Raw genomic sequence first — 454,301 nt, 5'->3', positions numbered from 1 at the left:
CCAGTGCACGCACAGCCGCCACCAGGGCGAAAATCAGGCCGTCGATACGGCGTTCATCTCCAAACCGCACGTAGGTCGCGACCCTCAGGCTCACTCTGCCCACGCAAAGCACAATCTTGAACAAGCCCCGCTCCGTTCGCTCGCCCGCAGAGGCAAGGAAGAGACCGGCGCGCCCAAGAGAAAGCACAGCTTCATACAGACGCCCTTCCAAACGCTCACATCCTCGGGCTACAGCCATTGCTGGCCTACCGACCCAGACCGTAAGCCCACCGCCAACGGAAAGTCCGCGTCGCGCCCACGGATAGACCGGACCTAGCAGGCGGGGAGCCGGCACGAGCCAGCCCAGGCCGAGGCCACACGCGGCAGCAAGAAGCCCGAGGAGCACGGCCAATGTGCCTGCGGTGACGGCGGGCAGATCAAGAACGGCCTCGATGGGGCCGAAGGCCAGGCCGAGAATCGTGGCAGGGACCGCCAACCCCCAAACGCCCAAAGTCATCCAGGCACTACCGGCAACCGGGCGGGTTTCTCCGGAGCCTCGCCACAGCAGGCACAAGGCCCGGGCCATATAGCCGCCGGTCAGCAGGGTACCGGCCAGCGCCAGGGGGCCGAGCCAGGCGGCACCCTGCGCAGACAGGGCGGCGGCGATTACCGCATCCTTGGAGAAGAACCCACTCAGTGGCGGGATACCGGCCAGTGCCAGCGCTGCCAGCGCAAAGCCGGCAAAAGTCCAGGGTCTGTCACGACCAACCCCCTCCAACTGATCGAACCCGGTACCCCCGCGAGCATGCTGGAAGTCTCCGGCGGCAAGAAACAGGGTGCTCTTGATGGCTGCATGGGCGAGCAAATGCATGAGAGCCGCCAGCGGAACGCCGGCTCCAACCGCAACCAGCATCAAGCCATATTGACTGGCAGTGGAAGCCGCGAGCAGGCGTTTGAGATCACGCTCGGCAAGTGCAATAACCCCGGCTGCCACCGTGGTAACGCCGCCGACAAGTCCGACGACGAGCAACACCTCGGGTGTCAGCAGCGGGGCCGAACGGATCAGCAGGATAGCACCCGCCGCCACCAGGGTGGCCGAGTGCAGCAGCGCCGAGACCGGTGTCGGCCCCGCCATCGCGCGCATAAGCCAGTCCTGCAAGGGGACCTGGGCCGACTTACCCATGGCGGCCAGCAGCAACAAAAGCCCCGCGGCGGTCGAGGCACTGCCGCCGGCCTCCAGGGAGGCGGCAATCTCGCCGGTACCGGCCGACCCAATCAGCATAAATACCGCCACGTACAAACCCAGATCGGCGCTACGAGTGTAGAGGAAAGCGCGACCGGCGGCATCCGCGGCCTCGGGTCGCTGGAACCAGAAGCCAATCAGCAGGTAACTGCACAAACCGATCAATTCCCAGGCCGCCAGCAACAGAACCCAGTCGCCGGACAGCACCAGCGCCTGCATGGCAGCCAGGAACAGGGACATTACGGCGTAGAAGCGGCACAGGCCGGACTCCCGCTTCATATAACCAACTGCATAAATCAGCACGAACGTGCCTACGGTGGCCACCGCCACCGTCAACAGCGCTTCCAGAGGTCCGGCAACCATTCGAAGCGGCATGTCTGGCAGCCCCGGCAGAAGCAGGGTTTCGGCCTGCCCGCCGGCGACCCGGGTCAGTAACCATAGACTGCCGCCCAGACTCAACGTCGCCCCGCCGAGAACCAGCGCCGTGGAGCCCCGGCGCAGGACCAGCAACGCCATGGCCGCGATCAGCGGTGGCATTATCGGTAGAAGCACTGCACTCATCCTTTCAGGTCCCCGGCTTCTTCCATTTCAACCGAGCCCTTGGCCCGGAAACGCGCAATCGCGACACCGAAGCCAACCGCCATTTCGACCGCCATGACGGTCATCACCACCAGCACGAACATCTGGCCGGAGTAGCTTTCGGGGTGCAGAAAACGCCAGAAGGCGACCAGGTTCACCAACGCGCCCGCAAGAATCAGCTCCACCCCCATCATGATCATAACCAGATTGGTCTGGGACAACGCGCCATAAACACCAATACCGAACAGGATTGCACCGGTTACAAGCGCCACGATCAGGACGAGAGTCATTCCGTATCCTCCTTGTCAGCACTATTGGCCGTCGTTTGCACCGGTATCGCCACCGCCGTGGCCGCGATCATTGCGGTCAGGATAGTAACGCCGGCGGTTTCGAAGATCAGCATGGAACGTCCCAGCAACTCGATGCCCAGCGCCCGTGTCTGCATCGCCGCATCCGGCGCCTCGGCCGTTACAGGTCCCCAATCGGCCCAAAACGCGACCACTATCGCAACACCGGCAGCGACCACGCCAGCGCCAATTGAAAAGCGCTTCTGGTGGGTCATATCCATGCCCCCCATCCCGCCCGGGTCCATCATGAACATCACCATGAAAATCGCCATGATGCTCATCTCCGTGGCCATCATCATGATCTGCAGCACGCCCAGGAATTCGGTCTGCATCGCCAGGAACATGCAGCCGACGGCAGTCTGAGAAAACAACAGCGCCAGCGCGGAACGCACCATGGACGATGTGCGAAACACCACCACGCCGAAGCCGATGGCGGCCAGCCCGAAAACGGCAACAAAAAAAGCCTGAGCGTACATTATGGAACCACCAGAACCAGTAAACCGACAACAATGATATTGAGCAGTGCCAGGGGAATCCCCAGGATCCAGCACCACCTCATCAGATCCGCCTCGCGAATGCGCGGCAGATACCGACCCGCCAGGAGCATCGACACGGCCACGGCCAGGGTCTTGATCAGGCTCCAGGCCCAGGGCGGCAGCAGCGGCCCGTGCCAACCGCCGAGGTAGAACACCGTGGTCGCGGAAGCCAGCGTGATCACCAGCGTCAGCCTGGCCAGGCGCAACACCGCCAGGCGCACGCCGGTGTATTCCGCGTCCACACCCCCGCCCAGTTCCCCGGGTGCGGTTGGCAGATCAAAAGGCGCACGAAACGCCAGCGCCATGGCGGCAATGAAAAACAGCACGAAACCAAGCGGCTGATAGACAATGTTCCACAAGCCGTCTTGGGAGCCAACGATCACCGTGGTCACCAGGGATTCGGCGCGCATCGCCACCGCAGTGATGGGCATGACAATAAGCATGGCGTAGGCGATGAGCTGGCCAAGGAATCGCCAGCCGCCGATCATGGCGTAGGCGCCATTCGGGCCCCAGCCGGCCATGATCAGCGCCACCAGCACATAGGCAAGCGCCGCGTTGATGAACAGCGCACCGGTAGCCAGATCCGCGATCACCAGGGTCGGCGCCAGAGGCAGAACCGCCGCGCCAAGCACCGCGACGATCAGCAGTAGCACCGGCGCCGTCTCGAAAAAGACCCGGTCCGGCGTACGCGGCACAATGGATTCACGACCGAGGTATGCCAGGCCGCTGAGCAGAGGCGCGGTCAGACGCAGGCGGCCGGTTGTCGTCCAGCCTTCGATCACGGCGAGCAGCCAGACACTGCCAAGCAACGCAACCAACACGATGACGAAGTTCACGAGATCACCTCCCAGGGCGAGAGGTCAAGTGATCCGACCGCCACCAGTGCGTCGCCCAGTTCCCGGCCCTCCACAAGCGTTGCCACCAGACCGATATGGTGACTGCAGGCGGTGTCCAACCTGTAGGATTTCACCTGGCCGTGTTCCAGAATCAGGCTCAGTTGAGCCTCGCCGCGCGGGGTTTCCACGGTGGCCTCACCGGTGCCTGATCCACGCCCGATGTTTCGCAAAACAGGTAGCCCCGGCTCCCCGGTTGCCTTGATGTAGTCGAGGCTCGTGATGATTTCGTCCAGGCGCTGCCACAGGCGCGCCCAGGCATCTCCGGCGTCGTCAGCAGCGCGCGCCACGGGGCCACTCAGGCCCGCAGTGCCCGATGGCAGTACGCCGATCCCCGTCAATCGCGATTTGAGCAAAGGCGTTCGCCCAAGACGAGCCGCCAATGCCTGCAGAGCGGGCGTCAGTTCCACAAGCCGTTTTCCACTGGCGCGGCGGATCTCCAGTTGCAGGGTTGCGGCACGATCCGTCAACCAGGCGAAGCCGAGCTGGCGCCCCGTTTGCGCCAGCCAACCCAGGTGACTGGCGATGCGCTCACATTCAAGCGCCACAGCCCGGGCCTGATCGGTTGCCGAATCGTTCTCCAGACCAGCCGCCCGCTCGATTGCCAGGCAGGCCAGCAGTCGGTAGCTCACGCTGGCCAGTGGCATGGCCGACGCCAGGCGCTCGATAAAGGTCTCGGCGTCGATCTCCTTGCCTTCTTCACTCTCATTGATCATGCCCACCAAGGATGTGGCCTGTCCTTCTGTTACGCCGTCACCGTCAAGAGTCAGCGTCAACTTGAGCCCACCAGGCAGACCGGGGAAAACCGGACCGAACGGCACCTTCATCCAGTCCATCGCCAACCCGTCGGCGCTACGAGGCAGGTCCTTGGTCACTTCAATCATGGACATGAATCCCGAGGCGCCGTGGTCATGCCCACCATGATCATGCCCACCATGATCATGACCACTATGACCGTGACCTACATGATCATGGCCGCCATGTTCGTGGCTATCATGACCGTGCCCACTGTGATGGTGCCCACTGTGATGGTGGCCACTGTGATCATGCCCAGAACCTTTCTCCTCCGCGTCGCCGTCGGACTCATCGTGCTGGTGCTTGTGTCCGTGATCATGATGGTTTTCGTGCGAGTGCTGATGACCCTCGTGCTGCTCATGATCGTGCTCATGCGAATCATGATGGTCATGGCAGTGACCATGATCGTGTTCGTGTTCATGGTGTTCGTGCTGCTGCGCATGATCATGATGCTGGTGTTCGTGCTCATGATGCTGGTGTTCGTGCTCATGATGCTGGTGTTCGTGCTCATGGTGCCGGTGCTCGCGATGATCGTGCCCATGGTCATGCTCGGGGGCCGGCTCCCCTGCCTCCCGGGCGACCAGGTCCATGCCACACTTGGGGCAACTACCCGGCTCGTTCTGGACAACTTCCGGGTGCATGGGGCAGACATACTCGATTCTGGCGTGCAGAACAGGGGCGTCGAAATCCTCGGGGGAGTCTGAGAATGCGCCCTTGGCCAGCGCGCGCTTCAACCAGTCAACCGCGTCGATCAGGCCGGCTTGCGAAACACCCGCGGAAAAATCAGCGTCCGGTAGCGTTGACGGCGTCTGTCCGCCCAAATTGACAATGGCTCGCGGCCTCGGCATCTGCGCATAGAGCACCGCCACGGCCTCGTTCATTTTCTCTGAAAGCTCGCCGATAATCAGGAGCACGCTCGCATCGCGAGGTGTCGCGGTGATGCGCATACCTGCCGCTGTCACATCCAGGCCATGGGACAGTGCCACTTCAGGCCCCGGGACGATCAGGCAGCTCAGGTTGCCCGCGAGGGCCCGGGAAACCCACTTCTGAAGTACCGTGAACCGCTCCTGCCGCTGGCGCGCGCCCGTAATGCTCATTGTCGGGTCAGAAGTCATTGCCGCCTCAATGCCCCCTGACTCCAGCCGTAGAGCAAACCAAGAAAGAGAATGGCAAGGAACACCCCCATGTCATACAAAGCAACCAGCCCTACTTCCCTGTATACAACTGCCCAGGGGTACATAAATGCCATTTCCATGTCGAAGGCCAGAAAGAGCAGCGCGTAGCCGTAGTACCGTGCGTGATAGCGGCCCCAGACCGGGTCCCGTGACAACACTCCGGAACTCGCTGGCACGTCCTTGCCCGGCTCCCGACGCGTCGGGCCCATGGCACGGGCAATCCCAAACAGGGCCAAAACCGTAGCTGCGATGCCAAGCACCAAGGCAAGCAGCAGACCGTACTGCTCCAAAATACTCATCATCCAATCCTCAAGTCGCGCAACGGAGTCTGCACTCCGATAGCGTTCTCCAGAGACAAGATCAATATGCCCTTAACTCGCTTCTTGGTTCCGCATGGGCGAACCGTACTTCCCGAGCAAACAGAGGCTAAAAACTCACCCTCAGATATCCTTACTCCAGTCCATGATGCTTCCCTTCATATACCTTGACGTTCCTTATCTTGCCTCCCTCATTGAGCAATTCGAAATCATTTCCAGACAAAGGCTTTATCTTGTTACAGGAATAGTCGCGACCATAGACAGATGTGCAAAATTTACCGTCTTTGACCTCCCATCTTCCGATATAGTGGGTAAGGTTTCCCTGTTGTTCGCGATATTTGGTCATTCCATAGATCGAACCATCAGGATCATAGTACTCATGAAAAGTTCGAGTGCGAAAATTGTCCTGAGCATCTCGGAATTCCATTTGCACCGTGTTTCCGACGACAACATCTGCGACATCTTCGCCAGAAAGAACTTCTTCAGCGTGCAAAAATGGCGCTTGCAAAAAAGTCAAAAATACGAACAGTTTAAAATTTATTGCTTTCATCTGGTTATCTCCCAGTTTCTTTCAATTATTGTGATCACACGAACAACAGCCTTAAGTCGTATCGTAGGATTGTGAAGAAAGCTCAATGTATCAATTGCATTAAAACAGTCCACTTATTTTCCACTCCGCTCAACTGGCCAGTCACTAAAAGCGATGAAGTAGAGCAAAACCAGATTGACGATGGGGATAAGTATCAAGACCCCCATCCACCCCGGATATCCCGTGCGCTGGCAGATACGCCAGGCCGGTATCACTACCACAATGCCAATCACCAGCATCCAGAGCCAGTGACCTGCCCACATTGTGTTGCCAAACATATCACCTTCCATCACGGTGCTGTCCTCCCGGTTGACTACTGATTAGTGGTGATCATGGGCATGAGATTCATCATGTCCCGAATGTCCGGTTTCCTGGAACCTTTTCAGAAAAAACTGCTCTGCTGCCGCAATAACAACCATCGTGCCAACCGCAACGCCAATCACAAACGGGTCAGAGTTCAGTTTGACCCAAACAAACCCTCCGAGTACGAGCAAATCCAGGAGGATGGCAACCGCTGGCACCCACGCCTTTGCCTTCACATCGTGGCGCAAATAACGAAGGACTCCCCAGTGAATGGCAATATCCATTACCAAATAGAATACGATACCTAATGCTGCAATCCGGGAGAGATCAAAGAAAGCCGTCAGAACCAGCCCCAGGACCACGGTGTACACCAACGTGTGCTTTTGGATACTGCCCGGCATACCGAAATGACGATGGGGAACCAGTTTCATTTCGGTTAACATCGCAAGCATACGTGAGACCGCAAAAATACTGGCTAGAATACCGCCGGCGGTGGCCATCATGGCAATGGCAACGGTGAACCAGACCGCGTACTCTCCCAGAGCCGGGCGCGCGGCGGCAGCAAGCGAGTAATCCTGCGTTTCGATGATTTCAGCCAGCGACAGGTTACTGGCCACAGCAAAACCAACCAAAGTATAAATCACCACGCAGGCCGCGATGGAAATAATGATGGCCCGCCCTACATTCCGCTTGGGATCTATGACTTCAGAGCCGCTGTTAGTGATCGTAGTAAAGCCCTTGAAGGCCAGTATTCCAAGTGCCGTCGCACCCAGGAAATTCCCCGTTGCTCCGGCTTCGCCCGTGCCTGAAAAGTCGACTGACAGACTATCTGCAACCCAAACACCCACGACCCCGAAAATCACTATACCTCCGATCTTCAGGATGCCTATGAAGGAGGCCACCCCCTGAATCATTCGGTTACCGAGCAGGTTGATCAGAAACGCCGCCAGGATCAACGACACGCCGAGAATGGGCACCATGCGACCGCTTTCATCGCCACCGAACAGCTGCATGGTGTACGAGCCGAACGTGCGCGCGAGGAAGCTCTGGGCGATCACCATCGAGAAATACATCAGCAGGGCGTTAAACGCCGTCGGCAGACGGTTTCCGTAAGCCTTGTGAAGGTACATGCCAATGCCCCCGGCTGAGGGGTAGGCATCAGAAATCTTGATATAGGAATAAGAGCTGAAGCTGACGATCACCGCAGCCGCCAGAAACGCCAATGGGAAAAGAACACCGGTCATCTGCGCCATCTGCCCGGTAAGTGCAAAGATACCGGCGCCGATCATGACGCCGGTACCGAGCATAACGGTTCCCGCGAGTGTGAGACTGCCTTCCTTATAGCGAGTGGTTCTATCTTGCTCCCTGCTCATTTAACCTCCGGTTATTTTCGTTTCATGGGCGGGATCTTTGAACAGCAAAACGGATCATGCTTGGCATTGGCACGAACGTTGTCATCTGTAAATCGATACCACGCCAGCTTCCGTTTAGTCCACCACCCCCCCTTCAACCGACCGCCATGTGCTTCAATCGCCTCCAGCAACTCATCGGTGGACCAATGGGTTCCATCGAAGGTGACTTGCAGTTGGTTATTTGCCTTGCGTTCGGCAAAATCTACACAGGGATGATGGTTGAGTTCGTGAATAAAATCAGACCATTCGCCCTCTTCAATACCTTCAACGGCAAGTTTTCGGCGCAGCAGAAACTGCTCTTGGTTCGATGCTTTGTGTGCTTTAGTCATGGGAGAAACCTCTTAGCCTTATCATCTCCCCTCTATGACAACATGCGGACCTGAACTGCGACTGAAAATCAGTGAGGGCTTTCGATGAAATTGATGTACATCAAAAAGAGAGCCAGGACAAAACCTGGCTCGTTATCCCAATCAGAACGCGATGCGGGCACCGATGACGGCAAACCAGTCTTCTGTACCGCCGCCTTCGGCTTTAGCGAGATCTGCGGTATCGCCGTACTTGCGCTCATGCACCACGCCCACGTAAGGCGAGAACGCACGATCGATCAAGTCATAGCTTAACCGGAGGCCAGTTTCGGTGGAAACCAAGCCTTTACCCACGCCAATTTCCTCGTCCTCGCTGAATGCTACCGTTGCATCCAGCGTCGCAGACAGGATCCAGTAGTTAGTGAACAGCAGCTCGTATTCCGCGTCGATCTCGGCAGACGAATCACCATCCTTGCTAACATACAGGTTGGCATCGACCTCAAACCATTGTGGGGCAAGCCCAGCGATACCCAGTAAGGCATAAGTGCGATCCGGCCCTTCAGGGGTGTCAAAGCGAACACCCGCTTTGGCATCGAAGAACTTGGAGATGGGGATCTGGCCGACCAACTGGTTTTCCAGCGTTTCGTAGGCCTGCTCCTCTATCTCGTATTCACCGGTTGTGAGCAGTCGGACTTTTAATTCATCGGTCCCGTAGAAGGCGTCCGCGTTCCAGACGCCAAGCTCCTCATCATCGTCGCTGTAACGGTATTCAAACTCCTCGAATTGAACACCCCAGGTTGTGAGTGGCTGTTTACGAGCGGTGGTGTCGGAGATCATTTCCTGAGCTGTCACTGTCGTTGAGAAACCAATAGAGGCAAGGAAACTGACTGCGACAAGTGATCGAATACGGCTCATACCTCACCTCCATCTTCAGCAATCACCTCTGTTTTGGCCTGCGTCGACTCCGGCCCACCTTCAACAATGACCTTGCGGAACATACCAGCAGCCGCGTGATAGGACAGGTGACAGTGGAACGCCCACTGGCCGGGCTCGTCGACCTCGGTTTCCATGTACACCGTAGTGCCCGGGTTCACGCTAACGGTGTGTTTGATCGGGTTCCACTGACCTGCGCCAACATCAAGGATGGACCACATACCGTGCAGGTGCATGGGGTGAGTCATCATGGTTTCGTTCACGAATTTGAAGCGAACTCTCTCACCGTATTTGAGACGAATTGGGTCTGCGTCTTCGTACTTGACGCCATTAATGCTCCAGGTGTAACGCTCCATATTGCCGGTCAGGCGAAGCTCAATTTCTCGAGTCGGTTCGCGGTCTTCATACAGCGGATCCTGAGCCTTCAGGTCAGCGTAAGAGAGGAACTTGCCGCCATTGGCCGCTGTGGGCACAAGGCCACTTCCCTTGGCATAAAAGGGATCGCTTGGACCTTCTTTTCCCATCACCATGGAACCATGATCCATGCCGGACATGTCAGAGTGATCCATTCCTTTCATGTTGGAGTGATCCATTCCTTTCATATTCGAATGGTCCATGCTGCCCATGTTTGAGTGGTCCATTCCGGACACACCTTCTGAGCTGCCCATATCCATGTTTCCATGATCCATGCCTGCCATGCTGCCATGGTCCATACCGGGCATACCGCCCATATCCGCCATGGTCAGTCGGGCAGCTTCACGCAGTTTCGGCACGGCCGCTTCCATACCCTCTTCAGGGGCCAGTGTTGCTCTGGCGTATCCGGAACGCCCCATGGATTCGGCGAAGATTGTGTAAGCCTGCTCGTCCTTCGGGCGTACTATCACGTCGTAGGTTTCCGCCACACCGATCCGGAATTCATCGACACTGACCGGCTGAACGTTGTTGCCATCGGCCTGAACGACTGTCATATCCAGACCGGGAATCCGGATATCAAAATAGGTCATCGCCGAGGAGTTGATGAAGCGCAGCCGGATGCGTTCGCCGGGCTCAAAGATTCCGGTCCAGTTTTGGTCCGGTCCTTTACCGTTGATCAGGCCCGTAAAGCCCTGCAGATCCTCAACGTCCGCTTTCATCATGCGCATATCGCCCCATGCCATCCGATCTCGGACAGTATTCATCAGACCGTTTTCGGACACGTCCGAGAAAAACTCGCCCACGGTTTGCTGCTCACGGTTGTAATAGTCCGGCATCATTTTCAGGTTGCGCATGATGCGGTCACCGGAATGTGGGTGTTTATCGGTCAGCTGCACTACGTATTCACGATCGTAGCGGAACGGTTCACGGCCTTCGGGCTCAATGACAATGGCGCCATAGGCTCCGTCTGGTTCCTGAAAACCAGAGTGGCTGTGGAACCAGTAAGTGCCTGCCTGCTGGATAGGAAATTCATAGGTGAATGTTTCACCCGGCTTGATACCTGGAAAACTGATACCGGGTACACCATCCTGGTCGAAGGGAAGAATCAGGCCGTGCCAGTGGATCGAGGTCATCTCGTCCAGGTTGTTGGTCACGTTGATTTTGACGTTTTCACCTTCCTTGAAGCGCATCACCGGTCCAGGAGATGCGCCATTGTATCCAATGCCTTCTTTCACGAAATCGCCGGTATCAATTTTAACCCGGTCAACCGTCAGGCCGTATTCACCGGCCATGACCATGGCCGGCATCAGCAGGGTCAAAAGCCCTGTCAAAAGGCGTATCTTCATCTGTTTTATTCCCAACTGCACTTCATTGGAGTTAGGCTGGGAAGCCTTCACCAGCCCTTGCAATCGTGCGGCGCTCAGCACACTGTATTATTCGAAATTTACGTCACCGTACATTCCTGACTGGTAATGGCCCGGCACGTTACAGGCAAATTCGATATTGCCTTTATCAGAGAACTTCCAGACAACTTCCTTGCTCTGCCCGGGTTCCAGTAAGACGCTGTTGGGATCGTCGTGTTTCATGGAATGACCATTGCCCATATCCATGTTCATCATGTCGTGGTTCAGCTTGCCGCCCTGAATCACGCCATGCTCAACCATCATCATCATTTCTTTTTGATGGCTCTCGTGCATGGCGGGGGTGCCAATGTTGAACTCATGGACAAGACTGCCCTTATTCTCCACCACAAATCTCACGGTTTCACCAGGCTTCACAGTTATTTCTTCCGGCTCATAGTAGTTGTCGTACATTTCCACGGTGATGGTGCGAGCAACCTCGGAGGCCTTGCCGGGCTCTCCGCTGCTAGCCCCGTGCCCGCCACCGTGGGCTCCTGCTGCAAAAGCACCCGCTGACATTGAAAAGGCCACACCCGCTACCAACAACTTTGATACATTCATACCATCTTCTCCTGTGAAATCGTTCAGTAACAATTAATTGTATTTTCAGGACACTTGATCAATGTCCAGAATCGTTACATAAGATCGCTTACCAACCTGAATTCTTACTGAAAATTCAAAAAAATTTATTTAGGCTGAATTCAGGACTACTAAAGACATTACGTTGAATTCACAGTCGCCGCTCAGCAAAAAGGAAAAAAAATGCGTTTACTACTGGTTGAAGACGATCAGATGCTCTCAAACAGCCTTTTGCATCAACTTGAAAAATCGGGGTTCAGCGTGGACCCTGCGTATACGGCAAAAGAAGCAATAACTCTGGGTGAACAGGAAGATTATCGGGTCAGCATCTTGGATCTGGGGCTGCCCGACGGCAACGGTTTAGATGTTTTAAAAAAGTGGCGCGCAAAGAACATTGCCTTTCCCGTACTAATCCTGACAGCGCGAGATGACTGGCATGATAAAGTGGCTGGACTAAAGGCAGGGGCAGACGACTACCTCGCAAAACCTTTCCAGACCGAAGAGTTAATTGCACGGCTGAATGCTATTGTTCGCAGGAGCGAAGGGAGAACACATTCATTGGTTAAGGCAGGCCGCTTTGTGCTGGATGAAAATCGTCAATGCTTGTCGGTGGACGATGGAACTGAACATCCACTTACCGGCACAGAGTTTCGTCTTCTGCGCTGCCTGATGAGTAAGCCGGGCCATGTCTTTTCAAAAGACCAACTGCTAGAGCAGCTTTACAGTCTCGAAGATAGCCCAAGCGCGAACGTTATCGAGGCATATATTCGGAGGCTGCGAAGACTGGTGGGAAATTCCACAATCTCAACCCGACGTGGCCAAGGCTATATGTTCAATGACAACGTTTAAGAAACCTGCCTCTGTAAAAGGCACCCTGCTTGTAATACTGCTGCCCGCAGGTGTTGCCTTGATGGCAATAGCCTGGTTTGCACATGGTGCTCTGCTCGAAAGAATGTCCCGTGAATTTGTCACGGACAGGCTGAAAGAGGAGGTTTCGTTTTTAGAGCATCAGATTCGGGACAGTGACGGAGCCTTCGACGGACTCAAGACGGGCGATTACTTTCAGCGCGTATTCCACCATGCTTTTGTTCAACACTCCGATTCCAGGACCATCATTTCGCCAGAATCATGGAAACCGCTACTATCGCCGCTCATCAAATCGGAAAAAGAGGGCACGATTCGGGTCGAAAATTCTGAAATAGCAGGGGCCCCAACGGACATATTGGCATATCGGAGTTCCTTCATCGCAAACGAAAAACCGTTTGTTGTTATCGTTGCAGAAGACCTCGGCGCATTGAAGAATAGCCAGGCAGAGCTACATGCATGGACGGCAATCGCATCTCTTTTACTTATCTCGCTATTGGTTTGTGCAATCTGGCTCGGCGTCAATTTGTCCATGCATTCTGTCACACGACTCAAGGCGTCACTGAAAAGACTCCAGGATGGGAGCGTCTCGCGTATAGATATGACTGTCCCCGAGGAGTTCCACCCTCTCGTCGAACAGTTGAACCAGCTGCTTGACTCACTTGATCAACGATTGGAGCGCTCGAGGAATGCGCTGGCAAACCTATCCCACAGCGTTAAAACTCCGATTGCGTCTGTCCAACAAATTCTCAGCGACACTTCTACGCCGCTAGATAGCGAGTTAAGGCAGCAAATAGCTGCGCGTCTCGGGGATATTGACAAACAACTTGAAGCTGAAATGCGCCGCAGCCGGTTTGCTGGGCCGCAGGTAGGAAAAAGCTGCTATCCAGTAGAAAAAGCACGGGACCTTCTGTGGATGATGGGAAGACTATACCCGGCAAAATCATTTGAGTTATCAAGTTCTCTCCCAGAGAATAGCCGTTGGCCAATTGTAGAATACGACCTATCTGAAATACTGGGGATCGTGCTGGACAATGCGGGGAAGTGGTCACATAGAGAGGTGGAGCTAATATTGGAACAATGCGGCCCCTCAAAACGAATTGTCGTGACAGACGATGGTCCCGGCGTTGAGGAAGCTGAATTGAGCAAGCTTGGTCAACGAGGATTAAGGCTGGACGAACAGACTCCGGGCCACGGGCTCGGCCTTGCAATCGTTCAAGACATTGTTAGCCGGTATGGCGCAAAGATTGTCTTTTCCAATCGCCCACGAGGTGGATTAAAGGTCACGATTGAATTTTGAATTCACGAAAGTTAACGAGTGGGTTATCGCGCCTGAAAAACTCTGACAACTCTACCCTTAGCAAGAACCAACGCAGTCAAACAAGTACGATTTGCCACACAACCGCACTGGCCTGACGGTGGCAACCATTCAGCGGGACCACATGCTCGATGTCGATCTCACTGCTGTTCTGGATGACTTTGCCTGTGAACGGACTGATTCAGCGGCCCGAAACCACTCTGCAACGACGTTCATCTGCAAGCCGGACCTTGGTCGTGGATTGTGCAATCAATGCCTCAGTACGGCTGTCCTGGTTATCACTGAACTTTTTTGTTGACTGGAAGTGAGTGAGTGACTGGACACCCTTGTATGCTTGAGTTGGAGCCGTGATTGATTTAGAAATCCAGGTGTCAACGATGACAGTTCTAGAACGTTTCCCCGCAGAAACAATTAGCGTCTCCAAAACATTCCTCCAAAACATTTTTGTTGACTGATCGACTCATCAATTTAACCTATTCTCGGTATCCAAGGGCTCTGCCCTCTCGCCGCAAGCGGCGATTCACCCGAGGTATTTAAGGACCAGCGATGTTCTGGTATTCCGACCATAGATTGGCCGCTTTGGCCAAACTATGGAGTCATAGGTGAGCAGAATTGGCCGCTTTCTGATAAAAGCGGTCCTTTTTCAAATAGGGGTTTACCCGGTCCGCTATTCGGAAACAAGGCACGCTGAGGTCGCAAAGCGAACATTTGCATTGGACGATTACGCGGAGCTTTGCGACTATTTTGGAGCAGCGAATCGGAGGGAAGTGCATTGGAGCGCTGCAACGGTGAACTTTCCGCTCACCATTGCCAGCACAAGAGACTTTGTCCCATGCATCACCCTCACTTGGACTCGAATACCGGTTGGCCTGTGATGTGTAAGCCGCCGAAACTCAGAACAAGCGTTCCCCATTATCCACCTGCGCGTCCGGTCTTACCAAGGTAACTGCGCCCCTCTCCGTCTGCACGCCAGTGACCAGGCACTCCGACAAAAAAGGTCCGATCTGTTTGGGCGGGAAATTGGTGACGGCAAGAACCTGCTTGCCGATAAGATCCTCCTTGCCATATAGGTCCGTAAGCTGTGCACTCGATTTACGAATACCAATGTCCGACCCGAAATCCACTCGCAATTTATAAGCAGGTTTGCGCGCCTCGGGAAAATCCGTCACGTCAATGATGGTCCCGATCCGCAGTTCAACCTTCTCGAAATCGTCCCAAGTAATCATCTCACTGCTCCTTCGACGTAGTTAGTCTGTTAACAATTCTGGCTCAGCGACCGTCCGGCTTTTCGCACGACCCGCGATCAAAGAACCAATGACGATCAGAATGCTGGCACTCAACACCGCAACCGTAGCCTCGCCGAATCCGGCAAGGATCAAAAGGATCACTGAAATGAGTGGCGCACTGTATGCCAGGGTTCCCAGTAACTGGATGTTTCCGTGTTTTACACCATGGTCCCAGGTGAAGAATGCTACGCCCACCGGTCCGAGGCCCAGTCCGACCACGCCAATCCATTGAAGTACGCCTTCTGGCCATACCGTTTCCTCCCACAAAAGGTGGCAAATCAACGCCAGAATGGCCGTAACACCGCAGAACCAGCCCACTGCATCGGTCGGTACCGAGCGAACCAGTCTGCTGAGAACGGAATAAGATGACCAGATCAGAGCACAGGACAGAGCCACCAGGTAACCCGGCAGGTTCTCCCAGGCAAATCCGTCGGCATTACGGCTGATCAACAACCAACAACCTGCCAGGGCAACCAGGGCCCCAACGATGTACTGGGCTCGTAGTTTCTCGCCCGGCAGGAAGGCCGACAGCAGGACTATCAGCAGCGGCCAGAGGTAAGCCAGCAGGCTGACTTCAACGGCCGGGGCCAGTGTCATGGCCTTGAAGTAGGCAAAGTGATAACCGAACAAACCAACGATACCGATGCACCATGCAAGCGGCGATTGCCGTAAATAATGCACACCGGAATGTCCCGATAAGACCCAACGGCTGCACATCAACAGGAAAGCGATGCCGAAGGTCATGGCCATGAGCTGGAACTCTGGAATCTCGCCACCGGAAAGCTTGGTCAGCAATGCCAAAGTGCCCCATAACAGAACGGAAATCGACCCGATCCAGGTTGCGGCGTTAACGGATGCCATGAAACCCTCCCCGAAATTCTCACGTGTGAATGATTTCAGAAGGGTATCCAGTGCGAAGGACAGGAACTTTCAAATCCTGGCGGAACTATTTCGAAATACGGCGGAAGTGGCTGGGCGCTTTGCCAAAGTGGGCTCTGAACCGGTCGCTAAAGGCCGATAACGATGAATAGCCGACAGCGTCGGCAACTCGCTGGACGCTGCGCCCCGACTGCTCCAAAAGCCGCCAAGCTTCTTTCATTCGTAATTCTGTGAGGTATTGATGCGGCGTCATGCCGACCTGGCGCCGAAACAGATCGTTCAACTGCCGAATGCTCAGATGTGCCACGGCAGCCGCCTCGGCCAAGGACAGCGGTCGGCTGAAGTGTTCGTCCAGAAATTGTTTCGCGGCGTGGACTCTGCGGTCCAGCTTCAGCTGACTTCCATGGCGCTCCTGAAGCAACTGAATCAGCAGGAGCAGCATTTGATGCTGGGTAAAATCCGACTCAGTCCCATTTTGGAGCTGTGCGTGAAGGAACTGGACGTAATGGAGCAATGCTGGATCGAGGTCTACGAAACAAGGTAGCTTGTCTAGCGCCGGGGCCAAGCCTTCGGGGACGTCTGCAACCAAAAACCGATTATCGTCGGTCGCAGCATATCCATGGCCAATTCCCGCAGGAATAATTGCCGCTCGATGCTGCGCAACCTCCCCTTCCTTGGCATCTACTGACAGAGATAACGTTCCCACCAACGGCAATACCAGTTGGTGATGGTCGTGGGAGTGGCTTTTTCCCTCGTCCTCGTAGGTTCGTATATGCAAGCCGATCTCAGAGTGCTTCATGCGACCAGTATAATCAGAAACACAGGAGAATCATCACAGAACCACTCCTTCACCCATCTCCCATCCGGGATCCGACCGGCTCATACTAAAAACGCGGCAAATTCGCAGTCACGAAGTATCTCTTGAACCAGCCTAAACGGTTTGTGGCTAGAATGTCCGCTTTTGTTGGTGGATTCAATCGGTGAACGCAACACCCTATCGTAGAGCCATGCGATAGAGGTGACCATGAAACAACGTAGACGGATTTACTACAGCAAAGAACAGTGCGATCTCATGTGGGAGCGCTACGAGAAGGGATGGTCGCTATCGGCGATCGCCAGGCTCTTCGAACGTAACTCTTCCTCCGTCCATACTGTTTTCGCAAGGACGGGTGGCATTCGGCCGCCAGAGCGAAAGCGACCTCAAACGTCGCTGTCGCTGGCCGAACGTGAGGAGATATCCAGAGGGTTGGTGGCGGAACTATCGATCAGACAAATAGCGGCGCAGCTTTGCAGGCCCCCTTCAACAGTTAGCCGAGAGATCAGTCGGAATGGCGGACGGAGCGCCTACCGGGCCGTGACCGCAGACGAAGAGGCGTGGCGCAGGGCTGAACGCCCAAAACCCTGCAAACTGGTGACAAACGAGGCGCTTTGTAACATCGTGGAGACCCTGTTGATGCAGCATTGGTCACCCCAGCAAATAACCGGTTGGTTGAAGCGAAAGCTGCCCAATCACGAGCAATATCACGTGTCGCACGAAACGATTTACAAGACGCTCTTTATCCAGGCCAGAGGCGCGCTGAAAAAGGAATTACAGGCCTATTTAAGGTCTCAACGCACCATCCGAAGAGCACGATCCTCCACCTTGAAAAAGAAGCTGGGTGGCATCGTGGGTGCGGTTTCCATCCGTGAGCGACCAGCCGAAGTTGAAGACCGAGCGATTCCTGGCCACTGGGAGGGTGACCTCATTGCGGGCACCAGGACCAGTTATGTCGCCACCTTGGTGGAGCGGCACTCCCGCTATGTAAATCTGGTAAAAGTAGACGGACGCTTCTCTGACGATGTCGTACCCGCTCTAATCAGGCAGGCCAAAGAAATACCAAGCCAACTGTATAAAACGCTAACGTGGGATCGTGGTACAGAGATGGCCACACACGCGAAATTCACGATGGCCACTGATATCCAAGTGTACTTCTGTGATCCCAAGAGTCCCTGGCAGCGCGGCTCCAATGAAAACACCAACAGACTTCTCAGGCAGTACCTACCTAAAGGCACTGACCTGTCGGTACACTCACAGGCAGAGCTTGATGAAATAGCTCGACAGCTAAACACCAGGCCAAGAAAGACACTGGATTATGAAACGCCAGCAGAGCGCTTCGCGGAGTGTGTTGCATCGACCGATTGAATCCACCTTTTAAGCTGACAATCAGATATCGCAGCCCTCCGCCTTTTCGAGAATCATGTCAGCAGCCTTTTCGGCAATGGCAATCGTAGGCGCGTTGGTATTGCCGCTAATCAGCCGTGGCATGATGGACGCGTCCACCACACGGAGGCCCTCTAGCCCGTGCACCCTGAGTTGTGGGTCCACGACCGCCATCCTGTCAGTTCCCATTTTGCAGGTGCCCACCGGGTGGTATACCAGGCCCACCTTTTCCTTCACCTTTTCGATGATCTGCTCGTCGGATTGGCGATCTGCGCCCGGGTGGAGTTCCTCACCCCGATAATCGTCAAAGGCCTTCGCCGCGAGAATCCGGCGGGCCTGGCGGATACCATCCACCATGACTTTGCAGTCATCGGGATCGGCAAAGAAGTTATAGTCGATTTCCGGCGCCGCAAACGGATCGGCCGACGTTATGGTTACGGTGCCTGAGCTCTTCGGCCGCAGCACACAGACATGCACTGAATAACCGGGGTTGGACATGAGTTTCAGGTCCCGACCGCTATCATCAAACAGCAGCGGCAGCATGTGGAGCTGAACATCCGGGCGATTAACGCTGTCACTGGATTTGATAAAACCGCCAGCCTCGGTGATGGATTTAGCGAGCTTGCCCCGTTTACTGAGGAAGTATCGGATGGTATCCGGGAGCATTTTCAGCAGGCCACCGAACGAGGCAGTGAAGCCACTGTTCTTCCTGCTTGAGACCAGGACGCAGGCGTCCACATGCTCCTGAAGATTCTTACCCACTCCCGGTAATTCGTGCAGGCACCGAATACCCAGGTTTTCCAGGATGTCGCGGTCTCCGATGCCGGAAAGCTGAAGCAACTGGGGCGAGTTGATCGCTCCACCGCTTAGAATGATTTCCCGGTTTGCCCGCAACACCCGATCTCTGCCCTTGTGGCGGAGCTCTACCGCAACAGACCGTTTGCCCTCGAACACCACTTTTTTCACCTGTGCGTCGGTGAATACAGTCAGGTTCTGGCGAGTCATGGCCGGCTTCAAATAGGCGTCGGCGGCACCGAATCGACGGCCATTCTTGATGTTCAGGTGGAAATAGCCCACGCCTTCCTGGTTGGCGCCGTTAAAATCGCTGTTGCAGGGAAAACCGGCCTGCCGTGCCGCATCTACGAAAGCTTCGGACATCGGGTACTCCGCTGTTTCCGGTGCACTGATGTGAAGGTTGCCACCTTCGCCGTGATAAGGGGTTCCGGAAAGCGTCTCGTGGTGTTCCGATTTTATGAAGTAAGGCAACATCTCCCGATAGCCCCAGCCTTCATTACCGAGTGCCTCCCACTCGTCTCAGTCCTCTTTCTGACCGCGCACGTAGAGCATGCCGTTTATTGACGAACTACCACCAAGCCCTTTTCCCCTGGGGGTAAACAAGGGCTCACCATCTCGCAGTTTCTGGTCGGGCCTGGCGTTGAATGCCCAGTTGTACTTCTTGAGAAACATGTGGGCGGCAAAGGCGCCCGGCGTCCGGATCGTGAACGAATCCCCACCCGGTCCCGCCTCCAGTATGCAGACCGAGTATCGGCCATCGGCTGAAAGTCGATCTGCCAGTACGCTACCGGCAGAGCCGGCACCGACCACGATGTAATCAAAATTCTCGTTCACGGTTGTTCCCCCACCGGTTCAATGATGGAGAAGTTTGCTGCTGGTTGTTCCAGCATTTGCAGCAGGCCAAAGAAGGCATCCACTGCCCCCTCGACCTGGATCTCGCCAGACTCCACCGCCTCCGGGAAGCTGGTTTTTTGAAGAAGGATATTATCCAGTACCGCTCGGGGCATACTCACACTGGCGTGGGCACGCTCGTCCAGCTCTCCTGACCGGTGGGTCAGTGTGGCATTCTGCAGGTTCAGCCGGTAATCCTCACCCTGGTCGGTAATAGACCAGTTGATCACCAGATGCTCTCCGGCGGCTTTTTCCGGGTCAATCCTTACTGCCATCGAATCAAAAAACATACTGGTTTGCAGTGCCTGCATCAGGTCTGGCTGCAGCCCCACATGTTTCGGCGTGATTAGGCCGTGGCGCAATTCGTGCGCGCCAACGAGGTAGGCGCTACGCCAGGTGCCCGCCTCGGCCTGGTAACCAAGCTGCTCCAGAGCGTCCGCGCCCAGTTCGCGCGCTTCACGGTTTTCAGGGTTGGCATACACGAGATCACGCATCACTGATGCAACCCAGCGATAGTCGCCGTCCGCAAAATCTTCGCGGGCCTTTCGGAGCACTTCTGCCTCACCGCCCATGTAGTCGATGGTGCGTCTCGATTCTTCACGAGGTGGCAAAGGGTTAAGGTTGGCGGGATTGGCGTCATACCAACCCATGTAGCGCTGATATACACCGCGGGCATTGTGGCTGACGGTTCCGTAATAACCGCGCGCTGACCATTCCTGGTTCAGGCTTTCAGGTAACTGCAGGTTTTCAGCAATATCGCCGGGCAACATGCCACGGTTCATCATACGAACCGTCTGATCATGGATATGCTTGTACAGGTCCCTTTGAACTTCCAGAAAATGCGTGATGTCTTCCGGGTTCCAGATCGGCCAGTGGTGCTGGGCCACCAGAATGTCCGTGCGATCAGCGAAGCGAACCAGTACCTTGTCGATAAACCTGGACCAGGAACTGGCGTCGCGAATGGCGGCTCCGCGGATGGTGTAGATGTTATGCAGGTGCTGACTTGTGATCTCGGCGGTGTTGAGCACACGGAACTGAGGGAAATACATCATCATCTCAGATTCGGCTTCGGTGCCGTGCGCCATCTGGAACTCAATCTCGATACCATCGATGGTCAGGTTGGCGTTGTCAGGCACCGTATCGGTGGGAGCGATAAGGCTGAGCCCGCCGCTACCCAGTGCCTTGCCAAGCCCGGTGTCGACATGACCTCTCACGCCCGGAGTCAAACCAGCGCCGAACTGGTAGGTGGCGCGACGGGTCATGGCATTGCCGGCAATGACGTTTTCAGCGATCGCATGCTCCATGAACCCCTCCGGAGCATAGATCCGGACCTTACCGGCGCGAACATCCTCCTCATTAACGACACCCTTCACACCGCCGAAATGATCCGCATGGTTGTGTGTGTAAAGCACTGCCACAACGGGCTTTTTGGTTCGATGCTGGTAATAGAGTTCCAGACCGGCGCGCGCCGTCGCGGGCGTCAGAAGGGGGTCGATGATGATCAGGCCGCTGTCACCCTCAATGATGGTCATATTGGACAGATCCATGTTGCGGACCTGGTACATGCCTTCGACCACTTCGAACAGCCCATGGATCGCATTCAGTTGCGCCATGCGCCACAGGCTTGGATTGACTGAATCCGGAGCGGCATCGGCCTGCAGGAAGGCGTAGGGCGCCATGTCCCAGGCCACGTGACCTTCATTATCCAGCACCCTGCCATCAGGCAACGCACCCAAGAAGCCACGGCGAGCGTCCTCAAACGAACGGGTATCGGAAAACGGCAGCTCATTCAGTACCGCCTGGTTTAACTGTGCCGTCACGTCCGTTGCCGGCTTGGAGGTTTCGGCCTGAGCGATCATCGGGAACAGTAAACCGGCACCGAACGCTGTCAGCATGGCCTTCTTGAATAGGGGTAGCATGCGGAATCTCCTCTTTTTGGCGGCACCTGGGTTTTGTTGGTTTCGAATCGTGCGCCACGTAACTGCAGTTTGAAGCGAGGTGTTCCGTTCATCCAATGCAATGTTTCTTGACTTAATATGCGCAAAACGCATAGATATAGTGCCATGGACACACGACACATCCGGCATTTCATGGCGTTAGTTGAGTGCGGCAGTTTTGCCCGCGCCTCGGAAGTCGTGCACCTGTCTCAACCGGCTTTAAGTCGCAGCATCCAGGAACTGGAGCGCCAACTCGGGGCAAGACTGTTCGATCGGGGGCGCTTCGGGGTGGTTTTGACCGCGCACGGGCGAGCCGCTCTACCCCACGTCCGGGGCCTGCTGGCAGCGGCAGAATCTTTAAGACAGGAAGTCGAGGCCATCGACGAGCTTGAGACAGGCGAATTGAATATCGGAACCGGCCCCTACCCGGCGCTGGCACTGATGGATAAGGTCTGTGCCCGGTTTGTGGATCAGTATCCGGGAATCCGCCTCAACATTCGGACAGATAACTGGCAGGATTTACGCCTTGCGCTGTTGGACCATGAGATAGAGCTCTTTGTGGCCGATACCGGCGAGTTGTCTGGCGATCCCGATCTGGAAATAACCCACTTGCCGCAGCCCGAAGTTGTTGTGTTTTGTCGTCATGATCACCCGTTGGCTCAGGCGACGGGGGTGGTATGGGGAGATTTACTCGATTATCCAATAGCCATGACACGTGTTCCTGAAGATATGGAACGGAATATTCAGGCCATGAGCGCGCAACAAGGGGGGCTGAAACGAAGAATCGAGTGCGACAATATTGCCATGCTTGCGGCCATTGTTACTGGCAGCAAGGCCATCAGTATCGCACCCAGACCTATAGTGGCCGATTTGCTTGATAGCGGAAAGGTGACAACCGTTTCTGTATCCGGGATTGAGACTCTTCGGACCCGCTATGGTGTCTTGCAGCGTTGCGGGAGGCCGCTTTCACCGGCGGCAGCCAAGTTCCATTCCATGGTTCTGGAATTCGCAAAACTGAAATGAACCAGGAACATGGCATTTAAGGCGCATTCCAGAAAGCCAGGTTTGTGAAGCAGGGGCCAACATGATTCAGACCGGACCGTGATCAATGGCGGAAAGGGCCTCGTTCACCTGGAACACTTTGCCGTTGACCTTCGGCACACCGAATTCTTTCAGCCGGGCCGTATGCTTGTTCAGATAGGCCCTTGCACTGCTCTCATCTTCGAAGAGATAGATACCGCCCGCCTCGCAGGAGTCGGGATTTTCTGTCCAAATCTTCCAGAGAAACCCCGGCTCCCTGGCAATAGACTCGGCAAGCTCGGCCATCGCACTCGCCATCTCATCGCCAAACGGGCCGTCGTAAGGAAAATCCAACTGTAGCAGGGTTCTCATCGTTCACGTCCTCCTGAGTTCATCAATGCATCATAGCCCTAACCCACACTAGTGCAGGCAGGCGTCATTTTCTGGCCCACAAGCCATTTCCCGGAACTTCAACTCTCTCCCGACACCGTGGAATCCAGATCCGCAAGCACTCCCGGTATCTCCTCAGCTTCTGAACGTCGGTTCAGCAGCAACGCCTGCGCAATACCCGCCAGAATGATCAGGGCGCAGCCGGCCAGCTGGAGGCTATTCAGGCCCTGATCAAACAGTATCCACGCAAGCGCCACAACGGTAATGGGCTCCAGATAAGCCAGGGTGCCGAACGTGGCCGCGGGCAGAGACCTCAGAGCGATAACGGCCAACAGGATGGCCAGGAAACCCGGCAGAATACCGGCAGCAATCAACCACCCCCACTGCGCGCCGGAAATGACTTCGCTCTCCAGCAGCACCAGCGGCAACATGCACAAAGCACCAGCGAGCATCTGGTAACCACTGCGGCTGAACACATGAACACGGTCATCCATGGAACGATTGGTTAACATAAACGCCGAGTAACAGAGCATGGCGCAGAAAGCATAGGCCAGACCGATGGCTTCTTCTGCCCGTCCACTCAGGTTGAAGTTGAATTCCATCATCATGGCGAAGCCCAGCAGCGCGAATCCGACCAATCCAACACTGGCCGAGGTGAGGCGCTCTCCGAGAAAGAAATGAGCCGCCACAGAGGCCGTCACTGGTGCCAGATAAAGCACCAAAACAGCGTTCGCCATACTGGTGTAATCCATTGCCAGGATGTAAAACATCACGAAACCCGCCAGGAAAGCACCGGTTACCAACACCTTCATACCGGGCCACATAAAGATCTTGCTGTGTTGCCTGGTTGCCAGCAGATAAACCGCCACCAAAACGGCCCCAATGAAGAGCCTATAGAAGGTAACCGTCTCGGCCCCCACCCCCGCATAGACCGAAATGGCACCGATCGTTCCCATAAAAACTGCGGAGAACGCTGCGGATAGTAAAAAGACTCCGGATCTCGATACTGAAGTCATGCTACCTCTGAATTAATGAATACCCCGTTTAGTCCCGCCTCGGCAAAGGGCAGGCCTGCGCTACACGAACAGAAGGCGCCTCCAGACTATTTAAATAACCCCAAACGCCAGCATCGCATCAGCAACCCGGCAAAAGCCTGTGGTATTGGCGCCAAATACGTAGTCTCCCGGCCGGCCGTATTCTTCAGCGGTTTCAAAACAGGAGCGGTGAATTTCGATCATGATGTCCTTAAGGCGGTGTTCGCTGTAATCGAAACTCCAGGAGTCCCGGGAGGCGTTCTGCTGCATTTCCAGCGCGCTGGTAGCCACGCCACCGGCATTAGCCGCTTTTGCAGGACCAAATAAAATGCCGGCGTCGCGGAACAACTTCACCGCGTCTGGAGTGCACGGCATATTGGCACCTTCAGCAACCGCCAGGACGCCATTGCGAATCAACGCCTTCGCGTCGCCCCCGGTCACCTCGTTCTGAGTGGCGCACGGCAGGGCTACCTGACAGGACAGTTCCCAAATGGACGCCCCGCGCACGTAATCGCTTCCATTCTGCCGCCGGGCGGCATAATCGCTGATTCGGCCGCGTTCCGTCTCTTTGATCTGGCGAACCAGCCCAACATCGATTCCGGCCGGGTCGTAAACGTAGCCACTGGAATCGGAGCAGGCGATCACCCTGCCCCCAAACTGCTGAACCTTCTCCATCGCATAAATTGCGACGTTCCCGGAGCCGGAAACTACCACGTCCTTGCCCTCCAGATCGGAACCTTGAGCCGCCAGCATCTCCCGGACAAAATAAACCGTTCCGTAACCTGTCGCTTCCTTGCGCACACGAGCACCGCCCCATCCGAGGCCCTTACCAGTCAGCACGCCAGATTCGTAACGGTTGGTGAGGCGCTTGTATTGCCCGAACAGAAAACCAATCTCCCTGGCTCCTACGCCGATGTCGCCTGCTGGCACGTCGGTGTACTCGCCAATATGCCGATACAGTTCGGTCATGAAGGATTGGCAAAACCGCATGATCTCATTGTCAGATCGGCCCTTGGGATCAAAGTCGGAACCACCCTTGCCTCCGCCGATCGGCATACCGCTCAGAGAGTTCTTGAAGATCTGCTCGAAACCCAGAAATTTCACCACGCCCAGATTGACGGAAGGATGGAACCGCAAGCCCCCCTTGTAGGGCCCAAGGGCCGAGTTGAATTCAACGCGAAACCCCCGGTTGATCTGCACGGTACCAGAGTCATCCACCCAGGGGACCCTGAAAATGATTTGCCGCTCTGGTTCGCAAATACGCTCAAGGAGCTTCGCTTCCTTATACTCGGGATGCTTGGCAATCACCGGCGCCAGCGAGTCGAGAACTTCCAGAACGGCCTGATGAAATTCAGGTTCCGCGGGATTTCTCAGGACGACCTGCTCATACAGCTGGTCAAGGGGGGCTTTCTGGTGCATGCATCTTCCTCGTTCAGTTTGCGTGAGTCACATGGATAATTTTCAGACGCAGCTGGTTCTTTCCAGCCAAAGGCCAATCAATACGATCGCCTACCCGAAGACCCAGCAAGGCTGCACCCGCCGGAGCCAGGACGGATACACACTCCTCGCTTCCGTCTCGCGGGGTCGAGTACACGAGTCTCTTCGTGTACTCGGCGTCGTTACTCTCATTTTTAAAATGGACCAGAGAATTCATGGTGACGGTGCCGGAAGGCAGCTTTTCGGCATCAACCAGAGTTGCTCTATCAAGCTCGAGCGCAAGCGCTTCGGCTGTTTCAGTGCCATGTAGCTGTTTCTCCAACATCGCAGATAAACGATCAAAATCCTGTTCTAAGACATAAATAGCTGGACGTTCGGACATACCGACTCCTATAGGCCCGCAAGGCAAGGTTCAGTTAGGGGATGTGTTCAGAGGGTTTCGCCGAATTCGACGAGGGATTCGACGAATTCAGCGAAAGGAATGGCAAATACGGCGAGGCCCGGCAGCCAGAAATGCCGCCGCTGATAAAACGGAATGGATGAAGTAAAAACCGGTTTTCATTTTGAAACTCAGCGACTCTGAAAAAGGAAAAATCTTAGCAAGCTACGTTAGCTCAGTTCACGAGGAAATGAAACGATGAAAAGGTCTGAGGCTAGACCATGCCCACAATTCGAGGGCTTTCTCAAACCCACATCGCGCTCATTCCCAGCGTGTCTGCGAATAGCTGAATACTGGCAACGACAACCCCCAGCGAATGGCCGCCATACGCAGAAGCAGCCCGAGACTGAAAGCGGCCAAAAGAGTGACATTCTCGCCCACCCCTTGGCGAAGCAAGGTCAGGTACAGGAAAGCCACCATCAGTGAAACGCTGGCGTAGAGTTCGTGGCGCAGCACCTGCGGGGTGCGGTTACATAAGATATCCCGGATGATACCGCCAAAGATCCCTGTTGTGATGCCGGCCATGACCACCACCACGGTGTCATAGCCCAGCTTGAGCGCGACATTGCAGCCAATAACCGTAAAAGCCACCAGACCTATGGCATCCAGAACCAGAAACAACTGATGCAGATGCCGCATGAAGCGCGCAATCACGATGGTGACCAGGCCACCGGTAATGGTCATGTAGATATAGCGAGGGTGCTGGGTCCAGGTGACTGGGAAATTACCCAGAAGAATGTCCCGGACAGTTCCGCCACCAAGGGCGGTAAAAAACGCAATTACAGCGACACCAAACAGATCCATGTTCCTCCGCCCGGCGGTGAGGGCTCCCGACATGGCTTCGGCGGTAATGGCAATCATATAGATAGAGGTCAGCACACAGGACTCCTGAGTTTCTGTGGCCTCTCCCCCTGTCCCTGATACCTGAGAGTTTACAGAGCCTGGCTCTGCTTGCCCCTTCGGTGGACTGCGGTGGCAGTCGCTCTCCAGACGGCGTTAGATGATGCTCGCAGTACCTGTGCCTGAGCGTTTATGGGAGTTTGCGCCTTCGGCGGGGCCAACGGCCCACTCTCCTGCGAGACCGGGCATTATAGAGAGATAGGAAGCTAACGTCGAGCGAGGCGGCGGGCTGATAGGCTCAGAATTTTTGACTAATTCTTACTGGTTACTCCGTTATCTTTTTGAAGAGGCGCCCTTTATGCTGCTTTTCCAAGCAGACATTCCTACACGGATTCACTAAGCAGCCTTCGACGGCTTGTGGCCGCTATCTAAGGACACCCCATGAAACTACAAACCATCGTCTGCAGCACGCGCCCCGGCCGAATCGGCCCTTCCATTGCCCACTGGTTCAATTCTCTGGTCAATGACCAGGGAACGTTTTCCAGCGAACTGGTCGATCTAGCTGAGTTCAAGCTTCCGGTTTACGACGAGGCCAACCATCCTCGCATGCAGAAATATGAGCATGAGCACACCAAAGCCTGGTCAGCGAGCGTAAATAAGGCAGATGCCTACGTCTTCGTCATTCCCGAGTACAATTTTTGCCCGCCGCCATCGTTCACGAACGCGTTGAACTACGTATACAACGAGTGGAACTATAAGCCTTGCGGGTTTGTCAGCTACGGCGGTGTTTCCGGTGGACTCCGTTCAGCCCAGGTTGCCAAGCAGCTGGTTACTACGCTGAAAATGATGCCGATGGTGGAAGGAGTAATGGTGCAGATGCCGTGGGAGAAACTGGATGACCAGCGCAACTTCCTCCCTGCCGAGCATCACACCGGCTCTGCCAATGCCATGCTGGACGAAATGGCGAAATGGGCAACGGCCCTGAAGTCGCTACGCTGAACACCAGAGTAGTTGAGCAGATTCCCCGGTTAGCAAACCGGGGAATCTGTAGCTTCTACTTCAACGGGCATCAACCCTGCCGGTTTATCAGAACACGGCCATCACGAATAGACGCGGCAACCGGCAACTGGCCCAACAGCACCTCGTAGGGCGACTGCCCCTGCAGAACAACACAGCGAGCCGGAAGTCCCTCCTCGATGCCGTATTCGTCCAGATCCAATGCTGCAGCACCGTTGTCGGTGATCAGCTCCAGCGACCGATCAATCCAACCCATGCCCAGCATGTGGCAGGCGTGCAGGCCTACGTCCAGGGTACGGAGCATGTTGCCGTTGCCCAGTGGATACCAGGGATCGCGGATGGAATCCTGGCCGAAGGCCACCTTCAGTCCCGCATCCAGCAGTTCCGGAACCCGGGTCAGGCCACGACGTTTCGGATAACCATCGAAGCGGCCCTGCAGGTGCAGGCTTTCGGTGGGCATCGACAGGAAACGCAGGCCGGATTTCTTCAACAAGCGGAACAGCCGGCTGCAGTAATGGTCGTTGTACGAGCCCATGGCACAGGTATGGCTGGCGGTGACCCGTGAGCCATAATCCAGCTTGAGCGCCTCGGCAGCGAGCACTTCCAGGAATCGGGATTCGGGATCGTCGATCTCGTCGCAATGCACGTCTACGAGAAGGTCGTTTTTGTGGGCCAACGCCACCAGCCATTGAACCGATTCAACGCCGTAATCTCGAGTGAATTCGAAATGGGGAATGCCACCGACCACATCGGCCCCCAGACGAACCGCCTCTTCCATCAGCTCCTTGCCCTGGGGAAATGACCAGAGACCTTCCTGGGGAAAAGCGACAATCTGCAGGTCTACTGTGTCAGCCATACGCTCACGCACTTCCAGCATGGCCTTCAGCCCTGTCAGCTTGGGGTCCGTCACGTCCACGTGGGTGCGGACGTGCTGAATGCCGTTATCGGCAAACAGCTTCAACGTCTGTTCGGCCCGACCGATCACGTCGTCGTGAGTCAGGCTGGCTTTGCGCTCAGACCAACACTCGATACCTTCAAACAAGGTACCACTCTGGTTCCAGCGTGGCTCGCCGGCGGTCATGGCCGCATCCAGGTGGATGTGCGGCTCCACGAAAGGAGGAGCGACCAGATTTCCGCCGGCGTCCAGCTGGTTCTCGGCAACGCTTTCAGTCGCATCCTGCGCCGTGACACTGCTGAATTTTCCATCGGTGATGGTCAGCCGGAATAACCCCTCACGGCCCTGCAACCGAGCATTGGTAATAGCGTTCAGATTTTCACTCATAACATCTCCACACAGATTTTCCGCTGGCTTGAATCATGGCCGCGACAACAGATGGGCCAGCACCAGGGTTTTGAAATATTCATTCGGTTCAGACTCCGGAGGCATCTCCGCGACCAACCGATTCATCCGGTTCCGGATGGTATTTCTATGGCAGCCAAGGGCTTCAGCCATGGCGCACTGGTTTCCACGCTCCTGAAGCCATACCTCCAGGAGATCTCGACTACTGTCCAGCAACCCGGCTTCCACCTCAGGCAGGTACTGCCGGATAAGTCCTTCGAGCTGATGACTGCCGATACCGGCTATCAGCGCCTCCGCCAGCCCGCCTTCCCGGGGCTCTTGCGACCGCTCCGATGCGACAATCGCCCGGGCGATGGTTTCGGTCACATCCACCATTGGCAGCGAGTAAGGCTGCTCAAACAACGGCATGGCCAGCTCATCCGCCAGACGACTTAACATGGCCGGTAGCTGCCCGATGTAGGCATCGCCGGTCAGCACAACCAGCCCCGATATACCGCAGTCCCGACCTTCATAGAGGCACTCGGCCAGATTGGCCGGGCTGCGGTGGCGGCTGATACCGGTGACAAATACCAGCTCGCCACCCCTGACCCAGTTGGTGAAAGACCGGTTCTCCGCCAGATAAGGCCAGCGCACCGTGTTGTCTGCGCCGGAACTCCCACCCCGCAGATGGATGGCCCCAAGGCCAGGGAGCTCCGGAATGTCACGGCACGTCAGGGCCATTTACACCGCTCCCAGAACCTGGGCCCGGCGATCACGAACGGCCTCACTGACCACAAGCACTACACCATAACTGGCCGCGGCAACCAGTACGCCAACAATCGGCGCGATCCATGGCGAGGTATAGGCCGCTGCCGAGCCTATGGCATAGGCCGCCAGCCCGGGAATATTGAACGCGGGCAAGGTCGCCGTTTCGAGTGACGGGTACTCGCGCTTATAGCCAATGAAATAGCTGGCCATGATGACGCCGCCAATGGGCGGAATGAAGGTTCCAAGCAACACCAGGAACGGGATAAGCCACTCATACATACCCAGAACAGCCAGCACTGTGCCGATGGCGGCACCGCCCACTGTCACCAGCTTGCGCCGGCGGGTTCGAATCATATTGCAGCCGGCCACGGCGAAGTTGTATACGGTATTATCCTGCGTTGTCCAAAGATTCAGGAAGAGCATGAGAATACCCAGGGTCGCCAGCCCCTGCGCCACCATGATGTCGACGATATCCGCCTGCTGGTAAACCAGAGCACCAAACGCACCGATCAGCGTCATCAATCCATTACCGAGGAAGAACGCCAGTAGGGTCGCAATGACCGCCGTTTTTCCGGATTTGGCAAAACGGGTCCAATTGGTAGCCTGGGTGCCTCCACTTACGAAAGTGCCGAACACCATGGTAATGGCCGCAGCTACGGTCATTTCGTCTGAGGGGGTAATGGCGAGTAATCCCGAAAATCCACCGGCGTCCGAGGTGGCGATTGTCATACTCACCGCTACCAAAATAATCATCGCCGGCACCGCAAAGCGGGACAGCATTTCCAGCCCCTTATAACCAATGAACGCGGTAATGCAGAAGCCGAAACCGAACACCACCATCAGCGGCGTGGTCCAGCTCTCGGGCAAGCCCGTCAGCTTGACCAGGAGAATGGCCATGGTAGCCGTACCCCAGGCGTACCAGCCGATCTGGGTAAAGCCCAGGATGAAGTCGGAGAGTTTGCTACCCAGCTCACCGAAGGTAAAGCGGGACATCAGTGCCGTATTCAGCCCCGATTTGGCAGCGATATATCCGAGAATAGCGGCATAAGCACCCAACAAAAGGTTACCGGCTGCCAGCACCAGCAGCATCGTTGAAAAATCGAATGCAACACCGATACTGCCGCCCGCCCACATGGTGGCGGTGAAAAAGGTGAAGCCAAGCAGAACCAGGCCCATGGACCAGATACTGCGACGCTGAGCCATCGGCACCGGGCTGAGCGGATAGTCCTGTTCCTGAGGGGTTACTTGTGAGGTCATAGCCTTATCTCTCTTTGATGAAAACACGCAAGAGAGATGGCAACGTCTGTGCCATGTAGTTCTCAAAGCCATGGTTTGAGGGGGTGGACGACACCAAGGTTGTGCATTTTGCACAATCGCCTTCGGGCGGGTGCCAGCCCTACCCAGCATTTGCCTTACGATGGTGCAAAAAAGCCGACCGCTTCTCATTTCAGTGCAGGCTTCCGGCATGATCAAGCTTTCCGCGCAGTTCCGCGCGACGAGCTTTTCACCGCGCCCGTGCCGGTGATGACATAGCACCCGTAACCAATCACCACACCCCAAAAAGCGGATGAGAGGCCGTATAGCGACAACCCGGAAGCCGTTACGATAAAGGTGATCAGTGAAGCCTCCCGGTGGCTTGCGTCTTCCAGCGCCGCGAACAGATTGTTGGCAATCGCCCCGAGCAGGGCAAGCCCCGCCAGAACCGCCACAAATGCTGCTGGCAACAAAGTAAAGAGCGCGACGATTGTGCCGGCAAACAGGCCACCCACCAGATAGAACACACCGTTGAAGACGCCAGCTACGTAACGCCTGGAAGGATCTTCATGGGCATCCTTGCCGGTGCATATCGCCGCGGTAAGGGCCGCAACAACCGTGGTTATACCGCCGAACAATGCCATCGGCAGCGAGATGAGACTGGACACAGCGATAACCGGTTTGGCCTTCACCCTGTACCCGGCTCCCTGCAGAATCGCCATGCCTGGCAGAAACTGACCCGTCAGGCTGACCAGCACCAACGGTATAGCCAGGCTCAGGGTGGAACCGAGGTTCCATTCCGGGGTGATGAACTGGGGGACAGCCATGCTCAACCGAACACCTGCCAGAGATGCATCCTCAAGCACCACCGCCAGTCCTATCCCGACAATCAGAAGCAGGACCAGCGTGTATTTCGGTACCAGTCGCCGGAAAACCACGTAAGCCAGCAGCATGCCGATCGCCAGCGCCGGCGTGGATTCGATAGCCGTAAAGGCACCGACCCCGAACTGGAACAGGATCCCGGCCATCATGCCGGCGGCCACACCTTTAGGAATGGCCCTGACAAACGCATCGAACGTGCCCGAAACACCAATGACAAAGATGATAACGGCGGCGGTGATGTAGGCACCTACTGCCTCGTTTAATGACAACACCGGAAACAGGGTTACCAACAGCGCCGTTCCGGGAGCGGACCAGGCAGTCACAATCGGTGCCTTGAGCCACAGCGACAGCAGAATTCCCGAAACCGCCGCGCCCATTGAAATGGCCCAGACCCAGGAGGTCATCATCTGGGTTGAAATATCCGCCGCCGCGCCGGCCTGGAAAAAAATGGCCAATGGCCCGGCGTACGAAACCAGCACCGCCAGAAAACCAGCAGCAACGGCGGATAACGACATGTCGCGAAAAAGCTGCTGCATGCTCAATTCCTTCTTGTCGGATCGTCGGGAACGTAAAAAAGCCCCGGACACTCACGCGCCGGGGCAAACGAGGGGTTCGACTGACAGTCTCCCTCAGGGGTGCATCAACGCTCCACAATCAATTAGTCGGGGCCAGTGCCGTTTCCGCCTCCGACTGAACAGGCTTCTCACTGAACCGACGGCCCACCAGCGCAATGGCGACGGTGGCAATGGCGCCCGGAACTGCCAGCGCCAGGAAGTTCACATGATGCGGCAGTGCCAGAGCCAGCAAGGTTCCACCGAGCATGGGGCCAACAATGGCGCCGTTGCGACCGATACCCGAAGCCCAGCCCAGCCCGGTAGACCGGATGCTGGTTGGGTAGTATTGGGCCACGTAGGCGTACAACAGGATCTGCGATCCAATGGTCGTGGCGCCGGCGATTCCCATCAGGGTATAGAGAACCCACATTGGGTTTTCATAGCCCAGGGTGATCAGCGACCCTGAGCCCAGGATGAAAAAGCTCACCAGAACAGATCGCAGTGAAAAACGGTCGGCCAACCATCCACCGCCAACGGCGCCGACAATGGCCCCGATGTTCAGCACCATCAGGAACATCAGGCTGGAATCGAGCGGGTAACCGGCCGCGGACATCAGTTTGGGCAACCAGGAGCCAAGTGCGTACACCATCAACAAGCAGTTAAAGAAGGCCACCCAGAACATCAGCGTGCTCATGGCACGGCCACCCCGAAACAGTTCCAGCACCGGCGCCTTGCTTTCTGTGGTCGGCGGAACAACGAGGACGTCCTGCTCGTTAATAGCTTTGAAAGGCGCCACCTGGCAAAGAATGTTCCGCGCCTCGCCCTCGCGCTTCTGGGCCATGAGGAATGCCACCGACTCAGGCAGGTATTTGATCATCAAGGGCAGAAGCAACATCGGCACAATGGCAAGATAGAACATGATCTCCCAGCCGAAATTGGGCACGATCCAGATACCCAGGCCTGCCGACATCATGCCGCCCACGGCGTAGCCGCTGAACATGAGCGCCACGAGCGTGCTGCGTTTACGGGCGGGCGAATACTCGCTCATTAACGACACCACGTTGGGCATCACACCCCCTATTCCAAGGCCGGCAATAAACCGGAGTATGCCGAACTGCCAGGCGTTGGTGGCAAAGCCGTTGATGACCGTGGTCAGACTGAACAGGACCACACACATCAGGATGACTTTCTTGCGGCCCCATTTATCCGACAGCATGCCAAAGCCCATGGCACCAAACATCATGCCGAACAGGGCACTGCTACCCAGCAAACCAGCCACGTATGGATTGAGGTTCCACTGGTCCATTAGCAGCGGCAGAACCACGCCGTAAATCACCAGGTCGTAGCCATCAAAGATAATGATCAGGGTGCACCAGAAGAGCACCTTCCAGTGAAATTTGTTGAATGCCGCGTTATCAATAACGTCGTTGACGTCGATGTTTCTCATTGGTCTGTTTCTCCGAATACTGTTGTTGTTGTCGGGAGTTCCGATCAATCTTTTTGCGTTAACCGCAGTCGCCGCCGGCCACGGGCAGGATGGTTCCGGTCATGTAGCTGGCCGCATCCGAGGCCAGGAACAGGATCGGCTCCGCCTGCTCATCCAGGGTTCCATAGCGGTGCATGAAACTGCTGGTATTGGTCTGGTCGACCAGGGTCTGGTACCAGGCCTTCTCCTGCTCGCCCTGTTCATCCGTGTTGCGCGGGGTCAGACGGGGCGGCGCTTCAGTACCGCCTGGCGCGGTCGCGTTCACCCGAATGCCATGCTCGGCGTACTCGAAGGCCATGTTCACGGTCATGGCGTTGACCCCGCCCTTGGCGGCGCCATAGGGCACCCGCATCAGGCCGCGGGTGGCCACCGAAGACACATTCACAACGGCACCGCTCTTCTGTTCCACCATGTAAGGCAGTACCGCCCGGCAACACCACAGAGTGGGGAACAGGGAGCGCTGTATTTCCTTCTGGATCTGTTCTGGCTGGTACTGCTCAAACGGCTGGGCCCAGATAGTGCCGCCGACGTTGTTGATCAGGATGTCGATGCGGCCATACTGCTCGTAGGCCTTGGCCATCACCATTTCCGCGCCTTCCCAGGTTTCCAGGTTGGCCTGCACGGCCAGGGCTTCGACGCCCTGGTCGCGCAATTCAGCCGCAACGCCCTGCACGTAGTCAGCAATGTCCACCAGAACCAGGCGGGCACCTTCGGCGGCGGCCAGTTCAGCCACCCGCCGGCCAATGCCCTGTGCCGCACCGGTGACCACCATCACCTTGTTGGCGAAACGCGGGCTCATGCCACCTTCTCCTCGGCGGCCGGAACACTCGGGGTGAACTTCTCGTAGTGGAACGAGTTCGGTTCAATGCCTTGCTCACGGAAGTAGCCCAACACGGCGTCTACCATGGGCGGCGGGCCACACAGGTAGACATCCACATCCCCGTCATTTACGGGTGCATCATCCATATGCTGGGTCACATAGCCCTTACGCGGATGAGTGCTTTCCTCGCCGGCCACCACGGTGATGTAGCTGAAGTTATCCAGCTCCTCGGCAAAACGATCCAGGATATCCAGGCACACCAGATCTTCATCATTGGTCACGCCATAGATGAGGTGCGTTTGCAGATCACAACCGTTGGCCTTCATATGCTCGAGCTTGGCCAGGAAAGGCGCGAGGCCAGTGCCGCCCGCCAACATGAGTACGGGGCGCTCGATCGGGCGGAGGTAGAAACTGCCCATGGGACCGGTCAGGGTGACCTTGTCACCGGTGCGGGCCTTGCCCACCAGCCAGGAACTCATCAGTCCGCCCGGCACATTGCGAATCAGGAAACTCAGGTCCCGACTGCCGGGTTTGGAGCTGAATGAATAGGCCCGCGTCTGGTCGGTTCCCGGCACCTGAATGTTCACGTACTGCCCGGGCAGGAAGGCGATGTCATCGTCCGCAGTGATCTTGAGTTCGATTGAGGTGGGCGAAATCAGGTTTACCTCGGCCACAGTACCGGTCACTTCCGCGTTTCCGGTCTTGCACATGGTGGACGCAACCGGTACCTCCACCACACAGTCGCTGGAGGGCACCATCTGACAAGTCAGAACCATGCCCTGCTCGGCTTCTTCGTCGGACAGTGCCTCGTCGATGTACTCGTCACCCATGTCGAACTCACCCTGGCGGCAAGCGCCCTTGCAGGTGCCGCATACGCCATCGGAGCAGTCCATGGGCAGATTGATCTGCGCACGGTAAGCGGCATCGAGAACCGTTTCACCTTCGTTGCAGGACACGAATCGGGTAACGCCGTCTTCAAAATTGAGTGCAATGTTGTAGCTCATGATGATGCTCTCCCCATCAATTACAGGTGGTAAATATCAATCACCTGATTGATGTAATCGTTTTTCAGGACCACCTTCTTATCGGTGATCAGCGGCTGCTCCCCACTGCAATCCAGGGTGTAGAAAGACACACCAAAGAAAGACTGGGTCTTGTGGTAGCGGTGGCTGTTGGTCTGCCAGTTGAACCGCAGCTTCACGGTGTCGCCGTCGCGCTCCAGAATTTCGAGGTTACTGGTCAGGTGTACCGTGCGCGGCTCCGGAATGGAGCTGGCGCCAGAACGCTCGGTCTTGAGCCGGTAGACGCGATCTTCCAGGCCGTTGCGGTTCGGGTAGTAGATCAGCGAAATCTCGGTCTGCGGATCTTCGGTCAGCTCGTCGTTGTCATCCCAGGCCGGCATCCAGTAGGTGACGTCCTCGTGGTAGCACTTGAGCCATTCGTCCCATTCCCGGTCATCCAGCAGGCGGGCTTCCCGGTAGACAAAGGCCTGAATCTGTTCGAAAGTCATGCTCATTTGGAGGCCTCCTCTGACGAAACGGTAGAAAGAGAAATGAAACGCGCACGCTCGGTTTCGACAGCCTTGGTCATCTCCTCCACCCAATGCTGGTGGTGAGTCACGTACAGGCCCTCATCCTCCGGCTTGGCACCGCTGAGAATCGGTTTCAGGTTGATGCGTTTGGCCCAGTCATCCGCACCTTCAATCCAGTGCTGGGCGCCACGGCTCATGTCGTTCCACTTGACGCCCTTGGCGTAGTAGCCTTCCTGGCAGCCACGGAACTCTTCCAGATCGTCCGGGGTACCCATACCGGAGACGTTGAAGAAGTCTTCGTACTGGCGGATCCGTTTGGTGCGATCGGCCACCGGCTCACCTTTCGGAGCCCAGCAATAGATGGTGATCTCGGTCTTGTTAACGTCGATCGGTCGCAACACCCGTATCTGGGTAGAGAACTGGTCCATCACGTACACATTTGGGTAAAGGCACAGGTTCTTGGTGGTGCGCACGATAAAGTCAGCGCGCTCTTCACCCAGCTCCCGCTCCAGGCGTGGCAACTGGTCGTAAACCGGTCGTACTTCCGGATTGGTCAGACGGGTCCACAGCATCATGTGGCCGTTCTCGAAGGAGTAGAAACCGCCCTCGTTGGACCAGCTCTTGGCGTCTACCGCCTCGGTGCCACCCTTCTCGTAGTTGCGCTGCCCCATGGTGGACAGGTAGTTCCAGTGCACGGTGCTGACGTGGTAACCATCAGCGCCGTTCTCGGCAGTCAGCTTCCAGTTACCTTCGTAGGTATAGGTGGACGCACCCCGCAGGATCTCCAGGCCGTCTTCCGCCTGGTCAACAATGGCGTCGAGCACCTTGGTGGTTTCTCCCAGGTACTCCGCCAGCGGCAGAACATCTGAATTGAGGCTGCCAAACAGGAAACCGCGATAGTTTTCAAACTTCGGCAGCTGTTTCAGGTCGTGGGAACCGTCGACATTGAAGCTGTCCGGGTAGCCACCCTTTTTCTGGTCCTTCGCCTTCAACAGCTTGCCGTCGTTTTTGAAGGTCCAGCCGTGGAACGGGCAGGTAAAGGACGTCTTGTTGCCGCGCTTCTTGCGGCACAGGGTTGCACCCCGATGGGTACAGGTATTCAGAATCGCCTTGAGCTCACCGTCCTTGGTGCGGGTGATGATCACCGGCTGACGACCCACCATGGTGGTGTAGTAGTCGCCCGGATTCTCGATCTGGCTCTCGTGGGCCAGGAAAATCCAGTTGCCTTCGAAGATGTGTTTCATCTCCAGCTCAAACAGTTCTTCGTCGGTGAAGATGCTGCGGTCACAGCGGTAGTGGCCGGTTTTCGGGTCGGCTTCCACCGCCCCGCGAATCTGCTTTTCAAGCCTGTCGAGTTGACGAGTCATGATGAATCCTCCTTACGCGGCTTCGCCTTCGAGAGCACGCTTGCGCTCATGACGGGTTTGCAGCTCGGACTTGTCGGTGGACACCAGCTGGATGTTGAACTCCACCTCGGTGAACGGCTTGTTCAGACCGAACTGCTCGGCTTTGGCGGGGTCTTCAATGCGATTGGCCTCAACCACCAGTTCTTCGCGGGTCGCAAAGGCAAAGTCGTCATAGGTGTACTCGTCACCGGCCAGGTTGATCTGGGTGGTCAGATGCTTGAAACCCGGCTTGGAGATAAAGAAATGGATATGCGCCGGACGGTTACCATGGCGACCCAACAGGTTCAGGAGCGCCTGGGTAGAACCCTCGGGCGGGCAGCCATAACCGGACGGGATGATGGAACGGGCAGTGTAGCGACCGTTTTCGTCAGTCTTGATGCGACGACGGAGGTTGTACTCGCTCTGTGACTGGTCGAAGTAGGAGTAGGCACCCTTGGTGTCTGCGTGCCAAACGTCGACAACCGCATTGGCCAATGGCTGGCCCTTTTCGTCCGTGACCTGGCCGGTCAGGATCATGGTCTCGGCAGACTCATCGGAGCCATCGTCCATACGGGCAAAGCCTTCGCTCAGCGGCGCGCCGGCGACATAAAGCGGGCCCTCAATGGTTCTGGGAGTTCCGCCATCCAGGCCAGCCTGTTCATCTTCCGCGTCCATCCGGATGTCGAGGTATTTGTCCATACCCAGGCCCGGTGCCAACAGAGCGGCCTCACCATTCGCGCCCAGATCACCCACGTAGTAGACGGCTTGCCAGAACTCTTCGGGTGTCACGTCGAAGTCTTCAACGAGCTGGAAAATATCGTGCATGAGGCGGTGAACAATCTTCTTCACCCGCTCATTTCCAACGTCCTGGTTGAAGCCGGCAACTTTCTCCAGCAGGTCCTTTACTTCCGCAGTATTCATGGTCTTGACGGTCATGGTTGATCTCCTCGGTGCTCTTGTTTTTGTTGCTCAATTCATCTCATCAGTTGGCAACAGGGTTTTCGGATTTAGCGGTCGTCTTCGTGAATGGACGACGGGTGCCGGCACAGGGGCGCGACGGTGATATCCATGTAGGGAAACAGGGGCAAGTTGCTGATCAGCTCCTGCAGCTCGGCGTTGTCTTTCACATCGAAAATGCTGACGTTGGCGTAGCTGCCGGCCACCCGCCAAAGGTGACGCCACTTGCCCTGCTCCTGCAGGCCCTGGGCATAGGCTTTCTCCCGGGCCTTGATGTCTGCAGCCACCTCCGCTGGCATGTCGTGGGGGATATTCACCTTCATCTCGACTTTGAACAGCATGTGCTTTCCTCCATTTTGCGGAATGTCCCGGCGCCTCAGGCTTTCCGGCGATACTGGTTGAGTTTGTCTTCATCAATCTCGACACCCAGGCCCGGGCCCTGCGGCAAGTCGACACCGTTGCTGTGGAAATTGAGGGGCTTGACGACAATGTCGTCTTTCATCAGAAGGGGACCGAACATCTCGGTGCCCCAGTGCAGGGTTTCCAGAGTGGACCAGGCGTGCAGCGCAGCAGCTGTGCCAATGGTGCCTTCCAGTAACGTGCCTCCGTAGAACCCGATACCTGCGGCCTGAGCCACAGCGGCTTGCTCGAGAGCACGTGCAGGCCCACCGGCCTTGGCAATTTTCATGGCGACGGCACCGGCGAATCCGCTGGCTGCAAGGTTGTACATATCCTTGGCGTCGGCCACCGCTTCATCGGCCAGAATGGGCAGATGGAACTTCCCGGACAGACGCACCAGCGCTGCGTAATCCTTCATCGGGGTCGGCTGCTCGACCAGGTCGATTCCAGCCGCCTGCAGTTCCGCCATACCTTTGGCGGCGGTGGCTTCATCCCAAGCCTGGTTAACGTCGACACGCACGCTGGCGCTCTCACCCAAGGCTTCCTTGATAGCCGCGACATGGCGAACGTCGTCCATCACCGGGCGGGAACCGATCTTGAGTTTGAAATCGCAGTGGCGGCGGGTTTCGATCAGGCCGAGCGCCTCCTCGATATCCTTGTCGGTATCCCCACTGGCCAGGGTCCACAGCACCGGAAGGTGCTGGTGAATGGCACCGCCGAGCAGATCGGAAACCGGGCGATTCAGACGCTTGCCCTGCAGATCCAGCAGTGCGGTCTCGATGGCCGACTTGGCCAGGTTGTTACCGCGAGTTGAGCGGTTTAGCATTACCCTCAGGGTATTGATGTTGCCCGCAGGCTGGCCAATCAGTTGCGGCTTGAAATAGGTATCAATGGTAAGCTTTACGCTTTCAGGGCTTTCCGGGCCGTAGGCCAGACCGCCGATCGTGGTCGCCTCACCCAGTCCCTCAAGACCGTTCGAGTCTTTCATCCGAACGATCACCATGCTCTGAACCCCCATGGTTGTCATGGATAGCTTGTGGGGGCGGATGGTCGGAATATCGACCAGGATCGCTTCAATGGACTGAATGGTGGCGGACATGTGCTCTCCGAATCGCAAGTAAAAAAGCCTGTAATTCGAACAGTACGAAGTTTCAGTTATGTGAACCAATATTGATTAAGTAATAACCGATACCCTGGAGGTATGGATGGAGCTGCGACACTTGCGGTACTTCGTTGCCGTGGCAGAGGCAGGCAACCTGACCCGGGCGGCAGAAAAACTGTTTATTGCGCAACCACCGCTGACCCGGGCCATCAAACAGCTGGAAGAAGAGATCGGGGTGGAATTGTTTATCCGCAAACCCCGGGGACTGGAGCTGACCACAGGCGGGGAATATTTTCTGGAGCAGGCCCAGCAAATCCTGGACAAGGTGGGCGCCACTGTTGAAGACACCCGCCGTATTGCCCAGCACCGGAAAACCCTCTTTTCGATCGGCTTCGTACCGTCCGTGTTCTATGGGCAATTGCCACTGATGGTGCGCCGGCTGCGCCAGAACAAGAACCTGGAAATTGTCCTGCACGAACTGAAAACCCGGGAGCAAGTAGAGGCGCTAAAATCCGGCAAGATCGATATCGGCTTCGGCCGACTAAGAATTGAAGATCCGGATGTGGAGCAGGAAAACCTGTTTGATGAGCCGATCATTGCGGCCATGCCTGCGGGCCATCCACTGACCCGCCATCCACCTTCCATGAAAGAACTCTCGGAATGGCCAATGGTCACCTTCCCTTCAGGCCCGGGGCCGAACTTTGCCGACATCACCCAGGGGCTGTTTCACCGTCGCGGGCTGAGGATCCATGTCAGCCAGCAAGTCAACGACCTTCAGACAGCGCTGTCTCTGGTGGCATCGGACATGGGTTTTACTCTGGTTCCGGAACAGGTGCGGAAGCTCCATCGGGAAGGTGTGGAGTACATGCCGCTGGAGGACAACAACATCACCACGCCGGTTATCGCCTCGCGGCGGCGCGGAGAGAATCCGAATGCCGTCATGCGGCTGGCCAATACCATTCTAGGGGAGCTGGTGGAAAACCGGCTGACGGGGCGTTATCCGTAACGGTCTCGTCGGATGACGAGCCTGGCAGCTCTAATCCGACCTACGCGGACACATTCAGTTCAGTAGGTCGGATTAGGCGCAGCCGTAATCCGACAAGATCATCGGGTTGTTCGCCGCACTGCTTCAGCTGCTTCCTGCAACCGCGGCAGGTAGACCTTCATCAAAGTCTCCATATCCACTCGCGCGGCATTGGTGCTGATATTGATCGCGCCAAGCAGTTCACCACTGCCGGCAAACACCGGCACCGCCACAGAGCGCAACCCCGAGTCCAACTCCTGGTCGACAATGGAGTAGCCCTGCTCACGAGCCTGGTCGATGGCGCAGCGCAGCGCAGCTTTGTCGATAACCGATGACTCGGTGAAACGCTCCAGCCGGATTCGGTCCAGAAACGCTGCCAGCTCCGATTCCGGCAGCTGTGCCAGCAACACCCGCCCCATGGACGTATAGGCCGCCGGTAGGCGGGTACCCACCGACAGAGTAATTGCCATTAGCCGATGCCGGGCTGCAGAGCGCACCACGTAGACCACGTCGTCGCCATCCAGCACCGCCAGGGAAGAGGATTCACCAAGCTCGGCAGTGATGTCTTCCAGGTATTGCTGAATTACCGCCCGATACTGGTTCGATGCCTGATAGGCGTAGCCCAGCTGCAGCACCCGGGGCGTCAGCTCGAACTGGCGGCCGGTACGCTTCACGAAACCCAGCGCGTGCAGGGTCAGCAGAAATCGACGGGCCTTGGCCCGATCCATGTCGGTCCTGGCGGCCACTTCGCTGAGCGTCATGCGCGGATGATCACCATCAAAGGCTTGCAACACCTCTAGCCCGGAGGCTAGCGCCCCCACGTAATCCCGGTCTCCCGGCTTGAGAATCTGTTCGTCCATTCCGGCTCCTTCAGCGCCTGGGCAAGTCGATGTCAGCGCATGGTATCAGCTAGTTCGTAGTCCGAACATCCGTGCATTTTTATCAACTGGTGAAAATTTGTACTTGACGACCGAAAACCAATCGCGCCATCATGTTCGCATATTAAACTTATGTTCGTATATCGAACTTATCAACCGAAACACGATGGAGACACTGCGATGGCCGAATTTCTCTCTCTCCAGGAAGCGGTAAGCAAACACATCAACAACGGCGACACCGTTGCGATGGAAGGCTTTACCCACCTGATTCCGTTTGCCGCTGGCCACGAAATCATCCGCCAGGAAAAACGCGACCTGACCCTGATCCGAATGACCCCGGACCTGGTTTATGACCAGATGATCGGTGCCGGCTGCGCCAAAAAGCTGATCTTCTCCTGGGGTGGCAACCCTGGTGTGGGCTCCCTGCACCGCCTGCGGGATGCCGTTGAGAAAGGCTGGCCTCACCAGATCGAGATCCTTGAACACAGCCACGCCGCCATGGCCAATGCTTACGAAGCGGGCGCTGCCGGTCTGCCGTTGGCCGTGCTGCGCGGTTACGTGGGCAGCGACCTGCCCAAGGTTAATGACCAGATCAAATTCATCGAGTGCCCGTTCACCGGTGAGCGCCTCGCTGCCGTGCCCTCTGTTCGTCCGGATGTCGCCGTGATCCATGCCCAGCGGGCGGACCGCAAAGGCAATGTGCTGATCGAAGGCATAGTCGGCATTCAGAAGGAAGTGGTGCTGGCCGCCAAACGCAGCATTGTGACCGTGGAAGAGATCGTCGATGACCTCGGCGCGTCGGTGAACGCGTGCGTGCTGCCATCCTGGGCCGTCACCGCCATCGCCGAGGCTCCCAAGGGCGCCGCGCCCTCCTACGCTCTGGGCTATTACGACCGGGATAACGCTTTCTACAAGGACTGGGATGGCATCGCCCGTGACCGCGACACCTTCCAGGCCTGGCTGAACGACAACGTATTTGAAAAAGGAGCTGCGTGATGAGCCTTGAATTTACCTCTTCCGAAATGATGAGCGTCACCGCTGCCCGGGCGCTGAAAAATGACATGACCTGTTTCGTCGGTATCGGCCTGCCCAGCGAAGCGGCCAACCTGGCGCGCCTGACCCACGCCCCGGATGTGACCCTGATCTACGAATCCGGCACCCTGCAGACCAAGCCGGACGTTCTGCCGCTGTCCATTGGCGATGGCGAGCTTTGTGAGTCCGCCCTGACCACCGTCTCGGTACCGGAGATGTTCCGCTACTGGCTACAGGGCGGCCACATCAGCGTCGGCTTCCTCGGCACGGCTCAGATTGACCGTTACGCCAACCTGAACACCACCCTGATCGGCGATTACCGCGAACCGAAAGTCCGCCTGCCCGGCGGCGGTGGCGCCCCGGAAATTGCCACCAACGCGAAAGAAGTGTTCATTACCGTGAAGCACTCCAGGCGTACCTTTGTGAAAGACGTGGACTTCGTGACCACCGTCGGCTTCGGCCGTGACGGCAAAGCCCGGGACAACGTCCCCAACATCGGCCGTGGCCCCACGGTGGTCATCACCGACCTGTGCATCCTCAAGCCCGATCCGGAAACCAAAGAACTGGTGGTCACCTCCCTGCACCCGAACGTGAGTCGGGAGGCTGTGATCGAGGCCACCGGTTGGGAGATCCGCTTCGCGGACCAACTGGAAACCACCCCGGAACCCTCTACCAGAGAACTGGAAGTTCTGCGGGATCTGAAAGCCCGTACAAGCGCCCATCACTCCTCAACTCAATCCGGCCAACAGTGAGGCAAGATATGACTGACGTATTTATTTGCCATCCCCGCCGCTCGGCCATTGGCCGCTTCAGCGGCACCCTCGCCAGTGTTCGCCCTGATGACCTGGCGGCCCACATCTTCAAGGCCGTGCTTGAGCAGGCTCCGGAACTGGACCCGGCCGCCATCGACGAGGTGATGATGGGCTCAGCCAACCAGGCCGGTGAAGACAACCGCAACGTGGCAAGGATGTCTGCCCTGCTGGCCGGCTTGCCTACGTCTGTTCCCGGCACCACCCTCAATCGTCTGTGCGGCTCCGGCATGGATGCCGTGGGCACGGCTTTTCGCGCCATCCGCGCCGGAGAAATGGATTTGGTACTGGCCGGCGGCGTTGAGTCCATGTCCCGTGCCCCGTACGTGATGGGCAAGGCCGACAGCTCCTTTTCAAGAAGCCAGAAAATTGAAGACACTACCATCGGCTGGCGTTTTGTGAACCCACTGATGAAGCAACAGTACGGCATCGACTCCATGCCAGAAACGGCAGAGAACGTGGCCGAGCAATACAAAGTCTCACGGGAAGATCAGGACCTGTTCGCCTTCCGTTCCCAGGAGAAGACCGCCCGAGCTCAGAAAGAAGGCATCTTTACCGAGGAAATCGTGCCGGTGTCCATTCCGCGCCGCAAACAGGACCCACTGGTATTCGACACCGACGAGCATCCCCGCGAAAGCACGCTCGAGAAACTCGCTGCCCTGCCCACGCCCTTCCGTGAGAATGGCAGCGTGACCGCTGGTAATGCCTCCGGCGTCAACGACGGCGCCGCCGCCATGCTGGTTGCCAGTGAAACCGCGGTAAAACAGCATTGCCTCAAGCCGATGGCAAAAATCCTCGGCATGGCCACTGCCGGCGTGGAACCGCGCATCATGGGCATCGGCCCGGTACCCGCCGTCCGCAAATTGCTGGAAAAGCAGAACATCAGCATCGCCGACATCGACGTAATCGAACTTAACGAGGCCTTTGCCGCCCAGGGCCTTGCGGTGCTGCGTGAGCTCGGCATTGCTGATGACGATTCCCGGGTGAACCCCAACGGCGGCGCCATTGCCCTTGGCCACCCACTGGGAATGTCCGGCGCTCGCCTTATTATGACCGCCGCCCATCAGCTGCAGCGCACCGGTGGCCGTTACGCCCTGTGCACTATGTGCGTGGGTGTGGGCCAGGGTATTGCTACACTGATTGAGCGGGTCTGACCCAAGGAGTTTTCATGTCATTTCTGAACCATAACGGTCGTACCATCTGCTACCGCCTGCTCGGCGACAGCGAGAAGCCCCTGCTGGTACTGGCCCACCCGCTGGGCATGACCCAGGGCGTTTGGGACGACATGCTGCCGGCCCTGCTGGGCAAATTCCGGGTCCTGGCCTGGGACCTGCCCGGCCACGGTGCCAGCAGCGCCTGGCCGGAGGGCGCCGGGAAAATCACCCCCGATGACCTGGCCCAGGAAGCACTCACCCTCGCCCAGGTCGCCGGTGCCAAGGCCTTCCACTTCACCGGGACCTCCATCGGCGGTGTGATCGGCCAGCAGCTGGTTTCCGAGTACAGCGACAATCTGATTTCGGCCACGCTGACCAACACCGGCGCCATCATTGGCACCGTGGAAGCCTGGAATCTGCGGGCCTCCAACGTCCGAGGTAAGGGCCTTGCCGCCATGGCCGGAGAGATTGTGCCACGCTGGTTCGGTCCAGCAGCCTGCAAGGAACAAACGGCTCTGCTTGATGGATGGAAGGTCATCATGGGGCGTGGAGACGACCACAGCTATGCCCTTCTGTGTGAAATGCTGGGTAAAGCCGATTTCAGGGAGAAGCTGAAGGACCGCAATGTACCGATTCTCCTGCTTGGTGGCTCAGAGGATGCGGCAACACCACCGGAGTCACTGAAAGCCCTGGCGCAATTCAGTCACTCCCCGGACCCGCTGATTCTGGAAGGCATTGGCCACGTGCCATCGATCGAGTGTCCAGCACTGCTTGCCGATTTGTTGCTCAAACATCTCGGCTGATAAAAAAGGGGGGGCCAATAACTCCATTGGCCCCCTGCACAAATGATTAAAAGAACGCCTGAATCCCGGTCTGGGCTCGACCCAGAATCAGAGCGTGCACATCGTGAGTGCCTTCATAGGTATTCACCACTTCCAGATTCACCAGATGTCGCGCCACCCCAAATTCATCACTGATTCCGTTCCCCCCGAGCATATCCCTGGCCAGGCGGGCAACATCCAGGGCCTTGCCGCAGGAATTGCGCTTCATGATCGAAGTGATCTCGACGGCAGCCGTGCCCTCATCCTTCATCCGACCAAGACGCAGGCAGCCTTGCAGGGCCAGGGTGATGTCGGTCTGCATATCTGCCAGCTTTTTCTGGATCAGCTGGTTGGCCGCCAGCGGCCGACCGAACTGCTTGCGGTCCAGCACATACTGGCGAGCGGTGTGCCAGCAATCTTCGGCGGCACCCAGAGCACCCCAGGAAATACCGTAGCGGGCGGAGTTCAGGCAGGTGAACGGCCCCTTCAGCCCTCGCACGTCCGGGAAGGCGTTTTCTTCCGGCACAAAGACGCCGTCCATCACGATTTCACCGGTGATCGAGGCCCGCAGCCCTACCTTGCCGTGAATGGCCGGGGCACTCAGTCCCTCCCAGCCTTTCTCAAGCACAAAGCCGCGAATTGCGCCGTCGTCGTCCTTGGCCCAGACCACGAACACATCAGCGATTGGGCTGTTGGTAATCCACATCTTGCTGCCGGTCAGGCGGTAACCGCCGTCCACCTTGCGGGCGCGGGTCGCCATGTTGCCAGGATCGGAGCCATGGTCTGGTTCGGTCAACCCGAAACACCCAATCCATTCTCCGGAAGCGAGTTTGGGCAGATACTTCTGGCGGGTTTCCTCATTACCGAATTCGTAGATGGGCACCATCACCAGGGATGACTGCACACTCATCATGGACCGGTAACCGGAATCCACCCGCTCCACCTCGCGAGCGATCAGGCCATAACACACGTAATTCAGGCCGCTACCGCCGTATTGCTCGGGAATGGTACATCCCAGCAGGCCTGTCTCGCCCATTTCCCGGAATATCTCCGGGTCGGTCTGTTCGTTGCGGAAGGCTTCCAGCACCCGGGGCCGGAGCTTACTTTCGGCAAACTGGCGAGCACTCTCGCGCACCATGCGCTCGTCTTCGGTCAGTTGCTGGTCCAGCAACAGCGGGTCTTCCCAGTTGAAACTTGCTTGGTTGGCCATGTTGGTTGTCTCCGTTTGTTGATCTTGTCTTGGGGCGGGTGGTCAGGCCACCTGCTGTGAAGCCTGCCGGGGCACTTCCAGCAGGGCCGAATACTGTCCGAGGTGGAAGTCGTCATCCCCGAACTGATGAGTCAGCATCACCAGGCGCTTGGCGTGGTGGGCCAGTGAATATTCCCAGGTCATACCAATACCGCCGTGCAACTGGACAGACTGCTCGGCAATCAGCTGCGACGCCCGGGCCACGGTGAACTTGGCAGCAGCAAGCCGTCGGCTGCGACTTTCCGAATCCGGGTCGTCTGCCACACAGGCTGCAAGAATGGTCATGGAGCGCGCCAGCTCAAGTTCGCCGCGCATTTCCGCCATCCGGTGCTGGAGCGCCTGAAAGCGGCCAATCGGTGAGCCGAACTGCTGGCGCGTTTTCAGATAGTCCAGAGTCAGCCGGAAGGCCTCCTCCATACTGCCCACCGCCTCGGCGCACTGCGCGGCAACCGCACGGCCACGCTGATAGGCCAGCGCAGGCGCGGCCTTACCCGCCGGCCCGAGCAGGCTATCCGCCTCAACATAGACATCCGCCAGTGCAAGATCACAGGCCCTTGGGCCGTCTATGCAGGGGTAGCCGGTGCGCGAAACACCCTCAGCCCCCGGGTCCAGCAGAAACAGGCTTACGCCTTCACCATCACTCATCCGGGCAGCGACCAGAATGGTGTGGGCAAGCTCGCCGCCGATCACTACCCGCTTGCGGCCGCTCAGACGCCAGCCCCGTTCACAGGGCACCGCCTGGCATTCAATCGCCTCCGGATGGTAGTGGCTACCTGCTTCCTCGTCGGCCACCGTCAACAGACGCTCGCCTGCCGCCACTGCCGGCAGAATCGACTGCCGCTGTTCGGCGGAACCCAGTTGCTCAACCAGGCCGGCAGCATAAATCTGGGAATGCAGGTACGGCTCAAGACACAGGCCCCGGCCGAGCTCCTTCATCACCAGCATGTTTTCCACGCCGGTGCCGCCAAAGCCTTCGTACTCGGCAGCGATGGGCACCGAGGTAATGCCCAGCTCTGACAACTGGCGCCAGAACTCCGGGCTGTAACCCCGGGGGCTTTGGTAAAATACTTCACGCTGCTCAAAACTGTAGGTATTGCGGACCAGACGCTCGACCGTATCCGCCAGCATCTGTTGCTCTTCGTTCAGTTCAAAATTCATAGTCCCCTCCTACAGTTCCAGAACCAGCTTGGCGATGATGTTCTTCTGAATTTCGTTGGACCCGCCGTAGATAGACAGCTTGCGCAGATTAAAGTACTGGCTGGCCGGCGACGCGCTGTAATCCTGATACAACGGCTCGCCATGGAAGTCCGATTCCAGCTCCGGTTCCAGGAACGGCAGCGCGTTCGGCCCGAGTGCCTTGCGCATCAGGTCTGTAATCGCCTGGCGGATCTCCGAACCCTGGATCTTCAGCAACGAGCTCTCCGCCCCTGGCACCCCACCATCGCGGGTGGCGGCCAGAATGCGAAGGGTGCTCATCTCCACCGCCATCAGGCGCATTTCCAACTCGGCGATCCGGGCGCGAAACAGGGGATCGTCAATCCTTGATTGGCCGGCCACCGTCTCGGCACTGGCAATCTGCTTGAGATGTGCCAGCGCCGCTTTTGACTGGCCGATACCGGCCTGGCCAGTACGCTCGTGGGTGAGCAGATACTTGGCACAGGTCCAGCCCTTGTTCTCCTCACCAACCAGGTTTTCCACCGGCACCCGAACGTTGTCGAAGAACACCTCGTTGACCTCGTGTTCACCATCCAGGGTGATAATCGGGCGCACAGTAATGCCTGGCGTATCCATGTCGATCAGCAGGAAGGAGATGCCCTCCTGCTTCTTGGCGGAAGGATCGGTGCGAACCAGGCAGAAGATCCGGTTGGCATGTTGGCCCAGGGTGGTCCAGGTCTTTTGACCGTTGACCAGGTAATGATCGCCATCCCGCTCGGCGCGGGTTTTCAGGCTGGCCAGGTCGGAGCCGGCGCCGGGCTCGGAATAGCCCTGGCACCACCAGTCCTCGCTGCGCAGAATCCGCGGCAGGTAGTAATCCTTCTGGGTCTGGGTGCCGAACTTGATGATTACCGGTGCCACCATGTTGACGCCGAACGCCACCAATCTGGGCGCTCCAGCGGCGGCGCACTCCTCGTCAAAAATGTGCTTCTGCACCACGGACCAGTCGGTACCGCCATGCTCGACCGGCCAGTTGACGGCATACCAACCCTTCTGGTTAAGAATCTTCTGCCAGCGCTGATGATCCTCTTTGGCAAGTCGACGGCCCAGACGGACATTCTCTGCAAGGTCGGCCGGCAGATTCTGTCCCAGAAACGCCCGCACCTCACTGCGGAAAGCCAGCTCTTCGGGGGTGAAATGAATATCCATAATCGCTCCTGAGCTTGTAAAGGTTAACGGTGCTTCCACTGGGGCTGACGTTTCTCGAGAAAAGCAGTCATACCCTCGCTTCGATCCTCGCTGGAAAAACTGGACCACAGCAGCCGGCGTTCGTATTCAACGCCCGCTCTCAAAGGGGTCTCGAACGCCTGATTAACCGCATCCTTGTTGATCATGGTGGCCATCTGCGAATAGCCGGCGATTTCCCCTGCTACCGCCATGGCCGTATCAAGCAGATCGTCAGTTGGCACGACCCGGCTGACCAGACCACTGCGCTCAGCTTCCTGCGCATCCATCATTCGACCGGTCAGGCACAGGTCCATAGTCTTGGCCTTGCCAATGGCCCGGGCCAGCCGCTGGGTACCACCGGCTCCGGGCAGGGTGCCAATCTTCACTTCCGGCTGGCCGAAGCGGGCGTTATCGGCGGCAATCAGTAGGTCACACATCATCGCCAGTTCACAGCCACCGCCGAGTGCCAGGCCGGCCACCGCGGCAATCACCGGCTTTCGGCATCGGGTCACGGTTTCCCAATTGGCGGAGATGAAGCGCTCACGGTAGGCCCGGGAAAAGTCCAGGGCATGGACTTCGGCAATATCCGCGCCGGCGGCAAAGGCTTTCTCGTTGCCGGTAATGACAACGGCGCGGATGGCCTCATCCGCTTCCAGGACTTCCAGAGCGGAAGTCAGTTCGTTCATCAGCGCGTTGTTCAACGCGTTGTAGACCTCTGGTCGGTTGAGTCTGACCAGGGCCACAGCGTCGTGCTTTTCAAGCAATATATTGCTGTATTCCATAACCATCTCCGCTAACAGATTTTTTCTTATTACTTCTTCATGAAGCCCATGTAGGACTATTTGTCCGATTTCTAGAGGCTACACCCGAATATTTTTTAAGGCAACATGTTGACATATTATTTTGAGAAGGCGTATGTTGAAACTGACAAGGCAACGACCTGCTTATGCGGGCTGGCCACCCAACAAAAACAAACCGGACACAACAGGTGAATCAGATGGATACAGGCATCACTCTCAATCCGGAACGCCGTGACGCCATGCTGGAAAGCGGCGCCTGGAACGACAAACTCATTACCGACTACCTGGATCAGGCAGTCGCCAGCACTCCAGACCGGGAAGCCATCGTCGGCTACCAGGTCACCAGCGACACCCGCACCGCCCTCACTTATCGGCAACTCAATAACAAAGTCACCCGCATGGCGGCCGGCCTGGCCGGCATGGGCATCGGTAAAGGCGACGTGGTGGCCTGCCAGCTACCGAACTGGTGGCAGACCACCGCCCTGCATCTGGCCTGCATGCGCATCGGCGCGATTCTGAATCCGCTCATGCCTATTTTCCGGGAGCGGGAACTGCGCTTCATGCTCAAGCATGGCGAGGCCAAACTGCTGGTAATACCAAAGGTCTTTCGTGGCTTTGACTACGAGGCCATGATTGACGGTATTCGGGGGGAGCTGCCGGATCTCGAAACCCTGCTGGTCATCGGGGGAGAGGGCGAGCGTAGCTTTGAACAACGTCTCACGGAGACCCCCTGGGAAGAAAAGCAAGACACCAAGGCCCTGTTTGCCGAGCGCCAACTCACCGCCGACGACGCCATCCAGATCCTTTACACCTCCGGTACCACCGGCGAACCCAAGGGGGTCATGCACTCCTCCAACACCCTGTTTTCCAATGTGCGTCCTTACGCCGACCGCCTGCACCTGAGCTCGGACGACAAAGTATTGATGGCCTCCCCGGTGGCCCACCAGACCGGCTTCATGTACGGCATCATGATGCCCATTTACCTGGGCACCACCGCGATCCTCCAGGACATTTGGGACGCGGACTATGTCTGCAAGGTGATTGCTGCCGAGAAACCGGCCTTCACCATGGCCGCCACGCCGTTCCTGGCGGATCTGGTGAAAACCGCACCCAAGCACGAGGGTGAACTGGATTCCCTGCGGATCTTCGTCTCAGCCGGCGCCCCCATCCCAAGTGCCGTGGTGGAACAGGCCGGCAAGGTTCTGAAGGCAAAGATTGTCTCGGCCTGGGGCATGACCGAAAACGGCGCGGTCACCATGACCTGCCCGGAGGATCCCGCCGAGCGGGCCAGCCAATCCGACGGCAAGGCCCTGCCCTTCATGGACGTGAAAGTCACCGACTTTAAGGGCAACGAACTGCCGGCCGGGGAAGAAGGCAGCCTGTTGGTACGTGGCTCCAGCCTGTTTGTCGGCTATCTCAAACGACCCGAGCTCTATGGCGTGGACGAAGCCGGCTGGTTCAACACCGGCGATCTCGCGCGCATGGACAAGGATGGCTACATCCGCATCACCGGCCGCACCAAGGATGTGGTCATCCGGGGCGGTGAGAACATTCCGGTCGTGGAGGTGGAGAACCTGCTCTACAAGTTCCCCGGCATTGTCGATGTCGCCCTGGTGGGTTGCCCGGACGAACGCCTGGGTGAGCGCCTGTGCGCCTACGTCACCCTCGACGAGAACGCCACCGATCTGACCCTGGACCAGGTCAAGGCCTATCTGACCGATCAGCAACTGTCCAAAAACTACCTGCCGGAATATCTGGAAGTGATCGAGGCCATGCCTCGCACCGCCTCCGGCAAGATCCAGAAATTCAAACTGCGGGAACAGGCGAAAGAAGTGCGCCTGGAGCCGGCCAAACGCGGTTAATCCCATTGATCTAACAGCTACAGGAGCAAGTCATCATGAGAGGCCTTAACGGAAAAACAGTCATCGTGACCGGCGGCGGGGGCGGCATTGGCCGCGCCGTGTGTCAGCGCTTTGCAGAAGAAGGCAGCGCGGTGGCCGTGCTGGACCGTGATGAAAGTGCGGCCCAGGCCACGGCAGACCTAATCACCGAAGCCGGGGGCAAGGCCTGCGCCTACGCCGCCGACATTACCGATTACGCCGCGATTACTGACACCGTGGCGACCATCGAGAGCGATCTGGGCGTGCCCACGGTGCTGGTAAATAACGCCGGTTTCGACCGCTTCATGCCGTTCCTGAAAACCGAGCCGAAACTGTGGGACCAGCTGATTGCAGTGAACCTGACCGGTGCGCTGAACATGCATCATGTGGTACTGCCGAAGATGATTGCCGCCGGCGGCGGCAAGGTCATCAACATTGCCTCCGACGCGGCCAGGGTCGGCTCCTCCGGCGAATCCGTCTACGCCGCCTGCAAGGCCGGTCTGGTGGGCTTCAGCAAGACCGTGGCGCGGGAACTGGCCACCAAGAACGTGTGCCTGAACGTGGTTTGCCCCGGCCCCACCGACACCGCCCTGCTCAAGGGCGTGGCGGAAACCGCCCCAAATCCCGAGAAGCTACTGGAAGCCTTCCGCAACGCGGTGCCCATGAAGCGCCTGGCCCAACCGGAAGACTACCCCGGCATCATCGCCCTGCTGGCCAGTGACGACGCCAACTTCATCACCGGCCAGGTGATCAGCGTGTCCGGCGGCCTGACCATGGCCGGCTAAGCGCCCATTTTCACGAACACGGAGAACAGATCATGAATTACGAAGATATCCTGTACGACGAAACCGACGGCATTGCCACCATCACCATCAACCGTCCGGAGCGCTACAACGCCTTCCGTGGCCAGACCTGCATGGAGCTTCTAGACGCCTTCAACCGCGCCGGCTGGAACAAGGACATCGGCGTCATCGTGTTCACCGGGGCTGGTGAAAAAGCCTTCTGCACCGGTGGCGACCAGGGCGCCCACGAAGGCCAGTACGACGGCCGCGGTCTAATTGGCCTGCCCGTGGAAGAGCTGCAACGCACCATCCGGGAAGTACCCAAGCCGGTGATTGCCCGGGTCAACGGCTTCGCCATCGGCGGTGGCCACGTGCTGCACGTGATCTGTGACCTGAGCATCGCCTCGGAAACGGCCATTTTCGGCCAGGTCGGCCCCAAGGTCGGCTCCGTCGATCCCGGCTTCGGTACCGCCTACCTGGCGCGGGTCGTGGGTGAGAAGCGCGCCCGGGAAATCTGGTACCTGTGCCGCAAGTACAGTGCACAGCAGGCACTGGATTGGGGCCTGGTCAACGCCGTGGTGCCACCGGAGCAGCTGGATGAGGAAGTGCAGAAGTGGTGTGAGGAAATCCTTGAGAAGAGCCCCACCGCTCTCACCATCGCCAAGCGCTCGTTCAATGCCGACAGCGACAACATTGCCGGCATCGGTGCCCTTGGGATGCAGGCATTGAGCCTGTATTACGACACCGAAGAGTCCAAAGAAGGCGTGAAAGCCTTCAAGGAAAAGCGCAAGCCGGACTTCCGGAAATTCTACAAGTAAGCAGACCGACCCGGTGGCCACCCGTCACCGGGGCATAGACACTCCCGGAGAACACCATGAATTTCGGATTCAATGAAGAACAGAACGCGATTCGCGAGGTTGTGGCCCGCTTCAGCGCCGAGGTGCTGGCTCCGGGCTATCGCAAGCGGGATCAGGAAGGCGTCATCGAAAAGGATGTCATCCGCCAGCTCGGCGAGATGGGGCTGCTTGGTGGCGAACTGCCGGAAGAGTTCGGCGGCAGCGGCATGGACTGTGTTACCAGTGGCCTGATCATCGAGGAAATCTCCAAAGGAGATTTCAACGTTGGCTACATCCCCCTGCTGACTTCCCTGAACGGACAGATCATTGCCAGCCACGCCGCGCCGGACCTGGCGAAGGAGTGGCTGCACGGCATGACCTCCGGCCAGAAGGTGGCGTGCATTGCCCTGACTGAACCCCACGGCGGTTCCGACGCTGCCAACTTGCGCCTGAAGGCGGAGAAGAAGGGCGACGTGTACGTGCTCAACGGCGAGAAAACCTCCATCTCCATGGCCGACCAGGCCGACGTGGCGGTGGTGTTCGCCCGCACCGGCACGGTAGAGCAGCGCGCCTCCGGCATCAGTGCGTTCCTGGTGCCCATGGACAGCCCGGGCATCACCACCACCCGGTTCGAGGACAACGGCCAGCGCGCCATCGGTCGCGGCTCGATTTTCTTCGATAACGTGGAAGTGCCCGCCGTCAACATGATGGGCGACGAGGGTAAAGGCTTCAAACAGGTCATGCAGGGTTTTGATTACAGCCGTGCCCTGATCGGCCTGCAGTGCCTGGCCGTCGCGCAACAATCCCTGGATGAAACCTGGCAGTGGCTGACCGAGCGAACCGCCTTCGGCCAGAACCTGTCCGCGTTCCAGGGCCTGACCCATCCGCTGGCGGAATACCAGACCTATGTTCATGCGGCCCGCATGCAGTGCTACCACGCACTATGGCTCAAGGACAACAACCTGCCCCATAACGCCGAAGCCGCCATGAATAAATGGTGGGGGCCGAAATTGGCCTTTGATGTGGTTAAACAGTGCCTGCTGGCCCACGGTCACACCGGTTGGGGTGAGGACCTGCCGTTTGCCCAGCGCCTGAGAGATGTTCTTGGTCTTCAGATTGGCGATGGCACAGCCCAGATCATGAAAAACATCATCGCGAAGGAATACCTACCGAAGTAATCAAACTGATCAACCTGACAAAAGCAACAAGAACCCAAACCAAAACAAGTTTCGTAGCGGAGATGGAACAATGAAAAATACAAAAAAGATTCTGCCCTCAGTCGTTGCCTCAATTCTTATGGCAGGCAGTGCCCAGGCTGCCATATCTGGAGATACGGTTAAGCTTGGGTATCTCGCTGACATGTCCGGCACGTACCGTGACCTTGCCGGCCCGAATGGTTTGACGGCGATGGAAATGGCGGTTGCTGATTTTGGTGGCAAGGTCAACAATGCCGCGATTGAGGTAGTCAGTGCTGACGACCGCAACAGCCCGGACGTTGCCTCCAGCACCGTGCGACGCTGGGTAGAGAATGACGGAGTCGACATGGTTGGCGGGTTGGTGGCCTCTTCTGTGACAATCGCCACCACGAAGATCCTTGAGGAGAACAACAAACTGGGACTGATCTCCGGCTCCGCAGCCTCAAGCATCACCAACGAACACTGCACCCCAAATCATATTCAGTACGTCTATGACACCTACGCACTGTCCATTGGCACTCCAACCGCAATCGTTCAGGAAGGCGGCAAATCCTGGTACATATTGACCGCAGACTATGCCTTCGGTCATGCCATGGAGGCGGACGTCACACGGGTTGTAGAAGCCAATGGTGGTAAGATTCTGGGAAGCATCCGCCATCCATTCCCGACTCCTGACTTCTCTTCATTTATTTTGCAGGCCCAGGCTTCTGGCGCCGATGTCATCGCTCTGGCAAACGCCGGTGCAGATACCACCAATGCGATCACCACTGCGGCAGAATTCGGTATTACCCAGTCAGGCCAGACCATTGCCGGGCTTGTCGTATTTATCAGTGACATACACGCTCTCGGTCCCCAGGCGGCTCAGGGGCTGCAGCTTACTACCGGTTGGTACTGGGACATGAACGACGAGACTCGTGAATGGTCTGATCGTTTCATGGAAGAGACCGGCACCCGTCCAACCATGGTGCATGCGGGCATCTACTCCAGCACGATGCAATACCTGAAGGCGGTGGAAGCTACTGGCTCGGATGACTCCCAAACTGTCCGCCAGCATCTGATAGAGACTCCGATCAACGACATGTTTGCCAAAAACGGTCGTATCCGTGAGGACGGCCGCATGGTTCATGACATGTTTCTGGCTCAGGTGAAAACTCCGGAAGAATCTACCGGCGAGTGGGATCTGTACAAGATCGTTCGAACTATTCCCGGCGACGAAGCGTTCCGACCGCTTTCCGAGAGCAAGTGCAAGCTGATCACCAACTGAGTGAAGACTGCGACTACGGAGTTTCCTGCTAGATCTCAGGAAACTCCGGATTCACAGTGCCCTGCTCCTCCGGCGTGACCCAAGAAAATGCGGAAGATCACCCCGGATCTATGTGAAGATATCGTTGATGAATAGACTCAAACGTCTTGCGAACCATTCTTTACCAACGGGATACGAAATGATCGTCAACGAATCCGGAGGCATCCCCAACCGCCTGTTTTTCCGTCTGTTCCAGACAGGAAACATCCTGCAACGCCAGGTTCAGAATGAAATGGGCATCAGCGCCGTGCAGTGGGCAGTACTGGGTGCATTATCTCGAGAAGGATTCGAAGATGGCACCTCATTCAACCAACTGAAAGAGTACCTCTACGTCAGTCGCCAAAACCTCGATGGCGTGCTCAAACGAATGGAACGAGACGGGCATGTTGTTCGGATACCGGATCCCCAGGATCGCCGAGCTCGACTCGTGGTTCTTACCGAATCTGGCCGCACTTTCTGGAATCGACTTCAGGACACTATTGCCGAATTTTACAGACAGGCCATGCAGGGGATGAGTTTTGATGACGGCGTCAGCCTGCTTCACCTTCTGAAAAAGCTTCAGCATGAACTCATCGACATATCCCTGGAATCGAACATCCCAGGGGAATGATCGTGACTAGCTAACGCCCTCTCCAAAAATCAGCAACGGCAATCAGGCCGGCTCAAACCGCTCCTGTAGCCACGCCTTGATCTCGTCAGACTCATACAGCCAACGATCACTGCCATCCTCCTGATGAATCTTCAGGCAGGGCACCTTGATTTGGCCGCCGCCGGCTTCCAGCGCCGCACGATGTTCCGGGTCATGCTGGGCGTCGCGGGTTTCAATGTTCAGACCGAGCCGTGCGATTTCCTTTCTTACCTTGATGCAGAACGGGCAGGCCTTGAACTGGTACAGGGCGAGATTTTTGCTGGCCTCGTCGGCGCGGGCTTGCTCTTCAGCACTGCGGGTCACGCTTTCAGGCGTGCTGAGCTTTTCACTGAGCAGCATGAAGGGCGTCAGTACCAGACGCAGGGTGCGAAAAAAATAGCGAATAATAACTCTCATGAGTAAGACTCAAACTCCGGGTTTCTTGGTAAAAGTCGGCCTGAACGATGTCGGCATTCAGGATTGATTTGCGTACTTGATAGCGGTGTACGAGGATATCATTTCAACAGATGAAGTGTTCAGAGTAACGGGGGCAGACCCCTCATTGATGGAGAATCCGATGTCTGAGTCCGGCACCAAATCTCTGCGCAAACCCCTGCGATTCTGGGGTTGGGGCTATGCGGATGAGGATCTGCATCCCGAAGAACACGCCATGATCGAGACCGTTACGAAAATGTTGGTGCCGGAAGGCCTGGTGGAGATTGAGCCACCAAAGGTTGAAGACTTTGACCTCCCAGCATCCCGGTTGCCCTCTGTTCCCGAGCATCTCTCAGACATCATTTCCACTACGAACTACGACCGCCTGGTGCACAGCTACGGGAAGTCCTACGCCGACATGGCCAGGATGCTGATGCGAAAAGTGCCCAACCCGCCCGATGCCGTCGCCTTTCCCAAGACGGAAGACGATATCCAGCAACTGTTTCGCTATGCGGCCGAAGACAATATTGCACTGATCCCGTTCGGTGGCGGCACCAGTGTCTGCGGCGGCGTGGAGCCCGATGTTGGCGACAGCTACCGGGCGACCATCAGCGTTGATATGGAGAACCTGGACCGGATTCTGGAGATCGATCCGGTCAGCCGCCGGGCACGGATTCAGGCTGGCATCAAAGGCCCGGATCTTGAGCGGCAGTTAAAACAGCACGGATTGACGCTGCGCCATTATCCGCAGAGCTTTCCCTTTGTGAGCCTGGGAGGCATGCTCGCCACACGCGCTGGCGGGCACTTTGCGACCGTCTACACCCACATTGAAGATATGGTGGAAGCAACCAGGCTGATCACGCCCAAAGGCATTATCGAGACCCGGGCCTTGCCCGGCTCAGGTGCCGGCCCCTCGGCAGATCGCATGATCTGTGGTTCGGAGGGCACCCTGGGCATCATTACCGAGGCAACCATGCGACTGCAGCACCGTCCCACCTGGAGAGCCACGGCCTCGGTGCGGTTTGACAGTTTCATGAAAGGCGTCGATGCGGTCCGGCAAATTGCGCAATCGGGCTTGTTTCCATCCAACTGCCGCCTGCTCGATGAAGCCGAAGTGATCATCAACCGGATTGCTGACAGGCCTTGCGCCATTCTGGTTCTTGGTTTCGAATCCGCAGATCATCCGCAAGACCAGAAAATCGAGCGGGCCGTCGCCATTGCCGAAGAACATGGCGGTGTTCTGCAAAAAGATGGCATTAGCTATAACCCGGATCATGCAGAAAAAGGGTCCAGCGAAGCCGAGTCCTGGAGAAATGCCTTTATCCGAATGCCCTACTGGCGCAATCGATTAACCGCCATGGGCATGATTGCCGACACCTTCGAAACCGCGATCACCTGGGACAGGTTCCCGAGCCTTTACAAGGCAGTAAGATCAACCATGGAGTCCGCGCTTCGCGAGATCACGCAACGACCATTTTCATTCTCCTGCCGCTTTACCCATGTTTACCCGGACGGGCCTGCGCCCTATTTCACGTTTTATTGCGTGGGCGACACTACCGGCGATCTGGGCAAAGCCCTGGAAAAGTGGAAACAGCTCAAGCGCATCTCCATGGAAGTGCTGGCCGAGCAAGGCGCTACCGTCACCCATCACCACGCCGTTGGCCGGGATCATCGCTTTGGCTATGAGCAGCAGACATCACCGCTGTTTCGTCAGACCCTGGCGGCGGGCAAGCACTTCCTGGATCCTCAGGGCATCCTGAATCCGGGCGCTTTGTATGATCCGCAGGATAAAAACGTTGGCATTCGGGGGGTATTGGAAGACTGAGGCAACTCTCTCAGTCCTGATGCACACCGTTGAAACGTCCCCGCAACCAGGCAGTCCGGAACGTCTCCGCCGCCACCCCGGCCAGGAATCCGAAAAACGGGTCAGCCCAGAAGGTAATCAGTGCGGTGATTCCGATCACCGGCCAGCAGGATGGTTTCGCGGTCCAGAGACGCCTGGTGAGGCCAAGCTCGACAGCTGCGACCATGAGCAGGGCGCCGAGACCGGCCGCGGGTACAGCCGCGATAAACGACAGCCCGCCGGGTACGATTGCCACCAGAAGCAACCCCACGCCCAGCAGGACGGGCGCAACGCCCGTGCGGGCACCGAAGCGATAGTGTGCCGCAACACCCCCAGCGCCATGACACATGGGCAAGGCACCGAACGGAACCAGGCACAGGTTGGCCAGGCCGGTTGTAACGGAAAGACGCGCAGGCGAGACCCGGGACTGGTCGCCGAAATAATCCCCGACCACCAGGGCCGTCAGAACGATCGCGTTGGTGATGGTCAGCGCCAGTTGTGGCAGCACCAGGATGGAAAATCCCTGCTGCCAGTCATCCATTGAGGGCAGCTCCGGCATCGAGAAAATTGCCGGATCCACCGGTAGCGGCAGCCCGGGCGAGCCCAGCAACGCCCCGAGAACCATCGCCACGGCAAGCCCCAGTAATGCCGCAGGCCAACTGGGGAAAAGTTTCAGGGTGACGGCCAGCAACGCAAGGACCAGGAGCCCCAACGGCAAAGAGGTGGTCATCAATTCCAGGCTCATGCTGGCCAACAACAACCCCAGCCCCAACTGCAGGCCGCTCAACACCGACCCCGGTACCAGGCGCGCAGCCCGGTTGATCCACCCGGTTGAACCGAGAATCAGAAGAATAGCACCGATCAGAACACCACTGGCAACGAGGCTTTGGGCGCTGACCTGGGTGGTAAGAAGAAGCGCGGCCACCGCTTTCATGGGTTGCACGGGCACCGGCAGTCGATAATACAGCCCGGTGGCGATATAGAAGAGAGCAAAGCCCAGCAGAACCGGTACCGGCGCCAGCCCGGCTACGCCAATGGCGCCGAGGCTCAGTGGCAGCAGGGTACCAATGTCACCCAAAGCGCCGCTGAACTCTTTGACCGTTCTGTTTCCGATTGACCCCATGCAGGCCCCTGCTTGATCTGCCTGTTTATTATTTTTGCTCAGGCGTTGTACACAACGTTTCCAAGCTCACTGATATTATAACCACCCAATGCCTCCGCTCGCTGAACAAATCGTTCACTGCGGGCAAAAGCCAGCAATCGCTGCATGGCGGGTTCGAAGTAATGACGCCGGCGCATGGCCAAGTCAAAATGCTCCTGCTGCAGCGGGATAAACGCCAGGCCCTGGCGCCTTGCCGCCGCTTCTATACCTATGCCCACGTCCGCCTCCCCCTGGCGAATGGCCAGGGCCAGATCATCCTCGCTGAGTGAAGGATGCTCGGCCCAGGTCAGCTGACTGCCCTCGATACGATGGCGGGCAAGCAGGCTCTGCAACAGATGACTGACACCGGCATTCGGCTGTCGATGGGCCAGGCGAAGACCGGGCCGCGCGATATCCTCCAGTTGTGTCAGTTTGTGGGGATTGCCCGGCGCCAGGAGCAGGCCCTGCTGTCGCTTGGCCCAACGAATCAGCACCAGGTCTCGCATCCCGGTCAAACCCAGGGTTGCCGGATCGTTATAACGCTCGCTCTCGGCGTGCCAGATATGCATACCCGCGAGCATGGCCCGACCATCGACCAGTCGCTGCACCCCATCACCGCTTCCCTGGCACAACATGGCCAGCTCTGCGTTGCTCTCCTTTACCGCCCATTCGAGCAGCGGGTCCTGACTGCCCACCAGCACCGGCGGGGTTGGCGCACTGATCGCGTCGTCCCCTTCCAGGTGGTTCATCAGCCACAAATCAATACGCTGGCGTGGGAACAATAGCTTTCCGGTAATTCGCACACAGGGAATGACACCCTGGCTGACCAGATCGTAGACCTTGCGTTCTTTCAGGCGCAGATACTCGGCGGCCTCGGCCGTAGTGAGATAGGCGGGAAGGGACATCGGTTTCTCCGGCGGATCGGGCAAAAGCACCAGACTGTTTTTGGCTGCATATTTTTCAGCAGGCTGTGCAAAGCGTAGTTAAAAACGCCACGATACTCAACAATAAGGAGACGCTGCTGTGGAAGATAATGCGTTTTACGTAGCGCTGTCGCTACTGGTGAATCTCGACGCCTCGCTGTACCAGATCGTGGTGCTTTCGCTGCAGGTTTCGCTTCTGGCAGTCCTGATAGCGGCAACGCTGGGTTTTCCGCTCGGTGCGGCAGTCGCGTTATGGCAGTTCCCCGGGCGCGGCGGGGTAATTGTGGCGTTGAACGCGCTCATGGGATTACCTCCGGTTGTGGCCGGGCTTGGCGTTTACCTGCTGCTGTCGCGGGCCGGGCCTCTCGGGGAGCTGGGGCTTCTGTTCACGCCCGGCGCCATGGTGATTGCGCAGGTGATTCTGGTATTGCCCATTCTCGCTGCGCTTTCCCGGCAAAAAGTGGAGGAGTTGCTTGGTGAATACCGGGAACAGTTTGTCTCTCTGGGCATGTCCAGGGCGCGCATGATGCCCACCCTGCTGTGGGATGCCCGCTTCGCCCTGCTGACCGTTCTGCTCGCAGGGTTCGGGCGGGCCAGCGCCGAAGTAGGCGCCGTGATGATGGTTGGCGGCAACATTGATGGTGTAACGCGGGTCATGACCACAGCCATCGTGCTGGAAACAAGCAAGGGCGCCCTGCCCCTGGCGTTGGGTCTGGGCATCGTGCTCCTGACCCTGGTTATGGCCATCAACGCAACGGCCTACATTCTGAGTGAAATGGCAAAAAGGCGCATGGGATGACTTCGTTGAACGTGCCTCTCAACAATTCGATCGAGCTCAGCGCACCCCCTTCGCTGCGTTTTGAAAACGTTGAGTTCAACCCTTTCGGGCACCGGCTCTTTGGTCCCTGCTCGTTCACGCTCGATGGCCCCGGCCCCACGCTGGTAATGGGCCCCAATGGCGCCGGCAAGAGCCTCATGCTGCGACTGGCGCACGGCCTGCTCACACCGACGGAGGGAGCCGTGACCTGGTCAGGTACCAGCGCGCCCCGGCAGGCCATGGTTTTTCAGACGCCCGTGCTTCTGCGCCGTTCGGCGCTGGCCAACCTCAGGCACGCACTGGCAGTCAACAACGTGCCACGCAGGCTGCGAACAGAACTGGCACTCGAAGCCCTGGCGCGGTTCGGTCTGTCCTCCTGCGCCGACACGCCCGCCCGGGTGCTGTCCGGTGGTGAAAAACAACGACTGGCACTGGCACGAGCCTGGTCGCTTTCACCGGCAGTGCTGTTTCTGGATGAACCCACCTCCGCACTGGATCCGGCTGCGATCAAGGCCGTGGAAGCCGCCGTGCAGGAATTTCACAAGCAGGGTACCCGCGTTGTAATGACCACGCACGATCTCCACCAGGCACGTCGACTGGCCGGCGACGTCCTGTTCCTTTCTGAAGGCAAAGTACAGGAGCACACATCCGCAGATATCTTTTTCCGAGCCCCTGTCTCGCGCCACGCACAAGCCTACCTCAACGGCGAGCTCGTAGCCTGATCCACCAATAAGAAACCGCATCGGACTACCGATTTCTTGATGAATGAATACCAAAAGGAGATAACAAGATGAAAAAGACACTTAACCTGGTTCTTGCAGCCGTCACTACCATGGGCCTGGCCTTCAGCGCCCATGCCGAAGATTACATAACGCTGGCCTCGACAACCTCAACCGAGAACTCGGGCCTGTTTGATTCGATACTGCCAAAGTTCGAGGACACCACTGGCATCGAAGTGCGCGTTGTCGCCGTTGGTACCGGCCAGGCCTTCGAAATCGCCCGCCGTGGTGATGCCGACAGCCTTCTGGTACACGACACCGCCGGCGAGAAACGTTTTGTGGAGAACGGCTACGCCACAGAGCGGGCCGACGTGATGTACAACGACTTTGTATTAATTGGCCCTGCCGATGATCCGGCCAACATCAGCGAAGCGAAAACCGCCGCTGAAGCGCTGTCTGCCATTGCCGAAACAGAGGCACCGTTTGCCTCTCGTGGTGACGACAGTGGCACCAACCGTGCAGAACTTCGCCTGTGGGAAAGTGCCGGTGTTGAACCGGGCGGCAGCTGGTATCGCGAACTGGGCAGCGGCATGGGCCCGACCCTGAACACTGCCGCCGCCATGGATGCCTATGTGATGTCAGACCGCGCAACCTGGGTCGCGTTTGAAAACCGCCAGAACCTGAAGCTGCTCTTCGAAGGTGACAAAGTGCTGTTCAACCAGTACGGCAGCCTGCTGCTTTCTGAAGAGAAGCACCCGCACCTCAAGCATGAGATGGCCGCAAAATGGCATAACTGGCTGCTGTCCGACGACGGACAGAAGGCAATTGCCGACTTCAAAGTAGACGGGCAGCAACTGTTCTTCCCGAACGCCCAGTAGGACAAATCGGGCAAAGTTCTAAGGCCCCTGGCCTGACCCGGTTTTACCCAAAGCAAAAGCCCCGGCATGGCCGGGGCTTTTTATTGGCTGAAAGCAGCTGTTTTTCCCGAATGCCAAATAAGCTAATCTCTGCCAATCTCCGTACAACTTCCATTCTGCGGCATTCATGAAACGGCTATAACAAAAATGACGATTGATCCCATACTTCCCGATCCCACGGATCCCCGGCTTTCCCGGCCGGTAGAAGGTGTTGACGAAAACGGCGAGGCCAAATCGATCAGCGTGATCGAAGAGCGCCCACTGACCATCTACCTGAACAGCCAGGAGATCGTCACGGCGATGACCATTGGCGATCACCCCGAGTACCTGGCCCTCGGCTTCCTGCTCAACCAGGGCATGCTGAAAGAGACCGATGAGGTCACCGGGATCGATTTTGATGAAGAACTCGAGGTTGCCGTGGTTCGAACCTCCAGCGTTACTGATGTCGAGGACAAGCTGGAAAAGAAAACCCGTACCTCCGGATGCGCGGTGGGCACGGTCTTTGGCGACATGATGGCCGGACTGAAAGGGCTATCTTTGCCAGACACCCCGGTACACACCAGCACCTTTTACGACCTTTCCTACCAGATCAACCACACACCCAGCCTGTACATGGAGACCGGCGCCATCCACGGCACCGCGCTTTGCCAGGGCCAGAAAATCCTGGCCTATATGGAGGATGTCGGGCGCCACAATGCCGTGGACAAGATTGCTGGCTGGATGCACCTGAACAATATTTCTGCGGCCGATAAAGTGCTGTACACCACCGGGCGACTCACCTCGGAAATGGTGATCAAGACATCGCTCATGGGCATTCCCACTCTTATCAGCCGCTCCGGCTTCACCGCCTGGGGCGTCGATATTGCCCGGCAAGTCGGGCTGACCCTGATCGGGCGGATGCGAGGCAAGAAATTCACCTGCCTGAGCGGCCAACACCGCCTGGTGTTCGATCAGGACCTCTCGCAGGTTCCCGATGAAGACAAAAAGCTGCGTCGAAAAGGGGCTCGGCATGATTGACGGAGGCACGGCGTGACCGATTGCGCAGTCATCCTGGCCGGCGGCCAGGCAAACCGGATGGGCGGCGGCGACAAAGGCCGGCTTATGCTTGGCGACCAGTCATTGATCCAGCGGGTTATTGAGCGAATCACGCCGCAGGTTGACGCGGTGGTACTGAATGCCAACGGCGATATACATCGGTTTGACGATCTGGGTTTGCCAGTGGTCGCAGACTCCATCGAGGGCTTTCCCGGCCCGCTGGCCGGTGTACTGGCCGGCATGGACTGGGCGGCCGAGCAGGGCCATGACTGGCTGATCAGCGTTGCCGCGGACACGCCCTCCTTTCCCCGGGACCTGGCCGAAAGACTGGCCGGATATGATACCCCGGTGGTACTGGCAGCCACGCCGGACGCCGAGCGGGGCCGACTGCCACAGCCAACCTTTGGTCGCTGGCAGGTATCCTTGCGCCACAACCTTCGGGCGGCCCTGAACGATGGGGTTCGCAAGATCCGCCAGTGGACTCAGGCCCAGGGCGAAACCCTGGTGGTGTTCAACGAGGGCGACTTTTTCAACATCAATACGCCGGAAGATCTGGCCTGGGCGGAGCAGAACCTGAAGTGAACGTCATCGGCATTGTAGGTTGGAAAAACTCCGGAAAGACCACCCTGGCCTCGGCCCTGATTCGTGAGCTGTCCAGTCGGGGGTTAACGGTGAATTCGATCAAGCATGCCCACCACATGGTGGATGTGGATCAGCCCGGAACAGACAGCTACAAGCACCGGGACGCCGGTGCCCGTGAGGTCATACTGGCCGGTGGTCAGCGCTTCGCGATCATGCACGAACTCCGGGGGGCAACAGAGCCAACGCTGGACGAATTACTGTCCCGGCTGGGCCCCTGCGACTGGGTGGTGGTGGAGGGTTTCAAGACCCACTCCCACGCCAAGATCGAGGTGCACCGGCGGGAGGGTTCGCGGTCACCGCTGTTCACCGAGGATCCGAGCATTGTTGCCGTGGCGTCGGACTACGCTGCCGAGTTCTCGGGACCCGTGTTCGACATCAACGATATCCCCGCCATCGCTGATTTTATTCTCAACCGTCAGCCAGCCTGAACAGCCCAACCAGGAGCCGAAGATCCATGAAACCGCTTCGCAACGACTGCTTTGCCCTACCCCCCGGCGTCAACTGGACCCCGGTTGAAGAGGCCCTTGAGCGTTTGCGTTCACGGTTACATCCTGTGGTGGAGATTGAGCGCGCCGTTCCCCTCTCCCAGGTAAACGGCCGCATCCTGGCAAACGATGTCCATGCGCCCCGGGCTCATCCCCCAAGCAACAATTCCGCCGTCGACGGCTATGCCCTGGCCGGACCGGTGACGGACGTGCCCTGCACCCTACCCCTGGTCGAAGGTCGCAGTGCCGCCGGTGAGCCATACACAGGCCAGGTGCCCGAAGGCCACGCAATCCGGATTCTGACCGGAGCGGTCATTCCAGCCGGCACAGATACCGTGGTTCTGGAAGAAGACTGCGATGTCGCGGATGGCCAGCTGCACCTGAACGGCACGCTAAAAGCAGGCGCCAATGCCCGCAAAGCCGGAGAAGACATAAAGGCAAAGGACAAGATCCTCACAACCGGAACCCGCCTGAGCCCGACCCAGATTTCGGTACTAGCCAGCGTGGGCGTGGAATCCGTCGACATCTATCAACGACTGCGAGTTGGTGTGCTGTCCACTGGTGATGAAGTGAAACCGGTCGGGGCAACTGTTACCGACTGGCAGATTTACGACGCCAACCGCCCTATGCTCAGCGCCCTGGTTTCGCAACTGGGCTACGAGCTCGTGGATCTAGGCCATGCGCTGGACCGGGCCGAAGAGGTGAAAGCAGCGCTTGAGCGCGGCGCGGAACACTGCGACCTGATCCTGACCAGCGGTGGCGTGTCTGCCGGCGACGAAGACCACGTGTCAAAAACACTGAAAGCCCATGGCGACATCAGCAACTGGCGCATCGCCATCAAACCCGGCCGGCCTCTGGCGCTCGCCATGTTCCAGGGCACGCCGGTCGTTGGGCTGCCGGGTAATCCGGTGGCCGCCTGGGTCTGTGCCCTGCGGTTTGGTGCTCCGGCCATGGCGTTGTTGGCAGGCGCGGAATGGTTTGAGCCACAGGCCTATGTGATGCCGGCCAATTTTTCCAAGAACAAAAAACCCGGGCGCAGCGAGATGCTGCGGGCACGGGTTCGGGATGGGCAGGTTGAGGTGTTCGGTTCGGAAGGCTCCGGCCGGGTGACCGGCCTGGCCTGGTCCGACGGACTGGTGGAACTGGATGAAAGCGCCCAGCAGATAGAGCCGGGCACCCCCGTGCGGTTTATTCCCTACGGCAGCTTCGGGCTGTAATCAGTCAACGCTGCCGTGCACCGCAAAGGCCTCCAGTGAAGCATCCTGCGGCCCCCGGGAACGGTAGGTTTCCTCGACACCCAGCTCGGTCAGCGTGCGGCTGACCATCAGCAAGGTGTTGTCCTCGAAGTCTTCACACATGTTGCGCATCTGATCGATTTCTGCACAGGCCACCGGATAGGCAGCATCAATACTCGGCGCGCCATAATGGTCAACAAATGTCTGGGCGAGGGTTCGTCGCACCTGCTCCAGTTCCGGCTCGGTGATATTGCATACACCCACGAAACTGGCGCGGCCGCCAGACTCAATGCTGTACCAGCCATTAGTGAACGCCTGGCGGGCTTTCCCTTTCAGGTCTGCTTCGGTCCAGTTGGAAAACTCGAAGCCACCGGAGATCGCCCATTCGCCGCTGGGCGCAGGCTTTTCAAATACGTTCTCGTCCGATATATCCAATTGCAGGGTTCGGGCCAGCTTCATACGTGCTCCGCGAATTCAATCAAGCTCAATGTCTCGGTCATCACATCCTGACGCAACAGCATCCGGCCTTTCTCATCCAGGCCAACAAAAAGTCCGGGCCGGGGCCGTTCGATTGTCTTGCCCAACGTGTCACAGCGGGGCCGCCATTCGTTGTGCACCCGCTCGAAGCCACTGTCCATAAAGTAGGTCAGCCACAACAGCGTGTGTTTGGACCAGCTTTCCAACAGGGCCATGGGCGTGATTTCAACGCAGCCTTCTTCGTACAGACAGGTTTCGTTCGGATTTTCTCCCGGCTCGTCGGTCATCGGGATAAAGGGCACCTCAACGCCAATGACCAACCAGTTAGGATGCGCTTTCGGATCAGACACGTCCGCAGCAAACCGGACGCTTCCGCAGACAGCTCCGTTGACCTTGATGCGGTCGGGCCATACAAAGTGTACGGGGACTTCGGGCGGGGCCAGAGCACCCAGACTCTCGGCCAGACCTATCTGGGCGACATAGACCGCCTGAATGGCCTCTTCCAGGGGTGTTTCCGGCGCCAGCACCAGGGCCGCACGCAGGCTGTCGCCTTGCTCGGAGTAGAACACCGTGCCGGAGTCAACGCCCGCAATGGCCCGGCTCACGGCCTTGTCAAAAGGGTCGGTGTGCCTGGGTACCACCTCCCCGGTCAGTAACGGTGGGAACTGGGGTGTATCGATCATTGGATGGCCCGGGCGTAGACGTCAGAGGCAACAATTTCATCGGCGATGCGCTGGAACGCTTGCGCCTGGGGACTATCCGGCTTGGATACCACAATCGGCACTCCGCCATCCGATCCCACCCGGATATCGAGATCCAGCGGAATCTCTCCCAGGAACGGCGAACCGAGTTTCTCGGCTTCCGCCCGCGCGCCACCGTGTCCGAACGGATGGTGCTCTTTGCCGCAGCCATCGCAGATAAACGAGGCCATGTTTTCAATCAACCCGAACAGCGGCACATCCATCCGCTTGAACATATCAATACCCTTGCGGGCATCCATCAGGGCGATGTCCTGGGGCGTCGAGACGATAACCGCTCCTGCAACAAAGAACTTCTGGCTCAGGGTCATCTGGACATCGCCCGTGCCCGGCGGCAGATCCACCAGCAGCACATCCAGCCGTCCCCATTCCACCTGGTTCATCATCTGTTGCAGGGCGCCCATCAGCATCGGCCCGCGCCAGACGATGGCTTCGTCTTCCGGGGCCATCAGGCCCAGGGACATCAGCGTTACGCCGTGGTTTCTCAGCGGCAGGATGGTGCTTCCATCCGGGCTGGACGGCCGACCGGAAACCCCCAGCATGCGGGGCTGGCTCGGGCCGTAGACGTCGGCGTCCAGCAGGCCGACCTTGAGACCTTTCGAGGCCAGGGCAACCGCCAGGTTGGACGACACGGTGGATTTGCCAACGCCACCCTTGCCCGAGGCGATGGCGATGATCCGATCAACGCCCCTGGGGTTTTTGTCCTGAGGCCGGGGAGCGTCGGTTCCGATCAGGTTCGGTTTTTTTCCTACTTCGGTGTACTCAACCATGATGTGTCCTGTTGTTTTTAGCTGTCCAGATAATCATCACTGGTGCGGACCCTGGGGCGTTCACCGGCCGCCATGGGTGCGTTGTCACCATGGAACTGGGATTTGACCCGACAGTCGTCGCACATCTTGATCAGCTGCACGTTATCAGAGTTCTTGTACATCCAGTGCTGGTTTTCCAGTTTCTCGACGATCCGGTTAATGGTGCTGGCAACGCCGAACGGGGTTCCGCACTTGATGCATTCGAATGGCTCCTCACCGTGCAATGCCCGGGCACTCAGCGCCGCCTTGGACACATCCAGCTGGGGCTTCAGGGTGATGGCGGTCTCAGGGCAGGTACTCTCGCAGATACCACACTGGACACAGGCGTTTTCCGTGAACTGGACCTCGGGGCGATCCGGGTGGTCACCAAGGGCGCCCGTCGGGCAGAGTGATACACAGGCAAGGCAGAGCGTGCATTTATCGGAATCAATTTCGATCGCACCGTATGGCGCGCCTACAGGGAGCGGAATCGGCTCTTCGATCTTGTCCGACATCGCAGCCACTGTCACCCGTGTGATATCCCGGCGACCGCCAACCAGCAGAACCGGATCGCTCACTCGCCCGGCATTGTCACCCGCATCGCAGAGTTCGATGGCGGAAATGACCCGCACCCGGCTCGGCGAGTTGTGGGTGCCTTTGAGCATGGCCTGGGCCAGTTCCACTTCCGCAGTCACCGCCCGGCGATCCAGCTCATTGTCCGCAAGGATCAGAACCTCGGCGTAGCCGGCGCCGAACGCCGCCATGATTTCAGCGTGCCCAATCCGGTCGACATGCTCGAGCCCCATCGGGATCAGATCATCCGCGAGGCCATTATCGTAGCGGGCCAGGTTGGCAATGGCCTCTGTGCCAGCCTCCAGGGTATGGAACACCAGGCGTGGCGATTCGTGAGTATGCTCGCGATAGACCTTGGCCATCACTTCAACAGCCTTGGTGATCGCCTCGAATGGCGTCTCATTCATGGTCACCGCAGAGGTGGGACAAACGGCGGCGCAGGAGCCACAGCCGGCGCAAATGTCCGAATCGATCTGAATATGGTCGCCAAAGGAGAAAATGGCTTCCGTCGGGCATACATCCAGGCAACGGGTACAACCGGGCTTGTTGGCCCGGGAGTGCGCGCAGAGCGACTCTTCGAGCCTGAAGTACACGGTTTTTTCGAACTCACCCACCATTTCCCTGGCCGTCAGGGCAATGCGCTCCAGCTCGCCGGTCTTCTTCGGGTCGGCCCAGAAGTAACCGTTGCGCTTCTCGTGGCTGGGAAATGCCGGGGCACCGCCACGCAGATCGATGAACACGTCGCATTCGCTGCGGGCGGTGGGCTTGGCTGCCTCATAACCCAGCTCACCGCGACCGGCCGGATGCAGGGGTTGCAGGTGCGCAAATTCCAGCTTGAAATTGCCCAGTGCGCCGTAGGCGCCCGTCAACTGCCCTTTGGCCACGTCGTAGGCAGCAGATGGCAGCTGGATCGGGCCTGCATCATTAACAATGCAGGTCACGCCCAGTTCGTCCTGCACCAGTCCGGCCATCCTTATGGCCTGTTCGGTGGGACCCACAATGCAGCACACGCCGCTGGACTGGATGGTTTTTGCCGGCGCCATTGGTGCCGGCAGCTGGGCAGCGGCAACCAGGGCGGCCTGCTTGGCGTGCAACCGTTCGGGCTTCGCGTCGGGGGCACTCCAGCCGGCGCGATCCCGGATATCAATGGATTGGAGCGGCGCTGAGTGCTGGGTCTCGGCGTAAACGTCCTCCGCAAGGCGCTCGAAAAAAGCCGCCTGCTGGCCACAGGCAATAAGCACGTCACTGCTGGCGCCCAGGTGCTCGGCGGCAATACTCATTTCGTTGCCGCACAGTTGATCCACTGCGATGACCTGATCCGCGGCCGCGGCTTTGCGCAGGGCCTCTGAATCGAAGGTCTGTGATTTGTCGCAGCTACATAGTAATAGGGTCTTGGATGCCGTCATCAGGAGTTTGACTCTTTCGTTGTTTTTATACGTGTACGTTTCCGTATCGCTTTTCGAGCATGCCACAGGCATTATCTTTTGGACAATTGGATAATCGTTTGTGCCCTGCTATTTTTACGCTATAACAAAAAATGAGAAGCACCATGAGTAGTCGTACAGATCAATGGCAACGCGAATTGAAGGTCGGCGCCGTCGTTCGCCGGTCTCCGGGGGTCACTCGTTGGGCAAAGGTTATCTGGAAGCCTGTTGCCGTCATACCGGGGGCGCCTGAGGCGTTCTGGAAAGAAATGGTTCGCGAGGGCGACGTGGTCGATTACCACGCGGGCACGGTTACGATGGAGCTGTTCCGGGCCGATGTTGAAGGCTATCTGGTCTCCCTGAACATGGCTGCCCCTTCGGTCTGGATCATCCTGGACAAAGATGTAACGAGCCAGTCGCCGTCCGGGTGGGTTGTCAGCACCGTCACAGCCAGCGCCCATGAGGCTCTGGATGCCCTCGACAGTGGCGAAAGCATTGTCGAGGCGGTTCCTATTCCTGAATCCCTTGCAGCCTGGATAAAAGAGTTTATCGATATGCACTATATCGAGGAGCCGTTCAAAAAACGTCGTCGCGACGAAGTCCGCGTGGATGGCGTTGAGGACGCCAAGGGCGACCCGCGCATTCGCCAGGAAAGCGACGTTTACCGTGCCCCTGCGAACATCAAAAAGCCGAGAATTCAGTAATGGCCGAATCAAGACTCCAGCGTTGGGCTCGCAAGAAGGCCGAAGCCGCCAAGCGCCCGGAACCATCCCCTCCTCCGGTTATCGAGACTGAGCCAGCCCCGGAGGAGCAGGAACTGGCAATCAATGAAGCATTGCCGGAACACGAGCTGCTAGAGAAGTATGGCCTGCCTGACCCGGAAAACATTGAACTGGGTACGGACATCACCGGTTTCATGCGCAAGGAAATTCCGGAGTTCCTCCGCCGCAAGGCCCTGAGGGGACTCTGGAAATCCAACCCGGTACTGGCCGTTCTGGACGGCCTCAATGATTACGATGAGGACTACACACTGGCCTCGACGGCCGGACAGACGGTGAAAACTTTATACAAGGTTGGAGAGGGGCTCGTCGACAAAGCCAAAAAAGCCGCGGACGTCGTGGACGATCAGTCGGAAAAGCAGGCAGTCTCATCGTTGGCAGAGCCTGATTCCACAACCGCCGAGGAACCGGATTCTGAGGACAGTCCCGAACTGGAAGATATGGCAACGCCGACGGAACTTCCCGAGCAGCAGCTTGCCCAAGAAGAGGCGACCTACTCGGAAGAGGAGCCGGAACCACGATTCCGTCCTCGTATGCGTTTTGACTATTAGCAGAATACGTTTCAGCTATTAGCAAATTAAAGGTCGGTCAGGCCAATATTCTGGATTGTGTACTAGAATAGCGTGACAGGCCGCACATAATAATTAGAAGGAACAGGAATTGAGTAACACTGCGGAAATCCAGTGCCCGCGTTCGATCTCTGAAGAAGATCGTGCCAGGGCCCAGATCTATCAGCTGCTTGGCGTCCTGCTTGTAGACCCGCCCTCCAGTGAATTGCTGAAGGGGCTGGCTTCATTACAAGGCGACGAGACGCCCCTCGGTTCGGCCTGCAAAAACTTGGCAGCCCTCGCCGAACGCACCAACCCATATGACGCCGAGAGAGAGTTCAACAATCTGTTTGTCGGACTCGGTCGCGGAGAACTGCTCCCCTATGCCAGCTACTACCTCACTGGCTTCCTGAATGAGAAGCCCCTGGCGGAGCTGCGTACGGATCTCATGACCCGCGGTATCAAATCCCGCAGCGACGTAAAGGAGCCGGAAGATCACATCGGCACCCTCTGCGAAATCATGGCGGGCATCATCACCGGGGAATTTCCATGCGACAGCGGACTGCCGTCGCAAAAAGCATTTTTTGATGCCCACCTGGCAAAGTGGGCAGCCTTGTTTTTTACCGACTTGGAAGAAGCGCAAAGCGCCATTTTTTACGCACCAGTGGGTTCGCTCGGTCGAGCCTTCATGGCGGTAGAAGCCGACGCCTTTGCAATTCAGTAACCGGGATCTCAAGGTCCCATAAACCCAGGGGGAGGTGTCCAATGGACAACCCGAAGCGTGAAAACAGCCGTCGCCGTTTCCTGCAAATGGCCGCTGCTGCAGCACCGGCTGCGGTGGCAATGACGGTTGCACCGAACGCCGCAGCGGAGGTCGTCAGACAAGACGCGCCGAAAAGCCGCGGTTTACGTGATACCGAACACACACGTAAGTATTTCGAATCGGCTCGCTTTTAACGGGGATTTGAGTTGATCGAGGTTGCGAAAGGCCCTTGAGAGATTCAGCTTTCCGAAAAAACGAGAATAATAAAGAGAGAGGTAAACGACATGTTAAGGAAGAAGACCAACGGGGTAGCGAAAGGCTCCCGTGCAGGCTCTTTGCTTTCTTCTCTCGCTGCCAAGACTCTGGACCGTCGTCAGTTCCTGACAACGTCTGGCGTGGCAGTGGGTGGTCTGGCCGCACTGTCGCTGTCATCGGGACGGGTTGAAGCTGCGGCCCCAACGACCGGGGGTGGCGAAGTCGTCGTCAAAAAATCCGTTTGTACGCACTGTTCGGTAGGCTGCACGGTCGAGGCTGAAGTGCAGAATGGAACATGGATCGGGCAGGAACCAGGCTGGGACAGCCCCTTCAATCTGGGTGCTCACTGCGCCAAAGGCGCTTCCGTACGGGAGCATGCCCACGGCGAGCGTCGTCTCAAGTCGCCCATGAAAATGGTCAACGGCCAGTGGCAGAAGATTTCCTGGGATACCGCCATCAACGAAATCGGCGACAAGATGCTCGAAATTCGTGAGCAAAGCGGTCCCGATTCGGTCTACTGGCTGGGCAGCGCAAAGTTCAACAACGAGCAGGCCTACCTGTTCCGTAAGTTTGCGGCCTACTGGGGCACCAACAACGTGGACCACCAGGCTCGTATCTGCCACTCCACCACCGTCGCCGGCGTAGCCAATACCTGGGGCTACGGCGCAATGACCAATTCCTACAACGACATCCACAACTCCAAAGCCATCTTCATCATCGGGGGTAACCCTGCCGAAGCGCACCCGGTCTCGCTGTTACATGTGCTTAAGGCGAAGGAAGAGAATAACGCACCTCTCATCGTCTGCGATCCGCGTTTCACACGCACTGCCGCGCACGCCGATGAGTTCGTCCGTTTTCGTCCGGGCTCCGACGTTGCGCTGGTCTGGGGCATACTTTGGCACATTTTCGAAAACGGTTGGGAAGACAAAGAGTTCATCCGCACCCGGGTGTGGGGCATGGATGAGATTCGTGAGGAAGTAAAACGCTGGAATCCGGAAGAAGTCGAGCGTGTAACCGGCGCTCCGGGCGCTCAACTCGAGCGTGTGGCCCGCACTCTGGTCAACAACCGCCCGGGTACCGTTATTTGGTGCATGGGTGGTACCCAGCACACCAATGGTAACAACAACACCCGGGCCTACTGCATTCTCCAACTGGCACTGGGCAACATGGGCGTTGCTGGCGGTGGCACCAACATCTTCCGGGGGCACGACAACGTTCAGGGTGCTACCGACTTGGGCGTGCTCGCCGACACTCTGCCCGGCTATTATGGTCTGTCCGCTGGCGCCTGGGCCCACTGGTCAAGAGTCTGGGAAGAGGATCTGGACTACCTGAAAGGCCGCTTTGCCGTGTGGGACAAGAACGGCAAATCCAAAGCCATGATGAACGAGAAAGGCATTCCGGTATCCCGATGGATTGACGGTGTCCTGGAAGCCAAAGAGAACCTGGAGCAGCCAGACAACACCCGGGCCATGGTGCTGTGGGGCCACGCGCCCAACTCCCAGACCCGTATGACGGAAATGAAGGAAGCGATGGAAAAGCTCGACCTGTTGGTTGTAGTGGATCCCTTCCCGACCGTTTCTGCCGTACTCCACGATCGCAAAGAGGGTGCCTACCTGCTGCCCACGACCACCCAGTTCGAAACCTACGGCTCGGTAACCGCGTCGAACCGTTCTCTGCAGTGGCGAGAAAAAGTAGTAGAGCCGCTGTTCGACTCCAAGGTCGATCATGAAATCATGAAGCTGTTTGCGGACAAGTTCGGCTTCACCGATCGCATGTTCCGCAACATTGCCATTGATGGAGACGAACCGTCGATTGAGGACATCACCCGCGAGTTCAACCGTGGCATGTGGACCATTGGCTACACCGGCCAGTCCCCTGAGCGCCTCAAGAAGCACATGAAATATCAGCACCACTTCGACAAGACTACGCTGCGTGCAGTCGGTGGACCTTGTGATGGTGATTTCTACGGCTTACCGTGGCCTTCATGGGGCACACCGGAGATGAACCATCCGGGCACTGCCAACCTGTACGACATGTCGTTGCCGGTTTCCGAAGGCGGCCTGACGTTCCGGGCCCGCTTCGGAGTCGAGCGTGATGGCGAAAGCCTGTTGGCAGATGGCGTCTACTCGAAGAACTCCGAGATCAAGGACGGCTACCCGGAATTCACCATGCAGATGCTAATGGATCTGGGCTGGGATGGCGATCTGACGGCTGAGGAGCGGGCCAGCATTGAAGCCGTGGCCGGCCCGGAAACCAACTGGAAGACAGACCTGTCTGGCGGCATTCAACGTGTGGCAATCAAGCACGAGTGCGCACCTTTCGGTAATGCCAAGGCCCGCACCGTGGTCTGGAACTTCCCGGATCCGATACCGCTGCATCGCGAACCGCTATATACCAACCGTCGTGATTTGGTTAAGGATTACCCGACATACGAAGACAAGACTTTCTGGCGGGTGCCTACCCTGTACGAGTCCATTCAGAAGAACGACTTCAGCAAGGAGTTCCCGATCATCCTTACCTCCGGCCGTCTGGTCGAATATGAGGGTGGTGGTGATGAGACTCGCTCAAACCCCTGGCTGGCTGAATTGCAACAGGAAATGTTCATCGAGGTTAACCCACGCGATGCCAACAACCTGAACATCCGTGACGGCAATGATGTCTGGGTTTCCGGCCCCGAAGGCGCGCGGATCAAGGTCAAGGCCATGGTGACCGAACGTGTCGGAGAGGGGGTGGCCTTCATGCCATTCCACTTTGGCGGGCACTATCAAGGCAAGGACCTGAGGGACAAGTATCCCAAGGGCGCAGACCCCATCGTTCTGGGCGAATCCACCAACACGGTTCAAACATACGGGTATGACTCGGTCACGCAGATGCAAGAGACCAAAGCCACCCTGTGTTCGATTATGCCGGCATAACAAGAGGTGTAAATCATGGCACTTGAGGGAAAAGCACGCGCAAAATTCCTGGTCGATGCCGAACGCTGCATCGAATGTAATGCTTGCGTAACGGCCTGTAAGAATGAGAATGAAGTCCCCTGGGGTATCAACCGCCGGCGCGTGGTGACCATCGGAGATGGTAAGCCTGGCGAACGCTCGATCTCGGTAGCTTGCATGCACTGTTCAGACGCGCCTTGTATGGCCGTTTGCCCTGTGGATGTCTTCTACCAGACCGAAGACGGTATCGTGTTGCACTCCAAGGATCTGTGTATTGGTTGTGGGTATTGTTTTTATGCCTGCCCCTTCGGTGCGCCTCAGTTCCCCCAGGCGGGCAACTTTGGCAGCCGGGGCAAGATGGACAAATGCACGTTCTGTGCAGGCGGCCCTGAAGAAGACAATTCAACAGCTGAGTTCACCAAGTACGGCCGCAACCGCATTGCCGAGGGCAAGCTGCCAATCTGTGCCGAAATGTGCTCGACCAAAGCGCTGCTGGCCGGTGATGGCAGCGAGGTGGCAGACATCTATCGCCAGCGTGTGGTGAGCCGTGGTTTCGGTTCCGGCGCCTGGGGATGGGGCACGGCCTATGGGAAGAAGGTCCCTTAAGCCCGCCATGAGTTTCGGGGCCCCCCGGGCCCCGCAAAACTCATGGCGGCAACGAACTCTTCTTCTTGATTCTTTTGGGGTGCTCGCATGAAGCGTAAGTTGTTAGGTGCTGTCGTCCTTGCACTGGCGACACTGGTGTTTAATCCTGTCTGGGCGCAAGAGGCCCCCGCGGTTGATCGCACGTCTACCGGGGGTGCTCAAACCCTGGAAGACATCCTGGCTCGTCAAAAACAGTTGGAAATTGACGAGTCTTTTCGCTCGGAAAACCTGGGTAATCCTGCCAATGCGGCACCGATCAGTGGTCGACTCGGCACCCTGGGAGGGCGCTCGGATTCCGACATCTATCGTGCCATTCGATACAACAAGATTGACCCCAGTACCCAGGCCCGGGGGCCTGCCGCTGACGTCCTGATCCAGGACGGAGGCATACCCTGGTACAAGTTACGAGAGGGGCCGGTCATCACTTACGGTGGCAGTGCAATCCTGGCTATCATTGCGCTACTGGCAGTGTTCTATTTTGTGCGCGGAAGAATCAAAATCACAGGCGGCCCTGCGGGCACCACGGTTGAACGATTCAAAGCCATCGAACGATTTGGTCACTGGCTGTTGGCGGGCTCGTTTGTCGCATTAGCTATAACGGGGTTAATCACCTTGATGGGTCGCAGTTTCCTCATTCCGGTTATGGGGCCCGAGGCCTTTGCCACTCTGGCTGCCGGCTCCAAATGGCTTCACAACAACATTGCGTGGGCCTTTATGTTGGGGCTGGTGATGACCTTCTTCATGTGGGTGGCGCACAACATCCCCAACAAGCTCGATTGGCAGTGGCTCAAAGTGGGCGGCGGCATCTTCACCAACGCCCATCCGTCAGCGAGGAAGTTCAACGCCGGTCAGAAAATTGTTTTCTGGACCGTGATGTTGCTGGGTTTTTCAGTCTCGTTGTCGGGCCTGTCATTGTTGTTTCCGTTTGAAATTCCAATGTTTGCCAAGACGTTTGGCGTCGTGAACACTGTTTTGGGAACGGATTTGCCGACAGTGCTGACGCCGCACGAAGAGATGCAGTATGCCAACATCTGGCACTCTATCGTGGCGTTCGTGATGATGCTGGCCATCATTGCCCACATCTACATCGGCTCGGTCGGCATGGAAGGTGCCTTCGACGCTATGGGTAACGGCCAGGTTGATCTCGAATGGGCTCGTCAACACCACGATCTGTGGGTCGCTGAGGTTGAAGCCAAACAAGGCAAAGGAGGTTCGTCGTGAAGGTAATGATTTCGGCTTTTATCGCGGCCCTGCTCATTGCCACGGCTGCACCAATGGTGCTGAACCAATTTGGCTGGTCGTCGGCGGAACAAACCAGCGCAGAGAGCGTTCGCCTTGACTGATCAGTCCGAGGTATACCAGATCGACGCCGTCGGTCTGGTATGTCCTCTCCCCATCCTGCGCTTCAAAAAACGGACCAAAGACCTGCCCGGCGGAACACTGGTCGATTTCCTGGCAGATGACCCCACCGGCCGAAAGGACCTTCAGGCCCTCTGTGATATCACCGGCCACCGGATTGAATGGACCAGAGAAGAAGAAGCTGGCGTCACTCGTTACCGCATTTCCCTGGCATAAAACGGCATCGAAATCGTCAATCTTTTCCTACACTTCACCACGCCCTCTTGGAAAATCAGGCGCCAACCCCCTATCTTAAATTAGGACTCCTAATAATTGGAATTCCGATGAGTTCAGACCCACTGTGGGAAATGATGATGCCTGAAAATGTCGAGGGACTGGCCCGGTCGATTCCTGGTGCTGCGGAAACCATGACCTTCTGGAGGCACGAGTGGCGGATCAAGTCAGCATCCGGTGTTGTGAAATGACTGAGTGGTACCGGCACTCCCAAACAGCGTGAAAACGGAGACATATGCTGGAATAGCGTGATCATTGATGTAACACGGGAACGTCAGATCCATAGCAAGCAAACCACCGTAAGCCTACCCTCATTTCTATTTAATACAGACTAAAAGGCCAAACAATGAGCGACAACAGTCGACCGGTAATTCTGACTGCCCGGCAAATAAGATTCCTGCAGGACCTGATCCTCGAAAAGCAGTACCAGCTTGCCGCTCAGCAGTCAGAGAATCAGCAGAGCACTGATTACAGTCAACTCAGCGAGCAGATGAGCCACACAACAGATCTGCTGATGCAGCTGACCGACGCATTGCCGGAAGATTGCGCAATTCCCCTCCAGGAAACTCCGGAAATCCCGGCGAGCACCTGCCCCTAGTGACCACCTCGTGGATGCTTGCGGGCTTCCAGGTTACCCAGCGACATTTTCACGTCTCGATCCGAAAGTTCTGGAAGATCGTCAAAATTCGAAACTCGCGGAAATTTCGAATCGATCACAGTCGCCAGCGTATCGTCGATGCACAGGGTGTCTGCCACGGCCTGATGACAACCGGGCATCAGGATTGCCCTGATCTCGCCGATTTCTCTTGTTCCCGTCTCAACGTCTCCGGAGCGACTGGCGCTGATCACGGTGAGCTTTTCGGCCCAATCCACAGCGCGGCCATCAACAGGTTTCGCCTCAATCCGCTCACAGGCTGTCAGGGTTGCTTCAAGCAACGTTCGGAAGTTAGCTGATTCAGCCAGCCGCTCGGCCTTTTCGCGAGCACTGCGATCTTCGTCAGGCACCAATAGTATGTAGGGCGTATTATCAACAAAGACACCCCAGTAGTCGGCCGCAATGGCTTCGGGTTTCGGGTAATAAACCCCAGCGGTCAGGGTCGAGTGCTTTTTCCTTCGAGCCAGGAAAGCGCCCTTTTTTTCACAATCCAATTCTTTGCCTCGGTCTTTTCCGGTTTTCACTTCTTGCACGCGTCGTCCGGGAATGCCCATTGAACGATGAGCTCGAGCTCCATCGATGGATCATTTCGTGGACGCCGAAATATGGTGATTGCAAGAAGGTTTTACAAACCCGCAGCCAGGCCTGTGCCTCCGGAGCGACATTTCTGCTCTCTTGGCAGCACATACGCGTCGTAATTTCTGGAATCATTCACGAATGACGAAATAATGATTAACGAAGCACCGATCCTGGCCGATATAAAAAAAGATCGCAGTGGTTTGCGTGCTCCAATACTCCGTCCGGCTTATAGATTCTGGGGAATCAGAATGTCTATTAGAAAACTGTTCATCGTCTCGATTGCCGTTGTTCTGCTGGTCATCGCATTGCTCGCAAGCATTGTGATCGCTTTGAACACGCAGAAAACGATCACGGCAGACGTCGCTGAAAGGCAGAGTGATCTTGTCGAGGAGATCACCGGAATGCTCTCCATCACCGACGAGCTCATGTCAAAACGGGTGAAGAATTCTCTGAATCTGCTGATTGAGCGTGGTCAGCAAATGGGAACCGCCAGGGTTCAGGGAACGGAACCCGTCGCAGGCAAATCGGCGCCAGCACTGTTTCTGGGCGACACCATGATCAACAACAATTTTGATCTGGTGGACGGGATTACCCAGGTCATGGACGGCACAGCCACACTCTTCGTTCGCGACGGGCAGGACTTCGTGAGGGTTTCCACGAACGTCAAGAAAGATGATGGATCCCGTGCCATCGGTACCAAGCTGAATATGGCGGGCGCCGCCGGGCAGGCCATCAGCCGAGGCGAAGCTTACTTCGGGCAGGTCGATATCCTCGGCAACCCCTACCTCACCGCGTACAGCCCGATCCGTAACGCCTCAAACCAGATTATCGGCATCTGGTATGTGGGCTATTCAGCGGACCTTGAAGAACTTGAAGCGGCCATCACCTCATCCAGCCTGCTGGAAAGAGGATTTCTCGCCCTGGTGGACGACAAGAATCGACTGCGCATGCACTCCAGCTCCATTGAGTCCGATCCACTGCAAAACCTGCTGGAATCTGAGCCGGAAGACTGGAACCTTGCACGTACTGCGTTCGATGCCTGGGGGTACCAGATTATCACCGGCTACTCGGAAGACGAAGTGGCAGCCATGGTTCGCAATCAGACCATCAAGACGGTCATGGCAATTTTGATCGGCGGACTGGTGCTGATCGGCTGCCTGAGTGCCCTGGCACAACTGGTTGTGGCTCGACCTCTCCAAAAAATGATCGATGCCATCAACGACATTGCCAGCGGCGAAGGCGACCTGACGGTGAGGTTCAATGCAACCGGCAAGAGCGAATTGGACGTCATGGCCCAAGGCTTCGATCGCTTGCTAGACCGGTTACAAACTACAATTTCAGAAACCAAAAGATCCTCGGAAAGCCTGCTTGAGGCCTCGTCGAGTCTAAGGGGCATAGCATCAGACTCCGCCACCGTCGTCTCGCAACAAACCGAGGAGACCGAGCAGGTTGCAACCGCCATGAATGAGATGACAGCAACCGCTCAAACTGTTGCCGAAAGCGCCTCCAGGGCTGAAAACATTGCCAAAGAGGCGGATGGTCTGGCCGAAAGTGGCCAATCGCTCATTGCCAAAACCACGGCGAAAATACAGAGCCAGCTCGACAACAACCAGAGCTCAGTGCAAACCAGTGCTTCGCTGAGAGCTGCATCGGATAACATCGGCAATATTCTTTCCGTCATAGAAAACATTTCGGAACAGACTAATCTCCTGGCGCTTAATGCAGCGATTGAGGCAGCGCGAGCCGGAGAACACGGCAGAGGTTTTGCGGTGGTGTCAGACGAAGTCAGAAACCTGGCCCGTCGGACCCAGGAGTCCATCAAAGAGATCCAGGACCAGATCAATCACCTGCAGGAAGGCGTTGCCGGTGTTACCGACGTTATTGAGGTGGGCAGTCAGCTAGCAACTGAAACCAACGACATGATCCGCGAAACCGGCAACGCGATCGAGGCACTGCGCGAGGGCGTTCGAACCATTCGGGACACCAACATTGAAATGGCAAGCGCCGCCGAGCAGCAGAGCCAGGTTTCTGAGGACATCAACCAGCGCCTTGAGCACATTCGGCAAATGGCTGGTAGCAGCCAGGAGAACGCCGCATCAACCAATGAGGCGGCAGAAACGTTGAAGCAACTAGCGGAAAAACTGAAGTCTCAATTGGACTCTTACAGGACCTGACCCAGTTTCCATACCCGGCAATCATTCTTAAATAACGAACGAATCGATCGGATATATATATTTTTGTTCACAGCAAAAGCCTCGGATACTACGCGTATTAAATACTCCTGATTCCGAGGCCCTCGCATGTTCGATGTTCAGGCGATCGAATCCTTGTTCTCACTGCTGGTACCGCTGCTTTTCGGTGCCGGAGCAGTCGCGACCGGATTGGCAACCAACCAGAGCAACCTTCTCGCACGGTCATTGACCTTCAAGCTTGCCTTTGTATCGGCTTTGGCCGCCGCAATCGGAAGTTGGTGGTGGCCGGTCGATGGCGTCTGGTTCAGTCACGCGCCTCTGGCCTCAATCATGTTGCTGCTTATCACTTTGCTGGGAATGGTGCTGGGACGCTTCTCGGAGAGGTATCTTGCGGGGGATCCCGGCCAGCGCCGATTTATGATCTGGCTTCAGGTGATCCTCGCCAGCGTTGCCATGATCGCCATCACCAATCATTTGCTGGTGTTCCTCGTCAGCTGGATTGCCATCAGCGTAAGCCTGCACCAGTTGCTGATGTTCTTTCCTGATCGCCCGCGCGCCGCCCTGGCCGCGCACAAAAAATTCATCTTTGCGCGAATTGCGGAGTTCTGCCTGGCACTGGCGTTCCTTCTGCTTTATGTCCAGTACGACACGCCCTTTATTGATCGGATTCTGGTCCAGGTATCCGGTGCAACAGAGGTGCCCGCCGGCGCCCAGATCGCTGCGGTTTTGATGGCCGTGGCTGCTTTGCTCAAATGCGCACAGATGCCGTTCCACGGTTGGCTGATTCAGGTGGTGGAATCACCCACGCCGGTTTCTGCCCTGCTTCACGCTGGCGTTGTGAACCTTGGCGGTTTCCTGATGATTCTGATGGCACCGCTCATTTCAGAAGTAAGCGCCGCCCAGTGGCTGCTGCTTGCAGTGGCAGGGCCCACGGCGGTGTTTGCCAGCCTTGTTATGATGACCCGTATTTCCATCAAGGTAAGACTGGCCTGGTCAACCTGCTCCCAGATGGGCTGGATGCTGGTTGAGTGCGCTCTGGGGCTGTACGAGCTGGCACTCCTGCATCTGGTTGCCCATTCTGCTTACAAGGCCCACACCTTCCTGAACGCCGGCAACACCGTTGAGTTGTCGATGAAAAAACGCCTGGTTACCGTCAATGAGCCCGGGGCAAAACAGTGGCTGGCCGCTGCCGCCCTGGCCGGCCTGTTCATGCTGCCGACTGTTTTTCTGTCCAATGAGACCAGCACAGCACACATGTTTTCATGGCTTGTCCCGGGCATCGCCCTGACGATTCTGCTCTCAGAATTCCTGTCGGCCGGGGGCGGCGTTGTAACGGTCGGGCGTGGCCTGATTATCGGCGCCGCCTTCTGGGCATTGTACTGGCTTCAGAAAACCTTCTTCGGCATGGTGCTCGCCCCACCGGAGAGCCAGGCAAGCCTGCTGGAAGTGGTTTTTGTCGCGGCCCTTATCGCAATCCTGGTACGCGGCTACTACCAGATTCGCTACCACCGTTTCTCACCCGCAGGCGCCAGGCTTTACCGGTTCCTGTTCGCCGCGGGCTACCTCGATGAGTGGTCCACCCGTCTGACCCTGAAAATATGGCCTGCCAAACTGCCTGATGTCGTGCGGCCGCGAGCCGTGGTCAGCGTGTCTTCAACCTCTGGTTCCAGGGAGTCCGCATAATGTTAGCGTCGAACCTTAATGCCACCACCGAAGCAACCACTCATACACCAGATTGGCAGGCGGCCGTCACCGATGCCTGCGCGCGAATCGCGCCCTCCTGGCCATTGGATCAGATGATCGCCGTGAACCCGTTCTGGGAAATGCGGGACCTGCCATTCACCAGGGTCGCTTCGCGCATGGCGGCACTCAATGGCACCTGCTGCCAGAATCAGGCCGCGCTTGCCGGGCAGGGCAACGGCCCGGCAGCCGCGGAGACCGCCAGCATGCCCGAACACTGGCAGAACCTGAGCGCCCAGCTGGATCGCAATCGCGACACCGCCCATCAGGTAGGCTGGCAGGATGAAGTTGTGCATCAGATAAGCCAGTTCTGCGGCGACTATTTCCAGCGTCTGGATGCCGGTGATTTCAAGGCGGATGCCCAGGACCTTTACCATAGCTGGCTGCAAATGACCCGGGCTGACCGCGGCATTGCCATTGTTATGGGAGAACCATCCCTGCCCTCCCAGTTTCAGGTGTTGCCGGATCAGCATGAAAAACTGATTACCGATGCCCTCGAAGCCCTGGCATCCCAACCGGACTATGCGCCAGATTATGCCCATGCGCTCCTCCTGGATATCAACGGCTGGTCATCCTGGGCCGCCTACTTGCGGTGGCAAGCGCGACTCAGTGGCCACGAGGAAGACCTGCTGCCGGGTCTACTGGCCATCCGACTGGCCTGGGAGCTCGCCATATGGCGGCACGTCCAACACGTTGGCGGGGCCATCTTCGCCGAACTGAAACAGGGGTGGCTCAAACAGTGGTACGCCTGGCCAGAGATGCTGCAGACCCATGAACAATCTCAAACCACAGGCTGGCGCCAGCAAACAGAGGCTGAGTCGGCCTACCAGGCACAGCTGGCTGAAAAGCTTCTCACCAGGCCTGAAAATGAGTCGCAAGGGCATCAGCCACTCAAGCTACAGGCGGCATTCTGCATTGATGTTCGCTCGGAGGTCTATCGTCGCGCGCTGGAAGCCCAGAACCCCGCAATCCAGACCCTCGGGTTTGCCGGATTCTTCGGCCTCCCGATTTCGTATCGTCCCAAGGGCACCGACTTTTGCCGGCCGCAATTGCCGGGCTTGCTGGCGCCGGCGCTCGAGGTTACTGAGGCCGAACCTGCCGGCAGTTTCAGCCGGCAGTCATTAGCCAACCACTCCCACTGGTCACAGTTTTCCAACGCCGGCCCGGCGAGCTTCAGCTTTATCGAGAGCATGGGCCTGGCAGGTCTGGGACGCATGGTTCGCAAAACCTTTTTTGGCAAGTCCTCGGATAACCCGGTCGATCAACTCCATAAGGGACAGACCGAGTTCGAGATCCGCCAGAACGGGACCCTGCTGGGCGCTGCGGAGAAAGCGGAGTTGGCCGGGGGTATTCTCCGGGCCATGACCCTGACTCATGATTTTGCGCCCACCGTTCTCCTTGTTGGGCACGGCAGTAGTACGCGTAACAATCCCCATGCAGCGGGCCTCGACTGCGGCGCCTGCGGCGGACAGACCGGTTCGGTAAATGTTCGCGTACTTGCCGGCATCCTGAACGACAAGGACGTGCGTGCGGCCCTGGCTGAGCAGGGGATTTTGATCCCCTCCGAAACCCGGTTCGTGGGGGCACTGCATAACACAACCACCGACGAGGTCGAGTGCTCAGGTGATGTTCCCGACGAGATCCGGGGTTTCCTGGCCAATGCCGGCGCCCAGGCACGTCGTGAACGCGCCCTGCGGCTTGGTATCGCAAACGAGAGCGATGTTGACAGCGCCATCAAAAAGCGCAGCCAGGACTGGTCCGAAGTGCGCCCGGAATGGGGTCTTGCCGGCAACGCCAGCTTTATCGTGGCGCCTCGCTCGGCGACGCGACACCTGGATCTGGGTGGCCGCAGCTTCCTGCACGACTACCGCTGGCGCGAGGATGAGGGTTTCAGCATCCTCGAACTGATCATGACCGCACCCATGGTAGTCACCCACTGGATCAACCTGCAGTACTTCATGTCCGTTACCGACAACCTGCATTACGGCAGTGGCAACAAGGTCCTGCACAATGTGGTTGGCGGGCACCTTGGCGTTTTCGAAGGCAACGGCGGCGATTTGCGAATCGGTTTACCGCTGCAGTCGGTACACGATGGCCAGCGTTGGGTTCACGAGCCCCTGCGCCTGAGCGTTTACCTGGCCGCACCGAAAGAAGCGATTGCCGAGATCGCCCGGAAACACAAGGTCGTAAAGGATTTGATCGGTAACGACTGGCTGTATCTGTTCCGGATCAACGACGAGCACACCTCGATAGAGCGTTTTTATCAGAATCAATGGCAAACTGTTGCCTGTGACTCCAATCGGTAAACCCTGAGACCTTATGCCCGCAACCATCAAGTTAGACGCGACCCAATCCGCTGACGTTGAGAAAGCCGCCAGCCTGCTTCTTGCCGGCCATCTCGTTGCTGTGCCCACCGAGACTGTCTATGGCCTCGCGGCCGACGCCAGCAACGAACAGGCGGTCAGAAAAGTGTTTGAAGCAAAGCAGCGCCCGGTCGGACACCCTCTGATCGTGCACGTTGCGTCACCTGACAGGGTCAGACTCTGGGTCGACCACCTGCCGGAGACCGCCAGGCAGCTGATCAAGGCATTCTGGCCGGGGCCACTCACACTGCTACTGCCAAAGAAAAGCGGCGTCAGCGATTTCATTACCGGCGGCAACCCGGGCGTGGCGGTCAGGATGCCGGCGCACCCGGCCACGCTGGCAACCATGGAGCAGCTCGGCCGGGATCTGGTTGCCCCATCTGCGAACCCCTATGGCAGGATCAGCCCGACCACCGCAGAGCACGTGCTCGCGGGCCTGTCCGGAAAGATCGAGGCGGTTCTGGATGGCGGGGACTGTTCAGTGGGCATTGAATCCACCATTGTCGACCTCACCGGCGACACGCCAGTTATCGCCCGGCCCGGGCAGATCGCACAGAGCGATATCGAAGCCTGCTTGGGAATCACGCTCGCCCCGGGCAAAAGCGCCAGTCAGGCGGTGCCGGGGAGCGTAAAGCGCCACTACCAGCCTGTTACGCCTACGGTTGGAGTGGCCACGGATCAATTCGCCCGGCTTCTGCCCGAAGTTACATCGGCAGGCGAAAAGATTGGCGTGATCTGGTGGCAGTCGCCCCCAGACGAGCGGGCATCCGAGGCCATTATGCTCAGCGCCGATCCGAACGAATACGCTCGCATGCTCTACACCGCCATGCACTCGATGGACAAGGCAAACGTCGATCGGATCGTGATTGAGCTTCCGCCCAGGGAAAGCCAATGGCTGGCCGTCCACGATCGGCTGGGACGGGCCTGTACCGAACAATTCGCCTAAGCCGGCGTGCCCTGGCATGCAGGGCAGTAATACAGGCGCCGGCTGGCCATCATGGTTTTAACTAGCGGCGACGCGCAATCGTGGCAGCGTTGGCCATCGCGGTTGAACACCATGTGTCGGCGCTGCCCGAACGTCCATCCTTCTTTTTTGAGCCGCTCTGCCCGCTCGGGCGGATTGGTGATGCCCTTCAACCGATAGGTTCGCTGCACCAGGGTCAGGATGGCCTCGGCCAATTTCGACTGCTGATCGGCGTCCAGATCACGGGGCCGTGCCCGGGGTGAGACACCCGCTTCAAAGAGGATTTCCGAGCGGAGGTAATTACCGATTCCGGCAACGAACGCCTGGTCCAGCAGCAAACCACCCAGGTTCCGGCCCCGGAAACGCTTGTCGTCAAACACCGCCAGAAGCTGATCGACGCTGACATCCTGATTGAGAGGGTCCGGCCCGAGCCGTGACAGATAAGGAACCTCACTTAATTGATCAGGCCGAACCAGTTGGATGTCGGAGGCACTGTATAATCGGGCGGCTTTCTTCGGACCTATAATGGCAAATCTCAACTGCCGATTTGTGCTCGGCTCCCGATCGGGTGTGCCCATGCGCCACTTGCCATAGAGCTGGTTATGGCTGTAAACGCACCACGGCCCGTCTTCATCCGTGGCCTCAAAAAATACCAACACGGCTTTACTCCGCGCTTCCACCCTCTCAACTCTGCGTCCCCGAAGGGCACTCTCAAAGGGTTTCAGGTGCTCAAAGGCAAAGAACACCGATTGCGCTGTCTTGCCGCCAACGGCCTTATGGATGTCGTCGACCATGCGGCGTATTTCGGGACCCTCGGGCATGCTTGTTTACACTCCTGACCAGTCTCTCTGCATCACAGGTGAGCTAAACCGTACGTTGCTTGCAGCAATTCGGAGTTGTCGGGTCACAAAGTTTTGCCCGGATCCAGTTAACCTCTTTGCCTAACCTGCTCGTAGGTTTTAGTGTATTCAACGTACGAGCAAGGTGAGTCATGAAGGACACCAAGCTGGCTCTGTTCATCGCAGCAATCCTGATTGTACTGGCGGCCGCGACGCGGGAGGAACCGTCTGCCTCTGAAAGCTGGGCGACGACCCGGGTTGTTCCTCTGGCCTTTGCAGAGGAGCTCGGCGCCGATCAGTGGCCACCTTCGATGAAGAATCGGTTTCTGAACGACACGGAAAACCAGATCAGAATGAGTCAGCCTGACAGGGTAATGCGTGATGACCGCGGCCCTGATGAGTGGCTGCCGTCTTCAGGTCAATGCGATTACATGGGCAGGTTCATGGCGGTGATGGAGCGCTACCAGCTCCACCACCGCGAGCCCCAATGGCGGGGCTGGCAAACCAAACGACAGCGCTGCTACACCCAGTTTCAGTAGACGCAGCCTGCCGCTCCTCAGCCAAGCGGCCTAGCGCTTGTTGTCAGGGCCAATCAGATCGGAAAGCCGCTCGCGCAGGCTGTCGATGTTGTCTTCACCGCTCTGTTTGAGCTCATCCAGTTTCTTGCGGCCATCCGAGATTTTATCTTCAACCGAACGCAACGTATCCGAGGCGCTCTGCTGGATATCCGCACTCGCCTTCTCGTTCTCGGCTTCAGCTTCTTTGGCTTTGGCCTTGGCTTTCAGGGAATCGGCTTGCTTTTCCCATTCTTCCAGCTGGGTTTCGGCCTTTTTGATCAATTCGTCTTTCAGTGACATAAATGCCTCCATTGCGCAAATAGCGAGCGATCGCCCATCCTCAAGAAATAAAAGTGGAAACGCAACCCGGACCCAACTGAATAGCTGCCTCAGTCCGATTTTGACGATTGATCCGAGCTATCGGACTCAGAACTGCCCTTGCGCTCGGGCTGCAATTCCTCTTCAACCCAGCGTCTCACCTGGTGTCGATCCTTCCGGCGCACCAGCTGCTCGCTGTGAATGTTCCGCGGGAAGATCTGGGGCCAACCCTCGTGGTTAAGAGAAAAGCTGCGCCGTACACCCACCGGATACTTCGTGGGCCCGTGGATCACGGCGGCCCGGATTTCAACGCCGGTGATGTCCTCGAACAGGTAATCGCTTTCGCTTTCTTCACTGCGACGTCCCAGGATGATGTTCCTGAACGAGCCCAGCACCAGATACCCACCGGGCTGTAACGGGCCCTGGCGCAGCACCTGATGCACGTTGGCATCATCCGCGCCGACACGGCGATAGTCGGTCACCGTCATGATTTTCTCTTCGCCCGCGCGGGTGTAGAGAACCACCTGCACACACTGCACGTGCACCGTTTCCTTGCCCATGTTCACCAGCAGACACAGGGCATCCGGGTTTTCGTTCTGGGCGTGATGAATAATAAGGTATGGGCGATTATTTCGTTTGTACTGCAGGAAAAACAGCTGGAAGTAGACAATCCAGACGACCGCCATGATGGCGCTGCTGACAGGAGCGATGTAATCCATGTATCCGTTCCCTCTCATCCATATGCATCAACACGCTAGCTCGCTTTACCTGATTTTTACACCCCGTTGACGGAGCCTTCCCGAAAACCCTGCGATGATCCTGAATAACAGGATAGATTCGGAGTCGTTTATGGCAACCATCAAAGCCATGCTGATACTCGGTGTTCTCTTGCTCGCATTGACCGGGTGCAAGGTCACCACCTCTGACAGTCATCATTACCCGGATTCCGGGGGCTTCGTGTCCGGGCTTTTCTACGACGCACGGGATACTGGCAGGCTCTACCCTACGAGTTCCTGGTCACTCACCCGCTATACCGAAGCATGCCAAAATGAACCTCTGTATTTCGAAACCCATAGCGGTCGGGTGCGGGTCTATGGCTCGCCGGCCTACAGCGAGACCTCGTTCCGGGCCGCGGCTTCAGAGCTTGAGCGTCGAATCGACGGCGTACTGGCCCGGTTCCAGTTGCGCTGGTCCGAATTTGTCCAGGACCGCAGCGCCGCAGTTGCCTATCCCCGCCAGGTAATCGGTTGCCTCAGCCCGGAGGTGTCGCACAGCGAGTTTGTGTCTGCCTCGATGGCCGCCGTGGCGTTCAATCCTTACTACGGCCAGTGGCCCTACGAGACGGGAAACACCGTCGCCCACGAACTGGCCCATTTCGTACAGCAAAACCTGTCACGGTATGACGCCAGTTACAGTCTGCTGCCTTATTGGTTTGCAGAGGGACAGGCCGTTGTTGTGGCAGGAGAGCCAATTGCCGAGGTCTATCAGCACTATGACTACGATCCTCTCTGGGACGTGACTCCCGGTGACACTGCAAACTTCCCCTATCGGTTCGAGCATTACGGGCTAGCCTACCGCTACCTGGAAAAGGCCAATGGCGCCCTTGCGATGACGGTATTACTGGAAATGGTGCAGGTGCTTGACTGGGATGGCGGATCCTATGGTGAGATCAGCACCGGAGAGTCCCGGGCCTTTGTAGAAGCATTCAATTCGGCAAATCTGGTAGACCACAGGAATAACTATCTGAGTTTCCAGAGATTTCAGAGTGACTACCACGACCTTCTGAACGGCAGTTATTAACCGGCACGGGCCTGAACTGGATTAAATCTGTCCAATCAGGGATAATTTCGAAGGTTTTCAACCAGTACTGTTGTCGTTGGGTAGTCTCTGGTCATGACCATTTACAGTGTTCTTCAATTAGTTATTTTTTCTGTCCTGTTGTTTAACACCGTGCACCTGATGCCGGCCTTCGGCCGTCTGCTCAGGGGGGCAGAATCGGCTTTCCAGTCCGGGTATTTGTGCGCCATGCTCACCATGCGCCTGGCCCGCAACATTCTGGGCCTGATCCTGGTAACCGCCAGCACCGCGCCCAACCCGGAAATTCACGCCCTGGTGCCCAAGGGTATCCTGCTGTTCCTGGTTCTGGCACTCATTAACGCCGCCCTGACCCAGTACATGGAACGAATCCGGGTGGAAGAGGGCGCCCGTTTCTAGGCGCCTCGCTGTCAGGCGTAAAGCGACTCGATCACCTCGGTATATTTCTCGTAGATATTGCTCCGGCGGACTTTCATGGTCGCCGTTACCTCGTCATCGTCGTGGTCCAGTTCCTTCGTCAGCAAGTGGAAGCGTTTGATCTGCGCCACCTGTGGTAGCTGCTCGTTGCCCTTGTTTACTTCTGCCTGGATGAGGTCATTCACCTGCGGCTGCTCGGTCAGGCTCCGGAAGGTGGTGTAGGCAATGCGCTCCTGCTCTGCCCACTTTGCCACCGTATCGAAATCAATCTGGATCAGCGCAGACACATATTTTCTGGCCTCACCGATCACAATGCATTCCTTGATATAGGGACTGGCCTTGATGGTGTTTTCGATTTCCGTTGGTGAAAGATTCTTGCCGCCGGCGGTGATCATGATGTCTTTCAGACGGTCGACGATCTTTAGCTGGCCATCCCGCCATTCACCCACGTCACCGGTGTGCAGCCAGCCATCCTTCAAAGTTGAAGCCGTGGCCTCGTCGTTCTTGTAATATCCCTTGAACATGCTGCCACCGCGCATGATGATCTCGTTGTGCTCCCCAAGCGTTACCTCAACCCCGGACACAGGCACACCCACGGTTCCCAAGCGCACGTCATCAACGGGTTGCGCCGTGGCAACGCCGGTGCTTTCCGTCTGGCCGTATACTTCTACCAGGGGAATGCCGATGGTCCGGAAGAACTCCAGTATGCCGGTTGATATAGGGGCTGCCCCGGTGAGCGCAATACTGCATCGGCGCAGGCCGATAAAATTCTGCAAGGCGCGCAACACAAGCCAGTAACTGATGCCATACAGGCATTTCTCCTTCAGGTTCCAGTCTGCGCGGGGTTTCGTGGCCATAGGCGAACACACCCGGATTGCCCATTTGAACAATGCCTGCCGCAAACGCCCGGTCTCCTGAATCTTGATGTAGATGGACGAGTGCAGTTTCTCCCATATCCTCGGCACCCCCAGGAAAAAGGTCGGCGCAATCTCCCGCAAATCCTCCTGAATGGTCCGCAGGCTCTCGCCGAAGCTGACCGTACTGCCCACATAGACCGGTGCAATGTTGGTAAAGGCCTGCTCTGCAACGTGGCAAAGCGGCAGATAGGAAAGGCTCGAGCCGTGTTCGTCCGCCTGCAACAGCTCAATAAGCCCCGGCGCCGCGGCATGAAGGTTGTGCCAGCTGATCATTGCCCCCTTGGGTCGGCCGGTGGACCCGGAGGTATAGATCATCAGGGCGGTGTCATCCATTTGCTGGCTGTCCAGCAATTCATCCACCAGGTTGGGATGCTGCGTTTCGAATTCCCGGCCCCTCGCCTCGATATCCTCGAATGCCGACGGCGGCTCCGGGTAATAGCGCAGGCCCTTCATATCGATGGCAATGCAGTGTTTCAGCTTGGGCAAATCTGGCCAGGCCTCCAGCACCTTGTCGGTCTGTTCCTGATCTTCGCAGATCACAAATTCCGCGTCGCTGTGCTCCAGAACATAAGCCACTTCGTTCCAGGGGCTGGTGGGATAGACCCCGACACAGATGCCCTGCACCAGGCCGATGCCCATCTGGCCGATGACCCACTCCACCCGGTTTTCCGAGATAATGGCCACGTGGCCACCCGGTTCGAGCCCCATGGCACGCAGCCCTAGCCCGAAGTGCCGGGCCCGCCGGTAATAATCCTGCCAGGAATAGGCCTGCCAGATACCGAAGTCCTTCTGGCGAAGGGCCAGGGCGTCCGGCCGCTCCCGGGCGTGTGCCCGGAGCATCTGTGTCAGCGTGAGGTCAGGGATGGAAGGCATTGTCATGACAGCCACCGTTTACGGCGTTTGTAGTGCTTGATGTCTCGATAACTGCGGGCCTCACCTTCCTTGCCACCCACACCCAGATAGAATTCCTGAACATCTTCATTCGCAGTGAGTTTTTCTGCCGGGCCATCGATCACGATCTTGCCGTTTTCCATGATGTAACCGTAGGACGCAATCGCCAGTGACACCGCGGCATTCTGTTCCACCAGAAGAATGGCAGTCCCCTGCTCCCGGTTGATTCTGGCCACGATGGTAAAGATCTCTTCCACCAGCAGCGGCGCCAGGCCAAGGGACGGCTCATCCAGCATGATCAGGTCCGGCTGTGCAATCAGCGCCCGACCCAGGGCCAACATCTGCTGCTCGCCGCCGGAGAGGTAACCGGCCAACTGCTTGCGGCGCTCCTTCAGTCTCGGGAAATAGTTATAAACCAGCTCATAGCTGTCACTCAGGGACGGCTTACTGCCACTGAGCGCGTAGGTGGCGGCAATCAGGTTCTCCTCAACCGTGAGGTCCTCGAACACTCGTCGGCCTTCCATGACATGAAAGAGTCCGTCGCGCACAAGCCGCTCCGGCGGAACACCTTTTACATCCTTACTCCTGAAGCGTACTTCGCCGGCAGTGACCTCTCCGTCTTCCAGGGTCAGCAGCCCTGAGACGCTTTTGAGGGTGGTGGATTTACCAGCACCGTTGGAGCCGAGGAGCGCCACAATGGCCCCCTTCGGCACCCGCAGTGACAGGCCCCGAAGGACCTGCACTGACTTGTTGTAGACCACCTCGATATTATCGATTTCCAGTAAGGCTTCCATACAGCCCCTCAGTCGAGGTGGATCCAGTCCGACACGGGCTCATAGCGGCCTTCGTCGGCATTGACCCGCCAGATACGACCGACCGGGAACGACATGTTCTTCGCAGTAACAGGAATACCAATAATGCCGCCGGTGTCCCAGTCCTTGATGGAAGCCAACGCCTCAGCCATGTTATCCGCGTTCAGCTCCTTGCCAGCATCCAGGGTGCGCTTGATCACTTCGGTCCAGACCATGGCGTTAAACCAGCCCTGTATGTAACCGGTGGGGCGGTATCCGGCCTCCGGATCGCTCTTCTCGGCCTGGGCCCTCAGGGCTTCCAGCATCGGGCCACCCTCCTCGCTGTCGTAGTAGTTGTAGGGCATCACACCCATGTATCCATCCGCATCCGCGCCCATCTTGTCGATGATCAGCTTGTCGGAGGACCAGAAAGTACCCATGAACTGGGTATCCAGGCCCATCTGGCGCATCTGCACCATGAATTCGTTGATCGGTGACAGCACATAACCGTGGAAGACCACGTAATCGGGACGCACCCGACGCAGTTTCAGCACCTCGGCAGAGACGTCGACACTGCCGGGCTTGGTGACAATTTCTTCCACCACTTCGATGCCCAGCTCGGCAGCGCGGGCCTTGCCATTCTCTATCGGGTCCTTGCCAAATTCGGTATCGCTGTAGACAAACGCCACGTTCGGCATATCGCCGCCTTCACCCTGGGATGCGATGTACTCGAGGATGATGCCGAACATCTGGCTGTAGTTCGGCCCCGGAATGAACTGGTACGGATAGGTTTCGTTGTCGGTCAGCACGGTAGCGAAGGACGCGCCGCTCATAAGCGTGTTGCCCTGGCTGTTGAGCTCCGAGGCGATGGCCTTCATGAAACCGGTGCTGTCGCCGTAATAGGTGGCCGGCGAGCTGCTGCCGGAGATCTTCTTGAAAGCCGCGACCGAACGGTCCACCTCATAGGCAGTGTCTTCCATGACGTATTCCACGGGATGACCATTGATGCCGCCCTGGCTGTTGATCCAATCGGTGTAGTCGGTGAGACCGGCATGGAGGTGAATACCGGCAAAGGCAAAGACACCGGAAAGCGGTATGGAGCCACCGAACACGATGGGCTCTTTGTCCTGAGCCATCGCCGGGGCAGCAACTGTCAGTGCAGCGACCAGGCTACCAAGCCCGGCAAGCCGGCGACCTTTTTCGAGGATGTTTCTGAACATGTTTCTTCTCCTTGCTGCTTCTTGTTGTTGGTGGTGCATGGGTTCCAGGTAGAGAACCCGTTGAAACACGATTAATTCCTGAACGGCCACAGGCGGAAGAAGCGACGGATCCGGTGCCAGATCTCCGCCAGGCCGTGGGGCTCGAAGATCAGAAAGCCCACGATCAGGGCGCCAAAGATGATTTCCAGCATCGGCGACATGAACACCGGCGCATTCGGATAGAAGGGCGTCAGCGCCGCGGTAAGCAGCTTCAGGGCTTCCGGCACCAGGGTCATAAAGGCGGCGCCAAGAATGCCACCCAGCAAGTTCCCCATACCGCCGACGATCACGGCCGCCAGATAGAAAATGGACATGGAAAGCGGAAAGCTCTCTGGCGTGACCACCCGATAGAAATAGGCGAACAGGCCGCCGGCGATCCCGGCATAGAACGAGCTGAGCGCAAACGACATCAGCTTGTAACGCAGCAGGTTGATCCCGAGAATCTCGGCGGATATATCCCGGTCACGAATGGCGATAAAGGCCCGGCCAATCCGGGTTCTGAACACGTTGCGGGCCGCCAGCACCATCAACACCGCCAGAGGCACGATGATAAAATACATCATGAAATCGCTCTGGAAGGTCAGACCGAACAGGTGCGCCGGTTCCAGGCTCAAGCCACCCATCCCGCCGGTTACCGATTCCCACTCGGCGAAGATGAAATGCAGGAACACGCTGGCCGCGAGAGTCGCGATGGCCAGATACAGACCTTTGACGCGAAGCGAGGGCAGGCCTACGAGGATACCGACGGCGGCTGCCATGAGGCCGGCCAAAACCAGGGTCACCGGAAAAGGCAATGCGGTGTTAATCGACAGCCAGGCAACGGTGTAGGCGCCAACACCCATAAACCCGGCCTGCCCAAGGGAGATCAATCCGGTAAAACCGGTCAGGATGTTGAGACCGGTAGTACTGATCACCGCGATGCCCACCAGGCACCCCAGGTACAGCAGATAGGAGTCCACCACAAAAGGGAATACCAGCAAGATCAGCAGGAAGAATCCCAGCCACAGTTTCTGGGTCTGGCTGGTCCAGATTGCCTCATCGGCCTCGTAACTCTGTTTTGCGTCACCGATGCGCATCTTACACTCGCTCTATTTCGTGGGTGCCGAACAGGCCGTAGGGGCGAATCACCAGGATGATCGCCAGCACCAGGAAGGTGGCCGGCATCCGGTATTCACCGCCCAGATAGGCGCCAGCTACCGTCTCCAGCCAGCCGATGAACACGCCGGCCACCAGGGCGCCGAGAATACTGTCCAGGCCGCCTACGATCACCACCACAAGAACACTCAGGCCAATGATCCCGAACTGCGGGCTGAGCCCCCCGGTGGCCGCCACCAGCACACCTGCCAGGGATGCCGCAAGAGAGCCAAACACCCACGCCATGTTGAACACCCGGCGCACATTGATGCCCATGGAATAGGCTGCCGCCTGATCTGAGGCGGTGGCTCGCAGGGCCACGCCACCCCGGGAGAACCGGAAATACAGCAGGTAGACGATCAGCAGGGCCGACCCGATAAGAAAGCCGTAGGCAATTTTTGGGGCCAGGTACAGCTCGCCAATAAACACCGGCTCGCGAGGCAGGAAATTGGGTAGCAACTGCGGATCCGCCGTCCAGACGAACTCCACCAGACCCACCAGGATGCTCGCAATGCCGATGGTCACCATCACCACTGAAATCGGCGACTCGCCCAGCATCGGCCGGATCATGGTCTTTTCAATGACGCCACCGAGAATACTGCCGCCGATGACAGCCAGCGGAAGGGCAATCCAGGGCGACATTTCCATGCCACCGGCAAACGCCAGGAACAGGTAGGCCGCGAACATCATGATCTCGCCGATGGCGAAATTGATCACCCTCGTCGCTTTATAGATGATCACAAAGCCCAGGGCGATGAGGGCGTAAAGGCCGCCCATGGCAAGGCCTGCCAGGCTGATTTCGCCGAAGAACAACCAATCCATCAGGCGGCCTCCCCCTCGGCATTGAGCTTTTTGCGAAGGCTCTCGATATCACTGTTGCCCAGGTAAGCCTTGATAACCTCGGGGTTGTTCTGAACGTCCGCAGGCAGGCCTTCAGTGATGACCTGACCAAAGTTGAGCACCGCGATGTGATCGGAAATATCCATGACCATGCCCATGTCGTGCTCCACCATCAGCACGGTGACACCCCACTCTTCCCGAATATCGAGAATGAAGCGGGCCATGTCTTCCTTTTCCTCCCGGTTCATACCCGCCACCGGCTCATCCAGCATCAAGACTTTCGGCTGCATGGCCAGCGCCCGGGCCAGCTCAACCCGCTTCTGAAGGCCGTAGGAAAGGCTCGCAACCGGCTGGCGACGGATGTGGTCTATCTCGAGGAAATCGATGATGCGCTCTTCCACATCCTTACGGACGGCCATTTCCTCACGCCGGGCCGGGCCAAAATAGGCCAGCGCACTGAGCAGTCCGCTCTTCATGTGCACGTGGGCGCCCAGCTTGATATTGTCCAGGACGGTCATACCCCGGAACAGGGCAATGTTCTGGAAGGTTCGGGCAAGGCCCAATGCTGCCCGTTTCGGCGGCTTGATACTGCCCGGCAGCGGCTGCCCTTGATAGCGGATGGTGCCCTGCTGGGGTTTGTAGAAGCCGGAGATGCAGTTGAACAGCGATGTTTTGCCGGCGCCGTTCGGGCCGATAATGGTTGTTACCGTGTTTTCAGGCACCCGGAAACTCACGTCCTGCAGCGCCTTCACACCACCAAACGACAGAGACAGGTTACTGATCTCAAGGATGCTCACTATACCTCCCGGCACCCCTGGCGCCGGGTACTCAGGCACGTGAACACGCCCTGCCGATACCCATCTTACGCCCGAAGATGATTGTAATTTTTGTTTTTTCTTGTCGTCGGGGTTAACCCCGATCCAGATTTAAAGTAGTCCATTCAGGCAACATTAGGCAAACCGCTCTATCCTGATACCCGAACGACAACCATCATCATTACGCAGGTTTCTGATCTTCAGACCTGCCGAACAGGGAGGGCGATTCATCATGACAGACACGCTGGTAACCACCGCTTTTGATGCCGGAACAGGGGTAGCCAGGTTGACCTTTAATCGCCCCGAAGCCCTGAACGCCATTAACGTGGCCCTCGCAGAGGCCTTTCTTGCGGCAGTCGAGCATATCAATAACCTTTCCGGCGTTCGGTGCATTGTCCTGGCAGGCGCAGGGCGAGCGTTCATGGCCGGCGGAGACGTGTCGAGCATGGCCGGAACGTCAGCGCAGGCAGGCAAAGCGATAGGCGCGATCCTGGATGCCGTGAATCCCGCCATCCTGCTACTTCGCAGCATGGACGCACCGGTTATCGCTGCGGTCAGGGGCGTCGCCGCCGGCGCAGGGCTCAGTCTCACGCTGATGGCCGATCTGGTGATCGCCGAGGAAGACGCGAAATTTCTGGTCGCCTACAACGGTATTGGCGCGGTTCCGGATTGCGGCGGCAGTTGGGCCCTGGCCCACAAGTTGGGCGCTGGTCGCGCGGCGGAGCTGATGTTGCTGGGACGCACCTTGAATGCCGGCGAAGCAAAAGACTGGGGAATGGTCAACGAGGTCGTCCCGGCCAGCGAATTCGAGAGCCGGGTGAACCGGATGATCGAAAAAGTCGCCAAGGGACCGACTCGGGCCTTCGGTGCCTTTCGCCGACTGATCGATCTTGCCAACGGTGACCGGTTGGCCGCCCATCTGGAGGCAGAGCGCGCGGCCTTCCTTGAAATGACCGGAACCGAGGATTTTGCCGAGGGCGTGTCGGCGTTTCTGGCCAAAAGGGCGTCAGTATTTCGCGGCTGCTGACGCCGTTACGAATTCGGCCCGATTGCGGCCATTGTCCTTGGCCTGATAAAGCGCCCTGTCCGCGGAAGCCATCACGTCTGAGAAGGCAGCATGTTCGAGAGCAAGAGAGGCGCCTCCGATGCTTGCCGACAGATGAACCGGAACACCGTCAACCTCGCGACCGGCCTCAACAATGCGCTGTAACAGCCGCCCGGTTACAGCTTCAATCGCCTCGCGGTTGTTATTACGAAGCACGGCCGCAAATTCTTCCCCGCCAACACGGCCAATGATGTCATCATCCCGGAGTTCCGCTTTCATCAGGTTCGCCACAATTCTCAGTACCTCGTCGCCAGTGGCGTGCCCCCAGCGGTCGTTGATCTGCTTGAAGTGATCGAGGTCGATCATGAGAACGGTGATCAGTGAGCGGTCTTCCCGCGCCTTTTCAAACGCCAGATTACCCTCCCGGTAAAAGGCCCGTCGATTGAACAGTTGAGTAAGGCCGTCCCGCTCTGCCAGCGCGACCAGGGCCTGTTCGGCACGGGTAAATGCCAGCAACGGAAGCGCCATGGCCGTCGCGCTCACCAGCAACAGGTGGTTCACCAGAATCAGTTTCAGCAGCCCGTGCAGATCCAGCGGGGCACTTCCTGTCACGGAGACCGCAATCACCAGTACCTGGGCCATCATGAGGGTACCGTGGATGCCGAACAGCGTTTGCAGGATCCGCAGCGGCAGCCGCGGTTTGCGTTCAATGTAAGCCAGACGATAGATCGCCAGGCTAAAGACCAGTGCCGAGAACAGTGCCGTCAGGAATCTGGCAGCCACCGGATCCCATCCTGTACTCACAACCAAACCGAACAGATAGAGTAGAGACGCTCCGTACAAAAAACGGGAGGAACCTCGGGTGCCAGCCATGGGCAACTGCATCAGGGCATGTATCCCTGCGAGGAGCAACAAGGGAGACCCGCCAAGCGCCAGATGAACCGTAAACTGCATGAGCCCGGGCGCTTCGGTTATCTCATTAACTACCGCTAACGCCGTGCCCGCCACAAAAGTAAGACAGGCCAGTGCCCAGAGCAGGAAACAACGTTCACGGTGGCGAAGATGGTAGATTGCCCAGAGCATGCCGCCGATCAGGAGGTTAATCATAATCGAAGTGACCAGCAGCGTTGGCAGGTGCATGTTCAGATCCATAAAGGCACAGCGTTCCAGGCTATACAATGGGATTCGTCAGGGTATCAGCTTCCCGCCCAGGCCTGCGCACGTGCCATGTAGCGTTTGGTATGATAATTGTCACAGATTGACTCGACATCCATGCACTCACTGCGAGATCCCATGAATCCGACCATAGACCTTCTGAAATCCCATCGTTCGATACGCAAATTTACCGGCAAGAAAATTCCCGAGGACCTGCTCCGGGAGTTGATCCGCGCCGGCCAGTGCGCCGCCACCTCGAACCACGTGCAGGCGTATTCAATCATTCACGTGATTGATCCGGACAACCGCCGGAAAATCGCCGAACTCGCGGGCGGACAGGACTACATCGCCGATTGCTCGGACTTTCTGGTGTTCTGTGCCGACATGCGGCGCTCTACCGATGCCGCCGGACGGGCCGGGGCAGACGTGGTGCGGGGGATGACTGAGCAGCTTCTGGTTGCCACCATCGACACCAGCCTGATGGCCCAGAACGTGGCCATCGCCGCGGAATCAGAGGGGCTGGGTCTGTGCTATATCGGGGGCATACGCAACAACCCCGCGGACATTAGCGAAATTCTCCGGCTTCCCGAACATGTCTATCCGGTGTTCGGTATGTGCCTGGGCTACCCGGACCAGAACCCGGAGGTGAAGCCACGCCTGCCGGTGGAGGCGATTCTCAGGGAAGATTACTATTCCGATGCACGGGACGAGGAGCTGGTCGCCGGGTTCGATCGCACCATGAACGAGTACTATCGGGAACGCACCGGTGGCAACAAGGACACTACCTGGTCCGAGCAGCTCAAGCCGCTGTTCACCTCGAAACTGCGACCGCACATGCGCGACTTCCTGCGCAAATGCGGCTTCGAGATGAAATAACCGCTAGGTCGTTGCTCGCGGCCTCGTGACCCGGTCAACCAGATACACGAGGCCGTGATAGTCGATACCGCTGTGCCGGCTGAGCCCGATTTCGCAGGTTCGGCTGGTGGATATTCCTTCCTCGCAGCCGGCCGTCTGCTCTGCCAGTGTCTTCAGAGAATGGGCATTCAGCTCGGGCACATTGAAACCCTTGTCGCCGGCAAAGCCACAGCAGTGGATACCCTCGGGCACCACCACCTGGGTGCTGCACCGCCGGGCGATATCGATCAGTCCCTGCGACTCCCCAAGGTGCTGGGTGCTGCAGGTGACGTGCACCGCCAGCGGGGTCTGCTCCGGCTCGAAGTCCAGACGCTCGTAGAGATGATCCCGAATGAACCGGACAGGATCAAACAGCGTCAGGCCGGCTTCTTCGGCGGCTTCGCGGATCTGCAGTGTGCAGGGGCTGGTGTCGCAGTAGATCGGATCAACGCCATTCCGGCTGGCCCGCAACAGCGCCGAAATCAGCTCATCTTTCTTGGTCGCCGCCTGGTCCGGATAGCCCTTGGAGGCAAATGGCTGGCCACAACACAAGCTGTCCAGGGCCTCCGGATACATCACCTGGTAACCGCCCTTCTCCAGCAGCCGCCGGGTCACTTCGATCAGCGGTTCCTGCTCCTTATCGCCCCGCGCCGGACCCATGGTCCGGGACACACAGGCCGCCAGATACACCACCCGGGGCCGGCCATCGGACGGTCCCGGCGCGTTCGGTGAAACAAACCGCACCGGCTGGGGCAGACTCGGATCCCACTGGGCGACCCGACCACCAGACACCTTTCGAACGCCGCCACTGAGCCGGGTCAGCAGTGGCGCACCCAACAGTCTTTCGGCCATTGATGCGCTGGCCAGCACAAAACGGGTGGCTTTCAAGGCGCCGGCAAAATGCTTTGCCAACTGATTGGCCACGGATTGACCGGTGGCCTTTTCACTGCGCAGCTTGCGTACCAGATCGCCGGTATTGATACCGACCGGGCATCGCTGGGCACAGAGACCGGTCGCGGCACAGGTATCCAGACCGTGATACTGGTAGGCCTTCTCCAGTTCAGCCGTGTCGTCACCGGCACGGCGGCGAGCCTGGATGTCCCGCCAGATCACGATGCGCTGACGGGGCGACAGAGTCAGCCCTTCAGATGGACACACCGGCTCACAGAAGCCACATTCGATGCACTTGTCCACCAGCGGATCCGCCTCCGGAAGAGGCTTCAGATTCTTGAGGTGGATCTGCGGATCTTCCGAGAGCACCACGTCCGGATTAAGCAGGTTCTCAGGGTCCAGCAGCCGCTTGATCTGCCACATCAACTGCCAGGCATCATGCCCCCATTCCAGTTCCACGAAGGGCGCCATGTTACGACCGGTGCCATGTTCCGCTTTCAGAGAACCGCCGAATTCCACGGCAACGAGTTGTGCCACATCCTGCATGAAAGCTTCGTAGCGAGCGACTTCCGCAGGGTCGTCGAAGCCCTGGGGGAATACAAAGTGCAGGTTGCCCTCCAGGGCGTGGCCAAAGATGATCGCGTCGTCATAACCATGCTTGACGAACAGCGACTGGAGGCGGGTGACCCCCTCGGATAGCTGATCAATCGGGAAGGTCACATCCTCGATGATCACGGTGGTGCCGTTCGGTCTGACTGCCCCCACGGCAGGGAAGGTACCCTTACGAATGGCCCACAGCTGATCAGACACTTTGGCGTCGCGGGTGAAATCCACCCGCTGCTCCAGCGGGAATTCAGCGAGGCACGCCCTGATCCGGGTCAGCTGCTCATCCAGAACCTGCGAAGACGACGCCCGTGTCTCCACCAGCAACGCGCAGGCGCTTTCCGACAGATCATGAATCCAGTCCGGCAGGCCCGGCTTGTCCTGCACCGAACGAAGGCTGCGTCGATCCAGCAGTTCCACCGCCGCCACAGGCTGAGAGCGCAGTGCCGACGCTGCCCGGCAGCAGCTCTCCGCATCCCGGAACACCAACAGGGCCGTGGCTTTGTCAGGGTATTCGGGAACGGTGTTGTAGGTTACCGCGCTGACGAAACCCAGCGTGCCTTCGGAGCCCACCATCAGGTGCGTCAGGATGTCGAGTGGGCAGGTAAAATCCACCAGGGCGTTCAGGGACAGGCCGGTGGTGTTTTTCAGGCGGTATTTATGACGAATACGCTCCGCCAGCTCCGGATTCTCCCGGGTATTGATAGCCAGCTTTTTCAGGGCCGCCAACAGATCACCGTGGCTGTCGCGAAACGCCGAAACGCTTGCCGGATCCTCGGTATCCAGCACTGCCCCGTCGGCCAGCACCAGCCGCATACCGGCCAGCGTGTGGTAGCTGTTCTGGGCGGTGCCACAGCACATACCGCTGGCATTGTTCGCAACAATGCCGCCAATCTTGCAGGCGTTGATGGACGCAGGATCCGGTCCGATCTTGAAGCCCTTGGGTGCTAACCAGGCATTCGCCTGAGCGCCAATCACACCCGGTTGCAGACGAATCTGGCGGCCTTCTTCCCGGATGTCGTGGCCGTTCCACTGATCGCCCAGAACAATCAGGATCGAATCACTGATCGCCTGTCCGGAAAGGCTGGTACCGGCGGCCCGGAAGGTCACCGGCACCTTGTGACGGCGGGCGATGGCCAGCAGATCGACAACCTCTGCTTCATCCTGAACCCGCACCACTACCTTTGGGATCAGGCGGTAGAAACTGGCGTCGGTTCCGAACGCAAGGGTGGACACCGGATCGTTAAAGACCCGGTTTTCGGGAATCCGTTGCCGGATATCGGCCAACACTTCCGGGGTAAAAGTCATGCGTCCTCCAGAACCAGCACAATGAGCTCACGGGGGCCGTGGGCGCCATAGGCCAGCACCTGTTCGATGTCCGCGGTCTTGGACGGGCCAGACACCAGCAGAACATTTGTGGGCAGCCCGGCCGCCCAGTCCTGAGCCACCATCATGTCATACAGATTGTCGTGAATCTCGCTGGCCTTGAGCAGGGCAATATGTACCGGCGGCACCAGGCTCATCAGCCGCGGTTCATTGCGGTCCGGCCAGAGCACGAGCGTGCCGGTGGCGGCAATACCGCCAAGGGTGCCGGTCAGGCTGGCCTCCACGTTCCAGAACAGCTCTTCTTTCCAGGCTTCCACCGGCTGATCGTAGGCCAATAACTCGACCTTCTGCTCCGTGGCCTCGAAGTAAGCCTGCAGCGCCCGGCCATGTTCTTTCGACGGGGCGCACAACAGGTTGGTGAGGTTGCGTTTGTTCAGAAGTTCGGCCACCAATTCCGGCCAGTTGTCAGACCGGCACTGATGCACTTCAGTGTGGACCGCTTCCATCAGGCTACGCAACCGGTCGATCCGGTCTTCCGGCGCGTACCGCCAGGGGGCAGTAACAAGCCGCTCATCAAACTCGTCGGGGCGGGGCGTCGTGCCGGCGAGGCTGTTTCTCAATTTGCCAAGGATGTTCGCGCGGGCGCTCATGATGGCCGACCTCCGTTCTGGTCAAGGTGCCGGGCCGCCAGATCATGCAGGGAGCGGCGGGCGGGCACCGGCGCACTGTGATTCTCGGTCCAGGGGCCGGCTTTTTTCGGGGCCAGCACCCGGAATCGGGTCGCTGCCCAGAGAAAACTGCGATACAGCGCCGGCCGGGTATTCAGCATCTGCCAACCACGCCAGATCCACCGTTCCGTCCGGGAATATTTGGCGCCGCCACCTTTCACCTGCTGCGGTTGCTCCGGGTTTTTCACGTTCTCCTGACGTAGGCGCTGCAGAAGTTCAGGAATGGGAATCTTGACCGGACAGACCTCGCCGCAGGCTCCGCACAGAGAGGAAGCACTGGGATGGTCCGGCACCTTGTCCAGTCCAGCCATGTGCGGCGTGATGATCTTGCCAATGGGGCCTGGGTAGACCTCACCGTAGGTGTGGCCGCCCACCCGGGTATACACTGGGCAGTGATTCATGCAGGCGCCGCAGCGGATGCAGTTCAGGGTCTGGCGCATCTGGGCATCGGCAAAAGCGCCGGTGCGGCCGTTATCCAGCAGCACCAGGTGCACCTCTTCCGGACCATCCAGCTCGTCGGGCTTGCGGGGGCCGGAGATCAGGTTCACGTAGGTGGTAATGGGCTGACCGAGGGCCGAGCGCGTCAGCAGGGACACCAGGGGCACCACGTCCCTCAGGTTCGGCACCACTTTTTCAATGCCTGTTACCGCAATGTGCACGGGCGGCGCCGTCGTGCTCATGCGCCCGTTGCCTTCGTTTTCCACCAGCAGCAAGGTGCCGGTTTCGGCGATGGCGAAGTTCACTCCGGAAACACCCACATCCGCTTCCATGAATTTCCGGCGCAGGGTCCGGCGACCAATCTGGATCAGTTGGTTAACGTCTTCGGTCTCCGGCTCGCCCAGTTTGTCGTGGAACAGCTTGGACACCTGCCGCGCGTTCTTGTGGATCGCCGGCATGATGATGTGGGAGGGCTTTTCGTTGTCGAGCTGAACAATGTATTCCCCCATGTCGGATTCCAGGCATTCGACGCCCCGCTCCGCCAGGTAGTCGTTCATCTCCATTTCTTCGCTGACCATGGACTTGCCTTTCACCACCTGGCTGCCCTTGCGGGCTTCGATGATGCCATGCACCAGGCTGTTGGCTTCCTCGACGGTCTCCGCCCAGTGAACCTTGACGCCGTTCTCCGTCAGCTTCTGTTCAAGCTGCTCCAGCAAATCCGGCAGACGGGAAAGGGCACCGGCCTTGATCCGGTTACCCAGTTCCCTCAGGCCTTCACGCTCGTCGGCATCTGGAAAGGCGTTGGCCCGCTTGGTCATCAGCGAGTCCATGGCCACACGGAAATTGTTGCGCAGCTGACCGTCCGCAAGGGCCTCTTCGGCGCGGCCCCGGAAGTCCGGGGTCAGCTCGGTAACCGGAATACGCTGACTCATGCCACCTCCCCTGCGTTGTCGCCGTTGGTGCGCTCCCAGAGGAAACTGGCCAGATGCCGGCCCCGGAAGCTCTCTTTCTGTTTCTCCAGCGACCCGTTGATGTTCATCAGGCAGCCGCCGTCGGCGGTCACCATTTCAACCGCGCCGGAGTCGATCAGCGAACGGGTCTTGTCTTTAACCATGGCCCCTGAAACTTCCGGCATTCGCACCGAGAAGGTGCCGCCAAACCCGCAGCATTCGCTTTCATGATCGTGATCAACGCGCTCCACCGCTTCGAGCTGTTGCAGAAGCTCGCGAGCATGGAGGTGGGTGTTCATTTCCCGGCGCGCTGAGCAGGAGGTGTGCAGTGCAATCTTGCTGGGCGCGCCCCGGTCTGCCAGCTGCACCCGGCAGACTTCAAGCAGGAACTCGGTCAGCTCGAAGGTGCGCTCGGCGAGCGCTTCTACCCGCTTGAGCGTGTCCGGCTCATCGGCAAACAACGCCGGGTAATGGTGCCGGAACATCCCGCCACAGGAGCCGGACGGCACCACGACCGGCAGACCCGATTGATCGAGGATATCCAGCTGGGCGCGGGCCACTGCCTTGGCCTCATCCCGATATCCGGAAGTCCAGGCGGGCTGCCCGCAACAGCTCTGCTCCTGGGGGAAATGCACGCGAACACCTTCCCGCTCCAGCAGGCGAATGGCATCCAGCCCGGCCTCAGGAAAGAAAAGATCCACCACGCAGGTACCGAACAGAGTGACCGCTTCCGGCTTCTCCGGGTAATGCCGGTCGGCTTCCCGCTCGGGCGATACCCGGGTGGCATTGGGAGCGGCATCGTAAAACAGCTGACTCATTGATTGCGCCTCAAGACAGTCTCAGACAGACAAACTGAAAATTGGTAATACCAATTGACATACAATAATAACCAAGGTATTCGAGACCGCTTGCTGATGTCAAAGTTTTCCGCAGCAGACTTCAGTCTAACCATCGCAGATACACCGGGACTTGGCCTGAATCGCGCCCTGTGGTATTGGTATTACCAATAAATTCTTGGACAGGAAATTCGTTCTTATGGACGTCGGACAGATCGCCCCACGCAGACTCGCGGACACCATCGTGGAACAGCTGGAAACGATGATTCTGGAAGGCACCCTGCAACCGGGCGAGCGGCTGCCCCCGGAACGGGTATTGTCGGAGCAGTTCGGCGTGTCCCGCCCTTCCCTGCGGGAGGCCATTCAGCGGCTGACCGCCAAAGGCCTTCTGATCAGCCGCCAGGGCGGAGGAAACTATGTCACTGAGTCCCTCGGCGGCAGTTTCAGCGATCCGCTGATTCCTCTGCTTGAAAACCGGCCAGACGCACAACGGGATCTACTGGAATTTCGCCGCACACTGGAGGCGGACTGCGCCTATTACGCAGCCTTGCGAGCGACAGAGGTCGACAGGGCTCACCTGAAAACCGCTTACGAGGCACTGCAAGCCTGCTATGGCAGCGACAGGAACCGGGACCTGGAAGCCGAAGGGGCAGCCGATGCCCGGTTCCACCTGGCGATTGCCGAGGCGAGCCATAACGTGATTCTCCTGCACACCATTCGAAACCTGTTCAACATGCTGAAAAGCAACGTGGTTACCAACATCGGTGGCATGTATCGAAGAGAGGCGGAGACCCGGCAGGGTCTGGTGGAACAGCACCGGATGCTGTACGAAGCCATCTCTGAAGGCAGGGCCGAGGAAGCCCGGGAACTGGCCGGCAAGCACATCCAGTACGTTCAGCAAGTACTCTCAGAACGCAGTGAGAGCCACCGCCGACTGGAGCGCTCCCTGCGGAGGGACAAGCTCGCCCGATCCTGAGCCCATGCGATGAGGGCCTCAGAGCAGGCGATTGATCTCCTTCCACAACCGGCGGTAGGCGTCGGCGGCCACCGAGCCGGGCGCCAGCAGTTCCACCGGCGTGCCCTCCTCACCCATCTTTTCCACCACACTGGCGTTCGGGATGATCGTTTTCAGGCCCTTGGGCAGAATCTCATCCTGGGCATTGATCAGTTCCCGGTGCAGGCCCTTCCGGCGGTCGGCCATGGAATAGAACGGGTGCAGCTTCGATGGCTTCAGCTTCTTGTCCCTGGCGAATTCCTGCAGCTGTTTCCAGCTGTTAAGTGACAGCCAGGTGGGAATCACCGGCACGAACACCTCGTCGGCCGCCTTCAGCACCTGCTCGGAAAGCCGGGACAGCGACGGCGGGCAATCCAGTACCACGAGACTGGTTTCTTCAGACAGCGGCGCCAGCCACTGTTTGATCAGGTTGCTGCCATCCTCCTGATCCAGCTTTACATCCAGGTTGCGGAAACTGGTGTGAGACGGGATGAAGTCGAGGTTTTCGTATTCACTCTGATGGATAAAGTCGGCGATGGGCGTCTTGCCTTTGAGCAAGTGCGAGAGCTTGTGCCCTTTCACCTCATCAGCCCCGGCCAGATACCAGCTGGAGGCGCCCTGGGGGTCAAGATCCCAGAGCAGTGTGGGATAGCCGGCCTGGCTGGCCAGATAGGCGATATTCACGGCGGCGGCGGTTTTGCCAACACCGCCCTTCAGACTGTAAAACGCAATGGTCCTCATCCTGTCAGATCCCTTAATCCAGGCATAAAAAAACCGGGGAAGTCCCCGGTTAAAGCATTCACACGATGCACAACACAATGCATGTCGTCCTGATGAGTTTTCAGGCTATGCTTTCCCGGTGACAGTTTGATGACAGCCTTCAGGCCATCCTCAAAATTCCCGCATCCTTACTGGCTTACTTTCTCCCAGACGGTCAGCTCGGAGAAGCTGTGCTGGAACTTGTTTCTCGTTTCCCTGATGACAAACGGCAGGCTCCAGGGTTCGAACAACAGCCGGAAATGGGGCGCCAATATCTCCTTGAGGCCGTCGAATGTCGAGAAATCTTCTCCGTTCTTCTTGAACCCGCCAACCCAGTGTTCCTTCGGCGTGTACTCTTCCAGCCAGGTATAGGGTGAGGCAATCACCAGAAGCCCGAGTTCGTTAATCCGCTCATGAATGGTCTCCAGAAACAGAGATGGCTGGTACAACCGGTCGATCAGGTTGCCTGCGAGTACCAGATCATACCCGGTGAACTGCGATGGCAGATCGCAGGCGTCGCCCTGATGAAAAGACACGCGCTCAGCGGCCTCCTCCAGCCCGAGGGACGCAAGAGACTGGTCCTGAAAGGTTACCAGCTCCCCCTCCTCCGGGCGCGCATAACGCACCCTTCTGTCGCGAGCGACTTCCTGGCATTTGTTGACGAACGCCCTGGAAAAATCAATGCCGTCCACGTGCCGGAAATGGCGGGCCAAATCAAGGCTGGTGCGGCCCACGGCACAACCAATATCCAGCGCACGATCCAGGGGCCTGCCATCCATCGCATGCATGGCAGCATCCGCCAGCGCCTTGGGGAAGTTGGCCTCTCCGTGCCACCGCTCGCCAAAGTGAAATTCCAGGTATTGGGCGAGTGTGGTGTCGTTTTCATAGTACTCGGCTTGCTGCAAGAGAATTCTCCTACCCTGAATGGTTCAACGGCTTCATCTAGCGTAACAGGAAGTTGCCAATACCCTGATCAATAACCGTCTCTTCCGAGCGATCCTTGAGAGGTACGCCGGAAACCTCCTGACGGCGAGCCTCCCTGAGCAAATACCCGAGCCGCCGGCTCGCCTCTTCGAACGACAACCCCGCCGGGCGGATATTGGATATGCAGTTTCGGCTGGCGTCAGTCAGTCCGGGCTCCGGTGCCCAGGTCAGGTAAAGCCCGAGGCTGTCCGGAGAACTCAGGCCGGGGCGCTCACCAATCAGAACCACAACACATCGGGCGTTAAGCCGGTGACCGACATCATCACCAATCGCAACCCGTCCCTGAGAGACAACGATCAGGGGCGCCAGTTCCCAGGTCTGATCATCGGCCTCAAGATTCGCCAGCAGCGCCTCGAGAAACCCCACGGCGTTTTCCTGTACGCCATAGGAGGACAAGCCGTCTGCGACCACGAGGGCCAGATCGACGGGTGAATCACCGGTGTGGCCCAGGCGGTCCAGCGCCTCACAGGATTTCTGGCTGAGCCTGCGCCCAAGATCCGGGCGTTGCAGGTAGGTTATCCGGTCGCTGGCCTGGCTTTGCAGATGAACCGGCTCATGGGGCAGTAACGCTTTTCTCCGCTCGGTCAGTTCGGCCAGGTCCTTCATCAACGCCGAGGTATCCAGTGGCAGATGGACCGCATCCCTTGCCTGGGCATGAGCGAGCTGAAACGCCAGCATCTCATGCGTGGGCAGGCTGATGCCGGCCCGGCCAAGACCAATCCGGGCATCGGTCCAGGCCGAGAGCCGGCGCCAGGGGTTGGCGATTACTGATGGCTTTTGGCCAGTCATGATCCGCCCCCTCCGGGTAAACTGGCCAGGCTTTTCCGGAAGGCTTCCGGCAATCCGTCTGCGGGCACCTTGCCCTCGCCATCCTGGAAAATCTGCATGCGGGTGAGCCACTGTTCGAATTCCGGCGCCGGCCGTTTGTCGAGCACCCGGCGAACGTAAAGGGCATCGTGAAACGAGGTGGTCTGATAGTTCAGCATGATGTCGTCGGAGCCGGGTATACCCATGATGAAATTACAGCCGGCCACGCCCAATAAAGTCAGCAGGTTGTCCATGTCGTTCTGATCGGCCTCGGCATGATTGGTGTAGCAGATATCACACCCCATTGGCAGGCCCAGCAACTTGCCACAGAAATGGTCCTCCAGCCCGGCCCGCGTGATCTCCTTACCGTCAAACAGGTATTCCGGCCCGATAAACCCGACCACGGTATTCACCAGAAGCGGCTCGAATTTGCGGGCCACGGCGTACGCCCTGGCCTCGCAGGTTTGCTGATCGACACCGTGATGGGCATCGGCCGACAGCGAGCTGCCCTGGCCGGTTTCAAAATACATCACGTTGTTACCCACTGTGCCGCGGTTGAGAGACAACGCTGCGTCCCGGGCCTCGGCCAGGGTGGCCAGATCAAACCCGAAACTCCTGTTCGTGGCTTCGGTGCCGCCAATGGACTGGAACACCAGATCCACCGGAGCCCTGTGCTCGATGGCTTCCAGGGTATTGGTTACATGGGTCAGTACGCAGGACTGGGTGGGAATCTCGTACTTGCGGATCACCTCATCCATCAACTGCAGCAGCCGGACACTCTGGGCCACGTTGTCCGTGGCAGGATTGATTCCGATCACCGCATCGCCGCTGCCATACAGCAACCCGTCCAGGATGCTGGCGGCAATACCTGTTATATCATCCGTGGGATGATTGGGCTGGAGCCGCGTCGACATCCGCCCCGGCAGGCCGACGGTGCTTCGGAAAGCGGTTTGCACCCGGCATTTCTGCGCGACCAGGATCAGGTCCTGGTTGCGCATGATCTTGCACACAGCCGCCGCCATCTCCGGAGTTATCCCGGCGCGGATGCGCACCAGCATCTCGGGCGTGGCCAGATCGCTCAGCAACCAGTTCCGGAAGTCGCCCACGGTCAGGTGGGAAACCGGCTCAAAGGCCCCGACATCGTGGTCGTCGAGAATCAACCGGGTAACCTCATCCTGCTCGTAGGGGACGAGGGCTTCAGTCAGAAAGGTCTTCAGGGGCAACTCGGCCAGAGCCATCTGGGCCACCACCCTTTCCTCGGCGGTATGGGCGATGACGCCGGCCAGCCGGTCACCTGAGCGCGCGGGCGTTGCCTTCGCCATTAACTCTGCCAGCGTTGCAAACTGCCATCGCCGGTTTCCCAGACTGTACCGATACATTGCCCTCTCCCTGAGGTTCAAACTCCTACTATCTTAGGTGAATATCACCCGGGCAGATCAATAGCACGGTTAGTTTTCGGTGGGCGACCCTGTTCTGAGCAATCCCGTGAGCCAGTCCGTCAGCTCGGGATAAGCGTCGAGATCGAGCACGAATTCCTGCCCCCTGGCAGCACAAGACAGATAGCACCAGGGCGGTTCCAGGCACCACCGGTCCGGCCTGGTGTGATAGCTCAGGGGAGGCCGTTTATCGCCAGGATAAAACCCGGCGGGCAGGCGCCACCGGGTGGGCAGACGGCTCTGGGGGTCGGTCAGGACCAGCTCCTCGCGAAGCTCTGGAAACACGCCACTGCCGGACCAGACCTCTGCGCCGCCTGCCAATCGAAACGACAGTGAGGACGTGTAGAGCGTATTGCCTGGATCCGGCTCACCGTGGCGGTGCGGATGATACCGGGCCCATGGCAGGGCATCCGGAGCCAGTTCGTCAACAGTATGAACCCGGTCGATATGAAGCCACCCCCAGAGGGCATGGAACGGCCGGGTTCCGGGCACAAAACGCCAGCGCCGGTTATGCATTTCGGCGTGGCGGAAAACGCCGAAGAACAGAAAAAGATCTCCCGGCTCAACGCCCTGATTGCGAAGGTGCCCCTGGGCTGAGCCAGTCTGACCCAGCAGAGGTCGCCAGCCTTCTCCGCGGGGGTAGGCACTCGCTATCAGATCCGGATCCAGGTGGGCACCGTGACTACCCCGGATTCGGCCACCGGTGAGATCCCGGGCAATCTTGCCGAGCCTGCGTTTGTGGAAAACCACATCGTCATAGCGGATTCGGGACCGGGTATCAGGAATAGGCAAAACGCACAGCGAGCCATCCGGCAGGACCGGGCTGGGACATCCACCGGCAGAAGAATCAAATCCTTTTCGGCTGAGGATCAATCGCATGGCATTACTCGAAAAGCATGAAGGCTGAACGGGCGGTAAATGCTATCTTAGACAAAACAAAAATGCGCGAATGTCACTGACCGGAACCGCCAACACCATGAGAATTGTCTGCATCTCCGACACCCACAGCATGCACCGCCAGATCCAGGTTCCGGACGGCGACCTGTTGATTCACGCCGGGGATTCCCTCGGGGTTGGCACACTGGACGAACTCGAGGATCTGGACCAGTGGTTCTCGGAGCTGCCCCATACCAACAAGATACTGATTGCCGGAAACCACGACTGGTGTTTCCAGGACGAACCGGCAGAGGCCCGGGAACTGGTGCGTAACGCTCATTATTTGCAGGACAGCCCGTTGGAGCTTGCCGGCCTGAAGTTCTGGGGCAGCCCGTGGACGCCAGTGTTCTTCAACTGGGCATTCAATCTGGAACGGGGCGATGCCATTGCCGAGCGCTGGGCCCGCATCCCCGGAGACACCGATGTCCTGATCACCCACGGGCCTCCCGCGGGTGTTCTCGACAGAATCGAGTCTCCCTCTGGCATCGTGCGCCCTGGCTGTGAGGCCCTGGCCGAGCGGATCGCAAGACTGTCCCTGAAACTCCATATCTTTGGCCATATTCACGAAGGCCACGGCGAAGAACAGATTGGCGATTGCCTGTGCGTAAACGCCAGCACCTGTAACGGCAGTTTCAAACCGCTGAACCCGCCGATTGTGATCGATCTATAGCACCGTTCGCGGCTAATCTTGAAACAGGCGCCGGCAGACACCATGTTTTCTATCTCTCGAATTCCACTTTTACTGCGGGAGCTCCATGCCTGACTGTCCAGATTACTCGCTGCTCGAACTGGCCTCCGTCCGCGAGGGCGATTCGGTAGGCACCACGCTTGCCAACAGCGTGGCCTATGCCCAACGGGCCGAGAAACTCGGTTTCAAGCGCTTCTGGCTGGCCGAGCATCACAACATGGAAGGCATCAGCAGTTCCGCGACGTCTGTCCTGATCGGACACATCGCGGGTAAAACAGAGTCTATTCGGGTCGGTTCCGGTGGTGTCATGCTGCCCAACCACCCGCCACTGGTCATTGCCGAGCAATTCGGAACACTGGAGAGTCTGTACCCGGGGCGGATTGACCTTGGACTGGGCCGCGCGCCGGGCACTGACCCGGTGACCGCGCGGGCCCTGAGGCGCGACGGTCTGGGTGCTGAACAGTTTCCTGAGGATGTCGCCCGGCTTCAGTCCCTGCTTGGCCCCCTGCAGCCAGGACAGCCCGTGAAGGCCATTCCCGGCGCGGGCACCAATGTGCCGCTCTGGCTGCTGGGATCAAGCCTTTACAGCGCCCAGCTGGCCGCCATGCGCGGTCTGCCCTATGCCTTCGCCGGACATTTCGCACCCCGGCTCTACAGGGAAGCGCTCAAAGTTTACCGCGACAACTTCCAGCCCTCGGAAACACTTGAACAACCCTATGCCATGCTTGCCCTGCCAGCCGTTCCGGCCGATTCCATTCAGGAGGCAGAGTTTCTTGCTACCACCAGCTACCAGCGCATTCTCGCCCTCTTCCGCGGACAACCGCTGTGGATGAAACCGCCTGTAAACAGCATGGACGGGCTCTGGAACGCGGGCGAGAAAGCCAGTGTGAAGGATTTTCTGGGTCTGCAATTGCTTGGCGATGCCGAAACGATCGGGAGACAGCTGCGGCAGATTCTCTCGGACATTGAGGTCGAGGAGCTGATGTTCACGGTGGATATCTACGACCCCGAGAGGCGCCGGCATGCGCTCGACATCCTGGCGCAAACCAGAAATGCCGGGCTGGCATTGTCCTAAAGCACAGATTCCACCGCGTCGATCAGCTCCGGATCCTGTGGGCGCACCCGGCTCGGAAAGGAGTCGACGACCGTGCCGGAACGGTCAATCACATACTTGGTGAAGTTCCAGCGCGGGGGTTGGCTCTGCTCATTGATGGCCCGGAACACCGGGTTGGCCTCGGCCCCGGTCACCGCTCCCGGTGCGATCATGGTGAAGGTCACTCCGAAGTTCTTGAAACAGACGGTGGCCGCCTCGGCTTCGGAATCTGCCTCCTGCCGGAAATCGTCGCTGGCGAAGCCGACCACAACCAGCCCTTTCTCCGAATACTGTTTGTGCAGGGCCTCGAGCCCCTCGAACTGCCCTGTGTATCCGCAACGGCTGGCGGTGTTGACCACCAGCATGGGTTTGCCAGCCGCGAGATCACAGAGGTTTACCGTGTCTGTTGAGTGAAGCTTGCGTTGTTCATGATCGAGAAACGCCGGACAACTGTCCGCCATGACCACCTGCGCTCCTGAAAGACCGAGAATCAAAGCGGTGATTATCAGACCTCGTTTTACCTGTTTCATGGATCCGGATTCCCTGTTCAACTAGGTTGATGTATACGCCGCAACCGGACCGATGGCTCAGCCAGCACGGTGGACAGAGCAGGCCCTGCCGCTCATCATTCAGGTGATTAAAGCGTTCAGCACCGGAGCAACATTCATCATGACAGACACCCCGATCCACGTCTTCCTTTCCCACGGCCTGGAGAGCGGCCCCGGCAGCACCAAGATCCAGGCCATGAAAGCCGAGGCCGAAACCTTTCCGGGCATTCAGGCCCACGCCATTGATCACAGCAGCACCCGGGATCCAGCGACACGGCTGGCCCAGATGCGCGAGGCAATGGCTGAATGCAATGCCAAGCCGGAAAACACCATCCTTGCCGGTTCCAGCATGGGTGGCTGGGTCTGCGCCCAGACATCCTCGGAAACGCCTGTTCTGGGATGCTTCATGCTGGCGCCAGCCCTGGCGATGGCCCGGTATCCCCAATCCAGCCCGCTGATCCAGGCGGACCACCGTCAGATCATTCATGGTTGGGATGACGACGTGGTAGCGGTAGCGCCGGTGCTTGATCTGGCCCGTGATCAGGGCCTTCCGATTCTGGTCCTGCCGGATGGGCACCGACTGGAAAACAGTCTTGATCGGGTCGTCAGTGAGTTCCGCGAATTCCTTCAAACCTGCCTTTCAGATATGAATCGACCGTGAATTCATGGACTTGCGAAACCGACAAAACCTCCGTTGCTAAAATGATTGTTTTGGCCATTTTCTTGCGAAAACCGCTTTGTTTTGCCAGTCTTTATTAATGTAACAATACATTACGGTAAAAACACGAACGGAGAAAACCCGATGAGCAGCATGAGTAAGTTCAAGAAACTGGCCGGAATTTCAGCGTTCGCGTTCGCTGCGATGACCATGGCGAACTCTGTAAACGCCGCTAACTGGCGCTATGCGCACGAAGAGTACGAAGGCGACGTTCAGGACGTATTCGCGTACAAGTTCAAGGAATACATTGAGGACAACTCTGACCACACCCTGCAGGTATACCGTTTCGGCGAGCTGGGTGAGTCTGACGACATCATGGAGCAGACCCAGGCAGGCATCCTGAACTTTGTTAACCAGTCACCCGGCTTTACAGGCTCCCTGATTCCGGAAGCGCAGATCTTCTTTATTCCTTACCTGATGCCGACCGACATGGATACGGTGATCGAATTCTTCCGCACCAGTAAAGCCATCAATGAAGACTTTCCGGAGCTTTACGCAGAGAAGGGACTGGAGCTTCTCAAGATGTATCCGGAAGGGGAAATGGTTGTAACGGTTGATGAGCCGGTCACCCAGCCCGAGGACTTCAACAACAAGAAGATCCGGGTCATGACCAACCCGCTGCTGTCAGAAACCTATTCTGCCTTCGGCGCGACACCGACCCCGCTGCCCTGGGGTGAAGTCTATGGTGCGCTGCAGACCAACATGATCCAGGGGCAGGAAAACCCGATCTTCTGGATCGAGTCCGGCGGTCTTTATGAAGTGTCCCCGAACCTGGTCTTCACCAAGCACGGCTGGTTCACCACTGCCATGATGGCCAACCAGGATTTCTATAATGGCCTGTCTGACGCCGACAAGAAACTGGTTCAGGACGCTGCAGACTTTGCCTTTGAAGAAATCATTGTGCACATCGACGGTCTGGCTGACGAAGCCCTGGCCAAGATCCAGAAAGCCAGCGATGAAGTCACCGTCACCCGTCTGAACGACGAACAGATCGAAGCCTTCAAGGCCCGTGCGCCCCAGGTGGAAGAGAAGTTCATCGAAATGACTGGCGACAGTGGCAAAGAACTGCTGAACCAGTTCAAGGCAGACCTGGAAGCAGTTCAGAACAATTAAGACTAGTGGAACCACTCCCGCCGGCTCTGGCCGGCGGGCAGCTGTGCTAACCCCGCCCCGCCGGGGATTCCCTACCGGCAGGGAGCGACATGCTCTGGAGCAGACCCCATGTCCGAGAATTCCCCGGATCTTGAAGACGACACCGGCACCTACGAGTCCGGCCTGCCCGGATTTCTGGGGACCATCGATGAAATCATTGCCAAGGTCGAGGCGTTCATGCTGGCCGCTGGCGTCATCCTGATGGCAATCAATACCTGTGTGAATGTCATTGCGCGGTATGTATTCGGTGAAGGCCTCTTTTTCTCAGGTGAAATCAACCGGATCCTGATTATACTCATCACCTTTGCCGGCATTGGCTATGCAGCCCGCCACGGCAGGCACATCCGGATGTCCGCAATCTACGACGCACTGCCAGTCAAGGGCCGCAAGGTTTTGATGATCATCATCGCCCTGTTCACGTCTCTTGTGATGTTCTTTCTTTGCTACCACTCCTTCGGATACATCGAAACTCTTTACAGTCGTGGGCGTATTCTGCCCGCCCTGGGCTTTGAGATCTGGTGGATTTATATCTGGGTCCCGATCGGTTTTGCCATTACAGGTATTCAGTACCTCCTGACGGCCATCAAGAACTTCACCAGCAAGGATGTTTATCTTTCCACTGGGGTTGTCGACGGCTACGCGGATACAGAATCGGAAGTATGAACCCTGCAGCTGACGTTAAGGAAGGATAGGAAATCATGGCAACTATAATGATGTTGATCATGATCGGGTTGCTGCTGCTGGGCTTCCCGATGATGGTTCCGCTGATCACAGGTGCGGTGGTCGGCTTTGTAATGATGTTCGATGGCTTCGGCCAGATGGGCACCTTCGTCCAGCAGATGATGGGCGGTATCCGGCCCGCCTCACTGATTGCTGTGCCGATGTTTATTCTGGCGGCGGACATCATGACCCGCGGTCAATCCGCTGACCGGCTGATCAACATGGTCATGGCGTTCATCGGCCACGTAAAAGGCGGTCTGGCCATCAGCACCGCCACTTCATGCACCCTGTTCGGTGCTGTGTCCGGGTCTACCCAGGCCACGGTCGTGGCTGTTGGCTCCCCCCTGCGGCCAAAACTGCTGAAAGCCGGCTATTCGGATTCGTTTTCGCTGGCACTGATTATCAACTCCAGCGACATTGCCTTTTTGATCCCGCCCAGCATCGGTTTCATCATCTACGGGGTTATCTCCGAGACCTCCATTGCGGAACTGTTCATTGCCGGTATCGGGCCTGGCATCATGATTTTGATCATGTTCTCGATCTATTGCCTGATCTACGCCCATGTCAACAAACTTCCCACCGAGGAGAAGTCCACCTGGGGCCAGCGAGCCGTGGCCATGCGGGAGGCCTTATGGCCACTGTTCTTCCCGGTCATTATCGTCGGCGGGATCTACGGTGGCATCTTCAGCCCGACAGAGGCGGCGGCCGTCTGCGTGCTCTACGCTTTCCTGCTGGAATTCGTGGTGTTCCGATCACTGAAGCTTGCTGACATCTACCGGATTGCAAAGTCCACCGGCCTGATCACCGCAGTCGTGTTTATCCTGGTCGCCGTGGGCACCGGCTTCTCCTGGATTATATCCTTTGCCCAGATTCCCCAGGCGATTCTCGATTCAGTCGGGATCAGCGACATGGGACCGGTTGGCGTGATGATTACGATCTGTGTCGCCTTCTTTATTGCCTGTATGTTCGTGGATCCGATCGTGGTGATTCTGGTGCTTACACCAATCTTCGCGCCAGCAATCCAGGCTTCAGGCCTGGACCCGGTCCTGGTCGGTGTGCTGATCACCCTGCAGGTGGCCATCGGCTCGGCGACACCGCCGTTCGGCTGTGACATCTTCACTGCCATCGCGATTTTCAAGCGCCCCTACCTGGAGGTTATTCGGGGCACGCCGCCGTTCGTATTCATGCTGATAGCTGCTGCCGGGCTTTTGATTGCGTTCCCGCAAATAGCATTGTTCCTGCGCGACCTGGCCTTCAGGTGATCTGACCACCCTGGAGGGTGAATACAAAGGAGAGCGACATGTTCAAACGGATTCTGGTGGCAGTAGACGGTTCAATGACCTCCTTCGAGGCCTTGAGCAAGGCTATTGAGCTGCAAGAACTGACGGATGCAGAGATCTACCTGCTTTGCGTGTACAAGCATCACAGCCTCTTTGAGGCATCCCTGTCGATCGGACGGCCGGCTGAAATGGACATCCCGGATAAAGTGCTTTCGGAGTACGCCAAGGATGTGGTGAATCACGCGAAACAACTGGCTGCGGAGCGCGGCGGCAAAAACGTCCGCGGCTTCGTCAAGGCCGGCAAACCATCAAGAGTCATTGTGGAGTTCGCGAAAGAGAAGGGTGTGGACCTGATCGTCATCGGTACCAAGGGTACGCACAGTGACAAGGATGGCCTGTTTCTGGGCAGTGTTTCACATCGGGTAGCATCTCACGCGAAATGCCCGGTTCTTGTGGTGTGACCGTTCAACCAGAGACTTCGACCCGATTACGACCGGCTGACTTGGCGCGATAGAGCGCCTTGTCTGCCAGGGTCAGAAGCTGCAACGGCTTCGCACAGCTGGTTTGCCTTGTCCCTGGCGGCTTCCGATGTTGCCCCCGGCATGACCACCACAAACTCCTCACCGCCATACCGGCAAACAATATCACTCTCCCGGAACTGGTTCTGGAGGATGCCTGCAACTATCTTCAGGGCGTTGTCCCCGGCTTCGTGGCCGTGGGTATCATTAAATCTCTTGAAGTGGTCAATATCGACAATCAGCAGGGATAACGGCAAGTCGTTGCGCTGGGCGACGGCGCTTTCGTGCTCGAAAAGCTGATCGAAGTAGCGGCGGTTCTTGAGCCCGGTGAGCGCATCCTCGTAGGAAAACTTCTGCAGCTCCTCCAGCAGGAGTACACCCTCTGTCAGGTTGCCCGCGCTGGCCCACTCCACGTTCACCCAGAAGCACAGAGTGGCGCTTTCGATGTTTCTATCGCCCCTTTCAGCACCAGCACCCAAATAACCACCACGGCCAAAGAGAACAGAAGCATGTCCCAACTGACCGGGACCCGGCGGCCAGGTAATCCCACATCAAAGGCTTGTACGCAATCAGCAGACTGGCCTGGCTTTCCGAGACCAGCATCGGGGCGGAAGCCAGGGTAAACAGCGAGATACCTGCAAAGGTTTTCTTTTCTGTTTGCGGCAGCGCAAAAATGATGGCCAGCAATGCGATCAACGTGGCAAAGCCTGCGATCACCAGAGCTTCGAGGGAATTCTTGAGGATGTATAACACCAGATCCGGGTGGTCCATGATGGAGACTTCACCCCACAGACCGATATCCGTCTAGTTGGAGAAGATCCGGAAGTACACCGGTTTGCCTTCGTAATTCTCGGGCAGCACGATTTCATGCCAGGGCCTGCCTTCGAAGCGGCCACGCCCGTCAGCGTTGAACTCTCCGTACTGGTAGATTTTTTCACCCTCGAGCCAGACCTGAACAATGAGATCGACACTGAAGATGTAGAGGACGGGCTCCTGCCACTCGCCGGTTGGCAGGGTGACCCGGAACCAGACGTTTTCACGTCCTTCACGGCCGGGTGGATTGGAGGGGAAACCAATGCTGTTCCATTTTTCGGGTGCATCCTGCAACACCCACTTCGGGATACCATCGTTGGTGAAAGGTGAGTCACCCCAGCGGTATTCCCAACCCTGAGTTTTGTAACGATTAGCCCAGATTATAGCCCAGTCCCTGCGAAATCCGGAGCCCTCTGTCAGGGCATCCGACCGGTGCGCTCAAGACGGTTCGTCACCATACGATGATAAAGCCGGCTGAGCAGGGGCCGGATCACCGGCAGGCTGATAATCCATGCCAGAGGTTTGAGCAACGGCACGCGCGACATCAGCAGGATGTAGGCATCCAGCTCACTGTGGATATGGCCGTTCTGGTCCTCCACGTGCAGCTCCTTGAGCGCCATATCCGGGTCGATACCCCGGGCTTTCAGTTCTTCATCCCGACCCGTAATATCCACCCACTCAACCTGATCGGCAGCCCGGCCCGCCAGGCGTTCGTACTGGCGCCGGTCCCGCCGACAGCTGGGGCAGGCTCCATCGTAGAAAACACGAAGGGTATTGCCGCTCTCTGTCATTGCGGCCTCACCACCCATTCCGGGTCCTCAAACTCACCAATGGGTTTGATATCCACAAACGGCGCAGCACTGCGAATGATAGCGGCCACCTCAGGGTTATGCTGCCCTTCCATGGCATCCCGCTGTTCCTTGCTCTCCCAGGAGGCGATGGCAATCAGGGTGTTGGGGTCGCCAATCTTGCGGTGCAGCTCTGTACCCCGGGCTCCGGGCGCCTGCTGGATAATTTCGCTCGCTCTTACCCAGGCATCCGCGTATTCCTCCGCCGTGTGGCCTTCCCGGATATGCACTTCGAAAATAAACTTCATGAGACCTCCCGGCGACTGCCAGTCCAATCCGGTCGCGTTATCCCGTGATTGCGGCGAACACCGTTAACGTGAGGAGCGGCCCATCACCAGCAGCGCCAATAGCGCAGAGCCCACCATCAGCAACAGTGCCACCGCATTGAGCACGGGCGTCGACCCTTCCCGAAGGCGATTGAACAGGGCCACCGTCAACGGTGTATCACTACCTGTCAGCATAACGGTGGTATTGAAGTTTTCAAATGACATCAGGAAGGCCATGGCGGCGGCTCCGAAAATAGACGGCAAAAGCCAGGGCAGAGTCACGGTAAACCAGGCCACCAAAGGCGTGGCGCCCAGATTCAGGGCGGCTTCTTCCAGCTGGGGGTCGAACTTGCGCAGGCGGGCGGGAATCACCAGCGGCAGCAGCATGAGCAGGTACAGGACTTCCTTGCCCCGAAACTGTACCCGTTCAAACAACACGGCATTAACACACCCCAGGGCACAACGATTTCGCGCAGCACCGTGCCGTGGCCGCCACCCAGGTCGTAGCCGGCTTCGACCAGGTTCTCATCCATGCCATCGAGGGTTGTCACCAGTGGCACCGCCATGAACAGAAGGCCGTTGTACACCAGGCCGATGATGACCGCAACGTCGTTGTGGAGCATTTCCACCGGACCATCGACCCAGCCCAGTGCCTGTAGCCAGGAACTGAACAGGCCGCTTTCACGCAGCAGAATCATCCAACCGTAAGTACGCACCAACTCACTGGCCCAGAACGGAATCAGGCAGGCCAGAAACAGAATGCCTTTCGAACAGCCTCTGGCAAGACGGGCAATGTACCAGGCAATGGTGTCCCAGCTTTCCCGGACCTGGAACGATACCCGGAGCATCTGGAGATGGGGCAAGATCACCAGCAATACGATCCAGAGCAGGAACGGAGTGAGCAGCAACCAGAGGGATAATCGACTGACCGACGACCTCACAGACTCTCGGCTCCAAAAACCCTGGCCAGGGCCGGATTCCAGGCCAGCCGGATTGAACTGTCGGCAGACAGCCTGGGTGCCGAGCCATCCTGAGGCAGGCGGGCGTATACCGGTTGCCCACAGTTCTCTGCCTCGACCCGGCTGTTGGCCCCATCGAACAGGGTGGTGCGCACTTTCGCCTGCATCGATGAGAAGCCGGCACTGAGCGCATCCCCAGACAGCACCAGGGATTCGGGCCGGATATACAGTTCGGCCCGATGGCCGGTTCGAAGATTGTCCGATGCCACCCTGCCCTGAACCAGCACACCATCATCCAGACGGATTTCGGCCAGATCAAACCCCGCCCCGCCTGTGGCGCGGAGCTTGGAAATCATGTCTTCATTGTTGGAGAGGGTCACCTGTACATCGATGCCGGTCTCCTCCTCAAACTGGGCGACCACATCATCCGGGGCGTAGCCACCTCAGGTGATCAGGCGCAGATCTTCGGCCAGCGTGGTGCCGGAAAAACTGGCGGTGGCAAGGGCTGCAGACAGCAAAAAAAAGCACGGTTCAGTGTCGAACGAGAGGGCATGATCATAACGTGTCCTTACTGGTGGCAATTCCAGAAGTTTGCTAACCATTTGTTATCAGGAAGTAATAGACCATGTATTGCAGTTTTGTGAAACCCGGCGCAAAAAAACGGAGGCCGCAGCCTCCGTTTTCAGTGGTGCCATGAAGTATCGACGCGCTCAACGCCCGGACTTCAACATCTCCCAGTACTTGGCATAGACCTGCAGGGCGTCGTCACCGATGTCGGTCTGGAACTCGGCATTGATCATGTCGGTGGCGTTCGGATAGCTTGCCCGGTTATTCGCAACTTCGTCCGGCAACAGGTCCCTCGCCGCCAGATTTGGTGTCGCATAACCAATCTCCTCGCTGATCAGGGCGGAGATTTCAGGTTGCAGCACGAAACTGATGAACTGATGGGCCGCTTCCGGATTCTTGGCGTTTTTCGGAATAACGAAGCTGTCCAGCCAGGCAATGATACCCTCTTCCGGATAGACATATTCGAGCGACTCCATGGTGTCCTTGCCCATCACGGCCTCGCCGTTCCAGATCATGCCCACGTCGGCCTCACCTTCCAGGTAGGGCATGCGGGGCGCATCGGAATTGAAGGTGCGAACCGAAGGCATCAGCTCGGCAAGCTTTTCATAGGCTGCCTCGATCTCGTCCGGATTGGTGCTGTTGCCGGAATAGCCCAGCACCCGCAGGCCAACGTGGAAAACTTCCCGCATGTCGTTGGTGAGCATCACCCGGCCATCGAAGCGATCTTCCCACAGGTCTTCCCAGGCAGTAACCGGCTCACCTTCAATATCTGCAGTATCCACGGCCAGCCCCGTAGTGCCCCACAGATAAGGCACCGAGAATTGGTTCTCCGGGTCGATATCCAGGTTCACCAGCTCCGGATCCAGGTTATCGAAGCCCTCGATCTTACTGCGATCAATCGGCAGCAGCAGGTCTTCCTGGCGCATCTTGCTGACGTAGTAGGTCGACGGCACCGCAAGGTCATAAGCCGCACTGTCATCCAGCAGCTTCAAACGGGCATACATGGCCTCGTTACTGTCGTAGGTGGTGTAGACCACCTGGATGCCGGTTTCCTCGGTGAAACGGTCGAGGACTTCCTGAGGCATATACTCAGACCAGTTATAGAGGTTAAGAACCTGGGGCTCCTCGGAACTGCACCCCGTTAACCCCACCGCCAGCAAGCCGGCAAGTGCCAGTTTCTTCATCGTTTGCTCCTTATCAGAATCCATTGAGACAACATCAGCATAACCAGTGAAAACACCAGCAACAGTGTGCCCAGGGCATTCACCTCGGGTTTCAGGCCCACGCGCACCATTGAGTAGATGCGAAGGGGCAGAATTTCATAGCTGGGGCCACTGACAAACGTACTGACCACCACATCATCGAGGGACAGTGTAAACCCTAGCAGCCAACCTGCCAGTAACGCCGGCATGATCACCGGGATCAGCACGGTGCGGGTCATCGTGAAATCAGAAGCGCCCAGGTCCCGGGCGGCCTCGGGCAGGCTCTCATCGAAACCGCTCAACCGGGCCATCACCGTGATCACCACAAACGGTAGACAGAAGGTGACATGGGCCAGCAGCAGGGAAACGTAACCCAGCTGCAGCCCTACCAGAAGGAACAGGGCCAGCAGGGAGATCGCCAGGACAATCTCCGGAGACATCATCACCACAAACAGCATGCCGTTCAGCAGCTTTTTGCCCCGGAACCGGTACCGGTGCAGGGCCAGGGCGGTCAGGGCACCTATCACCGTGGACACAGTGGCGGCAGACAGCGCCAGCCAGAGCGAATTCCACATGGCGGTGACCATGGCCCGGTTGTTAAACAGCGACTCGTACCAGCGCAGGCTGAGGCCACCCCAGGCATAGCCGGTGCGGGACTCGTTGAACGAGAACACCACCAGCACCACGATGGGAACATAAAGCAGGAGGTAGACCAGTGTGAGATAGGTTCGGGGCAGCCACTTTGTCATCACGCGCCCTCCTCACCGATACGCCGCTTGCTCAACCGGTGGGCAAACATGAGAAACGCCATGGTCACGGTCAGCACGATGCTGGCGGCGGCCCCGAAAGGCCAGTTGCGGGCATCGAGGAACTGGTTCTTGATCACGTTGCCTACCAGCAGGTTTCTCGAACCGCCCAGAATATCCGGAACGAAGAACAGGCCCATGGCCGGCAGCAAGACCAGCATCACGCCGGCCAGCACTCCGGGCAATGTGAGCGGAACTATTACGTGCACAAAGGTGGAAAGCCGACCCGCGCCCAGATCATGAGAAGCCAGCAGCAGCTCCTGCTTCAGATCCTCAAACACCGAATACAGTGGCAGGATCATGAACGGCAACAGCAGATACACCAGGCCAATGATGACTGCGCCCTCGGTGTAAAGCAGCTGTAGCGGCTCATCGATAAGCCCGATCGACATCAAGGCGCTGTTCAGCAACCCATTGGTGGCGAGGATCAGCTTCAGTGCGTAGGTGCGCACCAGAGAGTTGGTCCAGAACGGCACGATCAGAAGGAAGATCAGGACCAGCTGACGTTGCTTGCCCACTTTGGACAGGGCCCAGGCAAACGGATAGCCAATCAGCAAACACACCAGCGTGGTCATCGCCGCCATGTACAGGGAGTGCAGGAAGACGTCCAGATACAGCGGATCAAACAGCTGGCGATAGGCATCCAGGTTCAGGGGCAGCGACAGAAACGAGACCGGGTCACGGGTCATGACACTGGCGCCTACCACCAGTAGATTCGGCGCCAGTACCAGGAACAGGAGCCAGCCCCAGACCAGAATCAGGACAGCGTTTTTGAACGGCTGCTGCATAATGCTATGCATCGGCCGGCAGTTCCTCTTCGCTCCTCTGGCTGGCTTCTTCTGGAAGCAGCCATTCCCAACCATCAACCCAGCTGACTTTTACGGGCTCTCCAAGCCGGTAATCAAACGCCGGGTCATCTTCATCAAAGAATTCACTGGCCAGAACTTCGGTGCCATCGGCGAGATGGATGACCGAATCCAGCGTGCTGCCCTTGTAATTGCGCTCGACAATCTTGCCTGCGACGCCGTTCTCGTCGTCAGGGTCGAGAACGCGGATATCTTCCGGTCGCAGCAGGACATGCAGGGACTGCTCGGCCTGCACCGGAAAATCCGGACGACGCAGTGTTCGCTTGAGGCCAAACACATCCACCGTAATGGAACCGTCCTGAACCGACTCAACGGTGCCCGGAAAAAAGTTCGTCTCACCCACAAACCGCGCGGTGAACAGATTCGCCGGTCGCTCATAGACTTCCCGGGGCGTTCCCAGTTGCTGAACGAGGCCATCCTTGAGCACCACCACCCGATCCGACATCGACAGCGCCTCTTCCTGATCGTGGGTCACAAAGACAAAGGTGATGCCGAGCTCCCGCTGCAGTCGCTTCAGCTCCACCTGCATGGTGCGACGCAGTTTGTAATCGAGGGCCGAAAGGGGTTCATCCAGCAGTAGCAGGCGTGGGCGTTTGACCACCGCGCGGGCAATGGCGACCCTCTGCTGCTGTCCGCCGGACAACTGATGGGGTTTGCGCCGGGCAAAATCCTGCAACTGCACCATGGCCAGGGCTTCATCGACACGCTGGCGAATCTCGTCCTTGGGACGTTTTTCCATCTTCAGGCCGTAGGCCACGTTGTCGAACACTGACATGTGGGGGAACAGCGCGTAGTGCTGGAAAACGGTATTCAGCGGCCGGTTTTCCGGGGCGGTGTGAGTGAGATTTTCTCCCGCCAGGGTAATGGTGCCCTCGTCAGGATGCTCAAAGCCCGCCATGAGGCGCAGCAGCGTAGTCTTACCGCAGCCGGAAGGCCCCAACAGGGTAATGAACTCGCCGTCGTAGATCTCAAGATCCAGACCGTCGAGCACCGTTTTGCCACCGAATTGCTTGGAAAGATTGCTCAGGGATAGCAGTGTCTGTTTCATCGGCGCTGCCCAAAGAATGAGCGGCCTATTTTTCCAGAAACCGACGCAAACAAAAAGGGGCGCCGGAGTATTACAGCCCCGGCGCCCCTTTGACTGACAAAGCCCTCAAGCCTTCGACGGGCTCTCAGGTATTGTCAGGCTTCAGTCTTCAGCCACACTGTTCAGATAGGCCTTGTCGGAAATGTTGGTCCACTGACGAACCTGCTTGAGGTAGTCACGCTGTGAATCGATAATTTCCTTCGCAAGCGGATCTTTCTCAGCGGCTTCGGCCAGCAACCGGTTAGTGGTGCTGCGCAGGGCATCAATGACTTCCGGCGGGAATACCTTGTGAGTCACATCCGGATAGTCTTCTTTCATGCGATCCCAGGCGACACCACTCTGGTGGGTGCTCTGGATGTACATGTCATAGGCAGCGGTGCGCATGGAAACCCGCAGGATCTCCTGCAGATCCTTTGGCAGCTCTTCCCAGGTCTTCTTGTTGATCAGGAACTGGACTTCCGCGCCCGGCTCCTGCCAACCCGAATAGTAGTACTTGGCGATCTGATGAAAGCCCATCTGGAAATCGAGGGCAGGGCCGACCCACTCAACGGCGTCCACGGTGCCACGCTCGAGGGCAGTATAGAGCTCACCTGGCGGCAGGTTGGTCACGGCAACGCCCAGTTCAGACATAACCTCGCCGGCAAAACCGGGGGTGCGCATCTTCAGGCCCTTGAGGTCTTCAAGGGAGTTAATCTCCTTGCGGAACCAGCCACCCATCTGATTACCGGTATTACCACCCGGGAAGGAGAGCATGCCGTAGGGCTCATACACCTTCTGCATCAGCTCCATGCCCTCACCGTGGTAGAACCAGGCGTACATCTCGGGCGCGATCAGCCCGAACGGAATGGTGGTGAAGTACATGGCGTTCGGGATAGAGCCCTTGTAGTAATAGGACGCGGTATGGCCCATGTCGTACTGGCCATTGCGCACCAGATCAAAAATCCCGAAAGGCGCCTTGTGCTTGTTGGACGGATCTATGCGAATCTGCAAGCGGCCGTCTGACATGGTTTCTGCCATGTCCGCCATATGCTGAACTGTCTCTCCCAGTACCGGAGAGTTGGGCCCCCAGGTTTGCGCAAGGCGCAAGGTATAGTTTTCCTCGGCCACCGAGGACACGCTGAACGCAGTAGCCGCAGCGGCCACGGCCGCAAGCAGTGTTTTCCGGATTGTCATTGTGTTGGCTTCCATTATTGTTGGTATGAAAACAGGTATTTCTTTCGCGTAACCATCATAGCTTCCTCATGGTGTTCCGCCAATGGGCAGACCACCATGAGCCAATATCAGACCTTGAACTGCCCTACCAGCTCACGGAGGCTCTCACCCAAGCGCGCCAGTTCGTGGCTGGCCTCGTTGGTCTGGGTTACGCCAGTGTCACTGCGCTGGGCAGCATCAACGATCCGCACGACGTTCTGGTTAATCTCTTCGGCCACCTGGCTTTGTTGCTCCGAGGCTGTTGCGATCTGGGTTACCTGATCATGGATCTTGCCAACCGAGGTTTCGATGGTTCGCAGCGAGCTGGTTGCATGATTGATCCTTTCGACCGTTTCCGTTGAGCGGTTGCGTGATTTGTTCATCCGCTCCACCGATGCCTTGGATTCAGTCACAAAGCCGTCAATCATGGTACGAATCTGATCAGCGGACTCGGCGCTGCGCTTTGCAAGCTGGCGCACTTCATCAGCAACCACCGAGAACCCACGGCCATGCTCGCCGGCCCGGGCTGCCTCAATGGCGGCATTGAGAGCCAGCAGGTTGGTCTGTTCAGTCACCGCATGGATGACATCCAGCACCTGCTGGATCTCATCGGATTTTTCCGCAAGGGCGTTGATACTGCGGGCTGTGTCCTCGATCTCCTCGGACAGCTTGTTCACCGCGCCCTGGGCACTGCTGATGGTTTCACCACCCTCACGGGCCATGCGGTCGGCATCCGAGGCCGAGCTCTCAACCTCATTGGCATTACCGGAAATCTGCTGGATGGTCGCGGCCATTTCATTGATCGCAGAGGCAATCTGGTCAGTCTCGGAGCCCTGCTCCTGAACCGAGGCCCGGGTTTCATTCGCGACCCGGCTGAGCTCTTCGGCCGCGGACGCTACCTGATCCGTAGTGGCGCCAACTTCGCGCATGGTGTCCTGGATCTTGACGACAAAGGCATTGAAACGACGACCGAGCTCGGCCAGCTCGTCGGTACCCTCATCCGGCAACCGCTGGCGGAGATCGCCCTCACCATCAGCAATTTCCTGCATCATGTTACTGACGTTCTTCAGCGGCCGGGTCACGCTACGGCCAACGAATACGCCGATCACCAAAGCGATTACGACAACCACAACCGTCACCAGAAGGATAAAGCCCAAGGCCTCCGCCATGCCCGCCTCAATGTCCTCGCGAGCAGCAGCGACCTGCCGGTCAATATCGGTAATGTAGACACCAGCACCGATCATCCAGTCCCAGTCCGGGATAATGGTGGAATAGGACATCTTGGGTTCTTCATTGCCGGAGGCAGGGTTCATCCAGTCATAGCCGTAGAAGCCCTCGCCGCGGGCAGCGGCGAACAGATCGGCCACCAACCCCCTGACAACCGGATTCTTGGTCGGTCCTTCCTTGGAAGGGTCCGGAGCATAGGCCAGGTTGTATACATCCCTGGTGTAGGCGAACACGTAGTTCGTCTCATCAAAACGGATCGAGCGCAGGCGCGCCGCTGCCGCCTCCTTCGCTTCCGCCTCCGTCATCGATGGGTCATTCTTGGCCTCCAGAACCACGGCCTCTGCGGCATCAATGAGGTTCTGTAAACCAGCCTTCCGTGCTTCGAGGAGGCTGTTCTCAAGACGCTTGAGCTCATCTTCACCATTGGCCTGAATCTGACTGGCGGTGATCCACGCCAATGTTGCCGCCGTGACGAGTACCGGCACAAGCACCGCCACCAGCAAGCGCGTGCGTATTTTCACTTTGCTCAAGACATTCATCTTTCCGAACTCTCCAGGGAATTTCCGTTGGTGAGGATTATCCACGGACCACTCAGAGTGATCTGTTCCAGTTTGTTAAGGCAGGTTTCAGCAGGCGCACTGATTCGCCAAGCCGCCTGCCAACGGACAAACCTTCCACCATTATTTTCAGCTAGGTACAGTAACGGCAGTAACCCGATTGTCTTGAGCGGGAATCAGACTGAAGGATCACTACGAAGGTAGGCCAATGAAGCACCTGTTTCTGGTACGCCACGCCAAGTCCAGTTGGGCCGATGAATCACTTTCTGACCGGGAACGCCCCCTCAATGCGCGGGGTGTCAGCCAACTGGCCCCATTGGGAAATGCCCTGAAATCTGTCGGCGCGTTCGAAGGCGAGATATACAGCAGCAACGCCAGGCGGGCCGTCGCGACACTTCAAGGCATACTTCCCGACACAGTCGCAGCCGAGCGCTGCCATACCCTGAGTGAGCTGTATACCTTCGACTATCGGCGACTACTCGCATGGCTTGAAGAGCAGGCAGACGCCCCACAGATTACCCTGGTCGGCCACAACCCGGCGTTACTGGAACTGGCCCAGTCGCTCCTGAAGCAGCCCCCGGAACAGCTACCCACCGCCAGCGTTATTCACATCCGGCTTTCGATCAAACACTGGCGCCAGATTGGTCGCGGCAAGGGCAAACTGGTGACTCTGATAACGCCACAGGATTACAGCTACGCCCACTGCGAACGAAAGCTTAAAAAGAGAGCCAGAACCGCGGGGGACGATCCTGCAAGGGACATTCCCAAGGCCCTTCACCATCAACTCGATCGGCTAAGGCAACTGGAACGGGGCGTCGCCCTTGGCCTGGATGACGAATTTCTGCACCAGTACCGGATTGCGATTCGACGCAGCCGTGCTATCGCCGAATCGGTTCAGGACGTGACTGCTGACAAGTCGCTGGCCAAGGGGGTTAAAACCCTGAAGCGCCATGCAAGGGCAACGGGCCCACTGCGCGACCTTCACGTGTTTCTTCAGGACCTGCCGGAACTTTGCGCAGATGACGCGGAAATTCGGGCAGCCTTGCAGATCTGGTTCGAGCGCGAAGCCGCCAGCCATCATGAAAAGCTGGCAAAGCGACTGAAAAGCAAGCGCTACCGGGACAGCCTGGAACACTGGCGCAATCTGATTGATTCGCGAAAGTTTCAGAAATTGGCCGCAACACTCCGGCCGAAAGACATCCGAAGGGCCGTGGAACGTCGTATCAAGGAGTTCAATAAACGCACTGCCGAGCTGATGCATACTTCACCGGATGAAGATATCCATCGGCTGCGCAAGCAACTCAAACGAATCCGTTACCTGATGGAACTGGATGCAAAAACCTGGAAGCGCAACCTGAAAACGTTAAAGGAGCGGCAAGAGCTCTATGGCCGGTTCCAGGATCTGCACGTTCAGATTTTGCTTCTCGACCAGTTCCGCCAGGCGGCGCCAGAGGTACTGCCAGCCGCGCTCAATGGGATCGTGGAAACGCTGGAAGACCACAAGGCGAACGCCCGGAAACAGATTCTGACCCTTGGAGGACTCGATGGAGCCCCGTTATGACACCCTGTTTTACGACGGACAATGCCCTCTTTGCGCCAAAGAGATCCGCACCCTGCGCAAACTCCAGCGTGGCAATCTGATCTTTGCAAACATCCATGAACAGCGTGAAGGCAGCGCCAACCTGCCAAGTCACGAAGCCCTGCTCAGGCGCCTGCACCTGATGACCTGGACCGGCGAGTGGGTCATCGGTCTGCCCGCAAATGTTCGCGCCTGGTCCCACACGCCCTTTGGTTTTCTGTTCAAACCCCTGCTGTGGCCAGGTATCTTCCAGGTGGCCTCGCGCATCTACGGGAAATGGGCAGACAAACGCTATGAGCGTAAATACGCCTGCGCCATCGGAGATAACGAAACCGCTTAGTCATGCATGTACGGGGTGTCGCCCGGCGCCTCAAACCCTTATCCTGAGGTATAACCTTATTCCATCAGTATGAGGAGCTTACCCATGAAAACTGCCCACGATCTGGTTGAAGCCGCCAGGAAAGAGATTCAGGAAGTACCTCTTGATCAGGCGGAAGACGCCATCAAGAACGCTGACTTACTCCTCGATGTGCGTGATGCGGATGAGTACCGGGCCGGCCACATACCCGGCGCGGTCAATATTTCCCGTGGTTTGCTGGAGTTCAAGTTCACCAATGATCCGGCGTTCGAGAGCCGCAACATGAACATCGTCTGTTACTGCAAGACATCCGGGCGCGCCGCGCTGAGTGCCAAAGCCCTTAAAGAAATGGGCTACATGCACGTGCAGTCCATCGCCGGAGGATTCGATGCCTGGCAGGAAGCCAACAAACCGGTTGCCAAACCCGAACTGCCGTCCTTCGAGTAACGGGCGTTTACAGGCAGCAGGCCTTGTGCTTTCGGCCACTCCCGCAGGGGCAGGGTTCGTTGCGACCGGGCTTCAACTGGCCCTCGCTGGTATCACCTCGAAGGTAATACCAACGACCCTGCTCCCGGACAAAATCGGAGTTTTCTTCAAGAAACCCCCAGCCCTTGCCCAGACGACAGACCGCACGAAAAAGCACCGTACCACGATCGCCGGACTGGTTGGTTTCCAGGATCTGCAAAGAGGTCCAGTCTGGTGAGTCTTCCAGGCTGAGTGTCTCTGGCCGTGAGCTCTCGTGCCAGGTGGCCCGCAGATAATCGGGCAGCTTGAGAACGAAGGCCGCGTACCGGGATCGCATCAGCGCTTCCGGAGTAGACGCTGCTTCGCCATGATGGAGAGGCTGGCAGCATTCGCTGTAGGATTTACCGCTGCCGCAGGGGCAGTTTCGATTTTCAGTCTGTAGAATCATCGGGCTTCGATCGTTTCGGCTATGCTCGTAATCCGGCAGTGTATCAATATCAAACCGGCGTTGCTCCGGCCTACTCTCCTGACCTTTTTGGTGATTTCCTTTGACAGATGTGTCGCTGTTACAGATTCTTCTGGCCAACCTTGCCATTCTTGCCGGAGCTTGCCTGCAAGGCGTGGCCGGCTATGGCATTGGCACACTGGCCGCGCCATTGCTATTCCTGATAAGCCCTGTGTTAGTGCCCGGTCCCCTGATCCTGAATGCCACTCTGCTCACTGTATTCATGCTGATCCGCAATCGCGGCGCATTGCAGGTCAGGGAAGTGCGTTTTGCCATCGGTGGCGGCGTTGCCGGGGCAGTCCTGGCAGCACTGACGTTGCTGGTAATTTCGACCAAAGGCTTCGAACTGACCTTCGGCATTCTTATCCTTGCCGGCGTAGCGCTCAGTGTTGGCGGTCTCAAGCCGGCGCTCAACGCACGGAACAGCGTGCTGGCCGGAGCCGCTTCCACCTACATGGGCACGATTACCGCCGTGGGTGGACCGCCAATTGCGCTGATTTACCAGAATGAAAAGGGTCCGCTGGTCAGGGCCAACATGTCGGCCTTCTTCCTGGCTGCCAGCGTGCTGAGCCTGTCAGGCCTGCTCGCCTCCGGCTACCTGGGAACCCGAGAGCTTTTCCTGTTCGCAGTTACTTTCCCGGGAGTATTCCTGGGCTTCTGGCTGTCAGGCAAACTGGTTCACCGTATGCCCTTTGAGGGGCTTCGCCCGGTAATTCTAGGTATCGCTGCCATCGCCGGAATGGCGGCGCTGATTCGCGGGCTGATCTCACTCTAGGAATCGGACCAGAGGCGCACGCGGAATCGGTTTTTCTTCCACAATAAAGCCAGCCAGAGCGCGTGAGCATTGATCAGGAACGCCAGAATCCACTCGAATGCATCGTCCTTGCGGCTGTAGAACTCGGGCGCCACGCCATTCAGGATGACTGAAAGAATGCCTACCGCCAGAATAAGCTGGCAAAGATTCAGCAGCCTCATGCCCGTGTTCTTCCACAACGGATGGCTGCGCAATCCGGAACTGACCAGCAGCTCACAGATGAACGTGAGCGAGAAATACAGAACCACGCCAATACGGCGGATCAGGTTGAAGCCGTCCCCGGCGTGTCCCAGAGCCAGGGTATAGGCGCCGAGCGAGACGCTGGCCACCAGGCCCAGCCAGGGGACCCAGGCCACACCGCTGGAATGAACGCCGAGCTGGCGCAGCCACCGACCGTTAAGCCACCAGAACAGAATGCCCAACAAAGCCGCCGGCAGCATGGTACCTTTGAAAATGAAGTAGGAGGTGCCGTGACGACCAGTCCGGCTGATGCTGGTGCAGCTGTCCCAGTATGGATTGCATAGGTCCACATGCCCTTCCAGCACTGAAACTGTAAGCGTGATATGGATGGTTAACAGCGGGATAAGCGCCGCAGCCAGTGCAAGCCACCAGAGATGGAAGGAACGATGGTCAGTCATTGGAAGACCCCCTCTGAGCGACGCCGCGCCCGGAATCACAACCCCGGCGAAACCGGCCGCCAACCTGTTGAATGAACATTATTTGACCAGATTTTGCAATCCGGTCCATCCTGTCAGAGGTTTTTTGCCTCAAAATAGTGCTCCAGGGATTCAGGATTAGAGTATGAGTGCACCGCATCAGGAAATTATTGAAAGCCAGATCGACGTGTCGGAACTTGCCATCGGCATGCACGTCATTCGTCTGGACCGCCCCTGGGAAGATACGAACTTTCTTATTCAGGGCTTTATTGTCCGTGATCAGGCGGACATTGATGCGCTGCAGGCACAGTGCGAGTTCGTTTTTATTGAAGGACGTATCGATGGGGCACCGTTGCCACAGCACGGGGAAAGCACCGCACGTAAGTCTCCAGGTCTGATGGGACTGTTCCGCAAAAAACAGGCCACCGAACCCGAAAAGAATGCCCGTAGGCCTGTACCGCCCCGCAAGCGTGTCAGGTACATCAACAAAATCGACGCCGGACAGGAGATGGAAACGGCGATCATACGCTTCGAGGAGGCCCAGAAAACCGCCAAATCGATCATGTCCGGACTCAGGGTTGGCCGTACCCTGGATCTGAACAATGCCCGGACGGTGGTGAACCACTGCGTGGAAAGCGTACTCCGCAATGAAAACGCCCTGCTGCTGCTCACCAAGATCAAGCACCAGGATGAGTACACCGCCGAGCACTGCATCAATGTGTCCATTCTGGCCGCTGCCTTTGGCAAACACCTTGGATTGCTTGAAGGAGAAATCCGCAATCTGGCCCTGTGTGGCCTGCTCCATGATGTCGGCAAGACCCGGATTCCCGATGAGATCCTCAACAAGCCGGGAGCACTGACACCGAAAGAGTTCGACGTTATGCGTCACCACACCACCCACGGCCGCACCATATTGATGGGGACCAGCAATTCCCTGAACACCGCCGTGGATGTGGCATTCAGCCACCACGAGCGGATGGATGGTTCAGGCTATCCCCGAGGCCTTTACGCCCAGCAAATCCCCTACTTTGCCAAGATCATAGGATTGGTGGACACCTACGATGCCATTACCAGCAACCGGGTCTACGACAAGGGGCGGGCCTCCATGCAGGCGCTGGAAATTATTCACAAGCACCGCGGCACCCAGTTCGATGAAGAGCTGGCGGAGGCCTTCATCCAGATGATCGGGGTGTACCCGCCAGGGTCCATCGTCGAGATGGTCAACGGCGAGGTTGGCATCGTTGTGGAGAGCCGGCCGGAGCATAAACTCAAGCCTTGCGTTCTGCTGGTCAGGGAGTCTGACAAAAGCGTGATGGCACCCTATTGGACGGTAGACCTAAAGGTCAGCCCCGAAGATGCCTCAGGCGAAATCTACCGCATTGCCCGGGAGGTCCCTGACGGAACTTACGATATCGTACTTCAGGAATTCGTGGATCAGGGACTGATCGTTACCAGCCCAGAGGCCCTCGCCGAACAACCCTGAAACACGACCGGTCTTTCTCAGCCCGGACGTTTGGTCACCGCCATGGTCAGCCGGGAAATACAGGTCGTTTTCCCCTCTTCGTTCTCAAGCAGAATTTCCCATACCTGAGTGGCACTACCGATGTGAACTGGCCTCGCCGTGCCATACACCCAGCCCTTGGTAACCGGGCGGATGTGATTGGCGTTGATATCCAGCCCAACAGCGACAGTTTCCGGGTTCTTCAGGCAGCAATTGGCCGCCATACTGCCAAGGGTTTCCGCCAGCAGCACCGATGCGCCTCCATGCAGAATGCCAAAAGGCTGTACAGTACGCTCATCAACAGGCATGCGGCCTTTGACATAGTCGTCGCCAATTTCAAGGTACTCGATACCCATGTAGCTGACCGCGGTGTTTTCGCTGGCTTTGGCAAGGTGTTCAAGGTTCGGGGTGCTGGTCCAGATTGCCATAAGAGACTGGTCTCAATGTTGTTTGAAATGGATTAGAAACGAGGTCCCAGTTTATACAGATAGGATGCGAACTACCAAGCCCTTCTCTTTCGATCTCCGCTTGCTTGCTCAATCAACTTCTCGAACTCCAGCGCCGGAAGCGGGCGGCTGAAATGGTAGCCCTGAAAGCGGGTGCACCCCATGCGAACAAGGCGTTCCAGCTGCCCTTTGGTTTCCACACCTTCGGCCACCGCTGACAATTTGAGCGCAGAGGCCAGGGCCAGGATGGTCTCTGCGATAGCCGCATCATTGGGATCATCCAGGATGTCTCGCACAAACCCCTGATCAATTTTCAGCTCATCCAGAGATAGGCGCTTCAAGTAGCCGAGGGACGAATAACCCGTGCCGAAATCATCGAGGGAGATCCGTATTCCCATGCTTCTCAGGGTTCGAAGTGTTTCCTCCACCAACTCGAGATCGTAGGCAAGAGCGCTTTCGGTGATTTCTACTTTCAGGTTTCTTGGGGAGGCACCGGTTTTTCTCAGCAGTGCCATCACAGTCGAACAGAAAGAGGGGAGGTGGAACTGCCTGGCACTCACGTTGACCGAAACCTGGAGCTTTGACAGCGGTCCGCCTCGCTCTTTCCAACTGGCGATCCGCGAGAGAACGTCTTCCAGAACCCAGTAGCCGACCGATTCAATGAGTCCGGTTTCCTCGGCCAGAGGAATGAACGCGGCGGGAGACACCATGCCGCGCCCCGGGCAATGCCACCGAAGCAGAGCCTCGGCGCCCACAGGCTCACCTTTCTCATTCACCAGTACTTGATAGTGAACTGCCAACTGATTCTTCCGCAGTGCCACCCTGAGGTCCGACTCGAGAGCCAGGCGCTCGGACACTTTCTTCTGCATCATGCAGTCATAGAAGCGGATGCAGTTACGGCCATCCTCCTTGGCGCGGAACATGGCCATATCGGCTTGGCTCAGAAGCTCTTCAAGGGAAGTGTCGTGATCATAGAACAGGGTAATGCCGATGCTGGGAGTGCCTGTGTACTCTATGCCGTTGAGATCATAGGGCTCGTTGAGGGCATCGCGGATTTTCTCGCAGACTTTCTCGACCTTGGCAGCAGCATCGGCCGGCTCGGCGGGAAACCCCTTCAGAATGAGAACAAACTCGTCCCCACCGAGCCGGGCAACGGTATCCCAGTCCCGGACCGTGTTTTTCAACCTCTCCCCCACCTGGACCAACAGCTCATCGCCGGTCAGATGACCCGCGGAATCATTGATGTTCTTGAAGTTATCAAGATCAATAAATACCAGAGCACCATGATTATGATCCCGATTGCTCCCGGTTAACGCCTGCGCCAGGCGATCCCTGAGCAGGCGCCGGTTGGGCAGGCCGGTCAGTGGGTCGTAAAAGGCAAGCTTCTCGATCTCGGATTCCGATTGCTTGCGATCCGTCACATCAAAAAAATAGCCGTGCCAGGTCATGCTGTCGTCGGCCAATCGGGCGGGCACCGACCTGGCTTCCACCCAGGCCATCGTGCCATCGCTCTTGCAAGCTCGGAAGCTTGTTTCGAACGGCGTCATGCACCGACGAGATTCATCGACCTTTTCCAAAAAGGATGCCTTGTCTTCATCCTTGATCAGGTTCAGTAACGGCTGAGCATCCTTACTCAGCTGATCAGCCGAAAGCCCGAATATATCTTCAACTTTTTCGCTGATGAAAGGAAAGGTTACATGCCCGCCTGGATACATCCTGAACTGAAAGATAACGCCCGGGAACTGGTCGGAATAACGATAAAGGCTATTCTCGAACCTCACGTTACGACTGGCCAGGATCTGTCGGTGGACAGACGCACCTAGAACCTCTCCAACCTGAAGCACGAATTCTTCTGTTTCGGAATCCAGCACTCGAGACTGTTCAAGAAAATCGAAACCCAGGATGCCACGGACCTGACCTTCCAGTCTCAAACCGACAAGAACGAGGCTACGAATACTCTCCCGTTGGAATTCCAGTTTCTCCTCTTCCGCATCAGAGGGCAGCTCTTCGACTTCGGGAATGACAAGCACCGGGAGAGTTTGCAACTGATCCCTAAGCCACGGAAAGCGGGCCATCGGTATGTTCTGGATTGCGTCTCTCTGAGGTGTCACGCCGTTTCTGCAGGCTTCATGGGTGATGGATATGGTCTGGGTAGCTTCCTCCAACGTAATCAGGTAGGCACGATCTGAACATAGCCGTTCGCCAAGTTCAGCGATGAAGCCGTGGACGCTACTATCCAATTCATCAATCTTTGATCGGGCCAGGCCCAGAGACAGCCTGTAGACAAACTCCTGTTGTTCCCGAGTCACTGCGTTCACCATTCCTACGACCTCCTTCCCTAGACAGCTCCACTTGTTATTTATGATAGTTGATAGAAGCTTTTCGAGTACTTACGAAACGAAGCTTCGGTAAGTTCATACTTATGCGTATCCTTTAAGTACGTATTACAGGATTTTAGATTTCTGCTACAAAAAACCGCCGACAACCTGTGACCCCGGAATAACGAGACCGTATGATGAACTCCAGACAGCCAGGTTGATTGGTATGCGATACGAAACGGTCGAACTTGAAATTGATGTCTCGGAACTGCGGGTCGGAATGCACGTCGTCCGGCTGGACCGCCCCTGGGAAGACACTGATTTCCTGATCCAGGGCTTTGTGGTCCAGCGACAAGAGGATATCGATGCCCTTCAGTCCCAATGCCGACGCGTCGTGATTGAAGGCAAAGTGAAGAACACTGAGCCGGACATTTCCCAACGAAAGTCACGGACATCGGCGAAGTCCCGTTTTTCCATGTTCCATGGACCGACATCCGAACAGGAAATATCGAATCGCCCGCAAGAGCCCATTGCGGAAACCGGCAATTCCCGGTCGCGTCAACGGATTACCTACATCAACAAGGTCAGTGTTGATAGGGAAATACGAAAAGCATCTGGACATTACGCCGAGGCGAAGTCCTTTGCCGACAGCATCATGTCCGGTCTACGCGTTGGTCGCACACTTGATCTCAACAAGGCTCGTGAGGTCGTAGATAACTGCGTAGACAGCATCCTCAGAAATGAAGACGCACTTTTACTGCTGACAAAGTTGAAAAACAAGGACAAATATACCGCAGAGCATTCCCTCAACGTTTCGATACTGTCGGCGGCGTTCGGCAAAAAGCTGGGCTTGCTGGAAGAAGAGATTCGGTCGTTGGGGCTGGCCGGCCTACTCCACGACATAGGCAAAGCCAAAGTCCCTGTCGATCTGCTGCAAAAACCGGGACCCTTGACCCCCGAAGAACACGGAATCATGCAGAACCACGCCAACTGGGGCCGTGACATGCTCATGGCCCTTCCCCGCGTGGTACATGCGGCCGTCGACGTAGCCTACAACCACCATGAACGCCTTGACGGCAGGGGCTACCCCCGGGGCCTCGTTGATTCCCAGATTCCTTATTTCGCCAAAATTGTGGCCATCGTCGATACCTACGACGCAATCACCAGCAATCGAGCTTATGACCGCGCGCGCTCCTCCCGGGAAGCGCTGGAAATCATCCACCGCTTCAGAGGCATTCAGTTTGATCCCGAGCTTGCCCGGGAGTTCGTCCTGCTGATCGGGATCTACCCACCCGGCGCCATTGTTGAAATGAAATCGGGCGAGGTAGCCATCGTGATTGGCTCAAACCCGAAGAATCGACGAAAGCCAAAGGTGGTTTTGGTTCGGGATGAAAACAAACAGCGGCCTGCAAAATACCGTCTTCTGGACTTGCAGACGGAGCCTCTTAACAGTGTCGGAGAACCGTTCGAAATCATTAAAGAGGTTCCTGACGGCACCTACGGAATCGTCTTGCAGCGATTCATCGATAACGGGCTCACTCTGGAACTAAACGACGCATCGGTTTGACACCTGCCCAATCAACATACTTCAACTGGAGGCGGAGTACATAGCCTTGTAGCGCCTGATCAGTTCTTCCACGCGGCCAGAGTTCACGAGCTCATAGAGGCGCTCGGCAAGTCGCTCCCGAAGCTCGAAGGAGTTGCATGGCGCTGCCTTGGAGAAGGTAAAAAACAGACCCTCTCGGCTCACCGGGGTCGGCAAGGGAACAAATTGATCGGCGATACCCAGGTACTCCAGTTTCACCTCACCCTGCAAAACTTCATAGAGGACATAATCCACCCGGTCAACGAGCGCCATCTGGAAGGATTGTTCAATCGACCTGACTCCCTCAATGAGGAGGTTTTGTTCCGCATACCGGTCGAAATTCTGGCCAAAACTGTTGTTGATCAATGTGCTGCCCCGCTTACCCACCAGGTCCGGCCAGTGGCGATAGACAAACTCCCGGCCTTTGGGGACCCAGACAGCGGTCGGCAGGTGCGTTATTGGCGGCAGCAAATAATCCATGTAGCCAATACGTTCCGAAGTAATGAACGCGCCCGCCACCATGTCGATATCGCCCTGGCGTGCCATGCGCTGGACCCGGGCCCAAGAGCCTATGTCTTTCACTTCAACATTGACGCCCAATGGCTCCGTGATTTCCTTGAGCAAAGCAGGCACCGCGCCAATCAGATAGCCCGGGCGCTCCTGGTCGCGCCAGAGCAGGGGTGGATACTCCGGATTCCCGCTCACGATGAGCGTATTGCAGGAAGGGTCTGGCAATGCATGAACCGGGGCCAGAAACAAGGCGGCCACTGCGAATACAAGTGACCTACCGACAACAGAAGAAAATGACTTATTCAACTCTCACAAGACCCTCTTTGTGCCAGCCCAGACGGCCAGTTTCGACAACCTGGCGACGAATTCCCGGCACCGGCCGGATCATGAAAAGATCGCCGTTTCGGCCCACCATGGCACGGGGTACACCAGTTGCTTTGGCTATGTCAGCATGCGTTTCCATGTGTTCAGCCTCACCATGAACCGGAATGGCAATGGCAGGCTTTACCCATTTATACATTAACTCCAGCTCTTCCTGCGCGGGATGACCTGAAGCATGAATTGGCAAATCAGCATCCTCGGCCGTGATTACCCTCACCCCCAACTCTTTCAGTCTGGTCACCAGCGCCTCGATGGATTCCTCGTTGCCGGGGATGGCGCGAGCGCTGAAGATTACCGTGTCGCCCGCCTCCAGCTCAAAATCCGGATGGGTACCAGAGGCCAGTCTGCGCAGAGCCGTTCGCGGCTCGCCCTGACTGCCCGTGGCCACGGCCAGTACTTCGTCCCGCGGGAGATACCCCAGATGTGCCGGATTGATCAACTGGTCAGCCGAATCCCACAGCCCTGCAGCCCTGGCGGCGCCACTCATATTGATCAAAGACCGGCCCAATAAACCCATATAACGGCCGGTTTCCCTCGCGATTGAGGCCAGAGTATGTAATCGGGCGATATTACTGCCAAAACAAGTCACTACAACGCGGCCCTCGGCGGTGCGGGTCGCCCTGAGCAATCCTTCATGCAAGGCCGCCTCGGATACCGAATGACCCGAGACTGTGGCGTTGGTGGAATCACACACCATGGCGTTCACGCCCTCGTTTGCCAGATCGGTGAAGGTTTTTGGCGAATAGCCATGGCCTACCAGCGGCTGCTCATCCAGCTTCCAGTCACCGCTGTGGAAGATGTTACCGGCGGCGGTGCGAATCATCAGCGCGTTAGGGTCCGGGATGGAGTGAGTCAGCGCCAGCCACTGCACGCTGAATGGCCCGATCTGCTTGCTCTGGCCGGTCTCCACTTCGATGATCGGCACCCGGTGCAGCAAGTCGAACTCCGCGAGCTTGCGACGCAGAATTTCGGCCGTGAACCGGCTGGTGTATATCGGACACTGCAGCAGCGGCCAGAGGTAGGGAACAGCTCCGACATGATCTTCGTGGGCGTGGGTAATTACCAGGCCCGCCAGTCGTTCACGGCGGTCAGCAATGAACGCAGGATCCGCCATTTGAACCGGCGGCTCGCCACGATGATGCACCGTGCCATCAGCAGCAATGCGACCTGGCTTTGGAAAGGTAACACCACAATCCACCATCAACCAGGCACCATCGTGGCCATAGAGGTTGAGGTTCATACCAATTTCACCGGTTCCACCCAGGGGTAGGAACCAGAGGTCAGACTGTTCGGGAATCATTCAGCAAATCGGTCCATGTACTTCAACACCAGGTCCTCGTGTATGCCTTCCAATTCAATCAGTTTCAGCGCCGCCCGAATGTCATCGGCATACTTCAGCACGGGCGAGTTCTTCGCAACAGCGATGTAGGAGCGCTCTCCAGGCACAAAGAACGGTGAAACCTTAACATCCAGCCCCAACTTTTCGACCGCGTACAAACCGACAAGCTCTGGGGCGATCACGACATCTACCCGGCCTTTCTGCATCATCAGCATCAGGTTTTCGTAACGGGGCGCAGGCTCCTTGAGAAGTTTGTCATCAGTATCAAACCGGGAGAAATACGACGCCCCTTCCAGAATACCAATGGCTCGTCCATACAGATCGGCGTAGCGCTCAATGCGATCTTCTGCGTTAAGGTAAAAAAACAATCGCCGTTCCGGAGGAAATGCCGGCGCCACGAACTCCATGAGTTCGGTCCGTTCGGCGGTCTCCAGGGGCCCCAGCATGACATCCACCTCACCCTGCTGCACCATCCTCAAGACCCGCCGGAAAGGCGCCTCCCGATAATGCACTTTCCAACCCAACCGATCAGCGATTTCCTGGAAGATATCCACATATAGGCCCGTTGGCTCCCCACCCTCGATAATCCGGTAGGGGGGCGCATGATTGGCACCCACGGTTACGGTCAGCGCTTCCACGGTTTCCGTGCCCTGCTGGGCCGAAACAGGAAACACTAACGCCATAAGAACAGCGGTGGCGAACACTCGCATTCCAGTCATCCTTGCCTGTGAGGTTTTCAGATTCTTATGAGGTCTGGCCATCTGTCTCCAGTATAGACGGTTCAAGATCCGGGATCGTCGGATTTACGTACTGACGGTTGAATTCAGTCACTGATGGCACAACTTCATTATCACAGCAATCAAGAAGCGCCATTCATTCGTCAATGAAAAGGACGGACACCATGAAGATTCTGATGGTTCTTACATCCCATGACCAGATGGGCGACACCGGCCATAAGACCGGCTTCTGGCTCGAAGAGTTCACCGCGCCTTACTACGTTTTCCGGGATGCCGGCGCAGACATCACCATTGCGTCACCGAAGGGTGGCCAACCGCCAGTCGATCCCAACAGCGAGGCCGAGGAAGCGCTGACCGAGACAACGCGTCGGTTCCAGCAGGATGCCCATGCCAAGGAATCCCTCGCCAGCACTAAAAAGCTGAGCGACGTGGACATGAACGAATACGACGCGATTTTCTATCCAGGTGGTCACGGCCCGCTCTGGGACCTGGTTAACGACGACAAGTCCATTGCCCTTATCAAGACAGCCTACGAGCAAGACAAGGTGATCGGTGCAGTTTGCCACGCACCAGCCGTGTTCAAAAACGTGGAAGTGAAACCGGGCCAGAACATCGTTGGCGGCCGGGAAGTAACAGGCTTCACCAACAGCGAGGAAGAAGCGGTTGGCCTTAGCGGCGTGGTGCCTTTCCTGCTGGAAGACATGCTGAAGGAAAACACCGCCACCTACACCCGCGGTGACGACTGGGCACCGCACATCGTGGTGGACGGCAAGCTGATTACCGGGCAAAACCCGGCCTCTTCCGAGGGGGCAGCGAAGGCCGTTGTGCAGGCTCTTCAAGAGGCCTGATCCGGCAGTAACTGCAGGATGAGTCCAGGGCCAGATGAATTTCATCTGGCCTTCTTTTTTGCTTTCAGCCTACTCCCCTGCGTGACTGATCAACTCGCCCGGAGCGCCCAGCTCCAGCAATTGACGAATGTGATCCGGTATCGCCACCTTGCCCATCACCGAAGGCTGAATCAGCACATAGGTGACGTCCGCATCGGCGATAAATCCGTCATCCCCATACCGGAAAAACTCCAGATGCAGGGTAAATGAAGTGTTTCCGATTCGCCCGGCGCGAATGCGGGCTTCCAGAACATCGTCAAACTTCGCCGGGGCCTTCCAGTTCACCGTCAGGCTCACCACCTGGATATCCAGGTCCTGATCCAGCAGGTGCTGATAATCGCCAAACAGGGTGCGAATGTATTCGTTGACGGCAATATCAACGAAATCCGCATAACGTGCGTTGAACACCACGCCCTGGGCATCGCATTCACCATAGCGAACCCGGAAGCGAAAACGGAAGGGCAGTTCATCAGCCATGACGCGCTCCGATTAAAGTTCAGTTACTGTCGCCAACAGCTTCTCATATCTGTGCTAACGTTTTGAGGAATATCTCAAAAAAGCTGGCCATCGCTATGAGCAACCCCAAGCACACCCTTTTCTGGATGACGCTGTTCCTCGGCGTGGTCGTCATCGTCGGCGCCCTGATCCACAAACCCCTGATTTCCGCCTTTATGGCCAACTGGGTTTTCAATCTGCTGATTCTCGGGGTTCTGATCATCGGCATCGCCCTCACCTACAGGCAGGTGTTCGTGCTGTTTCCGGAACTGAAGTGGATCGCCCAGTTCAGAACCGGACACGCCGGCCTTTCGGTGGTTCAGGAGCCCAAGTTGCTGAAGCCGCTGGCAAGACAGCTCGGCGAGGACGCAACCAAGGACCGGTTCACACTGTCTACCCTTTCCCTTCGAACCGTGCTCGATGGTATCCACTCCCGCATGGACGAACAGCGGGAAATCACGCGCTATTTCATCAGCCTGCTGGTCTTCCTCGGCCTGCTGGGTACTTTCTGGGGCCTGCTGGGCACCATCAACTCGGTCGGCCAGGTCATCACCGGACTGGATATGAGCCAGGAAGACTTCGGCAAGGTGTTTGCGGAGCTTCAGGAAGGCCTGCTTACGCCGCTTGAGGGTATGGGCACCGCGTTCAGCTCCTCTCTGCTGGGATTGGGCGGCTCACTGATACTGGGCTTCCTGGATATCCAGGCTGGCCATGCCCAGAACCGCTTTTATGACGGCCTGGAGGAGTGGCTGACAGGTGTGACCAACCTCGTGGACCGGATAGACGACGAGAAAGACCTGTCATGATCGGTTCCAGGCGCCGAAGCCGAAGCACCACCAACGTCTGGCCGGGATATGTGGATGCCCTTTCGGCCTTGTTGATGCTGGTCATATTCATGCTGCTGGTCTACGTGGTCAGCCAGCTCTACCTGTCCCAGACACTCTCTGACCGGGATACCCAGCTCGCCCGACTCAATGCCCAGTTGAACGAGCTCTCGGAATTGCTCGGCCTGGAAGAAAACAGAAGCGAGGCACTGGAAAATCAGTTAACCAGCCTTCAGGAGCGGAACAACAGTCTGGTCGGTCAGCTGGAATCCACCCGTGAACAACTGATGCGGCAAACCGCCATGGCCGATGCGCAATCGGAGCGACTGGCCAGCATGGAAGAGTCGATTGACGAGAAAGACGATGTATCGGCCAGCCAGCAGGCGATGATCCTGAGGCTGTCGAATCAGATAGCCTCCTTGCGAGAGCAACTCAGGCAGATTGCCTCGGCGCTGGAGCTCCAGGAACAGATGACCGCCGACAAGGAGCAGGAACTGGAACAGGTCAGCAGACGGCTGAACACCCTGCTGGCCGAGCGGGTCAGCCAGCTGGAACAGTATCAGTCCGAGTTCTTTGCCCGCCTGCGGGATATTCTGGCCGGTAACGAGAACGTCCGGATTGTCGGCGACCGGTTCCTGCTGCCCTCCGAGCTGCTGTTTGCTTCCGCCTCGGCAGAACTGGGCGAAGAAGGCCGGCGGGAGCTCGACAAGCTTGCCGACCTGCTACTGGATGTTTCCGCCAAGATTCCCGAGGACGTAGACTGGATCCTGAGGATTGATGGCCATACCGATGTCATACCTATCAATACCCCAAGATTCCCCTCCAACTGGGAGCTGTCCACTGCCCGGGCCGTCGCAGTCGTGCGCTATCTCGCAGCCCAGGGTGTGCCGGAACGGCGCATGGCGGCTGCCGGCTTCGGCGAGTTCTTCCCGGTAGCGGAAGGCACCTCTCCGGAGGCGTTGCAGAGAAACCGGAGGATTGAGCTGAAGCTTACAGATCGTTGATCGGGCGCAGCATAGTACACTGCGCCCGATCAGTCGGCGATCAGAAATGAATAACCGTCCGGATACTCTTACCCTCATGCATCAGGTCAAACGCCTTGTTGATGTCTTCCAGCGGCATTTCATGGGTAATGAACACATCCAGTGGAATCTCACCCTTCTCGGCTTTTTCCACATAGCCCGGCAATTCCGTACGGCCCTTCACGCCGCCAAACGCTGAGCCTTTCCAGACCCGGCCTGTGACCAGTTGGAACGGGCGAGTGCTGATCTCTTCGCCGGCACCTGCCACGCCGATGATGATGGATTCGCCCCATCCCTTGTGACAGCACTCCAGTGCCGCGCGCATGACTTTGACATTGCCGATACACTCGAAGGAGTAGTCGACACCACCGTCGGTCATCTCGACGATGACTTCCTGAATCGGCTTGTCATAGTCGTTGGGGTTAACCACATCTGTCGCACCCAGCTGTTTGGCAATGTCGAACTTGCCCGGGTTGATGTCGACGGCGATGATACGGCTGGCCTTGGCCATGGTTGCCCCAATAATAGCGGCCAACCCGATGCCGCCGAGGCCAAAGATGGCAACCGTTGCGCCTTCTTCCACCTTGGCGGTATTCATCACGGCGCCAATCCCGGTGGTGACACCGCAACCGAGCAGGCAAACCTTCTCAAGAGGCGCTTCCTTGGGAATCTTGGCCAGGGAGATTTCCGGCAGTACCGTGTATTCGGAAAACGTGGAGCAGCCCATGTAATGATAAAGTGGCTGACCGTTGTAGGAGAAACGAGAGGTACCGTCGGGCATCACGCCCTTGCCCTGGGTCGCACGCACGGCACCACACAGATTGGTCTTGCCAGAGGTGCAGAACTTGCACTCGCCGCATTCGGCCGTGTAGAGCGGAATCACGTGGTCACCCACTTCCAGGTTTTTGACGCCAGGTCCGACCGCCTCGACAACACCGCCACCTTCGTGGCCCAGAATGGTCGGGAACAGGCCTTCAGGGTCAGCACCAGAAAGCGTGTAGGCGTCGGTATGACAAACACCGGTGGCAACGATGCGCACCAGAACCTCGCCCTCCTGGGGCGGCGCCACATCGACTTCAACAATTTCTAGCGGCTTGTTGGCCTCAAAAGCCACCGCTGCACGGGATTTAATCACTGTCGGACTCCTGTTGAATTCGGATCTGTGTTTTGGATTTCACGCCACGATGTGCGGGCTGTTCGTTAATTCTAGACGAAGTGCGCAACCAGATGGGCGGCGAAATCTTTTTCGGAACTGGCTCGTATCTTCTCACAGCTGACAGATACCGAGAGAGGAGCTCTTACGTTGCGCACGCTTTACTGGTTTACGCGGGATCTTCGCCTGCACGACAACGCTTCGTTGCTGGCGGCCTCGAAGTCCGACATGCTGCTCTGCCTCTATGTGGTCGATCCGCGCTGGTTTGCGCCCGGTCCCCTGCAGAGCAAGGCCATGGGGGATCATCGGTGGCGCTTTCTTTGGCAGAGCCTGATGGCGTTGGAACGCAGCCTTCGACCACTGGGCCAGCGGCTCCACATCGACTTTGGTGAGCCGGAAACGGTCATTCCCCAACTTGCGCACGCCCACAGCATTGAACGGGTTGTACGCTCCCGACTTCCGGGTACCCAAGAGGCCGGTCAGTGGCAAGCCATCAAGGACAGGCTGCCCAAGGCAAAATTCCAGCAATTCGAGACTCTGAGCCTGTTCACCGAGGGTTCCCTGCCGATGGCGCTCGGGGAGTTGCCGGATACCTTCTCCCAGTTCCGCAAGCAAGTTGAGAAAACCGGAGATCGCTGTTCAGAACGCTTGCGAATCCGCACCCTGACGGCCCTGCCGCCACCGCCGGGATTCCCGGAGGACAATCGCGGCGACTGCCCGCCGATACCGGAACCGGTTCATCCGTTACAGTTTATGGGTGGTGAAGCCGCCGGCCTGGCGCGGCTGCAGGAATTCCTCTACGGCAACCACAGCATTGACCGCTACAAGGAAACCCGGAACGCCCTGGACAACTGGGATGCCTCCTCCAAGTTCTCACCCTGGCTGGCCAACGGCTGTCTCTCGGTCCGGGAAATAGCAGAAACCATCACCGAATACGAAGCCAGCGAGACTAAAAACGAATCCACCTACTGGCTCTGGTTCGAGCTCCTCTGGCGCGAATACTTCTACTGGTACGCCCTGAAACATGGCGCCAACCTGTTCCGCCGGGACGGCGTCCAGCGCAAACGCCGGCATGGCACCTTCTACGGCCATCGTTTCAAGGCCTGGTGCCAGGGCAACACCGAATATCCGATCGTGAACGCCGCAATGAACCAGCTGCGGGAAACCGGTTACATGAGCAACCGGGCCAGACAGCTGGTCGCCAGTTGCTTCATCAACGAACTCGGGTTGGACTGGCGCTACGGAGCGGCATGGTTTGAGGAGCAGTTGATCGACTATGATGTAGGAAGCAACTACGGCAACTGGCAGTACCTGGCTGGCGTAGGGGCGGACCCGAGAGGCCTGCGGCAGTTCAACCTCGAAAAACAGACGCAGCAGTACGATCCCACCGGCACCTTTATTGACCGCTGGGGCGGGCATGCGGATCAGCCCGTAGGCTTACACACAGTGGATGCGGCAGACTGGCCCCTGTAGTAAAAGGCGAATCGCCATGGCGGAAATGACGGACAACAGCAACTCGGATGCAGCACGGGAGACACTGGCCCGCATCATCGAAACCAGCTCACCGGCAACCCTGGTGAGTTGCGGCAGCCTCGCAACCGAAATATCGCGGATGTGGCAGAACCACCAGGATGGCGTCGATGTTCGAACTCTCGACACCATCGACCCCAACGCCAGGCTGCACATCGACCGGGTTGCAGACCTGGCGCTGATAACCGGCACCCTGGAGCACCTGCCTCATGATGAAGGCGCCCTGCTGCTGGGCCAGCTAAGAAACTATGGCACCCATCAGATCGCGGTGCTGGTTGGCGAAGCGCCAGGCTGGGCCTTTACTGATTTCATCGGCCTTGGCTTCCGTCGCCATGCCGAACTGGAAAATGATAACGGCGCACTCACGCTGTACACCTACAATCTGGATACTTACAACCACAAACGGGCCTGGAACAATCCAGAGAACTGGGCCAATCCGGAAATGTGGGGCAAGGCATGGTGGTAAAAAGCACTGAAGTGAACAGTCCGTCTTCTCAGAAACTGAAGCCCAGTACGATCAGGATCGGTACCCGTTACCGGGCCAATCGCCTGAAAGGCCCCTACGACGCCATTGTAATTGGCTCCGGCATCGGCGGCCTGACCACCGCGGCCTGCCTGGCCAAGGCGGGCAAGAAAGTCCTCGTGCTTGAGCAGCATTACACGGCCGGCGGCTACACCCACAGTTACGCTCGCAACGGCTACGAATGGGACGTAGGCGTCCATTACATCGGCGACATGGGCTCTCCCCACACCCTGGGCCGCAGGCTGTTCGATTACATCACCGACGGCAAGCTGGAATGGGCCCCCATGGACGAGAACTACGACCGCTTCTTCCTGGGTGAAAAGGTCGTGAATCTGCGCGCCGGCAAGGAAGGGCTGCGTCTCTCCCTGCTCGATGCCTTTCCAGATGAACAAGAAGCCATCGACCAGTATGTAAAGCTGCTGGGCAAGGTGGCAGACGGCATGCAGTGGTACACACTCTCCAAGCTCGCCCCCGGCATATTGAGCCCGGTTATCAACAAAGGACTGGATGTCGCCCTGCCTGACTGTTTCAACAAGACCACGTGGGAGGTGCTGAGCGAGCTCACCGACGACCAGGAACTGATCGGCGCTATCACCGGCCAGTGGGGCGACTGCGGCGTCACGCCGATGCAGTCCAGCTTTATGGTCCATGCGCTGATTGCCAAACATTACCTCTACGGTGGCTTTTACCCCGTCGGCGGCGCGTCGGAAATTGCCAAAACCATTATCCCTGTTATCCAGCATCCCGGCGGTGAAGTCTTTACCTACGCCGACGTCACCGACATCCTGGTGGAGAAAGGCAGGGCAACCGGCGTTCGCATGGCCGATGGCGAGGAAATCCGGGCACCGCTGGTCATCAGCAACGCCGGAGTTATCAACACTTTCGAAAAACTGCTGCCCGCCGAGTCCGCCGAAAAGATCGGTTACAAAAGCAAACGCCAGCACATCATTCCCTCCATGCCCCACATCGGCCTCTACATTGGCCTGAAGGGCACACCGGAGGCACTGGGCCTGCCGCGGACCAATTTCTGGATCTATCCCAGCGCGGACCACGATGGCAACGTGCAACAGTTTCTGGATGACCCGGACAACACCGAGTTCCCGGTGGTCTACATCTCCTTTCCGGCAGCCAAGGATCCGGATTACCAGAACCGCTGGCCTGGCACCTCCACCATCGAGATCGTCGCCCCGACGACCTGGGAGATGTTCGAGCCCTGGCAGGACACCATCTGGGGCAAGCGGGGCGACGACTATGAAGCCCTGAAGCAGAAAATCACCGACCAGTTGCTGGAAGTGATGTACGAGAAACTGCCCCAGCTGCGCGGAAAAGTGGATTACGTGGAAACCTCAACCCCGCTTTCCACCGCCTGGTTCTGCCGTTACGGCCGGGGCGAGCTCTACGGCCTGGACCACAACCCCGAGCGCTTCGAACAGGAGTGGCTGAAACCCAAGACCGACATCCCCGGGCTCTACCTTACCGGCCAGGATATCCTCACCTGCGGTGTCGTGGGCGCAATGATCGGTGGACTGGTCAGCACCCTGGCCATTCAGGGCTGGCGCGGGGCCGGTCTGGCGAAGCGTATTTTCGTGGGGTAACAGGGGTTGCCCAGACCGATTTGCGCGGATTGCGGCATGCACCCGAATATCTGTGTTTGCGAAGCGTGTGCCCCCGTGCGAAACCGAACGGGGGTGACGGTACTGCAGCACCCGACCGAGGTCGGCCATGCCAAGGGTACCGTTCGCATCCTCACCCGGTGCCTCGCAAATCTCAGGCTCTTCACAGGCGAAATGCCGCACGATTTCCATCAGGCCGGGTTTGATTCCGTCGCCGGCAGTCATCACCCGGCCCTGCTGTTTCCGGGGCCCGGCAGTGAGGCGCTCGAAACCTCAGACGTACGCCAGTTCGATCACTGGATCATCCTCGACGGCACCTGGCGCAAGGCCGCCAAAATCCTTCACCAGAACCCGAAACTCTCTGCGTTGCCGCGTTTCCATTTCGCCAGTCCGCCGGCCTCCGCCTATACCATCCGAAAGGCGCCCGGAGAACACCGCCTGGCCACGGCAGAGGCCGTTGCCTATCTGCTCAATGTGCTTGAGCCAGAGCTGGATACCCGGCCAATCGCCCACGCCATGCGCACACTGGTAGACAAACAGCTGGCCCAGATCCCGGCCCGGCTGCACAGGCACTACCAATAGACCAGGCGGGTGAGACGACTGGCCAGCTCAAACGTACTCTGGGAACACGTAAGTCAAACAGAGAAACCCCATGTCAGAGCAGTTTGAACCGGCGGACCTTTCCCGCATCATCGAGATGGCGTGGGAGGACCGCACACCCTTCGAGGCCATCGAAGCCCTCTATGGCCTTCGCGAAAAAGATGTTATTCGCCTGATGCGTCGTGAGCTCAAGCCCGGTAGCTTCCGGCTATGGCGCAAGCGGGTAACCGGGCGCAACACCAAACATCGCCAGCTACGACCTGAGGGTGTAGACCGCGGCTATTGTCCGACCCAGTACAAGCACCGATAAACGCCTTGTCATTGGCATTGACGGCGAAGCTGCGCGATCATGAGCACTCAGGCATCAAGCAAGTGAGGAACCCTCTCGATGGCATTGTTCAACCAGAAAAACGCCCGGAAACAGCTGGACGCCGAAGCGGGCAAGGTGCATCGGGCGGATCTGGAAACGCTGCTCGACCGCCAGCGCAGCATTGAAGAGAAAGTGAAAGAAAGCGGCAAACTGTCTCGCTTCAGTGCCGACATCAAGCTGATGTTTTCGATGATCCGCGATTACTGGTACGGCAATTACCGGAGCGTTCCGTGGAAAACGATCGCGGCGGTGGCCGGTGCGCTGATCTATGTGATGAACCCCCTCGATGTCATTCCCGACCTGATTTTCGGCTTCGGTCTGGTGGACGACGCCGGCGTTGTTGCGCTGTGCCTGAAGCTGGTGGAGTCCGATATTCACCGCTATGCTGCCTGGAAAGAACAGCAGGAAGAACTGGAAAGAACCCATCAGACGAATTGATTAAATTCTGATCTGAAGGTAATCTCACACCCCTTCTCAGCCTTGCTCAAACCAAATCTGGAGATACCGTGGATTTCGCCACTCTTATCGGTCTTGTTGGCGCTAGTTTACTCATTGCTTCGGCAGTTATTCTTGGCACCTCTCCGTTGGTATTTATCAATCCCGCATCCCTGCTGATCGTTGTCGGCGGTACCATGCTGGTTGTTCTCGCCAAGTTCAGTTTTGCCCAGTTCCTGGGTGCCTTCAAAGCTGCTGCCCGCGCCTTCAAGTTCAAGTTGCCGGAAACCCAGGCGAGCATTGAGGAGCTGGTGGATATTGCCAATGTGGCCCGGAAAGAAGGGGTTCTGGGGCTGGAAGACAGAGAGATCAGCAGCCCGTTCCTTGGACAGGGTATCCAGATGCTGGTGGACGGGCAGGACGGGAAAACCATCAAGGAGCTTCTGAACAAGGAGCGCCTGATGACCCTCGACCACAACCGCTCCGGCGCCAAGGTCTTCACGGCCATGGCGGACGTGGCGCCGGCCATGGGCATGATCGGTACGCTGATAGGTCTGGTTCAGATGCTGTCGAACATGGAAGACCCGAAATCCATCGGCCCGGCCATGGCCGTTGCCCTGCTGACCACGCTTTATGGCGCCATGATTGCCACCATGATTGCCACCCCGATTGCCGACAAGCTCTCTCTGCGCATGACCGAGGAAGCGCGCATGCAGTCGCTTTATATTGATGCCCTGGTTGCCATCCAGGAGGGTACCAACCCACGCATCATCGAGCAGATGCTCTCCAGCTACCTGCCGCCCAAGGAACGTGAAAAAGTGGCTGAACCGGAAGGCGCGTAATCATGGACGAGTTGCCAGAAGAGGAAAAACCGGGAATTCCCGCCTGGGTTGTCACCTTCGCCGATCTCATGTCCCTGCTGATGTGTTTCTTTGTTCTGCTGCTGTCTTTTTCCGAGATCGACGCCCAGAAGTTCAAGCAGATTGCCGGTGAACTCTCCAAAGCCTTTGGCGTGCAGCGAGATGTGCCGGCCCTGGAGATCCCGAAGGGCACCAGCCCCATTTTTGACAAGTTTTCCCCGGCGCCGCCAGAGCCCACCGTGGTCAACGAAGTCAAACAGACCACCACGGACGAAGCGCCGGAGCTCCAGACCCTGAAAAGCCCCACCGACATGGCCGTTGAAGCGGCCATGGAGGAACAGATGCAGGAAACCATGGACGATATCCTGAAAGTCCTGGAGCCGGCGATCGCGGATGGGCGCATCAATGTGAGCGAGGATCAGCGGCGAATCGTGATTCGGGTTGAGGAAAAAGGTTCTTTCCCTTCCGGCTCGGCTCAGCTGACCTGGGAATTCGAGGGCCTGCTGCTGGATATGGCGGAGGTGATTGAAGGCATTCCCGGTGACCTGACGATCGAGGGACACACCGACAACGTGCCTATCCGGACCGACCGTTTTTACAGTAACTGGGACCTCTCCGCCGCCCGTTCAGCAGCCGTTGCCAACGTTCTGGTTGCCCGGGACCAGGTGGAACCCACGCGTCTGTCCGTCACCGGTCTGGCGGATACCGAGCCGCGGGTACCCAACACCTCTGCAGAGAACCGCGCCAAGAACCGGCGCGTGGAAATCATCATTGATCTCTCCGGCCCGATGCAGGAACAGGAAGTACGCCTTCGGGAACTGATCCAGTCCGAATCGGATGATGCCGAATCCAGCCTCGGGATCGAATCCGAATCCGACAGCTCGACACCAAACGAAATCAGTTGGTAAGCGCACTCTATTTTGGTGCGCTACACGCTAAAACGCACAGCATTAGTGCATTATTAGAGTGAAAATAGTACCTCACATTTCTGAAAGCCCCCTCAACTGCCCTTCAGCTCTTGATATGCCTTGTTTTGGAACAGCTCTTGCTTCAGCTGCACCTCAACAATGCACAAGCCAACGTAAACGGTCCGATAGAGGCCGGACACACAACATCAGGAGCGAAAACCCGTGGACATCACGAGTGCAGTACATACCCTGACCGAAAGCGCCAACACGCTGTTCATCCTTATCGGCGCCATTATGGTGCTGGCCATGCATGCCGGCTTTGCCTTCCTGGAAGTGGGCACGGTTCGCCACAAGAACCAGGTCAATGCCCTCGTCAAGATCATGACCGACTTCGGCATCTCCGCCGTGGCCTACTTCTTTATCGGCTATTACATCGCCTACGGCAGCCATTTCATGAGCGGCGCCGCCGAGCTCACTGCTGCCAACGGCTATGATCTGGTGAAGTTTTTCTTCCTGATGACGTTCGCCGCGGCCATTCCCGCCATCGTGTCCGGCGGTATTGCCGAACGCGCCAAGTTCTACCCGATGCTGATTGCCTCAGGCCTGATTGTCGCCTTTATCTATCCCTTCTTTGAGGGGCTGATCTGGAACGGCAACTATGGTTTCCAGGGCTGGCTGGAGAACCAGTTTGGTGCATCCTTCCACGACTTTGCCGGCTCCGTTGTAGTGCACGCGGTGGGCGGCTGGATCGCCCTGGCGGCCGTACTGGTTCTGGGTGCACGAAATGGGCGCTACCGCAACGGCAAGGTGGTGGCCTTTGCCCCCTCCAACATCCCCTTCCTCGCCCTGGGCGCCTGGATTCTGACCGTCGGCTGGTTTGGCTTCAACGTCATGTCGGCCCAGACCCTGGACGGCATCAGCGGCCTGGTGGCCGTGAACAGCCTGATGGCCATGGTCGGCGGCATCCTCGTCTCCATGCTGCTGGGCCGCAAGGACCCGGGCTTTATCCACAACGGCCCGCTAGCGGGACTGGTGGCGGTATGTGCCGGCTCTGACCTGATGCACCCGGTAGGCGCTCTCGTGACTGGCGGCGTAGCAGGCGCCATCTTCGTTTACCTGTTTGAATGGGCGCAGGCCAAAATCGAACGGCTGGACGATGTTCTGGGTGTCTGGCCCCTGCACGGTGTCTGTGGTGTCTGGGGCGCGATTGCCTGCGGCATTTTCGGCCAGCAAGCGCTGGGAGGCCTTGGCGGCGTCAGCCTGATGTCGCAGATCATCGGCTCATTGGCGGGCGTTGTGGTGGCCTTTGTTGGCGGCCTGATAGTTTATGGAGCAATCAACGCCATCTCTGGCCTGCGCCTGACCGAAGAGGAAGAGTTCAACGGGGCGGATCTGAGCATTCACCGGATTGGGGCGACCGCAGTCGAGTGACGCCGGTTCACGGAGCAGTTCACTCACCGTATCCGGTCAGCTCCATATAGCCGACCCCGTCATGGCTGCCGGATACCGACACCGGGCTTTCCCAATATGGGTAAAGCCCGGTGTTCCGATAGTCCCCCACTGGCGCAGCCACCTCCAGGTTCAGGCCAAAGTCTGGCACTTCCAGACGCCATGCACGGGGATAACCGTCGCCCTGGGTTAATGACGTCAGGTTGAGCTGATCGGCACCAAGAGCGATGGGCTCGCCATCAGCCGGAATCCAGGTTCCGGCACGAAAGCCACCGTCTTCTTCCCTGAGCTGGAAAGCCATCAGTTTGTCGCCCGAGTCCAGGTGCAACGCAAACCAGTCCCAGCCCTGCTGGCCGGATTTCAGAAACTGGCTGCTCCACTCCCGGTCAAACCAACCCTTCCCACTCACTTCCAACGTCTGATCGCCCAGGGTGACCCTGCCGTCGATCTGAAGGTCCACCAGACTGAAATACATGGAACCCTCGCCATCGGCGGATTTGGCGCTGAAACCCTGATCGCCATGGGCAACGGGCTTTCCGGTGATCCTCAGGGTCAAATCGTAGGACCAGCCATCCGCCGCGACCTGCAACCGCCATGAACTCTGCCCGGATTCAGCCTCAAGCTGCCAGTCGTCCAGCCACACGGCGATCGGCTCTGCCCGGGCTCCGGCGTGGCCAACGTCTCCCCGGGCCAGCTTCTCTGCGAAGTAGTGCCGGGTATCAAAGCTTACTGCGGCGTGGGCCATCCAGGCGGCTTCCAGAGGCCAGTTATTTGCATCCGGAGGCTCAGCGTCTGCCGGCCTCGGCTCGATTGCCTGGCGGAACTGGGTCCATTGCAGGCCAAGGGGCTCGCCATCCTCCGTCTTCAAATTGGCTGTCAGGTACCACCATTCGATCCGGTGCTGTGGGTGGGGGCCATAATCCTCGGGAAACGACAGCCGTTCTCCCGCGCCAGGCTGCAGAAAGGGCACACCGGATTCGTTATCCGCGATGCTGGCCAGTCCGGCAAAGCCTGACTCTTGCTGTGGCTCCGAACAGCCGGCCAGAACCACGGCGAACCAGATGAAGATCCAGCGCCTCATCGTTCACCTCCTGCCAGGGCATTGGCGTTTACGGGTGCGACCGTCGGCGATTTCAACTGGCGGCTCATCAGGAAGGCGATGCTGAGACCGATCAGCATGCTGAGCACACCAAGCTCCAGCCAGAACCCCGGATAGACGGCCATGGGCAGGGACCAGCCAAACGCGATGGGGTTGATCCGATGCACCAGCACCCAGGTCAGCCAGACACCCAATGGCAGGGCCAGCAGGGCAATGGCACCGGTTAACGACACTGACAACCGGACCAGTTGGACCGAAGCCTGCCTTCGTGACAGCCCCCACACCACAAGCAGCCGGAAATACCAGGCACGGGTCGAGAAAAAGACCCAGCCCATCATCAGAAGGGCGATAGCCGCCAGTATCAGGGTCAGGGTGGTCATGGCCCGGGTCAGCAGAAAGGTCTGGTCGAAAATGGCAGAAGCGAGCTCTTCAATCGCCCGGTTGTCCCGGACCGTCAACGCCTCGACCTGCCATACCCCTTTTAATCCATCGGTCACTGCCTCAATGGAGAGATTGCCCGGCGAAACTGACAGGCTCTGGAAGCCGGTTTCGAACTCCGCTGGAAGAACCGACGGATGAATCAGGATCTCGCCGGCTGGACGACCGTAGTCCGGGTAAATGGCCAGTACCGGAAGTTCGAAGGACTGGCTTCCGAAAAGTACCGTCAATGTCTGGCCGACCGCTATATCCTGCCGGCGCGCCAGCTGTTCATTCACCATCACGCCCTGGCCCTGTTGCAGTCGCTGCCAGGGCTGCGGCGCTGATTCAAACAACTCCCAACCGGTCACCAGTGGGCCAACGGGACCGATGGCAAAGACGTCTACCCTGGTTTCTTCCTCATCCTCGCCGCCCGGCAGGGTTGCCCGGCCACGAATGACCCGGTGCCACAGCCCGGAAGCAGAGAGCCCCGGCTGTTCAGCGAGCCAGTCGAGTGCCAGGGCCGCATCTGCTGATTCCGGGACTTCGACGTAATAGTCCGCTTCCAGTCTCTGCGCCAGCCACCGGTCAAACGTGCTCTCAAAAGTCGTAACCAGTGCCTGCACCGCAAGGACCATCGCCATGGCGAACTGCAGGGCTACCAATGGCAAGGCCAGGCGACGAGCCAGCACGGCAAGCTCTCGATGGCGCCAGCGTGCCTGCAGATCCCTGTCGTGGCCGGACCGCCAGTCTGCAAGCGAGGCAATCAGCCTGGGCGCGAGAATTCCCGCCGCCACGAATACCATGGCCACGGCAATGAAAAGCCAGAGCAGATCGGTGACCCAAACCGTCAAGGCGAGGCCTGCGACCAGAACCAACAACACCACGCCGCCGTATCGGCGGTTGCCTCCCACAAGCCCCCGGAAAATTGGCCGGAGGAAATCCGCCAGACAAGCCACCAGAATCACGGCCATCATGGTGACAAGCGGCACCAGCCAGCTCCCGCCCTGGCCTGCGTATAACGGCTGATCGAAGAGCCCCTCAAGCGCCTGTCCGAAGCCGCTGCCCAGACCAGCCGCCAACCAGCGGCCAAGCCAGATTCCTGGCAGGACACAAACCGCAGCCAGCAAGAGGATCTCGACAACCAGCAGGCGGTTCACCCGGCCCCGGGGAACGCCAAACCGATACAACAGGGCAAAGCTGTCGCGACGTTGGGCCAGGCCGAGCAGGTAAACACTTCGCACGAGCAAAGCGGTAATGAGGAGAACCAGGACCCCCAGGGCATCCAGATTCAACAGGAAACTGTCACCCAGTTCACCGGTAGCCGGGCCAACGCTGAACGGCACCAGCTGATAGCCGGGTGGTAGATCGGCCTTGCTGTGGTCATCAGATACCAGCAGCGACAATTCGCTGCCCTGCTCACGGGCCAGCTCCGCCGCTTCACTGATATCCACAAAAGGCCGGCCATCCAGCTCCCCGTCCCAGGGCGACTCCTGCCCGCCGGGGGCCTGGAAGCAGCCCGCTGCCAGAGGGTCGACACCCACGACTCGACCGCCTTCCGGCTCGGAGACCTCCAGCCAGGGCATGACACAAAGCCCGGCTCGACGCAGCTCCACGAAGTCGTCCACAGTTACGGGGCTACCATCTGTGCGAGCCACCTGCTGGCGCTCGGCCACCGCCGACTCGCTCTGGTCGAGACTCGCGCGGGCCTGGCTGGTGAGATGGTGGACGCCCGTCCAGAGCATAGTGGCAAGCACAATCATGGCGGCCAGGGCCAGCAACTGGAGAGGATGGCGACGGTAGTGGCTGAACAGGGCGGCCGGAAGAGTCATCGCGGGCTCAGGTTTCCGGGAGATGGCCCAGATCCAGGTGCTGGCTGCAGCGGGTCGCCAGTTCGGGATCGTGGGTGGCGAGGATCAGTCCGCAACCGTGACGGGCCTGCAGCTCGAAAAGCTGCCCGATCACCGCCTCGGCGGTATGCCGGTCAAGACTGCCGGTTGGTTCATCGGCAAGAATCAGGGCCGGCTTCATGGCAAAGACCATGGCAAGCGAGGCACGCTGGCGCTGCCCGCCGGACACCTGATCCGGAAAGCGGTCCGCAAGCTCGCCAATGCCCAGTCGCTCCAGCCAGTCCCGGCAATCGTCCTCGGGTTGACCGGCAAGCCGGGCCCGAAAACGCACATTGTCCAGCAGCGACAGGGCAGGCATCAGATTGGCTTCCTGGAACACCACACCGATCTGCTGTCGGCGAAGACCGCCCCAGCGCTCGTCAGCCTTGCTTGCAGCCTCCGTTGACCGGGCATCAAATGTTTCTCCGAGCACCTGAACAGTGCCTGAATCGGGCTTTTCCAGGCCGCACAGGATGTTCAACAGAGTGCTTTTTCCGGACCCCGAGCGACCTGTCAGCGCCAGCGATTCACCCGCTCCGAGTTGCAACGAGAAATCGGTAAGCACCGGCACCGGCTCATCGCCGCTGCGAAACTGCTTGTTCAGGCCTCGGGCCGATAGCAAAGAATCCACCATGCTTGTCCTGTCACTCGGGCGCCCCGATCGGCTCTGCCATCTCGCCATGCCGCCGTGCGCGCCATTCCCGGAATTGCTCCAGCCAAGAAAGCAAGGCAGGAACCACCAGCAACACCAGCAGGGTCGAAAGCCCCAGGCCAAACGCGATGGACGTGGCCATGGGAATCAGGAACTGGGCCTGCAGGGACGTCTCGAACAACAGGGGCAGAAGACCACCGATCGTTGTCAGCGATGTCAGCATCACTGCCCGAACCCGCTGTACCGCCGCTTCGTTGAGCGCATCCGTGATGTTCAGCCCTTTTTTCCGCTGCTGGTTATAGAAGGCTACGAGGATGATCGCGTTATTGACCACAATCCCGGACAGACCGAACAGGCCAAACAGGGAGAGAATGGTCAGCTGCAGCCCCATCAGCCAGTGGCCCAACAATGCGCCCACCAGGGCAAAGGGAATGATGGCCATGACAATCAGCGGCAGGCTCCAGGACGCAAACACCCAGGCCAGCACCACGTACATAAGCGCCAGACCGATAACCAGGCCGGTTTGCATATCACCCAGGGTTTCCCGCTGGTCGGCTGCCCGGCCCTCGAAGCTGTAACGCACGTTATAACGACTGGCGATGTCGGGGAGGGCCTCGGCCTCAAGGCTGGTGAGGATCTGATCGGTGGTGCTGACCCGGGTGTTCAGTCCGGACGTCACCTCGACAGCCAGTCGCCCTTCGGCGTGTCGCAGGGCCTGGAAACCCTGCCGGTGATCCAGGTTCATAACCTGGGTCAGGGGCACAAAACGACCGTCCGGAACCCGGATCGTGATACGAGGCAGGGTCGAAAGCCGCTCGCGCTGATCCTGTGGCAACTGTACACGAACTTCCACTTCATCCCGGCCATCCTGGTAGATCTGGGCAATACGGCCATCAAAGGCCGCCCGGAGCTGGCGACCCAGGTCCGACGTGGTCAGCCCCAACGCCTCACCATAGGCACTCACCTGGTAAATCAGCTGCTCCCGCCCCCAGGGCATGTCATCTTCCACATCAAGCACGCCAGGCAGCGTCGACAGCGCCTGCCCCAGTTCGTCGGCGGCCTGCTTGAGGCGTTCAGCGTTCTCACCGGTCAGCCGCACGTTGACGTCTCGGCCAGGAGGCCCGGCCTGGCGCTCGGAAATCGTCAGGTTGTCCAGCCCGGCGGGGGTCTCCAGCCGGCTGCGCCACTCGGTGATGAATTCCGGGTTACGCACCGAACGGCGGTCGGAAGGCACCAGTTCGATCATCATCGAGCCCAGTTCGTCACCACTTCGGGAGCTGCCCTCGGCGCCCTGAGTTGCACCCCGTGTCGTTACGGCGTGAAGGATGAAATCGCCACCCAGGGCTTCTTCAGTCTCATTGAGCGTCGTCTGCATCTGGGTCAGGAAATCATCCACCGTGCCGCGATCGGTCCCGGCCACAAAGCTTGCGTTGGCATAGAAAACCGAGGGCTCTGGTGTCGGGAAGAAGTTGAAACCCAGCCGACCGCCGGCCAGCAGGCCGATGGTCACGATGGCCAGGGCCAGGGCACTGGCGACCGTGGCGCCCCGATGCTGAAGAGTGTATCGGGAGAAGCGCCGGAACCGGCCTTCCCGGAACCGGTCGAAACGCTGTTCAAAGCCCTGCCGGAAACGTTCAATCGGGCCCGGCTTTTTCGGCTCCGACGCCGGAGATTTTTTCTTGCGCCGGGGTACAAAGGCATGGCGCAGGTGCGCGGGCAACACGATAAAACACTCAAGCAGCGAGGCGACCAGAACACAGATCATCACCAGTGGGATATCACCCAGGATATTGCCGATGACTCCGCCCACCACCAACAGGGGCATGAAGGCCGCAACGGTGGTTAACGACGAGGCCAGTACCGGCCAGACCATGCGCTTGGCCGCACCTTCCGAGGCATAAATAGACTCCTCCCCCATCCGGGCATGGGCATCGGCATCCTCGCCCACCACAATGGCATCGTCGACGATCACCCCCAGTGCCATGATCAGTGCAAACAGGGAAATCATGTTGATGGAACCACCGATCAGCCAGAGCACTGCCATGGCCGCCAGAAAGGCAGTGGGGATCCCGACGGCCACCCACAGGGCCACCCGACCCGGCAGAAACAGGTACAACAGACAGATCACCAGCACCAGACCGCCCAGACCGTTTTTCACCAGCAGGGAAATACGATCATCCAGCAGTTGCCAGGTCTCATCGTACACCTCCAGTTCCACCGTTGGCGGCAGCACCGGCCGAGTATCCGTCAGCCAGTTTTCCAGGACTTTGGCCGCTTCCAGCGAATTGCCGTTTTCCGATCGCTGCAACTGCAGCTCAACCGCCGGCTTGCCGTCCTTTTCCAGCGTTACCTGGCTCTCACGGGCCTCCTGACGAATGATGGCGACATCGCCAAGATGGAGCTGAACCCGCTCACCACTGAGCACCGGAATGTTTTCAAATTCCTGCGGGCTGCGTCGCTGCTCAACCGCGCGCAATTCCCGGGTGGCGTCCTGCTGCGCCATCATGCCGGCGGGCAGGTCGCGGGAAATGGCCGCCACACGTTCGGCTATCTGCTCCAGTGAAAGCCCCAGTGTCTCGAGCCGCTCCACCGGTACATCAATGCTGATCTGCTGTTCCGGCAGGCCCCGGATCGACACCCGGTCAATGCCGCGCTGGAGCAGTTCATCTTCAAACCGGTACGCCATCTGCCGCAACTCACTGCGATCGACATCCCCATAAACCAGCAACCGGGCCACCGGTTCATAACGCTCAATCCGGGTGACCTGGGGCTCCTCCGCCTCGGCCGGGAAGTTGGTGAATTCGTCCACCTGCTGGCGCACGTCATCCAGGGCCTGGATCGGGTTGGTGCCCTCCTCGAACTCAAGCGTGATGGACGAGACACTCTGGGCCGAGGTGGAGGTCATTTTCTTCAGACCATCGACGCTTCGCAGTCGCTGCTCAAGGGGGTTCGTGATGCCCTGCTCGACGTCCTCGGCGGAGGCCCCACTCCAGACCACGCGGACACTGACCACGTCCAGGGCAAAGGTCGGGAAAAACTGGATATTCATGCGGGTGAGTGCCAGTACGCCACCCAGTAGCATGACCAGCATCACCAGGTTGGCAGCGACCCGATGGTGAACAAAAAAACCGATGACGCCCTTTTTCCGCCTCATTGTGCCGAAGCTCCAAAATCCGCGACATCCACCTTGAGGCCGGTCACCGCATTGGGCAGGTGTGTGGTGATCAGTTGCGCGCCAGACACCAGGGCTTCGCCAGACACCAGAAGGCGACGCTCGCCATTGCTACCCCGGGCTTCGCCAATGCGCTCGATCCGGGCGCGCTCCATCCGGCCATCTGAGGACATCAGGTAGACGCTGTCGGCACCGTAGAGGGCGCTGAACGGAATCGACACGGTATTGCTGCGGGCGGCCCGCTCCAGGGTCACGGGCAACAGGCCCCCCGGCCGTATTCCCCCGGCCTCGCCCTCAAGTTCAAGAATGGCTTCAGTACCGGAGGCATCGCTGGTGCCGGCGAAGCGGGTGAGCCGGAACTGGTGCTGATCCCCCTCGCTGGTGGCCGTCAGGGTTTCCCCGCGGGCCAGCGCATCCAGGAGCTCGCCACGGAACATCTCCGGGACCCGGGCCCTGAGTTCAAGACCATCCACGGGATAGAGCGACAGCAGCGGTTCGTTTCGGCTTACCTGATCTCCCTCGGCAACCCGGATATCGGTCACCATGCCGTCGAAAGGCGCAACCATACGGGCTCGTTCGGCATCCCGCCGCGTGCTGAGCTGGTTTGCCTCGGCCTGGGCCAATTTTGCTTCGAGGCTCTGCAGCCGAGCCGGGTGCTCTTCAATCGCGCGCTGCCGGGTATTCACCGTCAGCTCGGCTCGTGCGGCAGCATCGGTAGCCGCCTCCAGCGCTTCGCGGGAGGCCAGGTTCCGGCTAACCAGCGATCTGGTGCGCTCGAGCTGTCGGCGGGCGTTCTCGAGAATCGCCTGCTCGCTGGCCAGCGCTGCCTGGTCATTCCGATAGCGCACCTGCTCCGATCGGATCTGGGCTTTCAGATCGTTTACCTGAGCCTCGGCCTGAGCCAGGGCGGGTTGGATATCGGCCTCATCCAGAGCCACCAGAAGCTCTCCCTCACTGACACGCTGCCCCTCCGTTACCGGTCTGGCACCGATACGGCCCGCCAGGGTAGCGGTTACCGTCAGTTGCTCAGGCGCAAGAACCTCTCCGTAAAGGGGCAAAACCGGCGTGTGGGTTCCCGGCTCAACCTGCTGAACCTGAACACGCCAACTCCGCTCGGTGGCACTGACCTCTGCAGGCTCCGGGCGTGTCATCTTGAGAATCATGAAACCGGCGATACCGACGGCGAGAATCAATACGGGAATGAGTCGTTTGGACATTACTTGCTGGCCAGCTAAGGTAAAAAAAGCCCGTCGGGCTGTTAGGTTCAGACTACTATACAATCAAGGCTCGTTTTCGGATCGGACAAGCCTGGGTCCTGCGTCAATTTTACGCGGTGTATCCTCCATTCATGGCAACGGAGAGTATCTGTCTTGGCAGTAGAACATCATGTCAATCTCCTGAACGCAACGCTGATCAACGGGTTGATCGTTGCCGTCGTGGTCCTGATCCACCACGAAGTACTGATTAATTTGAGTGGACTCCTGTCGAAAATGCGGCAGAGCCATCGGTTCCGGTCGATTGCCGCCGTATTCGGCGTTCTCGCCGCACACACCCTGCAAGTCTGGATCTTTGCCGGTGCTTTTTATCTCATGCACCATGCCGAGGGCTGGGGCGAACTTGGCGGCAATTTCAGCGGCAGCATCCTGGACTGCGTCTACTTCTCCTTCACCACATTTACCACCGTCGGCTACGGGGATGTCGAACCCTTTGGCATCCTGCGTTTCCTCACCGGCATAGAAGCGCTTTCCGGGCTGGTTCTGATCACCTGGAGCGCCTCCTTCTTGTTCGTGGAAATGCAGCGTTACTGGCCCACCCGCTAGACTTTAGTCTAAGATCGACGGTTACTTTGCATTGATTCTGATCTAATACCCGGATCTTGCGGCATGTGCACTATCTTTGTACATATCGCCCCAGAGCGCCGGACATTCAGACCAGACCCATGGAAAGCTACAGGGAATCACAGAAGCACCTTGCCCGTCCTTACCGCAAAGCGGTACTGAAGACGCTGCTGATCTTTACCGCCATCAGCGGCCTGCTGTTTTTTACCCTCAACGTCCAGAGAGAGAATTACCCCCTGGCCTTTGCCGAGCTTGGCATGGCCTGCTACTCGGTTTTCATCCTCTGGGCCATTGGCAACACGAGACACCTGGAACGCTGGATTCTCGCCTTTATCCTGCCGTTCTGCATCACCATGATGTTCGCACTCACATCACCCCGGGCAACCACCACGGTCTTCGCCTGGGTCCTGTTGATTCCCATCCTTTCCCACCTTCTGATGGGCCGGCGCCTGGGCCTGCTGGTATCTGCCGTGTTCATGGGCACGGCAGCCGTGATCTTCTTTTTCAAATACCAGGATGCTCCGGACATGATACAGCCCCTTCCTATTGCCAATATGGGGCTGATGTCACTGACCATCCTCGCGTTCTCTCACATTTACGAGATCACTCGGGAGCAATCCGAATCACGCCTGCTTAAAATGGCCCAAACTGACGCACTGACCGGCCTCGCCAACCGGGCGCGCCTCAGCGATGTGTTTGAACAGGAGCGCAAACGCAGCCTCCGTAACGGAACCCCACTATCCGTGCTGGTACTGGATCTGGACCATTTCAAACAGGTCAATGATCAGCATGGTCACGAGGCCGGAGACCTGGCGCTCAGGCATGTCGCCAGCACCCTGCGCGCTTCGCTCAGAGCAACCGATCTGGCTACCCGGCTGGGTGGCGAGGAGTTCGCCATTCTGCTCACCAACACCACCGCAGACCAGGCTCATCGGGTGGCAGACAAGATCCGGGGTGCGATTGAATCTCACCCCGTGCCCTATCAGGACCAATCCATTGGCCTGACTATCAGCGGCGGCATTGCCCAGTTTGGTCCGGACGGTGGCGATCTGCGCAGCCTGATCGGCCGGGCCGACCAGCACCTCTATCACGCCAAGGATTCCGGACGTAACCGCATCATCAGCTCCGACAGCGCCCTGGTTCCCTGCCAGGCGTAATCAATTTAGCTCACACCCACTTGCAACGCGCCAGTGTGTAATAAAGTAGTGGCACCACCAGAACGGTCAACAAGGTGGACATGGCCAGGCCAAATACCAGCGATATCGCCAGGCCGTTAAAAATCGGATCGTTCAGAATAAAGTAAGCACCCACCATCGCCGAGATCGCCGTCAACGCGATGGGTTTGATGCGCACCGCGCCCGCCAGAACCACCGCCTCATCAAGCTCGACACCCTCCTCAATCAGCTGCCGGATAAACACCACCAGCAGGATCGAGTTGCGCACGATGATCCCGGCCAGGGCAATCATGCCAATCATGCTGGTGGCCGTGAACTCGCGCCCCAGCAGCGCATGGCCGGGCATGATGCCGATCAGGGTCAGCGGGATGGGCGCCATGATCACCAGCGGCAGAATATAGGAACGGAACTGCGCCACCAGCAGAACGAAGATCATGAACACACCCACGCTGTAAGCCGCGCCCATGTCCCTGAAGGTTTCGTAGGTGATCTGCCATTCGCCGTCCCATTTGAGCGTGCCCTTTTCCGGCAATGGGGGCTGGTCGATGAAATACTGCTCCGGGGCCCCCGCTTGCTGGTTCAGGCGCTCGACCATGGCAAACATGCCGTACAGCGGCGAATCGATCTCCCCCGCCATGTCTGCTGTCACGTAGGTTACCGGTAGCAGATCCTTGTGGTAGATCGCCCCCATCCAGTCGGCTTCGCGTACGCCCGCAATGCTTGCCAGAGGAACCAGTGCGCCGCTGCGACTCCGCACCTTCAGCGATAACAGCACCGATGGCTGGGCCTTGTCGCCTTCACCCAGAATCACCCGTATCGGAACAGGGTATTTGGCATGATCATCATGCAGGAAGCTGACCCCGGTTCCCCCCAGGACGGTCTGCAGGGCACCGACCACCTGGGCCTGGGAAACACCGAGCCGTGCCGCACGGTCCCGATCCACCACCACTTCCCACTGCCGTGTGGGTGCCTCCAGGGTGGTGTCGATATCCACCAGGCCATCGACGCTGGTCATGCCTTCGGCCACTTGCCGGGCCAGCTCTGCCCGGCGGGTTTCAACCACCGCATAAATCTCGGCCACCACGGGTGACAGTACCGGCGGCCCGGGCGGCACCTCGACGATTTTCACACTGGCTCCGTACCGGTCACCGATTTCGGTCAGTGGGTCCCGGAGGGATTGTGCAATCGTATGGGACGACCGGTCCCGACTCTCTTCATCCATGAGATTGATCTGTATATCCCCGTGGTAGGGATCGCCACGCAGGTAATACTGCCGCACCAGGCCATTGAAATTGATGGGTGAGGCGGTGCCGGCGTAGGTTTGCCAGTTGGCCACTTCGTCCACCGTTTCCAGGTAGCTGCCCATATCCAGCAACACCCGCTGGGTCTGTTCCATGGGCGTGCGCTCGGGCATGTCGACCACAACCTGAAGTTCCGACTTGTTGTCGAAGGGCAGCATCTTCAGGATCACCGCCTGAAACACCGGCAATGACGAAGCCACGAGGGTAAGACCCACCACCCCCAGTGCCAGCAAACGGCGGCGCCAGGGATGATCACCCAGAAATGGCCCGAGCATGGTCCGGAAAATTCGCAGGGATAACGGGCTGACGCCATCCGCAGAGCTGGACGCCTCCTCGGCTTCGGCAGCCTGTTCCCCCTTCTTGTGTTTAAGAAGCCTGAAGGCCAGCCAGGGGGCCACCACGAAGGCGACAATCTGGGACAGCACCATACCCGCGGAGGCATTGATCGGAATCGGGCTCATGTAGGGGCCCATCAGGCCACTGACAAACGCCATCGGAATCAGCGCCGCCATGATGGTGAGACTGGCCATGATGGTAGGCGTGCCCACTTCATCCACGGCCACCGGGATGATGTCCTTGACCGCACGACGGGAGTTCTGGATCCGGCGATTGATGTTCTCGGTGATGACGATGCCGTCGTCCACCAGGATGCCGATGGAGAATATCAGCGCGAACAGGGACACCCGGTTCAAGGTAAATCCCCATGCCCAGGAGAACACCAGGGTCAGCAGCAGAGTAATCAGAACCGCGATGCCGACAATCACGGCCTGGCGCCAGCCCATGGCCGCCAGCACCAGCAGCACAACGCACAAAGTGGCGGAGATCAGATCGGTAATCAGTTTGCGGGCTTTCTGGGAGGCGGTTACGCCATAGTCCCGGGTGACCAGCACTTCCACCGATTCCGGCAGGGCCCGGTTGCGCAGCTGGTCCAGACGCTCTTCAATGGCCGTGGTGATATTGATGGCGTTCTCGCCCGGCTTCTTGGCGATGGCCAGGGTAACTGCCGGATAAACCTCGCCGGGCTGGCCAGCCACGCCGGCTTCCCGGGCCGGCCCGAATCCGGTCATTACACTCTGGTCCGCCACGGTGCCTCCCCGGCGGACCTGCGCCACGTCCTCCAGGTACACCGCGGAGCCATTGTGCATGCCCACAACAAGGCGCCGGACATCCTCCACGGTTTCCAGCAGCGTTCCGGCCTGGACCGGTATCGACAGGTTGTCCCGGGCAATCCGTGCCTCCTGGCTGCTGGTGTTGGCCGCCATCAGGGCGTTCCGGATGTCATCGATGGTGAGGTTGAACCCCGCCAGCAACGCCGGATCGAACCGGATATCGACCCGATCCGGGATCCCGCCGGTGGTATAGACATCCCGGGTGCCGGGGACCCGTTTCAGGGCGACTTCCAGCATGTGCGCCAGGCGAGTCAGTTCCTCCCCCGTATGCCCGTTGACCGGATCGTAGAGAGTGAGTGTCATCACCGGGACATCATCAATGCCCTTGGGCTTGACCACCGGCTGGGCAGCGCCCAGGTTGGGCGACAACCAGTCCTGGTTGGAATACACCTGATTGTAGAGCCTGACCAGGGCTTCCTGCCGCGGGATGCCCACCTCGAACTGCACCGTGATCACCGCCTGGCCCTGGCGGGACACGGAATAGACATGCTCGACGCCCTTGATCTCGCTCATCACCTGTTCTGCCGGCGTGGCGATCGCGCTTTCCACCTCCCGGGTGCTGGCGCCCGGAAACGCCACCATGATATCGGCCATGGTGACGTCAATCTGGGGTTCTTCCTCTTTGGGTGTGACCACCACAGCCAGCACGCCAAGAATGATCGCCAGAATGGCCAGCAACGGTGTCAGGTGGTTGTCCTGGAAGACTCGGGCAATGGCGCCGGAGGGGCCAACGGGCGGCAAATCACGGCTCACGGGCTCGACTCCTCGCCCGTTCTTTCAAGCGGATTCAGGCGCTCGCTGCCCACCAGGACAGACGGGTTTGTGACTACCCGCTCGCCCTCGCTCAGGCCCGCAAGAATCTCCAGCCGGCCATTGTCCCGCACCCCGGTGCGAACCTGCCTCAGCCTGGGCTGATCCTGATCATCGAGCACAAATACCGCCCGGAGCTCGCTGCGTTGAATCAGGCTGCTGAACGGGACCCACAGGGTCTCGCGGCTGGCAACCGGCACACTGACCTTCACCAGCATGCCGGGAAACAGCGAGCCATTGGGCTCACTCAGCCGCATCCGCAGACGGAAGGTGTGAGTTTGCGGATCGGCATAGGGGTAGAAGGTCATCTCACCGGTTTCCAGCACCCGGCCATCAGCCAGGGTGACCTGGGCCTGACGCTCCATGCGGGCCAGTTCGGCATACTTCTGGGGTAGATCCACCACAACCCGGAGCTGCTCCAGGGACAAGCCGCTGAGCAGCGGCTGGCCGGGGTTGACCGCTTCTCCGACTTCGACATGCCGTTCGGTAAGAATGCCACCGTAGGGTGCCAGCACACGGGTATAGGAGAGTTGCTCCTGCGCCTCGGAAACCGAAGCCCGGGCGCGCTCGACCCGGGCCCTGGCAGCGGCAAGGTTGTTGCGGGCCTGGTCGAATTCCTGCCGGGACACAAGGCCACGCTCGTGTACCGTTTCAATACGCTCAAAGCGCTGCCCAGCATCCGCCAATGCCGCCTCGGCCTCCTCAAGCCCGGCCTCGGCCTGGCGCAGACGGGACCGCTGTTCACTGTCCTCCAGCTGGACAATCAGGTCGCCGGCAGCCACGGAATCATCCACATCAAAGGGCAGGCTCTGGACGGTGCCGCTGGTCTGGGCCGAGACGGTACTCTGCTGTACGGCTTCGATGACGCCATCGAGGTGCACGGTTTCGTGCAGCTCGCTGCGCTCGACGACCGCAGTCGTCGCCGGTCGGGAAGGCGACGCCTGCTGTCCGAGCGCCGCCTGGGCCAGCAGGCCGAGAGTTACAAGCAATCCTGCGGCAGCCATTCGCCCCATGAGGCACCTCCGGAAAATTCTGGTTATTACCTAATAACAAAAGATTATCAGAATCTGCACCCGGAAAACACGGAAGGAACAGCTAGCCGGCCGATACGCGAGTGCCCGCCGATCCCTCAAGTATAGCCACGGCATCCTGGAGGCGCCCGATGCCGCTGATCCCGCCAGCCTGGGCAAAATCGCAGGCGGCCTGCAGTTTCGGACCCATGGAGCCGGCAGGCATCTCCAGGGCCCGTGCCTCTGACACTGTCAATTCCGAAAGCGCCGTCGACCGGTCGGTCCCGAAATCCCGGTAAACCGCCTCAACATCCGTTAGCAGGAGCAACGCCTCCGCACCCAGTTGCCTGGCCAACAAGGCACTGGCGGCATCCTTGTCGATGACCGCCTCAATGCCGACCATGCTGCCGTCGTCCCTGCGCAGCACCGGTATTCCGCCACCCCCGGCACACACCACAACCACGCCCTGGTCGAGCAGCAACTTCAGTACGCGCATGTCCGGTATTTCCAGGGGCTTAGGAGAAGGCACCACCCGGCGCCATTTGTCGCCGTCCGGCGCAATGCTCCAGCCCGCAGCGGCTGCCCGGCGCTCTGCCTCTTCCCGGTCATAGACCGGGCCCACAAACTTGGTCGGCTTTTCAAAAGCCGGGTCTCTGGGATCCACCACGACCTGAGTCAGCAAGGTTGCGACAGGCCGGTCATGTCCCAGGGCGTTCTCCAGCTCCTGTTCGATCATGTAGCCGATCATGCCCTCGGTTTCCGCTCCCAGGACATCCAGCGGGTAAGCCTCATCCGGTTTGTAGGAAGCGCCCTGTAAAGCCAGCAGCCCCACCTGGGGCCCGTTGCCATGGGTAACCACCAGATCGTGGCCGGCCCGGACAACTGCGGCCAGAGATCGGGCCGCAATCTGCACATTGTTGCGCTGAACCTCCGCAGTCAGCGGCTCCCCGCGTTTCAGGAGGGCATTTCCCCCCAACGCTGCCACAACCAGCATGTCAGCCTCCCAGGGTCGCCACGAGGACGGCCTTGATGGTATGCATGCGGTTCTCGGCCTGATCGAAAACAATCGAAGCGGGGCTTTCGAAAACCTCTTCAGTCACCTCCATGGCGTCAATGCCATAGGTCTCCTGAATCTCCTTGCCCACCACGGTTTCGGTGTTGTGAAAGGCCGGCAGACAGTGCATGAAACGCGCCCGTGGATTGCCGGTCTTGGCCATCAAGGCCGCATTCACCTGGTAAGGCATCAGCAGTTTGATCCGTTCGGCCCATTTTTCCTTTGGCTCGCCCATCGAGACCCAGACATCGGTATACACGAAATCGACTCCCGCAACGGCGGCGTCAACATCCTCCGTGATGGTGATGCGGGCTCCGGTTTCAGCCGCCAGCGCCTGGGCCTCTTCCTGAACGGCCTGGCCAGGCCAGCAGGCTTTTGGTGCGCACAAGCGCACGTCCATGCCCATCTTGGCGCCACCAATCAGCAGGCTGTCGCCCATGTTGTTGGCGGCATCGCCAATGAACACGTAGGCCACATCCCGCAACGGCTTTTCCACATGCTCCTGCATGGTCAGGAAATCCGCCAGTATCTGGGTGGGGTGAAATTCATTGGTGAGCCCGTTGTAGACCGGCACGCCGGCGTACTGTGCCAGCTCTTCCACAACCGATTGTCCGAACCCCCGATACTCAATGGCATCGTAAACCCGGCCAAGAACCCGGGCGGTGTCCTTAACCGATTCCTTATGGCCAATGTGGGTTCCGGTCGGCCCCAGGTAGGTTACCCGCGCCCCCTGGTCGAAGGCAGCAACTTCAAACCCGACCCGGGTCCGCGTGGAATTCTTCTCGAAGATCAGGGCGATGTCCTTGCCTTCGAGCTTGGGCACTTCGGTGCCCGCGTACTTGGCCGTCTTCAGATCCGCAGACAGCTTCAGCAAAAAAGCGATTTCCCTGGGGCTGAAATCCCGCAGGGTAAGGAAGTGTCGGTTCTTGAGATTGAATGCCATAGCGTTTCTCCCTGGCTGTCAGATAGCGTCCCGGATGGTCGGGCAACTCATGCACCGACCGCCGCCCCGGCCACGGCCCAGCTCGGCGCCGGGTATTGCCAGAACTTCGATGCCCGCCGCCGAAAGCGCCGCGTTGGTATCGTCGTTGCGGTCGTAACCGACAACAACACCCGGGCTCAGGGCCAGCACATTGTTGCCGTCGTTCCACTGCTCCCGCTCGCGCTCTTCCGGCGTGTCACCGCCGGTTGGCACGACCTCCAGGGCCGGGTAACCGAGAATCTCCGCGACCACCTCAAACAGATGCCGCGAGTCCTGATTGAACGCCAGTGTTTTTGCTCCCTCACCGGGGCGCAGGTCGTAGCAGATCACGGCATCCGCCACTTCCTTGAAGGCAGTGACCACGTTGCCACCACAGAAGGTAAACACGGTGTCCAGGTGCATGGCCGACCGGGTTTTGGGCAGTTGACAGGCGATTACCCGATCCACCATTCCGCCATCAAAGAGTGCTTTTGACAGTTGCCCGATGGCCTGGGGAGAGGATCGCTCGCCCATGCCTACCAGAACCGTTCTGTTCCCCAGCGGCATGATGTCCCCACCCTCCAGGGTTGCCAGTCCATGATCTTCCAGAGGATCGCCCCAGTGCACGTTCACCTTGCCGGCGAATTTCGGGTGGAATCGGTAGATAGCGGCCATCAGCAGGGTCTCAGGCTTGCGGGCAACCCAATACATCGGGTTGAGAGTAACCCCGCCATACACCCAGGCGCTGTTATCCCGGGTGAACAGGAAGTTGGGCAGCGGCGGCAGCACGAATCCGAAACGCCCGAGGTGGTTGCCGAACAGTCCAACGGGATCGAATGGCAGATCCCCCACCTCCAGACCACCAATCAGGAATTCGGCGAGCGCCTTTTCGGGCAGTTCATCCATCCAGGCGCGCAGGTCCGACACCATGCCCACGCCGATGTGGTTCCAGTTGATCCGGTGATCGAGAATCCAGGCACGTCCCTCGGGATTGGCCAGCGTTTCCGCCAGCAACTCGTTGACATCCAGCACCTCCACGCCCCGACCACGCATCACGCTGGCAAACACGTCATGATCTTTCTGGGCCTGCTTGACCCAGAACACATCATCGAACAACAGGGCATCGCAGTTGGACGGCGTCAACCGCCGGTGCGCCAGCCCCGGCCGGCAGATGATGACCTGGCGCAGAGTCCCGGTCTCAGAGTGCACTCCAAGTGTTTGTTCAGACATGACAAAACTCCTTTTGTCGCAGGGCCACAGCGGGGGTCACAAAAGTGTGCCGACGCTGATAACCACAGTGATAAACACGGTCAGAATGAGCAGTAAGGGCCAGATAAAGGCCAGCCAGCGATCGTAGGACACGCGCCCGATGGCAAGCCCGCCAACCACCACCGCAAAGGTGGGATTGATCAGGTTCACCAGGCCGTTGGCAGACTGGTAGGCAGTCACCACCAGATCCCGCCCGACGTTGGCAAAATCCGCCAGCGGCGCGAGGATCGGCATGGACAGGACGGCCAGGCCAGAGGACGACGGCACGAAGAAACTCATGCCCACCTCGATCCAGAACATCAGGTTGATAAAGGCCAGTTCCGGCAGGCCACCCAGCGAGGTTTCGGCGCTGTGCAGGATGGTATCGGCGATCATGCCCTGTTCCATGATCACCACAATGCCGCGGGCCAGGCCGACCACCAGCGCAACACCCAGGAGATCCCGGGCACCATCGACAAAACTGCCGGTCAGTTTCTTTTCACCCAGTCGTGCGATGATGCCGATCACAATGGCTGCACCAAAGAACAGAGAGCCCATCCGGGCCATCCACCAGCCCTGGGATGACACACCCCAGATCATCACGGCAAAGGTCAGGGCAAAGATAACCAGTGCAATAATCTGGGTGGTTGTCAGGGTGGCGCTGTGAATCTCCTGGTCACCTCCCTGCAGAAACAGTTTCTTGTGCGCTGCCCATTGCTTTGCCACCACCGAGCGCGAGGGGTCGGTTTTTACGCGATGGGCATATCTCATAACGTAGCCGATACAGATCAACAGGCCGCCGATCAGCAGAATGAAACGCAGCACGATGCCGTCGGTGAACGGTATTCCAGCAGCATTGGCTGCAATCACCGTGGCGAACGGGTTGATGGTTGAGCCCAATACGCCGATCCCGGCTCCGATCAGGATGATGGCAACGCCTGTAACGGCGTCGTAGCCGGCCGCAAGTATCACGGGAATCAGAATGGCGTAAAAAGCCAGGGTCTCCTCTGCCATCCCGTAGGTGGTGCCACCGATGGCGAAGAGCACCATCAGTATCGGAATCATCCAGATCTCATGGCCTTTCAGATGCCGCATCGCGCTGCGAATGCCGGTATCAATAGCTCCGGTCGCATTCATCACACCGAGGAAACCACCCAGGAACAGTATAAACATGGCGACATCGATGGCATTGGCAACGTAACTGTCGGGGTCGTAGAACCCGGCTGTGGGTGCCATCAGGACATCAACGAACCCCTGAGGATTCGGATCAACGGTCTGGTAGGTGCCCGGAACTGCCACTTCCCGACCAACCTCTTCATTCATGGCGCGCTCGTACTGCCCGGCCGGAATAAGCCAGGTCAGCGCGGCCACCAGAATAATCAGGCCGAAAAGAATGGTGTAGGCGGTGGGGAATCGGGAAGCAAGGTCGGTTTCAGGGTTTTCTGGCAATTTTTCGTCTTCAGTCACGATGCGTCTCCTTTCGTGAATCGCATTGTGCAGACAGGTTCCTTCCGGGAACCTCAAGGAGCCAAACACAGCCTCAGCGGCTGATGGCCACTGGTCCAGATCTGCATGAGGCCAGCATAGTGCAGCCCGCCGCTTCCTGAATTGAGATAGCGCAATTTTTAATCAACCATAAAAAAGCCCCGGGTGGAGGAGTTGTTTCCACTCGGGGCAAGAATGTCACCCGCCGGCTATGAGAAGCGGGTAACCGCCATGCAAGGTCTTACCACCTGGCTGTCAGTGCGGCACGCAGGGTCCTGCCAGGCTCATTAACTCTTACGGCTTCGGGATTGAATGGATCAGTATTGGCCCTGCTAACGTGGGGCGCCCAGGTATTGTCGAACAGGTTATCCACTGCCCAGCTGATGCTCAGATAGTCGGCGAGCGGGTGGCTCCCGGACAGGTTCAGCACGCCGTAGCCTGGCGAGGTGCCGGGATCCTGGCCGGATTCCAGATCCACCCGGTCCTGTCGGCGGGCCAGCACCCACTCCAGTTCAATGCCATGCCCCATGTGCTGCCAGCCAAGAGTCTGAATAAACTGCACCGGCGGAATCTGCGGCAGGGGTTTGTTTTCGTCACGGTTTTCACCTCGTACCGAGGCCAGACTGCTGTTGGTGCTCCAGGTGCCGTTGCTCCACCCAAGCTGAGCCTCAACACCCATCAGCCGCGCATCGATATTGCGGTAGACGCTGACCTGATCCACATTGCGAGTGCGCAGGACGAAGTCATCCACCTGATCCACCCACACGGCCGGGCGCCAGTGCCAGCCGTTGCTCTGGCCAGGCATCGCCACTTCCACCTTGCGATGCGTCTCAGGGTCGAGAGAAGGGTTGCCTACCCAGCGTCTTGCCGGATCCATATTGTTCCAGCTGGCAATGTAGCGTTCAGTCACGCCCGGGCTGCGGACGCTATGGCTTGCCGTAACCACCAGCGACTGGATGGGGGAAAACCGCCAATCGCTGCTTACAAAGCCACTGAAGTTGTCATCGCTCGCATCGGTGTTGGTAGTGCCGTAGATCGCCTCGTAGGCATCGGCGGCAGACATGGCCATCATGCCACTACCAAACACCTGATCGGCGGCCCCAGCGGACATTTCCACGCGATCGTAGCGCACGCCACCACCCAGTTTTAACGCCGGGGTTACCCGGTAGAAGCGCTCAGCGAAGAGGCCGAAACGGTCTCGATCCACGTCGGGCCAGAGTACCGACGTCAGCGTATCCAGATTCGCGCCGCCAAACCGTTCGGCGTGCCAGTTATTGGTCTCGACATCCGCACCAATGGCCCAGTCTGTTCTGGCATCCGGACTCTGATCCAGGGTCAGACGGAGGCCCCGGGTTTCGGTCTCGGAATCGGTCAGCATTTTCATCATGGACTCACGGAGACTGAAATTATCCATGATGTGATCAACATCGGCCTGCCAGGCCAGCAGGTTCCAGTTGCCGTTGGCCACGGGCGAGCCCAGCTCCAGTCGCATGATGTCGGTATCGGTTTTCGGCGCATCCATGCCGGAGCCGGCGTATTTCACGTCCCGCTCCTCCTGACGGCTTACCAGGCCTTTGATATAGAACCCGTTATCCGCCTTCCACGCGGCATCGAGGCGGGCCTCAGAGTTCTTGTAGGCGCTGCGCACTTCGTTGCCATCGCCGTCCTCGTAATCGTCCGCCTCGTCGTAACCGCCTGCGAGCCGAAGCCAGGCACTGTCACTCCCCACTGCGGCACTGCCATTGACCAGTTTGCCATTGCCGTTGTCCGCGCCGCCCACCGTCAAATGACCTGTGGTGGCGGAATCATCGAAGACAGGCGCTGCTGTGGTGGCAATAATCTGGCCACCGGTGATCGGGCCCCAGCGAAGGGTCTGGTTACTGGTGCGCAGCTCGAGCAAGGGCGCCAGTGCCGAACTCAGGCGACTGGTTGGGGGATCCATGCGATTCGGGCAGGCCCCTTCAACGCGAATACCGTCCAGAAGCACATCCACCCGCTCCTGGCTTTGACCACGAATCACCGGTTCCAGGCCGCGACCTCCCATTCGGGAGAGCGACACTGACGGATCAGAGGACAAACGTTCAACGGGCTCTGAAGCCAACGTACTCGAGGCCTCTTCTATGCTCTGCCCCTCAGTAACATGAATGACCGGCAAGTCGGGAGAACTCTCCTGGGCCAACACTCCGGCGGGCAAGGAAACCAATCCCGCAGCACACAATCCGATGAAACGCGTTCCAATTACCGTCGCCATACAACCTCATCCTGACCAGCTCTGATAGTTGGCGCCAATCATAAACATCAGCCGGCGCCGGCGCCTGAGACCAAATGCCGCATCCCCTCGGAGGTATTACCGCGTATCCCGATGGAAAAAAACGCTAGAATGCCCGCTATGGAATGGCTGACCCACTCACAGACCGGATTTCAACAGACTGCCCGCTATCTGCTGGGCATGCGTCTGGCTATTGTTGCGCTACAGCTGATCTCGATCGCCGTGGCGGAAACCATGGTAACCCTGGCCCATCGGGCTGAAGCGGTTATCCTGCCCCTCGCCTATGGGGTTATGGCAACCCTGGCCTGGCTCTGGTTTACCCGTCGCCCACCGCGTTCGACACAGGCCGTCAGCCTGGTGCTGATTGTCGATTTGCTTTTGATCGGAGTCTGGCTTTACCTGACGGGCGGCTATACCAACCCCCTGGTTTCCCTGTTGCTGCTGCCTATCGCCGTTGCCATTGTGCTGGTGCCACTGGGCCAGAGCATTGCCGTTACCGTCGCCGGCGTTGCGGTTTACACCTCCCTGGTGATCTGGCATACGCCGGTCACCCATGGACATCACAACGCCAACCTGGCCCAGTTACATCTGGTCGGCATGTGGGTGACCTTCGCCACAACCGCTGCCATCCTGCTGCTGGTTGTCGGTGCCCTGGCACGTCGCCTGCGCCAGCAACAGGCCCAGCTCGCACAGATACGGGAAACCCGGCTGCGAGATGAGCAGATCATCGCCCTCGGACTGTCGGCTGCTGCAGTGGCACATCGCCTGGGGACGCCGCTGAACACCATGACGCTGCTGGTGGAGGAAATGAAATCCGCTGCCCCGGTCGGCGACCCCATTGCCGACGACCTCGCACTGATGGAAAGTCAACTGGGCCTGTGCACGACCCACCTGCAACAGCTGTCTTCGGCGGCCGTGCAGGCCAAGACCGCGCAACTGGAAACCCTGCCAGCCCGGGACTGGGTGGCACGTCTTCGGGAATCCGCTACCCTGCTTTGGCCGGGTGCCGCCATTGAATGGCGTCAGCCTATGTCGGACTGCTCGGTTGCCGTGGACGCCACCCTTGATCAGGCCGTTCTGAATGTGTTGGCCAACGCAGTAACAGCCAGCCCGTCTTGGGTCGCCGTTGCAGCCAGTGAGGGTGCCGATGGCCGGCTGGAACTGGTTGTCGAGGACCATGGTGATGGCCTGGAATCCACCCCGGAAGGTACGCTCGGGGACAAGGTAGTCAGTTCGGAGAATGGGCTCGGAGTTGGCCTTTTCCTTTCCAACGCCACCATCCAGCGTCTTGGAGGCACACTGAAAGCCCGGGGTAGTGCGGACGGTACCACCATCATCATAGAGCTGCCGATAACGGCAGCGACCAACGGCCTAGCGGGAGAACAGGCGTGAGCAAACAACAGGCGTGGCTGCTTATTGATGACGACGACGCCTTTCTGCAGGTGCTTCAGCGCTCACTCGGACGCCAGGGCATCGAAGCACAGCTTGCCCACGGGCATCAGGAAGCAAAAACCGCCCTGCTGGAGGGAACCTTTCACCGGTGCGTACTGGATCTGAACCTGGCCGGCGAAAGCGGCCTGCAGCTTCTGCCAGAGATTCTGGACATGCATCCGGATCTGGAAATCCTGGTGCTGACCGGTTACGGCAGTATCGCCACGGCGGTCGAAGCCATGCGCCGCGGCGCGGTGAACTATCTGTGCAAACCGGTAACGGTCAACCAGCTGCTGGCCGGATTCGAGCCGATTGATGCACCGCCGGATCTCCGGGCGGAGCCGCCCTCGGTCGAGGAAATGGAGTGGGAGCACATCCAGCGGGTTCTCAACGAAAACGAGGGCAACGTCTCTGCCACCGCCCGCGCCCTGAACATGCATCGACGTACCCTGCAACGAAAGCTCCAGAAGCACTCGCGCTGGCGTTGACCGGTACCCATAGGTATTTGGCGCAAAACTGACATTTATCAATTCACCTAGACCATTTACCCATGGTTTTTCAGGGGTATTGCGGTAGCATATGCGGCCGCTCGAACAGGTCTCACAGGGAGGAGAGTTCATTAATTTAAAGACCGGAAACTCAAATTACTGACTCTCATGCCCAGATCCCCCACGACGATTACACCACCCTCAGACATCGACCCCAAGCGCCTGGCCATGGTTGCGGCGGCTACGCCCAATTTTCTGGTGATGCTGGATGATGCCGGCCGCATTGAATGGGTTAACCCCAGCTTTGAGGAACACACGGGGTATCAGCTTGAGGAGGTGCGCGGATGCCTCCCAAAGGAAGTGCTTTACGGGCCGGACACCGACCCCGAAACCATCAAGCGCATTAACCAGAAGCTGCATCGGGCCGAAATCATTGAAGAAGACATTCTTCACTACACCAAAGCCGGACAGCCCTACTGGGTGCATACCTATTGCGTTCCGATAGGTACAGAGCAGGGCGTTGCCCCCGGTTATATCGCCATTCAGAACAACATCTCCGACAGGAAGAACAGCGAGCGGGGCCTGCGGATCGCGGCCAGCGTGTTCGACCGCAGCCACGAAGCCATCCTGATCACCGACCAGTCGAACCGGATCCTGGATGTGAATCCCGCGTTTTCGCGGATTACCGGCTATAGCCGGCAGGAGGTTCTGGGCCTCAACCCGGCGATTCTCAGCTCCGGCCGACATTCCGGGGCATACTACCGGTCCATGTGGCGCACCATCGAGAAAACCGACCACTGGCGGGGCGAAATCTGGAACCGTCGGAAAAACGGTGAAGAGTTTGTGGAGCTGCTATCCATCAGCCGCGTGCATCTGGAAGAACCCGGGCAGTATTACCATGTGGCGGCCTTCTCGGACATCACCGCACTCAAGAACCATGCGCGCGAACTCGACCGGGCGGCCAACTACGACGATCTGACCGGCCTGCCAAACCGCCAGTTGCTGGAAGAGCGACTGCGCACAGCCCGCAGCCACGCCGACCGGCAACATCGCAGCGTGTCGGTGTGCTATCTGGACCTCGACGGCTTCAAGGGTATCAATGACAAATGGGGGCAGTCGGCCGGTGACCAGACCCTGCGCACCCTGGCCGAGCGACTGACCCGTGCGCTGCGCAGCGGCGACACCGTTGCCCGGATCGGTGGCGACGAATTTGTCCTCCTGCTGCAGGGCGATGACAACCACGAAGCGGTTTATCAGCGCATTCTGGCCACCGTCGGCGATCCGGTAACGGTGGGCGATCAGAATGTTTCACTCACGGCCAGCCTCGGCATTACCCGCTACCCGGAAGATGGATCAGACGCCGAAGGTCTGATTCGGCATGCCGATCAGGCCATGTACTCCGCCAAGGAAAAAGGCCGCAATCAGTATCACTTGTTCGATCCCGGCCTGGACGAGCATCGCCGGAACCGGCGCAATCAGTTGATGGAAATCTCCAGGGCCCTGGAAAACGAGGAGTTCGAGCTGTTTTTCCAGCCCCAGATCCGTGTCACGGATTGCGAACTTTTCGGTTTTGAGGCGCTGATCCGCTGGAACCACCCCCAGAAAGGGCTGGTTTCACCGGGCGAATTTCTGCCGATTGTCGAGAACAGTCACCTTGAAGTACCACTGGGACAGTGGGTATTGAAAGAAGCCATTCACCAGATGAACGCCTGGAAGGAAGCGGGAGAGAATCTGGCGATCAGCATTAACATCAGCGCTCCGCACCTGATGGACCGCTCATTTGCCGACTACCTGGAGAGTTACCTGCACAGCCACCCGGAGGTGGCACCCGGCCAGATCACGCTGGAGGTTCTCGAATCGACTGCACTGGAGGACACCCAGCGGGCCAGCAACGTTCTGGCGCGCTGCCAGAGTCTCGGTCTTCAGGTGGCGCTGGACGATTTTGGCACCGGTTTCTCATCCCTGACCTACCTGCGTACGCTTCCGGTGGACATCATCAAGATCGACCAGAGTTTTGTTCGCAACATGCTTGAGGATGCCGGCGACCGCGCCATCGTTGAGAGCGTGATCTTCCTGGCCCAGCGGTTCGCCCACCCGGTTCTGGCCGAAGGCGTTGAAACCATGGAACACGCCCGGACACTCAGGCAGATGGGATGCAATTTCGTGCAGGGCTACGGGATCGCCCGCCCCATGCCGGCAACCGAGGTGCTGGGCTGGGCAAGGAAATGGCAGCATAGGGCCCGTTCCGGCAAGGCCGGCGACCTGCTCAGCACCGCCGTCGCCAGTGGCAAGGGCCTCTGAGCCGGAAAGCTCTACCGGTAGCGTCTCTGGTCCAGCGTGGTCAACCGGTCCGGATGGAAGACCATGAGGCCAGTCACAAAAGTGCCGTTCACGAACCCTTCGGGAATCATGAACAACGGCAGGTAACGGATGTACTCATGCACCAGTTGGTCAAACGTGTAGACGCCACTGCTCCATAGCATGAGGCACATGACACCACCAGCGGCTGCCACGGAAATGCCGGCCCCGAAGAACCCGCAGAAGAAGATATAGGCGAAGAAATTCCGGAAATCCCGCCGGCGTTCCCAGAGCATGATTCCGTGGCTGACAATGGCAGGCACCATCACGGTAATCAGCCCGTTGGCCGCAAACATGATCAGGGGTTCTCGTCCGGTAATTACCGTGATCACCAGCGCCAGCAATCCCGCCAGCACCGCAAGCGCCCACCCCAGCATCAGCGTTATCACCGTGATCCCGAAAATGTGGATGGCCAGGCCGGGAGAAATGCCTGCCCTCAGCTGCCAGACGAATCCGAGTACCACGGCCGCACCGAAGAACGAATGCTGGAGCGCGTTGTCCTTGCGGAAGGCTGGCCAGTCAATGGAGCGCACCGCCCGGACAAGAATTACCAGAAAAAGCAGCAGCGTGATGATCCACTGGCTGGTGGATAGCAGATTTTCAGTCATGCCCATAGTGAACGTACCGCAGTAACGGGGTCGGGTATGACACCTTAGCGGCTCGCCCCACCCCCGGTGCAAGCGAGCCCAGATAGATCAGGCGACCTGTCTCTCTTGCTTGCCAAGGTCAGTGAGGCGCTGCCAGGCTTCAAAGGTGCTGAGGAAAACCTCGCCACCCAGGTGGGAAAGCAGTTCCGTGCCTTTCAGTTTGTCCATGACGGGGCCTTTCACTTCCGCCAGGTGCAACCTCACTCCTGCATCCTTCATACGCTCGTTAATCGCCTCCAGACTTTCGAGGGCCGAGGCGTCCACCAGATTCACGGCCGGACACATCAGCACCAGGTCCTTAAGCTCAGGCTCCCGTATCATCAGGTCCATAACCGTTTCCTCAAGGAAGCGTGCGTTGGCGAAGTACAGGCTCTCGTCCACCCGCAGGAAAGTCACCTTCGGACACAGCTCCACGTCATGGCGGAGCACGTTGCGGAAGTGCTCGGTTCCCGGTACCCGACCAACCACCGCGCTGTGGGGGCGGCTGGTTCGATACAGAAACAGGCCTATCGAAAGCGCCACCCCGGCGATAATGCCGGCCTCGACACTGTGCACCAGAGTCAGCACGATGGTGGCGAGCATGGCGCCAAAGTCCGTGCGGGAGTAGCGCCAGGTGCGACCCAGGGCCGGAAGGTCGATCAGCGTGGCCACGGCGACGATAATGGTCGCTGCCAGGGTCGCCTGGGGCAGATAGGCAATGGCTGGCGTCAGGAATAACGTAGCCATGGCGATACCCACAGCCGCATAGGCGCCGGCGGCGGGAGTCTCGGCCCCAGCGTCAAAGTTGACCACGGAACGGGAGAAGCCACCGGTGACCGGCATGCCGCCGGAAAAACCGGCGCCCAGGTTGGCAGTACCCAGGCCAATCAGCTCCTGGTCCGGATCAATACGCTGGCGACGTTTCGCGGCCAGGGTCTGGCCAACAGACACCGACTCCACGAAACCCACAACACTGATCAGCAACGCGCTGACCGCCAGCTGCTGCCACAAGCCCATGTCCAGGCTCGGCATGGTGAAATCGGGCAGTCCCCGGGGCACATCTCCAACCAGACGCACACCCTGGCCATCAAGCTGGAACTGCCAGGCCACCAGGGTGGTGACCAGAACCGCCAGAATCGGCGCGGTTTTGGTAAGAATATCCGCCATTCTCGGGGCCAACCCCATTGCCATCAGAAGCGGCTTCAGACGTTTGCGGGCCAGCATCAGGAAAATCAGCGCTCCGGCACCGACCCCCAACGTTGCCAGGTTGGTGTCACCGATGGATCCCAACAGCGAGTGAGCAATTTCCAGAAGGTTGTGACCCGAGGCCTGGATTCCGAAGATATGCTTCAGCTGACTGGCAGCAATCACAATGCCGGAGGCCGTGATAAAGCCCGAAATCACCGGATGGCTGAGAAAATTGGCCAGGAAACCCAGCCTAAGGACACCCATCAGGGTCAGCATCAACCCAGACATGACCGCCAGCAAAACGGCACCCGCCACGTATTCCGGTGTACCGGACTCCGCAAGGGGTGCCAGGGCCGCTGCGGTCATCAGGGAAGCCACAGCAACCGGGCCCACCGACAGTGTTCGGCTGGTGCCGAAGACAGCGTAAATAACCAGGGGCAGGATACTGGCGTACAGACCCACCTGGGCAGGCAACCCGGCCAGCAGGGCATAGGCCAGCGACTGGGGGATGAGCATGACGGTAACGATGATCGCGGCCACCAGATCACTGGTGGCCTGTTCCCGGCCATATTTTGGGGCCCAATCCAGAATGGGCAGATAGCGTTTAAGATTCATCGGGAATCTCAGAACAGGTTAACCGGTACTTTCAGGTAAACCTGACCATTGTCTTCAGCCGGAGGCATATGGCCTGCCCGCATGTTGACCTGGACCGAAGGCAGAATCAGCCGTGGCATATCCAGGGTCGCGTCCCGTTCGGTCCGCATCTTCACGAACTCTTCCTCGGAAACACCTTCGTGGACATGGATGTTTGCTTCCCGCTGCTCGGCCACCGTGGTCATATGCTGATACTCGTCACGGCCGGGCGCCTTGTAGTCGTGACACAGGAAGATACGGGTTTCTGCCGGCAGAGACAGTACCTTCTGGATAGACTGGTACAGGGTGCGGGCATCGCCACCCGGGAAATCACAGCGGGCGGTGCCGAAATCCGGCATAAACAGGGTGTCACCCACGAAGGCGGCATCGCCAACCACATAGGTCAGGCAGGCAGGGGTGTGCCCCGGGGTATGCAATACGCGCCCCTCAAGACCACCGATGGCGAATGTGTCGCCCTCTCTGAACAGCTGATCGAACTGGCTGCCGTCGCGCTGGAATTCGGTGCCGGCGTTAAACGCCTTGCCAAATATTTCCTGTACGTCTCGGATGTGCGCACCAATGCCGGTCTTGCCGCCCAACTTCTCATGCAGGTAAGGCGCGGCCGACAAGTGATCCGCGTGTACGTGGGTCTCCAGAATCCACTCGACCTTCAGATCGTTGCTGCGGATGTACTCGATAATCTCGTCTGCAGAACGCACGTCGGTGGTGCCAGCGGCGTAATCAAAATCCAGGACCGAATCGAGAATGGCACAGGCCTGGCTGTCCGGGTCGCGCACCACATAACTGAAGGTATTGGTGGGTTCATCAAAAAAATGCTGAACGATCGGGTTGCTCATGGCAGTCACCTCTGGAGTATCCGAATATCAAATTTAATATAAGCATATACTATTTCGTAATATGAGGTGAAATGATCTTTTTTTATATGCGCAATGTTCCTGATGCATCAACAAGGCAGTCCCGCCCTGCCTGCTTGGCCATATAGAGCCGATCATCTGCCCGGGCAATCAAGGCATCGGGAGTCGCTGGCTGGTCAACGAACTCTTCGATCGCCGCCACACCCGCACTGACGGTCACCGGAATGTCCGTGTCATTGAACACAAACCTTTCCTCATGCACAGCTTCGAGAATTCGCTGCACAAACTGCCTCACGTCCCCGTGTTCCACGGCGCTGAAAACAACAATGAACTCCTCGCCACCGAAACGGGCAACCACATCCATGGAGCGGGTCTGGCTCACCAGGATGTCAGCAAAGCGCTGGAGGATATAATCGCCCCCGAGGTGTCCGATGGAGTCGTTGATCGTCTTGAAGTGATCGATGTCGAAGATCGCCAGGGCGAAACGTTCTCCCCGACGGTTACTCCGGCCCAGCATTTCATCCAGCCTTGGCATCAGGTAGCGGCGATTATGCAGACCGGTCAGCGGATCACGAATGGACTGGTTAAGCAGCTCTTCTTCCAGGCGATTGCGCTCAAGAGCACCCGACAACAGGCCGGAGACGATGATCAACAGATCGGCCTGATCCAGACGCCAGCTTCGTCGACGCAGGGAGTCAACGCCGAAAAACCCGGTGACCCGTCCACGCACCCGGATGGGCACACAGAACATGGAAGATACGCCCTGCTCCTGAAGCAGAGCCCGCTCGGGTGCGGCCTCCCGCGGCAGTCGATCGACATCTTCGATGAACACCACGCGGCTGCCACTGACCATGCCCTCGATCTGTTCCTGCCACCAGTGAAAATCCTCGATCGGTACCTCTTGCTGGGTCTCAATCAGGGCAGGGACACCGTCCCTGCACCATTCATGGGTATTGGTCATTACGGCGTAATCGTCGGTAAAGCAGTACAGGTAGGCCCGGTCTACCTTGAAAAACAGGCCGATGGATCGCAGGAGCTCATCAATGCACTGATCAATGGTGCCAAAGCCCAGATTGATGAATTCGGTGGAAAGGCGGGCAATGAGCTTCTGGAAACCAGCCTGGAAGGAAAACTCCGCCTCGCTATCTCGGAGGCTCTGCTCCAGGTTTTTGTAATGCTGGATGTTATGGAACTGACCGTACCAGAGGGTACTGCCATCGGGTTGCCGCTCCGGCTCGGAGCTGACCTCGAACCACTCGTAGTCGCCATTCTGCAGTCTGAGCCGCGCGCGGTACGACCAGGTTTTCAGGGTATCCGCAGAGACACGGATACTCTCCATGACGGCCTCAACGTCGTCGGGGTGGATCATCGCAAAAATCGGATCCGCGTTGTCATTCAGATCCCACGGGGCTATGCCAAAAAGTGCCTGAACACGTTCACTGATGAAGGGGCATCGATGGGACTCCCGATCTGCACCCAGCCAATAGATGAAAAGGACGCCAGGCACCCCTGAGGCCAGTTTCTGGAAAAAACGGGCAGACAAACCGGTTTGCTGCCCGTTGCCGGACCTTGACGCCTTGGACACCCTGTCCTCCCAACGGACGAATCACCCTGCTCATAAAAGAGTGTAGCCCACGCTGACAGGAAGCAAACCGATTCCGGAGACGACGAATCAGAGCGAGTCCAGACGGTTCCTGGCTTCTTCCCGCCGACCGGCATCAGCGACGTCGCGGCCCGCCCTGTCGGGTGCTTCGAGGACTTTCTGCAGATAGCTCCGGGCTCTTTCAGGCTCGCCCTGGTCCAGCAGAAAATCGCCAAAGAAGAAATTGGCATCCATACCATCAGGATTGATCGCCAATGCTTTCTGCAAATACTGACGGGCCTTGTCGTCATCACCGAAGCCCAGTGGCCAGCCAGGAACCTGGTAATAAAGGCTGCCAAGGGATGTGTAAGCCGAGCCATCCAGCGCATCAGGATCGATAGCCAGGGCCGCTTCCAGGGATTTCCGGGCGTCCTTGACCAGGCCCAGGGCACCCAGACCACCTTTGGCACCGGCGTAGGTGCTCAGCACAATACCCTGCCAGATCAGCGGCTCTGCCCGATCCGGATAATGGGCAACAAACTGTTCCGCCTCGCCAGCCAGGCCCTCGAAGGCTTTCTCTTTTTCGTCCTCCGGTACCTGGTACTGGATCTCGGCCCAGCGATGCTGGATGTCGGCCAGCTCGGTCTCAAGAGCAGCTGCCCAAAGCGGCTGGGCAGCCAGACACAAGACCATCAATAAAACACGTTTCATGACAACACTCCCGGATTCAGAAACCGCCGGATCACCGGCAGTTGCTTCAGCATCGCCTTATCGACAATTTTGGGCAGGATGCCGTTGATGACCACGAACAACTTCTCGGGCCAGCCCAGAAAACGCCGGCGATCGTCATTTTCCATAGCAGCCAGAATCTGCGCCGCCACCGCTCCAGGTGCGTCCATGGCGTTGCCGAGTGCCCGGTTCAGCTCGTTCACGGCCTTCGGATTCATGTCCGTGGCAGTGGCGCGGGGGGCCACATAGATCACCTGAACCGGGGTATCGGCCAGTTCCCTGCGCAGGGCTTCGCTGAAACCGCGCAGACCAAACTTGCTGGCGCAGTATGCGGTGTAGCCGGGGAAACCGATGCTGCCAAAGGTGGACCCCACGAACACCAGCGCTCCCTGTTCGGCTTTTTCAAACCTTGGTGCAAAATGCCTGGCGACAATCATCGCTGACCGGAGATTGACGGCAATCTGGGCGTCCAGTTCATTGACTGTCATATTGCCCAGGCTGGCAAAGCAGTTCTGGCCGGCACAGTGGATAACGCCATCAATATCCGGATAGGCATCGCCGAGCCGAACCAGCTGCTGGTCGAGGTCCGGCGCCGCAAGATCCAGATGTACGAGCGAGACACCTTCCCGATGTTCAAGCTTTTCCGGGTGCCGGGAAGCGATAATCACCCGAGCACCTGCCCTGACCAACGGCTCCACGAGCGCCTTTCCTATACCGCCGGTGCCACCCAGAAGCAGGAACACCCGATCATGCAGCCTCATGGCGCCGCTCCTTGCGATTCTCGGGCACGGGGATGCTGTGCAGCATGTCGCCGTATAGCCGGTAGACCATACGGGCCGCCTCGATAATGGCCTGCTGGTCATCCGGATCGGTGATTTCGTTCATCAGGTTCCGGAAGAACTCGAAATGCTCCTGGTCCAGAGCACCATGGGAGTAGAGGTAGCTGAACGCTTCCTTGGGCAGGCCAAGCTGTTTCTGGATGGCTTCACCGAGCGGCGTCGCCAGCTCGATCGACGTTCCCTCAAGCACCTGAACCATGCCGAAAAAGGCGGCCGGGTTCCCGCGGTTGATGCGGTCATAGAGGTAGGCGACCATCAGCTCGATAGAGGTATCCGGGCTGCCATGACGAATGGCTTCCTTGTCCTCTCCGCAGGCCGCAAGATCGTTGAGGATCCACTCATGGTGGCCATACTCCTCCTCGATGTATTCCACCAACGCCTTTCGCACAAATTCCAGACGCTCGGGTAAGCGGCCACCGCACGCCATCATCAGGGGCACGGTGTGTTTCACGTGGTGATACGCCTGGGTGAGAAACCAGGTATAGCCATTCAGGTCAAACCGGCCCTCGCGGATGGCCTCAATAACAGGCGCACCGGTTACGTGGGCGCGGGCTTGTGCAGTTTCGGACTGCAGTCGATCGAAAAATGCCATGAAAGATCCTCCTGGCGGGTTTGAAAGTTCAGAATTGGATATCGAAAGATTCATGAAAATCGGAAATGCGCCGGCCAGCAGCGTTGGCAGATCCGCCTGAATCTGTTGGCGAACAGGCCGGCCGTTTGCAGTCAGGTAGCCCTCAGCCTGGCTCAATGGCTGACGGCGGATATAGACACCGGACAAACGGGCGTAGTCCGGCAAATTGTTGTTCAGAGCGTCCAGCTGCGAGCGCAACGCTTCAGGTGAACGACCATCCTGCACCACAACGAGGGCGGAAGGGCAGGGATCGCCATCACCAAACACCACCGCCTGGCGGGCACCTATCGCCTGTATGAGTTCACTCTCCAGCCATTCCGGGCTGATGTTGCGACCAAAGCTGGTAATCAGAAGATTCTTCGCGCGACCGCTCACCGACAGGAAACCCCCGGCATCCCGGGCACCCAGGTCACCGGTATCCAGCCACTCATCCCCTGCCGGTTCATCCCCCAGGTAACCCAGGTGGGTGTTCCCGGCCACCAGAATGTGTCCGCGGTCATCCACCCGTACCCGAACATGGGAGAGCGGTTTACCCACCGCACCTTCGCGTTCGGTTCCAGGCACGTTCAATGCAACCACGGAACTGCACTCGGAAAGCCCATAACCCTCATAAAGCGGCAGGCCGACCGCGCGGCCCCTGGCAAGCAGGTCGGACGAAACCCGTCCGCCACCAACCGCCAGAAACCGGAAAGAATTACTGTCCAGCTGTTTCTGTTCGGCCGCAGACACCAGCGTCATAGCCAGTTCCGGCACCAGAATCAGGGACTGCGGCTGGTGTTCGTTGACGCCCTGTACCAGCCGGTCGATGTCCAGCCCACTGCTTCCGGTCATGCCCAGATCCTGCAAGGGTGCGACCATTACCGTACTGCCCATAAGCAATGGCAGATAAACCCCGGCAATGTTCTCCAGCAATGTGGCCAGTGGCAGGATGCACAGGTGCCGCTCAAGGTCGACGCCCTCAAGACGCTCCTGCAAGGCCAGCGTGGTGGCCGTCATCTGGGCCACCGACAGGCAGACGCCCTTTGGGTTGCCTGTACTGCCAGACGTAAAGGTTATCTTCGCGGTCTGCTCCGGCATCCAGGCGGCTGCCGCTGTTACCGGCAAATGCCTTAGCCAGACACCATGGCCAATGTGCTCACCGCCATTGCTTGCGCCCCCTGACAACAGGCAATCAAGGCCAGCTCGTTCAGTCAGGTGTTCCGTCTGGGTCCGTGAAAAAAACACCGGCACGGGGACACACACCACGCCGGCAAGCAAACAGGCCAGATCGGCAAGAATCCACGCCACGGAGTTGTCGCCACACAGGCCGGCCCGGCGCACACCAAGGCGCGTCAACTGGTCGGCGAGAGCCTCGGCCGCCTGCATCATCTGAGCGTATGTGAAGGCCGACTCCGGCCCCTGGAGCGCCGTTTGTGAGGGTTGGACGGCCGCCTGGCGTTGCAGAAGTTCAGGCAATGTGGCCATAGGAACCTCCTGCCATCGCTTCTTCCCCGGGGGCTTCGGACTCAACCGGCTGAATCAACCGGAGCAAACCGGCGGTCCGCAGTGCCGACATACCATCGGCGACACGAATGGCCATCACCACCGGATGATGGTCGTAATAACGCCCCCAGCCGGCACCGCCATCGGGCAACATGGCGGGATCGGCAGTCGCCAGGACCTGAGTGGCAATGCCCAGGCGATGAAAACTGTTGCGTAGCTGATCCGTGCCGGTGCACACCACCCAGTCATAACCGGCCCCATCCAGCCACACCGACAACGAGGCAAACAGAAAACGGCTAACGCCGGCTTCAACGCCCGCCAGATGGGCAATCTCCGCGATCCGATGTCGCTCGATGCCCGCAACCGGCATCACCGACTCCACAGGCACCGACAGATAATCTTCCAGGAACAGTTTTTCCAGCGCAGCATTACGAACACCGACCGCGGCAAGAAGACTGCCCTGAGCCGTTGTCAGGGCAAGCAATGCCGGTATGCGCAGAGAAGGCTCGGCGCCATAGGCATGCAGGAAGCGCCGACGGATAAAATCCGCGACCGTCCCGGCCATTGCCGTCTCGGGACGGATCTCGTTAAACCAGCGACCGGCACAACGGATGACCGGAACCACCTCCCCGGAGTCCGGGGGACAACATGTGGACATCATCAGCGGGTCTGTCATATGGGCTCTCCAGTTTCGCTCCCCGTGGGCGCTTTGATCACGGGTACCAGATTAGGAGCAAAGCCTTAAACCAGGCTTAAGGACGGCCGGGAGAAACCTTAAGGCCGGCTTAAGGTTTTTCAAAGGTCGCGGTTAAGGCTTGCTTAAGGATGGCCCGGTAACGTGCCGGCCATCATTCGGATTCTTCCGATAACGCCCGGGTTCTTAAGTGAGGCTGTATGAGATTCCCGTTATTGCGGTCAAATGGCTGGGGCAGATTGCCACGATTCCTGCTGGCCGGTGGCGTCGCCACCCTGCTGCATTGGCTGACCATGCTGGTCTTGATCGGTTGGGGACTGAACGCCGTTCTCGCAACCGCCACCGGTGCCACGGCTGGATTGCTGGCAAATTATGTTGGCCAGCATCGCTACGCTTTTTGTTCCAACCTGCCTCATAGAATTGCGTTCCCGCGATATCTCACGGGGGCTGCATTGGGCTGGGCCCTCAATTTAGCGGGCTTTTCGCTACTCCTGGTTACGGGTCTCAGCGTCGCCCCCTCGCAACTAATCACGACCGGCCTGGTTGCCTTTGCCAATTATCTCTTTGCACAGAGGTTTGTTTTCCATGAAGAACAGACAATCAACGTTCAGTAATCCGATGCTGAGCATCATTATCCCGGTTCACAACGAAGCCGATGTGATTCCAACCCTGTTGAAACGGCTGGATCTGGTCTGCCGCCAACTGCCGGGCCAGGTTGAGCTGTTGTTCGTGGACGATGGCAGCCGGGACGATTCTGTTGCACAGCTGCTACGGGCCAGGGACCGTTACTCCGGAATCCGTGTCGTTCAGCTCTCCCGGAACTTTGGCAAGGAAGCGGCCGTTACCGCGGGCCTTGAGAGTGCCCGTGGCGATGCCGTGGTACTGATGGACGCCGATCTCCAGGATCCCCCGGAGTTGATCCCGAGGATGGTTCAGGCATGGCAGCAGGGGGCAGACGTCGTTCTGATGAAACGGCGATCGAGGGCCGGTGAAAGCTGGCTGAAACGCACCACTGCGAGCATTTTCTATCGCCTGATCAACCATATAAGTGACGCATCGATACCGGTGGATACTGGCGACTTCCGACTGATGAGCCGGCGCACCGTAGATGCCCTCAACCGGTTACCCGAACGCAACCGCTACCTGAAAGGCATGTTCGCGTGGGTTGGCATGCCAACGGTCACTCTCGAATTTGACCGCGATCCACGCCTGGCAGGCAAAACCAAGTGGAACTATCTGAAGCTCATGCATCTGGCGATGGAAGGGATTACCTCGTTCTCCACGCGCCCACTGCGGATTGCCCTGATCCTCGGCCTCTTTGCCGCCGGCGCCGGAGGCCTTTTCGGCACATGGGAAGTTATCCGGGCAATGGTTTTCGGCATATCCACACCGGGTTACGCCTCCATGATTGCCATGATCACGTTCCTCTCAGGGGTTCAGCTGCTATGCGTTGGCCTGTTGGGGGAGTACGTCGGTCGGATCTATATGGAGACCAAACAGCGCCCGGTGTTTATTGTTGCGGAAGACAGCGACGACATTGCTCAGCCGGTTCTCACCCAACTGCGAGTAGCCGGTAATGACCAGAAACATTAACACCCTGCTCTGGCTCCTGTTTGCCGTGCTTGCCGCACGGCTCGGACTGGCGGCGATACTGCCGCTGGCGGACACTACCGAACCGCGCTATGCCGAAATTGCCCGCATAATGGCCCACACCGGAGATTGGATAACCCCATGGTTCGACTACGGAGTGCCGTTCTGGGGCAAGCCACCACTGTCGTTCTGGGCGCAGGCACTGTCGTTCAAATTGCTGGGTGTTTCTGAATTCGCGGGCAGGCTGCCATCCTGGCTGGCCAATGTCATTATCGTCTATCTGGTCTTCACCCTGCGTCGTTACCTGCATCCCGAACGCGACAGCCAAGCGGCAACGTCGGCCGGCCTCTGGGCCGCCCTGATTTACGCCACCACGGCCCTGGGCTTCCTGACGGCGGGCACGGTGATGACCGATTCGTTCCTTGCCCTCGGCTCAACGCTGGTACTGACCAGCCTTGTGGTTCGTCTTCAGGGCGGCCCCATGGTGTGGGGCTGGCTCTTCTTTATCGGTCTTGCCATCGGCCTGCTCGCCAAGGGCCCGCTGATTCTGGTTCTGACCGGGCTGCCGGTTTTTCTCTGGGTTGCGACGACCCGACGCTGGCTGGTCCTGTGGCAGCAACTGCCCTGGCTACGCGGTTCACTTTTGATGATGGCCATTGCAGCCCCCTGGTACGTTCTCGCCGAGCTCAAGACACCCGGTTTTCTCGATTACTTCATCGTGGGAGAACACATCAAGCGATTCCTTGTCAGTAGCTGGCAGGGTGATCTTTATGGCAACGCACACGAGTTTACCCGGGGCACCATCTGGCTGTACCTGGTTGCCGCCAGTTTCCCCTGGGGTCTGATCGCGATTGTTGCTTTTGGCGTTAGCCGCTGGCGCCGTCAACCTGCACCACAACAGTGGCAGCCCGTTGAAAAAGGCGTGGGCGGGCTGGTTCTGGCATCCGCGCTGAGTCCTGCCGTCTTTTTCACCCTCTCCGGTAACATTCTCTGGACCTACGTGCTTCCAGGTTTGCCGTTTCTTGCCGTGCTGGCATCCAGCCTCTGGCCGAGGGAACTTTCCGGTCGAATGCCGGCCTCCAGTCTGGCTGCAGTGCTGACAATCCCCATGATGGGGATCGCCGCCGCAGGCTGGCTTGCCCTGCACCCGGAGCAACTGAAAACCGAGCGGGATCTGGTCGCGCAAGTCGAACAACTCCCCCACATGAGCGCAGACAATCTGTTTTACCTGGGCAAGGCCCCGTTCTCGGCACGCTTCTACAGCCGTGGCGATGCTCATGCCATTGCCCAGGAAGACGTTATCGATCGCATTGAATCGGGCAACCTACATGAACCCATGGCTCTGGCTGTAGAGAAGGGCAACACCGCAATGATCAGGCGCCTTGAAGACCTCACCAGACCGATTGAGGAAAACCGTCGCTACCGGCTTTTCCTGTTGAAGCCATCCTCGGGAAATACCGCGACCAGCTTTCAGGAAAAAAGCAAAACCGGCGGTATCGATTACAATGCATCCAACGATCACCCGCTTAGCTGAAAACCAACCGGATTCCTGCTGTATGCGAATATTGCTGATTGAAGACGATCATCTTTTGGCCAACACCATGCTGGGTATGTTGCGTGACGAGCAGAACACCGTTGACTGGCTGGATGACGGCCAGCAGGCGCTCAATGCACTCCTGAACGATAGCTTCGATCTGGCCATCCTGGATCTGACGCTGCCCCGCGTGGACGGGCTGGATATAGTGAAAAAGGTACGCAGCCAGGGTATCGAGACGCCGGTCATCATCCTCACCGCCCGCGGCGATCTGGACGAAAAACTTCAGGGCCTCAATGCGGGCGCTGACGACTACCTGACGAAGCCCTTCGCCATGGCGGAACTGAAAGCTCGAATTCGGGCCGTTACGCGGCGCGGAGCCGGTGTCCGGACAGGCGGTCTGCAGGTGGGCAGGCTGATTCTGGACCCCGATTCAGGCCAGCTCAAGCTGGGGACCGAAACGGCGGCTCTTCCGCGCAGCGAATTCCAGATTCTGCACTACCTGATGCGCCACCCCGACCAGGTGGCAACCCGCCGTCGGCTGGAAGAGCAGCTGTATGGTTGGGAGCAGGGCGCAGAGAGTAATGCCCTTGAGGTGCATGTCCATCATTTGCGCCGGCGCGTTGGCAAACAGACCATCCGCACCGTCCGTGGCGTTGGCTACATGCTGGACAGCAAGGCCGCTGCGGAGGTTTCTCCCGAATGAGCCTGACCCGAAAACTGATCCTTCTGATCACCAGCACGGTGTTCTTCATCACTCTGATTGCTGCCGGCTGGGGCTTCTACGTCAGCGACCATCAACTGGAAGAGCTTTTCGACGCGGAGCTGGCCCAGAGCACCCGCATTGTCCAGGGCCTGGTTGAGCATCTCTCTTCCACGCAGTCGATGGAGCAGATTAGTCATACCCTGGAGAAGACGCTCCAACTGCCAGACGGCGTGTACCAGGGCGACGAGGAGGAGAATGAAATCCTGCCCGGCGGCGCGGGCCACAAATACGAACGGAAGCTGGCCTTTGAGGTCTGGTCGCCGGACCGGGAGCCGATTCTGGACACCCTGCGCGCCAACGATTCGCAGGGCCTGGAGCGTGGCTTCGGATGGCAGGAAGTAGCCGGATATCAATGGCGAACCTTCACCCTTGAAGATCCGGCGACCGGTTTCTGGATCCGCACGGCCCAGCGTGAAGATGTCCGGGATGAACTCAGCCAGGAAATTGCTCTCGGCAACGTACTGCCTTTCCTGATCGTGCTGCCCGTGCTGGCTCTGGCAGTGCTGGTGTCGATCCAGGTGGGCTTCCAGCCACTGAGAAAGCTCGAGAAGCCCGTACGCAACATGGCCCCGGAAAATATACACCCACTGGACGACCGACAGGCGCCCAAGGAAGTCGCCGGTCTGGTGCAGGCGGTGAATGGTCTGCTCCGACGCCTCAACCAGGCCCTGGAACGGGAAAGGCGGTTTTCTGCCGATGCCGCCCACGAACTGAGGACACCGCTTACGGCCCTGCGCCTGAATCTGGAAAAAGTCTACGAGAACGACCCGGAGCAATACGGCGATCTGATCCAGTCCGTGGACCGCATGGTGCACCTGGTTGAGCAGATGCTGCTGCTCAACCGCGTCGACTCTGGTGCCGATTTCACCCCGGAATACCACAACCTGTCAGCCATCGTGGAACAGAGCATTGCCGATGTGGCACCGCTGGCCCTGAAAAAGGACATCGACCCCGTGCTGCAGGACGATGCCGGTCAGGCCCTGGTCTCCTGCCACAGCGCCTTGATCAACACCCTCATGCGCTCCCTGCTGGCGAACGCCATCCAGTACAGCCCCGAACACACAAGCATCGAAACACACCTCACGCCTGCCGGTGAGGGATACCATATAACCGTGTGCGACCAGGGCCCCGGCATCCCAGCCGAGGCACGTGAGCGGGCTTTGAGCCGTTTTGTCCGGCTGGACCAGCGACTCGGTGGTGGCGCGGGTCTCGGGCTGGCCATCGCCAGGCGCATCGCTGAACTTCATGGTGGCCAGCTCACCCTGGGCGACCGGCCGGATGGCAACTCGGGCCTGTGCGTCAGCATCTGGCTCCCGGCCCGTGCCACCTCTCGTCTCAAGAAGGTTTAAGATTGTTTTAAGGTTTGAGGAGGATACTCCGGCCCAATTGAACAGGGCCGACAGACGGCCCGGTTGATATTCCGTTTTCGAGGATGTCTTTACATGGGTCAGGAAAGAACTCTTTCGCTGGTTATACCGGCCAAGGATGAAGAAGCCAACATCGCTACCCTGCTGACCGAGGCCTATGGGGTAATGCGTGACTATCACGGCTTTGAGGTGGTGCTGGTGGATGATGGCAGCACAGACAGCACGCTGGACACAGCCGTTCGGACAGCCCGGGCCCTCGGCGGCCGGTTGTTGACCATTCGCCACGAGCGCAGCATCGGCCAGAGCGGTGCCCTGGCATCGGGTATCCGACAGGCCCGGAGCAGGTTGATTGTTACCATGGATGGCGATGGCCAGAACGATCCGGCCGACATTCCCGCCATGCTGCAGAAAGCCAACACCATGCGGAACCCGGACTTCTGTATTGCCGGCTATCGCAAGAATCGCAAGGACACTGCGTGGAAGCGCTTCCAGTCCCGCCTGGCCAATCGCGTGCGGGATGCACTGCTTCATGATGGCGTGCCCGATACCGGTTGCGGCCTGAAGCTGTTTCCCCGGGAAACCTTCCTCAAACTCCCCTGGTTCGATCACGGACACCGATTCATCCCGGCGCTGGTACGCGGGATCGGCGGTGACATTGCCATCGTGGAGGTAAACCACCGCCCACGCATCGCCGGGATTTCCAAATACAACGCCTGGAACCGGACCTGGGCCGGCATCCTGGACCTGCTCGGTGTACTCTGGTTGCTGCACCGCACCCGGGTTCCTGTTATCAGCAGTGCCGGTCAGGCCGATCCACAGGGATCGGTGGCGGAGCGCTCCTGACATGATCAACGGTTCCCGCTGGCTGGCCTTCGCCGCCCTGGTGCTGGTTGGCTATCTGACCATCCACAACGGCTGGCTCGACTTCATTGCCGACCAGAATGAAGTGGCGAACTATCTCCACAGCCATGGTGTCGGCGGATTGGTGGTGATTACCCTCGCCGGCGCATTGTTTACCGGCCTCGGCGCTCCACGCCAGTTGCTCGCCTTCGTGCTGGGTTTTGCGCTGGGCGGGTTCAACGGGACACTGCTGTCGACCCTGGCCGCCGCCATCGGGGCCACCGGCTGTTTCCTGACCGCCCGCTGGCTGCTGCGAACGCCATTGAGCCGGCGGTTCAGCCATCGCATGCAGCAGTTTGATCGCCTGTTCCGGGAGCAGACGCTGTTGAAGGTTCTCATGGTGCGTTTGCTGCCGGTGGGCAGTAACCTGGTGACCAACCTTGTCGCAGGCTGCTCCGGGATCCGTTTCTCACCGTTCCTGTTCGGCAGCACCCTTGGCTACCTGCCCCAGATGCTGGTGTTTGCCCTGGCCGGTGCCGGTATCGGCAATGCTAATGCCTATCAGCTTGCCGTGAGCATCGGCTTTTTCATTCTCGCCTCGCTGATTGGTGCTTTTCTCTATCACAACCAGAGGGCCAGGACGCTGGCCGATTCCGTTTCCGACTCTCTCTGAGACCGAACCATGCCTGCATCACCCTTCGTCCGCCACCTGCCGGACACCGTGTTTAACCTTTCCCGCAATCAACTCCTGCTGTTACTGCTGGCCTTTGCCGCAGTCGTGATTTTTACCGGGATCGGACTACGTTCCCCCTGGCCTGCCGACGAACCGAGGTTCGCGGAAGTGGCCCGCGAAATGGTCGCCTCCGGGCAATGGCTGATCCCCATGCGGGGTGGTGAGTTCTACCCGGACAAGCCACCGGTGTTCATGTGGAGTATTGCCTTCTTTTACTGGCTGACCGGCAACCTGAAGATTGCATTCCTGCTGCCCAATGCGCTGTGTAGCCTGCTGACACTGGGACTGGTCTTTGATCTGGGCACCCGCCTGTGGAACCAGCGAACCGGTGCCATCGCGGTCATGTTGCTGATGCTTGCGCCCCAGTTCGTGATCCAGGCCCAGAAAGCCCAGATCGACGCCATGGTCGCCTGCTGGATTGCGGTTGCCTGCTACGGCCTGATCCGACACTTTTTTAGCGGGCCCGCCTGGGGATGGTACTTCGTTGGCTGGGCATTTATGGGGCTCGGGATCATCACCAAAGGGGTTGGCTTCCTGCCGGCGCTGATGCTCATTCCGATCGTGGTCATGAAGCTTCGCGATCGCGCATTGTTCCGTGGCACGCTCACCTGGCGCTGCGCACTGGGCCCGCTGGCCATGCTGGCAGTGGTTGCCGCCTGGCTGATTCCCATGGTGCTTTACGTTAACAATCTCGGCACCGAAGAGGCCCTGGCTTATCGGAATAATATCCTGTTCAAGCAGACCGGCGAGCGCTATGCCGACTCATGGGGCCATATCCAGCCCTGGTACTATTACCTCACCAGCGTAATTCCCTCGCTCTGGTTTCCTCTTCCGCTGTTGCTGCTGGCCTTGATCCGGCCCCTGTCTGAAACCGCCCGGTACCGGCCGATTATTCCTGTACTTCTGGGCTGGATTGCCCTGGTCATCGTGTTTTTCAGCCTCAGCCCCGGCAAGCGCGGTGTTTACCTGTTGCCAGCATTGCCCATGCTGGCGCTGATTTTCGCCCCGCTGCTCAGCAGCCAGAAACCGGCGGGGTGGTTTCCGCCGCTCCTGACAGGTGTGCAGTTACTGCTCGGTATCGCGTTGATGGCGGTTGGCGTCCTGGCCTGGAACGACCACCCCAGGTTGGTTGAAAAAGTGGCTGACTACAGCACCGACCCGGCCAAACTGCACGAGGCGGGGACGTTCGTCTTCGTCATAGGACTGGCCTGGCTGATCACCCTGTTCGGGTTCTGGCGCTCCCGTGCGCTGGGGCGTCTGTTTCTGGCCATGATGATCACCTGGCTGCTGCTGGGCACCTGGGGCTATCGAATTCTTGAGCCGCTTCGAACTCCTCGCAACGTGCTGGCCGCCGCAGAACAGCATATCCCGCCCGGCGGGCAGCTCGGCATGATCGACTTCCGGGAGCAGTTCCTGCTGTTTTCCAAACGCGACTTCACCCATTTCAGCTTCTTTACCGGTCGGGAACAGGAAAATCGCAATGCCTGGTTGTGGATGAGCGAAACCGAGGACAGCTATCTCCTCGTCGCCGATCAGATTGAGCTACCCTGCTTCACCAAAGAGGGTGCCATTCCCGTGGGCACGGCCCACCGGGACAGCTACCTATTATTGACTGATGAACAAATGAACCCCAGCTGCGCACCACCAGACAAGGTCAAACGGTTTACCACGCCTGAGCCCGGCAGTTGGCAGGATTGAGCTGGCGAGGGATTAAGAGAAGAAGAAACGATGAAAAAGCATGAAATTAAAGCCCGTCGGGAAGAAAACCGTGTTGATTCCGTGAAAATCGTACGATCCCCCTCGAATGCGCACGAATGGGTCATACTTTTTAAGGATATTGAAGGAAAGACCTTTTTCCTGATCTCAGACGACGATCATGTCTGCAGCTACGCAAACCTGGATGCGACCGTCGAGGCACTCGACGCCCTGGGGTTTGCCCGTGCCGAAGTGCTGTTCTGACAGGCCCTACCTGGTTTTGGGCAAGGTCACCGAAACCTGCAGGCCCTGACCTCCCGGGCCAGCACCCAGCCGGATATCGCCACCCATCCCCCGAATCAGGGTGCGGGCGATAGCCAGGCCCAGGCCTGCGCCACCGGTTTCGCGGCTGCGTGAGTGTTCCAGCCGATAGAAGGGTTCAAAAACCCGTTCCCGGTCCGCCTCCAGAATACCCGGCCCCTGATCAACAATCGTGACAACCGCTTCTGTGTCTGTGGTTGCCAGTGTTACTTCCGCCTGGTCGCCATAATTAACCGCGTTCTCAATCAAATTACGCAGGGCACGTTTGACGGCTTCAGGCTGCCCCTGGAGTACACATCTCGGGCTGTCATCGCAGTGCACCGCCAAGCCCATTTCCTGGAGATCACCACACAGGCTGTCCAGCAGGGTCGCCAGATCATAGCGACGGTGCTGTTCGGTGGTGGTGCCCCGGATGAAATCGAGGGTAGCTTCGGCAAGATGCTGCATTTCCCTGAGGGAATCGAGAAGACGGTCCCTGTCCTCACCTTCCGGCAGCATTTCAACCCGCAGCCGCATGGAGGTAATGGGTGTCCTCAGGTCGTGAGCGAGAGCCGCCAGCAGCCTTGCCCGGTCTTCCTGGGCGCGGCCAACCTGATCCTGCATCTGGTTGAAGGCGCGGGTAACCTCACGAACATCCTCCGGTCCCTTTTCAGGAACCCGGACTTTCTCTCCCCGCCCGAACGCGTGGGCTGCCAGGCTCAACTCGTTCATTGGCTGCAGGATTCGACGAACCGCCAGCAACAAGGTCAGCGTGAGCAGCACAGCGGTAATCCCTACGCTGGTGAGCGTAGCCTTCAACCACAACCAGGAGGGCGCTGGTGGTCGGGCCCGAGCATTGAACCATTGGCCGGAGGACAAGGCCAGGGAAACCCCCAGGACCGGGGGGCATTCGTGCCGGTCATCCCGATGGTCGTCCTCGTCACGGTGTTCTTCATACTCGTGGTGCTCATCATCTTCATCGTCATGCCGTTCACGGTCCCGATGTTCATCGCGATCCGGCATGCAATTGTCTTCGTCAGCCTCCATGGCTGTCCGAACCTGCTCCACCGGCAGTTCCAATTCCTTGGCCAGCCGGCGCGTCATGCCGGAGGCCCGATCCTCGGTCAGATAGGGCGCAGGATCGATCGAAAGCCGCAGAGTCGGGCTGGAGAGTGCCCGCAGAATTCGCTCCTGCCGTTCCGGGTCCGTGGTATCGGCCAGGGTATAGCCATCGGCCACCCGCTGGAGGACGTGTTCCAGACTGGCACTGCGCAACGCTCCCTGGCGCTCACCCGCCAGAATAACGATGGTGATAACCTGGGCCACCAGCAGCACCAGAATCAATAACAGCGCCAGCTGCCCACCGGCGCGCCGTGGCCACAGTCTCATTGTTCAGCCCCTTCGACCGCAGCAATCCACTGGTAGCCACCGCCCCAGATGGTCTTGATCAGCCTGGGGCTGCGGGCATCCGGGTCGATCTTTCGGCGCAGGCGGCTGACATGATTATCAATGCTTCGATCAAAGGCATCCGCCTCTCTGCCGAGGGTCAGGTCCATCAGCTGATCACGGGACAACACGCGGCCGGCGTGCTCAAGGAAGGCGAGCAGAAGCTTGTACTCGGCGGTACTCAACGACACCTCGACACCTTCCGGATCGATGAGTTGATGGCGGTCGACGTCCAGCGTCCAGCCCTCGAACGTCAGGGACTGCCCGGCCATGGGGCTGCGTTGCGGTGGCAGCGCTGTGGTACGGCGCAGAACTGCTTTTATGCGGGCCAACAACTCCCGGGGGTTAAAGGGTTTGGTGAGGTAATCGTCGGCGCCCATTTCGAGGCCGACAATGCGATCGGTTTCCTCGCTCATGGCTGTAAGCAGAATAACAGGCAACTCGGTGTGCTCACGAAGGTAACGGCAGAGCGTGAGGCCATCGTCCCCGGGCATCATGATGTCCAGCACAACCAGGTCGATGGAGTGCTGTCGCAACTGGCGCTTCAAGGCATCGCCGCCATCCGCCAGCAGCACGCGCAGGCCATGCTCCTGCAAATAGCGGCCGACCAGATCTCGAATGTCCCGGTGGTCATCGACCACCAGGATTGTGGGAGAGTCGCTCACTCGTTACTCCGTTGAATTACCGTCTGCCCTGATTATAGGGGAGTCGACTTCCCGCTTGGGCGCGATCTTGTCAAAAACCGTCGCAAATCCCTGCCTTGCGACAAGTTGCGACAAAGTCGGTGGGTCACCGAGACAATTCTGCGACGTTTCCTTGATGGAATAACTCCCGACCAACAATGACATTCCGTCATGGGTTTAACCAACCAAGGAGTTCGACCATGAAGAAAACGACCACCATTGCTGCTCTCTCCATCGCCGCGATACTCGGCGCCACGCCACTGCTTGCGTCTGCCGATGACGACTACGGGCGAGGTGACTGTGACGATCGTTACGAGAATCGCCACCACGGCAAATCCATGGGTTCCGATCTGAAGCAATACAGCACCGACGAAATGCGCATCATGGCTTACGGCCAGGCGCTAAGACGCTTCGGCCCGGGCGTGGATGTGTCCGTTGAGGAAACGTCGGATGGCACATACCGGGTCCAACTGCGAGATGCCGAGCAGAATCTGATCCGGGAGCAGGAGTTCAACCAGTACGGTGCCCCGGTTCGCGGCGGACACCGGAGCTGATTACCAACAGCCAGCGCGGGGCCCGAGAGGTGCCCCGCCAGCCTTTGATCAAGGAGAATCGCGATGACACTGATGGACGCTGACAACCGCTATGGTGCCGTTTCCCGGGCTGTGCACTGGATAATGGCGGTTTTGTTGCTGGTAATGCTTGCCAGCGAAGTCTGGTTTGAAGCCCTGGAGCACACACTCTCTGATGCGTCGCTTATGGCCTGGCACCAGACCCTGGGCCTGACCATTTTCGGGCTGGTTATCTTTCGCGGTCTCTGGCGCTGGCTTAACCGCGCACGTATAACACCACCGGCTCAATGGGCGACCATGGCCAAGCTCGGGCACATTGCGCTCTATGCCCTGATGATCCTGATGCCGCTGTCAGGGCTCGCATCCTCCCTCGGTGAAGGCGATCCTGTTACCTTTTTCGGCTGGACAGTCTTTGGCTACGGCCCGGAAATCGAGTGGCTGGAAGACAGCGGGGAAGAGGTTCATGAAGTGCTGGCCAACGTGTTGTGGCTCATGATTGGCGTACACGTAGCAGCTGCCCTGGCGCATCAGTACCTGCTGGGAGACCGGATCATGAAGCGCATGGCCTGACGGCCAAGATACAGGAAAACCCTCGGGCTCAAGCCACCGGCAGCGAATCGTCGCTGCCCCAGTCCGCCCAGGAACCATCGTAAAGAGAGAGCTGGTCATACCCGGCCAGCTCGGCCGCCAGCAGAATGATGCAGGCGGTGATGCCGGAACCGCAGGAAAACACCAGTTGATGCCCGTCTCCGGGCTGAAGGTTCGTACCGAGATGCCTGAACTTTGCCTCCAGCTCACTGACCGGCTTAAACCGGTAACCATCCAGCACCTCGGTAAACGGAAGACTGAGTGAGTTCGGAATATGGCCGCCGCGCACTCCCGGGCGGGGTTCCGGGGCCTGAGCCAGGAACCGCGCCCGGGATCTCGCATCAATCACCGAAACTCGCTCGTCGTCCAGATGCTGTAGCACGAAGGCGGAATCCCGAACCCGTCCGCGGTCCAGACGGCCCGCCACGTTCCCGGCGGAAGCCGCACTATTAATCGGGGCCGACACCGTCTCACGCCCCTCTGCCAACCACTGTGGCAGGCCACCATCGAGCACGAAAACCTGTTCGAGGCCCATCGACCGCAGAATCCACCAGGCCCGGGGAGCGGAATAGATTCCCTGGTTGTCGTAAAGCACCACCAGTCTTTCAGGCGTTATGCCCAGCCTGCGAACTTCCTGAGTGAACTGTTCCTCGGTAGGAAACGCATGGAGCTGGGACGATTCCGTATTGCAGAGCGTTCCCTCCAGATCAATCTGGAAGCTCCCCGGTATCCACACCGGGTGATCATAAACGATCGGCTCCTTGCCAATAACCGTGGCCATACTCGCGTCGATAAGAACCAACCGTTCGTTATCGAGGTTTTCCTGCAACCAGTCGGTGGTTACGAGTGGGGACGCCATGGTGTGCTCCTGTTCCTACCAGAAATAAACGGCCGACTTCTCAGGCCGACAAATCGCCAGACCTTCCCGGCTGCCGTCAGGACGTTGCGGCAATCACCGAGATTTCCACCAGCAACTCCGGCGACGCCATCTGAGCCTGAACGCAGGCCCGGGCCGGCGCCGTACCTTCAGGCACCCAGTTGTCCCACACCTCGTTCAGGGCTTTGAAATCGGCCATGTCTGCCAGGTAAATGGTTGCCGAAAGGATTCGATCGCGGCTGGAGCCGGCGGTCTCGAGCAGCTCGTCCACTTTCTCCAGCATCCCGGTTACCTGGGTATGAATATCGGCGTTACGGTCCTTGGCAACCTGACCGCAAAGGTAAGCAGTGCCGTTGTGTTTTACGATCTTGCTCATTCGGCTGTTGGTGGAAATACGTTCAATGGTCATGGTGATGGCCTTGTTGGGGATTTGAGTGACTATATAACCAATAACGGGCTCGAGGATAAAGCCTCACACTTCAGCCCGGCACAAACACCGGAAAACCATCCAGTTCGGCAGATAGCAAACGCTGGCCAAACAGGCTTTCGAGTGCAGAAGTCACCAGCATGTCGCGGGCCGGTCCCCAGCAGGCCTGACCGTCGGGGTACAGAAGGAGGATCTGGTCGCACCATCGCGCAGCCAGGTTGAGGTCGTGGAGGCACATGAACACGCCCCGGTCGCACGCTGCCTGCTGGCGCAGCAGCTTCATAACGGCGGTCTGGTGCTGTAAATCCAGGTGATTGGTGGGTTCGTCCAGGAGCCAGATTTCGGGGCTTTGGGTCATGAGGGTAGCAATGGCTACCCGCTGGCGTTCACCGCCGGAGAGGGTGTTTACCAGGCGATCTTTCAGGTGGATCACGTCCAGCTCTATTAGAGCCCTTTCAGCAATCGCGAGGTCATCACCACTCTCCATCTGCCAAGGCGATAACCAGGGGTGGCGGCCGATCAGGGCGGTTTCCAGTGCCGTTGCCGGGAATCCATCCTGCCGGTCCTGAAATACCAGGCCCATGCGTTGCGATACGGTCTTGCGGCGGATGCCGTCCAACGGCGTTCCATCAAGCAGCAGCTTTCCGCTTCTGGGCTCCCGCAATCCTGCGAGAGTATGGAGCAAGGTGGTTTTACCCACACCGTTAGGGCCCAGCACGCCCCAGACCTGTCCCGGTTCGATGGCCAGATTCAGGGGAACGCCTGAGCTGCGGCCCGGAATGTCGATAATCAGCGCTTCGGTTGCCAGGCGTGTCATCATCGGCTCCTATACAGCAGGTACAGGAAGGTCGGGACGCCGATCAGCGCGGTGATCACCCCAACCGGCAACTGCTCCGGCGCAATCACCACCCGCGCCAGGGTATCCGCCAGCACCAGCAGCGTACCGCCCGCCAGTGCGCAGGCCGGCAGAATCAGGCGCTGGTCGTTGCCCAGCACCAGCCGCAACATGTGCGGTACCACCAGGCCAACGAAACCAACCGAACCGGCCATGGTGACGGCGGCTGCGGTCAGCAGGCTGGCCATCAGGTAGATCGACCATTCCAGTGGCCGCACCGAAACGCCCAGCGCCGCCGCCTGCAGGGAGCCCCGTGCCAGCACGTTCAGGGCCCGGCCGAGCGGAAACACCATCAGGCATACGAGCACAAGAATGATCAGTCCCGGCCACGGAGTGGCGGCGTGGGAAAGATCGCCCATCAACCAATACAGCATGCCCGGCAATCGGCTGGCCGGGGTCATCGAGAGGATCAGGGTAATCATGGCGCCCCAGCCGGCGGCGACCACCACACCGGTAAGCAACAGCCGCGATGGGGTCCAGCTGCCACTGCCGTGAGCCAAACCAAACACCAGCAGGGTGGCCAGCATGGCACCTGCAAACGCGGAGCCGGATATCAGAAAACCGGCAGCGCCGGCCAGCATGGCCAATAACGCACCCACTGCCGCGCCACCAGAAAGCCCCAACACATAAGGATCGGCCAGGGGATTTCGCAACAATACCTGCATCAGTGCCCCGGCCACGGCCAGCAATCCGCCAGTTGCGAACGCGCTCAGGGTGCGAGGCAGGCGCAGCTCCAGAATCAGCGTTTGCTGCAACTCGGTGCCACTGCCGGTGATCACCCTCAGAGTGTCACCAAAACCGATGGACGTACTGCCAATGCTGACGGAGAGCAGTGCCGCCAGAAAGCCCGCCAGCAGCAGAATCAGGAGGGGCTTGGAAGGGCTAGAGATTGGCACGGGCCTGCTCCAGGGTCTGACACAGGTGCATGGCACCCTCTGCCATACGTAGCGTCGGGCGTGCCAGCAGGTCAGGTGGTTCAAGGAAGAGGTTGCCCGCGGCTACCGCTGCCAGGCCCGGAAACTCACGCCAGGCCTCCAGCCACTGCCTGTCGTCTGACGATCCGGCGGTAATAATGGCCTCGGGGTTGGCTTCCAGAACCGCCTCCCGACTGATCCGGGGCACCAGCCGTGGCAACTCGCCGAACACATTAACGCCGCCGCACAGGCTTATGGCCTTGCTGATCAGCTCTTCCCGGTTCACGGTCATCAGTGGCTGATCCCATATCTGGTAGAACACCTTAACTGGTCTGGCATCGGCATACTGAGATTCAAGCGCGGCCATATCTGCACGAAACGCTTCGGCCCGCTCATTGCCCAGATCCGGTAATCCTGTCAGCAACGCCAGATCCGATACCGCCGCGGCAATGTCGTCAAACGTCCGCGGAGCAAGCCAGAAAACGTGAATGCCAAGATCTGACAGGCGTTCCAGCTGGCTGCGGGAATTGCCATCCACCCAGGCCACCACCAGGTCCGGTGCCAGCGAAACAATGGCTTCCAGGTCCAGGCGATTGCTGTCGCCCACCTGCGGTAAGTTCTCCGCCTCTGGCGGGTAGTCGCTCCAGGCACTCACCGCAACGACCTTTTCGCCGGCACCGGCGGAGAACAACAGCTCAGTGGCACCCGGTGACAAAGAAACAATACGCTGCGCTGGCTCGGCCAGGCATACCTTCTGGTTCAGTGCATCGCGTACGCAGGGTCCCTGGGCCTGCGCCAACGAGGGCGCAAGCAGAGACAGTACACACAGTGCAGCGAGCCATAGGTGCCTCATAGAGGGCGGGAGCCTCTCAGATCAATGAATTTACTGTTGGAAATCATAGCGCACCGAGGCCATGAAGGTTCGTCCGGCGGCCAGATAATCAAAGGGCGCGAAGGTCGCACTGTCATATCCGATGCTGGTGGCATACCGACGATCCAGCATGTTATCGACCTTGAATGAGGCCGACCAGCCAGGCTGGAAATTCCAGGCCGCTCTCAGGTCTACCGTGCCATAGCCCGGCAGCAGACTGGTATTTGCCGCATCGTTATAGCGGTCACTCTCGGCAATAAAGCTGGCGCCCACCGACCACTGGGAGAACAGGCGATCAATATCCAGACGCACGTTTTTTTCCGCGCGGCGTGGTAAACGGGCGCCGGTATCGCGATTCTCGGTATCCGCGTAGGTTACTGCTGCCGCCAGATTCCAGTCAGCCGTCTCGATACCGGAAGAAACCTCAACGCCACGGATTCTGGCCGTCTCGACGTTTTCCATGGTGCCCTCAAAGGTCACCGGGTCCGACACGTAGGTAATCAGGTCTTTCACGTCGTTCTGATAAAGCGCAATGTCCCAGTACCACCGGTCATATCGCCCGGAGAAACCGGCTTCGACCATCTGCCCCTCTTCCGCATCGAGGTCAGGATTACCGGTGTAGAACGGCACCGTCAGGTAAAGGTCATTAAAGGTGGGTGCCCGGAACGATGTCGCATAGCTGAGGCGAAAGCGATGGGCGCGGTCCAGCTGGTGACCGAAGGCCACACCGCCAGTCTCCTCTTTGCCATAGGCCTCGTTGTCATCCAGACGCAGACTGAGCATCAGATCGGTGGCATCAAAGTTCAAACGGCCCTGACCGAAAACCGCGCTGTTGGTCCGGCTGTCTTCTGTGAAATTGCTGGTGCCATCCACTTCGTCAAGCATGACCTCCGTACCCAGAACCAGCTCATGAACACCGGCCGTCAGGGTGTTTTCCCAGCGCGCGGAGCGAGACAGGGTGTCGAACGTGCTGGGATTGGCTCCGAAGGTATCCTGTTCGTCGCGAGCTTCCGAGAACTGGATACGTGTACGCCAGTAGTCACTGGCAACCGCTTCCAGATGCAGCCCCATGGCACGAATCAGGAAATCGGTATCACCGCCTTCAAACTCGGTATTACCTTCAGACTGGAAAACCGTCAGTCCTGCGCCGCCGCCCTGGTCAAAACTGTGGCTCAGTTTGGCCAGGCCACCAGCGTTCCGGAATCCTTTGTCCTCGCCGCCAGCACGCAGGTTCGTGCCATCGGTATCCGAATAAACGCCACCGGCCAGGAACGACGAACGGCCTTCCCGGCCAGCCAGCCCGGCCGTTGCCTCACGGGTTTCATGGGAACCGCCTTTCAGCTCGCCCCAACCCTGGCGCCCGGCCTCCGGTTCCAGGGTGAACGCCTGGATGACACCACCCACCGCATCGGCACCGTAGAGGGAACTCTTCGCACCTCGCACCAGCTCAACCCGTTCCATCAATTCGGGAGGCAAAAACTGCCAGGGTGGGATACCCGCAGAGGCCGAGCGCAGGCGGATACCATCGAGAAGCAGCACGGTACCTGAGCTGCCAGCGCCACGCAGGAATACGCTGGTAGTCTTGCCGTAACTGCCGTCCGACACCACGTTGATCCCCGGCTGGGCGCGCAGCAGGTCGCGGAATTCCGCGGGCTGTTGCCGATCAATATCCTCCTTCTCGATGACCGTAACCGAAGACAGGCTCTCCCCAACGGTCTTCGGCCCCAGTGTCGCGGTAACCACGATGGGATCCAGGGCATCGGATTCAGGGGCAGACTGGGCCGAAACGGCCAGAGGCAGGGCGGCCATGGCAACGCCGGCCAGTAAAACAGGGCTTTGAATTCTGAACATGAAACTTGCTCCGCACTCCGCGCGCACCCGCACGGGAATCTGGGTTTTGTTGCGGAACAGGGAATGGGGGCAGGCGGTAGACTGGTGTCAGGAATGCGGAACCGGCATATCACCCACCCAGGTTGCCCACCGCAACATCGGGTGTTTTTCCAGGCCGGTCTCCGGGCTGGCAGGCGGAACCCTGGGTTCCCGGGCAATCACCTTCCCATGTCGTGGCGACACAGTGGCGCATAGATTGCCGTTGTCCTGCTTACCGTTGCGGGGGCAGCATCGGCCTTGCACTGGCATTACCAGGCTCACCGATTTCCCGTTTCACCCGTCGCGCTTTGCGACGGACACCTGAAAAAAGTGTGGCAAGGCTAGCAACACCCGGGTAAGCGGTCAATGAAATCCATCAAAGGTCGACATGGCCGCAGACCTCTGCCACTGCTATATTCCATGACTGACAATCACTTATTCTTCGCCAGAACAGGGAGTTTTATGCAGGCCGAGCTGGTCGACATCCGCAATCACATGGCTCAATACCCGCCGTTTGACGAGATGGCCGAGGAGCTGCTCGACAGAGTGGTTGGCGACATCGAGATTGTGTACTTCAAGGCCGGGAGCCAGATCCTCGAACTGGGTGACCCGAGCAGCTGGCTGTATTACGTGCGCAGTGGCGCCGTCGAGATCTATCGGCGCACCGGGGAGCTGTACAACCGCATCAGCGAGGGCGAAGTCTTCGGCCAGTTTGGCCTGCTGATGAACAGGAAGGTACGCTTCCCAGCCAAAGCCCTGGAAGACGTCCTGCTTTACAAGATTCCTTACGATACGTTCCAGTACCTCTGGGAAAATGACGACAACTTCGCCGATTTCGTTGAAATTGAAGACCGAAGCCGCCTGCGATCCGCCGTTTCCCGTCGCGAAAAGTCCAACCAGCTGATGACGTCCAAGGTTACCCGGTTGATTGCCCGGGAGCCGGTATCAGCGCCCCACACCGTTCGCCTGCAGGAAGCGGCGCGGATCATGACCGAAAACGGCGTCTCCGCACTGCTGCTGATGGACGAGGAAGGTGAAAAGCCCCTGCTCAAAGGCATCATTACCGACCGGGACCTGCGCACCCGGGCCCTTAGCGAAGCCCTGGCCTCGGAAACTCCGATCAGCGAGATCATGTCGGAGGATCTGATCACCATCCGCTCGAACATGTTCATATTCGAGGCCATGCTCACCATGCTGCACAACAATGTGCACCATCTTCCGGTGATGGATCGGGATGAGGTTCGCGGCGTGATTGCGCTGTCTGACATCGTAAAGTACGAGAGTCAGAGCAGCCTATACCTGGTCAGCAACATCTACCATCAGCAGGATGTAAAAGGGCTGAAGAAGATCAGCCTGGATGTGCGGGACAGCTTTGTTCGCATGGTGAACGAAGATGCCAACTCCCACATGATTGGCAGTGCCATGGCCGGTATCGGGCGCAGCTTTACACAACGTCTGTTGGCGCTGGGTGAAGAGAAACTCGGCCCCCCACCCGTGCCCTACTGCTTTATGGCCCTCGGCTCCATGGCGCGGGACGAGCAGCTGGTGGTCACGGACCAGGATAACGCCATGATCCTGGACGACAGCTTTGTGCCGGAAGAACACGACGAATACTTCCTGGCGCTGGCGAAATTTGTCAGCGATGGCCTTGCGGAGTGCGGCTATACCTACTGCACCGGCGACATCATGGCCACCAACCAGAAATGGCGGCAGCCACTGCGCGTCTGGAAGGACTACTTCACCGACTGGATTGATAATCCGAAAGCCGAGGCTCTGTTAAACAGCAATATTTTCTTTGATCTGGATGGCATCTACGGCGAGACCGACTTTGCCGAACAGCTCAAGACACTGGTGGCGGACAAAGCCAGCAACAGCCAGCGGTTCCTGGCAATGCTGGCGCGCAACGCCCTGAACCGCACGCCGCCGATCGGCTTTTTCCGGACTTTCGTGCTGGAAGAGGATGGCAAGCACCAGAAGACCTTCAACCTGAAACGTCGCGGAACAGCGCCCCTGTCGGATCTGATCCGGGTTCATGCCCTGGCCTGCGGCTCCCGTGCACAGAACTCGTTCGAACGACTGAAAGCCATTGGCAACACCAAGCTCCTGCTGGACGACGATCTGGGCAATCTGAGGGATGCGCTTGAGTTTATCTCCATCGTTCGAATCCGACACCAGGCCCTGGCAATCGAGGCTGACCGGCAGCCGGACAACAACGTACGGCCCGAAGACCTTTCACCGTTTGAGCGCAGCCATCTCAAGGATGCGTTCCAGGTAGTCAGCGGTGCCCAGAAGTTCCTGAAATTCCGGTATCACGCCGGGGTGGCCCGTAATGTCTAGTGAGGAGCAGGCCGAGAATTCTGTTACACGCCTGCCATGGCCCGAGCAATTCAAGGCCCTGGCGGAGCAGAGCAAGTCCCCGATTCTTAAAGCCTATTACGAGAGTGGGTGTGTGTCGCCGGAGACGCCCTTATCCGAGGTGCCCTTTGTCGCGCTCGATTTCGAGACCACCGGGCTGGACGCCAATCAACATTCGATTGTCAGTATCGGTCTGGTGCCGTTTACGCTCGACGGCATCCAGCTGGGCAAAGCCCGCCACTGGATCGTGCGGCCCAAGCTCCCGCTACACCAGACCTCGATTACTATCCACGGCATTACCCACAGTGATATCGACCAGGCCCCGGATTTGAACGATATCCTGAAGGATCTGTTTGCCAGCCTGAATGGGCGTATCCCCGTGGTTCACTACCGCAACATCGAGAGATCGTTCTTCGACGTTGCCCTGCAATGGCGCTTGGGGGAAGGAATCCGGTTTCCGTTGATCGATACCATGGCCATTGAGGCTCACCTGCACCCGGACCGAAACCCGTCACGCTGGCAACAACTGCTGGGGAAGAAGCCCGTGTCGATTCGCTTGGCTGATAGCCGGCTGCGTTATGGGCTGCCTCACTATGCCGCCCACAACGCCCTGATTGATGCGGTTGCCACGGCTGAACTCCTGCAGGCCCAGGTGTTGCACCATTTCAGCCGGGACACCCGGGTGGCGGATTTGTGGTTGTGAGTCAGGCGTCGCTCTCTGGTCTGACGTCATCAACCCATTTGCCATAACCGGCCTCTTCCATCTTCTCCAGCGGGATAAAGTCCATAGACGCGGAGTTCATGCAGTAGCGTAGTCCGGTTGGCGCAGGGCCATCGTTGAAGACATGGCCAAGGTGGGAATCCGCGTGGCTGCTGCGGATTTCCGTACGGGTCATGAAGAACGAGTTGTCCTCACGTTCCACCACCGCGTCTGGTGTGATCGGCCGGGTAAAGCTGGGCCAGCCGGTACCGGATTTGTACTTGTCCCGTGAAGAAAACAGCGGCTCGCCGGAGACAATATCCACGTAGAGTCCTGGCTTCTTGTTGTCCCAGTATTTGTTGTTAAACGCCGGCTCGGTGCCGTCTTCCTGGGTCACCTCGTACTGCATATCCGTCAGGCGCTGCTTCAGGACATCCTGGGCCGGCTTTTCAAAGCTTGCCGGATCGAAGCCAACGCCCATCTGGCCGGGCTCTGTGCTGACGCTTTCATCGCCCACCAGATCGTCACTGGCGTCCACTGTGGCATTCTCCTGGAACCGGGTGTAATCGAGCTCGTAATCTTCGCCATACACCTTCTCGATAAACTGATAGCGTCCAGAGTTGAAGGTGTAGAAGTTGTAGCGCACGGGGTTTTTGTCGTAATAATCCTGGTGGTATTCCTCCGCCGGGTAAAATTTCTCAAACGGCACGATTTCGATCACCACGGGTTTCTCGTAAACTCCGGATGCCTCCAATTCTGCAACGGCCGCCTCGGCCAAGCGCTTCTGCTCAGCGTTATGGTAGAAAATAGCAGGACGATACTGCTGGCCGCGGTCCACAAACTGACCCTGATTATCGGTCGGGTCCATCATCCGCCAGAGCGCCTGCAACAAGCCCTCGTATGTCATTTCGTTGGGGTCGTAATAGACCTGTACCGCTTCGGTATGGCCAGTCTGCCCCGAGGCAACCTGCTTGTAGGAGGGGCTTGCCTCTTTCCCACCAGAATAGCCCGAGACCACTTCCACCACGCCCGGCACCCGCTTTTCGTACCCGGCCTCAACACACCAGAAACAACCGCCAGCAAAGGTTGCCACGGCCAGACCCGGTTGATCCGGTGCGTATTTGCTCATCTGCGACTCCGACTTTTCGGCAACCGCGTAGGTGGTGAACAGACCAACTGCAGAGACAAATGCCACTGCGGAAAACAGACCCATAATCTTGCGTTTCATCAGATATCTCCTTCACGTGATTCCATACCTACAGCGTAGGGCGGTGGATTCACGAAAACGTTCACCAGGTATTACGAATTCATAACGCTGTGGATTTTTCGCCGCCCGGGACAGAGCTGTTGCGGGCCAGGGGCAGACAGACGCTGAAAACGGCGCCATCGGCATTGCGCACCGAGAGTTTTCCCTGCTGCAGCGTCACCATTCGCTGGGCAATCGCGAGCCCAAGACCGGCATGGCCCGTCCTGGACGCACCTGCGGCCTGATAAAAGGGTTCGAAGACGTGCTCCAGGTCCTCATCATTGATACCGGGGCCAGCGTCGGCGACGGTAATTTGCGCACCCCCGGCCTGTTCGACAACGCCCAGTGTGATCTCCGTGTCTTTCGGCGAATGGCTGATGGCGTTGCTGATCAGGTTATCCAACACCCGCTCGGTCATGGCGATATCCGCCAGCACCTGGACCGGAGCAACGGAAACAATCGACAGGGCAACGCCTGCGCGCTCCGCCTCGGGTTGGTGCTTCTGCACCACGTCATGCAGCAGTTCGGCAACCACAAACGGTTCCGTCTTCGGCTGTTTCTCCCGGGCATCCAGTGCGGCAAGTTCAAACAGTTCCTCCACCAGGCGACCAAGCCGGTGGCTTTCGGTCAGGGCCACATCCAGGAAACGTGCCCGCTCCTCGGCGGCGAGCGTGTCCTGTTTCATGCGCAAGGCTTCGATATAACCCTGGATGGATGCCAGTGGCGTTCTCAGATCGTGGGAGACCTGGGCAACCAGCTGCCGGCGCTGGGCATCCTTGTGTTTCAGAAGGTCCAGCTGGGCAACAATTCGCTGGGCCATCTGATCGAACCGGGCGGCCAGGTAATCAATGTCATCGCCTTTGCCCGCCACCGCAGCGGCGCGCTCCGGCGACATGCCGCGCTCGAAGGATTCCACCCGCTCGGTCAGCCGCGACAGCCGACGCGTCAGCAATCGGAAGAACACCAGCCCGGCCAGCAGGCCCACGAACAGGCTCACCGCCAGCGCGCCCGCGCCTAACTGGAGGAGCCGGTTACTGTGCACCATGCTCTCGGCCAGGTCGTACTCCTCGCCGCGCAGAACCACGTACAGATAACCCGTTGGATCAGCAGCCGAAGGCACCGGCGTTACCGAGAACACCTTCCGCCGGTCATGACTGCGCGGATCATCGCCGGGCAGTGGGTAAGCGCCCGGGTTTTCAAGCAGGATGCGTACCGGTTCCAGGGATACCCGGTTGCGCTTGATCTTGTTCGGGTCGGCGGAGTAGGAAAGGATATTACCTTCGGTATCCAGCAGGTAGATTTCGATACTGGGGTTGATGGTCATGTACAGCTCGAAGAGCTGCTTCAGGGCATCGCGGTTGAGCTTGCCATCGGTTACCAGGTTGCGGTCAGACACCAGGTTACGGGCGAGGTCGCGGTTCAGTTGCTGGTTGACCGCAGCCGAGTATTCCCTCACCGAAGCCAGACTCAGAAAGGTAAAGAGCCCACCCACCACAAGCAGCAGCAGGAACAGACCGATCGCCAGCCGGGCATAGAGGGTACGGAAGACAGACAGGGCCATCGTTAATCCATGAACCGATAGCCAACACCCCAGACCGTCTGGACGTATCGTGGGTCGGCGGGATCGGCTTCAATCTTGTTGCGCAGGCGGTTGATGTGGGTGTTCACGGTATGCTCGTAGCCCTCATGGTTGTAACCCCACACAGAATCGAGCAATTGCGCCCGGCTGAACACCCGGCCCCGATGGGAGGCAAAGTGCCAGAGCAGGTCGAACTCGCGGGCGGTCAGGTCCACTTCCCGATCATCCACAAACACTCGCCGGCGAACCGGATCAATCCGAAGCCCGTCCACCTCAATCTCATCAGCCTGATCGCCGGCAGGCGCTGCCTGAGAGAGTGCGTCTACACGTCGGAAAAGCGCTTTGATGCGGGCTGCCAGCTCCGCCACGCTGAACGGCTTCGTCAGGTAATCGTCCGCGCCCATCTCCAGGCCCAGGACCCGATCCAGCTCTGTGCTCTTTGCCGTCAACATCAGAACCGGCACATAGCCCGGGCAGGCACGAATCTCGCGGCACACCGCCAAACCATCCAGGCCAGGCAACATCAGATCCAGAATAACCAGATCGACGCCGCCCTCACGGAACCGTTCCAGGCCGGTATCCCCCCGGTCCACGAGCACGGGCTTCATTCCCAGATCTGAAACCTGCATACGGACCAGCTCACCGATGCCGGGGTTGTCTTCAATAATCAGTACCGTTCGCGTCATGGTGGTGGGCTTCGCTGAAATTGCCGGTGGCTTTCGATGCTTTCATGGCAGAGTGTAGGCGGAAAAGTTCACAAAACCATCACAAGCCGTCAGAACCGCGCGCATAGCCGGCTCCGGGTTTAGCCGTTAAAATGAATCCAAATTCGGGCATGAGGTTTCAGTGGCAGACAAAACCGTAAACAGGGCAACACCGGCCGAGGCGTTCAAGCGAGCACGTCGCATGTGGCTCAAGGGTGAGCGCATTCACCTGGCGCCGCTGGCTGATGAGCTCGGAATTGGCCGCGCCACCCTGTTTCGCTGGGTCGGCAACAAGGATCTGCTGATCGGCGAGATTCTCTGGTCCCTGTACGAACCCCTCTGGCGACAGGCCATAGCGGAAACGCCCGGCACTGGCGTGGACTACATTGTCGGCGTATACCGCCGCACCAACTCCGCGATCCTGCACTTCGAGCCGCTGCGCCGTTTTATCAACCAGGACCCGGAATACGCCCTGAAGATACTCACCTCGTCCCAGTCGATCCTGCACACTCGCACGGTCGAAACCAACACGCGGATGCTTAAAGACCAGGTTGCGGCCGGGCATATCAAGCCACCAATGAACATCTTCAGCCTGTCTTACTTCATGATTAGACTGGCAGAGTCCTGCCTGTACAGCGACATCATCGCCGGGCGCGAACCCAGGGAGGCAGAACTGGAGGATGCCTGTACGGCCGTGCGGATTTTGCTTGGGGGGAAGGCCTAGGGCTTACAGGCTTTGGGGGCTGGCCCCGAGGCGGGGGTGTCTTTTCTTCTGGGAAAAACAACTCGCTTCGCTCAGACATTTTTTCCCGGCAGAAAAGACACCCCCACCCCGTGGCCGATCTAACTCTCAGGGCCACCGATCGGCAGCCCAGCCTATCGGCATTTACAGCTGCAAAGACCGGATTTCCAAAAACTCCTCCAGTCCCCACTTGCCAAATTCGCGGCCGATACCGGAATGGCCGAAGCCGCCAAACGGTGCCATCGGGTTGAACGCACCACCGTTCACGAATACCTGACCAGTGCGCAGCTTGCTGGCAATTTTCTTCGCCTTGGCATCATCCCCGGACCAGACTGCACCGGAGAGACCGTACTCTGTGCCATTGGCGATTCTGACGGCGTCTGCCTCATCGTTGTAGGGAATCACGCACAGCACCGGACCGAAGATCTCTTCCTGGGCGATACGGCTATCCGGCTTGACGTTGCCGAACACGGTGGCCTTGACGAAGTAACCCTTGTCACAACCCTCGGGCGCCTCAGGGCCGCCAGCGATGAGCTTGGCACCTTCCTCGATACCCAGCTTGATGTAGTCGATCACCTTGTCACGCTGCTGGGCAGACGACAGCGGGCCTAACCGTGTGGTTTCTTCCAGCGGGTTGCCCGGGGTCATCTTTGCCACAGCCGCGGCGGCCAGTTCGCAGGCTTCATCGTGCTTGTCGGCCGGAACCAGCATGCGGGTGAGTGCGGTGCAGGTCTGGCCGGAGTTCAGCAGGCAGTTGTTCACAGTGCCTTTAACCGCGCCCGCCAGGTCGGCATCCGGGAGGATCACGGAAGCGGATTTGCCACCCATCTCCAGGGCGATCCGCTTGAAATCGTCCGCTGCTGCGTGGGCAATCAGGTTGCCGGTGCGGGTAGAACCGGTGAAGGACACCATGCGCACATCGGGGTGCTTGATCAGGGTATCACCCACGGTCTGGCCGTAACCGCACACCATGTTGAACACGCCCTTGGGCAGATCGGTCCCATCCAGAATGTCAGCCAGGATAAACGCCGTTTGGGGCGCAATTTCCGAGGGTTTGAGCACAACGGTACAACCGGCTGCGATCGCAGGAACGATCTTCAGGATCACCTGGTGCAGCGGGTAGTTCCAGGGGGTAATGCAGCCAACCACACCCACCGGGGCGTATTGAACTTCGGAGTTACCGGATTGCTCGGTAAATTCGAAGTCCGGCAGCAGCTTCAGATAGCTCTTGGTCACCGCAGCCGGCATACCGGCCTGGATCGGCGTGGCCAGTTTGATGGGCATGCCCACTTCGCGGCAGACCGTCTCGGCAATTTCCGGACCCCGCTCTTTCAGACCGGCGTGCAGCTGCTCCAGCACCTTGATACGCTGCTCGACGGTGCTTTCGGACCAGCTTTCAAACGCCGCGTCGGCGGCGGCAATGGCCTGTTCCATCTCATCCGCGCCGGAGGCGGGCACCCGGGCAATAACGTCACCGGTGCCGGCTTCGTGAACGTCGATCATGTCACCGGCCCAGCTAACCCATTGGCCGTTGATGTAGTTCCTGTTCAGTTCGTTCATGCGTTTCACCTCAATCAAATACAATTACGCCCCGGGCATTCTTGCCCGCCACCATATCCTCGAACGCCTGCGCGGCTTCTTCTATGGGGTAGGTCCGGGTAACCAGTTCGTCCAGCTTGAGTTTACCAGCCTTGTAAAGACCCAGGATTCTGGGGAAATCGTGCTGCGGCCTGGCGGAGCCCAGCCAGCTGCCTTTCAGCGTACGCTCATCGGCCGGCAAGGTCAGGGTGGTCAGTGAGGTCTTGTCCTTCGGATCCGCCACGCCCACCACCACGGCAGTGCCGCCACGCCCCAGACTCTTGTAGGCCTGCTCGACAACCGGCCCGGCGCCGACGCATTCGAAGGCATAGTCTACGCCGCCGGTCATTTTCTTTATCGCTTTGGCTGCGTCTTCCACCTCGTTAATATTCACGGTGTGGGTGGCGCCGAATTCTTTCGCCATCGCCAGCTTGGTCGGGTTGCTGTCTACCGCCACGATCATCTCGGCACCGGCGGTGACACAGCCCTGGATGGCATTGAGACCAACGCCGCCAATACCAAACACGGCGGCCCGGGAGCCGGGTTCAAGTTTTGCGGTGTTGAACACGGCGCCCACACCGGTCATCACAGCGCAGCTGACCAGGGCTGCGTTCTGCATGGGCACGGTTTCATCCACCTTGACACAATTGTCCACGTGCATGGTGGCGAACTCGGCCATCACGCCGCAGGCGCCGAAGACGTTCAGGGGCTCGCCGTCTGCACCCTTGGTTCTGACGGTGCCATCCGGCAGGTTGAACATGGCCTTGCGGGCGTTCTCGCACAGCACCGGGCGGCCACGGACACACTGGCTGCATTTGCCGCACATTGAGATAAACGTGCTCACCACATGGTCGCCTTCCTTGAAGGCGGTGACGCCCTCACCGACTTCGACAACCACGCCGGCGGCTTCGTGCCCCAATACAAGGGGAGGCGGGTAGGGAATCTTACCCGTGGTGGCGGACAGATCGCTGTGGCAAACGCCGCAGGCCGCGATCTTGATGGTGATTTCATCCCGCTTGGGGCCTTCTACCGTGATGGTTTCCACCTGAACAGGCTGCCCCCATTCCCGGCAGACGACGGCTTTTGCTTGTCTGTCCATGCATTTCCCCTTTTGGTCAACAAGGGGTCAGAAGAAAGCATTCTTCTGACCCCGATCTCATACAGGCCGGCTTCAAACTACCTCGAACAGCCCAGCAGCACCCTGGCCACCGCCGATGCACATGGTGATCACCACGTATTTCGCCCCACGGCGCTTGCCCTCGATCAGGGCGTGGCCTGTCTGGCGGGCGCCGGTAACACCAAAGGGGTGGCCGATGGAAATTGAGCCGCCGTTTACATTCAGCTTCTCCATGGGAATGCCCAGGCGGTCACGACAGTAAATCACCTGCGACGCGAAGGCTTCGTTCAGCTCCCACAGATCAATGTCGTCCATGGTCAGACCATTGCGCTCAAGCAGGCGCGGAATCGCATACACCGGGCCGATGCCCATCTCATCCGGCTCACATCCCGCCACAGCGAAGCCACGGAAAATACCCATGGGTTCAATGTTGTGCTTCTCGGCATAAGTGCTGTTCATCACCGTGCACACGGAGGCGCCGTCCGACAGCTGGCTGGCGTTGCCCGCCGTGATGAACTGCTCCGGACCACGCACCGGCTCCAGACCCGCCAGGCCCTCAAGGGTCGTATTCGGGCGATTACACTCGTCACCTTTCAGGGTCACCTGCTTTTCACTGACCTCACCGGTTTCCTTGTCCTTGACCAGCATGGTGGCATCGAAAGGCACGATCTCATCATCAAACTTGCCCGCCTGCTGGGCCGCCGCCGTGCGCTGCTGGGAAATCAGCGAATACTCATCCTGGGCTTCACGGCTGACGTTGTAGCGCTTGGCGACAATATCCGCCGTCTCAATCATCGAAAGGTACAGCTCGGGCTTGTTCTTCATCAGCCACTCATTGGTGGCGTGGAAGCTGTTGATCTTCTCGTTCTGCACCAGGGAAATGGACTCAACGCCCCCGGCCACCATGGCGGGTACTTTTTCGGACACCACCCGCTGTGCCGCCAGGGCAATGGACTGCAACCCCGAGCTGCAGAACCGGTTGATGGAGAACCCGGCAGTGGTCACCGGAAGACCGGCGCGGATGGCCGCCAGACGGGCAATATTCCGGCCCTGGGCGCCCTCCTGGTAGGCCGCGCCCATGATCACATCCTCAACAATAGACGGATCAATACCTGCGCGCTCAACAGCATGCTTGATAACGTGACCTGCCATATCCACGCTGTGTGTGTTGTTCAAAGAGCCCCGGTAGGATTTCGCAAGGCCGGTGCGCGCGGTGGAGACGATTACTGCATCAGACATAACAATGCCCTCAATTTTTGAAACATGTAGGTCGGGTTAGCCTAAACACTCAGCTAAGCCGGTCGTGGGGCGGGGTGTCTTTTCCGCCGGGAAAAGATGTCTGAGCAAAGCGAGTTGCTTTTCCCAAAGGAAAAGACACCCCGCCCTGCGACCCGCCCGCCAAGTTACAGGTCAGCGAACTTACGGCCTTCAGCAACCAGCTTCTCGAGCAGAGCCGCCGGCTCCCACTGCTCGCCACCAACGGTATCCTGGTACTTCTTAACCGCTGAAAGAATCGTATCCAGACCTTCCTGATCGGCCCAGAACATGGGGCCACCGCGATAGGCCGGGAAGCCATAGCCGTAGATCCAGACAATGTCGATATCCAGAGGACGATCGGCGATGCCTTCCTCCAGGATCTTCGCGCCCTCATTGATCATCACATACACGCAGCGCTCGAGGATTTCCTGATCGGTGATCTCCCGGGGCGTAATCCCCTGTTCCTTGCGGAACTGCTCGATCAGCTGCTCCACTTCCGGGTCGGGAATCGGCTTGCGGCTGCCTTCCTCATACTTGTATACACCTGCCTGGGTCTTCTGACCAAGGCGGCCCTGTTCGGCAAGCTTATCCATCCAGCTGGCGGGAATGTCTTCGCCAGCCTTGCGGCGCTCTTCGCGAATCCGGTAACCCACATCAATCCCGGCAAGATCGGACATCGCGAACTGGCCCATGGGGAAACCGAGATCGGTCAGCACCTTGTCGACCTGCTGCGGGGTGGCGCCCTCGTCCACCAGGGACATGGCCTCGGTGCCGCGCTTGTGGAGCATCCGGTTGCCGACAAAGCCGTAGCAGTTACCCACCATGACGCCCACTTTCTTGATCTTCTTGGCAACCGCCATCACCGTGGCTTTGACCTCATCGGAGGTCTTGCTGCCACGCACGTTCTCCAGCAGCTTCATCACGTTAGCCGGGCTGAAGAAGTGCATACCCACCACGTCTTCCGGGCGCTTGGTGGCAGACGCAATCTCGTCGATATCCAGGGTTGAGGTGTTGGACGCCAGAATCGCACCCGGCTTGCAGACCTCATCAAGCTTGGCAAAGATTTCTTTTTTGATGGCCATGTCCTCGAACACCGCCTCGATCACCAGATCAACGTCCCGGAAATCGTCGTAGGTCAGGCTCGTGGTGATCAGCGCCATCCGCTGCTCCACCTGCTCCTGGGTCAGTTTGCCCTTCTTGGCGGAGTTCTCGTAGTTGCGGCGGATAATGGCCAGGCCCTTGTCCAGAGCGTCCTGTTTTACTTCCACGATGGTGACCGGAATGCCCACATTGACGAAGTTCATGGCAATACCGCCACCCATGGTGCCGGCGCCGATAATGCCAACGCTCTTGACGTCACGAACCGGAGTATCCTTCGGCAGCCCCTTGACCTTGGAGACCTCACGCTCGCCAAAGAACGAATGGATCAGACCAGCGCGCTGGGGTGACTCCATGCATTCCATGAACAGCTCCCGCTCGCGCTTCATGCCTTCGTCAAAAGGCAGATTGAAGGCCGCTTCCACAGCGTCGACACACTTGAACGGAGAGAACAGACCGCGGGCCCGCTTCTTCAGCTCGTCACGGAACTGGTCAAAGACATCGCTGCCCTTGTCCGCGTCGATTTTGTCGGTGATATCGCGAACACGACGTACCGGCTTGCCTTCGTCGACCACTTTCTGCGCATAGGCCATGCCTACAGCGCGGATATCGTCGCCTTCCTCTACGGCATCAAGAATGCCCAGGGCCAGGGCATCGTTGGCGCCGACAAACTCGCCGGTGGTAATCATCTCCAGTGCTTTCTGGGCACCGGTCAGGCGCGGAAGCCGCTGTGTGCCACCGGCACCGGGCAGAAGGCCCAGCTTGACTTCCGGCAGGCCCACCTTGGCACTGCTGACCGCAACCCGGTAGTGACAGCTCAGTGCGGTTTCCAGACCACCACCCAGGGCGGTGCCATGGATCGCGGCAACCAGCGGCTTGTCGCTGTTTTCAAAGGTATTCACGAGTGTCGGCAGTGTGGGCTCCTGCATGGGTTTGCCGAACTCACGGATGTCGGCACCGGCAATAAAGGTGCGCCCTTCGCAAACCAGCAGCAGTGCCTTGGCCTCTGTATCTTTCTGGCCCTGCTCCAGGGCTGCGAGCAGACCGGAACGAACAGCCTGCCCGAGGGCGTTTACCGGCGGGTAGTTCACGGTAATAACGCCGATGTTGCCTTCCCGGTTATAGCTAACGACCTCAGACATGATTTCTCCTCGCATTCTTTCTGAAATGTGGTTTTAACTAGCGAAACATGCGTACGATTTAATACAAGTTCGTTTGTGGTTTCAACCACCCATTAAACTACAGGCACAAAAAAACCGCAGGGGTTCTTCTGCGGTTTCTTGGTTTGGAGTTTGTCGGGAGGTGGCGAGCAGGCCCTACAGAAACACGCTGTGAATACATCCTTGTACGCTCGGCTCCGCCATCCATGGCTCCGCACGGTTTCTGTAGGGCCTGCTCGCCACCTCCCTTCGTTACTTCACGACTGTTATCAAACACCCAGCGATTCGATATCACCTGCCAGCATGGCCAACTGGTGGGCAATGGAACCGCGAAGCTTTTCGGCCGGCACCAGGTAAGACGGTGCGGCACAGGTCAGAGCCATGATGGTGCCATCCTGCAGATGAATGGGCACGCCAGCGGAGTTGATGTTGCGGTCCCACTCGCCGATGGACAGGCAGAAGCCGTGTTCCTTGTAGTCCTTCATGGCTTGGTCGAGGCCCTGCTTCTTCTCTGGCCAGGCATCACCATATTTTTCGGCCATGGCGTCGTCAATCACCAGGCGAGCCTTGTCGCTGACGGCACAGTAGTAGGCGCGGCCGGCGGAGGTACTGGCCATCGGCAGTTTCAGGCCGATATCCATCCGCAACAGGGAGGCTTCCGGTGGCAGACGGTTTTCCACGTAGATCATATGCAACCGGTCCCGGCAGGTGAGGCCAACGGACATGTTGGTCTGGCGGGCGAATTCGTCCATGTAGGGCTTGGCCAGTTGGCGAACCTTGAGGTTGGACACGTAGGCATAACCCAGTGCAAGCACCCCGGAACTCAACTGATACTTTTCCAGTTGGGTGTTGTAGCTGAGGTAACCCAGCTTGGTCAGGGTGTAGGTCATCCGCGACACGGTCGGCTTGGGCAGCCCGGTGATGCGGGCGATGTCCTGGTTCCCCAGGATGACAGGACCCTGGCTGAAGGCGCGGAGCACGTCCAGGCCGCGGGACAGGGCCTCGACAAACTTGCGGTCTTTTTCCGGCTTCACGGGCTTACCGTCAGTGGATGCCACTTTCAGTTCGGGTGAGATCTGCTTTTTTCCTGCCATAATGGGACGTCCTCCAACCGCGTCGCCCGCTCCGGTAACCGGTGTATTAATATGGTGAATAATTAAGGATTCATCATTTTAATCGCTGCAGAAATCAAGTACCAGAAAGTATTGTCAAAACCCGTACCAAATATGAAACGATTGGTAGTTATGTTTCAAAATAAAACTCGCATTGCGGTATTTCGTACCGCCTTTACCCATCCAACTCGATACTTTATTCTGCATTGCAAAACACGTTAGCAGCCATCAAACCCCGTGGCGACCCCGGAGGCGAAATGAAGATTCTTTTTGTGGCAGGCGATCCCAAACCCGAACGCTGGACAGTCCCCATCCGCGAACTCCTGCCAGATGCAGAGATTTACGTCTGGGATCCGGACGGGCCGGCGGTCAACGCGGACTACGCCATCGTCTGGCAACCACCTTCAGCCCTGTTCGAACGGGAGAAGAACCTGAAGGCGGTATTCAACCTGGGAGCCGGCATTGACGGGCTATTGAAGGTGCCGAACCTGCCGAAAGATCTGACCGTAGTGCGCCTGGAAGACGCGGGCATGTCGGCGCAGATGGCTGAGTACGTGCTGCATCAGCTTCTGGAAGCAAACCGCGAAATGGAAACCTATCGGGAGCAGCAACGCCAAGGCGTCTGGAAAATTCACCGCCCCATGAAGCGCAGCGAGTGGCCCGTGGGCGTTATGGGGCTTGGCCATATCGGCAAGCGCGTGGCACGAACATTGGCAGCTCTGGATTACCGGGTGAGCGGCTGGGCGCGAGGAGAGCACAGCCTGGAGGGTGTCAGCACCCATGCCGGTCCGGACCAGCTCGCCGGGTTTCTGAAATCGACACGGGTTCTGGTGAACACCCTGCCCCTGACCGACGAAACCCGGGACATCATCAACTATGATCTGCTGAGCCAGCTCCAGCCGGGTGCCGTGCTGATCAACGTTGGCCGGGGTGAACATCTGGTGGAGGACGATCTGCTCAGAGCTCTGGACGAGGGCATACTGCGAAAGGCTTCCCTGGATGTGTTCCGCAAAGAGCCTCTGCCCGAGGATCATCCTTTCTGGCAGCGGGAGGACATCACCATCACGCCTCACATTTCCGCCAGAACCCTGCGGGACGCCACCCTGGAACAGATCACCGGAAAAATCCGGGATCATGCCCAGGGCCGCCCGATTACCGGGGTCGTGGATACTGAAAGGGGATACTGATCTGAGCTAGTGGCCCGGCGTCAGCCAGGCCACCAGAGCCGTCAGTACCAGCAGCAGCGGCAGGGCGATCAGCACGAACAGACCGTTCCAGCGAAACGCCACAACCCACCGTGAGATTTGCCCGAACCTGGATAGCAGCATCACCGAGGGGCCGAAGGGCGAAAGCATCATGGCCAGGGAGAAGCCAATCACCAGGGCCACGGCCACCGGCAGAAGGTGCATACCCTCAGCAACCAGCTGTGGCAACAAACCGGCCTGAACACTCAAGACCGTGATCGGAATAACTCCGATCATCGAGAACATCGGCATCATTAGCATGCCCAGAACGGCCACCAGGAAAACGCCGCTCCCTGTGGCCACCAGGCCGGCCAGGGCATCGGCCGGTATCACTGCGGACAATGCCACACCGAGGATTGCAGAGGCGGCGAAAATGGCCATCTCGTTGTGCATGTTCCACACCTGGCCCGCGCCCTCTCGCAAAACCGGTATCAGCCCACGTTCCTGCCACAACATGTAGATCAGGGTTACGGTCGGGACGGAAAGCATGGCCGCTACCGATACCTTGAACCCGGTCGTCGCCACCAGTGCCGCCATCAGCGAGAAGACCACGAGGATCAGCGCCAGCAGACTTCCGGTACCCGGCAGCCAGCCTTCAACGGCGACACGCTCATTGCTGATCTTGCGAAACCGGCTCTGCTCGAGCACCCAGCCAATCAACACCATCAACAATGCGGCTACCAATCCGAACGGCAACAGCTGGGACCAGCTCAACTGGGGCAGTTCCCGGGTAAGAATTGCTACAGCGACACTGGTGGGCGCCACCAGCGGCACCAGCGCAAAGCCCCTCAGGGCACTGATCAGGACGCTACGCAGCCACTGCAGACGGGATTCGCCGGTAATGCCCCGCTCACGAAGGGTCTCAGCAAGTGTGCCGCACAACAGGCTCATCATTCCAAAACTCAACACCGTTGCAACACCACAGCTGACCAGGGCGTACTTGGGATAGAGCAACACTGGCTTGCCACCCAGCAGCACATCATGAATCCGGCGCAGCACCTCGAACCGGCGTACCAGGCACTGCATCATTCCCAGGCTGCCCAGAAAAGCCGAATAAAAGGCCGCATCGGAGGCCGCTTTCACCAATTGCGCGGTATTCAGGGAGCCTTGTACAGCAAAGGCTCCGAGCACTGCCAGTGCAATCACCAGCAACACCCGCGCGTAACCCTGAAGGTGCCCTGCACCAATGCCGAGCAGGAAGGCCCCGACAAACATAACGCCGGCGAACGCGCTCAGTTCGCGATGCCCAAGGCAGATGGCCACCAGCTCTGTTACCACAGCCAGGGACACGAGCCACTTCAGCATATTGCTCACGGCAGGAGCGCCCAGTCAGATTTGAACACTGCTTGCATTTCCACAACACCCGGATTAGTCTTTCAACATCGAATTACAAAACACAGTTTCGCTTAATGAAACTGTGTTAACACAAAGATAGCACAGATTGGTCCGGTGTCCCTATAACCGGACCTCAACCGGACACCCGATATTCGCTTTCAGGAGACTACAAATGGCTTTCGCACCCTGGAATGACCTGCTGGATTTCGACTCACAACTGGACGAAACCGAACGCCAGGTCCGAGACAGTATTCGCAGCTTCTGCGACCAGCAACTGATGCCCGGCATCACCGAGGCCAACCGGCATGAGAAGTTCGACCGCACTATCTTCAACCAGATGGGCGAACTCGGCATGCTGGGTGCGACCCTGCCGGAGGAATACGGCGGCCCGGGGCTGAACCACGTCTGTTACGGCCTGATTGCCCGGGAAGTGGAACGGGTGGATTCCGCCTATCGTTCAGCCCTGAGCGTTCAGTCCTCCCTGGTCATGTACCCGATCTATTCCTACGGTCAGGAAGCGATGAAAAAACGCATCCTGCCCAAGCTGGCCTCCGGTGAATACGTTGGCTGTTTCGGCCTGACCGAGCCCAACCATGGCTCCGATCCCGGCGGCATGGAAACCCGTGCCAAGAAAGTTGATGGCGGGTACCTGCTAAGTGGCTCCAAGACCTGGATCACCAACTCCCCGATTGCCGACATCTTTGTAGTCTGGGCCAAGTTTGATGGCAAGGTGAACGGCTTTGTAATTGAGCGCGAAGGCGCCAAAGGTCTGGACGCGCCGAAGATCGAGGGCAAATTCTCCCTGCGGGCGTCGGAGACCGGCTCCATCTTCATGGATGAGGTGTTCGTTCCGGAAGAGAATCGTCTGGACGTAGAGGGCCTGAAAGGCCCCTTCAGCTGTCTGAACAAGGCCCGTTTTGGCATTAGCTGGGGTTCGCTCGGTGCTGCCGAGTTCTGCTGGCATGCCGCCCGCAATTACACCCTGGAGCGCATACAGTTCGGCAAGCCCCTGGCTGCCAACCAGCTGGTCCAGAAAAAGCTGGTGGACATGCAGACAGAGATCACCATCGGCCTGCAGGCGGTTCTCCAGCTGGGCCGGATGATGGATGCCGGCACGGTAACACCGGACGCCATTTCACTGCTCAAGCGCAACAATTGTGGCAAAGCCCTGGACATCGCCCGGGTTGCCCGGGACATGCACGGCGGTAACGGCATTTCCGACGAGTACCATGTGATTCGCCACGTGATGAACCTCGAGGCGGTGAACACCTACGAGGGTACCCACGACGTCCACGCCCTGATTCTGGGTCGCGGACAGACCGGCATCCAGGCTTTCAGCTGATAGACAGATCAACGCGAACGAGGTTTTCCCCATGAACTTGAACTACACCGCCGAGGAACTCGCTTTCCGTGACGAAGTCCGCGCATTCCTGGATGAGAAACTGCCTGCGGATATCGCCGCCAAGGTAAAGGGGTTCCGCCGGCTATCCAAAGAAGACCATCAGCGCTGGCAAAAGATCCTCAATGAACAGGGCTGGTACGCCACCCATTGGCCGGAAGAATACGGCGGTGTGAACTGGAGTCCTGTTCAGAAGCACATCTGGGACGAAGAGTCGTCCCGCTATGGCGCACCGCGCTCTGTACCCTTCGGCGTAAACATGGTGGCGCCAGTGATTATCAAGTTTGGCACCGAAGAGCAGAAACAGAGATACCTGCCACGCATTCTCACTGGCGAAGACTGGTGGTGCCAGGGCTATTCCGAGCCGGGCGCGGGCTCGGACCTGGCCTCTCTCAAGACCCGGGCAGTGCGCGACGGCGACCATTACATTGTGAATGGCCAGAAAACCTGGACCACCCTGGGCCAGCACGCCAACATGATTTTCTGCCTGGTTCGCACCAATACCGAGGTGAAAGCGCAGGAAGGCATTTCCTTCCTGCTGATGGACATGGACACCCCAGGCATTACCGTGCGCCCTATCATCACTCTTGATGGCGAGCACGAAGTTAACGAAGTGTTCTTCGAGGATGTGAAAGTTCCCGTGGAGAATCTCGTGGGCGAGGAAGACAAGGGCTGGACCTACGCCAAGTACCTGCTGACCTACGAACGCACCGGTCTGGCCGGCATCGGCATTTCCAAAGCCGCATTGCAGCACCTGAAGGAGCTGGCGACCCGCCGGACCAAGAACGGTCGCCCGCTAATAGAGGATGCGTCGTTCAGCCAGCGCATTGCCAAGGTTGAGATTGACCTGATGGCGGCGTCAATCAGCAACCTGCGCATTATCGCCTCGGTGGAAGGCGGCGGCATGCCGGGTGCGGAAAGCTCCATGCTGAAAGTACGCGGTACCGAAATCCGTCAGACCATCAACGACCTGGCCCGCCGAGCCATTGGTCCCTATGCCATCCCGTTTGTGGAAGAGGAAATGGACCTGGATTACGACGGCGATTTCCTCTCGGACGAGAACGCCGCACCGGTAACTCCCCAGTACTTCAACAACCGCAAGCTGTCGATTTTCGGCGGATCCAACGAGATCCAGAAGAATATCGTGTCGAAAATGATTCTCGGGCTTTAAGGAGGCGACCATGGATTTCCGACTCAACGAAGAGCAGCAGATGCTGCAGGACACCGTGGCCCGCCTGGTGCGCGGTGAATACAGTTTTGAGAAACGCCTGGAATACAGCGAATCGGAGCTGGGCTTCAGCGCCGACTTCTGGAAACAGCTGGGTGAACTGGGCCTGACCGCCGTCCCCTTTCCGGAGGAACTCGGTGGATTTGGCGGTACTGGCGTTGAAGTTCAAAGCGTGATGACCGAACTGGGTCGCGGCCTGTGTATCGAGCCCTACCTGCAGTCCGTGGTTCTCGGTGGCGGGCTGATCAGCCAGGCCGGCAACAGTGAGCAGCACGAACAATGGCTTGGCGGCATCGCCAGCGGCGAGACACAAGCTGCTGTCGGTCTTCAGGAGCCCCAGAGCTTTTACGACCTGAATGACGTGGAAGCCCGTGCCGAGAAGTCCGGGGACGGCTACGTTCTGAACGGTCGCAAGGCCGTGGTCATTGGCGGCCACTGTGCCGATGTATTGGTCGTCTCTGCCCGTACTTCCGGCGACAGCCGCGATGCCGATGGCATCAGCCTGTTCCTGATCAGCGCCGATGCCGAAGGGCTGGACCATCGCACCTACCCCACCATTGATGGTTCCAAGGGCAGCGACCTGTTCCTGAACAACGTCAAGCTGGGCCCCGATGCCCTGCTCGGTGAAGAAGGCAAGGCCGCAGAAGTCATTGAATACCAGGCCGGACGCGCCATTTCCGCTTTATGCGGTGAGGCTGTGGGCGCCATGGAAGTGGCCTGTGACCTGACTCTGGAGTACCTGAAACAGCGTAAGCAATTCGGCGTACCCATCGGCAAATTCCAGGTACTTCAGCATCGAATGGTGGATATGATGTCGGAGCTTGAGCAGGCCCGCTCCATGGCCATCCTGGCAGCCAGCGTTGCCGACGAACCCCAGAGCGACGAGCGCCGCCGGATTCTGGCAGCCGCCAAGAATGTGATTGGTCGCAGTGGCCAGTTCATTTCGGAGCAGGGCGTCCAATCCCACGGCGGCATCGGCATGACCTGGGAATACAACTTTGCCCATTACGCCAAGCGCCTGGTAATGATCAATCATCAGCTCGGTGACGATGACTTCCATCTGGAGCGTTTCGCTGCCCTGCTACAATAATCAGTAGACAACAGTTGTTCGTGGGAATGGGGGCAACACAATGACAACAAATGAGCCGTCAACGGAACAGGATCTCAGGAAAACCGAATGGAAGGTTCGCACCGAGCTGGCCGCCGCCTATCGACTGGTGGCCCTGTTCGGCTGGGATGATCTTGTGTTCACCCATCTCTCGGCCCGGGTACCCGGGCCGGATCACCACTTCCTGATAAACCCTTACGGGCTGCTGTTTCACGAGATTACCGCCTCGTCGCTGGTCAAGGTCGACCAGGAAGGCAAAGTGGTGGAAGCCGCCGGCCTGGGGCGGGTGAATCCCGCTGGTTTCACCATCCACAGCGCGGTGCATATGGGGCGGGACGATGCCGGCGCGGTGATGCACCTGCACGCACCGGACGGGGTCGCGGTATCGGCACACCGGGACGGCCTGCTGCCCCTGAGCCAGACCGCCATGCTGTGTCTCGACCACCTCTGCTATCACGAGTACGAAGGCGTGGCACTCAATATGGACGAACGCGATCGGCTGATCAGGGACCTGGGCAACCGGTCCATGATGATACTGCGCAACCACGGCGTGCTGACTGCAGGCAAGGATGTACCGGAAACATTTACCTACCTGTATTTCCTGATGAAAGCCTGCGAGATCCAGGTCAAGGCCCAGAGCTGTGGCCCCACCCACCTACCCTCGGAACAGGCCATTCGCACCACCGCCGAGCAGTCGCAACAATTGGGCATGGCAGCGAAACTGACCTGGCCGGCACTGATCCGGCTTCTGGACAGCAAGAATCCGGGTTATGCGGTCTGACGCCCAGCGGGGACTACGGCTATGCTGACAGTGCAACTGGACGATCTGACCCATCACAAGAACTCGGTGATTGGCCACAGTCCCTGGAAAACCATCAGCCAGGAAATGATACAGGCCTTCGCCGATGCCACCGGCGATCATCAATGGATACATCTTGATGTGGAGAGAGCCAGGCGAGAGTCGCCCTGGAAGAGCACCGTAGCGCACGGATTTCTGACGGCATCACTGATTCCCCTGCTGAATCAACAGGTCATCAATGTGCGAGGCAAGAGCGCCAGTATCAATTACGGGCTTAACAAGCTGCGCTTCCCGGCAGCGGTAAAAGCCGGCGCGCAGATCCGCAGCAAAATGGAGCTGTTGGACGTGACCAGGGTAGATGAGCAGCGGACGCTGGCCACCTATCGCACCACCCTGGAAATCCGAGGCGGGGAAAAGCCCGCCTGCGTAGCCGAACATCTCGCCATGTATGTGCGGAGCTGAGTCGCTCAGGACTTGGCTTCCCACTCCTCTTCCTGCAGCGCCCGCCACATCAGCTTACCGGTTGGCGACTTTGGCAGCTGGTCGACAAACTCGATCAGGGTGGGAATCTTGTAGGCTGCCATCTGCTCCTTGCACCAGGCGATGATGTCCTCTTCGCTCGTTTTTCCCTCCGCCTCCGGAGTCAGCACGATGCAGGCCTTAACAGTCTCTCCGCGCTTCGGGTCCGGCGAGGAAATAATGCAGACCTCATGAATCCCGGGATGGCGGTACATCAGGCCCTCCACCTCGGACGGCCAGACCTTGTAACCGGATGCGTTGATCATCCGCTTGACCCGGTCGACCATGAAGAAATAGCCCTCCTCATCGTAGTAACCCAGATCGCCGGTGCGGAAAAACTGCTTGCCATCGATCTCCACAAACGCAGTTTCGGTTTCCGCGGGCCGGTTCCAGTACCCGATGGTAACCTGCGGCCCGCTGGAGACGATTTCGCCGGTCTCGCCAGGGCCTTTTTCCTGCAGGGTGTCAACATCAATGATCCGGCTGTCGACATCAAACACCGGGATGCCGAGGCACTGGGGCTTCGGACGGCTCGAGGGGTTGATGTGAGTGGCTGCCATGGTTTCTGAAAGGCCATACCCCTCAATATAATCAAGACCGGTCATGGCCTTGAGCTTGGCGGCCACGGCCTCTGGCATCGCAGCCCCGCCCCCGCCGATGGTGGTGAGACTCGACAGGTCGTACCGGCCAATGTCGGGGTTGGAGAGGAAGTCCACCGCCATGGTGACAATGTTGGTCCAGCCGGTGACTTTATACCTTTCGATCAGCCGCGCCGCGGTGGTCCGCTCCCAGCGAGTCATGATCACTGTAGTGGAGCCGCTGTAGATGGGGCTGTTCATGGAACCGGTCATGCCGGTGACGTGGAAGAATGGCAAGGTGGCCAGCTGCACCGTACTGGCGGTGCTCAGGTTCCAGAAGGCCCGGTGCACGGCGGTAGCCATCACGCTGCGATGAGTGTGCATGCAGCCCTTCGGCGCGCCGGTGGTGCCGGAACTGTAGGGAATCACGGAGAGATCGGCCGGGCCTGCGGTGTGCGCCGAGGGCGCATGGCCTTCCGCCAGCGCCTGCTCCCAGCTGACCATGCCGGCCAGGTCCTCTGACCAGGCTGGAGCGGCGACTTCCGCTGGCAAGGCCAGATCGGTGTCCGGGGCGATATAGCTGCTGTAGGAAGCTACCACGATGTGGTTGAGATCGGTGGTCTCCAGCAACGGGGCAATAAAGCCGGCCAGTTCCTGACCTGCGAGGCAGACATTGGCACCGGTATCAGCAACAAAGTGCTCCAGTTCCGCCGCTCGGTTCATCGGGTTGATAGGGATTACCACGGCATCCGCCCGCAGAATGGCGTAATAGGCAATGACGTATTGCGGGGAGTTCTGCATGTACAGCAACACCCGATCACCTTTAGCGACGCCCTGAGCCTGCAGGTAGCCGGCCATGGCCTCCACTTCCCGGAACAGCTGGCTGTAGGTCATGGGTGCATCGTAGAAAACGATGGCGTTACGGTCCGGATAGCGCCGCGCCGAAATCTCAAGGTTGGTAAACACGCTGGTTCGTGGCAAGGCCAGGCTTTTGGGCAGTTCCCTGGGCCACACGGCGTGATGGCGGGTAAATGGCATTGTTGTGATCCCCTTTTTCGGTTCAGTGGGCCGCTGATGCGGCCAAATCAAAAACGTCAGCGCCGCCGGGCAGGCGGTCCTGGTGGCGTAATGGCGTAATGGCGATGGCTTTGTCCCGCAGCACGCTGGCGTCTTCATCGGGCGCCACAATGTGACGCGAACTGCGATCAAATCCCAGCCACCAGTACGGCAGACTGCGGGCATCCTGACCCGCCTGCAGGCGGGCGCGCTGTATGGAGCCGTTGGACTCCCGGCACCACCGGGCCCGGCTGATGGCGGCCGCCTCGCAGGCGGGAAAGTTGACGTTCCAGGCCCGATTCAGACCTGGCTGCCACAGCTGCCTGATGATGGCCTCGCCATGAATGGAAACCGGCGACCAGTCCACGCCTTCGCGACTCAGAAACGCCTGGCTCAGTGCCATGGCAGGTATGCCCATATGTTCGGCACTCAGCACCGCGCCGACGGTTCCGGAATACTGCACGGAATCGCTGATATTGGCCCCGCAGTTCACCCCGGAAAGCACCAGATCCGGCGGGGTTTCCCCGAACCACCGGGCCAGCGAATAGAGCACACAGTCCGCCGGCGTACCGGAGACTGCATAGCGCCTGTCACCCTGCTCATACACCCGCAAAGGATCATGAATGGAGATGCTCTGGCCGGCGCCGCTACGATCATGCTCCGGCGCCACCACCCAGACCTCCTCGGCCAGGTTGCGGGCGATCTGCTCGAGCACTTTCAGGCCTGGCGCGTTGATGCCGTCATCATTGGTGATTAGGATGCGTTTGACCATGGGATCGTTCATGACGATGGTCCCTCACTGGCAATCCGCCAGCCGACATCGGCCAGAAGGCTGGCCCGCCGGCCAACCTCCAGGGCATCGGCATTGGCGGCATTGCCATCCAGAGCCCGCTTGTAGACACCCTGAAGAATAGACGCCAGCCGGAACAGGGAAAACGCCAGGAACACGTGCCAGTCGGCGATGCCGTCCCGGCCGGTCTGCCGACAGTATCGGGCAATGGTTTCCTGTTCGTCCGGAATACCCAGCGCCTCCAGGTCTTCTCCCTGCAGTCCTCGCATGCCCTGCAGGTCCGACGGCAGGTAGTACGGCAGACAGTAATACGCCAGGTCCGCCAGCGGGTGACCGAGGGTGGACAGCTCCCAGTCGAGGATGGCAATAACCTCGGGCCGCTGCGGCGCCAGCATCAGATTGCCAAAGCGGTAATCGCCATGGGCGATGGCGCATTCGTCGGTCGAGGGCAGGTTCTCCGGAAGCCAGGCCATAAGCTTGTCCATTGCCGGAAGCTCGTCGGTTTTGGAAGCCAGGTACTGTTTGCTCCATCGAGCCACCTGCCGGGCCACATAACCTTCCGGCCTGCCAAAGTCACCAAGACCGACCGCCTTCACATCCACCGAGTGAAGGCGCGCCAGGGTGTCGATGGCCGAGTGATGGGCCGGCAGCCGTTCCTGGCGATCCAGCGCCCGCAGCGCCGAGTGGCTGACAATACGGCCCTCAAGATAGTCCATGACGTAGAACGGGGTGCCGATGACATTGCTGTCTTCGCACAGAGCCCGGGTGTTTGGCACCGGGACACTGGTGTGCTCGGACAGGGCACGCATGACTTTGTACTCTCGTTCTACCATGTGGGCGGAGGGCAGGGTTTTGCCAGGCGGCTTTTTGCGCAGCACGTATTGGCTGCTGTCGGTGTCCAGCAGAAACGTGGGGTTGGACTGGCCACCCTGGAATTGCCGGACATCCAGCCTTGTGCCGAAGCCCGGTATGGTCTGCTGCAGCCAGGTCAGGAGGCTGGCTTCATCGAATTTGTGGGCCGGGAGGACGTCTACCAGCTCTGGGGTGATGCTCATTTTTGTTTTGCCTTCAGTTTTGGGGCGTCGGCCCCTAGCAAATCGTTTCGCCGCCGTCGGCTACGATGACCTGGCCGGTGATGTAGGCGCTGGCCCTGGTGGAAAGAAACACCGCCAGGCCGGCGATGTCGACCGGGTCGCCAATTCTGCGCAGCGGCGTTTTGTCTTCGGCGCGTTTGACCCGTACCGGGTCTTCCCACAGCGCCCGGGCGAAGTCGGTTTTGATCAGGCCGGGGGCGATGCTGTTAATCCGGATACCTTTCGGGCCCCACTCCACTGCCAGGTTCCGCGCCAGGGCAGCTTCTGCGGCCTTGGAAACGCCGTAGGTTCCGATGGTGGTGTTGCCCCGCATACCGGCGATGCTGGACAGCAGCACCACAGCACCTTCGCCTTTTTCCGCCATCTGCGGCAGCACCATGTTCGTCAGCCAGAAGGTGCCCTTGACGTTGGTGTCCATGATCTTGTCCCAGGCGTCGTCGGTCATTTCAGCGGTGGTGCCGTACACCGGGTTGGTGGCGGCGTTGCATACCAGCACATCGATAGTGCCCCAGGCCTCGTTGGTTTTATCCACCAGGTTCTGCAGCTGGTCTTTTTTACCAACATGGCAGGGAATGGCGATGGCCTCGTAGCCCTGGGCTTTCAGTTCACTGGCCACCTGCTCACAGGCCTCGGCCTTTCGGCTGGAGATCACGACTTTGGCACCCAGGCGGGCCATTTCTTCGGCGATGGCGCGGCCGATGCCTTTGGTGGAGCCGGTAATCAGCGCGACCTTGCCGGTCATGTCAAACAGTGGATTATTCATTCTTCGATCCTCATGCACTGAAGCACGGGAGTGGGCGGGGTGATGTCCTTCAGGGACTGTGCAAAACAGGGATGTTTTGCTCAAGCCTACATGAACGTATTCACGGCGTGTCCCGGAAGGACATCAGCCCAACCGCTCTCCCCCTGATTCAGAGGTTATCGTTTTAGCGGTATTGGCGAAGCTCAATCTTGGCCACAGAATCCAGATGAACCTCATCGGGCCCGTCTGCCAACCGCAGAGTCCGTACCTTGGCCCAGGCTTCGGCCAGGAAGGTGTCCTGGGAAACACCGGCTCCGCCGTGCACCTGAATTGCCCGGTCCAGCACCTTCAGCGCCATGCTCGGTGCAATCACCTTGATCATCGCGATTTCCTGACGGGCCACCTTGTTGCCGACGGTGTCCATCATATGCGCCGCCTTCAGGGTCATCAGCCTTGCCTGCTCGATCTCGATGCGACTGCGCGCAATGTCCTTGCGGATGGAATCAAAACTGGACAGCGGCTTGCCGAAGGCCTCCCGGGCATTGGCACGCTTGCACATCAGCTCCAGAGCCCGCTCGGCGACGCCGATGGTGCGCATGCAGTGATGGATACGGCCAGGCCCGAGGCGGCCCTGGGCAATCTCGAACCCCCGGCCCTCGCCCAGCAGGATATTGCTCACCGGCACCCGCACGTTTTCGTAGTGAATCTCCGCATGGCCATGGGGCGCATGGTCATAGCCGAACACCGTCAGGGGGCGAATCATTTTCACGCCTGGCGCATCCAGCGGCACCAGAATCATCGACTGTTGCTTGTGCTTCTCGGCCTGAGGGTCGGTCTTGCCCATCACGATGGCGATCTTCGAAGTGGTGGTCATGGCACCGGAGGACCACCACTTTTTGCCGTTGATTACGTACTCGTCACCCTCGCGGCGGATTTCACAGGCGATGTTGGTGGCATCTGACGACGCCACATCCGGCTCGGTCATTGAGAAACAGGAACGGATCTCGCCATCCAGCAGAGGCTTCAGCCATTGCTCCTGCTGCTCTTTATTGCCATAGCGGGCGATGGTTTCCATGTTGCCTGTATCAGGAGCGGAACAGTTGAACACCTCAGGAGCCATGGCCGAGCGACCCATCACTTCACACAGGTGGGCGTATTCGTAGTTGGTCAGCCCGGCGCCGAATTCGCTTTCCGGCAGGAACAGGTTCCACAGGCCGGCGGATTTGGCCTTCTGTTTCAGTTCCTCAATAATCGGAACCGGCGCCCAGCGGTCTTCTGCCTGCTCGATCTGCTCATGATGCTTGTGCTCGTTCGGGTAGATATAGGCATCCATGAACTCATTCAGCTGATTCTGCAGCTGTTTCGCTTTGTCAGACAGTTCAAACATGTCCGCTTCCTCTTGGTGTTGTTGGCATTAAGTCGGTAACCGTTCCGTCAGATCGGAACGCCCTCTGGTTTGTCGCTGCCGGACCGGATCCGGAATGTACCTTCGGCGATGGCCAGCAGGTTGCCCTTGTCGTCATGAACCTCACCCGTACTGTTGAAAATCCGGGTGCCCCCGGCGCGCTTACGTCCGGTGATCCTGATCGTTCCGCCGGAGCACTGCCCGGTGAAGGTGGTGGTCAGGGACAGGGTGATGGCCTTACGCATCCGCCCCGGGTAGGGGCAATAGGTGCCTGCCTGGGCCAGCACAATATCCAGCAACGAGGTAAGCACACCCCCGTGGATCACCCCTCCCAGGTTCAGGTGCCGTGGCTGCAGTTCCAGCTCAAGCACCGCCTCGTCTTCCTCCCAGGAGACCTGACGATAACCCAGCAGGCTGTGAAAACCGGGCAGGTCCTTACCGTCGGTAAACAGGGGCTCTTGATCATTCATTACACTTTCATTCCTGGCAGGTTAAGGGATGCGGTATTGCCGCCGTCCACGGGCAAGGACTGGCCGGTGATGTAGCTGGCATCGTCGCTGGCCAGAAACAGGATTGCCGCGGCGATTTCTTCCGGATTGCCATACCGGCGCAGCTCACAGCGGGCGCCGAGCTTATGGGCCTTTTCATTGGCCCAGGCGTAGTCGAACACCGCCCGGGTCATGCCGGTTTCCACCAGACCGGGGCACACTGCATTTACCCGTACGTTGTCGCCGCCCAGGTCACAGGCGGCGGTCATAGTCAGATTGATGACGCCGGCTTTGGAGGCACTGTAGGCGTTGCCGCCCGCGCCGGACCGGATACCTGCCACCGACGCAGTGTTGACGATAGCGCCGAGCTTGCGGGCCTGCATATGGGGCGCCACGTGCTTGATCAGAAGCATGGTGCCTGTCAGGTTCACCGATAGCACCTGGTCCCACTCGGCACGGTCGTTGCCGGTCACCGGCGGGTGGCCCTGACCGGTACTGGCAATGCCGGCGATATTGCACAGCACGTCGATCTGACCGAAGCTGGCGATAGCCTCGTTGACCAACGCATCCACCTGGGCTTCGTTGGCCACATCCACCAGCCGTCGAAGGCGCCGGGCTCGCTCTGGCAACTGGTTTTCAGTTTCCACCAGACCGGCCTCAGAGGTATCCGCCAGGATCACTGACGCACCCTCCCGAGCGAGTCGCAGAGCCGTCGCCCGACCAATGCCGCTGCCGGCACCGGTGACAATGGCTACCCGTTGATCAAACCGTCCCATATGCCGATGCTCCCCGGTCTGTCTCATTGTTGTTGGTTGATGGTGCTGGGGTCTTTCCATCCAGTTAATTTGTCACGCCTGTTGGTTTTGAGTCAATATAATCGGAAGTTAATTTCACTAGATAAAACACAATAACGTTTGAGGGGCAAAAAATGGAAAGCGGCAAGCGAGACATGCCGGTCTATGCGCCAATCGATCCCAGTGAGTCCATGGACGCAATCGGAAATCGTATCCAGCAACACGCCCAGACCCGTCGCAGCCACCCGGCCCTGATTGACGAACAGGGCACCCTGGACTGGCGAAGCCTTGTCGACCAGGTAAACCGTATTGCCAACCGGTTACGCGAGGCCGGTCTGCGGCCGGGCGAGTCTGTGGCTGCCTTGTCAGGAAACAGCCGGGACGATGTCGCCCTGTACCTTGGCACCCTGGTGGCCGGGGGCTGTATGGTGCCGCTGTCTGGCATGGCCAGTAGCGAAGCACTTGCACTGATGGTGGCGGATTGCCAGGCACGCTTTCTGTTCGTTTCCGGCCAACAGCGGGAGCTGTTTGGCCGCCTGCGAGCACAGCTGACCAAGGTACCCGGCGAGCGCATCATCAGCCTGGCCGGCCCCCTGGACGGAGCCGGTTACTCCCTGGTTGACTGGCTGGCGCAGACTACGGCCACCGCCCGGCCCGAGCCGGTCACCCTCGACGATCCGTTCAATATCATTTACAGCTCCGGCACCACAGGCACGCCCAAGGGGATCCTGCACGATTATCGCTTCCGCCAGCGTCAGATGGTCAGGATGAGCCGCTATGGGTTGGACGGCGAGGCTATCAACCTTGTATCAACGCCACTTTATTCCAACACCACCCTGGTTTCAGTGTTACCCACGCTCTACCACGGCGGCACCCTGGTGCTGATGGCGAAATTCGATGCCCACAGGTTCCTGCAACTGGCCGAAACCCACCGTGTTACGCACGCCATGCTGGTACCGGTGCAATACCAGCGGATCCTGGCGCAGCCGGATTTTGACCGGTTTGACCTCTCCAGCTTCAAGCTGAAGCTCTGCACCAGTGCCCCGTTGCGGTCGGCGGTGATTGCCGATGCCATGGCACGCTGGCCCGGCAACCTCCGGGAGGTCTATGGCCTTACCGAAGGCGGTATATCCACCAGTCTCGACTGCGCTGCCCACCCGGACAAATGGGACTCGGTTGGTGTACCCACCCAGGGCGCTGAGGTGCGGGTGATCGGCGAGGATGACCGTGAGCTGCCCCGGGGCTCCAATGGCGAGATCGTGGGCCGCGCCATTTCCATGATGCGCGGCTATGTGAATCGCCCGGAGCTGACCCGGGAGATGCTCTGGACGAGCCCGGAGGGTAAGGTGTATTACCGCAGTGGTGACATGGGACGAATCGACGAGGACGGCTTCATCTACATCCTTGATCGACGGAAGGATATGATCATTTCCGGCGGCTTTAACATCTATCCAGTGGATCTGGAAAAAGTACTGCTGTCGCACCCGGCGGTAGCCGACGCCACGATCATCGGTATTCCCAGCGAACACTGGGGGGAAACGCCCCTGGGCCTGGTGGTTCTCCAGCCCGATCGTAATGAAACCGAAAACGGGATACTGGAGTGGGCCAACACACAGCTGGGAAAATCCCAGCGTCTGGCGGCCATTGAATTCCGTGCCACGTTGCCCCGCTCTGCCATTGGCAAGGTGCTCAAACGGGAACTTCGCGCGCCTTACTGGCCCGGAACCTGAGGCGGCGCGAGACAGATCGGCCGTCGGTACTGCTGACGTTCAATCGATGAACTATCCTTTTATGAATTCTGTAATCAATGACCGATCAACCGCCTATTGCAAAAAACAAGACATGTGTTAGATTCAGAAAACTACGATTCACCATGCAGTCGCCAATTCTGCACAGTGAAACAAAGAAAGATCCATTGGTATAACTAAACAGTCATTCAATGCACAAGTACAACAACGAAAGAGGCCTACCATGACTCTAGTTAATAACGCTCGAAAAAAACTGACCGTCTTTGCCTCGGCACTGACCCTTGGTCTGTCAGCCGCCCTGGCTGCCACACCGGCCGCCGCGCAGGACACCGTAACCTGGAAAGTCCAGTCCCACTGGCCCGGTTCCAGCAGCTCATACACAGACAGCCTTGGCCGGATCAAACGGGTTCTGGAAGAGCGCACTGATGGCCGTCTGAAGCTGCAGCTTTACGAGGCTGGCTCGCTGTTCAAGGCCACGGACACTTTCAACGCGGTAAGCCGTGGCATCCTGGAAATGGGCACTATTTCCCCGTCATATGCCCAGGACAAGATCTCCCTCGCCGGCATTGCCTCTGGCCTGCCGTTTGCCTTCCGCAACGTCTGGGAGGCCGCCTACTTCCACCAGAACCTGGGGTTCGAACAGATGCTCCGGGACGAAGCGGCAGAGCATGACGTTTACTGGGCCACAGACAAAGTCTACCCGACTGAAATGGTGGTCAAGGAGCCGGTTGAAAGCGTGGAGGACTTCAACAGCCTGAAGATTCGCTCCTCCGGCGCCCTGCAAACCTTCCTGACCGAAGCCGGGGCCGCCGCCTCTTATATTCCGGGCAGTGAACTCTACTCAGCCCTGGATTCCGGCATCGTGGACGGTGCCCACTGGGGAGCGGCCCAGGGTGCCTACAGCATGGGCCTGTATGAAGTGGCCAAGTACCATGTGCAGCCTGCCCTGAACATTGCCGGCACTGATGTCATCATCGTCAGCCAGAAGGCTCTGAACAAGCTGCCGGAAGACATGCAGAAGATCGTCAAGGATGCCCTCAACGAGCAGTTCTGGATCCGCACCAACGAGTACCAGTACAAGGAGCGTATCACCCTGGCCAAGGCCATCGAGGAACAGGGCGTGCAAGTGAATGTCCTCCCGGATGAAGTCCAGAACAAGCTGGTCGCCACCGCCCAGGCCATGTGGGATGAGGAAGGTAAGCGCAGTGAGAATGCCAAGAAGGCGCTCGACATGCTGAAAGGTTACCTGGCCGACCTCGGCTATCTCTGATCAGCCATTGCTCTGACCGGGGCCGGGGTCTTCGACTCCGGCCTTTCTTTCCCCGAACCAAACCAGCATCCCATGGGAGAATGCCATGAGTGTGATGATTGCCGCATTCATGAGAGGGGTTACCCGTCTCAACGATTTCATCGGCCGGTGGGTTGCCCTCCTGATTTTCGCAATGTTCGTGTTCCTGCTTCTTGAAGTGGGGTTCCGCTATCTGCTCAATTCTCCCACGGTCTGGACCAACGAACTGACCCAGATGCTTTTCGGCATCTACGCAATAATGTCCGGTGGCTACATCATGGCCCATCGCGGCCACGTCAACGTGGACCTGTTGCATTCGCATCTGAAGCCACGGAAACGCGCGGCTCTGGACATTGTTACCTCCGTGGTCTTTTTCATTTTCACGCTCGCCCTGCTGTGGTTCGGGATCGACATGGCCCAGGAATCCATGTCCAGTTGGGAAACTTCCTACTCGGCCTGGAATCCGCCTATCTGGCCAGTGAAGCTGGCCATTCCCATCGGCACCGCGCTGCTGGTTCTGCAAGGGTTGGTCAAACTGCTCGAAGACATCGCCGTGGCCTTCAACCTGGATTACTACACACCTCAAGAGTCCGAATCTGAAGGAGATCAGCTGTGAGCATTGAAGCCCTGACTCTCCTGTTCTTCGGTTCGCTGCTGTTTTTCCTGCTGCTGGGCCTGCCGCTGGCGTTTGTGCTTGGTGGCGTCTCGGTGGTGTTCCTGTATTTCACCTGGGGATTTGATTCCTTCTACATGGTGGCCTCCCAGATCTGGGGCACCATGGAAAGCTTCACCCTGGTCGCCATCCCTCTGTTCGTATTCATGGCCATGATTCTGGAACGCACCGGGGTGGCCCGGGATCTGTATCGGATGATGCACCTGTGGTGCGGCGGCCTCAGAGGCGGCCTTGCCCTCGGCACCCTTGGCATCTGCGCGGTGTTTGCCGCCATGGTCGGCATCAGTGGTGCTGCGGTGGTTGCCATGGGCACCATCGCCCTGCCATCCATGCTCGAGCGTGGCTATGACAAGAGTATGGCCCTGGGCGTGATCAATACCGGCGGTGGCTGGGGCATCCTGATTCCGCCCAGCATCCTGATGATCCTCTACGCCCTGATCACCGGTGTGTCCGTCGGCAAGATGTTCGCCGCAGGCATCATGCCCGGTATCCTGCTGATGGTACTTACGGCCATCTACATCCTGGTGCGCTGCCATCTGCAACCGGAGCTGGCACCGGCGCTGCCAAAAGAAGAACGAGGCACCTGGCCGGAGAAATTCCGGGCTCTGCGAGCCGTGCTCCTGCCGATTGGCGTGGTGGTCATGGTGCTGGGTTCTATCATCGGCGGTATCACCACCCCGACTGAAGCCGCCGCCATGGGTGTTCTCGGCGCCCTGATTTCCGCCGCCGTGTATCGGCAGTTCAAGTGGAGCATTCTGAAGGAAGCTGCGATCCGCACCTTCAAGCTCACCGGCATGATCATGTGGATCCTGTTCGCCGCCCACGCGTTCAGCGCTGCGTACCAGAGCATGGGTGCCCAGGAGCTGATCGAGGGCCTGATGAACATGGTGCCCGGCGGCCCCTGGGGCATCATCATCGCCATGATGGTGATCGTGTTCCTGCTGGCCATGGTGCTGGATCCGGTGGGTATCATGCTGATCACCCTGCCGGTGTTCATGCCGATCGTGGAATCCCTGGGTTTCGATCCGATCTGGTTCGGCATCCTGTTCGTGATCAACATGGAAATCGGCTACATGACGCCACCCTTCGGCTTCAACCTGTTCTACCTGAAGGGCATCGTGCCGCCGTCGATCACCATGAAGGACATCTACAAGTCGATCATTCCCTTCGTGATTGTGGAGATCATCGGCATCATCCTGATCATGATCTTCCCGGAAATCGCCACCTGGCTGCCGGATCTGTTTTTCTGAGCCTGGGCCCAGCAAAAATTTGGCAGTGAATCCGTGAAAGCGCTACTCTCATAGGGCTCCCGGCATAAGGAATCCGGGGCCCAACACAAGGAGAGACGCTTATGCGCGGCCCATTATCTGCATCAATCCACACTGCAGTCATCACCACCCTGTTTACCCTGCTCGCATTGTTCTCCGCGGGCACCCAGGCCCAGGGCCTGTCCGACCAGACCATCTCATCGTTTATCGACAGCCTGAAGGCTGCCGAACAGCTGGAGCCTGAGTTTGAGGACCTGAGTGAAGACATGGACAGCCAGAACGATGGCACCATGCCCGACTTCTCACGCATTTTCTCCGATTCGCTGAAGGAGCTGGAAGGTCACCAGGCCTATGGTCAGCTCGAGGATCTGGTTCAGGACCACGGCTTCGGTAGCCTTGAAGAGTGGGCGGCAACCGGCGACCGGATCTTCCAGGCCTGGATGGCCATCGAGATGGAGCAGCAGAGCCCGGCAGCCCAGCAAGAAATGAACGCGGCCATGTCCGAGATTGAAAACAATCCCAATATGACCGCCCAGCAAAAAGCTCAGATGCGGGCGATGATGGAGGGCGCCATGGGCGCGATGCAGAGCGCCAGCAATGCGCCTCCGGCAGACATAAAAGCGGTTCGCCCCCATGTTGATGCCCTCCGAGAAGCTGGCAACTACTGATACTCGAGTGCCGAAAAACAAAAAGCCCGACGGTTTAACCCGCCGGGCTTTTTTTGTGCGCGAGCAGCCATCAGGCCGCTCAGGCAGGCATCACGACATCAGGTTATAAACAAACACAATGGCAACTGCGATGGGAGTCACGAACCGGATCAGGTTGTACCAGAGGGTAAAGGCTCCTCCCTGAAGGGCCAGATCGGATTTCAGCGACTCTTTGGCCACGAACCAGCCGACAAATACCGCCGTCAGCAAACCGGAGAGCGGCAGCAGCACGTTGGCTGTGAAGAAGTCCAGAAGGTCAAAGATGGTCTTGCCTTCGAAGCGCTCAAACATGGCGAGCGGCGCGACGTCGGCCCAGACATTCAGCGACAGAATCGAAGCAATGCCCAGCGCCCAGCAGAGCACACCGACAAGGATGGAACTGCCTGTACGGGCCAGGCTGGTTTTTTCCTCAACCCACTCAACTACCGGCTCCAGCAGGGAAATACCGGAGGTCCAGGCGGCGAACAACAGCAGGATAAAGAACAGGGTGCCAAACAGGCCGCCCATGGGCATATTGCCAAAGGCCAGCGGCAGGGTCTGGAAAATCAGTCCGGGACCGGCACCGGCTTCCAGACCGTTGGCAAACACCACCGGGAAAATGGCCAGACCGGCCAGGAGTGCGACGACGGTATCCATGATGGCCACGCTGACAGCGGTGCGACCAATGGACACATCCCGACCCAGATAGGAACCGTAGGCCATCATGATGGCCATACCGAGGCTCAGGGTAAAGAAGGCGTGGCCAAGGGCGATCAGAACCCCGTTGATGGTCAGGGCACCAAAATCCGGCATAAACAGGAAGCTGACGGCCTCACCAAAATGGCCTGTCGTGGTGGCATAACCTACCGCCACCAGCAGCAACAGAAACAGGGCCGGCATCAGGATGGTAACGGCCCGTTCCAGGCCTCCTTTCAGTCCCTGAGACACCACCAGAATAACCAGCGCCATGAAGATCGTGTGCCAGAGCAGCAGCTGCCCGGGGCTGGCCAGCAGGCCGCCGAACAACTCACCGATGGAGTCTGCGGTGCCACCGGTAAAGTCGCCCATGGCGGCATGTCCCACATAGGACGCTGCCCAGCCGCCGATCACCGAGTAGAAAGAGAGGATCACAAAGGCCGCGATCATCCCGATGATGGCCGAGATCCGCCAGCCCGGCGCGCTGAGGTTGCGCTCTGCCACCAGCCGCATGCTGGTGATGGGGTTATGTCGACCATTCCGGCCGATAAACACTTCCGCCATCATGATGGGGATACCGATCACTGCGATACACAGCAGATAAACCAGCACGAAGGCGCCACCACCGTTTTCGCCGGTAACGTAGGGGAACTTCCAGATATTACCGAGACCGACGGCCGAACCGGTTGCCGCCAGAATAAACGCCAACCGGGAAGACCAGAGACCACGGGCGGCCCCTGAACCGTTGCCCGAAACCGAGTTGGACTGAGTCATGTTGTGTTCCTGTGCTTTTGGCTGAGGAATGTCTTCAAAAAGGGATAGCCACGGCGTTGCCGGGGCAATTGGGGCGGGATTCTGCCAGCACTGGCGCGTCGATGCCAGTGCTGGCGCACTCCCGGTCCGGATTGGTCCGGCGGGAGGAAAAGGAAGCTAAAGCTAACTAGCCGTTTTTGCTGATAAACCTGGCTATCAGGTCTTTCAGGCCACGGGACATGGCGCTGAGCCGGTCACTGCTCTGCTTGGCGGAGTCGGCCTGGGCATCACTATGATCGGCCAGCTCGGCAATATTGGTAATCTGGCGATTGATCTCGTCGGACACCTGGCTCTGCTCCTCAAAGGCCGCAGACATACTGATAAAGCTGTCGGAAATGGTCTGGATCGAGGTCACGATATCGCGCAGCGAGTTCTCGGCCTCCCGCACCTTTTCAAGGCCCTGACCGGCAACAGCCTCACCGTCCCGGGTTGCCTGGACCGCCGAGTCCACCTGCTGACGGAAATCATCGATCACGTTCTGGATCCGCACGGTGGATTCCCGAGTCCGGCGGGCCAGTGAGCGCACCTCATCCGCTACCACTGCAAACCCCCGGCCCTGCTCACCGGCACGCGCCGCTTCGATAGCCGCGTTCAATGCCAGAAGGTTGGTTTGCTCGGCAATCTCGGAAATCAGGTTGGCGGCTTCACCGATGCTGTTGGTGGACTCACCCAGCTTGCTGATCGTCGAACCAATACCATTTACGCGGGTTACCAGCTCTTCAATCGCAACCAGCGCTTCGGCGCTCCGGTCGCTGCCCACACCCGCAAGACGATTGGCCTCCTCGGCTTCACGGGCGTTACTGGTCACCGACTCGGCCACTTCCTGGATTGAGGCGGTCATTTCATTGATGGCCGAGGCAGTCTGGTCGGTTTCCGCCCGCTGCCGGGCGATCGCCGCCGCGCCATCGCTGATATAGCCGTGGGAAGCCCGCGCCTGCTCGTAGAGCAGTTCTGCCTGATCATCAATCCGCGCCAGGGCCGTACGAACCCGGGCTTCTTCACTGACCAGCAACAGCGACAGCTGCGAGAACAGTCCGCGTTCGTCGCTGTAGGTACGGGCAACAATGGGATCCCGGAAGGCATCTGGGCGAAGGTCCAGCAGCTTGCGCAAGCGAGCGGCCAGGGAGTTGAACACGAGGCCGAACCCTAGCGCGTGACCCACAACAATCAGGCCTGCTGCCAACCAGGGTTGGTTGATCTTGAGGGCACCAAGGCTGAGTACCAGCGACACCAGGAATGGCCAGCCGGAACGGAGCATCGACAAGGCACGATTGCTGAAGGATGAGGTCATCTTCCCGGCAGAGATCTTGGAATACAGCCGCTCGGCCCTGGCGATCTGCTCGCGGGTCGGCTCGACCCGAACCGACTCGAAGCCCACCATCTGGCCGTTCTCACGGATCGGCGTAACGTAAGCACTGACCCAGTAATGGTCGCCGCTCTTCGCCCGGTTCTTCACCACACCCATCCAGGCCTTGCCGGCCTTCAGGTAATCCCACATATCCTTGAATACGGCCTGGGGCATGTCCGGATGGCGGATGATGTTGTGAGCCTGGCCAACCAGTTCTTCCCGGGAGAAACCGCTGATTTCCACAAACTCTTCGTTGCAGTAGGTGATCACCCCTTTCAGGTCCGTGGTAGTAATCAACCGACCGCCTTTCCGCATTTTTACTTCACGCTGGGTTACCGGGAGATTCTTGCGCATAAACGGACCTTCTGACTCGGGGCTGACCACGGGGATAAATATGGGCAAACAAGGGTAAGCCCCGATGAATATCATTGATATTCATCAAAGGTTACCTTGCGTATGTGGAGTGTAACGGCAGAGGTTCGCGGAACCTTAGTGCGTGCAGTTACTTATGTCGTAACCGCCAGCCGGGCCCGGGGATGGAAGCGGGCGTTTACCCAGAGGGAGAAGGCAATCACGCCACCGCCAATCGCCAGCCTCAGCAAATCGGCATCGCGATTCCAGATCAGCAGGTTGACGATCAGGCCTGCAGGCACCAACGCATTGTTCATGATAGCCAGGGTGCCGGCGTCAACCACACAGGCACCGCGATTCCACAGGAACAGACCCAGGCCGGAGGCAGCAAGCCCCAGCCATGCCAGGATGCCCCACTGTACCGGTGTGGTCGGCAGCTTCTCGGCATTGCCGAATATCAGGAAGGACGGCAACGCAATAATCAGGGCGCCAAAGAAAAAATAGCCGAAGGTTCGGTAGCCCGGCAGATCACTCTGGTAGTGTTGCATCACGTGCTTGTAACCTACCTGGCCGGCTGCAAAGGTAAAATTCGCCACCTGCAGCAAAAGGAAGCCGGTAATGAAGTCCTCACTGAGCCCGTCGTAGCGTATGATACCCGCCCCGACAGTTGCGATGGCTGCAGCCAGGAGCGCCACCGGTGAAAACCGGCGAAACAGGGCGTCATCAAGCAGGGTCACATACAGCGGAGTGAAAATCGTGAACAGCAGGACTTCCGGGACGGTCAGGTAGCTAAAGGACCGGTACAGACAGAGGTAGGTAATCCCGAACTGCAGCATGCCGGTAACCAGAATACCCAGCTTCTGTCCGGAAGCCACGCCCCGCCAACGGGTGAACGGCAGAAAGACCAGGGCACCGAGCAGCACACGGCTGAGCACCGCAAAATCGCTGTCCACCTGGCCGGCCAGAAATTCGCCGATCAGACTGAATGAAAACGCCCACAGAACGGTAACAAAAACCAGAAGTCCCATCGCCACTGCCATCTGTTGTGATCAAGGCGCGTACTTTAACGGTTTTCGGAGAAACTTGCAGTGCAGAAACACGGGATAAAACCCCATGGATGAGATCCACCAGCCATTACCGGAACCCCGCCAGCCGCTGGTCACCAGAACACTGACAGAGTGGCGAACCCTCGCCATTCTGGGCGGGCCGATCCTGATCGCCCAACTGGCCCAGATGGCCAACGGCGTGATCGATACCATCATGGCCGGCCACGCGAGTGCCGAGGATCTTGCGGCAGTGGGTATTGGTAGCAGCCTGTGGATGCCCCTGTTCCTGTTTTTCATGGGCATGCTGGGGGCACTGCAGCCCATTATTTCCGGCTTCAACGGTGCCCGGGAGGTGGGGAAAATCATGCCTGCAACCTGGCAGGGGCTCTACCTGGCCGCCGCCGGATCCGTGATCATGATCCTGCTGCTGACCCACGTGCACCCGGTGCTGGCGCTTCTGAACCTGGAGGCCAATACCGCACGTATCACCCAGGGCTACCTCAACGCCTTTGCCTGGGGCATCCCGGCGCTGCTGTTAATGACGGCACTACGGGGCCTGACCGATGGCCTCGGGCACACCCGCGTGATCATGGCATTCTCTGTACTCAGCACACTGATCAATCTGCCGATGAACTACATCTTCATCTACGGCAAGTTGGGGCTACCTGCGATGGGCGGTGTCGGTTGTGGCTGGGCCACATCCATTTCCAACGGTGTCGCGGCAGCGGCACTGCTCGTGTATCTGAACCGAAGCCGGGTTTACCGTCAGTTTCACCTGATTGCCGATTGGGTGAAGCCGGATCTGGCAGGCATGCGCTACATCCTCGGCATCGGCGTGCCCATCGGCTTCACCATCTTTGTCGAGGCCAGCCTGTTCTCGGTCATTGCTCTGTTTCTGGCACCCCTTGGCCCGGTGGTGGTGGCCGGGCACCAGATTGCCCTGAACGTGGTATCTCTACTGTTCATGCTGCCGTTGAGCATCGGTATGGCGCTGACTCTCCGGGTCAGCTTCCTTATCGGTGCCCGGGCGCCCGCCACCGCACGCCTCATCTCCCGAAGTTCACTGATTCTGGCGGCTGCTACAGCGCTGGTTTTTGCAATACTGCTGTTTGTATTCTCCCGGGAGATCGCAGCGCTCTATACCAGTGATACCGAGGTACAGGCGGTCACCGTGAGGCTTCTGATGTTTGCGGCCCTGTTCCAGATTGCCGATGTTATCCAGGTAACCTGCATCAGCGCCTTGCGGGGTTACAAGGACACCCGGATTCCCATGTTCATCATGCTGTTTTCATTCTGGGGCGTTGGTATGCCACTGGGGTATGTGCTGACGTTCATGGACTGGCTGGTGCCGGCCATGGGGGCTGCCGGCTTCTGGGTAGGCCTCACGGGTGGCCTGGCATCTGCCAGCATTCTGTTGGGGTGCAGACTCTTTCTGTTTGCTCCCAATAGCGATCAGGCCGTTTCGGCTGCAAGCTCCGGCGTGCGCTGAGCATCGGCAAATACAACACAATCCCGGCCAGCTTCCTTGGCCTCATAGAGTGCCGCATCCGCCCGGGCCAGCCAGCTATCAACGCTCTCGCCATGCTCGAGCAGTGCCACGCCGAACGACGCCGTCACCGAACCGCCGGGGTGCTTCATGTATTTGCGCAGCACCTGTTGCAGGTTGTTCATCACGGCCTTGAGGCCAATGCCATCGACACCCGGCAGGAGCAGTACGAATTCTTCGCCACCGTACCGGAACAGCTGGTCTGACTTGCGGGTGTTCTGTTTCAGCAGCGCCACCAGATCGGTCAAGACACCATCGCCCACGCCATGGCCATGCTCATCGTTGATCTTCTTGAAATGATCGATATCCAGCATGACCAGGGCATAGGGCAAACCGGTACGCTCGGCATTCGCTGCCGCCAGATCCAGCTCCTGATCCATTGAGCGCCGGTTCTTGATGCCGGTCAGCGGATCGATCGTTGCCAGATGCTCCAGACGCTCCCGCTGATCGTGGTTCCTGTGGGCAAAGACGTAGGCGCAGGCACTGACCACAAAGGCCGTTGAAGCAAACGACCACATCTGGACATCAGAGCGGAAAGCCCCACCATGAACCATCAGAGCAATGACCGAGACAATGTTCAGCGCTACCGCAATCCTGGGATTAACAAGAAAGAAGGTAGCGACAAGACACGGGTATAACCAGAACAGTCCCGGCTCGCCTACCACAATGCCCACGACGACCGCGCCGCCACAAGCAACACTGGCAACAACCACGCCACTTCGTCGCGTGTCCCCGGTTACCCATGCATAGACCAGCGCAGAGCAGATACCGAGAAGAATCGTTGTATCCACCAGTCCGGCCAGCAGATTTCCCTGCAGGTAGCGCATCACGGCAAATGGAGTAATCCCCAGAAACGCGCTCACCCCCAGCAGGGTGATGATCGATAATCGGAAATCGGTCTTGAGGCGATGGAGCATTTAGCGTTTTCGTCCGACAAAAGTACTATCCAGAATCCCAGAATAGCTCAACCAATTTGAATGATCGTTAAAGGACAACGATTCTTTACATATTCTCTATCAAAAAAGACAAAGTGTGAACGCTTGCTCATTTTTTCTTCCTCCCGAAACAGGGGCAGCGGTAAAATCAGGTAAAACCACACTGCTTCCTGGCCAGAGCCAGCCCGCGCCAGTGGAGCCCCAGCCGCATTCGGGGTTACACTGGCGACACAATTAACCTGTACCAGAGACACCTGATTTGACCGAACTTGTCCGAATTGCGCCCGGGGCGCTGACCATCGGCCGGCCCCTGCCCTGGGACGTCTACGATGCAGACGGTAATATCCTTCTGCGCCAGGGCTATGTGATTCAGACAGATTCCCAGCTGGAACAATTGTTCGAGCGCGGCCGATTCAAACCTCGCAAAATCGAACGCCCTCAGGAAGAAACGTTCGAGGATACCCGGGACAGGAACCCCTTTGCCGATTACCCGGATCTGCTCCATTCCCTCGAAGCAACCCTGAAGGCCATTACCGATTCCGACCCCTCGGCCCAAAAACGGCTGCTCGGCCTGGCCCGGATGATCGAGCGCACATGCACGGAATCACCCGATGCAACCCTGGCACTGGTTCACCTCTACTCAATCGGCCCGGTCATTCACGAACAGATCCTGTTTTACGCCATTCTTTGCCAGTTTATTGGCCGGCAATTCGGCCTGGAGGAGAAACGAGTTGCAGTACTGACTGCTGCCGCCCTTACCGCCAATCTTGCCCTCGTGCCCATCGCCGACAAGCTGAATGCGTCCAATACAGTGCTGAACGATGAACAGCGCGGCGTCATTCGCAAACACCCCGAACGCAGCATCCAGGCCCTGCAGGCCGCCGGTATCGACAACAAGCTGCTGCTGACCATCATTGCGCAACACCACGAGCAGGCCGACGGCAGCGGCTATCCGAAAGGTCTGAGTGGCACCGAAATACGGCCCGAAGCGGAAATCCTGGCGCTGGCAGAGCGTTACGTGGCCATGATCACCAAACGGGCCTACCGGCAGCGCATGAATGTGGCCGACGCCCGGAAGCTGATTGCCAACCTGGCCGACGGCAAGTTCCGACCGGCCATCCCCAAGGCCCTGCTGCAGATTCTCGGGGAGTATCCGCCGGGCATTCTGGTACGCCTCGACAACAACGAAGTGGGCGTGGTTACCCGCCGGCCGGTGCGGGCCCGGGGGCCGTTCGTGAAAGCCATTTTCGGTCCCCGTGGCAACCGTTACACCGGCACCTTCGAGCGGGACACCAGCGAGCCGGACTTCGGCATCCAGTCCCTGGAAGAGCCGGAAGTCATGCCTTCCATGGACTTCAGCCTGGTCTGGGGCTTCCGCTCCTGACCAACGTCACCATGCTATAAACCCAGTGCTTTTGCATGATGATCAAGGTGATCATCAATGAATGAGGCAATGAAGAAATAGCTGTGATCATAACCCCGGTGCATGCGCAGGTTGATGTGATGGTGGAACTTCTCACAGGCGTCCGCCAGCGCATCCGGGTTCAGCTGGCTGTCCAGAAACTCGTCCGCCGTGCCCTGGTCCACCAGTAGCGGCAACCGCTCCCGAGCGGTGGGAATGAGCAATGTGGCATCCCATTCTTCCCAACTTCGCGGATCGTCTCCAAGATAGCCCTTGAAGGCTTTCCGACCCCAGGGGCACTCGGTTGGGTTGGCGATGGGCGCAAACGCCGACACCGAGGCGTAGCGGCCCGGATTCTTCAGGGCGCAGATCAGAGCGCCGTGGCCGCCCATGGAGTGGCCGCTGACGGAGCGCTTGTCTGTTACCGGCAATTCATTCTCGATCAACTGCGGCAGTTCCTTCACCACATAGTCGTACATCCGGTAATGGGGTGCCCAGGGTTGCTCGGTGGCGTTGATGTAGAAGCCAGCGCCGGAGCCAAAGTCATAACTGTCATCCTCGCCCGGCAGGTTCACTCCACGGGGGCTGGTGTCAGGACAAACGATGGCCATACCCAGCTGAGCGGCCCGTTTCTGGGCGCCGGCTTTCTGCATGAAATTCTGGTCGGTGCAGGTCAGCCCCGACAGCCAGTAGAGGACTGGCACCTTCTTCGGGTTGGAGCCCACAGCCACGGGCGGCAGATACACCGCAAATTCCATGTCGCATTCGAGGGTAGCGGAGGTATGCCGGTAGCGGCGGTGCTCGCCTTCGAAACTGACGTTCGTGGATAGGAGTTCCATAGTGTCCTCAATTTTGGGAAAAGTGTGTTTCAGTATTCGGCACTGGCGTGCTTCGGCGGTTCCAGACCAAAGCCCGTTCGTGCCAGCTCGGCCAGGATAGCAGTACGCGTGACAATACCGATCAGTTTGCCGTGATCCACAACAGGGTACACCTTTGGCTTGCCCGCACCGAGGTTCTGGGCGAGATCGACCACCGACATCTCTGCCGAAATCGTGACCGGTTTCCGGAACATGACATCGTCAACGAGCGGGTCGCCCTCCCGATGATAGCCGCTGACCAGCAGAGCATGGATGCAATCCTGCTCGGAGATAAAACCGATCACATGGCGCTGGTCATCAACGACCGGCAGACCAGTCACGTGGTTGTGGAGCAGCGTCTTCACCACTTTGGTGAGCTGCGTGCCGCAACGGACCGGCTCGATGTGGTTCCACATGACATCTGAAACTTTGAGTGAACGCATGGGCAGAATCTCTCTCCTCGGTGGATGGTCGCCATTGTAATGAGCATAGGCAATCACCCTTGAATCCACCACTTTTACCGGGCCATCGGTTTACATGGGAAAATTTCTGACTAAACTCAGTCGGTTATACCCAATCCGGGTCAAAAATCCAAACCAATCCATGGCAGACAGAGGGAGATCCCATGGAAGCTATTTCTGAATTCGTAGGGCAGATAAACGGGCTGGTCTGGGGCCCGCCCATGCTGGTTCTCATTCTCGGCGTCGGCCTGTTTCTTAGCCTCGGGCTCAAGCTGATGCCGGTGCTGAAGTTGGGTGCCGGCTTCCGGCTGATGTGGAAAGGCCGTACCGCCGCGGGCGCTGAATCCGAGGGCGAAATCCCACCGTTCCAGGCGTTGATGACAGCGCTCTCAGCCACCGTAGGCACCGGCAACATCGCCGGGGTTGCCACTGCCGTGTTCCTTGGCGGTCCCGGCGCGCTTTTCTGGATGTGGCTTACGGCCCTGGTGGGCATGGCCACCAAGTATTCCGAGGCGGTCCTGGCGGTGCGTTTCCGTGAGGTCGACGAGCGCGGTGCCCATGTGGGCGGCCCCATGTATTACATCCGCAACGGCCTGGGTCGCAAGTGGGCCTGGCTTGGTGTCCTGTTTGCCGTCTTTGCCGCCATCGCCGGTTTCGGCATCGGTAATACTGTGCAGGCAAATTCGGTTGCCGATGTCATGGAGACCAACTTTGGGCTGCCGCACTGGGTGACCGGCCTCGTTCTTATGGTTCTGGTGGGTATGGTCCTGATCGGCGGTATCCGCAGGATTGGCCATGTCGCCAGCGCCCTGGTGCCGTTGATGGCAGTTTCCTATCTGCTCGCCGGGCTTGTGGTGCTGGCGATTAACGCAGCGGATATTCCCGCCGCCTTCGCCCTGGTGATCAAGCATGCTTTCAGCCCCATCGCCGCCGAGGGTGGGTTTGCCGGTGCGGCAGTCTGGGCAGCCATCCGCTTCGGGGTGGCCCGTGGCATCTTCTCCAATGAAGCCGGCCTGGGCTCCGCGCCCATTGCCCATGCCGCCGCACAAACCCGAAACCCGATCAATCAGGGCATGGTAGCCATGCTCGGCACCTTCATCGATACCATTATCATCTGCACGATTACCGGACTGGTGATTATCACCTCCGGCACCTGGACCTCCGGGGAATCCGGGGCGGCACTGACCTCCATGGCATTCCAGGAGGCGCTGCCCGGCGTTGGCAACTATCTTGTAGCCATTGCCCTCGCGGTTTTTGCGTTCACAACCATTCTGGGCTGGTCGTTCTATGGTGAGCGCTGCATTGAGTTCCTGTTCGGCGTAAAGGCCATCGTGCCGTACCGCATTGCATGGATTCTGGCTATCCCGGTGGGTGCCACCCTGAACCTGGGCTTTGTCTGGCTGGTGGCAGACACCCTGAATGCCATGATGGCATTGCCGAACCTGATTGCCCTGCTGATGCTGAGCCCGATTGTGTTCAAGCTCACCCGTGAGCATTTTGAGAAGGAGAAAGCGCTGGGGGTCTGAGCCCCTTGTAATTGCTTCATCTGGCACCAAGGTTTGTCGTATACACTCAGAACACAACCCGGCCGTTTCAGGGCCGGCATAACAAACGAAATTGTCACTAACATGATCAAAGGAGAGTACACATGACTTTACGTCTCGGAGATACCGCCCCTGATTTTGAACAGGACTCCAGTGAAGGGAAGATTTCGTTTTACGACTGGCTGGGCAACAGCTGGGGCGTGCTGTTCTCGCACCCGGCGGATTTCACCCCGGTCTGCACCACCGAGCTGGGCCTGACCGCCAAACTGAAGGACGAGTTCGCCAAGCGCGGCGTCAAGGCCATCGCACTGAGCGTTGATCCGGTCGATTCCCACCACGAGTGGATCAAGGACATCAATGAAACCCAGGGCTGCGCGGTAAACTTCCCGATCATTGCAGACCATGATCGCAAGGTGTCCCAGCTGTACGACATGATTCACCCGAATGCCGACAGCAGCCTTACCGTGCGCTCGCTGTTCGTGATCGACCCGAACAAGAAGGTTCGCTTGATGATTACCTACCCGGCCAGCACCGGTCGTAACTTCAACGAAGTTCTGCGGGTGATCGATTCGCTGCAGCTGACCGACGAACACAAGGTCGCGACCCCGGGCAACTGGGAGCGTGGTGGCGACGTGGTTATCGTTCCATCCCTTCAGGATGAGGAAGAAATCAAGCAACGCTTTCCGCAAGGCTACAAGGCTGTGAAATCCTACCTTCGGATGACACCAGACCCGAAAGCCAATTGGAGCGGTGACTGATCATCAGCCTTCAATCCAAATAAAAAGGCCGGGCAGCTTAAGCAGCTGTCCGGCCTTTTTTGTGAAAGTGGGGTCAGATGAACGCTTTCATCTGACCCCAATACTTCAACTATCAGAACGCCGGAACAACGGCACCCTCATACTTTTCCATGATGAAGTCGCGAACCGCATCAGACTTCAGAGCCGCAGCCAGTTTCTGCATAGCCTCGCTGTCCTTGTTGTCCGGACGGGCGACCAGAATGTTCACATAAGGTGACTCGGAGCCCTCGATCACCAGCGCGTCTTCAGACGGGTTCAGACCGGCTTCCAGCGCATAGTTGGTATTGATCAGCGCCAGGTCGACCTGGTTCAGGATACGGGGCAGGGTGGCAGCTTCCAGTTCCTTGAAGTCGAGATCTTTCGGGTTATCGGCGATATCACGGGGTGTTGCAGTGATCTTGCTCTCGTCTTTCAGGGTGATAACGCCGGCCTTCTGCAGGAGCAGCAGCGCACGGCCACCGTTGGTGGGGTCGTTCGGAATGGCAACCACCGCACCTTCTTTCAGCTCGTCCAGCGAATCAATCTTGCTGGAGTAGGCGCCAAACGGCTCAACGTGAACGCCGGTCACAGTTACCAGGTTGGTACCACGGCCTTCATTGAATTCATCCAGGTACGGCTGGTGCTGGAAGAAGTTGGCGTCCATCCGCTTCTGGTCCACCTGGATATTCGGCTGGATGTAATCAGTGAATACCTTCACGTCCAGTTCCACGCCCTGCTCGGCCAGCTGAGGCTTCACGAATTCCAAAATCTCGGCATGAGGCACGGGAGTAGCGGCAACAGAGAGCTCTTCGGCAGCGACGGCGCCGGAGAAAGTAGCTGCGGCAGCCAGTGCTGCGAGTGTTTTCTTCAAATTCATAAATCAATTCTCCTGTTAACAGTTAGAAAAAATCTTGCTGGCTCACCTGAGAAGCCTGGGCCGCTGGCGGGGAAGCCCTTCCGAAAACGTGGAGCGCCAGGGATGGCGCGACCGAGCCCTACAGGGACGTATTTACGGGCGTTTTTCGGAAGGGCTTCCCCGCCAGTGGCTTGCACCAAGGCAAGCCTATTTGCGGCTGAAGTACAGAACCAGACGGTCGCCGACCATCTGCAGCACCTGTACGAAAATAACCAGTAGCGCGACTGTAATGACCATTACGTCGGTCTGGAATCGTTGATAGCCGAAGCGGATCGCCAGATCGCCGAGGCCGCCGCCACCGATTACGCCGGACATGGCCGCGTAGGACACCAGCGTTATTGCAGTTACAGTGATCCCGGCGATGATGCCCGGAAGCGCTTCTGGTAACAGGGCACCGAAGATAATTTGTTTCACGCTGGCGCCCATGGCCTGGGTGGCTTCGATGATGCCTCTGTCCACTTCCCTGAGGGAGGTTTCAACCAAACGGGCGAAGAACGGTGCACCGCCAGCAACCAATGGCGGAATCGCTCCGGCGACGCCCAGCGACGTGCCGATCAGCATTACGGTGAAGGGGATCATTACGATCAGCAGGATGATGAATGGCACCGAACGGAGCACGTTCACCACGAACGACAGCACCGCATAGGCCACCGGCTGTTCCAGCAGCTGGCGTTTGCCGAACAGGAACAGAAGAACGCCGATGGGTAGGCCGATCAGGACGCTGAACAGCAGGGACATACCCACCATCACCAGGGTATCCCAGCTGGCCCAGCCAATTTCGGTCCAGTCTACATTGCTTAACAGGTCTTCCATCAGCGCAGCACCTCCACGTGAACGTCGGCAGCCTTGAGCGCCTGCATGGCCACCTCGAGATCACCGCCCACCAGTGACAGGGTCAGCTGGCCGTAGGGTGTGTCCTTGATGTGGTCGATTCGGCCGGAAAGAATGCTGAAATCCACGCCGGACTCCCGGGCAACGCTGCCCAGCAGCGGTTTATAGGTGGATTCGCCCTTGAAGGTCAGGCGGAGGATCCGGCCGCTGGCCTTGCTCAGGTCCTCCTGGAGTTCGTCCCGGTCAATGCTTTCGCTCTCGAAGACAAAGTCTCGTGTGGTCGGGTGCTTCGGGTGCAGGAACACCTCGCTGACCGGGCCCATTTCGACCACTTCACCAGCGTCCATCACTGCCACGCGATCGCAGACCCGGCGCACCACGTCCATTTCGTGGGTGATCAGTACGATGGTCAGGCCCAGTTCCCGGTTGATGTCAGCCAGCAGCTTCAGCACCGACTGGGTGGTTTGCGGGTCGAGGGCGCTGGTGGCTTCGTCGCATAGCAGGATCGTGGGCCGGCAGGCCAGGGCGCGGGCAATGCCCACTCGCTGTTTCTGGCCGCCGGAAAGCTGCGATGGGTATTTGTTGGCGTGATCGGTAAGGCTGACCCGGGCCAGCAGTTCCTCAACCCGATCCCGGATCTCGGCCTTCGAGTAGATGCCCGCCAGCTTCATCGGGAAGGCAATGTTGTCCGCCACCGTTTTCGACGAGAGCAGGTTGAAGTGCTGGAAGATCATTCCCACCTTGCGGCGAAAGGCGCGGAGTTCGGCAGCGTCGTAGTCGGTGATGTTCTCGTCGTCGATCAGAATACGGCCGCCGGTGGGTGGTTCCAGCAGGTTGATCAGACGCACCAGCGTCGATTTACCGGCGCCGGAATGGCCAACGATGCCGAATACCTCGCCGGTTTCAATGGTCATATCGGTGGGATGAAGCGCGGGGATCGCCCGGCCGCCTACCTGATACGACTTCTGTACCTGGTCAAATACAATCACGGTCAGCGCCTTGTGGGTGCAGCGTTAAAAACCGGCGATTATAGCCCATTCGGTTGGCAAACCCGAATTCCTAAATGATTCTCAGTGTGGGTAGATATCCCTACACAAACGGTTACCTGACATCCGCCACAGCCCTGAACTAAACTTGGATGTCATAAGAACCTTAATTTCCCTCCGTTTCGAGAGCCGCGCCACCCAGAGATGCCAAAACGTGACCATTGAAAAACAGCCAACGCCCTCACGGATGAACTCCACCCAGGCATGGGTCACTTATCTCAGCAAGGTCGAGCTGCCGGTTCTGGCCAACACTCTCAAGCGTATCAATGAGTTGACGGACAGCCGGAACAGCACGGTTAACGAACTGGCCAACGTCATCCTCAACGATGCCCAGCTCACCTCCCAGGTGCTGAGACTGTCCAACACCGTGTTCTACAACCAGACGCGGACGCAGGTCAGCACGGTCAGCCGGGCTATTACCCTGATCGGCTTCGATGCCGTGAAATCCATGGCCATTTCCTCGCTGATCGTCGACGCGCTCCTGAAACGCAACGACCGCCCGCACCTCTTGCGCTGCCTGGCACGAGCCATTCACGCCGCGGTTCAGGCCCGGAGTCTGATGCCCAAACGGAATGAAACGGCCCTGGAAGAGGTTTTTATCGGCGCCTTGCTGATGAACATCGGCGAGCTGGCGTTCTGGTCCTGCGAGACACAACAGGCGATGGAACTCGAGGAACGACTGCGGCTTGAGGAATCGCCGGTTGAGGCCCAGAAAGCCGTTCTGCACTCAACGTTTACCGAAATCACCCGCGGTCTTGTGGAGGCCTGGTCCCTCGGGCCATTTATCAGGGATGTTGTGTCTCCGGGTCAGGCCAATTCCATGGCTTCTAGCCTGGTGCGGAATTCCGTGGAAATGGCCCGACTGTCGGAACAGGGCTGGAGCGGTCCGGAAATGGATAAGCTACTCGAACGCCTGGGCAAGGACATTGGCGAGAGCCCGGCCGTGGTTCGCGACCGGCTCAAGGTAAACGCCTCGGAGGCGACTCGGGTGGCAGTCTCCCTCGGCATCCCCCAGGTAACCGCCATGATGCCGGGCGCCGAAGGCAAGGCCGGCGACAGCGGGGCGACGGCTCCGGAAATGGACCCGGAACTTCAGCTGGAAATTCTGCGTGAATTGAGCCATTGCCTGGCGGAGAAACCGGACATCAACGAAGTATGCCAGTTGATCATTGAGGGCATCCACAGGGCTGTCGGTATGCAGCGAGTCGCTCTGCTGATGAGTGACCGAACCGGCAACGAACTGGTGCCCCGAAAGCTCGGAGGCCGCGGCACCGAAGAATGGCGACAGCATTTTGTAATCCGTAAGGATGGCAGCGGGCCACTGGGCTCGCTTCTGCCCCATGCCCATTGCAGCATCTACGAACCCAAACGGAACTCGGAAGGCGTACCTTACGATCAGTGGCTTGGCAAAGTGCCGGCGCTTATCGGGCCGATCAAGGCGAATGGTCGTCTGATCGGCCTGTTTTACGCGGACAATGCAGCCGGCGCTTACCTACCCTCAAAAGAGCAGTTATCAGCGTTTGGCCACTTTATCCAGAATGCGCAGCTCTGCCTGAGCCTGATCTCTACACATTAACGCTCGTTCACAGCTCGTAGAGCTTGGTGACGTGCAGAATCGGCCCGGTTGGAGCCCCAGTCGGTGAGCCACCTTCGGGTTCGAGACTGATCGCAAGGGTCCGGCTGCCGCTCAATGAGCTCTGAGCTTCATCCGACAGCCCCACCTGGTGAGTTTCACTCGCCGGCAGGACCCCTAGCGAAAGAGGCCGCCCCTCCTCTGGTACAACCCAGAGCTCATAATCCTTACCGGACTCCGCGGAGCCTGCGGCAACAGCGCGCAATTTCAGCAGGTTGCCACGATCCGTCTCACTTAACAGCCACAGCGGGTCGCCAAGTTCGGCCTCGATGATCGCCCCGGCTAACATGGGCCTTTCTGGAACGGGAGACGGCTGTAAAACTAACAGAACGGCGAAAAAGACCGCCGCTGCGGTTGCCGTCAATCCCCAGCCTGGCCAAAACCATCCGGCTCTTGAGGAAACCGGGGCTTTCGGTTTGGAGTGTTCGGGCCACAACCGTTGCTGGATGCCCGACCAGATGCTTGGCGGGGGCGTCTCCGGGATGGCGATCGTCGACAGGGCGCCGAGCTGCTGCTCCCAGAACCAGACTTCCTGACGAACCCGACCGGATTCCATCATCCATCCCTCGAAGCGGAGGCGAGCAGGGCCTTTCAAAGAACCCAGAACATATTCCGCCGCAAGAATCTCTACGCGCTCGGGTGTTTTTTTCATCGCTCAAGACACCTCTTCAATGCCATAAGCCCCCTTCGAATCCAGCTTTTCACCGTCCCAACGGGTGAGCTCAGGGTTTTCGACAGCTCATCGTGAGTGAAACCCCGGTAGTAGGCGAGCAGAATGCTGTCACGCTGAACATCACTGAGCTCTTCAAGGCACCCCGTGAGCTGGGCCGACCCGGAGATCCGCAAGGAGTCATCCAGAGGTCCACCACGGTTGTCCTCAACCTTGTCAAGGTGCTCATCTCCGGTCGTCTGCCGTACTTTGCGGGCTCGCATCAGGTCCAGGGTCCGGTAGCGCGCAATGGTCATCATCCAACCGAGCGGCGCACCCCTGTCCCGATGGTACTCGCCCGCGTGATGCCAGATCTGAATAAAGCTCTCCTGCATTGCTTCCTCGGCCAGCTCACGATGGTTTGCCAGCTTGATGCAAAGGCCGAACATCCTCGCCGCGACCTTGCTATAGAGTTCTTGAAACGCTTTCCGGTCCTTCCTTGCCACTGACCGCAGCAAGCGCATCAACTCGTCCTGATTCACCTCGGCATAAGCCATAAACACCCTCATTTTTCTGGTAACTGCAAAAGGTACGAGCGCGGGAACGCGGAAGTTGCGTGTCTACCAAGAAAGTTTTTTTGCAACAGCTGCAACTTTTGACGTCCACCACCCGTTCCTTCCCCCGACGCACCCAAACACAGAGAGGAAAACAACATGAAAACAATTCTGAAGCGGTCCAGCCTCGCTATCGCCGTGGCCGGAACCTGCCTCGCCACCGGCCTGGCCCAGGCTTCGAGTCACCGTGAAGCGCCCTTCATCACAGAAATCCCGAAAGTCGATGGCACCGACTTCTACATGTTTCGGAGCTACGAGTCCGGCAGGGCGGATTTTGTGACCCTTATTGCCAATTACCTGCCTCTGCAGGACGCCTATGGCGGTCCCAACTATTTTGATCTGGACGACGATGCCATCTATGAGATTCACGTCGACAACGACGGCGATGCCGTTGAGGATCTGACGTTCCGTTTTCAGCTGGAAGATAGCCTGAACGATATTCAGTTGCCGGTCGGGCCGGATGGCGACCAGCGGATGGTGTCTGTACCCCTCAAGAACATTGGCGACGCAAGTGACGCCGGCAACGTTCAGTTGCGACAAACCTACTCGGTGGACGTCATTTCCGGCGATCGCCGCACGGGCGCCGTGCAAGCCGCCACCAACGTGAACACGGGCACTGAAACTTTCGATAAACCGTTGGACAACATAGGTGCAAAGTCCTTTGGTGATTACGCCAGTTACGCCGGCCAGCACGTGTTTGATATCGCCATTCCCGGCTGCGGCACCAACGGTCGTGTGTTTGTCGGCCAGCGCCAGGAGGCGTTTGCGGTAAACCTGGGCGAAATTTTCGACCTGGTGAACACCAACCCCCTGGGCGCCCGGGATGGAGAAGGTCCCGGTGATCTGGCCGACAAGAACGTGACCTCCTTTGCCCTGGAAGTGCCCACCGAGTGCCTGACCGGCACCGCTATGAATTCCAACGGCCAGCCGGTCATTGGTGCCTGGACAACGGCGAGCGTTCGTCAGGCACGCATCATCAATCCTGCCCCCAGTACGGAAAGCCGTGGCGCAACCGTTGAAGGTGGTGCCTACACCCAGGTTTCCCGCCTGGGCATGCCGCTGGTTAACGAAGTGGTTATCGGCCTCAAGGACAAAGACCGTTTCAACGCCAGCGAACCCAAGGACGATGGCCAGTTCGCCACCTATGTTACTCACCCGACACTGCCAGAGCTTCTGGAAGTGCTGTTCCCCGTGACCGCGCCGAACAACTTTCCGCGCAACGATCTGGTCACGGCCTTCCTGACCGGCGTGCCCGGCGTCAATATGCCCGTTGGCGTAACCGCCTCCGAGATGCTGCGACTGACGCCCGCCATTGCGCCAACCCCTCTGGACAGCCAGAACGACCTCGGTGTTCTGGCCGGTGACAACGCCGGCTTCCCGAATGGCCGCCGGCCTTACGATGACACCGTCGACATCGCACTTCGGGTCGCCATGGGTGTACTGGCAGACCCTGCCGATGCGCCCGATGGCAGCCTCGAGTACACAGATGGCGTCCAGTTGGCAGCAGATCCTGCCAGCCTGCCTGCGGACTACGAGTCGTTCCCTTACCTGGCGACACCAATCGCCGGTTCACCCAACGAATAACCGGGAGATGGCTATGAAATTATTCACAAAGCTCACGGCGATCTGCGCGATGGCGCTATTCATGGCCGGCTGCTTCGATGGGTCGAACAGCCGGGCGGAGGCGCCGGCTCCGACCATTGATTTCACGGAGTTTGTTAAAACCCAGTTCGCCCGGACAACCGACGACGCCCAGCCGGCGAACGTCAACGGGATCGACCTGAGTTTCAATGACCAGAACAATCCACAGGCTTTCGATGACCTGCTTCAATAAACCTCCAGGTGGCCGGTTTTCCCGTTGTCTCGGGCCGGTCTTTTCCTTGCCTGCCCTTCGGGGCAGGCCTTTTTGGTTGATCGCCACATTCGCGGCCTTTCAGGCGCAGGCCGCGCCTGATCCAATTATCACCGACTTCGGGGTTGATCAGATACTGACCGAATTACCCCGCTCTGCTGCCGAGGTCTTCCGGGAGACGGATTCACCCGAGGAGGCCGGGGACCGGCTGCAAATACTGATCACACAAGCCAGAGCCAGTGGCGACCCGAGATATCTGGGGTATGCCCAGACACTGGTCAATCGCTGGCCCGAAGAACAGTTAACCGACCGTCTGCGGGTCCTCCGAGCGACTTTGCGCCAGAGCCTGCATCAATTTGATTCCGCCCGTTCCGATCTTGAACGGGTAATTTCAACCTCTTCGGACACGCAACAACGTATCCAGGCTCGCCTGACCCTGGCCAACCTTGAGCTGGTTCAAGGTCGTTACAAAGAGGCTGAGCAGCATTGTCGGGCACTTCAGTCTGCCTATCCGGGCCTGATAGCCCAGAGCTGCCTGGCTTCCGTGCAGGCGAGGACCGCCGACCCTGAAAAAGCCTATCGGAATCTTGCGTCACAACTCGCCGAGTCGATAAATCGCCAGCCTGCCGATTCCACCAGCCGACTCTGGGCCGAGGGCACTCTCGGGGACATCGCTGCCCAGGCGGGATTGCCTGAGGCCAAAGTGCATTGGCAAAGAGTAGTGAAGGCGACACCGAACGACCTTTATGTCCGGGCCCAGCTCGCGGATTGGCATCTTGGGAAAGGCCATTTCGAGCAGGTTTTGACGCTCACCCAGGGATTCGAGGCCGTTGACACACTCGCCGTAATTCGGGCCATCGCCATGGAGCGCATGGGCCACCCCGACAGTAACGAACTGAACAGTCGTTTACGGCAACGGTTTGAAGAGGCCCGCTGGCGAGGCGCTTTATTGCATGCCAGGGATGTGGCCCGATTCGAGCTGGATATCGAAAACCAGCCGCAAGAGGCGCTGAGACTGGCCATTGAAAACTGGGAAAGTCAGAGGGAGCCGCTGGACACACGACTGTTACTGAGATCGGCCCTCGCCGCAAACGACACAGTCCAATACCAGCGTGTCAGGGACTGGCTCAAAGAGCAGGGGCAGAGCGATGCCCGCTATCCGGAGTTCAAACAATGACGGTCACAGGAAGAATCTGGCTCGCTTTGCTTACGGTGGGGCTGTTAACAGCCAGTGGGATGGCTTCGGGCCACAAGGCAAGCGACAGCTTTCTGTACCTGGACAGCGGCCCGACCGAGCTTCGAATCGATGTTGCACTACGTGACCTCGCGCTGCTGACGAGCATTGATAGCAACGGCAATCGTCAGGTATCGGGTGAGGAACTGCGACAGGCAAGACCCGAGATCACGCGAACCGTGGAATCTGCCCTGAGCTTTTCGAACAGCAGTGGCAACTGCGGTCTGGCCGGCAGGAAATGGGGCATCAGCGAGCACAGTGACGGATTCTATTCCGCCGCCCGTTACGCTATCCAGTGCCCCGATGGTGAGCCGCCGAGAGCGCTTGAGTACAACCTGCTGTTTGAACAGGATGCACTGCATCGGGGCCTGGTGAGCCTTGACGATGATGGGCAGAAACGTCTGACCGTACTGGGGCCCGATTCCCGAACGCTGGATCTGACAGGCACGGACACCCCGGGCTATTTCGGTGTGTTTACCACCTTCGTTTACGAGGGCGTTATCCACCTACTTATCGGCCTGGACCACATCCTGTTTCTGCTGGTTCTGGTCATTCCGGCAACGCTGTCCACTGCCAAAAACCAGGCATCCAGCGGCCAGTTACGAGCCTTGCGGGGCCGTCTGCTTGAACTGGCCGGCATTATCACGGCCTTTACCTTGGCGCACTCCATCACGCTGGCGCTGGCCGCCCTCGATATCGTTTCACTGCCCATCGCATGGGTGGAAACGTTTATCGCGCTTTCCATTGGCTTGGCAGCATTGAACGTGGCCTGGCCGATTCTTGGGCGCAAAACCTGGAAGCTCGCGTTCGGATTCGGTCTGGTGCACGGTTTTGGCTTCGCCAGTGTTCTGGGCGATCTCACCAGTGGCGTATCCGGGCTGGCGGTGTCGCTGGCAGGTTTCAACCTCGGTGTGGAAATCGGTCAGCTGGCGCTGCTGGTGGTGGGATTCCCGGTGCTGTATTACCTTGGTAAAAATCGGATGTATCAAAAGGGCGCCGTGCCAGTGATGCTGGCAGGCATAGGTGCTATCAGCCTGTTCTGGGTTGTCCAGCGCGCGCCCCTGTTCTGAGCGCGCACCGGATCACCCCTAGTGCAGAGCCCGCATTTGACGCGGGTAGAGCGCTGCGCTGACTTCCGGCTCTTCCAGCAGGTCGGCCAGCTCGCGATCCACGGTGGTCTCTTCACCTTCTTCCGGCAGTGGCTCGAACAGGGTGCTCAGCCAGGAGGCAACCGAAGGCGCTTCGTCCCGCGTGTAATCGGTGGACAGCGCCTTGATCCGGCGAAAGCCGATGATGCGCTGGTGTTTGGGGTCCCGAATCTGCTCAAACCCCCGCCAGTAAACGTGGTCCCTGGTGTGCAGCTGCACGAACAGGGTGTCTATAGGTCCGTCTGAATCGTCAGAGCCTTCAGATTCCTCCGCAAGGGTTTCGGGAGCCGACTCGGCCTCCACTTCAGGTTTCTTGTGACGGATGGTGGTCCAGGCCGGGTAGAGCACGGCCACAGCATCCGCTTCCACATGCTCGCGGGCGGCGCGGAGGATCAAACCCCAGCGGGCCTTATCGGCATCGGTTTCAAGGGAATTGATGGGCAAGTCGTAGCTTTGTTCGCTGGACAGAACGATAGCCATCATCGGGGCGTCTAACTCCCCCATGGCCTCGGCCTGTGCTACTGATACCAGTTCATCGATTGCCATCGGTTGGTTCATAATACGCTCGCCTCCTCGATGCCATCAGGATCTATCAGGAAGAAGGGGTCTTCCTGACTAACAGCATAGCCTGTTCCGGCTACAAAGATAAACGTGGAGTTTCCCCAGCCGGATCACAACCCCGGCTAACTCAAAACGCGTCCTCAAGTTTTTCATAGTTGCTGAACCACGGGTTAGCCTCCTCCAGTTGGCCCGCCAACTGAAGCAGGGTCGCTTCGGCGCCGTGGGGCCCGCCGAACTGGACACCCACCGGCAAACCTTCGGCAGTCCAGTGCATTGGCGCAGACATGGCTGGCGTCCCGGTGAGGTTGGCCAACTGGGTAAAGGGTGTTCGCGCCAGGCTTTCCAGAGCCATCTGATCCACCTGTCCAGAGCGGTGCACCAGCTTACCGGCCTTGAACTTCAGCATCAGGCGGGCAGCAAATTTCAGATGGGCCGGCGTTTCCAGTTCTCCAATCGCTGCAGGTAACTGCCCGGTGGTGGGGCTGAGGTATAAATCGTAACTCCCGAAGAACGCGCCCAGCGCCCTGGCAAATTCGTTCCACTGCTGGCGGCGGCGGACATAATCGGAGAGCGGCATGGTCTCTCCAAGCATGCCGATCAGCCGGGTATCCAGCTCGAAATCGCTGTCGGTGGCGCCGAACTGCTCTTTCGCCTTCGCCATCAGCGCCGACACTTCGCCGAAATACAGGCCCAGATAGCAACGGGCCAGGGCCATGCCGTCAAACTCCGGCGCTGCGTATTCAACCTTGTGTCCGAGATTCTCAAGAACCCGTGCGGTTTCCTCGACGGCAGAAACGCACTCAGGGGCCACCTCAGTGCTGTAAGGCGAGGAGGTAAACACACCGATTCTGAGGCTGCCCGGAGACCGCTGCATCAGCTCTGCGTAGGCGGCAGACGGCGCAGGAATTTTGAACGGATCGCCTGGCGCCGGCCCGTTGAGCACATCCAGCATCGCCGCGCTGTCCCTGACCGTTCGGGTCACCACATGGTCGGTAGAGGCCCCGGTCCAGGCCTCGCCCATGAAGGGCCCTGAGGAAATGCGACCGCGGGACGGTTTCAGACCGAACAGACCATTGTAAGCCGCCGGAATGCGGATGGAGCCGCCGCCGTCGTTGGCGCCCGCCATGGGCACGATACCGGCCGCGACCGCCGCACCGGAGCCGCCGCTGGAGCCCCCCGGTGTAAGCTCCGTATTCCAGGGGTTACGGGTTGGCCCCCAGAGCTCAGACTCGGTAACCGCTTTCAGGCCAAACTCCGGGGTGGCAGTTCGCCCCAGGAAAACCAGACCGCCGTCCCGGGCCCGTCGGACAAACTCCGAGTCCTGGGGCGCAATATTCTTTTTCATGCCGCGACTGCCATAGGTGCACGGATGCCCCGCCTGTTCCTGGGCGAGGTCCTTGAGCAACAGAGGAACGCCGGCAAAAACAGCCTGCTCGGGAAAGCGCTGCGCTGGCGCTTCGGAAAACTGCGGATAGCAGATCGCATTAAGCGCGCCGTTCACGCGGGTTGCCCGTTCCACGGCCGCCTCGCATACTTCCCTTGAAGTGACCTCGCCCCGACGGACAAGATCAGCAAGGGCAGTAGCATCGTAACGAAGGTATTCAGATTGCTTCATGGCAGGTTCCATTTGTTATTCTGTTCTGAGGAAAGTCGCGGGGCTAACGTCTATGATCAGATTTCTCAATAGCTTACGCCAGCTTGCCGTGATTTTCATCCTGGCAGCGCCGGTTGTGGTATCCGCCCAGGAGACCCAGACGGCAACCAGTGACGACAGCGACTGGACCCGCATTGTCCGCACATCGCCCTATTGGGTCAGCCAGGGGGTGTTTGAAAACATTCTCACCATCCGGCGCTGGGTGTTGAAGGAATCCGGCTATTGCGCCAGTGCTGATCGCCACGTTCTGTACGACATGCGTGGCCGGTTTCTGGCCTGGATCAGTGACGGTGACGACCGTGAAGCCACCCAGCGACTGCTGAACGCAACCCGAAAATCATTGTATGAGAATGGCAAGGTGGAAGACTGGGTTGCCGGAGAGACCGGCCAGACAGGCTACCCGTTCGCCCTTTCCTGCGACCAGCCCCATGTAAACGTTGATGAAGCCGTTGCCCGTTATCTTGGCACCCTGCCGGCAGACCGGATCTGGGGCGCCTGGGACGACCTCAACTTTGCCGACAGTAGTGCGCCGGAAAGCCTGCATGACGCGCTGATCTACGTATACGAACACCGCAGCAACCAGAACCGCCTGACCCTGCCCCAGGCCTTGCCCCGATATCTGGCCGGCCAGATCCTGATTGAAAGTGGAGCGCGGGCAAGAGCCCATTCCCGGGCCAACGCCAGGGGCATCCTGCAGCTGTCACCCGCCGCACTCTCTGACTGCGAGATTGCCCCCGACAATTTCTGGCACCGACTGGCACAGATAGACTGCGCCCTGCGCCTGATGAATCAGAATGCCCGCAATCTGGCACCGGTTTTCCAGCAACGGTTCGGCCATCTGCCGGATGCCAAAAGGGACCGCTTGTTCACCCTGCTGCTGGTTCAGGCGTATCATGGCGGCGCAGGACGGGTCCAGGCGCTGCTGGACGATCCGGTGCTGGCACAGCCAGCGGAATATTTTGCCGCCAACCACGAACGCTTCACCGCCGGTGATATTGCCTTCGGCCTGATTTTTCACAACCTTGGGCGGGACCGGCTCGGTCTTGCCTCGCTCTATTATGTGGCCGATGTTCAGCTGGCAACCGAGGCCCTGTGTCGCACGGCCAAACTGAAATCAACGGAATTCTGTGAATGGAAGTACTCAACCAACTGATACCCGAAAGCCTGAGCCTTCCAGTCGCCGTTTTCCTGCTCGCCAGCTCCACCATTACCTCGATGATCACCGCCAGCCTCGGCGCCGGTGGCGGCGTTCTGCTGCTGGTGTTGATGGCCAGCTGGATGCCGCCGGCAGCCATTATCCCGGTTCACGGCATGATCCAGTTGGGTTCCAATGTTGGTCGGGCGGCACTGACCTGGCGGCATGTGGACTGGCGAGTGATCGCAGCGTTTCTGCCCGGCGTGATTGCAGGGGCGGCGTTGGGGGCCTGGTTACTGGTGAATCTCCCGGCCCATATCTGGCAGCTGACCATCGCGCTTTTCGTTCTCTACCTGTGCTGGGGACCGGCGTTGCCCAAGGGTGCATTCGGCGCCCCCGGCGTGTTTCTGGCATCGGCACTGACCAGTTTTATCAGTCTGTTCGTGGGCGCCACCGGGCCGCTGGTTGCCGCATTCATCAAGCAGATTCACACCGACCGGTTCAAAACCGTGGCCACCTTCGCCACGGCCATGACGCTGCAGCACGCCCCCAAGGCGCTCGTATTCGGAGCCGCCGGATTCATCTTCTTCGAATGGCTGCCATTCATAATTGCCATGATCATCTGCGGCTTTGCCGGCACCTGGCTCGGACTCCATGTACTGAAGTCCCTGAGCAACCATAAGTTCACACTGATCTTTAATATCGTGCTGACCGCGCTGGCCATTCGTCTGCTGTGGCAGGCCAGTGTCTCAGCCGGCTGGTGGTGACGGGACGACGACAACCGTATTGCGCCCCCGGGATTTGGCGATGTAGCTACCCTCATCGGCCCGTGCCATGACCTCTCTCGGGCCGCTATCTTCCGGTGTCAGTTCCGTGAGCCCAATGCTCGTGGTGACACCGAAGGACCCGCCGTCATGTTCGATCCGAAGCGCTTCAACATCGGCGCGAATCCGTTCCGCCAGTGCCTGGGCCCTGGCCATGCCACAAGCCGGTAGAATAATACCGAACTCATCCCCACCCAGTCTGGCCACGGTATCGGACTGGCGAACCGATTCCTTGAACAGTTCGGCGAGCCGTTTAAGCAGATCGTCGCCGAGCAGGTGGCCGCCCTCATCATTGACCGGTTTGAAGTAGTCCAGGTCAATGAGCATCAACACCGAACGTGCTTCCTGGCGCCCGGCCTCGCCCAGGCAACGGACCAGCGACGCATTGAACGCGCGCCGATTCAGCAAATGGGTCAGGCTGTCGTGGGTCGCCTCCCAGGACAGCCGTTCTTCCTGACGACGGCGATCGCTGTCGTCCCTCAGCACGAAAACCAGACGCTCATCCTCTCGCCCCTGGCGAATGTGCAGCATGGTGAGGTCTATGGGGAAGGGAACGCCCAATGAGTTCCGCAAGGTGACGTAAAGGCTGTCCAGGTCATCCCCGGACAGGAACTCCTGTGCCGTCAGTTCCCGCTCTTCCGTCTCGATGGTAACCAACTGGAAGAAGTTTCTAAGCACGCACTCGCCCTCAATGCCCAGCAGGCGGCAGGCAGCATCGTTGGCAAACCGGATAACCCCCTCGACATCGACCATCAGGACGCCTTCCTGAAGAACGCGGAGTATGGTTTCCGCGCGCTGCTGCTCGGTCTTGAGTGCCTCTTCCACTTCCAGCTCATGGGATATATCGCGAACGACCGTGATGGTGCCGAGAGCCTTTTCAGGCGTCTGGATTGCCGCCGTCATCACATCGGCCCAGATCACCCGATCCGGAGCCGCCAGTCTCAACCGGCCCCGGAAAACGCTCTGGCTCCTGATCGCATTCTTCCAACCGGCAATCGCCTCCTGCCGGTCGGCATTGTCCACACGATCGGCCAGGTAACTGTATGTGAGATCTTCCGCCGGTTTGCCGACGATCGCCTCGAAAGCCGGGTTGGCAAACTCGATACGGCCCAGGACGTCGGTCTGGACAATACCGATGGGCGCACTCTGGGTAAGGGAACGGAAAAATGCCTCTCTTTCTGCCAGAGACACCAGAACTTCATCACGCTCATCGGTCACCGTGTTAAAGATCTCGGCAACCTGGCGGATTTCCTTACCCCCGGCGACATCCACCGGATCGGAACGCATACCCAGGTGGCGCTCACGGATCTGGATGCCCAATGTCTTGAGCGGCGCCATCAGCCGCCGGAAACGCCACAGTGCCACGGGCGCAATCAAGAGGATGACCAGCAGCAGGATCCAAACGAAGGCATCCACCGTGCGTGTAATTGGTGCAAGGGCTTCCCGGGCAGGCCAGGAGGCGGAAACAAACCAGGGCACCTGGGTCAGCTGCTGCACCGACATGATGGTCTTTTCACCATTACTGTTGCGGGTCTCCAAGGTGCCCTCGAACCCCTCCATCGCATCCCGGAGTACAGGATTCGCAACCCGCACCGGCGCCATGGGCTGGTGGTCCCGCTGGTCAACCACCACAAAACCACTGCGGGTTGCCACACCGAGATAGCCGGTCGTTCCTATACGGATGTTAATGAACTGATCCAGAAAATTGTTGCCATCCAGCGCGATGGCACCACCAATCACACCAATGAAACGCTGACGGTGGTCGAAAATCGGCGCAGCCACCATGATGGCCGGCTTTTCCTGATAGTGAGAGATGTAGGGCTCGCTGATCACCGGGGTGAGCGTGGAGGAAATCCGCTGAAAATACTCCCGGTTACTGACATCCAGTCCCGCCTGCCGGTAATCTTCGGGATTCTCGGCTATGACCAGACCGTTTTCATCGATCAGGTAAACCGCATCGAACAGATGCTCCAGGGCTGTTTGGCGGCGGATCAGGATCCGGGCCCTGGTGTTGAGAACATCACCGGACATGGTGAGATTCTGGGCTACGTGGTTGAGTGCCTCCAGTCGCAGGGCCAGCTTGTCGTCCAGCTCCCCCGCAATAAGCGTGGCAATCGTTTCCACCTGGTTACGGGCCTGCTGCTCCAGCTCGGAGCGGCTCAGCAGGAAACCGGCAACGGTTACCAGCAGGGCCGTCAGGATGATCGCAACAACCACCAGGGCCACTGCCCGATTCGCCAGGCTACCCAACCATCTCCTGATCATCATGACTTCCAGGCCCCGCAGCGGGTTAGACAACCGGTAATGATCTGACCTCCGTTTTTTCTTTCTTTTTGCAACTCTTACATTTAACTCAATTCTAACAGAGGGCTTTGTGAAGTCAGGCTACACGCTTGCAAATTCAATGCTAATCGTTATTATTTAGTTCCATTTTTACACATTGAGAACTCTTCGCATGACGGACCTAACTCTGCCCCTGAATGCCGGCCCGATCACCCAACTTATTGATATGGGTGGCCCTGTCATGATTGTTCTGGTGGTGCTTGCCGTCGTTGGCTTCGTTACCTTCGTGTATCTGATGCTTCTCGGGGCCCTCTATGCACCGCGTTTGTCTGGCCGGCTTAAACAAACCGTAATGAACTGGCAGAAGGATCCGGCGTCAGTCCGACCGTCCGAGGTTCGACATCAGGCCGGACGATGGGGGCAGATGAATCCGCTGCAGCGGCTTGTCACCGATACGATTGAGGCCATTCAGAACGGCCAGGATGATCGCCAGATTCGGGAAACCGCCGCGCGGGATGCGCAACATTCTCTCGAGCCGTTCGAGGCACCCCTCAAGATTATTGAAGTCATCGCAGCCCTGGCGCCACTGCTCGGTCTGCTGGGAACCGTGCTCGGCATGATGGAAGCTTTCAGCGCCATGGCGGCTACCGAAGGCCGGGCCAACGCCACTCAGCTCAGTGGCGGCATCTATGAGGCGCTGACCACCACGGCGGCGGGCCTGGTTGTCGCCATACCCTTTGCCGCCCTGGCTGCCTGGATCGAGTTCCGACTGCGGCGCATCCACAAGACCATCAACAGCACCCTGGTTTCAGTTCTGCATATCGTGCCGGAGCAGACTCTGGAGGCCGCAGACACGTCGTACCAGTCTCCGGCGCAACAGCTTGATACAGAGACAGCCAGCGAGGAGCCTGATCGCTATTCAACCGTCCGGGGTCAGCGATTCGCCCATGCAACTGGTTGAACCGAGACCAAGTCGTCCGATTCCGATCCGGATTACGCCTCTGATTGATGTGGTGTTCATACTTCTGGTGTTCTTTATGCTGACCACCCGGCTACTGCCCGTGGATTACCTGGAGCTGGCCAACAACACCTCGAACCGCAGCCCGATCACTGGCGAGCCGCTGCCCGAGCTGACAGTGACTGCCAATGGCAAGGTGCAGTGGCAGGGACAGGCCATGGCCCTCGACCAGCTCATGACCGAGCTGGGCAACGCCGGTATTACCGAAGTAAACCTCGCAACAACCGGCGACACACCGCTGGGAGCCTTCACCCGGGTGCTCAGCAGCCTGGTTGACCAGGGTATCGACAGCCACTGGAAGCGGACGAACGCGACAACACCATGAGCGATCTGGTTCCACCTCCGTTTACCTCCGGCAAAACCTTGATGGAACGTGTGGAAGATGCACTTCTGCCGTTGATCAACCTTGTGTTTCTGCTGCTCATGTTTTTCATTGTTGCCGGCCAACTGACCGATGACCCACTTCCGGAATTGCCTGCCACGCAGCAGGCGGAGGACCGGCAGTCGCCGCACGCGGACATGATTGTCAGTGCCGAGGGCGAGTGGAAAGTGAACGGCGAGCTACTCGACAGGGACTCCCTGGTTGCCAGACTGCCAGAACCTGGCGAAGAGCAGCCCCTGAAAATCGCCGCTGCAGAACGAATCACCATGGCGGACCTGGAGACACTGTTCCGGTTGCTTGAGGAAGCCGGATACAAGGATATTCTGTTGTTGACGGAGCCTGGCCAATGATGCCGCAACAACCGCCCTTCCGGTGGGCACTCTTGCTGCTGGCATTCATGATCACTCTTGTCGCCCTGGTGTTCGCGTCTCCCGAAAAGACGGTGGAGCTCAACACTTTGGGCGAATCCGCGGTCAATACGGCGCCCGCTATTCGCATAAAGCTGGCCGGTGAACCCGCGCCGAAACCCGAAGCTGCGCCAAAGTCAGAACCCGAACCCCAACCGGAACCCAAACCAGAGCCAGAGCCAGAGCCAGAGCCAGAGCCGGAGCCTGAACCTGAACCTGAGCCTGAGCCGAAACCTGAGCCAGCGCCTGAACCTCAGCCGGTAGCGGAACCCACGCCCGAGCCAAAGACCGCCGAAGCGCAAGCACCAAGCGGTGAGCCGGCAGAAACTGCAACGGAGCAACAATCACAGGCGACCGTTCCATTGCAGAACGCTGGCGTCAAATCAGAAGTGGACAATTACCTGTCCAGACTCAGCCGCCACCTTGCCCGGTATTATGAATATCCCCGCCGGGCAAGGCGCCTGGGCCAGGAAGGCACTCCTGTCATTGTGTTCGAATTCCAGAGGGATGGCTCGCTGATCGCCCACAGCCTGAGAACCAGCTCCGGACACCAGCTTCTGGACGAGTCGGCACTGGCCATGCTGGAGCAGGCAGCACCTCTGCCTGAGGTACCCGACGAGATTGCCGGACAAAAATTCCGCTACGCCTTGCCAGTGCGCTTCAGCCTTCGCTGAGCCTCGCCATGGCTGCGCCAGGTTGCAGCAGCCTTAACCATTCACGCACCGATCGGGTGCGTCGGATCAGCAATCGCGTCTTCACCCGCTTCGCGCGACATCCCTCTCAGAACGTTACCCTTTTGATTTATATCCGTTTTCCCCGGCAGACCGCCAAGCTGGCACAGTCTCTGCACCCACTCGGTTAGCGGAACCAATGTCGGTTCTGCTCACAGCGACAGATTCATTCAGACGACGGCGTCTACTCGCACCTGCAAATTGCAGGCACCGGGTACCGCCGTTTTTTTTGGCCGCTTGAAAAGTCCGGCCATCCGAGAGAAGTCAGGGGAAACATTATGTCTTACATCGTGCCTTCGGAGTTCGTCACCAAAATGGTCGACGCCGGCGAATCCAAGATCTACATGTCAACGCGGGACACACTGATTCGGGCCTTTATGGCGGGCGCCATTCTGGCGCTGGCTGCCGCGTTTGCCATTACCGTAGCGGTCGAGACCGGCGTGTTCCTGATCGGCGCCATCCTGTTCCCGATCGGCTTTTGCATGCTTTACCTGATGGGCTTCGACCTGCTGACCGGCGTGTTCATGCTCACGCCCCTTGCATTGCTTGATAAACGCCCCGGAGTGACCCCGGCAGCCATACTGCGCAACTGGGGTTGGGTATTCCTTGGCAACCTGGGCGGCGCACTGACCGTCGCCTTCATGATGGCGTTTATCTTCACCTACGGTTTCAATACCGATCCCGGTGCCGTTGGCGCGAAGATCGCCAGTGTTGGTGAAGCGCGCACGCTTGGCTACGCGGAGTTCGGTGCTGCCGGCTGGGCCACCATTTTCATTCGCGGCATGCTGTGCAACTGGATGGTCTCCATGGGCGTGGTTGGCGCCATGATTTCCACCAGCGTCAGTGGCAAGGTACTGGCTATGTGGATGCCCATCATGCTGTTCTTCTTCATGGGTTTCGAGCACTCCATCGTGAACATGTTCCTGTTCCCGTCTGCCATCATCATGGGCGGCGAGTTCTCGGTGATGGACTACCTGTGGTGGAACGAGATTCCCACCGTTCTGGGTAACCTGGTTGGCGGCCTCGCCTTTACCGGCCTGACCCTCTACACCACCCATGTGCGCACCGCGCCCAAGCGCAAGGTTGCGGAAACCTACAACGACGCTGCCCTGGCCCGTACCAACTGAGTCGGGGCGTCCTGCAACTCCGGCTGCCGCACCCGCCGGAGTTGCGTTTTCCTTGATCGAGGAAATGCCGTTTCCCAATGACCAGCTCCCTTTCCGTTTCCGCCGGCCAGTACTCCGACGCTGGCGTCAAACCAGTCAACCAGGACTTCCACGGTTTACTGGTGCCAAAGGGCCACCAGCTGATCACCAAAGGCATCGCCGTTGCCATCGCCGACGGCATCAGCTCCAGCAATGTCAGCCAGATTGCCAGCGAGTCCGCCGTCGCGGGTTTCCTCAGCGACTACTTTTCCACTCCGGAAAGCTGGTCGGTGAAACAGTCCGCCCAACGGGTGCTGCTCGCAACCAATGCCTGGCTTCATGCCCAGACCCGGCAAAGCCAATACCGCTATGACCGCGACCGAGGCTATGTCTGTACCCTGAGCGTGATGGTGCTCAGGTCCGCCACCGCACATCTGTTTCATATCGGCGACACCCGCATCTACCGGGTTCACCACGACCAACTTGAACAGCTCAGCACCGATCACCGGCTCTGGCTCTCCCCGGAAGAGAGCTGCCTGACCCGGGCCATGGGCATTGGCCATCAACTGGATATCGATTATCGAAGCCTGCCGATCCAGCCCGGCGATACCTTTTTGCTGGCGACCGACGGCATCCATGAGCACCTGGATGAGCGAACCATGGCCGGTATCATCCGGGAATCTGGCGATGATCTGGACGCTGCCGCCCGCCGGTTGGCAGCCCAGGCCCTCGAACAGGGCAGTGATGACAACCTGACCGCCCAGATCATCCGGGTGAACTCGGTCCCCGCGGTTCCGGAAAGCAGCGAGCTGTTTCACCAGCTGGCCCAGCTGCCCTTTGCGCCGGAACTTCAGCCGGGCCAACATCTGGACGGTTACCGGATTCTGAGACAGATTCACGCCAGCAGCCGCAGCCATGTCTACCTGGCGGTGGATGAGGAAACCGATACCCGGGTGGTGCTGAAGATGCCCTCACTGGAACAGAGACACGATCCGGTCTACCTGGAACAGTTTTCCACCGAGCAGTGGATTGCCAGGCGAATCAGCAGCGCTCATGTCGCAAGACCGTTCCAGTCCAGCCAACGACCCAGCTTTCTCTACCAGGCCACAGAGTTCGTGGAAGGCTGTACCTTGCGGCAATGGATGCTGGACAACCCGGCTCCGACACTTGATACCGTGCGTGATCTCGTTGAGCAGATTGGTAAAGGCTTGAGGGCATTCCACCGGCTTGAAATGGTGCATCAGGACCTGAAGCCGGAAAACGTGCTGGTGGATCCCCATGGCACTGTCACGCTGATTGATTTCGGTGCCACCCGGGTCGCCGGCCTTGAGGACTCTGAGATCGGCGAACAGGCGGTTCCTCGGGGGGCCGCCCTTTACAGTGCCCCTGAGACCTTTCTCGGCGAGCCCGGCAGCTGGCTATCAGACCAGTTCTCCCTGGGCGTGATTACCTACCAGTTGCTCACCGGCCAGCTTCCCTATGGCGCGGAAGTACCGAAAATCCATAGCCGGAACCAGCTTCGCGGGCTGAACTACCGGCCCGCGAGACACTTACGTGAGAATCTTCCCGCCTGGGTCGACGATGCCATTGAAAAAGCGGTTCACCCTCAGGCCCACAGACGTTACCCGGCGCTCTCGGAATACCTGTACAAGCTGCGACACCCATCCGTCGACTGGCACAAGCGTCATCGGCCGCCGTTAATGGAGCGCAATCCCGTGGCCTTCTGGCAGGGTGTATCCGCGTTATTGCTCCTGGCGTTGCTGGCAGCCCTCGGCCTGGGCTGAAGCGGGTATTGCCCGAGCAAGTTTTTGCCCCACCAGCAATCCTTCGCCCGGCGTTCGGGCGCGCGGTTGCCTGGCCCGCCGGGGACATCTCCGAGAAAAAAGATAACCCACTGTTTTAAAAACTATTTCCTCTTCTGGCACAGGCTTTGTAATGAAAGTCCGCGTCCAGGGAACACCCGGGGACACTATTCATTCACAAGTCATGGAGCAGACTATGCCAACTCCTTGTTATATCAGCATCGAAGGCCAGACCCAGGGCAACATCACCGCCGGCGCATTCACGTCCGATTCTGTCGGTAACATCTACGTGGAAGGCCACGAAGACGAAGTGCTGGTGCAGGAATTCAGCCACGTTGTTACCGTACCGACCGATCCCCAGTCCGGTCAGCCATCCGGTCAGCGCGTGCACAAGCCGTTCAAGTTCACCTCCGCCCTGAACAAGGCCACCCCGCTGATGTACAACGCCCTCGCCTCCGGCGAGATGCTGCCCAAGGTCGAGCTGAAGTGGTACCGCACCTCCGTTGAGGGCAAGCAGGAGCACTTCTTCTCCACCATCCTCGAAGATGCCACCATCATCGACATCAACTGCAACATGCCCCACTGCCAGGATGCCGGCAACGCCGACTTCACCCAGCTGGTGACCGTTTCCCTGTCCTACCGCAAGGTAACCTGGGAGCACGCCGTTGCCGGTACTTCCGGTGCTGACGACTGGCGCTCGCCGATCGAGGCGTAAGTCGATCCGCAGTGAGCGGAATAGATGCTCCGGAGACGAAAGGGTCCACGGAGCATCAGCTTTAGAGCTTCAAGGAACGAAGAGCATGAGCGACTCAATTACTGAGAATGATGTTGATATCATTCAAGCAATCGTCCGGTCATTCTATGGACAAGGCAATGCCCGTCTGTTTACCTCATCCACCATTACAGATGAAACTATTGTCAAAATAGTAGAGTTATTGGCAGAAACGGAAGACTGCAGCACTTGGATTGACGCAGTTCCCAGCCCGCAGGATTTGCTTATGCCCGCCAATAAACTAAGAAAGTGGGCTCTGCGAATCATCAGAAAGTCCGGAGAGCCTTTTCTCACCGGCAACGTGCGCATTAACATAATGTGCAAGCGGTTCCGCGCCGCGCAATTCAAACCAGCTATAATCGACTCTTTAAATTAAACAGGGATGTGTTTCATGAAAGCGCTCATCGCTTGCGGGATTTTTTTGATCAGCCTGATCTCGGGTTGTGCTTCTATCAATCAACAAGCCATCGAGTTTCGCACTTCCAATGGTATTGCGTTCGAGTTCAATAGCAGACAATTCGATACTGTCGATATCCAACCTTCTGAAACACAGATTTGGCGCGGCTCGGAATTAGTGGGCTCTGTAGCGACAATGGAAACCAACGCCGACTTTTCAACGGCAGTAGAGGAGGTCAGACAGGGTTTTGGAGAAGCACAGAAGTCCTCTGGTGATGTGACAGAACTGGATTTGGGCGAAGGAGTCTATGGATTCTCTGCAACTGTAAACGGCTACACCACTGCTTTTATCGCCACGTCGAAACATCGATCTACATGGATCACTATTAGTGCTGATGAGAACATTTTCGACAACGTTCTATCTACTTTAAGAGTCAACTAGAGGCAGCGAAGACAACTGCTTCTGGCATCTGAGGGGCCCAAAGGATCTAAAATTTATGCCACCCACTTCCGACCACTGGCCGCAAACTCCACGACCAGCTCGAAAACGTTGTCACACTTCTCCTTGAACGCCACACGGTCGTAGCTCTCCGGCAGGTCTTTATCCAGAACTTCCTCAATGGCAGCCTTTACCGCACGCTGGGTCTGGCCATCCTTCCACCAATCCTGAACCAACACTTTCGGATGGCCTTCCAACAGACGGATGATCAGATCCTTTGCCGCCAGCTTTACTCTCTGTTCCTCGGCTCTGGTGAGTTTGTCCTTTTTCAACAGGTCGTAGATCTCCAGCTCATCCTCGCTGAGACCTTCACGGATATGCCGTTCTGATTCTTCCCGAATGTTACCAACGTACTGGACCAGATCTTCATAGTACGCATCCGCAGAGGAGCTCCCCGAATTGTACTTGTCGATGATCTCCTGCAACCGTTGGGCAAAGTCGGTACGGGTGTGGTTCTGCTCCAGAAGCTGCTGCAATTTGTCTTCGATAAAGGCGCGCAACTCTGCAATCTCAATGTGCTTGTACTCAGCTTTTTTGAAATCTTCACGGAGCTTATCGTAGTTGATCTTGCTCAGATCCCAGCCCTGGCCTTTCTGGACGATCTCGTATTCCGCGCGGTGCTCCTTGATGTTGAAAGCCTCGGCATTGTCCACCACCACGCTCTCGTCCAGCAGTTCCGAAATCTTCTGACTGATTTCGTCGATGTCGGCCTGCTCCACCAGTGCGTCCACCACCCCACGAAGGTACTGGATTGCCGCAATACGCTGATTGTCATGCTTTTGGAATATCTCGGGCTTGCAGGCCTCATACAGAGCCGTCACGGTGTTTTCGTAAACGTTAAACTGCTTGCGCCAATCGTCGTTACTCAGGAGGGTATCGGCCGCCTGGTTAAAGAAACCGATATTCTTGAAGGTATCCTGCTTCTCAAACACTGAATTCAGCTCGATATCCCGCTCCCGGCAGAACTCAAGTGTTTGGCTAACCGCATCATCGAGTAGTTCGAAGAGCTCAGACTTTTCCTGAACCGGCTGCTCCTCGCCATCCGCGCCCTGCGCGTAATCTTTCAGTGCTTTGCGCATGTTGCGGAACACGTTGTAGTAATCAACGATTTCGCCGTTTCTCTTCTCAACCAGATCACCGCTGTGACCTTTGACGCGATATGAAGCCACCCGGTTCGCCCGGGCAATGGTCTGCATCAGGGTATGACCCTTCATGGGCTTGTCGAGGTAAAGCGTGGATACAGTTGGCGCATCAAACCCGGTTAGCCACATGGCGCAGACGAACACCAGTTGAAGAGGGTGCTCCGGGTCTTTAAAGTTGTACTCCACGTCGTGCATATGTTCATCAAGCTGCTCCAGGCGCTTGATGTGCGGCTTGATATCCAGGCCCTGCTTCTCGAACTTTTCCTCGTCCGCTTTCGGATCGCTGATCACTACGGCCATCTCGACCGTTTTCATGTAATCCCGGATCTTCTTGTAGCGGGCCCTCTCAACTTCGTTGGTCGATTCTTTGATCAGCTTCAGCAGGCGTTTCTGTTCGTCCTTCCAGTGCTGCTGCACCTTGTCGTACATGCGCACAGCGGTGAACTTGTCCAGCGTGATGACCATGCCCTTGCCGAGATAACCACGGCGGGGAAAGTGGTACACGATGTCCCGGGCAATGGTATCCAGGCGGTCGTCCCGCTTGATCACTTCCAGTTCACGGGCGTACTTTTTCTCTAGCTTCTCCTGCTGGGCTTCGTCCAGGTTTTCGTCTTCCAATAGCTCGTAGAACTCATCCCCCAGATCGTCGTTCTGGATCAGAACCTTCGGCACCCGTTTCTCATAAAACAATGGCACGGTGGCATTATCTTCCATCGCCTGCTGGAAGTTGTACTCAGACACATAATCGCCAAACCAGCTGTTGGTCTTGCGATCACGCCCCAGCAACGGCGTGCCGGTAAAGGCCAGGAAGTGAGCTCCCTCCAGGCCTGCGCGCATATTTTCCGCCAGGCTCTTGTACTGGGTTCGGTGGGCCTCATCCACCATTACTATGATTTCCCGGTTTTCCTTTTCGGGATCGAACAGCCGAGGGTACTTGCGCCCCTTTTCGTAACGGAACTTCTGGATCAGGGTGAACACCACCTTCTTGTTCTGACCTAGAAACTTGCGCATTTCCTCGGCGTTGGCCGGCTGGGCAGCATCCTCTTTACGAACCGTTTCCGTATTGAGGAAATTCCGGTAAATCTGACCGTCCAGATCCTGACGATCAGTCACCACCACAAAACTGAAGTTGCCCGTGGCTTTCCGGAAGATCTTGCGGGCGTAAAAAATCATTGAAAAGCTCTTGCCCGATCCCTGGGTGTGCCAGAATACCCCCAATTTGCCATCGTGTTCCCGACGATTCAGGAAACGCTCATAGGCGTTGTTCACCCCCAAAAACTGGTGATTCTGGGCAATGATCTTGGTTTCACCCTTATGGAAGAGGATGAAGTTCTCGACGTAGTCCAGCAGGCGAGATTTTTCGCACAGGCCATCGGCAGCATGTTCCAGGCTGGTGGCCTGCTCGGTAATTTCCTTGCGATTTACCGCCTCATTCTCACTCTCCACCCGGAACCAGTTAAAGAAGTGTTCCCAGCCGGCAGTGAAGCTTCCGACCCTGGTTTCCAGAGCGTTGGACAGCACACAGAATGCGTTACAGTGGAACAATTGGGGAATGTCATGCCGGTAACTGCGCAGGTTATCCTCGAAGGCATTGCGCAGCCGCACATTGGAGTTCTTCAGCTCGATAAAGACCAGGGGCAACCCGTTAACGTACAGGATTACATCGGGGCGACGGTAGGCGGACTTCGGGGCCTGGCCCACCGACTTGATCCACAACTGGGAGACCGCCAACCAGCGGTTCTGTTTCGGATCGTCAAAATGAACCAGCCGGACTTTCTCATGCTGTTTGATGCCGCGCTCATCATCAAACTGAACCGGCACGCCATCCCGGATCACGTCATACAGTTCCCGGTTGGCAGCAATCGGAGACATTGCCCCACGCCGGTTCATCACGCGCTCAATGGCTTCGTCGATCTTGCTTTCAGGGATGTCGGGATTCAATTCCAGGCAGGCGGTTTTTAACTCGACCGGGAAAATCACATCCCGTTTATCCGCACGGTGGGAGCCATCGTTCGGGTCTTCCGGCTTTGCGGTATAGCAGTCCAGCACATTGAAACCATGAATATGCTGGAGACGCTGCAACAGCGCCTGCTCGATATTGTCTTCCGAAATAAAACTAGCCATCGGCCTGCCGACTCCATGGACCGGGTGGATGCCAGATTTCCTCGGGGGCATCCGTGACGTTACCGTCCATCACCGGCCCAAGAAACTCAACCACCGCCTCTACAACTTCCGAAAATGCCTCCGGCACATGATCCTGGCCAAGGCGTTTACGGAAAGCCTGCCACTGTGGCTGTTTGCTGTCCATAAAAGCGGCAGAAAAGGGATTGGTTTCAGGGATTTCGGTTCCGCGTTTCTGGAAGGTGCCTTTAACGGCACCCTTCAGGTTTTCCAGGCGGAACTCGTGTTGGAGCGAGAGCAACCAGATGTCGTAAAAGTCTTTCATGCGACTGTTTAGCTCACCAAGGTTCACCATCGCCTGGAACTTCTCGGCAATGGACGATTCCGGGGTGTAACACTTGATACGTGCAGCGGGAAAATCCAGTAAGGTTGGAAACTCCAGCCAGGAGGGGAACGGAAATACGGGATCACCAAAGCCAATATCCAGTTGCATCGGAATTCTGGCCTTGTCGAGAAAACCAGTGAAGGTCACCCTCAGCCCCTGGTAGTCCGCATCTTCGGTGATGGTTTCTGCCTTCAGGGTATCCCGATCGAAATGCAACCCGTCATCCATCACTTCAGCGGCAATAATTTCTTGTACCTGGTCCAGGATCGCCTCAGGTTCATTGCTGGTCTGGCCCAGCATATCGATATCCCGGGTCGGTCTGCTGGTCGGCCCCTGCATGGCCCAGAGCATCAGCGCACCCTTGAGCGTAAAGCAGCCGCTGTGGGGCGATTGACTGAGGCGGTAAAGAAACCGCTCCATAGCGTAATACTGCAACAGCTCCTGAAAGGGGCGCTTTTCTTCCCGGGACTTATTCAGCAGTTTCTGGCGAACAGACGCGGCGGTGTTTTTGGCCATCGTGATCTCCTTTCACTTGGGTTATTCCAGTGATTGACTGATTCCATTCACAGCCTGGCTTCCACATAGGGGCCCATCACATTGGCGACCCGGCAGATTCGGGCGTATTCCATCAGTTTGCCCGGAAGAAAGGTTTTGCGAGTGCGATAAAGATCCAGTGCCTCCAGCGCCACATCCATGCCGATACGATTCCGAAACTTGAAACAGTCCGCCAGGGTTTTCTCCGGGTTGTAGACGTTCAGAGTAATGCCATCTACGTCGACCTGCTCGATGCCCGCACTAAAGGCCTGCCCGGAGAACCGATAACCAGCCACCGGCGGATAGTCCAGCACTGGCAGACGGGCATCCCGATCCACCGCCAGATGCACCTGGTGGGGAATCTGTGTGGTTATACCGTGCCAGTCCAGCGCGGAAATCAGGCAAAGCACCGCACCAGGGAACCGAGTAGCGGCGGCCACCAGATCCGGGTTTTCAATAGGAGGCAGGTCCGCCAGCCGGTACAGGCCGCGGCTGACCGGCTCAATCACCCCTTCGTCCCGAAGCTGATAGAACTGGTACCGACTATAGCCCCGGGCCAGCGCTTCGCTCAGGCGGAGTTGGCCGCCGTGCTGTCGGAACAGGGTTTGGAGTTGTGCCCGGGAGGATCGGGCAGAGCCGGAATCAGACAAACCGTCACCACTTATTGATATCTGGTGACAGTTTGTCTGATTACCGTTAGGGGTTCAAGCGGCGGCTTCGTCGGCGCTGTCCGACTGGGCACCCTGCATGGAGGGCGGAAACTGGATATCCAAGTTTTCCAAGGAGAGTTTGCCGGAGATCAGGCGGGGGAGGAGTTGGTTTTTGGTTTTCTCTAAGTTATCGTTCATTTTGATCAACGATCTTTTCTGATCGTAAAGAGGCTTCACCAGCTCTTCGAATTGCTCGATCAATCCACTCTTCGGAACCAACACTTCGTTTGAATAGGCTTGTTTTCGATTCAAACCCGGTACGGCTGCATCGTTATTTATAAAATTAACGGAATGCAGGAGGTAATACAGGAAATGTTCGCTCAGATCAGACACAACGTAATAAACGGTATCGATTGGGTAAAAGGCAACATCTGACCAATGAATCGCCCCTACATTACCCTTCCGACCCACGATAATCCCCGGCCGCTCGACGAGAGCTTCGTTGTGGAAACCAACAACGCCGCTTGAGCCATAAACAGGAACAGTGCCCTCAACACGATCCTCACTTTTCAGAGCTTTTCCATACTGAAGAGCCAAGATGTCATTGAGCCTCTTGATCGACCAACCAGCCGGAAGCCCCTTCTCAAAATCCGCCTCCTGCCACCCCGGGAACCGGAACCGCACAAACCACTCGCGGTAGATTTCCTCGGCCATGTTTTCGAGCAGGGTGATGCGGCGTTTGTTATTTTCGATCAGGTCATCGTAGGCAGATAACAAACCAGCGATCTTTCTTTGCTCGCCAATAGGCGGGTGAGGAATTACCAATCTTTCTGCATCCGGCACCCTGACATGCTCAACTGTAGAGCCAGATCCCAATGCCGAAATCTGAGCCTGCAATGTTGGACCAAGAAGCGAGTAATACAGGAATCGCTGGTCTAAGTTGATCCCGTCAGCACGGAAGATCATCGTTCGCTGACCAAGGAATACCTTGTCATCAGTTCTGATTAAACCGATATCTCCCAGCGGCGCTTCCCGGGTTAAAACAACATCACCTTTTCTTGGAGTCAGCCTACGATTCCACTTGATGAAAGTGGCCTCGTCCACGCATCTTGCACCTGACAAATCAATCCGACCGTTCTTCACATTGGTTGTACGAATCATTTTGTAGGGCGTTTCGTAATCGACAACAGGTGCAGTCTTGTTCACGCAGTCCACGATTTGACTGCAAATTTCGCGTGCTTCAGCCAACTTCCAGCTATCAGGGAAAAGACTCATGACTTATCAATCACCTGTTCCATATTTCTCGCGATCAGCGATGACAAATCAGCGGCGGCATTGTTCAACTCAACTAAGTCATCATTCATCCGCGACATTTCGTCAATGAACTCCTCCTCGGTCTTCCCATCCTCTTCAATAACAACCCCCACATAACGACCCGGATTCAGGGAGTAATCCTGCTCTTTCACTTCCTCCGGTGTCGCCAGCTTGCAAAGGCCCGTTACATCCTCGTACTCAGCATTCGGGAAGCGTTCCTGAAGCCAGTGAATATGCTGGTAATAGGCCTCCGCACTGCGAACTTCCTTGTGCAGTTCCTCCAGCGCCTCTTTCAGGCGGCGGGCGTTGCGGTCGGTGGAGGTGCGTTTGCCGGCCTGTCTGGCCTCTTCCGCGCTGGCCTTTTCGTGCTGGCGTACCACTTTGTCCAGCTGCTTCAGGCCGGTGTGCAGTTGCTGGAAGAACGGATCAAACTTTGCTCTCAATTCGTGCTGGGTGCGGTTGGCGGTTTCGATGGCCTCCGGGGTGCCCAGGTGCAGGTCGGCAGCTTCGGTGTAGGCATCACTGGCTTGCTGCAGGGCTTTCAGGCCCTGCCACTGGCTGACCAGTTCGCCCACGGCCTGCTTGCCCTGGGCGTCGTCCAGCACGTCCAGTAACTGCTCACTTACCGGCTCCACCTTTTCACGGTTGGCCAGCAGTTGTTCCATGCCCTTGCGGAAGTAGCTGTCCACCAGCCGGATAAAGTCGGCCCGCTTGCCTTTGTGCAGTTTGCTGATGATGGCGATGTTCTGGACCTGCTCCTCACTGAATTCCCGATGGGCCCGGTCGATCTGGGTGAAGATGTTACGGGCATCGATAAACAGTATGCGGTCGTCCTGCTTGTTCTTGTCGAAGAACCAGAGGGTGGCGGGCAGGGTGACCGTATAGAACATGTTGGACGGCAGGGTGAGCATGCCGTAGATCAGGTTGTTCTCGATCAATGTCTGGCGAATGTCCGCCTCGCTGTGGCGGGCATCGGAGGCAGAGTTCGCCATCACCAGCGCCGCACGGCCGCTGTCCGGAGTGTTGTCCTTAAGTGAGGTGGCAAACAGGTTGATCCACAGGTAGTTGGCGTTGGGAACGGTTTCCTTGCCCTTTTCGCTGGCTTTGGCCTTGGTTTTCTTGCGGGGCAGGCCGTAGGTGTTGAAACGGGGATCGTCTTCCACCGAGGCCAGGGGCACGTCGTCCACGTTGAACGGCGGATTGGCCATCACGAAGTCGAATTTTCCGAAGCCGTCAAAGGGGTTTTCGGTATAGCTGTTAGCCTGGCGTATCTCACCCCGCAGTCCGTTGACCGCCAGGTTCATCTTCGCGAGCTTGACGGTATCCAGGGTCTTTTCCTGGCCGTAGACATAGAGCTGGTCTTCGTCGTGGGCTTCGCCCAGTTCGTCCAGCTTCTTGCGGTGGCGCTCCACGAATTGCTGGGACTGCACGAACATCCCGGCAGACCCGCAGGCCGGGTCGTATACCGTGCCGTGGTGGGGTTCGATGATTTCCACCATCAGTTTGACCACGGAGGTAGGGGTGAAGAACTCACCACCTTTCTGGCCTTCGCTCAGGGCGAATTTGCCCAGGAAGAATTCGTAGATTTTGCCGAAGATGTCGCCATTGGCATCAGCCGGGATGTTGGAGAAGTTCTTCAGCAGTTCCGCCAGCAGGGTGTTGCTGGTGCGGGTAAGGGCGAAGTATTCGTCCTTGGGCAAGATGCCATCCAGCTCGGGTTTGTATTCCTCGATGGCTTCCATGGCCTGTTTGATCTTTCGGGCCAGGTCTTCCTGCTCCGGCAGGCCCAGGAGGTAGTGGTAACGGGCGTGATCCGGGAGATAGAAACCGCATTTCTGGATGGCAATTTCGGAGATCGGTTTGTCCCGCCGGGTGCCTCTGAATTCCGCAAACTCTTTGGTGATGTCCGGCTCGGCTCGCTTGTACTTGTTGTCGGCGAATTTCAGGAAGATCAGGCCGAGTACCGGCGTGGCGTATTCGCTGGACTTGAGATCGGAGTTGGCCCGCAGGTTATCGGCGGCAGACCAGAGGTCATCTTCAAGCTGTTTGAGCTGTTCGGCATTCATGGTGGAAAGGCGTCTCCTGAAACTACCACTACACAAAATGTGGAGAGACTCTAAACAACATTGGGAAACCAGACCATAGCAAACCGTAAATTCGAACGTTAAGCTTGTCTATTCTTACGCATCCGTGAAGTAGCCAGGTACCCAAGTTTGCAGAAAACGCCCCTACCAACCCAGACCGCCATCAGCCTCGGCGAGCTCATGTGCACCGTCACCCGGGACCGGCTCTGGCAACCGGCGGAGCAGTGGGTCCGGGAACGCAATCCGGGCAGCGTCCTGCATTGCCGGGTTGGGTCCGGCCAGGCCACCTATCACCGTTACGATTCTCGAGACCGGCAACACCTGATCACCTACGGTGCCCGCATGATTGCCGCCAAGCACCAGCCGGAGACGGCGAGCGGCTGGCTGTCGGGCCGGGAGATCCGGAAACGGGGTTACTTTGGTGGGGAACTGAGCACCCTGAATTTGCTCGCACACACCTGCTGCCACGAGTTTGCCCATCTCCTGCAGCAAAGTGCCGGCCAGCGATATCGCGGATCCGTGCACAACCGCCATTTCTACACCATTCTGGATGAGTTGCACGAGAACGGGGCCGCGCAAGCGACCCGTAAGGCCCTGGCAGATGAGGCGAGGGAACAGGGTCTGGCGCTACCGGATACGCCCTTCGAGCCTGTGGACACAAGGCAACAGATTGCCCACTGGCAGGTGGGTGATACTGTGCGATTCGGGGCCGGCCGGCGGGAACTGCACGGGCAGATCATTCGGGTCAATCGAAAGACCTGCACCGTGGACGGCATCGGGCACTCGAAAGGGGTGCGATACAGAGTGCCTGTGCAGGTGCTAAGCCCGCTTACACCACCTCGGTAGCGGCAACCAGAAGGCTCCGTATCTCCGGCACACAGGACCCACAGTTGGTGCCGCATTTGAGCTCACGGCCGAGGGCATCAAGGCTGTTGGCACCCCGCCCAATCGCCTGCTGAATCTGTCGGTCCCCAACCTGGAAGCAGCTGCAAACCAGGTTGCCGGCATCATCCCCATCGACGGCCTTTGCCGCCAGCAGGCCGCGCCGGCTCGCCTCGTCGAGCTCTGGCTGACTAAAGCAGCTGACCAGCCAGTCCACGGATGGCAGGGCAGCCGCGTCACGATCCACCATGAGTACCGCCTCCAACTGACCATTGCGCAACCGCGCCGCCCGGAAGCGGCCTTCGCGGACATCTTCCATCACCAGCTGCGGCTGGCCGCCGAGCCAGTCTGGCACAGCACTTTTCCAATCCATTTTGCACTGCCCCGCCACGATCCAGCTATCGCAATCGGGCAGAACCTGTTGGGCCCAGTAGTCTGCCTTCCAGCGTTTTGGACGATCCCGTCGCACCAGCAAACGTCCATACCAACGGGCAGGCCAGTGGGTGAGGGTCGCACGGCCATACTTGGCCTCCGGTTGCCCGGATATGGGGTCCACCAGGCTGTCAGTCAGCGCTGTCGCCAGACCCTGCCCGGTGAACTGATCGTTCCAGTGGATCGGCACAAACACCTCACTACGCCGCTGCTCCGGCGCACTGCGCACCCGGCCGACAAAGTGCCCATGGGCACTCTTCAGTGTTGCCAATGCCCCCGGGCTGAGGGAAAGCGCCCGGATATCCTCGGGATGCACCTCAATGAACGGCTCGGGGCGATGGGCCAGCAACCGGCTGGACCGGCCTGTCCGGGTCATGGTGTGCCACTGGTCCCGGATACGGCCCGTATTCACGATCAACGGAAACGCTTCATTCGGATTCCTGGCCGGTAATCGAGAGGCAATCGGTATCAGGCGGGCGCGCCCGTTGGCGGTCGCAAACCGACCGTCAGTGAACAGTCGCCTGGAATCAGACGCCGCCACGGTAACCGGCCATTGGACAGGCTCAAGCAACTCGTATTGTTCATTGCTCAACTCCGCCAGCCCGGAAATATCGAAGAAACGCTGACCGGCGTTCTCGAACCCCGACAACCGGGCATGTTCCCGAAAAATGTCCGCGGGCCGTTCATAGTCAAAGCCCGCCTGGTGTCCCAGCGCGCGGGCCACCGCACTGACGATCCACCAGTCCGGCCGGGCCTCTCCGGGCAACGGCAGAAAGCGCCGCTGACGGGAAATGCAGCGTTCAGAATTGGTAACCGTGCCGTCTTTCTCACCCCAACCCGCCGCCGGCAACAGGATGTCTGCATGCCGGGCGGTGTCAGTGTCCCTGACGCAATCAGACACAATGACAGTCGGGCACAGGTCCAGGGCCCGCCGGATACGATGGGTCTCCGGCAAACTGACCGCAGGGTTGGTGGCCATGATCCACAACACCTTGATATCACCCCGCTCAACCGCATCGAACAGATCGACGGCTTTCATGCCCGGTCCATCTGCGACCGCCTCGGTCTCCCAGAACCGGGCCACGCGGTCCCGGGCATCCAGGCTGTCGTAATCCATATGAGCGGCAAGGGTGTTGGCCAGCCCACCCACTTCCCGGCCACCCATGGCATTGGGTTGGCCGGTCAGGGAAAGGGGGCTGGCGCCGGGCTTGCCCACCCGGCCTGTGGCCAGATGGCAGTTGATAATGGCGTTGCCTTTATCGGTGCCGGCCGAAGACTGATTGATGCCCTGGGAGAACGCCGTCACCGTGCGCTGCTCCTCTGCGAACCATCGGTAAAAGGTAATGACATCTTCTACCGGCAGTTCACAGATCCTGGACACCGCTTCGGGAGAGGGTGCCGCGGATTCGGCAGCGCTAAGGCTGGCGTCAAAACCTTCACAATGATCCGCCAGGTAACCATGGTCAACTGCCTGCTGGTCGGCCAGCCAGACCAGTAAGCCATTGAACAGCACCGTATCGGTCCCGGGACGAATGGCCAGATGCAGATCCGCCAGATCGCTGGTCGCGGTTTTACGGGGATCAATCACCACCACCCGGCGGCCGGGTCGCGCCGAAGCCTGCATTCTCTGATACAGCACCGGATGCGCCCAGGCGGCATTGCTGCCCGCCAGCACCAACAGGTTCGCCAGTTCCAGGTCTTCATAACAGCCGGGAACCAGATCCCCGCCAAAGGCCCTTTTATGGGCAGCGACGGCGGACGACATGCACAGGCGGGAATTGGTATCCACGTTGGGTGTGCGGATAAACCCCTTGGCCAGTTTGTTGGCCACGTAATAATCTTCCGTCAATAACTGACCGGAGAGATAGAAGGCCACAGACCCGGGCCCATGAAGCGCCACTGATTCACGAATCTGTCGGGCCACTTCCGCCACTGCCTGCGGCCAGGCACTTTCACGACCGTGAACAACAGGCCGCAACAGTCGTCCATCAGGAGTCAGCGTTTCGTGTAAGGCAGAGCCCTTCACGCAAAGGCGCCCCAGATTCGCCGGATGTGTCTCATCCCCGCGGGTCGCAGATGGCGTTGCGCTCACTCCACAACCCACACCGCAATACGGGCAGGTGGTTTGAACCGTCGCCGGTTTTTTGTTGGTACCGGTCACAGCACCTCCTCGGGTTTCATAAAAAAAGCCCGCCAATCCGGATGCCTTGGAGGCGCATCAGGGGCGGGCTTCGTTGCCAGTGGAATCAGGTTGTCTTGAACAGTCGCATAACCGGTTGCAATAACAGGGCCATTCCGATCGAGAGCGGCTCCGGGGTCTGCCAGGCACCGACTATGGCGGCCCTCGAGGATTTCAGCCCCGCATCAATGCGCCAAGGTTCCGGGCCAACCACCAAATCCGGTATCAAAGTGGTGCAAACCTGCCCTACCACGCACTAAAACCAGACGAATACCCGCTCACCATACCTGCCGCCTCCTCGAAGAACTCTTCTAACTCGTTGTTTTATTTAGACCAGCCGATATGGCACGGGCCATGCAAGACTAAAAACAGAAACGCGCGTTACGACTCAACAGAAAACTGATCCCCAGGCACAGGCGCCTGCTTTCCGGCAACGGAGAGCGGGCGTTTTTGCGTTTGGGCCACACAGAATGAGGTATATCCATGTACACGCTCACACGAAGAACCGCCCGCTGGCTCACTCGAATTCTGCTAACAGCCACCTTCTGGACAGTCAGCACGGGGACTCACGCGGAAATTGGTCCGGCCGAGAAGCCGGACCTCAAGCTCGGCTTTATCAAGCTGACCGATATGGCGCCCCTGGCGATTGCCTGGGAACAGGGCTTCTTTATGGACGAAGGCCTTTTCGTGGAACTTGAAGCGCAGGCGAACTGGAAGGTGCTGCTGGACCGGGTCATCACCGGAGAACTGGATGGCGCCCATATGCTCGCTGGCCAGCCTCTTGGCGCCTCCATCGGCTACGGCACCCGGGCCGATATCATCACGGCCTTCAGCATGGACCTGAACGGCAATGGCATTACGGTTTCAAACGATGTCTGGGACACCATGAGCCAGCACATCCCCGACAATGTCGACGGCAGGCCCGAACATCCCATTAGCGCCAGCGCGCTGCGGCCGGTCGTGGAAGCAGCCCGGGATCGGGGCGAACGGTTCCGGATGGGCATGGTGTTTCCCGTGTCCACCCATAATTACGAGCTTCGCTACTGGCTGGCGGCCGGTGGCCTGAATCCCGGCTACTACGCGCCCCAGCGCGGCGACACCAGCGGCACCCTGGAAGCCGACGTGCATCTGTCCGTAACTCCGCCGCCGCAGATGCCCGCCACCATGGAGGCGGGCACCATCCAGGGCTACTGCGTGGGTGAGCCGTGGAATCAGCAAGCGGTTTTCATGGGCATCGGCGTGCCGGTGATCACCGATTACGAAATCTGGCCGAATAACCCGGAAAAGGTCTTTGGGGTTACCCGGCAGTGGGCCGAAGACTATCCCAACACCCACCTGCGACTTTTGCGCGCCATGATTCGGGCCGCCCACTGGCTGGATGAGAACAACAACGCCAACCGGGACGAGGCCGTAAAAATCCTGGCCCGGCCCAGCTACGTGGGTGCCGATAAGGCGGTGATCGCCAACTCCATGACCGGCACCTTCGAGTATGAAAAAGGCGACATTCGCGAGGTTCCGGACTTCAATGTCTTCTTCCGGTATCACGCCACCTACCCCTATCCGTCTGATGCCATCTGGTATCTCACCCAGATGCGCCGGTGGGGCCAGATCCCCGAGGCCAAGCCGGACGACTGGTACATGGAAACCGCAGCCAGGGTTTACCGGGCCGACATCTACGAGCAGGCAGCTCGTTCACTGATTGCCGACGGCACCCTGAAGGCCTCGGATTTTCCGGACTTCGATGCCGAGAACTTTCAGCGCCCGCAACAGGGGGAGCTGATTGACGGTATCGGCTTCACCCCCCGAACACCCAACGCCTATATCGACAGTTTCGACATCGGCCTGAAAGGTACGCAAACCCCGTAACCGGGTTTGCAAGGAGGTTTGATAACCATGACTACGATCACTTCGGCCAAACACACCTCCCAGCCGCCGCGATGGCTGGGCCAGAGACTCAAGTCCCTCGGTGAGTCGCTGACACCCGGCCAGCTCGCCGCCACCGGGCGCCAGATGTTGCTGCCACTGATGGGTATTCTGGTATTCGTCGGTTTCTGGCATCTGGCTGCACCGCAGGTGGATACCTCCCTGGGCAGCTTCCCGGGCCCGGCACAGGTCTGGGAACAATCGCAGCAACTCTGGCAGGAGCACGTCAACCAACGCGAGCGGGCCGACAAGTTCATTGCCATGCAGGAAGAGCGGAACGCCCGGATTCTGGCGGACAACCCCGAGGCTGAGGTCAGGATCCGGAATTACCCCGGTGCCCCCACCTTTCCCGACCAGATCCTGACCAGTCTGGTTACGGTCCTGGCCGGATTCATCGTGGCGACCGCTATCGCCGTGCCCCTGGGCATCGTGGTGGGCCTGAACCGGCACTTCCAGGCGGCGGTCAACCCGCTGATCCAGGTGTTCAAGCCGGTGTCACCGCTGGCCTGGTTGCCGCTGGTGACCATGGTGGTCTCAGCAACCTACGTGAGCGACGACCCGATGTTCGAGAAGTCGTTCCTGACCTCCATGATCACGGTCACCCTGTGCAGTCTCTGGCCCACGTTGATCAATACCAGCGTCGGTGTGGCCGCGGTCAATCCGGATCTGCTGAATGTCTCCCGGGTGCTGCGGCTGTCGTTCTGGACCCATGTCCGCAAGGTGGTGTTGCCTTCTTCGGTGCCGATGATTTTCACCGGCCTTCGGGTGTCGCTGGGCATTGCCTGGATGGTGCTGATCGCGGCCGAGATGCTGGCCCAGAGCCCGGGGTTGGGCAAATTCGTCTGGGATGAATTCCAGAACGGCAGCAGCCAGTCCCTGAGCAGGATCATGGTGGCGGTTCTGGCTATCGGGTTTATCGGGTTTGTGCTGGATCGGGTGATGCTTTTGATTCAGCGCCGGGTTGCCTGGAACGAATGAGCCTTGGTTTGGAGTATGCCGCACCGGGCAGGGGATGCCTCCCGGGACACGCGGTGAATACATCCATGTACGCTCCGCAAAAACATCCATGTTTTTGAGGGTCCCGGGAGGCATCCCCTGCCCGGAGCTCCGCATGATTGAGAGGTGACTTCCATGAGTAAAACACATTTGGAACTGACTGGTGTCGAGATGGCGTTTGATACGCCGAAGGGGCCATTTGTGGCCCTGGACAACATTAATCTGAAGATACAGAAGGGCGAGTTTGTTTCCCTGATTGGCCACTCCGGCTGTGGCAAGTCCACCGTCCTGAACATTGTGGCTGGCCTGCTTCAGGCCACCAAGGGTGGCTGTGTGCTGGATGGCCATGAGGTGAATTCGCCGGGGCCAGAGCGTGCGGTGGTGTTTCAGAACCATGCGCTGATGCCCTGGCTGACGGTGTACGAAAATGTCGAGCTGGCAGTGCAGCAGGTGTTTCGAAAATCGATGGGCAAGCAGGAGCGGCGCGACTGGATTCATCACAATCTGGAACTGGTGAATATGGCCCATGCGGCGGACAAGCGACCGGGTGAGGTATCGGGTGGTATGGCCCAGCGGGTGGGGATTGCCCGTGCCCTGGCCATGAAGCCCAGCGTGCTGCTGATGGACGAACCGTTCGGCGCGCTGGATGCACTGACGCGGGCCCACTTACAGGACTCGTTGATGGAGATTCAGCAGGAGTTGAACAACACGGTAATCATGATCACCCACGATGTGGACGAGGCGGTGTTGCTGTCAGACCGGATCATCATGATGACCAACGGGCCCGAGGCCACCGTGGGCGAGGATCTCTACATTGACCTGCCCCGGCCGCGCAACCGGGTGACTCTGGCCGATAACCCGGAATACGTGCATTACCGGCAGGAGGTCTTGCGCTTCCTGTACGAGAAACAGCGCAAGCTGGAGCACATCTCGCCACGTCGTTCGGGAAAGCCGGAAGCCTCCGAGGGTGAGCAACCGAAGGCCCGGGCCGCCAGGGCGTGATACGTTTCGGTTACTTCAGCACATCCGCCATGGACACCAGGGCCCGGGCTACCTCGGGCAACTTCCGGCCCTGGTCCATGGCCAGTTTCCTTAATACCCGGTGAGCTTCGTCGTTGCTGATCCTGCGATGCTCCATCAGCAGTAGCACGGCTTTTTCCTGGGTTTTGCGGTCTTCCAGAGCCTCCCTGGCACTCTGCAGTTCATCGGTCATCTGTTGCAGGCGCCGGGTCTGCTCCTGGACCAGATCGAAGATGGAGCGGCCAAACTGCTGACCAATACCATCGCTGGCCCAGGACTCACCGGCCTGTTGTTCGTTTCCGGAATCGCACAGCACCAACATGGGTTGAGAAGCCGGTTCCTGGGCATCCAGGGAAGTAATCAGGGTTTCCTGGTGGGCCAGCGAGTTTCTGGCATCGGCAAAACGCTCGGTGCAACGGGCATGAAAACAGCCCTCCACGGAATCCTCTATCTTTTTGAGTTCGTCCATCCGCTCAGACATGAGCCTGAACCATTCATCGGCCAGGGCCGGATCCAGGTCTTTATAACGACCGATGGCAGTGCCCCGCTGGCGAAGTTTTTCAATTTCGGACTCACGGGGGTTTTCGCGCAGTTTTTCCCACAGGTCCAGGGAACCCTCATCGGCAAAGCTGTTAAACACCTCGAAACAGCGCTCCTGCGCCTCAATCAGGTGCGCCATGCGCTCTGACAGTGCACGATCAAACCGGCCACTGGAAAACCCCGCCGAACCGACAGCCCGCTCCTGTCCACAGAATTCTTTGCCGTTCATCAGGTGCACCATGGCCACCAGAAGCCCCGCTATGGTGGGGTCAACCGCGGTATCGGCAGCTTCAAACACAACCGCAATCAGGTTGTGGATCAGGGTACTGTAATCCTCGGTGGCAGAGGCCGCAGTTACTTTCCGGGCCACCACACACCGTCGCAGTTCGGGCAAGCCCTCAAGGCCGTGAAGGGCGCTCGCAAGCTGGTTAAGCAGGCGGCTACTGACAGGATGCGCCGTCAGTTCCTGGTGTATCTCGGCAAGGGCCTGCTCAAACTCCGAACGGAGCCGATCCGACGTCGCAACCAGGTGTTTTCGCTCCTGGGCAAACTTTTCGCCGGAAGAACCAAGAAACACGTTAGACGCACCTCGCTCGCACTGCAGTGCATGTACCAGATTGCTGATGCACTGGACCAGTTTGCCCATCTGCAAGAAGTACTGGAGGTTCATCAACTCGCAGCTTTTCGAGGCAATCAGGTAATCGCCCGCGGATGGCGATTTATAGGCGGCGGCACGTTTGGTGTTCATAACAGACTCCGGAGGCAGACAGCCTTTAATGCGACAATCACGGTCAGATCAGTCACTCGCGTAACCAACCTCTTGCCAGTGCGCAGCAATTACCGCGCCACCGCATCTGGCCCAAAACCGTGCAATCCGCCCCGTCGCAGGGCAGTTTTCAAGTGTTCGTAAAGGTGATAGCAACCCTGAAAAACGCTAACCGTATGATTTTTAAAGGTTCGAAGAACTGGCACGAAGATCGCTTTGCAATTGGTAAGGACGAACGTCCCGGCCAAGGATCAGGCCGGACCATCAGATCATTGTTGTTGGCATTGGCGCCGGACCATCGACTTCCCCTCGGGAATAGATGCTCCGGCTTTTTTTGTTTGGTCGAAAAGTACGGGTTCGAGCGAAATGACAGGAAACACTGAATCGACACTGGTGATCTGCGGGCACGGCATGGTTTCGCAACGCCTGCTGGAAGCTCTCTGCCGTGGGCGAGTCAGACCGTTTACCCGCATCATCGTGTTCAACGGCGAAGCATCCGCTGCTTACAACCGGATACAACTCTCGCTGCTGCTCGCCGGTGAAACAAACGAAGCTTCTCTGGCCTTGCAGCAGGACGAGTGGTTTCGGAACAACGGCATTGAAGTCTGCAACGGAGAACCGGTAGTCACCATCAATCGGGAAGATCAGACGGTGACCACCGGATCCGGTCGGGTACAGCCCTACACCCATCTAGTGCTGGCCACCGGATCCCGGCCTGCAAAACCGGCGCTACCGGGCGCAGACCTTCCGGGTGTCATGACCTTCCGGGACCTGGAAGACACCAGGACCCTGATTGAGTCTGCTGGCCGCCATCGGCGGGCGGTGGTCGTCGGCGGAGGCTTTCTTGGCCTGGAAGCCGCTGAAGGTCTCCGCCAGCGTGGTATGGCCGTCACCCTGCTGCACCGCAGCGGCCATCTTCTGAACCGTCAGTTGGACAGAATCGGGGGTCAGCTCCTGCAACAGCACATGGAAGAGCGGGGCGTAAATATTCGCACCGGAACGGCTCCCAAAGCCCTGCTCGGGCGTTCCATGGTCCGGGCCGTCCAGCTGGATGACGAAACTCTCGTCAGCACGGATCTGGTCTTATTCGCCACCGGTATCACGCCTGCTACCGAGCTTGCCCGGACTGCCGGCCTGGAATGCGATCGCGGCATTCTCGTGGACGGGCAGCTACGCACCAGCGATCCGGCAGTCTCTGCGCTGGGTGAGTGTTGTCAGTTGGGAAACACCACCTTCGGACTGGTGGAACCCGGATACCAGCAGGCCGAGGTGCTTGCAGGCGTGCTCGGCGGAAACACTCCAGACGCCGAGTATCGGCCGGTGGATACACCAACCCGCCTGAAGATCAGCGGCGTTCCGATTTTCTCCTGCGGACAGATCAGCCCCGACGGGGACACCGAATCCGTGGTCTGGCAGGACCACGAACAGAACCACTATTGCCGGCTGCTGATCCGCAATCAGCGCCTGACCGGCGCCGTACTGCTGGGCGACACCCGGGACGGCCCCTGGTACAGCCAGCGCATTCAGCAGCAGGACGATATTTCCCGCTACCGGGACTTCATTGCATTCGGCAAGAACTACTGCGAGGCGGCGGCATGAGCCGCTCCGGAAAGAGGACAGACCCATGAGCAAGAAAACCCTGATAGTCGTCGGCAACGGCATGGTCGGCCATCACTTCCTGGAACAATTCTGCGCCAGCCCGGCCGCTGCCGATTTCGAGATCATCGTGTTCGGCGAGGAAAAACAGCTGGCCTATGACCGGGTCCACCTGTCCGAGTATTTCGGCGGCTCCAGCCATGCCGATCTCGCCATGGGTACCCTGGAGTGGTACACCGAGCAGGGGATTCAACTGCACCTGAACGAACAGGTAACCGGCATAAACCGGGAAAATCGCACTCTGGAAACGCCCCGTGGCAGCTACCGGTACGACGAACTGGTGCTGGCCACCGGCTCCTATCCGTTTGTACCCCCTATCAAGGGCAATGACCGCCCGCACTGCCTGGTTTACCGGACCCTGGATGATCTGGATGCCATTCGCGCCAGTTCAGAAGGTGCCCGCACGGGCGTGGTGGTAGGCGGTGGCCTGCTGGGTCTTGAAGCTGCCAATGCGCTCAAGAGCCTCGGACTGGAAGCCCACGTGGTGGAATTTGCGCCCCGGCTGATGCCGGTTCAGCTTGATGCCGATGGCGGCGCGCTGCTGCGCCACAAGATCGAGGAGTTGGGCGTTCAGGTACACACCGAGAAGGCCACCACAGCGATCACCGAGGGCGAGGATGCCCGTCTGCGCATGAATTTCAGCGACGAATCCTTCCTCGAGACAGACCTGATCGTCTTCTCCGCAGGCATTCGGCCCCAGGACGCCCTGGCCCGGGCCAGCGGCCTGGAGATCGGCGAGCGCGGCGGCATCGTGATCGACAACCACTGCACCACCTCGGACCCCCATGTGCACGCTATTGGCGAGTGCGCACTCTGGGAGCAGAAAATTTTCGGCCTGGTGGCCCCCGGCTACACCATGGCCCGCACATTGTCTTCCGCCCTGAACGGCGATCGAGACACTGCTTTCACCGGTGCCGACATGAGCACCAAGCTCAAATTGCTGGGTGTAGACGTGGGTTCCATCGGCGACGCCCATGCCCAGACCCCGGGCGCTCGCAACATCCGCTTTAACGATGAACAGGCCGGCCACTATCGGCGCATGGTGATCAGCGAGGATGGCAAGACCCTGCTGGGCGCCATTCTGGTGGGCGACAACAGCCACTACGACACTCTGCTGCAATACGCCCTCAATGGCATCACCCTGCCGGAGAATCCGGAAACGCTGATCCTGCCGGAGAGCCAGGGCGGCGCGCCGGCCCTGGGCCCGGATGCCCTTCCGGAAACCGCCTCGATCTGCTCCTGCCACAACGTGACCAAGGGCGATATTTGCGGCGCCATTGATGCCGGTTGCTCGGACCTTGGCAGCGTCAAGGCCGAAACCAAGGCCAGCACGGGCTGCGGCGGCTGCACCGCCCTGCTCAAGAACGTGGTGGACAGTGAGCTGGAAAAACGCGGCGTGGAGGTCAGCAAGGATCTGTGCGAGCACTTCCCGTACAGTCGCCAGGAGTTGTTCCACCTGGTGAAGGTGAACGGCATCCGCACCTTCCGCACCCTGATCAGTCAGCACGGCAAGGGCCACGGCTGCGACATCTGCAAACCGGCCGTGGCCTCGATTCTGGCCACCTGCTGGAACGAGCACATCCTGGCCACCGACCACGTGCCGCTTCAGGACACCAACGACACCTTCATGGCCAACATGCAGAAGAACGGCACCTATTCCATCGTGCCGCGCATCCCCGGTGGCGAGATTACACCGGACAAGCTGATTGTGCTGGGTGAGGTGGCGAAGGAATACGATCTTTACACCAAGATCACCGGTGGCCAGCGGGTGGACCTGTTCGGCGCCACCCTGAGCCAGTTGCCGGAGATCTGGGAAAAACTGATTGCTGCCGGGTTCGAGACCGGCCATGCCTATGGCAAGTCACTGCGCACCGTGAAGTCCTGCGTTGGCAATACCTGGTGTCGCTACGGCGTTCAGGACAGCGTGGGCATGGCGATTCGCCTGGAGGACCGCTACAAAGGGCTGCGGGCGCCCCACAAGGTGAAGATGGCGGTCTCGGGCTGTACCCGGGAATGCGCGGAAGCCCAGAGCAAGGACTTTGGTGTGATTGCCACGGAGAACGGCTGGAACCTGTATGTCTGCGGCAACGGTGGCATGCGGCCCCGCCACGCCGATCTGTTTGCCACGGATCTGTCTGACGAGGAGCTGATCCGGACCATTGACCGGGTGGTGATGTTCTATGTGCGCACGGCCGACCGGCTGCAGCGCACCAGTGTCTGGATGGAAAATCTGGAGGGCGGCCTGGAGTACCTGAAGCAGGTGGTTCTTGAGGACAGTCTGGGGATCGGCGCTGAGCTGGAGGAGCACATGGAGGGGATTGTTGGGACCTACCAGTGCGAGTGGAAGACGGCCGTCGAGGATCCGGAGAAGCGGAAGCGGTTCCGGGAGTTTGTTAATGCGCCTTCGCAGTGCGATCCGGTTCAGGAGTGGACGGTTGAGCGGGGGCAGCGTCGGCCTGTTTTGGAGTCTGCGTAGCCTTTAGGTTCTGGTGAAGAGCAAGGCGCCATGGGGGTGCTTTTCTTCTGGGAAAAACAACTCGCTTCGCTCAGACATCTTTTTCCCGACAGAAAAGCACCCCCATACCACCTCGCTCACCAAGCTTCCGTGGTATCGCTTGTAACGCACAGTTGAAATAAACGCACAAGGAATAGGAGAAACACAATGAAACCACGCACTCGTTGGGAAGCCGTTTGCACCGTAGACGACCTGGTGCCGGAATCTGGCATCGCGGTATGGACCGAAGAAGGTCCGGTGGCGGTGTTTTATCTGCCGCATCGGCTGCCGGCGTTGTTTGCCATCAGCCATACGGACCCGTTCAGCGGCGCCAATGTGCTGGCCCGGGGGATTACCGGGGATCTGAAAGGGGAGCCGGTGGTGGCGTCGCCGTTGTACAAGCAACATTTCAGTCTGCTTACGGGTGTCTGTCTGGAAGACGATACCGTGCGGGTCAAAACCTACCCTGTCCTGCTGGACGGCAACCAGATCCGCTTGGAAGTACGGGCCAACCAGCGAGAATCCATCGCGGCCTAGGCCCTTAACAATGCCGGCGAAAGCCGGCGCGTGGTATGGGAAGTCTTTGTGCAGGGGAAAAGATGTCTGAGCGAAGCGAGTTGCTTTTCCCCGGAAGAAAGACTTCCCATGGCGCGTGACGGCGATACTCCGAGGCTAAACCTCTCTGGAGCGACGCCAACGCTCCCGCCAGCCAAGAACAAAGATGGTCAGTGACGGCAGAAAAGTCACGGTTACGATCGCTGCCCCAAGCAGGCCAAACAGAACGATGGCGCCCACGCCCCGATACAGCTCGGTGCCTTCGCCGGGCAGGAACACCAGGGGCGAGAGGCCGCAGATGGTGGTCAGGGTGGTCATGGCAATCGGGCGCAGGCGGGTCTGGACGGCGGCGGTGACGGCCTGTACTACGGTAACGCCTTTCTGGCGCAGGTTCTGCCGGGCCTGGTCCACCACCAGGATCGGGTTGTTCACCACGGTTCCCATCAGTATCAGGAAGCCCAGCATGGTAATCATGTCAAAGGGCTGCCTCAGAGGCTGGAGGCCGATCATGGGCAGCAGGCCACCAACCAGGTTCATCAGGGCCAGGCCCACAATGCCACCGGCCACGCCAAGCGGTATTGCGGTCATGATCAGCAGCGGGAATCCCCAGTGCGCGAAGATGGCCACCAGCAGCAGGTAGACAATGGCAATGGCAATGATGAAATTGCCGGTCAGCGCTTCACGGGTGGCGTTCAGCTGGTCGCTGGCGCCGGAGATATCCACATCCACATTCGCGGGCAACGCGCCGCTGTCGCGCATGGACTGCAGTAATTCTGTGCGCACCCGCGCAACCCCGGCTTCCAGGGGCACGTCATCGGGGGGAATCACGTTCAGGGTCACGGTGCGGCGACCATCCACCCGGCGGACCATGCTGGTATCCACGGTTTCCTCGATGGTAGCCACGCTGGACAGGGGCAGGGTCGCACCCTGGGGGGTATGCACCATGACATCCGGCAGGCTGTCCAGTGACGGGTTGCGACCTTCGCTGCCATAGACATAGATATCGATCTTTTCGTCGTCCAGGAAGAAATCGTCGACGTAGCTGCCCTCGGTCAGAGAGGCTACGGTGAAGCCAATACTTTCTGCTCCCAGACCCAGTTCAGCCGCACGATCCCAGTCGGGCATGATCTGGATCAGCGGTTGCGCCAGGGACAGCGTGGAGGGCTGGCTCTGGATGCGGGGGTTGTCGAAGATTTCCTCGGCGCGCTGATAGGCAGCGTTCGCAGCGCCGTAGACCGACACCAGATCCGGCCCAGAGATGTCCAGGTTGATGCTGCGGGTGCCGCCGTCGTTGCTGGAAATGATGGAGCCTTTGGCCGCGAAGGCGCGCATGCCCGGGAACTGTTCATAGAACCGGGTGATCTCGTCCATCAGGGCTTCGATGTGCCTTGGATTCAGGGTCTCGGCGATGATCCGGATCCTGGTGGGCGTTACCTGCATGTTGAGATAGGCCATGGGCGGCACGCTGGTTTCGCCCGCGGCGTAGGCCTGGCCGTCCGCGTTCACGTGGGGCAGGAAGTAGTCTTCCACCTGGCGGGCAATGGCTTCCATCTCCTGCAGGTTATAACCCGGCGGCGCCGACATGGCGGCAAAGGTCTTGGGCTCCTCACCTTCCGGCAGGTATTCGGCGGGAGGGGTCAGCACAAAAATCACCCACAGGCTGAAGCCGACGGTGGCTGCCATCACCAGAAGCCGGCGCACCATGCCATTCACCAGCCATCGCACCGCCCCCATGGCGGCCCCGCTCCAGCGACCCGAGGTTTCGTTGCCGTATTCATCGGTGGTCACGCCCCGGCGGCCGAAATCCAGCCGGGCACAGAGGGTGGGTATGATGGTGATTGCCACCAACATGGAGGCGAGAATGGCAGCAGAGATGGCAATGGCCACGTCGGAATACAGCTGGCCCGCCTCTTCCTCGATAAACAGGATCGGCAGGAACACCAGGATGGTTGTGGTGGTGGACGCCAGCACCGCCGGCCAGACTTCACGCACGCCCTTGAGGGCCGATTCGAAACGGTCCAGCCCCAAACGCCGGTGTCGCTCGATGTTCTCAAGCACCACGATGCTGTTGTCCACCGTCATGCCGATGGCAAAGGCGATACCGGCCAGAGAGATCACGTTGATGGTGCGGCCGGTGATCAGCAGCCCGATAAACGCGGCTATGGCACACAGCGGTATGCCCACCACCCCGGCAAACGTGGCCCGGCCGGACCTCAGAAACAGGAACATCACCAGGGTTGCGAAGGCGGCACCGATACCCAGATTGGTCCAGACATTGGCAACCGAGGCTTCCACGTACCGGGCATCGTCTGCGGTCAGGCCCAGGGTCATGCCCGCCGGTTCCAGCACTTCGCGGTTGATGGCGGCGACTTCGTCCATCATGGCGTGCTTGATATCGATAACGTTGGATCCGCTCTCCCGACGCACCTGCAGGCCGATCACCCGCTGGCCATTGACGACGGACAGTTCCCTAATCCGTGAGTGACCCTGCTGCACCTGGGCAACCTCGCCCAGGCGCACCACGCTGTCACCCTGTCGGCGCACCACCAGTTGCTCCAGGGATTCAACATCATCAAAGCGCCCCACCGTGCGCAGCAGATACCGGCGCTTGCCGGAATCAATTTCGCCGCCGGAAATGTCCTGGTTGCGGCTGACAATGGCATCACGCAGATCGAGCAAGCTCAGGCCACGCTGGGCCAGGGCAGCTTCGTCCACGATAACCTGCATCTGCCGGTCGGCACCGCCGCTTACGGTCACCTCGGAAACCCCCGGTACGCTCTCCATCCTCGGCCGAACGCGGTCCTCGATGAAATCGCGCATCAGCTCGATGTCCAGCTCACGGGGATTGCCTTCGAGGGTGGCGATGCGAAAATACATGAACGCGTTGGACGAGAATGACGCCGCCACAATACGCGGCTCATCGACGTTTCTCGGGTAATCCGGCACCTGGCTCAGGGCATTATTAATCTGGATCAGGGTCTCGGTGATATCCACCCCGAACGGAAATTCCAGCTCAATCTCCGCTGCGCCACTGGAGGCGGTGGAGGTCATCCGGCTCAGGTTCGGAACATTGCGCAGGAACCGTTCCTGCTCGATCAGGATGTCTTTCTCGATGTCCTGGGGCGTGGCGCCTGGCCAGCTGGTTTCCACCGTGACCGTCCGCACCTCCAGATCCGGAATCATCTGGACCGGAATCCGCAGTGCTGCAGCAGCCCCAAGGATCGCGACAATCAGGGCAATAACGGTGACCAGAGTGCCGTGGCGGATAATGCCGGCAAACATCAGCGGCTCTCCCGTTCGGCAATGCGAACGCTGATGCCCTCGCTCAGGGACTCGTTGCCACGGACCACCACCTGCTGGTCCGCTTCAAGACCACTAGTGACCTCTACCCGGCCCTCGAAGCCGGTGCCAAGGCGCACCCGCTTTTCGCTCACGGTCCAGGTGTCTTCATCCCCCGGTTCGGCGATCCACACGGTGGTTCGTCCTTCGGGATACCGGTTGATGGCATCGCGGGAAACCGTCAGGCCACGTTCACCGGTAGTGACCCGCAGTACCGCCTGTACCGACATCCCCGGGAGCAGCTTCACGGATTCGGGCTTGATGGCGCGGAGGAGAAAGGTTCTGGACTGGGGATCGTTGACCGGTACCAGAACATCGATGGTGGCGCTGCTCGGTGCCTGGTCATCCTGCACCAGCAGCCGGCTGTTGTCGTCGATGCGTTTGTAGAAGGACTGGGGTACCTGGAAATCCAGTCGCAGGTTGTCGGTATCCACCAGGGTCAGCAGCTGGTCACCGGGGGTAACCCATTCCCCGAGATCCCGGGAGCGCTGGCTGACCACACCGTCGAAGGGCGCGGTCACGCGGTGGCGCCCGGCCCGGACTTCCACCTGGCGGCGGGCGGCTTCCAGGCGAGCCAGGGTCGCTTCACTGGCGGCCACTTCACTTTCCCGTGCACTGACTTCGGTGGCCGCGATATTGCGGCCTGCGCCGACGGACCTGGCCTCACGCAGCCGACGCCGGGCTTCCTCCAGGCGACTGCGGGCCTCTTCTGCCTCGGCTCTTGCCGCGGCCAACTCCCAGGTGACCAATTCGTCATCCAGCTCGACCAACACATCGCCCCGGGCAACACGATCACCGGTTTCCACCCGAACCTCATCCAGCAGGCCGGCAACCGCCGCCGACATGCCGGATACCCGAAGGGCATTCACCGTACCATTCAGGGTCACTTCCTGAACGATATCTTCTGAAGAGACGGTTTCCAGCTGAACACCAGGCAGGTCCTGGGCAGCGGTGAGCACCGGAAACAGGCTGCACACAAACAGAACCACACCCTGCAGGCTCTTCATGGGGGTAGCCACGTCCTTTTCTCCAAGATTCATTTCGATGGATGCAATTACTAACCTTAGTTCATGGCTTACGAAGGAAAACCCTGTCCGGACCTTGGCCCGCATTTGGCCTGACCAGTGGGGAGAATGCGAACCGGGGTCAATCCCGTTGCCAGCCATCTGCGCTACTATTGTCACAACACCGACAACAAGGACGCCCTGTGAAACCTCTTAGCCCTACGGATCAGCTTTTTCTCTGGCTGGAAAAGCGGCAGCAGCCCATGCACGTGGGCGGTCTTCAGCTGTTTTCTTTTCCCGACGACGCACCGGATGATTACGTCGCACAGCTGGCCGACCGGCTCAGGCAGTACACGAAGGTGACTCCGCCGTTTAATCAGCGTCTGGATTACCGTTTCGGCCAGCCGGTCTGGGTGGAAGACGAGCACCTGGACCTGGAACACCACTTCCGCTTTGAAGCGCTACCCACACCTGGGCGGGTCAGGGAACTTTTGTCGTTTGTCTCGGCGGAACATTCCCACCTGATGGACCGGGAACGTCCACTGTGGGAGTTTCATCTGATTGAAGGCCTGGGGGAACGGCAGTTTGCGGTGTATATCAAGGTGCACCATGCCCTGGTGGATGGTGTATCGGCCATGCGGATGGTCACCCAGATGCTGTGCCAGGATACCGGCGAGCGAGACATGCCGCCGATCTGGGCCATGCCACCCCGCCCATCCCGTGAAAAGGATGATGGCGGCCCTTCCCTGTGGCGCAGTGTCGGTCATCTGCTGGGCGAATCCGGCAAGCAACTGGGCACCGTGCCCACCGTGGCCCGGGAACTGCTGCGAACCATCAACGACGCCCGCAAAGACCCGGCATACTCCTCCATTTTTCACGCACCCCGCAGCATCCTGAACCAGAAGATCACCGGTTCCCGACGCTTCGCCGCGCAATCCTACTGCCTGAGTCGGATAAAGGGTGTGTGCAAGGCCTATGGAACCACGGTCAATGATGTGGTGATGGCCATGTGCGCCACCGCGCTGCGCAGCTACCTGATGAACCAGGACGCCCTGCCGGAAAAGCCATTGATCGCCATGGTGCCGGTGTCCCTGCGCAAGGATGACAGTTCCGGCGGCAATCAGGTCGGCGTCATCCTCGCCTCATTACACACCGATGTCACCAGCCCGGTGACACGACTGATGCAGATACATGAGGACGTGAAAGCCGCCAAAGACCGCTACGCCGACATGTCTGCGGAAGAAATCATCAACTACACCGCCCTGACCCTGGCGCCGGCGGCGTTCAATCTGCTCACCGGCATGGCACCGAAATGGCAGACCTTCAACGTGGTGATCTCCAACGTTCCCGGCCCGCGAGAGACTTGCTACTGGAACGGCGCCACGATGGACGGCATGTACCCGGTCTCCATCGCCATGGATCGCCTGGCCCTGAACATGACCCTGACCAGCTACGGCGACCAGGTGGAATTCGGCCTCATCGGCTGCCGCCGCACGCTACCCAGCCTGCAGCGGATGCTCGACTACCTCGAAGAAGCCCTGGTCGAACTGGAGGACGCTGCCGGACTGTAAGCAGCTCGATCAGCCGAAGCGGCGCTCTTCGTTGCGGATGGAAATCTGGTTGTTCAGGGTCCAGAAGTCATACAGCACGCCGATCAGGAACAGGCCACCGGTAAACAGGTAGATGATGCCCGTAATCCACTTGCCCATGTACATCCGATGAATCCCGAACACCCCCAGGAAGGTCAGCAGGATCCAACTTATGTTGTAGCTGACCTCACCTTCCCGGAACCGAAGATCCGCCTCCCGGTCCATGGCCGGGATCAGGAACAGGTCGATGATCCAGCCGATGAACAGCAGCCCCAGGGTAAAGAACCAGATGGTGCCGGTAACGGGTTTGCCGTAGTAAAACCGGTGTGAGCCGAGGAATCCGAAGATCCAGAGCAGGTAGCCGATCAGTTTGCTGTGGGTGTCTGGGCGTTCTGTCATATCCGTTCTCATCCTTCTGGATTCGTAGCCGATTTTCACTATAGACCCAGCCTGCATGTGCTGGGGGCTGGCCGGGGGGAAGGAATATTTTCCCTCGGGAAAAACAACTCGCTGCGCTCAGACATCTTTTTCCTGTCGGGAAAATATTCCTTCCCCCCGTCCGTCCAAACATTGTGGCATAGGAGACCAAAAACAAATTAAGGCAGAGCAATAAAAACTCGGACGGCAATCTCCTCTGTCAGCAGGGCGTGGGGTGGGGCTTTATTTTTTCGGGGAAAAAATGTCTGAGCGCAGCGAGTTGTTTTTACCCGAAAAAATAAAGCCCCACCCTGCGACCACGCTCCAAACCAGGAGGCCCAAAAAATCAGGGCCCAACCTCAGGCGCCGGATCCGGACCACCCTCACGAAACTCGCTGGCCGACTTGCCGGTCCACTTCCGGAACGCCCGGCTGAAGTTGGAAAGGTCCGCATAGCCCAATTCGTAGGCAATCTCGCTGACCGACTGGTTGGTATACCGGAGCAACTGGATCGCCCGGTCTTTCAGCACCGACTCGAGGATCTCCCGGTAGCTGGTGTCCCGGTCCGCCAGCCGGCGTTTCAGGGTTCTGGACGAAACGCAGAAACGCTCGGCCATGGCTTCCAGCGATGGCAGCGGGCCCGGCATCATTCGGAGCATGTTGCGGATCGCGAGGACAATGTCGCCCTGTTCCTTCAGGGCCTTCTGCAGCTCGAACTCGCACTGGTCGCGGGCCATTCGGGAGGCTTCGGCGTCGGCAAGACGCATCTGCACATTCAGAAGCTCCCGCGGGAAAACCATCATTTCGTCGGGCTGGCCGTATTCGAATCGAACGGGAAGCTGATCGGAAAACTGCCGGTACCAGGGCGGCTCCGGTGCGCTCAGGCGAACGGAGACACCCGGCAGTTTGCCGTCTTCCAGGGCAAAGCCGTGTTTTGCCGCGTCCTCCCGATCCAGGAGCTGTTCGGTCAGCAGGATCAGAGTGGCGCTGACGGTCTCCGCCAGAAACGGATAGAGGCCGGGCACTTCGAATTCGGTGCACAGCTTTACCAGCACCTGATCGCCCGCTTCGGACTGGCTCATGCTAAGGAACGGCACCCGCAAATGCAGGTAACGGCGCACCGAATCCAGGGCATCGGCAAAGGTGGGACTGGTCAGGGCCGCGAAGCCCAGGGTGCCGTGGATTGTCAGCCGCAACTCCCTGGCCAGCGTGAAGCTGAGGCCGTCCTGGCCGGCCAGGTTCACGGCCCGTTTGGCCATGATGATGGCATCGGTGACAAATACCCGACTGTCGTTGGACTTGAGATCGTCCGGGGTGAAGTCGAGACCTTCATAGAGCAACCGGTCGTTGTAGCCGAGTTGGCGGACCGTTTCCGCCAGAACCCGCAGGTAAGCGCCCGGCACCAGGAACAATCCCAGCATCTGCCGTTCTTTGTCCGGACCGGTTGCACTCATTGGCATTCCTTCTTATTGGGTTGGCTGAAGCACTTCAATTGACTCTATCAGATGCCTCCCGCCGCTACAGTGGGGCCCGGTACACCTTGCTCGCCGTCAGACTGGCCAATCAAATCCCGGCCCGTGTCCCATCCTGATCGACTGCCGTCCCCTTTGCGCCTTCCTACCCGGCCTTGACTGCCACACACTGGAGCCATGACATCAGCCAGAGTGAGGAGTACACACATGCTGAGCAACAAAACCGCAGAAAACAAAACGGCGCCGGTTACCCGGGCCTCCAACACACCGGACAACGTCACCATCACAGCCCAGCGCATGGGGTTTGAGTTCGGCGACCAGGTGCCCCGTTACTGGGTCGACAACAGCTACAGCATCAGCCACATCATGAATGCGCTCTCGGTGTTGTTTCCGCAGGGCGAGCAGTTCTTCGTAGATTCAGTAAGGGCGTTCCGGGACCAGATTTCCGATCCCAAGCTGAAGGAAGAGATCCGCGGATTCATTGGCCAGGAGGCCATGCACTCCCTGGAGCATGTCGCCATGAACCAGCACGTTCGTGACCAGGGCATGCCGGTGGAAGAACTGGAAAAACACCTGGAAGTGGTTCTGGGGATCGCCAGGAAGCTGCCCAAGCGTCACCAGCTGGCCATCACCTGTGCCCTCGAGCACCTGACCGCCATGATGGCCGACATGTTGCTGGAGCGTGACGATGTGCGCCAGGACATGGATGAATCCATGCGTCCGCTGTGGGTCTGGCACGCGATTGAAGAAACCGAGCACAAGGCGGTTGCCTACGATGTGTTCCAGGCGGCTGGCGGCACTTATGCCGAAAGAGCCTTTTATCTCATGTTCAGCACCGCCGCACTGGGCGTGATGAGCACCTATTTTACCAGCCGGATGATGCTGAACGACCGCAAGAACTTCTCGTTGAAGGACACCGCCACCGGTCTCTGGCGCCTGTGGGGCATAAACGGCACCTTCTCAAGCCTGATTCCCACATGGCTGGAGTACTTCAAACCCGGCTTCCATCCCTGGGATCACGACAACAGCGATCTGATTGCCCGTTTCAAGGAAGAAATCCAGGCGCATATTGCACCGCAGTATCAGAAGGGTAATCGCTGGACTCTGCAGTAATCTTCGGAGTTACGCGGACAAGCAGGTGGGGAGGTCTTTGTTCCGGGAAAAACAACTCGCTGCGCTCAGACATCTTTTTCCCTGCACAAAGACCTCCCCACCCACTCATCCGCTTGATCTGGCAGAGATCAGCTGCCCGCTTTGGCCACTCCGGATCGAATGACCTCACCTTTCTTCCATAACCGCCATTCACCTGGCTGGTAAACATCCCACTTTTCATCTGTGGTCAGAGGTTCAGTAACGATCACGCTGACGATGTCGTTGGGCGTCGTTTCCGATTCGAAATCCACCGTTACATCGGCGTCTTTCAGACGGGCAGGACCAAACGGGGCTCTCCGGGTGATGCTGGCCATTTTGGTGGTGCAGTAAGTGAACAGCCAATCACCGTTACTCAGTAGGAGGTTGAAAACGCCCTGGCTGGCGTAGGCGACGGACAACCGGACCAGGCGGTCGATGATTTCATCGGTTCCGTTATTGCGATCGCAGTGCGTTCGAAGGTGGTTAAGAATATCGCAGAACAGCGCCTCGCTGTCGGTGGTTCCGACCGGCTCATAGAACCCTGGAGTCGAACCGAAGCCGGAGAGCTGGCCATTGTGGGCGAACACCCAGTAGCGACCCCAGAGTTCGCGCATGAAGGGATGGGTGTTGGCCAGGCAGATGTCGCCGACGTTGGCCTGGCGAATGTGGCAGATGGCCACTTCGCTTTTGATCGGATGGGTCTGGACCACTTCGGCGATTCGGGAATTGGCGCTGGCATCTGCGTCGTGGAAGGCCCGGACGCCTTTGCCTTCGTAGAAGGCCACACCCCAGCCGTCCTTGTGGGGGCCGGTCTGCCCACCCCGACGGGTCAGGCCGGTGAAACTGAAACACAGGTCGGTGGGCGTATTGGCACTCATGGCCAGCAGTTCACACATGGGTTACTTCAATCTTGCAGGAGAATGATTGTCTCAAGAATACCGGAATCAGCCGGCTTCGACAGTCAGAATCTCAAGCTGACGGGGGTTATGGCCAGCCCCTACAACCCGATTTCGCCCCGCTCGCTTGCCACTGTAGAGCCACCGATCGGCAACCCGGAACAGGCTTTCGGCCTCGCGACCATGGTCTGGCCACTGGGCTATCCCGAAGGAGGCAGTCACCCGGATGCGGGCTTCCCCGTAGGGCAGTTCAAGGTCAGATATCCGCTGGCGCAGCTCGTCCATCAGGACAAAGGCATCCGCCGGCTTCACATCTCTCAGAATCAGGCCGAACTCCTCGCCACCCAGGCGGCCGACAAAATCGGTGCTCCTCAGCCGTTCGGTCATGCATCGGCTGATGTTTTTCAGAACAAAGTCTCCGGCCTCATGGCCCAGAGTGTCGTTAACGACCTTGAAGTGGTCAATATCCATCACCACCAGCGCAAAACCGGCTCCACTGCGATCGCACTCGGCAATGGTGCGATTCAACGTACCCTGGAAGTTGCTGCGATTGGCCAGACCAGTGAGCGCATCGGTCTGGGCCATGTCCACCAGGCGCTGCTCGGACTCTTCGCGGCGCACCTCATACAGGTGAATGAAGGCCAGCATCAGTGCACCGCACAACACCATGTTGAGCAGATCGATCATCGCGTGGGGGCTGCCGACCTGGCCAAGGTGAATGTAATAGATAACGCCCCCGACGAGCATAAAGGGTGCGCTGAGAATCATGCCTTCTTTCTTGCCAAGCAACAGGTAGGCGAGAACCGGCATCATCAGCACCCAGACGAAAGCGGACACCGAGGCTTCCGGTAACAGCATGATCACCAGGAAGAACGCGAACAAAGGCACCAGATAGGCATAGACCCACTGCTGCAGATGAGGAGTGGATTTCAGGCGCCAGACGCCGAAAAAAAGCAAAGTGCTGGCAAACAGCTCAGCAACCGCCACCCATGGGTAGCCATTGAGAAACTGCAGGCAAGCAAAAATCACCAGAGCCGAGCCGGTGATCAGAAAAAGCAGCCGCATCAGTGAGCGGCGATGGCTGTCGCGCAGACCCGAGCGGCTCTGTTCCAGAGTGGCCCCCAGGTCAGAATGGTGAGGCGTATTCATGCTGACTCTTCCTTGGATCAGCTTCCGAGTATAGCCCCGAAAAACTGTTTGTAAAACGTACAGCGAGCCCAAGCTTCAGGCCCGCCGCACGCATCGAGTCTTCAGATATAGAGGTTCTTGCGGGAGAAACGCTCCACCAGCGGCTGGTAAGCAGAACCCAGCAGGCGGTTGATCGCATCAATACCCCAGGCGTCCGGGCCCACCAATATGCGGGACTCATTCTTGAGGATGCCTTTTACAATGATTTCTGCGGCTTTCTCGGGCGTGGTCATGGCGAGTTTATCGAAGCCTTTACGCTGGGCGACGGCGTTCTCGGACTTGCCCATGCGCGCTGCATTGACAATGTTGGTGCGGATACCACCAGGATGCACACAACTCACCGCCACCGGCTGGTTCTCCAGCTTCATTTCCTGGCGCAGGGCTTCGGTGAATCCTCGCACCGCAAACTTGGCGGCGTTGTAGGCGCTCTGCTTGGGCACTCCAATCAGGCCAAATACACTGGAAACGTTCACCACATGGCCATCGCCCGAGGCAATCAGATGGGGCAGGAAGGCCCGGGTACCGTGAGCAACCCCCCAGAAATCAATGTCCATGACCCATTTGAAGTCTTCGTCGGTCATCTCACGGACCGTGGCAGACAGGGCAACGCCCGCGTTGTTGATGACCAGATTGACCTGACCGAAATCTTTCACAACCTCCTCCGCATGGGCAAAGATGGCATCGCGATCAGACACGTCCAGCCGGTAGGTTTTTACATCAGCGCCGCTTAGCGCTGCAGCGGTTTCGGCCAGGCCTGACTCATTGACGTCGGACAGCGCCAGTCGGCAGCCCCGGTCCGCCAGCGATTTGGCGAGCGCGCGGCCGATACCCGAACCGGCACCGGTAACAACGGCAACTTTGTTCTTCAGATTCTTCATGGTCACAGACCTCTTAATTGTAGGCACATCAATTAAAGCAGATACTCTAACAATTGCCTGCTTGCGGGATATGGCTTTAGTGAACCAGGCCACATGGCATTCCGGCCACCCTCTGACGCGGCACCCGGTTTCCGGTACAATCCCTTGCCGTTGGCCGGTGCACGACACCGGCCCTCTACCTCCCCCGAATCTGTGGATTTTCTGTATGGAATGGAGTCTTACGCATTTCTGGCTGATCCTGGCGCTGGTGCTGGGCCTGGCTGAACTGGCCTCAGGTGTCCTGTTACTTCTGGCCCTGGGCATTGCGGCCGCGCTGACCGCCTTGCTGGCCTTTCTGGGAGCACCATTCGAATGGCAGCTGGCCGGTATGGGGCTGTTCTCGGGAATTCTGGTACCTGTCGCCATTCGCTGGATCCGTCCGCGCTTCTCACCCAAAGGTGTGGCATATGGCACAACCGGTACCGGCGTGGAGCAAGGCCGGCGTTATCAGACCCTGAAGCGGGATTTCGATGGAGCCACAGGCATCAAGGTCAATGGCGATTTCTATCGCCTGCGAGTGACTGACACCGGAGAAACCGACCTTCCGGAAGGAACCGACGTCATTTTCAAACAGTTTGACGGCACGACCGCCGTTGTTGAGACGATCACACACAAGGAACAGTAAGCATGGAACAGTATCTTTCACCCGGGCTGATCATCAGCCTGATTCTGGTCGCTATTGGCATCTTCATCATCGCCAAGGGTCTGGTCATCGTGCGCCAATCCGAGGTTATGGTCATTGAGCGCCTCGGTTCGTTCAACCGGATCCTCGAAAGCGGTGTGAACATCATCATTCCCTTCATCGAGCGGCCACGGCCGATCACCATGATCCGCTACGTGCGCATGGGCGAGGATTATCATCCGGTGATGAGCGATGAGGTCCGGATTGACCGCCGGGAAACGGTTATGGACTTCCCGGGCCAGCCGGTCGTGACCACCGACAACGTGACGGTGAAGATCAACGGCGCCCTCTACTACCAGATCATCGACCCGCGCCGGGCCGTGTACGAAGTGGCCAACATGAGCCAGGCGGTGGAAGTGCTGGCCAAGACCACCCTGCGCTCGGTGGTCGGCAAGATGGAACTGGACAAGCTGTTTGAATCCCGCAGCGAGGTGAATAACGCGATCCAGGCCGAGATGGAAGAGGCCGCTTCCAAGTGGGGTGTAAAACTCACCCGGGTGGAGGTTCAGGACATCAGCATGCCGGAAGAAGTGGAAGAAGCCATGCGATTGCAGATGGCTGCGGAGCGGAAACGCCGGGCCACGGTTACCGAGGCCGAGGGTGAAAAGTCGGCGGCCATCGCCATGGCCCAGGGCCAGCGGGAGTCTGCCATTCTCAACGCCCAGGGCGACAAGGAATCAGCCATTCTCCGCGCCCAGGGCGAGCAGGAGTCCATCCGTCTGGTACTCAGTGCCATGGGTGACTCCGAGGAAAACAAACAGACCGTCATTGGCTACCTGCTGGGCCAGAGCTATATCAAGGTTCTGCCAAATATGGCGAAAGAGGGAGAGCGGGTGTTCGTGCCCTATGAATCCTCAGCGCTGCTGGGTTCCATGGGCATGTTCCGGGAACTGGCCGGCAGCCCCGAAGACACCGTTCGCCAGCACTTGCAGCGCGATGGCTTGCGTGGCGGACTGGTTGGCTCGGCCGGTAACAGTTAAGCCCTGAAAGCTTTCACCCCAGCAGGTTGTCCAGGGGTTGCTCGTAACTGGGGGCAAACACCTTCAGGAAATAGGCAACCTCTGACAGCCCGTCTGCGTCCAACCGCTGGCGGATCTGCCGGGCGGCCGGCTCGAATTCCTTGTTGCCGGCCCGGATCTCCGCCTGGCACTTGAGCCACGCCGAGAGCCTGTCGGCGGCCTTGATCAATTCCCGGTCTTCGGCCGGTAGCTGAGACTCCCGAACGTAGGGCGAAAAAGCCTCCCGCAAATCCTCCGGTAACAGCGCCAGCAGCTCGGCCTCGGCCTTGTGCTCGATGTCCCCGAACGCCTCACGCATCACCTTCGAATGGTATTTCACCGGTGTTGGCATATCCCCGGTAATTACTTCCGTCGCATCATGGTAAAGCGCTGCCGCTGCAATGCGGTCGGCGTTCACCTGGCCGCCAAAATGCCGGTTGCGGATGATGGCAAGGGCGTGGGCGAGGGTCGCCACCTCCCAGGAATGGGTGGCCACATTTTCCTCAATGGCATTTCGCATCAGCCCCCAGCGCTTGATCCAGCGCAGGCGGGAAACATAGGCGAAAAAATGGCTGGCAACGTTACCCATCACTTACAGACCTGTTTTGCATAAGTTCATAATCTTTTGCTTCAGGTGCACAAAATCCCCGTGCTATTCTGAATGCGTATTCAATTGTTACATAACCGGGGATATCGTGTCCGCTGAAGCCCATATTCGAAGATTAATGGCCATTCTTGTTGCGGCTATTATGCTGGCAACGGCGCCGGTTCGGGCAAACGAAACCGAAATCACTGTGGGCGTTTACCATTTTCCCCCGATCGCCAGTGTCAATTCCGATGGCAAAGTCGAGGGCTTCCTCGGGGGACTGCTGGAGGTGCTTGAGCAGATACACCCGGATGTCTCATTCCATATCATCCACACCTCCCCCAAACGCCGCCACCTGGATTTCGATGCCGGTCTCTACGACGTCATCTTCTTTCAAAGCCCTGACTGGGGTTGGACAGAGAAGGATGTGGACATTACCCGCCCGATCCTGGCCGACGAGGAACTTTATGTCGCTCTCAAGAAACCCGGCAGAGACTCCTCATTCTTTAACGACCTGCGCAACCGATCTATTGTGGCCATTTCCGGCTATTACTATGGTTTTACCGGGTACGAAACTGACAACTCCGTGCTGGAAGAAAAATTCAATATCGAGTTTTCCGACAGCCACACGCGCAACATGAATCTGATCAAGGCCGACCGGCCTTCTGTTGCCGAGGTTGCCATCATCAGCCGTTCTTACCTGCAGAAACATTTTGCCCAGCACCCGCAAGACCGGGACAAATTGCTGATCTCGAACGAGCCGGATCAACGCTACCAGCTCAGCATCATTGCCCGAAAGGGCGGCGCCCCGAGTGCGGACGAAATGCTTCGACTACTGGCGCCACTGGTGGACGACGGCCGCTACCGGCAACTCGTTGAAAACTGGGGCCTGCGGTTGCCAGCGGGCTTTCTGACCAGCTTCGAGGCACCCTGACTTCATCGCACGTCCAGGTTGAACGCCACGATAACGTTGCCCTCATCGCCCACTTCCGCATTGCGGGCCGGACTCAGAAGGAACAATTGATCGGCAGGGACTCCGTGGGTTTGCTGCATGATGTTACGCAAGCTTTGGCCTCGCGAGGATGCCAGATTTCTCAATGCCTCCGGCGCAAGTGACCGCTCACCGGCCAGGTAGGCTTCCCGGGCCTCCTGCCATGCCTCCTCCGACAGGTCCTGCTCACCACTTGCAGTCAGTTCATCACGCAACAGGGCAAGGCCATCTGCCTGGGACTCAACGTTGCCACGTATGTTCAGCAACAGGTCCGGCCGGTCCAGCAGCGCGTCTGCCAGAGCGGCCAGCTTTTCCGCCTCGCCTTCAGCCAACTGGACACTGCCGGGAATGAAACTCACCTTGCCCAGCTCTTCGCCACTCAGGCCGGCCAGTTCGGCAATCGAGCCGAGCATACTGAACGGCGACGCCGCCGCCTTCGCCAACAGGTTCACAAACGCCCGCATCACTACCTGTCCGACGCTGAACTCCGGGTCGGACAGGTCCCCACTGATGGGCAGGTCCACTTCGATAACCCCTTTGCTGTCACGCAGCAGGGCCAGACCAAGCTTGACCGGCGCATTGACGGCCTGGTCGCTGGCTATGGCGGACCCCAGCTCAAGCCGATCCATCACCACCAGATTGGATGCATCAATCCGTGAACCGGCAATCTCGTAATCCAGATTCAGGTTCAGCTTGCCACTGTCCACGCCATAACCCAGGTATCGACCGAAATAAGGCGAAAGCGCCGGCAGCGAAACATCCTGCATCATCAGCTGGAGGTCGCTGACGTCCTCGGTTCCGAGTGTGCCAATGGTGCCTTCAAAGTCCATATCGGCCACGCCGCCTACCCGACCCCGGATAGAGACCTTGCCCTGTTGGGGGGAAATGTTGCTGAGGCCTGTTACGCTGCCGTTCAGCTCATCAAACGAGGTGGTAAACGCCGGTTCCAACGTGCGGTCGGTATACGCCAGCTCGCCATTTTCCAGCATCAGCTGGCCAATACGGAAAATGAACCCCGGCTCGGAATCCTCCCCCTGCTGAGCATCTGCGGTCGCCTCCTGCTGACCACCGGCCGCTGGCGCTTTGGCGATCCGCTCGACGTTGTGGATATTGTCGGTATTGCGGACAACGTTGATGACCGGCTGGGCCAGGGTCACCGTTCCTATTTCCAGGCGTGCCGGATACACGTTGTATTCAATAGGTGCCAGGCGCAGGGTTTGCCAGGAAACCAGCGAACCAGAACTGTCGGGCAGCTTCAGATCCAGACCGGCCACTTCCGCGGTGCCGCTGAAGGTGCCTGTGAGCGGCTCCTGCTGCCCATCCAGATCAAGGTTGCCGTCAACGCCCAGCGTGCCGCTGGTAATGGCGAGGTTGGCGCCTTCCTGAACGTAGGGCTCAAAGGCGGCCAGAGCGATGCCGTTTCCGGAGATGGCGGCTTCCAGGGTAAACGGTGCAGGTGTCAGCTGGCCGTTCAGTGACAGTTGGCCGCCACTGGCCAGGCTTCCGGTTATCTCGTAAGACACCGGTTCTTCAAGTTGATGGCTCAGTTGCCCGATGGATGCGGAAAGCTGCTCTACGGCAATTTCAGTCGCTGTCGCCGGTTGACTGTCCTGCCAGAGAATACGCCCGTCGGAGAGCGCGACGCCCGCCACTGACCAGCGGAATGGCTGGCCGCCGGTAGACGCTTCGCCGCCGCCCTCCGTCTCACCGTTGTTGGTGGCCAGCGGCGCCAACCAGTCAATCTCTCCGTTTGCGCTCCTGGCCACGGCCACATCGAGCTTGTCCAGAGAGACCTGGCCGATACGGATTTCGCGGCCATTCAAGTCGAACCCGACAGCATCCACAGAAAGCTCAGCGTTGGTCAATCTCGCCTGCTCACTCTGTTCATCCAGAGCGACGGCCAGATTCTCGAGTTGCAGCTGACCGTTGGCCGTCTCCAGGAAAAAGCCGTCGCCGGCCTGGATTTCATAGTCGGAGCTCAGGGTGACGCTGCCACCACGCAGATCATAGGGAAAGAAAGGAGCCAGGAAATGAGCCAGGGTTTCATAGCCCACCGATGACACCTTGAGCGTGCCGTTCGAGTAGAACGGGGCGACGCTCAGATCACCCTGCCACTCGATGGTCTGACTGCCCAGCGCCGCCAGCAGGGAGTAATCGCTGTCCTGCCCCTCGCGACGCCAGGTGGCCAGATCACTCAGGGTAAGATCCATCGGGGTAATCCGGAACTCGGCCATGTCCGCCTGGGTAAAATCCCGGAACAACATTTCGCCGCCGTTGAGTTCAATTTTCCCGAAGTACAGCCGGGGTGGCGCCGCCGCGTCATCCGATTGCGACGCTTCAGGCGCTGGTTCTGCAGGTCCCGGGTTGGCCGCCTGCCAGTCTCTCGCAAAATTGACGCTGTAGTCCTCCAGCAGATCCACCCGAACATAGGGCTCATCCAGCTGGATGGCTTCAAACCCGGCAATACCCCGAACCAGCTGGAAAAAGTTCATGTCCAACATGAGCCGGTCAAAGGCAACCACCTGCTCACCCTGGGGATCGTTGGCCGACAGACCCAGCGCCTCAACTCGAAGGGTGAACGGGTTGGTTCGGATATCAGTGATTTCTGCCTGCCAGCCCATACGCTGGTCCAGCTGCTCGGGTACCAGACGCTCCAGCCACCAGGGAAGTAGCAGGAAACCGGCCAGGGCATAGAGGATGAAAAGCACCAGGAATCCGATCAACAGATTCCTGGGCATATGACTGCGTTTACGGCTCTGGGCCACGGACATCTCCTTCTAAACGGCGGATTCCCGGGGCAATCTTGCCCACCTGCCTGTTCACAAGGATAGTCGTCCCAGAGGCTGTTTGTCAGCTGTGACGGTTATGACCCGGCATCACTAACTCCGGGTCGGCGGCCATGTTCGCAAATTCGCCGATCTCATTGAGGTCTCTGGGTACCATGGCAGCCCGCACCAACTTGCGGGTCGAATTGCCGGTTTTCGGATAGGCCGCCTGGCCGGCGCGCCAGGTAACCGGCATTGAAGGCGTGCCGATACGCTGATCAATCTGCCGCAACCGCTTGTACATGAAGGCATGCTGGCTATCTTCATGATCTGGCACCAGGGCAAAGAAGGCGCTGGCCGAGTATCGGGCGAGAAACACCTGATCCGACATCTGATCACGCAATGCCTCGCTGATTTCCCTGACGACCGCGTTCAACGACTCATCACCCATTCCGGTGGACAGTTCACGGAAGTTGGCGATGTCGAGGTAAATCAAGGCAAACGGGTTGCCGCGGTCGTTGTCCCGGGCAAGGATATCCAGCAGGCGTTGTTCCAGCGCTGACCGGTTGGGCAGGCCGGTAACGGCATCGGTAAAGGCAAGCTCTGCCACCCGTTTATCCTCTTCCGCCTTGAATGCCTCAAGTGCCCGCTGATGTTTTACATCCAGAACGGTCACAACCAGGGCCACGGCCAGCATCGCAATGCAGAAGACTGCCAGGGGTATTCCCATCCAGTTCCCCCGCAGGCCGTTGTCAGCTGCAGGCACGGCGCCCTCCGGAAAGGTCATCGCCATCATGCCCGTGTAATGCATCCCACAGATTGCAGCGGCCATCACCAGGGCGGCCACGAACTGTACCGCCAGGGTGCCGGATCCGTCCATGCCCTGCAGTTTCCGGCAGAGGGCAAGCGCAGCTCCCGAAGCCACAACGGCAATCGCGATCGAAATCAGCAAAAATACGGTGTTAAACGTTGGCGGCGCTGACATGCGCATGGCATACATGCCCAGGTAGTGCATCACTACGATACCGCTGGCCATGGACAGGGTCGCACTGACGAACAGAGGGACTCCCAATTGTTTGCGCCCGATGATGTGCAGAGCCACAACGGAAGCGAGCACGGCTGCGAGCCAGGAAACCAACGTCATCATCACATCAAACGACATGGGAACACCCATCGGCATAGCCCGCATTCCGACGAAATGCATCGTCCAGACTCCGGTGCCCATCAGCAGGGCGCCGGCCAGTAGCCATTTCCGACGTTCGCCAGACTCCGCATTAACGAGTCTGGCACCAAAAAACAGAGCCGCATAAGCTGCCAATACAGCAACCAGAAAGGAGGCGACAACCAGGGGCAGATCATATTCGGACATCATTTGTGCAAACCTTTGTTTTGTGTGTGCGCGCGGGCCAGCCAGGCAGTTTGCCCAAACCAGACCCGCATCGGCGTCGAAGGAGATACGGGCCAGCTGTGATACAGGTCTCACTTTATTGTTGGGTTTATGTAACCGTTTCAGACATAAGCAGCGCTGACAGTGAACCCTGAACCCGATATGCTTCTGGCTCGTATTTCGCCCGGGGCGTTTTACGCGCAGGCAAGAGGACAGGTTATGGACATCGGCGATATGCGTCGTGATTTCGAGAGCGAGGGGCTGGATCGCGATGCACTGGACAATAATCCGGTGCAGCAGTTCCAGAACTGGTTTGAGGATGCCCGGGAAGCAGGCATTCTGGAACCCAACGCCATGTCGCTGGCGACCACGGGGCAGGACGGCATGCCAGATCTCCGCACGGTATTGCTGAAGTACTTCGACGACCATGGCTTTGTGTTCTACACCAACTACGGCAGTCGCAAAGCGAAGGAGATGGAGGAAAATCCGCAGGCGGCGCTTTTGTTCCCCTGGATCGGATTGAACCGACAAGTAAGGATCCAGGGTGCCGTTGAGAAAGTCAGCAAGGCCGAATCCCTGCGGTACTTCGCATCGCGCCCCAGGGGCAGCCAGATCGGCGCCTGGGTTTCCGAACAGAGCAAGGCCATTACGTCCAGGGGCCTACTCGAACAGAAGGTTGCCGAAATCAAGCGGAAGTTCAGCGAGGGCGAAGTGCCTCTTCCCAGCTTCTGGGGCGGCTATCGCATCGTGCCGGAGCGTATCGAATTCTGGCAGGGCAGGCCCAGCCGGCTTCACGACCGTTTTGAATATGTGAGGAAAGGCGATGGCTGGCTCATCCAGCGACTTCAACCCTGAATCCCGACCGTCGGTCTGGCTGTGTCACCAGACCGACGGGCCCGAAATTGCGCACCCGCACTGGCTGACTGACTACGAACGCCAGACAGCGAGCAAGTTCAGCGGTCCCCGGGAACGAGAATACCTTTCCAGCCGCTGGCTGATTCGTCAGGCCATCGGCAAGTCAGCGCAGATGGCACCGGACCTCTGCTGCCCGGTATCCGGGCGCCCTAATGCGTCCGGCACGCCCGAGGGCTGGCGACTGTCCCTCAGCCACAGCCAGGGCCTGTCTGCCTGCGCCACTCTATCAGGCTCCCCCATTGGACTGGATCTTGAACCCTGCCAGCGCCATGCTCAATGGCAGAAAGTAGTAAAACGCTGGTTCTCCCCCGTCGAGCAGGAGTGGCTGTTCCGCGAAGACGACTCCAACACCTTCCTCAAGGTCTGGACCCTGAAGGAAGCATGGCTGAAAGCCACGGGCAGGGGCATTGCCGGCAACCTGCAAACGCTTGAGGTGCGGAAGAATTTCGAGATCTACGGCGACCAGCCCGAGCAGGACTGGCAGGCGGCCTGTTGCTATATTGAAGGCTATCTGTTGACCGTGGTGTACCGTGGAAGCCGGCCCCTATGGCCGGAAATCACCCTACTTGAGCCGCCGCCACGGGACTTCGCCCTGGTGGATGCCGAGCCGATGGAGGCCTACTGGGAGCCACTGTTCCAACGCACGATTCGTCGAAAAAGCCCGTAACCCGAACCAGACACAAATAACACAGGCTATTGTATGGAGACCGCTGAACGCTGCCCCTGGTGTGGAAATGATCCGCTTTACGTGCACTATCACGACACCGTCTGGGGCCGCCCGGAGTACGACGATCTCGCCCTTTTCGAAAAACTCTGCCTGGACGGCCAACAGGCCGGCCTGAGCTGGATCACCATCTTGCGAAAACAGCACAATTACCGAGCCGCTTACGATGACTTCAATCCGGAAAAGATCGTCCGTTACGATGAAGCGAAGGTCGAGGAACTGCTGTCAGACCCGGGCATCATCCGCAACCGGTTAAAGGTCAGATCGATCATCAAGAATGCCCGGGGCTATCTGGATCTGCGAGAACAAGGTATCGGTTTCAGTGATTTTCTCTGGTCGTTTGTTGGCGATAAACCAATCCAGAACCATTGGCGCGCCTTCTCCGAAGTGCCGACCACAACCGCAGAATCCGAGGCCATGTCGAAAGCTCTGAAGCGGTCCGGTTTCACCTTTGTCGGCCCAACCATTGTGTACGCCTTCATGCAGGCGACCGGCATGGTGAATGATCATCTGGTTCAGTGCCCACAACACCGGGAATGCTATTTACTAAGCCAATGATCTCAATAGGCTGGGGGGTCGTAAGTTCTGGAGTGTTTGAAACCGCGGAGCTTTACTGTGCGAATCACTCTTGACCAACTCAGAAGCCTGCAGAGTCCGGTTATCGACCTGCTTGAGATCCTCTCGCTTGAGGGCCAGCACTACATGGCCCGCCTGAGTATGGACAACCAGACCCTGCTCCTCTCGGAAAAGAACGGAACCACCAGCCTTTTCCGGGGTGCCTGGCAGATCCAGGACACCCTGGCGTCGTTCGACATTCGGGAGACCCAGGTGGTCCACCCCTCCGCTTACCACGAAATGGTGGGAATGGAACCGACCGACGTTGAACCGATGCGAATCCGGGTGCAGAGGCAGAAACCGTGATTGCTGTAGCGAGACTAGCCATCCTTGTTGGCATCGCGGGGTTGATCCCGTTTATCGGCCTCCTGGCGGGGCTGTTTTTCATGCCGCAATACAGTGTGGCGCTTCTCGGCTACTTCTATCTGTACAGCGCAGGCATTCTGGCGTTTATGGCTGGCGTCTATTGGCCCATTGCCATGCAGCTGGACAACTGCTGCTACCCGTTGTCTCCACTGATGACTATGCTACTCAGCCAGGTCTTCTTTGTGGCCGCAGGGATAGGGCTACTTCTGCCTGTCAGTGGCCAGATTGTGTTGTATACCAGTGCCTATCTCGCCCTCTATCTGGTGGACGCCCGCTGGATGAAGGTCTATTGGCCAGCCTGGTATCTTCGCCTGAGACTCGTCCTCACCTCAGTCGTCCTGGTCTGTCAGCTTACAGCGGCAGCCTGGTTTCTCCTGCTGCACACTGCTCACTGAATTCTGAAGGGGAATGCGGGAGCCTGACGTAAATCAGGCTCCAAACGCATCTTCGGGGGATTCGTAACGACTCTGCAGCTTCTTCAGGGCAGTTTTCTCGATCTGGCGCACCCGCTCTCTGCTGATGCCAAGATCGTCGGAAATCACCTGCAGCGTTTCCGGTTCCGGCAGTCCCAGACCATAACGACGCGACAGAATGTCTTTCTCACGATCATTCAGCTCGCTGAGCATCGACTTCAGGGTGCGCTGCCGGTCCCTGTCCGACATCGGGTGATCCGGCGCCATCTGGTCGCCGGCGTCCAGGCTGTCTCCGAGGGTGACGGACCCGTCCTCAACAAGGGGAACATCGGTTGATATCTCCCGGGTCGCCAGCGCCCTTAACTCGCCGATCCTCGACGGGCTTGCCTCCATTTCGCTGGCAAGCTCCGATTGGGAAGGCGTCCGCCCAAGGCTCTGATGCATTCGCAGCGACACCTTGTGCAGCTGTCGAATTTCATCCACCACATTTTCCGGTGTGTGCACCAGCCGCGTCCCCCGCTGCAGGCAGCGTTTGACTTCCTCGCTTATCCACCAGTAGGCATAAGTCGAGAATCGGAAGCCCTTGGTGGGATCAAAACGCTCTACCGCCTTGATCAGACCGACGTTGGCGTCCTGGATGAGGTCAGACATAGGGATGCCGTGCTGCCCGTAACGGCGGGCAATATGCACCGCCAGACGCAGATTGCTCTGTATCAGCTTGCGACGACAAGCCGTCGCCAGATGAAAGGCCCGGCGACATCGAGATGAAAACGCACAGGCGTCTCCGAGGCTACCAATCACTTCCCGGAACGTCTGCGGAGTCTCCTCCGGCAGGGCCAGTTCGGTACTGATAATTCGGTAGCACAGTGTCAGTTTGCGGGAGAGGCGGCGTTCGGCCTCATCTGTCAGCAGTTCATACCGGGACGCATCCCTGAAGTACAGCCCGACCAGGGAATCCCTTTCACCATCGTTGGGCGTTGTCGGAGACGGTCCCAGCCTTTCGGTCGTTCGCATGGCTTAGGTACCGGTCAGAATTTACACCAAAGAATACGACGTGCTGTAGCTGATGGATTTACCGGGGCAGGGTCAGTAAAAACCCACAGGCGACACGGACGGTCGGCTGTGGGTATCGTGCGGGGAAGTTACAGAAACTCAGGCTGCGACGATGGCATACTCATGGTTGTGAGGCTCGATCAGAACGCCATGCAGAGCAACGATGGCTTTCTCATAGTCGTCCTCATCCACCACAAACTGGATGTCCACCTGACGCATGCACTGGTGCAGCGCAAGAATACTGATTTCCTCATCGGCCAGCGCCTTCACGGAACGGGCCAGAATACCCGGAACCTTCATATCGCTGCCGATGGCCGAAACAACCGCCACCTTCCGGGTGTTGATTTCGGCATTGGGGAACTCTTCCTTCAGCGCTTTGACCACCCGCTTGACGTGTTTCAGCGTGCTGCCCACATAGTGGGTAATGGTGTTGGCGTTGGTGTCCTTGGACATGAACCGAACCTTGAAACGGCTCAATACATCCAGAATACGGCGATCGGAGCCCGGCTCGCCCTGCATGTCCTGATCGAACACTTCCACGGCAAAAACGCCTTTGGCGCCCGCGATGATCTCCACCTGAGGCTTCTCACTGACGTAATCGCCGGTGATCAGCGTACCGGTGTGCTCCGGCTCAAAGGTGTTCATCACACGCAGCGGAATCTCGTTCTGGCGCATGCCTTTACCGGCACGGGGATGGATCGCTTCCATGCCCAGATTGGCCAGCTGGTCGGCCACGTCATAGTTGGTCCGGCCCAGTGGCACCACCTTGTCTGCGCCAACAATGTTGGGGTCGGCAGAGCTCAGGTGGTATTCCTTGTGGATAATCGCCTCTCGGGCCTCGGTGATTACCGCTACCCGGCTGAAGGTCATCTCGCTGTAACCCCGGTCGAAGGTACGCATCAGACCTTCCTTGCACTGGGCATAACCGGTCACGATCGGCAGCTCACGGGTGAGGTCCACCGCATCGAAGGCCTGCTTGAGCTTTTCGTCCAGCGGCAGCAACTCGTTATCGCGCCAGCCGGTCAAATCCACAAAGCGGGCATTGATGCCTTCCTGCTGGAGCTTCAGGGCGGTATTGAAGGCACTGTGGGCCTCACCAATACCGGCCAGCATTTCACGCACCGTCAGCAGATGTTCTTCCAGCTGGAACTGGCCATAGGAGCACAGGCGCTGCAGGTCGATGAGGCAGCCCCGAACACCTTCAATCCGGTCGGTGATAAACTGATCCGCCTGCTGCTTCAGCATCGGGTCTTCGAACAGCTCGCCGTTGATGTCGGTCAGGAACTTGACCAGCTTGGTGAGATCGTCACCCCAGGCCCAGTCAGACTCTGCATCCGCAAACAGGGCATAGACGCCTGGCTCACCGGTCTTCTTGTGTTCCAGCAGTTCATTGGTCACGCCGCCATAGGCAGAGACCACGAAAATGCGCTGGTACAGATTGTCCTTCTTGCGATTACCGATAATGATGTTGTCACGAACGGCCTCGTAGTTACTCATCGAGGTGCCGCCGATTTTCTCAACGGTATGTAGTTGGCTGGTCATAATCTTGCCTTTGCTATCCTGCAGCATGAATGTCCGGAGGTGCAGGCGTCTTACGACGCCTCGCTGAGCCCTTCCTGCATGATTTCGTCCACACTTTTTGCCAGCAGAGCAGCCCCTTTCTTGAGGTCTTCCTCGCTGGTTGTAAGCGGCATCAGGCACTTGATGACTTCATCATTCGGACCACTGGTCTCGATGATCAGGCCGTGCTCGAAGGCACGTTTGGTGATCGGGCCTGTGATGTCTGCGTGTTTTGCTTCAATACCACGCATCAAACCGCGCCCCTTCATTTTGAACTGACCGGGGTACTTGTCGCAAATCGACTGAAGGGCATCGCCCAGCACCTTGGTCTTGGCCTTCACCTCATTGGCAAAGGCATCGTCTTTCCAGTAGTTCTCGACAGCAGCGCGGGCAGTGATAAACGCCATGTTGTTGCCGCGGAAGGTACCGTTGTGCTCGCCCGGATCCCACACGTCCAGCTCCGGCTTGAACAGTACCAGGGCCATCGGCAGGCCATAGCCGCTGAGGGACTTGGAAACCGTTACGATGTCCGGCTTGATACCGGCAAATTCAAAGCTGAAGAACTCGCCGGTGCGGCCATTGCCCGCCTGGATATCATCCAGGATCAGCAGAATATCGTGCTTCTTGCACAGCTCCGACAGACCTTTCAGCCATTCCGCGCGACAGGCGTTCAGACCGCCTTCGCCCTGAACCGCTTCGACGATTACCGCCGCTGGCAGTTCAAAACCGGAGGAACCATCGCTCAGCAGTTTATCCATGATCGCCAGGGTATCGACATCGTCGCCCAGGTAGCCGTCATAGAACATGAAGTCGACATTGCCCAGGGGCGTGCCAACACCGCCGCGGTGATGCTTGTTACCCGTAGTGGCAACCGCGCCCATGGTCACGCCGTGGAAACCGTTGGTAAAGGAAATAATGCCGCTGCGGCCTTTCACCTTACGGGCCAGCTTCAGGGCCGCTTCCACACAGTTGGTGCCGGTGGGACCGGTGAACTGCATTTTGTAGTCCAGACCACGGGGATCCAGGATGTGCTTCTTGTAGGATTCCATGAAGTCGTGCTTGGCCGTGGTAAACATATCAAGGCCCTGGCTCACGCCGTCTGCCTCGATGTACTCAAGCAAAGCCTTCTTCAGGGTGTCGTTGTTGTGGCCGTAGTTCAGGGACCCGGCGCCGGCGAGAAAATCCAGGTATTCCTTGCCATCTTCAGTGTACAGGTGCGCGTTCTTGGCACGGTTGAAGATAACCGGAAACGCACGGCTGTATACACGTACTTCGGATTCAGTCGACTTGAAAATTTCCATCGTCTTGCCTCTTAGCATGTCAGGTTCGAGGTAGATGCGCGGTGGCTTATCAAAAACTGCTGATGGGGTAGCGATAGGCCTACCGTGCGTTGATTAAAGCCCTGTGACAGACCTACCTCAGTGGTCCGCCGGCTAATTCAAATCACAGCTTTACAGTCGTTCACAGCGCCGCAATCTTGTTGCAGGGCTGATCCAGGACCGCGGCCCTCAGGCTGGCTTCGTGAAAGGCCCTATGCGCAGCAAGAATTCGGAATCGTGCTTGCCGCCAAAGTGGGTCTCTTTCTCGAAATGCTCGTGGTAGGTGAGCTCGGCTCCCATATCACGGGCGAATGAACGGAACAGCGCCCATGAGGCCTCGTTGTCCTCGGTGATGGTTGTCTCCATATGGGTGACGTTCTTGCACGCATCACGGCCAACGATTTCTTTCAGCATCCGCTTGGCCAGGCCCTGTCCACGACCTTTCTCATGCACGGCCACCTGCCAGACAAACACGGTTTCGGGCTGTTGGGGAGGGATGTATCCGGAGATAAAGCCGACCAGATCGCCGTCCTTCTCCGCGGCCACGCCGGTTTCGGCAAAGTGGCTGCACTGCAACAGGTTGCAGTAAATCGAGTTGGGGTCCAGCGGCGGGCACTCTGCCACCAGCTGGTGGAGCCTGAAGCCATCATCTTTCACCGGTGTGCGAAGCGTGATGGCGGTGGTATTCGATCCTTCTGATGTCATAACGAGATCAATTCGTGGCAAAAAGTTAGTGTTGAATTATATAGACCACAAAATATATTTCAAGTCAGGCCGAAAGGCCGCATACGGCGGGGCTCAGCCATCTATTTCAGAATAGACTGCTTTGGTCCATCCGCCAGTAACAGAATGGTTAAATTATGGAAGGGAAAACCACATCATCGGCACTCAGTGAGGTGCCAGTCAGAATCCGGTTCCGATAGGAGATGGCGGCGGGCGAGCCGGCCGGCCATAACCGGTCAAACTCCGGCAACCAGGCCTCAAGGGGGAAGGACACCGGCAGCAGAGAGACATGCAGCCCATGCCGCTCAATTCCGGCAACAGGCTCAATGACGGGGCTGGACAGACCAATCCGGGTGATCAGCCCACGCGGGTCTGATTGCAGATTCCCCATGCCTGCGGAGCCATTGTTCACCACCACCCGACTCTGCTCACCCACCAACCCCGACCAGAGCACCGGCAGGCACGTGTGGGTTGAGGCAATGACATCGGCCCCCGACGCCAGGAACCATTGCGAGAGCTTGCCATCGTTACCCTCGACAAAAGCTTCGTGAGCCAACCCCCATCCGGCCAGGGACTCCAGATCCCCGTGCACCACCAAAACCTTTAGGCCTCCAAAGATCAGGCATCGATACCGCGGCAGCAAGGACAAGCGACGCTGGATATCCGGATGTTCCCCGGCAATCCCCTGAAGCCGCTCCATGATAAGGTTCGACCGCTCCACTACGCCCTGATCGACAAAATCCGGGTAGGCGCAACCGCATCCGGCACCGGCACTGGGATTCGCCAGCTCGAAATCCACATTCCCGAGACTGACCGTGTGATCCAACACCCGGTTATTGATGGTTCGGAACAGGCGATCGCTGGCGTTGAACCAGTTGAAGTCACCATTGAACACCAGCTTCACCCGGTGCCCCTGACGCTCCTCCGCCAGCGCCATCTGCTCGATTTCATCGAGGGCCCAGGGATTCCCGTAAAGCCCTCCAATGATATACAGCACGTCCTCGGAAACCGTGCGGGGATCCTCGCAAAGCGATTCGGCAGAGTACCGGTACGCCAACGGACAGCTGCGGCCTTCGCTCATCGGCTCAGGCCTCCCCCGCCGCCAGTGACCGTCCGGCAAGACGACGAAGCACTAAAGGCGTAAAGAAGCCAGCCGTGCAGATCAGGAAGCCATAGGCGTTCACGCCCAGCAACATGGCGTATTTGCCATCGCCAATGGCCCAGCTTGCTGGAATCAGCCCAACCGCAAGCAAGACCCCGAGCCCCAGGCCGGTCCAGAAACTCAGATGGAAACTCCACGGCGACCACTTGGTGAAACCGTAGAACAGGAACACCGGCGCCAGCCCCATGACCATCGTCCCGGAGATGGTGGTGGCCTTGAGGATATCGGTGCCGGCGAACATCGGCAGGTTGCCCAGGAAGGCAAAGATCACCATCACGACCGCACCCACCCGCATGCTCGGCAGCTTGTCAGAGGCACGTTGCGCCAGCCTGGGCAGATCTACCGCCAGCGACTTGGCCAGCGACGTGAAAGTGGAATCCAGGGTGGACCCCGCCGACGTCATCATGACCACGCTCATGAAGAACAACGCTGCCAGGCCCAGAGACTGGCCCACGGCAGCAGGCGCGTTGCCCATGGCCTCAATGCCGTTAAGACGGGCGTGAACACCCACCAGACTGAAGATAAACACCGCCACGAAGCCCAGTAGCCCGGCCACCACAAAGCTCTTCAGCATGGTCTTTTCCTTGTTCACAAAGCCCCGGTCGGTCAGCACCGGATCGTGGAACGGATAACTGAACAGCTGCAGCAAAGCCACCAACAGCAGGTCAAAACCGGCGTTGAGCCGGAACTCACCATTGGTCAGCAAGGCGCTGGTATCGTTGGCCGGAATGATCAGGAACAGCACCGCTCCCACAAAGAACACAAACACGAAAGCCTGAATCACATCGGTGAAAATCGAAGACCGCAGCCCACCCTTCAGGCTGTAGGCCAGAGTAAACACCGTAAACAGCATCGCCGCCGCGTAATACTCCCACTCACCGGGCAACCCGAAATAACCGCCCACCACCGCCGTATTACTCCAGACTTCGTTATAAAGCCGGATCAGAATCGCCGCCGCAAACGCCAGACTGGCCAGCCGGCCAAAGCGGGAGGTCAGAAAATCCTGCAGACTCCGCGCCCCGGTCTGGGTTCGGATCAGGTAAATCACATACCCCGCCACAGGAATCGACAGCCAGTAACTGGCATAGGCCAGACCGCCCACCACGCCATAAGCCGCACCCAGGTTCGCCGCATTGGTCACCGACTTGGCAAAGATCCAGCTGATAAAAATACTGGCCGTAAGCGACCACTGCCCCACCGGGTTACCCTGGTCATCGGCGCCTTTATAAAAAGAATTCGCGTTCTTGCTCCTGGGCGACAGCCAATACATCACCACGCCGTAGACCAGCAGGAATCCCCAGAACAGGGAGGCCTCTGTGAAGTTCATGTTTTCTTACCTTGTTCTTTGTCGTTTAATCCGGGGTTTTTCCCGGGTTTCTGGTTTGGGTGCCTTTCGGGACAGGCCGGTAGGGATTTCAAAAAAACGCCCGTGAACCCATCCATGGGGGGCTTGGTCGCGCCGTCCATGGCGCTCCACATTTTTTGAAATCCCTACCGGCCTGCCCCTTGTTCAACTTCCGTTCTGGTTTCCCCGGCGAAGGAGATAGCCAACAACCGAATAGCAAAGCCGTACCCGCGGTCTGGGTGGTGAGGTTATTTTCCCGCCAGGAAAAAGATGTCTGAGCGAAGCGAGTTGTTTTTCCCAAGGGAAAATAACGTCACCTCCCAGGCCGCCAATGACCAGCAATCAGTCCTGAGCGGCCCTACACCAGAATCAAGCCGGCGCCGAACAACTAGCCCCAAAGCGGTAACAGGAAAAACACCGGTGATGCCGCAACATAATGCGCTCATCCATACTCTCGGTCAGCGTCCCCCCCAGTTCATACTGCGGGTCATCGTCCACCAAAGTGCAGGCATACACCCGAACCTCATCGCCCTTCTTCACCAGCATCCGGGTATAGGTGCACATGAAATGAGAGCGAGCCTCCTTGGTCGGATACTTCTCCATGCAGGTCTCGGTAATCTCCGGGCTGCCGTCTTCCGAGCCTGGCGTACCCAGATCCGGAAATGCGGTGAATGCCAGGTTCTCCGGAATGCCCCACTCCCGGAAGATGTCACGGAACGCGGCTTCGACATCTGCCGGAATTTCCTCCGGATCGGTCTGGCGGGCAATGGACACCTTGAAGCCCTGATCGACCAGCCAGCGGATGCCCTGCAAGGCCTCATCAAAGCTGCCGTCACCGCGGTCCTTGTCGTGACGGGCCCTGTCCGGGAAGTCCAGGCTGACCCGGAAATGAATCGGGTAGGGGTTATCCAGCAAAGGCAGCACCTGATGCTGTCGCTTGTGCAGCGGCTCGGTGGCGTTGGTCAGCACGAAGCAGGGCCGGTGCTGGCTGGCGTAATTCAGAATATTGACGAAGTCCCGGATCACGAAGGGCTCACCACCGGTGAAGGAAAACTGCTCCACCCCCATGTCGATGGCTTCGTGGATAAACGGCTTCACGTCACTGAGCTTCATGCCCGGAATGCGGCCATCGCCGGGGTGCGAACCTTCCAGGCAAAACGGACACGCCAGATTGCAGGCGGTGCCGGTGTGGATCCAGAGCTCTTTGAGCTTGTCTGCATCGATGTAACCCCGGGGGTCGCCGTTGCGAGTGTGGGTCCAGCTATCACGGGCCCGGGGTTCCAGGACTTCAACGGCCGGAATTCGATTTTTCCGGGCCGGTCTGGCTTCAGTCAGGGGCATAGATGCTCCTCGGTGTATTCGTGTTTTTCCCACGGCGCCAGCCGTGCAGTTTCTCCAGCAGCTTCAGAATGCCTTCAGGGGCATGAGCGCGCTTCCATTCGCCGGCAGCGTATTTCGCCGACTCGTTCCAGGTCGGGTACGGGTGAATGGTGCCCAGGATCTTGTTCAGGCCCAGGCCATGCTTCATGGCCAGGGTGAATTCGGCCAGGATTTCCCCGGCGTGGCTGCCAACCACCACGGCGCCCAGGATCTTGTCCTTGCCCGGCGGGGTCAGCACCTTGATAAAACCATGATCCTCACTCTCGGCAATGGCACGATCCAGATCATCCAGCCCGTAGCGGGTCACTTCGTAGGCCACGCCCTGCGCGGTTGCCTCGGCTTCACTGAGTCCCACCCGCGCCACTTCCGGCGAGGTAAAGGTCACCCAGGGCATTACGCGGTAGTCTACCTTGAAGCGCTTGAACTGCCCGAACAGACCGTTGACCGCCGCGTACCAGGCCTGATGGGCCGCCGCGTGGGTGAACTGGTATGGACCAGCCACATCGCCGCAGGCAAATACGTTCGGGTACCTCAGGCTCATGTCTTCCTCTACCGGTACGGTTCCGTTCGGCAGGGTATCCACACCAATCCGCTCCAGGTTCAGGCCGGCGGTGTTGGCTGCACGGCCAACAGCAACCAGAACCTGGTCGAAAGGAATGCGCACCCGCTCACCCTCGTGCTCGCAGTAGGCAACTTTCTCTCCTTCCTCCATACGGAACTCGGCAGCAGCATGTTTCAGGCGGACATCCACGCCGTCTGCCTGGAACTGCTTCAGAACCAGTTCAGAGACATCCTCATCTTCCTTGGCCAGCAAGCGCTCGCCCATCTCCACCTGGGTCACCTTGCTGCCCAGTCGGGCAAAGGCATGGGCCAGCTCCGAACCGATCGGGCCACCGCCCAACACCAGCAAGCGCTCGGGCTGCTCCTGCAGTTCCCACAGGTTATCCGAGGTTAGCGGCTCCATGTCCTTCAGGCCGGGAATCGGTGGTACCGCCGGCTTGCCGCCGGTGGCCACCACAATGCTGCGGGCGGTCAGGCGTTCGGTGCGGCCGTCATTGTGCCGGACCTCTAGCTCCCAGGGCGACACGAAGCTGGCTTCGCCGGCAATGCAGTCCACACCCAGCTTGCGGTATCGCTCCGGCGAATCGTGGGGCTCCACTTTCGCGATCACATCCTTGACCCGGTTCATGATGTTCTTGAACGAGCCTTTAACGGGCACCGATTCCAGCCCGTACCGGTTGGCATGGCGCAGGGTGTCCGCCGCCTTGGCGCTGCGGATAAGCGCTTTGGAGGGCACGCAGCCGGTATTCAGGCAGTCGCCACCCATCTTGTGCTTCTCTATAAGAGCCACCTTGGCTTTCACGGCTGCGGCAATGTAGGCCGAGACCAGACCGGCAGAGCCACCGCCTATGACCAGAAGGTTGTAATCGAAATGTTCGGGCTTCTGCCAGCCGGCGTACACTTTGCGGCGGCGGATAAAGCCCACCACAAATTTGGCAATCAGCGGGAACAGACCCAGCAGCGCGAAGGAGAGCAGTAGATCGGCCGAGACGATGTCGCCGGTGGACTGGATCTGGCCCAACTGGGTACCCGCATTCACATAAACAAAGGTGCCGGGCAACATGGCGATCCAGCTTACCAGCGCATAGGTGCGCAGCTTCATGGCCGTCAGGCCCATGGCCAGGTTGATCAGGAAGAAGGGAAATACCGGCACAAGCCGCAGGGTTGCAAGGTAGAAGGCGCCGTCTTTTTCAATGCCGCGATCCATCTTCGCCACGGTTTCGCCATACCGTTTTCGAAGCGTGTCTCGCATCAGGAACCGCGCCACCAGGAAAGCAAGCGACGCACCGATAGTTGAAGCAACGGAGACGGCTGCCAGACCGTAGAGATTGCCGAAAAACGCACCACCAGCCAGAGTCATGATGGTAGCGCCTGGCAGAGAAAGCGCTGTTACCACGACATAAACAACAACGAAGCCCAGCACCGCAACCAACAGATTATGATCGATCCAGTTACCGAGGGACTGTTGGTTTTGCTTCAGGTTCTCGAGAGTCAGAAGCTCGCTACCACCACTGGCAATAAACCCGACAACCACAGCCGCAATCAACGCGACCAGAATCCATTTCTTGAGTGTCATGAAATAATCCTTTCTACCTTGAACGTGATAACGAAGAGACACCCCAATCCCGGAAGTGTTACATCAAACCTTGGGCTCAGTGTTCGTTACCGGCTTACCGTTGTTGTACGTCGTTCGGCAACGCATTGTGTCAACGATTGCTCATGAATATCTAACAATTTGATTACACCGCCTACCGAATACGCCGGGAACTTATCGACCGATTTCCAAACTTACTGCTATTCTTGAACAATTGCTCATAAAAGGAACGGTCATGACTGACTCAAGTCGGGAAAAGGAGATAGAACTGATTCAGGGCTTGAAAACGGGTGATAATGACTCTTTTCAGGAAGCAGTACGTGCCTACACCCCCGGCATGTTAGCAGTCGCCCGGTTCTATCTGGATCATTCCAGTGCAGAAGAAGCCGTTCAGGATTGCTGGGTTAAAGTTATTGATGCGATCCATGGCTTTGAAGGTCGTTCAGGTTTAAAAACCTGGTTGCACCGGGTTGTTGCCAACCGTTGCAAGAATCAGCTTCGATCGGCCAACAGGGAAGTCCCAACAGACTTTTCGGACATCCTGGAGCCAGAACTGGCCCATCGTTTTAACGCCAAAGGACGCTGGGAGTTGCCACCCAAACTTCAATTCCATGAATCCGCCGACACCCTGATGGAGAACGGCGCCCTCAGCGATTGCCTCGACAAACACCTCTCCTCCCTTCCGGAAACCCAGCGCTCGGCGCTGATGCTCTACGAAGCCCACCAGCATAAATCCGATGACGTCTGTAACATTCTTGACGTCAGTGCCTCTAATCTTCGTGTTCTTTTGCATCGAGCGAGGCAAAAGATCTTTCTGATGGTGGAGAATTTCCAGGAGACCGGCGAATGCTGATGTGCAGGGATCTCGCGGTAATTGCCAGCGACTATATTGATGGCGAGCTGCCTGTTCTCCAGAACATGTCAGTCAAAATGCACCTGATGATGTGCAAGGACTGCCGGACCTTTATCGGCAATCTGCGGGCAAGCACCGACATGTTAAAAGCACATTCCTCTGGCGAGGCAGACGAGGAGCTTATCCGCAAGATTGACGAACGGGTGGCCGAGGCGCTAAAAGAGGGTCCCCGCGATTCCACAAACCGAGGCCCGAAATGATCAAAGTCAGTGTGATGTATCCGAAAACCGCAGAAAGCACCTTTGACCTTGCCTACTACCGAGACACGCACATGGCGTTGGTCCGCGACAGGCTGGGCGATGCCTGCAAGCGCACAGCCATCGAATCCGGGTTGGCCGGCGGCGCCCCGGGAGAGGGCCCCACTTACATTGCCATGGGCCACATGTATTTTGACTCTGTTGCCGATTTCCAGACCGCCTTCGGCCCCCATGCCAAGGAAATTCTTGGCGACATCCCGAACTTCACCAACGTTCAGCCAACGGTCCAGATCAGCGACGTTATCGAATAATCCTTCAGGTCGGACTCACAAACCGGACATCAAGGATCTCCCATGGTCAGCAATCTCCCTCCCGAAAGAAAAGGCGCCATCACCGCTGCTCTGGCAGGCGGCTGGGTCGCAGACGCAGCCAGCCTGGGTTTGCACTGGCTCTACAACAGCGAGCGCATTCTGGAGGTGGGTGGACAGTCGCCCGAATTCCTGCCTCCACGAGCCGAGTACTACACAAAGGGATTCGGTTACTTCGCTCACGAGGGGAAACAGGTTGGCGATGTGAGTCACTACGGCGCAGCCACCGGCGTGCTGACCGACAGCTTACTGGCCACCAACGGCAATCTGGACATCCGCGATTACCAGCGCCGGTTTCGTTCGTTCTTTGGGCCCGGTGGCCAGTGGCGGGGATTCATCGATAACCCGACACGGATCACGCTGGAGAATTTCAATGCGATCGAGCGCAAGGCGGTCGAGGAGGCGCAGTCCGGCATGCCGGATGATCTTTCCGACAAACAGAAGCGGATTCTGGTGCAGAAGGTCATGCCCTACACCCGCCGTCTGAGCGGCAGCGCGCTTGCGCAGCCGGTGCGGGAGGCCATCAGCCTGACGTACAAGGAAAAGGCCATTCAGGACGCCGGCGTTCATCTGGCGGAAACCATCGACCGCAATCTGGTACCGGCGAGTGGCGCCGACGACATGCAGTTGCCTGCGGTGTCCAAGCTGCCGCCACTCGTTGCCGCCCATAGCGGAAGCACAAACCTCCTGGACGTTGTTGAAGCAGCCGTGCGGGTTACCAATCACAACGACGAGGCCGTTGCCTGGGCAAAGTGTGCAGCGGTGCTTCTGGACGGGCTATTCAGGGGCGAGCCTCTTGCCAAGGCAATGAATTCGGCCATCGACGAAGCACCCGATCAGGCGTCCCTCAAACGGGCACTTGAGAGCTCGGAACTGAACGGCGTTGCTGCCGGTGACACGTTTGGCCGCACCTGTTACCTGCAGGAAGCCATGCCGGTCAGCTTTCACATTCTGAACACGGCCCGGAGCTACACCGAAGCCATCCGCGCCAACATTCATTGTGGTGGTGACTCCTGCGGTCGAGCCTGGCTGATTGGCCCGGCCATGGCCGCCATGCACGGTGTTGGCGGTGAGAACGGCATTCCTCTGAGCTGGCTCGCCAGGGTAACGGATGCTGCGACCGTCTATCAGGATATCGAGTCGCTTGTGGGAAATTGAGAATCTGCAGCGGGCATCAGACCCTTCCATCCAGCTGCAGCCAGCGAGCCAGACGGGAATGTGGGCGATGCCGCAGGTAAAGGGGCAACGTGCTCATGACCAGCAATACCGTAGCTGCCGCTATAACGGTCAGGGTGGGGTTAAGCTCGAGGGTATGCCCCAACCCGGCAAACACAAAGGTCATGGGTAACATTCCAATAACCGTTGCCAAGGCGTAACGCCAAAGGTGTATCGCCGTCACTCCGGCGGCATAGCTGATCAGGGCGAAGGAGAACACCGGGATTAACCGGGTGAGGAGGACTGCAATAAACAGGAACCGCTGTGACCCTCTGGCCGAGAATACCGGGTTGTTTTCGAGCTTCTGCTGAACAGCATCGCGACCAAGCACTCGCGCCAGATAAAAGGCAATCAGCGAACCCGCCAGTGCACCGGCTACCGCGATTGCCGTTCCGTTGAACATTCCGTAAACCAGGCCGGACGCCGCACTGATCGGCAACGTGGGTATTGGCCCGACCACGACAGCAAGAACCATCAGGAGCATCAGTAATACCGGCCCAAGAGTCCCATGACTGGCAAACCAGTCGGACAGCACCGTTGGTGCAAAGCTGGCAGGCATGCCCAGTTGCCGCAGCAGAAGCCAGATCATGGCCATCAAAAACGCGACAATGGCAAGAAAGGAGAGACGGAAAACCAGCGGCGATCGGGTCATCCGGCTATTCTACCCGCTCATCAGGTAACAGGAAGCACAGCCGGTGCCTCGATAAAATAAAAAGGGCCGGATGTCTTACCAACATCCGGCCCTTGGGCACGCTCTCTCAAGCGTAATCTGCGATCAATTTCGTGATACTTCGATTAACGCCAGCCCACACGGTCGAAGATCTTCACCGCTTCCGGATTGTTGGTGCCCAGTACGCTCACATTGATGTCATCAATGTTCAGGTTGCCCCAGGAATCCAGCACCGGATTCTTCAGTACACCGTCTACCGCCGGGAACTCGTGATTGCTCTCAGCGAAGATCTGCTGGGCGGTATCGGAGGACAGGAACTCCAGGAACCGGACAGCGTTGTCGCGGTTAGGCGCGGTAGCCACCACACCCGCACCACCGATGTTGGCGTGAACACCACGGCCATCCTGGTTCGGGAAGATAATGCCAACCTCCCGGGCCACTTCACGGTCTGCAACATCATCAGAGTTCAGCAGGCGCGCGTAGTAGTAATGGTTGCCAACCGCCAGGTTGCATTCACCGGCAGCCACAGCACGGATCTGATCGGTGTCGCCACCCTGGGGATCACGGGCCATGTTATTGACTACGCCCTGCGCCCACTCCTCAGCGCCTTCTTCGCCGTGGTACTCAACGAGGCTGGCCAGCAATGACTGGTTGTAGATGTTGCTGGAGGACCGGATGCAGATCTCGCCCTTGAATTCCGGCTTGGCCAGGTCCTCGTACTGACTGATCCGGGAAGGATCAAAGTCTGAACGATCGTAGTAGATCACGCGCAGACGCTGACTGAAGCCGAACCAATGCCCTTCCGGATGACGCAGGGAATCCGGCAGACGGCTGTTCAGAACTTCCGAATCCACCGGCTGGAAGATGCCTTCCTGGTCGGCTCGCCAGAGGTTACCCGCGTCAACGGTAATCAGGATATCGGCCGGGCTGGCGACACCTTCTCGCTGGATTCGCTGGATCAACGCATCGGACTTCCCCTCAATCAGGTTGACCTTGATGCCGGTCTCCTCGGTGAAGGCGTTATAAATTGCCTGGTCCGAATCGTAGTGCCGCGCAGAGTACAGGTTGACTTCACTCGCGGAGACACTCGTTGCTGCCAGTGTTGTTGCCAGGGCAGCGGCTGCCAACTTCGCTTTATGAGATACCACGGGATCTCTCCTTGGTTGCTAATTACTATTGCAGGTGAAAACGATTAGTATTTAGATGCGATTTAAACGAACCCGGGAATAGAAGTCAATAAATAGGAATCAGTCGCTTTTACGTATTCAATACACAATCAGACGCAACAAGCTTACAATTGCACCTCCACTGGAGTTTGAACCGGGAGGCTGGATCGGCACCATGAGCATTTATCAGGAAAGCCCAACCTACAGCGACCAACTCGAGAACGGCCTGTCGGGCCCGTCATTGATGCTTGACCGCGTGCATTGCCAATTCCATGGCGATAGCGTTGTCAAAGACATCAACCTGCATCTGGAAGCAGGCGAGGTTGTCTGCCTCCTCGGCCCTTCTGGCTGCGGCAAAACAACGCTGCTGCGTATCGCTGCAGGCCTCCAGACGCCGTCCCGCGGCAAAGTCTTTCTCGGCAGCTCCCTGGTTTCGGCACCCGGTGGCGTGCAGGTACCCCCGGAAAAGCGGAATGTGGGCCTGGCATTCCAGGAATCTGCACTCTTCCCCCATCTGACGGTGCTGGAGAACGTCTGCTTCGGCATCAGCTCCATGCCGAAAAAGCAGCAACGTACGCGCGCACTCGAACTGTTGGGGCGCCTGGGCATGGCCGATGCCGCCAATGTTTACCCACATACCCTCTCAGGTGGTCAGCAGCAGCGGGTAGCCCTGGCCAGGGCCCTTGCTCCGTCGCCACGGGTCATGCTGCTGGACGAACCATTCTCCAGCCTCGACGCCCGGCTGCGCGACCAGATTCGGGACGATACACTGCATGTGCTGAAAGAGCTGAACACGGCCACTCTTCTGGTTACTCATGACCCGGAGGAAGCCATGTTCATGGCAGATCGGATCGCACTGATGCGAGACGGAGAGATCGTGCAAACGGGAACTCCTACAGACCTTTACTGCAATCCTGCCGAGCCGTTCGTGGTCAACTTTTTCGGGCAGGTGAACGAACATCGCGGCGTTGTCCACAACGGCGTGGTGACAACGCCATTGGGCCACCTGGAAGCTAAAGGTTTTGAGGACGGCAGCAGCGCTAGAATTCTGATCCGTCCGGAGGCGGTCAAAGTCAGGCAACTTGAAGGACAGGCCGGTGATGACCGCACCAGCCATGTTCTGATGTCCCGACTGCTCGGCCCGACCAGTCTGTTGCATATTTGTGCTCACGGGCCGGACGGGCAGGAAATGCACCTGCATGCAAAAGTGCCCGGGGTGTTTCTGCCGGAAGAGGGACAGGCTGTCTCGCTTGAGCTGGATATGTCGCAGGTTTTTCTGTTCGCCGAGTAAACCGTGGCTACCCCGTTTTACTTCCCGGGCGGGACCGACGCATCGCCAGGCTCAGAATGACCACGGGAATGATCCCGACCACAACAATGGCGAGGGAGGACATGGCCGACTCGGCCAATCGCTCGTCAGAGGCCAGGCTGTAGGCACGGACCGCCAGGGTATCGAAGTTGAACGGCCGGAGTATGATGGTCGCCGGCAACTCCTTCATCACGTCCACAAACACCAGTATACCGGCCGCCAGCAGGCTACTGCGCATGATCGGCGTATGAACCTTGCGCAAGGTACCACCGGCGGTTTGACCGAGGGTTCGCGCAGCTGCGTCCATTGAGGGCGTAACCTTCCCCAGACTGGCCTCAACCGTATTGAAGGAGACGGCCAGGAATCTCACCGTGTAGGCGTAGATCAGGACAAAAGCGCTGCCACTGAGTACCAGACCCACCATGAAACCAAAGTTGTCACGAAGAAAGAGATTGAGCTTCTGATCCAGCCAGGCCAGCGGAATCATGATGCCCACGGCAATGACAGACCCTGGGATGGCATAGCCCATGGCCGCAATCCGGTTCGCACTCCGGACCCAGGAGCTGGGATTCAGCCGTGCGCCGTAACTCAGCATTACAGCAAGCGTAACGGCAACCAGCGCCGCGCTTGAGGCGAGTATCAGACTGTTGAACGCGAATTCCAGAAAACGCGTCCCGAAAAGGCTGTCGCCGGTCGTAATCGCCATTTCCAGCAGAATCAGGGCCGGAACAATAAAACCAATAAGAACAGGCAGGAAACACACTGCAAAGGCGAGCGCAGCCTGACCTGAATTCAGCGAATACTCGGGCAATGCCTGGTACCGTGCCGAGGTATGGTATTGCTTGCCACCGCGGGAAACGCGTTCCAGAACAACAACAAGAACCACGAACACCAGCAGGCAGGCTGCGAGCTGAGCCGCTGCAACCGGCTCACCCAGGCCAAACCAGGTCCGGTAGATTCCGGTGGTGAAGGTATCGACGCCAAAGAACTGGACTGCCCCGAACTCGTTCAGTGTTTCCATCAGGACCAGCGAAACGCCGCCGATGATCCCAGGACGGGACAGCGGCAGAGCAATGCGTTTGAACATACGCCATGGCCCCAGGCCCAGAGTGCGGCCAACATCAAGTGCACTTACCGACTGCTCCATGAACGACGCCCGGGCAAGCAGGTACACGTAGGGGTAGAGCACCATGGTAATCAGCAGGGCAGCACCGCCCAGGGACCGGATATCCGGAAAGTAATAGTCGCCAAACTCCCAGCCGAACCAGTCGCGCAAGGCGCTTTGTAGTGGCCCCGCAAACTGCAGGAAATCCGTGTAAGCATAGGCAATAACGTAGGTTGGCACCGCCAGCGGCAGCAGAAGGGCCCACTCGAACAGCCGCCTGCCGGGAAACCGGCACATAACCACCAGCCAGGCGCAGGCAGTGCCAATCAGGGTGGTTCCTACAGCCACAGAGACACTGAGCACCACGGTGTTACTGAGGTATCTTCCAAGAACCGTGCTGACAAGGTGTTGCCAGACTTCACCGGACGGGAAAAACACATGGGCAAGGATGACCAGCACTGGCATCGCAACCAGCAGGGCGATCACGAGGGTGCTGACCGTCCAGGCATTGAAACGACGCGCGCGATGACTGGCGGCGCCGGTTCCGGGGCCAGCGCCAGCAAAACCGCTTGTCTGTGATGTCGTATGTTCAGCCATAAAGCCTATGAAGGGCTGGTAGGGACACGGAGTATAAGGGATACGATGGCGTTATGAAAAATAGCCACCCTGAAGGAGGGATATTGAAGCCTCGATCGGCCTGAGCGAGTGCCAGGGTGGGCGACCGAGGTCGCCGCACACCTCTGCTCAGCTGACGAGCCGGTTGACCTGCTCCACGAACGCTGTGGGCAGGGCATCAATCACCGGCCGGGCGTCTCCGCAAACATCCGGATGCGGGGCGTCAGGCTCTCTGGCCAGAACATTGGGGTTTTCCGACCAATGCAGCAGCTCCAGTGTGCCGTTCTCCTGCTCCACCAGCGCCGTGCAGTGTTCTACCCAATCGCCGTCATTGCAGTAAAGACCATCTTCGCTGCGCAGGAAGCCGGCGGAGTGGATGTGGCCGCAGATAAAACCGTCGTAGTTGCCCTTTTCCGCGACCGTCAGCGCCGCCAGTTCAAACCGCCGGATGAACGTGCGCGCCTTGCCGATTCTGCTCTTTACCCAGGCTGCCAGCGACCAGTAAGGCTTGCCCTTGAGCCGGCGCCAGGCGTTGAACCAGCGGTTCAGGCGGAGCAAGATACCGTGGGCACGGTCACCGACCAGAAGCATCAGCGGGCTGCAACGCACCACCTGGTCAAACTGGTCGCCGTGGCAGACCATGAAGCGTCGACCATCTGCGGTGGTGTGTATGGCCTTGTAGCGCAGCTCAATACCGGCAATGGTCTGGCCGCAGAACCGGCCCAGGAAATCGTCGTGGTTACCGGGCACATAGACCACCCGCGTTCCACTGGCAGCCAGCTCAATGAGTTTGTGAATGACGGCCCGATGGGAATCCGGGAAGTGAACCCGTCGCTGCATCGCAATCAGGTCGATGATATCGCCCACCAGATACAGAGTTTCGCAGCGGACCTGGTTCAGGAAATCCAGCAGATACTCGGCCTGGCAGTCAGCCGTGCCCAGGTGCACATCGGAAATGAAAACGCTCCGGTAGCTCCGCATCTTGCCTCCCGTCTTTCAACCATTCCGGATGCTGACACCTTGGCAAGACCGGGTGACGGGGACATGACAACAACAAGACACTTCTGTGACGTTCAGAAAGGAATCAGGGGGAGGGAACGATGGCTATCCGGTAACCGATTGGGTTACCGGAATATCACTGCTCGGTGTCTGAATCCGTTAGCGCAGGTCCGGATTCAGGGTGTAGGTACCCGTCACCCGGGCGCTGGCCAGTACGTGGCCTGCCATGGCTTCGCGCACATCGTTACCATCGAACTCGCCATCCAGGGCAAGGGTATCCACATCCAGTGCATGCACCTCGAAGTGGTAGTGATGGATGATCTCATCGTTCCAGGGCGGACAGGGACCATCGTACCCGGCGTAGGTGCCGTTCATGTCGGGATTGCCCGCCAGGAACTGGGTGTAATTGTTCACGCCGCGGATACCGATGGGACCGGGCCCCGGCTCCTTGCCCTTGGGAATCACGCCATCGCTGTCTTCGCCTTCCGGAATCCGGGTGGTGCCGGCAGGCACATCCACCAGCAGCCAGTGGAAAAAATCGACCCTCGGGATGTCCCTGGAAACCGTCTTGCCTTCCTGGTTTACATCATCCGCAACGCTGGGCACGTCCGGATCAAACATCATCACCACGAAGCTTTTCGTGCCCTCGGGCGCACCGTCCCAGACAACTTCGGGGTTCCGGTTGGGACCGAAGCTCATGTGGTCATCTTCGCTGTATACCCCGAATGCGAATTTCTCGGGAATCGGCTGGCCTTCTTCGATGCCTTCAACCTGCAGTTTCACGGCGTTGCCTCCTGTCGTTTTTAGCCTTGGGCTCATTGACTGTGTCTGGGACAGTCTCATTCTGTGATAATACGTTTTTAACACAAAATCGATTGAACTGACCACGGAGCCCCGATGAGCCAACAGAAGCCCGGCAAGCCGCAACAACCCGCGAACCAGAAAGACGAGGATGCGGTTGCCTTCGCCCAGGGTATTTTCGAACTGGCCCGCAACGGCGGTGCCGGACCTCTGAGCGTGATGCTTGATGCCGGCGTCCCGGTGAACATGCGCACCAGCGAGGGCGAGACCCTGCTGATCCTCGCCAGCAAGCACGGCCACCCGGAAACGGTACGCCTGCTGCTGGAAAAAGGCGCCGATCGCGAAGCGAAGGACAGCAACGGCAATACCGCTCTGTCGCTGGCAAAAACCGACAGCGTAAAGCGCCTGTTCGAAGAATCCGGCCGGTAAGCCGGCATGTTCAACAAAGGCGAGATTATCCACCACACCCGGGATGCCCTGGGCAGCATTCTGGTGGTCGATTACCGCAAACACCGGGTGCTTACCTTCAATTCGGTGTTCGAGCAAAGCAAGATTGATCGCCGATTTCCCTATCTGCCAGTCCATGAGTACAACCGGGCCATGATGCTGCCGGCGGTCTTTGCCAACCCTCGCCACGTCACCATTCTGGGTCTGGGCGGCGGCGTGATGGCGGGCGCTTTTCACCATCTTTATCCCGAGTGTCGGATACACGCCGTCGAACTGCGCCAGGCGGTACTGGACACTGCCAGGGAATTTTTTGATCTGCCCGGCAGTGAGCGCCTTGAGGTAACCATTGCCGATGCCCGGGATGCCCTGGAAAAGCTGCCTGAGGCGAGCACGGATATGATTCTGGCCGATCTGTACAACGCAGACCGGATGAGCCCTGCACAGGCCCAGAAACAGTTTGTGGATGAGTGCACCCGGGTGCTCACGGCGGACGGCTGGCTGGTGCTGAATTACCACCGGACCCCGGATGTCCAGGGGGCTTACTTCCGGCGGCTCAAGAGGCACTTTGCGGTGCTTCTTGGCTTTCGAAGCAAAAGTAACAACACCGTGGTTTATGCCAGCAAACAGCACTTCCAGTCTGTGCACCCGAAGGACCCGGTGCTGGAGGAACTGGAGAACCGGCTACCAATAGACTGGCGTCGATTGATGGCGAAAGTCAGCCGGATGGAGTGAGCTGGAAAATCGTCCCGGACTTGATCTGCGTCCTTGATGATTATTGGGGATGATCCATAGTTACTGGTATGGAATCCACTATGTTCGAAAGGAGTGCTGACCATGAGCGAGGAAGACTATAAAAAGCTGCATCCGGTACTGAGCGAGGTCACCAAGACCTACGTCGATCTGTATACCAACCGGCCGAATGAGGAAAACCGCGAAAAGCTGATAAAGCTTGAGGCCCTGCTGCACGAGAAGCTGGAAACCATTCAGAAAGCCAAGAACGAGCAGTAACAGGGCCCGACTGAGCCGGGCCCCTGGACACGATCAGGTCCATTTTTCTCCGGGGCTCTGATAGTCCCGGAAGGCCCTGTGCAGGCGATCAGGTTGGTCAGTCCGGATCAGCATGTCCATGTATTGCTGCTGCAAAAAACCGGCACGTTCCATGTTCTCCGCCATTGCCAGCAAAGGGTCAAAAAACCCGTTGACGTTGTAGATGGCACACGGCTTCTGGTGCAACCCCAACTGGCCCCACGTCCAGGCCTCAAACAGTTCTTCCAGTGTGCCAATCCCGCCTGGCAGCGCAACGAAACCGTCAGCCAGATCCGCCATCAGGGCCTTGCGCTCGTGCATGTTTTTGACCACATGCAGCTCGGTCAGGCCGGAGTGGGCCAGCTCCCGGTCCCGCAGATGCTCGGGGATGACCCCGTGGACCCGGCCGCCCGCGGCCAGGACCGCATCCGCCACAACACCCATCAGGCCGACGTGCCCGCCACCGAACACCAGCTCAATGCCATTTCGACCGAAGTAATCACCTAACTCCCGGGCCTTGTCCGCGTAAAGCGGATCATTTCCGGACCGGGAGCCGCAATAAACCGCGACCTTCATTCACCGTCACCAATCTTGTCCTGGGTTTGGGTCTCGAAATCACTGGCGTCGTGACGCTCGTGCAGCTGGCTGCTCGGCTCACCCCAGGCCCGGTTGACCATGCGGCCACGCCTGACCGCCGGGCGCTGGGCGATCTCATCCGCCCAGCGAATGACGTTGGTATAGGTGTGGGCTTCCAGGAACTCGGCCGCGTCATACACCTTGTTTTTCACCAGGGCGCCGTACCAGGGCCAGATCGCCATATCGGCGATGGTGTATTCATCGCCCGCGATGTAGCGGTTATTGGCCAGCTGCCGGTCGAGCACATCCAGCTGACGCTTGACTTCCATGGTGTAGCGGTTGATCGGGTACTCGTAGTATTCCGGCGCGTAGGCGTAGAAATGACCGAAGCCGCCACCGAGCATGGGCGCACTGCCCATCTGCCAGAACAGCCAGTTCATGGTCTCCGCGCGTCCGGCGATGTCACTGGGCAGGAACGCCCCGAATTTTTCCGCCAGGTAAAGCAGGATGGACCCGGATTCGAACAGGCGGATGGACGGGGTGACACTGTGGTCCACCATGGCCGGGATCTTGGAGTTGGGGTTCACTTCCACAAACCCGCTGCCAAACTGATCGCCCTCGGTAATCCTGACGAGCCACGCATCGTACTCGGCGTCCTTGATACCCAGCTCCAGCAGCTCCTCCAGCATCACCGTTACTTTCACGCCGTTGGGCGTCGCCAGCGAATAAAGCTGCAACGGATGCTTGCCAACCGGTAGCGCCTTGTCGTGGGTCGGACCGGCGATCGGGCGATTGATACTGGCAAACCGACCTCCGCTCTCAGAGTCCCATTTCCAGACTTTGGGTGGCGTGTAGGTAGCGTCGGTCATGGCATTTCTCCTCACAAAGTAGCATTCAGCTGGCTCCGAGGTCGCATTGAGCCCGGGGCCGAAAACTCTAGCATGGAAGTTCAAACAAAAAGAACCACAGGAGTACCCCATGGCAGGGCGCATCGTGCTCCTTCTTGCCTGTCTGTTTTTAGTGCCCCCGGTTCACGCCGAGCTGTCAGACAGCAAGCGGGCGCTGATTCAGGAGCTGTTTCCCTCGGCAACGGTCATTGAAGACAAGCTGCCCGATTTTCCCGTGTACCCGGTGTATCAACTCCAGGAACTGCTTGGCTATGCCTACGAAACCGCAGACCATAGCCGCCTACAGGGCTTTGCCGGCAAACCGATCAGCATGCTGATCGGCCTCGACAGCAAAGGGCGTTTCACCGGCATCAAGGTGCTGAATCACCACGAGCCGGTTTTTCTCCATGGCCTGGGCGAAAGCCCCCTGTTCGACTTTGTAGACCAATACGAAGGGCATTCGTTACAAGAGCAGATTATTGTCAGCACCTCCAACTCCAGCCGTTCCGGACGAACCAGCGACGGCAACGTGGTGCACTTTGACGGTGTCAGCAAGGCCACGGTTTCGGTCCTGATCATCAACGACACCGTGCTCTCTTCAGCCCTCAAGGTGGCCCGCAAGAAACTCGAGGGCTTTGCCCAGAGCGCACCCACACGGGCGAAACCGGATTTCTACCAGCCCATGTCCTGGCAGCAACTGGTGGATCGCGGTTACATCGGACACTGGCAGATTGCTGCCGAATCCATCGAGGCCGAGCTGGGCCGGCCTCTTTCAGACTACCCCATGGACATCGAACCCGCAGACGGCGAACCTTTTACCGAGCTTTTCTTCGCCTACATCAATTCGCCCATGGTGGGACGAAACCTGCTTGGAGACGATGGCTATCAGCGCCTCATGCAACGGCTGGATGACGGCGCACAGGTTCTGGCCGTCATGTCCCGGGGCGCCTTTCCCCACGTTTCCCGAGAGTTCGTGCCCGGCAGCTCTCCGGACCGTGTTGGGCTCACCCAGAACAACCTTGCCGTGGAAATGCGCGACCTCAACCTGCTGGACCAGAATCTCGATTTCCGGGCGGCCGGCATTCCGTCATTCGATGCCGGAAACCTGTTCCGCGTGGGCGGTAACGCCGGCTTCAACCCCGGGGCGGAAGCCAATCTGAAGCTCAATGTCGAACTGGCCCGCAATCACCTGATGGTGGACCGCACGTCCCTGAATATCCCGGTTCGCTTCAACGAAGAACTGTTCGAAACCGTCGAGGTTGCTCCCAACCCGGAGGACACCCGTGAACCGGTCTGGATCGGCCTTTGGAAAGAACGTTGGTGGCAGATTTCACTGCTGGTAATCGGCCTGACCGTTCTGACCGTGTTCTTCGCCCGCCAGAAAACCCTGAGCCGCAACCCGAAGCTGGTACACCGGTTCCGCTGGGGATTTCTGTTCTTCACCCTGTTCTTTATCGGCTTCTACGCCCAGGGCCAGCTTTCGGTGGTTAACATCTACACCCTGTTCCTGGCGATCTGGGACGGTTTCTCTCTCAATGTGTTCCTGCTGGATCCGATCATCTTTATTCTCTGGGTGTACACATTCATAACCCTGTTCATCTGGGGCCGTGGCCTTTTCTGTGGCTGGCTCTGCCCGTTTGGCGCCCTGCAGGAAATGGCCGCCTGGCTTGGCGAAAAACTGAAATTCCGCCAGATCAAGGTGCCCGAGCACTGGCACCGGCGAATGATTCTGCTCAAATACCCGATTCTGCTCACTCTGGTGGGCACGGCCTTTTATTCCCTGACCATTGCCGAGAAGCTGGCGGAAGTGGAGCCTTTTAAAACCAGTATCACCCTGTTTTTCGTTCGCTCCTGGCCGTTTGTGCTCTACGCCGTTGGCCTGCTGGTTATCGGCATGTTCATCCACAAATTCTACTGCCGCTACCTGTGCCCACTTGGCGCCGGCCTCGCAGTGCTTGGCCGGCTCCGACTGTTCAGCTGGCTGGACCGGGTCGAGTTATGCGGCAACCCCTGCCAGCACTGCAAGAATGAGTGCGGTATCAATGCCATTCGCAAGGATGGCCGGATCGATTACGACGAATGCATTCAGTGCCTGGAATGCGTCGTTATTCTCGAAGACGACACCCGGTGCGTCGACAAGCGGCTCGAGACCAAAAAGCGATCAAGACAGGCGAACATACTGGCAACGGACGCGGGCTGACCCGTCCCGTTGCCGCGAAGCCCGGATTACTGCTTCTTCTGCCATTCAAACTTCTTGAACGGCTCATCAACGGGCGTCTCCGCAATGTGGTTGACGTAGTTACTCATGACTTTCTGGGACAACACCAGAATCACTTCCAGTACCTGGCGGTGCTGGTAGCCCGCTTCATAAAACGCGTCCAGATCCTCTTTGCTGACATTGCCGTGTTTTCGCATGACCGCGAGAGTGAAGGTTCTGAGCGCCTCGAGCTTGTCGCTCGGCAGCGGCGTTTCGTTCCGCAGTGCATTGGTAATGTCGTCAGACACGTCCATCATTTTGGCAATTCCGGTATGGGCCGGGACGCAGTAATGACAGGCGTTTTCCACGTTGATGGTCTGCCAGACGACGGCCTTTTCATCATTATCAAAGCTGCTGTCCAGCACGAGTTGATGCAGTTGCTGGTAACCCTCAAGGATGCCCGGCGCCTCCGCCATGACCGCATGCAAGCCAGGAATCAGGCCGAACGCCTTGAGCGAGTTGTCCAGCAATGGTCTGGATTTCTCCGGCGCCGTGTCTTTGTCGTGAAGGGGGAAATCTGTCATTGCCAACTCCTTTATTGAATGATTGCTCAATTACTACTTCAGGCTAACTGTTATTGAGCGGTCATTCAAGATATAATTGAGCGGTCATTCAAATCACTACGATGGTGAATTGTTGTTATGGCCAGACACGCACGCTATGACCGAAAAACCGCTCTGGAAAAGGCCGTTGGCCTGTTCTGGGAGAAGGGCTATCACGGCAGCTCCATGAAGCAGATCGAGCAGGCCCTCGATATGCGGCCGGGCAGCATCTACGCCACGTTTGGCAGCAAGGACGGTCTGTTTTCAGAAGCACTGGCTGCCTATGCGGAACAGGGCGGCCGGGAGTTGGCCATTCACCTCAAGGGTTTTGATTCCATTGTTGACGGCCTTCAGGACTATCTGCGCGGCATCGCCTGCGGTTGCGGCGACGGAAGCGCGGCACCTTCACGAGCCTGCATGATCGTGAAAACACTGCTGGAATCCAGCAATACGCATTCGGCCCTGGCGGACCAGGCCAACAGCATTCTTGCTGCGATCGAGGGATCTCTTGCAGACCTGGTAGAGCAGGCTCGGGTGAAAGGGGAGCTGGCGCAATCCGTAGACAGCCGTCGACTTGCCCGGCTCCTGCAGGCGCAGATCATGGGCCTGAGGTCCATGGGTGAACGCAATCTGGATCCGCAAGCCATGAAAGACCTTGGTGACGATATGGCCGCCATCCTGGACGGGTATCGCACCCAGCATTAGACCCGCTGTTCCTTCTGCAGCTGCGGCGAGCGCGCCATCCACAGGTTCGCGAGCGCCAGGCCGGAAGGAAACAGCACTTCCGTAGAATTGTACCCACAGGTCCGGGCGCGTTAACATTATTGCCCGGCTCAGGCCCCGCCCTGTTTCCCGATCGAATTCCGGCTTCTCGTCTGGTTCCGAGTGAGGACAGCCAAGCATTCTCGCCTGAAGAGTCCTTGGCTCTCTTCACTTACAGGTCTGATTGGTATGGATAACCTTCATCACATTGTTGTGGTCGGCGGTGGCGCCGGCGGTCTCGAACTTGTTACCAGCCTCGGGAACAAACTGGGTAGAAAGGGAAAAGCCAGAATCACGCTGGTGGATTCCGGTCTGACCCACGTCTGGAAACCCCTGCTGCACGAAGTTGCCTCCGGTTCCCTGGATGCCAGCGCGAACGAGATCAACTACCGCGCCCATGCCCGCAAACACCATTACGAATTCCAGCTCGGCCGCATGAGCGGACTGGACCGCGATAGCAAGAAAGTGGTCATAGCCCCGTTCCACGATGTCGACGGTACAGAGGTCGTTCCCGAACGCCATATCCCCTACGACACACTGGTGATTGCCGTGGGCAGCACCGCCAACGACTTTGGCACGCCCGGCGCCCAGGACAACTGCCTGTTCCTGGACAGCCTCAAACAGGCCCGGCGCTTCCACAACCTGATGCTCAACGCCTTTCTGCGCAAGAATCACGAGGCGTTGCAGGGGGCTGAGCATACCCTGAATATCAGCATCATCGGCGCGGGTGCCACCGGTGTGGAACTGGCAGCAGAATTGCGACTGGCGTCCCGCGAGCTGCCGGTGTACGGCATGAACCACCTTCAGCCCTCGGACGTTTCCATTTCCGTGATCGAGGCCGCTGACCGCATTCTTCCCGCCCTGCCTGGCCGGCTGTCTGCGGCGGCCACCAGGGAGCTGGAACACCAGCGGGTGAAAGTACTGACCGGCCAGCCGGTGAGTGAGGTACGGCCCAGTACGGTCGTGATGAAAGACGGCACCGAATTACCCTCGGAAATGACCATCTGGGCAGCGGGCATCAAGGCCCCGGCCTTCCTGGCCGAGCTGGAAGGTCTGGAGGTGAACCGGAGCAATCAACTGGTGGTGGAACAGACCCTGCAAACCACCCAGGATGCCAATATCTTCGCCTTCGGCGACTGCGCTGCCTGTCCGCAACCGGATTCCGACCTGCCGGTTCCCCCCCGGGCCCAGGCTGCGCACCAGCAGGCAGACACCCTGTTCAAGACCCTCTGCAACCGCCTGGACAATGGCGAGGCGGTGCCCTTCGTCTACAACGACCACGGCTCGCTGATCAATTTCAGCCGCTACACCACCGTCGGCAATCTGATGGGCAACCTGTCCGGCCGCAGCATGTACATCGAGGGCAAGGTGGCCCGCATGTTCTACCTGTCCCTCTATCGGATGCATCAGGTAGCCCTGCACGGCATGTTCCGCACCGGGATTATCTGGCTGATGGATAAAATCAGCCGTGCCATGCAACCCCGACTCAAACTACACTAGAGATACAGTCGAGCGGCAATGAAGTGGAGCGGGTGAAGGGAATCGAACCCTCGTATGCAGCTTGGGAAGCTGCCGTTCTACCATTGAACTACACCCGCAAAAAAAGGGCCGCGAAAGCAATATAAGCGGTCCGCCCGGCAATGGGCAAGCATTCTGTCTGGAGCAACAATGGATCCCACCCTGACTCTGATTGGCGCCCTGATGCTGGTCATCAGTATTGTGCTCAGCCCGCTTTCCAGCCGGGTGGGCATGCCGGTGCTGCTGATCTTTCTGGTGGTCGGCATGATGATGGGCGAGGACGGCCCGGGTGGCATCCAGTTCGACGATTTCGAGCTCGCGTTCCTGATTGCCAATCTGGCGCTGGGCGTGATCCTGCTGGACGGCGGCATGCGCACCCGTGCGGAAACCTTCCGCGTGGGGCTGAAACCCGCCCTGGTGCTCGCTACACTCGGGGTCGCGATGACCGCCGCTGGTGCCGCAGTTGTGGCCTGGTGGGTGTTCGACCTGCACTGGCTGACGGCCCTGCTGATTGGCGCCATCATCTCATCCACCGATGCCGCAGCCGTGTTTTCACTGCTTCAGGGGCGGGGCCTGCACCTGAACGAACGGGTCAGTGCCACCCTGGAGATCGAATCCGGCAGTAACGACCCCATGGCGATTTTCCTGACCCTGATGCTGGTCACGCTCATCGGTAACGATGGCGACCACGCGGGCTGGGCGGTCTTGACCATGCTGGTGCAGCAATTCGGTGTCGGCGCCGTTGCCGGGATCATTGGCGGCTTCGCCGTGGTTGAGCTGGCCAACCGGATCCGCCTGACGCCTTCGCTGTATCCCCTTCTGGTCGCCGCTGCTGGCATCTCGGTGTTTTCTGCCACAAACGCCCTCGGCGGCAGCGGGTTTCTGGCCATTTATCTGACCGGCGTGGTGATCGGTAACCGCCATGTCCGGATGATGCCGATGATCCTGCAGGTGCACGATGGTCTGGCTTGGCTGGCCCAACTGTGCCTGTTCCTGATGCTCGGACTGCTGGTAACGCCCTCCGATCTGATTCCTCTGGCCGGCGGCGGGTTGATCCTGGCCCTCTCGCTGATCTTCATTATCCGCCCGCTGACGGTCATGCTCACCCTCTGGCCGTTTGCCTTCAATCGCCGCGAGCTGGGTTTCATCAGCTGGGTCGGCCTCCGGGGTGCGGTGCCGATTGTACTGGCCCTGTTCCCGATCATCGCCGACTTGCCGGAAGCTCAACTGGTCTTCCACGCGGCTTTCTTTATCGTGCTGGTCTCGCTCCTGGTTCAGGGCACCACCATGACACCCCTGGCCCGGAAACTTCGCCTGGAAGTTCCGGCCGGAGAGGATCCCTATCGAAGGCTGCCCCTGGATGCGCCGGCCGCCGGCGACCACGAATTGATGCTGTTTCCGCTGCGGGGCGAAATCTGGGAGACGCCGCGGCGGCTGAGCCAGCTGCGGTTTCCCGAGAACACCGCGGTCGCTGGCGTCTTCCGGAACCGGGTTTGCCTGCAGCCGAAAGCCGATCTGGAAGTTTCCAGTGGCGACATGGTGGCGATGTTCGCAACCCCGAGCGTGCTGCCGGAGCTCGGCAAGGCTCTGAGCGGCCGCCACGCGCCCAAGTACCTGGCTGAACGGGCATTTTTCGGAGATTTTGTGCTCAACGGCGATGCCCTTCTGGGTGACGTCGAGCAGGTTTATGGCATTGAATTTGACGATCTGCCCCCGGAACTGTCCCTGGCTGAATGCTTTGCGAGGCGCACCAAGGGGCACCCGGTTGTCGGTGACGTGGTTACCCTTGGCCCGGTAACGCTGGTGGCCCGGGCCACCAGTGCTGACCAGGTAACCAAGGTGGGACTGAAGATGGACAATTCACAAAATGGTTGATCAGCGAACCAGATAGCCAAAAAAGTTAACAAAACCCCTTAACAGATCCCTTGCGGGCTATGGTATAAATCGCCTGTACAAAGATTAATCATTGGTAAGTTAAGGACATGAGCATTTTCCGCGCCCTATTATCCAGCCTCGCCCTGCTCTGCATGGCGGCCGCTCCAACCGCCTTTGCAACCGAGCTGCTGGCCAAGGCCGACACCCGGATGCCGGTTGCCACCATGTATGAGCCCGCGGACATTCAGAACGTCAGTAGGGTGGTGGTTCGCAAGGGAGAGCGCCGCCTGTACCTGATGGATGGCGAGGACGTGGTTCGCAGCTACCGCATTTCCCTGGGCGACAATCCGGAAGGCCACAAGCTGTACGAGGGTGACGAGCGCACACCGGAGGGCGATTACACCCTGGACTGGCGCAATGCCGAGAGCGATTTCTACAAATCCATCCACATCTCCTACCCCAGTGAGCGGGATCGGGAACTGGCATCCGCCTGGGGCCTGGACCCCGGTGGCAGCATCATGATCCATGGCCTTCCCAATGATGTGGGCGACATGGCCTTCGCCTACACCGGTCTGGATTGGACCGATGGCTGTATTGCCGTGACCAACGAAGAGATGGACGAAATCTGGCAACTGGTGTCGAACGGGACCCCGATCAGCATTCACCCCTGAGAAAAGCCTGACAGCAGAATTAAGTTGTTGTCATACGCTAAGAATATTTACCTATCCTGAGTTAACATTTTGGCTTACAGTGTTTTACACTGTTTAACGACTCCGGTAGTCAATGCCTATTATGCCTATCGGGCACAGGTTGACAGGAAGTCGTCTATACTGACTTTCGGATCACAGGAAATAACTCGACCAATAAGGGGATTTACAATGCGTAAACTGACGATCGCCGGGATTGCACTGGCCACTGCTCTGACTGCAGGTTGTGCCACGACTGACCAAGGCGCCCTCGACGAAGCGAATGCAACCGCCAGCTCCGCTGAGCGCACTGCTGAAAATGCAATGAACACCGCTAACAGCGCTGCAAGCTCTGCACGTACTGCCCAGCAGACTGCAGAAGAAGCTCTGGCCGCTGCCAAGGCAGCCCAGAAAGCCGCTGACGAAGCAAACGAGCGTGCCAAGCGTATGCTCGAGCGTGCCAGCCAGAAGTAAGGCTGATACGTAACAGAAAAGGCCGGCAATGCCGGCCTTTTTTTATGCCTCGGGTTCGGGTTTGTCCGGATCGGGCTTATCAGGCGTAAAGGGTTTGTTTTCCTTCAGGAACGTGGTCATCAACTCCATTGGCAGCGGAAACACAATGGTGGATGAATTGGTATTGCTCATATCCGCCAGGGTCTGCAGGTAACGCAGCTGCATGGAACCGGAGTTGGTAGACATGACATCCGCCGCTTCCACCAGCTTCTTGGACGCCTGTAATTCGCCCTCGGCGTGGATGACCTTGGCACGCCGCTCGCGCTCGGCCTCGGCCTGGCGGGCAATGGCACGAATCATGGACTCGTTGAGATCCACGTGCTTGATTTCCACGTTGGCCACCTTGATGCCCCATTCCTCGGTCTGGGCATCGATGATTTCCTGGATATCCGAATTGAGCTTGTCCCGCTCTGACAGCATTTCGTCGAGATCGTGCTTGCCCAGCACCGACCGCAGCGTGGTCTGGGCCAGTTGACTGGTCGCGGAATTGAAATCCTCCACCCGGATAATCGCCCGCTCGGGATCCACGACACGGAAGTAAAGCACGGCATTCACCCGTACCGTCACGTTATCGCGGGAGATGACGTCCTGGCTGGGAACATCCAGGGTGATTACCCGCAGATCCACCCGCACGATCTGCTGAATGCCGGGAATGACGATGATCAGCCCCGGGCCTTTGACACCCTGGAACCGCCCGAGAAAGAAAACAACGCCACGCTCGTACTCCGGCAGGATCTTGATGGCCGAAGCAAGAATGAGCAGTAACACCACCGTTGGTGCCAGATAGGGAATCAGATCGCCAATCATACGGCCTCCTTGTATTGCCGTTACTTTGTCTGCCGGGTCAACCGCTTTCCTGGATGACCCTGACGGTTACCGTCAAACCTTCAATTGCTGTCACTTGAACCCGGTCACCCTCCTTGACAGGCGCTTCGCTGATGGCATTCCAACGCTCACCGCTAAGCCGGACATGACCACGGTAGTGGCCATGCTCTCCCGAGAACTCGTCCAGTGCCACGGCTTCCTCATGGGTGATCTGCTCGGCCCCACTGACCGGATGCCGTCGACGCAGGCCGATGAAGCGGGTCACCGTCCAGAGGATAAAGCCACCGGCCACCACGGCGGTGCCGCCAATTGTCGGTAGCGAAATATCCCGGTGACTGCCATCCATCAGGATGATCGAACCGGTCACAAAAGCGACAATGCCGCCGACCCCCAATATCCCGAAACTGGGCACAAACGCCTCCCCCACGATGAACGCCAACCCGAGGATGATCAATGCCAGGCCGGCATAATTCACCGACAGAACCTGGAAGGCAAAGAGCGCGAGAATCAGCGAGATAGCGCCAATCACGCCCGGCACCACGGCACCGGGGTTGGCCAGTTCGAAGATGATGCCGTAGAAGCCGATAATCATCAGGAAGTAGGCAACGTTCGGATCGGTGATCACCGACAGCAGGCGGGTGCGCCAGTCCGGCTGGGACCGGACGATTTCCAGACTGGCCGTATTCAGGGTCATGTCGCCCGACGCCATGCGAACGGTCCGGCCATCCATTTGCTGCAGCAAGTCCTGAATGTTGGGTGCGACCACGTCGATGACGTTCTTTTCCAGGGCCTCATCGGCACCGAGATTCACCGCCTCACGGACGGCTTCCTCGGCCCACTCGGCATTCCGGCCGTGACGTTCCGCCAGCCCGCGAATATAACTGACCGCGTCTTCCAGAACCTTGCGTTCCATGGCGGTACCACCGCGCCGTTTGCCGTCATCGTCGCTGGCTTGCTGTTCGCCGTCAGACGAAGACCCGGATTCGGAATCAGAGCCTTCCTCCGTTTGCGGCTCGCCGGAGGCCGGATCGCTCTCCGGTTCCGGGCTGCCCGGCAGGCCGCCCATCTGAACCGGCGTCGCAGAGCCCAGGTTGGTCGCAGGGGCCATGGCGGCAATGTGACTGCCATAGAGAATAAACGTGCCAGCGCTGGCGGCCCGGGCGCCCTGCGGGGAAACATAGGTAGCCACGGGAACTTCAGAGGCAAGAATCACCTTGATGATATCCCGCATGGAATCCATCAGGCCGCCCGGGGTGTCCATTTCAATGATCACCAGGCCGGCACCCTCAGATTCGGCCCTGCGAATACCCCGGGTGACATAGTCCATGGTCGCGGGGCCAATGGCGCCCTCAACTGTAAGCACCAGAGCGGTCTCGGAAGCCTTCTGCTGGGCAAAAACCTGATGGGCGAGGGAAGCCAGTGCCAGCAGGGCGCCGGTCATCATCACCAGGGCCCAGCGCCGAAGCCGGGCAGGGTTCTGTGATCGCATGGGATGGTTTACCTGCATGACGCCTCCCCGGATCCGGAAAAATTCTGATTGCTGGACATACGATGGCACAGTGGCCGCGGTTCTGTCTCAGGCACTCACGCAGCGCGGCACTCTTGCCCGGAACTCTATGTCAGAAGTATAGCCGCTGCTCCGGCTCGTTGGCCGATTCCGGTGACTTCTCTTCCACGGTCTTGTCTGCGGCCATTTGGGTAACCCGTTCACCAATCATGGTTGGCAGACCATCGGCCTGGTCCACTGCCAGCTCAATGGCGCCACGCTTGACCTCAACGCCTGGGTGCTGGCTGCGGAAAGCTTCAACTTCAGCGAAGACCTGCTGCCATAAACGGTCGCGATCTTCTCGGGGGTAGTCTTCATGGGGGCGGTGCACCTCAAGCCAGACCTCACCATCCGAGAAACCGATCTTGACGGCATCGTGGACAACCTGAACCGGTGTACCTTTCTCAACCTGGTAAACAAACCGGGAGATATCCTCGTTGTACATCCGGAAACAGCCATGGCTGACCGGCATGCCCACACCAAACTTCTTGTTGGTGCCGTGGATCAGATAGCCTTTCTCGCTCAGCAACAGGGCGTGGGTACCAAGCGGATTCCCGGGGCCCGGAGGAATCATACGGGGCAGGTACTCACCTGATGCCTCGTACTCCGCGCGAATACTGGCCGGCGGATACCAGGCCGGAGATTCCAGCGGCATGGTGACTTCGGCATCGGTCAGCGGAGAGGGATTTTCAGCCGTTCCCACTCCAACCGGGTACACCTGAACTCCCCCATTGGTGAAGTAATACAGGCGGTACTCCGCAAGATTGATGACAATGCCCTCGCGCCGGGAGTCGGGCAGCACATAATGGCGCGGCAGGGTAATCGTAGTGCCTTCTCCGGGTAGCCAGGGGTCGACACCGGGATTGGCCTTCACCAACTCCAGATAGCCCATGGCCAGACGGTTGCCAATGCCGGCAAAAGTGTCCTCGTAACGGGTCTCGAATACGCCAAGCTCTCCGGCCAGGTCCCCCTGGATCGGGAAGGTGGGCACACGAGGGCTTCTGTCGGGTTTCTCCGGGGTATCCGAATTACTGACAGCCTCCACAGGCTGTTCCGAACCGATGGTCGGAAATGCCAGGAGCTGTGCCAAAGCAAAAACCATTAAGAATCTGAACCACATAGAAAACATTCCGAAAGCATCAGGCAACCGGGTACAGTGACAGCAAGTACCCTCAGGAGTTCATAAAGGTTGCCCACACTGTTACAACGGCAAGCACCACGAACAGAACGCTTGCGCCAATCCGGGCTGTGGCAAGGGGCAACCGTTCCATCAGCCAGCGTCCTGCCATGATAACCGGTATGTTGGCCAGCAGCATCCCCACCGTGGTGCCCAGAATAACCCAGAAGGTTTCGGTAAAGCGGGCGGCGAGAACGACCGTTGCCACCTGGGTCTTGTCGCCGATTTCCGCCAGGAAAAACATGATGGTGGTGGCCATGAACGCCCCCATGCCCAGAAACTTCGAGTCTGCGCTGTCATCCTTGTCGGGCACCAGTAGCCACAGAGCGATGGCGACAAAGCTGCCGGCCAGAATCCAGGGCAGCCAGGCTTCTGGAATAAAGGAAGCGACCCAGGCACCGAGCCAGGCAGATAAGGCGTGGTTGAGAACCGTTGCGACAAAAATGCCGAGAATAATAGGCAGGCGTGTGGCGTATCTGGCAACCAGGAAAAGCGACAGCAACTGGGTCTTGTCACCAATTTCCGCTATGGCAACAGCAACCGTCGAGGCGAGAAAAGCGTCCATGAAAAACTCCAGGGCGGATAACCAGACATGAGGCAGCCCACCTTCCGCCCAATGGAGGTGAAACCGCCTCAGGTCTTGCCAATATCACCGGTGTTGCGGTGAAACATGATAGCCATGGGGATTTGGCCCCAAGTATGTTGACTATCATCCGCTCGGACATTCCGATGCGGAGGCTACTCCCCTGAAGAGATGCCGGCATAATAATGAATCCGGCGCGGGGCCGCAACCAAAGGTCTTCCTAGACCCGCATTCGCCAAACCGGGATCGCCGCAACCGCTACGAATGCCGCCACCAGCCACCAGGCGGAATGGAACGCATTGATCGTTGGCATGCCCGCACTGTGCTCGCCGAACTCGATGGTCAGGGCCACCAGGTTGACACCAAAGGCGCCCCCGAGCTGTCGCATAAAGTTCAGGCTACTGGAGCCGGCACCTAACTCCTGTGGCTCCAGCGGGTTCAGGGCACCGGTCGACAGAGCCGGAAGCATGAATCCGATGCCAACGCGCCCCAAAACGGTCCAGAGAACCAGCCAGCCGAACGCCAGCTCGAGGTCTGACATCGCGAACAGTACGGCTGAAAGGGCAAATACACCAATCCCGAAGACAACCAGAACCCGGGCGCTATGCCTGTCCGCCAGCCGACCGGCCAGCGGGAACGTCATACCCAGGACAATCCCTGCAGGCAGCATCAGCAACCCTGCCTCCGTCGCACTGAACCCGAGGGCTGTCTGGACAAACAACGGAATAAGATAAGTGGATCCGAACAGCGCCAGCCCCAGCGCCATGGCCCCGAGGCAGGCGAACAGGAATGCCGGTTTGCGCAGCAAGCCGATGTTCACCAGCGGGTGCGCAGTCTGCCGTTCACGCAACACAAAGAACACCAGCCCGCAAAGGGCCAGCAATGCTTCAGCAAGAATCCACGTCTGCTGTCCTGACGCCTGCTGCAGTCGGTTGAGGGTATCCAGGGACAGGGCAATGGTGAGGCCGAGCAGTAACAAACCGGGCAGATCAAACCGATAGGGCGCCGGCCGGGAGACCGGCAAAGGCAGGAAACGCCAGGCCATCAACACACCCAGAAGCGTAACCGGAGCCGGTGCAAACATCACGTAGCGCCAGTCCAGCTGATCAACCAGAAAGCCTCCCAGCACCGGACCGAGGGCCGGGGCCAGAATCACCCCCATACCGTAGATACCCATGGCCTGGCCGCGGCGATCGCGGGGGAAAATCCGGAACACCAGATACATGCCCATGGGCTGCATCAGGCCGGCCATGGCACCCTGGCCGATCCGGGCGGCGATAAGCTGCCCCGGCGTCTCGGCAAAACCGCCGGCAAGGGAAATCAGGGTAAAGAGAAACATGGCTACGGCAAGGGTCTTGCGAACCCCGAAGTGATCCAGCAGCCAGGAGGAGGCCAGCATGGTGGTGGTCATGGCGGCGATAAAGCCCGTTGCCAGCCAGTGAACCTGGCCCTGGCGAATGCCGAACTCCACCATGATATCGTGCAACGCCACGTTGACTACGGTGGCGCTGAGTACGGTAGCCATGGTGCCTATCATCACCGTGGCCACCGCCAGCCAACGCCAGCGATCCCCGTAGCGGGCTTTCAGACCCTCAACTGAGTTATCAGCCAAGGGTTATTTCTGCTTTTCGGCGTTTTCCAGGATCTTGTGGAACACCTTTACGGTGCACTCGATCTCTTTGTCGCTGATGCCTTCCAGCATTTCCTCGCGCAGCACCTCGGCTCGCTCGGAAAGGTCATCCATAAACGCCCGGCCGGCGTTGGTCAGATGCAGCCGCCGCGCACGGCGATCGTTCGGGCAGGGCCGGCGCTCAATCAAATTCTGTTGCTCGAGACTGTCCAGCAGTCGAACCAGGGTCGGATTCTCGATCGCCATCAGGCTTGCCAGCTCACGCTGTGTGAGGCCCTCACCGCCTTTTTCCAGGTACACCATCGTGCTCCAGCGCGCCTGGGTGACGCCCAGATCCTTCAGGCGCTCGTCCAGCATTTTTCTCCAGCGCCGGGTAACCCGCGCTACCGCAAAAGGAAACTGGTCTCTCATTTGTCGTCACTCCATATCAAAAGAGGGCTTGGCCCGGGCCGGGCGCTGCCACGCCTTCGGCCAATTAATCACATTATCGGAAAGTCACCAATAGTATGCTAACCATTGTGATAAAAACAGATACGGAAGTAAAAACAAAATTGGGGAAAACCGAAAGCAGCGTCAGCTCGCCTGACGCTGCTCTTCGTGCATTTCCTCGACTTCAGGAGACTCATGGAACTCGCTGTTCCGCGGATCGATTTCAGCAAGCACCGGCGACGCTTCCGGCATGGCAGGTACGAAGTGCTCCTGATCTGCAACGGCAACGTCCTCGGTATGACTGATCCGGTAGCTGGTAATCAAGGCCAGCAGCAGCAGGAAGCCGGCATTACCGAAGAACAGGCCTTTCGGCCCCAGGAGATTGATCAGCTCCGCCATGACAACCGGCCCGATGACACTGCCAACGCCGTAACTGAGCAACAGGGTGGCACTAGCGGCCACAATACGGGTGCTTTCCATACGGTCATTGGTGATGGCCACGGCTACGGGATACAAAGCGGCTGAAAGCCCCGTGAACACACCAACCAGAAGGGTCAAAAGCCACGCATTTTCGGCCCCGAGAACTCCGACACCGCCTGCCGCTGAAGCCGCTACCAGAGCGATCCAGAACATCACGCGGCGCCGGTCGAAACGGTCGCAGAGCCGGCCCAGCGGCCAGGCAAGGATCATGGCCGCGACAATGGCACTGGCCATGAACGTGGATGTCCGTGCAACGTCCAGCCCGACCAGTGTTGCGTACACCGGCCCAAGCGCATAAAAGCCGCCGATCATGACGCCACAGATCAGGGCGCCGGCAACACCGGAAAAGGATTCCCGTGCCAAAGTGAAAATAGAGATGCGCTGAACCTGCTCAATAACGGGCGCTTCCATTTTGGTCAGTGCCAGCGGCATCAGCGCCACCGCCAAGAGAATCGCGGCAATCGAGAAAGGCATGAAATTGGCGGGGTCGCCGATATTTACGATGAGCTGGCCGCCGGCGGCGGACAGATAAAAAACAATCTGGTACACCGCAAACAACGCACCGCGGTTGGCATTAGTGGCACGGCTGGAGAACCAGCTCTCGATGACCACCAGCACACCGGCAATACTGAACCCGGAGAGTACCCGCAGAACGGCCCAGAAAATCTCGGAAACGGCCATCGGATAGAGTAGCGACGTGACAGCGGCAGCGGCGGCAAACACCGCGAACGCCCGGATATGACCAACCCGGCCGATAATCCTGTGAACGTAGAGCGTACCCAACACAAAACCGATGGAATAGCAGACCAGAATCCAGCCGATAATATCTGGCGATATCGCCTCGATACTCAGACGGATGCCCAGCAGTGTCATCAGGAATGCATTGCCACTGACCAGCAGAATAATGCTTAGAATCAGGGCAGACAGGGAGGTGACCATTCGGGTCATTACAGCGGCTCCGGGCGTTACAGGGTATTCTGGATTGAATGAAAGACAAAATAGCAGCAAGTCCCGGACTTTGCCGGCGACGTATTAGATCAGTAGCGGGAAGTGAAGCCACTAGGCACTTCCCGAAACCTGTTAACTGCATCACAAAAACCCGCAAAGGCCGCCGTGTAGCGGTTTAACAGGGTTTTACATTAATGCGCCGTAACAGACCATGAGTGCCGGAGCAGGTAACATGAAAACGAGCTATTCATTGGACCGTGAGCGCCTGGTTATGAAAAAAACGGACTGGCCCATCCGCTGGGATCTGCTGCTTCGCTATCGACTTATCGAAACGATTGCCCTGTGGGAAGGTCGTCTGACTACCAACCACATCTGCCACAGTTTCGGGATCGGTCGTCAGCAGGCGTCCAAGGATATCAACACCTATCTGCGCGAACTGGCGCCGGGCAATCTGGTTTACGACCGTCACCTGAAAGGTTATGTCCCTGCCGATAGATTTCGCCCGGTGGTCACCCGAGGCGTGGTCAATGAATATCTGGACCTGCTTGCCCGCCAGCAAAACCTGAGCACCACGTTTGAATCCCTGAACATTGGCCTGCCGGACAGCACCGTGGTCCAGGGTCCGAATCGGGTCATCGCGCCCGAAACCATGCGTGCGGTGGTGACGGCAACACGACAGGGAAGACAGCTGCGGGCCAGCTATGCCTCCCTGAGCCGACCGGAAGCGGTGGAAAGCATACTTGAGCCGCATACTCTGGTTTGTGCCGGCGACAGCTGGCATTTGCGTGCATGGTGCGACTCAAACCGGGAATTCCGGGATTTCGCCCTGAGCCGATTCCGGACCTCGCCGGAGGCCCTCCGGCAGCGCGCCAGACACACCCGGGACCAGGACGAGCACTGGAACCGGCAGGTTACCCTGGTGGTCACCCCGGATCAGCGCCTGACCCAAGCCCAGCAAGAGATCATTGCCCGTGACTACGGCATGGAACATGGTCGTCTGGAAGTTGCTACCCGTGCCGCGCTTGCCCCCTACGTGCTGTCACGGCTCGGTATTACCTTCGACAATCAGCACCCGGATCCTCTGGTGCAACAGCTTGAGTTGGCCAATCCCGACCAGTTGGGATTTGGCAGCAAACGCGAACAGGCCCTCAAAGCCGTTGCCGGCCTCAGCTAAACCGCCAGTGTGAGCTCTGGGACCTGGCGGTATGTCTTTCTCGGCGTTCTGATTCTGTCGTTTCTGCCCGCAGCAGGGAGGGCAGAATCGGTCTGCGGTGATCCCGCAACGCCGATTTCCCGGGTCCAGGGAACTGGCCCGACCTCACCCATGGCAGGAGCTACCGTCACCGTCGAGGGCATCCTGACCCAGGATTCCCGGGCAAAGGGCGGCTTTGGTGGTTTTTACCTGCAGCAAGCCGACCATCAGACCGACGGGAATCCCGCCACTTCCGAAGCGCTGTTTATTTACACCGATCGTGAAATCGCCGATGTCGGCATGCGAGTGCGGGTAACCGGAAAGGTGAAGGAATACCACGGGCTGACCGAAATGGTGTCGGTTCGGAGCATCCGGGCGTGCGGGCGTGGGCCGCTTCCAGCGCCCATTGCCATCACCCTGCCCTGGACCGTCGATCCGGAACATCTGGAGAACATGAGAGTTACCTTTCGCCAGCCCCTGACGGTGGTGGACAACTACAACCTGGCTCGCTACGGCGAGCTTGGGCTGGCGGCCTCAGACCAGGTCCAGCCTACGGAATACCTGCCCCCCGGCAAAGAAGCACACCGGGCATTCACCCGGAACGGGGCAAACCGCGTTCTGCTTGATGACAACCGGTCCAGGAGAGACCCCCGCCCGGTACCCTGGCCCCCGGGCGGCCTGTCCTCGGCAACCGTAAGGGCCGGTGATCAGATTAGAGGGCTCATCGGTGTGCTGGATTTCCGCTTCGATGCCTGGCGGCTCCAGCCTTCTCAGGAGCCGGCTTTCCTCGCCACCAATCCCAGAGAAACCGCACCCGGGCCGCGGCATGAGGCTTCGGTGCGGATCATGGCTCTGAACCTTGGTAATTTCTTTAACGGAGATGGCCGGGGCGGCGAGTTTCCAACGAGTCGTGGGGCCGGGACACCGGCGGAATTCCGGCGCCAGCAACAACAACTGGTGAACACACTTCTGGCCCCCGATCCGGACATTCTTGCGCTGACCGAACTTGAGAACGACGGCTATGGACCGGCAAGTTCCATAGCGAAACTTGCAGAGGCCCTGGGCGGCACCTGGCGGTTCGTCAGCACGCCCGGCCAGGACGGCGATGACGAGATCCGGACCGGCCTGCTCTACCGCAGCGACCGGATTAGCGCCGTTGGCCCGCCAGAACGGCTTGCCAAAGGGCCATTTGAATCGGGAGGCCGGCCTCCCCTGGCTCAGGATTTCGGCCGAACGGACGGTGATGCTACCGTTCGGGTCATTGTTCCTCACCTTAAATCGAAATCCTGTCGGGGCGCCCGTGGCGATAATCAGGACCAGGCCGATGGCCAGGGCTGCTACGCGAGCCGGCGGACCAACGAAGCGAAAACACTGGCGGCCTGGTCCGGCAGCGATACCCGCAGGCACCATTCAGTCGGCACCCTGATAATCGGTGACCTCAACAGCTATGCCCGCGAACATCCCATCGCAGTGCTGGAGCAGGCAGGTTTTACCAGCATGGTGCACCATTTCCATCCCTGCACCGAAAAGATCTGTGGTCACTACACCTACCGTTACCGTGGTCAGAAGGGCTCGCTGGATTTCGCACTCGCCTCCGAGACCTTAAAACCAAGGGTTACGGGCGCCTGGAGCTGGCTGGTGAACGCCGATGAGCCCCGGGTACTCGACTACCGGAGCGATCACCCGGCATCCGGCCGGGGACCCTGGCGATCCAGCGACCATAATCCGGTGATTGTCGACCTGAAGCTCTGACTTTCGACGCCCCGTCACGGGCAATCTGTTGCCCATTCGCCGACGTCCACGGGCACTGTGGCCAAGGCTCCGGATACTGGTCCCGGTAGACTGGTGGTCAGACCCAAAACCGGTGATCGCTGACAACCATGAGAATTCCTGCCCCCAACTTCTGGCCCGCTGCCCGCACGGGACAACGATTACTTCTCCAGGCCCGCCGCCATGAAACCATGGTCGATGGCCACAAGATGGTTTTCCTGGAACGGGGATCGCCAGGTGTCGGCCGCCCGACGATCGTCCTGATTCATGGCTTTGCCGCCATGAAGGAAAACTGGGGGCTGTGGCTGCAAAGACTGCCAAGACGCTGGCATCTTCTGGCGCCGGATCTGCCGGGATTCGGGGAGAGTGATTACCGGCCGGAGGCCTGCTACCGCTACGAAACCCAGGCCCGTCGACTGGCTCAGTGGCTTGCGGGCGTTAACACGGACAACATCCATCTGGCCGGCAGCTCCATGGGTGGCGCGATTGCCGCAATACTGGCCCACACACTGGATCCGGCGCCCCGCTCGGTGACGTTGCTCAACAGCGCCGGCATCCCCGAACATAAAGAGGCAGACATTCACGCCCCCCTGAAGCCTGACCGGGATGGCATCCTGATTCCACGGGACTGGAAAGGCGTCTACCGCATGTTCAACAGTGTTGGCACCGGCAAGCCCACGGTCTCCGGACTTGCCATGGCCGGCCTTCTCGGACCGGATCTCCTGGGCCGCACCGAGGCCCTCCGGCATATCTTCAGTGACATGGTGGCAGACGCGCTGGCACCGGCCCGCTACCTGGGCCCCGAGACACCACCACTGCAGGTTCAGTGGGGCGACCGTGACGTGATTACCCCGACCCGCTGCGTTGACTGGTTCAGCTCGGCCACGCCTCAGGCAGAAATCCACATGTTCCGGGGTGTCGGACATCTTCCGATGCTGGAAACGCCCGGGCGATCTGCCGCAGCTCTGGAACACTTCGTCCGCCGTCATGGCCAGTGATCGATCCGGATGCTTCCTGCCAACCGGCCGATGATTGGCCTTTCAGGCCATTTATTCCGTCACCGAAGTCATGGGGCAACGAGCCGCGAGGCGCCATAATCGTCGAAACCAAGCGTTCTGCGACATAACAAGAACAGAATCAGACGAGGAAATCCCATGCGCGCCTCCGTTTCAACGGCACAGGACCTGGGCATGCCGGCCATCTACCTGCATCTTCTGGCCGAACTGCTGAACACCATCGGTGTTGACGAACAGGACCTCCTCCTCCGGGTCGGTCTTGACCCGGTCCGCCTGCAATCCACCGATCGGCGGGTGAGCCAGACCCAGGCCAGCGAATTCGTCACCCGGGCCATTATCGAGAGCGGCGAACCGGGGCTCGGTATCATGCTCGCCAGGGAGCTGAAGCTGCCCCTGCACGGCGCCCTGGGTACGGCCGTCATGAGTAGCCGTACCCTGGGCGATGCCATGGAGCTGATGACCCGATACCTGACGCTAAGGGTGCCTCACCTTCGGGTCTGCAAACGGGAGACCGGCAACCTGGCCTGGTACGTTGTGCATTGTGATATCGACCTGGGGCCTCTGCACGGCTTTATCATGGATGCCATGCTGTTTGGTTGCGTTTCCATGGGGGCACAGTTGACAGGCTCGGTCATTGACGGTTTGCGGATTGTTCGCCGGGGAACGGAGCCGGCCTATTTCCAGCGTTTCCGCTCACAGATCCCGGTGCCGGTGGAATTCGGCGCTACGGAGAATGCCCTGGTGATTCCGGTTGGCCGTCTGAGCCTGCCCGTGCGCTTCACCGATGATCAACTGGCGGCCTCGTCCAAAGCCCAGTGCGAGGAGGCGCTGCGGCAGCTGACCGAAGACGCCGGATTTGCCTGTCGCGTCCGACGGGTAATCGAGACCAGCCACCCCTTCCCGCCAAAACTGGCCAGGGTAGCGGCCACCCTGTTTGTGTCCGAGAGAACGCTCAAGCGGCGGCTGCAGGAAGAAGACGCCAGTTTCCAGCAGCTGGTAGATCAGGTCCGCCTGGAACGGGCACAGGATCTGCTCCGCAGTACCACCATGAATCTGAGCCAGATTGCCGATGCCCTCGGTTACGCCGACGCGGCGAATTTCACCCGGGCTTTCAAGCGCTGGACCGGCAGCAGCCCCAGCCATTACCGAATTTCGCAACCCGGCCCCGGGCTGATTACCGCCAGGCGGGCACTGGCCACGGGGTAATCAGTCGATGCCGATGATCTTGTGCATTTGCAGGGTCAGGCGCCACTGCGGATGCGCGAGACAATAATCGGTGGCGCGTCGGGTATTGCTTTGTTTGATCTCATCCACAGCCGTTTCCGGTATCGAGGGAGAGGCCATCGGCGACAGGAAATAATGGCTTGCGCGAATGCCCAGGAATCGCTCCGGCATCGCCAGGGGCTGGGGATAGACCAGCTTCAGCTCGTCACAGGCCTCAAGCACCACCGGGGCATCGGCTTTCGGACTGACGCAGAGCCAGTCGATGCCTTCGGGCGCGGGCAGGGTACCGTTGGTCTCTACCCCTACCTCGAACCCTTCCCGGTGCAGAGCCTCGATCAGGGGAGCATCCAGCTGCAGCAGGGGCTCGCCACCGGTGCAGACCACGTAGGGCTTGCCGGGTGCCTCCGGCCAAAGATTGCGTATGTGACGGGCCAGTTCCTCCGGGGTTTCAAAGCGACCACCATTCTGGCCATCAGTACCGACAAAATCGGTATCACAGAAATTGCACACGGCAGTGGCGCGGTCCTTCTCGCGACCGGTCCAAAGGTTGCACTTGCTGAAACGACAGAACACGGCAGCACGCCCGGCCTGGGCACCTTCACCCTGCAACGTGTAGAAGGCTTCCTTGACCCGATACATCAGCTTGCCGCCTCGTAGTCCAGGGGATCTTTGACACCATTGGCAGCGAAGGCTTCCAGTCGTTCAACACAGGAGCCGCAGCGTCCACAAGCCCGCTCCCGGCCGTTGTAGCAGGTCCAGGTCTGTGCATAGTCCAGTCCCAGGCGCAGGCCTTCAGCCAGGATCTGACCCTTGTCCATGGTCATGAAAGGCGCCTCAATGCCGACCGGCTCGTAGTTGGCCACGCGGCAGACCGCGTCCATTTTATCCACAAACTCCGGGCGACAGTCCGGGTAGATAGCGTGGTCGCCACCATGAGCTCCGTACCAGACGGCGCCAGCACCTGCGGTCACGGCGTAACCGGTCGCCAGGGACAGGAGAATCATGTTTCGGTTAGGCACCACGGTCGATTTCATGCTGTCTTCTTCATAGTGGCCTTCCGGCACATCGATATCCGAGGTCAGCGATGAGCCGGCCATCACCTCACTCATGGCGCGGATATCGATCACCTTGTGGGGTACACCCAGCGCTTCACAGACCGAACGCGCGCACTCAAGCTCCCGGACATGGCGCTGCCCGTAGTTGAAGGACAGGGCATGAACCTGGTAGCCGCGCTCCCGGGCCAGATGCAGCAGGGTGTAGGAGTCCATGCCTCCGGAATAGATAACGACTACGGTGTCTGTCATTCGGGCTCCCCGTATGGTGCGGTTCGGATTTGGCTGGTTTACTGTCGCGCCCGAGGCCTGTTGCTGTCATCGGGCTTTTACAATGAATGGACATATTGTAACAGTGCAGGAACAGGTTGGGTTCGCGTCTCGCTTGCGGGGCGGGTAAACTCAGCGAAAAACAACTCATCAGCTACACTGACTCCATGACCACTATCCAGCCGGCATTCATCGATTTCGAGGCATCAAGCCTTGATCTGATCGCGAGCTACCCCATTGAGGTGGGAATCTGCATGCCGGATGGCACTCTCCACAGCTGGCTGATCAGCCCCCACGTGCTGTGGCAGGACTGGTCACAAAGCGCTGAGCAGATTCACGGCATTTCCCGCGAGACCCTGGAAGCGGATGGTATTGCGGTGAGCGAAGTCGCCAGTGCCCTCAACGAACTGCTGCCGGAACAGGTGTTTTGCGATGCCTGGACCTTCGACAGTTTCTGGCTGCACCGTTTGTTCAAGGCCGCCCGCATGACGCCAACGTTTCAGCTTGAATCCATTTCAGCGCTGTTGGACACGAGGCAGGTGCGCGAATGGTCAGCACTTCGCCAACAGGTGATTACAGAGCTTGGCCTGCCTGTGCATCGGGCCGCAAACGATGCCCTGATTCTCCACAAGACCTGGGAACGGATTGCGCCGAATCAGGACGAACTGGCGCCGTTAACGGGTCAAACCCGGCAGGCCTGACGCATTCCCGGTTGATCAGTGCCTGGCGTGACGGACACGCAGTGCGATGACCTCGAGACCATCCCGAAGGGTATTCTGCGTCCAGTAGGTCACCAGGGCCATGAGCGCGGCTCCGGTCACGGTAAACACCAGATTCTCACCCACGACCTGCTCCTGCGCGACCAGCAGGTAAAGACCAAGTGCAATAATCAGGGCGAGTTCAATCAATGCGTGGGAACGGAACTTTTTACTGGCAGATCCGGCTTCGTCGGACATTTTGCTAGGTTTCAACCTCTGTCTGTTGATGGCGATTAATCGAATATTAGTGTGCGAATTATCGCCGGGACAGGCCGCAAAATCTGTAAGAAGTAATGGCTACGAAGATTCCACTACCCAAAAAAAACGCAGCCATAGAGGCTGCGTAGAAAGGAGAGATCCATCGACTGCCTGGCGCGGCAGGCAGTCGGGATTGCACAACGTAAAACACGTGACGGAAAGAATTATGCCAAGCGCCCCTGGAGGCCGTCTGTAGGGGTTTGCCGAAGAAGCCGGGCTATTGCAAACGGCCCATTAGCCTATACACTGGTAGTCGAACCGAAACATAAGAGCCGGTATGACCAGAATGATTCCACAGTTCAGCGCTTACACAGCAGCAGGTTGCCATGCAGGGCAGTCTGTCCGCGCGATGGTGAAAGACATCTAACGGCTTTCGGTCAGTCCCGGGAGCCTATGTAGCGACCGGGTCAGCTTCTCCGCGAAACCCCGGTCGCTTCAGGCACCGGGGTTTTGTTTTTGCAGCCGCAAAACGACAAGGAGAACATCATGAAAAGACATCCGACAACTCGCGCAGCAAACCAGCCCATGAACAATCGCCAGGGCCCGATCAAGCGTCCGGAGAAGCTGCCGCTGCTGGATGCCATCTGCAAAAAACTTAATCAGCGCGTCAATCTGGATGACGAACAGCGGGTGCTGGGAGTGTATGAGCGGGGCTGGATCTTCAAGGGCGTCCTGGGCAATATGAACGACGCCGAGGCAAGGTACGTCAGAGCATTGGCGACCCGTTACAATTCCTGGATTGCCCGGCAGGTCGCCTGATTCAGAAGCCGCGTGTCTGAACCGGTCAGTGGCGCCGGTTCAGACCCTGCATCATCGCCATATCGCCGCCGTGAACCATGGCGTAATTGTTGACCACATCGTGTATTTTTTCCTGGGAATAAGGCTTGACCACGTAGCCGTTAGCGCCGGCACTGATCGCACGCTGAATACTCTCGATCGAATCGTCCGCCGTCACCAGCACAATGTGCTGTTCCTCACGGGCGTCCTTGAATTCCAGCATCAGTTCGTGCCCATCGCCGTCCGGCAACCCCAGATCCAGCAGGATGATGTGAAATTCCCCGGCTTTGAAAGCCGTCCTGGCGGAAGCTGCGTCAATACACTCGATCACTTTGGTTGCGCCAGCGTTGTAGAGCATATCCACGAGCCGCTCTCGCATCACAGGCTCATCTTCCACTACCAGCACTTTCAGATCCGTCATGTGGGTTGCTCCTCTCAAACTGTCGGGTCGTTGCCTGTGCGCCGTGGCAGGTCCAGCGGCGCTGGTCGGGGCTCGCTCATGTCACTGTAGTCAGAGCGTGGCGAGGTCTCCGGATTGGCCGTCGTCCCGTCCTCCATGCCAAACCGTGTCAGTATATTGCTGATGCTCACAGCGGTTGTGTAGAGGGATATCGCAATAATCAGAAGGATCGGCTGAACAAAGGTTACAAAACCGGGTACATCCGCGCTTCCCAGTATACTCAGGATCAGAATGATTGCCGGCCCCAGCACCACGAAAAGCGTCAGGGCGATGAAGAAAACAATGCGCTCCTTGTAGCGCCCGAGCTCCCGGTTGGTCACGAGACCGAGCACGAACTTGCCGATAGCCAGACCGGCAAGGATAGCGGCGGCGATGCTCAGGTCCGGTCGCAGCAGGGTTTCGTAAAGCCGGCCTTCCCACAACCGTTGCATACCGATAATCAGAAAGGGAAACAACACAAACAGGATGTCGGCATAGGTACCATACATCATGCTCAGGGAATGGTGTTCTCGGCGTTCCGGCAGCTCACTCATCGGGTTCTTCCTGTTGGTCATACTCACACACGTCAGCCTGGCGTTTTCGCAGCGGCGAGGGCACGGTCTATCATTTCACCGAGTTCCTTCAGTTCGCTGCGAACACGTTCCCAGTCCGGCTCAGTGACTTTCAGCAGCTCTTCCAGTATACCCGCCTGTCGGGTCATCAGCGGATAGCCCATGGCACCCGCCGTGCCCTTGATCTGGTGGGCTTCGGTTTTCATTGCTTCACGATCTGCGTCCGCCAGCGCGGCATCCATTCGGGTCCGCCGCGCGGCAAGCCCATCAAGAAACTGTGCCACCAGGTGGGCAATTTCAGCGTCTTCGCCGGTATCCGCGGCGAAAACGGGGCCCGTGCCCAGCAGCCGATCCAGCAGGGCCGTCAGGTGGGACTGATCAATGGGCTTGTTCAGCACGCCGTCACATCCGGCCTCAAGCAATGCATCGGTTTCCTGCTGATCGCCGGCTGTAAAGGCAATCACCGGCCGGCGGAACCCGGCCTGGCGCAGCAACCTGGTGGCATCAACACCATCCATTCCCGGCATGTGACGGTCCATCAGCACCAGATGAACCGTATCGGACAATGCAGTCCGAACCGCGTCCTCGCCGCCGGTCACTGCCACGACGTCCAGACCTTCCCGGCGCAGCATACGCTCTACCAGCTGCCGGTTTTCGGTGTTGTCTTCGGCAACCAGCACCTTGCCCTGATAGCGTGAGGTTCGTTCATTAGCGGAGGCCGGCGTCACCGAAAGGTATCGTCCCAGTGTTTCATAGAAGCGCTGCTTGTCGATGGGCTTCGCCAGGTGTTCATTGCAGCCGGCCAGGCGATAATCGGCAATGTCCTCGGACATCACATTGGCGGTGAGCGCGATGACCGGCGTATTCACCCCGGCTTCGCGAAGTGCCGCCGTGGCGTCACGGCCGTTCATCACCGGCATCTGTATGTCCATCAGGATCAGATCAAAGGGTTCGCGAATCGCCATTTCCAGGGCTTCCGCTCCGTTGCTCACATGGACAAGCTCGGCTCCGGTTCGAGACACCAACAGGGAAACAAGCCGCCGGTTCACCTCGTTGTCCTCGGCACACAGGATACGCCCTGACAATCGCGGCGCGACAACCATGGGGATGGTCCGGCGGCGCTGGCTCAGCTCCGAGGCGTCGCGCAGGAAATGCACCTCATCCAGTGGCCCGGTCCGGATCGAAAGCTCAAACTCGCTGCCCTCGCCATAGGTGCTGTTCACCCGGATACTGCCGCCAAGCATTTCCGCCAGACGCCGGGAAATGCTGAGCCCGAGGCCGGTGCCACCATATTGCCTGGAAATGGCGGCGCTGCCCTGGGCAAAGGGATCGAACAGCCGCCCCAATTGCTCCGGCTTCATGCCAATGCCGGTATCCACGACCCGGGCCACGAGCAATTCCTGATCGCGATCACAACGGACCACCAGGGAAATGGACCCCTTATCGGTAAATTTAAGGGCATTACCACACAGGTTGATAATGATCTGGCGCAGTCGGGTGGGGTCAGTGCGCACCTGCTCCGGCAACGGGTATTCGCAGATGATGCTGAAATCCAGTCCTTTTTCCCGGGCTCTTGGCGCGAAGAAGGCGCGAATCTCGTCAAGAAGTTCCGGCAGATTGACCGATACGATGTCCACATCCAGTTTGTTGGCGTCGATTTTCGAGTGGTCGAGGATGTCGTTGACCAGGTCCAGCAGATGTCGGCCGCTGCGCACCACCGTCTCGGCACTGCTTCTTTTCTCCGGTTCACTGAGATCCGGATCAAGCAGCGTTTCTCCGTAACCGATGATGGCTGCCAGCGGTGTGCGGATCTCATGGCTCATATTGGCCAGGAACTGGCTTTTCGCCTCCGCGGAATTGCGGGCAAGCTCCTTCTCGAGACGCTCCTGCTCGCGCTCCCTCTCGATCCTCAAGCGATTGTGACTTTCGGTGGCGTCGATGCAGGTGCCTTCCAGATGGGTCGGCTCACCCTCGGTGTCATACACCGTATGCAGTGAGATGGTCGCCCAGCGCTCGTCACCGTCCCGGGTAAGGTATCGGGCCTCAATGCCCTTGACCGTGCCCCGGGCCTCCAGCTGCTCGATCACCAGCCGCCGCAACCGCTCGTCGGCGATGCAGGTTTCCAGTACGTCCGGGTTCCGCTTGAGCAACTCGCGGCTGCTGTTATAGCCCAGCAGGCGCGCCATGGCGGGATTGGCCGTGACAAATCGCCGGTCCGGCGACATCTGGAACACGCCCTCGATGGCGTTATCGAACAGCGACTGGTAACGCTGAAGGTTCGACAACGCCCGCTGGCTCCAGCCCAGGGCCTCGCCCTGGACCTGCTTGATCCTGTCTGCGAGGGCAAAAGAAAACAGGATAATCTGCGCGGTCAGACCAAACTGGGGTGAGTAAGCGGTGAAGGTGTTCAATGGCAGTATGCCCATCACCGTCAGGGCATAGATACCGAAGCCCACCAGCGCCAGTGTCCAGGCGAAAAAATAGGAACGGGCCGCCGGATTGTAATAGCGCCAGGACAGGTAACTGACCACGATCAAAATCAGGCTCAGCAGAATGGAGCCAACCACAATCCATTCCATGGCCACGTGGTAGGGCAGGAACAGCGACAGCACGAAAGTGGCAACCACCGAATACAGGCACAGGCGGATGACCTGATCAAGATCGGCCGACCGTTCCCGGGTTTCAAGCAGCGACCTTGCCATCAGAAGGCCCCAGAACCAGGTCAGAATGATCTGGAAGTGCAGGAACTGCTTGTCGAACAGAGCGGGCCGGCTGTCGAGAAGCTGGATACCGTGAACCTGTTCGGTGAAGATAAAGATGGCCGCAAAGACCAGGTAGAGCACGTAATAGATGTTGCTCCGCTCGCGAACCGAGACCGCGACGAACAGGTTGTAGGCAAGAATGGCCAGCACCGAACCAAGCAGGATGCCCCGCACCAGCTCATCCACCGAGACTTTTTCAATGTAGCTGTCCGGGTGCCAGAGGCTGATCGGCAGACGGAAAGTATTGGTGTTGACCACCCGCAAGTAGACGTGGCTCAGGGAATCCGGTGCCAGTGAAAGGCGGAATGTCGGGTTGGGGACAGCCAGGTCCCGTTCCACCCAGTTGTCCTCATAACCCGCCTGTCGCTGATCAACCAGATCTCCGTCGCGAACCATGAACAGGGTGACTTCATCCACCAGAGGCAGGGCAAGCTCAAGGATCCATCCGTTCTGGTCCGGATTGCCCGCGGAGCGGAGATCCAGGCGCACCCAGTATGCGGATTCCGTGTAGCCGAAGTTCAACACGCCGCCGTCGTGGCGGGTAAAGGCACCCGATTCGAGAGCGCGAACCTCATCGAGGGTCAGTTCCTGCCCCGGGTCCTCGAGATACCAGATGCAGCCACCCAGATCACGGATACTCTCGATACCGCCGTCCAGTACAATCTCGCCATCATGGCAGGGCCCGGCCGCACTGGCCGACGCCGGCATCATGGCCGTGACCAGGAACAGCAGGACCGCTACCAAAGACGTCACCGCTGGAAGCGCCAATTCAAGCCGTTGCCGCAAAATGTGATCTCCGCGAGGGTAGATACCGGTTTTTTGTTTTACTGTCAGTAGCCACGCCGGGGCTATACCGACCCGGTGACTCACTTTAGCCGTTTACACCGTTTTTCGCATCCCGGGGCCATCTGAAATGAGACATTCCTGCATTTTCGCCGCTGTTTCCATGACCACACTTGTCCTGAGTGGCTGCGGACTTGAGGATACCGGACCTTCCGCGTTCAATCCGGCGACCAATGTGGATCTGACGTTCTCGAGCTTCAACCTGGAAAACACGGAGGTGGCACCGGACAACCTCGGCAATACCCGTTTCTGGGACTTTTACCGGGGCATCCAGCCGGCAGCAGACGATTCCGACGACCTGCAAACCACCGGGGAAATACGCAGCCACATCGAGGTTTTCATCCGCGCCACGCCAACGGACGCCGGCACCAGCTATGACAGCGTGCGCAACCCGCTGGACCTGATGAACCAGGTGCTGGCCTCCGGCGAAGTCACCAATTTCCAGGAAGGCAAACGATACATCAGCCAGAGGATTGCAGATGGTGTCGCAGGCACCTACAACAGCCGGGGCAACGGCGCGCAGATCCGGTTCACAGACCAGTCGGCGGTGATTGCCGATCTGCCGCTGAACGACCAGCTCTGGATCTACCCGACGCTCGACTGGCGTTACCTGCCGGATGGCCCGGAAGGCTCGGATCTCGAAAACAAGGTATATCGCACGATCCAGTACGTCAGCCGCAGTGTTGAAGAAGAGGAGCAGGCCGCCCAGCCGGAACTGGTCAGCGTGCTGGCAGGCAGCCGGTTTGATGCCAACAGTTTCATGACACTGGGCTACAGCCCCACCGAATTCGCCACCGCCGACTACCTGAGCCGGAACCATGGCAGCATTGAACTGCGCCAGGATTTCATTGACGAAAACACCGACACGCTGTTTATAAAGAATGACGAATCCGAGGTGATCACACTTGATCGCTATCCAGGTTATGGCCTGGGAGACAACAGCCCGGACTGCCTGAGAGTCGAGCTGGATTACAACATGGATCTGGTGAGGATTTTTGCCTCGAACGGCGAGCCAGCGCGCATTGACGACCCTGACTCAACCGACGGGCAGGACACCATTCCGAATCCGGCCAATTGCACCTACCAGGAAGACGCGGATGCAGTCACCAGTTGGTCAACGGTGGCTATTGCCGAGCGCTAGCTGGCGCCGCCATCCCTGAGGTCCCAGTTCTGCAGGAAGCCTTTCTTGCGGTCGATCATGCGTTCATAGGTGGAGATCATGATGGCCGCGTGGGGTGCTTTGACAAGACGCAGGGTTTCTATTCGGCGCTCCAGCCGTTCAACTTCAGAGCGCACCTGCTGGTGCACATGATTGCGAACGCTGTCGTGATGGTCCAGCTTGACCTCGCGGGAGGCGGGCTGGTTACTGGGGGGTGTGGGCTTGTCCATTCGGCTTCTCGTCCAATGAGTCGTGATAGATCCTTTTCCCATCACGCAAGTCTGCACAACTGTCCGACATAGTGCAATTAAAATGAATAGAGTTTCATTTTTATTTTCAGCTCTGCCGGACCACCTGTCATCCAGACGACAGAACCCCTGCTATAGTTCCCTGTAGAGACGACATTGCCCACCGACAGGAGCTCCCATGACCCAGACATCCGTGGCGGATACCCTCCGTGAATATCTGTCGCTGCTGGAACTGCTGGACGATGCCTACTGGGAAGCCAGCAGCATTCACCATAAGGACATGCTGTACGACATCATCAGCATCTTCAGCCAGGAAGTGGCCGAGATAAACAAGCTCAGTATCCAGGACCACCATTACCCCTATGAGGTAATTACAGAAGGCATACGCCGGGTTGTGCCCAAGCTTGAGCGACTTGATGAAAACCGGGAAGACGTCATCCAGCGCACCCAGACCCTGACGGATTTCAGGGACATTCTGTCCTCCGTGCTGGGCATACTCGAAGCCCAGCTCAGGACGCTCTGAACCCTTTGCCTTAGGCGGCGATCAGCGGTCGCCGGTGCTCGGGTATGAGCGGAAAACGATTGCCCACGGTATAGACGAACTTCGCCAGTGCCGGCAGGTGATGACCGACGATCGGGATGCCGGTGTTCAGCAGACTGACCGAAATATCACGGGCCGCATCCGCCCAACACAGCTTGTTGATCAGACCGACGTGACCGAAAGCAAACCGGCTGTTCTGACCCCAGAGGCCCACCGGATTGCCACCCAGCATCATGCCGGCACTGAAGCGCATGGGTATCATCATGGTGCGGTCTATCTGTAGCGAACCGAACTGTTGAATGGCCCGGCGGATTGTGATTTCGCTGCAGATACGACGGCCGTTCCAGAGCCCGCCATTCAGCATCATCTGGAAGAAGCGGCCCATTTCCTCGGCGGTGCCGCACAGATTGCCCGCAGGAATCACCGCTTCCTGGAACCTCGGGTCATTGGTAACCCGCTCGACGGTCCGGATATCGCCACCCAGCGCGCGGTTAACAACCCAGGAAACGGGGAAACGGGGCGTTGGTCCGGTGGCGTAATTGCAGGCCAGCTCATCGAGATGCTCCGGGGCAATGCCATAGGTAAACCATTTCATGCCCATGGGCCGACGCAAATGCTTGTCGAGGTATTTTTCAATGGTGTCGCCCGTGACGCGTTCCAATACCCGCTGCAGGACAAAACCGCCGGTGATGGCGTGATAGGCCACCTTGGCGCCGTCCACTTCCACCGGTCGTGCAGCACAGAGCAGACGCCAGATTTCATCGTTATCCCACAGCACATCAATCGGCGTTTCCCGTGGAATGGCAGGAATGCCCCCGCGGTGAGAAAGAATCTGGTGAACGGTGATGGTCCTTTTCCCATTAACCCCGAACTCCGGGCAGTAGTAGGAGACGGGATCCATCAGGTTGACCAGGCCCTGTTCCGCCAGCATGTGCATAAGCAGTGCCGTCACCGCCTTGGAGGCGGAGAAGTAGCAGATCGGAGTATCAGTCGTCATCGGAACCTTGGCGGCGTCGCGCGGGTCATGGGGGCCATTGCCACTGGCATGGCCAATCGCCCGGTGCAGAACCTGCTCACCCTTGTGGCGGATGGAAATCTGGATACCCGGGTGCACGCCGGTCCGGTAAAGGCTCTGGACGCTGCGCCACAGGGCATCAACCGTTTCCTGACTGACACCGGCAGCTGCCGGATTTTCACCGGCATCATCCCGAAAGGTGACGGATTCGAGATCCTCGGGAATCTGACTGCTATGGAGGGCACGGCGGGCAAGTCGGTTCATCGGCTCAAACCTTTTTCAGTACGATTGTTGTTTTTCTATGTTCAACAGAACCGGCCCGGGCCACATTGGCCGGGCCGCGGCAAAGCGGACGTCACCTCCTCCACCTGCCGGGACACGAGTCTCACTACTGATTATGGACCTGGTCGTGCAGGTGCGCCATGGCGACACAGTTGCGGCCCCTGTCCTTTGCCAGATACATGGCTTTGTCGGCGGCGGCGCAGAGTGTCGAAGCAGTCTGCCCGTGATCCGGGTAGACCGCAACGCCCACGCTGATGGTCAGGGGCACCGCCTCGCCATTCCCCAACGGCTGCGGCTCTTCCGCCACTTTGCGCCGCAAACGCTCGGCCGTTTCCTGGGCCTCCTCCAGATCCATTTCAGGCAAAACAATCACGAACTCCTCTCCGCCAAACCGACCGATGGAATCGACGCTGCGGACGCTGCCCAGCAACAGGCGGCTGATAGCTCTGAGAACCGAGTCACCTGCAGCATGGCCGTAGGTGTCATTCACATCCTTGAAATGGTCGAAATCCACCCAGAGCACCGCCATGGGTCGCTGGTAACGTCGGGCTCTCTGAAGCTCCTCATCCAGCACCCGGGACATTTCCCGCCTGTTCAGAAGACCGGTCAGGGGATCCCGAGTGGCCATTTGCTCAAGCTCTGTCTCCAGCACTTTGCGGTCAGAAATGTCCAGAATGATGCCTTCAAGGTGGAGCGAGCCATCGTCCTCCTGAACGCCTCGTCCCCGCTCCCAGACCCAGATACGACTGCCGTCTTTTCGGGTGACCTCGTATTCCAGGGAAAACGATTCTTCTTTTTCCAGGGCCACTCTGACTTGCTCGAACAGTTGCTGATTAGAAGCGTCGCTGACCAGCGCCGCATAGCTGGTGACGCGGTTATTGACCAACTCGTCCGGTTCATAACCAGTCAACTTGGTACACCCCTGGGAGACAAATTTCATCGTCCAGTCGGGATCATACAGGCAGCGATAGGCCATGCCCGGGAGATTGTCCATCAGGATCTGGAGCTGCCGCTCGCGCTCACGGAGTGCTTGCCGTTGTCGGTGCTGGAGGTTGAGCAGGGCCCGATCCTTGGTGAGTTGGCGGAGCAACACGGAAAAGAGAATCACCCCGGTTATCAGCACAAAGAAAGAGCCTTTCCAGGTCTGGATGACGGAGAGGGTTTTCGGATCGGGAAACCATGCTTCCGCGAGAGTGTCGGAAAACGCAATCCAGGCAAAGCCGGCGATCAGATAGACCACGGCAACCCAGCCAGCGCGCCGCAGGGGTGTGCGGTTTTCGTTCAAGCTTTTCATTCCCTGAGATTTCGACGACGAAGGCTCCATGAACACCGCCATCGATGTTTGAATAATTATAATGTACGAAAAATAGTCATAACGGCGCTTTAAGTCGAGCGTCAAATGTCATGCCCGGTAAAATCCACCCGGGAATCGGGTTTTGCCTCCACGCCAGACAGTTGTTGTGATGCCGCTTAGCTGCTTTAATTCCCGGTTTCTGCCGTCTTTCAGGAGCCCAGCATGACGCCTGGCATCAACGCTGCGCGCAAAGCCTCTGTACCCCATACCATCCATGAGTACGACCACGACCCGGCCAGCGAGAGCTATGGTACCGAGGCCGCCGAGAAAACCGGCGTGGATCCCGCCCGGGTCTTCAAAACACTGGTTGTGGCCATCGACGGCAAGGAGCTGGTGGTTGCCATTGTCCCGGTGACCACCATGCTCAATATGAAACTGATCGCCCGGGCCTCAGGTGGGAAAAAAGCCGGGATGGCAGACAAACAGTTGGTCGAGCGCACCACCGGCTATGTCCTGGGTGGTGTCAGCCCCCTGGGCCAGAGAAAACAGCTGACAACCTTTATTGACGACTCGGCATTGGACTTCGACACCATATTTGTCAGCGGGGGGCGCAGAGGGCTAGAGATTGAACTTGCGCCCCGCGATCTGGCCCTCCTGACCAAAGGCGCGTTCGCTCCGCTACATTCCACCCCCCACCAGGAGTAGCCCGTGAATCACGCAACGGATCTGCTACTAATCGGCGGCACCCTGCTGCTGGCTCTTGCCGCACACGGCATCGGCCAGCGCATACACGTGCCCAGGGTTACCCTGTTGCTATTGCTTGGGGCGCTTGCCGGGCCGGAACTTCTGGATCTTCTGCCAGCAGGTGCAGACGATCACTTCGGATTCATTACCCAATTAACGCTTGCCATGGTCGGCTTCCTGCTGGGCGAGCGCATGGCAGTGAAAAACCTGTCAGAAGGCCGGGAAGCCGTGATTGTGAGCCTCGCGGTCACTCTGGTGACGGCGGCATTTGTTGCCGTTGCAGTCTGGCTTGTTACTCGTAATCTACCCGCTGCGCTGCTCCTGGGTTCCATCGCAACAGCAACAGCACCGGCAGCAACACTTGATACGTTGAAGGAAGCTGGTGCGAACGGTCCGCTGACCCGGCTGGTGTTCCAGGTCGTCGCCATTGATGATGCCTGGGGCGCCATCCTGTTCAGTATCTGCCTGGTCGGTGCACAACTGCTGCTGGGCGAAGGCGGTACCGGGCTTTCGACCCTCGGAGTCGGTCTTTTGGATGTCGGAGGGGCGGTTCTGCTGGGCACGGTCCTGGGTCTGCCTATGGCCTGGCTTACGGGCCGGCTGCGGCCCGGCGAGCCGATGTTGCTCGAGTCCGCCGGGTTTGTTTTTGTAGCCGCCGGTATCGCGTCATTTCTTGGTCTCTCCTATCTGCTGACCTGCATGACCCTCGGCATCGTGGTCGCCAACCGGGCAAGGCATCATGTGCGCCCGTTCCGCTCAATTGAAGGGGTTTCCGAGCCGTTCCTGGCCCTGTTCTTCTTTATGGCCGGCTACCAGCTCGAGTGGGCCATGCTGCCAACCCTCGGCGCACTGGGCCTCGCCTATGTTGCCGCCCGGATTGCCGGCAGGTTGGCCGGCGGACGGTTCGGCGGCTATCTGGCCGGTTCTGCATCTCATACCCGGAAACGGATCGGCGCCTGCCTCATGCCCCAGGCCGGCGTTGCCCTAGGCCTGGCACTGCTGGCCACAGAACGGCTGCCGGAACTGACGTATATTCTGCCTCTGGTCATTGGTGCAACGGTGATCTTTGAACTGGTGGGACCCCCACTCACCCTGATTCAGCTCAGGCGAGCCGGCGAAACCGGCAAAGGCTATCAGGACGAACCGGACAAGGAATGAACGCCCGGTATACAGCCATAAAAAAACCGGAGAACCCGCCAGGGTTGTCCGGTTTTTTTGAGGGCATCCGGCTGTTGAACCGGATGCTCACAGGCTGACTTACTTCACGGATGCGCGAGCTTCTTCGAGAATCCGGTTCAGCGTGGCGCTCGGCTGCATCACTTCGCAGACCTTCTCCATCGGCGGGTGGTAGTAGCCACCGATATCCGCCGGGTTGCCCTGAACCACCGTCATCTCTTCCAGGATCTTGTCCTTGTTCTCTTCCAGCCGGGCAGACAGCTTGGTGAAGAACTCCTTCAGCTCTTTGTCGCTGTCCTGGTTGGCCAGTTCCTCTGCCCAGTAGCGGGCGAGGTGGAAGTGGGAACCACGGTTGTCGAGCTCGCCGGTTACCCGGGACGGAGACTGGTTGTTTTCCAGCAGACGCTCGGTGGCCTTGTCCAGGGTCTGACCCAGCAGACGCGCGCGCTCGTTGTTCTGCTTCTCGCCCAGCTCGTCCAGGGAGACCGCAGTAGCCAGGAACTCACCCAGGGAGTCCCAGCGCAGGTGGTTTTCCTGGATCAGCTGCTGAACGTGCTTGGGTGCGGAACCGCCGGCACCGGTCTCGTACAGGCCACCGCCGTTGAGCAGCGGAACGATGGACAGCATCTTGGCACTGGTACCCAGCTCGAGGATCGGGAACAGGTCGGTGAGGTAGTCACGCAGTACGTTACCGGTCACGGAGATGGTGTCGAGACCGCGAATCAGGCGCTCCATGGTCCAGCGGATGGCGCGAACCGGGGACATGATGCGGATATCCAGACCTTCAGTGTCGTGATCCTTCAGATAGGTGTTCACTTTCTGGATCAGCTGGGCGTCGTGAGCACGCTCGTCGTCCAGCCAGAACACGGCAGGCATACCGGTGGCACGGGCACGGTTGACCGCCAGCTTGACCCAGTCACGGATCGGCAGGTCTTTGGTCTGGCATGCGCGCCAGATGTCGCCTTTCTCGACGTTGTGCTCGGTCAGCACGGTGCCGTCTTCGGCAACAACGCGAACAACACCGTCTTCCTTGATTTCAAAGGTCTTGTCGTGAGAGCCGTACTCTTCGGCTTTCTGCGCCATCAGACCGACGTTCGGTACGGTCCCCATGGTGGTGGGATCGAAGGCACCGTGGGTCTTACAGAAGTTGATCACTTCCTGGTAGATGGTGGCGTAAGTGGACTCGGGCATAACCGCCTTGGTGTCCTTGAGCTTGTTGTCACGCGCCCACATCTTGCCGGAGTTACGGATCATCGCCGGCATGGAAGCATCAACAATGACGTCGCTTGGAACGTGCAGGTTGGTGATGCCCTTGACGGAATCGACCATGGCGATTTCCGGACGGTGCTCGTAACAGGCGTGCAGGTCTTCCTGGATCTGCTCCTGCTTGGATTCCGGCAGTTGCTTGATCTTCTCGACCACGCTCGACAGACCGTTGTTCGGGTTCACGCCGATCTCGTCGAACAGCTCACCGTACTTGTCGAACAGATCCTTGTAGAAAACCTTCACCGCGTGACCGAACACGATCGGGTGGGAGATTTTCATCATGGTGGCTTTCACGTGCAGGGAGAACATGACACCGGTGTTCTCGCAATCGGCAATGGCGTCCTCGAAGAACTTCACCAGCGCCTTCTTGCTCATGAACATGCCGTCCAGAACTTCGCCTTCCTGCAGCGGCAGGTCGGCCTTCAGAACCGTCTGCTTACCCTGCTTGTTCTCGAACACGATGTTGGCTTTGGTCGCCTTGTCGAGAGTGACAGACTGCTCGCTGGAGTAGAAGTCGCCACCGCGCATGTGGGCCACGTGGGTGCGTGAGGCCGGGCTCCACTCACCCATGGAATGCGGGTATTTGCGGGCAAAAGCCTTTACGGCAGTCGGCGCACGACGGTCGGAGTTGCCTTCACGCAGAACCGGGTTAACGGCACTACCGAGAACCTTGGCATAACGGGACTGGATTTCTTTCTCTTCGTCATTTTCCGGATTTTCTTTGTATTCCGGAACGTTGTAACCCTGCTCGTTCAGCTCCTTGATTGCGGCCCGCAGCTGGGGAATGGACGCTGAGATATTCGGCAGTTTGATGATGTTGGCGTCCGGGTCCTTGGTGTATTCACCCAGTTCGGCCAGGGCATCCGGAACCCGCTGATCTTCCTCCAGATAATCCGGGAAGTTCGCCAGAATACGCGCCGCGAGAGAGATGTCGCTGGTTTCGAATTCAATACCAGCCGGCTTGGCGTAGGTTTCCAGGATGGGAAGAAGCGACCGTGTTGCGAGGGCTGGCGCCTCGTCGGTCAGTGTGTAGACAATCTTGGCTTTGGATGATGTCATTTTCGTCCTCAGGCTAATGGGTGGGTTCAGGACGGTCATGGCGGGGTCAGGCGTCTTTTGAACGTCCGACCTGAGCAATGACTGATTAGGAACTTTTGATAGGGCTACTAAGATACCATTTTTTCGTTAATTTTGGTTACGATCTTAGTATAAGAACGGACTAAAAATGCCTGATCTTCGGTTACAAGACGATGAAATGGCGGGAATTTACGAAACTTTCTAACATCGGACATTCGGGTAGAGCGGCAGAAGAACCCCTTTCCAAAACACGCTCCTAACGGCACATCCCTGTGACGCTTGGGCTCCGCCATCCCTGGCTCCGCACAGTTTTGGAAAGGGGTTCTTCTGCCGCTCACCGGGCCTCTCGGTGTGCCTCCGCGCGGTCAATCAAGGCCATTCTCGGGAGCATTTTTGTCGACAAAATCAAGAGAGTAAGTCGGATTAGCACAGCATAAACCGACAGCCTCCATCAGATTTCAGACCTTCAACTGTGCAACAGCCCAACCTCGGCCAACCGCTCCCGAATGTGATCCAACGCTTCGGGGTTCCCCAAAGCATCCCGATTGTCCGCCTTCTTCGAACCATTGATCAGACGGGCCACTGCCAATTCCACCTTTTTGCCACTGCGGGTGTACGGAATGTCGTTCACCTCCACAATGTGCTTGGGCACGTGCCGTGGGCTGGCGCCTTCGCGGATTCGACTCTTGAGCTGTTTCAGCAGATCGTCGGTGATTTCCTGGCCGTCGGCCGGAACCACCAGCAAAACCACTTCCACGTCGCCGTCGATCTGACGGCCGACAACGAGGCTGTCTTTGACCTCGGCCACGGTTTCGACCTGGCGGTAGATTTCCGCGGTACCGATTCGAACGCCGCCCGGGTTCAGGGTGGCGTCAGAGCGGCCATAGATGATAGCCCCGCCGTGCTCGGTGAACTCGATGAAATCACCGTGGGCCCATACGTCCGGGAAGGTGTTGAAGTAGGCGTCGCGGTAGCGCTCGCCATCCGGATCCTGCCAGAAGCTAACGGGCATGGATGGCAGCGGCTGACGGCAGACCAGCTCGCCGCGACCTTCACTGACCGGCTGGCCATCGTCGCCGTAGGCAACCGCGTCGACGCCCAGGAAACGGCACTGGATTTCACCGCGGCGAACAGGCAGAAGTGGCGTTGAACCCACGAAGCAGCCGCAGATGTCCGTGCCACCGGCAATGGAGCCAAGCAGGGCGTCGGGGGCGCCATCGCTGTAGACCCAGTCATAGTCTTCCGGCAACAGCGGTGAGCCGGTGGAAAACACCACTCGCAAATTGCTCTGATCCAGGGTTTTTGCGGGCTTGAGTTCGCCTTTGCGGCAGCCGGCAATGAACCGGGCGCTGGTTCCGAAATGGGTGACCTTCTCTTCCGCAACGGTGTCCCACAGGAAGTTCAGGCTCGGGTAACCCGGAGAGCCATCAACGGTGATCACGGCGGCACCGGTCATCAGGGCGGAGGCCTGCCAGTTCCACATCATCCAGCCACAGGTAGTGAAGTACAGGAACCGGTCTTCGGGGCCAACGTCGCCGTGCAGCATCAGCTCCTTGGCATGATTGACCAGCAGGCCAGCATTACCGTGCACGATGCACTTGGGTTTGCCCGTGGTGCCGGAGGAATACAGGATATACACCGGATGATCCGGAGGCAGAGGCGTAAATGAAGGAGCCGTTCCTTCGCCAGCAGCGAGGGCGTTTTCCCAGGTAGTCACCAGATCGCCCGAAATCGGAGCCTCGTCTGGCAGTTGCTGGACACTGACAACCGCCTTGAGCGTTGGCAGGCCGGCAATGAGCTCGGCAAAATCCTGCTGGCGCGCAAACACTTTGCCGCCGTAGCCGTAGCCGTTCACGACGATCAGAGCTGAAGGTTCGATCTGGCCAAAGCGGTCAAGAATCGCGCCGATGCCGAAATCCGGTGACGCGGAACTCCAGATAGCCCCAAGACTTGTAGCGGCCAGCATTCCCACCAGGGCTTCATAGCCGTTGGTAACAACACCGGCTACCCGGTCACCCTGTTTGATGCCTTTGCTGCGCAGGAAGGCTTCCAGGGCACCGGCATCGGCTTTCAGTTCGGCATAGGTGCGACGCAGCACCGGACGGGTTTCGCAGTACGCCACGACCGCTTCGCGATCGCGGTGCTCACCATCTGCGAGCCTCAGCAGGTTGGCAGCAAAGTTCAGCTTCATCCCGGGGAACCATTCGGCGCCCGGAATTTCATGCTTGCCCAGTACTTTTTCAGCCGGTGTATCGCAGACAAGACCACAGTAATCCCAGACTTTTTGCCAGAAGGTTTCCAGCTCATCAATGGACCACTGGTGCAGTGCGTGGTAGTCAGCAAACGGGCCGAAACCCTGCTGCTCAAGCCATGTCCTGAACTGGCCCATACGGGAATTGGCCAGGGTGTCTTCCGACGGAGACCAGACTACCGGTGATTGTTCTTCATTGCTCATCCATATCTCCTGAATGTTACTGCATATGCCAGCCGTGACTGACCACGATGGACTGGCCAGTCAAAGCCGCAGAGGGGAATGCAGCCAGATGAACGGCCAACTCTGCCACGTCTTCCAGGGTGGTGAATTCCCCGTCCACAGTGTTCTTGAGCATAACTTTACTGATAACTTCCTCTTCGGAAATGCCCAGCTCCTTGGCCTGTTCCGGAATCTGCTTGTCCACCAGGGGCGTGCGCACAAACCCGGGGCAGATGATGTTGCTCCGCACCCCGTGTTCCGCACCTTCCTTCGCCACCGCCCGACACAACCCCAGCATGCCATGCTTCGCCGCCACATAAGGGGCTTTCAGGGGAGAAGCCTCCAGAGAATGCACCGACCCCATGTAAAGCATGGTGCCACCGCCGCTCTCGTACATGTGCTTGAGTGCCGCACGAGTCACCAGGAAAGCGCCATCGAGATGCACATTCATGACTTTGCGCCAATCGGAATAAGCCAGTTTGTGCACCGGATCAATGTGTTGGATGCCGGCGTTCGCAATGGCGATGTCCAGACCACCCCACTGTTTAACCACAGAGTTGACGTTTACGTCAACTGCATCTTCGTCAGTCACATCCATTTCAAGGGCGATGGCAGTGCCGCCGGCCTGCTCGATGGCATCTACGGTGTCCTGGGCCGCCTCGAGTGTCAGGTCAGCCACAGCGACCTTGGCGCCTTCGCGGCAGTAGGCCTCGGCAATGGCCCGGCCGATGCCGCGACCGGCACCGGTAATCAAAGCAATCCGGTTTTCCAGACGCATGGTTATTTTCTCCTTAGTCGTAAGCCACGCTGGGCAGCCAGGTCGCGATTTCCGGTACCACGAACACAATAGCCAGCGCTGCCAGCTGAATAATGATGAACGGTATAACGCCACGGTAGATGTCGGTAACAGCGATCTCTGGCGGCGCTACACCCTTGATGTAGAACAGCGCGAATCCGACCGGTGGCGTCAGGAAAGAGGTCTGCAGGCACATGGCAAACAGGATGGTGAACCAGACCAGATCAAAGCCGAGGCTTTGCACAACCGGCGCAACCAGCGGCAGGATGATCAGGGTGATTTCCACCCAGTCCAGGAAGAAGCCGAGCAGGAATACGCCGAACAGAATGGTCAGAACCACACCATAAGGACCGAACGGCAGACCCAACAGGGCGTCCTCGATCACCTGGTCGCCGCCCAGACCCCGCAGGACCACGGAGAACGCGGTGGCACCCAGGAAGATGGCAAAGATGAACGCCGCCGTGCGCGTCGTCTGCTGCATGGAAGAGTTCAGCACGTTCAGGTTCAGTCGGCCAGACATCAGTGCCAGCAGGAGGGCACCCAGGGCGCCCACACCGGAAGCCTCCGTTGGAGTCGCTATGCCGGCAAAGATGGAACCCAATACGCCCAGAATCAACGCGGCGGTTGGCACTACTGCCTTTGCCACTTCCCAGACGATGGCCCAGCTCACTTTTTCAGTACCTTCCGGCACCGGCGCAATGTTCGGCTGCAGCATCGGACGGATAATCGCGTAGGCCACGTACATGGCACCCAGCATAAGGCCGGGGAAGAAGGCGCCCATGAACAGGTCACCGACTGACGCCTCGGGAACCGCCAGGCGGTCAGCCATCAGAACCAGCATGATTGAGGGCGGAATCAGAATACCCAGGGTTCCGGTGGCACATGCCGTACCCACCGCAAAGCCCTTGTCGTACTTGTTCTCCATCATGACCGGCAGGGACAACATGCCGAGGAGCACTACGGACGCCCCGATGATACCGGTGGTCGCGGCCAACAGAACCCCGATAACGATGACGGTCACCGCATAGCCGCCGCGAACGGCGCCAAACAGTTTGACCATGCTGTTCATCAGTCGCTCGGCTACGCCGGACTGGTCAAGCATGATGCCCATGAATATAAACATGGGCAGTGCCACAAGGGTTTCGCTACTGACCACCTTCCAGATTCGCTCGGGCACAAGCCCCATGGAAGATTGATAATCGAACCACAGATTGGCTCCAAAATTCTCAACGGCGACGACACCAACAACGGTCCAGATAACCGCGGTGCCGCCCAGTACCCAAGCAACCGGATAGCCGGTCATCAGCAGCGCCCCGAAGGTGAGGAACATGCCGATTACAAATAGGGTTTCAAGCTCCATCAGGACGCATCCTCTTTCTTGGTCTCACCGGACTCGACCCGGATTGGCTTCGGAAAGCCGAAAAGCAAAGCCGTCACTTTCAGCAGACGGGACAGGGCCGCGACGATCAGGAGCCCAAACGACAGCGCGAGAACGCCCTTGAGAATCCAGCGGTAAGGAAGGCCCGCCGGCGCCTGACTGGTCTCGCCCTGCTCCCAGGAGCTCACGGCATAGGGAATCATTTCGTAGACCGCCAGCACCAGAAACGGCAGCAGCAGAAACACCAGGCCAAATAGCTCAATCCAGGCCTGGCCTTTGAGCGACAGGCGCTCATGAATGACATCAACCCTGACGTGATCATCGGTCACCAGGGTATAACCCAATCCCAACAACCAGCCGGCGCCTGCCAGGTGCCACTGGACCTCTTCAAGCGTTACCGAACCCTGGCCAAAGGCATAACGCCCCACCACCGCGTATATGATCACGCCGGTAACCACAATCCAGAGCCAGGAGGCACTCTTGCCTATCGCAGAAATCACACCGTCCAGGACCTTGCTCAGCCGGGTGGTCGGAAACTCGGTGTGATGATGAATAAATTGACCGGCGTCCGACGCCGATGCATGCACATCGGGTGGTGAGCCTTTATCAGACACTGTCATACAACAGTTCCTCGTTCAGAAAGCCTGCCGTGAAACAAGGATGGCCCCGCAGGGCCATCCAGACTAAATCAAAGAGCACCGGAATTGCGTCCGGTGCCCTGGGTCAGCCCCGAACCTCAGAGGTCCGCCGGAACATAGGCGCGGGTATCCCACACCTTGTAGGATTCCATGAACTCCTGCTGGCTTTCGTAAACACGCTTGAAGTCAGCATCCTTGGAAGCTTCTTCTTCGAGCACTTCCTCGGTTACTTCCCTCAGCTTGAGCAGAACGTCGCGGGGGATCTGGTCAGCCTGAACGCCTTTGTCCTGGAACTCGGCCAGAACCTTGCCGTTCTTGTACTCGCCCTCGGCCAGACCACGGGTGGTTGCCGCGGTGCAGGAGGCCTCAACCAGGGCCTTCTGTGCCTCGGTGGCACGTGCCCACTCGTCCTTGTTGATCAGCATGTACTGGGCAGTGAACTGCTGGTGCCAGCCCGGGAACAGGTTGTACTTGACCACCTGGTTGAAGCCCAGGATCTGATCGATAGCTGGCATGGAGAATTCGGTGGCATCGATGGTGCCCTTCTCCAGTGCCTGGTAGAGCTCGCCGCCAGGCATCATGGTGACAGAAGCGCCCAGCTTTTCGAGGACCTTGCCGCCGAGGCCGGCGAAGCGGATCTTCAGGCCTTTGTAATCTTCCAGGGTTTCGATGGGCTCGGAGTACCAACCCGCTGTCTCAGGCCCAATGATGCCGCACAGCTGTGCGTGAACATTGAAGCCTTTGTTGGCATAGGTTTCCTGCAGCATTTCATGACCGCCACCGTAGTAATACCAGCCGATGTAGGCAGGCGGCTTCATTCCGAAGGGAACAGCGGCGAACAGTGGAATGGCGGGCACTTTGCCCTGGTCGTAACCGATCCAGGTGTAACCGGCGGAAACCTTGCCGTCCGAGACGGACTGCAGGATGTCGAACGGCGGAACCAGCTTGCCGGGCTCATAGACGCGGACCTGGATGCTGCCATCAGAGGCGGTAGTGAGATTGTCTGCGACCCAGGCAGCGGGAGAACCGAGGCCAGGAAGGTTGGTTGCGAATGCTACGGGCATTTTCCAGCGCAGATCGTCTGCAAAAGCGGAGCCCGTGGTAAGAGCGATCGCACCGGCCACACCGGTGAGAGCCTTGAGAAGTTTCATTGGCAAGTCTCCTAACTTTGTTGTTTTGTCTGGCCTGGCGGCTTTCAACCAGAAAGGCCTGAACTGAGTATAGTCAGAGAATGCAGGAACAGACGGACAGGGTGATGTTTGGGGTCCAACAGTTAGCGCCAGTCTTGTTCTGTGCATTGTTCTGACGTCCTGCGCCTCGGATATAGCAGACACTATGCCATCTTAATTTTATTTATATAATTCAGTCAGTTATAAAATTCGGTTGAAGCCGGCACGGGGGAAAGCGTCCGGAATTCAGGACATCATTAGACGTCAGTCGTAAGGGATTGTACGGATGGGCAGACAGTCGTCCGGATTTCAGGACAACTTGGCCAGTTTCTCGTACAGAACAGATCGGGATATACCCAACAGCTTGGCAGCCCGGGTACGGTTGCCACGGCTTGCCACCAGAGCTTCTTCGATCGCCTGGGCCTCTGCCTCGGCGAGTGTCTGGGACAACGGCCTCACCGGTTGCGGCGCCAGAGAAGACACCGGGCGCGTCCCGGCTCGGGGCAACACCTTGAAAATCGCATCGGCATCGAGCAAGCCACCTTCCTCGCCCATGGTCATTGCCCGCTCGAGAACGTTGCGCAACTCACGGATATTGCCCGGCCAGTCATAACTGCCCAGCGCCGAGACGCCAGCATCCGTAATCTCACCACGCAACTCCAGACCCTCGCAGATCTCTTCAAGAAGCGCTTCGCAGAGCACACCGAGATCCGCCAGCCGATCCCTCAAGGGTGGAATGGGGATTTCCAGGACATTAAGGCGGTAATAAAGATCGGAGCGGAAAGTTCCTTCGGAGATCATGACCTCAAGATTTCTGCTGGTGGCAGCAATAACCCGAACATCCACCGAAACCACCTTGTTGGAGCCCAGCGGTTCAATCTCTCCCTCTTGCAGGGCCCGCAACAGCTTGGCCTGCAGCGGCAACGGCATGTCACCCACCTCGTCGAGAAACAGGGTGCCACCGTTGGCCAGTTGAAACTTGCCTTCCCGGGTGCGGCGATCGGCACCGGTGTAGGCGCCGGGTGCGACGCCAAAGAACTCGGCCTCAAGGAGGTTGTCCGGAATGGCGGCCACGTTCACTCCCACGAACGGTTTCTCCGCACGTCCCGAGACCGTATGAATCGCCTGGGCGAGTACTTCCTTGCCGGTGCCCGTTTCTCCCAGCAGTAGAACCGGCATATCGCGACCGGCCGCCAAGCGCGCGCGACGCTTGACCTCCAGCGCTGCCGGGCTGGCACCAACGAAATCACCGAGGCTGTAGCGAGTACCTCGTGCCTTTTTCGCCAACGCCTTGCGTGCGGCCGCCAGATCCTGGTGGAGCCGACGGTATTTCGACACCAGTGGCGTCAGGGGCTGAAGGTCGTCGTAAAGTACAAAGGCCACGGCACCGACGATTTTTCCGTTGTCGTCGTAGTACGGCAGGCGCGTTACCACCAACTGTTGCTGGTTGTGCTCCATGATGTCCAGCAGCAGGGGTTTACCGGTTTCGACCACTTCGGGCATTCGGGTGTGAGGGATCAGCTGGCGCACCGGTTTGCCGATGATGGTAGACGGATCGCCCAGGCCAAGAAGATGGGAGTAGCTGCTGTTAATCCAGGTAATCCGTGCATCGCAGTCCACGGCGATGGCACCGGCGCTGGCTTCCTCGAACATGGGAAACAGGGCTTCGATCAGGTCTCTGGTCAGGCCACTTTTATTGTTGTCAGAAAACAGCTGTGTCATGTACCGCGCACCAACGGGTCGAATGTCATTCATCTGGATAACCCTCGCACCCGACAGGCCGGGTGCAGTGACGGAAGTATATGGGGCCCCCGGACCGGGGGCAAACGAAGCCGGCCCCGCAACGGGCCGGCGCGTGTCACACTTATTCCGGGATCCGGACCTGGTTGTCAGTAAAGACAATCCGGTCGCCGGCATCCGGCGCGGGATTGATCGCCGGCAGGTTGACCTCCGCCAGCGGTGTTGTGATAGCGCCCCGTGGCACCGTCCGGACTACCTGGCTTGGCGGCAACGCCTGCTTTTCAGTCAGATTCGCCCAGACCAGGTCCAGCGCCTGGAAATAATAGTGGTGCAACGGCACATACCGGTCCGCAACGCCCGGGAACCCATTAAGTACGTCCAGGTGATGCGCGTTCAGGATTTCGTAGTACCGCAGGTTGCTTTTCTTTCCTTCCACTCGCTGGTTCAGGCCAAAATAGGGCCGGGAGGTGTGGTTGATGGGTAGAATCGCATCGGCACGGCCGGTCACGAAAACCGTCGGCTTGCCCTGCAGATCACCCGAGGCACGGACTTCGGCGATACCCTCGGCAATGGCCGTTGCCAGCTCGGCGTCAGAGCCCTGCAGATCAGCTCCGCTGACGGGGTCGCTGCCCTGGGCAAGGCTACGAAGGCACAACAGTGCATCCAGGCCATAGTCCAATTGGTTGGTACTTGGTGAAGCACTGGCAGGCAGATTGGTGGGCTGACCATCGGCACCATCGTAGACGATGTTTACGCCGGCCGACGGCGGAATGCCATTGCTGACAGAGAACAGAGCGGCCTCTACCCCCGGCGCTATCGGAGCCACTGCCCCGGCGCCATCCACTGCCGCCAGGCTGAGATCACAGACACGATCCTCGACACCGGCGCGACCATAAGCATTGGCATAGGTCATAGAAATACTCTGGGCTACGGCGAGCCCGAAGTGCACCGGCGCCAGCAGATTCTGCTCCGGCTGAATACCAAAGTCCTCGTTCAGGATGCGCAGCGCGTCTGTGGCTCGGTCATCCAGCGTGGCACCACTCACCAGCCCCTTGTTGGCAAGGGAGTTACAGATATTCTCGCCGATTGCAGGGGGATTGAAGGTGGCGTTCAATGGCGCATCGTCCCGGATCGCCGGCGCCTGGTTGGCACAGCCCTGATAGACGGCAAGGGCCGTGGTGTAATCCAGCAGGCTGCGGCTGTGCTCGGTAATCTCCGGGCCCTCGCCCTGGCGTATGGTGAAGCTTCGGTCCACCTGCGGGTTCACGTTGGGCTCGGACACCGCCACGCCATCGATAAGGCCCTTCGTATCCTGCTCGGCTGCACGGACGGAAGAACCACCACCGTTGGAGACACTGGAGGCAATGACCACGGTGTTTTTGGGTTTGATGGTCAGCAGCGTTTCGCCGTTGCCCAGCTCACGGCCAAACTTCTCGTTCAGCACGTAAAACCCAAATTCAATGGACTGCAGTACATGCTGGCCCCAGTCGGCTTCCGGATTGGCTCTGGAGTGAGCGTGCTTCCAGGCAAACCGATCCGGCCAGGCGCTGTCGAAATCCGCTCGCTGCCCATCGGTCAGGTCGGCCCGGAACTGCACTGGTTCGACATCGGAGGTGAGCGTGCCATCAATCCGCTGGGCGGTGTTTGTAGCCAGGTTATGAGAACCGGTCCCTGTGCCCTTGTCGGTGTATACGACAGCACACCCTTTTTTCAGGCCCCACTCGCCGGCCGTACCGATAGCACCGTAGATGCCACGGGAGCCGGAGGACGGCGCCGTGACCATGCAGGGTCGATCCGGGTCAAAGCTATCGGGCACCTGGGCCATCACCGTAACCGGCATGTCGGTTCCGGGCACAGACATGTAGGCAATGAATTCGTCACCGGCAATCAGGCCTTCACCGCTGGCGCTAACCTGCGGACCAAAGAAGGTTCCATAACCGCCTCCGGGGGCGGTATCCACCAGTGCGCGATAGTTGTTATAGATCGCCAACCGTCGGAGTTCTGCAGCGGTAGGGTTCAAAGGGTCTGCGAATGCAGGCCCGGGCGCACTGGCCAGACCGCTGGCACCCAGGCCCGCAGTAAGCAGGTCATCGGTGATACCATCGTAGCTGGTCTGACTGATATCGCCCTGAATGAAATCGGGGATTTCGTTGAACGGTGGATTATCCTTGCAGGCTGAGAGGGTCAACCCCGTGGCGCCGATCAGGGCGCAGAGCATTATTCGTTTCATGATCGTTCCTTGTTTGTTGTTGTAAACGAACAGACCAGGCCGCAAGCCGGGCCCCGGGAACGCCATGCGCATCCTGTGCCAATTGGCTATGTATCTGATTTATATATATTAAAATTACCTATTACTTGAACTTGAGAGAATAATTCCGGATTTCCGGACATTCCCGGGGCCGGCAATCATCAAAAAACACGCCTATTGCGAGCCTTGCAGAGATTGTCCTTGAAACCGGACACTGTACTGAATGTCGGACAATGGAGTCTGGATGAGGCAATCCGCCCCGTACCGGCATCCATCAATATCAGTGCGTCGTAGATTTGATGTGAAACCTCAATTCGCCTGAAAAAGGAGAGCCCAGTGCCCGGTTACCGAACAGGGGGCAGACGGGGTGGGTTGGTCGGCGTGATTGGCAGCCTGCTGTTGCTGGCCGGATGCGCGACCCACCACAATGGACCAGAGAACGCGGCCTTGCCGGGAGAGCAATCCTTTCAGGTAGAGCGCAATTTACAGTTCTCCCCCGATAACTGGCCACAACAACTCTTCGCCGACCTTTACCTGCCCGAGAACGGGGCCTCAGGGCATCGCCATCCGGTGGTCCTGATGGTTCACGGGGGTGGCTGGCAACGACGGTCCCGTGAAGATATGGCCTGGATCGCGGAAGAAGTGGCCAGCCACGGTTTCGCGGTGCTGAACATCGACTACCGGTTTGCACCGGAATACACCTTCCCGGCGCAGCTGCATGATCTCCAGCTCGCCCGCCAGTGGTTGAACGAGCATGCCGACAAATACCGCCTCGACCGCAAGCAAGTCAGCGGTTTCGGGTTTTCATCCGGCGCCCATCTGATTGCCCTGCTGGCCCTGGTGGCAAGCTCCGACAGCGAGCTGAACGAGCCCTACGGCGGGCCGGAGTCCCGGCTGCACGCTGTTGTCGCCGGCGGCTTGCCGTCTGACCTCATGGCGTTCGGTTCGGGCAAGTTGATCCGGCAGTTCCTCGGTGGCGAGCAGCAGGCGATGCCGGACACCTATCGCAGTGCCTCACCGATCAGTCACGTGACGGCCAACGCACCGCCCTTCTTCCTCTTTCACGGCGCCGTGGACATGCTTGTGCCCTTCAGCCAGGCCGAACGTTTCCGGGACGCTCTCGCAAGTCATCAGGTATACAGCGAACTCTATGAAATGCATCTGCGAGGACATGTCACCAGCTTTCTCACAGCCGGCGATGCGGTTGACGAGGCAATCGCATTCCTCGACCGAAAGAACAGCGACTGATTGCCGGGTCGCTATCCGATCCGGATGAACGGCAGCAGGCTCAGGCCCATGATGACCAGAATGGCAATGCAGGCCGCCAGAGTCCGGATTGGCCTCTGCCTGAGCATGAACCAGAAACCGCCGGATTCGCCCCGGGCCAGGTGCTCCTCGTAGGCCTGTCGCTGGGTTTCATAGCGTTGCCTCTGATACTCATCCAGCAGCGCCCTGGCCCTGGCCGCCTCATCGTCGTCGTGCACCCAGAAACCGCCCATGCTGATGCCCCAGCGGCTTGGTGGCGTCTCGTAATAGGCTACCTCGTGGGCATCAAACAGGGCCCGGATTTCCTCGGCCTCGTCATCGGGTACATGGCGCAGGTTCATCAGATGGTGGGGCATGGACTCTCGTTGTCTGGTATCAGGTGCGGGTATCCCTATATCCTAGCACTAAAGCCCGACGGGGCCCGACAGCCCGAATTCGACACCGGAACCCTGAATGACCGACAACCCCCTCCGATTGCTGCTGGAGTTTGACAGCCAGGCGCAACGGGACAGATCACAGCCGCCTACCTTCCTGCATCGACGCGATCGCAAGTTTGCTCTCGTCTGTGAAGAGCAGGGCGAGGCCCCGGACGCGGCCCGCTGGCTCGCCCACCTGAACCGTTTCAGCGTTCCCCGGACAACCCCGACATCCGCGGACCGGACACTGGCATCGTGGCGCCGGATCAACGGTGGTTTTGCAGTGTCAGGCGCGGTTGCGGGCACGCTGGCGATGGCCGGGCTGCTGTTCTATGACGGCGGCCAGCGCATCAACATCACGGTTTTCCTGGCGTTCGTGTTGCTGCACCTGATATTCGCCCTGTTCACCACCGTGCAAGCCATGGCCGGATGGCAGCCCTGGCGCTGGTTGGCACGTCGATTGGGGGTCAACCCGGGAGATGGCGCCTTCACCAGGCTTCAGCCTGTTCTGATGGCCAGAGCGGCTCACCTGGGCGGCATTGCGTTCGCCATCGCAGGGCTGTTTACCTTGCTGGCCATGGTCGTCTTGCAGGACCTCGCCTTCGGCTGGAGCACCACGCTGGACACTGCCGCCACCAGCTATCACGGATTGGTAAAGGCCATTGCGACGCCCTGGGCCTGGCTCTGGCCTGCCGCGGCCCCGGATCTTGCGCTGGTCGAGGCGACGCGTTTTTTCCGGGCCGGTAACCCAACGGCAAGTCCTGACCCGGCCCTCTGGGGCCTGTGGTGGCCGTTTGTGGCCATGATGTGGGCAACCTGGGTTCTTCTGCCAAGGATAATTCTCTGGGCGTGTGCGTCCGTGCAGGCCCGGCAAAAATCCCGGCGCCTGCTCACCAGTCATCCAGCCATGCACGCCCTGCTCTATCGCATGGAAACACCCGCCCTGGACACTGGCAACAGCCATCATGACGCCGACGATCTTCCGGACACCGACACTCGAGGCAACCTGCGACCACTGCCCGATAGCGACATTCTGTTGTGTTGGGCCGGCGCCGGTGAACCGGAATTGCCAGAGTCGCTTCGGTCAGGCAAGCAGCTCGTGCTCACGGCCGGCGGCAGCGCCAGCCTTTCGGACGATGATCAGGCTCTGCACCGGATCGCTGAGCATCTGAAAAACAACGCCAAGGCAGTCATCCTGCTGGTTCGCTGCTGGCAACCCCCGACCGGCGAGCTTCAGGACTTCCTGGCGGCCGCCCGGGACATCTGGCCCGACAACGCCAGGGTCGCGCTCGTGCCACTGGCCACGGACAGCAATCAGCAACCCGATGCCCACCAGATCCAGCCCTGGCTGCGATTTGCCGAAAGGGTGGGCAGCGAGTTCGTCCAGGTGTCTCTGCCCCCGCTCCAGATGCGGGACCCCTACACAGCCATCGGGGACGGGTCATGACTCGGATACCCACGTTTGCGGTCGTCGGACACCCGAACAAGGGTAAATCCAGCGTGGTGGCGACCCTGTCCCAGAACGATGCCATTGCCATTGCCCTGGAACCCGGCACCACACGCAGGCATCAGGCGTACCCGCTGAAGGTGGACGGCCAGACCCTCTACACTCTGGTCGACACGCCCGGATTCCAGCGGCCGAGACGGGTAATGGAGTGGCTGGAAGCCCACAGTGTCTCCGCCTCGGACCACGCAGACACCGTCAAAGCCTTTGTGGCACAGCATGAGGGGGACGGCCGATTCACCGATGAATGTGAGCTTCTCAGACCGCTCATTGAAGGCGCCGGGATCATCTACGTGGTGGACGGCTCGGTGCCCTACAGCGCAGAGCACGAAGCAGAAATGACCATCCTGCGCTGGACCGGCCGCCCGAGCCTGGCCCTGATCAACAGCATCGGTGCCGACGACTACAGTGATACCTGGCAGGCCGCGCTGGGCCAGTTCTTTCAGGTTGTCCGCCGTTTCGACGCGGTTCGCGCCACTTTTGAGCAACATCTGAGCCTCCTGCGGGCTTTCGGACAGCTGGAGCCTGACTGGGAAATGCCTCTGGAGCAGGCCACCCACTACCTGTCCGGCCAGCGCCAGCAGCGCCGGCAACTGGCCGCAGTACTGATCGCCAGGGCGCTGGAGGACATGATGTCCTACCAGGAGAAACGTACCCTCACCGCCGGCCAGGCCGCCGAAACCAGCGACGACCCTCTGGCCAAACAGCTGAGGGAGCACTGGTATCGCCACCAGCGCAAGCGTGAACAGACCCTGCGCGTGGATATCGAGCACCTGTACCAACACCAGCGCATCCGCCGCCAGGAAGCCGAACTCGAGTGGCACAGTGAACATGATCTTTTCTCGGAAGACAGCCGCAAAGCCTGGGCCGTCAGCAAACGCTACCTGGCCACCGCCGGCTTCGGCGCGGGCGCCGTCAGTGGCGCCGGAATCGACGCGCTGACCTTCGGCTCCTCCCTAGGAACCGGCGCTCTGGTGGGCGGTTTGATCGGTGCTGCCGGCAGCTATTTCTACGGAGACCGGCTGGCCTTGCCGGCGCTGAGTATCGGCGTTCTCAGGGACGGATTGAAAACAGCCACCTTCGGTCCTGTACAGGACAGCCAGTTCGGCTATGTTGTATTGGGAAGGGCCGTGGATCACTGGTGGCATATCTCCCATCGGAATCACGCTGGTCGCGACCTGCTGGACCTTGAGCCAGCAGACCATCACTGGCTCGAGCGACTTGAAAAATCGAGCCGACAGGAAATTCAGAAAGCCTTCGACAAGTGCCGGAAACGGCGCCCCCTGGATGAACGCCAGCGGGAAAGATTCGCCACCTCGATCGAACAGGCCATGGCCGTTTACGACGATTGGCGGTTGAACCGCACCTGAAAGGGATGTTTATACTAAAAGGCTATTCCATCACACAATGAGGAATGCTCATGAAAATCGTACGAGTGCAAGACATTATCGGTACCGAGCGGGAAGTCACCGGCCCAGGGTGGACAAGCCGCCGCATGCTGCTCAAGAAAGACGGCATGGGCTTTTCCTTCCACGAGACCATCATCCCTGCCGGGGCCGAGTTGAACCTCTGGTACAAGCATCACCTGGAAGCCGTCTATTGCGTTGCCGGTAACGGCAAGATCCTGGACAAAGCCACTGGTGAAACCCACGAGATCACTGACGGAACCCTGTACGCACTCGACAAGCATGACCAGCACACCCTGTACGGTGGCACGGAAGACATGCGACTAATCTGTGCCTTCAATCCACCGGTTACCGGCCGTGAAGTCCACGACGAAGACGGTGCCTATCTGCCGGACACCAGCGAAGACTGAATCGTCTTGCCCGTGGCTGAACACCAGGCCGCGACCACACCGCCACCGCCAGCGAAGCTGCTGCCGGTGGCGGTGTTGCTTTGGCTGGCAGGCGTTTACCTGCGGATACCGGTACTGGTCGCGCCGCCCCTGGCGCCTTTCATCAGCAACGAACTGGCACTCACCCAGGCACTCACCGGCGCCCTGACCACCCTGCCCATCCTGATGCTGGCCATCGGCTCCATGCCCGGCTCACTGGCCATTGCCCGGATTGGCCCCCGCAATACCCTGGCTCTGGCCATGGTGATTATGGTGATCGGCTCCGCCGGGCGCGGCCTGATGCCCGACACCCTGACCCTGATGATTGCCAGTGCCGTCATGGGCATCGGCGTCTCCATGATGCAACCATCACTGCCGGCACTACTGCCCCGGTGGCTGGAACCCCACCACCTCGCGTTAGGCTCGGCGATCTACATGAACGGCATGCTGATGGGTGAGTTCATCGGTGCCGGCATCACGCTGCCTGTGCTCATGCCCCTGCTAGACAACAGCTGGCGCGCCACCCTGGTGGCCTGGTCACTCCCGGCGCTGCTGGTTGCCGCAGCCCTGTTCCTGCCCAAACGGGACCGGGCCAAACCGGTGCGAAAAGTAGCCTGGCTACCGGACTGGCATAACCCCTTGACCCTGAGAATCGGTCTACTGCTCGGCCTGTCCGGCTCGCTGTTTTTTGGCCTCAACGCGTACATGGGCAACCTGCTGCAGCATCAGGGCCAGTTCGACAAACTGCCGGATGCCCTGTTCTGGTACAACCTTGCCCAGGTCTTCGCCTCCCTGATCATGCTGAAAATGGCGCGCTACTGGGTCGGGCGTCGTGGCGTCATCGCCACCCTGGCCAGCATCAGCCTGCTCGGCGCCATTGGCGCGGTCATGCTTACCGGCTGGTGGTCCATCGTCAGTGCCACCCTCATGAGCTTGGTCGCCGGCATGCTCCTGATCCTGCTCGTAGCGATACCCCCGCTGGTGGTCTCCGCCGCCGAAACTGGCCGCCTCTCCGCCGGCACCTTCCTGGTCGGTTACACCGTCGCTTTTTGCGTGCCTATGCTTGGCGGTGTCGTCGCCGACTGGACCGGCGATGCCCGCCATGCCCTGATGCTGATGATCACCTACGGCCTGCTGGTCTTGCCCCTGGCCTTTACCCTGAACCTGGAACGAAAAAAGGACCAGCCCGAAAGCTGATCCTTCTCTGAATACCAATTTTCCCTTCGCGGACTCCCCATATCCAGCCGGAACGGCCGTGGGGCGGGGGTGTCCTTTCCGCCGGGAAAAAATGTCTGAGCAAAGCGAGTTGTTTTTCCCAGAGGAAAGGACACCCCCGCCCCGCGGCCAGACTCCGAACTAATACAGGGTCAGATGTAATAGTCCTTCAACGGAGGAAACCCATTAAACTCAATGGCGCTGTATGTCGTTGTATAGGCTCCGGTAGACAGCCAATACATCCGATCCCCAATCGCCAGATTCAACGGCAACGGATACTTGTGATGCTCATACATGATATCGGCACTGTCACAGGTCGGCCCGGCAATCACACAGTCCTCGCCTTCGCCCGCCTTCTCAGTCCAGATCGGAAACTTGATCGCCTCATCCAGGGTCTCGATCAGGCCTGAAAACTTGCCCACATCGGTAAACACCCAGCGATGCAGGGCAGTACGGGATTTCCGGGAAATCAGAACCACCTCGCTCACCAGAACACCGGCGTTGGAAATCAGCGATCGGCCCGGCTCGATGATGATCTCCGGCAGCTCCGCACCAAAGTCCTCGTGCAGGAAGCGGGCAATCTCCTCGGCGTACACCTTCAGCTCATTGGTGCGAGTGATGTAGTTGGCCGGGAAACCACCGCCCATGTTGATCATCTTAAGCTCGATACCGTCTTCTTCCTTCAGACGCTCGAAAATCACCTTCACCTTGTTCAGGGCCGCATCCCAGGCGCCAATCTCGCGCTGCTGGGAACCGACGTGAAACGACACGCCGTAGGGCACCAGACCCAGGTCACGGGCAAGGATCAGCAGGTCCATGGCCATGTCGGTCTGGCAGCCGAACTTGCGGGACAGCGGCCAGTCTGCCGTCAGGGTACCTTCGGTCAGGATACGCACATACACTTTCGAGCCCGGGGCCGCCTTGGCGATGTTGCGAAGGTCTGCCTCCGAGTCGGTGGCAAACATACGAACGCCTTTCTCGTAGAAGGTGCGAATGTCCTTCGCCTTCTTGATGGTATTGCCGTAGCTGATCCGCTCACCGGTCACACCCAGGGCCATCACCTTGTCCAGCTCGTAAACCGACGCGATATCGAAAGAGGCACCCTTGTCGCGCAGCATGGTCAGGATCTGCGGGGCCGGGTTGGCTTTCACCGCATAGTAAACCTTGGCGTAGGGGAAACCCTCGACCAGCTCGTCGTACTGACGGTCAATCGTTGCGGTGTCGATCACCACAAACGGAGTTTCCTTGCCGTCGGCAAAGTCCTTGATGCGCTTGAACGTGTCGGCTTCGTAGTAATCGGCGATATTGGCGTTAGCGGCTTCGGTCATGGGTGGTGTGTCCCTCCACAGGGCAAACAGGCATAAAAAAAGGCACTACAGCAACGCTGCAGCACCCGTTAGATAGCGCGATCATCGGGCTTTTTTGAGGGCCCGGATATGAGCATATCTACCCATAAGTAATGGGCAATACTGGCAACGCCACTGGCATGAATTCTGGCGGGAATTCCTAGACCGCCACCGGCCATATCGGCGGTGGTTCGGTAGGCCCGTCCGGGTCTTCCGGTTCAGTCTGTTCCCGTAGATAGCCGAGAATCGCTTCCTGGAGCTCCGTGCCCTGGCCCAATCCCTTGTTTCCGAACAACCGGTTGAATTCCAGTACGTAAGGGTGGCCATCCACCAGCGCAATATCAAAGCCGGCGTGATCAACACCCAGATCCCGGGCCAGCCGCAATGCCAGCGCCGTCATCGCCGGGGGAACCGGGCTGTTGTCGATGCGGCCACCTTTGGCCACATTGTTGTAGAAGCCCTGATCGGCCTGGGTTCGCCAGTAAGCCGTCAGCACCTGATTGCCAACCACAACAACTCGTGCATCCCGGTCCAGAGGCAGGTATTCCTGGGCGTAGAGCACGTCAGTGCGCTCGCAGTAGCGGCGCCAGTCCTCACGGGATTCAATCAGCCAGACGCCTTCGCCCATGCTGGCCTTGGGAAGCTTTGCCACGAACGGATGCACCATGGCATCCCAGATCATGTCACGTTCCACCGGGCCGTTGGCCTCAATCATGGTCCAGGGCGTGTGCTCCGGGGCCACCGTCTGGAATGCACGGGTCATCTCCACTTTGTCGTGGCCGATGCGGTAGCTGGCTTCGCTGGGAAACACCCGGCACTTAAGACCGTGAACCAGTGCATTTAACTGCCAGTATTCTGGGAACAGGACCCAATCCGCTTCCCGCAACAGTTCTTTATGGCGCAGAAACTGCTCCGGCTTGAGGACGGTGGTGTCGGGAAAACCCAGGGTTCGGAAAATATCGAAGGAAACAAGGTGCATGGATACTGCGCACTCGGGGTTGAGTTGCGCGTATTTTATACAGGGCTGACATTCAGGCAAGTGCTATTTTCACGTCCGGACATCAGGAAAAGACCGTACAGGTGCTACCCTTCAAGCAGCACAGAAGCACGGGAGAGCGGAATGCAGGAACTTGATGCGAGGGCAAAGTCCCTTCTGGCCGCACTGAAAGCGGACTCCCGGTCAGGCGCTACACAGCTGGCACTGAACACCCTCGATCAACTGCTATCTTACCTCGACGAGGTCGAGCCAGAGGGCGAGACATTTCTGAGGCTACTGGCAGAACTCCGGGCGGCACGCCCGAGCATGATCGTGATTGGCAATGCACTGGCCATGATCGAGCAGCGTCTATCCAGTGATGTTCAGGTCGCACGGCAGGCCGTCATGGACATCAGAGACCAGCTGGAAAATGCCACCGGAACCATTGCCCGGCACGCCATCGATCTTCTGCCAGTGTCGCCGGTGATACTGACCCATAGCGCCAGCTCCGCGGTACTGGCGCTGTTTCGTAAAATGGCGGAAAAGGACCGGGCCTTCTCTGTCATCTGCACCCAGAGCAGCCCGGGTTTCGAGGGCCACTCCCTGGCACGGGCGCTGAACGAGCTAGCCATACCCGTCACCCTGATCACCGATGCGCAGATGGGACTGTTTGTGCCCCAGGCTGACCTGATAATCACCGGGTGCGATACCTGGCTTACCAATGGGCAGTTTATCAACAAAAGCGGTACACACTTGTTGGCTCTGGCGGCCCATGCGGCCGGGAAGCCCCTCTGGGTTCTTGCCGACAGCTTCCGGAACAGCGACGCCGACCCCGGGTCCGTTGAACTCGAGGAAATGCCCGCGGAAGAACTCAACGCACCGCCGGGAGACTGGATAACGCCACGGAATATCTATTTTGAGCGGGTGCCACACGCGCTGGTCAGCAAACGCATCAGCGAGTTGGGCGTTTTTTCGTGCCTTGCTGAGCCTCGGCGGTAAACGGATCTTCCGGCCAGGGATGCTTGGGATACCGTCCACGCATGTCCTTGCGCACCTCGGGGTAGGCGTTACGCCAGAAGCTGGCCAGATCCGCGGTGACCGCCAGTGGACGTTGGGCGGGGGACAACAGATGCAGCACCACCGGCACCCGCCCGCCGGCCACGGCAGGGGTTTCTTTCCAGCCAAACAACGCCTGGAGCTTGGCCGCCAGAACCGGGCCATTGTCGGCGGTGTAATCCAGACTCACCCGCTGGCCGGTCGGTATGGTCAGGTGTGTTGGCGCCAGACTCTGAAGTTGCTGCTGGGCCGGGTAATCAATCAGGCTGTTAAGGGCCGCCAGCAGGTCGATCCGGGCCAAATCGGACCATCGGGTCATGCCGACCAAAAACGGGCCCAGCCAAACCTCGAGATTATCCAGTAACGCCGCGTCATCGGTGTCCGGCCAGCCGGAATCCGGGAAGGTTCTGGCGAGCAACCTCATTCGGGCACGCCACTGGCGACTGCCATCACTCCAGGGCAGGCTTTCCAGGCCCTTCTTCCGAATCGCGCTGAGCAGCCCCTGCCGGACCAGTTCCGGATCCACCCGGCCGAGCGGCTTTTCCTGAAGCACGAGTTCACCCAGTTTTCGCGCACGCCGCGCCAGAATTTTACCCTGGCTGTCGTCCCACAGTGCCTCTTCGATCTCCTGTATGTGGTCAGCCAGGTCGAGCTCCAGGTCCGGAATGTCCACCGGCGCGGCCAGGTAAATCGTGGCTTCGCGGGCCTGGCCATCCAGCTCGGCCGCCACCAGCCACTCGTGCCGTGCCAGGGGATCATCCTCTCTCAGTACCGCACCTTTGCCATTACTGAGCTGATACCTCGCCGCCTTATCCGATCGCCGCCTGGCAATACGGTCCGGATAGGCCAGGGCAAGCAATCGGCCGATTTCGGTCTCCGAGGGCGGTGTTGCCTCAGTCGTCCCGGGCCCGGAAAGACGCCGGGCCGACTGGCGTACAGCCTTCAGGCGAGCGACATCCAGCGTGCGATCCCGCCGTTCCCCGAAGAACACCCGAACCCGCTCGTGCATGTCCGCACCAGTTCCGGGGCCCAGGAGATCACGCTCTTCCAGCAAGGCGGCCACGGCCGCAGCCGCGCCTCCGAGCCCTATAGAACGGCCTTTCAGCACCATATGCGCCAGTCGCGGGTGTATACCCAGCTCCCGGGCCGCTTTGCCGTGGTCCGTAATAGCTCCGTCTGAATCGAGCAGATCGAGCCACCGCAGGAGGGCCACAGCCTGCCTCCAATGGGCGGCAGGGGGCTTATCAATCCAGGCGACGGCATCGGCTTCCCGCGCGCCCCACTGGGCTAATTCCAGCACCAAGGGTGCCAGATCGGCCTCCAGAATTTCGGGCGGCGTGTAATCGGCCAATCCGAACTGTTCCGATTCGCTCCACAATCGATAACAGACCCCGGGCTCCATCCGGCCGGCCCGGCCTTTACGCTGTTCCGCAGAAGCCCTGGATACCCGGCCAGTGACCAGGCGGGTCATGCCACTGTTGGGATCAAAAACGGCCCGACGCTGCTGACCGCAATCGATAACAACCCGAACCCCTTCAATGGTCAGACTGGTTTCGGCAATAGCCGTAGCCAACACCACCTTGCGCTGGCCTTCGGGAGCCGGCGAGATTGCCTGGTCCTGCTGCTCCGATTTCAGATTGCCGTATAGTGGAGCAAGCATCACCCGGTCCGGCAGGTTTGCACGGAGCTGTTGCTCAACCCGACGTATCTCACCCACACCGGGCAGAAACACCAGCAGTGAGCCGCTTTGATCAGCCAATGCCTCCCGAACCACAGCGGTAACCTGATCCACCATGCGGCCACTGCGCGGCAACGGCCGGTAATGAACATCGACCGGAAACGCCCGTCCTTCACTGGTTATTACGGGAACGTCTCCAAGCACTTGCGCAATCGGCCCGGTATCCAGGGTTGCGGACATCACCAGCAACCGCAGATCCTCCCGCAACGCCTGCTGCGATTCCCGCACCAGGGCCAGGCCCAGATCCGCCTGCAAAGAGCGCTCATGGAACTCATCAAAGATGACCGCCGCGTACTCCTCCAGCATCGGATCCGCCTGGATCAGCCGGGTCAGGATGCCTTCGGTCACGACTTCGATCCGGGTGGCCGCAGACACACGGGTATCCAGCCTTGTGCGATAGCCTACCGTCTGTCCGGGCTGTTCATTGAGTTGCCGGGCCATGAACCGGGCGGCAGAGCGAGCTGCAAGCCGACGGGGCTCCAGCATCAGGATCTTGCCGTCACCGCGCCAGGGCGCATCCAGAAGGGCGGCAGGCACACGGGTGGTTTTACCGGCACCGGGCGGAGCCTGCAGAAGTACGGTAGTCGTGCGTTCCAGGGCCGCTTTCAGGTCTGGAAGAATGGCATCAATAGGGAGCATCGGATTCCGGGTTTCTGAAGCGTCAGGAGCTCACCCGTTCACGATTGGCCTTTGCCCACTGGTAAATCCGCTCAAAGGCCTCGGCCAGGTTGTGCGGATTATGGGGCGGCTGGATCACAGCAGCAAGTTCGCCGTCGGGGTTCAGCAGCGCAAAATGGCCACTGTGATCCACCAGCAGCTCGCCATCCACCTCACGATGGACAAACACCGCGTTCAGGCTTTTGGCCAGTTCCCGCAAGGTGTCCAGATCTCCGGTCAGACCATGGAAATTTTCACCGAAGAAGTCCGTGTAGGCTTTGAGTTTCTCCGGCGTATCGTGCTCCGGGTCAGCGCTGACCAGCAGATAGTCAGGCTGGGGCAATTCCTTGGACAGCAGCTTGTCGGTCTGGCGCAAATTGGCCATGGCTGCCGGGCAGATATCCGGGCAATTGGTGTAGCCCACGAATGCAATGGTCCAGCGACCCCTCAGACTCTCCCGCGTGACCGTTTCACCGTTCTCATCCGTCAGCGTGAACTCTGCCAATTGCCGAGGCTGATCATAGACATACGTATTGAACTCCGTCAGCTCCGGCGCCGGAATCGGTTCCTCGTTGCCCACCAGGAACACCTGCCGTCCGACAACCAGTCCAAAGATCAGAACAACGATTAGCAGAAGGCAGAACAGGGTAAGGCGAATAGAGCTGGAGCTTTTCATGGGTGGTCCACTTCGTTGATCAGATAAGCAAGCGGGGATGGCTTTCCGAAACCTTGCGGAGCCATGGATGGCGTAGCCGGGCGTACACGGACGTATTTACAGCGTGTTTCGGAAAGCCATCCCCGCCTGCGTCAGCACAATGTCTGACTCAGAAGAATACAAAATGATCCACAAGCAATACCACAAACAGGGCCATGAGGTAAGTGATGGAATACTTGAAGGTATTCAGGGCCACCCGCCGATCGTCACCCTTCAACAGCCTTACCGCATACTGCAGAAAGCGCAGGCCAAGGGCCAGGGCGCCCACCAGGTAGATACCGCCGGACATGCCTGTGACAAAAGGTAGCAGACTGACTGCCAGCAACATCAGGGTGTAGAGCAGGATGTGCAGCTCGGTGAACTTGTTGCCATGGGTGACCGGCAGCATGGGAATGCCCGCCTTGGCGTACTCTTCCTTGCGATGGATAGCCAGAGCCCAGAAATGCGGCGGGGTCCAGGCGAAAATGATCAGCACCAGCAGCAGGGCGTGGCCCTCAACCTGGCCGGTCACAGCGGTCCACCCCAACAGCGGTGGCATGGCTCCGGCAAGACCACCGATGGTGATGTTCTGGGGCGTAGCACGCTTGAGGAACAGGGTATAGACACCGGCGTAACCCACCAGGGAGGCGAGGGTCAGCCAGGCAGTGAGGTGGTTCACCTGCCACATCAGCACGGCCATACCAACACACGCGAGTATCGTTGCGAACAGGATCGCATCCACAGGCGAGATCTTGCCTGTGGCCACCGGGCGCTTGCGGGTGCGAGCCATGACGGTGTCAATTTTCTGGTCTACCACATGGTTGACCACCGCAGCCGCGCCGGCCAGCAGGGCGATACCCAGATTGCCCCAGACCAAGACGCCCCAACCGGGCACGCCTGGCGCCGCCAGCAGCATCCCGATAACCGATGTGAGGATCATCAGCGCGACAACCCTGGGCTTGGTCAGCTCCAGGTAGTCACGCCAGGAAATGGTTGTTCTGGAGTCGCTCGCAATTGCCTGGGCCGGCAGTGCTTCCACTTGCTCGCTCATGCCGTAACCTCCTGGTTCATTGTTGTTGTGTGTGTTGCCGGGATGCTATGTGGTTCGAGTAATAGCTGATGCCGCCAGATCAGGTGAATGACTGACAACAGCAGACCTGCGCCCATGGCGTTGTGGGCCACGGCGATGGACAGGGGAATATGGAAAATCACGTTGGCCAGACCCAACAGGATCTGAACACCCAGCAGGACCGCCACCAGCCGGATGGCGTTATCCAGGCCGGAATCACCACGTCGACGCCACATCAACGCCAGTAATGCGGCGAAATAGACCAGCACCAGCATGGCACCGAGTCTGTGAGTGACATGAATGGCCACCCGGCCATCCGCCGTCAGCTGGCCACCCAGGTAGTTCGGGCCCACATGCTGGGTCACGTCAAAGCCGTGCCGGAAATCCATGCCCTCAGGCCACCACTGGCCCTGACAGGTGGGCAGATCGGTACAGGCAACGGCCGCGTAGTTGGCCGCTGTCCAGGCCCCCAGGGCAATCTGCATCACCACTAACAGCAGCCCGCCATAGAGCCAGGGCCGGAAACCGGACAGGGCATTGGATGGCGGGGGCTCCCGATCACCTGTCCGCCTCGCCTGACGTCGCAACCGGAGGGCCAGCAGCGTCAGGAGACTCAGTGTGGTAAAGCCGCCAAGCAGGTGCAGCGCCACCACCTGGGGCCACAGTTTCAGGGTCACCGTCCACATGCCGAAAGCGCCCTGAAGAATGATGAAACCGGCGATAAACAAAGGCAGCTTTACCGGAACACCCTGGCGCCGGTTACGAACCGCGTAGGCCGCCAGGCCGAACACCACCAGCCCCAGGGTGCCTGCGGCGTAGCGGTGGATCATCTCGGGCCAACCTTTTTGCACATCCACCGGCGTATCGGGAAAACGGGCATTCGCTATGGCAATGTTCGATTCGCTCTGGGGCACCGTGAGAAAACCGTAGCACCCGGGCCAGTCAGGACACCCCAGCCCTGCGTGCACCAGGCGGGTCCAGGCACCCAGCATGATCACGACAATCGCCAGCAAAACGGCAAAGGTTGCCCACTTTGCCATCTTGTGGGCTGCCGTAGTTGGGGAAACAGATGACTGATTCAAGGCTGACTCTCCGCTCTGGCCATTAACCGATCTGCGACAGTTTGAGCAGGTGTTTCAGGTCCTCCAGCATATCCTTACCAGTATGCTCGGAACCGTAATGCATCATCACATTACCGAACGGATCAACCAGCAGGATGCGCGGCTCCGCTTCCGGATTGATACCGGCTGGCCAGTCCGGCCGGGCACCCGCCGCAGGCACAAGGCGCTCCATGGAGCTGTATTCGGAGGACCAACGCGCCTGCAGATCGGAGGGCACACTACCCAGTGCGGCAGCCCGGGAGACCCGGTTGGCGTTCTTGCCAAGGGCGATATTCACCTGCCTGGCCAGATAGAGCAGCTCTTCGCACTGACTGCCACATTGGCCGGCAGCCACAATCATGAGCCAGTCCGGATCGATTTTTTCCGGGCCAAAGCGTTCTGCCAGCGGAGTACCGGAAGCCGTTTCGAGATTGAGCGTTGAAACCGGGGCCACTGGCTGGAGCAAAACGCCGTTATTGGTGTGGCCGGCCGGGTTCAGCCAGCCGGTATAAAACATGATGGTTGCAACAATCATCGGGCCAAAACCCAGCGCAAACAGGAGGAATGCCGTGCGACGGCCGCGACGCACCTGTTCCGGGGTTGGCCCTTCGTTGTGTTCCTGGTCGGATATCCGGTTAGCCATTGTCATTGTCATTATTGGCTCCTGTCTTTCGGTAACTCGCCACTATAGTCAATATAGTCAGCGCCACGGCCAGCGCAAACCATTGCGTGGCATATCCGTAATGGGTTTGTGGCCCCATCAGGTCCGGTTCCCAATCCGCCCGGTAAGCGCCCGGCTGGCGATTGCCGGAAAGCCTTACTATTTTGTCGGGAAGATCCGGAATCTCCTTTCGTGCGGCCTCTCCGGACAGACTCTGTACCCGCCGGGGCCACGGACCGCCTGCCTCTGGCTGATCCACCAGCACCGGCGGCACCGGATAGTCACTGAGTCGACCTTCCAGGGTAAAAATCCCTTCCGGCGTTTCCAGCTGCGGGAGCTGATCCCGGGTTCGCGGCGCCTGGACCCAACCGCGATTAACCACAACCGGCGGCCCTTCCAGAGGACGAAACTCTGTCAGGACTTCATAACCCGGGATGCCATCACGGGTCCGGTTATCCAGCAGCCAGTTTCGGCTTCCGTACATCCCGGTCAGTGTCAGAGGCCGACCACGGGTCAGATCACCGGACTCCATGTCCTGCCAGGCCCGGTTTTCCGCTTCCTGCTGCCACTGGTTCAGCAGAAGCTGCTTTTCTTCCGCCCGATTCAGCTGCCAGACACCGAGGCCAATAAGTATGGGCAGGAAGACGCCGCTGAACACCAGCAATCGCCAGTCAAAGTGCCATTGACGGTGTTGGCCCTGCGAATCAGACATGCTCTGCTATAGTGACCTCAACGGGTCTGGAACCTGTTCCTGCCCGTACATTCACTGCACCTACAAAAACAGGAACTCCCATGCTCAAGGGCTTTATCGTTTTTCTGATGCTTGCCGTCGTGGTGAGTCTGTTCAGTGGCCTGTTCTTTCTCATCAAGGATGGCGGCAAAACCAACCGGGTGGTGAACTCCCTGGCGGTTCGGGTCACACTCAGCATACTGCTCCTGGCGGTCATTCTGATTGCTCTGTGGCAGGGCGCCCTGACATTGAACCCGACGCCCTGATCAACCTTTTTCAGAGAATGTAGACAAAGACAAAGAGACCAAGCCACACCACGTCCACAAAGTGCCAGTACCAGGCCGCCGCTTCAAACCCGAAGTGATTATCGGCCGTGAAGTGGCCTTTGTTTATGCGAATCAGCATGATGATCAGCATCAGAGACCCGAGAATCACATGTGCCCCGTGGAAGCCTGTCAGCATGAAGAAGGTGCTGCCGTAGATCCCGGATTGCAGAGTCAAATCGAGGTCCTGGTAGGCGTGCATGTACTCATAGCCCTGGACAAACACGAACACGATGGCCAGCACAATGGTCAGGGCAAGCCAGAGCTTGGTTTTCGCCCGATTGCCCGCCTTCAGGGCATGGTGAGCCACGGTTACCGTGAAGGAAGATGTCACCAGCAGAATGGTATTCATCAACGGCAAGCCCCATGCACTGATGACCTCTTTGGGTCCGGGGTAGGCCTCCGGGCTAGGGTTATTGATGAGAGGCCAGCTCGACTGAAAGCCTTCCCACAGCATGTTGGAGGAACCCCGGTCGCCCTCGCCACCCAGCCAGGGCACAGCGAAAACCCGAACGTAAAACAGGGCCCCGAAAAACGCGGCGAAGAACATCACTTCCGAGAAAATAAACCAGCTCATGCCCCAGCGGAAAGAACGATCCATCTGCGGACTGTACAGCCCGGCCCGGCTTTCCTTGATGACGTTCCCGAACCAGCCGAACAACATGTACGCCATGATGATGGCGCCAATCATGAACATGATCCAGGCACCGGTGGTGCTCTCGCCCTGCTTGCCGTTGACCATGATGGCCGCAACCCCATAGAGGGTCACGCCGAGGCCAACCGTCGCAATGATGGGCCACTTGCTCTGTTCCGGAACGTAGTAGGTCTGGTTTTCCGCCATGACAGTCTCCGATGGCTTATCCGTTATCGTTTGTTGTTGTGTCTTTCCGGGAAGTTTGCGTTACCGCCGGCTGCTTGCCCTGATCGTAAAGCGTATAGGACAGGGTGAGTTTCGTGATGTGCGCCGGCAGGTCTTTATCGACGATAAAAATCAGGGGCATTTCAGTGCTTTCGCCGGCTTCAAGCGGTTGCTGGTTGAAGCAGAAGCACTCGGTCTTGTGGAAGTAGAGCGTGCCTTCCGAGGGCGCAAGGCTGGGAACCGCCTGCCCGACCATCGGCTCGGCCGTGGGGTTCTCGGCATAGAAGTTCACCGTCGTCGGCTCTCCGGGATGCACTTCCACGGAGCGCACAACCGGGCGAAACTTCCAGGTCATTCCCGGGCCATTGGACGCAAGAAACTGAACTTTTACCGTCCGGCTCATGTCAGCTTCGGCCACCTCGGTGGACTCGTATCGCCCGCCGGTTTTGCCGTTTATCCCGGTAATCTCACAGAACACGTTGTAGAGAGGCACCATGGCAAAGCCGAAGGCAAACATGCCAACTACCCCGGCCAGGCACCAACCCACAACACGGTTGGTGCTGCGGGATGCGCCTGCCTTGTTTGCCTGCTGGTTCGACATGGTGCCGGCCTCCGGTTACTTAACTTCCGGTGGTGTCGAGAAGGTGTGGTAAGGCGCCGGTGAGGGCACGGTCCACTCAAGACCTTCGGCACCATCCCAGGGCTTGGCGGCCGCCTCTTTGCCACCCCTGATGCACTTGACCACGATAAACAGGAACAACAGCTGTGTGGCACCGAACATGAATGCACCGACACTGGAAACCATGTTGAAATCGGCGAACTGCAGCGCGTAATCCGGAATCCGTCGTGGCATGCCTGCCAGTCCCAGGAAGTGCATCGGGAAGAACGCCAGGTTCATGCCAACAAAAGACAGCCAGAAATGGGTCTTGGCCAGGGTTTCGTCATACATGTGCCCGGTCCACTTGGGCAGCCAGAAGTAAGCCGAAGCGAAGATCCCGAAGATGGCACCCGGCACCAGCACATAGTGGAAGTGGGCAACCACGAAATAGGTATCGTGGTACTGGAAGTCAGCCGGCGCGATGGCCAGCATCAGACCGGAGAACCCTCCAATGGTGAACAGGATCACGAAGGCCACGGCAAACAGCATGGGCGCCTCAAAGGTGAGAGAACCCCGGAACATGGTGGCCACCCAGTTGAACACCTTCACCCCGGTGGGCACCGCGATCAGCATGGTGGCGTACATGAAGAACAGCTGGCCAACGATGGGAATGCCAACGGTGAACATGTGGTGGGCCCAGACCACGAAAGACAGCAGGGCAATGGCACCGACCGCATAGACCATGGAGGCATAGCCAAACAGGGGTTTGCGGGAAAATGCCGGAATGATATGGGAGACCGCCCCGAAGGCCGGGAGGATCATGATGTATACCTCGGGGTGCCCGAAGAACCAGAACACGTGCTGGAACAGTACCGGATCGCCGCCGCCGGAGGCGTCAAAGAAGCTGGTGCCGAAGTTGATGTCCATCAGCATCATGGTCACCACACCGGCCAGGACCGGCATCACCGCAATCAGCAGGAACGCCGTAATCAGCCAGGTCCAGACAAACAGGGGCATCTTCATCAGGGTCATGCCCGGCGCCCGGAGGTTCAGGATGGTGGCGATCACGTTGATCGCGCCCATGATCGACGAGATACCCATGATGTGGACCGCGAAAATGAAGAAGGTCGTGCTCGGCGGCCCGTAGGTTGTGGACAGGGGCGCGTAGAAGGTCCAGCCGAAGTTGGGACCGCCGCCTTCCATGAACAGGGTGGAAACCAGAATCAGGAAGGCGCAGGGCAGCAGCCAGAAGCTCCAGTTGTTCATCCGGGGCAGCGCCATGTCTGGAGCCCCGATCATCAAGGGCAGCATCCAGTTGGCAAGGCCGACAAACGCCGGCATGACCGCACCAAAGACCATGATCAGACCATGCATCGTGGTCATCTGGTTGAAGAATTCCGGCTGCACGATCTGCAGCCCGGGCTGGAAGAGTTCTGCCCGGATGACCATGGCCATGCTCCCGCCCAACAGGAACATGGCAAAGCTGAATATCAGGTACATGGTCCCGATATCCTTGTGGTTCGTGGTCAGCAGCCAGCGGCTGATGCCTTTTGCCGGGCCGTGATGATGATCCTGGGCGTGGGTATCTGCAACCGCACTCATGAAAACCCCCGTTACCGCCATTTATTGTGGCTGGTGATATCTGTTATCTGGCGTTGATTACTGCTGGTTCTTGTAATCAAAAATTTCTTTCGGAGTGACCATTTCACCGGTGTTGTTACCCCAGGCGTTCCGCTCGTAGGTAATCACCGCCGCCAGGTCCACTTCGCTCAGCTGGTTGCCGAAAGCCTGCATGGCCGTGCCGGACTTGCCGTTCACAACGATGTCTATGTGAGCCGCCATGTCCTGGGTTGCAATGGGACTGCCCTTCAGCGCCGGGAACGCCGGTGGCGCACCGCTGCCGTCGGCCTGGTGGCAGGCAGCACAAGCGGTCTGGTAGGCTTTTTCGCCCCGTTCCATCAGCTCGGCCATGGTCCAGTCTTTCTGGGTCAACTGGCGCTCGCGCTCGGCAGCTTCCTTCTTCTCCGCGACCCAGGTGTTGTATTCCTCCTCGGGAACCGCCTCGACAACCACCGGCATGAAGCCATGGTCCTTGCCACAAAGTTCGGTGCACTGACCGCGGTAAATGCCGGGCTTGTCGACGCGGGTCCAGGTCTCGTTGATGAAGCCTGGAATCGCATCTTTCTTGACACCAAAGTCCGGCACCCACCAGGAGTGGATAACATCGTTCGCCGTTACCAGAAAACGAATCTTTTTCCCGACCGGAATCACCAGATGGTTATCCACCTCGAGAAGGTAGTTTTCACCTTTGGCCTGTCGGTTCTCAATCTGGTCACGTGGCGTCGCCAGGTTGGAAAAGTAGCCGAAATCTTCATTGATATATTCGTATTGCCACTTCCACTGATACCCGGTGATCTTGATGTCCACCTCCGATTCGGAGGTGTCATACATGTCGACCAGGGTCGCCGTGGCAGGAATCGCCATAACAACGAGGATCACAAACGGTATGATGGTCCAGAGAATTTCTACCAGGGTGTTCTCGTGAAAGTTGGCCGGTTTGGCGCCCTGGGATTTTCGGTGGGCAAAAATAGACCAGAACATGACTCCGAAGACCACGACGCCAATGACGACGCAGATCCAGAGTATGGTCATGTGAAGGCTGAAAATTTCGTTACTGGTGCCGGTCACCCCCGGGGTCATGTTCAGTGTCCAGTCCGCCATGGACCAGGCGGGGAACATCAGACCGCCTAAAAGGGCACCTGCCCGCTGAGCGTGCACGCGCATACTGTGTCTCCACAGAGTGTTATTCTTGTCGGATTTTGCGTTATCCCACCGGCCTTACTGGCGCTCGCATACACCGGAAAAACCAGAGTGGAAGCCTGCTTACGGATACCTCAAATTCGAGTATAGACACAGATCAAAAAAAGACTAAAAAATCAGCTAAATCCAAAAAAGCTAACCGCGGAATTTTAAGACTTAAAAAGAATATGACTTTTAATCTGCCGGCAACCGACCGGCGCCTCTGGGCTCTGGCCTGGCCACTGATGCTCACCAACCTTACTGTTCCTCTCCTGGGACTGGTGGACACCGCCGTGCTCGGCCACCTGAAAAGTCCGGAGTTCTTGGGGGCGGTTGCTGTAGGCGCCAATCTGTTCAGCATCCTGTACTGGACCTTTGGCTTCATGCGCATGGGCACGACCGGCCTGGCCGCTCAGGCCTGGGGCAAGCGGGACAACTTCAGCCAGGTCGCATTACTGCTGCGCTCGATCCTGTTGGCAACCGGGATCGGCCTTCTTCTCATTCTGTTTCACCAGCCTCTGATCCAGACCGGCCTGAGCCTGATGAATCCCAGTGACAACGTGACCGAACTGGCGGCCGAGTACGCCGGAATCCGGATCTGGAGCGCGCCGGCCGTTCTCTGCCAGTACACGCTGGTTGGCTGGCTCATCGGCACCCAGTTTCCACGGGGCCCGATGATCATGCTGATTGCAGCAAACGGCCTGAACATCGTGCTGGATATTCTTTTTGTTACCGTGCTTGGCTGGAACAGCCGTGGCGTTGCCATTGCCACTGTGATCGCCGAATACGGCGCCGCCGCCATCGGTTTCCTGATCGTATTACGACGAATGCCTGAGGGGCAGGGGCTGACGAGGGCTCTGTTCGGCAAACTCGAGGATTACCTGAGGATTCTCCAGGTTAACCGCTACATCATGGTCCGAACCATCGCGCTGTTATTGGTGCTGGCATTCTTTACCGCCCAGGGCGCCCGTCAGGGAGACACCATCCTCGCTGCCAATGCCGTTCTGATCACCTTTCTTCTGTTGATCTCCAACGCCCTGGACGGTTTTGCCAATGCTGCCGAGGCGCTGATTGGCGAGGCTATCGGCAAAGGCAGCCGGCGGCGCTTCCGGGTGGTCTTTCGCAGTGCCCTGCGATGGTCACTCTGGGGCGCCCTCTTGCTCACCATTGTTTTTGTGGCCGGCGGGCATTGGCTCATTGCACTGCTAACCGGTATCGAGGAAGTGAGAGCCACCGCCTGGCGTTACCTGCCCTGGCTCTGGCTGCTACCTTTTGCCGCAGTCTGGGGCTTTCTTCTTGATGGGATTTTTATCGGCGCAACCCGGACCCGGGACATGCAGAACACCATGCTGTTTTCGGCCCTTGCCGTGTTTGCACCGGTCTGGTGGCTGACAACCGGATGGGGCAACCACGGGCTCTGGTTCGCGCTGATCTCCCTGATGGTGGCGCGGGCTCTGAGCATGGGATGGCTGTGCTGGTCCCATACCAGGAACGATCGTTGGTTCCAGAGCCAGTGACGCAGATTCAATCCGTAACATTACAGGCGGGGATTTTCACCACAGCGGAAAAGCAGGGGCAAAAATCTCGGCTACACTTGTCTAAAAAGGCAGGCACGATGTGGTAGCCAGCCCTCCTCTCCTGCCCGGGAACTCGTTGCTATCAGTTGCTAACAACGGGAGGCGCCTTGCGACCTCAATTCGTTCAGACATCGGCTTCTCCTGAAATGACACCACAGGTAGTCCTTGAGATTATTGACCAGGCGCGGCGCAAGGAAGCCCGCTCCGGGACCTTCCTCCGACAGCTTCACGAAAAGGTTGCCGCGCTCCCGTCTGCGGTCACTATTGAGGGGTATCAGCCCGCCACCTGCCTGTTCCAGTTCGTGGTTGAGTACATCGAAATGGCACCAAGGCTGATCGAATGCGTCGAAGCCTGTGCCCGGGAAGCCGGCAAAGCCGATCTGTTTGAGCCCTTTGTGAATGCCGCCATCCGGTATTTTACCCAGCCATCAGCGCTCCTGGTTCGCTACGACGGTCTCGATGGCCTGCTGATCCGCGCCTACCTTTGTCATCGGTTGATGGAAGAAATGTACGAAAACAACCGGTGTACCCGGGCCAGCGAAATCGTGGATATGGAAGCAACTCGTGCTAATCTTCTGGCTCATCAGCTTATCGGCGAGCCCTTTGCCAACGAGCTGGACGACTCCATCACCGTAACCGTGTTGCAGATAGCAGGCACGCCGGACTACTACGAACTCAACCTCGACCCGTTTGTCGAGCAGGTGAACAACGCCGCCTGGGACTGGATGCGGCATTACTGGGAAAATCTGCTGGTAAGGAACCACATTCGATTTTCTCTCGGGTCCGGCCTGGCCTGACAGGTTCAGAGGTTTAATGAAAGTATCAGCGATTGCAGTGCTGGCGGGACTGTTGATTTCTGCCATGGTATCGACAGCCAACGCGTACGAGCTGTCCGTAACCGTCACCCTGGAAGGCAACACCGAACCCGTGGCCAATGCCGTGGTTTCCGTAGACAGTGCCCGTCCGGCAACACCGGTTTCTGCCGAAATCTATCAGAAGGATCGCGCCTTCCACCCCCATGTACTGGTGGTGCCAGTCGGCTCCAGCGTGGATTTCCCGAATCGCGACAATACCCAGCATCACGTGTATTCCTTCTCGCCGGCAAAAACCTTCAACATCGAGCTTTACGCCGACCGCCCGGCGGCTCCCATTGTTTTCGACAAGCCAGGCATCGTTGAACTGGGCTGCAACATTCACGACCACATGCAGGGCTTTGTGGTGGTCACCGACACCGCTGCCACCGGCCGGACAGATGCCTCCGGCAAGGTCACCCTCTCGCTCGATGCACTGCCCAGCGAGGGCAGCCAGGGCACGGTGACACTTGAGATCTGGCACCCACGACTGCCGGATAATACCCGCCCGGTCACCCGTGAAATCGAACGTGATAGCGAGTCCGCAATCGTCACCCTCAATCTTGAGCCCGAGCCCGCCGCGGAAGGCTCGCTGGACCGTCTCCAGCAGCGCTTTCGGGAGCTTTGATGGGTCTGGTATCTCGTCTCGGATTCCGGGGCCGGCTTATTGCCGCCATGATCTCTCTGGTGGCGCTGGTCAGCCTGGTGATCGTCGCCCTGCTGATGGTGTACCTGTTCGAGGATGAGAAAAGCCGGGCACTGGAACAGCTGGCCATCGGAGAGCGGCTGACCAACGAGGTCATTGACCGCCGGACTGAGCTGGAACTGTCCCGGCTCAGTGTTGTGGTGCAGGATTTCGGCTTTCGCTCGGCCATTGCCAGCCGCGACCCGGCAACCATCGACAGTGCCCTGGAAAACCACAGCGGCAGGGTGGGTGCCGACTTCGCGCTCTTGCTGGACAGTCAGGGAGAGCCCCTGGCCTCGACCCTGCAAAACCCTTTTCCTGCCGTCAGCCAGGAACAGCTGACAAGCACCCGTCGTAATGGGTTTACCCGGTCACTGCGGGCCATTGATGGCAGGGGCTACGAGATTCTCATCATCCCGATAGAGGCCCCGGGGCTTCGGGCCTCGCTGGTCAGCGGCTTTGCCATGGACCAGTCCCTGGCAGAGGTCATCGCCAGGCTCAGTGGCACCTCGGTGATCTTCCGGGCGCGATCGAACCAGAACGACAACCTGAACAGTTTTGCCGCCACCAGCAGCATCGATGCCAAGCTGGAACAGGAGCTTGCAGGCGCATCCGCCAACGCCAATTTTATTGAAAGTGCCGGTTATTTCACCCGGATCATCAACCTGGGCGAATCAGACCCCGCCGCCGTCCAGGCCGTGCTCCTGATCAGCCGTGATGCCACGCTCCAGAATTACTACCGGCGAGCGGTGGAAATTGCCCTGCTGGTGACCGCCATCCTGATTTTCGCCATTCTGCTGGCGCTGGTCATTGCCCGGAACCTCGGGCGCCCGGTTTTGCAGCTGGCAAGCTACGCGCGGGCTATCGGTGAGGGCACCACACCCGAGGCACCGGCCATCCGGGCCGGCGGCGAACTGACCCAGCTCCGCAACGCCCTGCGGGATATGCTGTCTGGCCTTCGGGAGCGGGAAGCCCAGATCCGCTATGCGGCGACCCACGATGACGTCACCGGACTGAAAAACCGCAACGCCCTGATGCAGGAGGCCGCCGAGCTGTTTGAGAACCGTGGCACGGGTTCACTGGTGGGGATCCGGCTCAACGATCTCTCCGATATCAACGACACCCTGGGGCTGGAATTCGGCGACAAGGTCCTGATCGGTATTGCCAAGCGCCTGCAGCAGGAACTCCCGGACGCCCATATCCTCGCCCGCACCGGTGGCGGCGAATTCCTGGCCCTGATCCCTTCACTGCCCCCGGAGCAAGGCAGTGACAGAATCCGGCAACTGCACGCGCTCATCGAATCTCCCTTGCAGGTAGACCAGACGCCCTTCTCCCTCAGGGTCACCATCGTCACCATGGAACTGCCGGAAGATGCCTCGGATACCGACGCCCTGCGTCGCCGGCTCAATCTCACCTTCGAGCAGGCCGAGGCCCATCCCGAAGCCTTCACACGCTACAAGCCCGGACAGGATGAAAGTCATCTCCGGGAACTGAAACTGGTTACCGATCTGCACACCGCCATCCTGAACAACGGGTTGCACATGAACTATCAGCCAAAACTGAACAGCCAGACCGGCGAGCTGGAGCAGGTGGAAGCGCTGGTGCGATGGATTCACCCGGAGTTGGGCTTTATTTCCCCGGAAGAGTTTATCTTTCTTGCCGAACAGTCGGGACAGATCCACGATCTGACAGCCCACATACTCCAACGCGTAGCCAGCGATGCCCGGCGATGGCATGAACAGGGTGTCGACGCGGGCGTTGCCATCAACCTGTCCGCCATGGACCTGATCTGGCCCGCCCTGACCCGGCACATTGCCGAAACCTTTTCCGATTGGCACCACGACCTGGAACGGGTCACCCTGGAAGTGACCGAGAGCGCCCTGATGGAAGACCCGGAAGTGGCCATGGCCACCCTGAAACAGCTTCGGGAGCTGGGCGTGACTTTGTCGGTAGATGACTTCGGCACCGGCTATTCCTCGTTGTCCCAGCTCCGCAAACTGCCGGTACAGGAGTTGAAGATCGACAAATCGTTCGTACTTAAACTGGATTCCGAGCCTCAGGACCAGCTGATTGTGCAGTCCACCATTGATATGGCCCACGGCCTCGGGCTGAAGGTTGTAGCCGAAGGTATCGAGAACCTGGAGGCGTGGCGTCTTCTGCAGCATTGGGGCTGCAACCTGGCTCAGGGTTTCTACCTGAGCCGTCCGGTCGCACCGGAGGACCTGCCGGAGACGGCCCATTCCCTGGCTGCACGCCGGGAGCAATTGACCCATACCAACCCGGAGTATTCAGAATGACAGCTAGACGTCTGATGGCCCTAATCCTGGCGTTTCTGGCAGCACCGACTGCCACGGCCGACATCGGCAGCCGGATCTGGGCGACCGGCGGCGTTACCACCATAGAGGGCAGTGCCGGCGGCGGCCTGGTACCCTGGGCACTGCTGGGGAGCTATGCCAGCGACGAGGAGTGGGGTGGCACCCTGGCACTCAGCCGGGCCGAAGTGGACGATTACACGCTTGCGGTTACCGGTGCCGGCTTGAACTGGAATAACCGGCTGGAGCTCACCGTGGCGCGGCAGACCCTGGATCTGGACAGCCTGGTGTTTACCCTCAAAGACGGCTTCGGCCTTGAACAGGACGAGCTGAACCAGGATATTTTTGGCGCCAAGATCCGGCTCGTTGGCGATGTGCTTTACAGTCCCTCGGGCCAGTGGTCCGCCGGCGTGCAGTACAAGCGGCAGCGGGATTTCACCGTATCCTCGGCGATCGGCGCCCGGGATGACAGTGGCACCGATGTCTATGTCAGCGGCAGCAAGCTGTTCTTCGCCGCCGTGATGGAACGCAACCTGCTGGTTAATCTGACCGCCCGGGCCACCCGGGCCAACCAGGGCGGGCTTCTCGGTTTTGGCGGCGACCAGAACAACAGCCACGAACTGATGATGGAGGGCAGCGTCGGGCTTTTCCTCAACCGCCAGTGGCTGGTGGGCGCGGAATACCGGCAAAAACCGGACAACCTGGGGTTTGCCACCGAAGATGACTGGTGGGACCTGTTCGTGGCCTGGGTGCCGGACCGTCGTCTGGCGGTCACGGGCGCCCTGGTCAACCTGGGTGACGTTGCCACACTGGAAGACCAGCAAGGTCTGTATCTGTCGCTGCAGGGGAGTTTCTGATCATGGCACTTACCAATCTCTACCTTACGCCTACCGCCCTGTTAATCTCGCTGGCACTGATGCTCGGTGGCTGCCAGAGTCTGAACAGCCAACCTGATAGATCCCTTTATCAGCAGCTCGGTGAACGTGAAGGCATTGAAAACGTGGTGGAGGACCTGCTCTACCTGATCGTCGAGGACGAACGCATCAACCAACAGTTCAAAGGCATGGATGTCGCCCGGTTTCACCAGAACCTCACGGATCAGTTGTGCGAGCTCAGCGGTGGGCCCTGCAGCTATACCGGGCGAGAGATGCGTGAACTGCACTCTGACATGGACATCACGGACACCCAGTTCAATGCCCTGGCCGAGAACCTGATTCTGGCCATGGAACAGAACGATATCCCAACCGGCGCCCAGAACCGACTGATCAAACAACTGCTGCCGCTTTACCCTGACATTCGCAATCTGTAGAACGGAGACCTGTACCTTGCTCGAAAACGCTGATCTGGGAAAACTGATTATCCGCCTGACCCTGGGCGGCCTGATGCTGTTCCATGGCATTGCCAAGCTGCTCAACGGCATCGGCTTCATTGAAGGGGAGCTGGCCAGCCACGGCCTGCCAACCTTCCTCGCCTACGGGGTGTAAGTGGGTGAGATCATCGCGCCGCTGATGGTCATCCTTGGGTATCAGACCCGGATCGGTGCGCTGCTGATTATTTTCAACATGCTGTTTGCCATCATCCTGGTTCACGGCAACGAACTCCTGAGCCTTGGGCGCAGCGGCGGCTGGGCGCTGGAGCTGCAGGGCTTCTTCCTCTTTACAGCAGTTGCAGTGATATTCCTCGGACCAGGGCGGTACAAACTGAAGAACTGAAGATCCGGGAGACCTCAGGCACCAGGTGCGCTCGCCGCCCTGAAATCCCGCGCCACCATAACCCGGTTACGGCCAGACTCCTTGGCCGCGTATAGCGCCTCATCGGCCTGACGGATGAGCTCCTGGGGCTCCATATCTGGCCCTGGCACCAGGCACGCCACGCCCACACTGATGGTAAGACTGACCGGAGCCACCCGTTCCCCGGAATGCACCGGGGAACGGGCCACCGCCTGACGCACTCGCTCGGCCACCCGAACCGCTCCCTCCTCAGGCGTGGCTGGTAGCAGGATGCTGAATTCCTCGCCGCCATAGCGGGCCAACAGATCCCCGGAACGCTGCACTTCTGCGACGCACAAGGCGGCCACCGCGGTCAGGCAATCGTCGCCAACCAGGTGTCCCAGCTCGTCGTTTACCCGCTTGAAGTGATCAATATCCAGCATCAACAGGCTCAACGGGTGACCGTGTCTCTGGGCCCGTCGCCACTCATCGTTGAGTTTTTCATCGAACCGACGCCGGTTGGCCACATGGGTCAGACCGTCGGTGAGGCTGATCGCCTTGAGCTGCTCATTGGCCCGTTCCAGTTCGTCGGTGCGCGCCTGAACCCGCATCTCCAGGGTCAGGTTGGCCTGCTGCTGGATCGCCAGCGCCTGCTCCTGGGCCTCATGGCGCTTGCGACGTTCCAGGTTGATCCGGTAGGCAAGCGCAAAGGAAAGCAGAACCACCTCCAGGGCCACGCCGATCTGAGGCATGAACTCGGTCAGGAAACTGCGGGGCATGATGCCAAGCTTGCTGACCGCGAGAATCAGATGGCCGATCAGCAATGGCGTCCAGGCCAGAACGTAGAAACCGCCCAATACCTGACCTTTCCGCCAGACCAGGAAACCGATGAACCAGACCGCGGGAGTGACCACTGCCGCAATCGCGCTGACCAGGACAATCCCCGTCTGGTAACTGCCAAAAAGAGTAAAGACGAAGCTGGCAGAAATGGCGGCCAGAATCCACTGCAGGAAGCGGTAACTTCTGAGGCTGTAGGACCGGATATTGAGAAAACGGATGGCGAAGATAATGGCGGAGAACAGAGCGAAACAGATAACCGGAATGGTGAAATACCGGTTGATACCCGGGGCATTCGGCCACAGCCACTGGAAGAGCACACCATTGAAGTTGAGCTGAACCAGCCCGGTAAACACAACCGTCAGCACGTACCAGAAGTAGGTGGAATGGCGCACGATGACAAACAGAAACAGATTGTAGAGCGCCATCGCAGCGATGATACCCAGAAACATCGTCTGCCAGCCGTAAGACAGCTGCTCATTGGCCAGGAATTCGGCCGAAGGCGTGACTGCCACGGGAATCTGTACCGACCCGAGCGTTTGCACGCGCACAAAGGCGGTCGCCGTATCGGTATTCGACGGTACCAGGAAGACGAAATTGCGGTGATAAATCGGGCGACTGCTGAACGGGAGGGTATCGCCCGTATGGTGGGTCTGGATCAGCTCGCCATCAACCACCCAGTGCACGGACACCTCGTCCAGCAACGGATAGCCGATTTCCAGAACCCGGTTCACCGGCTCTGGCGGAATCTCGACTCTCAGCCAGAAACTGCCATCGCTGAACCCGCGATTAAAAACCTCATTTGAGCCAAACCTCTGCCAGGCGCCCGGGGGCAGGGCGCGAACGTCTTCGAGTGCCAGCTCATCGGCGGGCGCTTCCAGCCAGTCAAAGGCTACGGGAGCGGCCTGAACAGGCGCGCTGGCCAGGCATGCCAGCGACAGAAAAATCAGAAGGATGCAGGATAACTGCCGCATCATAGCGGTTTCCGGTTTCCGGGCCCTTCCTGGTGTTCTACACTTTCAGGCCCTGACTGAGTCTTTTTGCATCCTTGCAGTTGCTTCCATTTTAGACGGTTGCGCGTGCTGCGTCCTCTATAACTGCAAGGCCAGCATAGCCTGAAACCATCGAGGCCGAGAATGACCGAACGCAAGAACGACATACGCCCTGGCCGTTACCGGCACTATAAGGGCAAGGATTACGAAGTACTCGGGATCGCCCGGCACAGTGAAACTGAAGAACAGATGGTGGTTTATCGCTGCCTGTACGGTGATTACAGCCTCTGGGTACGCCCGCTGACCATGTTCCGGGAAACCGTGGAAATGGCCGGCGAACAGGTCCCCCGCTTTGCCCGCCTTGATGAAGCCTGACCGTTACACAACCGCTTTGACTACCGCGACCATTTCCTGCACATTACCGCGCTTTTCATGATGCCGGTCCCCACAAGGGGCCGGACAAACCATTAATTCCTACCCGGAGTTTTGCCATGAATGCCGTTGTTGCTGCGGTTGCCATCATGCTCGTCCTGAGTTTGTGCCGCATTCACGTTGTTGTTGCCCTCATCATCGGTGCCGTATCCGGCGGCCTGATTGCAGGAATGTCCCTGGAAGCCACCATCGAAGCCTTCAATAGCGGCCTGGGCGGCGGTGCCACCGTGGCACTGTCCTATGCCACCCTCGGTGCTTTCGCCGTTGCCATCGGCAAGTCCGGCCTGGCCCACGCCCTGGCCGACAAGGCCCTGGCCCTGGTCGGTCGCCAGGAAGAAGGCGCCGCCGTTAACGGCATCCGCTTCCTGATCATTGGCCTGCTGCTGGCCATTGCCATCTCGTCCCAGAATATCCTGCCGATCCACATTGCCTTCATACCGTTGGTAGTACCGCCGCTGCTGTACGTGATGGCAAAACTGAACATGGACCGCCGCATGGTTGCCTGTGTGCTGACCTTCGGCCTGATTACACCCTACATGTTTTTGCCCGTCGGCTTTGGCGGCATTTACCTGAACGAGATCCTGATCGCCAAGATCAACGCCAACGGCGTCGATGCCTCCGGCCTGAGCGTCATGAAAGCCATGGCCCTGCCGGCACTGGGCATGCTGTGCGGCTTGCTGATCGCGGTCTTTTTCAGCTACCGCAGTGGCCGCACCTACAACCTGGAAACCATCACCAAAGCCGAACGGGTAGACACCAGCTATAGCCCCCGCACCCTGGTTATGGCTCTGTTGGCCATCGTCACCGCCTTTGTAGTGCAGCTCTGGCTTGGCTCGATGATCCTGGGCGCCCTGGCCGGGTTCGTGCTCTTCAACCTGTCTGGTGTGGTGCGCTGGAAGGAGGCCGACGACCTGTTCACCGAGGGCATGAAGATGCTGGCGATGATCGGTTTCATCATGATCGCCGCGTCTGGTTTTGCCGAAGTGATGCGGGAAACCGGTGAAATTGCCGCCCTGGTGGACAGCTCCGTGGCGACCATCGGCGAGAACAAGGCCATGGCGGCGCTGCTGATGCTGGTGGTGGGTCTGCTGATCACCATGGGTATCGGTTCGTCCTTCTCGACCATCCCCATTATCGCGGCCCTGTACGTGCCCCTGGCCCTGCAGTTGGGTTTCAGCCCCCTGGCCATCGTGGCCCTGGTCGGCACCGCCGGCGCCCTGGGGGATGCCGGTTCCCCGGCCTCCGACTCCACCCTCGGCCCCACCGCCGGCCTGAACGCCGACGGCCAGCACAACCACATCTGGGATACCGTGGTGCCGACGTTCCTGCACTACAATTTGCCGCTGCTTGGCTTTGGGTGGTTGGCGGCTATGGTTCTTTGAGCTGGGAGGTTTTTCTGTAGCCTGCTTGTTGAGGGGAGTTGCGAGGGGGCCGGGATATTTTTCCCTTGGAAATGGCAACTCGCTGCGCTCAGACATCAATTTCCGGCGGGAAAAATATCCCGGCCCCCTCACATAGAAACCATCAGATATCGCTGAAAAGAATTTGCCTTAAAGAGATATCTTTTGAGTCAGATCGAGAGGGTGTGGGTGTGCTTTTCTGCCGGGAAAAAGATGTCTGAGCGAAGCGAGTTGTTTTTCCCAGAAGAAAAGCATTCCCATGGCCTCTCCGCCCCTCAACCAGAAGGCCAGGAGATAAGAATTAATCCTCGTCGTCAGCAGCAGACTTGAAAAACACAACCTGCTTGACGGTGTGATCGTCCTCGTTCTTACGCTTGTTCACCCGGGTCTCGAGCTCGGGGTTGGACGGTTGTTCGGCGTCAGACACCGCATCGGTGAAGCCGCAGGCCACGCACTCGCGTACCTGGTCATCGTCGTCGGTGGTGAACATCATGATCTTGTCCATCTCCGCGCAGCGAGGACAGACGGCGCCGGCGATAAAACGTTTTGGACTCGCCATATAAATACTCCCGTTTGGAACAACCGGCAGCCTTTACGACTGCCGGCTCAAATTGGGTCAGGCCGCTTCGTCCGTGATGCCGGTTTGTTTCAGTAGCGCATCCACCTGCGGTTCGCGACCCCGGAAGGCCTTGAACAATTCCATCGGCTCCTGTGAGCCGCCTTTCTCCAGAATATTATGGAGGAAGGCCTTGCCGGTTTCCGGGTCGAAGATACCTTTTTCCTCGAACAGTGAGAAGGCATCGGCCGCCAGCACTTCCGCCCACTTGTAGCTGTAGTAGCCAGCCGCATAGCCACCGGCAAAGATGTGCGAGAAGGAGTTGGGGAAGCGGTTGAATTCCGGGGCTTCCACCACGGCAATCTCGCTTCGCACCTTGCGATGCATATCCAGCGGGTTGGTGGGCGCTTCGTCGGTGAATTCCGCGTGCAGGCGGAAGTCGAACAGTGAAAATTCGAGCTGGCGCACCATGCCCATGCCGGACTGGAAGTTCTTGGCCGCCAGCAGTTTCTGCAGCAGATCTTCCGGCAGCGGCTCACCGGTTTCGTGGTGCGAGGCGATCAGGCCCAGGGATTCCGGATTCCAGCACCAGTTTTCCAGGAACTGGCTGGGCAGCTCGACGGCGTCCCAGGCGACACCGTTGATGCCGGACACATCCAGCACGTCCACCTGGGTCAGCATGTGATGCAGGCCGTGGCCGAATTCGTGGAACAGGGTGGTGACCTCATCGTGGGTCAGCAGTGACGGCTTGCCGCTGACCGGCGGTGTGAAGTTGCAGGTCAGGAAGGCTACCGGCAACTGGAGCTGGCCACGCAGGTTGCGCCAGCGCACCCGGCAATCGGCCATCCAGGCACCGCCACGTTTGCCTTGGCGGGCATAGAGGTCGAGATAGAACCAGGCCAGGGGCTCACCGTTGCGACTGATACAGTAGGCAGTCGCATCCTCGTGCCAGGTTTCCACTTCCGGCTTCGCTTCAATCTGGACATCGAACAGCTTTTCAGCGACACGGAACAGTCCGGGCACCACCTTGTTCACCGGGAACCAGGGACGCAGGGTTTCCGGAGAGATGTCGTAGCGCTTCTGGCGAAGCTTTTCGCTGTAATAGCCGATATCCCAGGCCTGCAGTTCCTCGGCGCCGTACTCGTCTTTCGCGAACGCCCTGAGTTCGGCAAATTCTTTTTCGGCCTGGGGCTTGGACTTGGCCGCCAGCTGGTTCAGGAAGTCCAGCACTTCGTCGCTGCTGCGGGCCATCTTGGTGGCCAGAGAGCGCTCGGCGTAATTGTCAAAGCCCAGCAGCTTGGCCTGGGCGTGGCGGCGCTTGAGGATCTCCGCCATCACCGGGGTGTTGTCCCACTGGCCGGCATCCGGGCCCTGGTCGGAGGCGCGGGTCACAAAGGCTTCATAGACTTCCCGGCGCAGATCCCGGTTGTCACAGTAGGTCATGACCGGAAAGAAGCTGGGGAAATCCAGGGTGATCACATAGCCTTCCAGCTCTTTCTGGCGGGCGGCCTGCTTGGCGCTCTCAATGGCGGTTTCGGGAACACCGGCCAGCTCATCAACATCGGTAATGTGCTTGAACCAGTGCTGGGTAGCATCCAGCACGTTATCGCTGAACTTGTTGGACAGCTCGGACAGCTCCCGGGACAACTCGGCATACTGCTTTTTCTTGTCTTCCGGCAGGTCGACACCACCCAGATGGAAATCCCGGAGGGTGTTTTCCACAGACTTGCGCTGGGCTTCGCTCAGGTTCTTGAAATCGTCTCGCTCGGCCAGCTTCTTGTAGGCGTCGCAGAGGGCCGCGTTCTGGCTCACCTCGGTGCTGTACTCGGTGAGCTTCTCCAGGCAGTTCTTGTACACCTTGCGCAGTTCGTCGTTGTTCATCACGCCGTTGAGGTGTGAAATCACCGACCAGGCATTGCTCAGCTTGTCGTCCAGCGCCTGCATCGGCTGCGCCAGGGTCTCCCAGGTGGGATCGTCCTGCTCCGCGAGCTGGCTGATTTTCATCCGGTTTTCACTGAGAATCTGGTCAATTGCCGTTTCCATGTGCTCGGTGCGAACATGGTCAAACTTCGGCAACAGGTCGTCAGTCAGTAACGGGTTATTCATAGGTCCCCTTCTCAGTTCGTCGCATCTTGGGTAGTTTGGTTTCTTAATTCTATGGGGCTGGCACCTGTGGGAGAGGTCCTTCCAAAACACGCTCCTTGCGGCACCCCTCCGGGGTCCGGCCTGCAATCATAGATTGCAGTCGTTCGGCTGAAGCATGAAGCTTTGCTTCATAAACGCTCAGCCTCACCCATGTGACGCTTGACTGTCGCCATCCATGGCGACAGACAGTTTTGGAAGGACCTCTCCCACAGGCGCCCCGGGCCTCCGGGTATACGCGTTCAATTTCACTTTAACAGGTACTATGTAATGACGAATATACGTTCACACAAGGGTATCACGCCACATTTTGGGGAACGGGCATGGGTCGATCCAAGTGCGGTGGTGATTGGCGATGTTGAAACCGGCGATGACGTTTCCATCTGGCCGATGACCGTCGTGCGTGGTGATATGCACAAAATCCGTATCGGGCATCGGTGCAGCATCCAGGATGGGTCGGTTCTGCATATCACTCACGCCAGTGACTATAACCCCGGTGGTTATCCGCTCACACTGGGGGACGACGTGACTGTGGGTCACAAGGCGCTGCTGCACGGCTGCACCATTGGCAGCCGCGTTCTGGTGGGCATGGGCTGCATCATTATGGATGGCGCCGTGGTGGAGGACGAGGTGATTGTTGCCGCGGGCTGTCTGGTGCCGCCCGGCAAAACCCTGGAATCCGGGCACCTTTATGTGGGATCGCCCTGCAAAAAAGCCCGGACGCTGACCGAGAAGGAGCGGGGGTTCTTCAAATACACCGCCGCCAACTACGTCCGCCTCAAGGATGAGTACCTTAACGATCAGTAAGCCAGTGGTCTGAACTCAGGGCCGTAGCCGTATGTTTTGGGGTAACCCTGCATTCCGGAGACCCTTGTGGATACATCGGACGAACCGTTTGATCGAGCATTGCTGTACCTGCGTGCTGCAGGCCACGATACCGGCCCGGAAACCCGGGCACGGTTGTACAGCATGTTGCAGGCGCGCAGGGCTGAAAACCCGGCCTTGAATACCGGGCAATTACTGGAGCAAATGCCCCAATGGTTTGTACTGCCCGGACCGCTTGAGGGTCATCACCTGCCACCCATAGCCCGGGCCAGTATCGGGTATCCCCGTGAATAATGCCGGCTCCTGGCGCCCGATTGCCTTCCGGCGGCGGTTCCTGCTTGTCCTCCTTGTAGCCGCTCAGACTCTGGCCGGTGTGTTTCTGTTTGCCCAGACTATCCCGGATCAGGCCAGTTCCGGAATGATCGCCGTATTGCTGTTGGTATTCGGGGTGCTGTTTGCCTGGATTGGCGTGGGTTTCTGGACGGCCGTTTTCGGATTCGTTGCCCTCCGTTTCGGTGGCGACCCCTGGAGCCTTTCCAGCCGTGCAGGGCCGAGTGGGCCCTCGGAGTCGCTCTCTGCCCCAACCGCGGTCGTGATGCCCATCTGCCATGAACCTGTGCAGCATTCCCTCGGTGGTTTGAAAGCGATCATCCAGGATCTTGAGCAACAGGGGCAGGCCGGGCCCGTGGATTTCTACGTGCTCTCGGACAGTCGGGACCCGGACATCTGGCTGGAGGAACAAGCGACCTGCGAGCAAATACGCCGGGAGCTGGGCCCAGGCCAGCAACTGTTCTACCGGCGGCGCAACATCAACCTGAACTATAAGAGCGGCAATATCGCCGATTTCCTGCGTCGATGGGGTCGCCGCTACCGCTATATGGTTGTCCTGGATGCCGACAGTCTGCTCAGTGCCCACTGCATTACCCGGCTTATACAGCTCATGGAAGCTCGGCCCAAGGCGGGGATCATCCAGACCACACCCCGCCTGGCCCGGGCAGAAACCCGGTTTGCCCGTCTGCAACAATTTGCCAATCGCTGCTATGGCAGGCTCTACAGTGCCGGTCTGGCAGCCATCCAACTGGGGGAAGCCACTTACTGGGGCCACAACGCGATCATCAGGGTAGCCCCGTTCATGGCTCACTGTGGTCTTCGCAAGCTTCGGGGGCCCGGTCTGTTCCGGGGGCCGGTACTCAGCCATGATTTTATCGAAGCGGCACTGATGGGACGGGCCGGCTACGAGGTCTGGCTGGAACCGGCCATCGCCGGCAGTTTCGAGGAATCACCGCCGACACTCGAAGACGACCTGATCCGCGACCGGCGCTGGTGTCGGGGCAATCTCCAGCACCTGTGGCTACTGGTAACCATGGGCAAGATCCGAATGGCCCACCGGATGGCCCTGTTGACCGGTATTCTCTCCTATCTGGCTTCTCCGCTCTGGCTGATTTTCCTGGGCTTATCCGGCTATGTGGCGTTGGCCGGACCAACAACAGAGCCAACGCTACCCGGCGTTATGGCGACAACCGAGGCGGGCTCAGGCGCAGGTATGATGCTGGTGGCGGTAACCGGGCTGCTACTCTTTGGCCCCCGGCTTCTTGCCGTGACCGACCACGGTCTGGCCCGACGAACCGCCAGGTTTGGAGGCCCGTTCAGGCTCTATGGCAGCACTCTCGTCGAAACACTGGCGGCGCTGGCGCTCGCTCCGATCCGGATGCTGGTTCATACCCTCCATGTGGTCCGGGCTCTGCTGAATCTCAAGGTGGGCTGGCAGGGGCAGAACCGGTCCGGCGGTCTCACTCCGGGGCTCAGCTTCCAGCACTTTGGCCCGCTTCTGTTATCAGCCGCCGCAGGCCTTGCTCTGATTCACTGGCACGCGCCAACTCTGACGCCCTGGGCCCTACCGGTAATGGCACCGGTATTACTGGCGCCGGCTCTGGCCTTCTTGCTGGCCCAAAAGCCCGGCACAGGTACCTGGCTGAAAGTGCCCGAGGATGGTCATATCGCGAGAGTGATTGAGCTGGCCAGCGCCATACCCCCACTTCGCCATAACCCCGACCGGTTAAGCTGGTTCGAGCAGATGGTTCTGTCGCCGGTCTTTGCCAGGGTTTCCCGATATGACGCTCAGCCGGCCCCGGTAAAAAAGCACGGGCACTGGAACGGCTGGTCAATCTTTGCGCCACGGAGGGTAAAGAGGCCCTGAATGACCGGCAGCTTAGCCTGATCTGCAACCATCCGGTGGCCCTGGAAGCCCTGCATTGGCGAGCCTGGAATGCCTCACCAGAATCACCATGGCGTGACGTGCTGGCTCGTATGGCGCAGTCCGTTGAAGGGGCCCCTCCGGCAGCAGTGTCCTTGCCCCGTCGGCGAGACGAACTGGCATGGGTAGAGGCGGCCTCGTGATACTGGCCTGGCTGCTCATCCTGAACGGGTTATTCCTGCTGCCCGCTCTGGCACTGCCCGGTGACAATCCCTGGTTTTCCCCGGAAGCCCTGGTCGTCTGGGCCGTCATCTGCGGGCTCAGAGTGCCGCAACAGCGGTATCGCGTCGCCCAGGTGTTGGCCGTTCTGTATGGGCTGCTGGTCCTTCTTGTTCTGGTAGATGCCCTGGTTCGGGAAAGTCTTGGCCGAGGACTGAATCTTTATCTGGAGTTTGGTCTGCTGGACGCCGCCTGGAACCTGCTGGATACCAACCTGGGGGGCGTTCTGGCGGTGCTGGCTCTCGGTGCTCTGGCAGCCGTGCTTGTCGGGATAGGCTGGCTGTTTCACTATGGACTGGACCGACTGGGCCATCATTCCCCGGCCCATCTGGGCAAACCCCTCTGGCTGATGTCCGGGCTTTTCCTGGCCGGGGCCGTAACCCCGTGGATTGGTAGCCCGGCACTGGCGTTCGTTGCCAATCAGGCTTCCCTGATCACCCACACCCACCAGACAACCCGGAACTTTGCCGCCGAGCTGAACACCCGGCCCGGACGACAGAGCCAGCCCACTCCGTTGCCAAAGCTGGCGCAAACGGATGTAATTCTGGGTTTTATCGAATCCTACGGCGTGTCGACAATCACCGACGAGCGCTACCGTTCGACGGTCAGCCGAGGCCTTGAAGCCATGGGCCGGTCACTTGACGCGGCCGGGCTGACGGTCGCCACCGGCCGGCTGCAGTCGCCCATCCAGGGTGGCCAGTCCTGGCTCGGCCACCTGTCAGTACTCAGTGGCCAGTGGATCCACAACCAGCTTGCCTACGAAACCCTGCTCAGTAGCAGCTACGCCACCCTGGTCGATGACTTCCGCAGCACCGGACACAAGACCCTGGCCGTAATGCCAGCCATCACCGAGACATGGCCCGAGGGCCGACTGTTCCGGTACGACCGGATCTACGATCACGATGATCTGGATTACCAGGGGCCGCCGTTCAACTGGGTCACCATGCCCGACCAGTACACCTGGCACCGGTTCCAGGCCATTCGGGAAGCCCATCAGGGGCCGCTGTTCGCCGAACTGGCGCTGATCAGCAGCCACGCACCCTGGGTTCCGATCCTGCCGGTGCTTGAGGACTGGCAAAGCATCGGCAACGGAGAGGTGTTCCGGCGCTGGGAGGGTGCCGGCGAGGCACCGGTTTCGCTATGGCGCGATCCGGACCGGGTTCGCCAGCACTACGGACAGGCCATTGCCTATGCCCTGGAAGTTGCCGGAGGCTTCGCCACCCACTATCTGAAACAGGACGCTCTGATGGTCATCCTGGGCGACCATCAGCCGGCGCCGCTGATCACCGGTGAGGACGCCAGCCGCGATGTCATTGTTCACGTGATCAGTGCCGATCCGAAGCTGGTGAAACCTTTCTTGTCCGGTGAATTACCGGGATTTCGACCGGGTATCCGGCCCGATCCGGACACAGCCGGAGCCACCATGGCCCGTTTCCGCCCTTTTTTGCACCGGCATTTCGGCGAACTCTGAACCCGACTTGACCCTGATCAAAATTCGACCAACCCCGCCCTTGAAAACATCCATACTGCACCTACATTCGGTACTAGCAGAGGTTCACGGATAACCATCCGGCTGGCGCCACCGGCATGGAGCTGTTCCGCGATCGAAGCTGATGTCACACATTCAGATTCGTTCCGATAAAAGGAGGAGATCCTATGACCAATCTTACCCGCTGGAATCCGGTCAATGAGTTCGAAGACCTGATGAACCGCTATAACCGCATGTTCGGCCTGACACGCTCAGGCGGCGAGCGCGAAAGCAAAGACGTGTTCAGCCGCAGCGACTGGGCTCCGGCCGTGGACATCAAGGAAACTCCGGAGGCCTTCACCATCGAGGCGGAGTTGCCGGGCATGTCCAAGGAAGACGTAAAAGTAACGGTACACGAGGGCGTTCTGAGCATTCAGGGTGAACGCAAGAGTGAGAACGAGACCGACGACAAGAAGCACCACCGGATAGAGCGTTTTTATGGCAGCTTCCTGCGCCGCTTCACGCTGCCGGACAATGTCGATGAGAACAGCGTGAAGGCCAACTTCAAGGACGGCATGCTGACCCTGACGCTCCAGAAAGCCGAGCCGAAGGAGCCCAAGGCCATTGAAGTCGACGTGCAGTAAACGCCGACAACCTCAGGCAATAACGCACGGCCGCAGCGGGATCAGTTCCCGGCTGCGGCCGTTTTTTTGGCACCGGCCTTTTCCAGCGCGCGGGCATAATCCACACTGCGGCGATGCCGGGAAATCAGGTCCAGAATGGTTTCCCCGTCCGGGCCGGTGGCATTCAGATCCCGTCCTTCGGCAACGAGAAATCCGATAAAGCGTTCGAAATCTTCCGCTCGCATGGCCTGGTAGGCTTTCAACAGAGCGTTATAGTCGGCATTCTCCGCAGCATCCCAGGGGCGGATATCCAGAAAACTCCTGACCCGCTCATCGCTCCATTCCTCGCCAATCACTTTCGGCTTGTCCGGTCCACTCATGGTTGCTCTCTCGCTTCGCTGTGCCAGTCAATTATCGGGCGCACAGTATAAAGCCCTGAAAGCTGGACAGTTATATGGATTGCGCATGAGAAGCTACGCCTCAGATATAAGGCTCAGGGCCTGATTTCGACGGGCAGATCGCCGGTGGGCACCTCGTCGTTGCATTCGGGATTGCGAATGGCGATTTCCACCCGGCGATTCAGGGCCCGGTTCTCCGGTGTGTCGTTCGGCGCAAGCGGGTTGGTCTCGGCACGCCCGGCCGCCACCACCCGTTCGGCCGGCACCTGCCGATTCATCACTAACTCGTGCACCACGGACACGGCACGGGCCGCGGAAAGATCCCAGTTAGAGCGGTAGCGGTCACTGGAAATGGGCCGGTTATCGGTGTAGCCGGACACCAACACATCACCGGTACACGCCGACAGCACGTTCACCACCCGTTCGATAATCGGGATCATCTCGGGCTTGATGGCGGCCTCGCCGGATCGGAAGGTAGCCTCCTCGGAGAAGCGGATCACCACCTGGTTCTGGTCGTAATTGACACTCAGGGCTTCCGAAGCCACCTCCGATTCCAGTTCCCGGATCATCCGGCTGGCCAGATCGATCACACCACCCGGAATCTGGGTGGGCGCGGCACCCTCCGCGCGCTCATCAATGAACTCGGGCTCCCGTGCCTGGGATTCTGTGGGCTCGGGAAGGGAGACCGTGTCCGATTCAATCATGGTCAACGGGGAGCCACCAATATCCTCCGCCAGGACGTTGCTGGAGCCAAAGGCCACGGCCATGGAGTTGGCCATGGCCCGGTACTTCTCAACGTCCATTTCGGCAAACGACAGCAGCAGTATGAAAAAGGTCAGCAGCAGGGTGGCCAGATCGGCAAAAGTGACGATCCAGGCCGGCGTCTGGTTCTGCAGACGCTTCCTGTTTTTCTTCTGGACCAGTTCCAAACCCTCAGGCCTCCCGCTCCGGCGCCAGGCCGGTGCGCTGCTCAGGGGTAACAAAGGAGGACAGCAGTTCCGTCATTACGCGGGGATTCTCGCCGCGCATGATGTTCTTGATGGACGTGATGATCAGCATCTGGTTCCGGGACTCGTCCTCGGCTTTCAGCTGCAGCTTGTCGGCCAGGGGCAGGGCAATCAGCTGGGCAATAAACGCACCGTACAAGGTGGTGAGCAGGGCAATCGCCATGGCCGGGCCAATGGAGGAAGGATCATCCAGGGTATTGAGCATCTGTACCAGACCCACCAGGGTGCCCAGCATGCCAATGGCCGGGGCCGATTCACCAATACCCCGGAACACCCGCTCGGCCACTTCGTATCGCTCGGCGGTCTGCTGGGTTTCCTGGGCCAGGGCCTCTTCCACCAGTTCCGGCGGGTGGCCGTCGACGCATAGATTGATCGCCTTCTGCAGGAACTCATTATCCGTCTGGTGGTTTTCCAGGCCGAGAATGCCCTCTTTGCGCACCACCATGGCCAGTGCGCCCACTTCCCGGATCAGCTCCGCCGGCCGCGCCATGCGGTCGGTAAACGCGGCAGACATGGCCAGGCGGAACGCGCTCATCACCGACGCCATGCGGAATTTGATCAGGGTTACGGCAAAGGTCCCGCCCAGCACAATGGCGAGGCCCGGAAGGTTCAGGAACGTCAGGAAGGAGGCGTTGGCCAGCATCGCCAGCACGACGATCAGGACACCAGCCACAAGCCCCACAAGGGTAAGAATATCCATCGAAAATCCCTACGGAATGTTGACCCTGAGCATAGCCCAATCCGGGGGCCGCGACTCAGTCGTTACGCAATTCCTCAATGACAGGGCGTGTGGCAGGGCTAATGCCGCGCCAGATCCGGAACGATTCCGCCGCCTGCTCCACCAGCATACCAAGCCCGTCATGGACGATCTGTGCGCCCTGTTCAAGTGCCCACTGATTGAAAGTGGTGGTCTGCAGAGAATACATCATGTCGTAGATCACGGTTCCCTGGGCAATCACCTTCGATGACAGCGGTGGCAAATCGCCCTGGAGACTGGCACTGGTGCCGTTGATGATCACATCAAAAGGCTCATCGGGCTGTTCGAATCCGCAGGCCGATAGCCGGGTCTCGCCTGCCACTGGCGTAAACAGTTCAACCAGGGCTTCGGCCCTGGCGACGGTTCGGTTGGCAATGGTAATGGAGGACGGTTGCTCTGCGAGGATCGGGCCCAGTACGCCACGAACGGCCCCGCCGGCACCAAGCACCAGAATGCGCGCCGCCTTCAGAGCAACACCGTGATTGACGACAAGATCCCGGACAATACCGCAACCGTCTGTATTGTCGGCGGTCAGTAAGCCGTCGTCATCCAGAAACAGGGTATTGGCTGCCCCGGCATTCTCGGCCCGTTCGGTACGGCGATCCGCCAGCTTCCAGGCTTCTTCCTTGAAAGGCACGGTCACGTTCAGGCCCTTTCCGCCCCGCTCAAAGAACTGCTTAACGGTGCCGGCAAAATCATACAGAGGCGCCTGGATGGCGGTGTACTCAACCGGCTCACCGGTCTCGCTGGCAAACAGGCTGTGGATCCTCGGCGATTTGCTGTGGCTGATGGGGTTGCCAACTACCGCGTAGAGATCGTTAGTCATCTTGGGTCTCCAGCCAGTTCCGCCCGGTCAGGAAATAGTCTGTCAGCCGGGCTTCTTCCGAACCGGGCTCGGCGGTCCGGTTGTAGTCCCAGCGCACCAGTGGCGGCAGCGACATCAGTATGGATTCGGTGCGACCGCCGGATTGCAGGCCAAACAGGGTGCCGCGGTCATAGACCAGGTTGAATTCCACGTAGCGCCCCCGGCGGTAGAGCTGGAAATCCCGCTCACGGTCACCAAACGGATGATCCATTCGGCGCCGGACGATCGGCTCGTAGGCGTCTATGTAGCTATCGCCCACCGCTTTCATCAGGCCGAAATCCTGCTCGAAGTCGCCGGTGTTGTGGTCATCAAAAAACAGACCACCAACACCCCGGGGTTCATCCCGGTGTTTCAGATAAAAGTAATCATCGCACCAGTCCTTGAAGCGCTTGTAGGTGCCCTCTCCGAACGGCTCGCAGGCATCGCGGGCTGTCCGGTGCCAGTGCACACAGTCTTCCTCAAAACCGTAGTAAGGCGTGAGGTCGTAGCCGCCGCCAAACCAGTAAACCGGCTCGCTGTTCTGCGGCGTGGCAATAAAAAACCGCACATTGGCGTGGGAGGTCGGCACATAGGGGTTGTTGGGGTGGATCACCAGGGACACACCCATGGCCTGCCAGGGTGCACCGGCCAGATGGGGACGATGAGCGGTGGCCGAAGCTGGCATGGTATCGCCCATGACGTGAGAGAAATTAACACCGCCTTTCTCAAACACCCGGCCTTCGGTGATCACCCGGCTGACGCCACCGCCACCCTCGGGCCGGCCCCAGGCATCCTTGATGAACGATGCGCCATCATCGAGGGCCTCCAGACGTTTGCAGATGGACTCCTGCAGGCCCAGCAGATACTGCTTGACCGCCTGGCTATCGGGTTGCTGTGCCATAAACGCTCCTAACGAAGTTGCTGACCGCTGACAATATCAATAATACGGCTGGGTTTGCGATTACTGCCCAGTGCTCCCGGAACGATCCAGTCCAACTGATCGCCAAAATACCCGCGCACCTGCCAGATATGGCGGGCGGGCTGTCGCCCGGCCGGATTACAGGACGTGGAGACCAGGGGCATGCCCGTCGCTTCACAGAGCGCCCGCACCACCGGGTGCTCGCTGACCCGAACCGCGATGGAACTGTGCTTTCCGCGCACCCATTCCGGCACCTGTCGCTCCGGGTCTGGCAGCAGACAGGTCACGGGGCCGGGCCAGTGCCGCTCAGCCTCGGCCCGGAGCAGAAGGGGAAGGGGATCCAGCAGGAAGCGGACCTGGTCAAGGGAAGAAGCCACCAGAATCACGCCTTTCTCGACCGGGCGCTGCTTCAGCTCCAGAACCTTCTCCACCGCTTCCTGGTCCCAGGGATCACAACCCAGCCCCCAGACAGCCTCGGTGGGATAGGCAATAACGCCGCCTCCGAGAACCGTGCGGCGAGCGCAGTGCAATTGCCAGTCAGATAGGGGGTGGGAATGGGCCATACTGCTTGTGTCAGACGTCGATCCGGTTAGATGATCACACGGGGTTCAGGCGATTTTCTGAAAGCCTCCCGGTGCCGAGCTGACCAGCCCCTGCAACTCCAGAAGCAACAGGGACTGCATAAGCTGATCGGCAGGAAGGCCGGTTGCTGAACTCAGTGCATCGGTTGACTGTGGATCATACCCTAAAGCCTCAAACACCGCGATTTCACGGCCGTCGAGGCCGGCCAGCGGGCCCTTGCCTCCGGGCTTCGGCTCCGGGGTGCCAGCCGCTTCGTTTGCCAGCGGCGGGGACCACCAGGCACCAAGCTCCTCCAGGATATCCTCCACCGTTTCCACCAGGCGAGCACCCTGTTTGATCAGGTGATGACACCCCCGGGCAACAGGGCTGTGCACCGAGCCGGGAATGGCGAATACTTCCCGCCCCTGCTCCAGCGCCATCCTCGCGGTAATCAGGGAGCCACTGCGCAGGCCCGCCTCGACCACCAGCACGCCACGGCTCAGGCCACTTATAATCCGGTTGCGTTGGGGAAAGTGCGCGGCTCTTGCCGGCGTGCCAGGAGGATACTCGGAAATCATCAGTCCGTCGGCAACGACTCGCTCACCCAGGCGGCAATGCTGGTGAGGGTAGACGCGGTCGAGGCCACAGCCAATCACCGCGACGGTGGGATACCCCGCATCCAGTGCCCCCGCATGGGCAGCGCCATCGACCCCCAGCGCCAGACCGCTGGTCACCATCAGATCGCGGGCGCTCAGTTCGGCGGCAAAACGCCGGGCATGATGCAGACCGGCGGGCGTAGCCTTGCGACTACCGATGATACCGATCTGGTCCCGTGCCAGGAGCTCCGTATCACCTCGGGTGAAGAGCACCAGGGGCGCGTCGTGAATGTGCCGGAGCTGCTCGGGGTAGTGGGTATCTCCCCAGGTCAGAATACCGACGGCATGCTTCTGGCAATCGTGCATTATGGTCCGCACCTCACGAACCGCCGGATGCGCATCATCCTGCTTTTGCCAGGCCTGGATTGCGGCCATGGCGTCTGCAGCCATGCCCACGGCCCGCAGGGTTGCAGCATTCATGGAAAGCATTTGGGGCAAGTCAGGAAATTCCGCCAGCAGTTCACGCCGACGGGTGCGGCCGAGGCCGGGCAGGCAAGTCAGGAACAGCCATTGGGCTGTGGCAGAGGAAAACACGGCATCATCCTTGAAAACAGCGAGGCCGGACCTTCCTGGTCCGGCCGTTGCGTCTATCGTTCGTCAGTCAATCAGGGGTTGGTAACCTTGTCACCCACCGTCAACACGCGGCTGGCCTGCAGCACCAGACCGTAGCTCATTTTTTCGTAGGCCTGGAACACCATCAACAACCCGGCACGCTCGGAGGGCAGCTCGATGGTTTCTCCGGTCACCGGATCGCGAACCAGGTTGCCGCTTTTCAGTACGGCCATCACGTTGCCAGCTTCCAGACCTTCCCGGGTGCCGCGGTTTATGGCAACCACATCAAACTGACCGATCTGGCTCACACCACCGTCAACCGAGATCATCTGCCCTTCAATATCCTGGTCGGGAGCACTGGGCACGAAGCTGGTGGTCAGACGGCGGTCTTCACTCACCATCAGTCGGTCGCCAATTCGAACTTCTTCGCTGGAGCTGGTCAGGTTTACGGTCAACACATCGCCGTTTTCCCGGGCGACATCACCACGGGCAATACTGCGCGCCTCAAGACCGAGGAACTCGCCAGTATCCGGATCCCGGAATTCCTTGCTGCGACGGAATACACCCACCTTGTCTGCAGGCTTTTCTCCGCGAGCATACAGCTTGTCGCCGGCACCGGTGATAATCCGGCCGTCTTCACCTTCGAGAACATACGGAGCACCGTTGATCTCTTCCGGGCTGACAATACGGGTGTCCGTCAGGAAACTGCCAATGGCATCAAGCGGGATCGCCGGGATGGGCGTATCGATGGGCTCGGAACGTACCTTGGGCGACAGCTTTACGACATCGTTGCTGGCAACCTTCGTAATACGGGGCTTGCCATCAATATAAACCAGGGCAAGGCGATCACCGGGATAAATCAGGTGAGGGTTGGCGACCTGCGGGTTTACATGCCATATTTCCGGCCAGTACCAGGGGTTGTTCAGAAAACGGGCCGAAATGTCCCAGAGGGTGTCACCCTTAACTACGGTGTAACGCTCGGGATGATCGGACCGCAGCTCCGGTGCAGCATGAGCCCAGGAGGTTATAAGCAGCGTAGTTGCTGCCAGAGCGTACAGCAGTTTCCTCATTGTGTAAGTCCTTGATCGCGTGCCTTGATTCTTTGCATTCTGTTGGGATGCAGTCAGTTACCTGCAGCTTATTACGTTGTTATTCCAGTTACTATAGAAGAAGTCTCGCAAATTGTGATGTTATCTTTTGTTCTTCCAGTAAATTCTATCCCGTCGTTGAAAGATTTTAACTATTAACTGATCAGTTTGTACTCAATCGACGAATTGTTGGATAATACTCGTATAAAGCTTGAGAACCCCTCCAGCCGTTGAAAGCTGGGGCCTTGCCCCGATAATAGTAGAGGCAAGGTGAAAATTTGCGCAGTACGCTGTCGCATTTCGGAGATCAGTTTCACACTGTTACAAAGAGCAGCAAAGTCAAAAGGCATGCCGGCACAATACCGCGGGCATCCCGACATACAGGCTAAAAGACCGACCTATGATACTAGAGATTCTCGAATACCCGGATCCCCGTCTACGCACCATTGCCAAACCGGTAGAAGAGGTGACAGACGCCGACCGCAAGCTGATCGACGACATGTTCGAGACCATGTACGATGCGCCCGGCATTGGCCTTGCGGCCACCCAGGTGAATGTGCACAAACAGATCATCGTTATGGATCTGTCCGAGGACAAGAGCGAGCCGCGGGTGTTCATCAATCCCGAGGTGGAAGTGCTGGACGGCGAACGAGAAGCCATGCAGGAAGGTTGCCTGTCTGTGCCCGGTTTCTACGAAGACGTTGAGCGGATCGAACACTGCATGATCCGTGCAATGGACCGGGACGGCAAACCGTTTGAACTGGAAGCGAAAGGCCTGTTGGCTGTCTGTATCCAGCATGAGATGGATCACCTGAACGGCAGGTTGTTCGTTGACTACCTGAGCTCTCTCAAGCGCAACCGCATTCGCAAAAAGCTGGAGAAGCAGCACAAGAAAAGTGCCTGATCAGGCTTTGGCCTAGCCCAAAACCAGACACTATTCCGGACCGGGTCATGACCCGGTCTTTTCGTATACAACGGAACAGAGATCACTACACCGTGCGACTTGTTTTTGCTGGTACACCGGATTTTGCGGCAACCGCGCTCCGCGCCCTGATTGCAGCCGGCCACACCATTGTTGGCGTTTACTCCCAGCCGGATCGTCCCGCCGGCCGTGGCCGGAAGCTGCAGCCCAGCCCGGTCAAGCAGGTGGCGCTGGACCACGGGATCCCGGTCTTCCAGCCCGAAACACTGAAAACGCCCGACGCCCAGAAACAATTGGCCGATCTGAATCCGGACGTGATGATTGTCGCGGCCTACGGTCTGATCCTGCCGAAGGCGGTCCTGGACATTCCAACCCACGGCTGCCTGAACATCCACGCCTCGCTGCTGCCGCGCTGGCGCGGCGCCGCACCTATTCAGCGGGCCATAGCGGCAGGCGATACGGAAACCGGCATCACCATCATGCAGATGGACGAGGGCCTGGATACCGGCGCCATGCTGTTGAAATCCCTGACCACCATCGAGGACAACGACACCGGCGGCAGTCTCCACGACCGCCTGGCTGAACTCGGTGGCCAGGCCATCATCAAGGCCCTGGAGCTTCTTCAGAAGGGCGAACTCACCGGGGAACCCCAGAACGACCAGCTGGCCTGCTACGCCAGCAAACTGAGCAAGACCGAAGGCCATATTGACTGGGCCGCAGATGCCATAGCGATTGAACGGCTGGTTCGCGCCTTTAACCCCTGGCCCGGAACCTACACCGATCTGGGTGACCAACGCATCCGGATTCACGAAGCCCAGGCCCTGGTTACCGCCAGCGACGCTTTCCCCGGCACCGTAGTACAACGGGACCGGGACGGGATCGACATTGCCTGCGGCAACGGCACCCTGCGCATCACCCGTCTCCAGCTGCCGGGCTCCCGCGCCCAGAGCGTGAACGACCTGATCAATGGCGGCAAGGAACTGCTCATGCCCGGCCAGGAGCTGCGCTGAGATGGGCGACCGACAACACCCCATGCGCGCCATCGCCGCGGGTGTGATGCTTTCCGTGGAGAATGGCCAGTCCCTGTCCCAGTGCCTGCCGCCCGCACTGAACCGCCTGCCCGCCAATGAACGCCCGGTTCTCCAGGCGCTCTGTTACGGCACCTGCCGCTGGTTTTATCGCCTGGACGGCGAGCTCAACAGCCGGCTGAAAAAACCTCTGCGCAAGCCCGACCGCATCATTCATCACCTGATGCTGGTTGCCCTGTTCCAGTTGCGCTTCAGCCAACAGGCCAATTACGCCGTTCTCAATGAAACCGTTGAAGCCTGTCGCGCCCTGGACAAACCCCATCTGACCGGGCTGGTGAATGGTGTGCTCAGGGCCGCGGAGCGGGAAGGCGCACAAGAACCGGCAGACGATGCCGCCAGGTTCAGCCACCCGGTGTGGATGGTGGAAAAGCTCCGCCACAACTGGCCGGAAGACTGGCAGCACATTCTCGACGCCAACAATGCCCAGGCCCCCATGACCCTGCGGGTAAATGCCCTCCGTTTTGCCCGGGATGAGTATCTTGGCCTGCTGGCTGAGGCCGGCATCGAAGCAAAGGCAACGCGCTTCGCACCCCACGGCATTCAACTGGCCACTCCGGTTCCTGTCGACCGGCTGCCCTGGTTCGCCGATGGCGCTGTCAGCGTGCAGGATGAGGCCGCGCAATTGTGCACCACCCTGATGGACCTGGCGCCTGGCCAGAGGGTTCTCGATGCCTGTGCCGCTCCCGGCGGCAAAACCTGCGCGATTCTGGAGAGCTGTGGCGAGCTGGCAGAAGTGGTCGCCATCGACGAATCCGCTGATCGCCTGCCCAGGGTTCAGGAGAATCTGGACCGACTTGATCTCAACGCCACCCTGAAACAGGCGGATGCGGCTGCGACCGAACAATGGTGGGACGGCGAGGCATTCGATCGCATTCTTCTGGACGTGCCCTGCAGCGCCAGCGGCGTGATTCGCCGCCACCCTGATATCAAGTTATTGCGCCGTGAATCGGACATTACCCCCCTGGCGGCCATACAGCTCGGGTTGCTGGACGCAATGTGGGCTATCCTGAAACCCGGAGGCCGGCTGGTGTATGCCACCTGCTCGGTGTTCCCGCAGGAAAACCACCGTATAATTCAGCGGTTTTGCAAGCAGCAGACCGATGCCATTCTCGTTGAGCCGGAAGCTCAATGGGGACGCGATATGGGTGCGGGGCGGCAACTGCTCCCGGATCCGGACAGCCATGACGGCTTCTTCTACGCCGTGCTGGAGAAACCCGAACCATGAAAATCCTGATTCTCGGTGCCGGCCAGGTCGGCGGTACCCTTGCCGAAAACCTAGCCAACGAAGCCAACGACATCACCATTATCGACAGCGATGGTGCCCGATTGCGCGAATTGCAGGACCGGCTCGACATCCGCACCGTTCAGGGCGCGGCGTCCTATCCCACGGCACTGCGACAGGCCGGGGCCGAAGACGCCGACATGCTGATTGCCGTCACCAACAGTGACGAGACAAATATGGTCGCCTGCCAGGTGGCCAAACTGCTGTACAAGACCCCGACCACCATATGCCGGGTACGAGCCAACGCCTATCTGGCGAAATCCGAACTTTTCTACCAGCGCGACCAGACCAAGGACCTCGACAGCCTGCGGGGCTTTCCCATTGATGTTCTGATCAGCCCCGAACACCTGGTGACCAAACACATCACCCGACTGATCGAGAACCCCGGCGCCCTCCAGGTACTGGAGTTTTCCAAGGGCCTGACCCGCCTTGTGGCCATCCGTGCCACCAAGGGTGGCCCGCTGGTGGGCCATGAGCTGTCTTACCTGCGCACCCACATGCCCAAGATCGATACCCGGGTGGCGGCCATCTTCCGCAAAGACCGGGCGATCATGCCCGAGGGCAACACGGTGATTGAAGACGGGGACGAGGTGTTCTTCATTGCCGCCGGCGACCACATCAAGTCGGTGATGAGCGAACTCCAACCCCTGGTCAAACCCTACAAGCGCATCTTCATCTGCGGGGGCGGCAATATCGGTCAGCGGCTTGCCCATACCCTCGAGAACCGGTACCAGGTCAAACTGCTGGAGCGGGACCACGAGCGCTGCGTCATGCTCTCGGAGAACCTGCGTAAGACCGTGGTTCTGGAGGGTAACGCCGCCAACAAGGATATCCTGCTGGAAGAGAACATCGAGAGTACCGATGTGTTCTGCGCAGTGACCAACGATGATGAAGCCAACATCATGGCGTCGCTTCTGGCCAAGCGCCTGGGCGCCCGCAAGGTCCTGACCCTGATCAACAATCCGGACTACGTGGATCTGATTCAGGGGGGCGACATCGACGTGGCCATCTCGCCCCAGCAGACCACCATTGGCAGCCTTCTGACCCACGTTCGCCGGGGTGATGTTGTGAACGTTCACTCACTGCGCAGGGGCGCAGCGGAGGCAATCGAAGCGATTGCCCACGGGGATCACAGGTCTTCGAAAGTGGTCGGTAAACGGCTTGATGAAATCAACCTGCCAGAAGGCACCACCATCGGCGCCATCGTGCGCCGCAACGAAGTTCTGATCGCCCACGATCACCTCCGGATCCAGCCGGACGACCACGTAATCCTGTTCCTGGTGGACAAAACCCGCATCCGGGATGTGGAAAAACTGTTCCAGGTGGGTCTTACCTTCTTCTGACTTAGAAATACACAGCCAGCACGCGTATAATGCGCCTTTCTTTTTTCGGAGCGCCCCGAAGGACAACCGGGGCGCCACACACAGACTGATCAGCAGGCAACCGTCGTGACAGACAAGGCAACGAAACAGACAACTCCGGATATCGGGACCTTCCAGGGCCTTATCCTGGCTCTGCAGAATTTCTGGGCGCAGCATGGCTGCGTGGTCCTCCAGCCACTGGACATGGAAGTGGGTGCCGGCACGTTCCACCCGGCCACCTTCCTGCGTGCCATCGGGCCGGAAACCTGGAACGCCGCCTACGTTCAGCCCAGCCGCCGTCCTACCGACGGCCGTTACGGTGAGAACCCGAACCGCCTGCAGCATTACTACCAGTTCCAGGTGGTTCTGAAGCCATCACCGGACAACATCCAGGAACTGTACCTGGATTCCCTGCGGGCGCTGGGGCTGGACCCGCTGGTTCACGACATCCGGTTTGTGGAAGACAACTGGGAGTCCCCGACGCTGGGCGCCTGGGGTCTGGGCTGGGAAATCTGGCTGAACGGCATGGAAGTGACTCAGTTCACCTACTTCCAGCAGGTTGGCGGCCTGGAATGCTTCCCGGTGACCGGCGAACTGACCTACGGGCTTGAGCGGATCGCCATGTACCTGCAGGGCGTCGACAGCGTGTACGACCTGGTCTGGACCGAGGGCCCGGACGGTGTGGTCACCTACGGTGACGTGTTCCACCAGCAGGAAGTGGAGATGTCCACCTACAACTTCGAGCACGCTGACACCGAGTTCCTGTTTCATAGCTTTGATGTTCACGAGCGGGAGAGCGCACGGCTGATCGAAGCCGGCCTGGCCCTGCCAGCCTATGAACAGGTTCTCAAGGCCTCCCATACTTTTAACCTGCTGGACGCCCGCCACGCCATCTCGGTTACCGAGCGTCAGCGCTTCATCCTGAGGGTTCGCACCCTGGCTCGTGCCGTCGCCCAGGCGTACTTCGACAGCCGTCGCTCGCTTGGCTTCCCGCTCGCCCCCGAGGCGTTGCGCAAGGAAGTCCTTGCCGCCGCTGAGGCCGCCGACGACAAGGCGAAAAGCAAGAAGGGCAAGAAAGCGAAGAAGGCACAGCAGGAACAGGGGAACGCATAACCATGGCAACACAGGATTTTCTGGTCGAACTGGGCACCGAAGAACTGCCCCCCAAGGCCCTCAAGCCGCTGTCTGACGCCTTCACCCAGGGCATTGCCCGGGGCCTGGAAGAAGCGGGCATCGAATTTGGCAAGGTTGAAGCCTTTGCCGCTCCGCGCCGCCTGGCCGTGCGGATCCGGGATCTGGCTGACTCCCAGCCGGACAAGTCGGTTGAAAAACGTGGCCCTGCCGTCAAGGCGGCATTCGACGACGCTGGCAATCCGACCCGCGCGCTGACCGGCTTTGCCACCTCTCTGGGCGTAACCCCGGACCAGCTCGACACCCTGGAAACCGACAAGGGTGCCTGGGTGGTCTACCGCACGGTCGAGCAGGGCAAGCCCACCGTAGAGCTGATGCCAGAATTGGTGGAGCAATCCCTGGCCGGCCTGCCGATTCCCAAGCGCATGCGCTGGGGTGGCCACCGTACCGAGTTCGTGCGTCCGGTCCACTGGGTAGTAATGTTGTTCGGCAACAAGGTGATCGAGGCGCCCATCATGGGCCTGACTCCGGGCAACAAGACCCGCGGTCACCGCTTCCATTGCCCGAAATCCCTGATCGTACCTACGCCGGGTGATTACGAAGTCGTCCTCAAGCAGGAAGGCTATGTGATTGCCGATTTCGCCGAGCGCCGGGAACAGATTCGCGCCGGCGTCACCGAGCTGGCCGAGAAGGAAGCCGGTGGCAAGGCCGTCATCGATGAGGACCTGCTGGACGAAGTCACCGCGCTCAACGAGTGGCCAGTGCCGTTGATGGGCCGATTCGAGGAACGGTTCCTTGAGGTTCCAGCGGAGGCCCTGATTTCCTCTATGAAGGAACACCAGAAGTACTTCCACGTGGTGGCCGCCGACGGGGAAATGCTGCCGCTGTTCATCACCGTGGCAAACATCGAAAGCAAGGACCCGTCACAGGTTGTTTCCGGTAACGAGAAAGTGATCCGGCCCCGGCTCTCCGATGCCGCGTTCTTCTACGAGACCGACCGGAAGACCAAACTCGAGGATCGCATCGACGCCCTCAAGCCCATCGTGTTCCAGGAGAAACTGGGGAGCATCTACGACAAGTCTGTGCGCGTTGCCGCCCTGGCCAAGAAAATCGCCGACGCCATCGGCAGTGATCCGGCCCTGGCCGAGCGCGCCGCCATGCTGGCAAAGACCGACCTGGTTACCGAAATGGTCCTGGAGTTCACCGACCTGCAGGGCATCATGGGCCAGTACTACGCCGCTAACGACGGCGAACCGGAAGACGTGGCCAAGGCACTGAACGAACAGTACATGCCCCGTTTCGCCGGCGACGATTTGCCAACAACCCTGACCGGCTGTGCCATTGCCATCGCGGACCGTCTGGACTCCCTGGTGGGCCTGTTCGGCATCAACCAGCCGCCATCCGGCACACGGGACCCGTTCGCCCTCCGCCGGGCCTCCCTCGGGGTGCTGCGCATTATCATCGAGCGCGAACTGCCGCTGGACCTGCAAACCTGCTGCGAGTGGGCCGAAGAGAACTTCACCGTGCTGACCGAGCAGAACACCGCCAGCACCGTGGTGGACTATATGCTGGAGCGCTTCCGTGCCCACTACGACGAACAGGGCATTGGCGCCGAGGTCTACCTGGCCGTTCACGCCCGCCGTCCGACCCGCCCGCTGGATTTCGACCGCCGGGTAAAAGCGGTAGAAGCCTTCCGGCAGCTGCCCGAAGCGCAGGCCCTGGCCGGCGCCAACAAGCGGGTTTCGAACATCCTGACCAAACAGGGTGGCGACAGCATCGGTGAAACGGTCAACGCCAGCCTGCTGCAGGACAGCGCCGAAAAGGCCCTCGCCGAGCAGGTCGACCAACAGGCCGCGAAGGTTCTGCCGCTGTTCGAGAACGGCGACTACGCCAGTGCCCTGAGTTCACTGGCCAGCCTGCGGGCACCGGTGGACAACTTCTTTGATGAAGTGATGGTCATGGCCGACGACGAGGCGGTAAGGAACAACCGGCTGGCGCTGCTGAACCGCCTGCGCAACCTGTTCCTGCGCGTTGCGGATATCTCCCTGCTGCCCACAGCAGGCTGAGGCCGGACCAAGGGGCACGCGCACAGCGATGTTGATCATTCTCGACCGGGACGGGGTCATCAACGAATACGATGGCAATTACATCTGCTCGGCAGATGAATGGCACCCCATTCCCGGCAGCGTTGAAGCGGTGGCCCGGCTCTGTATTGCCGGCCATCGCATTGCCATCGCCACCAACCAGTCAGGCATCGGCCGCGGCTACTACGACACCGATGAGCTGGATGCCATGCATGAGAAGCTCGAGCAGCTGGTGGAAGCCCAGGGTGGCTGCATCGACTTCATTGCCTACTGCCCCCACCACCCCGACGACCAGTGCTGCTGCCGCAAGCCACTGACCGGTCTGCTGGAGCAGATCCGCGAGCATTTTCATCTCGCCAGCCTTGAAGGGGTCATCATGGTGGGAGACAGCCGCAAGGACCTGGAGGCCGGCCACGCTGAAGGGTGTCGTCCGGTCCTCGTGCGAACCGGTAACGGACTGGACACCGAACGCCACCTGGACGCCAGACCCATACCCGGCGCCGATGTCAGTATCTATGATAATCTCAGCAAATTTACGGACGCCCTTTTATCCGCCGAGGGCTGGTAAAACCGAAGCGAATCCGTATAATACCGGCCGTTGATCGGCGTGTGGCGCAGCTTGGTAGCGCACTTCGTTCGGGACGAAGGGGTCGCAGGTTCGAATCCTGCCACGCCGACCATTTTCCCGCTTTGATTCCTTCCCGTGTTAAAACTCCCTGCTTAACTGCAAGCCAGCTGTCCACGGCACCACGTCGTACTCGCTTTTGAATGAAGTCTGCCCCTGCAAAGGATCCGTCGCCTTATAATCGATGGAAATATCGCCCTCATAAAAGACTCGTGCGACAAACATGTCTACCGTCCAGTCGCCTGCCAAATCGCGAATCTGTGCACCCAGAGAAACCTGATGGTAATCATCGAACGGTGTCAGCGGCGAACGCGTCTCGATGGTGACGGGAGATTCGTCAAACAAATAGCCTGCCTTCAGTGACCATGTTGGTGCGACCTGCCAGATTGCGCCAACCCGCCACTGCCAAGTGTCTTTCCAACTCTGAACCTGCTCCTCGGACGGCTGCTCGGCAGGGAAAGCCGCCGGCGTCTTCTCGCGGGATACGACCGACAGCGCCGAAGCATCACTCCATTTCGCCCAAGTTGCTCCGGCAAGCAGTTCAAGTGTGTCACTCCATTGGTGAGCAAGACCGACACTCAGGCTTTGAGGAATCGTGATCGGGACTTCTATCTGCTCAGAGACAGTTGTTTGAGTCAGACCACTGGCTGACAGGGTGGGGAAGTTGTTGATGGTGCCGGTACCCTTCAGATTGAATTCGGTGCCCGTGCGGGCAGCGAGTCCAAGCGACGTTTCAGGAGTCGCCTGCCAGAGCAGGCCGACAGTGAACTCCAATGCAACATCATCTCCCTCCAATGTCGCGTAGCCATCGTTCAGAGTGCCGCGAGGAAGTGAAAAACGTGATTCGATGCCACTGAAATCAACTGGATTACGCTGCTCGGCATCGGCATAAAGCACATTGATGCTGCCACCCAATGAGAATCCCTCGCCGCTGTTTACCGCAAAGGAGGGACTCACACCGTAGGACACCAGTTCAATTTCATCACCAATATATCGCCCTGCAAAAGCATCGCCGTAATCGAAGCCGAGGCCGTAAGGAACGTAGACCCCCAGACCGACATCCAGCCAGTCGTTCACTTCATGGGTAAGGTAGGCATTGGGTACTGCAAACGTTTTAACGTGATCACCACCACCATCACCGACAACCGGATCGCCATTGGCACGGGTTGCCGATGTTTGGGAGTCCCTGCCCACGGCGTCGATCTCGAAAACGATCGCACCCAATGAGATGTTGGTGCCGGAAAGCTGGCTCATCCCGGCGGGATTGAAAAAGATCGTGGAAGCATTTTCCGGGTTGGCAACACTGCCTGCGTTGCTGACTGCGGAAGTACTGGCACTTTGATCACTATTGGACAGACCGCCCGCAGAAGCGACCAATGGAGTAAATACAGATACGAGGAGAACTGAACGAAATTCCTTTACAAAACCTGACCTTGAACTATACATACAGCATCCTTTTGAGTAGGCTCCGAAGTATAGATTTCAACGACACATCGCTCCACGTGACTGTGTCAAAAGTTGTAAATTGAATAACTCAGGTGTTTGGCCAAGGCGGGAAAGCTGGATGTATCGAATCGGAAGGGATGCCTGCAAAACTCAAATTATCACTCTTTTTTTCTGTTTTTTTGCTTCTTTCGTTTTGCTGGCTGACGAAAACAAGCCAGGGGGCTTTCTTGATCTGGAACCCCGAATCGAAGTCTTTCAGGGCGATTGGGATAAAGCCGATCGTCCCGATTCATCGGCAAAGGGGTGGACACCTCTTAGTGAAACGTCTTTCAGGGCCGATGATAGAAGAGAATTTGTCTGGTTACGCGCGGAGATAAGCAAGACTGAGCTCACGACAAAGCCCTGGCTTTTACTCCATCCCTATATTCAGAAAGTAACAGCATTTGTTGACGGAAAAGCTACAACCGCTGAACCGGTGCATTTCTGGAGCAACCCTGACGACCGGCCACTACCGCACCACTTCATCGCAATCCCCCTAAACACCGTGGATCTGAATCCATCAGCGCAGAACCACACGATCCACATCAGGGTCGAGCCGCTTTTTCACATCAATACATTCTTCTATCTGCTGAATGACCTTGAGCTGGTGAAGGAACTGACCTTTCACACGGCTCTGGCATTTGCATTGCTGGCCATGATCGCAATCATGGCGATTTATAATCTCCTTCTTTATTTCAGTGTCCGAGATTCCGTATACCTTATCTACGTAGCGGCATCTCTTTCCGCCTTGGCTTATGCTTGTTTGCTCACAAATATCGCAGTTTATTTTGTGGATGCTTCGGGCCTGAATCCCAAACAAGGATTCCTGGCTGGGTTAGTAACTTTCATCATTCATGTGCTCCTCTTTCAACGGCTGCTGGATACCGGGAATAAATATCCTCGCATCCACAAGCTTGCTAGTGTCATTGCTGCAACTGGCTTTATATGGCTCATTCTATCGCCTCTCCTTACTTATGATGTCCTTGTATTAGGTTGGATGGTACTTGGCTATCCGGTTTATTTTGGGGCACTTTTTATTGCCTTCCAGCTAGCAAAAAGCGGATATCATCCCGCAAGATACTTTATCGTCGGTTGGGTTCCCTATCTTGTTGCGGTCATCCTGACAGGCGTCGAATACGCCTCTCTTATAGAACCGACCAATTGGGTGTCCTACTTCGTACCAGTTGCATTAGCATGGGAAATGGCCCTGTTCTCACTAGCCCTGGCATCACGCATAAAAATCCTCCGCGACGAACGCGACACCCTGCAGGCCCAGCAGATCGAAGTCAGCGAAAAAGCCCGTGAGGCTTTAGAACGCAGTAACCGTATCAAGGATGACTTCCTGAATGCGGTCAGCCATGAACTGCGCACGCCCCTGCACACCATCCAGGGCCAGCTGGATATGCTTCGGGAGGCACCGCTGAACCGGGAGCAGAACGATGCGTTCCGTCTCATCGAGTACGCCAACCTGCGGATGACCCGACAGGTCGGCGGCATTCTGGATTTCGTTGATGCCCAGGACGAGAACCTGCTCAGCTCGCCCCAGGTGTTCGAGCCTCAGTCCCTGTTCGACCTGCTCGAATACGAGTTCCGGGAAGCCGCAAGGGCCAAACCGGTTTCCCTCGCATTCGGCATGGAAGACTCAGTACCTGGAAAGGTCTTCATGGATGGTTTGATGCTTGAAAAGGTCCTGTACCAGCTCATCGATAATGCCGTGAAGTTCACATCTGCAGGGGGCGAAGTGCTGGTTCGAGGGAGCAGACTGACAGACGATTCCGTTTTGCGGATTCTGGTATCAGACACTGGGCCTGGTATCCCGGATGCACAGAGGGAGAAAGTATTCCAGGCCTTCAGGCAGGGAGAAGCTGGCCTCACTCGGCGTTACGGCGGTGTGGGCCTGGGGTTACCCCTTGCCAGTTCTCTGGCCAATGCCCTTGGCGGCCAGATGAGAGTTCTTGAAACATCGGATCACGGCACAACGCTGGAAGTCACAGTACCCTACGGCGATGTTCACCAGTCAGAGCACCACGATCCAGACCAGCTGAGCCTTGGCGACGTGATTCAGGTGCCCAGGGTTCTTGTCGTGGAAGACGACGCCGGTAACCGGATGATTCTTCGCAAACAGCTCGAGAAAATAGGGGTGATTTCAGAGGGGGTCCAAAACGGCCTGGAAGCTGTACAAGCCGCCATGAACGAACCGTGGGATATGATTATCATGGATTGCCAGATGCCAGTCATGGACGGCATTGAAGCCACTCGTGAGATCAGATTGAAAGCCGCCGCCAACCTGGACACACCCATTATCGCGGTTACCGCCAACGCCAGTGAAAGCTATCGGACCCAATGTCTTGAGGCCGGCATGGATGACTACTGCACCAAGCCGCTGCGAATGGAAAAGCTGCAACGACTTGTTACTCACTATGCAGAACACCGTGTCGTCACAAGAGTACGTGAGCAACGAGGACTCAAGGATTCGCTGATAGATTCATGACAGTAATCGGGCATGCCGGATTACAGCAACGGCTCCACAGGCAACAGAGAGAACAGATACACCAATGCCCGTTTGAAAGGGCCGGTATTCGGCTCGTGGCGATGCTCAATCGTTTCTGTACCCGTGAATTCCAGCCACCGGAGATCGCCTTCTTTATCCAGCACAACCTCATAAGCCGCCAGCCTCACTTTCTCGGGAAAGGCGGATTCCAGTGCGGTCGCCAGCTCCGGGCTCTTGATCAGAAAACCCAGCTCGGTGTTCAGATTCGCTGAACGGGGGTCGAAATTGAAGGAACCAACGAAAAGCGACTGACCATCTACGGCAAAGGTTTTGGCGTGAAGGCTGGCGGCCGAGCTGCCGGCAATGCCGCCAGGGCTCGACTTGCTGTCTGCATCCTCAGACCTGAATTTGCGCAGCTCGAACAACTCAACGCCTGCCTTTAATAGGGCCTCCCGGTATTTCGCATAGCCTGAATGCACCAGGGCGACGTCGTTGGCTTCCAGGGAGTTGGTGAGAATCCGCACCTGCACACCGGCGCTTTCAAGCTCGCGAAACAGCTCAACGCCACGATTACCGGGAACGAAGTAGGGCGAAACCAGGGTCACTGTCTTTTCAGGTTCACCCAACGCCAGGGCCAACTGTTGGCTCAATCGACCCTGCTCTCCTTCGAGCCCCTGGGCCTTGGCAGGATCATCGCTCACCATCTCTACCGGCGCCCAGACAAAAGAGACCTCCCGGTCCAGCAATTCCCTGAGAAACTCTGAATTCTGCAAAGCAGCCACGAAGCGCCGGGCTTCAGCATCCTGTTGAACGGAAGCAAGATCGGCTGCCATAGCATCCAGATCCTCCTCATCGGCCCCTGATAGCAACCGATCCGCCGGATACGCGGACTGACTCGCCCAGTAGCGATCAAAATCCCTGGAAACACGATCCACGACAGGCCCGATCGCCAGAACGTCCAGATCCGCGAAAAGGGCACCGTCACCTACACCTGCATATTCCGGCCCATCGTGACCACCCATTCCGTTTGAACGTGACCGCCTGTTCCGGGCGATCGTGACCGCTCATTCCGTTTTATCGTGACCGATTTCGGGCGTTTTTCCGGAATCGC

General features: G+C 58.7%; 423 protein-coding genes, 2 tRNA genes, 2 pseudogenes and 4 riboswitches (1 of these 431 running past the window's edge). Of the genes and pseudogenes, 191 read left to right on the top strand and 236 right to left on the bottom strand.

What is annotated here, in order from left to right; genetic code table 11:
- The 13 genes from MDHKLMBL_RS08175 to MDHKLMBL_RS08110 form a co-directional block, all read right to left on the bottom strand.
- On the bottom strand, positions 1 to 1,783 hold the 5' portion of the coding sequence (locus MDHKLMBL_RS08175) for an NADH-quinone oxidoreductase subunit 5 family protein (protein ID WP_104270559.1). The gene continues 116 nt to the left of window position 1, outside the view; only the first 1,783 of its 1,899 coding nucleotides appear in the window; it begins with the start codon at positions 1,781 to 1,783; its stop codon lies beyond the left edge, outside the window.
- Positions 1,780 to 2,091 (bottom strand): NADH-quinone oxidoreductase subunit NuoK, encoded by a 312-nt coding sequence (gene nuoK, locus MDHKLMBL_RS08170; RefSeq protein ID WP_053113951.1) that lies wholly within the window; start codon positions 2,089 to 2,091, stop codon positions 1,780 to 1,782. The genes MDHKLMBL_RS08175 and nuoK overlap by 4 nt, the downstream gene beginning before the upstream one ends.
- A complete protein-coding gene (locus tag MDHKLMBL_RS08165) occupies positions 2,088 to 2,624 on the bottom strand; it encodes an NADH-quinone oxidoreductase subunit J family protein (RefSeq protein WP_053113952.1) in 537 nt (178 codons plus the stop codon). Before MDHKLMBL_RS08165 ends, nuoK begins: the two co-directional genes overlap by 4 nt.
- Positions 2,624 to 3,520, bottom strand: a complete 897-nt coding sequence (locus MDHKLMBL_RS08160) for a complex I subunit 1/NuoH family protein (RefSeq protein ID WP_104270558.1) — start codon at positions 3,518 to 3,520, stop codon at positions 2,624 to 2,626. Before MDHKLMBL_RS08160 ends, MDHKLMBL_RS08165 begins: the two co-directional genes overlap by 1 nt.
- The gene (locus tag MDHKLMBL_RS08155; protein ID WP_104270557.1) at positions 3,517 to 4,461 is read right to left on the bottom strand and encodes a Ni Fe-hydrogenase III large subunit; all 945 of its coding nucleotides are present in this window, start codon (positions 4,459 to 4,461) and stop codon (positions 3,517 to 3,519) included. Before MDHKLMBL_RS08155 ends, MDHKLMBL_RS08160 begins: the two co-directional genes overlap by 4 nt.
- 1,022 nt (positions 4,462 to 5,483) lie before the next feature.
- Positions 5,484 to 5,846, bottom strand: coding sequence for an NADH-quinone oxidoreductase subunit A (locus tag MDHKLMBL_RS08145; protein ID WP_008169436.1), 363 nt, complete (start codon positions 5,844 to 5,846; stop codon positions 5,484 to 5,486).
- A gap of 151 nt (positions 5,847 to 5,997) precedes the next feature.
- Positions 5,998 to 6,414 (bottom strand): hypothetical protein, encoded by a 417-nt coding sequence (locus MDHKLMBL_RS20800; protein ID WP_139043634.1) that lies wholly within the window; start codon positions 6,412 to 6,414, stop codon positions 5,998 to 6,000.
- A 113-nt stretch (positions 6,415 to 6,527) separates the two neighbouring features.
- Positions 6,528 to 6,746 carry a hypothetical protein gene (locus MDHKLMBL_RS08135; RefSeq protein ID WP_099615972.1) on the bottom strand — a complete coding sequence of 73 codons (219 nt, stop codon included), beginning with the start codon at positions 6,744 to 6,746 and terminating at the stop codon, positions 6,528 to 6,530.
- Positions 6,747 to 6,773: 27 nt separating this feature from the next.
- Positions 6,774 to 8,129, bottom strand: a complete 1,356-nt coding sequence (locus MDHKLMBL_RS08130; protein WP_104270555.1) for an APC family permease — start codon at positions 8,127 to 8,129, stop codon at positions 6,774 to 6,776.
- 11 nt (positions 8,130 to 8,140) lie between these two features.
- Complete coding sequence (locus MDHKLMBL_RS08125; protein WP_104270554.1) at positions 8,141 to 8,497, bottom strand: hypothetical protein; 357 nt, start codon at positions 8,495 to 8,497, stop codon at positions 8,141 to 8,143.
- A 141-nt stretch (positions 8,498 to 8,638) separates the two neighbouring features.
- Positions 8,639 to 9,388 carry a copper resistance protein B gene (locus tag MDHKLMBL_RS08120; RefSeq protein WP_104270553.1) on the bottom strand — a complete coding sequence of 250 codons (750 nt, stop codon included), beginning with the start codon at positions 9,386 to 9,388 and terminating at the stop codon, positions 8,639 to 8,641.
- Positions 9,385 to 11,166 carry a copper resistance system multicopper oxidase gene (locus tag MDHKLMBL_RS08115; RefSeq protein ID WP_104270591.1) on the bottom strand — a complete coding sequence of 594 codons (1,782 nt, stop codon included), beginning with the start codon at positions 11,164 to 11,166 and terminating at the stop codon, positions 9,385 to 9,387. Before MDHKLMBL_RS08115 ends, MDHKLMBL_RS08120 begins: the two co-directional genes overlap by 4 nt.
- Positions 11,167 to 11,253: 87 nt before the next feature.
- Entirely contained in the window at positions 11,254 to 11,781 is a 528-nt protein-coding gene (locus tag MDHKLMBL_RS08110) for a cupredoxin domain-containing protein (protein ID WP_092031103.1), read from the bottom strand.
- 201 nt (positions 11,782 to 11,982) lie between these two features.
- Here MDHKLMBL_RS08110 and MDHKLMBL_RS08105 point away from each other — a divergent pair, with 201 nt between their 5' ends.
- Positions 11,983 to 12,648: a response regulator transcription factor gene (locus MDHKLMBL_RS08105; protein ID WP_053113967.1), complete on the top strand. Its 666-nt coding sequence runs from the start codon at positions 11,983 to 11,985 to the stop codon at positions 12,646 to 12,648.
- Entirely contained in the window at positions 12,635 to 13,963 is a 1,329-nt protein-coding gene (locus MDHKLMBL_RS08100) for an ATP-binding protein (RefSeq protein ID WP_104270552.1), read from the top strand. Before MDHKLMBL_RS08105 ends, MDHKLMBL_RS08100 begins: the two co-directional genes overlap by 14 nt.
- A gap of 911 nt (positions 13,964 to 14,874) precedes the next feature.
- Here the strand turns inward: MDHKLMBL_RS08100 and MDHKLMBL_RS08090 are convergent.
- From MDHKLMBL_RS08090 to MDHKLMBL_RS08080, 3 genes are all read right to left on the bottom strand, one after another.
- A complete protein-coding gene (locus tag MDHKLMBL_RS08090; RefSeq protein WP_104270551.1) occupies positions 14,875 to 15,207 on the bottom strand; it encodes a tRNA-binding protein in 333 nt (110 codons plus the stop codon).
- A 21-nt stretch (positions 15,208 to 15,228) separates the two neighbouring features.
- Positions 15,229 to 16,128, bottom strand: a complete 900-nt coding sequence (yddG, locus tag MDHKLMBL_RS08085) for an aromatic amino acid exporter YddG (protein WP_104270550.1) — start codon at positions 16,126 to 16,128, stop codon at positions 15,229 to 15,231.
- 85 nt (positions 16,129 to 16,213) lie between these two features.
- Complete coding sequence (locus tag MDHKLMBL_RS08080) at positions 16,214 to 16,945, bottom strand: AraC family transcriptional regulator (protein WP_104270549.1); 732 nt, start codon at positions 16,943 to 16,945, stop codon at positions 16,214 to 16,216.
- A 225-nt stretch (positions 16,946 to 17,170) separates the two neighbouring features.
- On the opposite strand from MDHKLMBL_RS08080, the gene MDHKLMBL_RS08075 reads away from it, so the two are divergent.
- Complete coding sequence (locus MDHKLMBL_RS08075; RefSeq protein WP_104270548.1) at positions 17,171 to 18,328, top strand: IS30 family transposase; 1,158 nt, start codon at positions 17,171 to 17,173, stop codon at positions 18,326 to 18,328.
- Positions 18,329 to 18,349: 21 nt separating this feature from the next.
- Here the strand turns inward: MDHKLMBL_RS08075 and MDHKLMBL_RS21170 are convergent, their stop codons facing one another.
- The 3 genes and pseudogenes from MDHKLMBL_RS21170 to MDHKLMBL_RS08060 all read right to left on the bottom strand — a co-directional run bounded on the left by MDHKLMBL_RS21170 (position 18,350) and on the right by MDHKLMBL_RS08060 (position 21,951).
- Complete coding sequence (locus MDHKLMBL_RS21170; protein ID WP_241956202.1) at positions 18,350 to 18,844, bottom strand: GMC family oxidoreductase; 495 nt, start codon at positions 18,842 to 18,844, stop codon at positions 18,350 to 18,352.
- A gap of 249 nt (positions 18,845 to 19,093) precedes the next feature.
- Positions 19,094 to 19,951: pseudogene (locus MDHKLMBL_RS21165) on the bottom strand (GMC family oxidoreductase); the annotation flags it as partial.
- Positions 19,952 to 19,971: 20 nt separating this feature from the next.
- The gene (locus MDHKLMBL_RS08060) at positions 19,972 to 21,951 is read right to left on the bottom strand and encodes an alkyl/aryl-sulfatase (RefSeq protein ID WP_104270545.1); all 1,980 of its coding nucleotides are present in this window, start codon (positions 21,949 to 21,951) and stop codon (positions 19,972 to 19,974) included.
- A 144-nt stretch (positions 21,952 to 22,095) separates the two neighbouring features.
- On the opposite strand from MDHKLMBL_RS08060, the gene MDHKLMBL_RS08055 reads away from it, so the two are divergent.
- Positions 22,096 to 22,992, top strand: a complete 897-nt coding sequence (locus tag MDHKLMBL_RS08055; RefSeq protein ID WP_008177359.1) for a LysR family transcriptional regulator — start codon at positions 22,096 to 22,098, stop codon at positions 22,990 to 22,992.
- A gap of 66 nt (positions 22,993 to 23,058) precedes the next feature.
- On the opposite strand, the gene MDHKLMBL_RS08050 is transcribed toward MDHKLMBL_RS08055, so the two are convergent.
- The 5 genes from MDHKLMBL_RS08050 to MDHKLMBL_RS08030 form a co-directional block, all read right to left on the bottom strand.
- Complete coding sequence (locus MDHKLMBL_RS08050) at positions 23,059 to 23,361, bottom strand: monooxygenase (protein WP_008177357.1); 303 nt, start codon at positions 23,359 to 23,361, stop codon at positions 23,059 to 23,061.
- A 98-nt stretch (positions 23,362 to 23,459) separates the two neighbouring features.
- Complete coding sequence (locus MDHKLMBL_RS08045; RefSeq protein ID WP_050898359.1) at positions 23,460 to 24,395, bottom strand: EamA family transporter; 936 nt, start codon at positions 24,393 to 24,395, stop codon at positions 23,460 to 23,462.
- Positions 24,396 to 24,485: 90 nt separating this feature from the next.
- Positions 24,486 to 25,832, bottom strand: coding sequence for an NADP-specific glutamate dehydrogenase (gdhA, locus tag MDHKLMBL_RS08040; protein ID WP_008177353.1), 1,347 nt, complete (start codon positions 25,830 to 25,832; stop codon positions 24,486 to 24,488).
- 13 nt (positions 25,833 to 25,845) lie between these two features.
- Positions 25,846 to 26,232: a nucleoside diphosphate kinase regulator gene (gene rnk / locus MDHKLMBL_RS08035; RefSeq protein ID WP_008177352.1), complete on the bottom strand. Its 387-nt coding sequence runs from the start codon at positions 26,230 to 26,232 to the stop codon at positions 25,846 to 25,848.
- A gap of 318 nt (positions 26,233 to 26,550) precedes the next feature.
- Positions 26,551 to 27,150, bottom strand: coding sequence for a trimeric intracellular cation channel family protein (locus MDHKLMBL_RS08030; protein ID WP_227497903.1), 600 nt, complete (start codon positions 27,148 to 27,150; stop codon positions 26,551 to 26,553).
- A 40-nt stretch (positions 27,151 to 27,190) separates the two neighbouring features.
- A riboswitch (glycine riboswitch) is annotated at positions 27,191 to 27,289 on the bottom strand.
- A riboswitch (glycine riboswitch) is annotated at positions 27,290 to 27,375 on the bottom strand.
- A gap of 195 nt (positions 27,376 to 27,570) precedes the next feature.
- Here MDHKLMBL_RS08030 and MDHKLMBL_RS08025 point away from each other — a divergent pair.
- A complete protein-coding gene (locus MDHKLMBL_RS08025) occupies positions 27,571 to 28,128 on the top strand; it encodes an NADPH-dependent FMN reductase (RefSeq protein WP_104270544.1) in 558 nt (185 codons plus the stop codon).
- Positions 28,129 to 28,198: 70 nt separating this feature from the next.
- Here the strand turns inward: MDHKLMBL_RS08025 and codA are convergent, their stop codons facing one another.
- The 12 genes from codA to MDHKLMBL_RS07965 form a co-directional block, all read right to left on the bottom strand.
- Positions 28,199 to 29,428, bottom strand: coding sequence for a cytosine deaminase (gene codA, locus MDHKLMBL_RS08020; protein ID WP_008177348.1), 1,230 nt, complete (start codon positions 29,426 to 29,428; stop codon positions 28,199 to 28,201).
- A gap of 33 nt (positions 29,429 to 29,461) precedes the next feature.
- Positions 29,462 to 30,166 (bottom strand): PucR family transcriptional regulator, encoded by a 705-nt coding sequence (locus tag MDHKLMBL_RS08015; RefSeq protein ID WP_008177347.1) that lies wholly within the window; start codon positions 30,164 to 30,166, stop codon positions 29,462 to 29,464.
- Complete coding sequence (codB, locus tag MDHKLMBL_RS08010) at positions 30,167 to 31,450, bottom strand: cytosine permease (protein ID WP_104270543.1); 1,284 nt, start codon at positions 31,448 to 31,450, stop codon at positions 30,167 to 30,169.
- A 212-nt stretch (positions 31,451 to 31,662) separates the two neighbouring features.
- Positions 31,663 to 32,865, bottom strand: coding sequence for a benzoate/H(+) symporter BenE family transporter (locus tag MDHKLMBL_RS08005; RefSeq protein ID WP_104270542.1), 1,203 nt, complete (start codon positions 32,863 to 32,865; stop codon positions 31,663 to 31,665).
- 118 nt (positions 32,866 to 32,983) lie between these two features.
- Positions 32,984 to 34,330 (bottom strand): MFS transporter, encoded by a 1,347-nt coding sequence (locus MDHKLMBL_RS08000; protein WP_104270541.1) that lies wholly within the window; start codon positions 34,328 to 34,330, stop codon positions 32,984 to 32,986.
- 58 nt (positions 34,331 to 34,388) lie between these two features.
- The gene (benD, locus tag MDHKLMBL_RS07995; protein WP_104270540.1) at positions 34,389 to 35,168 is read right to left on the bottom strand and encodes a benzoate diol dehydrogenase BenD; all 780 of its coding nucleotides are present in this window, start codon (positions 35,166 to 35,168) and stop codon (positions 34,389 to 34,391) included.
- Positions 35,165 to 36,193 carry a benzoate 1,2-dioxygenase electron transfer component BenC gene (gene benC, locus MDHKLMBL_RS07990; protein ID WP_104270539.1) on the bottom strand — a complete coding sequence of 343 codons (1,029 nt, stop codon included), beginning with the start codon at positions 36,191 to 36,193 and terminating at the stop codon, positions 35,165 to 35,167. The genes benD and benC overlap by 4 nt, the downstream gene beginning before the upstream one ends.
- A 20-nt stretch (positions 36,194 to 36,213) precedes the next feature.
- Positions 36,214 to 36,705 carry a benzoate 1,2-dioxygenase small subunit gene (benB, locus tag MDHKLMBL_RS07985; protein WP_104270538.1) on the bottom strand — a complete coding sequence of 164 codons (492 nt, stop codon included), beginning with the start codon at positions 36,703 to 36,705 and terminating at the stop codon, positions 36,214 to 36,216.
- A complete protein-coding gene (locus tag MDHKLMBL_RS07980; RefSeq protein ID WP_104270537.1) occupies positions 36,702 to 38,087 on the bottom strand; it encodes a Rieske 2Fe-2S domain-containing protein in 1,386 nt (461 codons plus the stop codon). Before MDHKLMBL_RS07980 ends, benB begins: the two co-directional genes overlap by 4 nt.
- A 12-nt stretch (positions 38,088 to 38,099) precedes the next feature.
- A complete protein-coding gene (gene catA, locus MDHKLMBL_RS07975) occupies positions 38,100 to 39,041 on the bottom strand; it encodes a catechol 1,2-dioxygenase (RefSeq protein ID WP_104270536.1) in 942 nt (313 codons plus the stop codon).
- Between the two features lie 71 nt (positions 39,042 to 39,112).
- Positions 39,113 to 39,403 (bottom strand): muconolactone Delta-isomerase, encoded by a 291-nt coding sequence (catC, locus tag MDHKLMBL_RS07970; RefSeq protein WP_104270535.1) that lies wholly within the window; start codon positions 39,401 to 39,403, stop codon positions 39,113 to 39,115.
- Between the two features lie 35 nt (positions 39,404 to 39,438).
- Entirely contained in the window at positions 39,439 to 40,560 is a 1,122-nt protein-coding gene (locus tag MDHKLMBL_RS07965; RefSeq protein WP_104270534.1) for a muconate/chloromuconate family cycloisomerase, read from the bottom strand.
- Positions 40,561 to 40,666: 106 nt separating this feature from the next.
- Between MDHKLMBL_RS07965 and MDHKLMBL_RS07960 the strand changes: the two genes are divergently transcribed.
- Positions 40,667 to 41,569, top strand: a complete 903-nt coding sequence (locus MDHKLMBL_RS07960; protein ID WP_104270533.1) for a LysR family transcriptional regulator — start codon at positions 40,667 to 40,669, stop codon at positions 41,567 to 41,569.
- A gap of 98 nt (positions 41,570 to 41,667) precedes the next feature.
- On the opposite strand, the gene MDHKLMBL_RS07955 is transcribed toward MDHKLMBL_RS07960, so the two are convergent.
- Positions 41,668 to 42,447, bottom strand: coding sequence for an IclR family transcriptional regulator domain-containing protein (locus MDHKLMBL_RS07955; RefSeq protein ID WP_104270532.1), 780 nt, complete (start codon positions 42,445 to 42,447; stop codon positions 41,668 to 41,670).
- A gap of 198 nt (positions 42,448 to 42,645) precedes the next feature.
- Between MDHKLMBL_RS07955 and MDHKLMBL_RS07950 the strand changes: the two genes are divergently transcribed.
- Genes MDHKLMBL_RS07950 through MDHKLMBL_RS07935 form a run of 4 tightly spaced genes read left to right on the top strand, consistent with a single transcriptional unit; the run spans position 42,646 to position 46,263 of the window.
- Positions 42,646 to 43,461 carry a CoA transferase subunit A gene (locus MDHKLMBL_RS07950; RefSeq protein ID WP_104270531.1) on the top strand — a complete coding sequence of 272 codons (816 nt, stop codon included), beginning with the start codon at positions 42,646 to 42,648 and terminating at the stop codon, positions 43,459 to 43,461.
- The gene (locus MDHKLMBL_RS07945; protein WP_104270530.1) at positions 43,461 to 44,249 is read left to right on the top strand and encodes a CoA-transferase subunit beta; all 789 of its coding nucleotides are present in this window, start codon (positions 43,461 to 43,463) and stop codon (positions 44,247 to 44,249) included. Before MDHKLMBL_RS07950 ends, MDHKLMBL_RS07945 begins: the two co-directional genes overlap by 1 nt.
- 8 nt (positions 44,250 to 44,257) lie before the next feature.
- Positions 44,258 to 45,460 carry a 3-oxoadipyl-CoA thiolase gene (gene pcaF, locus MDHKLMBL_RS07940; protein WP_104270529.1) on the top strand — a complete coding sequence of 401 codons (1,203 nt, stop codon included), beginning with the start codon at positions 44,258 to 44,260 and terminating at the stop codon, positions 45,458 to 45,460.
- A 14-nt stretch (positions 45,461 to 45,474) separates the two neighbouring features.
- Positions 45,475 to 46,263, top strand: a complete 789-nt coding sequence (locus MDHKLMBL_RS07935; RefSeq protein ID WP_104270528.1) for an alpha/beta fold hydrolase — start codon at positions 45,475 to 45,477, stop codon at positions 46,261 to 46,263.
- A 46-nt stretch (positions 46,264 to 46,309) separates the two neighbouring features.
- Here MDHKLMBL_RS07935 and MDHKLMBL_RS07930 read toward each other — a convergent pair whose 3' ends face one another.
- The 4 genes from MDHKLMBL_RS07930 to MDHKLMBL_RS07915 are packed head-to-tail and all read right to left on the bottom strand — an operon-like array spanning position 46,310 to position 50,694.
- Positions 46,310 to 47,491, bottom strand: a complete 1,182-nt coding sequence (locus tag MDHKLMBL_RS07930) for an acyl-CoA dehydrogenase (RefSeq protein WP_053113905.1) — start codon at positions 47,489 to 47,491, stop codon at positions 46,310 to 46,312.
- A 42-nt stretch (positions 47,492 to 47,533) separates the two neighbouring features.
- Entirely contained in the window at positions 47,534 to 48,688 is a 1,155-nt protein-coding gene (locus MDHKLMBL_RS07925; RefSeq protein WP_104270527.1) for an acyl-CoA dehydrogenase family protein, read from the bottom strand.
- 9 nt (positions 48,689 to 48,697) lie between these two features.
- Positions 48,698 to 49,894: an acyl-CoA dehydrogenase family protein gene (locus tag MDHKLMBL_RS07920; protein WP_104270526.1), complete on the bottom strand. Its 1,197-nt coding sequence runs from the start codon at positions 49,892 to 49,894 to the stop codon at positions 48,698 to 48,700.
- Positions 49,895 to 49,917: 23 nt separating this feature from the next.
- The gene (locus tag MDHKLMBL_RS07915; RefSeq protein WP_008177331.1) at positions 49,918 to 50,694 is read right to left on the bottom strand and encodes an enoyl-CoA hydratase; all 777 of its coding nucleotides are present in this window, start codon (positions 50,692 to 50,694) and stop codon (positions 49,918 to 49,920) included.
- 215 nt (positions 50,695 to 50,909) lie between these two features.
- Between MDHKLMBL_RS07915 and MDHKLMBL_RS07910 the strand changes: the two genes are divergently transcribed.
- From MDHKLMBL_RS07910 to MDHKLMBL_RS07885, 6 genes are all read left to right on the top strand, one after another.
- Complete coding sequence (locus MDHKLMBL_RS07910; protein WP_104270525.1) at positions 50,910 to 52,574, top strand: AMP-binding protein; 1,665 nt, start codon at positions 50,910 to 50,912, stop codon at positions 52,572 to 52,574.
- Between the two features lie 35 nt (positions 52,575 to 52,609).
- The gene (locus tag MDHKLMBL_RS07905; protein WP_104270524.1) at positions 52,610 to 53,377 is read left to right on the top strand and encodes an SDR family NAD(P)-dependent oxidoreductase; all 768 of its coding nucleotides are present in this window, start codon (positions 52,610 to 52,612) and stop codon (positions 53,375 to 53,377) included.
- Between the two features lie 32 nt (positions 53,378 to 53,409).
- The gene (locus MDHKLMBL_RS07900; RefSeq protein ID WP_008177325.1) at positions 53,410 to 54,192 is read left to right on the top strand and encodes an enoyl-CoA hydratase-related protein; all 783 of its coding nucleotides are present in this window, start codon (positions 53,410 to 53,412) and stop codon (positions 54,190 to 54,192) included.
- A gap of 56 nt (positions 54,193 to 54,248) precedes the next feature.
- Positions 54,249 to 55,388, top strand: a complete 1,140-nt coding sequence (gene aliB / locus MDHKLMBL_RS07895) for a cyclohexanecarboxyl-CoA dehydrogenase (RefSeq protein ID WP_104270523.1) — start codon at positions 54,249 to 54,251, stop codon at positions 55,386 to 55,388.
- 70 nt (positions 55,389 to 55,458) lie between these two features.
- Complete coding sequence (locus MDHKLMBL_RS07890; protein WP_008177323.1) at positions 55,459 to 56,670, top strand: ABC transporter substrate-binding protein; 1,212 nt, start codon at positions 55,459 to 55,461, stop codon at positions 56,668 to 56,670.
- 178 nt (positions 56,671 to 56,848) lie between these two features.
- Positions 56,849 to 57,319 carry a MarR family winged helix-turn-helix transcriptional regulator gene (locus MDHKLMBL_RS07885; RefSeq protein ID WP_008177322.1) on the top strand — a complete coding sequence of 157 codons (471 nt, stop codon included), beginning with the start codon at positions 56,849 to 56,851 and terminating at the stop codon, positions 57,317 to 57,319.
- A gap of 42 nt (positions 57,320 to 57,361) precedes the next feature.
- On the opposite strand, the gene MDHKLMBL_RS07880 is transcribed toward MDHKLMBL_RS07885, so the two are convergent.
- On the bottom strand, positions 57,362 to 57,754 hold the full coding sequence (locus MDHKLMBL_RS07880) for a glutaredoxin family protein (protein ID WP_053113887.1): 393 nt from the start codon (positions 57,752 to 57,754) through the stop codon (positions 57,362 to 57,364).
- A gap of 160 nt (positions 57,755 to 57,914) precedes the next feature.
- Between MDHKLMBL_RS07880 and MDHKLMBL_RS07875 the strand changes: the two genes are divergently transcribed.
- Positions 57,915 to 59,597 (top strand): FAD-binding oxidoreductase, encoded by a 1,683-nt coding sequence (locus MDHKLMBL_RS07875; RefSeq protein ID WP_241956196.1) that lies wholly within the window; start codon positions 57,915 to 57,917, stop codon positions 59,595 to 59,597.
- Positions 59,598 to 59,607: 10 nt separating this feature from the next.
- Here the strand turns inward: MDHKLMBL_RS07875 and MDHKLMBL_RS07870 are convergent, their stop codons facing one another.
- Together MDHKLMBL_RS07870 and MDHKLMBL_RS07865 are read right to left on the bottom strand one after the other, a co-directional pair.
- Complete coding sequence (locus tag MDHKLMBL_RS07870) at positions 59,608 to 60,738, bottom strand: putative sulfate/molybdate transporter (protein WP_104270522.1); 1,131 nt, start codon at positions 60,736 to 60,738, stop codon at positions 59,608 to 59,610.
- Positions 60,739 to 60,776: 38 nt separating this feature from the next.
- Positions 60,777 to 61,661, bottom strand: coding sequence for a substrate-binding domain-containing protein (locus MDHKLMBL_RS07865; RefSeq protein ID WP_053113883.1), 885 nt, complete (start codon positions 61,659 to 61,661; stop codon positions 60,777 to 60,779).
- Positions 61,662 to 61,779: 118 nt separating this feature from the next.
- On the opposite strand from MDHKLMBL_RS07865, the gene MDHKLMBL_RS07860 reads away from it, so the two are divergent.
- The 7 genes from MDHKLMBL_RS07860 to MDHKLMBL_RS07830 all read left to right on the top strand — a co-directional run bounded on the left by MDHKLMBL_RS07860 (position 61,780) and on the right by MDHKLMBL_RS07830 (position 67,511).
- Complete coding sequence (locus MDHKLMBL_RS07860; protein ID WP_053113881.1) at positions 61,780 to 62,478, top strand: ABC transporter permease; 699 nt, start codon at positions 61,780 to 61,782, stop codon at positions 62,476 to 62,478.
- Positions 62,475 to 63,218, top strand: coding sequence for an ABC transporter ATP-binding protein (locus MDHKLMBL_RS07855; RefSeq protein WP_104270521.1), 744 nt, complete (start codon positions 62,475 to 62,477; stop codon positions 63,216 to 63,218). The genes MDHKLMBL_RS07860 and MDHKLMBL_RS07855 overlap by 4 nt, the downstream gene beginning before the upstream one ends.
- Positions 63,219 to 63,286: 68 nt before the next feature.
- Positions 63,287 to 64,093: an ABC transporter substrate-binding protein gene (locus tag MDHKLMBL_RS07850; RefSeq protein ID WP_104270520.1), complete on the top strand. Its 807-nt coding sequence runs from the start codon at positions 63,287 to 63,289 to the stop codon at positions 64,091 to 64,093.
- A gap of 186 nt (positions 64,094 to 64,279) precedes the next feature.
- Positions 64,280 to 65,149, top strand: coding sequence for a formate dehydrogenase accessory sulfurtransferase FdhD (fdhD, locus tag MDHKLMBL_RS07845; RefSeq protein ID WP_053113876.1), 870 nt, complete (start codon positions 64,280 to 64,282; stop codon positions 65,147 to 65,149).
- 12 nt (positions 65,150 to 65,161) lie between these two features.
- Positions 65,162 to 65,749, top strand: coding sequence for a molybdenum cofactor guanylyltransferase MobA (gene mobA, locus MDHKLMBL_RS07840; RefSeq protein ID WP_053113874.1), 588 nt, complete (start codon positions 65,162 to 65,164; stop codon positions 65,747 to 65,749).
- Entirely contained in the window at positions 65,746 to 66,237 is a 492-nt protein-coding gene (gene mobB / locus MDHKLMBL_RS07835; RefSeq protein ID WP_053113873.1) for a molybdopterin-guanine dinucleotide biosynthesis protein B, read from the top strand. The genes mobA and mobB overlap by 4 nt, the downstream gene beginning before the upstream one ends.
- 26 nt (positions 66,238 to 66,263) lie before the next feature.
- Complete coding sequence (locus MDHKLMBL_RS07830; RefSeq protein ID WP_092031111.1) at positions 66,264 to 67,511, top strand: molybdopterin-binding protein; 1,248 nt, start codon at positions 66,264 to 66,266, stop codon at positions 67,509 to 67,511.
- On the opposite strand, the gene MDHKLMBL_RS07825 is transcribed toward MDHKLMBL_RS07830, so the two are convergent.
- Genes MDHKLMBL_RS07825 through MDHKLMBL_RS07810 form a run of 4 tightly spaced genes read right to left on the bottom strand, consistent with a single transcriptional unit; the run spans position 67,512 to position 71,531 of the window.
- Positions 67,512 to 67,988, bottom strand: a complete 477-nt coding sequence (locus MDHKLMBL_RS07825; RefSeq protein WP_008177294.1) for a DUF6505 family protein — start codon at positions 67,986 to 67,988, stop codon at positions 67,512 to 67,514.
- Entirely contained in the window at positions 67,985 to 68,689 is a 705-nt protein-coding gene (locus MDHKLMBL_RS07820; protein ID WP_008177292.1) for a biotin/lipoate--protein ligase family protein, read from the bottom strand. The genes MDHKLMBL_RS07825 and MDHKLMBL_RS07820 overlap by 4 nt, the downstream gene beginning before the upstream one ends.
- Positions 68,686 to 69,534, bottom strand: a complete 849-nt coding sequence (locus MDHKLMBL_RS07815) for an Mrp/NBP35 family ATP-binding protein (protein ID WP_008177290.1) — start codon at positions 69,532 to 69,534, stop codon at positions 68,686 to 68,688. Before MDHKLMBL_RS07815 ends, MDHKLMBL_RS07820 begins: the two co-directional genes overlap by 4 nt.
- Before the next feature lie 17 nt (positions 69,535 to 69,551).
- Entirely contained in the window at positions 69,552 to 71,531 is a 1,980-nt protein-coding gene (locus MDHKLMBL_RS07810) for a 4Fe-4S binding protein (RefSeq protein WP_008177289.1), read from the bottom strand.
- A gap of 143 nt (positions 71,532 to 71,674) precedes the next feature.
- On the opposite strand from MDHKLMBL_RS07810, the gene MDHKLMBL_RS07805 reads away from it, so the two are divergent.
- From MDHKLMBL_RS07805 to MDHKLMBL_RS07765, 11 genes are all read left to right on the top strand, one after another.
- Positions 71,675 to 72,253 carry a DUF3305 domain-containing protein gene (locus tag MDHKLMBL_RS07805; RefSeq protein ID WP_039882167.1) on the top strand — a complete coding sequence of 193 codons (579 nt, stop codon included), beginning with the start codon at positions 71,675 to 71,677 and terminating at the stop codon, positions 72,251 to 72,253.
- Positions 72,253 to 72,879 carry a DUF3306 domain-containing protein gene (locus tag MDHKLMBL_RS07800; protein ID WP_104270519.1) on the top strand — a complete coding sequence of 209 codons (627 nt, stop codon included), beginning with the start codon at positions 72,253 to 72,255 and terminating at the stop codon, positions 72,877 to 72,879. The genes MDHKLMBL_RS07805 and MDHKLMBL_RS07800 overlap by 1 nt, the downstream gene beginning before the upstream one ends.
- 109 nt (positions 72,880 to 72,988) lie before the next feature.
- A complete protein-coding gene (locus MDHKLMBL_RS07795) occupies positions 72,989 to 73,600 on the top strand; it encodes a TorD/DmsD family molecular chaperone (RefSeq protein WP_008177286.1) in 612 nt (203 codons plus the stop codon).
- Positions 73,601 to 73,641: 41 nt separating this feature from the next.
- Complete coding sequence (locus MDHKLMBL_RS07790) at positions 73,642 to 73,833, top strand: twin-arginine translocation signal domain-containing protein (protein ID WP_008177284.1); 192 nt, start codon at positions 73,642 to 73,644, stop codon at positions 73,831 to 73,833.
- Positions 73,834 to 73,923: 90 nt separating this feature from the next.
- Positions 73,924 to 76,809, top strand: a complete 2,886-nt coding sequence (locus MDHKLMBL_RS07785; RefSeq protein WP_053113865.1) for a formate dehydrogenase subunit alpha — start codon at positions 73,924 to 73,926, stop codon at positions 76,807 to 76,809.
- 15 nt (positions 76,810 to 76,824) lie between these two features.
- Positions 76,825 to 77,433 carry a formate dehydrogenase FDH3 subunit beta gene (gene fdh3B / locus MDHKLMBL_RS07780; protein WP_008177277.1) on the top strand — a complete coding sequence of 203 codons (609 nt, stop codon included), beginning with the start codon at positions 76,825 to 76,827 and terminating at the stop codon, positions 77,431 to 77,433.
- Positions 77,434 to 77,520: 87 nt separating this feature from the next.
- The gene (locus tag MDHKLMBL_RS07775; RefSeq protein WP_008177275.1) at positions 77,521 to 78,693 is read left to right on the top strand and encodes a formate dehydrogenase subunit gamma; all 1,173 of its coding nucleotides are present in this window, start codon (positions 77,521 to 77,523) and stop codon (positions 78,691 to 78,693) included.
- Complete coding sequence (locus tag MDHKLMBL_RS21280; RefSeq protein ID WP_264752631.1) at positions 78,690 to 78,815, top strand: hypothetical protein; 126 nt, start codon at positions 78,690 to 78,692, stop codon at positions 78,813 to 78,815. Before MDHKLMBL_RS07775 ends, MDHKLMBL_RS21280 begins: the two co-directional genes overlap by 4 nt.
- Positions 78,808 to 79,047: a sulfurtransferase TusA family protein gene (locus MDHKLMBL_RS07770; protein ID WP_053113861.1), complete on the top strand. Its 240-nt coding sequence runs from the start codon at positions 78,808 to 78,810 to the stop codon at positions 79,045 to 79,047. Before MDHKLMBL_RS21280 ends, MDHKLMBL_RS07770 begins: the two co-directional genes overlap by 8 nt.
- A 107-nt stretch (positions 79,048 to 79,154) precedes the next feature.
- Entirely contained in the window at positions 79,155 to 79,295 is a 141-nt protein-coding gene (locus tag MDHKLMBL_RS20890) for a hypothetical protein (protein ID WP_008177269.1), read from the top strand.
- Positions 79,296 to 79,450: 155 nt separating this feature from the next.
- Entirely contained in the window at positions 79,451 to 79,702 is a 252-nt protein-coding gene (locus tag MDHKLMBL_RS07765; protein WP_008177267.1) for a hypothetical protein, read from the top strand.
- On the opposite strand, the gene MDHKLMBL_RS07760 is transcribed toward MDHKLMBL_RS07765, so the two are convergent.
- A complete protein-coding gene (locus MDHKLMBL_RS07760) occupies positions 79,699 to 80,253 on the bottom strand; it encodes a hypothetical protein (protein WP_241956195.1) in 555 nt (184 codons plus the stop codon). The genes MDHKLMBL_RS07765 and MDHKLMBL_RS07760 overlap by 4 nt on opposite strands.
- 333 nt (positions 80,254 to 80,586) lie before the next feature.
- On the opposite strand from MDHKLMBL_RS07760, the gene MDHKLMBL_RS07755 reads away from it, so the two are divergent.
- The 4 genes from MDHKLMBL_RS07755 to MDHKLMBL_RS07740 all read left to right on the top strand — a co-directional run bounded on the left by MDHKLMBL_RS07755 (position 80,587) and on the right by MDHKLMBL_RS07740 (position 87,579).
- Entirely contained in the window at positions 80,587 to 82,512 is a 1,926-nt protein-coding gene (locus MDHKLMBL_RS07755; protein ID WP_104270517.1) for a methyl-accepting chemotaxis protein, read from the top strand.
- 126 nt (positions 82,513 to 82,638) lie between these two features.
- Entirely contained in the window at positions 82,639 to 84,213 is a 1,575-nt protein-coding gene (locus tag MDHKLMBL_RS07750) for an NADH-quinone oxidoreductase subunit L (RefSeq protein WP_104270516.1), read from the top strand.
- Positions 84,213 to 86,576, top strand: coding sequence for a YbcC family protein (locus tag MDHKLMBL_RS07745; protein WP_104270515.1), 2,364 nt, complete (start codon positions 84,213 to 84,215; stop codon positions 86,574 to 86,576). The genes MDHKLMBL_RS07750 and MDHKLMBL_RS07745 overlap by 1 nt, the downstream gene beginning before the upstream one ends.
- 13 nt (positions 86,577 to 86,589) lie before the next feature.
- Positions 86,590 to 87,579: an L-threonylcarbamoyladenylate synthase gene (locus tag MDHKLMBL_RS07740; RefSeq protein ID WP_008177259.1), complete on the top strand. Its 990-nt coding sequence runs from the start codon at positions 86,590 to 86,592 to the stop codon at positions 87,577 to 87,579.
- Here MDHKLMBL_RS07740 and nei read toward each other — a convergent pair.
- Entirely contained in the window at positions 87,576 to 88,418 is an 843-nt protein-coding gene (gene nei, locus MDHKLMBL_RS07735; RefSeq protein WP_104270514.1) for an endonuclease VIII, read from the bottom strand. The two genes, MDHKLMBL_RS07740 and nei, sit on opposite strands and share 4 nt — an antisense overlap.
- A 170-nt stretch (positions 88,419 to 88,588) precedes the next feature.
- On the opposite strand from nei, the gene MDHKLMBL_RS07730 reads away from it, so the two are divergent.
- Positions 88,589 to 88,975, top strand: coding sequence for a hypothetical protein (locus MDHKLMBL_RS07730; protein ID WP_104270513.1), 387 nt, complete (start codon positions 88,589 to 88,591; stop codon positions 88,973 to 88,975).
- A gap of 30 nt (positions 88,976 to 89,005) precedes the next feature.
- Here MDHKLMBL_RS07730 and MDHKLMBL_RS07725 read toward each other — a convergent pair whose 3' ends face one another.
- Both MDHKLMBL_RS07725 and MDHKLMBL_RS07720 read right to left on the bottom strand, forming a co-directional pair.
- Positions 89,006 to 89,293 (bottom strand): hypothetical protein, encoded by a 288-nt coding sequence (locus tag MDHKLMBL_RS07725; protein WP_167450393.1) that lies wholly within the window; start codon positions 89,291 to 89,293, stop codon positions 89,006 to 89,008.
- Between the two features lie 89 nt (positions 89,294 to 89,382).
- Complete coding sequence (locus tag MDHKLMBL_RS07720) at positions 89,383 to 90,030, bottom strand: hypothetical protein (protein ID WP_104270511.1); 648 nt, start codon at positions 90,028 to 90,030, stop codon at positions 89,383 to 89,385.
- Between the two features lie 130 nt (positions 90,031 to 90,160).
- On the opposite strand from MDHKLMBL_RS07720, the gene MDHKLMBL_RS07715 reads away from it, so the two are divergent.
- Positions 90,161 to 91,111, top strand: a complete 951-nt coding sequence (locus MDHKLMBL_RS07715; RefSeq protein ID WP_141201903.1) for a hypothetical protein — start codon at positions 90,161 to 90,163, stop codon at positions 91,109 to 91,111.
- Between the two features lie 93 nt (positions 91,112 to 91,204).
- Positions 91,205 to 91,525: a hypothetical protein gene (locus MDHKLMBL_RS07710; protein WP_014579209.1), complete on the top strand. Its 321-nt coding sequence runs from the start codon at positions 91,205 to 91,207 to the stop codon at positions 91,523 to 91,525.
- Between the two features lie 11 nt (positions 91,526 to 91,536).
- On the opposite strand, the gene MDHKLMBL_RS07705 is transcribed toward MDHKLMBL_RS07710, so the two are convergent.
- From MDHKLMBL_RS07705 to MDHKLMBL_RS07680, 6 genes are all read right to left on the bottom strand, one after another.
- A complete protein-coding gene (locus tag MDHKLMBL_RS07705; protein WP_104270510.1) occupies positions 91,537 to 93,339 on the bottom strand; it encodes an AMP-dependent synthetase/ligase in 1,803 nt (600 codons plus the stop codon).
- On the bottom strand, positions 93,336 to 94,145 hold the full coding sequence (locus tag MDHKLMBL_RS07700; protein ID WP_053113832.1) for an ABC transporter ATP-binding protein: 810 nt from the start codon (positions 94,143 to 94,145) through the stop codon (positions 93,336 to 93,338). Before MDHKLMBL_RS07700 ends, MDHKLMBL_RS07705 begins: the two co-directional genes overlap by 4 nt.
- Before the next feature lie 8 nt (positions 94,146 to 94,153).
- Positions 94,154 to 95,362 (bottom strand): ABC transporter substrate-binding protein, encoded by a 1,209-nt coding sequence (locus MDHKLMBL_RS07695; RefSeq protein WP_104270509.1) that lies wholly within the window; start codon positions 95,360 to 95,362, stop codon positions 94,154 to 94,156.
- 71 nt (positions 95,363 to 95,433) lie between these two features.
- Positions 95,434 to 96,477, bottom strand: coding sequence for a branched-chain amino acid ABC transporter permease (locus tag MDHKLMBL_RS07690; protein ID WP_014579205.1), 1,044 nt, complete (start codon positions 96,475 to 96,477; stop codon positions 95,434 to 95,436).
- A gap of 1 nt (position 96,478) precedes the next feature.
- Positions 96,479 to 97,357, bottom strand: a complete 879-nt coding sequence (locus MDHKLMBL_RS07685) for a branched-chain amino acid ABC transporter permease (RefSeq protein ID WP_104270508.1) — start codon at positions 97,355 to 97,357, stop codon at positions 96,479 to 96,481.
- Complete coding sequence (locus MDHKLMBL_RS07680; RefSeq protein WP_104270507.1) at positions 97,357 to 98,172, bottom strand: ABC transporter ATP-binding protein; 816 nt, start codon at positions 98,170 to 98,172, stop codon at positions 97,357 to 97,359. The genes MDHKLMBL_RS07685 and MDHKLMBL_RS07680 overlap by 1 nt, the downstream gene beginning before the upstream one ends.
- A gap of 250 nt (positions 98,173 to 98,422) precedes the next feature.
- Between MDHKLMBL_RS07680 and MDHKLMBL_RS07675 the strand changes: the two genes are divergently transcribed.
- Positions 98,423 to 99,217, top strand: a complete 795-nt coding sequence (locus tag MDHKLMBL_RS07675; protein ID WP_104270506.1) for an enoyl-CoA hydratase/isomerase family protein — start codon at positions 98,423 to 98,425, stop codon at positions 99,215 to 99,217.
- Here the strand turns inward: MDHKLMBL_RS07675 and MDHKLMBL_RS07670 are convergent.
- The gene (locus tag MDHKLMBL_RS07670) at positions 99,197 to 100,387 is read right to left on the bottom strand and encodes a GGDEF domain-containing protein (protein ID WP_104270505.1); all 1,191 of its coding nucleotides are present in this window, start codon (positions 100,385 to 100,387) and stop codon (positions 99,197 to 99,199) included. The genes MDHKLMBL_RS07675 and MDHKLMBL_RS07670 overlap by 21 nt on opposite strands.
- A gap of 141 nt (positions 100,388 to 100,528) precedes the next feature.
- Here MDHKLMBL_RS07670 and nfsA point away from each other — a divergent pair, with 141 nt between their 5' ends.
- Entirely contained in the window at positions 100,529 to 101,266 is a 738-nt protein-coding gene (nfsA, locus tag MDHKLMBL_RS07665; protein WP_053113821.1) for an oxygen-insensitive NADPH nitroreductase, read from the top strand.
- A 3-nt stretch (positions 101,267 to 101,269) separates the two neighbouring features.
- On the opposite strand, the gene MDHKLMBL_RS07660 is transcribed toward nfsA, so the two are convergent.
- The 4 genes from MDHKLMBL_RS07660 to MDHKLMBL_RS07645 are packed head-to-tail and all read right to left on the bottom strand — an operon-like array spanning position 101,270 to position 107,038.
- Positions 101,270 to 104,086 (bottom strand): FAD-binding and (Fe-S)-binding domain-containing protein, encoded by a 2,817-nt coding sequence (locus MDHKLMBL_RS07660; RefSeq protein ID WP_104270504.1) that lies wholly within the window; start codon positions 104,084 to 104,086, stop codon positions 101,270 to 101,272.
- Complete coding sequence (locus MDHKLMBL_RS07655) at positions 104,083 to 104,754, bottom strand: LutC/YkgG family protein (protein ID WP_104270503.1); 672 nt, start codon at positions 104,752 to 104,754, stop codon at positions 104,083 to 104,085. The genes MDHKLMBL_RS07660 and MDHKLMBL_RS07655 overlap by 4 nt, the downstream gene beginning before the upstream one ends.
- Positions 104,751 to 106,202: a LutB/LldF family L-lactate oxidation iron-sulfur protein gene (locus tag MDHKLMBL_RS07650; RefSeq protein ID WP_104270502.1), complete on the bottom strand. Its 1,452-nt coding sequence runs from the start codon at positions 106,200 to 106,202 to the stop codon at positions 104,751 to 104,753. Before MDHKLMBL_RS07650 ends, MDHKLMBL_RS07655 begins: the two co-directional genes overlap by 4 nt.
- Positions 106,199 to 107,038 (bottom strand): (Fe-S)-binding protein, encoded by an 840-nt coding sequence (locus MDHKLMBL_RS07645; RefSeq protein WP_104270501.1) that lies wholly within the window; start codon positions 107,036 to 107,038, stop codon positions 106,199 to 106,201. Before MDHKLMBL_RS07645 ends, MDHKLMBL_RS07650 begins: the two co-directional genes overlap by 4 nt.
- Before the next feature lie 217 nt (positions 107,039 to 107,255).
- Between MDHKLMBL_RS07645 and MDHKLMBL_RS07640 the strand changes: the two genes are divergently transcribed.
- A complete protein-coding gene (locus MDHKLMBL_RS07640; RefSeq protein WP_041645971.1) occupies positions 107,256 to 108,032 on the top strand; it encodes a GntR family transcriptional regulator in 777 nt (258 codons plus the stop codon).
- A gap of 18 nt (positions 108,033 to 108,050) precedes the next feature.
- On the opposite strand, the gene MDHKLMBL_RS07635 is transcribed toward MDHKLMBL_RS07640, so the two are convergent.
- From MDHKLMBL_RS07635 to MDHKLMBL_RS20885, 5 genes are all read right to left on the bottom strand, one after another.
- Entirely contained in the window at positions 108,051 to 108,791 is a 741-nt protein-coding gene (locus MDHKLMBL_RS07635) for a ParA family protein (RefSeq protein WP_008177229.1), read from the bottom strand.
- A 167-nt stretch (positions 108,792 to 108,958) separates the two neighbouring features.
- Positions 108,959 to 109,714 (bottom strand): putative 4-mercaptohistidine N1-methyltransferase, encoded by a 756-nt coding sequence (locus tag MDHKLMBL_RS07630; protein ID WP_104270500.1) that lies wholly within the window; start codon positions 109,712 to 109,714, stop codon positions 108,959 to 108,961.
- Positions 109,715 to 109,751: 37 nt separating this feature from the next.
- Positions 109,752 to 110,582: an ethanolamine ammonia-lyase subunit EutC gene (gene eutC, locus MDHKLMBL_RS07625; protein ID WP_104270499.1), complete on the bottom strand. Its 831-nt coding sequence runs from the start codon at positions 110,580 to 110,582 to the stop codon at positions 109,752 to 109,754.
- A complete protein-coding gene (locus tag MDHKLMBL_RS07620; protein ID WP_104270498.1) occupies positions 110,579 to 111,979 on the bottom strand; it encodes an ethanolamine ammonia-lyase subunit EutB in 1,401 nt (466 codons plus the stop codon). The genes eutC and MDHKLMBL_RS07620 overlap by 4 nt, the downstream gene beginning before the upstream one ends.
- A gap of 69 nt (positions 111,980 to 112,048) precedes the next feature.
- Positions 112,049 to 112,915, bottom strand: coding sequence for an Nmad3 family putative nucleotide modification protein (locus MDHKLMBL_RS20885; RefSeq protein ID WP_158254277.1), 867 nt, complete (start codon positions 112,913 to 112,915; stop codon positions 112,049 to 112,051).
- Between the two features lie 70 nt (positions 112,916 to 112,985).
- On the opposite strand from MDHKLMBL_RS20885, the gene MDHKLMBL_RS07605 reads away from it, so the two are divergent.
- Positions 112,986 to 113,642 (top strand): metallophosphatase domain-containing protein, encoded by a 657-nt coding sequence (locus MDHKLMBL_RS07605; protein WP_092031176.1) that lies wholly within the window; start codon positions 112,986 to 112,988, stop codon positions 113,640 to 113,642.
- An 85-nt stretch (positions 113,643 to 113,727) separates the two neighbouring features.
- Complete coding sequence (locus tag MDHKLMBL_RS07600) at positions 113,728 to 114,735, top strand: LLM class flavin-dependent oxidoreductase (RefSeq protein WP_062783072.1); 1,008 nt, start codon at positions 113,728 to 113,730, stop codon at positions 114,733 to 114,735.
- Here the strand turns inward: MDHKLMBL_RS07600 and MDHKLMBL_RS07595 are convergent.
- Positions 114,732 to 115,283, bottom strand: coding sequence for a glutathione peroxidase (locus tag MDHKLMBL_RS07595; RefSeq protein ID WP_041645966.1), 552 nt, complete (start codon positions 115,281 to 115,283; stop codon positions 114,732 to 114,734). The genes MDHKLMBL_RS07600 and MDHKLMBL_RS07595 overlap by 4 nt on opposite strands.
- Positions 115,284 to 115,422: 139 nt before the next feature.
- On the opposite strand from MDHKLMBL_RS07595, the gene MDHKLMBL_RS07590 reads away from it, so the two are divergent.
- From MDHKLMBL_RS07590 to MDHKLMBL_RS07570, 5 genes are all read left to right on the top strand, one after another.
- Positions 115,423 to 115,962, top strand: a complete 540-nt coding sequence (locus MDHKLMBL_RS07590; protein WP_425269228.1) for a YqiA/YcfP family alpha/beta fold hydrolase — start codon at positions 115,423 to 115,425, stop codon at positions 115,960 to 115,962.
- A 141-nt stretch (positions 115,963 to 116,103) separates the two neighbouring features.
- Entirely contained in the window at positions 116,104 to 117,132 is a 1,029-nt protein-coding gene (locus MDHKLMBL_RS07585) for a TRAP transporter substrate-binding protein (protein WP_053113805.1), read from the top strand.
- A gap of 108 nt (positions 117,133 to 117,240) precedes the next feature.
- Positions 117,241 to 117,834: a TRAP transporter small permease gene (locus MDHKLMBL_RS07580; RefSeq protein WP_008177210.1), complete on the top strand. Its 594-nt coding sequence runs from the start codon at positions 117,241 to 117,243 to the stop codon at positions 117,832 to 117,834.
- Positions 117,835 to 117,869: 35 nt separating this feature from the next.
- Positions 117,870 to 119,153: a TRAP transporter large permease gene (locus MDHKLMBL_RS07575; RefSeq protein WP_104270497.1), complete on the top strand. Its 1,284-nt coding sequence runs from the start codon at positions 117,870 to 117,872 to the stop codon at positions 119,151 to 119,153.
- Between the two features lie 38 nt (positions 119,154 to 119,191).
- Positions 119,192 to 119,632, top strand: coding sequence for a universal stress protein (locus tag MDHKLMBL_RS07570; protein WP_014579184.1), 441 nt, complete (start codon positions 119,192 to 119,194; stop codon positions 119,630 to 119,632).
- Positions 119,633 to 119,658: 26 nt separating this feature from the next.
- On the opposite strand, the gene MDHKLMBL_RS21160 is transcribed toward MDHKLMBL_RS07570, so the two are convergent.
- The 15 genes from MDHKLMBL_RS21160 to MDHKLMBL_RS07510 all read right to left on the bottom strand — a co-directional run bounded on the left by MDHKLMBL_RS21160 (position 119,659) and on the right by MDHKLMBL_RS07510 (position 130,060).
- Positions 119,659 to 120,168, bottom strand: coding sequence for a GGDEF domain-containing protein (locus MDHKLMBL_RS21160; protein ID WP_241956194.1), 510 nt, complete (start codon positions 120,166 to 120,168; stop codon positions 119,659 to 119,661).
- Entirely contained in the window at positions 120,152 to 120,460 is a 309-nt protein-coding gene (locus MDHKLMBL_RS21155; protein WP_241956193.1) for a hypothetical protein, read from the bottom strand. The genes MDHKLMBL_RS21160 and MDHKLMBL_RS21155 overlap by 17 nt, the downstream gene beginning before the upstream one ends.
- Before the next feature lie 33 nt (positions 120,461 to 120,493).
- A complete protein-coding gene (locus MDHKLMBL_RS21150) occupies positions 120,494 to 120,796 on the bottom strand; it encodes a hypothetical protein (protein WP_053113798.1) in 303 nt (100 codons plus the stop codon).
- A gap of 122 nt (positions 120,797 to 120,918) precedes the next feature.
- A complete protein-coding gene (locus MDHKLMBL_RS07560) occupies positions 120,919 to 121,311 on the bottom strand; it encodes a thiol-disulfide oxidoreductase DCC family protein (protein ID WP_227507868.1) in 393 nt (130 codons plus the stop codon).
- The gene (locus MDHKLMBL_RS07555) at positions 121,290 to 121,598 is read right to left on the bottom strand and encodes an antibiotic biosynthesis monooxygenase family protein (protein ID WP_053113794.1); all 309 of its coding nucleotides are present in this window, start codon (positions 121,596 to 121,598) and stop codon (positions 121,290 to 121,292) included. The genes MDHKLMBL_RS07560 and MDHKLMBL_RS07555 overlap by 22 nt, the downstream gene beginning before the upstream one ends.
- Before the next feature lie 63 nt (positions 121,599 to 121,661).
- Positions 121,662 to 122,003: an ABC transporter permease gene (locus MDHKLMBL_RS07550; RefSeq protein WP_227507867.1), complete on the bottom strand. Its 342-nt coding sequence runs from the start codon at positions 122,001 to 122,003 to the stop codon at positions 121,662 to 121,664.
- The gene (locus MDHKLMBL_RS07545) at positions 121,985 to 122,557 is read right to left on the bottom strand and encodes an ABC transporter permease (protein ID WP_241956192.1); all 573 of its coding nucleotides are present in this window, start codon (positions 122,555 to 122,557) and stop codon (positions 121,985 to 121,987) included. The genes MDHKLMBL_RS07550 and MDHKLMBL_RS07545 overlap by 19 nt, the downstream gene beginning before the upstream one ends.
- Positions 122,554 to 122,997 carry a TOBE domain-containing protein gene (locus MDHKLMBL_RS07540; protein WP_053113792.1) on the bottom strand — a complete coding sequence of 148 codons (444 nt, stop codon included), beginning with the start codon at positions 122,995 to 122,997 and terminating at the stop codon, positions 122,554 to 122,556. Before MDHKLMBL_RS07540 ends, MDHKLMBL_RS07545 begins: the two co-directional genes overlap by 4 nt.
- 21 nt (positions 122,998 to 123,018) lie before the next feature.
- Positions 123,019 to 123,177 carry a hypothetical protein gene (locus MDHKLMBL_RS21145; protein ID WP_162490507.1) on the bottom strand — a complete coding sequence of 53 codons (159 nt, stop codon included), beginning with the start codon at positions 123,175 to 123,177 and terminating at the stop codon, positions 123,019 to 123,021.
- Between the two features lie 108 nt (positions 123,178 to 123,285).
- On the bottom strand, positions 123,286 to 124,326 hold the full coding sequence (locus MDHKLMBL_RS07535; RefSeq protein ID WP_014579176.1) for an extracellular solute-binding protein: 1,041 nt from the start codon (positions 124,324 to 124,326) through the stop codon (positions 123,286 to 123,288).
- The gene (gene potC, locus MDHKLMBL_RS07530) at positions 124,323 to 125,093 is read right to left on the bottom strand and encodes a spermidine/putrescine ABC transporter permease PotC (RefSeq protein WP_041645956.1); all 771 of its coding nucleotides are present in this window, start codon (positions 125,091 to 125,093) and stop codon (positions 124,323 to 124,325) included. Before potC ends, MDHKLMBL_RS07535 begins: the two co-directional genes overlap by 4 nt.
- Positions 125,093 to 125,950, bottom strand: coding sequence for a spermidine/putrescine ABC transporter permease PotB (potB, locus tag MDHKLMBL_RS07525; protein WP_041645954.1), 858 nt, complete (start codon positions 125,948 to 125,950; stop codon positions 125,093 to 125,095). The genes potC and potB overlap by 1 nt, the downstream gene beginning before the upstream one ends.
- Positions 125,943 to 127,064, bottom strand: coding sequence for a spermidine/putrescine ABC transporter ATP-binding protein PotA (gene potA, locus MDHKLMBL_RS07520; protein WP_088558365.1), 1,122 nt, complete (start codon positions 127,062 to 127,064; stop codon positions 125,943 to 125,945). The genes potB and potA overlap by 8 nt, the downstream gene beginning before the upstream one ends.
- 141 nt (positions 127,065 to 127,205) lie before the next feature.
- A complete protein-coding gene (locus MDHKLMBL_RS07515; RefSeq protein ID WP_199185492.1) occupies positions 127,206 to 128,276 on the bottom strand; it encodes a TRAP transporter substrate-binding protein in 1,071 nt (356 codons plus the stop codon).
- Between the two features lie 107 nt (positions 128,277 to 128,383).
- Positions 128,384 to 130,060, bottom strand: a complete 1,677-nt coding sequence (locus tag MDHKLMBL_RS07510; protein ID WP_104270496.1) for a methyl-accepting chemotaxis protein — start codon at positions 130,058 to 130,060, stop codon at positions 128,384 to 128,386.
- Between the two features lie 226 nt (positions 130,061 to 130,286).
- On the opposite strand from MDHKLMBL_RS07510, the gene MDHKLMBL_RS07505 reads away from it, so the two are divergent.
- From MDHKLMBL_RS07505 to MDHKLMBL_RS07495, 3 genes are all read left to right on the top strand, one after another.
- Positions 130,287 to 131,639 (top strand): CHAD domain-containing protein, encoded by a 1,353-nt coding sequence (locus MDHKLMBL_RS07505; protein WP_104270495.1) that lies wholly within the window; start codon positions 130,287 to 130,289, stop codon positions 131,637 to 131,639.
- Positions 131,623 to 131,997: a thiol-disulfide oxidoreductase DCC family protein gene (locus MDHKLMBL_RS07500; RefSeq protein ID WP_104270494.1), complete on the top strand. Its 375-nt coding sequence runs from the start codon at positions 131,623 to 131,625 to the stop codon at positions 131,995 to 131,997. The genes MDHKLMBL_RS07505 and MDHKLMBL_RS07500 overlap by 17 nt, the downstream gene beginning before the upstream one ends.
- An 84-nt stretch (positions 131,998 to 132,081) precedes the next feature.
- Positions 132,082 to 132,462 carry a rhodanese-like domain-containing protein gene (locus MDHKLMBL_RS07495; RefSeq protein WP_053113772.1) on the top strand — a complete coding sequence of 127 codons (381 nt, stop codon included), beginning with the start codon at positions 132,082 to 132,084 and terminating at the stop codon, positions 132,460 to 132,462.
- 7 nt (positions 132,463 to 132,469) lie between these two features.
- Here the strand turns inward: MDHKLMBL_RS07495 and MDHKLMBL_RS07490 are convergent, their stop codons facing one another.
- Positions 132,470 to 132,928: a YchJ family protein gene (locus MDHKLMBL_RS07490; protein ID WP_104270493.1), complete on the bottom strand. Its 459-nt coding sequence runs from the start codon at positions 132,926 to 132,928 to the stop codon at positions 132,470 to 132,472.
- A 109-nt stretch (positions 132,929 to 133,037) separates the two neighbouring features.
- On the opposite strand from MDHKLMBL_RS07490, the gene MDHKLMBL_RS07485 reads away from it, so the two are divergent.
- A complete protein-coding gene (locus MDHKLMBL_RS07485; protein ID WP_227497899.1) occupies positions 133,038 to 133,760 on the top strand; it encodes a sulfite exporter TauE/SafE family protein in 723 nt (240 codons plus the stop codon).
- Here MDHKLMBL_RS07485 and MDHKLMBL_RS07480 read toward each other — a convergent pair.
- Positions 133,757 to 134,437 carry a hypothetical protein gene (locus MDHKLMBL_RS07480; RefSeq protein WP_104270492.1) on the bottom strand — a complete coding sequence of 227 codons (681 nt, stop codon included), beginning with the start codon at positions 134,435 to 134,437 and terminating at the stop codon, positions 133,757 to 133,759. The two genes, MDHKLMBL_RS07485 and MDHKLMBL_RS07480, sit on opposite strands and share 4 nt — an antisense overlap.
- 163 nt (positions 134,438 to 134,600) lie before the next feature.
- Here MDHKLMBL_RS07480 and MDHKLMBL_RS07475 point away from each other — a divergent pair, with 163 nt between their 5' ends.
- Complete coding sequence (locus MDHKLMBL_RS07475) at positions 134,601 to 135,938, top strand: HD-GYP domain-containing protein (protein ID WP_104270491.1); 1,338 nt, start codon at positions 134,601 to 134,603, stop codon at positions 135,936 to 135,938.
- A 17-nt stretch (positions 135,939 to 135,955) separates the two neighbouring features.
- Here the strand turns inward: MDHKLMBL_RS07475 and MDHKLMBL_RS07470 are convergent, their stop codons facing one another.
- Entirely contained in the window at positions 135,956 to 136,384 is a 429-nt protein-coding gene (locus tag MDHKLMBL_RS07470; RefSeq protein WP_104270490.1) for a hotdog fold thioesterase, read from the bottom strand.
- 71 nt (positions 136,385 to 136,455) lie between these two features.
- Positions 136,456 to 138,723: a putative bifunctional diguanylate cyclase/phosphodiesterase gene (locus MDHKLMBL_RS07465; RefSeq protein ID WP_104270489.1), complete on the bottom strand. Its 2,268-nt coding sequence runs from the start codon at positions 138,721 to 138,723 to the stop codon at positions 136,456 to 136,458.
- A 223-nt stretch (positions 138,724 to 138,946) separates the two neighbouring features.
- Between MDHKLMBL_RS07465 and MDHKLMBL_RS07460 the strand changes: the two genes are divergently transcribed.
- Positions 138,947 to 140,287: a cyclic di-GMP phosphodiesterase gene (locus MDHKLMBL_RS07460; protein ID WP_041646472.1), complete on the top strand. Its 1,341-nt coding sequence runs from the start codon at positions 138,947 to 138,949 to the stop codon at positions 140,285 to 140,287.
- Positions 140,288 to 140,308: 21 nt separating this feature from the next.
- Here MDHKLMBL_RS07460 and MDHKLMBL_RS07455 read toward each other — a convergent pair whose 3' ends face one another.
- The 3 genes from MDHKLMBL_RS07455 to MDHKLMBL_RS07445 are packed head-to-tail and all read right to left on the bottom strand — an operon-like array spanning position 140,309 to position 143,296.
- On the bottom strand, positions 140,309 to 141,073 hold the full coding sequence (locus MDHKLMBL_RS07455) for a substrate-binding periplasmic protein (RefSeq protein WP_104270488.1): 765 nt from the start codon (positions 141,071 to 141,073) through the stop codon (positions 140,309 to 140,311).
- Positions 141,074 to 141,113: 40 nt separating this feature from the next.
- A complete protein-coding gene (locus tag MDHKLMBL_RS07450; protein WP_104270487.1) occupies positions 141,114 to 142,496 on the bottom strand; it encodes a ribonuclease J in 1,383 nt (460 codons plus the stop codon).
- Positions 142,493 to 143,296 (bottom strand): substrate-binding periplasmic protein, encoded by an 804-nt coding sequence (locus tag MDHKLMBL_RS07445; RefSeq protein WP_227715700.1) that lies wholly within the window; start codon positions 143,294 to 143,296, stop codon positions 142,493 to 142,495. The genes MDHKLMBL_RS07450 and MDHKLMBL_RS07445 overlap by 4 nt, the downstream gene beginning before the upstream one ends.
- Before the next feature lie 140 nt (positions 143,297 to 143,436).
- On the opposite strand from MDHKLMBL_RS07445, the gene MDHKLMBL_RS07440 reads away from it, so the two are divergent.
- Positions 143,437 to 144,120, top strand: coding sequence for a type 1 glutamine amidotransferase domain-containing protein (locus tag MDHKLMBL_RS07440; RefSeq protein ID WP_041645947.1), 684 nt, complete (start codon positions 143,437 to 143,439; stop codon positions 144,118 to 144,120).
- A gap of 69 nt (positions 144,121 to 144,189) precedes the next feature.
- Here the strand turns inward: MDHKLMBL_RS07440 and MDHKLMBL_RS07435 are convergent, their stop codons facing one another.
- Entirely contained in the window at positions 144,190 to 144,636 is a 447-nt protein-coding gene (locus MDHKLMBL_RS07435; RefSeq protein WP_104270485.1) for an acyl-CoA thioesterase, read from the bottom strand.
- Positions 144,637 to 144,731: 95 nt separating this feature from the next.
- On the opposite strand from MDHKLMBL_RS07435, the gene MDHKLMBL_RS07430 reads away from it, so the two are divergent.
- Both MDHKLMBL_RS07430 and MDHKLMBL_RS07425 read left to right on the top strand, forming a co-directional pair.
- Entirely contained in the window at positions 144,732 to 145,460 is a 729-nt protein-coding gene (locus tag MDHKLMBL_RS07430; protein ID WP_014579156.1) for a MotA/TolQ/ExbB proton channel family protein, read from the top strand.
- Complete coding sequence (locus MDHKLMBL_RS07425; protein WP_104270484.1) at positions 145,457 to 146,482, top strand: peptidoglycan -binding protein; 1,026 nt, start codon at positions 145,457 to 145,459, stop codon at positions 146,480 to 146,482. The genes MDHKLMBL_RS07430 and MDHKLMBL_RS07425 overlap by 4 nt, the downstream gene beginning before the upstream one ends.
- A gap of 40 nt (positions 146,483 to 146,522) precedes the next feature.
- Here the strand turns inward: MDHKLMBL_RS07425 and MDHKLMBL_RS07420 are convergent, their stop codons facing one another.
- A complete protein-coding gene (locus MDHKLMBL_RS07420) occupies positions 146,523 to 147,635 on the bottom strand; it encodes an S-(hydroxymethyl)glutathione dehydrogenase/class III alcohol dehydrogenase (RefSeq protein ID WP_104270483.1) in 1,113 nt (370 codons plus the stop codon).
- Between the two features lie 168 nt (positions 147,636 to 147,803).
- Here MDHKLMBL_RS07420 and MDHKLMBL_RS07415 point away from each other — a divergent pair, with 168 nt between their 5' ends.
- The 9 genes from MDHKLMBL_RS07415 (at position 147,804) to MDHKLMBL_RS07375 (ending at position 155,923) form a co-directional block, all read left to right on the top strand.
- Positions 147,804 to 149,126: a DASH family cryptochrome gene (locus MDHKLMBL_RS07415; protein ID WP_104270482.1), complete on the top strand. Its 1,323-nt coding sequence runs from the start codon at positions 147,804 to 147,806 to the stop codon at positions 149,124 to 149,126.
- 16 nt (positions 149,127 to 149,142) lie between these two features.
- Positions 149,143 to 149,649 carry a DUF6231 family protein gene (locus tag MDHKLMBL_RS07410; protein ID WP_014579130.1) on the top strand — a complete coding sequence of 169 codons (507 nt, stop codon included), beginning with the start codon at positions 149,143 to 149,145 and terminating at the stop codon, positions 149,647 to 149,649.
- The gene (locus MDHKLMBL_RS07405) at positions 149,640 to 151,301 is read left to right on the top strand and encodes a phytoene desaturase family protein (protein ID WP_104270481.1); all 1,662 of its coding nucleotides are present in this window, start codon (positions 149,640 to 149,642) and stop codon (positions 151,299 to 151,301) included. The genes MDHKLMBL_RS07410 and MDHKLMBL_RS07405 overlap by 10 nt, the downstream gene beginning before the upstream one ends.
- A gap of 6 nt (positions 151,302 to 151,307) precedes the next feature.
- Positions 151,308 to 151,901, top strand: a complete 594-nt coding sequence (locus tag MDHKLMBL_RS07400; RefSeq protein WP_274540922.1) for a tRNA-uridine aminocarboxypropyltransferase — start codon at positions 151,308 to 151,310, stop codon at positions 151,899 to 151,901.
- A gap of 70 nt (positions 151,902 to 151,971) precedes the next feature.
- A complete protein-coding gene (locus MDHKLMBL_RS07395; protein ID WP_008177157.1) occupies positions 151,972 to 152,229 on the top strand; it encodes a TIGR03643 family protein in 258 nt (85 codons plus the stop codon).
- Positions 152,230 to 152,307: 78 nt separating this feature from the next.
- Positions 152,308 to 152,727: a YkvA family protein gene (locus MDHKLMBL_RS07390; RefSeq protein ID WP_053113743.1), complete on the top strand. Its 420-nt coding sequence runs from the start codon at positions 152,308 to 152,310 to the stop codon at positions 152,725 to 152,727.
- Between the two features lie 68 nt (positions 152,728 to 152,795).
- On the top strand, positions 152,796 to 153,566 hold the full coding sequence (gene pomA, locus MDHKLMBL_RS07385) for a flagellar motor protein PomA (protein ID WP_014579126.1): 771 nt from the start codon (positions 152,796 to 152,798) through the stop codon (positions 153,564 to 153,566).
- Positions 153,567 to 153,568: 2 nt separating this feature from the next.
- Positions 153,569 to 154,492, top strand: coding sequence for a flagellar motor protein MotB (locus MDHKLMBL_RS07380; protein WP_008177152.1), 924 nt, complete (start codon positions 153,569 to 153,571; stop codon positions 154,490 to 154,492).
- A gap of 222 nt (positions 154,493 to 154,714) precedes the next feature.
- Complete coding sequence (locus tag MDHKLMBL_RS07375; protein ID WP_104270479.1) at positions 154,715 to 155,923, top strand: ammonium transporter; 1,209 nt, start codon at positions 154,715 to 154,717, stop codon at positions 155,921 to 155,923.
- A gap of 19 nt (positions 155,924 to 155,942) precedes the next feature.
- On the opposite strand, the gene MDHKLMBL_RS07370 is transcribed toward MDHKLMBL_RS07375, so the two are convergent.
- From MDHKLMBL_RS07370 to MDHKLMBL_RS07350, 5 genes are read right to left on the bottom strand one after another with little or no spacing between them, the layout of a single operon-like run.
- On the bottom strand, positions 155,943 to 157,022 hold the full coding sequence (locus tag MDHKLMBL_RS07370; RefSeq protein ID WP_104270478.1) for a lipocalin-like domain-containing protein: 1,080 nt from the start codon (positions 157,020 to 157,022) through the stop codon (positions 155,943 to 155,945).
- Entirely contained in the window at positions 157,019 to 159,289 is a 2,271-nt protein-coding gene (locus tag MDHKLMBL_RS07365; RefSeq protein WP_104270477.1) for an FtsX-like permease family protein, read from the bottom strand. Before MDHKLMBL_RS07365 ends, MDHKLMBL_RS07370 begins: the two co-directional genes overlap by 4 nt.
- A gap of 7 nt (positions 159,290 to 159,296) precedes the next feature.
- Positions 159,297 to 159,980 (bottom strand): ABC transporter ATP-binding protein, encoded by a 684-nt coding sequence (locus MDHKLMBL_RS07360; protein WP_104270476.1) that lies wholly within the window; start codon positions 159,978 to 159,980, stop codon positions 159,297 to 159,299.
- A gap of 10 nt (positions 159,981 to 159,990) precedes the next feature.
- Complete coding sequence (locus tag MDHKLMBL_RS07355) at positions 159,991 to 163,152, bottom strand: efflux RND transporter permease subunit (protein ID WP_104270475.1); 3,162 nt, start codon at positions 163,150 to 163,152, stop codon at positions 159,991 to 159,993.
- Positions 163,149 to 164,387 (bottom strand): efflux RND transporter periplasmic adaptor subunit, encoded by a 1,239-nt coding sequence (locus tag MDHKLMBL_RS07350; RefSeq protein WP_104270474.1) that lies wholly within the window; start codon positions 164,385 to 164,387, stop codon positions 163,149 to 163,151. Before MDHKLMBL_RS07350 ends, MDHKLMBL_RS07355 begins: the two co-directional genes overlap by 4 nt.
- Before the next feature lie 153 nt (positions 164,388 to 164,540).
- Here MDHKLMBL_RS07350 and MDHKLMBL_RS07345 point away from each other — a divergent pair, with 153 nt between their 5' ends.
- Both MDHKLMBL_RS07345 and MDHKLMBL_RS07340 read left to right on the top strand, forming a co-directional pair.
- Complete coding sequence (locus MDHKLMBL_RS07345) at positions 164,541 to 164,990, top strand: potassium channel family protein (RefSeq protein WP_104270473.1); 450 nt, start codon at positions 164,541 to 164,543, stop codon at positions 164,988 to 164,990.
- Positions 164,991 to 165,109: 119 nt separating this feature from the next.
- Positions 165,110 to 166,165: a GGDEF domain-containing protein gene (locus tag MDHKLMBL_RS07340; protein WP_104270472.1), complete on the top strand. Its 1,056-nt coding sequence runs from the start codon at positions 165,110 to 165,112 to the stop codon at positions 166,163 to 166,165.
- Positions 166,166 to 166,175: 10 nt separating this feature from the next.
- On the opposite strand, the gene MDHKLMBL_RS07335 is transcribed toward MDHKLMBL_RS07340, so the two are convergent.
- The 7 genes from MDHKLMBL_RS07335 to MDHKLMBL_RS07305 form a co-directional block, all read right to left on the bottom strand.
- On the bottom strand, positions 166,176 to 169,406 hold the full coding sequence (locus MDHKLMBL_RS07335; protein ID WP_104270471.1) for an efflux RND transporter permease subunit: 3,231 nt from the start codon (positions 169,404 to 169,406) through the stop codon (positions 166,176 to 166,178).
- On the bottom strand, positions 169,403 to 170,476 hold the full coding sequence (locus tag MDHKLMBL_RS07330; RefSeq protein ID WP_104270470.1) for an efflux RND transporter periplasmic adaptor subunit: 1,074 nt from the start codon (positions 170,474 to 170,476) through the stop codon (positions 169,403 to 169,405). Before MDHKLMBL_RS07330 ends, MDHKLMBL_RS07335 begins: the two co-directional genes overlap by 4 nt.
- Before the next feature lie 82 nt (positions 170,477 to 170,558).
- Positions 170,559 to 171,467 carry a carbamate kinase gene (gene arcC / locus MDHKLMBL_RS07325; RefSeq protein WP_104270469.1) on the bottom strand — a complete coding sequence of 303 codons (909 nt, stop codon included), beginning with the start codon at positions 171,465 to 171,467 and terminating at the stop codon, positions 170,559 to 170,561.
- Between the two features lies 1 nt (position 171,468).
- On the bottom strand, positions 171,469 to 172,470 hold the full coding sequence (locus MDHKLMBL_RS07320) for an ornithine carbamoyltransferase (protein WP_104270468.1): 1,002 nt from the start codon (positions 172,468 to 172,470) through the stop codon (positions 171,469 to 171,471).
- An 18-nt stretch (positions 172,471 to 172,488) separates the two neighbouring features.
- On the bottom strand, positions 172,489 to 173,718 hold the full coding sequence (locus tag MDHKLMBL_RS07315; protein WP_104270467.1) for an arginine deiminase: 1,230 nt from the start codon (positions 173,716 to 173,718) through the stop codon (positions 172,489 to 172,491).
- A gap of 36 nt (positions 173,719 to 173,754) precedes the next feature.
- Positions 173,755 to 175,203, bottom strand: coding sequence for a YfcC family protein (locus MDHKLMBL_RS07310; protein WP_008177132.1), 1,449 nt, complete (start codon positions 175,201 to 175,203; stop codon positions 173,755 to 173,757).
- A 259-nt stretch (positions 175,204 to 175,462) separates the two neighbouring features.
- Positions 175,463 to 177,472, bottom strand: coding sequence for a TonB-dependent receptor domain-containing protein (locus tag MDHKLMBL_RS07305; protein WP_241956191.1), 2,010 nt, complete (start codon positions 177,470 to 177,472; stop codon positions 175,463 to 175,465).
- A gap of 138 nt (positions 177,473 to 177,610) precedes the next feature.
- Here MDHKLMBL_RS07305 and MDHKLMBL_RS07300 point away from each other — a divergent pair, with 138 nt between their 5' ends.
- The 3 genes from MDHKLMBL_RS07300 (at position 177,611) to MDHKLMBL_RS07290 (ending at position 181,710) form a co-directional block, all read left to right on the top strand.
- On the top strand, positions 177,611 to 178,882 hold the full coding sequence (locus MDHKLMBL_RS07300; protein ID WP_104270466.1) for a sensor histidine kinase: 1,272 nt from the start codon (positions 177,611 to 177,613) through the stop codon (positions 178,880 to 178,882).
- Positions 178,879 to 179,409: a response regulator transcription factor gene (locus tag MDHKLMBL_RS07295; RefSeq protein WP_104270465.1), complete on the top strand. Its 531-nt coding sequence runs from the start codon at positions 178,879 to 178,881 to the stop codon at positions 179,407 to 179,409. The genes MDHKLMBL_RS07300 and MDHKLMBL_RS07295 overlap by 4 nt, the downstream gene beginning before the upstream one ends.
- A gap of 168 nt (positions 179,410 to 179,577) precedes the next feature.
- Positions 179,578 to 181,710, top strand: a complete 2,133-nt coding sequence (locus MDHKLMBL_RS07290) for a GGDEF and EAL domain-containing protein (RefSeq protein WP_104270464.1) — start codon at positions 179,578 to 179,580, stop codon at positions 181,708 to 181,710.
- An 11-nt stretch (positions 181,711 to 181,721) separates the two neighbouring features.
- Here MDHKLMBL_RS07290 and MDHKLMBL_RS07285 read toward each other — a convergent pair whose 3' ends face one another.
- The 8 genes from MDHKLMBL_RS07285 to MDHKLMBL_RS07250 all read right to left on the bottom strand — a co-directional run bounded on the left by MDHKLMBL_RS07285 (position 181,722) and on the right by MDHKLMBL_RS07250 (position 191,028).
- Entirely contained in the window at positions 181,722 to 182,381 is a 660-nt protein-coding gene (locus tag MDHKLMBL_RS07285) for an energy-coupling factor ABC transporter permease (RefSeq protein WP_104270463.1), read from the bottom strand.
- Between the two features lie 81 nt (positions 182,382 to 182,462).
- Positions 182,463 to 184,196: a SulP family inorganic anion transporter gene (locus MDHKLMBL_RS07280; protein ID WP_014579095.1), complete on the bottom strand. Its 1,734-nt coding sequence runs from the start codon at positions 184,194 to 184,196 to the stop codon at positions 182,463 to 182,465.
- An 8-nt stretch (positions 184,197 to 184,204) separates the two neighbouring features.
- Entirely contained in the window at positions 184,205 to 185,071 is an 867-nt protein-coding gene (locus MDHKLMBL_RS07275; RefSeq protein WP_008177122.1) for an MBL fold metallo-hydrolase, read from the bottom strand.
- Between the two features lie 82 nt (positions 185,072 to 185,153).
- A complete protein-coding gene (locus MDHKLMBL_RS07270; RefSeq protein WP_104270462.1) occupies positions 185,154 to 186,674 on the bottom strand; it encodes a sensor domain-containing diguanylate cyclase in 1,521 nt (506 codons plus the stop codon).
- Positions 186,675 to 186,761: 87 nt separating this feature from the next.
- The gene (locus MDHKLMBL_RS07265) at positions 186,762 to 187,382 is read right to left on the bottom strand and encodes a tetratricopeptide repeat protein (protein WP_014579092.1); all 621 of its coding nucleotides are present in this window, start codon (positions 187,380 to 187,382) and stop codon (positions 186,762 to 186,764) included.
- Positions 187,379 to 188,161, bottom strand: coding sequence for an SDR family oxidoreductase (locus MDHKLMBL_RS07260; protein ID WP_104270461.1), 783 nt, complete (start codon positions 188,159 to 188,161; stop codon positions 187,379 to 187,381). The genes MDHKLMBL_RS07265 and MDHKLMBL_RS07260 overlap by 4 nt, the downstream gene beginning before the upstream one ends.
- Complete coding sequence (locus tag MDHKLMBL_RS07255; protein ID WP_104270460.1) at positions 188,148 to 190,334, bottom strand: AMP-binding protein; 2,187 nt, start codon at positions 190,332 to 190,334, stop codon at positions 188,148 to 188,150. Before MDHKLMBL_RS07255 ends, MDHKLMBL_RS07260 begins: the two co-directional genes overlap by 14 nt.
- Positions 190,318 to 191,028 (bottom strand): thermostable hemolysin, encoded by a 711-nt coding sequence (locus tag MDHKLMBL_RS07250; protein WP_172835829.1) that lies wholly within the window; start codon positions 191,026 to 191,028, stop codon positions 190,318 to 190,320. The genes MDHKLMBL_RS07255 and MDHKLMBL_RS07250 overlap by 17 nt, the downstream gene beginning before the upstream one ends.
- Positions 191,029 to 191,246: 218 nt before the next feature.
- Here MDHKLMBL_RS07250 and MDHKLMBL_RS07245 point away from each other — a divergent pair, with 218 nt between their 5' ends.
- The 9 genes from MDHKLMBL_RS07245 to MDHKLMBL_RS07205 all read left to right on the top strand — a co-directional run bounded on the left by MDHKLMBL_RS07245 (position 191,247) and on the right by MDHKLMBL_RS07205 (position 199,835).
- A complete protein-coding gene (locus tag MDHKLMBL_RS07245; RefSeq protein WP_053113702.1) occupies positions 191,247 to 191,660 on the top strand; it encodes a GtrA family protein in 414 nt (137 codons plus the stop codon).
- On the top strand, positions 191,632 to 192,639 hold the full coding sequence (locus MDHKLMBL_RS07240; RefSeq protein WP_053113700.1) for a glycosyltransferase family 2 protein: 1,008 nt from the start codon (positions 191,632 to 191,634) through the stop codon (positions 192,637 to 192,639). The genes MDHKLMBL_RS07245 and MDHKLMBL_RS07240 overlap by 29 nt, the downstream gene beginning before the upstream one ends.
- Positions 192,623 to 194,170, top strand: coding sequence for an ArnT family glycosyltransferase (locus tag MDHKLMBL_RS07235; protein WP_053113698.1), 1,548 nt, complete (start codon positions 192,623 to 192,625; stop codon positions 194,168 to 194,170). Before MDHKLMBL_RS07240 ends, MDHKLMBL_RS07235 begins: the two co-directional genes overlap by 17 nt.
- A 22-nt stretch (positions 194,171 to 194,192) precedes the next feature.
- Positions 194,193 to 194,876: a response regulator transcription factor gene (locus MDHKLMBL_RS07230; RefSeq protein WP_053113696.1), complete on the top strand. Its 684-nt coding sequence runs from the start codon at positions 194,193 to 194,195 to the stop codon at positions 194,874 to 194,876.
- Complete coding sequence (locus MDHKLMBL_RS07225) at positions 194,873 to 196,285, top strand: ATP-binding protein (protein WP_014579084.1); 1,413 nt, start codon at positions 194,873 to 194,875, stop codon at positions 196,283 to 196,285. The genes MDHKLMBL_RS07230 and MDHKLMBL_RS07225 overlap by 4 nt, the downstream gene beginning before the upstream one ends.
- 93 nt (positions 196,286 to 196,378) lie before the next feature.
- Positions 196,379 to 197,146, top strand: coding sequence for a glycosyltransferase family 2 protein (locus MDHKLMBL_RS07220; protein WP_008177102.1), 768 nt, complete (start codon positions 196,379 to 196,381; stop codon positions 197,144 to 197,146).
- A gap of 1 nt (position 197,147) precedes the next feature.
- Entirely contained in the window at positions 197,148 to 197,816 is a 669-nt protein-coding gene (locus MDHKLMBL_RS07215) for a TVP38/TMEM64 family protein (RefSeq protein ID WP_008177101.1), read from the top strand.
- Between the two features lie 9 nt (positions 197,817 to 197,825).
- Positions 197,826 to 199,574, top strand: a complete 1,749-nt coding sequence (locus tag MDHKLMBL_RS07210; protein ID WP_104270459.1) for an ArnT family glycosyltransferase — start codon at positions 197,826 to 197,828, stop codon at positions 199,572 to 199,574.
- Between the two features lie 30 nt (positions 199,575 to 199,604).
- Entirely contained in the window at positions 199,605 to 199,835 is a 231-nt protein-coding gene (locus MDHKLMBL_RS07205; protein ID WP_014579080.1) for a hypothetical protein, read from the top strand.
- Between the two features lie 6 nt (positions 199,836 to 199,841).
- On the opposite strand, the gene MDHKLMBL_RS07200 is transcribed toward MDHKLMBL_RS07205, so the two are convergent.
- Positions 199,842 to 201,260: a sensor histidine kinase gene (locus tag MDHKLMBL_RS07200; RefSeq protein WP_104270458.1), complete on the bottom strand. Its 1,419-nt coding sequence runs from the start codon at positions 201,258 to 201,260 to the stop codon at positions 199,842 to 199,844.
- The gene (locus MDHKLMBL_RS07195) at positions 201,257 to 201,982 is read right to left on the bottom strand and encodes a response regulator (RefSeq protein ID WP_008177094.1); all 726 of its coding nucleotides are present in this window, start codon (positions 201,980 to 201,982) and stop codon (positions 201,257 to 201,259) included. The genes MDHKLMBL_RS07200 and MDHKLMBL_RS07195 overlap by 4 nt, the downstream gene beginning before the upstream one ends.
- A gap of 218 nt (positions 201,983 to 202,200) precedes the next feature.
- Here MDHKLMBL_RS07195 and MDHKLMBL_RS07190 point away from each other — a divergent pair, with 218 nt between their 5' ends.
- The gene (locus MDHKLMBL_RS07190) at positions 202,201 to 202,554 is read left to right on the top strand and encodes a hypothetical protein (protein ID WP_008177093.1); all 354 of its coding nucleotides are present in this window, start codon (positions 202,201 to 202,203) and stop codon (positions 202,552 to 202,554) included.
- Between the two features lie 63 nt (positions 202,555 to 202,617).
- Positions 202,618 to 203,142: a cytochrome b gene (locus MDHKLMBL_RS07185; protein ID WP_008177091.1), complete on the top strand. Its 525-nt coding sequence runs from the start codon at positions 202,618 to 202,620 to the stop codon at positions 203,140 to 203,142.
- Between the two features lie 28 nt (positions 203,143 to 203,170).
- Here MDHKLMBL_RS07185 and MDHKLMBL_RS07180 read toward each other — a convergent pair whose 3' ends face one another.
- The 6 genes from MDHKLMBL_RS07180 to MDHKLMBL_RS07155 all read right to left on the bottom strand — a co-directional run bounded on the left by MDHKLMBL_RS07180 (position 203,171) and on the right by MDHKLMBL_RS07155 (position 208,995).
- Positions 203,171 to 204,019 carry a sulfurtransferase gene (locus MDHKLMBL_RS07180; protein WP_008177089.1) on the bottom strand — a complete coding sequence of 283 codons (849 nt, stop codon included), beginning with the start codon at positions 204,017 to 204,019 and terminating at the stop codon, positions 203,171 to 203,173.
- Between the two features lie 76 nt (positions 204,020 to 204,095).
- The gene (locus MDHKLMBL_RS07175) at positions 204,096 to 204,446 is read right to left on the bottom strand and encodes a RidA family protein (protein ID WP_008177087.1); all 351 of its coding nucleotides are present in this window, start codon (positions 204,444 to 204,446) and stop codon (positions 204,096 to 204,098) included.
- A gap of 70 nt (positions 204,447 to 204,516) precedes the next feature.
- Positions 204,517 to 205,281, bottom strand: coding sequence for an ABC transporter ATP-binding protein (locus tag MDHKLMBL_RS07170; protein ID WP_041645928.1), 765 nt, complete (start codon positions 205,279 to 205,281; stop codon positions 204,517 to 204,519).
- Positions 205,281 to 206,255 (bottom strand): FecCD family ABC transporter permease, encoded by a 975-nt coding sequence (locus MDHKLMBL_RS07165; protein WP_053113674.1) that lies wholly within the window; start codon positions 206,253 to 206,255, stop codon positions 205,281 to 205,283. Before MDHKLMBL_RS07165 ends, MDHKLMBL_RS07170 begins: the two co-directional genes overlap by 1 nt.
- Positions 206,242 to 207,126: a cobalamin-binding protein gene (locus MDHKLMBL_RS07160; protein WP_104270457.1), complete on the bottom strand. Its 885-nt coding sequence runs from the start codon at positions 207,124 to 207,126 to the stop codon at positions 206,242 to 206,244. Before MDHKLMBL_RS07160 ends, MDHKLMBL_RS07165 begins: the two co-directional genes overlap by 14 nt.
- A gap of 30 nt (positions 207,127 to 207,156) precedes the next feature.
- Positions 207,157 to 208,995 carry a TonB-dependent receptor plug domain-containing protein gene (locus MDHKLMBL_RS07155; protein ID WP_053113671.1) on the bottom strand — a complete coding sequence of 613 codons (1,839 nt, stop codon included), beginning with the start codon at positions 208,993 to 208,995 and terminating at the stop codon, positions 207,157 to 207,159.
- A gap of 135 nt (positions 208,996 to 209,130) precedes the next feature.
- Positions 209,131 to 209,353: riboswitch (cobalamin riboswitch) on the bottom strand.
- 122 nt (positions 209,354 to 209,475) lie between these two features.
- Here MDHKLMBL_RS07155 and MDHKLMBL_RS07150 point away from each other — a divergent pair.
- Both MDHKLMBL_RS07150 and MDHKLMBL_RS07145 read left to right on the top strand, forming a co-directional pair.
- On the top strand, positions 209,476 to 211,350 hold the full coding sequence (locus tag MDHKLMBL_RS07150) for a putative nucleotidyltransferase substrate binding domain-containing protein (RefSeq protein WP_104270456.1): 1,875 nt from the start codon (positions 209,476 to 209,478) through the stop codon (positions 211,348 to 211,350).
- Positions 211,343 to 212,071: a 3'-5' exonuclease gene (locus tag MDHKLMBL_RS07145; protein ID WP_008177073.1), complete on the top strand. Its 729-nt coding sequence runs from the start codon at positions 211,343 to 211,345 to the stop codon at positions 212,069 to 212,071. The genes MDHKLMBL_RS07150 and MDHKLMBL_RS07145 overlap by 8 nt, the downstream gene beginning before the upstream one ends.
- A gap of 1 nt (position 212,072) precedes the next feature.
- Here the strand turns inward: MDHKLMBL_RS07145 and msrB are convergent, their stop codons facing one another.
- From msrB to MDHKLMBL_RS07130, 3 genes are all read right to left on the bottom strand, one after another.
- Positions 212,073 to 213,296, bottom strand: a complete 1,224-nt coding sequence (gene msrB, locus MDHKLMBL_RS07140) for a peptide-methionine (R)-S-oxide reductase MsrB (protein WP_104270455.1) — start codon at positions 213,294 to 213,296, stop codon at positions 212,073 to 212,075.
- Positions 213,297 to 213,375: 79 nt separating this feature from the next.
- A complete protein-coding gene (locus MDHKLMBL_RS07135; RefSeq protein WP_104270454.1) occupies positions 213,376 to 214,875 on the bottom strand; it encodes a sensor histidine kinase in 1,500 nt (499 codons plus the stop codon).
- 2 nt (positions 214,876 to 214,877) lie between these two features.
- Positions 214,878 to 215,579 (bottom strand): response regulator transcription factor, encoded by a 702-nt coding sequence (locus tag MDHKLMBL_RS07130; RefSeq protein WP_014579066.1) that lies wholly within the window; start codon positions 215,577 to 215,579, stop codon positions 214,878 to 214,880.
- A 160-nt stretch (positions 215,580 to 215,739) separates the two neighbouring features.
- On the opposite strand from MDHKLMBL_RS07130, the gene MDHKLMBL_RS07125 reads away from it, so the two are divergent.
- Positions 215,740 to 216,321, top strand: coding sequence for a QsdR family transcriptional regulator (locus MDHKLMBL_RS07125; RefSeq protein WP_104270453.1), 582 nt, complete (start codon positions 215,740 to 215,742; stop codon positions 216,319 to 216,321).
- Between the two features lie 162 nt (positions 216,322 to 216,483).
- On the opposite strand, the gene MDHKLMBL_RS07120 is transcribed toward MDHKLMBL_RS07125, so the two are convergent.
- The 5 genes from MDHKLMBL_RS07120 to MDHKLMBL_RS07100 all read right to left on the bottom strand — a co-directional run bounded on the left by MDHKLMBL_RS07120 (position 216,484) and on the right by MDHKLMBL_RS07100 (position 223,643).
- A complete protein-coding gene (locus MDHKLMBL_RS07120) occupies positions 216,484 to 217,899 on the bottom strand; it encodes an aldehyde dehydrogenase family protein (RefSeq protein ID WP_104270587.1) in 1,416 nt (471 codons plus the stop codon).
- 10 nt (positions 217,900 to 217,909) lie between these two features.
- On the bottom strand, positions 217,910 to 219,016 hold the full coding sequence (locus tag MDHKLMBL_RS07115) for a zinc-binding dehydrogenase (RefSeq protein ID WP_104270452.1): 1,107 nt from the start codon (positions 219,014 to 219,016) through the stop codon (positions 217,910 to 217,912).
- Between the two features lie 72 nt (positions 219,017 to 219,088).
- Complete coding sequence (locus MDHKLMBL_RS07110; protein WP_104270451.1) at positions 219,089 to 220,273, bottom strand: acetyl-CoA C-acyltransferase; 1,185 nt, start codon at positions 220,271 to 220,273, stop codon at positions 219,089 to 219,091.
- A 164-nt stretch (positions 220,274 to 220,437) separates the two neighbouring features.
- A complete protein-coding gene (locus MDHKLMBL_RS07105; protein WP_104270450.1) occupies positions 220,438 to 222,531 on the bottom strand; it encodes a 3-hydroxyacyl-CoA dehydrogenase NAD-binding domain-containing protein in 2,094 nt (697 codons plus the stop codon).
- Between the two features lie 287 nt (positions 222,532 to 222,818).
- Positions 222,819 to 223,643: an IclR family transcriptional regulator gene (locus MDHKLMBL_RS07100; protein WP_008177052.1), complete on the bottom strand. Its 825-nt coding sequence runs from the start codon at positions 223,641 to 223,643 to the stop codon at positions 222,819 to 222,821.
- A gap of 275 nt (positions 223,644 to 223,918) precedes the next feature.
- Here MDHKLMBL_RS07100 and MDHKLMBL_RS07095 point away from each other — a divergent pair, with 275 nt between their 5' ends.
- Positions 223,919 to 224,848 carry a 2-hydroxyacid dehydrogenase gene (locus MDHKLMBL_RS07095; protein ID WP_008177050.1) on the top strand — a complete coding sequence of 310 codons (930 nt, stop codon included), beginning with the start codon at positions 223,919 to 223,921 and terminating at the stop codon, positions 224,846 to 224,848.
- 6 nt (positions 224,849 to 224,854) lie between these two features.
- Here the strand turns inward: MDHKLMBL_RS07095 and MDHKLMBL_RS07090 are convergent, their stop codons facing one another.
- Entirely contained in the window at positions 224,855 to 226,210 is a 1,356-nt protein-coding gene (locus MDHKLMBL_RS07090; RefSeq protein ID WP_008177048.1) for a hypothetical protein, read from the bottom strand.
- A gap of 202 nt (positions 226,211 to 226,412) precedes the next feature.
- Here MDHKLMBL_RS07090 and MDHKLMBL_RS07085 point away from each other — a divergent pair, with 202 nt between their 5' ends.
- From MDHKLMBL_RS07085 to MDHKLMBL_RS07065, 5 genes are read left to right on the top strand one after another with little or no spacing between them, the layout of a single operon-like run.
- Entirely contained in the window at positions 226,413 to 227,582 is a 1,170-nt protein-coding gene (locus MDHKLMBL_RS07085) for an acyl-CoA dehydrogenase (protein ID WP_008177046.1), read from the top strand.
- Positions 227,583 to 227,613: 31 nt separating this feature from the next.
- The gene (locus MDHKLMBL_RS07080) at positions 227,614 to 228,810 is read left to right on the top strand and encodes an acyl-CoA dehydrogenase family protein (RefSeq protein ID WP_008177045.1); all 1,197 of its coding nucleotides are present in this window, start codon (positions 227,614 to 227,616) and stop codon (positions 228,808 to 228,810) included.
- Between the two features lie 10 nt (positions 228,811 to 228,820).
- Complete coding sequence (locus MDHKLMBL_RS07075) at positions 228,821 to 229,957, top strand: acyl-CoA dehydrogenase family protein (RefSeq protein WP_053113641.1); 1,137 nt, start codon at positions 228,821 to 228,823, stop codon at positions 229,955 to 229,957.
- 40 nt (positions 229,958 to 229,997) lie between these two features.
- Positions 229,998 to 230,756: a class II aldolase/adducin family protein gene (locus tag MDHKLMBL_RS07070; protein ID WP_104270449.1), complete on the top strand. Its 759-nt coding sequence runs from the start codon at positions 229,998 to 230,000 to the stop codon at positions 230,754 to 230,756.
- A 21-nt stretch (positions 230,757 to 230,777) separates the two neighbouring features.
- Positions 230,778 to 231,236, top strand: coding sequence for a MaoC family dehydratase (locus MDHKLMBL_RS07065; protein WP_008177039.1), 459 nt, complete (start codon positions 230,778 to 230,780; stop codon positions 231,234 to 231,236).
- A gap of 5 nt (positions 231,237 to 231,241) precedes the next feature.
- Here the strand turns inward: MDHKLMBL_RS07065 and MDHKLMBL_RS07060 are convergent, their stop codons facing one another.
- The 7 genes from MDHKLMBL_RS07060 to MDHKLMBL_RS07030 form a co-directional block, all read right to left on the bottom strand.
- Positions 231,242 to 232,909, bottom strand: a complete 1,668-nt coding sequence (locus MDHKLMBL_RS07060) for a long-chain fatty acid--CoA ligase (RefSeq protein WP_053113637.1) — start codon at positions 232,907 to 232,909, stop codon at positions 231,242 to 231,244.
- Between the two features lie 22 nt (positions 232,910 to 232,931).
- A complete protein-coding gene (surE, locus tag MDHKLMBL_RS07055; RefSeq protein ID WP_008177035.1) occupies positions 232,932 to 233,711 on the bottom strand; it encodes a 5'/3'-nucleotidase SurE in 780 nt (259 codons plus the stop codon).
- A complete protein-coding gene (locus tag MDHKLMBL_RS07050; RefSeq protein ID WP_104270448.1) occupies positions 233,708 to 234,772 on the bottom strand; it encodes a phosphotransferase in 1,065 nt (354 codons plus the stop codon). Before MDHKLMBL_RS07050 ends, surE begins: the two co-directional genes overlap by 4 nt.
- Positions 234,773 to 234,806: 34 nt before the next feature.
- A complete protein-coding gene (locus MDHKLMBL_RS07045; protein WP_008177032.1) occupies positions 234,807 to 235,574 on the bottom strand; it encodes an SDR family NAD(P)-dependent oxidoreductase in 768 nt (255 codons plus the stop codon).
- 163 nt (positions 235,575 to 235,737) lie between these two features.
- On the bottom strand, positions 235,738 to 236,940 hold the full coding sequence (locus tag MDHKLMBL_RS07040) for an acyl-CoA dehydrogenase family protein (protein WP_053113634.1): 1,203 nt from the start codon (positions 236,938 to 236,940) through the stop codon (positions 235,738 to 235,740).
- A gap of 47 nt (positions 236,941 to 236,987) precedes the next feature.
- Positions 236,988 to 237,428, bottom strand: a complete 441-nt coding sequence (locus tag MDHKLMBL_RS07035) for a PaaI family thioesterase (RefSeq protein WP_053113633.1) — start codon at positions 237,426 to 237,428, stop codon at positions 236,988 to 236,990.
- A complete protein-coding gene (locus tag MDHKLMBL_RS07030; protein ID WP_053113631.1) occupies positions 237,428 to 238,222 on the bottom strand; it encodes an SDR family NAD(P)-dependent oxidoreductase in 795 nt (264 codons plus the stop codon). Before MDHKLMBL_RS07030 ends, MDHKLMBL_RS07035 begins: the two co-directional genes overlap by 1 nt.
- Before the next feature lie 152 nt (positions 238,223 to 238,374).
- On the opposite strand from MDHKLMBL_RS07030, the gene MDHKLMBL_RS07025 reads away from it, so the two are divergent.
- The 5 genes from MDHKLMBL_RS07025 to MDHKLMBL_RS07005 all read left to right on the top strand — a co-directional run bounded on the left by MDHKLMBL_RS07025 (position 238,375) and on the right by MDHKLMBL_RS07005 (position 243,885).
- Complete coding sequence (locus MDHKLMBL_RS07025; RefSeq protein ID WP_053113629.1) at positions 238,375 to 239,970, top strand: class I adenylate-forming enzyme family protein; 1,596 nt, start codon at positions 238,375 to 238,377, stop codon at positions 239,968 to 239,970.
- 241 nt (positions 239,971 to 240,211) lie between these two features.
- Positions 240,212 to 241,258, top strand: a complete 1,047-nt coding sequence (gene dctP, locus MDHKLMBL_RS07020) for a TRAP transporter substrate-binding protein DctP (protein WP_008177022.1) — start codon at positions 240,212 to 240,214, stop codon at positions 241,256 to 241,258.
- A gap of 85 nt (positions 241,259 to 241,343) precedes the next feature.
- Positions 241,344 to 241,892, top strand: coding sequence for a TRAP transporter small permease subunit (locus MDHKLMBL_RS07015; RefSeq protein ID WP_053113628.1), 549 nt, complete (start codon positions 241,344 to 241,346; stop codon positions 241,890 to 241,892).
- A complete protein-coding gene (locus MDHKLMBL_RS07010) occupies positions 241,889 to 243,199 on the top strand; it encodes a TRAP transporter large permease (RefSeq protein ID WP_053113626.1) in 1,311 nt (436 codons plus the stop codon). The genes MDHKLMBL_RS07015 and MDHKLMBL_RS07010 overlap by 4 nt, the downstream gene beginning before the upstream one ends.
- A 101-nt stretch (positions 243,200 to 243,300) precedes the next feature.
- The gene (locus MDHKLMBL_RS07005; RefSeq protein ID WP_053113624.1) at positions 243,301 to 243,885 is read left to right on the top strand and encodes a hypothetical protein; all 585 of its coding nucleotides are present in this window, start codon (positions 243,301 to 243,303) and stop codon (positions 243,883 to 243,885) included.
- Between the two features lie 90 nt (positions 243,886 to 243,975).
- On the opposite strand, the gene MDHKLMBL_RS07000 is transcribed toward MDHKLMBL_RS07005, so the two are convergent.
- From MDHKLMBL_RS07000 to MDHKLMBL_RS06990, 3 genes are all read right to left on the bottom strand, one after another.
- Complete coding sequence (locus MDHKLMBL_RS07000) at positions 243,976 to 245,373, bottom strand: sodium-dependent transporter (protein ID WP_053113622.1); 1,398 nt, start codon at positions 245,371 to 245,373, stop codon at positions 243,976 to 243,978.
- A gap of 166 nt (positions 245,374 to 245,539) precedes the next feature.
- Positions 245,540 to 247,114: a methyl-accepting chemotaxis protein gene (locus tag MDHKLMBL_RS06995; protein WP_104270447.1), complete on the bottom strand. Its 1,575-nt coding sequence runs from the start codon at positions 247,112 to 247,114 to the stop codon at positions 245,540 to 245,542.
- Between the two features lie 152 nt (positions 247,115 to 247,266).
- A complete protein-coding gene (locus tag MDHKLMBL_RS06990; protein ID WP_041646450.1) occupies positions 247,267 to 248,139 on the bottom strand; it encodes a carboxylate/amino acid/amine transporter in 873 nt (290 codons plus the stop codon).
- An 85-nt stretch (positions 248,140 to 248,224) separates the two neighbouring features.
- Between MDHKLMBL_RS06990 and MDHKLMBL_RS06985 the strand changes: the two genes are divergently transcribed.
- Positions 248,225 to 249,646 (top strand): MATE family efflux transporter, encoded by a 1,422-nt coding sequence (locus MDHKLMBL_RS06985; RefSeq protein ID WP_104270446.1) that lies wholly within the window; start codon positions 248,225 to 248,227, stop codon positions 249,644 to 249,646.
- Here MDHKLMBL_RS06985 and MDHKLMBL_RS06980 read toward each other — a convergent pair.
- Positions 249,610 to 250,620: a GGDEF domain-containing protein gene (locus MDHKLMBL_RS06980; protein ID WP_104270445.1), complete on the bottom strand. Its 1,011-nt coding sequence runs from the start codon at positions 250,618 to 250,620 to the stop codon at positions 249,610 to 249,612. The two genes, MDHKLMBL_RS06985 and MDHKLMBL_RS06980, sit on opposite strands and share 37 nt — an antisense overlap.
- Positions 250,621 to 250,667: 47 nt before the next feature.
- Positions 250,668 to 250,892, bottom strand: a complete 225-nt coding sequence (locus tag MDHKLMBL_RS20795) for a hypothetical protein (protein WP_146083410.1) — start codon at positions 250,890 to 250,892, stop codon at positions 250,668 to 250,670.
- A 5-nt stretch (positions 250,893 to 250,897) separates the two neighbouring features.
- Here MDHKLMBL_RS20795 and MDHKLMBL_RS06975 point away from each other — a divergent pair, with 5 nt between their 5' ends.
- Positions 250,898 to 252,022, top strand: a complete 1,125-nt coding sequence (locus MDHKLMBL_RS06975; protein WP_104270444.1) for an HD-GYP domain-containing protein — start codon at positions 250,898 to 250,900, stop codon at positions 252,020 to 252,022.
- A gap of 14 nt (positions 252,023 to 252,036) precedes the next feature.
- On the opposite strand, the gene fghA is transcribed toward MDHKLMBL_RS06975, so the two are convergent.
- Both fghA and MDHKLMBL_RS06965 read right to left on the bottom strand, forming a co-directional pair.
- Positions 252,037 to 252,879 (bottom strand): S-formylglutathione hydrolase, encoded by an 843-nt coding sequence (fghA, locus tag MDHKLMBL_RS06970; protein ID WP_104270443.1) that lies wholly within the window; start codon positions 252,877 to 252,879, stop codon positions 252,037 to 252,039.
- Positions 252,880 to 252,908: 29 nt separating this feature from the next.
- Entirely contained in the window at positions 252,909 to 253,340 is a 432-nt protein-coding gene (locus MDHKLMBL_RS06965) for a CBS domain-containing protein (RefSeq protein ID WP_041645917.1), read from the bottom strand.
- Between the two features lie 182 nt (positions 253,341 to 253,522).
- Between MDHKLMBL_RS06965 and MDHKLMBL_RS06960 the strand changes: the two genes are divergently transcribed.
- Entirely contained in the window at positions 253,523 to 254,884 is a 1,362-nt protein-coding gene (locus MDHKLMBL_RS06960) for an alanine/glycine:cation symporter family protein (protein WP_104270442.1), read from the top strand.
- A 122-nt stretch (positions 254,885 to 255,006) separates the two neighbouring features.
- Complete coding sequence (locus MDHKLMBL_RS06955) at positions 255,007 to 255,660, top strand: peroxiredoxin (RefSeq protein WP_104270441.1); 654 nt, start codon at positions 255,007 to 255,009, stop codon at positions 255,658 to 255,660.
- Between the two features lie 112 nt (positions 255,661 to 255,772).
- Here the strand turns inward: MDHKLMBL_RS06955 and MDHKLMBL_RS06950 are convergent, their stop codons facing one another.
- The 3 genes from MDHKLMBL_RS06950 to MDHKLMBL_RS06940 form a co-directional block, all read right to left on the bottom strand.
- Positions 255,773 to 256,555 (bottom strand): MetQ/NlpA family ABC transporter substrate-binding protein, encoded by a 783-nt coding sequence (locus MDHKLMBL_RS06950; RefSeq protein WP_053113603.1) that lies wholly within the window; start codon positions 256,553 to 256,555, stop codon positions 255,773 to 255,775.
- A 186-nt stretch (positions 256,556 to 256,741) separates the two neighbouring features.
- Positions 256,742 to 257,407, bottom strand: coding sequence for a methionine ABC transporter permease (locus MDHKLMBL_RS06945; RefSeq protein ID WP_008176989.1), 666 nt, complete (start codon positions 257,405 to 257,407; stop codon positions 256,742 to 256,744).
- Entirely contained in the window at positions 257,407 to 258,414 is a 1,008-nt protein-coding gene (locus tag MDHKLMBL_RS06940; protein WP_104270440.1) for a methionine ABC transporter ATP-binding protein, read from the bottom strand. Before MDHKLMBL_RS06940 ends, MDHKLMBL_RS06945 begins: the two co-directional genes overlap by 1 nt.
- Before the next feature lie 211 nt (positions 258,415 to 258,625).
- Here MDHKLMBL_RS06940 and MDHKLMBL_RS06935 point away from each other — a divergent pair, with 211 nt between their 5' ends.
- On the top strand, positions 258,626 to 260,047 hold the full coding sequence (locus MDHKLMBL_RS06935; RefSeq protein ID WP_104270439.1) for an HDOD domain-containing protein: 1,422 nt from the start codon (positions 258,626 to 258,628) through the stop codon (positions 260,045 to 260,047).
- Positions 260,048 to 260,054: 7 nt separating this feature from the next.
- Here the strand turns inward: MDHKLMBL_RS06935 and MDHKLMBL_RS06930 are convergent, their stop codons facing one another.
- Both MDHKLMBL_RS06930 and MDHKLMBL_RS06925 read right to left on the bottom strand, forming a co-directional pair.
- Positions 260,055 to 260,756, bottom strand: a complete 702-nt coding sequence (locus tag MDHKLMBL_RS06930; protein WP_092033032.1) for an anti-sigma factor — start codon at positions 260,754 to 260,756, stop codon at positions 260,055 to 260,057.
- On the bottom strand, positions 260,753 to 261,310 hold the full coding sequence (locus MDHKLMBL_RS06925) for a sigma-70 family RNA polymerase sigma factor (RefSeq protein WP_092033033.1): 558 nt from the start codon (positions 261,308 to 261,310) through the stop codon (positions 260,753 to 260,755). Before MDHKLMBL_RS06925 ends, MDHKLMBL_RS06930 begins: the two co-directional genes overlap by 4 nt.
- Positions 261,311 to 261,466: 156 nt before the next feature.
- Between MDHKLMBL_RS06925 and MDHKLMBL_RS06920 the strand changes: the two genes are divergently transcribed.
- The 4 genes from MDHKLMBL_RS06920 (at position 261,467) to MDHKLMBL_RS06905 (ending at position 265,523) form a co-directional block, all read left to right on the top strand.
- Complete coding sequence (locus MDHKLMBL_RS06920) at positions 261,467 to 262,951, top strand: DUF4331 domain-containing protein (RefSeq protein WP_104270438.1); 1,485 nt, start codon at positions 261,467 to 261,469, stop codon at positions 262,949 to 262,951.
- A gap of 13 nt (positions 262,952 to 262,964) precedes the next feature.
- On the top strand, positions 262,965 to 263,201 hold the full coding sequence (locus MDHKLMBL_RS06915; RefSeq protein ID WP_241956190.1) for a hypothetical protein: 237 nt from the start codon (positions 262,965 to 262,967) through the stop codon (positions 263,199 to 263,201).
- A gap of 76 nt (positions 263,202 to 263,277) precedes the next feature.
- Positions 263,278 to 264,396 (top strand): tetratricopeptide repeat protein, encoded by a 1,119-nt coding sequence (locus tag MDHKLMBL_RS06910; protein ID WP_104270437.1) that lies wholly within the window; start codon positions 263,278 to 263,280, stop codon positions 264,394 to 264,396.
- A complete protein-coding gene (locus MDHKLMBL_RS06905; RefSeq protein ID WP_241956189.1) occupies positions 264,393 to 265,523 on the top strand; it encodes a HupE/UreJ family protein in 1,131 nt (376 codons plus the stop codon). Before MDHKLMBL_RS06910 ends, MDHKLMBL_RS06905 begins: the two co-directional genes overlap by 4 nt.
- Positions 265,524 to 265,541: 18 nt before the next feature.
- Here MDHKLMBL_RS06905 and MDHKLMBL_RS06900 read toward each other — a convergent pair whose 3' ends face one another.
- On the bottom strand, positions 265,542 to 266,159 hold the full coding sequence (locus tag MDHKLMBL_RS06900) for a hypothetical protein (RefSeq protein WP_104270436.1): 618 nt from the start codon (positions 266,157 to 266,159) through the stop codon (positions 265,542 to 265,544).
- Positions 266,160 to 266,289: 130 nt separating this feature from the next.
- Positions 266,290 to 267,777, bottom strand: a complete 1,488-nt coding sequence (locus MDHKLMBL_RS06895; protein ID WP_241956188.1) for an amidase — start codon at positions 267,775 to 267,777, stop codon at positions 266,290 to 266,292.
- Between the two features lie 52 nt (positions 267,778 to 267,829).
- Here MDHKLMBL_RS06895 and MDHKLMBL_RS06890 point away from each other — a divergent pair, with 52 nt between their 5' ends.
- A complete protein-coding gene (locus MDHKLMBL_RS06890; RefSeq protein ID WP_104270434.1) occupies positions 267,830 to 268,969 on the top strand; it encodes a lysozyme family protein in 1,140 nt (379 codons plus the stop codon).
- Complete coding sequence (locus MDHKLMBL_RS06885; protein ID WP_104270433.1) at positions 268,948 to 269,718, top strand: sulfite exporter TauE/SafE family protein; 771 nt, start codon at positions 268,948 to 268,950, stop codon at positions 269,716 to 269,718. The genes MDHKLMBL_RS06890 and MDHKLMBL_RS06885 overlap by 22 nt, the downstream gene beginning before the upstream one ends.
- On the opposite strand, the gene MDHKLMBL_RS06880 is transcribed toward MDHKLMBL_RS06885, so the two are convergent.
- On the bottom strand, positions 269,701 to 272,043 hold the full coding sequence (locus MDHKLMBL_RS06880; protein WP_104270584.1) for a sensor domain-containing diguanylate cyclase: 2,343 nt from the start codon (positions 272,041 to 272,043) through the stop codon (positions 269,701 to 269,703). The two genes, MDHKLMBL_RS06885 and MDHKLMBL_RS06880, sit on opposite strands and share 18 nt — an antisense overlap.
- 187 nt (positions 272,044 to 272,230) lie before the next feature.
- On the opposite strand from MDHKLMBL_RS06880, the gene MDHKLMBL_RS06875 reads away from it, so the two are divergent.
- The 9 genes from MDHKLMBL_RS06875 (at position 272,231) to MDHKLMBL_RS06835 (ending at position 279,153) form a co-directional block, all read left to right on the top strand.
- A complete protein-coding gene (locus MDHKLMBL_RS06875; protein ID WP_104270432.1) occupies positions 272,231 to 273,019 on the top strand; it encodes a MotA/TolQ/ExbB proton channel family protein in 789 nt (262 codons plus the stop codon).
- Positions 273,006 to 273,401 (top strand): ExbD/TolR family protein, encoded by a 396-nt coding sequence (locus MDHKLMBL_RS06870; protein ID WP_008176970.1) that lies wholly within the window; start codon positions 273,006 to 273,008, stop codon positions 273,399 to 273,401. Before MDHKLMBL_RS06875 ends, MDHKLMBL_RS06870 begins: the two co-directional genes overlap by 14 nt.
- Complete coding sequence (locus MDHKLMBL_RS06865; RefSeq protein WP_008176968.1) at positions 273,398 to 273,808, top strand: ExbD/TolR family protein; 411 nt, start codon at positions 273,398 to 273,400, stop codon at positions 273,806 to 273,808. The genes MDHKLMBL_RS06870 and MDHKLMBL_RS06865 overlap by 4 nt, the downstream gene beginning before the upstream one ends.
- Positions 273,805 to 274,539: an energy transducer TonB gene (locus MDHKLMBL_RS06860; protein WP_104270431.1), complete on the top strand. Its 735-nt coding sequence runs from the start codon at positions 273,805 to 273,807 to the stop codon at positions 274,537 to 274,539. Before MDHKLMBL_RS06865 ends, MDHKLMBL_RS06860 begins: the two co-directional genes overlap by 4 nt.
- 335 nt (positions 274,540 to 274,874) lie before the next feature.
- Positions 274,875 to 275,723 carry a formate/nitrite transporter family protein gene (locus MDHKLMBL_RS06855; RefSeq protein WP_008176963.1) on the top strand — a complete coding sequence of 283 codons (849 nt, stop codon included), beginning with the start codon at positions 274,875 to 274,877 and terminating at the stop codon, positions 275,721 to 275,723.
- A gap of 77 nt (positions 275,724 to 275,800) precedes the next feature.
- A complete protein-coding gene (locus tag MDHKLMBL_RS06850; protein WP_104270430.1) occupies positions 275,801 to 277,525 on the top strand; it encodes a bifunctional protein-serine/threonine kinase/phosphatase in 1,725 nt (574 codons plus the stop codon).
- A 214-nt stretch (positions 277,526 to 277,739) separates the two neighbouring features.
- Entirely contained in the window at positions 277,740 to 278,258 is a 519-nt protein-coding gene (locus MDHKLMBL_RS06845) for an Hcp family type VI secretion system effector (protein WP_008176957.1), read from the top strand.
- Positions 278,259 to 278,343: 85 nt separating this feature from the next.
- Positions 278,344 to 278,691 carry a hypothetical protein gene (locus tag MDHKLMBL_RS06840; RefSeq protein ID WP_104270429.1) on the top strand — a complete coding sequence of 116 codons (348 nt, stop codon included), beginning with the start codon at positions 278,344 to 278,346 and terminating at the stop codon, positions 278,689 to 278,691.
- Between the two features lie 15 nt (positions 278,692 to 278,706).
- The gene (locus MDHKLMBL_RS06835) at positions 278,707 to 279,153 is read left to right on the top strand and encodes a hypothetical protein (RefSeq protein ID WP_104270428.1); all 447 of its coding nucleotides are present in this window, start codon (positions 278,707 to 278,709) and stop codon (positions 279,151 to 279,153) included.
- 53 nt (positions 279,154 to 279,206) lie between these two features.
- On the opposite strand, the gene MDHKLMBL_RS06830 is transcribed toward MDHKLMBL_RS06835, so the two are convergent.
- From MDHKLMBL_RS06830 to MDHKLMBL_RS06810, 5 genes are read right to left on the bottom strand one after another with little or no spacing between them, the layout of a single operon-like run.
- Positions 279,207 to 282,476, bottom strand: a complete 3,270-nt coding sequence (locus tag MDHKLMBL_RS06830; protein ID WP_104270427.1) for a type I restriction endonuclease subunit R — start codon at positions 282,474 to 282,476, stop codon at positions 279,207 to 279,209.
- The gene (locus MDHKLMBL_RS06825; protein ID WP_104270426.1) at positions 282,469 to 283,374 is read right to left on the bottom strand and encodes a nucleotidyl transferase AbiEii/AbiGii toxin family protein; all 906 of its coding nucleotides are present in this window, start codon (positions 283,372 to 283,374) and stop codon (positions 282,469 to 282,471) included. The genes MDHKLMBL_RS06830 and MDHKLMBL_RS06825 overlap by 8 nt, the downstream gene beginning before the upstream one ends.
- A 47-nt stretch (positions 283,375 to 283,421) precedes the next feature.
- Positions 283,422 to 284,042 carry a type IV toxin-antitoxin system AbiEi family antitoxin domain-containing protein gene (locus MDHKLMBL_RS06820; protein WP_241956187.1) on the bottom strand — a complete coding sequence of 207 codons (621 nt, stop codon included), beginning with the start codon at positions 284,040 to 284,042 and terminating at the stop codon, positions 283,422 to 283,424.
- A 54-nt stretch (positions 284,043 to 284,096) separates the two neighbouring features.
- Positions 284,097 to 285,317, bottom strand: a complete 1,221-nt coding sequence (locus MDHKLMBL_RS06815; RefSeq protein WP_115483693.1) for a restriction endonuclease subunit S — start codon at positions 285,315 to 285,317, stop codon at positions 284,097 to 284,099.
- Positions 285,314 to 287,422: a type I restriction-modification system subunit M gene (locus MDHKLMBL_RS06810; RefSeq protein WP_104270425.1), complete on the bottom strand. Its 2,109-nt coding sequence runs from the start codon at positions 287,420 to 287,422 to the stop codon at positions 285,314 to 285,316. The genes MDHKLMBL_RS06815 and MDHKLMBL_RS06810 overlap by 4 nt, the downstream gene beginning before the upstream one ends.
- 198 nt (positions 287,423 to 287,620) lie before the next feature.
- Here MDHKLMBL_RS06810 and MDHKLMBL_RS06805 point away from each other — a divergent pair, with 198 nt between their 5' ends.
- Complete coding sequence (locus MDHKLMBL_RS06805) at positions 287,621 to 288,286, top strand: hypothetical protein (protein ID WP_104270581.1); 666 nt, start codon at positions 287,621 to 287,623, stop codon at positions 288,284 to 288,286.
- Here the strand turns inward: MDHKLMBL_RS06805 and MDHKLMBL_RS06800 are convergent.
- On the bottom strand, positions 288,270 to 290,915 hold the full coding sequence (locus MDHKLMBL_RS06800; protein ID WP_104270580.1) for a nitrate reductase: 2,646 nt from the start codon (positions 290,913 to 290,915) through the stop codon (positions 288,270 to 288,272). The two genes, MDHKLMBL_RS06805 and MDHKLMBL_RS06800, sit on opposite strands and share 17 nt — an antisense overlap.
- 501 nt (positions 290,916 to 291,416) lie before the next feature.
- Here MDHKLMBL_RS06800 and MDHKLMBL_RS06795 point away from each other — a divergent pair.
- From MDHKLMBL_RS06795 to MDHKLMBL_RS06785, 3 genes are all read left to right on the top strand, one after another.
- A complete protein-coding gene (locus MDHKLMBL_RS06795; protein WP_104270424.1) occupies positions 291,417 to 292,799 on the top strand; it encodes a CmpA/NrtA family ABC transporter substrate-binding protein in 1,383 nt (460 codons plus the stop codon).
- A gap of 27 nt (positions 292,800 to 292,826) precedes the next feature.
- Complete coding sequence (locus tag MDHKLMBL_RS06790) at positions 292,827 to 293,834, top strand: ABC transporter permease (protein ID WP_104270423.1); 1,008 nt, start codon at positions 292,827 to 292,829, stop codon at positions 293,832 to 293,834.
- Positions 293,835 to 293,987: 153 nt separating this feature from the next.
- Entirely contained in the window at positions 293,988 to 294,854 is an 867-nt protein-coding gene (locus MDHKLMBL_RS06785; RefSeq protein WP_008176934.1) for an ABC transporter ATP-binding protein, read from the top strand.
- 10 nt (positions 294,855 to 294,864) lie between these two features.
- Here the strand turns inward: MDHKLMBL_RS06785 and MDHKLMBL_RS06780 are convergent, their stop codons facing one another.
- Positions 294,865 to 296,160 carry a nitrate- and nitrite sensing domain-containing protein gene (locus MDHKLMBL_RS06780; protein WP_053113573.1) on the bottom strand — a complete coding sequence of 432 codons (1,296 nt, stop codon included), beginning with the start codon at positions 296,158 to 296,160 and terminating at the stop codon, positions 294,865 to 294,867.
- Positions 296,161 to 296,544: 384 nt separating this feature from the next.
- Between MDHKLMBL_RS06780 and MDHKLMBL_RS06775 the strand changes: the two genes are divergently transcribed.
- The 3 genes from MDHKLMBL_RS06775 (at position 296,545) to nirD (ending at position 300,865) form a co-directional block, all read left to right on the top strand.
- Positions 296,545 to 297,777, top strand: coding sequence for an NAD(P)/FAD-dependent oxidoreductase (locus MDHKLMBL_RS06775; protein ID WP_167450394.1), 1,233 nt, complete (start codon positions 296,545 to 296,547; stop codon positions 297,775 to 297,777).
- A gap of 25 nt (positions 297,778 to 297,802) precedes the next feature.
- Entirely contained in the window at positions 297,803 to 300,310 is a 2,508-nt protein-coding gene (gene nirB, locus MDHKLMBL_RS06770) for a nitrite reductase large subunit NirB (protein WP_104270422.1), read from the top strand.
- 186 nt (positions 300,311 to 300,496) lie between these two features.
- Positions 300,497 to 300,865, top strand: a complete 369-nt coding sequence (gene nirD / locus MDHKLMBL_RS06765; protein ID WP_008176927.1) for a nitrite reductase small subunit NirD — start codon at positions 300,497 to 300,499, stop codon at positions 300,863 to 300,865.
- A gap of 135 nt (positions 300,866 to 301,000) precedes the next feature.
- Here nirD and MDHKLMBL_RS06760 read toward each other — a convergent pair whose 3' ends face one another.
- Together MDHKLMBL_RS06760 and MDHKLMBL_RS06755 are read right to left on the bottom strand one after the other, a co-directional pair.
- Entirely contained in the window at positions 301,001 to 304,165 is a 3,165-nt protein-coding gene (locus MDHKLMBL_RS06760) for an efflux RND transporter permease subunit (protein ID WP_104270421.1), read from the bottom strand.
- Positions 304,165 to 305,241, bottom strand: a complete 1,077-nt coding sequence (locus tag MDHKLMBL_RS06755) for an efflux RND transporter periplasmic adaptor subunit (RefSeq protein ID WP_241956185.1) — start codon at positions 305,239 to 305,241, stop codon at positions 304,165 to 304,167. Before MDHKLMBL_RS06755 ends, MDHKLMBL_RS06760 begins: the two co-directional genes overlap by 1 nt.
- 188 nt (positions 305,242 to 305,429) lie before the next feature.
- Here MDHKLMBL_RS06755 and MDHKLMBL_RS06750 point away from each other — a divergent pair, with 188 nt between their 5' ends.
- Positions 305,430 to 306,797, top strand: a complete 1,368-nt coding sequence (locus tag MDHKLMBL_RS06750; protein WP_104270419.1) for a WS/DGAT/MGAT family O-acyltransferase — start codon at positions 305,430 to 305,432, stop codon at positions 306,795 to 306,797.
- A gap of 9 nt (positions 306,798 to 306,806) precedes the next feature.
- Here MDHKLMBL_RS06750 and MDHKLMBL_RS06745 read toward each other — a convergent pair whose 3' ends face one another.
- Together MDHKLMBL_RS06745 and MDHKLMBL_RS06740 are read right to left on the bottom strand one after the other, a co-directional pair.
- Positions 306,807 to 307,214, bottom strand: coding sequence for an NINE protein (locus tag MDHKLMBL_RS06745; protein WP_176443079.1), 408 nt, complete (start codon positions 307,212 to 307,214; stop codon positions 306,807 to 306,809).
- A gap of 364 nt (positions 307,215 to 307,578) precedes the next feature.
- Positions 307,579 to 308,685, bottom strand: a complete 1,107-nt coding sequence (locus tag MDHKLMBL_RS06740) for a helix-turn-helix domain-containing protein (protein ID WP_104270418.1) — start codon at positions 308,683 to 308,685, stop codon at positions 307,579 to 307,581.
- Positions 308,686 to 308,910: 225 nt separating this feature from the next.
- Between MDHKLMBL_RS06740 and MDHKLMBL_RS06735 the strand changes: the two genes are divergently transcribed.
- Positions 308,911 to 309,816 (top strand): metal-dependent hydrolase, encoded by a 906-nt coding sequence (locus tag MDHKLMBL_RS06735; protein ID WP_104270417.1) that lies wholly within the window; start codon positions 308,911 to 308,913, stop codon positions 309,814 to 309,816.
- Positions 309,817 to 309,944: 128 nt separating this feature from the next.
- On the opposite strand, the gene MDHKLMBL_RS06730 is transcribed toward MDHKLMBL_RS06735, so the two are convergent.
- The 3 genes from MDHKLMBL_RS06730 to MDHKLMBL_RS06720 all read right to left on the bottom strand — a co-directional run bounded on the left by MDHKLMBL_RS06730 (position 309,945) and on the right by MDHKLMBL_RS06720 (position 312,796).
- Positions 309,945 to 310,730 (bottom strand): class II glutamine amidotransferase, encoded by a 786-nt coding sequence (locus tag MDHKLMBL_RS06730; RefSeq protein WP_104270416.1) that lies wholly within the window; start codon positions 310,728 to 310,730, stop codon positions 309,945 to 309,947.
- A 48-nt stretch (positions 310,731 to 310,778) separates the two neighbouring features.
- Positions 310,779 to 311,879: a GGDEF domain-containing protein gene (locus tag MDHKLMBL_RS06725; RefSeq protein ID WP_092033079.1), complete on the bottom strand. Its 1,101-nt coding sequence runs from the start codon at positions 311,877 to 311,879 to the stop codon at positions 310,779 to 310,781.
- A gap of 101 nt (positions 311,880 to 311,980) precedes the next feature.
- Positions 311,981 to 312,796 (bottom strand): SDR family NAD(P)-dependent oxidoreductase, encoded by an 816-nt coding sequence (locus tag MDHKLMBL_RS06720; RefSeq protein ID WP_053113553.1) that lies wholly within the window; start codon positions 312,794 to 312,796, stop codon positions 311,981 to 311,983.
- A gap of 205 nt (positions 312,797 to 313,001) precedes the next feature.
- Between MDHKLMBL_RS06720 and MDHKLMBL_RS06715 the strand changes: the two genes are divergently transcribed.
- Entirely contained in the window at positions 313,002 to 313,460 is a 459-nt protein-coding gene (locus MDHKLMBL_RS06715) for an NfeD family protein (RefSeq protein WP_008176913.1), read from the top strand.
- Positions 313,461 to 313,462: 2 nt separating this feature from the next.
- Positions 313,463 to 314,497, top strand: coding sequence for an SPFH domain-containing protein (locus MDHKLMBL_RS06710; RefSeq protein ID WP_008176910.1), 1,035 nt, complete (start codon positions 313,463 to 313,465; stop codon positions 314,495 to 314,497).
- 13 nt (positions 314,498 to 314,510) lie between these two features.
- On the opposite strand, the gene yfbR is transcribed toward MDHKLMBL_RS06710, so the two are convergent.
- A complete protein-coding gene (yfbR, locus tag MDHKLMBL_RS06705; protein WP_008176907.1) occupies positions 314,511 to 315,104 on the bottom strand; it encodes a 5'-deoxynucleotidase in 594 nt (197 codons plus the stop codon).
- Positions 315,105 to 315,210: 106 nt separating this feature from the next.
- Between yfbR and MDHKLMBL_RS06700 the strand changes: the two genes are divergently transcribed.
- Positions 315,211 to 316,035 (top strand): substrate-binding periplasmic protein, encoded by an 825-nt coding sequence (locus MDHKLMBL_RS06700; protein ID WP_227497887.1) that lies wholly within the window; start codon positions 315,211 to 315,213, stop codon positions 316,033 to 316,035.
- 2 nt (positions 316,036 to 316,037) lie between these two features.
- Here MDHKLMBL_RS06700 and MDHKLMBL_RS06695 read toward each other — a convergent pair whose 3' ends face one another.
- Together MDHKLMBL_RS06695 and MDHKLMBL_RS06690 are read right to left on the bottom strand one after the other, a co-directional pair.
- Positions 316,038 to 318,863 carry a DUF748 domain-containing protein gene (locus MDHKLMBL_RS06695; RefSeq protein ID WP_104270415.1) on the bottom strand — a complete coding sequence of 942 codons (2,826 nt, stop codon included), beginning with the start codon at positions 318,861 to 318,863 and terminating at the stop codon, positions 316,038 to 316,040.
- A 79-nt stretch (positions 318,864 to 318,942) separates the two neighbouring features.
- Positions 318,943 to 320,229: an MHYT domain-containing protein gene (locus MDHKLMBL_RS06690; RefSeq protein ID WP_104270414.1), complete on the bottom strand. Its 1,287-nt coding sequence runs from the start codon at positions 320,227 to 320,229 to the stop codon at positions 318,943 to 318,945.
- A gap of 234 nt (positions 320,230 to 320,463) precedes the next feature.
- On the opposite strand from MDHKLMBL_RS06690, the gene pdxH reads away from it, so the two are divergent.
- Genes pdxH through MDHKLMBL_RS06665 form a run of 5 tightly spaced genes read left to right on the top strand, consistent with a single transcriptional unit; the run spans position 320,464 to position 323,259 of the window.
- Entirely contained in the window at positions 320,464 to 321,099 is a 636-nt protein-coding gene (gene pdxH, locus MDHKLMBL_RS06685; protein ID WP_008176900.1) for a pyridoxamine 5'-phosphate oxidase, read from the top strand.
- Complete coding sequence (locus MDHKLMBL_RS06680) at positions 321,068 to 321,826, top strand: 4'-phosphopantetheinyl transferase family protein (protein WP_008176898.1); 759 nt, start codon at positions 321,068 to 321,070, stop codon at positions 321,824 to 321,826. The genes pdxH and MDHKLMBL_RS06680 overlap by 32 nt, the downstream gene beginning before the upstream one ends.
- A gap of 33 nt (positions 321,827 to 321,859) precedes the next feature.
- Positions 321,860 to 322,441 carry a DNA-3-methyladenine glycosylase I gene (locus tag MDHKLMBL_RS06675; RefSeq protein WP_008176897.1) on the top strand — a complete coding sequence of 194 codons (582 nt, stop codon included), beginning with the start codon at positions 321,860 to 321,862 and terminating at the stop codon, positions 322,439 to 322,441.
- 57 nt (positions 322,442 to 322,498) lie between these two features.
- Complete coding sequence (locus MDHKLMBL_RS06670; RefSeq protein ID WP_008176895.1) at positions 322,499 to 322,804, top strand: DUF6482 family protein; 306 nt, start codon at positions 322,499 to 322,501, stop codon at positions 322,802 to 322,804.
- A complete protein-coding gene (locus MDHKLMBL_RS06665; RefSeq protein WP_008176894.1) occupies positions 322,801 to 323,259 on the top strand; it encodes a DUF3429 domain-containing protein in 459 nt (152 codons plus the stop codon). Before MDHKLMBL_RS06670 ends, MDHKLMBL_RS06665 begins: the two co-directional genes overlap by 4 nt.
- 33 nt (positions 323,260 to 323,292) lie before the next feature.
- Here the strand turns inward: MDHKLMBL_RS06665 and MDHKLMBL_RS06660 are convergent, their stop codons facing one another.
- From MDHKLMBL_RS06660 to MDHKLMBL_RS06625, 8 genes are all read right to left on the bottom strand, one after another.
- On the bottom strand, positions 323,293 to 324,291 hold the full coding sequence (locus MDHKLMBL_RS06660) for a sigma-70 family RNA polymerase sigma factor (RefSeq protein ID WP_104270413.1): 999 nt from the start codon (positions 324,289 to 324,291) through the stop codon (positions 323,293 to 323,295).
- A 138-nt stretch (positions 324,292 to 324,429) separates the two neighbouring features.
- Positions 324,430 to 325,872, bottom strand: a complete 1,443-nt coding sequence (locus MDHKLMBL_RS06655; RefSeq protein WP_039882177.1) for an aspartate kinase — start codon at positions 325,870 to 325,872, stop codon at positions 324,430 to 324,432.
- A gap of 50 nt (positions 325,873 to 325,922) precedes the next feature.
- Positions 325,923 to 327,191: a diaminobutyrate--2-oxoglutarate transaminase gene (gene ectB, locus MDHKLMBL_RS06650; protein WP_008176887.1), complete on the bottom strand. Its 1,269-nt coding sequence runs from the start codon at positions 327,189 to 327,191 to the stop codon at positions 325,923 to 325,925.
- 207 nt (positions 327,192 to 327,398) lie between these two features.
- Positions 327,399 to 327,914, bottom strand: coding sequence for a diaminobutyrate acetyltransferase (ectA, locus tag MDHKLMBL_RS06645; RefSeq protein ID WP_014578976.1), 516 nt, complete (start codon positions 327,912 to 327,914; stop codon positions 327,399 to 327,401).
- 148 nt (positions 327,915 to 328,062) lie between these two features.
- A complete protein-coding gene (locus MDHKLMBL_RS06640; protein ID WP_104270412.1) occupies positions 328,063 to 329,013 on the bottom strand; it encodes a metallophosphoesterase family protein in 951 nt (316 codons plus the stop codon).
- 4 nt (positions 329,014 to 329,017) lie between these two features.
- Positions 329,018 to 330,421, bottom strand: a complete 1,404-nt coding sequence (locus tag MDHKLMBL_RS06635; RefSeq protein ID WP_014578974.1) for a sodium:solute symporter family transporter — start codon at positions 330,419 to 330,421, stop codon at positions 329,018 to 329,020.
- Positions 330,422 to 330,808: 387 nt separating this feature from the next.
- The gene (locus MDHKLMBL_RS06630) at positions 330,809 to 331,780 is read right to left on the bottom strand and encodes a radical SAM protein (protein ID WP_104270411.1); all 972 of its coding nucleotides are present in this window, start codon (positions 331,778 to 331,780) and stop codon (positions 330,809 to 330,811) included.
- Entirely contained in the window at positions 331,767 to 333,956 is a 2,190-nt protein-coding gene (locus MDHKLMBL_RS06625; protein WP_008176880.1) for a dihydrolipoyl dehydrogenase family protein, read from the bottom strand. The genes MDHKLMBL_RS06630 and MDHKLMBL_RS06625 overlap by 14 nt, the downstream gene beginning before the upstream one ends.
- Positions 333,957 to 334,209: 253 nt before the next feature.
- Here MDHKLMBL_RS06625 and MDHKLMBL_RS06620 point away from each other — a divergent pair, with 253 nt between their 5' ends.
- The 4 genes from MDHKLMBL_RS06620 to MDHKLMBL_RS06605 are packed head-to-tail and all read left to right on the top strand — an operon-like array spanning position 334,210 to position 336,610.
- On the top strand, positions 334,210 to 334,827 hold the full coding sequence (locus MDHKLMBL_RS06620) for an RNA polymerase sigma factor (RefSeq protein WP_008176878.1): 618 nt from the start codon (positions 334,210 to 334,212) through the stop codon (positions 334,825 to 334,827).
- A complete protein-coding gene (locus MDHKLMBL_RS06615) occupies positions 334,821 to 335,087 on the top strand; it encodes a zf-HC2 domain-containing protein (protein WP_008176876.1) in 267 nt (88 codons plus the stop codon). The genes MDHKLMBL_RS06620 and MDHKLMBL_RS06615 overlap by 7 nt, the downstream gene beginning before the upstream one ends.
- Positions 335,084 to 335,395, top strand: coding sequence for an EthD family reductase (locus MDHKLMBL_RS06610; protein WP_008176874.1), 312 nt, complete (start codon positions 335,084 to 335,086; stop codon positions 335,393 to 335,395). Before MDHKLMBL_RS06615 ends, MDHKLMBL_RS06610 begins: the two co-directional genes overlap by 4 nt.
- A 42-nt stretch (positions 335,396 to 335,437) precedes the next feature.
- The gene (locus MDHKLMBL_RS06605; RefSeq protein WP_008176872.1) at positions 335,438 to 336,610 is read left to right on the top strand and encodes an ADP-ribosylglycohydrolase family protein; all 1,173 of its coding nucleotides are present in this window, start codon (positions 335,438 to 335,440) and stop codon (positions 336,608 to 336,610) included.
- Between the two features lie 16 nt (positions 336,611 to 336,626).
- Here the strand turns inward: MDHKLMBL_RS06605 and MDHKLMBL_RS06600 are convergent, their stop codons facing one another.
- Entirely contained in the window at positions 336,627 to 337,319 is a 693-nt protein-coding gene (locus MDHKLMBL_RS06600) for a TVP38/TMEM64 family protein (protein ID WP_104270410.1), read from the bottom strand.
- 143 nt (positions 337,320 to 337,462) lie between these two features.
- The gene (locus MDHKLMBL_RS06595) at positions 337,463 to 338,485 is read right to left on the bottom strand and encodes a Fe(3+) ABC transporter substrate-binding protein (RefSeq protein WP_008176867.1); all 1,023 of its coding nucleotides are present in this window, start codon (positions 338,483 to 338,485) and stop codon (positions 337,463 to 337,465) included.
- A 193-nt stretch (positions 338,486 to 338,678) separates the two neighbouring features.
- Here MDHKLMBL_RS06595 and MDHKLMBL_RS06590 point away from each other — a divergent pair, with 193 nt between their 5' ends.
- Positions 338,679 to 339,794 (top strand): ABC transporter ATP-binding protein, encoded by a 1,116-nt coding sequence (locus MDHKLMBL_RS06590; RefSeq protein WP_008176865.1) that lies wholly within the window; start codon positions 338,679 to 338,681, stop codon positions 339,792 to 339,794.
- A 7-nt stretch (positions 339,795 to 339,801) separates the two neighbouring features.
- Here the strand turns inward: MDHKLMBL_RS06590 and MDHKLMBL_RS06585 are convergent, their stop codons facing one another.
- From MDHKLMBL_RS06585 to MDHKLMBL_RS06575, 3 genes are all read right to left on the bottom strand, one after another.
- Positions 339,802 to 341,514 (bottom strand): ABC transporter permease, encoded by a 1,713-nt coding sequence (locus tag MDHKLMBL_RS06585; RefSeq protein ID WP_104270409.1) that lies wholly within the window; start codon positions 341,512 to 341,514, stop codon positions 339,802 to 339,804.
- 147 nt (positions 341,515 to 341,661) lie between these two features.
- Entirely contained in the window at positions 341,662 to 342,513 is an 852-nt protein-coding gene (locus MDHKLMBL_RS06580; protein ID WP_104270408.1) for a UDP-2,3-diacylglucosamine diphosphatase, read from the bottom strand.
- A gap of 177 nt (positions 342,514 to 342,690) precedes the next feature.
- Positions 342,691 to 343,314 carry a YbhB/YbcL family Raf kinase inhibitor-like protein gene (locus MDHKLMBL_RS06575; protein ID WP_008176858.1) on the bottom strand — a complete coding sequence of 208 codons (624 nt, stop codon included), beginning with the start codon at positions 343,312 to 343,314 and terminating at the stop codon, positions 342,691 to 342,693.
- A 114-nt stretch (positions 343,315 to 343,428) separates the two neighbouring features.
- Between MDHKLMBL_RS06575 and MDHKLMBL_RS06570 the strand changes: the two genes are divergently transcribed.
- From MDHKLMBL_RS06570 to MDHKLMBL_RS06560, 3 genes are all read left to right on the top strand, one after another.
- Positions 343,429 to 343,761, top strand: coding sequence for an ankyrin repeat domain-containing protein (locus MDHKLMBL_RS06570; protein WP_008176856.1), 333 nt, complete (start codon positions 343,429 to 343,431; stop codon positions 343,759 to 343,761).
- 6 nt (positions 343,762 to 343,767) lie between these two features.
- The gene (locus MDHKLMBL_RS06565) at positions 343,768 to 344,511 is read left to right on the top strand and encodes a spermidine synthase (protein ID WP_104270407.1); all 744 of its coding nucleotides are present in this window, start codon (positions 343,768 to 343,770) and stop codon (positions 344,509 to 344,511) included.
- Between the two features lie 102 nt (positions 344,512 to 344,613).
- A complete protein-coding gene (locus MDHKLMBL_RS06560) occupies positions 344,614 to 344,787 on the top strand; it encodes a hypothetical protein (protein ID WP_227510501.1) in 174 nt (57 codons plus the stop codon).
- Between the two features lie 33 nt (positions 344,788 to 344,820).
- On the opposite strand, the gene MDHKLMBL_RS06555 is transcribed toward MDHKLMBL_RS06560, so the two are convergent.
- Both MDHKLMBL_RS06555 and yghU read right to left on the bottom strand, forming a co-directional pair.
- Positions 344,821 to 345,381, bottom strand: a complete 561-nt coding sequence (locus MDHKLMBL_RS06555) for an LOG family protein (protein ID WP_104270406.1) — start codon at positions 345,379 to 345,381, stop codon at positions 344,821 to 344,823.
- On the bottom strand, positions 345,378 to 346,250 hold the full coding sequence (gene yghU, locus MDHKLMBL_RS06550) for a glutathione-dependent disulfide-bond oxidoreductase (protein ID WP_014578957.1): 873 nt from the start codon (positions 346,248 to 346,250) through the stop codon (positions 345,378 to 345,380). The genes MDHKLMBL_RS06555 and yghU overlap by 4 nt, the downstream gene beginning before the upstream one ends.
- 109 nt (positions 346,251 to 346,359) lie before the next feature.
- On the opposite strand from yghU, the gene MDHKLMBL_RS06545 reads away from it, so the two are divergent.
- Positions 346,360 to 348,468 (top strand): NosR/NirI family protein, encoded by a 2,109-nt coding sequence (locus tag MDHKLMBL_RS06545; protein WP_104270405.1) that lies wholly within the window; start codon positions 346,360 to 346,362, stop codon positions 348,466 to 348,468.
- Positions 348,469 to 348,494: 26 nt separating this feature from the next.
- On the opposite strand, the gene MDHKLMBL_RS06540 is transcribed toward MDHKLMBL_RS06545, so the two are convergent.
- Positions 348,495 to 349,049 carry a carboxymuconolactone decarboxylase family protein gene (locus MDHKLMBL_RS06540; RefSeq protein WP_104270404.1) on the bottom strand — a complete coding sequence of 185 codons (555 nt, stop codon included), beginning with the start codon at positions 349,047 to 349,049 and terminating at the stop codon, positions 348,495 to 348,497.
- A gap of 117 nt (positions 349,050 to 349,166) precedes the next feature.
- Here MDHKLMBL_RS06540 and MDHKLMBL_RS06535 point away from each other — a divergent pair, with 117 nt between their 5' ends.
- Entirely contained in the window at positions 349,167 to 349,772 is a 606-nt protein-coding gene (locus MDHKLMBL_RS06535; RefSeq protein ID WP_104270403.1) for a TetR/AcrR family transcriptional regulator, read from the top strand.
- Between the two features lie 246 nt (positions 349,773 to 350,018).
- Positions 350,019 to 351,329, top strand: coding sequence for an NAD(P)/FAD-dependent oxidoreductase (locus MDHKLMBL_RS06530; RefSeq protein ID WP_008176838.1), 1,311 nt, complete (start codon positions 350,019 to 350,021; stop codon positions 351,327 to 351,329).
- Between the two features lie 24 nt (positions 351,330 to 351,353).
- Here the strand turns inward: MDHKLMBL_RS06530 and MDHKLMBL_RS06525 are convergent.
- Positions 351,354 to 351,427 (bottom strand) — tRNA-Gly (locus MDHKLMBL_RS06525).
- A 70-nt stretch (positions 351,428 to 351,497) separates the two neighbouring features.
- Between MDHKLMBL_RS06525 and MDHKLMBL_RS06520 the strand changes: the two genes are divergently transcribed.
- The 3 genes from MDHKLMBL_RS06520 (at position 351,498) to MDHKLMBL_RS06510 (ending at position 354,382) form a co-directional block, all read left to right on the top strand.
- Positions 351,498 to 353,222: a potassium/proton antiporter gene (locus tag MDHKLMBL_RS06520; RefSeq protein ID WP_008176837.1), complete on the top strand. Its 1,725-nt coding sequence runs from the start codon at positions 351,498 to 351,500 to the stop codon at positions 353,220 to 353,222.
- 107 nt (positions 353,223 to 353,329) lie between these two features.
- On the top strand, positions 353,330 to 353,893 hold the full coding sequence (locus MDHKLMBL_RS06515; RefSeq protein WP_008176836.1) for a L,D-transpeptidase family protein: 564 nt from the start codon (positions 353,330 to 353,332) through the stop codon (positions 353,891 to 353,893).
- Between the two features lie 207 nt (positions 353,894 to 354,100).
- Positions 354,101 to 354,382 (top strand): Lpp/OprI family alanine-zipper lipoprotein, encoded by a 282-nt coding sequence (locus tag MDHKLMBL_RS06510; protein ID WP_008176834.1) that lies wholly within the window; start codon positions 354,101 to 354,103, stop codon positions 354,380 to 354,382.
- Between the two features lie 42 nt (positions 354,383 to 354,424).
- Here MDHKLMBL_RS06510 and MDHKLMBL_RS06505 read toward each other — a convergent pair whose 3' ends face one another.
- The 7 genes from MDHKLMBL_RS06505 to MDHKLMBL_RS06475 form a co-directional block, all read right to left on the bottom strand.
- Complete coding sequence (locus MDHKLMBL_RS06505; RefSeq protein WP_008176832.1) at positions 354,425 to 355,228, bottom strand: slipin family protein; 804 nt, start codon at positions 355,226 to 355,228, stop codon at positions 354,425 to 354,427.
- Between the two features lie 37 nt (positions 355,229 to 355,265).
- Positions 355,266 to 356,753: an NfeD family protein gene (locus tag MDHKLMBL_RS06500; protein WP_104270402.1), complete on the bottom strand. Its 1,488-nt coding sequence runs from the start codon at positions 356,751 to 356,753 to the stop codon at positions 355,266 to 355,268.
- A 112-nt stretch (positions 356,754 to 356,865) separates the two neighbouring features.
- Positions 356,866 to 357,912, bottom strand: a complete 1,047-nt coding sequence (locus MDHKLMBL_RS06495) for a L,D-transpeptidase family protein (protein ID WP_008176827.1) — start codon at positions 357,910 to 357,912, stop codon at positions 356,866 to 356,868.
- 52 nt (positions 357,913 to 357,964) lie between these two features.
- Positions 357,965 to 358,534 (bottom strand): TMEM165/GDT1 family protein, encoded by a 570-nt coding sequence (locus tag MDHKLMBL_RS06490; protein WP_008176825.1) that lies wholly within the window; start codon positions 358,532 to 358,534, stop codon positions 357,965 to 357,967.
- A gap of 4 nt (positions 358,535 to 358,538) precedes the next feature.
- Positions 358,539 to 358,721, bottom strand: a riboswitch (yybP-ykoY riboswitch).
- A 51-nt stretch (positions 358,722 to 358,772) separates the two neighbouring features.
- Complete coding sequence (locus MDHKLMBL_RS06485; protein WP_008176822.1) at positions 358,773 to 360,164, bottom strand: DHA2 family efflux MFS transporter permease subunit; 1,392 nt, start codon at positions 360,162 to 360,164, stop codon at positions 358,773 to 358,775.
- 3 nt (positions 360,165 to 360,167) lie between these two features.
- Positions 360,168 to 360,593: a MarR family transcriptional regulator gene (locus MDHKLMBL_RS06480; protein ID WP_008176821.1), complete on the bottom strand. Its 426-nt coding sequence runs from the start codon at positions 360,591 to 360,593 to the stop codon at positions 360,168 to 360,170.
- Positions 360,594 to 360,755: 162 nt separating this feature from the next.
- On the bottom strand, positions 360,756 to 362,039 hold the full coding sequence (locus tag MDHKLMBL_RS06475; RefSeq protein ID WP_104270401.1) for an MFS transporter: 1,284 nt from the start codon (positions 362,037 to 362,039) through the stop codon (positions 360,756 to 360,758).
- A 271-nt stretch (positions 362,040 to 362,310) separates the two neighbouring features.
- On the opposite strand from MDHKLMBL_RS06475, the gene MDHKLMBL_RS06470 reads away from it, so the two are divergent.
- From MDHKLMBL_RS06470 to MDHKLMBL_RS06455, 4 genes are all read left to right on the top strand, one after another.
- Complete coding sequence (locus MDHKLMBL_RS06470) at positions 362,311 to 363,213, top strand: helix-turn-helix transcriptional regulator (RefSeq protein WP_175497395.1); 903 nt, start codon at positions 362,311 to 362,313, stop codon at positions 363,211 to 363,213.
- 150 nt (positions 363,214 to 363,363) lie between these two features.
- Positions 363,364 to 364,983, top strand: a complete 1,620-nt coding sequence (locus tag MDHKLMBL_RS06465; RefSeq protein ID WP_104270400.1) for an ExeM/NucH family extracellular endonuclease — start codon at positions 363,364 to 363,366, stop codon at positions 364,981 to 364,983.
- A 128-nt stretch (positions 364,984 to 365,111) separates the two neighbouring features.
- Complete coding sequence (locus tag MDHKLMBL_RS06460; RefSeq protein ID WP_008176813.1) at positions 365,112 to 365,999, top strand: alpha/beta fold hydrolase; 888 nt, start codon at positions 365,112 to 365,114, stop codon at positions 365,997 to 365,999.
- A 156-nt stretch (positions 366,000 to 366,155) separates the two neighbouring features.
- Positions 366,156 to 367,223: an AraC family transcriptional regulator gene (locus MDHKLMBL_RS06455; RefSeq protein WP_008176811.1), complete on the top strand. Its 1,068-nt coding sequence runs from the start codon at positions 366,156 to 366,158 to the stop codon at positions 367,221 to 367,223.
- On the opposite strand, the gene queE is transcribed toward MDHKLMBL_RS06455, so the two are convergent.
- A complete protein-coding gene (queE, locus tag MDHKLMBL_RS06450) occupies positions 367,224 to 367,880 on the bottom strand; it encodes a 7-carboxy-7-deazaguanine synthase (protein WP_008176809.1) in 657 nt (218 codons plus the stop codon).
- The gene (gene queC, locus MDHKLMBL_RS06445) at positions 367,880 to 368,545 is read right to left on the bottom strand and encodes a 7-cyano-7-deazaguanine synthase QueC (protein ID WP_104270399.1); all 666 of its coding nucleotides are present in this window, start codon (positions 368,543 to 368,545) and stop codon (positions 367,880 to 367,882) included. The genes queE and queC overlap by 1 nt, the downstream gene beginning before the upstream one ends.
- Positions 368,546 to 368,730: 185 nt before the next feature.
- Between queC and MDHKLMBL_RS06440 the strand changes: the two genes are divergently transcribed.
- A complete protein-coding gene (locus MDHKLMBL_RS06440; RefSeq protein ID WP_039882176.1) occupies positions 368,731 to 369,264 on the top strand; it encodes a 3'-5' exonuclease in 534 nt (177 codons plus the stop codon).
- Positions 369,265 to 369,279: 15 nt separating this feature from the next.
- Here MDHKLMBL_RS06440 and MDHKLMBL_RS06435 read toward each other — a convergent pair whose 3' ends face one another.
- A complete protein-coding gene (locus MDHKLMBL_RS06435; RefSeq protein WP_104270398.1) occupies positions 369,280 to 369,519 on the bottom strand; it encodes a hypothetical protein in 240 nt (79 codons plus the stop codon).
- Between the two features lie 546 nt (positions 369,520 to 370,065).
- On the opposite strand from MDHKLMBL_RS06435, the gene MDHKLMBL_RS06430 reads away from it, so the two are divergent.
- Entirely contained in the window at positions 370,066 to 370,338 is a 273-nt protein-coding gene (locus MDHKLMBL_RS06430) for a hypothetical protein (RefSeq protein ID WP_041645887.1), read from the top strand.
- A gap of 25 nt (positions 370,339 to 370,363) precedes the next feature.
- On the opposite strand, the gene MDHKLMBL_RS06425 is transcribed toward MDHKLMBL_RS06430, so the two are convergent.
- The 3 genes from MDHKLMBL_RS06425 to MDHKLMBL_RS06415 are packed head-to-tail and all read right to left on the bottom strand — an operon-like array spanning position 370,364 to position 374,840.
- On the bottom strand, positions 370,364 to 370,777 hold the full coding sequence (locus MDHKLMBL_RS06425; RefSeq protein ID WP_008176796.1) for a response regulator: 414 nt from the start codon (positions 370,775 to 370,777) through the stop codon (positions 370,364 to 370,366).
- A 14-nt stretch (positions 370,778 to 370,791) separates the two neighbouring features.
- Positions 370,792 to 371,349, bottom strand: coding sequence for a hypothetical protein (locus MDHKLMBL_RS06420; RefSeq protein ID WP_008176794.1), 558 nt, complete (start codon positions 371,347 to 371,349; stop codon positions 370,792 to 370,794).
- 32 nt (positions 371,350 to 371,381) lie between these two features.
- Entirely contained in the window at positions 371,382 to 374,840 is a 3,459-nt protein-coding gene (locus tag MDHKLMBL_RS06415; protein ID WP_241956199.1) for a response regulator, read from the bottom strand.
- A 202-nt stretch (positions 374,841 to 375,042) separates the two neighbouring features.
- On the opposite strand from MDHKLMBL_RS06415, the gene MDHKLMBL_RS06410 reads away from it, so the two are divergent.
- Positions 375,043 to 376,113, top strand: a complete 1,071-nt coding sequence (locus tag MDHKLMBL_RS06410; RefSeq protein ID WP_104270397.1) for a hypothetical protein — start codon at positions 375,043 to 375,045, stop codon at positions 376,111 to 376,113.
- On the opposite strand, the gene MDHKLMBL_RS06405 is transcribed toward MDHKLMBL_RS06410, so the two are convergent.
- The gene (locus MDHKLMBL_RS06405) at positions 376,110 to 376,361 is read right to left on the bottom strand and encodes a hypothetical protein (RefSeq protein ID WP_104270396.1); all 252 of its coding nucleotides are present in this window, start codon (positions 376,359 to 376,361) and stop codon (positions 376,110 to 376,112) included. The two genes, MDHKLMBL_RS06410 and MDHKLMBL_RS06405, sit on opposite strands and share 4 nt — an antisense overlap.
- A 196-nt stretch (positions 376,362 to 376,557) precedes the next feature.
- On the opposite strand from MDHKLMBL_RS06405, the gene MDHKLMBL_RS06400 reads away from it, so the two are divergent.
- Positions 376,558 to 376,902 carry a hypothetical protein gene (locus MDHKLMBL_RS06400; RefSeq protein WP_008176786.1) on the top strand — a complete coding sequence of 115 codons (345 nt, stop codon included), beginning with the start codon at positions 376,558 to 376,560 and terminating at the stop codon, positions 376,900 to 376,902.
- 10 nt (positions 376,903 to 376,912) lie between these two features.
- Here MDHKLMBL_RS06400 and MDHKLMBL_RS06395 read toward each other — a convergent pair whose 3' ends face one another.
- Together MDHKLMBL_RS06395 and MDHKLMBL_RS06390 are read right to left on the bottom strand one after the other, a co-directional pair.
- Positions 376,913 to 378,199 (bottom strand): serine hydrolase domain-containing protein, encoded by a 1,287-nt coding sequence (locus MDHKLMBL_RS06395; RefSeq protein WP_053113496.1) that lies wholly within the window; start codon positions 378,197 to 378,199, stop codon positions 376,913 to 376,915.
- Positions 378,200 to 378,323: 124 nt separating this feature from the next.
- Positions 378,324 to 379,511: a sensor domain-containing diguanylate cyclase gene (locus MDHKLMBL_RS06390; RefSeq protein WP_175497392.1), complete on the bottom strand. Its 1,188-nt coding sequence runs from the start codon at positions 379,509 to 379,511 to the stop codon at positions 378,324 to 378,326.
- 222 nt (positions 379,512 to 379,733) lie between these two features.
- On the opposite strand from MDHKLMBL_RS06390, the gene ybaK reads away from it, so the two are divergent.
- Positions 379,734 to 380,216 (top strand): Cys-tRNA(Pro) deacylase, encoded by a 483-nt coding sequence (ybaK, locus tag MDHKLMBL_RS06385; protein WP_008176781.1) that lies wholly within the window; start codon positions 379,734 to 379,736, stop codon positions 380,214 to 380,216.
- A 3-nt stretch (positions 380,217 to 380,219) separates the two neighbouring features.
- The gene (locus MDHKLMBL_RS06380) at positions 380,220 to 381,413 is read left to right on the top strand and encodes a cation:proton antiporter (RefSeq protein WP_104270395.1); all 1,194 of its coding nucleotides are present in this window, start codon (positions 380,220 to 380,222) and stop codon (positions 381,411 to 381,413) included.
- Between the two features lie 99 nt (positions 381,414 to 381,512).
- Here MDHKLMBL_RS06380 and MDHKLMBL_RS06375 read toward each other — a convergent pair whose 3' ends face one another.
- The 8 genes from MDHKLMBL_RS06375 to MDHKLMBL_RS06340 form a co-directional block, all read right to left on the bottom strand.
- Positions 381,513 to 383,756, bottom strand: coding sequence for an NADP-dependent isocitrate dehydrogenase (locus tag MDHKLMBL_RS06375; RefSeq protein ID WP_008176775.1), 2,244 nt, complete (start codon positions 383,754 to 383,756; stop codon positions 381,513 to 381,515).
- 484 nt (positions 383,757 to 384,240) lie between these two features.
- The gene (locus MDHKLMBL_RS06370; protein WP_104270394.1) at positions 384,241 to 386,229 is read right to left on the bottom strand and encodes an acetoacetate--CoA ligase; all 1,989 of its coding nucleotides are present in this window, start codon (positions 386,227 to 386,229) and stop codon (positions 384,241 to 384,243) included.
- 16 nt (positions 386,230 to 386,245) lie between these two features.
- The gene (locus tag MDHKLMBL_RS06365; RefSeq protein WP_104270393.1) at positions 386,246 to 387,025 is read right to left on the bottom strand and encodes a 3-hydroxybutyrate dehydrogenase; all 780 of its coding nucleotides are present in this window, start codon (positions 387,023 to 387,025) and stop codon (positions 386,246 to 386,248) included.
- Positions 387,026 to 387,038: 13 nt separating this feature from the next.
- Complete coding sequence (locus MDHKLMBL_RS06360; protein ID WP_008176768.1) at positions 387,039 to 388,403, bottom strand: TRAP transporter large permease; 1,365 nt, start codon at positions 388,401 to 388,403, stop codon at positions 387,039 to 387,041.
- Complete coding sequence (locus MDHKLMBL_RS06355) at positions 388,403 to 389,041, bottom strand: TRAP transporter small permease subunit (protein ID WP_014578925.1); 639 nt, start codon at positions 389,039 to 389,041, stop codon at positions 388,403 to 388,405. Before MDHKLMBL_RS06355 ends, MDHKLMBL_RS06360 begins: the two co-directional genes overlap by 1 nt.
- A 116-nt stretch (positions 389,042 to 389,157) precedes the next feature.
- Complete coding sequence (locus tag MDHKLMBL_RS06350) at positions 389,158 to 390,210, bottom strand: TRAP transporter substrate-binding protein (protein ID WP_053113486.1); 1,053 nt, start codon at positions 390,208 to 390,210, stop codon at positions 389,158 to 389,160.
- A 327-nt stretch (positions 390,211 to 390,537) separates the two neighbouring features.
- A complete protein-coding gene (locus MDHKLMBL_RS06345) occupies positions 390,538 to 391,950 on the bottom strand; it encodes a sigma-54 interaction domain-containing protein (protein WP_014578922.1) in 1,413 nt (470 codons plus the stop codon).
- A 142-nt stretch (positions 391,951 to 392,092) separates the two neighbouring features.
- Complete coding sequence (locus MDHKLMBL_RS06340; RefSeq protein WP_167450396.1) at positions 392,093 to 394,198, bottom strand: 3-hydroxybutyrate oligomer hydrolase family protein; 2,106 nt, start codon at positions 394,196 to 394,198, stop codon at positions 392,093 to 392,095.
- 354 nt (positions 394,199 to 394,552) lie between these two features.
- On the opposite strand from MDHKLMBL_RS06340, the gene MDHKLMBL_RS06335 reads away from it, so the two are divergent.
- On the top strand, positions 394,553 to 395,464 hold the full coding sequence (locus MDHKLMBL_RS06335) for an alpha/beta hydrolase (RefSeq protein ID WP_053113481.1): 912 nt from the start codon (positions 394,553 to 394,555) through the stop codon (positions 395,462 to 395,464).
- 11 nt (positions 395,465 to 395,475) lie between these two features.
- Here MDHKLMBL_RS06335 and MDHKLMBL_RS06330 read toward each other — a convergent pair whose 3' ends face one another.
- Positions 395,476 to 395,838, bottom strand: coding sequence for a DUF6164 family protein (locus tag MDHKLMBL_RS06330; protein WP_008176755.1), 363 nt, complete (start codon positions 395,836 to 395,838; stop codon positions 395,476 to 395,478).
- A gap of 97 nt (positions 395,839 to 395,935) precedes the next feature.
- On the opposite strand from MDHKLMBL_RS06330, the gene MDHKLMBL_RS06325 reads away from it, so the two are divergent.
- From MDHKLMBL_RS06325 to MDHKLMBL_RS06310, 4 genes are read left to right on the top strand one after another with little or no spacing between them, the layout of a single operon-like run.
- Positions 395,936 to 397,345 (top strand): DUF2868 domain-containing protein, encoded by a 1,410-nt coding sequence (locus MDHKLMBL_RS06325; RefSeq protein WP_104270391.1) that lies wholly within the window; start codon positions 395,936 to 395,938, stop codon positions 397,343 to 397,345.
- Positions 397,342 to 398,772 carry a GTPase/DUF3482 domain-containing protein gene (locus MDHKLMBL_RS06320; RefSeq protein ID WP_104270390.1) on the top strand — a complete coding sequence of 477 codons (1,431 nt, stop codon included), beginning with the start codon at positions 397,342 to 397,344 and terminating at the stop codon, positions 398,770 to 398,772. Before MDHKLMBL_RS06325 ends, MDHKLMBL_RS06320 begins: the two co-directional genes overlap by 4 nt.
- 50 nt (positions 398,773 to 398,822) lie before the next feature.
- Positions 398,823 to 399,218, top strand: coding sequence for an ectoine synthase (locus MDHKLMBL_RS06315; protein ID WP_008176749.1), 396 nt, complete (start codon positions 398,823 to 398,825; stop codon positions 399,216 to 399,218).
- Positions 399,219 to 399,230: 12 nt separating this feature from the next.
- Entirely contained in the window at positions 399,231 to 400,433 is a 1,203-nt protein-coding gene (locus MDHKLMBL_RS06310) for an MFS transporter (protein ID WP_104270389.1), read from the top strand.
- Between the two features lie 170 nt (positions 400,434 to 400,603).
- Here MDHKLMBL_RS06310 and MDHKLMBL_RS06305 read toward each other — a convergent pair whose 3' ends face one another.
- Both MDHKLMBL_RS06305 and MDHKLMBL_RS06300 read right to left on the bottom strand, forming a co-directional pair.
- On the bottom strand, positions 400,604 to 401,779 hold the full coding sequence (locus tag MDHKLMBL_RS06305; protein WP_008176745.1) for a type III PLP-dependent enzyme: 1,176 nt from the start codon (positions 401,777 to 401,779) through the stop codon (positions 400,604 to 400,606).
- A gap of 178 nt (positions 401,780 to 401,957) precedes the next feature.
- Positions 401,958 to 402,776, bottom strand: a complete 819-nt coding sequence (locus tag MDHKLMBL_RS06300) for a hypothetical protein (protein WP_104270388.1) — start codon at positions 402,774 to 402,776, stop codon at positions 401,958 to 401,960.
- Positions 402,777 to 402,917: 141 nt separating this feature from the next.
- On the opposite strand from MDHKLMBL_RS06300, the gene MDHKLMBL_RS06295 reads away from it, so the two are divergent.
- The gene (locus MDHKLMBL_RS06295) at positions 402,918 to 403,772 is read left to right on the top strand and encodes an eIF2B alpha/beta/delta subunit family protein (protein ID WP_104270387.1); all 855 of its coding nucleotides are present in this window, start codon (positions 402,918 to 402,920) and stop codon (positions 403,770 to 403,772) included.
- Here MDHKLMBL_RS06295 and hrpB read toward each other — a convergent pair.
- The 6 genes from hrpB to MDHKLMBL_RS06265 all read right to left on the bottom strand — a co-directional run bounded on the left by hrpB (position 403,726) and on the right by MDHKLMBL_RS06265 (position 410,460).
- Complete coding sequence (hrpB, locus tag MDHKLMBL_RS06290) at positions 403,726 to 406,206, bottom strand: ATP-dependent helicase HrpB (RefSeq protein WP_104270386.1); 2,481 nt, start codon at positions 406,204 to 406,206, stop codon at positions 403,726 to 403,728. The two genes, MDHKLMBL_RS06295 and hrpB, sit on opposite strands and share 47 nt — an antisense overlap.
- A gap of 22 nt (positions 406,207 to 406,228) precedes the next feature.
- Positions 406,229 to 406,900, bottom strand: a complete 672-nt coding sequence (locus tag MDHKLMBL_RS06285; protein ID WP_062783569.1) for an SCO family protein — start codon at positions 406,898 to 406,900, stop codon at positions 406,229 to 406,231.
- A gap of 148 nt (positions 406,901 to 407,048) precedes the next feature.
- Positions 407,049 to 407,969, bottom strand: coding sequence for a heme o synthase (gene cyoE, locus MDHKLMBL_RS06280; protein WP_014578909.1), 921 nt, complete (start codon positions 407,967 to 407,969; stop codon positions 407,049 to 407,051).
- Positions 407,966 to 409,027 carry a COX15/CtaA family protein gene (locus MDHKLMBL_RS06275; RefSeq protein ID WP_104270385.1) on the bottom strand — a complete coding sequence of 354 codons (1,062 nt, stop codon included), beginning with the start codon at positions 409,025 to 409,027 and terminating at the stop codon, positions 407,966 to 407,968. The genes cyoE and MDHKLMBL_RS06275 overlap by 4 nt, the downstream gene beginning before the upstream one ends.
- Positions 409,028 to 409,091: 64 nt before the next feature.
- Positions 409,092 to 409,730: a redox-active disulfide-containing membrane protein gene (locus MDHKLMBL_RS06270; RefSeq protein ID WP_053113474.1), complete on the bottom strand. Its 639-nt coding sequence runs from the start codon at positions 409,728 to 409,730 to the stop codon at positions 409,092 to 409,094.
- Entirely contained in the window at positions 409,723 to 410,460 is a 738-nt protein-coding gene (locus MDHKLMBL_RS06265) for an SURF1 family protein (RefSeq protein WP_053113473.1), read from the bottom strand. Before MDHKLMBL_RS06265 ends, MDHKLMBL_RS06270 begins: the two co-directional genes overlap by 8 nt.
- 80 nt (positions 410,461 to 410,540) lie before the next feature.
- Between MDHKLMBL_RS06265 and MDHKLMBL_RS06260 the strand changes: the two genes are divergently transcribed.
- On the top strand, positions 410,541 to 410,744 hold the full coding sequence (locus MDHKLMBL_RS06260; RefSeq protein WP_053113472.1) for a twin transmembrane helix small protein: 204 nt from the start codon (positions 410,541 to 410,543) through the stop codon (positions 410,742 to 410,744).
- Between the two features lie 10 nt (positions 410,745 to 410,754).
- Here MDHKLMBL_RS06260 and MDHKLMBL_RS06255 read toward each other — a convergent pair whose 3' ends face one another.
- The 4 genes from MDHKLMBL_RS06255 to coxB are packed head-to-tail and all read right to left on the bottom strand — an operon-like array spanning position 410,755 to position 415,042.
- On the bottom strand, positions 410,755 to 411,642 hold the full coding sequence (locus MDHKLMBL_RS06255) for a cytochrome c oxidase subunit 3 (RefSeq protein WP_104270384.1): 888 nt from the start codon (positions 411,640 to 411,642) through the stop codon (positions 410,755 to 410,757).
- Positions 411,643 to 411,658: 16 nt separating this feature from the next.
- Positions 411,659 to 412,261 (bottom strand): cytochrome c oxidase assembly protein, encoded by a 603-nt coding sequence (locus tag MDHKLMBL_RS06250; protein WP_092032207.1) that lies wholly within the window; start codon positions 412,259 to 412,261, stop codon positions 411,659 to 411,661.
- A gap of 15 nt (positions 412,262 to 412,276) precedes the next feature.
- Positions 412,277 to 413,860, bottom strand: a complete 1,584-nt coding sequence (gene ctaD, locus MDHKLMBL_RS06245; protein ID WP_041645872.1) for a cytochrome c oxidase subunit I — start codon at positions 413,858 to 413,860, stop codon at positions 412,277 to 412,279.
- A 57-nt stretch (positions 413,861 to 413,917) separates the two neighbouring features.
- Entirely contained in the window at positions 413,918 to 415,042 is a 1,125-nt protein-coding gene (gene coxB / locus MDHKLMBL_RS06240) for a cytochrome c oxidase subunit II (protein WP_041645870.1), read from the bottom strand.
- 203 nt (positions 415,043 to 415,245) lie between these two features.
- On the opposite strand from coxB, the gene MDHKLMBL_RS06235 reads away from it, so the two are divergent.
- The 7 genes and pseudogenes from MDHKLMBL_RS06235 to MDHKLMBL_RS06205 all read left to right on the top strand — a co-directional run bounded on the left by MDHKLMBL_RS06235 (position 415,246) and on the right by MDHKLMBL_RS06205 (position 422,194).
- Entirely contained in the window at positions 415,246 to 416,574 is a 1,329-nt protein-coding gene (locus MDHKLMBL_RS06235) for an MATE family efflux transporter (RefSeq protein ID WP_104270383.1), read from the top strand.
- 206 nt (positions 416,575 to 416,780) lie between these two features.
- Positions 416,781 to 417,431 carry a hypothetical protein gene (locus tag MDHKLMBL_RS06230; protein ID WP_008176713.1) on the top strand — a complete coding sequence of 217 codons (651 nt, stop codon included), beginning with the start codon at positions 416,781 to 416,783 and terminating at the stop codon, positions 417,429 to 417,431.
- A 16-nt stretch (positions 417,432 to 417,447) separates the two neighbouring features.
- Positions 417,448 to 418,113 carry a methylamine utilization protein gene (locus MDHKLMBL_RS06225; RefSeq protein WP_104270382.1) on the top strand — a complete coding sequence of 222 codons (666 nt, stop codon included), beginning with the start codon at positions 417,448 to 417,450 and terminating at the stop codon, positions 418,111 to 418,113.
- Positions 418,113 to 420,467 carry a putative bifunctional diguanylate cyclase/phosphodiesterase gene (locus MDHKLMBL_RS06220; RefSeq protein WP_104270381.1) on the top strand — a complete coding sequence of 785 codons (2,355 nt, stop codon included), beginning with the start codon at positions 418,113 to 418,115 and terminating at the stop codon, positions 420,465 to 420,467. Before MDHKLMBL_RS06225 ends, MDHKLMBL_RS06220 begins: the two co-directional genes overlap by 1 nt.
- Complete coding sequence (locus MDHKLMBL_RS06215; protein ID WP_104270380.1) at positions 420,464 to 421,339, top strand: DUF3034 family protein; 876 nt, start codon at positions 420,464 to 420,466, stop codon at positions 421,337 to 421,339. Before MDHKLMBL_RS06220 ends, MDHKLMBL_RS06215 begins: the two co-directional genes overlap by 4 nt.
- Before the next feature lie 2 nt (positions 421,340 to 421,341).
- Positions 421,342 to 421,791, top strand: coding sequence for a group I truncated hemoglobin (locus MDHKLMBL_RS06210; RefSeq protein WP_008176706.1), 450 nt, complete (start codon positions 421,342 to 421,344; stop codon positions 421,789 to 421,791).
- Positions 421,792 to 421,807: 16 nt separating this feature from the next.
- Positions 421,808 to 422,194 (top strand): annotated as a pseudogene (locus MDHKLMBL_RS06205) (DoxX family protein).
- Positions 422,195 to 422,208: 14 nt separating this feature from the next.
- On the opposite strand, the gene MDHKLMBL_RS06200 reads toward MDHKLMBL_RS06205, so the two are convergent.
- The gene (locus MDHKLMBL_RS06200) at positions 422,209 to 424,005 is read right to left on the bottom strand and encodes a sensor domain-containing diguanylate cyclase (protein ID WP_199185491.1); all 1,797 of its coding nucleotides are present in this window, start codon (positions 424,003 to 424,005) and stop codon (positions 422,209 to 422,211) included.
- Between the two features lie 159 nt (positions 424,006 to 424,164).
- On the opposite strand from MDHKLMBL_RS06200, the gene MDHKLMBL_RS06195 reads away from it, so the two are divergent.
- Positions 424,165 to 424,395 carry a DUF1653 domain-containing protein gene (locus MDHKLMBL_RS06195; protein WP_104270379.1) on the top strand — a complete coding sequence of 77 codons (231 nt, stop codon included), beginning with the start codon at positions 424,165 to 424,167 and terminating at the stop codon, positions 424,393 to 424,395.
- 116 nt (positions 424,396 to 424,511) lie between these two features.
- Positions 424,512 to 425,834, top strand: coding sequence for a Na+/H+ antiporter family protein (locus MDHKLMBL_RS06190; RefSeq protein WP_104270378.1), 1,323 nt, complete (start codon positions 424,512 to 424,514; stop codon positions 425,832 to 425,834).
- Between the two features lie 319 nt (positions 425,835 to 426,153).
- Here MDHKLMBL_RS06190 and MDHKLMBL_RS06185 read toward each other — a convergent pair whose 3' ends face one another.
- Positions 426,154 to 426,411 carry a YheV family putative zinc ribbon protein gene (locus MDHKLMBL_RS06185; protein WP_008176700.1) on the bottom strand — a complete coding sequence of 86 codons (258 nt, stop codon included), beginning with the start codon at positions 426,409 to 426,411 and terminating at the stop codon, positions 426,154 to 426,156.
- A gap of 57 nt (positions 426,412 to 426,468) precedes the next feature.
- Positions 426,469 to 428,514, bottom strand: a complete 2,046-nt coding sequence (prlC, locus tag MDHKLMBL_RS06180) for an oligopeptidase A (RefSeq protein ID WP_104270377.1) — start codon at positions 428,512 to 428,514, stop codon at positions 426,469 to 426,471.
- A gap of 306 nt (positions 428,515 to 428,820) precedes the next feature.
- Here prlC and MDHKLMBL_RS06175 point away from each other — a divergent pair, with 306 nt between their 5' ends.
- From MDHKLMBL_RS06175 to MDHKLMBL_RS06155, 5 genes are all read left to right on the top strand, one after another.
- The gene (locus tag MDHKLMBL_RS06175; RefSeq protein WP_104270376.1) at positions 428,821 to 429,357 is read left to right on the top strand and encodes a gamma carbonic anhydrase family protein; all 537 of its coding nucleotides are present in this window, start codon (positions 428,821 to 428,823) and stop codon (positions 429,355 to 429,357) included.
- Positions 429,358 to 429,423: 66 nt separating this feature from the next.
- On the top strand, positions 429,424 to 429,669 hold the full coding sequence (locus MDHKLMBL_RS06170) for a hypothetical protein (protein WP_104270375.1): 246 nt from the start codon (positions 429,424 to 429,426) through the stop codon (positions 429,667 to 429,669).
- On the top strand, positions 429,662 to 431,572 hold the full coding sequence (gene mdoH, locus MDHKLMBL_RS06165) for a glucans biosynthesis glucosyltransferase MdoH (protein WP_104270374.1): 1,911 nt from the start codon (positions 429,662 to 429,664) through the stop codon (positions 431,570 to 431,572). Before MDHKLMBL_RS06170 ends, mdoH begins: the two co-directional genes overlap by 8 nt.
- Positions 431,573 to 431,750: 178 nt before the next feature.
- The gene (locus MDHKLMBL_RS06160; protein ID WP_104270373.1) at positions 431,751 to 433,319 is read left to right on the top strand and encodes an alkaline phosphatase family protein; all 1,569 of its coding nucleotides are present in this window, start codon (positions 431,751 to 431,753) and stop codon (positions 433,317 to 433,319) included.
- Positions 433,320 to 433,504: 185 nt separating this feature from the next.
- Positions 433,505 to 433,960, top strand: a complete 456-nt coding sequence (locus tag MDHKLMBL_RS06155) for an Hsp20/alpha crystallin family protein (RefSeq protein ID WP_104270372.1) — start codon at positions 433,505 to 433,507, stop codon at positions 433,958 to 433,960.
- Between the two features lie 41 nt (positions 433,961 to 434,001).
- Here the strand turns inward: MDHKLMBL_RS06155 and MDHKLMBL_RS06150 are convergent, their stop codons facing one another.
- The 8 genes from MDHKLMBL_RS06150 to MDHKLMBL_RS06115 form a co-directional block, all read right to left on the bottom strand.
- Entirely contained in the window at positions 434,002 to 434,319 is a 318-nt protein-coding gene (locus MDHKLMBL_RS06150; RefSeq protein WP_008176684.1) for a PA4642 family protein, read from the bottom strand.
- Positions 434,320 to 434,432: 113 nt separating this feature from the next.
- Complete coding sequence (locus tag MDHKLMBL_RS06145) at positions 434,433 to 435,266, bottom strand: flagellar motor protein MotB (RefSeq protein ID WP_008176682.1); 834 nt, start codon at positions 435,264 to 435,266, stop codon at positions 434,433 to 434,435.
- 4 nt (positions 435,267 to 435,270) lie between these two features.
- A complete protein-coding gene (locus MDHKLMBL_RS06140) occupies positions 435,271 to 436,044 on the bottom strand; it encodes a motility protein A (RefSeq protein WP_104270371.1) in 774 nt (257 codons plus the stop codon).
- A 55-nt stretch (positions 436,045 to 436,099) separates the two neighbouring features.
- Positions 436,100 to 436,927 carry a shikimate dehydrogenase gene (aroE, locus tag MDHKLMBL_RS06135; RefSeq protein WP_104270370.1) on the bottom strand — a complete coding sequence of 276 codons (828 nt, stop codon included), beginning with the start codon at positions 436,925 to 436,927 and terminating at the stop codon, positions 436,100 to 436,102.
- The gene (hemF, locus tag MDHKLMBL_RS06130; RefSeq protein WP_104270369.1) at positions 436,920 to 437,846 is read right to left on the bottom strand and encodes an oxygen-dependent coproporphyrinogen oxidase; all 927 of its coding nucleotides are present in this window, start codon (positions 437,844 to 437,846) and stop codon (positions 436,920 to 436,922) included. Before hemF ends, aroE begins: the two co-directional genes overlap by 8 nt.
- Before the next feature lie 8 nt (positions 437,847 to 437,854).
- Positions 437,855 to 438,427, bottom strand: coding sequence for an L-threonylcarbamoyladenylate synthase type 1 TsaC (tsaC, locus tag MDHKLMBL_RS06125; RefSeq protein WP_104270368.1), 573 nt, complete (start codon positions 438,425 to 438,427; stop codon positions 437,855 to 437,857).
- A 45-nt stretch (positions 438,428 to 438,472) separates the two neighbouring features.
- Positions 438,473 to 439,615 carry a DNA-processing protein DprA gene (dprA, locus tag MDHKLMBL_RS06120; RefSeq protein ID WP_104270367.1) on the bottom strand — a complete coding sequence of 381 codons (1,143 nt, stop codon included), beginning with the start codon at positions 439,613 to 439,615 and terminating at the stop codon, positions 438,473 to 438,475.
- Between the two features lie 71 nt (positions 439,616 to 439,686).
- Positions 439,687 to 440,703: a LysM peptidoglycan-binding domain-containing protein gene (locus MDHKLMBL_RS06115; RefSeq protein ID WP_014578875.1), complete on the bottom strand. Its 1,017-nt coding sequence runs from the start codon at positions 440,701 to 440,703 to the stop codon at positions 439,687 to 439,689.
- Between the two features lie 418 nt (positions 440,704 to 441,121).
- Between MDHKLMBL_RS06115 and def the strand changes: the two genes are divergently transcribed.
- From def to MDHKLMBL_RS06075, 8 genes are all read left to right on the top strand, one after another.
- Positions 441,122 to 441,625 (top strand): peptide deformylase, encoded by a 504-nt coding sequence (gene def, locus MDHKLMBL_RS06110; protein ID WP_008176668.1) that lies wholly within the window; start codon positions 441,122 to 441,124, stop codon positions 441,623 to 441,625.
- A 92-nt stretch (positions 441,626 to 441,717) separates the two neighbouring features.
- On the top strand, positions 441,718 to 442,653 hold the full coding sequence (fmt, locus tag MDHKLMBL_RS06105; RefSeq protein ID WP_104270576.1) for a methionyl-tRNA formyltransferase: 936 nt from the start codon (positions 441,718 to 441,720) through the stop codon (positions 442,651 to 442,653).
- Position 442,654: 1 nt separating this feature from the next.
- On the top strand, positions 442,655 to 443,956 hold the full coding sequence (gene rsmB, locus MDHKLMBL_RS06100) for a 16S rRNA (cytosine(967)-C(5))-methyltransferase RsmB (protein WP_053113429.1): 1,302 nt from the start codon (positions 442,655 to 442,657) through the stop codon (positions 443,954 to 443,956).
- Entirely contained in the window at positions 443,953 to 445,356 is a 1,404-nt protein-coding gene (trkA, locus tag MDHKLMBL_RS06095) for a Trk system potassium transporter TrkA (protein WP_008176663.1), read from the top strand. Before rsmB ends, trkA begins: the two co-directional genes overlap by 4 nt.
- Before the next feature lie 105 nt (positions 445,357 to 445,461).
- Positions 445,462 to 446,487, top strand: coding sequence for a glycine--tRNA ligase subunit alpha (glyQ, locus tag MDHKLMBL_RS06090; protein ID WP_041645858.1), 1,026 nt, complete (start codon positions 445,462 to 445,464; stop codon positions 446,485 to 446,487).
- A gap of 2 nt (positions 446,488 to 446,489) precedes the next feature.
- Positions 446,490 to 448,571, top strand: a complete 2,082-nt coding sequence (gene glyS / locus MDHKLMBL_RS06085) for a glycine--tRNA ligase subunit beta (RefSeq protein WP_104270366.1) — start codon at positions 446,490 to 446,492, stop codon at positions 448,569 to 448,571.
- A gap of 28 nt (positions 448,572 to 448,599) precedes the next feature.
- The gene (gene gmhB / locus MDHKLMBL_RS06080) at positions 448,600 to 449,157 is read left to right on the top strand and encodes a D-glycero-beta-D-manno-heptose 1,7-bisphosphate 7-phosphatase (protein ID WP_014578870.1); all 558 of its coding nucleotides are present in this window, start codon (positions 448,600 to 448,602) and stop codon (positions 449,155 to 449,157) included.
- Between the two features lie 35 nt (positions 449,158 to 449,192).
- Positions 449,193 to 449,269, top strand: a tRNA-Pro gene (locus MDHKLMBL_RS06075).
- Between the two features lie 26 nt (positions 449,270 to 449,295).
- Here MDHKLMBL_RS06075 and MDHKLMBL_RS06070 read toward each other — a convergent pair.
- Complete coding sequence (locus MDHKLMBL_RS06070; RefSeq protein ID WP_104270365.1) at positions 449,296 to 450,660, bottom strand: OmpP1/FadL family transporter; 1,365 nt, start codon at positions 450,658 to 450,660, stop codon at positions 449,296 to 449,298.
- Positions 450,661 to 450,778: 118 nt separating this feature from the next.
- Between MDHKLMBL_RS06070 and MDHKLMBL_RS06065 the strand changes: the two genes are divergently transcribed.
- On the top strand, positions 450,779 to 453,190 hold the full coding sequence (locus MDHKLMBL_RS06065) for a 7TM diverse intracellular signaling domain-containing protein (RefSeq protein WP_104270364.1): 2,412 nt from the start codon (positions 450,779 to 450,781) through the stop codon (positions 453,188 to 453,190).
- A 20-nt stretch (positions 453,191 to 453,210) separates the two neighbouring features.
- Here MDHKLMBL_RS06065 and MDHKLMBL_RS06060 read toward each other — a convergent pair whose 3' ends face one another.
- Complete coding sequence (locus MDHKLMBL_RS06060) at positions 453,211 to 454,212, bottom strand: phospholipase D-like domain-containing protein (protein ID WP_241956184.1); 1,002 nt, start codon at positions 454,210 to 454,212, stop codon at positions 453,211 to 453,213.
- Positions 454,213 to 454,301: the final 89 nt, after the last annotated feature.

Origin of the sequence: Marinobacter flavimaris (assembly GCF_002933295.1) — a bacterium.
Taxonomy (GTDB): Bacteria; Pseudomonadota; Gammaproteobacteria; order Pseudomonadales; family Oleiphilaceae; genus Marinobacter; species Marinobacter flavimaris.
This window is presented reverse-complemented; position numbering and strand designations above follow the sequence as displayed.

Coding starts and splice junctions, on each gene's coding strand:
- MDHKLMBL_RS06890 (WP_104270434.1), top strand. CDS start 267,830: ATGATCAGATTTCTCAATAGCTTACGCCAGCTTGCCGTGATTTTCATC.
- MDHKLMBL_RS06720 (WP_053113553.1), bottom strand. CDS start 312,796: ATGAAGAATCTGAAGAACAAAGTTGCCGTTGTTACCGGTGCCGGTTCG.
- MDHKLMBL_RS06440 (WP_039882176.1), top strand. CDS start 368,731: ATGACCACTATCCAGCCGGCATTCATCGATTTCGAGGCATCAAGCCTT.
- MDHKLMBL_RS06475 (WP_104270401.1), bottom strand. CDS start 362,039: ATGACCCGAATGGTCACCTCCCTGTCTGCCCTGATTCTAAGCATTATT.
- MDHKLMBL_RS06350 (WP_053113486.1), bottom strand. CDS start 390,210: ATGAAACTTCTCAAGGCTCTCACCGGTGTGGCCGGTGCGATCGCTCTT.
- MDHKLMBL_RS07090 (WP_008177048.1), bottom strand. CDS start 226,210: ATGCTGAAGTGGCTCGTGTCCCTGGCTGTGGTAACAGAGCTGGTGGCC.
- yghU (WP_014578957.1), bottom strand. CDS start 346,250: ATGACCGACGCTACCTACACGCCACCCAAAGTCTGGAAATGGGACTCT.
- MDHKLMBL_RS07160 (WP_104270457.1), bottom strand. CDS start 207,126: ATGAGGCACCTATGGCTCGCTGCACTGTGTGTACTGTCTCTGCTTGCG.
- MDHKLMBL_RS07025 (WP_053113629.1), top strand. CDS start 238,375: ATGGAAAGCGGCAAGCGAGACATGCCGGTCTATGCGCCAATCGATCCC.
- MDHKLMBL_RS07645 (WP_104270501.1), bottom strand. CDS start 107,038: ATGAGTCAGCTGTTTTACGATGCCGCTCCCAATGCCACCCGGGTATCG.
- MDHKLMBL_RS07175 (WP_008177087.1), bottom strand. CDS start 204,446: ATGACCATTGAACGTATTTCCACCAACAGCCGAATGAGCAAGATCGTA.
- MDHKLMBL_RS08120 (WP_104270553.1), bottom strand. CDS start 9,388: ATGAGCCGTATTCGATCACTTGTCGCAGTCAGTTTCCTTGCCTCTATT.
- MDHKLMBL_RS07035 (WP_053113633.1), bottom strand. CDS start 237,428: ATGAATGATCAAGAGCCCCTGTTTACCGACGGTAAGGACCTGCCCGGT.
- MDHKLMBL_RS07330 (WP_104270470.1), bottom strand. CDS start 170,476: ATGGGGCGAATGGCTGCCGCAGGATTGCTTGTAACTCTCGGCCTGCTG.
- MDHKLMBL_RS07120 (WP_104270587.1), bottom strand. CDS start 217,899: ATGAACGAACTGAACAGGAACTACATCAACGGCCAATGGGTTAGCTGG.
- MDHKLMBL_RS07060 (WP_053113637.1), bottom strand. CDS start 232,909: ATGCCATTTACCCGCCATCACGCCGTGTGGCCCAGGGAACTGCCCAAA.
- MDHKLMBL_RS07725 (WP_167450393.1), bottom strand. CDS start 89,293: ATGTCACTGAAAGACGAATTGATCAAAAAGGCCGAAACCCAGCTGGAA.
- MDHKLMBL_RS06615 (WP_008176876.1), top strand. CDS start 334,821: ATGCTGATGTGCAGGGATCTCGCGGTAATTGCCAGCGACTATATTGAT.
- MDHKLMBL_RS07320 (WP_104270468.1), bottom strand. CDS start 172,470: ATGGCATTCAATCTCAAGAACCGACACTTCCTTACCCTGCGGGATTTC.
- nirD (WP_008176927.1), top strand. CDS start 300,497: ATGAAACCACGCACTCGTTGGGAAGCCGTTTGCACCGTAGACGACCTG.
- MDHKLMBL_RS06530 (WP_008176838.1), top strand. CDS start 350,019: ATGGATAACCTTCATCACATTGTTGTGGTCGGCGGTGGCGCCGGCGGT.
- MDHKLMBL_RS06285 (WP_062783569.1), bottom strand. CDS start 406,900: ATGAAAAGCTCCAGCTCTATTCGCCTTACCCTGTTCTGCCTTCTGCTA.
- MDHKLMBL_RS07250 (WP_172835829.1), bottom strand. CDS start 191,028: ATGACAGACCCGCTGATGATGTCCACATGTTGTCCCCCGGACTCCGGG.
- catA (WP_104270536.1), bottom strand. CDS start 39,041: ATGACCGTCAAGACCATGAATACTGCGGAAGTAAAGGACCTGCTGGAG.
- MDHKLMBL_RS06305 (WP_008176745.1), bottom strand. CDS start 401,779: ATGACCGAAGCCGCTAACGCCAATATCGCCGATTACTACGAAGCCGAC.
- MDHKLMBL_RS08125 (WP_104270554.1), bottom strand. CDS start 8,497: ATGACTAAAGCACACAAAGCATCGAACCAAGAGCAGTTTCTGCTGCGC.
- aliB (WP_104270523.1), top strand. CDS start 54,249: ATGAATTTCGGATTCAATGAAGAACAGAACGCGATTCGCGAGGTTGTG.
- MDHKLMBL_RS07305 (WP_241956191.1), bottom strand. CDS start 177,472: ATGGCGACGGTAATTGGAACGCGTTTCATCGGATTGTGTGCTGCGGGA.
- MDHKLMBL_RS07490 (WP_104270493.1), bottom strand. CDS start 132,928: ATGATTCTACAGACTGAAAATCGAAACTGCCCCTGCGGCAGCGGTAAA.
- MDHKLMBL_RS06455 (WP_008176811.1), top strand. CDS start 366,156: ATGCGCGCCTCCGTTTCAACGGCACAGGACCTGGGCATGCCGGCCATC.
- glyS (WP_104270366.1), top strand. CDS start 446,490: ATGGCAACACAGGATTTTCTGGTCGAACTGGGCACCGAAGAACTGCCC.
- MDHKLMBL_RS08100 (WP_104270552.1), top strand. CDS start 12,635: ATGACAACGTTTAAGAAACCTGCCTCTGTAAAAGGCACCCTGCTTGTA.
- MDHKLMBL_RS07875 (WP_241956196.1), top strand. CDS start 57,915: ATGTCTGAGTCCGGCACCAAATCTCTGCGCAAACCCCTGCGATTCTGG.
- MDHKLMBL_RS07105 (WP_104270450.1), bottom strand. CDS start 222,531: ATGTCTGAGGTCGTTAGCTATAACCGGGAAGGCAACATCGGCGTTATT.
- MDHKLMBL_RS08165 (WP_053113952.1), bottom strand. CDS start 2,624: ATGTACGCTCAGGCTTTTTTTGTTGCCGTTTTCGGGCTGGCCGCCATC.
- MDHKLMBL_RS06805 (WP_104270581.1), top strand. CDS start 287,621: ATGTGCACCGTCACCCGGGACCGGCTCTGGCAACCGGCGGAGCAGTGG.
- MDHKLMBL_RS07690 (WP_014579205.1), bottom strand. CDS start 96,477: ATGCGCATCGGTGACGCAAAACAGAGTTACGAGGCCGATGAGGCAATC.
- MDHKLMBL_RS07515 (WP_199185492.1), bottom strand. CDS start 128,276: ATGACAATCCGGAAAACACTGCTTGCGGCCGTGGCCGCTGCGGCTACT.
- MDHKLMBL_RS07460 (WP_041646472.1), top strand. CDS start 138,947: ATGCGATACGAAACGGTCGAACTTGAAATTGATGTCTCGGAACTGCGG.
- MDHKLMBL_RS07440 (WP_041645947.1), top strand. CDS start 143,437: ATGAAGATTCTGATGGTTCTTACATCCCATGACCAGATGGGCGACACC.
- MDHKLMBL_RS06315 (WP_008176749.1), top strand. CDS start 398,823: ATGAAAATCGTACGAGTGCAAGACATTATCGGTACCGAGCGGGAAGTC.
- MDHKLMBL_RS06155 (WP_104270372.1), top strand. CDS start 433,505: ATGACCAATCTTACCCGCTGGAATCCGGTCAATGAGTTCGAAGACCTG.
- MDHKLMBL_RS07710 (WP_014579209.1), top strand. CDS start 91,205: ATGACCATTTACAGTGTTCTTCAATTAGTTATTTTTTCTGTCCTGTTG.
- MDHKLMBL_RS07935 (WP_104270528.1), top strand. CDS start 45,475: ATGTCATTTCTGAACCATAACGGTCGTACCATCTGCTACCGCCTGCTC.
- MDHKLMBL_RS06215 (WP_104270380.1), top strand. CDS start 420,464: ATGACAGCTAGACGTCTGATGGCCCTAATCCTGGCGTTTCTGGCAGCA.
- MDHKLMBL_RS07925 (WP_104270527.1), bottom strand. CDS start 48,688: ATGAATTTTGAACTGAACGAAGAGCAACAGATGCTGGCGGATACGGTC.
- MDHKLMBL_RS07700 (WP_053113832.1), bottom strand. CDS start 94,145: ATGGAAGCCTTACTGGAAATCGATAATATCGAGGTGGTCTACAACAAG.
- MDHKLMBL_RS07015 (WP_053113628.1), top strand. CDS start 241,344: ATGAGTGTGATGATTGCCGCATTCATGAGAGGGGTTACCCGTCTCAAC.
- potB (WP_041645954.1), bottom strand. CDS start 125,950: ATGCATAGCATTATGCAGCAGCCGTTCAAAAACGCTGTCCTGATTCTG.
- MDHKLMBL_RS06610 (WP_008176874.1), top strand. CDS start 335,084: ATGATCAAAGTCAGTGTGATGTATCCGAAAACCGCAGAAAGCACCTTT.
- MDHKLMBL_RS06895 (WP_241956188.1), bottom strand. CDS start 267,777: ATGAAGCAATCTGAATACCTTCGTTACGATGCTACTGCCCTTGCTGAT.
- MDHKLMBL_RS06710 (WP_008176910.1), top strand. CDS start 313,463: ATGGAACAGTATCTTTCACCCGGGCTGATCATCAGCCTGATTCTGGTC.
- codB (WP_104270543.1), bottom strand. CDS start 31,450: ATGACCTCACAAGTAACCCCTCAGGAACAGGACTATCCGCTCAGCCCG.
- MDHKLMBL_RS06925 (WP_092033033.1), bottom strand. CDS start 261,310: ATGGCTTATGCCGAGGTGAATCAGGACGAGTTGATGCGCTTGCTGCGG.
- hrpB (WP_104270386.1), bottom strand. CDS start 406,206: ATGCTCCCTATTGATGCCATTCTTCCAGACCTGAAAGCGGCCCTGGAA.
- MDHKLMBL_RS07435 (WP_104270485.1), bottom strand. CDS start 144,636: ATGGCTGATGAACTGCCCTTCCGTTTTCGCTTCCGGGTTCGCTATGGT.
- MDHKLMBL_RS07355 (WP_104270475.1), bottom strand. CDS start 163,152: ATGAGGCGGAAAAAGGGCGTCATCGGTTTTTTTGTTCACCATCGGGTC.
- MDHKLMBL_RS07290 (WP_104270464.1), top strand. CDS start 179,578: ATGCCCAGATCCCCCACGACGATTACACCACCCTCAGACATCGACCCC.
- eutC (WP_104270499.1), bottom strand. CDS start 110,582: ATGACTGGCCAAAAGCCATCAGTAATCGCCAACCCCTGGCGCCGGCTC.
- MDHKLMBL_RS06505 (WP_008176832.1), bottom strand. CDS start 355,228: ATGATTGGCGATCTGATTCCCTATCTGGCACCAACGGTGGTGTTACTG.
- MDHKLMBL_RS07075 (WP_053113641.1), top strand. CDS start 228,821: ATGGATTTCCGACTCAACGAAGAGCAGCAGATGCTGCAGGACACCGTG.
- MDHKLMBL_RS06320 (WP_104270390.1), top strand. CDS start 397,342: ATGACTCGGATACCCACGTTTGCGGTCGTCGGACACCCGAACAAGGGT.
- MDHKLMBL_RS06565 (WP_104270407.1), top strand. CDS start 343,768: ATGTTCAACAAAGGCGAGATTATCCACCACACCCGGGATGCCCTGGGC.
- MDHKLMBL_RS08030 (WP_227497903.1), bottom strand. CDS start 27,150: ATGATTGCCATTACCGCCGAAGCCATGTCGGGAGCCCTCACCGCCGGG.
- pdxH (WP_008176900.1), top strand. CDS start 320,464: ATGGACATCGGCGATATGCGTCGTGATTTCGAGAGCGAGGGGCTGGAT.
- MDHKLMBL_RS07635 (WP_008177229.1), bottom strand. CDS start 108,791: ATGAGGACCATTGCGTTTTACAGTCTGAAGGGCGGTGTTGGCAAAACC.
- MDHKLMBL_RS06715 (WP_008176913.1), top strand. CDS start 313,002: ATGGAATGGAGTCTTACGCATTTCTGGCTGATCCTGGCGCTGGTGCTG.
- dctP (WP_008177022.1), top strand. CDS start 240,212: ATGACTCTAGTTAATAACGCTCGAAAAAAACTGACCGTCTTTGCCTCG.
- gdhA (WP_008177353.1), bottom strand. CDS start 25,832: ATGCACCAGAAAGCCCCCCTTGACCAGCTGTATGAGCAGGTCGTCCTG.
- MDHKLMBL_RS07255 (WP_104270460.1), bottom strand. CDS start 190,334: ATGGCCACATTGCCTGAACTTCTGCAACGCCAGGCGGCCGTCCAACCC.
- MDHKLMBL_RS06560 (WP_227510501.1), top strand. CDS start 344,614: ATGAGCGAGGAAGACTATAAAAAGCTGCATCCGGTACTGAGCGAGGTC.
- MDHKLMBL_RS06660 (WP_104270413.1), bottom strand. CDS start 324,291: ATGCGAACGACCGAAAGGCTGGGACCGTCTCCGACAACGCCCAACGAT.
- MDHKLMBL_RS07180 (WP_008177089.1), bottom strand. CDS start 204,019: ATGGCGTCCCCACTCGTAACCACCGACTGGTTGCAGGAAAACCTCGAT.
- MDHKLMBL_RS08055 (WP_008177359.1), top strand. CDS start 22,096: ATGGACACACGACACATCCGGCATTTCATGGCGTTAGTTGAGTGCGGC.
- MDHKLMBL_RS07905 (WP_104270524.1), top strand. CDS start 52,610: ATGAGAGGCCTTAACGGAAAAACAGTCATCGTGACCGGCGGCGGGGGC.
- MDHKLMBL_RS06115 (WP_014578875.1), bottom strand. CDS start 440,703: ATGAGGAAACTGCTGTACGCTCTGGCAGCAACTACGCTGCTTATAACC.
- MDHKLMBL_RS06865 (WP_008176968.1), top strand. CDS start 273,398: ATGAGCGATCTGGTTCCACCTCCGTTTACCTCCGGCAAAACCTTGATG.
- MDHKLMBL_RS07275 (WP_008177122.1), bottom strand. CDS start 185,071: ATGAGCAACCCGATCGTTCAGCATTTTTTTGATGAACCCACCAATACC.
- MDHKLMBL_RS07945 (WP_104270530.1), top strand. CDS start 43,461: ATGAGCCTTGAATTTACCTCTTCCGAAATGATGAGCGTCACCGCTGCC.
- coxB (WP_041645870.1), bottom strand. CDS start 415,042: ATGCGCGTGCACGCTCAGCGGGCAGGTGCCCTTTTAGGCGGTCTGATG.
- MDHKLMBL_RS06500 (WP_104270402.1), bottom strand. CDS start 356,753: ATGCAGGTAAACCATCCCATGCGATCACAGAACCCTGCCCGGCTTCGG.
- MDHKLMBL_RS06210 (WP_008176706.1), top strand. CDS start 421,342: ATGGCACTTACCAATCTCTACCTTACGCCTACCGCCCTGTTAATCTCG.
- MDHKLMBL_RS06680 (WP_008176898.1), top strand. CDS start 321,068: ATGGCTGGCTCATCCAGCGACTTCAACCCTGAATCCCGACCGTCGGTC.
- MDHKLMBL_RS06270 (WP_053113474.1), bottom strand. CDS start 409,730: ATGGCTAACCGGATATCCGACCAGGAACACAACGAAGGGCCAACCCCG.
- MDHKLMBL_RS07555 (WP_053113794.1), bottom strand. CDS start 121,598: ATGAAGTTTATTTTCGAAGTGCATATCCGGGAAGGCCACACGGCGGAG.
- MDHKLMBL_RS06980 (WP_104270445.1), bottom strand. CDS start 250,620: ATGCTCCATCGCCTCAAGACCGATTTCCGATTATCGATCATCACCCTG.
- MDHKLMBL_RS07890 (WP_008177323.1), top strand. CDS start 55,459: ATGAAAAATACAAAAAAGATTCTGCCCTCAGTCGTTGCCTCAATTCTT.
- MDHKLMBL_RS06535 (WP_104270403.1), top strand. CDS start 349,167: ATGGCCAGACACGCACGCTATGACCGAAAAACCGCTCTGGAAAAGGCC.
- MDHKLMBL_RS06625 (WP_008176880.1), bottom strand. CDS start 333,956: ATGACACTCAAGAAATGGATTCTGGTCGCGTTGATTGCGGCTGTGGTT.
- MDHKLMBL_RS06065 (WP_104270364.1), top strand. CDS start 450,779: ATGTATCGAATCGGAAGGGATGCCTGCAAAACTCAAATTATCACTCTT.
- MDHKLMBL_RS06415 (WP_241956199.1), bottom strand. CDS start 374,840: ATGATGCCGGCGTCGGCCAGTGCGGCCGGGCCCTGCCATGATGGCGAG.
- surE (WP_008177035.1), bottom strand. CDS start 233,711: ATGAACGATCCCATGGTCAAACGCATCCTAATCACCAATGATGACGGC.
- MDHKLMBL_RS06950 (WP_053113603.1), bottom strand. CDS start 256,555: ATGAATTTGAAGAAAACACTCGCAGCACTGGCTGCCGCAGCTACTTTC.
- MDHKLMBL_RS07225 (WP_014579084.1), top strand. CDS start 194,873: ATGAGCCTGACCCGAAAACTGATCCTTCTGATCACCAGCACGGTGTTC.
- MDHKLMBL_RS06255 (WP_104270384.1), bottom strand. CDS start 411,642: ATGGCGGAAAACCAGACCTACTACGTTCCGGAACAGAGCAAGTGGCCC.
- aroE (WP_104270370.1), bottom strand. CDS start 436,927: ATGACTAACGATCTCTACGCGGTAGTTGGCAACCCCATCAGCCACAGC.
- MDHKLMBL_RS06175 (WP_104270376.1), top strand. CDS start 428,821: ATGACGAATATACGTTCACACAAGGGTATCACGCCACATTTTGGGGAA.
- MDHKLMBL_RS06465 (WP_104270400.1), top strand. CDS start 363,364: ATGGCAGGAGCTACCGTCACCGTCGAGGGCATCCTGACCCAGGATTCC.
- MDHKLMBL_RS08110 (WP_092031103.1), bottom strand. CDS start 11,781: ATGAATGTATCAAAGTTGTTGGTAGCGGGTGTGGCCTTTTCAATGTCA.
- MDHKLMBL_RS06810 (WP_104270425.1), bottom strand. CDS start 287,422: ATGAATGCCGAACAGCTCAAACAGCTTGAAGATGACCTCTGGTCTGCC.
- MDHKLMBL_RS06340 (WP_167450396.1), bottom strand. CDS start 394,198: ATGAAACGAATAATGCTCTGCGCCCTGATCGGCGCCACGGGGTTGACC.
- MDHKLMBL_RS06400 (WP_008176786.1), top strand. CDS start 376,558: ATGACCCAGACATCCGTGGCGGATACCCTCCGTGAATATCTGTCGCTG.
- MDHKLMBL_RS06570 (WP_008176856.1), top strand. CDS start 343,429: ATGAGCCAACAGAAGCCCGGCAAGCCGCAACAACCCGCGAACCAGAAA.
- MDHKLMBL_RS06620 (WP_008176878.1), top strand. CDS start 334,210: ATGACTGACTCAAGTCGGGAAAAGGAGATAGAACTGATTCAGGGCTTG.
- MDHKLMBL_RS06905 (WP_241956189.1), top strand. CDS start 264,393: ATGACGGTCACAGGAAGAATCTGGCTCGCTTTGCTTACGGTGGGGCTG.
- MDHKLMBL_RS07405 (WP_104270481.1), top strand. CDS start 149,640: ATGGTGGTAAAAAGCACTGAAGTGAACAGTCCGTCTTCTCAGAAACTG.
- MDHKLMBL_RS06915 (WP_241956190.1), top strand. CDS start 262,965: ATGAAATTATTCACAAAGCTCACGGCGATCTGCGCGATGGCGCTATTC.
- MDHKLMBL_RS08090 (WP_104270551.1), bottom strand. CDS start 15,207: ATGATTACTTGGGACGATTTCGAGAAGGTTGAACTGCGGATCGGGACC.
- MDHKLMBL_RS07065 (WP_008177039.1), top strand. CDS start 230,778: ATGCTGACAGTGCAACTGGACGATCTGACCCATCACAAGAACTCGGTG.
- ectA (WP_014578976.1), bottom strand. CDS start 327,914: ATGACATCAGAAGGATCGAATACCACCGCCATCACGCTTCGCACACCG.
- MDHKLMBL_RS06635 (WP_014578974.1), bottom strand. CDS start 330,421: ATGAACTTCACAGAGGCCTCCCTGTTCTGGGGATTCCTGCTGGTCTAC.
- MDHKLMBL_RS07340 (WP_104270472.1), top strand. CDS start 165,110: ATGGAAAGCTACAGGGAATCACAGAAGCACCTTGCCCGTCCTTACCGC.
- MDHKLMBL_RS08080 (WP_104270549.1), bottom strand. CDS start 16,945: ATGAAGCACTCTGAGATCGGCTTGCATATACGAACCTACGAGGACGAG.
- MDHKLMBL_RS06730 (WP_104270416.1), bottom strand. CDS start 310,730: ATGTGTGAACTGCTGGCCATGAGTGCCAATACGCCCACCGACCTGTGT.
- MDHKLMBL_RS07870 (WP_104270522.1), bottom strand. CDS start 60,738: ATGGGGTCAATCGGAAACAGAACGGTCAAAGAGTTCAGCGGCGCTTTG.
- MDHKLMBL_RS07505 (WP_104270495.1), top strand. CDS start 130,287: ATGAAGCACCTGTTTCTGGTACGCCACGCCAAGTCCAGTTGGGCCGAT.
- MDHKLMBL_RS07495 (WP_053113772.1), top strand. CDS start 132,082: ATGAAAACTGCCCACGATCTGGTTGAAGCCGCCAGGAAAGAGATTCAG.
- MDHKLMBL_RS06360 (WP_008176768.1), bottom strand. CDS start 388,403: ATGGAGCTTGAAACCCTATTTGTAATCGGCATGTTCCTCACCTTCGGG.
- MDHKLMBL_RS06345 (WP_014578922.1), bottom strand. CDS start 391,950: ATGACACAGCTGTTTTCTGACAACAATAAAAGTGGCCTGACCAGAGAC.
- rsmB (WP_053113429.1), top strand. CDS start 442,655: ATGGGCGACCGACAACACCCCATGCGCGCCATCGCCGCGGGTGTGATG.
- trkA (WP_008176663.1), top strand. CDS start 443,953: ATGAAAATCCTGATTCTCGGTGCCGGCCAGGTCGGCGGTACCCTTGCC.
- fdhD (WP_053113876.1), top strand. CDS start 64,280: ATGACGATTGATCCCATACTTCCCGATCCCACGGATCCCCGGCTTTCC.
- MDHKLMBL_RS07390 (WP_053113743.1), top strand. CDS start 152,308: ATGGCATTGTTCAACCAGAAAAACGCCCGGAAACAGCTGGACGCCGAA.
- MDHKLMBL_RS07190 (WP_008177093.1), top strand. CDS start 202,201: ATGAAGAAAACGACCACCATTGCTGCTCTCTCCATCGCCGCGATACTC.
- MDHKLMBL_RS06425 (WP_008176796.1), bottom strand. CDS start 370,777: ATGACGGATCTGAAAGTGCTGGTAGTGGAAGATGAGCCTGTGATGCGA.
- ectB (WP_008176887.1), bottom strand. CDS start 327,191: ATGGAAATTTTCAAGTCGACTGAATCCGAAGTACGTGTATACAGCCGT.
- MDHKLMBL_RS06855 (WP_008176963.1), top strand. CDS start 274,875: ATGTCTTACATCGTGCCTTCGGAGTTCGTCACCAAAATGGTCGACGCC.
- MDHKLMBL_RS07600 (WP_062783072.1), top strand. CDS start 113,728: ATGCCTGACTGTCCAGATTACTCGCTGCTCGAACTGGCCTCCGTCCGC.
- MDHKLMBL_RS07410 (WP_014579130.1), top strand. CDS start 149,143: ATGGCGGAAATGACGGACAACAGCAACTCGGATGCAGCACGGGAGACA.
- MDHKLMBL_RS06435 (WP_104270398.1), bottom strand. CDS start 369,519: ATGTCCGACGAAGCCGGATCTGCCAGTAAAAAGTTCCGTTCCCACGCA.
- arcC (WP_104270469.1), bottom strand. CDS start 171,467: ATGCTGGTTGTGGCAGCGTTGGGGGGAAATGCCCTCCTGAAACGCGGG.
- MDHKLMBL_RS07785 (WP_053113865.1), top strand. CDS start 73,924: ATGTTAAGGAAGAAGACCAACGGGGTAGCGAAAGGCTCCCGTGCAGGC.
- MDHKLMBL_RS06230 (WP_008176713.1), top strand. CDS start 416,781: ATGACACCACAGGTAGTCCTTGAGATTATTGACCAGGCGCGGCGCAAG.
- MDHKLMBL_RS07720 (WP_104270511.1), bottom strand. CDS start 90,030: ATGGATTACATCGCTCCTGTCAGCAGCGCCATCATGGCGGTCGTCTGG.
- nei (WP_104270514.1), bottom strand. CDS start 88,418: ATGCCCGAGGGTCCCGAAATACGCCGCATGGTCGACGACATCCATAAG.
- MDHKLMBL_RS20890 (WP_008177269.1), top strand. CDS start 79,155: ATGAGTTCAGACCCACTGTGGGAAATGATGATGCCTGAAAATGTCGAG.
- MDHKLMBL_RS06760 (WP_104270421.1), bottom strand. CDS start 304,165: ATGTTTGCCGGCATTATCCGCCACGGCACTCTGGTCACCGTTATTGCC.
- msrB (WP_104270455.1), bottom strand. CDS start 213,296: ATGAAACGCAAGATTATGGGTCTGTTTTCCGCAGTGGCATTTGTCTCT.
- MDHKLMBL_RS21145 (WP_162490507.1), bottom strand. CDS start 123,177: ATGGTTAGCAAACTTCTGGAATTGCCACCAGTAAGGACACGTTATGAT.
- MDHKLMBL_RS07825 (WP_008177294.1), bottom strand. CDS start 67,988: ATGAAGCTGGCCCGAACCCTGCAATTGGATATATCGGACGAGAACGTA.
- MDHKLMBL_RS06325 (WP_104270391.1), top strand. CDS start 395,936: ATGACCGACAACCCCCTCCGATTGCTGCTGGAGTTTGACAGCCAGGCG.
- MDHKLMBL_RS06390 (WP_175497392.1), bottom strand. CDS start 379,511: ATGAAAAGCTTGAACGAAAACCGCACACCCCTGCGGCGCGCTGGCTGG.
- MDHKLMBL_RS06870 (WP_008176970.1), top strand. CDS start 273,006: ATGCAACTGGTTGAACCGAGACCAAGTCGTCCGATTCCGATCCGGATT.
- MDHKLMBL_RS07350 (WP_104270474.1), bottom strand. CDS start 164,387: ATGTCCAAACGACTCATTCCCGTATTGATTCTCGCCGTCGGTATCGCC.
- MDHKLMBL_RS06275 (WP_104270385.1), bottom strand. CDS start 409,027: ATGGCAAAGTGGGCAACCTTTGCCGTTTTGCTGGCGATTGTCGTGATC.
- MDHKLMBL_RS06555 (WP_104270406.1), bottom strand. CDS start 345,381: ATGAAGGTCGCGGTTTATTGCGGCTCCCGGTCCGGAAATGATCCGCTT.
- MDHKLMBL_RS07045 (WP_008177032.1), bottom strand. CDS start 235,574: ATGAATAATCCACTGTTTGACATGACCGGCAAGGTCGCGCTGATTACC.
- MDHKLMBL_RS07815 (WP_008177290.1), bottom strand. CDS start 69,534: ATGGTTGAGTACACCGAAGTAGGAAAAAAACCGAACCTGATCGGAACC.
- MDHKLMBL_RS07115 (WP_104270452.1), bottom strand. CDS start 219,016: ATGGACAGACAAGCAAAAGCCGTCGTCTGCCGGGAATGGGGGCAGCCT.
- MDHKLMBL_RS07230 (WP_053113696.1), top strand. CDS start 194,193: ATGCGAATATTGCTGATTGAAGACGATCATCTTTTGGCCAACACCATG.
- MDHKLMBL_RS07920 (WP_104270526.1), bottom strand. CDS start 49,894: ATGGATATTCATTTCACCCCCGAAGAGCTGGCTTTCCGCAGTGAGGTG.
- MDHKLMBL_RS07640 (WP_041645971.1), top strand. CDS start 107,256: ATGGACGTCGGACAGATCGCCCCACGCAGACTCGCGGACACCATCGTG.
- MDHKLMBL_RS06920 (WP_104270438.1), top strand. CDS start 261,467: ATGAAAACAATTCTGAAGCGGTCCAGCCTCGCTATCGCCGTGGCCGGA.
- MDHKLMBL_RS07715 (WP_141201903.1), top strand. CDS start 90,161: ATGGCAACCATCAAAGCCATGCTGATACTCGGTGTTCTCTTGCTCGCA.
- MDHKLMBL_RS08050 (WP_008177357.1), bottom strand. CDS start 23,361: ATGAGAACCCTGCTACAGTTGGATTTTCCTTACGACGGCCCGTTTGGC.
- MDHKLMBL_RS07150 (WP_104270456.1), top strand. CDS start 209,476: ATGCAGGCCGAGCTGGTCGACATCCGCAATCACATGGCTCAATACCCG.
- MDHKLMBL_RS06845 (WP_008176957.1), top strand. CDS start 277,740: ATGCCAACTCCTTGTTATATCAGCATCGAAGGCCAGACCCAGGGCAAC.
- MDHKLMBL_RS06060 (WP_241956184.1), bottom strand. CDS start 454,212: ATGGGTGGTCACGATGGGCCGGAATATGCAGGTGTAGGTGACGGTGCC.
- MDHKLMBL_RS07370 (WP_104270478.1), bottom strand. CDS start 157,022: ATGAGGCGCTGGATCTTCATCTGGTTCGCCGTGGTTCTGGCCGGCTGT.
- MDHKLMBL_RS06655 (WP_039882177.1), bottom strand. CDS start 325,872: ATGACCAGCCAACTACATACCGTTGAGAAAATCGGCGGCACCTCGATG.
- MDHKLMBL_RS20800 (WP_139043634.1), bottom strand. CDS start 6,414: ATGAAAGCAATAAATTTTAAACTGTTCGTATTTTTGACTTTTTTGCAA.
- MDHKLMBL_RS07260 (WP_104270461.1), bottom strand. CDS start 188,161: ATGAGGCTGCATGATCGGGTGTTCCTGCTTCTGGGTGGCACCGGCGGT.
- MDHKLMBL_RS06410 (WP_104270397.1), top strand. CDS start 375,043: ATGAGACATTCCTGCATTTTCGCCGCTGTTTCCATGACCACACTTGTC.
- MDHKLMBL_RS07590 (WP_425269228.1), top strand. CDS start 115,423: ATGACAGACACCCCGATCCACGTCTTCCTTTCCCACGGCCTGGAGAGC.
- nirB (WP_104270422.1), top strand. CDS start 297,803: ATGAGCAAGAAAACCCTGATAGTCGTCGGCAACGGCATGGTCGGCCAT.
- MDHKLMBL_RS07810 (WP_008177289.1), bottom strand. CDS start 71,531: ATGACGGCATCCAAGACCCTATTACTATGTAGCTGCGACAAATCACAG.
- MDHKLMBL_RS06265 (WP_053113473.1), bottom strand. CDS start 410,460: ATGTCTGATTCGCAGGGCCAACACCGTCAATGGCACTTTGACTGGCGA.
- queC (WP_104270399.1), bottom strand. CDS start 368,545: ATGACAGACACCGTAGTCGTTATCTATTCCGGAGGCATGGACTCCTAC.
- codA (WP_008177348.1), bottom strand. CDS start 29,428: ATGAGTGAAAATCTGAACGCTATTACCAATGCTCGGTTGCAGGGCCGT.
- MDHKLMBL_RS07805 (WP_039882167.1), top strand. CDS start 71,675: ATGAGTAGTCGTACAGATCAATGGCAACGCGAATTGAAGGTCGGCGCC.
- MDHKLMBL_RS08115 (WP_104270591.1), bottom strand. CDS start 11,166: ATGAAGATACGCCTTTTGACAGGGCTTTTGACCCTGCTGATGCCGGCC.
- MDHKLMBL_RS06745 (WP_176443079.1), bottom strand. CDS start 307,214: ATGACAGAACGCCCAGACACCCACAGCAAACTGATCGGCTACCTGCTC.
- MDHKLMBL_RS07080 (WP_008177045.1), top strand. CDS start 227,614: ATGAACTTGAACTACACCGCCGAGGAACTCGCTTTCCGTGACGAAGTC.
- hemF (WP_104270369.1), bottom strand. CDS start 437,846: ATGGCACAGCAACCCGATAGCCAGGCGGTCAAGCAGTATCTGCTGGGC.
- MDHKLMBL_RS06460 (WP_008176813.1), top strand. CDS start 365,112: ATGAGAATTCCTGCCCCCAACTTCTGGCCCGCTGCCCGCACGGGACAA.
- MDHKLMBL_RS07000 (WP_053113622.1), bottom strand. CDS start 245,373: ATGACTCAGTCCAACTCGGTTTCGGGCAACGGTTCAGGGGCCGCCCGT.
- yddG (WP_104270550.1), bottom strand. CDS start 16,128: ATGGCATCCGTTAACGCCGCAACCTGGATCGGGTCGATTTCCGTTCTG.
- MDHKLMBL_RS08015 (WP_008177347.1), bottom strand. CDS start 30,166: ATGGCCCTGACGTGCCGTGACATTCCGGAGCTCCCTGGCCTTGGGGCC.
- MDHKLMBL_RS07315 (WP_104270467.1), bottom strand. CDS start 173,718: ATGTCTGAACAAACACTTGGAGTGCACTCTGAGACCGGGACTCTGCGC.
- MDHKLMBL_RS07730 (WP_104270513.1), top strand. CDS start 88,589: ATGAAGGACACCAAGCTGGCTCTGTTCATCGCAGCAATCCTGATTGTA.
- MDHKLMBL_RS07755 (WP_104270517.1), top strand. CDS start 80,587: ATGTCTATTAGAAAACTGTTCATCGTCTCGATTGCCGTTGTTCTGCTG.
- benC (WP_104270539.1), bottom strand. CDS start 36,193: ATGAGCTACAACATTGCACTCAATTTTGAAGACGGCGTTACCCGATTC.
- MDHKLMBL_RS07910 (WP_104270525.1), top strand. CDS start 50,910: ATGGATACAGGCATCACTCTCAATCCGGAACGCCGTGACGCCATGCTG.
- MDHKLMBL_RS07765 (WP_008177267.1), top strand. CDS start 79,451: ATGAGCGACAACAGTCGACCGGTAATTCTGACTGCCCGGCAAATAAGA.
- MDHKLMBL_RS06600 (WP_104270410.1), bottom strand. CDS start 337,319: ATGACCCGATCGCCGCTGGTTTTCCGTCTCTCCTTTCTTGCCATTGTC.
- MDHKLMBL_RS07285 (WP_104270463.1), bottom strand. CDS start 182,381: ATGGGCATGACTGAAAATCTGCTATCCACCAGCCAGTGGATCATCACG.
- MDHKLMBL_RS06260 (WP_053113472.1), top strand. CDS start 410,541: ATGCTCAAGGGCTTTATCGTTTTTCTGATGCTTGCCGTCGTGGTGAGT.
- MDHKLMBL_RS06225 (WP_104270382.1), top strand. CDS start 417,448: ATGAAAGTATCAGCGATTGCAGTGCTGGCGGGACTGTTGATTTCTGCC.
- MDHKLMBL_RS06495 (WP_008176827.1), bottom strand. CDS start 357,912: ATGTGGTTCAGATTCTTAATGGTTTTTGCTTTGGCACAGCTCCTGGCA.
- MDHKLMBL_RS07200 (WP_104270458.1), bottom strand. CDS start 201,260: ATGAGACTGTGGCCACGGCGCGCCGGTGGGCAGCTGGCGCTGTTATTG.
- MDHKLMBL_RS07620 (WP_104270498.1), bottom strand. CDS start 111,979: ATGTATCGGTACAGTCTGGGAAACCGGCGATGGCAGTTTGCAACGCTG.
- MDHKLMBL_RS06815 (WP_115483693.1), bottom strand. CDS start 285,317: ATGAGTCTTTTCCCTGATAGCTGGAAGTTGGCTGAAGCACGCGAAATT.
- MDHKLMBL_RS07100 (WP_008177052.1), bottom strand. CDS start 223,643: ATGGCAGGAAAAAAGCAGATCTCACCCGAACTGAAAGTGGCATCCACT.
- MDHKLMBL_RS07380 (WP_008177152.1), top strand. CDS start 153,569: ATGGACGAGTTGCCAGAAGAGGAAAAACCGGGAATTCCCGCCTGGGTT.
- MDHKLMBL_RS07425 (WP_104270484.1), top strand. CDS start 145,457: ATGATCGGTTCCAGGCGCCGAAGCCGAAGCACCACCAACGTCTGGCCG.
- MDHKLMBL_RS06985 (WP_104270446.1), top strand. CDS start 248,225: ATGGATGAGATCCACCAGCCATTACCGGAACCCCGCCAGCCGCTGGTC.
- MDHKLMBL_RS07550 (WP_227507867.1), bottom strand. CDS start 122,003: ATGCTGCTGCCGCTGGTGATTCCCGCCCGCCTGCGCAAGTTCGACCCC.
- potC (WP_041645956.1), bottom strand. CDS start 125,093: ATGACAAAGTGGCTGCCCCGAACCTATCTCACACTGGTCTACCTCCTG.
- benD (WP_104270540.1), bottom strand. CDS start 35,168: ATGAGCCCGCGTTTCGCCAACAAGGTGATGGTGGTCACCGGTGCGGCA.
- MDHKLMBL_RS07510 (WP_104270496.1), bottom strand. CDS start 130,060: ATGAATGTCTTGAGCAAAGTGAAAATACGCACGCGCTTGCTGGTGGCG.
- MDHKLMBL_RS07220 (WP_008177102.1), top strand. CDS start 196,379: ATGGGTCAGGAAAGAACTCTTTCGCTGGTTATACCGGCCAAGGATGAA.
- MDHKLMBL_RS07915 (WP_008177331.1), bottom strand. CDS start 50,694: ATGGAATACAGCAATATATTGCTTGAAAAGCACGACGCTGTGGCCCTG.
- MDHKLMBL_RS08155 (WP_104270557.1), bottom strand. CDS start 4,461: ATGATTGAAGTGACCAAGGACCTGCCTCGTAGCGCCGACGGGTTGGCG.
- MDHKLMBL_RS20885 (WP_158254277.1), bottom strand. CDS start 112,915: ATGCGATTGATCCTCAGCCGAAAAGGATTTGATTCTTCTGCCGGTGGA.
- MDHKLMBL_RS06490 (WP_008176825.1), bottom strand. CDS start 358,534: ATGGACGCTTTTCTCGCCTCGACGGTTGCTGTTGCCATAGCGGAAATT.
- MDHKLMBL_RS07650 (WP_104270502.1), bottom strand. CDS start 106,202: ATGAGTCAGCGTATTCCGGTTACCGAGCTGACCCCGGACTTCCGGGGC.
- MDHKLMBL_RS07365 (WP_104270477.1), bottom strand. CDS start 159,289: ATGACTCTTCCGGCCGCCCTGTTCAGCCACTACCGTCGCCATCCTCTC.
- MDHKLMBL_RS07245 (WP_053113702.1), top strand. CDS start 191,247: ATGAGATTCCCGTTATTGCGGTCAAATGGCTGGGGCAGATTGCCACGA.
- fghA (WP_104270443.1), bottom strand. CDS start 252,879: ATGGAACTCCTATCCACGAACGTCAGTTTCGAAGGCGAGCACCGCCGC.
- MDHKLMBL_RS06140 (WP_104270371.1), bottom strand. CDS start 436,044: ATGGATATTCTTACCCTTGTGGGGCTTGTGGCTGGTGTCCTGATCGTC.
- MDHKLMBL_RS07675 (WP_104270506.1), top strand. CDS start 98,423: ATGACAGACACGCTGGTAACCACCGCTTTTGATGCCGGAACAGGGGTA.
- MDHKLMBL_RS06830 (WP_104270427.1), bottom strand. CDS start 282,476: ATGGCTAGTTTTATTTCGGAAGACAATATCGAGCAGGCGCTGTTGCAG.
- MDHKLMBL_RS07465 (WP_104270489.1), bottom strand. CDS start 138,723: ATGGTGAACGCAGTGACTCGGGAACAACAGGAGTTTGTCTACAGGCTG.
- MDHKLMBL_RS07660 (WP_104270504.1), bottom strand. CDS start 104,086: ATGACTTTTACCCCGGAAGTGTTGGCCGATATCCGGCAACGGATTCCC.
- MDHKLMBL_RS06795 (WP_104270424.1), top strand. CDS start 291,417: ATGTACACGCTCACACGAAGAACCGCCCGCTGGCTCACTCGAATTCTG.
- MDHKLMBL_RS06150 (WP_008176684.1), bottom strand. CDS start 434,319: ATGAGTGGACCGGACAAGCCGAAAGTGATTGGCGAGGAATGGAGCGAT.
- MDHKLMBL_RS07030 (WP_053113631.1), bottom strand. CDS start 238,222: ATGGGACGGTTTGATCAACGGGTAGCCATTGTCACCGGTGCCGGCAGC.
- nuoK (WP_053113951.1), bottom strand. CDS start 2,091: ATGACTCTCGTCCTGATCGTGGCGCTTGTAACCGGTGCAATCCTGTTC.
- MDHKLMBL_RS06850 (WP_104270430.1), top strand. CDS start 275,801: ATGACCAGCTCCCTTTCCGTTTCCGCCGGCCAGTACTCCGACGCTGGC.
- MDHKLMBL_RS07605 (WP_092031176.1), top strand. CDS start 112,986: ATGTCACTGACCGGAACCGCCAACACCATGAGAATTGTCTGCATCTCC.
- MDHKLMBL_RS07395 (WP_008177157.1), top strand. CDS start 151,972: ATGTCAGAGCAGTTTGAACCGGCGGACCTTTCCCGCATCATCGAGATG.
- MDHKLMBL_RS07155 (WP_053113671.1), bottom strand. CDS start 208,995: ATGTTCAGAATTCAAAGCCCTGTTTTACTGGCCGGCGTTGCCATGGCC.
- nfsA (WP_053113821.1), top strand. CDS start 100,529: ATGAATCCGACCATAGACCTTCTGAAATCCCATCGTTCGATACGCAAA.
- MDHKLMBL_RS08145 (WP_008169436.1), bottom strand. CDS start 5,846: ATGAGTATTTTGGAGCAGTACGGTCTGCTGCTTGCCTTGGTGCTTGGC.
- MDHKLMBL_RS08060 (WP_104270545.1), bottom strand. CDS start 21,951: ATGCTACCCCTATTCAAGAAGGCCATGCTGACAGCGTTCGGTGCCGGT.
- MDHKLMBL_RS08025 (WP_104270544.1), top strand. CDS start 27,571: ATGAAACTACAAACCATCGTCTGCAGCACGCGCCCCGGCCGAATCGGC.
- MDHKLMBL_RS06220 (WP_104270381.1), top strand. CDS start 418,113: ATGGGTCTGGTATCTCGTCTCGGATTCCGGGGCCGGCTTATTGCCGCC.
- MDHKLMBL_RS06405 (WP_104270396.1), bottom strand. CDS start 376,361: ATGGACAAGCCCACACCCCCCAGTAACCAGCCCGCCTCCCGCGAGGTC.
- MDHKLMBL_RS06860 (WP_104270431.1), top strand. CDS start 273,805: ATGATGCCGCAACAACCGCCCTTCCGGTGGGCACTCTTGCTGCTGGCA.
- MDHKLMBL_RS07855 (WP_104270521.1), top strand. CDS start 62,475: ATGACTTCGTTGAACGTGCCTCTCAACAATTCGATCGAGCTCAGCGCA.
- MDHKLMBL_RS07470 (WP_104270490.1), bottom strand. CDS start 136,384: ATGGCAATCTGGACCAGCACCCCGAACCTTGAACACCTTGCCAAAGCC.
- queE (WP_008176809.1), bottom strand. CDS start 367,880: ATGTATCGGGTCAAGGAAGCCTTCTACACGTTGCAGGGTGAAGGTGCC.
- MDHKLMBL_RS07185 (WP_008177091.1), top strand. CDS start 202,618: ATGACACTGATGGACGCTGACAACCGCTATGGTGCCGTTTCCCGGGCT.
- MDHKLMBL_RS06885 (WP_104270433.1), top strand. CDS start 268,948: ATGGAAGTACTCAACCAACTGATACCCGAAAGCCTGAGCCTTCCAGTC.
- MDHKLMBL_RS07695 (WP_104270509.1), bottom strand. CDS start 95,362: ATGTTCAGAAACATCCTCGAAAAAGGTCGCCGGCTTGCCGGGCTTGGT.
- MDHKLMBL_RS06160 (WP_104270373.1), top strand. CDS start 431,751: ATGGGTAGAGGCGGCCTCGTGATACTGGCCTGGCTGCTCATCCTGAAC.
- MDHKLMBL_RS07145 (WP_008177073.1), top strand. CDS start 211,343: ATGTCTAGTGAGGAGCAGGCCGAGAATTCTGTTACACGCCTGCCATGG.
- cyoE (WP_014578909.1), bottom strand. CDS start 407,969: ATGAGCGAGCAAGTGGAAGCACTGCCGGCCCAGGCAATTGCGAGCGAC.
- MDHKLMBL_RS07745 (WP_104270515.1), top strand. CDS start 84,213: ATGTTAGCGTCGAACCTTAATGCCACCACCGAAGCAACCACTCATACA.
- ctaD (WP_041645872.1), bottom strand. CDS start 413,860: ATGAGTGCGGTTGCAGATACCCACGCCCAGGATCATCATCACGGCCCG.
- MDHKLMBL_RS07955 (WP_104270532.1), bottom strand. CDS start 42,447: ATGGACGAACAGATTCTCAAGCCGGGAGACCGGGATTACGTGGGGGCG.
- MDHKLMBL_RS06355 (WP_014578925.1), bottom strand. CDS start 389,041: ATGACAGTGTCTGATAAAGGCTCACCACCCGATGTGCATGCATCGGCG.
- MDHKLMBL_RS06875 (WP_104270432.1), top strand. CDS start 272,231: ATGACGGACCTAACTCTGCCCCTGAATGCCGGCCCGATCACCCAACTT.
- MDHKLMBL_RS21170 (WP_241956202.1), bottom strand. CDS start 18,844: ATGTCCAACCCCGGTTATTCAGTGCATGTCTGTGTGCTGCGGCCGAAG.
- MDHKLMBL_RS08045 (WP_050898359.1), bottom strand. CDS start 24,395: ATGACTTCAGTATCGAGATCCGGAGTCTTTTTACTATCCGCAGCGTTC.
- MDHKLMBL_RS06200 (WP_199185491.1), bottom strand. CDS start 424,005: ATGATGCGGCAGTTATCCTGCATCCTTCTGATTTTTCTGTCGCTGGCA.
- MDHKLMBL_RS07110 (WP_104270451.1), bottom strand. CDS start 220,273: ATGTCTGATGCAGTAATCGTCTCCACCGCGCGCACCGGCCTTGCGAAA.
- MDHKLMBL_RS06585 (WP_104270409.1), bottom strand. CDS start 341,514: ATGGCTGAACATACGACATCACAGACAAGCGGTTTTGCTGGCGCTGGC.
- MDHKLMBL_RS06835 (WP_104270428.1), top strand. CDS start 278,707: ATGAAAGCGCTCATCGCTTGCGGGATTTTTTTGATCAGCCTGATCTCG.
- MDHKLMBL_RS06900 (WP_104270436.1), bottom strand. CDS start 266,159: ATGAACCAACCGATGGCAATCGATGAACTGGTATCAGTAGCACAGGCC.
- MDHKLMBL_RS06545 (WP_104270405.1), top strand. CDS start 346,360: ATGGCAGGGCGCATCGTGCTCCTTCTTGCCTGTCTGTTTTTAGTGCCC.
- MDHKLMBL_RS07215 (WP_008177101.1), top strand. CDS start 197,148: ATGATCAACGGTTCCCGCTGGCTGGCCTTCGCCGCCCTGGTGCTGGTT.
- MDHKLMBL_RS07930 (WP_053113905.1), bottom strand. CDS start 47,491: ATGGCCAACCAAGCAAGTTTCAACTGGGAAGACCCGCTGTTGCTGGAC.
- MDHKLMBL_RS07575 (WP_104270497.1), top strand. CDS start 117,870: ATGGCAACTATAATGATGTTGATCATGATCGGGTTGCTGCTGCTGGGC.
- MDHKLMBL_RS08000 (WP_104270541.1), bottom strand. CDS start 34,330: ATGAGAAACATCGACGTCAACGACGTTATTGATAACGCGGCATTCAAC.
- MDHKLMBL_RS06945 (WP_008176989.1), bottom strand. CDS start 257,407: ATGGAAGACCTGTTAAGCAATGTAGACTGGACCGAAATTGGCTGGGCC.
- MDHKLMBL_RS06300 (WP_104270388.1), bottom strand. CDS start 402,776: ATGCACCTTGTTTCCTTCGATATTTTCCGAACCCTGGGTTTTCCCGAC.
- MDHKLMBL_RS07850 (WP_104270520.1), top strand. CDS start 63,287: ATGAAAAAGACACTTAACCTGGTTCTTGCAGCCGTCACTACCATGGGC.
- MDHKLMBL_RS07050 (WP_104270448.1), bottom strand. CDS start 234,772: ATGAGCATCACCCCAGAGCTGGTAGACGTCCTCCCGGCCCACAAATTC.
- MDHKLMBL_RS07130 (WP_014579066.1), bottom strand. CDS start 215,579: ATGACGCGAACGGTACTGATTATTGAAGACAACCCCGGCATCGGTGAG.
- MDHKLMBL_RS08130 (WP_104270555.1), bottom strand. CDS start 8,129: ATGAGCAGGGAGCAAGATAGAACCACTCGCTATAAGGAAGGCAGTCTC.
- MDHKLMBL_RS06725 (WP_092033079.1), bottom strand. CDS start 311,879: ATGAATACGCCTCACCATTCTGACCTGGGGGCCACTCTGGAACAGAGC.
- MDHKLMBL_RS06630 (WP_104270411.1), bottom strand. CDS start 331,780: ATGCCCCTGACTGAAGCCAGACCGGCCCGGAAAAATCGAATTCCGGCC.
- MDHKLMBL_RS07265 (WP_014579092.1), bottom strand. CDS start 187,382: ATGAAACGTGTTTTATTGATGGTCTTGTGTCTGGCTGCCCAGCCGCTT.
- MDHKLMBL_RS06790 (WP_104270423.1), top strand. CDS start 292,827: ATGACTACGATCACTTCGGCCAAACACACCTCCCAGCCGCCGCGATGG.
- catC (WP_104270535.1), bottom strand. CDS start 39,403: ATGCTGTTCAAAGTCGAGATGAAGGTGAATATCCCCCACGACATGCCA.
- MDHKLMBL_RS06190 (WP_104270378.1), top strand. CDS start 424,512: ATGAATGCCGTTGTTGCTGCGGTTGCCATCATGCTCGTCCTGAGTTTG.
- gmhB (WP_014578870.1), top strand. CDS start 448,600: ATGTTGATCATTCTCGACCGGGACGGGGTCATCAACGAATACGATGGC.
- MDHKLMBL_RS07585 (WP_053113805.1), top strand. CDS start 116,104: ATGAGCAGCATGAGTAAGTTCAAGAAACTGGCCGGAATTTCAGCGTTC.
- MDHKLMBL_RS07655 (WP_104270503.1), bottom strand. CDS start 104,754: ATGAGCGCCCGCGCGAACATCCTTGGCAAATTGAGAAACAGCCTCGCC.
- MDHKLMBL_RS07820 (WP_008177292.1), bottom strand. CDS start 68,689: ATGATCGATACACCCCAGTTCCCACCGTTACTGACCGGGGAGGTGGTA.
- MDHKLMBL_RS06580 (WP_104270408.1), bottom strand. CDS start 342,513: ATGCGGAGCTACCGGAGCGTTTTCATTTCCGATGTGCACCTGGGCACG.
- MDHKLMBL_RS07040 (WP_053113634.1), bottom strand. CDS start 236,940: ATGTTTGAACTGTCTGACAAAGCGAAACAGCTGCAGAATCAGCTGAAT.
- MDHKLMBL_RS06695 (WP_104270415.1), bottom strand. CDS start 318,863: ATGTCCGTGGCCCAGAGCCGTAAACGCAGTCATATGCCCAGGAATCTG.
- MDHKLMBL_RS07095 (WP_008177050.1), top strand. CDS start 223,919: ATGAAGATTCTTTTTGTGGCAGGCGATCCCAAACCCGAACGCTGGACA.
- MDHKLMBL_RS07750 (WP_104270516.1), top strand. CDS start 82,639: ATGTTCGATGTTCAGGCGATCGAATCCTTGTTCTCACTGCTGGTACCG.
- MDHKLMBL_RS06430 (WP_041645887.1), top strand. CDS start 370,066: ATGAAAAGACATCCGACAACTCGCGCAGCAAACCAGCCCATGAACAAT.
- MDHKLMBL_RS07430 (WP_014579156.1), top strand. CDS start 144,732: ATGAGCAACCCCAAGCACACCCTTTTCTGGATGACGCTGTTCCTCGGC.
- ybaK (WP_008176781.1), top strand. CDS start 379,734: ATGACGCCTGGCATCAACGCTGCGCGCAAAGCCTCTGTACCCCATACC.
- MDHKLMBL_RS07500 (WP_104270494.1), top strand. CDS start 131,623: ATGGAGCCCCGTTATGACACCCTGTTTTACGACGGACAATGCCCTCTT.
- MDHKLMBL_RS07210 (WP_104270459.1), top strand. CDS start 197,826: ATGCCTGCATCACCCTTCGTCCGCCACCTGCCGGACACCGTGTTTAAC.
- MDHKLMBL_RS06740 (WP_104270418.1), bottom strand. CDS start 308,685: ATGAGTGCAACCGGTCCGGACAAAGAACGGCAGATGCTGGGATTGTTC.
- MDHKLMBL_RS07450 (WP_104270487.1), bottom strand. CDS start 142,496: ATGATTCCCGAACAGTCTGACCTCTGGTTCCTACCCCTGGGTGGAACC.
- MDHKLMBL_RS06605 (WP_008176872.1), top strand. CDS start 335,438: ATGGTCAGCAATCTCCCTCCCGAAAGAAAAGGCGCCATCACCGCTGCT.
- MDHKLMBL_RS07475 (WP_104270491.1), top strand. CDS start 134,601: ATGAGTGCACCGCATCAGGAAATTATTGAAAGCCAGATCGACGTGTCG.
- MDHKLMBL_RS06395 (WP_053113496.1), bottom strand. CDS start 378,199: ATGAACCGACTTGCCCGCCGTGCCCTCCATAGCAGTCAGATTCCCGAG.
- MDHKLMBL_RS07880 (WP_053113887.1), bottom strand. CDS start 57,754: ATGAGAGTTATTATTCGCTATTTTTTTCGCACCCTGCGTCTGGTACTG.
- MDHKLMBL_RS07085 (WP_008177046.1), top strand. CDS start 226,413: ATGGCTTTCGCACCCTGGAATGACCTGCTGGATTTCGACTCACAACTG.
- MDHKLMBL_RS06520 (WP_008176837.1), top strand. CDS start 351,498: ATGGATCCCACCCTGACTCTGATTGGCGCCCTGATGCTGGTCATCAGT.
- MDHKLMBL_RS06675 (WP_008176897.1), top strand. CDS start 321,860: ATGGAGACCGCTGAACGCTGCCCCTGGTGTGGAAATGATCCGCTTTAC.
- MDHKLMBL_RS07705 (WP_104270510.1), bottom strand. CDS start 93,339: ATGACAATGCCTTCCATCCCTGACCTCACGCTGACACAGATGCTCCGG.
- fdh3B (WP_008177277.1), top strand. CDS start 76,825: ATGGCACTTGAGGGAAAAGCACGCGCAAAATTCCTGGTCGATGCCGAA.
- MDHKLMBL_RS07560 (WP_227507868.1), bottom strand. CDS start 121,311: ATGGGTGGTGAGGCCGCAATGACAGAGAGCGGCAATACCCTTCGTGTT.
- MDHKLMBL_RS07885 (WP_008177322.1), top strand. CDS start 56,849: ATGATCGTCAACGAATCCGGAGGCATCCCCAACCGCCTGTTTTTCCGT.
- MDHKLMBL_RS06420 (WP_008176794.1), bottom strand. CDS start 371,349: ATGAGTGAGCTGCCGGAACGCCGAGAACACCATTCCCTGAGCATGATG.
- MDHKLMBL_RS07775 (WP_008177275.1), top strand. CDS start 77,521: ATGAAGCGTAAGTTGTTAGGTGCTGTCGTCCTTGCACTGGCGACACTG.
- MDHKLMBL_RS06965 (WP_041645917.1), bottom strand. CDS start 253,340: ATGCGTTCACTCAAAGTTTCAGATGTCATGTGGAACCACATCGAGCCG.
- MDHKLMBL_RS07170 (WP_041645928.1), bottom strand. CDS start 205,281: ATGACACGCCTGGCAACCGAAGCGCTGATTATCGACATTCCGGGCCGC.
- MDHKLMBL_RS07830 (WP_092031111.1), top strand. CDS start 66,264: ATGAAACCGCTTCGCAACGACTGCTTTGCCCTACCCCCCGGCGTCAAC.
- MDHKLMBL_RS07070 (WP_104270449.1), top strand. CDS start 229,998: ATGACAACAAATGAGCCGTCAACGGAACAGGATCTCAGGAAAACCGAA.
- MDHKLMBL_RS06930 (WP_092033032.1), bottom strand. CDS start 260,756: ATGAAAAAAACACCCGAGCGCGTAGAGATTCTTGCGGCGGAATATGTT.
- MDHKLMBL_RS06250 (WP_092032207.1), bottom strand. CDS start 412,261: ATGTCGAACCAGCAGGCAAACAAGGCAGGCGCATCCCGCAGCACCAAC.
- MDHKLMBL_RS07740 (WP_008177259.1), top strand. CDS start 86,590: ATGCCCGCAACCATCAAGTTAGACGCGACCCAATCCGCTGACGTTGAG.
- MDHKLMBL_RS07535 (WP_014579176.1), bottom strand. CDS start 124,326: ATGAAGAAACTGGCACTTGCCGGCTTGCTGGCGGTGGGGTTAACGGGG.
- potA (WP_088558365.1), bottom strand. CDS start 127,064: ATGAAACAGACACTGCTATCCCTGAGCAATCTTTCCAAGCAATTCGGT.
- rnk (WP_008177352.1), bottom strand. CDS start 26,232: ATGTCCGAACGTCCAGCTATTTATGTCTTAGAACAGGATTTTGATCGT.
- MDHKLMBL_RS08075 (WP_104270548.1), top strand. CDS start 17,171: ATGAAACAACGTAGACGGATTTACTACAGCAAAGAACAGTGCGATCTC.
- MDHKLMBL_RS06375 (WP_008176775.1), bottom strand. CDS start 383,756: ATGACATCATCCAAAGCCAAGATTGTCTACACACTGACCGACGAGGCG.
- MDHKLMBL_RS07865 (WP_053113883.1), bottom strand. CDS start 61,661: ATGTCCCTTCCCGCCTATCTCACTACGGCCGAGGCCGCCGAGTATCTG.
- MDHKLMBL_RS06480 (WP_008176821.1), bottom strand. CDS start 360,593: ATGAGAGACCAGTTTCCTTTTGCGGTAGCGCGGGTTACCCGGCGCTGG.
- MDHKLMBL_RS07300 (WP_104270466.1), top strand. CDS start 177,611: ATGGAATGGCTGACCCACTCACAGACCGGATTTCAACAGACTGCCCGC.
- MDHKLMBL_RS07005 (WP_053113624.1), top strand. CDS start 243,301: ATGCGCGGCCCATTATCTGCATCAATCCACACTGCAGTCATCACCACC.
- MDHKLMBL_RS06640 (WP_104270412.1), bottom strand. CDS start 329,013: ATGAGCGAAGGCCGCAGCTGTCCGTTGGCGTACCGGTACTCTGCCGAA.
- def (WP_008176668.1), top strand. CDS start 441,122: ATGATACTAGAGATTCTCGAATACCCGGATCCCCGTCTACGCACCATT.
- MDHKLMBL_RS07280 (WP_014579095.1), bottom strand. CDS start 184,196: ATGAATCTTAAACGCTATCTGCCCATTCTGGATTGGGCCCCAAAATAT.
- benB (WP_104270538.1), bottom strand. CDS start 36,705: ATGAGCATGACTTTCGAACAGATTCAGGCCTTTGTCTACCGGGAAGCC.
- MDHKLMBL_RS06590 (WP_008176865.1), top strand. CDS start 338,679: ATGAGCATTTATCAGGAAAGCCCAACCTACAGCGACCAACTCGAGAAC.
- MDHKLMBL_RS06990 (WP_041646450.1), bottom strand. CDS start 248,139: ATGGGACTTCTGGTTTTTGTTACCGTTCTGTGGGCGTTTTCATTCAGT.
- MDHKLMBL_RS06690 (WP_104270414.1), bottom strand. CDS start 320,229: ATGATGTCCGAATATGATCTGCCCCTGGTTGTCGCCTCCTTTCTGGTT.
- MDHKLMBL_RS07595 (WP_041645966.1), bottom strand. CDS start 115,283: ATGAAACAGGTAAAACGAGGTCTGATAATCACCGCTTTGATTCTCGGT.
- MDHKLMBL_RS06295 (WP_104270387.1), top strand. CDS start 402,918: ATGCAGGAACTTGATGCGAGGGCAAAGTCCCTTCTGGCCGCACTGAAA.
- MDHKLMBL_RS06775 (WP_167450394.1), top strand. CDS start 296,545: ATGACAGGAAACACTGAATCGACACTGGTGATCTGCGGGCACGGCATG.
- MDHKLMBL_RS06365 (WP_104270393.1), bottom strand. CDS start 387,025: ATGCGTCTGGAAAACCGGATTGCTTTGATTACCGGTGCCGGTCGCGGC.
- MDHKLMBL_RS21155 (WP_241956193.1), bottom strand. CDS start 120,460: ATGGACCACCCGGATCTGGTGTTATACATCCTCAAGAATTCCCTCGAA.
- MDHKLMBL_RS07205 (WP_014579080.1), top strand. CDS start 199,605: ATGAAAAAGCATGAAATTAAAGCCCGTCGGGAAGAAAACCGTGTTGAT.
- MDHKLMBL_RS07480 (WP_104270492.1), bottom strand. CDS start 134,437: ATGACTGACCATCGTTCCTTCCATCTCTGGTGGCTTGCACTGGCTGCG.
- MDHKLMBL_RS07670 (WP_104270505.1), bottom strand. CDS start 100,387: ATGGATCTGAACATGCACCTGCCAACGCTGCTGGTCACTTCGATTATG.
- MDHKLMBL_RS07235 (WP_053113698.1), top strand. CDS start 192,623: ATGACCAGAAACATTAACACCCTGCTCTGGCTCCTGTTTGCCGTGCTT.
- yfbR (WP_008176907.1), bottom strand. CDS start 315,104: ATGGGTAACGTTGCCAGCCATTTTTTCGCCTATGTTTCCCGCCTGCGC.
- MDHKLMBL_RS06825 (WP_104270426.1), bottom strand. CDS start 283,374: ATGGCCAAAAACACCGCCGCGTCTGTTCGCCAGAAACTGCTGAATAAG.
- MDHKLMBL_RS06070 (WP_104270365.1), bottom strand. CDS start 450,660: ATGTATAGTTCAAGGTCAGGTTTTGTAAAGGAATTTCGTTCAGTTCTC.
- MDHKLMBL_RS07950 (WP_104270531.1), top strand. CDS start 42,646: ATGGCCGAATTTCTCTCTCTCCAGGAAGCGGTAAGCAAACACATCAAC.
- MDHKLMBL_RS07900 (WP_008177325.1), top strand. CDS start 53,410: ATGAATTACGAAGATATCCTGTACGACGAAACCGACGGCATTGCCACC.
- MDHKLMBL_RS07960 (WP_104270533.1), top strand. CDS start 40,667: ATGGAGCTGCGACACTTGCGGTACTTCGTTGCCGTGGCAGAGGCAGGC.
- MDHKLMBL_RS06330 (WP_008176755.1), bottom strand. CDS start 395,838: ATGCCCCACCATCTGATGAACCTGCGCCATGTACCCGATGACGAGGCC.
- MDHKLMBL_RS07685 (WP_104270508.1), bottom strand. CDS start 97,357: ATGGATTGGTTGTTCTTCGGCGAAATCAGCCTGGCAGGCCTTGCCATG.
- MDHKLMBL_RS06785 (WP_008176934.1), top strand. CDS start 293,988: ATGAGTAAAACACATTTGGAACTGACTGGTGTCGAGATGGCGTTTGAT.
- MDHKLMBL_RS07135 (WP_104270454.1), bottom strand. CDS start 214,875: ATGGCCCTGTCTGTCTTCCGTACCCTCTATGCCCGGCTGGCGATCGGT.
- prlC (WP_104270377.1), bottom strand. CDS start 428,514: ATGAATAACCCGTTACTGACTGACGACCTGTTGCCGAAGTTTGACCAT.
- MDHKLMBL_RS07240 (WP_053113700.1), top strand. CDS start 191,632: ATGAAGAACAGACAATCAACGTTCAGTAATCCGATGCTGAGCATCATT.
- MDHKLMBL_RS06995 (WP_104270447.1), bottom strand. CDS start 247,114: ATGCGCAAGAATCTCCCGGTAACCCAGCGTGAAGTAAAAATGCGGAAA.
- MDHKLMBL_RS06370 (WP_104270394.1), bottom strand. CDS start 386,229: ATGAGCAATGAAGAACAATCACCGGTAGTCTGGTCTCCGTCGGAAGAC.
- MDHKLMBL_RS06510 (WP_008176834.1), top strand. CDS start 354,101: ATGCGTAAACTGACGATCGCCGGGATTGCACTGGCCACTGCTCTGACT.
- MDHKLMBL_RS06735 (WP_104270417.1), top strand. CDS start 308,911: ATGCTGAGCAACAAAACCGCAGAAAACAAAACGGCGCCGGTTACCCGG.
- MDHKLMBL_RS07580 (WP_008177210.1), top strand. CDS start 117,241: ATGTCCGAGAATTCCCCGGATCTTGAAGACGACACCGGCACCTACGAG.
- MDHKLMBL_RS08105 (WP_053113967.1), top strand. CDS start 11,983: ATGCGTTTACTACTGGTTGAAGACGATCAGATGCTCTCAAACAGCCTT.
- MDHKLMBL_RS06235 (WP_104270383.1), top strand. CDS start 415,246: ATGACTTTTAATCTGCCGGCAACCGACCGGCGCCTCTGGGCTCTGGCC.
- MDHKLMBL_RS07965 (WP_104270534.1), bottom strand. CDS start 40,560: ATGTCCGCCACCATTCAGTCCATTGAAGCGATCCTGGTCGATATTCCG.
- MDHKLMBL_RS06515 (WP_008176836.1), top strand. CDS start 353,330: ATGAGCATTTTCCGCGCCCTATTATCCAGCCTCGCCCTGCTCTGCATG.
- MDHKLMBL_RS06540 (WP_104270404.1), bottom strand. CDS start 349,049: ATGACAGATTTCCCCCTTCACGACAAAGACACGGCGCCGGAGAAATCC.
- MDHKLMBL_RS08005 (WP_104270542.1), bottom strand. CDS start 32,865: ATGCAGCAGCTTTTTCGCGACATGTCGTTATCCGCCGTTGCTGCTGGT.
- MDHKLMBL_RS07980 (WP_104270537.1), bottom strand. CDS start 38,087: ATGACTCGTCAACTCGACAGGCTTGAAAAGCAGATTCGCGGGGCGGTG.
- MDHKLMBL_RS06955 (WP_104270441.1), top strand. CDS start 255,007: ATGACTTTACGTCTCGGAGATACCGCCCCTGATTTTGAACAGGACTCC.
- MDHKLMBL_RS06880 (WP_104270584.1), bottom strand. CDS start 272,043: ATGATGATCAGGAGATGGTTGGGTAGCCTGGCGAATCGGGCAGTGGCC.
- MDHKLMBL_RS06780 (WP_053113573.1), bottom strand. CDS start 296,160: ATGAACACCAAACGTGCCGCCGCCTATAAATCGCCATCCGCGGGCGAT.
- MDHKLMBL_RS07570 (WP_014579184.1), top strand. CDS start 119,192: ATGTTCAAACGGATTCTGGTGGCAGTAGACGGTTCAATGACCTCCTTC.
- MDHKLMBL_RS07360 (WP_104270476.1), bottom strand. CDS start 159,980: ATGGTGGATTCTTTGCTATCGGCCCGAGGCCTGAACAAGCAGTTTCGC.
- MDHKLMBL_RS07445 (WP_227715700.1), bottom strand. CDS start 143,296: ATGGCCAGACCTCATAAGAATCTGAAAACCTCACAGGCAAGGATGACT.
- MDHKLMBL_RS06185 (WP_008176700.1), bottom strand. CDS start 426,411: ATGGCGAGTCCAAAACGTTTTATCGCCGGCGCCGTCTGTCCTCGCTGC.
- MDHKLMBL_RS06840 (WP_104270429.1), top strand. CDS start 278,344: ATGAGCGACTCAATTACTGAGAATGATGTTGATATCATTCAAGCAATC.
- MDHKLMBL_RS06470 (WP_175497395.1), top strand. CDS start 362,311: ATGAAAAAAACGGACTGGCCCATCCGCTGGGATCTGCTGCTTCGCTAT.
- MDHKLMBL_RS06195 (WP_104270379.1), top strand. CDS start 424,165: ATGACCGAACGCAAGAACGACATACGCCCTGGCCGTTACCGGCACTAT.
- pcaF (WP_104270529.1), top strand. CDS start 44,258: ATGACTGACGTATTTATTTGCCATCCCCGCCGCTCGGCCATTGGCCGC.
- MDHKLMBL_RS07800 (WP_104270519.1), top strand. CDS start 72,253: ATGGCCGAATCAAGACTCCAGCGTTGGGCTCGCAAGAAGGCCGAAGCC.
- tsaC (WP_104270368.1), bottom strand. CDS start 438,427: ATGGCCCATTCCCACCCCCTATCTGACTGGCAATTGCACTGCGCTCGC.
- MDHKLMBL_RS06960 (WP_104270442.1), top strand. CDS start 253,523: ATGGAAGCTATTTCTGAATTCGTAGGGCAGATAAACGGGCTGGTCTGG.
- MDHKLMBL_RS07790 (WP_008177284.1), top strand. CDS start 73,642: ATGGACAACCCGAAGCGTGAAAACAGCCGTCGCCGTTTCCTGCAAATG.